General features: G+C 66.4%; 424 protein-coding genes, 7 tRNA genes and 30 pseudogenes (2 of these 461 running past the window's edge). 231 read left to right on the top strand and 230 right to left on the bottom strand.

Annotated features, from left to right (window positions below; translation table 11 throughout):
• The 3 genes in view from ACV7NQ_RS10315 to ACV7NQ_RS10305 are tightly spaced (at most 20 nt apart) and all read right to left on the bottom strand, a layout consistent with a single transcriptional unit that may run on beyond the window.
• Positions 1–576 carry the 5' portion of an alpha/beta hydrolase gene (locus ACV7NQ_RS10315; protein WP_463359417.1) on the bottom strand. It extends 342 nt beyond the left edge of the window, so only the first 576 of its 918 coding nucleotides appear in the window; its start codon is at positions 574–576; its stop codon lies beyond the left edge, outside the window.
• 20 nt (positions 577–596) lie between these two features.
• Positions 597–1,427 (bottom strand): SDR family NAD(P)-dependent oxidoreductase, encoded by an 831-nt coding sequence (locus ACV7NQ_RS10310; protein ID WP_463359416.1) that lies wholly within the window; start codon positions 1,425–1,427, stop codon positions 597–599.
• A complete protein-coding gene (locus tag ACV7NQ_RS10305; protein ID WP_463359415.1) occupies positions 1,424–2,953 on the bottom strand; it encodes a flavin-containing monooxygenase in 1,530 nt (509 codons plus the stop codon). Before ACV7NQ_RS10305 ends, ACV7NQ_RS10310 begins: the two co-directional genes overlap by 4 nt.
• A 68-nt stretch (positions 2,954–3,021) precedes the next feature.
• Between ACV7NQ_RS10305 and ACV7NQ_RS10300 the strand changes: the two genes are divergently transcribed.
• Complete coding sequence (locus ACV7NQ_RS10300; RefSeq protein WP_463359414.1) at positions 3,022–3,702, top strand: TetR/AcrR family transcriptional regulator; 681 nt, start codon at positions 3,022–3,024, stop codon at positions 3,700–3,702.
• Positions 3,703–4,003: 301 nt separating this feature from the next.
• Here the strand turns inward: ACV7NQ_RS10300 and ACV7NQ_RS10295 are convergent, their stop codons facing one another.
• A complete protein-coding gene (locus ACV7NQ_RS10295) occupies positions 4,004–5,638 on the bottom strand; it encodes a GMC oxidoreductase (protein ID WP_463359413.1) in 1,635 nt (544 codons plus the stop codon).
• Between the two features lie 127 nt (positions 5,639–5,765).
• Here ACV7NQ_RS10295 and ACV7NQ_RS10290 point away from each other — a divergent pair, with 127 nt between their 5' ends.
• A complete protein-coding gene (locus ACV7NQ_RS10290; protein ID WP_463365532.1) occupies positions 5,766–7,049 on the top strand; it encodes a cytochrome P450 in 1,284 nt (427 codons plus the stop codon).
• Between the two features lie 297 nt (positions 7,050–7,346).
• Here the strand turns inward: ACV7NQ_RS10290 and ACV7NQ_RS10285 are convergent, their stop codons facing one another.
• Positions 7,347–8,081, bottom strand: a complete 735-nt coding sequence (locus tag ACV7NQ_RS10285) for an SDR family NAD(P)-dependent oxidoreductase (protein WP_463359412.1) — start codon at positions 8,079–8,081, stop codon at positions 7,347–7,349.
• Between the two features lie 82 nt (positions 8,082–8,163).
• Here ACV7NQ_RS10285 and ACV7NQ_RS10280 point away from each other — a divergent pair, with 82 nt between their 5' ends.
• Both ACV7NQ_RS10280 and ACV7NQ_RS10275 read left to right on the top strand, forming a co-directional pair.
• A complete protein-coding gene (locus ACV7NQ_RS10280; protein WP_463359411.1) occupies positions 8,164–8,796 on the top strand; it encodes a TetR/AcrR family transcriptional regulator in 633 nt (210 codons plus the stop codon).
• 122 nt (positions 8,797–8,918) lie between these two features.
• Positions 8,919–9,180, top strand: a pseudogene (locus ACV7NQ_RS10275) (hypothetical protein); the annotation flags it as partial.
• Between the two features lie 246 nt (positions 9,181–9,426).
• Here the strand turns inward: ACV7NQ_RS10275 and ACV7NQ_RS10270 are convergent.
• Complete coding sequence (locus ACV7NQ_RS10270) at positions 9,427–13,125, bottom strand: multifunctional oxoglutarate decarboxylase/oxoglutarate dehydrogenase thiamine pyrophosphate-binding subunit/dihydrolipoyllysine-residue succinyltransferase subunit (protein ID WP_463359410.1); 3,699 nt, start codon at positions 13,123–13,125, stop codon at positions 9,427–9,429.
• Between the two features lie 299 nt (positions 13,126–13,424).
• Here ACV7NQ_RS10270 and ACV7NQ_RS10265 point away from each other — a divergent pair, with 299 nt between their 5' ends.
• Entirely contained in the window at positions 13,425–13,793 is a 369-nt protein-coding gene (locus tag ACV7NQ_RS10265; RefSeq protein ID WP_463359409.1) for a hypothetical protein, read from the top strand.
• Positions 13,794–13,912: 119 nt separating this feature from the next.
• On the top strand, positions 13,913–14,188 hold the full coding sequence (locus tag ACV7NQ_RS10260) for a hypothetical protein (RefSeq protein WP_463359408.1): 276 nt from the start codon (positions 13,913–13,915) through the stop codon (positions 14,186–14,188).
• 23 nt (positions 14,189–14,211) lie between these two features.
• Here ACV7NQ_RS10260 and ACV7NQ_RS10255 read toward each other — a convergent pair whose 3' ends face one another.
• From ACV7NQ_RS10255 to ACV7NQ_RS10240, 4 genes are all read right to left on the bottom strand, one after another.
• Positions 14,212–14,994 (bottom strand): ABC transporter permease, encoded by a 783-nt coding sequence (locus tag ACV7NQ_RS10255; RefSeq protein ID WP_463359407.1) that lies wholly within the window; start codon positions 14,992–14,994, stop codon positions 14,212–14,214.
• Entirely contained in the window at positions 14,991–15,965 is a 975-nt protein-coding gene (locus ACV7NQ_RS10250; RefSeq protein WP_463359406.1) for an ABC transporter ATP-binding protein, read from the bottom strand. Before ACV7NQ_RS10250 ends, ACV7NQ_RS10255 begins: the two co-directional genes overlap by 4 nt.
• Positions 15,962–16,693: a hypothetical protein gene (locus ACV7NQ_RS10245; protein WP_463359405.1), complete on the bottom strand. Its 732-nt coding sequence runs from the start codon at positions 16,691–16,693 to the stop codon at positions 15,962–15,964. Before ACV7NQ_RS10245 ends, ACV7NQ_RS10250 begins: the two co-directional genes overlap by 4 nt.
• Positions 16,694–16,852: 159 nt before the next feature.
• Positions 16,853–17,878, bottom strand: a complete 1,026-nt coding sequence (locus tag ACV7NQ_RS10240; RefSeq protein WP_463359404.1) for a glutathione S-transferase family protein — start codon at positions 17,876–17,878, stop codon at positions 16,853–16,855.
• Positions 17,879–17,984: 106 nt separating this feature from the next.
• Between ACV7NQ_RS10240 and ACV7NQ_RS10235 the strand changes: the two genes are divergently transcribed.
• Positions 17,985–18,779 (top strand): enoyl-CoA hydratase/isomerase family protein, encoded by a 795-nt coding sequence (locus tag ACV7NQ_RS10235; RefSeq protein WP_463359403.1) that lies wholly within the window; start codon positions 17,985–17,987, stop codon positions 18,777–18,779.
• 94 nt (positions 18,780–18,873) lie between these two features.
• Positions 18,874–20,109, top strand: a complete 1,236-nt coding sequence (locus ACV7NQ_RS10230; protein WP_463359402.1) for a class I adenylate-forming enzyme family protein — start codon at positions 18,874–18,876, stop codon at positions 20,107–20,109.
• Between the two features lie 68 nt (positions 20,110–20,177).
• Here ACV7NQ_RS10230 and ACV7NQ_RS10225 read toward each other — a convergent pair whose 3' ends face one another.
• Entirely contained in the window at positions 20,178–20,924 is a 747-nt protein-coding gene (locus ACV7NQ_RS10225; RefSeq protein WP_463359401.1) for a tyrosine-protein phosphatase, read from the bottom strand.
• A gap of 429 nt (positions 20,925–21,353) precedes the next feature.
• On the opposite strand from ACV7NQ_RS10225, the gene ACV7NQ_RS10220 reads away from it, so the two are divergent.
• Positions 21,354–21,833 (top strand): TetR family transcriptional regulator, encoded by a 480-nt coding sequence (locus tag ACV7NQ_RS10220; RefSeq protein ID WP_463359400.1) that lies wholly within the window; start codon positions 21,354–21,356, stop codon positions 21,831–21,833.
• Between the two features lie 55 nt (positions 21,834–21,888).
• Positions 21,889–23,067 carry an amino acid deaminase/aldolase gene (locus ACV7NQ_RS10215; RefSeq protein ID WP_463359399.1) on the top strand — a complete coding sequence of 393 codons (1,179 nt, stop codon included), beginning with the start codon at positions 21,889–21,891 and terminating at the stop codon, positions 23,065–23,067.
• Here the strand turns inward: ACV7NQ_RS10215 and ACV7NQ_RS10210 are convergent.
• Together ACV7NQ_RS10210 and ACV7NQ_RS10205 are read right to left on the bottom strand one after the other, a co-directional pair.
• Positions 23,064–26,465: an AAA domain-containing protein gene (locus tag ACV7NQ_RS10210; protein ID WP_463365608.1), complete on the bottom strand. Its 3,402-nt coding sequence runs from the start codon at positions 26,463–26,465 to the stop codon at positions 23,064–23,066. The two genes, ACV7NQ_RS10215 and ACV7NQ_RS10210, sit on opposite strands and share 4 nt — an antisense overlap.
• Before the next feature lie 131 nt (positions 26,466–26,596).
• The gene (locus tag ACV7NQ_RS10205; protein WP_463359398.1) at positions 26,597–28,393 is read right to left on the bottom strand and encodes a DEAD/DEAH box helicase; all 1,797 of its coding nucleotides are present in this window, start codon (positions 28,391–28,393) and stop codon (positions 26,597–26,599) included.
• 62 nt (positions 28,394–28,455) lie between these two features.
• On the opposite strand from ACV7NQ_RS10205, the gene ACV7NQ_RS10200 reads away from it, so the two are divergent.
• Positions 28,456–29,310: a carbon-nitrogen hydrolase family protein gene (locus ACV7NQ_RS10200; protein WP_463359397.1), complete on the top strand. Its 855-nt coding sequence runs from the start codon at positions 28,456–28,458 to the stop codon at positions 29,308–29,310.
• 11 nt (positions 29,311–29,321) lie between these two features.
• Positions 29,322–29,945: a phosphoribosyltransferase gene (locus ACV7NQ_RS10195; RefSeq protein WP_463359396.1), complete on the top strand. Its 624-nt coding sequence runs from the start codon at positions 29,322–29,324 to the stop codon at positions 29,943–29,945.
• Between the two features lie 6 nt (positions 29,946–29,951).
• Here ACV7NQ_RS10195 and ACV7NQ_RS10190 read toward each other — a convergent pair whose 3' ends face one another.
• The 5 genes from ACV7NQ_RS10190 to ACV7NQ_RS10170 form a co-directional block, all read right to left on the bottom strand.
• Positions 29,952–30,161, bottom strand: coding sequence for a hypothetical protein (locus tag ACV7NQ_RS10190; RefSeq protein ID WP_463359395.1), 210 nt, complete (start codon positions 30,159–30,161; stop codon positions 29,952–29,954).
• Between the two features lie 178 nt (positions 30,162–30,339).
• The gene (locus ACV7NQ_RS10185; RefSeq protein WP_463359394.1) at positions 30,340–31,245 is read right to left on the bottom strand and encodes an ESX secretion-associated protein EspG; all 906 of its coding nucleotides are present in this window, start codon (positions 31,243–31,245) and stop codon (positions 30,340–30,342) included.
• On the bottom strand, positions 31,242–32,510 hold the full coding sequence (locus ACV7NQ_RS10180; protein ID WP_463359393.1) for a WXG100 family type VII secretion target: 1,269 nt from the start codon (positions 32,508–32,510) through the stop codon (positions 31,242–31,244). Before ACV7NQ_RS10180 ends, ACV7NQ_RS10185 begins: the two co-directional genes overlap by 4 nt.
• On the bottom strand, positions 32,503–32,880 hold the full coding sequence (locus tag ACV7NQ_RS10175; RefSeq protein WP_463359392.1) for a hypothetical protein: 378 nt from the start codon (positions 32,878–32,880) through the stop codon (positions 32,503–32,505). The genes ACV7NQ_RS10180 and ACV7NQ_RS10175 overlap by 8 nt, the downstream gene beginning before the upstream one ends.
• Positions 32,881–32,917: 37 nt before the next feature.
• Entirely contained in the window at positions 32,918–33,643 is a 726-nt protein-coding gene (locus ACV7NQ_RS10170; protein ID WP_463359391.1) for an alpha/beta hydrolase, read from the bottom strand.
• A 114-nt stretch (positions 33,644–33,757) separates the two neighbouring features.
• Here ACV7NQ_RS10170 and ACV7NQ_RS10165 point away from each other — a divergent pair, with 114 nt between their 5' ends.
• Positions 33,758–34,654, top strand: a complete 897-nt coding sequence (locus ACV7NQ_RS10165; protein ID WP_463359390.1) for an SMP-30/gluconolactonase/LRE family protein — start codon at positions 33,758–33,760, stop codon at positions 34,652–34,654.
• 129 nt (positions 34,655–34,783) lie between these two features.
• Here the strand turns inward: ACV7NQ_RS10165 and ACV7NQ_RS10160 are convergent, their stop codons facing one another.
• A complete protein-coding gene (locus ACV7NQ_RS10160) occupies positions 34,784–35,749 on the bottom strand; it encodes a helix-turn-helix transcriptional regulator (RefSeq protein WP_463359389.1) in 966 nt (321 codons plus the stop codon).
• A 97-nt stretch (positions 35,750–35,846) separates the two neighbouring features.
• On the opposite strand from ACV7NQ_RS10160, the gene ACV7NQ_RS10155 reads away from it, so the two are divergent.
• On the top strand, positions 35,847–36,995 hold the full coding sequence (locus tag ACV7NQ_RS10155; RefSeq protein WP_463359388.1) for an epoxide hydrolase family protein: 1,149 nt from the start codon (positions 35,847–35,849) through the stop codon (positions 36,993–36,995).
• A gap of 180 nt (positions 36,996–37,175) precedes the next feature.
• Here ACV7NQ_RS10155 and ACV7NQ_RS10150 read toward each other — a convergent pair whose 3' ends face one another.
• Positions 37,176–37,889, bottom strand: a complete 714-nt coding sequence (locus tag ACV7NQ_RS10150) for a hypothetical protein (protein ID WP_463359387.1) — start codon at positions 37,887–37,889, stop codon at positions 37,176–37,178.
• Positions 37,890–38,098: 209 nt separating this feature from the next.
• Here ACV7NQ_RS10150 and ACV7NQ_RS10145 point away from each other — a divergent pair, with 209 nt between their 5' ends.
• The gene (locus ACV7NQ_RS10145) at positions 38,099–39,271 is read left to right on the top strand and encodes an acyl-CoA dehydrogenase family protein (RefSeq protein WP_463359386.1); all 1,173 of its coding nucleotides are present in this window, start codon (positions 38,099–38,101) and stop codon (positions 39,269–39,271) included.
• Between the two features lie 9 nt (positions 39,272–39,280).
• The gene (locus tag ACV7NQ_RS10140; RefSeq protein WP_463359385.1) at positions 39,281–40,408 is read left to right on the top strand and encodes an acyl-CoA dehydrogenase family protein; all 1,128 of its coding nucleotides are present in this window, start codon (positions 39,281–39,283) and stop codon (positions 40,406–40,408) included.
• A gap of 47 nt (positions 40,409–40,455) precedes the next feature.
• On the opposite strand, the gene ACV7NQ_RS10135 is transcribed toward ACV7NQ_RS10140, so the two are convergent.
• A complete protein-coding gene (locus ACV7NQ_RS10135; RefSeq protein ID WP_463359384.1) occupies positions 40,456–40,899 on the bottom strand; it encodes a hypothetical protein in 444 nt (147 codons plus the stop codon).
• A gap of 296 nt (positions 40,900–41,195) precedes the next feature.
• On the opposite strand from ACV7NQ_RS10135, the gene ACV7NQ_RS10130 reads away from it, so the two are divergent.
• Positions 41,196–41,477, top strand: coding sequence for a hypothetical protein (locus ACV7NQ_RS10130; protein WP_463359383.1), 282 nt, complete (start codon positions 41,196–41,198; stop codon positions 41,475–41,477).
• Between the two features lie 84 nt (positions 41,478–41,561).
• Positions 41,562–42,392, top strand: a complete 831-nt coding sequence (locus ACV7NQ_RS10125; RefSeq protein WP_463359382.1) for a GNAT family N-acetyltransferase — start codon at positions 41,562–41,564, stop codon at positions 42,390–42,392.
• A gap of 65 nt (positions 42,393–42,457) precedes the next feature.
• Here the strand turns inward: ACV7NQ_RS10125 and tuf are convergent, their stop codons facing one another.
• The 3 genes from tuf to ACV7NQ_RS10110 all read right to left on the bottom strand — a co-directional run bounded on the left by tuf (position 42,458) and on the right by ACV7NQ_RS10110 (position 47,439).
• Positions 42,458–43,639 (bottom strand): elongation factor Tu, encoded by a 1,182-nt coding sequence (tuf, locus tag ACV7NQ_RS10120; protein ID WP_463359381.1) that lies wholly within the window; start codon positions 43,637–43,639, stop codon positions 42,458–42,460.
• Between the two features lie 287 nt (positions 43,640–43,926).
• Complete coding sequence (locus tag ACV7NQ_RS10115) at positions 43,927–45,786, bottom strand: serine/threonine-protein kinase (RefSeq protein WP_463359380.1); 1,860 nt, start codon at positions 45,784–45,786, stop codon at positions 43,927–43,929.
• 150 nt (positions 45,787–45,936) lie between these two features.
• On the bottom strand, positions 45,937–47,439 hold the full coding sequence (locus ACV7NQ_RS10110) for a serine/threonine-protein kinase (protein ID WP_463359379.1): 1,503 nt from the start codon (positions 47,437–47,439) through the stop codon (positions 45,937–45,939).
• Positions 47,440–47,555: 116 nt separating this feature from the next.
• Here ACV7NQ_RS10110 and ACV7NQ_RS10105 point away from each other — a divergent pair, with 116 nt between their 5' ends.
• The 7 genes and pseudogenes from ACV7NQ_RS10105 (at position 47,556) to ACV7NQ_RS10075 (ending at position 52,577) form a co-directional block, all read left to right on the top strand.
• A complete protein-coding gene (locus ACV7NQ_RS10105) occupies positions 47,556–48,326 on the top strand; it encodes a deoxyribonuclease IV (protein ID WP_463359378.1) in 771 nt (256 codons plus the stop codon).
• A gap of 128 nt (positions 48,327–48,454) precedes the next feature.
• Positions 48,455–48,613, top strand: a complete 159-nt coding sequence (locus tag ACV7NQ_RS10100) for a hypothetical protein (protein WP_463366106.1) — start codon at positions 48,455–48,457, stop codon at positions 48,611–48,613.
• Positions 48,579–48,806: pseudogene (locus tag ACV7NQ_RS10095) on the top strand (TauD/TfdA dioxygenase family protein); the annotation flags it as partial. The gene ACV7NQ_RS10100 and the pseudogene ACV7NQ_RS10095, both read left to right, overlap by 35 nt.
• Before the next feature lie 126 nt (positions 48,807–48,932).
• Positions 48,933–50,144 (top strand): CaiB/BaiF CoA transferase family protein, encoded by a 1,212-nt coding sequence (locus ACV7NQ_RS10090; RefSeq protein ID WP_463359377.1) that lies wholly within the window; start codon positions 48,933–48,935, stop codon positions 50,142–50,144.
• A gap of 160 nt (positions 50,145–50,304) precedes the next feature.
• Positions 50,305–51,225, top strand: coding sequence for a hydroxymethylglutaryl-CoA lyase (locus tag ACV7NQ_RS10085; RefSeq protein WP_463359376.1), 921 nt, complete (start codon positions 50,305–50,307; stop codon positions 51,223–51,225).
• Positions 51,226–51,402: 177 nt separating this feature from the next.
• Positions 51,403–51,915 (top strand): annotated as a pseudogene (locus ACV7NQ_RS10080) (cytochrome P450); the annotation flags it as partial.
• Between the two features lie 80 nt (positions 51,916–51,995).
• Positions 51,996–52,577 carry a TerD family protein gene (locus ACV7NQ_RS10075; RefSeq protein ID WP_463359375.1) on the top strand — a complete coding sequence of 194 codons (582 nt, stop codon included), beginning with the start codon at positions 51,996–51,998 and terminating at the stop codon, positions 52,575–52,577.
• Positions 52,578–52,667: 90 nt separating this feature from the next.
• Here ACV7NQ_RS10075 and ACV7NQ_RS10070 read toward each other — a convergent pair whose 3' ends face one another.
• Entirely contained in the window at positions 52,668–53,153 is a 486-nt protein-coding gene (locus tag ACV7NQ_RS10070) for a glutathione peroxidase (RefSeq protein WP_463359374.1), read from the bottom strand.
• Positions 53,150–53,449: pseudogene (locus ACV7NQ_RS10065) on the bottom strand (cytochrome P450); the annotation flags it as partial. The gene ACV7NQ_RS10070 and the pseudogene ACV7NQ_RS10065, both read right to left, overlap by 4 nt.
• 4 nt (positions 53,450–53,453) lie before the next feature.
• On the opposite strand from ACV7NQ_RS10065, the pseudogene ACV7NQ_RS10060 reads away from it, so the two are divergent.
• From ACV7NQ_RS10060 to ACV7NQ_RS10050, 3 genes and pseudogenes are all read left to right on the top strand, one after another.
• Positions 53,454–53,684, top strand: a pseudogene (locus ACV7NQ_RS10060) (aldehyde dehydrogenase family protein); the annotation flags it as partial.
• 329 nt (positions 53,685–54,013) lie between these two features.
• The gene (locus tag ACV7NQ_RS10055) at positions 54,014–55,480 is read left to right on the top strand and encodes an FAD-dependent oxidoreductase (RefSeq protein WP_463359373.1); all 1,467 of its coding nucleotides are present in this window, start codon (positions 54,014–54,016) and stop codon (positions 55,478–55,480) included.
• Positions 55,480–55,959 carry a TetR family transcriptional regulator gene (locus tag ACV7NQ_RS10050; protein ID WP_463359372.1) on the top strand — a complete coding sequence of 160 codons (480 nt, stop codon included), beginning with the start codon at positions 55,480–55,482 and terminating at the stop codon, positions 55,957–55,959. Before ACV7NQ_RS10055 ends, ACV7NQ_RS10050 begins: the two co-directional genes overlap by 1 nt.
• On the opposite strand, the pseudogene ACV7NQ_RS10045 reads toward ACV7NQ_RS10050, so the two are convergent.
• Together ACV7NQ_RS10045 and ACV7NQ_RS10040 are read right to left on the bottom strand one after the other, a co-directional pair.
• A pseudogene (locus ACV7NQ_RS10045) lies at positions 55,900–56,391 on the bottom strand (acetamidase/formamidase family protein); the annotation flags it as partial. The gene ACV7NQ_RS10050 and the pseudogene ACV7NQ_RS10045 overlap by 60 nt on opposite strands.
• A 132-nt stretch (positions 56,392–56,523) precedes the next feature.
• Positions 56,524–57,615 carry a substrate-binding domain-containing protein gene (locus tag ACV7NQ_RS10040; protein WP_463359371.1) on the bottom strand — a complete coding sequence of 364 codons (1,092 nt, stop codon included), beginning with the start codon at positions 57,613–57,615 and terminating at the stop codon, positions 56,524–56,526.
• 51 nt (positions 57,616–57,666) lie between these two features.
• Between ACV7NQ_RS10040 and ACV7NQ_RS10035 the strand changes: the two genes are divergently transcribed.
• The 3 genes from ACV7NQ_RS10035 to ACV7NQ_RS10025 all read left to right on the top strand — a co-directional run bounded on the left by ACV7NQ_RS10035 (position 57,667) and on the right by ACV7NQ_RS10025 (position 61,575).
• A complete protein-coding gene (locus tag ACV7NQ_RS10035) occupies positions 57,667–58,107 on the top strand; it encodes a MarR family winged helix-turn-helix transcriptional regulator (RefSeq protein WP_463359370.1) in 441 nt (146 codons plus the stop codon).
• An 89-nt stretch (positions 58,108–58,196) separates the two neighbouring features.
• Positions 58,197–58,973 carry an ABC transporter ATP-binding protein gene (locus ACV7NQ_RS10030; RefSeq protein WP_463359369.1) on the top strand — a complete coding sequence of 259 codons (777 nt, stop codon included), beginning with the start codon at positions 58,197–58,199 and terminating at the stop codon, positions 58,971–58,973.
• A gap of 73 nt (positions 58,974–59,046) precedes the next feature.
• Positions 59,047–61,575, top strand: a complete 2,529-nt coding sequence (locus ACV7NQ_RS10025; RefSeq protein WP_463359368.1) for an ABC transporter permease — start codon at positions 59,047–59,049, stop codon at positions 61,573–61,575.
• 268 nt (positions 61,576–61,843) lie between these two features.
• Here ACV7NQ_RS10025 and ACV7NQ_RS10020 read toward each other — a convergent pair whose 3' ends face one another.
• The 5 genes from ACV7NQ_RS10020 to ACV7NQ_RS10000 all read right to left on the bottom strand — a co-directional run bounded on the left by ACV7NQ_RS10020 (position 61,844) and on the right by ACV7NQ_RS10000 (position 71,343).
• On the bottom strand, positions 61,844–63,070 hold the full coding sequence (locus tag ACV7NQ_RS10020) for an IS110 family RNA-guided transposase (RefSeq protein ID WP_463359367.1): 1,227 nt from the start codon (positions 63,068–63,070) through the stop codon (positions 61,844–61,846).
• 239 nt (positions 63,071–63,309) lie between these two features.
• The gene (locus tag ACV7NQ_RS10015; RefSeq protein ID WP_463359366.1) at positions 63,310–64,473 is read right to left on the bottom strand and encodes a VWA domain-containing protein; all 1,164 of its coding nucleotides are present in this window, start codon (positions 64,471–64,473) and stop codon (positions 63,310–63,312) included.
• Positions 64,470–66,917 carry a DUF5682 family protein gene (locus tag ACV7NQ_RS10010; protein ID WP_463365607.1) on the bottom strand — a complete coding sequence of 816 codons (2,448 nt, stop codon included), beginning with the start codon at positions 66,915–66,917 and terminating at the stop codon, positions 64,470–64,472. Before ACV7NQ_RS10010 ends, ACV7NQ_RS10015 begins: the two co-directional genes overlap by 4 nt.
• A 410-nt stretch (positions 66,918–67,327) precedes the next feature.
• On the bottom strand, positions 67,328–68,428 hold the full coding sequence (locus tag ACV7NQ_RS10005) for an ATP-binding protein (RefSeq protein ID WP_463365606.1): 1,101 nt from the start codon (positions 68,426–68,428) through the stop codon (positions 67,328–67,330).
• 11 nt (positions 68,429–68,439) lie between these two features.
• The gene (locus ACV7NQ_RS10000; RefSeq protein WP_463359365.1) at positions 68,440–71,343 is read right to left on the bottom strand and encodes a DUF5691 domain-containing protein; all 2,904 of its coding nucleotides are present in this window, start codon (positions 71,341–71,343) and stop codon (positions 68,440–68,442) included.
• A gap of 447 nt (positions 71,344–71,790) precedes the next feature.
• Here ACV7NQ_RS10000 and ACV7NQ_RS09995 point away from each other — a divergent pair, with 447 nt between their 5' ends.
• The 4 genes from ACV7NQ_RS09995 to ACV7NQ_RS09980 all read left to right on the top strand — a co-directional run bounded on the left by ACV7NQ_RS09995 (position 71,791) and on the right by ACV7NQ_RS09980 (position 74,937).
• Entirely contained in the window at positions 71,791–73,164 is a 1,374-nt protein-coding gene (locus ACV7NQ_RS09995) for an AAA family ATPase (RefSeq protein WP_463359364.1), read from the top strand.
• A gap of 78 nt (positions 73,165–73,242) precedes the next feature.
• The gene (locus ACV7NQ_RS09990) at positions 73,243–74,220 is read left to right on the top strand and encodes a hypothetical protein (RefSeq protein ID WP_463359363.1); all 978 of its coding nucleotides are present in this window, start codon (positions 73,243–73,245) and stop codon (positions 74,218–74,220) included.
• Positions 74,221–74,434: 214 nt separating this feature from the next.
• Positions 74,435–74,773, top strand: a complete 339-nt coding sequence (locus tag ACV7NQ_RS09985; RefSeq protein ID WP_463365605.1) for a hypothetical protein — start codon at positions 74,435–74,437, stop codon at positions 74,771–74,773.
• The gene (locus ACV7NQ_RS09980) at positions 74,770–74,937 is read left to right on the top strand and encodes a hypothetical protein (protein ID WP_463359362.1); all 168 of its coding nucleotides are present in this window, start codon (positions 74,770–74,772) and stop codon (positions 74,935–74,937) included. The genes ACV7NQ_RS09985 and ACV7NQ_RS09980 overlap by 4 nt, the downstream gene beginning before the upstream one ends.
• Before the next feature lie 30 nt (positions 74,938–74,967).
• Here ACV7NQ_RS09980 and ACV7NQ_RS09975 read toward each other — a convergent pair whose 3' ends face one another.
• Positions 74,968–75,549: an ATP-dependent Clp protease proteolytic subunit gene (locus tag ACV7NQ_RS09975; RefSeq protein WP_463359361.1), complete on the bottom strand. Its 582-nt coding sequence runs from the start codon at positions 75,547–75,549 to the stop codon at positions 74,968–74,970.
• A 193-nt stretch (positions 75,550–75,742) separates the two neighbouring features.
• Between ACV7NQ_RS09975 and ACV7NQ_RS09970 the strand changes: the two genes are divergently transcribed.
• Together ACV7NQ_RS09970 and ACV7NQ_RS09965 are read left to right on the top strand one after the other, a co-directional pair.
• Positions 75,743–76,132 carry a YchJ family protein gene (locus tag ACV7NQ_RS09970; protein ID WP_463359360.1) on the top strand — a complete coding sequence of 130 codons (390 nt, stop codon included), beginning with the start codon at positions 75,743–75,745 and terminating at the stop codon, positions 76,130–76,132.
• Between the two features lie 17 nt (positions 76,133–76,149).
• Complete coding sequence (locus tag ACV7NQ_RS09965; RefSeq protein ID WP_463359359.1) at positions 76,150–76,425, top strand: Rdx family protein; 276 nt, start codon at positions 76,150–76,152, stop codon at positions 76,423–76,425.
• 35 nt (positions 76,426–76,460) lie between these two features.
• On the opposite strand, the gene ACV7NQ_RS09960 is transcribed toward ACV7NQ_RS09965, so the two are convergent.
• Positions 76,461–76,688, bottom strand: coding sequence for an FmdB family zinc ribbon protein (locus ACV7NQ_RS09960; RefSeq protein ID WP_463359358.1), 228 nt, complete (start codon positions 76,686–76,688; stop codon positions 76,461–76,463).
• Between the two features lie 153 nt (positions 76,689–76,841).
• Here ACV7NQ_RS09960 and ACV7NQ_RS09955 point away from each other — a divergent pair, with 153 nt between their 5' ends.
• Entirely contained in the window at positions 76,842–78,419 is a 1,578-nt protein-coding gene (locus ACV7NQ_RS09955; RefSeq protein WP_463359357.1) for a carboxylesterase/lipase family protein, read from the top strand.
• Positions 78,420–78,446: 27 nt separating this feature from the next.
• Here the strand turns inward: ACV7NQ_RS09955 and ACV7NQ_RS09950 are convergent, their stop codons facing one another.
• From ACV7NQ_RS09950 to ACV7NQ_RS09930, 5 genes are all read right to left on the bottom strand, one after another.
• The gene (locus ACV7NQ_RS09950) at positions 78,447–79,676 is read right to left on the bottom strand and encodes a cytochrome P450 family protein (RefSeq protein ID WP_463359356.1); all 1,230 of its coding nucleotides are present in this window, start codon (positions 79,674–79,676) and stop codon (positions 78,447–78,449) included.
• 10 nt (positions 79,677–79,686) lie between these two features.
• Complete coding sequence (locus ACV7NQ_RS09945; RefSeq protein ID WP_463359355.1) at positions 79,687–80,859, bottom strand: cytochrome P450 family protein; 1,173 nt, start codon at positions 80,857–80,859, stop codon at positions 79,687–79,689.
• Between the two features lie 452 nt (positions 80,860–81,311).
• Entirely contained in the window at positions 81,312–82,640 is a 1,329-nt protein-coding gene (locus ACV7NQ_RS09940) for a cytochrome P450 (protein ID WP_463365604.1), read from the bottom strand.
• A gap of 176 nt (positions 82,641–82,816) precedes the next feature.
• Positions 82,817–83,536 (bottom strand): TIGR03089 family protein, encoded by a 720-nt coding sequence (locus ACV7NQ_RS09935; RefSeq protein WP_463359354.1) that lies wholly within the window; start codon positions 83,534–83,536, stop codon positions 82,817–82,819.
• Positions 83,537–83,539: 3 nt separating this feature from the next.
• Positions 83,540–85,015 (bottom strand): LCP family protein, encoded by a 1,476-nt coding sequence (locus tag ACV7NQ_RS09930; RefSeq protein ID WP_463359353.1) that lies wholly within the window; start codon positions 85,013–85,015, stop codon positions 83,540–83,542.
• Between the two features lie 215 nt (positions 85,016–85,230).
• On the opposite strand from ACV7NQ_RS09930, the gene rfbD reads away from it, so the two are divergent.
• From rfbD to ACV7NQ_RS09910, 4 genes and pseudogenes are all read left to right on the top strand, one after another.
• Entirely contained in the window at positions 85,231–86,100 is an 870-nt protein-coding gene (gene rfbD, locus ACV7NQ_RS09925) for a dTDP-4-dehydrorhamnose reductase (protein ID WP_463359352.1), read from the top strand.
• 88 nt (positions 86,101–86,188) lie between these two features.
• A complete protein-coding gene (locus tag ACV7NQ_RS09920; RefSeq protein ID WP_463359351.1) occupies positions 86,189–87,079 on the top strand; it encodes a glycosyltransferase family 2 protein in 891 nt (296 codons plus the stop codon).
• A 61-nt stretch (positions 87,080–87,140) separates the two neighbouring features.
• A complete protein-coding gene (gene manB, locus ACV7NQ_RS09915) occupies positions 87,141–88,220 on the top strand; it encodes a mannose-1-phosphate guanylyltransferase (protein WP_463359350.1) in 1,080 nt (359 codons plus the stop codon).
• A gap of 13 nt (positions 88,221–88,233) precedes the next feature.
• Positions 88,234–88,462, top strand: a pseudogene (locus ACV7NQ_RS09910) (hypothetical protein); the annotation flags it as partial.
• Between the two features lie 9 nt (positions 88,463–88,471).
• On the opposite strand, the gene ACV7NQ_RS09905 reads toward ACV7NQ_RS09910, so the two are convergent.
• Entirely contained in the window at positions 88,472–89,170 is a 699-nt protein-coding gene (locus tag ACV7NQ_RS09905) for a response regulator (RefSeq protein ID WP_463359349.1), read from the bottom strand.
• A complete protein-coding gene (locus ACV7NQ_RS09900; protein WP_463359348.1) occupies positions 89,167–90,720 on the bottom strand; it encodes a sensor histidine kinase in 1,554 nt (517 codons plus the stop codon). Before ACV7NQ_RS09900 ends, ACV7NQ_RS09905 begins: the two co-directional genes overlap by 4 nt.
• 290 nt (positions 90,721–91,010) lie before the next feature.
• Between ACV7NQ_RS09900 and ACV7NQ_RS09895 the strand changes: the two genes are divergently transcribed.
• A complete protein-coding gene (locus ACV7NQ_RS09895) occupies positions 91,011–92,369 on the top strand; it encodes a cation:dicarboxylate symporter family transporter (RefSeq protein WP_463359347.1) in 1,359 nt (452 codons plus the stop codon).
• 184 nt (positions 92,370–92,553) lie between these two features.
• Here the strand turns inward: ACV7NQ_RS09895 and ACV7NQ_RS09890 are convergent, their stop codons facing one another.
• Entirely contained in the window at positions 92,554–92,934 is a 381-nt protein-coding gene (locus ACV7NQ_RS09890) for a DUF4267 domain-containing protein (protein WP_463365603.1), read from the bottom strand.
• Between the two features lie 162 nt (positions 92,935–93,096).
• On the opposite strand from ACV7NQ_RS09890, the gene ACV7NQ_RS09885 reads away from it, so the two are divergent.
• Complete coding sequence (locus ACV7NQ_RS09885) at positions 93,097–93,777, top strand: TetR/AcrR family transcriptional regulator (RefSeq protein WP_463359346.1); 681 nt, start codon at positions 93,097–93,099, stop codon at positions 93,775–93,777.
• Entirely contained in the window at positions 93,770–95,236 is a 1,467-nt protein-coding gene (locus ACV7NQ_RS09880; RefSeq protein WP_463359345.1) for a phytoene desaturase family protein, read from the top strand. The genes ACV7NQ_RS09885 and ACV7NQ_RS09880 overlap by 8 nt, the downstream gene beginning before the upstream one ends.
• A gap of 188 nt (positions 95,237–95,424) precedes the next feature.
• Here the strand turns inward: ACV7NQ_RS09880 and ACV7NQ_RS09875 are convergent, their stop codons facing one another.
• From ACV7NQ_RS09875 to ACV7NQ_RS09845, 7 genes are all read right to left on the bottom strand, one after another.
• Positions 95,425–96,345, bottom strand: coding sequence for a cation diffusion facilitator family transporter (locus ACV7NQ_RS09875; protein ID WP_463359344.1), 921 nt, complete (start codon positions 96,343–96,345; stop codon positions 95,425–95,427).
• Between the two features lie 101 nt (positions 96,346–96,446).
• Positions 96,447–97,667, bottom strand: coding sequence for a mannose-6-phosphate isomerase, class I (gene manA / locus ACV7NQ_RS09870; protein ID WP_463359343.1), 1,221 nt, complete (start codon positions 97,665–97,667; stop codon positions 96,447–96,449).
• Positions 97,667–98,893: a tobH protein gene (locus ACV7NQ_RS09865; RefSeq protein WP_463359342.1), complete on the bottom strand. Its 1,227-nt coding sequence runs from the start codon at positions 98,891–98,893 to the stop codon at positions 97,667–97,669. Before ACV7NQ_RS09865 ends, manA begins: the two co-directional genes overlap by 1 nt.
• Positions 98,894–98,981: 88 nt before the next feature.
• Positions 98,982–100,358, bottom strand: coding sequence for a phosphomannomutase/phosphoglucomutase (locus tag ACV7NQ_RS09860; RefSeq protein WP_463359341.1), 1,377 nt, complete (start codon positions 100,356–100,358; stop codon positions 98,982–98,984).
• 54 nt (positions 100,359–100,412) lie between these two features.
• Entirely contained in the window at positions 100,413–100,793 is a 381-nt protein-coding gene (locus tag ACV7NQ_RS09855; RefSeq protein ID WP_328413358.1) for a DUF3499 domain-containing protein, read from the bottom strand.
• Between the two features lie 244 nt (positions 100,794–101,037).
• Positions 101,038–101,517, bottom strand: a complete 480-nt coding sequence (locus ACV7NQ_RS09850; RefSeq protein WP_463359340.1) for a metallopeptidase family protein — start codon at positions 101,515–101,517, stop codon at positions 101,038–101,040.
• Positions 101,518–101,580: 63 nt separating this feature from the next.
• A complete protein-coding gene (locus ACV7NQ_RS09845; protein WP_040709504.1) occupies positions 101,581–101,814 on the bottom strand; it encodes a WhiB family transcriptional regulator in 234 nt (77 codons plus the stop codon).
• Between the two features lie 492 nt (positions 101,815–102,306).
• Between ACV7NQ_RS09845 and cofD the strand changes: the two genes are divergently transcribed.
• The 15 genes from cofD to hpf all read left to right on the top strand — a co-directional run bounded on the left by cofD (position 102,307) and on the right by hpf (position 117,496).
• Positions 102,307–103,305 carry a 2-phospho-L-lactate transferase gene (cofD, locus tag ACV7NQ_RS09840; RefSeq protein WP_463359339.1) on the top strand — a complete coding sequence of 333 codons (999 nt, stop codon included), beginning with the start codon at positions 102,307–102,309 and terminating at the stop codon, positions 103,303–103,305.
• The gene (locus tag ACV7NQ_RS09835) at positions 103,302–104,657 is read left to right on the top strand and encodes a coenzyme F420-0:L-glutamate ligase (protein WP_463359338.1); all 1,356 of its coding nucleotides are present in this window, start codon (positions 103,302–103,304) and stop codon (positions 104,655–104,657) included. The genes cofD and ACV7NQ_RS09835 overlap by 4 nt, the downstream gene beginning before the upstream one ends.
• 22 nt (positions 104,658–104,679) lie before the next feature.
• Positions 104,680–105,198, top strand: a complete 519-nt coding sequence (locus ACV7NQ_RS09830; RefSeq protein ID WP_463359337.1) for an NUDIX hydrolase — start codon at positions 104,680–104,682, stop codon at positions 105,196–105,198.
• Between the two features lie 183 nt (positions 105,199–105,381).
• Positions 105,382–106,647: an alkane 1-monooxygenase gene (locus ACV7NQ_RS09825; protein ID WP_463359336.1), complete on the top strand. Its 1,266-nt coding sequence runs from the start codon at positions 105,382–105,384 to the stop codon at positions 106,645–106,647.
• Positions 106,644–106,817: a rubredoxin gene (locus tag ACV7NQ_RS09820; RefSeq protein WP_463359335.1), complete on the top strand. Its 174-nt coding sequence runs from the start codon at positions 106,644–106,646 to the stop codon at positions 106,815–106,817. The genes ACV7NQ_RS09825 and ACV7NQ_RS09820 overlap by 4 nt, the downstream gene beginning before the upstream one ends.
• Complete coding sequence (locus ACV7NQ_RS09815; protein WP_063047281.1) at positions 106,814–106,996, top strand: rubredoxin; 183 nt, start codon at positions 106,814–106,816, stop codon at positions 106,994–106,996. Before ACV7NQ_RS09820 ends, ACV7NQ_RS09815 begins: the two co-directional genes overlap by 4 nt.
• 40 nt (positions 106,997–107,036) lie before the next feature.
• Positions 107,037–107,657: a TetR family transcriptional regulator gene (locus ACV7NQ_RS09810; RefSeq protein ID WP_463359334.1), complete on the top strand. Its 621-nt coding sequence runs from the start codon at positions 107,037–107,039 to the stop codon at positions 107,655–107,657.
• Between the two features lie 260 nt (positions 107,658–107,917).
• Entirely contained in the window at positions 107,918–108,988 is a 1,071-nt protein-coding gene (locus tag ACV7NQ_RS09805; protein WP_463359333.1) for an alkane 1-monooxygenase, read from the top strand.
• Between the two features lie 138 nt (positions 108,989–109,126).
• The gene (gene ahcY, locus ACV7NQ_RS09800) at positions 109,127–110,611 is read left to right on the top strand and encodes an adenosylhomocysteinase (RefSeq protein ID WP_463359332.1); all 1,485 of its coding nucleotides are present in this window, start codon (positions 109,127–109,129) and stop codon (positions 110,609–110,611) included.
• Between the two features lie 74 nt (positions 110,612–110,685).
• Positions 110,686–111,333, top strand: coding sequence for a dTMP kinase (locus ACV7NQ_RS09795; RefSeq protein ID WP_463365602.1), 648 nt, complete (start codon positions 110,686–110,688; stop codon positions 111,331–111,333).
• 78 nt (positions 111,334–111,411) lie between these two features.
• Complete coding sequence (gene mtrA / locus ACV7NQ_RS09790) at positions 111,412–112,089, top strand: MtrAB system response regulator MtrA (RefSeq protein ID WP_069163595.1); 678 nt, start codon at positions 111,412–111,414, stop codon at positions 112,087–112,089.
• Positions 112,090–112,127: 38 nt separating this feature from the next.
• Positions 112,128–113,957: an MtrAB system histidine kinase MtrB gene (gene mtrB, locus ACV7NQ_RS09785; RefSeq protein WP_463359331.1), complete on the top strand. Its 1,830-nt coding sequence runs from the start codon at positions 112,128–112,130 to the stop codon at positions 113,955–113,957.
• Positions 113,954–115,771, top strand: a complete 1,818-nt coding sequence (lpqB, locus tag ACV7NQ_RS09780; RefSeq protein WP_463359330.1) for an MtrAB system accessory lipoprotein LpqB — start codon at positions 113,954–113,956, stop codon at positions 115,769–115,771. The genes mtrB and lpqB overlap by 4 nt, the downstream gene beginning before the upstream one ends.
• 140 nt (positions 115,772–115,911) lie before the next feature.
• On the top strand, positions 115,912–116,556 hold the full coding sequence (locus tag ACV7NQ_RS09775; RefSeq protein WP_463359329.1) for a ComF family protein: 645 nt from the start codon (positions 115,912–115,914) through the stop codon (positions 116,554–116,556).
• Positions 116,557–116,788: 232 nt separating this feature from the next.
• The gene (gene hpf / locus ACV7NQ_RS09770; RefSeq protein WP_463365601.1) at positions 116,789–117,496 is read left to right on the top strand and encodes a ribosome hibernation-promoting factor, HPF/YfiA family; all 708 of its coding nucleotides are present in this window, start codon (positions 116,789–116,791) and stop codon (positions 117,494–117,496) included.
• Between the two features lie 48 nt (positions 117,497–117,544).
• Here hpf and ACV7NQ_RS09765 read toward each other — a convergent pair whose 3' ends face one another.
• Together ACV7NQ_RS09765 and ACV7NQ_RS09760 are read right to left on the bottom strand one after the other, a co-directional pair.
• Positions 117,545–117,832 (bottom strand): hypothetical protein, encoded by a 288-nt coding sequence (locus ACV7NQ_RS09765; RefSeq protein ID WP_463359328.1) that lies wholly within the window; start codon positions 117,830–117,832, stop codon positions 117,545–117,547.
• Between the two features lie 103 nt (positions 117,833–117,935).
• Positions 117,936–118,124 carry a hypothetical protein gene (locus tag ACV7NQ_RS09760; RefSeq protein WP_463366105.1) on the bottom strand — a complete coding sequence of 63 codons (189 nt, stop codon included), beginning with the start codon at positions 118,122–118,124 and terminating at the stop codon, positions 117,936–117,938.
• On the opposite strand from ACV7NQ_RS09760, the pseudogene ACV7NQ_RS09755 reads away from it, so the two are divergent.
• Positions 118,053–118,282, top strand: a pseudogene (locus ACV7NQ_RS09755) (acetyl-CoA C-acyltransferase); the annotation flags it as partial. The gene ACV7NQ_RS09760 and the pseudogene ACV7NQ_RS09755 sit on opposite strands and share 72 nt — an antisense overlap.
• Before the next feature lie 58 nt (positions 118,283–118,340).
• On the opposite strand, the gene bluB reads toward ACV7NQ_RS09755, so the two are convergent.
• From bluB to ACV7NQ_RS09725, 6 genes are all read right to left on the bottom strand, one after another.
• Entirely contained in the window at positions 118,341–118,976 is a 636-nt protein-coding gene (gene bluB, locus ACV7NQ_RS09750; protein WP_463359327.1) for a 5,6-dimethylbenzimidazole synthase, read from the bottom strand.
• 54 nt (positions 118,977–119,030) lie between these two features.
• Positions 119,031–120,278 (bottom strand): fatty acid desaturase family protein, encoded by a 1,248-nt coding sequence (locus ACV7NQ_RS09745; protein ID WP_463359326.1) that lies wholly within the window; start codon positions 120,276–120,278, stop codon positions 119,031–119,033.
• A 100-nt stretch (positions 120,279–120,378) separates the two neighbouring features.
• Positions 120,379–121,794: a fatty acid desaturase family protein gene (locus ACV7NQ_RS09740; RefSeq protein WP_463359325.1), complete on the bottom strand. Its 1,416-nt coding sequence runs from the start codon at positions 121,792–121,794 to the stop codon at positions 120,379–120,381.
• Between the two features lie 78 nt (positions 121,795–121,872).
• Positions 121,873–123,030, bottom strand: coding sequence for a ferredoxin reductase (locus ACV7NQ_RS09735; protein WP_463359324.1), 1,158 nt, complete (start codon positions 123,028–123,030; stop codon positions 121,873–121,875).
• A gap of 109 nt (positions 123,031–123,139) precedes the next feature.
• Complete coding sequence (locus ACV7NQ_RS09730) at positions 123,140–123,676, bottom strand: DUF6912 family protein (RefSeq protein ID WP_463365600.1); 537 nt, start codon at positions 123,674–123,676, stop codon at positions 123,140–123,142.
• A gap of 40 nt (positions 123,677–123,716) precedes the next feature.
• On the bottom strand, positions 123,717–125,138 hold the full coding sequence (locus tag ACV7NQ_RS09725; RefSeq protein WP_463359323.1) for a WS/DGAT/MGAT family O-acyltransferase: 1,422 nt from the start codon (positions 125,136–125,138) through the stop codon (positions 123,717–123,719).
• A gap of 728 nt (positions 125,139–125,866) precedes the next feature.
• On the opposite strand from ACV7NQ_RS09725, the gene secA reads away from it, so the two are divergent.
• A complete protein-coding gene (gene secA / locus ACV7NQ_RS09720; protein WP_463359322.1) occupies positions 125,867–128,698 on the top strand; it encodes a preprotein translocase subunit SecA in 2,832 nt (943 codons plus the stop codon).
• Between the two features lie 299 nt (positions 128,699–128,997).
• On the opposite strand, the gene rsgA is transcribed toward secA, so the two are convergent.
• The 3 genes from rsgA to ACV7NQ_RS09705 all read right to left on the bottom strand — a co-directional run bounded on the left by rsgA (position 128,998) and on the right by ACV7NQ_RS09705 (position 133,135).
• On the bottom strand, positions 128,998–130,056 hold the full coding sequence (gene rsgA, locus ACV7NQ_RS09715; RefSeq protein WP_463359321.1) for a ribosome small subunit-dependent GTPase A: 1,059 nt from the start codon (positions 130,054–130,056) through the stop codon (positions 128,998–129,000).
• A complete protein-coding gene (gene aroA, locus ACV7NQ_RS09710) occupies positions 130,005–131,297 on the bottom strand; it encodes a 3-phosphoshikimate 1-carboxyvinyltransferase (RefSeq protein ID WP_463359320.1) in 1,293 nt (430 codons plus the stop codon). Before aroA ends, rsgA begins: the two co-directional genes overlap by 52 nt.
• Before the next feature lie 284 nt (positions 131,298–131,581).
• Complete coding sequence (locus tag ACV7NQ_RS09705; RefSeq protein WP_463359319.1) at positions 131,582–133,135, bottom strand: aldehyde dehydrogenase family protein; 1,554 nt, start codon at positions 133,133–133,135, stop codon at positions 131,582–131,584.
• A gap of 127 nt (positions 133,136–133,262) precedes the next feature.
• On the opposite strand from ACV7NQ_RS09705, the gene ACV7NQ_RS09700 reads away from it, so the two are divergent.
• Positions 133,263–134,075, top strand: coding sequence for an SOS response-associated peptidase (locus ACV7NQ_RS09700; RefSeq protein WP_463359318.1), 813 nt, complete (start codon positions 133,263–133,265; stop codon positions 134,073–134,075).
• A gap of 33 nt (positions 134,076–134,108) precedes the next feature.
• Here the strand turns inward: ACV7NQ_RS09700 and ACV7NQ_RS09695 are convergent, their stop codons facing one another.
• Together ACV7NQ_RS09695 and ybaK are read right to left on the bottom strand one after the other, a co-directional pair.
• Entirely contained in the window at positions 134,109–134,420 is a 312-nt protein-coding gene (locus ACV7NQ_RS09695) for a hypothetical protein (protein ID WP_463359317.1), read from the bottom strand.
• A gap of 74 nt (positions 134,421–134,494) precedes the next feature.
• Entirely contained in the window at positions 134,495–134,989 is a 495-nt protein-coding gene (gene ybaK, locus ACV7NQ_RS09690; protein WP_463359316.1) for a Cys-tRNA(Pro) deacylase, read from the bottom strand.
• 214 nt (positions 134,990–135,203) lie between these two features.
• Between ybaK and ACV7NQ_RS09685 the strand changes: the two genes are divergently transcribed.
• Both ACV7NQ_RS09685 and rsrA read left to right on the top strand, forming a co-directional pair.
• Positions 135,204–135,893, top strand: a complete 690-nt coding sequence (locus ACV7NQ_RS09685; protein ID WP_463365599.1) for a sigma-70 family RNA polymerase sigma factor — start codon at positions 135,204–135,206, stop codon at positions 135,891–135,893.
• A 20-nt stretch (positions 135,894–135,913) separates the two neighbouring features.
• Positions 135,914–136,183 (top strand): mycothiol system anti-sigma-R factor, encoded by a 270-nt coding sequence (gene rsrA, locus ACV7NQ_RS09680; RefSeq protein WP_463365598.1) that lies wholly within the window; start codon positions 135,914–135,916, stop codon positions 136,181–136,183.
• A 97-nt stretch (positions 136,184–136,280) separates the two neighbouring features.
• Here the strand turns inward: rsrA and ACV7NQ_RS09675 are convergent, their stop codons facing one another.
• The gene (locus ACV7NQ_RS09675; protein WP_022597109.1) at positions 136,281–136,355 is read right to left on the bottom strand and encodes a 50S ribosomal protein bL37; all 75 of its coding nucleotides are present in this window, start codon (positions 136,353–136,355) and stop codon (positions 136,281–136,283) included.
• Between the two features lie 90 nt (positions 136,356–136,445).
• Here ACV7NQ_RS09675 and ACV7NQ_RS09670 point away from each other — a divergent pair, with 90 nt between their 5' ends.
• Together ACV7NQ_RS09670 and ACV7NQ_RS09665 are read left to right on the top strand one after the other, a co-directional pair.
• Positions 136,446–136,661, top strand: coding sequence for a biotin/lipoyl-binding carrier protein (locus ACV7NQ_RS09670; RefSeq protein WP_463359315.1), 216 nt, complete (start codon positions 136,446–136,448; stop codon positions 136,659–136,661).
• Positions 136,662–136,686: 25 nt separating this feature from the next.
• The gene (locus ACV7NQ_RS09665) at positions 136,687–138,201 is read left to right on the top strand and encodes a sensor histidine kinase (RefSeq protein ID WP_463359314.1); all 1,515 of its coding nucleotides are present in this window, start codon (positions 136,687–136,689) and stop codon (positions 138,199–138,201) included.
• Positions 138,202–138,400: 199 nt separating this feature from the next.
• Here ACV7NQ_RS09665 and ACV7NQ_RS09660 read toward each other — a convergent pair whose 3' ends face one another.
• Positions 138,401–138,655, bottom strand: coding sequence for a WhiB family transcriptional regulator (locus ACV7NQ_RS09660; RefSeq protein ID WP_011211115.1), 255 nt, complete (start codon positions 138,653–138,655; stop codon positions 138,401–138,403).
• Between the two features lie 249 nt (positions 138,656–138,904).
• Positions 138,905–139,849 carry a diacylglycerol/lipid kinase family protein gene (locus ACV7NQ_RS09655; protein WP_463359313.1) on the bottom strand — a complete coding sequence of 315 codons (945 nt, stop codon included), beginning with the start codon at positions 139,847–139,849 and terminating at the stop codon, positions 138,905–138,907.
• A gap of 69 nt (positions 139,850–139,918) precedes the next feature.
• Between ACV7NQ_RS09655 and ACV7NQ_RS09650 the strand changes: the two genes are divergently transcribed.
• Positions 139,919–140,344, top strand: a complete 426-nt coding sequence (locus ACV7NQ_RS09650; RefSeq protein WP_463359312.1) for a hypothetical protein — start codon at positions 139,919–139,921, stop codon at positions 140,342–140,344.
• A gap of 223 nt (positions 140,345–140,567) precedes the next feature.
• On the opposite strand, the gene ACV7NQ_RS09645 is transcribed toward ACV7NQ_RS09650, so the two are convergent.
• The 5 genes from ACV7NQ_RS09645 to ACV7NQ_RS09625 all read right to left on the bottom strand — a co-directional run bounded on the left by ACV7NQ_RS09645 (position 140,568) and on the right by ACV7NQ_RS09625 (position 145,342).
• On the bottom strand, positions 140,568–141,059 hold the full coding sequence (locus ACV7NQ_RS09645; RefSeq protein ID WP_463359311.1) for an N-acetyltransferase family protein: 492 nt from the start codon (positions 141,057–141,059) through the stop codon (positions 140,568–140,570).
• A complete protein-coding gene (locus tag ACV7NQ_RS09640) occupies positions 141,056–141,667 on the bottom strand; it encodes an acid phosphatase (protein WP_463359310.1) in 612 nt (203 codons plus the stop codon). The genes ACV7NQ_RS09645 and ACV7NQ_RS09640 overlap by 4 nt, the downstream gene beginning before the upstream one ends.
• Positions 141,668–141,737: 70 nt before the next feature.
• The gene (locus ACV7NQ_RS09635) at positions 141,738–142,973 is read right to left on the bottom strand and encodes an Rv3212 family protein (RefSeq protein ID WP_463359309.1); all 1,236 of its coding nucleotides are present in this window, start codon (positions 142,971–142,973) and stop codon (positions 141,738–141,740) included.
• A 27-nt stretch (positions 142,974–143,000) separates the two neighbouring features.
• Positions 143,001–144,761: a DEAD/DEAH box helicase gene (locus ACV7NQ_RS09630; protein ID WP_463359308.1), complete on the bottom strand. Its 1,761-nt coding sequence runs from the start codon at positions 144,759–144,761 to the stop codon at positions 143,001–143,003.
• 386 nt (positions 144,762–145,147) lie between these two features.
• The gene (locus tag ACV7NQ_RS09625) at positions 145,148–145,342 is read right to left on the bottom strand and encodes a hypothetical protein (RefSeq protein WP_463359307.1); all 195 of its coding nucleotides are present in this window, start codon (positions 145,340–145,342) and stop codon (positions 145,148–145,150) included.
• A 59-nt stretch (positions 145,343–145,401) separates the two neighbouring features.
• On the opposite strand from ACV7NQ_RS09625, the gene ACV7NQ_RS09620 reads away from it, so the two are divergent.
• Together ACV7NQ_RS09620 and ACV7NQ_RS09615 are read left to right on the top strand one after the other, a co-directional pair.
• Entirely contained in the window at positions 145,402–145,665 is a 264-nt protein-coding gene (locus ACV7NQ_RS09620) for a hypothetical protein (RefSeq protein ID WP_463359306.1), read from the top strand.
• 28 nt (positions 145,666–145,693) lie between these two features.
• Positions 145,694–146,374, top strand: coding sequence for a ferritin-like fold-containing protein (locus tag ACV7NQ_RS09615; protein WP_463359305.1), 681 nt, complete (start codon positions 145,694–145,696; stop codon positions 146,372–146,374).
• 19 nt (positions 146,375–146,393) lie between these two features.
• Here the strand turns inward: ACV7NQ_RS09615 and ACV7NQ_RS09610 are convergent, their stop codons facing one another.
• A complete protein-coding gene (locus ACV7NQ_RS09610) occupies positions 146,394–147,230 on the bottom strand; it encodes a helix-turn-helix domain-containing protein (protein WP_463359304.1) in 837 nt (278 codons plus the stop codon).
• 102 nt (positions 147,231–147,332) lie between these two features.
• On the opposite strand from ACV7NQ_RS09610, the gene ACV7NQ_RS09605 reads away from it, so the two are divergent.
• Entirely contained in the window at positions 147,333–147,887 is a 555-nt protein-coding gene (locus tag ACV7NQ_RS09605) for a YceI family protein (RefSeq protein WP_463359303.1), read from the top strand.
• Between the two features lie 105 nt (positions 147,888–147,992).
• Positions 147,993–148,220: a DUF3107 domain-containing protein gene (locus ACV7NQ_RS09600; RefSeq protein WP_463365597.1), complete on the top strand. Its 228-nt coding sequence runs from the start codon at positions 147,993–147,995 to the stop codon at positions 148,218–148,220.
• Positions 148,221–148,294: 74 nt separating this feature from the next.
• On the opposite strand, the gene ACV7NQ_RS09595 is transcribed toward ACV7NQ_RS09600, so the two are convergent.
• Positions 148,295–148,960 (bottom strand): TetR/AcrR family transcriptional regulator, encoded by a 666-nt coding sequence (locus ACV7NQ_RS09595; RefSeq protein ID WP_463359302.1) that lies wholly within the window; start codon positions 148,958–148,960, stop codon positions 148,295–148,297.
• Positions 148,961–149,149: 189 nt separating this feature from the next.
• On the opposite strand from ACV7NQ_RS09595, the gene ACV7NQ_RS09590 reads away from it, so the two are divergent.
• The 3 genes from ACV7NQ_RS09590 (at position 149,150) to ACV7NQ_RS09580 (ending at position 152,734) form a co-directional block, all read left to right on the top strand.
• Positions 149,150–150,316 carry a DUF3152 domain-containing protein gene (locus tag ACV7NQ_RS09590; protein WP_463359301.1) on the top strand — a complete coding sequence of 389 codons (1,167 nt, stop codon included), beginning with the start codon at positions 149,150–149,152 and terminating at the stop codon, positions 150,314–150,316.
• A gap of 148 nt (positions 150,317–150,464) precedes the next feature.
• On the top strand, positions 150,465–151,649 hold the full coding sequence (moeZ, locus tag ACV7NQ_RS09585; protein WP_463359300.1) for an adenylyltransferase/sulfurtransferase MoeZ: 1,185 nt from the start codon (positions 150,465–150,467) through the stop codon (positions 151,647–151,649).
• Positions 151,650–151,882: 233 nt separating this feature from the next.
• Entirely contained in the window at positions 151,883–152,734 is an 852-nt protein-coding gene (locus ACV7NQ_RS09580) for a TIGR02569 family protein (RefSeq protein WP_463359299.1), read from the top strand.
• 114 nt (positions 152,735–152,848) lie between these two features.
• On the opposite strand, the gene ACV7NQ_RS09575 is transcribed toward ACV7NQ_RS09580, so the two are convergent.
• Positions 152,849–153,706 (bottom strand): hypothetical protein, encoded by an 858-nt coding sequence (locus ACV7NQ_RS09575; RefSeq protein ID WP_463359298.1) that lies wholly within the window; start codon positions 153,704–153,706, stop codon positions 152,849–152,851.
• 386 nt (positions 153,707–154,092) lie between these two features.
• On the opposite strand from ACV7NQ_RS09575, the gene ACV7NQ_RS09570 reads away from it, so the two are divergent.
• A complete protein-coding gene (locus ACV7NQ_RS09570; protein ID WP_463359297.1) occupies positions 154,093–154,635 on the top strand; it encodes an N-acetyltransferase family protein in 543 nt (180 codons plus the stop codon).
• Between the two features lie 90 nt (positions 154,636–154,725).
• Here ACV7NQ_RS09570 and ACV7NQ_RS09565 read toward each other — a convergent pair whose 3' ends face one another.
• The 6 genes from ACV7NQ_RS09565 to ACV7NQ_RS09540 form a co-directional block, all read right to left on the bottom strand.
• Complete coding sequence (locus ACV7NQ_RS09565) at positions 154,726–155,712, bottom strand: SCO2521 family protein (RefSeq protein WP_463359296.1); 987 nt, start codon at positions 155,710–155,712, stop codon at positions 154,726–154,728.
• Position 155,713: 1 nt separating this feature from the next.
• Positions 155,714–156,721 carry an SCO2522 family protein gene (locus ACV7NQ_RS09560; protein ID WP_463359295.1) on the bottom strand — a complete coding sequence of 336 codons (1,008 nt, stop codon included), beginning with the start codon at positions 156,719–156,721 and terminating at the stop codon, positions 155,714–155,716.
• Complete coding sequence (locus tag ACV7NQ_RS09555) at positions 156,722–157,633, bottom strand: SCO2523 family variant P-loop protein (protein ID WP_463359294.1); 912 nt, start codon at positions 157,631–157,633, stop codon at positions 156,722–156,724.
• A 9-nt stretch (positions 157,634–157,642) separates the two neighbouring features.
• Positions 157,643–159,517, bottom strand: coding sequence for an SCO2524 family protein (locus tag ACV7NQ_RS09550; protein WP_463359293.1), 1,875 nt, complete (start codon positions 159,515–159,517; stop codon positions 157,643–157,645).
• A gap of 446 nt (positions 159,518–159,963) precedes the next feature.
• Positions 159,964–161,448 carry an MFS transporter gene (locus tag ACV7NQ_RS09545; protein WP_463359292.1) on the bottom strand — a complete coding sequence of 495 codons (1,485 nt, stop codon included), beginning with the start codon at positions 161,446–161,448 and terminating at the stop codon, positions 159,964–159,966.
• Between the two features lie 148 nt (positions 161,449–161,596).
• On the bottom strand, positions 161,597–162,271 hold the full coding sequence (locus tag ACV7NQ_RS09540) for a FadR/GntR family transcriptional regulator (RefSeq protein ID WP_463365596.1): 675 nt from the start codon (positions 162,269–162,271) through the stop codon (positions 161,597–161,599).
• 64 nt (positions 162,272–162,335) lie between these two features.
• Between ACV7NQ_RS09540 and ACV7NQ_RS09535 the strand changes: the two genes are divergently transcribed.
• The 10 genes from ACV7NQ_RS09535 (at position 162,336) to ACV7NQ_RS09490 (ending at position 172,503) form a co-directional block, all read left to right on the top strand.
• Positions 162,336–163,595 (top strand): CynX/NimT family MFS transporter, encoded by a 1,260-nt coding sequence (locus ACV7NQ_RS09535; protein WP_463359291.1) that lies wholly within the window; start codon positions 162,336–162,338, stop codon positions 163,593–163,595.
• Between the two features lie 265 nt (positions 163,596–163,860).
• Positions 163,861–165,330, top strand: a complete 1,470-nt coding sequence (locus tag ACV7NQ_RS09530) for an MFS transporter (protein WP_463365595.1) — start codon at positions 163,861–163,863, stop codon at positions 165,328–165,330.
• Between the two features lie 28 nt (positions 165,331–165,358).
• Positions 165,359–167,896, top strand: a complete 2,538-nt coding sequence (nirB, locus tag ACV7NQ_RS09525) for a nitrite reductase large subunit NirB (RefSeq protein WP_463359290.1) — start codon at positions 165,359–165,361, stop codon at positions 167,894–167,896.
• A 64-nt stretch (positions 167,897–167,960) separates the two neighbouring features.
• A complete protein-coding gene (gene nirD, locus ACV7NQ_RS09520; RefSeq protein WP_463359289.1) occupies positions 167,961–168,368 on the top strand; it encodes a nitrite reductase small subunit NirD in 408 nt (135 codons plus the stop codon).
• Positions 168,365–169,585 (top strand): uroporphyrinogen-III synthase, encoded by a 1,221-nt coding sequence (locus ACV7NQ_RS09515; RefSeq protein WP_463359288.1) that lies wholly within the window; start codon positions 168,365–168,367, stop codon positions 169,583–169,585. The genes nirD and ACV7NQ_RS09515 overlap by 4 nt, the downstream gene beginning before the upstream one ends.
• Positions 169,582–170,388 carry a sirohydrochlorin chelatase gene (locus tag ACV7NQ_RS09510; RefSeq protein ID WP_463359287.1) on the top strand — a complete coding sequence of 269 codons (807 nt, stop codon included), beginning with the start codon at positions 169,582–169,584 and terminating at the stop codon, positions 170,386–170,388. The genes ACV7NQ_RS09515 and ACV7NQ_RS09510 overlap by 4 nt, the downstream gene beginning before the upstream one ends.
• A 68-nt stretch (positions 170,389–170,456) precedes the next feature.
• Positions 170,457–170,756: a phosphopantetheine-binding protein gene (locus tag ACV7NQ_RS09505; protein WP_463359286.1), complete on the top strand. Its 300-nt coding sequence runs from the start codon at positions 170,457–170,459 to the stop codon at positions 170,754–170,756.
• Positions 170,728–170,973, top strand: coding sequence for a hypothetical protein (locus ACV7NQ_RS09500; protein WP_463359285.1), 246 nt, complete (start codon positions 170,728–170,730; stop codon positions 170,971–170,973). The genes ACV7NQ_RS09505 and ACV7NQ_RS09500 overlap by 29 nt, the downstream gene beginning before the upstream one ends.
• A gap of 107 nt (positions 170,974–171,080) precedes the next feature.
• A complete protein-coding gene (locus ACV7NQ_RS09495; RefSeq protein WP_463359284.1) occupies positions 171,081–172,070 on the top strand; it encodes an alpha/beta hydrolase in 990 nt (329 codons plus the stop codon).
• A gap of 97 nt (positions 172,071–172,167) precedes the next feature.
• Positions 172,168–172,503: a TfoX/Sxy family protein gene (locus tag ACV7NQ_RS09490; protein WP_463359283.1), complete on the top strand. Its 336-nt coding sequence runs from the start codon at positions 172,168–172,170 to the stop codon at positions 172,501–172,503.
• A gap of 78 nt (positions 172,504–172,581) precedes the next feature.
• On the opposite strand, the gene ACV7NQ_RS09485 is transcribed toward ACV7NQ_RS09490, so the two are convergent.
• Positions 172,582–174,291: a metallophosphoesterase gene (locus ACV7NQ_RS09485; RefSeq protein WP_463359282.1), complete on the bottom strand. Its 1,710-nt coding sequence runs from the start codon at positions 174,289–174,291 to the stop codon at positions 172,582–172,584.
• Here ACV7NQ_RS09485 and ACV7NQ_RS09480 point away from each other — a divergent pair.
• From ACV7NQ_RS09480 to ACV7NQ_RS09470, 3 genes are all read left to right on the top strand, one after another.
• Positions 174,290–174,592 carry a hypothetical protein gene (locus tag ACV7NQ_RS09480; protein ID WP_463359281.1) on the top strand — a complete coding sequence of 101 codons (303 nt, stop codon included), beginning with the start codon at positions 174,290–174,292 and terminating at the stop codon, positions 174,590–174,592. The two genes, ACV7NQ_RS09485 and ACV7NQ_RS09480, sit on opposite strands and share 2 nt — an antisense overlap.
• Before the next feature lie 161 nt (positions 174,593–174,753).
• On the top strand, positions 174,754–175,203 hold the full coding sequence (locus ACV7NQ_RS09475) for a VOC family protein (protein ID WP_463359280.1): 450 nt from the start codon (positions 174,754–174,756) through the stop codon (positions 175,201–175,203).
• Positions 175,204–175,840: 637 nt separating this feature from the next.
• Complete coding sequence (locus tag ACV7NQ_RS09470) at positions 175,841–176,632, top strand: helix-turn-helix transcriptional regulator (protein ID WP_463359279.1); 792 nt, start codon at positions 175,841–175,843, stop codon at positions 176,630–176,632.
• On the opposite strand, the gene ACV7NQ_RS09465 is transcribed toward ACV7NQ_RS09470, so the two are convergent.
• Positions 176,593–177,426, bottom strand: coding sequence for an alpha/beta fold hydrolase (locus ACV7NQ_RS09465; RefSeq protein WP_463359278.1), 834 nt, complete (start codon positions 177,424–177,426; stop codon positions 176,593–176,595). The genes ACV7NQ_RS09470 and ACV7NQ_RS09465 overlap by 40 nt on opposite strands.
• 268 nt (positions 177,427–177,694) lie before the next feature.
• Between ACV7NQ_RS09465 and ACV7NQ_RS09460 the strand changes: the two genes are divergently transcribed.
• Positions 177,695–178,645: a hypothetical protein gene (locus ACV7NQ_RS09460; protein ID WP_463359277.1), complete on the top strand. Its 951-nt coding sequence runs from the start codon at positions 177,695–177,697 to the stop codon at positions 178,643–178,645.
• A gap of 47 nt (positions 178,646–178,692) precedes the next feature.
• Here the strand turns inward: ACV7NQ_RS09460 and ACV7NQ_RS09455 are convergent, their stop codons facing one another.
• Complete coding sequence (locus ACV7NQ_RS09455; protein ID WP_463359276.1) at positions 178,693–179,085, bottom strand: HAD family hydrolase; 393 nt, start codon at positions 179,083–179,085, stop codon at positions 178,693–178,695.
• A 197-nt stretch (positions 179,086–179,282) separates the two neighbouring features.
• Between ACV7NQ_RS09455 and ACV7NQ_RS09450 the strand changes: the two genes are divergently transcribed.
• Positions 179,283–179,762, top strand: coding sequence for a hypothetical protein (locus ACV7NQ_RS09450; protein ID WP_463359275.1), 480 nt, complete (start codon positions 179,283–179,285; stop codon positions 179,760–179,762).
• Positions 179,763–180,026: 264 nt separating this feature from the next.
• On the opposite strand, the gene ACV7NQ_RS09445 is transcribed toward ACV7NQ_RS09450, so the two are convergent.
• The 4 genes from ACV7NQ_RS09445 to ACV7NQ_RS09430 all read right to left on the bottom strand — a co-directional run bounded on the left by ACV7NQ_RS09445 (position 180,027) and on the right by ACV7NQ_RS09430 (position 183,848).
• A complete protein-coding gene (locus tag ACV7NQ_RS09445) occupies positions 180,027–181,859 on the bottom strand; it encodes an NTP transferase domain-containing protein (RefSeq protein ID WP_463359274.1) in 1,833 nt (610 codons plus the stop codon).
• Positions 181,860–181,945: 86 nt separating this feature from the next.
• Positions 181,946–182,695 (bottom strand): VOC family protein, encoded by a 750-nt coding sequence (locus ACV7NQ_RS09440; RefSeq protein WP_463359273.1) that lies wholly within the window; start codon positions 182,693–182,695, stop codon positions 181,946–181,948.
• 50 nt (positions 182,696–182,745) lie between these two features.
• The gene (locus tag ACV7NQ_RS09435) at positions 182,746–183,057 is read right to left on the bottom strand and encodes an MGMT family protein (protein WP_463359272.1); all 312 of its coding nucleotides are present in this window, start codon (positions 183,055–183,057) and stop codon (positions 182,746–182,748) included.
• 5 nt (positions 183,058–183,062) lie between these two features.
• On the bottom strand, positions 183,063–183,848 hold the full coding sequence (locus tag ACV7NQ_RS09430; protein WP_463359271.1) for an alpha/beta fold hydrolase: 786 nt from the start codon (positions 183,846–183,848) through the stop codon (positions 183,063–183,065).
• A gap of 106 nt (positions 183,849–183,954) precedes the next feature.
• Here ACV7NQ_RS09430 and ACV7NQ_RS09425 point away from each other — a divergent pair, with 106 nt between their 5' ends.
• Both ACV7NQ_RS09425 and ACV7NQ_RS09420 read left to right on the top strand, forming a co-directional pair.
• Positions 183,955–187,893, top strand: coding sequence for an ATP-dependent helicase (locus ACV7NQ_RS09425; RefSeq protein ID WP_463359270.1), 3,939 nt, complete (start codon positions 183,955–183,957; stop codon positions 187,891–187,893).
• Between the two features lie 79 nt (positions 187,894–187,972).
• Positions 187,973–192,292: an ATP-dependent helicase gene (locus ACV7NQ_RS09420; protein ID WP_463359269.1), complete on the top strand. Its 4,320-nt coding sequence runs from the start codon at positions 187,973–187,975 to the stop codon at positions 192,290–192,292.
• Here the strand turns inward: ACV7NQ_RS09420 and ACV7NQ_RS09415 are convergent.
• On the bottom strand, positions 192,249–192,455 hold the full coding sequence (locus ACV7NQ_RS09415) for a DoxX family protein (RefSeq protein WP_463359268.1): 207 nt from the start codon (positions 192,453–192,455) through the stop codon (positions 192,249–192,251). The two genes, ACV7NQ_RS09420 and ACV7NQ_RS09415, sit on opposite strands and share 44 nt — an antisense overlap.
• A gap of 226 nt (positions 192,456–192,681) precedes the next feature.
• On the opposite strand from ACV7NQ_RS09415, the gene nudC reads away from it, so the two are divergent.
• Complete coding sequence (gene nudC, locus ACV7NQ_RS09410) at positions 192,682–193,581, top strand: NAD(+) diphosphatase (protein WP_463359267.1); 900 nt, start codon at positions 192,682–192,684, stop codon at positions 193,579–193,581.
• 48 nt (positions 193,582–193,629) lie between these two features.
• Here the strand turns inward: nudC and ACV7NQ_RS09405 are convergent, their stop codons facing one another.
• Positions 193,630–193,860, bottom strand: a complete 231-nt coding sequence (locus ACV7NQ_RS09405) for a mycoredoxin (protein ID WP_463365594.1) — start codon at positions 193,858–193,860, stop codon at positions 193,630–193,632.
• Between the two features lie 122 nt (positions 193,861–193,982).
• Here ACV7NQ_RS09405 and ACV7NQ_RS09400 point away from each other — a divergent pair, with 122 nt between their 5' ends.
• From ACV7NQ_RS09400 to ACV7NQ_RS09375, 6 genes are all read left to right on the top strand, one after another.
• Entirely contained in the window at positions 193,983–194,405 is a 423-nt protein-coding gene (locus ACV7NQ_RS09400) for an SRPBCC family protein (protein WP_463359266.1), read from the top strand.
• On the top strand, positions 194,402–194,860 hold the full coding sequence (locus ACV7NQ_RS09395; protein WP_463359265.1) for an EVE domain-containing protein: 459 nt from the start codon (positions 194,402–194,404) through the stop codon (positions 194,858–194,860). Before ACV7NQ_RS09400 ends, ACV7NQ_RS09395 begins: the two co-directional genes overlap by 4 nt.
• On the top strand, positions 194,853–195,326 hold the full coding sequence (locus tag ACV7NQ_RS09390) for a MarR family winged helix-turn-helix transcriptional regulator (RefSeq protein WP_463359264.1): 474 nt from the start codon (positions 194,853–194,855) through the stop codon (positions 195,324–195,326). The genes ACV7NQ_RS09395 and ACV7NQ_RS09390 overlap by 8 nt, the downstream gene beginning before the upstream one ends.
• A gap of 119 nt (positions 195,327–195,445) precedes the next feature.
• Positions 195,446–197,599 (top strand): ATP-dependent DNA helicase UvrD2, encoded by a 2,154-nt coding sequence (locus ACV7NQ_RS09385; protein ID WP_463359263.1) that lies wholly within the window; start codon positions 195,446–195,448, stop codon positions 197,597–197,599.
• 114 nt (positions 197,600–197,713) lie between these two features.
• Positions 197,714–198,046, top strand: coding sequence for a hypothetical protein (locus ACV7NQ_RS09380; RefSeq protein WP_463359262.1), 333 nt, complete (start codon positions 197,714–197,716; stop codon positions 198,044–198,046).
• Positions 198,047–198,187: 141 nt separating this feature from the next.
• Positions 198,188–198,511, top strand: a complete 324-nt coding sequence (locus ACV7NQ_RS09375; protein WP_463359261.1) for a WhiB family transcriptional regulator — start codon at positions 198,188–198,190, stop codon at positions 198,509–198,511.
• Between the two features lie 322 nt (positions 198,512–198,833).
• On the opposite strand, the gene ACV7NQ_RS09370 is transcribed toward ACV7NQ_RS09375, so the two are convergent.
• The 7 genes from ACV7NQ_RS09370 to ACV7NQ_RS09340 all read right to left on the bottom strand — a co-directional run bounded on the left by ACV7NQ_RS09370 (position 198,834) and on the right by ACV7NQ_RS09340 (position 202,737).
• Positions 198,834–199,181 carry a hypothetical protein gene (locus ACV7NQ_RS09370; protein WP_463359260.1) on the bottom strand — a complete coding sequence of 116 codons (348 nt, stop codon included), beginning with the start codon at positions 199,179–199,181 and terminating at the stop codon, positions 198,834–198,836.
• Between the two features lie 10 nt (positions 199,182–199,191).
• The gene (locus ACV7NQ_RS09365; protein ID WP_463359259.1) at positions 199,192–200,535 is read right to left on the bottom strand and encodes an ABC1 kinase family protein; all 1,344 of its coding nucleotides are present in this window, start codon (positions 200,533–200,535) and stop codon (positions 199,192–199,194) included.
• An 81-nt stretch (positions 200,536–200,616) separates the two neighbouring features.
• Positions 200,617–200,916, bottom strand: coding sequence for a hypothetical protein (locus tag ACV7NQ_RS09360; RefSeq protein ID WP_463359258.1), 300 nt, complete (start codon positions 200,914–200,916; stop codon positions 200,617–200,619).
• A gap of 380 nt (positions 200,917–201,296) precedes the next feature.
• On the bottom strand, positions 201,297–201,590 hold the full coding sequence (locus ACV7NQ_RS09355) for a hypothetical protein (protein ID WP_463359257.1): 294 nt from the start codon (positions 201,588–201,590) through the stop codon (positions 201,297–201,299).
• A 27-nt stretch (positions 201,591–201,617) separates the two neighbouring features.
• Positions 201,618–201,845: a hypothetical protein gene (locus ACV7NQ_RS09350; RefSeq protein ID WP_463359256.1), complete on the bottom strand. Its 228-nt coding sequence runs from the start codon at positions 201,843–201,845 to the stop codon at positions 201,618–201,620.
• Between the two features lie 209 nt (positions 201,846–202,054).
• Positions 202,055–202,513, bottom strand: coding sequence for a hypothetical protein (locus tag ACV7NQ_RS09345; protein WP_463359255.1), 459 nt, complete (start codon positions 202,511–202,513; stop codon positions 202,055–202,057).
• Positions 202,510–202,737 carry a hypothetical protein gene (locus tag ACV7NQ_RS09340; RefSeq protein WP_463359254.1) on the bottom strand — a complete coding sequence of 76 codons (228 nt, stop codon included), beginning with the start codon at positions 202,735–202,737 and terminating at the stop codon, positions 202,510–202,512. The genes ACV7NQ_RS09345 and ACV7NQ_RS09340 overlap by 4 nt, the downstream gene beginning before the upstream one ends.
• Positions 202,738–202,961: 224 nt before the next feature.
• Between ACV7NQ_RS09340 and ACV7NQ_RS09335 the strand changes: the two genes are divergently transcribed.
• From ACV7NQ_RS09335 to ACV7NQ_RS09320, 4 genes are read left to right on the top strand one after another with little or no spacing between them, the layout of a single operon-like run.
• Positions 202,962–203,432: a hypothetical protein gene (locus ACV7NQ_RS09335; protein ID WP_463359253.1), complete on the top strand. Its 471-nt coding sequence runs from the start codon at positions 202,962–202,964 to the stop codon at positions 203,430–203,432.
• Positions 203,429–204,157, top strand: coding sequence for a tyrosine-type recombinase/integrase (locus tag ACV7NQ_RS09330; RefSeq protein WP_463359252.1), 729 nt, complete (start codon positions 203,429–203,431; stop codon positions 204,155–204,157). The genes ACV7NQ_RS09335 and ACV7NQ_RS09330 overlap by 4 nt, the downstream gene beginning before the upstream one ends.
• Positions 204,154–204,975, top strand: a complete 822-nt coding sequence (locus tag ACV7NQ_RS09325; protein WP_463359251.1) for a tyrosine-type recombinase/integrase — start codon at positions 204,154–204,156, stop codon at positions 204,973–204,975. Before ACV7NQ_RS09330 ends, ACV7NQ_RS09325 begins: the two co-directional genes overlap by 4 nt.
• Complete coding sequence (locus ACV7NQ_RS09320) at positions 204,878–205,333, top strand: tyrosine-type recombinase/integrase (protein WP_463359250.1); 456 nt, start codon at positions 204,878–204,880, stop codon at positions 205,331–205,333. The genes ACV7NQ_RS09325 and ACV7NQ_RS09320 overlap by 98 nt, the downstream gene beginning before the upstream one ends.
• 12 nt (positions 205,334–205,345) lie before the next feature.
• On the opposite strand, the pseudogene ACV7NQ_RS09315 reads toward ACV7NQ_RS09320, so the two are convergent.
• Positions 205,346–206,398: pseudogene (locus tag ACV7NQ_RS09315) on the bottom strand (DDE-type integrase/transposase/recombinase); the annotation flags it as partial.
• 133 nt (positions 206,399–206,531) lie between these two features.
• Here ACV7NQ_RS09315 and ACV7NQ_RS09310 point away from each other — a divergent pair.
• The 10 genes and pseudogenes from ACV7NQ_RS09310 to ACV7NQ_RS09265 form a co-directional block, all read left to right on the top strand.
• Positions 206,532–206,783 (top strand): Smr/MutS family protein, encoded by a 252-nt coding sequence (locus ACV7NQ_RS09310; RefSeq protein WP_463359249.1) that lies wholly within the window; start codon positions 206,532–206,534, stop codon positions 206,781–206,783.
• A gap of 188 nt (positions 206,784–206,971) precedes the next feature.
• A pseudogene (locus ACV7NQ_RS09305) lies at positions 206,972–207,325 on the top strand (recombinase family protein); the annotation flags it as partial.
• A gap of 70 nt (positions 207,326–207,395) precedes the next feature.
• Positions 207,396–207,878, top strand: coding sequence for a recombinase family protein (locus ACV7NQ_RS09300; protein ID WP_463359248.1), 483 nt, complete (start codon positions 207,396–207,398; stop codon positions 207,876–207,878).
• A gap of 38 nt (positions 207,879–207,916) precedes the next feature.
• Positions 207,917–209,159 (top strand): annotated as a pseudogene (locus tag ACV7NQ_RS09295) (IS110 family RNA-guided transposase).
• Positions 209,159–209,578: a hypothetical protein gene (locus tag ACV7NQ_RS09290; protein ID WP_463366104.1), complete on the top strand. Its 420-nt coding sequence runs from the start codon at positions 209,159–209,161 to the stop codon at positions 209,576–209,578. The pseudogene ACV7NQ_RS09295 and the gene ACV7NQ_RS09290 overlap by 1 nt, the downstream one beginning before the upstream one ends.
• Complete coding sequence (locus ACV7NQ_RS09285) at positions 209,529–209,891, top strand: hypothetical protein (RefSeq protein WP_463359247.1); 363 nt, start codon at positions 209,529–209,531, stop codon at positions 209,889–209,891. The genes ACV7NQ_RS09290 and ACV7NQ_RS09285 overlap by 50 nt, the downstream gene beginning before the upstream one ends.
• A gap of 140 nt (positions 209,892–210,031) precedes the next feature.
• Entirely contained in the window at positions 210,032–210,205 is a 174-nt protein-coding gene (locus tag ACV7NQ_RS09280) for a hypothetical protein (RefSeq protein ID WP_463359246.1), read from the top strand.
• Positions 210,206–210,312: 107 nt separating this feature from the next.
• A complete protein-coding gene (locus ACV7NQ_RS09275; protein WP_463359245.1) occupies positions 210,313–211,782 on the top strand; it encodes an aldehyde dehydrogenase family protein in 1,470 nt (489 codons plus the stop codon).
• A gap of 673 nt (positions 211,783–212,455) precedes the next feature.
• Entirely contained in the window at positions 212,456–213,088 is a 633-nt protein-coding gene (locus ACV7NQ_RS09270) for a cytochrome P450 (RefSeq protein WP_463359244.1), read from the top strand.
• A 74-nt stretch (positions 213,089–213,162) separates the two neighbouring features.
• Positions 213,163–213,399 (top strand): annotated as a pseudogene (locus ACV7NQ_RS09265) (acetyl-CoA C-acyltransferase); the annotation flags it as partial.
• A gap of 568 nt (positions 213,400–213,967) precedes the next feature.
• Here ACV7NQ_RS09265 and ACV7NQ_RS09260 read toward each other — a convergent pair.
• The gene (locus tag ACV7NQ_RS09260; protein ID WP_463365593.1) at positions 213,968–214,381 is read right to left on the bottom strand and encodes a transposase family protein; all 414 of its coding nucleotides are present in this window, start codon (positions 214,379–214,381) and stop codon (positions 213,968–213,970) included.
• Between the two features lie 575 nt (positions 214,382–214,956).
• Between ACV7NQ_RS09260 and ACV7NQ_RS09255 the strand changes: the two genes are divergently transcribed.
• Positions 214,957–216,504: an alkaline phosphatase family protein gene (locus ACV7NQ_RS09255; protein WP_463359243.1), complete on the top strand. Its 1,548-nt coding sequence runs from the start codon at positions 214,957–214,959 to the stop codon at positions 216,502–216,504.
• A gap of 547 nt (positions 216,505–217,051) precedes the next feature.
• Positions 217,052–217,243 (top strand): annotated as a pseudogene (locus ACV7NQ_RS09250) (3-oxoacyl-ACP reductase); the annotation flags it as partial.
• Positions 217,244–217,756: 513 nt separating this feature from the next.
• Here the strand turns inward: ACV7NQ_RS09250 and ACV7NQ_RS09245 are convergent.
• Entirely contained in the window at positions 217,757–217,945 is a 189-nt protein-coding gene (locus ACV7NQ_RS09245; RefSeq protein ID WP_463359242.1) for a hypothetical protein, read from the bottom strand.
• A 101-nt stretch (positions 217,946–218,046) separates the two neighbouring features.
• Positions 218,047–218,580: a recombinase family protein gene (locus ACV7NQ_RS09240; RefSeq protein WP_463359241.1), complete on the bottom strand. Its 534-nt coding sequence runs from the start codon at positions 218,578–218,580 to the stop codon at positions 218,047–218,049.
• A 36-nt stretch (positions 218,581–218,616) separates the two neighbouring features.
• Between ACV7NQ_RS09240 and ACV7NQ_RS09235 the strand changes: the two genes are divergently transcribed.
• Positions 218,617–219,342: a haloacid dehalogenase type II gene (locus tag ACV7NQ_RS09235; RefSeq protein ID WP_463359240.1), complete on the top strand. Its 726-nt coding sequence runs from the start codon at positions 218,617–218,619 to the stop codon at positions 219,340–219,342.
• 1,060 nt (positions 219,343–220,402) lie between these two features.
• On the opposite strand, the gene ACV7NQ_RS09230 is transcribed toward ACV7NQ_RS09235, so the two are convergent.
• The 3 genes from ACV7NQ_RS09230 to ACV7NQ_RS09220 form a co-directional block, all read right to left on the bottom strand.
• Positions 220,403–220,573: a hypothetical protein gene (locus tag ACV7NQ_RS09230; RefSeq protein ID WP_463359239.1), complete on the bottom strand. Its 171-nt coding sequence runs from the start codon at positions 220,571–220,573 to the stop codon at positions 220,403–220,405.
• Positions 220,573–220,878 carry a helix-turn-helix domain-containing protein gene (locus ACV7NQ_RS09225; RefSeq protein WP_463359238.1) on the bottom strand — a complete coding sequence of 102 codons (306 nt, stop codon included), beginning with the start codon at positions 220,876–220,878 and terminating at the stop codon, positions 220,573–220,575. Before ACV7NQ_RS09225 ends, ACV7NQ_RS09230 begins: the two co-directional genes overlap by 1 nt.
• Positions 220,879–221,104: 226 nt before the next feature.
• Positions 221,105–221,452: a hypothetical protein gene (locus ACV7NQ_RS09220; RefSeq protein ID WP_463359237.1), complete on the bottom strand. Its 348-nt coding sequence runs from the start codon at positions 221,450–221,452 to the stop codon at positions 221,105–221,107.
• A 112-nt stretch (positions 221,453–221,564) separates the two neighbouring features.
• On the opposite strand from ACV7NQ_RS09220, the gene ACV7NQ_RS09215 reads away from it, so the two are divergent.
• Entirely contained in the window at positions 221,565–221,969 is a 405-nt protein-coding gene (locus ACV7NQ_RS09215) for a hypothetical protein (protein ID WP_463359236.1), read from the top strand.
• A gap of 12 nt (positions 221,970–221,981) precedes the next feature.
• Entirely contained in the window at positions 221,982–222,569 is a 588-nt protein-coding gene (locus tag ACV7NQ_RS09210; RefSeq protein WP_463359235.1) for a tyrosine-type recombinase/integrase, read from the top strand.
• Between the two features lie 172 nt (positions 222,570–222,741).
• On the opposite strand, the gene ACV7NQ_RS09205 is transcribed toward ACV7NQ_RS09210, so the two are convergent.
• From ACV7NQ_RS09205 to ACV7NQ_RS09190, 4 genes are all read right to left on the bottom strand, one after another.
• Positions 222,742–223,500, bottom strand: coding sequence for a MerR family transcriptional regulator (locus tag ACV7NQ_RS09205; protein ID WP_463359234.1), 759 nt, complete (start codon positions 223,498–223,500; stop codon positions 222,742–222,744).
• Positions 223,501–223,617: 117 nt separating this feature from the next.
• On the bottom strand, positions 223,618–223,788 hold the full coding sequence (locus ACV7NQ_RS09200) for a hypothetical protein (protein ID WP_463359233.1): 171 nt from the start codon (positions 223,786–223,788) through the stop codon (positions 223,618–223,620).
• A gap of 12 nt (positions 223,789–223,800) precedes the next feature.
• On the bottom strand, positions 223,801–224,667 hold the full coding sequence (locus ACV7NQ_RS09195; RefSeq protein WP_463359232.1) for a hypothetical protein: 867 nt from the start codon (positions 224,665–224,667) through the stop codon (positions 223,801–223,803).
• Between the two features lie 88 nt (positions 224,668–224,755).
• Entirely contained in the window at positions 224,756–226,183 is a 1,428-nt protein-coding gene (locus ACV7NQ_RS09190) for a zinc-dependent metalloprotease (RefSeq protein ID WP_463359231.1), read from the bottom strand.
• 127 nt (positions 226,184–226,310) lie between these two features.
• Between ACV7NQ_RS09190 and ACV7NQ_RS09185 the strand changes: the two genes are divergently transcribed.
• Complete coding sequence (locus ACV7NQ_RS09185) at positions 226,311–227,336, top strand: YlbL family protein (protein ID WP_463359230.1); 1,026 nt, start codon at positions 226,311–226,313, stop codon at positions 227,334–227,336.
• A 6-nt stretch (positions 227,337–227,342) separates the two neighbouring features.
• On the opposite strand, the gene ACV7NQ_RS09180 is transcribed toward ACV7NQ_RS09185, so the two are convergent.
• Positions 227,343–227,924, bottom strand: coding sequence for a PPA1309 family protein (locus ACV7NQ_RS09180; RefSeq protein ID WP_463359229.1), 582 nt, complete (start codon positions 227,922–227,924; stop codon positions 227,343–227,345).
• A 234-nt stretch (positions 227,925–228,158) separates the two neighbouring features.
• Here ACV7NQ_RS09180 and ACV7NQ_RS09175 point away from each other — a divergent pair, with 234 nt between their 5' ends.
• Positions 228,159–231,164, top strand: coding sequence for a UPF0182 family protein (locus ACV7NQ_RS09175; RefSeq protein WP_463359228.1), 3,006 nt, complete (start codon positions 228,159–228,161; stop codon positions 231,162–231,164).
• A gap of 158 nt (positions 231,165–231,322) precedes the next feature.
• Here the strand turns inward: ACV7NQ_RS09175 and ACV7NQ_RS09170 are convergent.
• Positions 231,323–231,497 (bottom strand): annotated as a pseudogene (locus ACV7NQ_RS09170) (transglycosylase family protein); the annotation flags it as partial.
• A gap of 264 nt (positions 231,498–231,761) precedes the next feature.
• Here ACV7NQ_RS09170 and ACV7NQ_RS09165 point away from each other — a divergent pair.
• Positions 231,762–231,835: transfer RNA gene (locus ACV7NQ_RS09165), tRNA-Met, on the top strand.
• A gap of 85 nt (positions 231,836–231,920) precedes the next feature.
• Here the strand turns inward: ACV7NQ_RS09165 and ACV7NQ_RS09160 are convergent.
• Entirely contained in the window at positions 231,921–232,121 is a 201-nt protein-coding gene (locus ACV7NQ_RS09160; protein ID WP_463359227.1) for a helix-turn-helix domain-containing protein, read from the bottom strand.
• 434 nt (positions 232,122–232,555) lie between these two features.
• Between ACV7NQ_RS09160 and ACV7NQ_RS09155 the strand changes: the two genes are divergently transcribed.
• Positions 232,556–233,785: an ISAs1 family transposase gene (locus ACV7NQ_RS09155; RefSeq protein ID WP_463359226.1), complete on the top strand. Its 1,230-nt coding sequence runs from the start codon at positions 232,556–232,558 to the stop codon at positions 233,783–233,785.
• A gap of 610 nt (positions 233,786–234,395) precedes the next feature.
• On the opposite strand, the gene ACV7NQ_RS09150 is transcribed toward ACV7NQ_RS09155, so the two are convergent.
• Both ACV7NQ_RS09150 and ACV7NQ_RS09145 read right to left on the bottom strand, forming a co-directional pair.
• The gene (locus ACV7NQ_RS09150) at positions 234,396–235,307 is read right to left on the bottom strand and encodes a cutinase family protein (RefSeq protein WP_463359225.1); all 912 of its coding nucleotides are present in this window, start codon (positions 235,305–235,307) and stop codon (positions 234,396–234,398) included.
• A 928-nt stretch (positions 235,308–236,235) separates the two neighbouring features.
• A complete protein-coding gene (locus ACV7NQ_RS09145; RefSeq protein ID WP_463359224.1) occupies positions 236,236–236,637 on the bottom strand; it encodes a nuclear transport factor 2 family protein in 402 nt (133 codons plus the stop codon).
• A gap of 96 nt (positions 236,638–236,733) precedes the next feature.
• On the opposite strand from ACV7NQ_RS09145, the gene ACV7NQ_RS09140 reads away from it, so the two are divergent.
• Positions 236,734–237,261 (top strand): PadR family transcriptional regulator, encoded by a 528-nt coding sequence (locus tag ACV7NQ_RS09140; protein ID WP_463359223.1) that lies wholly within the window; start codon positions 236,734–236,736, stop codon positions 237,259–237,261.
• Between the two features lie 118 nt (positions 237,262–237,379).
• Here the strand turns inward: ACV7NQ_RS09140 and ACV7NQ_RS09135 are convergent, their stop codons facing one another.
• From ACV7NQ_RS09135 to ACV7NQ_RS09125, 3 genes are all read right to left on the bottom strand, one after another.
• Positions 237,380–238,078 carry a response regulator gene (locus ACV7NQ_RS09135; RefSeq protein WP_463359222.1) on the bottom strand — a complete coding sequence of 233 codons (699 nt, stop codon included), beginning with the start codon at positions 238,076–238,078 and terminating at the stop codon, positions 237,380–237,382.
• Positions 238,075–239,235, bottom strand: coding sequence for a sensor histidine kinase (locus tag ACV7NQ_RS09130; RefSeq protein WP_463359221.1), 1,161 nt, complete (start codon positions 239,233–239,235; stop codon positions 238,075–238,077). The genes ACV7NQ_RS09135 and ACV7NQ_RS09130 overlap by 4 nt, the downstream gene beginning before the upstream one ends.
• A 68-nt stretch (positions 239,236–239,303) precedes the next feature.
• Positions 239,304–239,474, bottom strand: coding sequence for a hypothetical protein (locus tag ACV7NQ_RS09125; RefSeq protein WP_463359220.1), 171 nt, complete (start codon positions 239,472–239,474; stop codon positions 239,304–239,306).
• On the opposite strand from ACV7NQ_RS09125, the gene ACV7NQ_RS09120 reads away from it, so the two are divergent.
• Positions 239,473–240,393 carry a sterol desaturase family protein gene (locus ACV7NQ_RS09120; protein ID WP_463359219.1) on the top strand — a complete coding sequence of 307 codons (921 nt, stop codon included), beginning with the start codon at positions 239,473–239,475 and terminating at the stop codon, positions 240,391–240,393. The two genes, ACV7NQ_RS09125 and ACV7NQ_RS09120, sit on opposite strands and share 2 nt — an antisense overlap.
• A gap of 371 nt (positions 240,394–240,764) precedes the next feature.
• On the opposite strand, the gene ACV7NQ_RS09115 is transcribed toward ACV7NQ_RS09120, so the two are convergent.
• Positions 240,765–241,568: a nuclear transport factor 2 family protein gene (locus ACV7NQ_RS09115; RefSeq protein ID WP_463359218.1), complete on the bottom strand. Its 804-nt coding sequence runs from the start codon at positions 241,566–241,568 to the stop codon at positions 240,765–240,767.
• A 113-nt stretch (positions 241,569–241,681) separates the two neighbouring features.
• On the opposite strand from ACV7NQ_RS09115, the gene ACV7NQ_RS09110 reads away from it, so the two are divergent.
• Both ACV7NQ_RS09110 and ACV7NQ_RS09105 read left to right on the top strand, forming a co-directional pair.
• Entirely contained in the window at positions 241,682–242,473 is a 792-nt protein-coding gene (locus ACV7NQ_RS09110; protein WP_463359217.1) for a phosphatidylethanolamine N-methyltransferase family domain-containing protein, read from the top strand.
• Positions 242,474–242,686: 213 nt separating this feature from the next.
• Positions 242,687–244,048: a TIGR01777 family oxidoreductase gene (locus ACV7NQ_RS09105; RefSeq protein WP_463359216.1), complete on the top strand. Its 1,362-nt coding sequence runs from the start codon at positions 242,687–242,689 to the stop codon at positions 244,046–244,048.
• Between the two features lie 90 nt (positions 244,049–244,138).
• On the opposite strand, the gene ACV7NQ_RS09100 is transcribed toward ACV7NQ_RS09105, so the two are convergent.
• From ACV7NQ_RS09100 to ACV7NQ_RS09085, 4 genes are all read right to left on the bottom strand, one after another.
• On the bottom strand, positions 244,139–244,297 hold the full coding sequence (locus ACV7NQ_RS09100; RefSeq protein WP_463365592.1) for a hypothetical protein: 159 nt from the start codon (positions 244,295–244,297) through the stop codon (positions 244,139–244,141).
• Between the two features lie 289 nt (positions 244,298–244,586).
• A complete protein-coding gene (locus tag ACV7NQ_RS09095) occupies positions 244,587–245,432 on the bottom strand; it encodes a MerR family transcriptional regulator (RefSeq protein WP_463359215.1) in 846 nt (281 codons plus the stop codon).
• Positions 245,433–245,612: 180 nt separating this feature from the next.
• Entirely contained in the window at positions 245,613–245,789 is a 177-nt protein-coding gene (locus ACV7NQ_RS09090) for a hypothetical protein (protein WP_463359214.1), read from the bottom strand.
• Positions 245,790–245,836: 47 nt separating this feature from the next.
• On the bottom strand, positions 245,837–246,418 hold the full coding sequence (locus ACV7NQ_RS09085; RefSeq protein ID WP_463359213.1) for a DUF7691 family protein: 582 nt from the start codon (positions 246,416–246,418) through the stop codon (positions 245,837–245,839).
• 31 nt (positions 246,419–246,449) lie between these two features.
• Here ACV7NQ_RS09085 and ACV7NQ_RS09080 point away from each other — a divergent pair, with 31 nt between their 5' ends.
• Positions 246,450–246,662 carry a hypothetical protein gene (locus tag ACV7NQ_RS09080; RefSeq protein ID WP_463359212.1) on the top strand — a complete coding sequence of 71 codons (213 nt, stop codon included), beginning with the start codon at positions 246,450–246,452 and terminating at the stop codon, positions 246,660–246,662.
• Here the strand turns inward: ACV7NQ_RS09080 and ACV7NQ_RS09075 are convergent.
• Together ACV7NQ_RS09075 and ACV7NQ_RS09070 are read right to left on the bottom strand one after the other, a co-directional pair.
• On the bottom strand, positions 246,657–246,914 hold the full coding sequence (locus ACV7NQ_RS09075; RefSeq protein WP_463359211.1) for a hypothetical protein: 258 nt from the start codon (positions 246,912–246,914) through the stop codon (positions 246,657–246,659). The two genes, ACV7NQ_RS09080 and ACV7NQ_RS09075, sit on opposite strands and share 6 nt — an antisense overlap.
• 45 nt (positions 246,915–246,959) lie before the next feature.
• Positions 246,960–247,298 carry a hypothetical protein gene (locus tag ACV7NQ_RS09070; RefSeq protein WP_463359210.1) on the bottom strand — a complete coding sequence of 113 codons (339 nt, stop codon included), beginning with the start codon at positions 247,296–247,298 and terminating at the stop codon, positions 246,960–246,962.
• A gap of 35 nt (positions 247,299–247,333) precedes the next feature.
• On the opposite strand from ACV7NQ_RS09070, the gene ACV7NQ_RS09065 reads away from it, so the two are divergent.
• Positions 247,334–247,687 carry a DUF4291 family protein gene (locus tag ACV7NQ_RS09065; protein WP_463359209.1) on the top strand — a complete coding sequence of 118 codons (354 nt, stop codon included), beginning with the start codon at positions 247,334–247,336 and terminating at the stop codon, positions 247,685–247,687.
• On the opposite strand, the gene ACV7NQ_RS09060 is transcribed toward ACV7NQ_RS09065, so the two are convergent.
• The 3 genes from ACV7NQ_RS09060 to ACV7NQ_RS09050 form a co-directional block, all read right to left on the bottom strand.
• Positions 247,596–248,390, bottom strand: a complete 795-nt coding sequence (locus tag ACV7NQ_RS09060) for an MBL fold metallo-hydrolase (protein WP_463359208.1) — start codon at positions 248,388–248,390, stop codon at positions 247,596–247,598. The genes ACV7NQ_RS09065 and ACV7NQ_RS09060 overlap by 92 nt on opposite strands.
• Positions 248,391–248,437: 47 nt before the next feature.
• Complete coding sequence (locus tag ACV7NQ_RS09055; RefSeq protein ID WP_463359207.1) at positions 248,438–248,611, bottom strand: hypothetical protein; 174 nt, start codon at positions 248,609–248,611, stop codon at positions 248,438–248,440.
• Between the two features lie 188 nt (positions 248,612–248,799).
• Entirely contained in the window at positions 248,800–248,934 is a 135-nt protein-coding gene (locus ACV7NQ_RS09050; protein ID WP_463359206.1) for a hypothetical protein, read from the bottom strand.
• A gap of 319 nt (positions 248,935–249,253) precedes the next feature.
• On the opposite strand from ACV7NQ_RS09050, the gene ACV7NQ_RS09045 reads away from it, so the two are divergent.
• Entirely contained in the window at positions 249,254–250,453 is a 1,200-nt protein-coding gene (locus ACV7NQ_RS09045; RefSeq protein ID WP_463359205.1) for an alpha-hydroxy-acid oxidizing protein, read from the top strand.
• Here ACV7NQ_RS09045 and ACV7NQ_RS09040 read toward each other — a convergent pair.
• From ACV7NQ_RS09040 to tnpA (ACV7NQ_RS09030), 3 genes and pseudogenes are all read right to left on the bottom strand, one after another.
• Positions 250,439–250,659 (bottom strand): annotated as a pseudogene (locus ACV7NQ_RS09040) (IS200/IS605 family transposase); the annotation flags it as partial. The gene ACV7NQ_RS09045 and the pseudogene ACV7NQ_RS09040 sit on opposite strands and share 15 nt — an antisense overlap.
• Positions 250,660–250,679: 20 nt before the next feature.
• Positions 250,680–251,909: an IS110 family RNA-guided transposase gene (locus ACV7NQ_RS09035; RefSeq protein ID WP_463365473.1), complete on the bottom strand. Its 1,230-nt coding sequence runs from the start codon at positions 251,907–251,909 to the stop codon at positions 250,680–250,682.
• A 249-nt stretch (positions 251,910–252,158) separates the two neighbouring features.
• Positions 252,159–252,404, bottom strand: a pseudogene (gene tnpA / locus ACV7NQ_RS09030) (IS200/IS605 family transposase); the annotation flags it as partial.
• A gap of 160 nt (positions 252,405–252,564) precedes the next feature.
• On the opposite strand from tnpA (ACV7NQ_RS09030), the pseudogene ACV7NQ_RS09025 reads away from it, so the two are divergent.
• Positions 252,565–252,762 (top strand): annotated as a pseudogene (locus tag ACV7NQ_RS09025) (zinc ribbon domain-containing protein); the annotation flags it as partial.
• 99 nt (positions 252,763–252,861) lie between these two features.
• Here ACV7NQ_RS09025 and ACV7NQ_RS09020 read toward each other — a convergent pair.
• The 4 genes from ACV7NQ_RS09020 to ACV7NQ_RS09005 all read right to left on the bottom strand — a co-directional run bounded on the left by ACV7NQ_RS09020 (position 252,862) and on the right by ACV7NQ_RS09005 (position 254,819).
• Positions 252,862–253,227, bottom strand: coding sequence for a hypothetical protein (locus ACV7NQ_RS09020; protein WP_463366103.1), 366 nt, complete (start codon positions 253,225–253,227; stop codon positions 252,862–252,864).
• Positions 253,228–253,451: 224 nt separating this feature from the next.
• Positions 253,452–253,775: a hypothetical protein gene (locus tag ACV7NQ_RS09015; protein WP_463359204.1), complete on the bottom strand. Its 324-nt coding sequence runs from the start codon at positions 253,773–253,775 to the stop codon at positions 253,452–253,454.
• A gap of 34 nt (positions 253,776–253,809) precedes the next feature.
• Positions 253,810–254,289 carry a hypothetical protein gene (locus ACV7NQ_RS09010; protein ID WP_463366102.1) on the bottom strand — a complete coding sequence of 160 codons (480 nt, stop codon included), beginning with the start codon at positions 254,287–254,289 and terminating at the stop codon, positions 253,810–253,812.
• Positions 254,208–254,819 (bottom strand): glycosyltransferase family 39 protein, encoded by a 612-nt coding sequence (locus ACV7NQ_RS09005; RefSeq protein WP_463359203.1) that lies wholly within the window; start codon positions 254,817–254,819, stop codon positions 254,208–254,210. The genes ACV7NQ_RS09010 and ACV7NQ_RS09005 overlap by 82 nt, the downstream gene beginning before the upstream one ends.
• 212 nt (positions 254,820–255,031) lie before the next feature.
• On the opposite strand from ACV7NQ_RS09005, the gene ACV7NQ_RS09000 reads away from it, so the two are divergent.
• Positions 255,032–256,423, top strand: a complete 1,392-nt coding sequence (locus tag ACV7NQ_RS09000; RefSeq protein WP_463359202.1) for an acyl-CoA dehydrogenase family protein — start codon at positions 255,032–255,034, stop codon at positions 256,421–256,423.
• A gap of 35 nt (positions 256,424–256,458) precedes the next feature.
• A complete protein-coding gene (locus ACV7NQ_RS08995) occupies positions 256,459–257,688 on the top strand; it encodes an acyl-CoA dehydrogenase family protein (RefSeq protein WP_463359201.1) in 1,230 nt (409 codons plus the stop codon).
• Positions 257,689–258,054: 366 nt separating this feature from the next.
• Here the strand turns inward: ACV7NQ_RS08995 and ACV7NQ_RS08990 are convergent, their stop codons facing one another.
• Both ACV7NQ_RS08990 and ACV7NQ_RS08985 read right to left on the bottom strand, forming a co-directional pair.
• Positions 258,055–258,354, bottom strand: coding sequence for a hypothetical protein (locus ACV7NQ_RS08990; protein ID WP_463359200.1), 300 nt, complete (start codon positions 258,352–258,354; stop codon positions 258,055–258,057).
• 21 nt (positions 258,355–258,375) lie between these two features.
• On the bottom strand, positions 258,376–259,044 hold the full coding sequence (locus ACV7NQ_RS08985) for a hypothetical protein (protein WP_463359199.1): 669 nt from the start codon (positions 259,042–259,044) through the stop codon (positions 258,376–258,378).
• Positions 259,045–259,656: 612 nt separating this feature from the next.
• Here ACV7NQ_RS08985 and ACV7NQ_RS08980 point away from each other — a divergent pair.
• Positions 259,657–260,646 carry a hypothetical protein gene (locus tag ACV7NQ_RS08980; RefSeq protein ID WP_463359198.1) on the top strand — a complete coding sequence of 330 codons (990 nt, stop codon included), beginning with the start codon at positions 259,657–259,659 and terminating at the stop codon, positions 260,644–260,646.
• A 370-nt stretch (positions 260,647–261,016) separates the two neighbouring features.
• Positions 261,017–261,514 (top strand): ArsR/SmtB family transcription factor, encoded by a 498-nt coding sequence (locus ACV7NQ_RS08975; RefSeq protein WP_463359197.1) that lies wholly within the window; start codon positions 261,017–261,019, stop codon positions 261,512–261,514.
• A 294-nt stretch (positions 261,515–261,808) separates the two neighbouring features.
• Here the strand turns inward: ACV7NQ_RS08975 and ACV7NQ_RS08970 are convergent, their stop codons facing one another.
• Entirely contained in the window at positions 261,809–262,411 is a 603-nt protein-coding gene (locus tag ACV7NQ_RS08970; protein WP_463359196.1) for a hypothetical protein, read from the bottom strand.
• A gap of 177 nt (positions 262,412–262,588) precedes the next feature.
• Between ACV7NQ_RS08970 and ACV7NQ_RS08965 the strand changes: the two genes are divergently transcribed.
• Positions 262,589–264,214, top strand: a complete 1,626-nt coding sequence (locus ACV7NQ_RS08965; RefSeq protein ID WP_463359195.1) for an acyl-CoA synthetase — start codon at positions 262,589–262,591, stop codon at positions 264,212–264,214.
• Positions 264,215–264,693: 479 nt separating this feature from the next.
• Here the strand turns inward: ACV7NQ_RS08965 and ACV7NQ_RS08960 are convergent, their stop codons facing one another.
• The gene (locus ACV7NQ_RS08960) at positions 264,694–265,167 is read right to left on the bottom strand and encodes a hypothetical protein (protein ID WP_463359194.1); all 474 of its coding nucleotides are present in this window, start codon (positions 265,165–265,167) and stop codon (positions 264,694–264,696) included.
• A 1-nt stretch (position 265,168) separates the two neighbouring features.
• Between ACV7NQ_RS08960 and ACV7NQ_RS08955 the strand changes: the two genes are divergently transcribed.
• Positions 265,169–265,540 (top strand): hypothetical protein, encoded by a 372-nt coding sequence (locus ACV7NQ_RS08955; protein WP_463359193.1) that lies wholly within the window; start codon positions 265,169–265,171, stop codon positions 265,538–265,540.
• 415 nt (positions 265,541–265,955) lie between these two features.
• Here ACV7NQ_RS08955 and ACV7NQ_RS08950 read toward each other — a convergent pair whose 3' ends face one another.
• Positions 265,956–267,146 (bottom strand): galactokinase, encoded by a 1,191-nt coding sequence (locus ACV7NQ_RS08950; RefSeq protein WP_463359192.1) that lies wholly within the window; start codon positions 267,144–267,146, stop codon positions 265,956–265,958.
• A 132-nt stretch (positions 267,147–267,278) separates the two neighbouring features.
• Here ACV7NQ_RS08950 and ACV7NQ_RS08945 point away from each other — a divergent pair, with 132 nt between their 5' ends.
• Genes ACV7NQ_RS08945 through ACV7NQ_RS08935 form a run of 3 tightly spaced genes read left to right on the top strand, consistent with a single transcriptional unit; the run spans position 267,279 to position 269,967 of the window.
• Entirely contained in the window at positions 267,279–267,869 is a 591-nt protein-coding gene (locus tag ACV7NQ_RS08945) for a pyruvoyl-dependent arginine decarboxylase (protein ID WP_463359191.1), read from the top strand.
• Positions 267,866–268,438, top strand: a complete 573-nt coding sequence (locus ACV7NQ_RS08940) for a hypothetical protein (protein ID WP_463359190.1) — start codon at positions 267,866–267,868, stop codon at positions 268,436–268,438. Before ACV7NQ_RS08945 ends, ACV7NQ_RS08940 begins: the two co-directional genes overlap by 4 nt.
• Entirely contained in the window at positions 268,438–269,967 is a 1,530-nt protein-coding gene (locus ACV7NQ_RS08935) for a diguanylate cyclase domain-containing protein (protein WP_463359189.1), read from the top strand. The genes ACV7NQ_RS08940 and ACV7NQ_RS08935 overlap by 1 nt, the downstream gene beginning before the upstream one ends.
• On the opposite strand, the gene ACV7NQ_RS08930 is transcribed toward ACV7NQ_RS08935, so the two are convergent.
• Positions 269,968–270,729 (bottom strand): DUF6319 family protein, encoded by a 762-nt coding sequence (locus ACV7NQ_RS08930; RefSeq protein ID WP_463359188.1) that lies wholly within the window; start codon positions 270,727–270,729, stop codon positions 269,968–269,970.
• Positions 270,730–271,369: 640 nt separating this feature from the next.
• On the opposite strand from ACV7NQ_RS08930, the gene casG reads away from it, so the two are divergent.
• A complete protein-coding gene (casG, locus tag ACV7NQ_RS08925) occupies positions 271,370–273,025 on the top strand; it encodes a steroid-24-oyl-CoA synthetase (RefSeq protein ID WP_463365591.1) in 1,656 nt (551 codons plus the stop codon).
• Here casG and ACV7NQ_RS08920 read toward each other — a convergent pair.
• A complete protein-coding gene (locus ACV7NQ_RS08920; RefSeq protein ID WP_463359187.1) occupies positions 272,975–273,289 on the bottom strand; it encodes a hypothetical protein in 315 nt (104 codons plus the stop codon). The genes casG and ACV7NQ_RS08920 overlap by 51 nt on opposite strands.
• Positions 273,290–273,455: 166 nt before the next feature.
• Between ACV7NQ_RS08920 and ACV7NQ_RS08915 the strand changes: the two genes are divergently transcribed.
• On the top strand, positions 273,456–274,421 hold the full coding sequence (locus tag ACV7NQ_RS08915) for a DoxX family protein (RefSeq protein WP_463359186.1): 966 nt from the start codon (positions 273,456–273,458) through the stop codon (positions 274,419–274,421).
• 101 nt (positions 274,422–274,522) lie between these two features.
• On the opposite strand, the gene ACV7NQ_RS08910 is transcribed toward ACV7NQ_RS08915, so the two are convergent.
• Entirely contained in the window at positions 274,523–275,353 is an 831-nt protein-coding gene (locus ACV7NQ_RS08910) for a mycofactocin-coupled SDR family oxidoreductase (RefSeq protein ID WP_463359185.1), read from the bottom strand.
• A 205-nt stretch (positions 275,354–275,558) separates the two neighbouring features.
• Here ACV7NQ_RS08910 and ACV7NQ_RS08905 point away from each other — a divergent pair.
• Positions 275,559–276,516 (top strand): annotated as a pseudogene (locus ACV7NQ_RS08905) (cbb3-type cytochrome c oxidase subunit I); the annotation flags it as partial.
• On the opposite strand, the gene ACV7NQ_RS08900 reads toward ACV7NQ_RS08905, so the two are convergent.
• Positions 276,512–276,901, bottom strand: coding sequence for a helix-turn-helix domain-containing protein (locus tag ACV7NQ_RS08900; RefSeq protein WP_463365590.1), 390 nt, complete (start codon positions 276,899–276,901; stop codon positions 276,512–276,514). The pseudogene ACV7NQ_RS08905 and the gene ACV7NQ_RS08900 sit on opposite strands and share 5 nt — an antisense overlap.
• 22 nt (positions 276,902–276,923) lie before the next feature.
• Between ACV7NQ_RS08900 and tnpA (ACV7NQ_RS08895) the strand changes: the two genes are divergently transcribed.
• The 3 genes from tnpA (ACV7NQ_RS08895) (at position 276,924) to ACV7NQ_RS08885 (ending at position 279,233) form a co-directional block, all read left to right on the top strand.
• The gene (tnpA, locus tag ACV7NQ_RS08895; protein ID WP_463359184.1) at positions 276,924–277,340 is read left to right on the top strand and encodes an IS200/IS605 family transposase; all 417 of its coding nucleotides are present in this window, start codon (positions 276,924–276,926) and stop codon (positions 277,338–277,340) included.
• A gap of 764 nt (positions 277,341–278,104) precedes the next feature.
• Entirely contained in the window at positions 278,105–279,007 is a 903-nt protein-coding gene (locus ACV7NQ_RS08890; RefSeq protein WP_463359183.1) for a serine hydrolase domain-containing protein, read from the top strand.
• The gene (locus ACV7NQ_RS08885) at positions 278,982–279,233 is read left to right on the top strand and encodes a hypothetical protein (RefSeq protein ID WP_463366101.1); all 252 of its coding nucleotides are present in this window, start codon (positions 278,982–278,984) and stop codon (positions 279,231–279,233) included. Before ACV7NQ_RS08890 ends, ACV7NQ_RS08885 begins: the two co-directional genes overlap by 26 nt.
• A 14-nt stretch (positions 279,234–279,247) precedes the next feature.
• On the opposite strand, the gene ACV7NQ_RS08880 is transcribed toward ACV7NQ_RS08885, so the two are convergent.
• Positions 279,248–279,955, bottom strand: coding sequence for a TetR/AcrR family transcriptional regulator (locus tag ACV7NQ_RS08880; protein WP_463359182.1), 708 nt, complete (start codon positions 279,953–279,955; stop codon positions 279,248–279,250).
• A gap of 110 nt (positions 279,956–280,065) precedes the next feature.
• Between ACV7NQ_RS08880 and ACV7NQ_RS08875 the strand changes: the two genes are divergently transcribed.
• Positions 280,066–281,466 carry an MFS transporter gene (locus tag ACV7NQ_RS08875; RefSeq protein WP_463359181.1) on the top strand — a complete coding sequence of 467 codons (1,401 nt, stop codon included), beginning with the start codon at positions 280,066–280,068 and terminating at the stop codon, positions 281,464–281,466.
• On the opposite strand, the gene ACV7NQ_RS08870 is transcribed toward ACV7NQ_RS08875, so the two are convergent.
• Together ACV7NQ_RS08870 and ACV7NQ_RS08865 are read right to left on the bottom strand one after the other, a co-directional pair.
• The gene (locus tag ACV7NQ_RS08870; protein ID WP_463359180.1) at positions 281,467–282,330 is read right to left on the bottom strand and encodes a class I SAM-dependent methyltransferase; all 864 of its coding nucleotides are present in this window, start codon (positions 282,328–282,330) and stop codon (positions 281,467–281,469) included. It abuts the gene before it with no gap.
• Between the two features lie 186 nt (positions 282,331–282,516).
• Positions 282,517–283,089, bottom strand: a complete 573-nt coding sequence (locus tag ACV7NQ_RS08865; protein WP_463359179.1) for a TetR/AcrR family transcriptional regulator — start codon at positions 283,087–283,089, stop codon at positions 282,517–282,519.
• 66 nt (positions 283,090–283,155) lie between these two features.
• Between ACV7NQ_RS08865 and ACV7NQ_RS08860 the strand changes: the two genes are divergently transcribed.
• A complete protein-coding gene (locus ACV7NQ_RS08860) occupies positions 283,156–284,004 on the top strand; it encodes an alpha/beta fold hydrolase (protein WP_463359178.1) in 849 nt (282 codons plus the stop codon).
• Between the two features lie 126 nt (positions 284,005–284,130).
• Positions 284,131–284,994 (top strand): NAD-dependent protein deacetylase, encoded by an 864-nt coding sequence (locus ACV7NQ_RS08855; protein ID WP_463359177.1) that lies wholly within the window; start codon positions 284,131–284,133, stop codon positions 284,992–284,994.
• Positions 284,995–285,279: 285 nt separating this feature from the next.
• On the opposite strand, the gene ACV7NQ_RS08850 is transcribed toward ACV7NQ_RS08855, so the two are convergent.
• Positions 285,280–285,660 (bottom strand): VOC family protein, encoded by a 381-nt coding sequence (locus ACV7NQ_RS08850; RefSeq protein ID WP_463359176.1) that lies wholly within the window; start codon positions 285,658–285,660, stop codon positions 285,280–285,282.
• 81 nt (positions 285,661–285,741) lie between these two features.
• Positions 285,742–286,437, bottom strand: a complete 696-nt coding sequence (locus ACV7NQ_RS08845; RefSeq protein WP_463359175.1) for a helix-turn-helix transcriptional regulator — start codon at positions 286,435–286,437, stop codon at positions 285,742–285,744.
• Positions 286,438–286,779: 342 nt separating this feature from the next.
• On the opposite strand from ACV7NQ_RS08845, the gene ACV7NQ_RS08840 reads away from it, so the two are divergent.
• The gene (locus tag ACV7NQ_RS08840) at positions 286,780–287,619 is read left to right on the top strand and encodes a DUF72 domain-containing protein (RefSeq protein ID WP_463359174.1); all 840 of its coding nucleotides are present in this window, start codon (positions 286,780–286,782) and stop codon (positions 287,617–287,619) included.
• A 184-nt stretch (positions 287,620–287,803) separates the two neighbouring features.
• Here the strand turns inward: ACV7NQ_RS08840 and ACV7NQ_RS08835 are convergent, their stop codons facing one another.
• Complete coding sequence (locus tag ACV7NQ_RS08835; protein WP_463359173.1) at positions 287,804–288,652, bottom strand: fumarylacetoacetate hydrolase family protein; 849 nt, start codon at positions 288,650–288,652, stop codon at positions 287,804–287,806.
• Positions 288,597–289,520 carry an amidohydrolase family protein gene (locus ACV7NQ_RS08830; protein ID WP_463359172.1) on the bottom strand — a complete coding sequence of 308 codons (924 nt, stop codon included), beginning with the start codon at positions 289,518–289,520 and terminating at the stop codon, positions 288,597–288,599. The genes ACV7NQ_RS08835 and ACV7NQ_RS08830 overlap by 56 nt, the downstream gene beginning before the upstream one ends.
• Before the next feature lie 41 nt (positions 289,521–289,561).
• On the opposite strand from ACV7NQ_RS08830, the gene ACV7NQ_RS08825 reads away from it, so the two are divergent.
• Entirely contained in the window at positions 289,562–290,230 is a 669-nt protein-coding gene (locus ACV7NQ_RS08825; protein WP_463359171.1) for a FadR/GntR family transcriptional regulator, read from the top strand.
• 2 nt (positions 290,231–290,232) lie between these two features.
• On the opposite strand, the gene ACV7NQ_RS08820 is transcribed toward ACV7NQ_RS08825, so the two are convergent.
• The 6 genes from ACV7NQ_RS08820 to ACV7NQ_RS08795 are packed head-to-tail and all read right to left on the bottom strand — an operon-like array spanning position 290,233 to position 296,492.
• Positions 290,233–291,159 carry an aldo/keto reductase gene (locus tag ACV7NQ_RS08820; protein WP_463359170.1) on the bottom strand — a complete coding sequence of 309 codons (927 nt, stop codon included), beginning with the start codon at positions 291,157–291,159 and terminating at the stop codon, positions 290,233–290,235.
• Positions 291,152–291,490 carry an L-rhamnose mutarotase gene (locus tag ACV7NQ_RS08815; RefSeq protein WP_463359169.1) on the bottom strand — a complete coding sequence of 113 codons (339 nt, stop codon included), beginning with the start codon at positions 291,488–291,490 and terminating at the stop codon, positions 291,152–291,154. The genes ACV7NQ_RS08820 and ACV7NQ_RS08815 overlap by 8 nt, the downstream gene beginning before the upstream one ends.
• A gap of 4 nt (positions 291,491–291,494) precedes the next feature.
• Complete coding sequence (locus ACV7NQ_RS08810) at positions 291,495–292,514, bottom strand: ABC transporter permease (RefSeq protein WP_463359168.1); 1,020 nt, start codon at positions 292,512–292,514, stop codon at positions 291,495–291,497.
• Positions 292,511–294,028, bottom strand: coding sequence for a sugar ABC transporter ATP-binding protein (locus tag ACV7NQ_RS08805; protein WP_463359167.1), 1,518 nt, complete (start codon positions 294,026–294,028; stop codon positions 292,511–292,513). The genes ACV7NQ_RS08810 and ACV7NQ_RS08805 overlap by 4 nt, the downstream gene beginning before the upstream one ends.
• Entirely contained in the window at positions 294,028–295,125 is a 1,098-nt protein-coding gene (locus ACV7NQ_RS08800; protein ID WP_463359166.1) for a sugar ABC transporter substrate-binding protein, read from the bottom strand. The genes ACV7NQ_RS08805 and ACV7NQ_RS08800 overlap by 1 nt, the downstream gene beginning before the upstream one ends.
• The gene (locus tag ACV7NQ_RS08795; protein ID WP_463359165.1) at positions 295,122–296,492 is read right to left on the bottom strand and encodes an L-fuconate dehydratase; all 1,371 of its coding nucleotides are present in this window, start codon (positions 296,490–296,492) and stop codon (positions 295,122–295,124) included. Before ACV7NQ_RS08795 ends, ACV7NQ_RS08800 begins: the two co-directional genes overlap by 4 nt.
• Before the next feature lie 209 nt (positions 296,493–296,701).
• On the opposite strand from ACV7NQ_RS08795, the gene ACV7NQ_RS08790 reads away from it, so the two are divergent.
• Entirely contained in the window at positions 296,702–297,481 is a 780-nt protein-coding gene (locus ACV7NQ_RS08790; RefSeq protein ID WP_463359164.1) for an SDR family NAD(P)-dependent oxidoreductase, read from the top strand.
• A gap of 156 nt (positions 297,482–297,637) precedes the next feature.
• Positions 297,638–298,867: an alpha-hydroxy acid oxidase gene (locus ACV7NQ_RS08785; RefSeq protein WP_463359163.1), complete on the top strand. Its 1,230-nt coding sequence runs from the start codon at positions 297,638–297,640 to the stop codon at positions 298,865–298,867.
• Between the two features lie 213 nt (positions 298,868–299,080).
• On the opposite strand, the gene ACV7NQ_RS08780 is transcribed toward ACV7NQ_RS08785, so the two are convergent.
• Positions 299,081–299,251, bottom strand: coding sequence for a hypothetical protein (locus ACV7NQ_RS08780; protein WP_463359162.1), 171 nt, complete (start codon positions 299,249–299,251; stop codon positions 299,081–299,083).
• Positions 299,250–299,405: pseudogene (locus ACV7NQ_RS08775) on the bottom strand (LLM class flavin-dependent oxidoreductase); the annotation flags it as partial. The gene ACV7NQ_RS08780 and the pseudogene ACV7NQ_RS08775, both read right to left, overlap by 2 nt.
• Before the next feature lie 291 nt (positions 299,406–299,696).
• Here ACV7NQ_RS08775 and ACV7NQ_RS08770 point away from each other — a divergent pair.
• Complete coding sequence (locus tag ACV7NQ_RS08770; protein ID WP_463359161.1) at positions 299,697–301,139, top strand: glycosyltransferase 87 family protein; 1,443 nt, start codon at positions 299,697–299,699, stop codon at positions 301,137–301,139.
• A 37-nt stretch (positions 301,140–301,176) separates the two neighbouring features.
• Here ACV7NQ_RS08770 and ACV7NQ_RS08765 read toward each other — a convergent pair whose 3' ends face one another.
• Positions 301,177–302,784: a putative glycoside hydrolase gene (locus ACV7NQ_RS08765; RefSeq protein ID WP_463359160.1), complete on the bottom strand. Its 1,608-nt coding sequence runs from the start codon at positions 302,782–302,784 to the stop codon at positions 301,177–301,179.
• A gap of 144 nt (positions 302,785–302,928) precedes the next feature.
• On the opposite strand from ACV7NQ_RS08765, the gene ACV7NQ_RS08760 reads away from it, so the two are divergent.
• Positions 302,929–303,897 carry a polysaccharide deacetylase family protein gene (locus ACV7NQ_RS08760; RefSeq protein ID WP_463359159.1) on the top strand — a complete coding sequence of 323 codons (969 nt, stop codon included), beginning with the start codon at positions 302,929–302,931 and terminating at the stop codon, positions 303,895–303,897.
• 150 nt (positions 303,898–304,047) lie between these two features.
• On the opposite strand, the gene ACV7NQ_RS08755 is transcribed toward ACV7NQ_RS08760, so the two are convergent.
• The 9 genes and pseudogenes from ACV7NQ_RS08755 to ACV7NQ_RS08715 form a co-directional block, all read right to left on the bottom strand.
• Entirely contained in the window at positions 304,048–304,704 is a 657-nt protein-coding gene (locus tag ACV7NQ_RS08755; RefSeq protein WP_463359158.1) for a hypothetical protein, read from the bottom strand.
• Positions 304,705–305,248: 544 nt separating this feature from the next.
• Complete coding sequence (locus tag ACV7NQ_RS08750; protein ID WP_463359157.1) at positions 305,249–305,839, bottom strand: F0F1 ATP synthase subunit B family protein; 591 nt, start codon at positions 305,837–305,839, stop codon at positions 305,249–305,251.
• A gap of 2 nt (positions 305,840–305,841) precedes the next feature.
• Positions 305,842–306,345, bottom strand: a complete 504-nt coding sequence (locus ACV7NQ_RS08745; protein ID WP_463359156.1) for a F0F1 ATP synthase subunit B — start codon at positions 306,343–306,345, stop codon at positions 305,842–305,844.
• A 6-nt stretch (positions 306,346–306,351) separates the two neighbouring features.
• Positions 306,352–306,609 carry a F0F1 ATP synthase subunit C gene (locus tag ACV7NQ_RS08740; RefSeq protein ID WP_463359155.1) on the bottom strand — a complete coding sequence of 86 codons (258 nt, stop codon included), beginning with the start codon at positions 306,607–306,609 and terminating at the stop codon, positions 306,352–306,354.
• 52 nt (positions 306,610–306,661) lie between these two features.
• Positions 306,662–307,336 (bottom strand): F0F1 ATP synthase subunit A, encoded by a 675-nt coding sequence (gene atpB / locus ACV7NQ_RS08735; RefSeq protein WP_463365589.1) that lies wholly within the window; start codon positions 307,334–307,336, stop codon positions 306,662–306,664.
• A 122-nt stretch (positions 307,337–307,458) separates the two neighbouring features.
• Entirely contained in the window at positions 307,459–307,917 is a 459-nt protein-coding gene (locus tag ACV7NQ_RS08730; protein ID WP_463359154.1) for a hypothetical protein, read from the bottom strand.
• Positions 307,918–308,442: 525 nt separating this feature from the next.
• Positions 308,443–308,673, bottom strand: a pseudogene (locus ACV7NQ_RS08725) (MFS transporter); the annotation flags it as partial.
• A 36-nt stretch (positions 308,674–308,709) separates the two neighbouring features.
• A complete protein-coding gene (locus ACV7NQ_RS08720; RefSeq protein WP_463359153.1) occupies positions 308,710–310,692 on the bottom strand; it encodes an aconitate hydratase in 1,983 nt (660 codons plus the stop codon).
• A 120-nt stretch (positions 310,693–310,812) separates the two neighbouring features.
• Positions 310,813–311,046 carry a hypothetical protein gene (locus ACV7NQ_RS08715; RefSeq protein WP_463359152.1) on the bottom strand — a complete coding sequence of 78 codons (234 nt, stop codon included), beginning with the start codon at positions 311,044–311,046 and terminating at the stop codon, positions 310,813–310,815.
• 290 nt (positions 311,047–311,336) lie between these two features.
• On the opposite strand from ACV7NQ_RS08715, the gene ACV7NQ_RS08710 reads away from it, so the two are divergent.
• Complete coding sequence (locus ACV7NQ_RS08710; protein WP_463359151.1) at positions 311,337–312,218, top strand: esterase/lipase family protein; 882 nt, start codon at positions 311,337–311,339, stop codon at positions 312,216–312,218.
• Between the two features lie 72 nt (positions 312,219–312,290).
• On the opposite strand, the gene ACV7NQ_RS08705 is transcribed toward ACV7NQ_RS08710, so the two are convergent.
• On the bottom strand, positions 312,291–312,920 hold the full coding sequence (locus tag ACV7NQ_RS08705; protein WP_463359150.1) for a helix-turn-helix domain-containing protein: 630 nt from the start codon (positions 312,918–312,920) through the stop codon (positions 312,291–312,293).
• A 385-nt stretch (positions 312,921–313,305) separates the two neighbouring features.
• Entirely contained in the window at positions 313,306–313,590 is a 285-nt protein-coding gene (locus ACV7NQ_RS08700; RefSeq protein WP_463359149.1) for a helix-turn-helix domain-containing protein, read from the bottom strand.
• 101 nt (positions 313,591–313,691) lie between these two features.
• Between ACV7NQ_RS08700 and ACV7NQ_RS08695 the strand changes: the two genes are divergently transcribed.
• Together ACV7NQ_RS08695 and ACV7NQ_RS08690 are read left to right on the top strand one after the other, a co-directional pair.
• Positions 313,692–314,519 carry an SDR family oxidoreductase gene (locus tag ACV7NQ_RS08695; RefSeq protein WP_463359148.1) on the top strand — a complete coding sequence of 276 codons (828 nt, stop codon included), beginning with the start codon at positions 313,692–313,694 and terminating at the stop codon, positions 314,517–314,519.
• Between the two features lie 37 nt (positions 314,520–314,556).
• Complete coding sequence (locus ACV7NQ_RS08690; RefSeq protein WP_463359147.1) at positions 314,557–315,636, top strand: NAD(P)H-dependent amine dehydrogenase family protein; 1,080 nt, start codon at positions 314,557–314,559, stop codon at positions 315,634–315,636.
• Between the two features lie 150 nt (positions 315,637–315,786).
• Here the strand turns inward: ACV7NQ_RS08690 and ACV7NQ_RS08685 are convergent, their stop codons facing one another.
• Entirely contained in the window at positions 315,787–316,203 is a 417-nt protein-coding gene (locus ACV7NQ_RS08685) for a winged helix-turn-helix transcriptional regulator (RefSeq protein WP_463359146.1), read from the bottom strand.
• A gap of 408 nt (positions 316,204–316,611) precedes the next feature.
• Between ACV7NQ_RS08685 and ACV7NQ_RS08680 the strand changes: the two are divergent.
• The 5 genes and pseudogenes from ACV7NQ_RS08680 to ACV7NQ_RS08660 form a co-directional block, all read left to right on the top strand.
• A pseudogene (locus ACV7NQ_RS08680) lies at positions 316,612–316,812 on the top strand (flavin reductase family protein); the annotation flags it as partial.
• Between the two features lie 90 nt (positions 316,813–316,902).
• The gene (locus tag ACV7NQ_RS08675) at positions 316,903–317,178 is read left to right on the top strand and encodes a type II toxin-antitoxin system Phd/YefM family antitoxin (RefSeq protein WP_463359145.1); all 276 of its coding nucleotides are present in this window, start codon (positions 316,903–316,905) and stop codon (positions 317,176–317,178) included.
• Positions 317,175–317,579 carry a PIN domain-containing protein gene (locus ACV7NQ_RS08670; protein WP_463359144.1) on the top strand — a complete coding sequence of 135 codons (405 nt, stop codon included), beginning with the start codon at positions 317,175–317,177 and terminating at the stop codon, positions 317,577–317,579. Before ACV7NQ_RS08675 ends, ACV7NQ_RS08670 begins: the two co-directional genes overlap by 4 nt.
• A 171-nt stretch (positions 317,580–317,750) precedes the next feature.
• On the top strand, positions 317,751–317,984 hold the full coding sequence (locus ACV7NQ_RS08665) for a DUF433 domain-containing protein (protein ID WP_463359143.1): 234 nt from the start codon (positions 317,751–317,753) through the stop codon (positions 317,982–317,984).
• Positions 317,981–318,364 carry a DUF5615 family PIN-like protein gene (locus tag ACV7NQ_RS08660; RefSeq protein WP_463359142.1) on the top strand — a complete coding sequence of 128 codons (384 nt, stop codon included), beginning with the start codon at positions 317,981–317,983 and terminating at the stop codon, positions 318,362–318,364. Before ACV7NQ_RS08665 ends, ACV7NQ_RS08660 begins: the two co-directional genes overlap by 4 nt.
• A 71-nt stretch (positions 318,365–318,435) precedes the next feature.
• Here ACV7NQ_RS08660 and ACV7NQ_RS08655 read toward each other — a convergent pair whose 3' ends face one another.
• The 4 genes and pseudogenes from ACV7NQ_RS08655 to ACV7NQ_RS08640 form a co-directional block, all read right to left on the bottom strand.
• Positions 318,436–318,822 (bottom strand): roadblock/LC7 domain-containing protein, encoded by a 387-nt coding sequence (locus ACV7NQ_RS08655; protein WP_463359141.1) that lies wholly within the window; start codon positions 318,820–318,822, stop codon positions 318,436–318,438.
• Complete coding sequence (locus ACV7NQ_RS08650) at positions 318,819–319,679, bottom strand: hypothetical protein (protein WP_463359140.1); 861 nt, start codon at positions 319,677–319,679, stop codon at positions 318,819–318,821. The genes ACV7NQ_RS08655 and ACV7NQ_RS08650 overlap by 4 nt, the downstream gene beginning before the upstream one ends.
• Positions 319,676–320,077 carry a hypothetical protein gene (locus ACV7NQ_RS08645; protein WP_463359139.1) on the bottom strand — a complete coding sequence of 134 codons (402 nt, stop codon included), beginning with the start codon at positions 320,075–320,077 and terminating at the stop codon, positions 319,676–319,678. Before ACV7NQ_RS08645 ends, ACV7NQ_RS08650 begins: the two co-directional genes overlap by 4 nt.
• A 253-nt stretch (positions 320,078–320,330) precedes the next feature.
• Positions 320,331–320,849 (bottom strand): annotated as a pseudogene (locus ACV7NQ_RS08640) (4-hydroxy-2-oxovalerate aldolase); the annotation flags it as partial.
• 11 nt (positions 320,850–320,860) lie between these two features.
• On the opposite strand from ACV7NQ_RS08640, the gene ACV7NQ_RS08635 reads away from it, so the two are divergent.
• Positions 320,861–321,040 (top strand): hypothetical protein, encoded by a 180-nt coding sequence (locus ACV7NQ_RS08635; protein WP_463359138.1) that lies wholly within the window; start codon positions 320,861–320,863, stop codon positions 321,038–321,040.
• A gap of 54 nt (positions 321,041–321,094) precedes the next feature.
• Here ACV7NQ_RS08635 and tnpC read toward each other — a convergent pair whose 3' ends face one another.
• Both tnpC and ACV7NQ_RS08625 read right to left on the bottom strand, forming a co-directional pair.
• Positions 321,095–322,585, bottom strand: coding sequence for an IS66 family transposase (tnpC, locus tag ACV7NQ_RS08630; RefSeq protein ID WP_463365536.1), 1,491 nt, complete (start codon positions 322,583–322,585; stop codon positions 321,095–321,097).
• A 751-nt stretch (positions 322,586–323,336) separates the two neighbouring features.
• Positions 323,337–323,489, bottom strand: a complete 153-nt coding sequence (locus ACV7NQ_RS08625) for a hypothetical protein (protein WP_463359137.1) — start codon at positions 323,487–323,489, stop codon at positions 323,337–323,339.
• A gap of 433 nt (positions 323,490–323,922) precedes the next feature.
• Between ACV7NQ_RS08625 and ACV7NQ_RS08620 the strand changes: the two genes are divergently transcribed.
• Positions 323,923–324,237, top strand: a complete 315-nt coding sequence (locus ACV7NQ_RS08620; RefSeq protein ID WP_463359136.1) for a hypothetical protein — start codon at positions 323,923–323,925, stop codon at positions 324,235–324,237.
• A gap of 105 nt (positions 324,238–324,342) precedes the next feature.
• Here ACV7NQ_RS08620 and ACV7NQ_RS08615 read toward each other — a convergent pair.
• Positions 324,343–325,512 (bottom strand): annotated as a pseudogene (locus ACV7NQ_RS08615) (acyl-CoA dehydrogenase family protein); the annotation flags it as partial.
• The gene (locus ACV7NQ_RS08610; protein WP_463359135.1) at positions 325,506–326,561 is read right to left on the bottom strand and encodes an acyl-CoA dehydrogenase family protein; all 1,056 of its coding nucleotides are present in this window, start codon (positions 326,559–326,561) and stop codon (positions 325,506–325,508) included. The pseudogene ACV7NQ_RS08615 and the gene ACV7NQ_RS08610, both read right to left, overlap by 7 nt.
• Positions 326,562–326,952: 391 nt before the next feature.
• On the opposite strand from ACV7NQ_RS08610, the gene ACV7NQ_RS08605 reads away from it, so the two are divergent.
• Positions 326,953–327,198 carry a hypothetical protein gene (locus ACV7NQ_RS08605; RefSeq protein ID WP_463366100.1) on the top strand — a complete coding sequence of 82 codons (246 nt, stop codon included), beginning with the start codon at positions 326,953–326,955 and terminating at the stop codon, positions 327,196–327,198.
• Here ACV7NQ_RS08605 and ACV7NQ_RS08600 read toward each other — a convergent pair whose 3' ends face one another.
• Together ACV7NQ_RS08600 and ACV7NQ_RS08595 are read right to left on the bottom strand one after the other, a co-directional pair.
• Positions 327,199–328,194 carry a hypothetical protein gene (locus ACV7NQ_RS08600; RefSeq protein WP_463359134.1) on the bottom strand — a complete coding sequence of 332 codons (996 nt, stop codon included), beginning with the start codon at positions 328,192–328,194 and terminating at the stop codon, positions 327,199–327,201.
• A gap of 120 nt (positions 328,195–328,314) precedes the next feature.
• Positions 328,315–328,557 carry an IPT/TIG domain-containing protein gene (locus ACV7NQ_RS08595; protein ID WP_463359133.1) on the bottom strand — a complete coding sequence of 81 codons (243 nt, stop codon included), beginning with the start codon at positions 328,555–328,557 and terminating at the stop codon, positions 328,315–328,317.
• Between the two features lie 509 nt (positions 328,558–329,066).
• On the opposite strand from ACV7NQ_RS08595, the gene ACV7NQ_RS08590 reads away from it, so the two are divergent.
• Complete coding sequence (locus ACV7NQ_RS08590; RefSeq protein WP_463359132.1) at positions 329,067–329,189, top strand: hypothetical protein; 123 nt, start codon at positions 329,067–329,069, stop codon at positions 329,187–329,189.
• 860 nt (positions 329,190–330,049) lie between these two features.
• Entirely contained in the window at positions 330,050–331,774 is a 1,725-nt protein-coding gene (locus ACV7NQ_RS08585; RefSeq protein ID WP_463359131.1) for a glycoside hydrolase domain-containing protein, read from the top strand.
• Between the two features lie 257 nt (positions 331,775–332,031).
• On the opposite strand, the gene ACV7NQ_RS08580 is transcribed toward ACV7NQ_RS08585, so the two are convergent.
• The gene (locus ACV7NQ_RS08580) at positions 332,032–332,532 is read right to left on the bottom strand and encodes a cupin domain-containing protein (protein WP_463359130.1); all 501 of its coding nucleotides are present in this window, start codon (positions 332,530–332,532) and stop codon (positions 332,032–332,034) included.
• Between the two features lie 4 nt (positions 332,533–332,536).
• Between ACV7NQ_RS08580 and ACV7NQ_RS08575 the strand changes: the two genes are divergently transcribed.
• Positions 332,537–332,740: a hypothetical protein gene (locus ACV7NQ_RS08575; protein WP_463359129.1), complete on the top strand. Its 204-nt coding sequence runs from the start codon at positions 332,537–332,539 to the stop codon at positions 332,738–332,740.
• Here ACV7NQ_RS08575 and ACV7NQ_RS08570 read toward each other — a convergent pair.
• Both ACV7NQ_RS08570 and ACV7NQ_RS08565 read right to left on the bottom strand, forming a co-directional pair.
• Positions 332,726–332,977 carry a hypothetical protein gene (locus ACV7NQ_RS08570; RefSeq protein ID WP_463359128.1) on the bottom strand — a complete coding sequence of 84 codons (252 nt, stop codon included), beginning with the start codon at positions 332,975–332,977 and terminating at the stop codon, positions 332,726–332,728. The genes ACV7NQ_RS08575 and ACV7NQ_RS08570 overlap by 15 nt on opposite strands.
• Positions 332,974–333,897: pseudogene (locus ACV7NQ_RS08565) on the bottom strand (alpha/beta hydrolase family protein). The gene ACV7NQ_RS08570 and the pseudogene ACV7NQ_RS08565 overlap by 4 nt, the downstream one beginning before the upstream one ends.
• Positions 333,898–334,033: 136 nt before the next feature.
• On the opposite strand from ACV7NQ_RS08565, the gene ACV7NQ_RS08560 reads away from it, so the two are divergent.
• Positions 334,034–334,657: a TetR/AcrR family transcriptional regulator gene (locus ACV7NQ_RS08560; RefSeq protein ID WP_463359127.1), complete on the top strand. Its 624-nt coding sequence runs from the start codon at positions 334,034–334,036 to the stop codon at positions 334,655–334,657.
• A 135-nt stretch (positions 334,658–334,792) separates the two neighbouring features.
• Here the strand turns inward: ACV7NQ_RS08560 and ACV7NQ_RS08555 are convergent, their stop codons facing one another.
• From ACV7NQ_RS08555 to ACV7NQ_RS08540, 4 genes are all read right to left on the bottom strand, one after another.
• Positions 334,793–336,040: an IS110 family RNA-guided transposase gene (locus tag ACV7NQ_RS08555; protein ID WP_463359126.1), complete on the bottom strand. Its 1,248-nt coding sequence runs from the start codon at positions 336,038–336,040 to the stop codon at positions 334,793–334,795.
• Positions 336,041–336,390: 350 nt separating this feature from the next.
• Positions 336,391–337,641: an IS110 family RNA-guided transposase gene (locus ACV7NQ_RS08550; RefSeq protein ID WP_463359125.1), complete on the bottom strand. Its 1,251-nt coding sequence runs from the start codon at positions 337,639–337,641 to the stop codon at positions 336,391–336,393.
• 422 nt (positions 337,642–338,063) lie between these two features.
• Complete coding sequence (locus ACV7NQ_RS08545; RefSeq protein ID WP_463359124.1) at positions 338,064–338,219, bottom strand: hypothetical protein; 156 nt, start codon at positions 338,217–338,219, stop codon at positions 338,064–338,066.
• A gap of 395 nt (positions 338,220–338,614) precedes the next feature.
• Positions 338,615–338,857, bottom strand: a complete 243-nt coding sequence (locus ACV7NQ_RS08540) for an MbtH family protein (protein WP_463359123.1) — start codon at positions 338,855–338,857, stop codon at positions 338,615–338,617.
• Positions 338,858–339,178: 321 nt separating this feature from the next.
• Here ACV7NQ_RS08540 and ACV7NQ_RS08535 point away from each other — a divergent pair, with 321 nt between their 5' ends.
• A complete protein-coding gene (locus ACV7NQ_RS08535; RefSeq protein ID WP_463359122.1) occupies positions 339,179–339,421 on the top strand; it encodes a hypothetical protein in 243 nt (80 codons plus the stop codon).
• Positions 339,422–340,074: 653 nt separating this feature from the next.
• On the opposite strand, the gene ACV7NQ_RS08530 is transcribed toward ACV7NQ_RS08535, so the two are convergent.
• The gene (locus tag ACV7NQ_RS08530) at positions 340,075–340,374 is read right to left on the bottom strand and encodes a hypothetical protein (protein WP_463359121.1); all 300 of its coding nucleotides are present in this window, start codon (positions 340,372–340,374) and stop codon (positions 340,075–340,077) included.
• An 881-nt stretch (positions 340,375–341,255) separates the two neighbouring features.
• Between ACV7NQ_RS08530 and ACV7NQ_RS08525 the strand changes: the two genes are divergently transcribed.
• On the top strand, positions 341,256–341,714 hold the full coding sequence (locus ACV7NQ_RS08525) for a hypothetical protein (protein ID WP_463359120.1): 459 nt from the start codon (positions 341,256–341,258) through the stop codon (positions 341,712–341,714).
• 350 nt (positions 341,715–342,064) lie between these two features.
• Positions 342,065–342,418 carry a DNA polymerase gene (locus tag ACV7NQ_RS08520; protein ID WP_463359119.1) on the top strand — a complete coding sequence of 118 codons (354 nt, stop codon included), beginning with the start codon at positions 342,065–342,067 and terminating at the stop codon, positions 342,416–342,418.
• A 943-nt stretch (positions 342,419–343,361) separates the two neighbouring features.
• Here the strand turns inward: ACV7NQ_RS08520 and ACV7NQ_RS08515 are convergent.
• Positions 343,362–343,443: transfer RNA gene (locus ACV7NQ_RS08515), tRNA-Leu, on the bottom strand.
• Positions 343,444–343,830: 387 nt separating this feature from the next.
• Between ACV7NQ_RS08515 and ACV7NQ_RS08510 the strand changes: the two genes are divergently transcribed.
• Together ACV7NQ_RS08510 and acpS are read left to right on the top strand one after the other, a co-directional pair.
• Positions 343,831–353,196, top strand: a complete 9,366-nt coding sequence (locus tag ACV7NQ_RS08510; protein ID WP_463359118.1) for a fatty acid synthase subunit beta domain-containing protein — start codon at positions 343,831–343,833, stop codon at positions 353,194–353,196.
• 11 nt (positions 353,197–353,207) lie between these two features.
• Entirely contained in the window at positions 353,208–353,645 is a 438-nt protein-coding gene (acpS, locus tag ACV7NQ_RS08505; protein ID WP_463359117.1) for a holo-ACP synthase AcpS, read from the top strand.
• 98 nt (positions 353,646–353,743) lie between these two features.
• On the opposite strand, the gene ACV7NQ_RS08500 is transcribed toward acpS, so the two are convergent.
• Complete coding sequence (locus ACV7NQ_RS08500) at positions 353,744–354,391, bottom strand: TetR family transcriptional regulator (RefSeq protein WP_463365588.1); 648 nt, start codon at positions 354,389–354,391, stop codon at positions 353,744–353,746.
• A 297-nt stretch (positions 354,392–354,688) separates the two neighbouring features.
• Here ACV7NQ_RS08500 and ACV7NQ_RS08495 point away from each other — a divergent pair, with 297 nt between their 5' ends.
• Entirely contained in the window at positions 354,689–355,978 is a 1,290-nt protein-coding gene (locus tag ACV7NQ_RS08495) for a hypothetical protein (RefSeq protein ID WP_463359116.1), read from the top strand.
• 97 nt (positions 355,979–356,075) lie between these two features.
• On the opposite strand, the gene ACV7NQ_RS08490 is transcribed toward ACV7NQ_RS08495, so the two are convergent.
• On the bottom strand, positions 356,076–356,834 hold the full coding sequence (locus tag ACV7NQ_RS08490) for an ABC transporter permease (protein WP_463365587.1): 759 nt from the start codon (positions 356,832–356,834) through the stop codon (positions 356,076–356,078).
• A 44-nt stretch (positions 356,835–356,878) separates the two neighbouring features.
• Positions 356,879–357,834 (bottom strand): annotated as a pseudogene (locus ACV7NQ_RS08485) (ABC transporter ATP-binding protein).
• Positions 357,835–357,935: 101 nt separating this feature from the next.
• On the opposite strand from ACV7NQ_RS08485, the gene ACV7NQ_RS08480 reads away from it, so the two are divergent.
• Positions 357,936–358,670: a TetR/AcrR family transcriptional regulator gene (locus tag ACV7NQ_RS08480; protein ID WP_463359115.1), complete on the top strand. Its 735-nt coding sequence runs from the start codon at positions 357,936–357,938 to the stop codon at positions 358,668–358,670.
• Positions 358,671–358,677: 7 nt separating this feature from the next.
• Here the strand turns inward: ACV7NQ_RS08480 and bcp are convergent, their stop codons facing one another.
• Entirely contained in the window at positions 358,678–359,151 is a 474-nt protein-coding gene (gene bcp, locus ACV7NQ_RS08475; RefSeq protein ID WP_463359114.1) for a thioredoxin-dependent thiol peroxidase, read from the bottom strand.
• A gap of 236 nt (positions 359,152–359,387) precedes the next feature.
• Between bcp and ACV7NQ_RS08470 the strand changes: the two genes are divergently transcribed.
• Positions 359,388–359,609 (top strand): DUF3618 domain-containing protein, encoded by a 222-nt coding sequence (locus tag ACV7NQ_RS08470; RefSeq protein ID WP_463359113.1) that lies wholly within the window; start codon positions 359,388–359,390, stop codon positions 359,607–359,609.
• A 62-nt stretch (positions 359,610–359,671) separates the two neighbouring features.
• On the opposite strand, the gene ACV7NQ_RS08465 is transcribed toward ACV7NQ_RS08470, so the two are convergent.
• The gene (locus ACV7NQ_RS08465) at positions 359,672–359,968 is read right to left on the bottom strand and encodes an excalibur calcium-binding domain-containing protein (RefSeq protein ID WP_463359112.1); all 297 of its coding nucleotides are present in this window, start codon (positions 359,966–359,968) and stop codon (positions 359,672–359,674) included.
• A gap of 125 nt (positions 359,969–360,093) precedes the next feature.
• Positions 360,094–361,071, bottom strand: a complete 978-nt coding sequence (locus ACV7NQ_RS08460) for a pirin family protein (RefSeq protein WP_463359111.1) — start codon at positions 361,069–361,071, stop codon at positions 360,094–360,096.
• A gap of 58 nt (positions 361,072–361,129) precedes the next feature.
• Between ACV7NQ_RS08460 and ACV7NQ_RS08455 the strand changes: the two genes are divergently transcribed.
• Complete coding sequence (locus tag ACV7NQ_RS08455; protein WP_463359110.1) at positions 361,130–361,594, top strand: MarR family winged helix-turn-helix transcriptional regulator; 465 nt, start codon at positions 361,130–361,132, stop codon at positions 361,592–361,594.
• Between the two features lie 18 nt (positions 361,595–361,612).
• On the opposite strand, the gene ACV7NQ_RS08450 is transcribed toward ACV7NQ_RS08455, so the two are convergent.
• Positions 361,613–361,924 (bottom strand): hypothetical protein, encoded by a 312-nt coding sequence (locus ACV7NQ_RS08450; RefSeq protein ID WP_463359109.1) that lies wholly within the window; start codon positions 361,922–361,924, stop codon positions 361,613–361,615.
• A 136-nt stretch (positions 361,925–362,060) separates the two neighbouring features.
• Positions 362,061–362,669, bottom strand: a complete 609-nt coding sequence (locus ACV7NQ_RS08445; RefSeq protein WP_463359108.1) for a transglycosylase SLT domain-containing protein — start codon at positions 362,667–362,669, stop codon at positions 362,061–362,063.
• Between the two features lie 1,078 nt (positions 362,670–363,747).
• Here ACV7NQ_RS08445 and ACV7NQ_RS08440 point away from each other — a divergent pair.
• On the top strand, positions 363,748–364,104 hold the full coding sequence (locus ACV7NQ_RS08440) for a helix-turn-helix domain-containing protein (RefSeq protein ID WP_463359107.1): 357 nt from the start codon (positions 363,748–363,750) through the stop codon (positions 364,102–364,104).
• 353 nt (positions 364,105–364,457) lie between these two features.
• On the opposite strand, the gene ACV7NQ_RS08435 is transcribed toward ACV7NQ_RS08440, so the two are convergent.
• The gene (locus tag ACV7NQ_RS08435) at positions 364,458–365,930 is read right to left on the bottom strand and encodes an IS1096 element passenger TnpR family protein (RefSeq protein WP_463359106.1); all 1,473 of its coding nucleotides are present in this window, start codon (positions 365,928–365,930) and stop codon (positions 364,458–364,460) included.
• Between the two features lie 168 nt (positions 365,931–366,098).
• Here ACV7NQ_RS08435 and ACV7NQ_RS08430 point away from each other — a divergent pair, with 168 nt between their 5' ends.
• Positions 366,099–366,275 carry an acyl-CoA-like ligand-binding transcription factor gene (locus tag ACV7NQ_RS08430; RefSeq protein ID WP_463359105.1) on the top strand — a complete coding sequence of 59 codons (177 nt, stop codon included), beginning with the start codon at positions 366,099–366,101 and terminating at the stop codon, positions 366,273–366,275.
• Positions 366,276–366,620: 345 nt separating this feature from the next.
• Here the strand turns inward: ACV7NQ_RS08430 and ACV7NQ_RS08425 are convergent.
• A tRNA-Lys gene (locus ACV7NQ_RS08425) sits at positions 366,621–366,693 on the bottom strand.
• A 329-nt stretch (positions 366,694–367,022) separates the two neighbouring features.
• Here ACV7NQ_RS08425 and ACV7NQ_RS08420 point away from each other — a divergent pair.
• On the top strand, positions 367,023–368,240 hold the full coding sequence (locus tag ACV7NQ_RS08420) for a L,D-transpeptidase (protein WP_463359104.1): 1,218 nt from the start codon (positions 367,023–367,025) through the stop codon (positions 368,238–368,240).
• Positions 368,241–368,425: 185 nt separating this feature from the next.
• Here the strand turns inward: ACV7NQ_RS08420 and ACV7NQ_RS08415 are convergent.
• A tRNA-His gene (locus ACV7NQ_RS08415) sits at positions 368,426–368,501 on the bottom strand.
• A gap of 54 nt (positions 368,502–368,555) precedes the next feature.
• Positions 368,556–369,218 carry an oligoribonuclease gene (orn, locus tag ACV7NQ_RS08410; RefSeq protein WP_463359103.1) on the bottom strand — a complete coding sequence of 221 codons (663 nt, stop codon included), beginning with the start codon at positions 369,216–369,218 and terminating at the stop codon, positions 368,556–368,558.
• A 121-nt stretch (positions 369,219–369,339) separates the two neighbouring features.
• Here orn and ACV7NQ_RS08405 point away from each other — a divergent pair, with 121 nt between their 5' ends.
• Positions 369,340–371,154 (top strand): helicase HerA-like domain-containing protein, encoded by a 1,815-nt coding sequence (locus ACV7NQ_RS08405; RefSeq protein WP_463359102.1) that lies wholly within the window; start codon positions 369,340–369,342, stop codon positions 371,152–371,154.
• 75 nt (positions 371,155–371,229) lie between these two features.
• On the opposite strand, the gene ACV7NQ_RS08400 is transcribed toward ACV7NQ_RS08405, so the two are convergent.
• The 3 genes from ACV7NQ_RS08400 to cmrA form a co-directional block, all read right to left on the bottom strand.
• Positions 371,230–372,540 (bottom strand): diaminopimelate decarboxylase family protein, encoded by a 1,311-nt coding sequence (locus ACV7NQ_RS08400; protein WP_463359101.1) that lies wholly within the window; start codon positions 372,538–372,540, stop codon positions 371,230–371,232.
• A gap of 153 nt (positions 372,541–372,693) precedes the next feature.
• Positions 372,694–374,040 (bottom strand): diaminopimelate decarboxylase, encoded by a 1,347-nt coding sequence (gene lysA, locus ACV7NQ_RS08395; RefSeq protein ID WP_463359100.1) that lies wholly within the window; start codon positions 374,038–374,040, stop codon positions 372,694–372,696.
• A gap of 141 nt (positions 374,041–374,181) precedes the next feature.
• A complete protein-coding gene (gene cmrA, locus ACV7NQ_RS08390) occupies positions 374,182–374,985 on the bottom strand; it encodes a mycolate reductase (RefSeq protein ID WP_463359099.1) in 804 nt (267 codons plus the stop codon).
• A 266-nt stretch (positions 374,986–375,251) separates the two neighbouring features.
• Here cmrA and ACV7NQ_RS08385 point away from each other — a divergent pair.
• The 3 genes and pseudogenes from ACV7NQ_RS08385 to ACV7NQ_RS08375 form a co-directional block, all read left to right on the top strand.
• Positions 375,252–375,476, top strand: a pseudogene (locus ACV7NQ_RS08385) (IS982 family transposase); the annotation flags it as partial.
• A 73-nt stretch (positions 375,477–375,549) separates the two neighbouring features.
• Positions 375,550–376,125 carry an adenylate/guanylate cyclase domain-containing protein gene (locus tag ACV7NQ_RS08380; protein WP_463359098.1) on the top strand — a complete coding sequence of 192 codons (576 nt, stop codon included), beginning with the start codon at positions 375,550–375,552 and terminating at the stop codon, positions 376,123–376,125.
• On the top strand, positions 376,122–376,781 hold the full coding sequence (locus tag ACV7NQ_RS08375) for a Crp/Fnr family transcriptional regulator (RefSeq protein WP_463359097.1): 660 nt from the start codon (positions 376,122–376,124) through the stop codon (positions 376,779–376,781). The genes ACV7NQ_RS08380 and ACV7NQ_RS08375 overlap by 4 nt, the downstream gene beginning before the upstream one ends.
• A gap of 4 nt (positions 376,782–376,785) precedes the next feature.
• Here the strand turns inward: ACV7NQ_RS08375 and ACV7NQ_RS08370 are convergent, their stop codons facing one another.
• The 5 genes from ACV7NQ_RS08370 to ACV7NQ_RS08350 all read right to left on the bottom strand — a co-directional run bounded on the left by ACV7NQ_RS08370 (position 376,786) and on the right by ACV7NQ_RS08350 (position 382,021).
• Positions 376,786–377,343 (bottom strand): hypothetical protein, encoded by a 558-nt coding sequence (locus ACV7NQ_RS08370; protein WP_463359096.1) that lies wholly within the window; start codon positions 377,341–377,343, stop codon positions 376,786–376,788.
• A 202-nt stretch (positions 377,344–377,545) separates the two neighbouring features.
• Positions 377,546–379,576: an FAD-dependent oxidoreductase gene (locus ACV7NQ_RS08365; RefSeq protein ID WP_463359095.1), complete on the bottom strand. Its 2,031-nt coding sequence runs from the start codon at positions 379,574–379,576 to the stop codon at positions 377,546–377,548.
• Positions 379,573–380,154, bottom strand: coding sequence for a PadR family transcriptional regulator (locus ACV7NQ_RS08360; RefSeq protein WP_463359094.1), 582 nt, complete (start codon positions 380,152–380,154; stop codon positions 379,573–379,575). The genes ACV7NQ_RS08365 and ACV7NQ_RS08360 overlap by 4 nt, the downstream gene beginning before the upstream one ends.
• Positions 380,155–380,182: 28 nt before the next feature.
• Positions 380,183–380,440, bottom strand: a complete 258-nt coding sequence (locus ACV7NQ_RS08355) for a helicase associated domain-containing protein (RefSeq protein ID WP_463359093.1) — start codon at positions 380,438–380,440, stop codon at positions 380,183–380,185.
• Between the two features lie 795 nt (positions 380,441–381,235).
• Entirely contained in the window at positions 381,236–382,021 is a 786-nt protein-coding gene (locus ACV7NQ_RS08350; protein WP_463359092.1) for a transposase family protein, read from the bottom strand.
• Positions 382,022–382,140: 119 nt separating this feature from the next.
• On the opposite strand from ACV7NQ_RS08350, the gene ACV7NQ_RS08345 reads away from it, so the two are divergent.
• The 5 genes from ACV7NQ_RS08345 (at position 382,141) to ACV7NQ_RS08325 (ending at position 385,211) form a co-directional block, all read left to right on the top strand.
• Positions 382,141–382,971 carry a hypothetical protein gene (locus tag ACV7NQ_RS08345; protein WP_463359091.1) on the top strand — a complete coding sequence of 277 codons (831 nt, stop codon included), beginning with the start codon at positions 382,141–382,143 and terminating at the stop codon, positions 382,969–382,971.
• Positions 382,968–383,465, top strand: coding sequence for a hypothetical protein (locus ACV7NQ_RS08340; RefSeq protein WP_463359090.1), 498 nt, complete (start codon positions 382,968–382,970; stop codon positions 383,463–383,465). Before ACV7NQ_RS08345 ends, ACV7NQ_RS08340 begins: the two co-directional genes overlap by 4 nt.
• Before the next feature lie 80 nt (positions 383,466–383,545).
• A complete protein-coding gene (locus ACV7NQ_RS08335) occupies positions 383,546–384,076 on the top strand; it encodes a hypothetical protein (RefSeq protein ID WP_463359089.1) in 531 nt (176 codons plus the stop codon).
• Positions 384,077–384,483: 407 nt separating this feature from the next.
• A complete protein-coding gene (locus ACV7NQ_RS08330) occupies positions 384,484–384,624 on the top strand; it encodes a hypothetical protein (RefSeq protein WP_463359088.1) in 141 nt (46 codons plus the stop codon).
• Between the two features lie 179 nt (positions 384,625–384,803).
• Complete coding sequence (locus ACV7NQ_RS08325; protein ID WP_463359087.1) at positions 384,804–385,211, top strand: hypothetical protein; 408 nt, start codon at positions 384,804–384,806, stop codon at positions 385,209–385,211.
• Positions 385,212–385,344: 133 nt separating this feature from the next.
• On the opposite strand, the gene ACV7NQ_RS08320 is transcribed toward ACV7NQ_RS08325, so the two are convergent.
• Positions 385,345–385,557 (bottom strand): hypothetical protein, encoded by a 213-nt coding sequence (locus ACV7NQ_RS08320; protein ID WP_463359086.1) that lies wholly within the window; start codon positions 385,555–385,557, stop codon positions 385,345–385,347.
• Positions 385,558–386,193: 636 nt separating this feature from the next.
• Here ACV7NQ_RS08320 and ACV7NQ_RS08315 point away from each other — a divergent pair.
• The 10 genes from ACV7NQ_RS08315 to ACV7NQ_RS08270 all read left to right on the top strand — a co-directional run bounded on the left by ACV7NQ_RS08315 (position 386,194) and on the right by ACV7NQ_RS08270 (position 402,243).
• Complete coding sequence (locus ACV7NQ_RS08315; RefSeq protein ID WP_463359085.1) at positions 386,194–386,715, top strand: DUF3558 domain-containing protein; 522 nt, start codon at positions 386,194–386,196, stop codon at positions 386,713–386,715.
• A gap of 36 nt (positions 386,716–386,751) precedes the next feature.
• Positions 386,752–387,231 carry a hypothetical protein gene (locus tag ACV7NQ_RS08310; protein ID WP_463359084.1) on the top strand — a complete coding sequence of 160 codons (480 nt, stop codon included), beginning with the start codon at positions 386,752–386,754 and terminating at the stop codon, positions 387,229–387,231.
• Positions 387,232–387,246: 15 nt separating this feature from the next.
• Positions 387,247–388,386: a WXG100 family type VII secretion target gene (locus ACV7NQ_RS08305; RefSeq protein ID WP_463359083.1), complete on the top strand. Its 1,140-nt coding sequence runs from the start codon at positions 387,247–387,249 to the stop codon at positions 388,384–388,386.
• Positions 388,387–388,575: 189 nt separating this feature from the next.
• A complete protein-coding gene (locus ACV7NQ_RS08300) occupies positions 388,576–389,346 on the top strand; it encodes an ESX secretion-associated protein EspG (protein WP_463359082.1) in 771 nt (256 codons plus the stop codon).
• Positions 389,347–389,416: 70 nt separating this feature from the next.
• Positions 389,417–390,772, top strand: a complete 1,356-nt coding sequence (locus ACV7NQ_RS08295) for an MFS transporter (protein ID WP_463359081.1) — start codon at positions 389,417–389,419, stop codon at positions 390,770–390,772.
• A 378-nt stretch (positions 390,773–391,150) separates the two neighbouring features.
• A protein-coding gene (locus tag ACV7NQ_RS08290) for an IS5 family transposase (RefSeq protein WP_463359080.1) occupies positions 391,151–392,028 on the top strand; the annotation gives its coding sequence in 2 pieces (ribosomal slippage) (positions 391,151–391,361 and positions 391,361–392,028; 879 coding nt in all).
• 457 nt (positions 392,029–392,485) lie between these two features.
• A complete protein-coding gene (locus ACV7NQ_RS08285) occupies positions 392,486–392,818 on the top strand; it encodes a WXG100 family type VII secretion target (RefSeq protein WP_463359079.1) in 333 nt (110 codons plus the stop codon).
• Between the two features lie 48 nt (positions 392,819–392,866).
• The gene (locus ACV7NQ_RS08280) at positions 392,867–393,343 is read left to right on the top strand and encodes a YbaB/EbfC family nucleoid-associated protein (protein ID WP_463359078.1); all 477 of its coding nucleotides are present in this window, start codon (positions 392,867–392,869) and stop codon (positions 393,341–393,343) included.
• A 62-nt stretch (positions 393,344–393,405) separates the two neighbouring features.
• Positions 393,406–400,257: a WXG100-like domain-containing protein gene (locus ACV7NQ_RS08275; protein WP_463359077.1), complete on the top strand. Its 6,852-nt coding sequence runs from the start codon at positions 393,406–393,408 to the stop codon at positions 400,255–400,257.
• A gap of 30 nt (positions 400,258–400,287) precedes the next feature.
• Positions 400,288–402,243 (top strand): hypothetical protein, encoded by a 1,956-nt coding sequence (locus tag ACV7NQ_RS08270; RefSeq protein WP_463359076.1) that lies wholly within the window; start codon positions 400,288–400,290, stop codon positions 402,241–402,243.
• Between the two features lie 69 nt (positions 402,244–402,312).
• Here the strand turns inward: ACV7NQ_RS08270 and ACV7NQ_RS08265 are convergent, their stop codons facing one another.
• Positions 402,313–403,086: an ESX secretion-associated protein EspG gene (locus ACV7NQ_RS08265; protein WP_463359075.1), complete on the bottom strand. Its 774-nt coding sequence runs from the start codon at positions 403,084–403,086 to the stop codon at positions 402,313–402,315.
• A 489-nt stretch (positions 403,087–403,575) separates the two neighbouring features.
• On the opposite strand from ACV7NQ_RS08265, the gene ACV7NQ_RS08260 reads away from it, so the two are divergent.
• A complete protein-coding gene (locus tag ACV7NQ_RS08260; RefSeq protein WP_463366099.1) occupies positions 403,576–403,794 on the top strand; it encodes a hypothetical protein in 219 nt (72 codons plus the stop codon).
• Here the strand turns inward: ACV7NQ_RS08260 and ACV7NQ_RS08255 are convergent.
• A pseudogene (locus ACV7NQ_RS08255) lies at positions 403,753–403,980 on the bottom strand (transposase); the annotation flags it as partial. The gene ACV7NQ_RS08260 and the pseudogene ACV7NQ_RS08255 sit on opposite strands and share 42 nt — an antisense overlap.
• A gap of 83 nt (positions 403,981–404,063) precedes the next feature.
• Between ACV7NQ_RS08255 and ACV7NQ_RS08250 the strand changes: the two are divergent.
• Entirely contained in the window at positions 404,064–404,303 is a 240-nt protein-coding gene (locus ACV7NQ_RS08250) for a hypothetical protein (protein ID WP_463366098.1), read from the top strand.
• Here ACV7NQ_RS08250 and ACV7NQ_RS08245 read toward each other — a convergent pair.
• The gene (locus ACV7NQ_RS08245) at positions 404,300–404,917 is read right to left on the bottom strand and encodes a TetR family transcriptional regulator (protein ID WP_463359074.1); all 618 of its coding nucleotides are present in this window, start codon (positions 404,915–404,917) and stop codon (positions 404,300–404,302) included. The two genes, ACV7NQ_RS08250 and ACV7NQ_RS08245, sit on opposite strands and share 4 nt — an antisense overlap.
• 206 nt (positions 404,918–405,123) lie before the next feature.
• Here ACV7NQ_RS08245 and ACV7NQ_RS08240 point away from each other — a divergent pair, with 206 nt between their 5' ends.
• The 3 genes from ACV7NQ_RS08240 to ACV7NQ_RS08230 are packed head-to-tail and all read left to right on the top strand — an operon-like array spanning position 405,124 to position 407,750.
• Positions 405,124–406,245 (top strand): ferredoxin reductase, encoded by a 1,122-nt coding sequence (locus tag ACV7NQ_RS08240; RefSeq protein WP_463359073.1) that lies wholly within the window; start codon positions 405,124–405,126, stop codon positions 406,243–406,245.
• 26 nt (positions 406,246–406,271) lie between these two features.
• On the top strand, positions 406,272–407,420 hold the full coding sequence (locus tag ACV7NQ_RS08235; RefSeq protein ID WP_463359072.1) for a fatty acid desaturase family protein: 1,149 nt from the start codon (positions 406,272–406,274) through the stop codon (positions 407,418–407,420).
• Entirely contained in the window at positions 407,421–407,750 is a 330-nt protein-coding gene (locus tag ACV7NQ_RS08230; protein ID WP_463359071.1) for a hypothetical protein, read from the top strand.
• A 251-nt stretch (positions 407,751–408,001) separates the two neighbouring features.
• On the opposite strand, the pseudogene ACV7NQ_RS08225 reads toward ACV7NQ_RS08230, so the two are convergent.
• Positions 408,002–408,184, bottom strand: a pseudogene (locus tag ACV7NQ_RS08225) (hypothetical protein); the annotation flags it as partial.
• Positions 408,185–408,397: 213 nt separating this feature from the next.
• On the opposite strand from ACV7NQ_RS08225, the gene ACV7NQ_RS08220 reads away from it, so the two are divergent.
• Together ACV7NQ_RS08220 and ACV7NQ_RS08215 are read left to right on the top strand one after the other, a co-directional pair.
• A complete protein-coding gene (locus ACV7NQ_RS08220) occupies positions 408,398–408,784 on the top strand; it encodes a hypothetical protein (RefSeq protein ID WP_463359070.1) in 387 nt (128 codons plus the stop codon).
• Positions 408,785–409,249: 465 nt separating this feature from the next.
• Positions 409,250–409,933 carry a DUF4389 domain-containing protein gene (locus ACV7NQ_RS08215; RefSeq protein WP_463359069.1) on the top strand — a complete coding sequence of 228 codons (684 nt, stop codon included), beginning with the start codon at positions 409,250–409,252 and terminating at the stop codon, positions 409,931–409,933.
• Between the two features lie 34 nt (positions 409,934–409,967).
• On the opposite strand, the gene ACV7NQ_RS08210 is transcribed toward ACV7NQ_RS08215, so the two are convergent.
• The 5 genes from ACV7NQ_RS08210 to ACV7NQ_RS08190 all read right to left on the bottom strand — a co-directional run bounded on the left by ACV7NQ_RS08210 (position 409,968) and on the right by ACV7NQ_RS08190 (position 414,532).
• Entirely contained in the window at positions 409,968–410,831 is an 864-nt protein-coding gene (locus ACV7NQ_RS08210; protein ID WP_463365586.1) for an ABC transporter ATP-binding protein, read from the bottom strand.
• Between the two features lie 128 nt (positions 410,832–410,959).
• Entirely contained in the window at positions 410,960–411,793 is an 834-nt protein-coding gene (locus ACV7NQ_RS08205) for an ABC transporter permease (RefSeq protein WP_463359068.1), read from the bottom strand.
• Positions 411,786–412,640 carry an ABC transporter permease gene (locus ACV7NQ_RS08200; RefSeq protein WP_463359067.1) on the bottom strand — a complete coding sequence of 285 codons (855 nt, stop codon included), beginning with the start codon at positions 412,638–412,640 and terminating at the stop codon, positions 411,786–411,788. The genes ACV7NQ_RS08205 and ACV7NQ_RS08200 overlap by 8 nt, the downstream gene beginning before the upstream one ends.
• Positions 412,641–413,129: 489 nt before the next feature.
• On the bottom strand, positions 413,130–413,924 hold the full coding sequence (locus ACV7NQ_RS08195) for an ESX secretion-associated protein EspG (protein WP_463359066.1): 795 nt from the start codon (positions 413,922–413,924) through the stop codon (positions 413,130–413,132).
• A complete protein-coding gene (locus ACV7NQ_RS08190; RefSeq protein WP_463359065.1) occupies positions 413,921–414,532 on the bottom strand; it encodes a hypothetical protein in 612 nt (203 codons plus the stop codon). The genes ACV7NQ_RS08195 and ACV7NQ_RS08190 overlap by 4 nt, the downstream gene beginning before the upstream one ends.
• A 1,006-nt stretch (positions 414,533–415,538) precedes the next feature.
• On the opposite strand from ACV7NQ_RS08190, the gene ACV7NQ_RS08185 reads away from it, so the two are divergent.
• The 4 genes from ACV7NQ_RS08185 to ACV7NQ_RS08170 all read left to right on the top strand — a co-directional run bounded on the left by ACV7NQ_RS08185 (position 415,539) and on the right by ACV7NQ_RS08170 (position 417,764).
• Positions 415,539–415,769, top strand: coding sequence for a hypothetical protein (locus tag ACV7NQ_RS08185; RefSeq protein ID WP_463359064.1), 231 nt, complete (start codon positions 415,539–415,541; stop codon positions 415,767–415,769).
• A 490-nt stretch (positions 415,770–416,259) separates the two neighbouring features.
• Positions 416,260–416,406: a hypothetical protein gene (locus ACV7NQ_RS08180; RefSeq protein WP_463359063.1), complete on the top strand. Its 147-nt coding sequence runs from the start codon at positions 416,260–416,262 to the stop codon at positions 416,404–416,406.
• A 212-nt stretch (positions 416,407–416,618) separates the two neighbouring features.
• Complete coding sequence (locus ACV7NQ_RS08175) at positions 416,619–416,846, top strand: hypothetical protein (protein ID WP_463359062.1); 228 nt, start codon at positions 416,619–416,621, stop codon at positions 416,844–416,846.
• A gap of 171 nt (positions 416,847–417,017) precedes the next feature.
• A complete protein-coding gene (locus ACV7NQ_RS08170; protein WP_463359061.1) occupies positions 417,018–417,764 on the top strand; it encodes a helix-turn-helix domain-containing protein in 747 nt (248 codons plus the stop codon).
• 130 nt (positions 417,765–417,894) lie between these two features.
• Here the strand turns inward: ACV7NQ_RS08170 and ACV7NQ_RS08165 are convergent.
• Positions 417,895–417,968 (bottom strand) — tRNA-Arg (locus ACV7NQ_RS08165).
• Between the two features lie 259 nt (positions 417,969–418,227).
• Here ACV7NQ_RS08165 and ACV7NQ_RS08160 point away from each other — a divergent pair.
• The 7 genes and pseudogenes from ACV7NQ_RS08160 to ACV7NQ_RS08130 all read left to right on the top strand — a co-directional run bounded on the left by ACV7NQ_RS08160 (position 418,228) and on the right by ACV7NQ_RS08130 (position 430,035).
• Complete coding sequence (locus ACV7NQ_RS08160) at positions 418,228–420,270, top strand: cytochrome c oxidase assembly protein (protein WP_463359060.1); 2,043 nt, start codon at positions 418,228–418,230, stop codon at positions 420,268–420,270.
• Positions 420,267–421,235 (top strand): serine/threonine dehydratase, encoded by a 969-nt coding sequence (locus ACV7NQ_RS08155; RefSeq protein ID WP_463359059.1) that lies wholly within the window; start codon positions 420,267–420,269, stop codon positions 421,233–421,235. Before ACV7NQ_RS08160 ends, ACV7NQ_RS08155 begins: the two co-directional genes overlap by 4 nt.
• Before the next feature lie 330 nt (positions 421,236–421,565).
• Positions 421,566–422,090 (top strand): single-stranded DNA-binding protein, encoded by a 525-nt coding sequence (locus ACV7NQ_RS08150; protein ID WP_463359058.1) that lies wholly within the window; start codon positions 421,566–421,568, stop codon positions 422,088–422,090.
• Positions 422,091–422,169: 79 nt separating this feature from the next.
• Positions 422,170–423,846, top strand: a complete 1,677-nt coding sequence (gene ettA / locus ACV7NQ_RS08145; protein ID WP_463359057.1) for an energy-dependent translational throttle protein EttA — start codon at positions 422,170–422,172, stop codon at positions 423,844–423,846.
• Between the two features lie 381 nt (positions 423,847–424,227).
• Complete coding sequence (locus ACV7NQ_RS08140; protein ID WP_463359056.1) at positions 424,228–429,168, top strand: NAD-glutamate dehydrogenase; 4,941 nt, start codon at positions 424,228–424,230, stop codon at positions 429,166–429,168.
• 45 nt (positions 429,169–429,213) lie between these two features.
• Positions 429,214–429,312, top strand: a pseudogene (locus tag ACV7NQ_RS08135) (thioesterase family protein); the annotation flags it as partial.
• Between the two features lie 57 nt (positions 429,313–429,369).
• Complete coding sequence (locus ACV7NQ_RS08130; RefSeq protein WP_463359055.1) at positions 429,370–430,035, top strand: hypothetical protein; 666 nt, start codon at positions 429,370–429,372, stop codon at positions 430,033–430,035.
• A gap of 317 nt (positions 430,036–430,352) precedes the next feature.
• Here the strand turns inward: ACV7NQ_RS08130 and ACV7NQ_RS08125 are convergent, their stop codons facing one another.
• The gene (locus ACV7NQ_RS08125) at positions 430,353–431,087 is read right to left on the bottom strand and encodes an HNH endonuclease (RefSeq protein WP_463359054.1); all 735 of its coding nucleotides are present in this window, start codon (positions 431,085–431,087) and stop codon (positions 430,353–430,355) included.
• A gap of 189 nt (positions 431,088–431,276) precedes the next feature.
• Here ACV7NQ_RS08125 and ACV7NQ_RS08120 point away from each other — a divergent pair, with 189 nt between their 5' ends.
• The 4 genes from ACV7NQ_RS08120 to ACV7NQ_RS08105 all read left to right on the top strand — a co-directional run bounded on the left by ACV7NQ_RS08120 (position 431,277) and on the right by ACV7NQ_RS08105 (position 434,225).
• Complete coding sequence (locus tag ACV7NQ_RS08120; protein ID WP_463359053.1) at positions 431,277–431,693, top strand: globin; 417 nt, start codon at positions 431,277–431,279, stop codon at positions 431,691–431,693.
• A 134-nt stretch (positions 431,694–431,827) separates the two neighbouring features.
• The gene (locus tag ACV7NQ_RS08115; RefSeq protein WP_463359052.1) at positions 431,828–433,429 is read left to right on the top strand and encodes a glycoside hydrolase family 13 protein; all 1,602 of its coding nucleotides are present in this window, start codon (positions 431,828–431,830) and stop codon (positions 433,427–433,429) included.
• A gap of 69 nt (positions 433,430–433,498) precedes the next feature.
• The gene (ctaJ, locus tag ACV7NQ_RS08110) at positions 433,499–433,774 is read left to right on the top strand and encodes an aa3-type cytochrome oxidase subunit CtaJ (protein ID WP_463359051.1); all 276 of its coding nucleotides are present in this window, start codon (positions 433,499–433,501) and stop codon (positions 433,772–433,774) included.
• Positions 433,761–434,225: a DUF5130 domain-containing protein gene (locus ACV7NQ_RS08105; protein ID WP_463359050.1), complete on the top strand. Its 465-nt coding sequence runs from the start codon at positions 433,761–433,763 to the stop codon at positions 434,223–434,225. The genes ctaJ and ACV7NQ_RS08105 overlap by 14 nt, the downstream gene beginning before the upstream one ends.
• Positions 434,226–434,302: 77 nt before the next feature.
• Here ACV7NQ_RS08105 and pepN read toward each other — a convergent pair whose 3' ends face one another.
• Entirely contained in the window at positions 434,303–436,885 is a 2,583-nt protein-coding gene (gene pepN / locus ACV7NQ_RS08100) for an aminopeptidase N (RefSeq protein WP_463359049.1), read from the bottom strand.
• A 126-nt stretch (positions 436,886–437,011) separates the two neighbouring features.
• Here pepN and ACV7NQ_RS08095 point away from each other — a divergent pair, with 126 nt between their 5' ends.
• The gene (locus ACV7NQ_RS08095; RefSeq protein WP_463359048.1) at positions 437,012–437,851 is read left to right on the top strand and encodes a phosphoribosylaminoimidazolesuccinocarboxamide synthase; all 840 of its coding nucleotides are present in this window, start codon (positions 437,012–437,014) and stop codon (positions 437,849–437,851) included.
• Between the two features lie 33 nt (positions 437,852–437,884).
• Here the strand turns inward: ACV7NQ_RS08095 and ACV7NQ_RS08090 are convergent, their stop codons facing one another.
• The 5 genes from ACV7NQ_RS08090 to ACV7NQ_RS08070 all read right to left on the bottom strand — a co-directional run bounded on the left by ACV7NQ_RS08090 (position 437,885) and on the right by ACV7NQ_RS08070 (position 442,867).
• The gene (locus ACV7NQ_RS08090; RefSeq protein ID WP_463359047.1) at positions 437,885–439,165 is read right to left on the bottom strand and encodes an ATP-binding protein; all 1,281 of its coding nucleotides are present in this window, start codon (positions 439,163–439,165) and stop codon (positions 437,885–437,887) included.
• 83 nt (positions 439,166–439,248) lie between these two features.
• Entirely contained in the window at positions 439,249–439,731 is a 483-nt protein-coding gene (locus tag ACV7NQ_RS08085; protein WP_463359046.1) for an NUDIX domain-containing protein, read from the bottom strand.
• A gap of 90 nt (positions 439,732–439,821) precedes the next feature.
• Positions 439,822–441,054, bottom strand: coding sequence for an RNA polymerase sigma factor (locus ACV7NQ_RS08080; RefSeq protein ID WP_463359045.1), 1,233 nt, complete (start codon positions 441,052–441,054; stop codon positions 439,822–439,824).
• Positions 441,055–441,133: 79 nt separating this feature from the next.
• On the bottom strand, positions 441,134–441,535 hold the full coding sequence (locus tag ACV7NQ_RS08075; RefSeq protein WP_463359044.1) for a YciI family protein: 402 nt from the start codon (positions 441,533–441,535) through the stop codon (positions 441,134–441,136).
• Between the two features lie 117 nt (positions 441,536–441,652).
• Entirely contained in the window at positions 441,653–442,867 is a 1,215-nt protein-coding gene (locus ACV7NQ_RS08070; protein ID WP_463359043.1) for an NAD(P)/FAD-dependent oxidoreductase, read from the bottom strand.
• A 212-nt stretch (positions 442,868–443,079) separates the two neighbouring features.
• Between ACV7NQ_RS08070 and ACV7NQ_RS08065 the strand changes: the two genes are divergently transcribed.
• Positions 443,080–443,718: a mycothiol-dependent nitroreductase Rv2466c family protein gene (locus ACV7NQ_RS08065; RefSeq protein ID WP_463359042.1), complete on the top strand. Its 639-nt coding sequence runs from the start codon at positions 443,080–443,082 to the stop codon at positions 443,716–443,718.
• A gap of 74 nt (positions 443,719–443,792) precedes the next feature.
• Here the strand turns inward: ACV7NQ_RS08065 and ACV7NQ_RS08060 are convergent, their stop codons facing one another.
• Positions 443,793–444,746: a M48 family metallopeptidase gene (locus tag ACV7NQ_RS08060; protein WP_463365585.1), complete on the bottom strand. Its 954-nt coding sequence runs from the start codon at positions 444,744–444,746 to the stop codon at positions 443,793–443,795.
• Positions 444,747–445,176: 430 nt separating this feature from the next.
• Here ACV7NQ_RS08060 and ACV7NQ_RS08055 point away from each other — a divergent pair, with 430 nt between their 5' ends.
• Together ACV7NQ_RS08055 and ACV7NQ_RS08050 are read left to right on the top strand one after the other, a co-directional pair.
• On the top strand, positions 445,177–445,650 hold the full coding sequence (locus ACV7NQ_RS08055; RefSeq protein ID WP_463359041.1) for a ribose-5-phosphate isomerase: 474 nt from the start codon (positions 445,177–445,179) through the stop codon (positions 445,648–445,650).
• Positions 445,651–445,673: 23 nt separating this feature from the next.
• Positions 445,674–446,489 carry an Fpg/Nei family DNA glycosylase gene (locus ACV7NQ_RS08050; protein ID WP_463359040.1) on the top strand — a complete coding sequence of 272 codons (816 nt, stop codon included), beginning with the start codon at positions 445,674–445,676 and terminating at the stop codon, positions 446,487–446,489.
• A 75-nt stretch (positions 446,490–446,564) separates the two neighbouring features.
• On the opposite strand, the gene ACV7NQ_RS08045 is transcribed toward ACV7NQ_RS08050, so the two are convergent.
• Positions 446,565–447,521: a diguanylate cyclase domain-containing protein gene (locus ACV7NQ_RS08045; protein WP_463359039.1), complete on the bottom strand. Its 957-nt coding sequence runs from the start codon at positions 447,519–447,521 to the stop codon at positions 446,565–446,567.
• A gap of 459 nt (positions 447,522–447,980) precedes the next feature.
• Between ACV7NQ_RS08045 and ACV7NQ_RS08040 the strand changes: the two genes are divergently transcribed.
• The 4 genes and pseudogenes from ACV7NQ_RS08040 to ACV7NQ_RS08025 form a co-directional block, all read left to right on the top strand.
• Positions 447,981–448,054, top strand: a tRNA-Gly gene (locus ACV7NQ_RS08040).
• Between the two features lie 49 nt (positions 448,055–448,103).
• Positions 448,104–448,177, top strand: a tRNA-Pro gene (locus ACV7NQ_RS08035).
• A 499-nt stretch (positions 448,178–448,676) separates the two neighbouring features.
• Positions 448,677–452,150: an indolepyruvate ferredoxin oxidoreductase family protein gene (locus ACV7NQ_RS08030; protein ID WP_463359038.1), complete on the top strand. Its 3,474-nt coding sequence runs from the start codon at positions 448,677–448,679 to the stop codon at positions 452,148–452,150.
• Positions 452,151–452,178: 28 nt separating this feature from the next.
• Positions 452,179–452,649 (top strand): annotated as a pseudogene (locus tag ACV7NQ_RS08025) (CatB-related O-acetyltransferase); the annotation flags it as partial.
• Here the strand turns inward: ACV7NQ_RS08025 and ACV7NQ_RS08020 are convergent.
• Both ACV7NQ_RS08020 and ACV7NQ_RS08015 read right to left on the bottom strand, forming a co-directional pair.
• Positions 452,571–452,906, bottom strand: a complete 336-nt coding sequence (locus ACV7NQ_RS08020; RefSeq protein ID WP_463366097.1) for a hypothetical protein — start codon at positions 452,904–452,906, stop codon at positions 452,571–452,573. The pseudogene ACV7NQ_RS08025 and the gene ACV7NQ_RS08020 overlap by 79 nt on opposite strands.
• A 168-nt stretch (positions 452,907–453,074) precedes the next feature.
• Positions 453,075–454,612: the 3' portion of a polynucleotide kinase-phosphatase gene (locus tag ACV7NQ_RS08015; protein ID WP_463359037.1), read on the bottom strand. The gene runs 1,090 nt beyond the window's last position; the window shows 1,538 of its 2,628 coding nt (coding positions 1,091–2,628); its start codon lies off the right edge, out of view — the gene reads right to left on this strand; its stop codon occupies positions 453,075–453,077.

The following is a 454,612-nucleotide window of genomic DNA, read 5'->3' as shown; positions in this document are numbered from 1 at the left end:
GTCGCGCTCGCGGTCCGGGATCTCGTTGGGGTTCCCCCACGGCGCGATCAGTCCGAGCGCGGCGGGAGTGTGCCCGTGCCGCGCGATCAGCCGCTGCGCCAGCGCCAGCGAGAGGCCGCCGCCTGCGGAGTCACCGGATATGGCGATCTGGTCCGGGCGGTAGCCCGCGCTCGACACCAGCTCCAGGAACGCCGCTTCGGCATCGTCCAGGGCCGCGGGGAATGGGTGCTCCGGCGCCAGCCGGTAGTCGAGAACGTAGACCGGGCAACCGGTGTCGTGCGCGAGCCGGGCCGCCAGCGAACGGTGCGTCGCGGGGGAACCGACCACGTACCCACCGCCGTGCAGATAGAGGACGGCGCCCTGGGTGGAGAAGTCTCCTCCGGTGATCCGCTCCGCAGGCCTGCCGCCGAGGCTCAGCGAATGCACGACGCTGCCCGCGGGCAGCAGCTGCGCCCGCGAGCTCACGTCGAGCAGTCGGCGCTGCATCGGAAACGGTACCCGCTTGTTGAGCGTGACCCGGAAAATCGGATTCAGCACTGCCCGCGCGACGGGCAGCGGAAGGTTGATGTCCTGCATGGTTGTTCCTCGAATCCGGATCAGGGCAGAAAGCGGCGCTCGAGGGTGGCCGAGATGCGTTGGTAGCCCGACGCGGTGACTCGGACGAACAGGTCTAGCAGCTTGGCCTCCCAGCCGATCAGCACGCGGCCGTGGCCCTTCCGCACGCCCTCGGTGATGGCCTGCGCCGCCATCTCCGGGGTGTGGATGGCCAGCTTCTTGTCGAACATCGAGGCGGCCGAATTGCTGTCGATGCCCGCGGCGTAGATGGCGTTGCGCGCCACCGCGGTCTTGATGCCGCCAGGGTGCACGCAAGTGACCTGCACGGGGTGGCGGGCGACCAGCATTTCCTGGCGCAGCGACTCGGTGAAGCCGCGCACCGCGAACTTGGCCGCGTTGTATGCGCTCTGTCCGGGGATCGCGATCAGGCCGAACAGACTGGACACATTGACGATGTGGCCATCGCCGGACTCGATGACCATCGGAAGGAACGCCTTGGTTCCGTTGACGACACCCCAGAAGTCGACGTCCATGATGCGCTCGATGTCCTTGAACTCCGAGCGGATCACCTCGCCGTGGTAGGCGATGCCGGCGTTGTTGTAGATCTGATGCACCGTGCCGAAGTGCGCCTTCACCGAGCCGGCGTACTGCAGCACCGCTTGGCGCTCGACCACGTTCAGCTGGTCGGATTTGACCTCGGCGCCGAGCTGTTCGCAGCGGCGCGTCGTCTCGGCCAGTCCGTCGGTGTCGATGTCGGACAGTGCCAGTTTGGCGCCGCGCTCGGCGAGATTCTCGGCCAACGCGCGGCCGATACCGGAGCCGGCTCCGGTGATCACGCACACCTTGTTCTCGAAATAAGCGTCATTGCTCACGGTGCCACAGCTTTCAGATCGGCTCGGGAGGTGGATGTGTCGTAAGCCGCAACGTCGAATCTCTTGGTCAGCCTACGGAATTCGAACGTGAAGTCAGGCCACAGTGTGGTGTTGTTACCGTGCTTGTCCAGGTACCAGCTGGAGCAGCCGCCGGTCACCCAGACGCTGCTGGACAGCTTCTCCTGCAGGTCCTTGTTGTAGGCATCCTGCACATCGCGGCGTACTTCCACAGTATGCAGCCCCATCCGGTCGATGGTGGCCAGCGCGTCGGCGATGTAGTTGATCTGCGATTCGATCATGTACACCATCGACGTGTGACCCAGGCCGACGTTCGGGCCGAGCACGAAGAACATATTGGGGAAGTTGACGATCGTGCTGCCCTTGTAGCCCTGCTGGCCGATCTCGTCGAACACCTCCGTCAGGGTGCGACCGTCGCGGCCCGTGATCGTGTTGTAGGTCGGCGAGTCGGTGACGTGGAAGCCGGTCGCGACGATCAGTGCGTCGATCTCCCGTTCGGTGCCGTCTTTGGTGACGATCGAGTTCTTGCGAATCTCGGCGATACCGTCGGTGATCACGTCGACGTTGGGCCGGGCCAGCACCGGATAATAGTCGTTGGAGATCAGCATGCGCTTGCAGCCGATCCGGAAGTTCGGGGTGACCTTGGCGCGCAGCTCCGGATCGCGGATCTCGTGCTGCAACTTGGCCTTCGCGATCAGCTCGAACGCCTGCATCAGCGCGGGAACCTTGGCGAGGCCAACCACCTGGGTCTCGCGCGCGGCGTAGATGGCGGCGCGGGACAGGCGCTGGAAGCCGGGCAGGTACTTGAAGGCGAGCCGCTCGGCCTTGGTGTAAGGGCGGTCCAGGCGCGGCAGCAGCCACGGCGCGGTGCGCTGGTAGATATCCAGGCGGCCGATCTTCGGGGCGATGGCCGGCACGATCTGGATGGCCGAGGCGCCGGTGCCGATGACGGCGACCCGCTTGCCGATGAGGTCGGCATCGTGGTTCCAGCGGGCCGAGTGGAAGATCTCGCCCTCGAACCCGTTGATGCCCTTGATGTCCGGCAGCGCGGGCTCGCACAGCGCGCCGACCGCGGAGACCACGGTGTCGGCGGTGAAGCTGCCCTGGGTGGACTCGATCTCCCAGACCGCGGTGTCGTTGTTCCAGCGGGCGCTGGTCACATCGCAGTCGAAGATGTGCTTGTCGCGCACCCCGTAGCGCTGGGACACGTCCTGGATGTACTGCTGGATCTCGCCCTGCCGGGAGAACGACCGCGACCAGTTCGGGTTGAGCGCGAACGAGTACGAGTACAGCTGCGAGGGGACGTCGCAGGCCGCGCCGGGGTAGGTGTTGTCTCGCCAGGTGCCGCCGACATCGCTGCCGCGCTCCAGCACGAGGTAATCGTCGCGATCCTGCTGGGTCAGCCGGATGGCCAGGCCGAGACCCGCGAACCCACTTCCGATGATGATCGTCTTGGCGTGGCGCCTGGGTCGGCTGCCGACAGCTTTGTCTGTGACCTTGCGACTCATATACGAGAGCGTACGATCTCATCGATCACGAGTCAACGTTATTGACCAGCGTTCAGTAGGATGACCGTGTGAGTAGCAGCGGCCGAGGAGAAACTCAGAAGCGCACCCGGCTCAGACCGGACGAACGCCGCGAGCAGCTCATCACGCTGGGGGCCGAGATGCTCGGCGAACGCGCCATCGAGGACATCTCCGTCAGCGAGATCGCGGCGCAGGCCGGAATCTCGCGCGGCCTGCTGTTCCATTACTTCCCGACCAAGCAGGACTTCCAGCTGGCCATCGTCCGCCACGCCAATGCCGAACTGCTCGAGCGCGTCGCCCCGGACCGCAATCTGGGCGTCTTCGAGATGCTGCGCGACTCGATCGAACGCTACGTCAACTACGTCAGCGAGAACCGAACTTCGTACGCGGCGCTGCTGCGCGGCCCCACCAGCGTCAGCCCCGACCTGGCCCCGCTGGTCGACCAGACCCGCGACGCCATCATCGGCATTATCCTCGCCGAGGCCCACGTGCCCGTCGACGACCCCGACCGCCCCCGCCTTATGCTCACCATACGCGGCTGGATCGCCTTCGTCGAGGAAACCACCCTCACCTGGCTGCGCAACGAACCCATCCCCCGCGAGCAACTCATCGACCTACTGGTCGAATCGCTGATCGCCATTGCATTCTCTCTCGACCCTGCCCCAGAGTTTCGTAGTTCGCGGGCACACGGATTGGGTCGTAAGCTCCTGACCTGCGTGGATAATCGTTGATCGGGTGCGAAATGCTCGAAATCGCGGGCACACGACTTTGGGGTGATACTGGCCCGTAACCAGTTGCTTGTGGTGATTGATTTGCGGAAGAGGCAGCGTCGTAGGGATTGCGGCGGTACGGGCATTCCAAGGACCACCGCAAGGATCTGCCGCAGATGGTGATCGGGTTGGCCGTCACGAGGGAAGGCATCTCGGTGCAGTGCTGGGTCTGGCCCGGCAACACCGCCCATGTCCCGAAAGCCCGCGCCGTCGACACCATGCCGGCAAAATCCAAGGACTCCAAGACAACCGAGTCGCCGCACTACCCCCCAGAACGAATGATCTGTTCGATATTGCGCTCAGTCAGCGCGCTGATCGTCAAGGACGGGTTCACTGTTCCGGTGCTTCCGGGCACAGCCGCTCCATCCATCACGTACAGGCCTCGATACCCACACACCCGACCGTAGGGGTCTGTCGCGCGTCCGATCACTGCGCCGCCCAACGGATGGGAGGTGAATGAGGCGTCCGCATCCAAGGCTGGTCGGGAGATGGGCTGGCAGTTGCAGGCCGCGTTGTTGTTGACTTCCCGCGCTCGCGCGAGATAGCCGGCAGCGCCGTCGTGTGGCCACTGCAGGTCCACGCGCCCGTCGGTCGGGTTGCAGACGAACCGGCCGCGGGTGTCGTCGAGCACGATGCCCAGCGATGCGAGAATGGTGATGTCGAAGGGCGTCGTGCCGGGGATGAACCAGTTCTCCAGCGACACGGGTGCGCCTGCCTCGTCCAGAATCCGGCTTGCGGACGGTGTGCCCTGTATGCCTATCTCGAGTGTGCTGAGCGGCCGTGCCAAGGCGACGTCGCCGTTGCTGCCCCAGCCTTCGCCGATGTGCTCGTTCAGGTTCGGCAGCGCGCCGGTTGCCCGCGCGCGCACCAACAGCTCGGAGGTGCCGATGGAGCCCGCAGCCAGGAACAGCGTGTCGCAGGTCAGCGTCCGGGTGCGGAGCACCTCGCCGGTCGGGGCGAGTTTGGTCACGGCGACGGTATAGCGGCCCGACTCTCCCGGTTCCTTGGCGATGGCGTCCACGCGATGGCCGGGGTAGATCCGGGCACGGCCGGTCGCCTCGGCGTAGCGCAGGTAGTTCTGGTTCAGATCGAACTTCGCGCCGTTGGAATTGCCGAGGTTCGTACAGCCGACCGTCGCCGACAGCCTCGATCGCCCGGCCAACTCGTCGCGGATGATGTTCCAATTCCACGTGCCATCGATGCGCTGCGGCGTATAGCCGGCCGCGCGGACCTGCTCGTCCCAGGCCCGCGAGTGCGCGAACGCGCAAGAGTTGTAGATGTCGTCCGGCATCAGGGTCGGCCGCAACGTCTTCCGGACCTTGGGGTAGTAGACGTCATGCATCTCGCGATAGTCGACCACACCGCGGAACACATGGTCGAAGAACCGCTGCTCCGGCTCGATCATCACCCCGGTGAACACCACCGAGCCACCGCCCACACACGCACCGCGCCACACGTCGATGCCCGGGTAACTGGAAACATCGAGGACCCCGCCGAACGGATCGATCCGCAGTGGGATCCTGTTCACGCCGGTAAAGGTGGTGCGATGCCAGAAGCCGCGGCCATCGGGAATCGTGTCGGTGGTGAAGATGTCGCGCCACGGATCACTCGGCCAGCGTGACCCGCGCTCGAGCACCGCAACGTGGGTCCCGGACTGCGACAGGCGCAGCGCGGTGATCGACGCCCCGAACCCCGATCCGATAACGATCGCAGGCACATGATCGGCCGGATCCGGCAGTGGCGCGAAGATCTCCGGCACCAGCCTGCGGTACATCGACGTTTTCGGGCTCGGGCTGTAGTCGTCGGCCCATGCCGCAGACGTGGCAGGGCTTCCACCCGCAAGACCCAGCATCGTCGCGGCTAAGCCGGCGCCCTTAACGAAACCACGCCTGTCCATGGTGCCCCTCACCTGATCTGAACGTCGCTCCATCACCTCCAGCGGCCACTAGGCCCAGGTACCAACATCCGGCCCTCTTCCATAGCGACTGTCTACCATAGGGAAGAGGTCGGGAGTGAGGGTGACAATGTTGACTCGCGCGTGGATCCGGTGGCTGCTCACTCATGGCCAGCTACGGTCTTATCTCCAATGGTCGTCGCGTCGGGGCGATCCTCTCGGGCAGCTCGCCGTCGGTCCGGATCGCTTGCTCGGCTCGTCGCCCTACATCGAGGAGATCCGGCGGCGGGGCCGGATGCCCCGGATGTCGGGGGTGCACGTGACCGCAGACCACGAATTGTGCCGACTCATCCTGCGAGACCGTCGCTTCGGCGTGGTCACACCCAACCATCCAGCCATGCCGAAGCCGATCCGCTGGGCGCTGGCCAAGACGGATCTGGGACTTCCCAACCTCGGGGAACCGCCCTCGATGCTGGTGACCGATCCGCCGGATCACACCAGATACCGACGCCTGGTCGGGCAGGCATTCAGCCCGAAGGCGATCGCCACACTGGAGCAGCGAATCGTCGAAGTGACCGACGACCTACTCGAACGCCTGAAATCGAAGCCGCGACCGGATCTGATCGACGACTTCTGCGCGCAGCTGCCCGTCGCGATCATCGCCGAGATCCTCGGGCTGCCGACCGACATGCATTCGACCCTGCTGAAGTGGGGAGACACCGGTGCGCCGCTGCTGGACCGAGGCCTGACTTGGACCACATACCGCCACGCCATCGAAGACCTGGCCGAGGTCAAGCGGTACTTCGACCAGCACCTCGACGGGCTCACCGCCGAACCGAACGACGACGTGCTCAGCATGCTGGTGACCGGTGGCGAGCTCACCCGCCGCGAACAGATGGCCAACGCAGCCCTGCTGCTGGACGCCGGATTCTTGACGACGGTGAACATGCTCGGCAACGGAATCGCCCTACTGACAAGCCATCGCGACCAGCTGGAACTGCTGACCGCGCAGCCGGAGCTGTGGCCGGGCGCCGTCGAGGAAATCCTGCGCTACGACGGTCCAGTACGGATGACAGGCCGGATCGCGAGCTGTCACGTCGACATCGCCGATGAGCAGGTCAAATCCGGTTCCCTGGTGCTGCTGTCGTTGGCAGGCGCCAACTACGACCCCGCCGTCTTCCCCGATCCCCAACAATTCGATGTGACCAGGGCCAACGCCGCTGATCATCTCTCGTTCAGCAGCGGGATACACGCCTGCCTGGGAGCCAGACTCGCCCAAATGGAAGGCACCATCGCGCTACGAGCCCTCTTCGAACGGTACCCGGACCTACACCTGGACGGCCCGCCGATCCCACATCCCCTGCAAAACCTGCACGCCTACCGCTCCATGCCCGCCAAACTATCTGCCGACTAATCCATGATTGATTCCAAGGTGTGAGGGTGCGCGGCTTCGCCGCCTGTGGAATTCGAAATGGACTGCGCCAGATCGGCGGCCGCGTACCGCGGCCAACTGGCATCGCATCACCTGCGAGTGGATGGACGGCGACCCGTACCGCACCGAACTCGGTGCGCTGGAACACCACTGGCTCGCGCACCGGTAATGCGGTCCGCGCCGGCCGGTGAGCCGTCACCATGATGAGGAATCCGGAGGCGCGGAGCGGTTGCGAGACAAAGCCGTTGCGCGACAAAGCAATCGCAGCTGTGCGCTGCGTCAATTCAGGACCAGGGTTTCCGGGTAGGTGGCTTCCTGGCGGTCTCTCGTGTGGTGCATGGTCCAGAGGAGCTCGGCGAGATCGTCCGGATTCACCGTGGGAAACTGCGGCACCTGGGCGCCGGAGGCCTTCGCGGCTTCCTGGCGGGCGTGGAAGGGTGTGTTCTCGATAGCTGCGGCGATGTAGAGCCGGGCGACGACGACACCCTTGTCGGCAACTTCAGCCTGCAACGATTGCAGGTAGTTCCGCTGCGCGGCCAGAGCCAGTCCCGGTCCGCTCATGCCGGGCCGGCCGCCCAGGGCGGCGGCTCCCTGCGCGACGAGGATGGCTCCCTCGCCCTGCTCGATCATGTGCGGGATGAAGGCCTGCACGAGCGTGAGCAGGGTGTAGACGGCCAGCGGCATGTAGCGTCGCACCGGTTCGGGAGTCAACTGGACAGCCGGGGTAAAGCCGGCGTTCTCGCCGCCGGGGTTCGAGGCGTAGTAGAACACATCGAGGTCGCCCACCGTGTCGCGGATGCGTTCGATGAGATCGGCTGATGCGTGGGTGTCGGAAAGGTCGGCGGCGATGGGGTGGGCGGTGACACCCGTGCGGGACAGCGTGCCGGCGAGTTGTTCGAGGGGAGCCGGGCGGCGACCCACCAGGACGAGGTCGTAGCCCGCGCGGGCGTAGCGGTGAGCGATGGCCTGGCCCAGGCCGGGACCGGCGCCGAAGACTGCCATGGACTTGGACAAGAGGACTCCTCAGTCGGACGGATCAAGTAATTTGACTTTAGGGTCAACTTGACGCTGGGGTCAAGATAGTAGGATTGGGCTCGTGAATCTCGCATCTTCGCCCGGGGGCCCGGGTCCAGGCTTGCGTGCCGATGCCGCCCGTAACGTGGCCCAGATCCGGCAAGCCGCCATCGCCGCCTTCCACGGCCGCGGCCTGGACACGCCGCTCGAGGAGATCGCAGCTGCGGCCGGGGTCGCCAAAGGCACCATCTACCACCGTTTCGGCGGCCGCCTCGGTCTCATCGACGCGGTCATCGGAGACCTCGTCGGCGGGCGAATGGACGAGATTGCGAACCGCGCCAAGCAGATTGACGACCCGTGGGACAGCCTCGCGTACTACGTGTCGGAACGCCGCGTCCTCCACTACGACGAACCGGCCGCCATCGACGCCCTGATCGTGGCCTATCCGCAGTCCGAACAGCTTGCCGCACTGGCCGAGAGCGCTACCCGGACGACAACCGACCTGATCGGGCGTGCCCGCGCTGCCGGCGTCATCCGCCCGGACTTCACCACCAACGATCTCTACCACGCCGACGTCGGAAACGCGCTCGCGCTCCGGCATCTCCCGAAACCCACACCGAGCGACTACAACCGCCGTACCCGGATGTTCATCGACAGCCTCCGGGCGCCGGAACCTCTTGAACCCGGTGTGTGCTCGAGGGGCGGGCGGGCATAGGTCAGACTTGTTCGTTGTGCCACCCTCTGTTTGGCATGGCGGATGGCCGACGCCGCTGGCTTGGCGCATCTGTCGGATTCTGTGAATTGCTGCGTTGTTGTACAGCGGTTTACGCGCGTGTCATTCGGGGCTTTCGGGGCGAGGGTGCCCTAGATCAAGGTTGTGAGCCCCTCGCCCTTGCACTTTTATGTCACAACCGACGACCTGATCGAGCGGCATGGCGATCTTGCCCCGTGGCGGCCGATGATCGGGTTCGTGCCGCAGCTGAGCGACGCCGAATTGGTGACGTTGGCGGTGATGCAGGCGCTACTCGGGTTCACCTCCGAAGCCCGCTGGCTGCTATACGCCCGACGCCACCTGGCCCACCTGTTCCGGTACTTGCCCCCGTCGTTCATGGGCCGGAGGTTGCCGGGAATGTGACGAGGGCGTCCACCAGTCCCTCGACATGCGGGACTCAGGGGACCGTCGATCTCGACGGATTCACCAGATCGACAAGGCGCACAAGTTTTCCTGTTGCGCGAACGAATCCCACGTGGGCAGCTGCCTGGGTCCGCGTTCTCCAGACAGACCAACGCCGGGTCGAATCGCTCTGGGTGAGAGAACGATTCGACCCGTCGCAAGGTCAGGGAACTACGAGGTCGGTTCGAACGCCTCCGCGACGATCTCCGCCTGCTCCACCGCATGCACCTTGCTCGAGCCCGAGGACGGGGCCGACATGGCGCGGCGGGAGATGCGGCGGAGGTTCTTGAAGCGGTCAGGGAGGATGTCAGGGAGGTTCAGGCCGAAGAAGGGCCACGCGCCCTGGTTGGCCGGTTCCTCCTGGACCCAGGCGATATCCGTAGCGTTGGGGTAGCTCGCGAGGGCCTCGTTGAGGCGGAACTTGGGCAGTGGGTAGAGCTGCTCGATCCGCACGATGGCGACGTCCTCGCGGTTGCCCTTGGCCTTCGCCGCGACCAGCTCGTAGTAGAGCTTGCCGCTGGTCATCAGGACCCGCTTGACCTTGTTGCGGTCGCCGATGCCCTGCTCGTAGGTGGGCTCGTCGACCACCGAGTGGAACTTGGACTCGGTGAAGTCCTTCAGATCCGAGACCACGGCCTTGTTGCGCAGCATCGACTTCGGGGTGAAGACGATCAGCGGGCGACGGATGCCGTCCAGCGCGTGGCGGCGCAGCAGGTGGAAGTAGTTCGCCGGGGTCGACGGCACGGCGACCGTCATCGAACCCTCGGCGCACAGCTGCAGGAATCGCTCGATGCGACCGGAGGTGTGGTCCGGGCCCTGACCCTCGTGGCCGTGCGGCAGCAGCAGCACGACCTCCGATAGCTGGCCCCACTTGGCCTCACCGGAGGAGATGAACTCGTCGATGATGGACTGCGCGCCGTTGACGAAGTCACCGAACTGCGCCTCCCACAACACGAGTGCGTCCGGGTTGCCCAGCGAGTAGCCGTACTCGAAGCCGACCGCCGCGTACTCGCTCAGCGCCGAATCGTGCACCGCGAACCAACCGGGGTTCGTACTGCCGATGTTGTGCAGCGGGGTGTACTCCTCGGCCGTCTTGCGGTCGATGACCACCGAGTGGCGCTGGGTGAACGTGCCACGACGCGTGTCCTGACCGGTCAACCGCACCGCGCGGCCCTCGTCGATCAGCGTGCCGAAGGCCAACAGCTCGGCGAAGGCCCAGTCGACCTTGCCCTCGTAGGCCATCTCGCGACGCTTCTCCAGCACCGGCTTGACGCGCGGATGCACGCTGAAGCCGTCCGGTACATTGACGAACGCGTCGCCGATGCGCTGCAGCACCGTCTTGTCCACGGCCGTCACGACGGTGCCGGGCACGGACTGGTCGTCCTCGACGGACTCGCTCGGCTCCGGGGTGTACTTCTCGAGCTCGCGGACCTCGTTGAAGACCCGTTCCAGCTGACCCTGGTAGTCGCGCAGGGCGTCTTCGGCCTCTTTCAGCGAGATGTCGCCACGGCCGATCAGGCTCTCGGTGTAGGCCTTACGGACCGAACGCTTGGTGTCGATGACGTCGTACATGTACGGCTGGGTCATCGACGGGTCGTCGCCCTCGTTGTGGCCGCGACGCCGGTAGCAGATCATGTCGATCACGACGTCCTTGCGGAACTTCTGCTTGAAGTCCACCGCAAGCCGCGCCACCCAGTCACACGCCTCCGGGTCGTCGCCGTTGACGTGGAAGATCGGTGCGCCGATGAACTTCGCGATGTCCGTGGAGTATTCGGTCGAGCGGCTGTTCTCGGGCGCCGTCGTGAAGCCGATCTGGTTGTTCACCACGATGTGGATGGTGCCGCCGACGCGGTAGCCGCGCAGACCCGACAGGTTCAGCGTCTCGGCGACCACGCCCTGACCCGCGAACGCGGCGTCACCGTGCAGCATCAGCGGGACAACGGAGTAGCCCTCGGGGCCGTCGCCCTTGTCCAACAGGTCCTGCTTGGCGCGGACCAGACCCTCGAGTACCGGGTCGACCGCTTCGAGGTGCGACGGGTTGGCGGTCAGCGAGACCGCGATCTCGTTGTCGCCGAACATCTGCAGGTAGGTGCCGTGCGCGCCGAGATGATATTTCACGTCACCGGAGCCGTGTGCGCCTGCCGGGTTCATGTTGCCTTCGAACTCGGTGAAGATCTTCGAGTACGGCTTGCCGACGATATTGGCGAGCACGTTCAGACGGCCACGGTGCGGCATGCCGATGATGACCTCGTCGAGCGAATGCTCGGCGCACTGGTCGATCGCCGCATCCATCATCGGGATGACGGTCTCGGCGCCTTCCAGCGAGAAGCGCTTCTGCCCGACGTACTTGGTCTGCAGGAAGGTCTCGAAGGCCTCCGCCGCGTTCAGCCGGTTCAGGATGTACTTCTGTTGCGCGACAGTCGGCTTCGCGTGCTTCTGCTCGACTCGCTCCTGGATCCACTGCAGCTGCTCGGGATCGAGGATGTGGGTGTACTCCACACCGACGTGGCGGCAGTAAGCATCGCGCAGTACCGAAAGCACCTCGCGCAGCTTCATCTGCTCTTGGCCGTGGAAGCCGCCGACATTGAAGGTGCGGTCCAGGTCCCACAGGGTCAGCCCGTGCTGGGTGACATCGAGGTCCGGGTGGCTGCGGAACTTGTCCTTGACCAGTCGCAGCGGATCGGTATCGGCCATCAGATGGCCGCGGTTGCGGTAGGCCGCAATCATTTCCAGCACGCGGGTGCTCTTGTCGACGCCGCGCTCGCGGGTGTCCTTGCGCCAGCGGACCGGCTCGTAGGGCACCCCGAGGCCGTGGAAGATCTCGTCGTAGAACTCATCGCTGATCAGCAGGTTGTGGATGGTCCGGAGGAAGTCGCCGGACTCCGCGCCCTGAATGATGCGGTGGTCGTAGGTGGAGGTCAGCGTCATCAGCTTGCCGATGCCGATGTCGGCGATCCGCTCTTCGCTCATGCCCTGGAACTCGGCCGGGTACTCCATGGCGCCCGCGCCGATGATCGCACCCTGGCCCGACATCAGTCGCGGCACGGAGTGCACGGTGCCGATGGTGCCCGGGTTGGTCAGCGAGATGGTGACGCCGCTGAAGTCCTCTGCGGTCAGCTTGCCGTCGCGGGCCCGGCGCACGATGTCCTCGTAGGCGGTGTGGAACTGCCCGAAGGTCATCTCCTCACAGCCCTTGATGGCGGCCACGACGAGCGTCCGGTTGCCGTCCTTGCCCGGCAGGTCGATGGCGAGGCCGAGGTTGGTGTGCGCGGGGGTGACCGCGTTCGGCTTGCCGTCGATCTCGGTGAAGTGCCGGTTCATGTTGGGGAAGGCCTTCACGCCCTGCACGATCGCGTAACCCAGCAGGTGGGTGAACGAGATCTTGCCGCCGCGGGTGCGCGCGAGGTGGTTGTTGATGACCAGGCGGTTGTCGATCATCAGCTTCGCCGGGATGGCACGCACGCTGGTCGCCGTGGGGATGGTCAGCGACGCGGACATGTTCTTGACCACCGCGGCGGCCGCGCCACGCAGCACCTTCGACTCATCGGCGGCCGCGGCGGGCTTGGGGCCGCCGGAGGTGGGCGCCGCGTTGGAGGTGGGCGCCGGAGTGGTTTGCGGGGTGCGCGCCGTCACCTTGGCCGGTGCGGGGGGCTTCGCCGGAGCCGGGGCCGGAGCGGCGGGTACCGGAGCTGCCGGAGCAGGTGCGGTCGCGGCAGGTGCGGGCGCAGTCATCCGCGCGGGCGCCAGCGCCGCGGCGGCCGCGGTCTGGTTGTTACCGGAATCACTAATGGCTTCGGGCGTGTAATCGGCGAGGAACTCGTGCCAACTCTCGTCGACCGACGATGGATCCTGTTTAAACTTCTGATACATCTCATCGACTAGCCACTGGTTCTGTCCGAACTGGGAAGTTGAGCTGCTCACAGCAGGTGTTCGCCTCATTTCGTTCTTCGCGCTGCGACGTTTGTGACGTACCCGGCACGGGGATCAGCGGATGCGCGCCGATGCGCCCTATCTGAGGATAGGCCCAGCAGCAGGCCGGCGGATCTACTGACCACCCGACAGTCCCGATCCCATAGATGACGACTCGTCCGTGGTCGAGAATATTCCCCCCGTTTCCCGAGCCGCAGCCCATAGGCGGGAATATGGTCCGGCGGCGGCCAACACGCGTCGTGGGAGCCGATTTCCGCGATCTTCCCGTGCTCGACAACCGCGATCCGATCGGCCCGCACGACCGCGCCGAGCCGGTGCGCGACCACGACGGTGGTCCTGCCTTGGGCCAGCGATCGGCTCGCTACCAGCACCGACGCCTCGGCTCGACGGCATCCGCAGAGTCGGCTGCGATCGATGACGGCGTGCGCAGCAGCCGGGGCCGTATCCGGTACACCACCAGCGCGATCACCTGCAACGATCTCGATGATCGCGGTATTGCCGACTCCGGCCGCGTCCAGAGCCCGCTTGGTGAGCAGGGGCGCGGCGATCTCCACCAAGGCACCGGCCACCACCGCGGCCGCGATCCCCGCGACTATGCCGCTGTGTGACCGACATTCGGCTCACAGCCTGCGCATCCAGCCGCGTCGGTCCACGCCGTCCTCACTTGTTCCTGACGTCGGTTTGCTCGGCTCTTGGCGGTGTCGGTACCCACCGCTACGCTTGCCGCATGACAACTCAGGGGGAGTTCGATCGTCGGGTAAGCCAGCTCCGTCACGACGTCGACGACGTCTATGACCTGCAGGTCGTCGCCGACCAGAAGTTCGATCGGTTCGCCAAGAAGACCAATGAGCGATTTCGCCATTTGGACCGGAGGTTCGACGCGGTCGATGGCAGGTTTAATTCGGTCGACACCAGACTCGATTCGGTCGACACCAGACTCGATGTGATCGAGGAGCGGCTCGGTGAGATCGTGAACCTGCTGCGGAACGGGGGAGTCGGGTAGCCCGTCGAACTACCCGACCGGGCTCAGAACTCCCGCTGCCGCACCGACCACCAGCCCGCGCCTGCGACGCCGATAGTCCACAGCAGCAGGACCACCACAGCGGCCGGAGTCGGAGCCAGGAAGTTGCTGTCCCCGAACGAGCCGACGGCGACGGAGCTGATGGTGGCAGAGCCGGGGAGCAGGGTGGCGAAGCCCGCCAGGCCGAAGCCCTTGGCGACGAGCCAGGTCAGGGGTTCCACTATGACGAGCCAGCCGAGCAGGGCCGCGACCGCGCCGGTCGAGGTGTGCAGCAGCAGACCGAGACCGGCCCCGATCAGTGACCAGCACACCGCGGCGAGCAGTCCGCCGCCGAGCACGGTGAACAGCCGCAGGCCGATGTCGAATTTGCCGTGCCCGAATCCGATCAGACAGGCCAGGCCGATCAGTTCGACCACCAGCGTCGTCGCCAGCGCGAATCCGGCGGTGACGAGGAGTTTCGCGGCGACCAGCCGATCGCGATCCGTGGTGAACAGCACGGTGATCGGCATCGTGGCGTAGCGATATTCGGCACCGGCGCCCGCCGCGCCGAAGGCGCCCGCCATCAGGATCGCGACCGCGAGGCCCAGGTACAGGCCGATGGTCGCGGCGCCGGTGGCGGGATTGGATTTCGGGTCGGCCGGTCCGGCGAGGATGGCGGTGACCGCGCTCGCCACGATCGCGATCGCGGGCACCGCGACAGCAAGGATCCGGCTCGGGCGCAGCGTGGTGACCTTACGTACCTCGGAGTTGACCGCTGGGATCAGGCCCGCGGGCAGGATGTCGATCATCGTGGAATCCCGTAGGGCGTCGGCGTTGGATTCGGGGCGGCGACCCCGGGATACGGGGTGAAGCTGGGCTGCGCGCGGGCCGGTTTGGTCAGCGAGGCGAGTACTCGGTCGGGATGGATCGGGTCGGGGGTGATGCTGTCCAGGCGCACGCCGGCGGCCTTCGCCGCGTCGTGGATCTGCCCCTCGGTCGCCTCGGCCACCGCGAGTCGGCCGTCCGGGCGGATCACCGCGTCGGTGAAGCCCTGCGCGGCGAGCGTGGTCGCCAGCGCGATCGGGGTAGACGCGGCCACCACGAGACGATCGGGATGGCCGCGGCGCAGCTTTGCCGGGGTGCCCTGGTACACCACCGAACCCTCGCTCAACACGATCAGGCTGTCCGCGACCGGGATCACCGCGGCGAGGGTCTCGCTGGACAACAGCACCGAGCCGCCACGCCGAGCGTGCCTGCGCACGAACTCCTGCAGCCATCCGCGTTCCGCGGCATCCAGCCCGGTCCCGGGTTCGTCGAGGATCAGCAGCGGCGGATTGCCGAGCAGTGCCGTCGCCAGTGCCGCCCGGGTCTGTTGCCCGGCCGACAGCGCCGCGGCGCGGGTGTCGGCAGCATCGCCGAGCCCGACCAGGTCGATCACCTGGTCGACCCGTTCGTCCTCGACACCGACCGCCGCTGCGTACACCCGCAGATGGTCTCGTGCCGAGCGCGCCGGATGCAGACCGCGCGGATCCAGCACGCCGCCCACCGCTCGTGCGGTACGGACCGATCCTGGCCCGCCTACCTCGGCCGTGCCGGTCGTCGGCGCGAGTAGGCCGAGCAGGATCCGCAGGATCGTCGTCTTGCCAGCACCCGCTGGCCCGACGAGGGCAGCGGTGGTGCCGAACGGAACGCTGAAGCTTACGTTCTCGACCGCCGACACCAGGTTGTAGCGCTTGCTCAGGCTGCGGACGGAAAACGCCGGTGGTCTGCTCGCGCTCATCGCGGGGTGGTCGGGGGTTGCAGCTTCGCCGTGTCCAGCGCGGTCAGCGGATCCGCGTCGACGATGAGGTGCCGGTCGGCGGGCCATACGGTCGGCGGCGGTCCGAATGCCATGCGCGCGTTGATGATTGTGGTCTTGCCGAGAGCCCGGTTACCGAAGCCGCCGATCACCGCGCCGATGCCCGCCGGAACCACCTTGCCCGCCATCAGCGCCGCGCGCTTGGTGATGAAGCGGATGATGAACCGCTTGAGCAGCGAGTCGTTCATGCCCGACAGTCCGGGAATGCGGTTGGCGAACAGCGTGCCCCAGTTCTCCGCCGAATGACCGACGGTCTTCTCGACGATCTCCATCCCGGTGTCACCGAGCACCACGGCGAGCAACAGGGCCCTGCGCTGTTCTTTGTCTTCCGGGGAGATGCCGTGCACGGCCGCCACCGCAAGGGTGAACACGGCCGAAGCCTCCATGAAGAAGGTGGTCTCGGCGCTGACCGCCGCTATCGCGGCAATAGTCCCCACGCCGGGCACCGCGGCCGTGGCGCCGACCGCGCTACCGCTGCCGGTCACCGCGAGCAGGTACTGATTTTCCAGCCGCGCGATGATCTGCGCGGGACTCTCGGCCGGATACGAGCGCCGGACGCGGTCGACGTACTTGACGACGGCGGGCGCCTGTAGCCGCGACCCGGTATCGAGTAGCTGGACCACCGTCTTCTCGAACGTGCCCTTGAACACGGCGACATCCTCCTCTTCCGCCTCTGCTGGTTGAACTGTATGGCACCGAGGGCCATCAGCTCGTCATGACAACGAAGTACCCAATGAACCGGGTTCCAGGCTGTGCCGCTTCCAGGCTGTGCCGTTGATCGCTTGTCTCGGTCGCGTCGGTTGCCGCGCTCAAGCCGGAGAGTTCAGGGCGGGCACCCGTTCGGTCGGCCGCGGTGGCGGCGGCGGGGTGCCGTCGCCGAACGGCCTGTCGCCCAACGCTTCCCGGCCGTGCGGGGTGAGCCAGTTGGCCAGATCGGGACCTTTGGGCACGATCCTGGTCGGGTTGATGTCGGTGTGCACCACGTAGTAATGCGTCTTGATCTGGCCGAAATCGATGGTGTCCCCGAAGCCCGGCGTCTGATAGAGGTCGCGCGCATACGCCCACAGCACCGGCATCTCGGACAGCTTGTTCCGATTGCATTTGAAGTGACCGTGATACACCGGGTCGAACCGAGCGAGCGTGGTGAACAGCCGGACATCGGCCTCGGTAATGGTGTCGCCCACCAGATATCGCTGCGCGGTCAGTCGCTCGGTCAGCCAGTCGAGCCGGGCGAAGAGGCGGTCGTAGGCGGCGCCGTAGGCGTCCTGGGCGCCTGCGAAACCGCATCGGTACACCCCGTTGTTGACGTCATGGAAAACCGCGAGGTTCACCTCGTCGATCTCGGCCCGCAGCGCCTCTGGGTAGAGCTGCGGCGCACCGGGCCGGTGGAATTCTGTCCATTCGGTGGAGAAGTCGAGGGTCATCTGCGCGTAGTCGTTGGTCACCACCTGGCCGGTGAGGACGTCCACCATGGCGGGCACGGTGATGCCGCGCGGGTAATCCGGGAAGCGCGCCAGGTAGGCGTCGCGCAGCCGGGGAATGCCGAGCACCGGATCGACCCCGCCGGGATCGAGATCGAAGGTCCAGCTGAGCTGGTCGTGCGTCGGTCCGCACAGCCCGAGTGAGATCGCGTCCTCGAGGCCGAGCAGTCGGCGCACGATCAGTGTGCGGTTGGCCCATGGGCAGGCCCGCGTCGCGACCAGTCGATACCGACCGGCCTCGACCGGGTAGCCGTCGCGGCCGTCCGCGGTGATCCGCGTCTCGATGTATCTGGTGTCGCGCTTGAACTCGCCTGGCTCGACGTAGGAACCACTTTCGGATGCCGACTTCGTCACCTCGACATTCTCGCAGATGGAGCTTCTCAGCGGCTGCCTCGCTTTCGCTCGGTCCGGCGCGGGCCGGCGACGGAATGCGTCCGACCGCGTCTTCTAGGCTCGCCGGATGAGTGAAACGAAAGCAACTCGCCTGGAACGCGGCAGCACCGACGGCGGTGCGGAGGTGGCCACCCTGACGCTGGCCAATCCGCCGCTGAACCTCTTCGATCAGGCAATGCTCGATGCCTTGGTCGCCGATCTCGCCGAGCTGTCGGCCCGCCCGCCGCGGGCACTGCTGCTGCGCGCCGAGGGCAAGTTGGTGTCCGGTGGTGTCGACGTGCACGTGTTCGACGGCTTGTCGATCAAGCAGGGCGCCGAGCTGTGGCGCACCCTGTTCGCCCAGATCATCCATCCGCTGGAGGCGCTGCCGTGCCCGGTGGTGTTCGCCGCGCATGGGCTCACCCTGACCGCCGCCTTCGAGATCGCGCTGGCCTGCGACCTGATCCTGGCCGCGCCGAAGGCGAAGTTCGGCCTGGTGGAGACGGTGGTCGGCCTGACCCCGTCGATGGGCGGCCCGCAGCGGCTGGCCGAGCGGGCCGGATCGGGCCGGGCCCGTGAGTTCGTGATGACCGGAGACCTCTACGACGCCGCGACCATGGCCGAGTGGGGCGTGGTGAACTCCGTGCACGACGACGTCGACACCGCCGCAAGGGAACTCACCCATCGCCTTGCGCAGGGACCGACCCGGGCGCATGCCGCGACCAAGCAGATCATCGAGGCGTGGCGTTCCGGTGGAGTGGCACATGCCGATTCGGTGACGCCGGAGGTGTCCGGCGCACTGTTCGACACCGCCGATCTGCGTGGCGCGGTGCGCAGCTTCCTCGAAGTCGGTCCGGGCAAGGCCACTTACACCGGCAAATGACAAGTCGGACATGTTCGCCGCCTAATCGCAGAAAAAATGTGACTCGAGTCATATAGTCGCAGGAGCCTGCCGGTTCGAGGCGTGCGGAGGACCCATGTCACAGCTCCTGGTCGAGTACCCCCTGACCCCGCATGCCTGCGACGTCCCGCTGGCGCGCGGCGCCGACGGAGTGCTGCGCTACGGAAACCTCACGCCCGCGCTCACCGAACTGCTCGATCTGCAAGTGCATGCCTTCGCGAGCCGGGAGGCCGTCGTCGAGGTCGGCGGCCCCCGGCTCACCTACCGGCAGCTGTGGCATTCGGCCTCCCGGATCGCGGGTGGATTGCAGGAGCACGGGATCGGATTCGGCGATCGGGTCGCGATCCACATGCCCGCGGGCGCCCGCTGGGTGCAGGCTTTTCTCGGTGCGTTGCTCAGCGGTGCGGTACCCGTGCTTGTGCACGACGGCTTGCCCGCCGAGGTGGCCGAGCGGGTGATCGCCGACAGCAGTACCGATTTCGTGCTCGGGTCGGGTGGTTGTGACTCCGCATTGCCGGATGGCGCCGCATTCATCGATGACGGTGCGGCACTGGGTGATCTGGCGTTGCTGTGCTACACCAGTGGCACCGCGGCGCCGAAGGGTGTCGAGCTGACCAACGAAAACCTGTTGTCGGCAGTCCGTTCGGTGGTCGCGGCGCTGGACCTGCCGACCGACGGATTGCGCAACCTGGTGCTGCTGCCGCTGGCGCACGCCAGTGGATGCGTGGACCAGCTGCTGCCGACCTTCGCGGTGGGCGGCACAGTGGTGCTCGCGCCGGACTATCGCACACTCGCGAACACCCTGGTGACCGAACGGATCGACATGGTGTCGGCGACACCGCGCATCTTCGGCCGCCTGCTACCGGAACTGACGACGCTGCGCGGCGACGGCCTGCGCACCGAAGCCATCGCCCTGATCAGCAACGCGGGTCATCGCGCCGAGCGGGCGGCGGCGCCCGCCGATTCCACGGAACTGGCCGCGGCGCTGCGGGATATGTTCCCGGCGGCCCGGCAGTGGTCGGTCTGGGGCGCGACGGAAACCAGCGGGATCGGCCTCGCGGTCGACGATGCCGAAACCGCGGGCGCCGATACCGCGCTCGGATTCCCCTTCGGCGGAACGGAATTGGCGCTGTGGGGTCCGCTGGCGGGCGCCGGTCACGGCGAATTGCTCTGTCGCGGACCGAATGTCACCCGCCGCTACTGGAACGACCCGAAGTCCACCGCGGACCGCTTCACCGGAAGCTGGTTCCACACCGGCGACCAGGTGACCATCGAGGCCGACGGTCTGGTCCGCCGTGGACAGGCCGAGTAGCCCGATGACCCAGTCGGACGAAGTCCGTCCCTAGCCCGCGCCGGGCCGAGCGAAGGCGAGGCAGCCGCTCACTCCAGCAGTCGCTCGCGCAGCCGCGCCCGCAGTTCGTCGGTAAAGCCGATGGCACTCAGGTAGACCTCGAACTCACCGTGCCGCTCGCGCACCGACTCCATCGCGATACCGAGGTATTCCTCCCGGACACCGAGCAGATCGTCGGAAAGTTCGTGGTCCGCGGCCAGGTTCGTCGACATCATGGCGCGCAGCGAGGCCACCGCGCCGTTGCTGAGCAGGAAGTCGGCCAGCACGTCCTCCTCGGTGACCTCTACCGCGCGCAGCACCGTGGCGATCGCCCAGCCGGTGCGGTCCTTGCCCGCGGCGCAGTGCACCAGTACCGCGCCCTCGCCGCGCGCGACCGATTCCGCGATGGCGACGATCGCGAGGTGCGCCTCGGGCAGCGCCGGGAACATCCGGTAGACCTCGAGCATGTGCGCCAGCGCGGATCCGGTCTGCGCGTCGTGCGGCGGCGCCTCGCCCATCCGGGAATCGAACGGGGTGATGTTCAGCCGCACCCCGTCGGGCAGGTTGTCGTGGCCGATGTGGTCGATCTCGCGCAGGCCACGCAGGTCGTGCACGTCGGTAACGCCGAGTTCGCGCAGGATGCCGTGTCCGGTCGCGTCCAGGCCGCTGAGTTGGGCCGAGCGCAGCAGCACACCGGGGCGCACCTTGGCGCCGTCGTGGGTCCGCAGACCGCCGACATCTCGGAAGTTGAACGTGCCGGAGAGAGAGAAATGGTCAGCGGGGGGCGAGAGAGTCACCGATCCAGGTTATCGGCCCCAGAGCGTCGAGATGGTGTCGTTCTCGGATCGAACACCCAACGACGAGGTGATCGATTTGCGAGGTTTCGATGTGTGATCACCCACAGGATGCGGGGGTTGGGGTGGGGGTGACCGTAGAGTGGACAACGGTGTGTCTAGCGGGAGGGATACCGAGAGTCGCGCCCAGGAAGGCGATTCCAGCGGACCCGGGGGGTCGCAGTGCGATTCCGGTTAGGTAACAAAACATTCTTTCAGTCTGGAATTACCCACTGAACCTATTCTTAAACCCCGAAAACCCACTACCATTGATGAATGTTGGACCGGACCGCCAGGGGATTCCCTAGCTGGGGATTCTCGAGAGCGGCCCGCCATGTTCAGCGAGTCGCGCCGCCCGAGGGCGCGTGAGTTCTTTCGCCGAGGGAGTCGTCGTTGAGCGTTCGTGGAGAAATAGTGGAGGGCCGGTTGCGGCCGACCATCTACGAGGCCGTCGAGAAGGCGGCCGCCTCGCTGGATTTCGCCGGAGTTCGAGCGCTGCGGGTGCTGCTGCATGCCGGAGTGAGTGCGTATTGGCCGCTGGTCAAGGCCGCTCCGGCCAAGCAGATCCGCGCCTATGAAGCAACCGTGCAAGCACTGCGTCAGCGGTGGGATCTGCAGACCGATTGTCTCGCCGACCCGGCCGCGTCCGCCGTGTTCCGAGAGATGGATACCGAGGTCGCGACGTTCCTGGACCTGTGCGCCGCGCGCTCGGGCGCCCAGTGGCTGGAGCCGGTAGAGGCCATCGCCGCCTATGCGGTGTCGGTGCTGCAGGGCACCGTGCTGCGCTGGCTGGCCGATTGCAATGACGAGACCACCCTGGTGGTACTCGACGATCTGGTCAGCAGCCTGGCCACCAGGGCCGCGGAAGTCTGATTGGCCTCGCCGCCGATACTGGACGCATGACCAGTTTGGTGGTTGAGTTGTTCTGGTGACCGAGACGTCGCCGATCGCCGCACTTCATGCGGCCACGGCCGAGTTGGACCCGCCGCTGGCCGCCCTCGACCTGACCGCGCTGCGCGCCAACGCCGCGGACCTGGTCCGCCGTGCGGGCGGTGTGCCGGTGCGCGTGGCAAGCAAGTCGGTGCGCTGCCGCGCGGTGCTGGAGCAGGTGCTCGGCACCGAGCTGACCTCCGACGGCGGGTTCGCCGGCATCATGTCCTATTCGCTGGCCGAGGCCATCTGGCTGGTTCGTCGCGGCGCCCGCGACGTGCTGCTCGGCTATCCGACCGTCGACCGCACCGCGCTTGCCGAACTCGCCGCCGACGACACTCTGCGGAAATCCATCACGCTCATGGTCGACGACGTCGACCAGTTGGAGCTGGTGCGCGCTGCGCTCGGCAGCAACCTGGTGCGCCCGAGGGTGTGTCTGGACGTGGACGCGTCACTGCGGATCGGGCCGCTGCACCTGGGTGTGCGCCGTTCGCCGGTACGTTCCCCCGACCAAGCGGCCGCGCTGGCCCGTGCGGCGGTGCAGCGTGGCTTCGAGGTGGTCGGCGTCATGACCTACGAGGCGCAGATCGCCGGGCTGCCCGACTCGAATATCGCGGTGCGACTGGTGAAGAAGGCCTCGGCAGCCGAAATCACCAAGCGGCGCAGGCAGGTGCTGGAGGCGGTCCGCTCGGTGGTCGGCAAGCTGGAGATCGTCAACAGCGGCGGCAGCGGGTCGATCGAGGTCAGCATCGCCGATCCCGCTGTCACCGAGGTGACCGCGGGTTCCGGGCTGTATGTGCCGACGCTGTTCGACCACTACCGCGCCTTCACCCCGCGCCCCGCACTGTTTTTCGCCACGTCGGTGCTGCGCAAGCCGACGCCGTCGATCGCCACCGTCTTCGCGGGCGGCTACATCGCCTCCGGACCGACCGGTCCGTCTCGGGTGCCGAAACCGGTGTGGCCCGATGGGTTACGACTGATCGGCACCGAGGGTACCGGCGAAGTGCAGACCCCGCTGTCGGGCGCCGCGGAAGTCGAGATCGGCGACCGCGTGTGGTTCCGGCACGCCAAGGCGGGCGAGTTGTGCGAACGCTTCGACCGGATCCACCTGGTCGACAGCGACGGCACCCGCACTACCGTGCCCACCTACCGTGGCGAGGGCAACTGCTTCGGCTAGCTCAACCGCAGGAAGCGCGCCAGGTCCGACAGATCGTCCGGGGCGGCGGGCAGGTATTCGGTGAGCAAGGGGGAGCGGATGATGAACGCCTTCCACATCGCCCGGCACAGCGCGGCCTGAACCAGACTGCGCGACAACAGGAACGGCATGCCATAGGGCGCATCTGCCGGACTGGACGTGGTCATCGACAGCAGTACGACGGCGGCCTCCCGGCCACGGAAGCGGTCGGCCGTGCCGACCAGCACATCCTCGATCTTGGCGCGCGCCAACATGGTTCGGATCAAGCCGACCTGTGCGCTGTAGGGTGCGACGACGAAAATATCGTGCGGATGCAGCCGCCTGGTCATCGCGCCGGTCGTCCACGGCAGTCCGAGCAGGGCGCGCACGCGGCGGACCACCTCGCGCGCCTCGGCCACCGATTCCAGGGAGTTGCCGGTGTGGTTGACGAGCACGGTCTCCATGCCCGGCGGCACGCCGTCGAGTTGCCGTGCGAGCGTGACGGTTTCGTTGGATCGCAGCCTGCTGTCGTAGTACAGCCGGGAGATCGGTTCGCAGACCAGCGGATGCATGCGCCAGGTCCGGTCCAGGAAGTAGCCGCGCTCTGCGGGCAGCGTATTGCGCCCCTCGGCGAGCCAGCCGAGTACCGACTCGCCGACCGGCTCCGGGTGGGCGCTACGGGTGGTCGACGGCGCGGGATCCCCGAGCAGCAATAGGTTTCGCGCGCTGACCGCGACCGCGACGGTGTCGGCCAGCGGGAAGAAACCGGCGTCGGCGATCACCAACAGGTCGAGGCGCTCGTGCGAGACCAGCTCGTCGTTCGCGAAATCTGCCGGGGCGCCGCCGATTACGCACCCGTTGACGGCATTTTCCAGGAACCGTGCGTACCGGGCGCCGTCGATCACGGCCCATTCCGGCGCCACCGACTGGACATCCTTCTTCGCCACCAGCTCCGGTAGCACCCCGATCTCGACGATCAGGTCGAGCAGGTTCTCGACCGTCGAATGCGATTGCGCGACAATGCCGATGCGCCACTTGTGCCGGGTGACGAGGCGTTCGATCGCGCGGGCGACGGTGGAGATCTTGCCGGCGCCCGACGGACCCTGCACCGCGATATACGAATTGTCCAGCTCACGTATGGCGGTGGTGATCGCCGCGGCGTGGTCACCGTGCACGTCGGGTAGTGCGCGTGCGCCGCGTAGGTGTGGCGCACGGCGAGCGAGAATGTCGAAGATCGCGCCGGAGGGCACCTCGGGCAGCGCCATCAGCAGCTCTTGCGCGACGAATTCGACTGCCGTCTCTGTGGTTTCGTCCCAGAGGGGTAGTCCGGGTGCGATGGCGGTCGGTAGGTCGTCATAGGGCTCGCAGCCATCCGACAGCAGTTCCTCCAGCCGCACGGTGTCGTCGAATTCGGCGTCCACCGAACAGCCGAGCACGGTGGCGATGGCGGTGGCGCGCTGGCCGACGGCGGCCACCATTCCGGCGGCGACCGGTCGGTCGTAGAAGGTGTACACAGTGGTACCTGGCGCCAGAACGGTATTCGCCGCCACCGCACCGGCGGTATTCGGACCCGCACCTCCCGCTGTCCGCACGCCGGTGTCGGCGCCCCAACCGACGCCGATCCGTCCGGTCAGCGTGAGATAGCGGCGCATAGTCGCCCGGTGCGGGCTGCGATGCCATTTGGTGTCCACCGTCCCCCAGTCGGCGACGAGCACGCCGGGGGCATAGGCCCATTCGTCGACCGGGTGGCTCAGCCGGTCGGCGTGCGCCCACCACAGTGGCTGGCGTTCGCGTCGGTGGTAGCCTAGCGCGGCGGCCATCAGGGCGGCCGGATGGTGTGGTTCGGTCGCGTGGATCGCCGCGAATTCCGCCAGCGCGGCCTCGATCGAGGAGGGACGGGACGGGGGCACCAGATCCTGCTCATCGGGCCCGGCCACCAGGCACCACGAACGCGCCCGCTCCAGCGTCACCGCCCGCGGGTCGATCCGCTGTTCGGCGGCCCGGTCCACCAGCCAGTCCCGCAGCCGCAGCACGGTGAGGCAATCACGTTCGGCGACAGACGAATGCGCCTCGCCGGGTAGCAGTCGCCGTAGCCTGCTGAGTCGGTAGGACCGTTCCCCGATGAGCATCGCGTTGCGCACAATCGGGTACAGATCCACCAGCACGCCCCCGCGCATCAGGTCGTCGACGACCTCCTCGCCGACCCCGTGCGCGCCGGTCCAGCGCAGCAGCGCCGACCGGACCCCCGACGAGTAGTGGTAGATGTGCATGTCCGGATACATCCGGCGGCGCTGTTCCAGGTAGCCGAGCACCTCCTCCAGCGCGCGGCGCTGCCCGGCGGCCTCGTCGCTGGGTTCCATTCGGAAGGCCAAATGCACGGTGCCCGGGCCGCCCACCTCGATGCCCAACGGCTGCCCGGCCTGGCCCTCATCGATGGTGAGCGAGAGATCGCCCGGCGAGGGCGGTGGTAGCGCGCCGAGCGCGATCACGTCGACCAGCTGATGTGTCGGTTTGCCGGAATCCTCGCGGCGCAGCTGGATTTCGGCTTGTTTGCGTAGCACGCCGAAGGTCCGTGGCGGCACGCCCGGCACCGTGGACTCGGTGCCTGCCAGCCGGTCGATGGTGCTCACGCCCGCTTCGCGCAGCCGCGCTCGCGCGGTGCGCGGCATGCCGGCCACCAGCAGTAGATCGCGGGCCGCCGATAGCGCGGCGGTGCAGGTCGGGCACTGCCCGCAGGTGAGGTAGCGGGGATCGCCCCATTGCACGGGCAACAACTCGCTGAGCTTGTCGTCCAGAATCCGTTCGACGCGACCGCGGCGCGCCAGGTAGACGGGCACCAGGTTGGTGAGCGCGTGGGTGGTGCTGTTCTCGCCGAGGTGCAGCCGGACCAGCGGCGCGGTCAGCGCCCCGCTGGCATCCAATGCTTCGGCGCAGGCGGCTAGTTCGAGCGCGGCGCCCACCTGATCCGGCGGGCCCGCCGCGGTGCCGTGCACGGTGTAGCGGATCCGATGGCCCGCACGCACCAGGAAGTCCGACGAGCAGGCGAACCGGCCGTCGAAGAAGGTGGCACCGTGGATCACGTGCACGCCGACCCGTAGCGCGGCGACGGTCTCGGCGTGCGCGTCGCGCAGGGCGGCGATACGGGCGGAGGGTTCGTCGGACTCGCGGGCGGCGCAATGGATTTCCACCATCGTGCTGCCGAACCGATCCCGGAAGTCCGCGAGCCTGCGTTCGCGGGAGTCGTCGAACCCGGTGCGCGGCAGCGTCACCAGGTCGGGTGCGGCATCCACAAGGTGCGCGGTAGTGCCCAGTTCGGCATCGAGGGCACGCAGCAGAGCAAACTCACAACGCGCCGCGCGCACGAGGTCGACGGCGGTGCAGACGACACGATCACCGAACACGAACAAACGCGGCCCTCCTGTGTCTTTGCGGGACACCGCACGCGGGACACCCGCTGCCGACTAGCGCAGCGATACGCGCCGGACGGCAACACTGTAGCTAGCGCGTCTGACCTCGATGAACCCTCCCCGGTTCAGGAGCGCGGCTTACGCCGCTCCGGTCGCTTGCCGATGGCGCCTTCGCGCCGTGGGGCGCGGTTGAACGAGCGCTGTCCCGGCGGGCCGTAATCGGGCGTCAGCTGGATGAGCTGACCGCTGATCCTGGTGCGCTGCAAGGCTTCCAGCGTTTCGGCCGGTAGGTTCGCCGGCAGTTCCACCAGGCTGTGATCCGGGCGGATGCTGATGTGCCCGAAGTCGCTGCGCCGAAGTCCACCCTCGTTGGCGATCGCGCCGACGATCGCGCCGGGCACCACCCGATGCCGCTTGCCGACACTGATCCGATAGGTCACCAGTTCGGTGCCGGTCGCCCGATGATGCGACGGCCCGCTACCGCGCGACCCGTCCTCGTCCTCGAAGCGACGCGGTGCGCGCTCGCGCGGTTCCCGGCGCGGCCGCTCTGGCTCCGGCGGTTCGGGTTGCATCAGGAAGTTGTCGCCGTCGCGGGAGAGCACCGCGAGCGCCGCCGCGATGTCGACGAGCGGAATGTCGTGCTCGCGTTCGTAATCCTCGATGAGCCTGCGGAACAGCGCGAGGTTCGACGAGGTCAGGCTCTCGGTGATGTCGTCACCGAACTTGGCGACGCGCTGCGCGTTCACATCGTCCACGCTGGGCAGCTGCATCTCTTGCAGCGGATGCCGGGTGGCCCGCTCGATCGACTTGAGCAGGTGCCGTTCCCGCGGCGCCACGAAAAGCAGTGCCTCACCGCTGCGCCCGGCGCGGCCGGTGCGGCCGATGCGGTGCACGTAGGACTCGGTGTCGTGCGGAATGTCGTAGTTGACCACGTGCGAGATGCGATCCACGTCCAGGCCGCGAGCGGCAACGTCGGTGGCGACCAGGATGTCGAGCGAACCGGACTTGAGCTGGCCGATGGTGCGCTCACGCTGGTTCTGCGCAATATCGCCGTTGATGGCGGCCGCGGAAAAGCCACGGGAGCGCAGCTTTTCGGCCAGCTCCTCGGTGGCCTGCTTGGTACGCACGAAGATGATCATCGCCTCGAACGACTCGACCTCGAGGATCCTGGTGAGCGCGTCCAGCTTGCGCTGATGCGACACCTGCACCCAGCGCTGGGTGATGTTGGTCGCAGTCGAGGTCTTCGACTCGACCGTGATCTCGACCGGCTCGCGCAGGTACTTCTTGGAGATGCTGCGGATCGCCGAGGGCATGGTCGCCGAGAACAGCGCGACCTGCTTGTCGCGCGGGGTGTCGGCGAGGATGCGTTCCACGTCCTCCTGAAACCCCATCTTCAGCATCTCGTCGGCCTCGTCGAGCACCAGGTACTGCAGCTCCGACAGGTCGAGCGTGCCCTTCTCCAGATGGTCGATCACCCGGCCCGGGGTGCCGACGACCACATGCGTGCCACGCCGTAGTCCGGACAGTTGGACACCGTAGGCCTGGCCGCCGTAGATCGGCAGCACATGCAGTCCGGGGATGTGCGTGGCGTACCGGCCGAACGCCTCGGCGACCTGGATCGCCAGTTCCCGGGTCGGGGCAAGCACCAGGGCGCGCGGGAGTTTGCCGGTCGCCTCGATGCCCATCAGGATCGGGATGGCGAATGCCGCGGTTTTGCCGGTGCCGGTCTGGGCGAGCCCGACCACATCGGCGCCCCCGAGCAGCGGCGGAATCGTCGCGGCCTGAATCGGCGACGGCGACTCGTAGCCGACATCGGCGATGGCCGCGAGGATGCGGTCATCGATCCCGAGATCGGCGAAGGTCGGGCCGTCATTGTCCCTGTCGTTGTCGCCAGGAACGCTGTCGACCTGATTGGTACTCATTGACCAGGAGTTTACTGCCTCCTGGTGGCCCTCCCGGCCACCGGCCCAATACCGTGAGACGTATGCAACCCGATAGTGCGTCCACGCATCAGAACCCGACGGCGTCTGCGCTGGATGTGGCGGTCGTTCAGTTCGCACCGGGAACCGATCCGTCGGCCAACCTCGCGGCGTTGCGCGAGCACGTCCGGGTCGCCGCGGAACGCGGTGCGAAAGCAGTGATCGCGCCCGAATACTCGATGTTTGCCGTGTCCCGGCTCGACGAGCGGGTTGTCGCCGCCGCCGAACCGTTGACCGGGCCGTTCGTCACCGGTCTCGGCGCGATCGCCCGCGAATTCGGCGTGCATCTGGTCGCCGGGATGGTGGAGGAAGTGGCGCCGGGCGCGGACCGGATCCGCAATACCCTCGTCGCGCTCGCCCCCGACGGAACGCTCGTCGCGCGGTACCGCAAGGTGCACCTCTACGACGCCTTCGGACACCTCGAATCCGATGTGGTCGAGGCCGGTGCGATCGAGACGCCCGCCACATTCACGATCGACGATGTGACGTTCGGCATGCAGACCTGTTTTGATCTCCGCTTCCCGGAGGGCTCCCGTCGGGTGGCGGCGGCGGGCGCGCATGTGCTGGTGTTGCCCGCGCAGTGGATCCCGGGTCCGGCCAAGGTGGATCAGTGGACGACGCTGTTGCGAGCCCGCGCGATCGAGAACACCGTGTATGTCGCCGCTGCCGACCAGTGCGCGCCGCGCGGTGCCGGCGCGTCGATGATCATCGACCCGACCGGCGCCGTGCTCGCCGAACTCGGCCACGAACCGGGCGTCCTGACCGCCGGAATCCATCTCGATCAGTTGGCCGCGGTGCGCACATCCAATCCGAGCCTGGCATTGCGTCGATTCGCGATTACCGAGCGGGTTGCGGAGTAGCGTTCTAATGGATGATCTACACCGATCGGGCATCGGCCGGTCGCGCGCTGGGCGCTGAGCTCGAGCACCTGCGCGCGTCGGAACCGCTGGTGCTCGGGCTGCCGCGGGGCGGCGTTCCGGTGGCCGCCGCGGTACGCGATGTCATCGGCGGTGATCTCGATATTCTGCTGGTCCGCAAGCTCGGTGTGCCGTGGCAGCCGGAGCTGGCGATGGGCGCTATCGGAGAGGGCGGGGTCCGGGTGCTGAACCCGGATGTGTTGGAGCACGCCGGGATTACGCCGCAACAGTTCGCCGAGATCGAGGAATTCGAGCGCGTCGAACTGGAGCGCCGTCGCGTCGTGCTGCGCGGTGACACCAAACCCATCGCGCCGGGTGGGCGCACCGTTGTGATCGTCGATGACGGCATGGCGACCGGAGCCACCGTCGTAGTCGCCTGCCGCGTCGTGCTGCAGCAACAGCCCGCGCGGATCGTGGTCGCCGTGCCGGTGTCCTCGGCCGAGGCGCTGCGCCGTGTCGGTGTCGAGGCCGATGCGGTGATCTGCCCGTGGGTGCCGCACTCGCTCGGCGGAGTCGGCGCCGCCTACCAGGACTTCCATCAGCTCGAAGACAATGAGGTCACCGCGCTGTTAGGTTGACGCGCGCTAGATCTCGGTTGTGCTCATGCGATGACGTTGCGCCAGGTCCGCGTAGCAGCCGGGGTTGAGCTTGACCCAGCTCTCGGCTTGCGAGCCCGCGATCGGTTTCTTGACCTCGGCGGGTGCGCCCGCGGCCAGCACGCCATCGGGGATCTTCGCGTGCGGCGGCACCAGGGAGTGCGCGGCGATCATGGTGCCCGCGCCGATCTCGGCCATGTCGAGCACGGTGCTGCTATTGCCGACAATGGCTTCCGCTCCGACCGAGGCGCTGCGACGAACGCGGTCGGATCTACCTGAGGCCGTTTGCCTTCGAATTCATATAGGGGCACTCGTACACCGTAAGCTCGGTCGCCGCGCGTATTCCGGCCGTACCGGATGATTGATGGAGCACAGCTCACCAGGGTTCGGCGTGGGCGACGGTGCGTTCGGCCGCGGCGGTCACCATCGGGAGCAACTGTGCGGTGAAGTGTTCTGCGGTCACCGGCACGATGTCGACATCCGCGCCGGTGCGTACCGAGTACCGGCCGTCGCCCGCCACGTCGATCCAGCACAGCACCCCGAACGGGCGCAGCTCGCCGTCGGCGCGGCGCATCGAGACCACGATCTGGCCGATGCCATCGCGGGGCCGTTTCAACAGTCTGCGGATCCGGGCGGACACCGTGGGACCGGAGACCGGCACGGTCACCAGGTCGCGGCTGTCCTCCTTGACCCGATCCTGCGGTGCGGTCATGCGCGCCACCGCACCGGGGGTGTTCTCCGGCAACATCGAAATCACCCGGGCGGACAGGCTTTTCGCGCCGCCGACGAACAGCCGGACGTCTCCGCCGCGGTCCGGTATCGCACCTGCCCGCTGCGCGGCGACGACCGCGACGTTTCCGGCGGCCGCGCCGAGTACGCGCACCGGTCGCAGGCCCGCCGCGCCCGTGCCCTGCCCGAGCACCGTGCCCTGCCCGAGCACCGTGCCCTGCCCGAGCACCGTGCCCTGCCCGAGCACCGTGCCCTGCCCGAGCACCGTGCCCGGTCCGAGGACACCACCCTGGCCGAAACCATTGCCCGGCTCGACGACCTCGTGCTGCCCGAAGATCTCGACGCGCACCGTCGGCCGGGCCAGCACGCGCAGCGCCGCCTCCAGGTCGGCGTCGAGCGCCTGGTCGCACCAGCGGTTCAGCGCGGGGAGTTGCGCGGCCCGCTCGACGGTGTCGCGCGCCGATAGTCGGACCGCAAGGGGATAGGGGATTCGATCGCCGTCCGTGCGCGCCCAGGCCAGCGCGAACTGGTCCGGCGTGAGCGTCCAGCTCACTCCAGTTCGCTCCACTCGCCGAGCACCGGTGGTGTGGTCGGATCCATGGCGCCGATCAGCTCGCCCGCCTCGTCACCAGGTTCGAGGAAGGTGAGTTCGTCATCGACGAAGTGCAGGCTGTCGTCCTCGTCCTCGGGATGCGCGGCGCGAGCGGGCAGGCTCGAACCGCCCTGCCGCGGGGTTTCGGTCGCGGCCAGCGCGCCGCCCATGAGACCGCCCATCGCGCCGGCGCCCGCGCCGGTGACCGCTTCGCCGTTGGAATCCTGGCGGCGCTCATCGCGTTTGCGCTTCTCATCGTCGGCGGTGGGGCCCCCGACGCCGGGCACGGTCGGTGTCAGCACCGGCTGGGTAGTCGCGGCGGTGACAACCGGTGTGCCCGAGGGGGTTTGCGGTGTGCGGCCCGGTGTGATCGGTATCGGAGCCTCCGCTGCGGCCGGGACCGTACCGGGCGCGGCGAGTGTCGAGGCAGCAGCGGCCGGTGAGCCGAGCGGACCGGCGGCAGGCGATACCGCGGCAGGCGCTGTCGCGGTGGCCGCCGCCGGTGTGGTCTCCTGCCCCGGTGCCTGCGCTGTGACAGCCGCTGAAGCCGACGACGAGACCTGCTGCGCGACAAGGGTTCCCGGGTCGGCGGCCAGGGTTGGTGTCATCGCGGCAGGCGCTGTGGGCGCGGCGCCCAGCGTCTCGGGGGCTGCGGGGACATCGTCGCCCGGGAAGGCGGGGATGCCGGATCCGGTGGGGATGAAGGCATTCGAGTAGATGCTGTCCATCGCCTGTACCACATCCTGGCGGGCGTGCTCGGTGGCCTTCTGCCTGGCGACATTGCTGGTTGCCTGGCCGGGATCGAGCAGGGAGGCGGCTAGATCCGGTGTGGCGCCGGATGGTTCGGCGACCGCGGCGCGCAATGCCTCCGCGGCGTCGCCCGCCTGGCCGAGTCGCCGCGCCACCGTCGACATCACATCCGCGAGCTGCTGCCCGGTCTGTTCGAACGAGCGCACCGCGTCGGCGGCGTGCTGTGCGGCGCCGCCGCGCCAGCCATCGGCGATGGCGGATCGAATCTCGGTGTGCGCCTGCTCGACCGCGTCCGCCAACCCGGTGGCCGAGCCCTGCCAGGCCTGCTGGCCCTCGGACAACACGGCCGGGTTCAGCTGCTGAACCCCCTCGTGGATTTCCTGGTGCGAGAGATTGTCGAAGATCTCGACGCTCGGCGCGTAGTCGGGATCGGTGCGGTGGGCGCCCCGTTCGTAGGTGCGCGGCATCCTACGCATGCGTTGCTCCCGCCTCGACCCGATCGACCGCCGCCGCGAGGTCGCCATCGGCCTGGGTATAGGCCGCCGCGGCGGCACGGAAGGTCTGCGCGAGTTCCCTGGCATCGTCGGCGTATTGCTGGAGCCGGGTCATCGCGCCGCCCGCCTTGTCCTCGAAGCCGCGACGCAGCGACGCACCGGATCCGAACCCGCCGAACCCAGGCAGCGAGGCCGCGGCGCTCAGCACGCGGATTTGCGCTTCGACCTGATCGGCGAGCTGTTCGTAGTGGCGGGCGCACCGTTCGGGTGCGCCCTCGGCGACCAGCAGGCCGTCGATCCACAATTGGCCCTCTTCGACCGCGGCGTTGAGGGCTGTCACATTCGATGACATCTCGCCGTCCCCCTTCCTCATCGTGCTGCGTTTCAGTTCACGGTTGTCGTGCAAACCCCACGACGACACCCCGCACCCACTCCGTGATGTCGGCAGCGACCCGCGCCTGCACCGGTTCGTGCAGCAGATCGTGTCCGGCTCCGGAGTACTCCCGCAAATCTACCGATTCGTGGCGGCTAGTCCAGACCCTCATCGCATCGATGGGGGCACGGCGGTCGTCGACGCCGTGCAAGGCAAGTACCGGAAGGGTGTTCGGCAGTGGCGAACCGGGTGCCCCGGGGTTGCCGCCGCCCAGTGCCCGCTTCGGCACGCCGGATAGCACCAGCCCGACCAGTGCGGTCGGTAACAGGCTCGGGGTCCGGGGATAGTTCGCCTCTACCGCGTTCAAATCGTCGGTCGCCGAGCCGACATTCGGCACCGCCGCGCCGAGCGCGCCGAGGGCCGTGACCGCGCCGAGCGAGTGGCCCATCAGGATCAGCGGCGTCGCCGGTAGCTCCGTCTGCACCAGCTCGACCAGCGTCGTCGCGTCCGCAACCAGCTCGGCGAGGTTGCCAGGATTGGTCGGGTCGCCCTCGCTCAAGCCGTGTCCGGAGGTGTCCAGCGCCCACACCTCGATCCCCGCAGCGCGCGGCGTTCGCGCGAAGCGGTGATAGTGCCCGCTGTGCTGCCCGATCCCGGGTAGTAGTACGACGACGCCCGCTCTGTCTTCGACCGGCCAGCGCCGATAGTGCATACGGCCACGAGCGCTATCGAAAAATGGCATCCACAGATAGTGCCAAACCTTCTGCGTTTCAGTCGAGATCATCGACGATTCGGCAGGGTGGCTAGACTCCCTGCCGATCAGTGTTCGTTCCATGAGTCGAGGTGCCGGTTGCGCATGCTCCGTCCTTCCTGGCCGATCGCCGCGCTGATCGCCATCGCCTGTGGCGCTGTCGGTGGGCCGTCCGCCGCTGCGGAGCCGATCGCCGCGTGCGGCCGCGCCCAGTCCGCGACCGCCGTGCCCGCCGGTATACCGATCCTCGACTGGTCGGAGAACGTGGGATACGACGTGCAGGGCAACCTGTGGGTTTCGCGCCTCTACCGCAATGAAGTCCAGCGCTATGACAGTGCGGGCACGCTGACCGGGCGAGTCCACGTCGAATTCCCCGGCGCCGTGCGCCGCGGCCCCGATGGACTGCTCTATGTCGTCTACGGCGACTCGCCCACCAGTGTGATCAGCCCCGGCGGCGTGGTTCGTTTCGACCCGACCGCCGCCGACCCGAAGCCCGAGCCGTTCGCCACCGGGTTCACCGTGCCCAACGGCGCCGCCTTCGACTCGGCGGGCAATCTCTACATCGCCGCCATGTCCGGTGTGATCCGGATCCGCCCGGACACTACCGTCGACAGCGACTGGACCGCACGGGCGTCCAAGACCGGCGCCAACGGCATCGTCGTGCGCGACCGCTCGATCTACCTCACCGCCAACGGCAATCCGCTCGGCCGGGTGCTGCGCATGTCGATCGACGACCCGGCCGCCCAGACCGTCGTCGCCGACCTGTCCTCGACGTTGCCCGGCATCCCCGACTTCGCCGACGACCTGGTCGATCGCGACGGCATCCTCTACGTCACCACCATCTCCGGCCAACTGGTCCGCATCGACCCGGACCGGAACACCGCCTGCGCCGTGCTGACCGCCCAGTCGATGACCTCCGTCGTCGCGGTACCCGGCCACACCGACGAACTCCTCGCGGGCACCGAGAGCGGCGCGATCCTCCGCATTCGCCTGCCCCGCTGACGCGGTGTCGGCCACTGAGGCGAATACCAACGCCCGCTGGACCGATCGTCGAGAGCCGTACCTCTTGTCGGGATGTGCACTGGTTGTGGGTGCCCCATGTGGGCGCGAATCCCGAGAAAGAGTGCGAACTTACGGTGCGCCCGTCGCCTTGTCGATCCGGGCGGCGATGGCGCGCAACTGCGCGATCAATGCGGGCGGTTGGTGGACCTGGAAGTCGGCGCCGAGCCCGATCAGGCGGTGGGCCAACCATTCCGGTGCATCGTCGCGGGTGGCGTCCAGTCGGCAGGAGTTGTCGTCTATCGCGGCTACTTCGCCCTTGGCGTCGCCGAGTCGGCCGATGATCTGTCCGGCCGGTGCCCGGATGGTCACGCTGACGCGGAAAGCCGGTGTACCCCAATCGGTTCGGCGTCCGGCCACATATGCGGCGGGATCGGCGGCCGGTAGTTCGCGTCGCGTGCAACGTGCGCCGGTGGCGTGCGGGCGCTCGACGCGATCCAGGCGGAAGATGCGCCAGCCGTCGCGGTCGATGTCGTAGCCGACGAGATACCAGCGGCGGCGCGAGGTGACGAGACCGGCAGGCTCAACATGCCGCCGGGTCTCGGCGCCGGTGCCGCCGCAATAGGCGAAACGCACTCGCTCCCTGTTGGTTACGGCCGCGGCCAAGGCGGTGAGCACCTCCGGGTCGACCGACGGACCGTCCTCGCTAGGCAGGACCATGGCCGTGCCGAGCACCCGCACGCGCCGCCGCAGTTGCGCGGGCAGCACCTGCTCCAGTTTGGCCAATGCGCGGACCGACGACTCCTCGATCCCGGTGACGGCATACCCGGCGGCCGCACGCAGACCCACCGCGATGGCGACCGCTTCGTCGTCGTCCACCAGCAGCGGCGGCATTGCCGAACCCGCGACCAGCCGGTAGCCGCCCAGCGATCCCATCGTCGCCTCTACCGGATAGCCGAGTTCACGCAGCCGGCCTATATCGCGGCGCACGGTGCGATCGGTGACGCCGAGTCGGTCGGCCAGTTCGCTGCCCGGCCATTCGCGGGGCGTCTGCAGTAGCGAGAGCAGGCGCAGCAGTCGGGCAGGGGTGTCATTCATGATTTTCAGGATTCCAGACGACTAGGACATAGATGGTCCTATATCGGCTCTACCTTCGATCACGAACCGAATGACCGACAGGCAAGGAGCCCCACCGATGAGCAACGACCAGACCGCCATTCGCCCGTTCCGCATCGACATCCCGCAGGCGGACCTCGACGATCTGCTCGACCGGCTGGCGCGCACCCGCTGGTCGGCGCAGCTGCCCGGTGCGGGTTGGGATCGTGGCGTCCCGGTCGACTACCTGAAGGACCTGGCCGAATACTGGCGCAGCGGCTACGACTGGCGGGCACAGGAGGCGGCGCTGAACGAGTTCCCGCAGTTCATCACCGAAATCGACGGCCACGACGTGCATTTCCTGCACGTGCGTTCACCGGAGCCGGACGCCTTGCCGCTGCTCCTCACGCACGGCTGGCCCAACTCGTTCGTCGAGTTCACCAAAATCATTGGGCTGCTGACGGATCCGCGTGCGAACGGCCTCGACCCGGCGCAGGCGTTCCATGTCGTGGTCCCGTCGGTCCCGGGTTTCGCTTTCTCCGAAGCGCCGAAGGAAACCGGTATGACGGTGCGCCGGGTGGCCGAGATGTGGGTGACACTGATGGACCGCCTCGGCTACGAGCGCTACGGCGCCCAGGGCGGCGATCTCGGCGCCTACGTCGCGCCCGAAATGGCGATCGCCGCCTCCGATCGTATGGTCGGCGTGCACATCGACGGCGGCATCGGTATGCCGACCGCGGTCGACGTCCCCACCATGACCCCGGACGAGCGCGCCGAGTGGGATCTGATGCAGCAGTGGATGACCGGCGGCGTCAACCACCACGTCCTACTGCACGCGGCGCCGCAGACCTTCGCCCACGCCTGGGCCGATTCCCCGGTTGGCCTGCTGGCCTGGCTGATGCAGAAGTTCAACGAATTCACCCCGCTTGCCGACCTGGCCGAGGATGTGATGGATCGCGATCACCTGCTGACCAATATCGCCCTCTACTGGTTCACCAACACCGCGGCCACGTCGTCTTGGCCGATGTACAACGGCCTCGGCGACAACGGATTTGCTTGGCCCACCGGCCAAAAGCTGGTCCCCACCGGCGTTTACGCGGGCGGCTCGGCGCTGATGCTCCGACTCGCCGAGCGCGACAACATCATCGCCCACTGGCCCGACGGCAACACCGGCAATCACTTCGTCCCCATGGAACTCCCGGAAATGCATGCCGCCGATGTCCGCACCTTCTTCGCGAAGGTCCGCTGAAAACCGTTGACCGGCAACGCCTCTGATGGGTGGTGCCGGCCGACGAACCTGCTGGGCAACGCGGCGATCTGGTGCCCACGTCAGAAACGATGGCTGAGTAAGCCTTTCGAAAGTTCGCACCAATGGCGCATCGACGCGGGAGCGGCTTGGGCCTGGTCCGGGGGAGCCGGAAGGGGCGAATCAAGCGGGCGCCGGTTGGGCATTACCGGGGTCGACGAGGTTTGCGCCGGGGACAGCGGGGGCCGGGGCGGCGGGGACGGGCGCCGGCGCGTTCGGGACCGCGAAGATGCCGACCGTCGGTGTCATCACGCAGTGCGCGAACGGGTAGTCGATGATGCCCCACATCGAGGCGAGCAGGGTGCCGGGTCCGCTGTTCACGGTCTTCGACAGCGTCGGCAGGCCCATTTCGGTCCGGTCGTCGAGCGTGTCGAGGCCGCTTGCGCCGGTGTTGAGGTTGACCCAGGCGACGACCAGTCCGGAGGCGAGTGGCGAACCCGAGTGCGCGGGGGTGGCGCTGAAACGCAGGGTGCCCGGTTCGGGGTTGTCGCCCTCGTCCGGGATGGGGCCGTTGGTGGTGGCCGCGGCGATGATGGTGGTGATGGGGCCGCTGCTGCCGCAGCCGAAGGTCGGTGCCGCGTAGGCGAACGGGATGAAGGCGCTGGCGACGTGGCGCAAGTCGGACACCTTCACCAGATCGGCGTACTGCCGGAGGGTGGCGACGCCCGCCTGCGCGATCGGGTCGGTTCCGGCGGCGTCGGCGAGCTCGGCGAGACCGGTGTCGACGGGGGAGGGCGCGGCTGGTTCGGCCGCGGCCGTGCCGGTGAGGGCCAGAACCGCACCGATGCCGAGGGAAGTGACTGCCGCGGCGGCGCGTGCGATTGATCTGCCGTTCACTTGTTCTACTCCTAGATCCCGATTTCCCAGGGTTCCCAACCCACGCCAGCAACGTACCAGTTCGTCGCTTTCGTCGCCTAGGTAGCCGGTGGCGGTAGTCCGCTTGCTCGACCGTCTACGCGTGTCCTCCCGCTGCGATCCAATCGACAGTGAGAGATTACCGGAGGGTAGGTTTGACTCGGACGTACGAGACACAACGGGAGTTGCGTATGAAAATATCCCTGTCCCCCGACGAGGCCGCCTTCCGCGACGAGCTGCGACAGTTCTATCGGACCGAGATCCCCGAAGACATCCGCGAGCGCGTGAAATACGGCCGCGAACTGTCCCGCGACGACATCGTCACCGCGCACAAGATCCTCAATGACCATGGTCTCGCCGTGCCGAACTGGCCGGTGGAGTGGGGCGGCAAGGACTGGACGTCGATGCAGCGGCACATCTGGCAGGACGAGATGCAGCTGGCCTCGGTGCCCGAGCCGCTCACCTTCAACGCCCAGATGGTCGGCCCGGTGATCGCGCACTTCGGCTCGCAGGAGATCAAGGAGCGCTTCCTGCCGCCCACCGCGGCACTGGATATCTGGTGGTGCCAGGGCTTCTCCGAGCCCGACGCCGGATCGGACCTGGCTTCGCTGCGCACCACCGCGGTGCGCGACGGCGACTCCTACATCGTCAACGGCCAAAAGATCTGGACCACCCTCGCGCAGTACGCCGACTGGATCTTCTGTCTCGTGCGCACCGACCTGAACGCGCCGAAGAAGCAGGCTGGCATCTCCTTCCTGCTGTTCGACGTGAAGAGCCCCGGCGTCACCGTCCGCCCGATCAAACTGATCGACGGCAGCTACGAGGTGAACGAGGTCTTCTTCGAGAATGTCCGGGTGCCCGCCGATCAGCTGGTCGGCGAGGAAAACATGGGCTGGACCTACGCCAAGTTCCTGCTCGGCAACGAGCGCACCGGCATCACCGGCGTCGGCCGCACCAAGGTCAAGATCGGTGTCGCGAAGGACTATGCGCGCCAGACCAAGTCGGGCTCGGGCACGCTGCTCGGGGACCCGGTCTTCGCGGCCAGGGTGGCTGAGCTGGAGAACGAACTTCTTGCGCTGGAGATCACCCAGCTGCGCGTGGTCTCCAATTCCGTAGAGGGTAAACCGAATCCGGCCTCCTCGGTGCTGAAACTGCGCGGCTCGGAGCTGCAGCAGGCCGCCACCGAACTGCTGCTCGACATCGCGGGCCAAGACGCACTGCCGGTCGACGCCGACGACATCGCCTCGCCCGGCTGGGCGCAGCGCAGTGGCCCCAGCTATCTGAACTACCGCAAGACAACCATCTACGGAGGTTCGAGCGAGGTGCAGCGCACCATCATCGCCTCCACGATCCTCGGATTGTGAGGCAACACCATGGATTTCGAACTCACCGATGAACAGGTCATGCTGCGCGACACCGTCCGCGATCTGCTTGCCCGCAACTACGATCCCGAGTCCCGGCTGAAGGTGATCGACACCGAACTCGGCTGGAGCCGCGACGTGTGGCGCCAGCTGGCCGAACTCGGCGTGCTCGGTCTGAGCTTCACCGAGGAGGATGGCGGCGTCGGCGCCGGACCGGTGGAGACGAACCTCGTGCTCGAAGAGGTCGGCCGCAGGCTCGCGCCCGAGCCGATTCTGGACGCGGTGCTGGTGCCCGGCGGTCTGATCGCCCGGGTCGGCAGCGCCGAACAGCGGCAGCGGATCCTGCCCGAGGTCGCCGAGGGCAACAAGCTGCTCGCCTTCGCGCACGCCGAGCCCGGCGTGCGCCGGCCGTCCACCGAGCTCACCACAACCGCTGTGGCGCAGGGTGATTCGTACGTGCTGACCGGCATCAAGAACCCGGTCCCACACGGCGACTGCGCCGACGAACTGGTGGTCGGCGCGGTGCTGCCCGGTGGCGGCGTCGGCCTGTTCCTGGTCGGTCTGGATGCCGCAGGCGTGGTCCGCAAGTCGTATCGGACCTTCGATGGACAGCGCGGCGCTCAGATCGAACTCGACAAGGCGCCTGCCGAATTGCTGGGTGACAACCGCGATGCCGCCGAGGCTATTGCCTCGACGATCGGCCACGCCCAGGCCGGGCTCTGCGCGGAATCCGTCGGTGCGATGGAGGAAGCATTGCGGCTTACCGCCGAATACCTGCGGACGCGCAAGCAATTCGGGGTTACGCTGTCGAAGTTCCAGACGCTGACCCAGCGGGCCGCGAACATGTACGTCTCGCTGGAACTGGCGCGCAGCATGAGTTTGTACGCGACCGCGTCACTGGCCGACGGCGCCGAAGACCCCGTTGTCGCGTCGCGGGCCCGCCTGCAAGTCGGTCGCTCGGGCAGGCATATCGGCCAGGAAGCGATTCAGATGCACGGCGGTATCGCCGTCACCGCGGAGTACCCGGTCGGCCATTACGTCGCCAGGCTCACCGCCATTGAGCGCACCCTCGGCGGCGGGTTCGAGCACCTGCGGGTGCTGAGCGATCGGGTCGGCGAGTACGACCTGGCGGAGCTGTAAGCCCTTGCGGCGGTGTGTGCGCCACTCGGCGCACGCACCGCCGCGGGTCACTCGCCGTCGTGGTACGGACTGCCGGCGGTGGTGCTCGGTGACGTCCAGGTGGTGGTCGCCGGTTCGTCGGGCTCGGTCGTGACGATCGGCGGCGGAGGCGGTGGTAACGGGGTGGTGCTGTTGTTCAGAGTGGTCGTCCGACCGGGCCGGGACGTGGTTTCCCCGGGGGTCGACAACGGCGGCACGGTGAAGCCGGCGGCCCTGGGCGGCCGGTCCGGGGCGACCTGCCAACTGGGCGAGGGCGGTATCAACACCTTCGGCACGGTCTTGCCGGTGCTTTCCCGGACCGGGGCGTCGACCTCGGCCGCGGATTTGATCGGCGGGGGAGCCACGTAAGTGTCGTGCTTGCCGACTCCGCAGGCGCCGATCAGCACGAGACCGAGGGAGACCGCGCCTGCGGCAATCGCCGGACCGGCGATCTTGGCCCTACTGCTCTCCATCGGTGACACTCCTCGTGTGTTTCGAGTTGGGGCTCACATTAACCCAGGCGGGTCGCCCCGGCCAGGTGAGAAGTCGCTTGGGGGGTGTGCCGAACCGGCACATTTAAACATCAGTAATTCAGATATCGAATTGATCTCTTCGGCGTGTCGCGGGCACGTGTCGTAGTCACGCCGCGTGGGCGAGTCGTAGCGTATGTCAGCAAAGTTACGCGTGAGACGCCTGTACCCAGATGAGAGACGCGCTGAGCGATTTGCGCGATAGCAATTCTCTAATCGGCGTCACCGAGGAGTAGATGATGGCAGCTTACTCGACAACCCGGCTGCGCGGCGCGGCCGCGGCCACCACTGCGGCGGCCCCGGCGACACCGCAGCGTATGGTGTCGAACCCGCCCGTGCGAACTCTGTTCACGATCCTGTCGCGGACGCTCGCCTGGCTGATCTTCATCGGCGGAATCGTCGGGGCCGTCCTCGGCATCGCCGGCCTACGTGTCGAAATCACCGTTGCCGGGCTGATTCTCGCGTGCACCGCGGGCTTGGTTCTGCTGCGGCTACGGGCAGGTGGCGGCGAAACCGACTGAGCCACCGGTTCATAAGCCGTCGGGTGCTGTGCCCGGTGTGAAAATAACGAGCGCGCAGCACCTTGGGGGCCTAGCGTGATCGGCATGAGGATCGAGATCACCACCGACCCCGCGGAGTTCCGATCGCGGACGGAAACGTTCCTCGGCCATGATCCGCTGCGGCACACCGTCGTCACCACGAGCATTGCCAACTCCATCGGCGGTCTGGACGGCGAACGCGAGCCGTCGCGGTTCCTGTCGGTGCACGATGGCGACACCGTGGTCGGTGTCGCCATGCGCGGGGCGGGTCGCGACCTGTATCTCGGTGAGTTGCCCGACGGCAGTGTGGATGCCGTCGCCGAGGCGCTGGCCGAGGTCGCTCCGGCGGCAGGCGGGGTCGAGGGAACGCTCGATCACGTCACCCGATTCGGCGAGCGCTGGAGTGCGCTGCGCGGTGTCGGGCACCGGCGTTCCTTTGCCACCCGGCTGTACCGGCTCGGCGCCCTGCGAGTGCCGAGCGCCGCCGGATCATCGCGCCGCGCCGTCGAATCCGACGCCGAACTGTGCGCCGCCTGGGCCGAGGCCATGCGCGTCGAGTCCGGGATGGCCCCGCAGGGCTGGACCGCCGCGGTCGTCACCAATCGGATCGCGGCGGGCCGCTGGTGGCTCTGGGAACACGAGGGCAGGCCGGTCTGCCTGGCGGCCCATCAAATACCCGCGCTCGGCTGGTCGCGCATCGGTCCCGTCTATACCCCGCCCGCCGAACGTGGCCACGGCTACGCCAGCATCCTCACCGCGCACGTCGCCCGCACGCTGCGCACCAGGGGCATCGACGTCTGCCTGTTCGCCGACACCGACAACCCGACCTCGAACAAGATCTACCAGGCCATCGGCTTCGAACCGGTCCAGGAATTCGTGCGCTACCAATTCACCTGATACCGCGCCTATTTCGCGGCGAAGCGCGGGGAGCCGCATGATGCGGATCCCCGCGCCCGCGGTCGCTAGTCGGTGGCCAGCACCGTGCCGGCGCCGACGGTGCGCCCGCCCTCACGGATGGCGAAGCCGAGTCCCGGCTCCAGCGGAACCGGGCGGCCGAGCCGTACGGTCAGTTCGACCGTCTCACCGGGCCGGGCCATGCCGGTGTCGCCGGGCAGGGTCACATCGCCCACGACATCGCCCGTCCGCACGTAGAACTGCGGGCGGTAGCCGGAGGTGATCGGCGTGCGCCTGCCACCCTCCGCCGTGCCGAGCAGGTACACCCGGGCGGTGAACCCGGTGTGCACCGCGATGCTGCCCGGCTCCGCGACGACCTGGCCACGACGGACCTGACCGCGTTGCACGCCGCGCAGCAGCAGCGCGACATTGTCGCCCGCTTCCGCGAACTCCATAGTCCGGCCGAAGGTTTCCACCCCGGTGACTACCGTGGTCAGCGACTCGCCGTCGAGGCCGAGCAGCTCGACCCGGTCGCCGAGCCGGACCTGGCCACGTTCCACCGCGCCGGTGACGACGGTGCCCCGACCGGTAATGGTCAGGACGTTCTCCACCGGAAGCAGGAACGGCGCGTCGGTGTACCGGACGGGAATGGGCACGTGGGTATCCACTGCGTCCAGCAGTTCCAGCAGCGCAGCCGTCCATCGCTCGTCGCCTTCCAGCGCACGCAGCCCCGAAACCCGGACGACCGGCAACTCCCCGCCCGGGTAGCCCTGGGCGGTGAGCAGGTCACGAACCTCCAGCTCGATCAGGTCGAGCAGCTCCGGGTCACCCGCGTCGGCCTTGTTGAGGGCCACCACGATGTGCTCGACACCGACCTGACGCGCCAGCAGCACATGCTCGGCCGTTTGCGGCATCACGCCGTCCTGCGCGGAGACCACGAGGATGGCGCCGTCCAGCTGGGAGGCGCCGGTGATCATGTTCTTCACGAAGTCGGCGTGGCCCGGCATGTCGATGTGCGCGTAATGCCTTGTGGCCGTTTCATATTCGACGTGCGCAATATTGATGGTGATACCGCGCAGCGCCTCCTCCGGCGCCCGGTCGATCCGGTCGAAGGGTACGAAGCTGGCGCCACCCTGCTCGGCGAGCACCTTGGTGATCGCGGCCGTGAGGGTGGTTTTGCCATGATCGACATGACCCATGGTGCCGATGTTGAGGTGCGGCTTGGTACGGACATATGTCTTCTTGGACATGGGATTTCCCTGGTTGCGTTCGGCTGGCGCCGAATGTCGATGACGGAACCTCTGCGATGGGGAGACCTTCCCCGTCCGAGGTCCCGGGACATCCCGGGGAAGGTCAGCTTCGGGCGCCGTCGAGCTGCGCGGCAAGTGCTGCCGACGCTGCCAGGGCAGCCGCCATCGCGTCCGCGACTGCGGACCGCCGAGCGATGGCGTAGCTGAACATGTCGAGAATGGTAGGAGACGAGACCGGCCGCGCGCGAAGGGTTTTTCGCGTCCGGCCGGTGAGCTGGCTCGGGTAGTCAGCTCAAAGGTGCACTGCGCCACCAGCGCAACGCCTTGTCGATGCTGCCTGCTAGGCCGTCGGTGTACATCAGGAACTGGGCGCGGTTCTTGTCGCCGGTGAAGACGGTGAGGATCTTCGGCCCGTCGTTCGTGTACTTGTAGTTCGTGTACGACTTGCCGCCATTGGTATCGGTCGACTTGGTGTTCGTCGGCAGGCTGTTCACCACCGACTGCACGTCCGCGGCGGAGTTGTAGACGAAGATTGTGTAGAACGGGTCGGGGTCGGAGCTGTCGCCGCCGCCGTAGCAATCCCATTCGTAGACCCATTTGCCGAAATCCGGTGAGCCGGTGGTCGGCGGCGATGGGGACGACGGATCGGCCGCGATGCAGTGCGCGCCGTTGTAGCCGGCGTCGCCGGTCTTGGAGGTGGGCACCATGCGGGGGAACGCGGCGCTGATCGCGTCCGCGTTCGGGGTCACTGAACCGCCGTTGCCCGACGAGGACGACGTGCTGGTGCCCCGGCTGTTGGACGACGTATTGCTGCCCGACATCGCCCCGATGACCAGTAGCGCCACCAGGATCAATACCACCGCGGCCACACCGATGCCGATGATGAGCCCGGCGTTCGACTTTCGTCGCGGCGGTTGACCGTGCGACGGCCGCCGCATGCCACCGACCGGCGGCCCCGGCGGACCGGGCGGTGTGGCGAATCCGAATCCTTGCTGCGGGTTGTACGGACGGGCCGGCCCGGACTGCTGATGGTTCGGGCCCGACTGCTGGTGCGTCGGCCCGGGCTGCATGGGTTGGTGCTGGTGCTGAATCGGCTGGTGCTGCACCGGTGTTCGGGGCGGCGGGTTGGTCATGGGCGGCCCGGTCAGCGAGTGCGGTCCGCTGGTCTGCGGTGCTGGTCCGTTGGCCACCGGATACGGCATGCCCGTCACCGGAATCGGCGGTCCGGTCTGCGGCCGCGGCCCACCGGCGATCGGTGTGCCAGGGCCGGTGACCGGACGCGGCCCACCGACCACCGGCATCGACGGCACGCTGGGATTGACGAGCGCGTGGCGCGCGGCGGCGGCGAACTCCGAACAGGAGGCGTACCTGTCGTCTGGGCGCTTCGCCATCGCCCTGGCCAGCACGCTGTCCAGGGCGTAGGGCAGTCCGGGGCGAGAGCTGCTGAGCGCGGGCGGCGCGCCCTGCAGGTGACCCTGGATCACGGCGGCCGGGTTGGTCGCCGCGAACGGGCCGGTGCCGGTGAACAGCCAGAACAGCGAGCACGCCAGCGAATACTGATCCGATCGATGATCCAGCGTTGCGCCGGTCAGTTGCTCCGGCGACGCGTAGGCCAGGGTCGCGGTGAAGGTGCCGGTCTGGGTGAGATGGCCGGTGTCGTCGCGCAGCCGCGCGATGCCGAAGTCGGTCAGGTAGACCCGTTCACCGCGGCCGCTGCCCGAGCGGGCCAGCAGGATGTTCGCCGGCTTGACGTCGCGGTGCAGTACGCCCATGCCATGCGCGTAGTCGAGCGCGTCTGCGGTTTCCTTGATGATCTGCACCGCACGCTCCGGCGGCAGCTTCTCGGGATCCACCGACGCGGCGTCGATGCCGTCGACGTACTGCATCGAGATCCACAGCTGCTCGTCGTCGAGGCCGCGGTCGTACACCGTGACGATACTGGGGTGGTCGAGCTGGGCGACCAGATCCGCCTCCCGTTCGAACCTCGCCCGCACCTCCTTGTCGAAGAACATCTCCCTGTTCAACAGCTTCAGCGCCGTCATCCGCGGCAGGCGCGGATGTTTCGCCAGGTAGACCGAACCCATGCCACCGCGACCCAATTGCCGATCGATGACATAACCGGCGAAAACGTCACCGCTGGCCAGCATGTCTGCTCCACTTCCCGCCGCTCATCGGGACCCACCGATGAACAGGCGTACAGCATAAGAACGCGCAATCAGGCACGACCCCGAGCGCGGAAAACATCGAAACCTTAGCAGTATTCGGGCAACCTCAGCCGCCCATTTCATAGCGGAAGGCTATGGCGGAGGGTGTTGTTCGGGCCCCGATGGCGCCGAACGCGGTGCCCGTACCCGAACATCGGGTAGTGCGATGGTTCGCGGCCGAGGCGTGCGCCGCGGTGGCAAGGGCATGCGCGGTGCGCCGGTGTCGTTGGGTGGTTCGGTGGACCTGGCCGGTTGGCCGGTCTCGAACCGCTCCGGCGTCCGGGGCTGGTCCGAGTTTCGCTGTGGCGCTGAGGTTTGGGGTGCCACGTGCGGTTCCGGTGGTACCCGCGTCCCGGGCGGAACCGAATTCTCGGTGGGCGAATTGCTTTGTGGCGCTTGGGTTTCGGGCCTCGTCGAGCTGCTGTGCGGCGTCGCGGACTGCGGCGTGACGGTATGGGCGGGAGCGGCGCGCGGTGGGCGGCTTTGCTGCGGCGCAGCGTGCTGTGGGGTGTGCTGTGCGGGTGTGGCGTGCGGTGGCCGGCTTTGCTGGGGTGCGGCCTGTTGTGGGGTGTGCTGTGCGGGTGTGGCGTGCGGTGGCCGGCTTTGCTGGGGTGCGGCGTGCTGTGGGGTGTGCTGTGCGGGTGTGGCGTGCGGTGGCCGGCTTTGTGGTGGCACGTTGTGCGCAGGGCCGAGCGGTGCCCGGGTCGGCCCCCCGGGAGCGACTCGCCCGGTGTGCATCGGTGCGTGCTGCGGCCGCTGCGGCCCGCCCGGCGTCAGCGCCCGCCGTGCCGCCGCCGCGAACTCCGCGCAGCTACCGAACCGGTCCGCGGGCCGCTTGGCCATCGCCCTGGCCAGCACCGCGTCCAGCGCGGGTGGCAGGCCCGGTCGCGTCCGGCTCAGCACCGGCACCGGTCCATAGAGATGGCCGTTGATGACGCCCATCGGATTGGTGCCGGGGAACGGGCCGACGCCGGTCAGCATCCAGAACAGCGTGCACGCCAGCGAGTACTGATCGGCCCGGTCGTCCAGCCACATCCCGAGCAATTGTTCGGGCGCGGCATAGGCCAGGGTCGCGGTGATCGAGCCCGCCGAGCTCAGTGTGTCGCTGTCGCGCATGCCCGCGATGCCGAAATCGGTGAGCAATACCCGTTCCGGCTGTCCGATCGGCGCCTTGGCCAGCAGAATATTGGCCGGTTTCACGTCGCGGTGCAGCACGCTGTTGGCGTGCGCGAAATCCAGGGCCGCGGCGGTCTCGGCGATGATCTGCACGGCTCGCCACGGCGCGAGCACATTCACATCCGCGCAGGAGGCATCCGCGCCGGGGACGAACTGCATCGAGATCCAGAGCTGCTCGTCCTCGGTGCCGCGGTCGTACACGGTGACGATATTGGGGTGGTCGAGCTGGGCGACCAGGTCGGCCTCGCGCTCGAAGCGGCGCCGGATCTCGGTGTCGGTGTAGAGGTCGCGATTGAGCAGTTTCAGCGCGGTCAGCCGCGGCAGCCGGGGATGTTGCGCCAGGTAGACGGTGCCCATACCGCCCTGGCCGAGCACACGCTGGATGGCGTAGCCCGCGAAGATGTCGCCTTTTTTCAACACAGTGGATTCACCCCCTCATCAGGTCGAGCACCTGGATCCTACCGATGTATCTCTGCCGACCCCGCGGATGCAACAGACTCGTTGCCCTGTCGGTGGCACTCGTTACGCTGAGCCTCATGCGCATTGGAGCACACGTCCGGCTCGACAGCGATCCGATCGGCTTCGGTGAGAAACTCGGCGCCGATGTCATCCAGCTGTTCGTTGTCGATCCGCAGAGCTGGGACAAGCCGACACCGCATCCGCGGACCCAGGAGATCCTCGCCAGTCCGATCGATGTGGTCGTGCACTCGTCCTATCAGATCAATGTGGCCAGTCTGAACAACCGGCTGCGGATGCCGTCGCGCAACGCGGTGGCGCAGCAGGCTGAGGCCGCCGCCGATATCGGCGCGTTGGGCTTGGTCGTGCACGGCGGGCACGTCCGGTCCGACGCGGAGATCGACACCGGAATCGACAATTGGCGCAAGCTGTTCGAACGCCAGCAGGACAAGGGCGGTTTCGCGGTGCCCATCCTGATCGAGAACACGGCGGGCGGAAACTATGCCATGGCACGGCATTTCGATTCGATCGCCCGGCTGTGGGATGCGGTCGGCGATTTCGGCGCGGGCTTCTGCCTGGACACTTGCCACGCCTGGGCCGGCGGCGAAGAATTGGTCGGCGTCGTCGAACGGATCAAGGCGGTCACCGGCCGAATCGACCTGGTGCACTTGAATTCCTCCCGCGACGAGTTCGATTCCGGCGCCGACCGGCACGCCAATTTCGGCGACGGCACCATCGACCCGCAGTTGCTCGCCGAGGTCTGCCGCACCGCGGATGCGCCGGTTATCCTCGAAACCCCCGCGGAAGGCGTCGCGGACGACCTCGCCTACCTGCGCGAACACGTAGACTGACTGCTCGCTCGCCTATTGCGGTCGCACTGCAGTTGGGATCATGGTGACGGAAAACCTGGTTGGCGAGGCAGTTCGAGTGATGTGCTCAACGGCGCATCAATCAAAATTCGAACAGCGAAGGTGATTTCATGACGGTCGACTACGCCACTCCTGTTACCGCTTCGGTGACCAAGCTCGGTGCTCGCATCGGCGCTCAGGTCGACAATGTCCGGCTCGGCGGCGACCTGGACGCGGCTACCGTCGAGGTGGCTGGAGAACACCACCCGCTGGACCTGGGCCCCCGGTGACGTGGCCATCTGGGACAACCGCGCCACCCAGCACTACGCCATCGATGACTACGACGACCAGCCCCGCAAGCTGACCCGCATCACCCTCGCGGGCGATATCCCGGTCGGTGTGAACAGCGCCGCGAGCACCATCATCAGCGGAAATGCCGAGCATTACTCCATCGTCGAGGAGCCGACGCGCCGGGCGTCCTAGGCGGTCGGTCGAGCGTCGAGGGGCACAGCAGTGTGCCCTCGACGTGTGCCGCAGCCGAGTGCCGGTCGCCCGGTACCGAGCCGGGCGACGGTCCCGGCGAGATGCCGATAGTCCACACTGGTAGCCATGAGTATTAGGCCGTTGGACGGGGTGCGCGTCCTCGAACTCGGCAATTACATCGCCGCGCCGACCGCCGGACGCATCCTCGGCGACTTCGGCGCCGAGGTAATCAAGGTGGAGCGGCCGAAGGCCGGTGATGAGCTGCGCAATTGGCGGCTCTACGGCGGCGATACCTCGATGCTCTATCGCACCATCAACCGCAACAAGAAGTCGATCACCCTCGATTTGCGCACCGAGGCGGGCCGGGGCGTCGTGCTCGACCTGATCCGGCAGTGCGATGTGCTGCTGGAGAACTTCCGGCCGGGCATGCTCGAGAAGTGGGGCCTCGGTCCCGAGGTGCTCAACGAGGTCAATCCCGATCTGGTGATCACGCGCATCTCCGCGTATGGCCAGACCGGGCCGCTGGCATCGCGGCCTGGTTTCGCCGCCGTCGCCGAGGCCGTCGGCGGCCTGCGTGAACTCGTCGGCGACCCGGACCGGCCGCCGGTGCGGACCGGCGTCTCCATCGGTGATTCCATCGCGGGCATCTACGCCGCCTTCGGCACCGTGATGACACTGTTCCAGCGCACACAACGATCGGAGTCGATTCCATTGGGGGAGCGCATTATCGATGTCGCGCTCAACGAGGCGATCCTGTCGGTAATGGAATCGCTGGTGCCCGATTACCTCGCCTACGGCATCAACCGCGAACGCGTCGGCGGCCGGATGGAAGGCATCGCGCCGAGCAACGCTTACCCGTGCGGCGACGGCTCCAGCATCATCATCGGCGGCAATGGCGATGCCATCTTCCAGCGGTACATGGGTGTGATCGGCCGCCCCGACCTGGCCGCCGCCCCCGATCTCCAGGACAACGCGGGCCGCTGGCGCAACCGGGAGCGGCTCGATGCCGCGATCGGCGAGTGGACGATCCAATACACCCGCCACGAGGCCCTGAAGATCCTGGAGGGCGCCGCCATCCCATGCGGCCCAATCTATACCGCCGCCGACATCGTCGCCGACGAGCAGTACAAGGCGCGCAATATGATTCAGTCGTTCCCAGTGGATGTCGGTGAGCCGCGACCGAAAACAGTCGGATTTCCCGGCATCGTCCCGGTGATCGGCGATAAGTCGTTGCCCATCCGCAATGTCGGACCCGATCTCGGCGAGCACACTCGTGCGGTGTTGTCAGATCTGCTCGGCATGAGTGACGCCGATATCGATGCACTGGAGGCCTCATGACTCGGAGGGTTTACGGCCGTAGGCGACCACCCGGGCGCAGCGCGTACGAACTGCGCGCACCCGGACCCCGGCGGCCCACGGTGAATCCCAATCCGGCTGTCGGGAACGGGAAGCCGTGCGGTGGCGTGATGTGCGTGCCGCAGGAAGCGAGAGAGAAGAAATGACGGCGCTCACCGAGTCGGTGCTGCGCGATGTGACTCTGCGCGACGGTCTCCAGTTGACCGGCAAAGTCCTGCCGGTGGAACGCAAGGTGGATATCGTTCGCCGCCTGCTCGCGCTCGGGGTGCCCGCGCTGGAGGTCGGTTCCATGGCTCGCCCCGATCTGGTGCCGCCGATGGCCAACACCATGGAGCTCATTGCGGCACTGAGTCCCGAAGAGCTGGAACGCTGTTGGGTCTGGGTGGCCACGCCGCGGCACATCGAGAAGGCCGCGGCCGCGGGCGTGCGCAACTTCCAATACTGCTTCTCGGTGTCGGATGCCCACAACAAGGCCAATATCGGCCGCACCACCGAGGACAGCGTGGCGGTCATGCCCGATGCCGTCCGTCTCGCCCACGGGGTCGGCGGCGCGATTCAACTCTGCCTGGCCACCAGCTTCACCTGCCCCTTCGACGGACCGGTCGACCCCGAGCGGGTGCTCGCCATCGCCAATGATCCGCGCACCGAAGGCGCTACCGAAATCGTCATCGCCGACACCCTCGGCCAAGCGCACCCCGGGCAGGTGACCGCTCTCATTTCGGCCGTCCGGGACCGAACCCCGCACCGCCGCATAGTCTTCCACGGCCACGACACCTGGGGCATGGGCGTCGCCAACACCCTCGCGGCTCTGCAAGCAGGCGCGACCATGGTCGACGGATCCCTCGGTGGCCTCGGCGGTTGCCCCTTCGCCCCCGGCGCCAGCGGCAACACCTCCACCGAAGATATCCTCTTCGCCACCCGCCCACCGTGGTTCACCCCCGCCACGCTGGCCGCCATGGTGGCGCTGTCCGAGGATCTGCTCGCCGACCTGGGCGAACCCAGCCGCTCCCGCACCGCCGAAGGCGCCCGCTCCAAAGCCGAAGCCTTCGAATGGGTTATCTGACCGTTCTGCGTCGGGAAACTCGATTGCAGGCTCCTGCGCGGACCCCAGCAGGAAATACGCCAGGAACGTGATAGATCACCGACCCCTCGACAATGCTGCCCACCACCGGCCGTTGTGCACATCCAGCTTCGCCACGGTCCCCGCAGCCATCCGAATCCGCCCCACCAGTTGACCAGTGTGGTCGACGAACTCGATGAGCTGTACGCCGATGACTCCGAGGTCAGTTTCGCAGTGCTGCGCCAGATTCCGCGGTTGGAGGCGGCAGTGAAGGAGACGCTGCGTCTGCATCCGCCACTGATCATCCTGATGCGGGTCGCCCAAGGCGAATTCGAGGTGTGCGGGCACGCGATCGAGTCCGGTGATCTGGTCGCGGCCACCCCCGCCATCTCCAACCGCATCCCCGAGGACTTCCCGAACCCGGACGCCTTCGATCCGGATCGCTACATCGACCCGAACGACGAAGACATCGTCAACCGCTGGACCTGGATCCCGTTCGGCGCTGGTCGGCACCGCTGTGTCGGCGCCGCCTTCGCGCTCATGCAGCTCAAGGCGATCTTCTCGATCCTATTGCGCGACTGGGAGTTCGAAATGGCGCAACCGTCCGACAGCTATCGCAACGACCACAGCAAGATGGTGGTGCAGCTGCAACAGCCGTGCGCGGTCCGCTACCGTCGCCGCCGAAAGCCTTAGCCATTACTTACGTTGCGCAGGCGCGGAGAGAAATATGCTGTGCTGCAGCGGGTTACGCAACCTCTTGTAGTGTGAAACGCATGATCACGCTCAAGAAGGAAGATGGCGCCGCGGATCTCAACGGCATCACCAAACTGACTGTCGGGGTGAGCTGGGATCCGTCGTCGGGCACAAGCGGCGGTGCGATCGGGTTGCTGCGTCGCAAGCGCGGTGTGGACCTGGATCTGATCGCCGTCCTCATGCAAGGCGCCGAGCCGGTTCGTTTTGCCGGACTAGACTCGCTGGACCCGATGGGCAACGGATCGGTGCAGCACACCGGCGATGAGCAGACGGGCGCAGCCTCCGGTGACGACGAGTCGGTCCACGTCACCTTCGCCGAAGTACCCGGCGCCATCGACTCCATCGTGTTCGTGGCCGCCGCCTTCAAGAAGGGCAGTTCCTTCGAAAAGGCCAACAACATTTCGTTCAAGGTGTACGACGCGACCGGCGGCAGCGCCGAGCAGGTGGCCGATATCTGGCCGTCGCTGCTCGGCAACGACAACGCCAATGCCGTGGCCAGGGCGTTCCGCTCCGGTACGGGCTGGCAGCTGGAGGTCCTCAACCGCAAGGGTCAGATCAAGCAGGGTGACAAGCAAGCCCTGCTGCGCTTCGCAATGGCCTAGGTATCGGTCTTCCGGATGGATGCCGGGATCGAGTGGCCGGGTCAGCGCCCGACGCTACGCTCGATCCCGGCATACGCCGGTATGACGTTCTTACAGAACGGCTTCGATGGCGGTGATGACCGCCGCCGAGTCGGGCTCGGTCCGGGGACGGAACCGGCCCGCCACCTTTCCTTCCCGATCGATCAGGAACTTCTCGAAGTTCCACTGGATCTCACCGGCCGTGCCGTCCGCGTCCGGCGTTTCGACCAGCGTGCCGTAGAGCGGATGCTGGTCCTCGCCCTTGACGTCGGTCTTCTCCAGCAGCGGGAAATCCACACCATAGGTGGTGGAGCAGAACTCTTGGATCTCCTCGGCCGTGCCGGGTTCCTGACCCATGAACTGGTTGCTCGGCACGCCGATCACGGTGAATCCGCGCGGTCCGTAGGTCTTCTGCAGCTCGACCAGTCCGGTGTACTGCGGCGTCAGACCGCATTTGGAAGCCACGTTCACCAGCAGCACGGCCTTGTCCCCGGCGAGTTCGCCCAGGCTCGTCGCGTCGCCGGAAAGCGTCCGCAGTGGAATGTCTCGAAGGCTCACTCGTATCGCACCTGCCACTTCTTGATTCCGTTGATCCAACCCCGATCGCAACCGTACCGGATCGGACACCTGACTGATGTTCGGGATCACGTCGGCGATGGCGTTGAGTATCAGGTCGATTTCCAGTCTGGCCAGGTTGGCGCCGACGCAATAGTGTGCTCCGGTGCCGCCGAAGCCGACGTGCGGATTGGGGTCTCCCGTAGCACGTCGAAGGTGAAGGGATTCTCGAAGGCTTCCTCGTCGAAGTTCGCCGAGCTGTAGAAGATCCCCAGCCACTGCCCCTTCTTGATCTCCTGACATGCGGTGCAGGCCGCCGCGGCGACCATGGGCGGCATCAGGCCGGGCGATCCGGCCGATCCGCGGACAGTCTGTGGCCCGCTGATCTCGCCACGGCAGCGGGCGCGGGTGGAGCGGTATCTGGAGATCGCCAAGGCCGAAGGCGGGCGGATCATCGTCGCCGGCGGCCGCCCGGCCGCCGGCGAGCGCGGCTACTACATCGAACCGACGCTGATCGCGGACATATCGAGATCGCGCTGTTCCTCTGCCACGACGCCGGCTGGCCGAATGGCACCAAGCTCGACCTGCTGGTGGGAACCATCGTCGCGCAACAGAAGAAGGAGGCCCGCAAGACAGCGGAGGCGGCCGCACAGTCCGAAGCGGCAGCGCAAGCTCGAGCGGCAGAGCAGCGCGGACCCGGTAGCGCTGTCCGCGGCGTAATTCGATCGGGCCGAAGTTCTACCCGCGACGCACGCAGAACCGGCAGAGTGGTCCACAGCACAAAACAGTCGGAAAGAGCCCACACCGATCGAGCAGCACACGAGGGCAGTGGTCCGACCGAGCAATAGTAAGGAACACGAAACATGTCTGATGCCGCGACAATCCGGCCGCTGCGTGCCAGTGAGATCTCCGAGTGGGACAAGGAGGCCGACGTCGTCGTCGCCGGTTACGGCATCTCCGGGGTGTGCGCCGCCATCGAGTCCGCGCGGGCGGGCGCCGAGGTGTTGATCCTGGAGCGCACCGGCGGTTGGGGCGGTGCGGCCGCGATGGCGGGCGGGTTCATCTATCTCGGCGGCGGCACGCCGCTACAGCAGGCTCTCGGCTTCGAGGACACGCCGGAGAACATGGAGACGTTTTTGCTGGCCGCCCTAGGTCCGGGCGTCGACAAGGCGAAGATCGCCGACTACTGCCATGGCAGCGTCGAACACTACAACTGGCTCGTCTCCTGCGGTGTCCCGTTCCGTGAGGCGTTCTGGGGTGAGCCCGGGTGGGAGCCCCCGCACGACGAGGGACTGATGTACTCCGGCGGCGAGAATGCGGCGCCGTTCAATGCGATCGCGAAACCCGCGCCGCGCGGCCACGTTCCGCAGATGGCCGACAAGCGCATCGGCCAGAAGAGCGGCGGCTACATGTTGATGAAGCCGCTGGCCGAGACCGCCGAAAGTCTCGGTGTCCGTGTCGAATACGACACCAGGATCCGGCGTCTCATCGTCGATGACACCGAGCGCGTCGTCGGCGTGCTCGCCACCCAATTCGGCAAGCAGGTCGCGATCCGCGCCGAACGCGGCGTGGTGCTGGCGACCGGCAGTTTCGCTTACCACCAGAAGATGATCGAGGGCTATGCGCCGCGGTTGATCGGCCGTCCCGCCGCCGCGATCGAGGAGCACGACGGTATCGGCATCCTCGTCGCCCAGGCACTCGGCGCCGAGCTGGCGCACATGGATGCCACCGAGGTCGCGTTCTTCGGTGACCCGCAGATGATGGCCCGCGGCATTCTGGTCAACGGTCGCGGCCAGCGTTACATCCCGGAGGACACCTATCCCGGGCGCATCGGCCAGGCGACGCTGATTCAACAGGAGAATCAGGCGTATCTGATCATCGACGAGGAGTCGCTCGAGGTCGCGCTGGCCACCGAAACCGCCACCCCGTTCTTCCGGCAGCCGCCGACCTGGGCGGCCGAAACCGTCGCCGAACTCGAGGCGGACATGTGCCTGCCGACGCTGGCGCTGCAAGGCACGATCGACGCCTACAATCTGCACGCCGCCGACGGCAAGGATCCACTGCTCGGCAAGAAGCCCGAGTGGGTCAAGCCGATCGGCACGCCGATCGCGGCGTTCGATATGCGAGGCTTCACCGCGGGTTTCACCCTGGGCGGCCTGCGCACCGACCTCGACTCCCGCGTGCTGCACGTCTCGGGCGAGCCGATCCCCGGGCTGTTCGCCGCGGGCCGCTGCACCTCCGGTCTCTGCGCGGGCGGTTACGTCAGCGGCGCCTCGCTCGGTGACGGCAGCTTCTATGGCCGTCGCGCTGGTCTAGCCGCGGCAAAGTAGTGGTCGCCGCGGCGGCCGGCGTCGGGACCGCCACGGCGTACACCTATTTCTCCTCCAAGGAACACCTCGTCGCCGAGATCTTTTGGCGCCGCCTGGTTTCCGGCTCGTCTCCCGCTAGCGAAGACCCGGACCCCGTTGTCCGGGTCGTCGCCGAGCTCCGCAAAATCGCCCTGCTCGTCGCCGACGAACAGGAACTCTCGGGCGCGGTCACCAGCGCTCTGCTCGGCCGCGACCCCGATGTGGCGCATCTGCGTGCCCGCATCGGCGCCGAAATCCGCAAGCGCCTGCTGGGCGCCCTCGGCCCCGACGCCGACCCCGACGTCGTCGAGTCCCTCGAACTCCTCTACGCGGGCGCCCTCGTCCGCGCCGGGATGGGCTACGCCTCCTACTCGGAAATCGCCGACCGCCTGGAGAAAATCTCAGAGTGTTGCCCGCGGCGCCCCCATCCCGGGGTTGATGGTGACCGGGCCGGTCGCTGACGGGGTGATCGGGAAGTCGAAGATGGCTGTGGGGATGTACACGGTGGCACAGGAATTGGGGATATCGACGACGCCCGAGAAGCGGCCTTCGATCGGTGCAGCGCCGAGCAGGAGGTATGCCTGTTCGGGGCTGTAGCCGAACTTGGTGAGGTAGTCGATGGCGTGCAGGCAGGCGCGTTCGAACGACAGTTGGGAGTCGAGGTAGCGCTGTTCGCCCGCGAGGGTGACCGAGGTGCCGGAGAAGGCGAGGTACTCGGTGTAATTGGGGCCCTCGTTGCCGGGCATGAAGATGGCGTTCTCCGAGACACCGTAGAGCTCCATGCCGTTCTTGATGAGATCCACGCGCAGGTCGATGAATCCGCCCATCTCGATGGCGCCGCAGAAGGTGATCTCACCGTCGCCCTGGGAGAAGTGCAGATCGCCGACGGACAGTTCCATCTGAAAAGTTTGCACTTAACGTCTGTTTCGCTCGGGCCGCTCGGCCTCGTTTCAGCCACACGGTGGCACCGCCATCCGCCGGTGTCGCAGCGTGACCGGTCGGCGCGCGTGGCGGCCGACCGGGGCTCAGGTTGTCAGCTCGGCGAGCACATTGAAATCGAGCGCATCGGCGTCGGCGAGATACACCGGCTGCGTGGTGTGCGCGCCGCGGACCCGCACCTCGCCGCGCGGACCGCCGTAACTGACACCGGCGGAGCCACGTTCGATGGCGCGCAGATCGAGGCTGCGGGAGTTCTCCGCCAGGGAGGCGAACAGCAGCATGCCCTCGTAACAGGATTCGCCGATATTGTTCAGCGTCGGCGCGAACGAGCCGAAATGCTGGAGGTACCTGGAGCCGAAATCCATGCCCTCCGCGGAGACAACGCTCTCGAAATAGCCACTGGCGGTGTACAAGCCGCGGGTGCTGTCCGGGCCGCCCGCATACAGCACGTCCTCGCTGATCATCATGTTCAGCCGCAGCTGGTTCTCGTCCAACCCGGCCTTGGCGAACGCCTGATTGAACGCCGCGCAGTCGGCGCCGACCATGAATACCAGAACCCCTTGCGCCGGTGAGCCTTTGACCAATTCGAGTGCCCGGCCGAAGCTGCGCCCGCCGAGTGGGATGTAGGTCTCGCCGACGATTTCGATGTCGGTCGTCGCCGCGAATTCCCTTGCTGCCCGCGCTGTTTCGCGCGGCCACACATAATCGTTGCCGACCACGCACCAGCGCCGGATGCCGTGCTCCGCGCGCAGCCAGCGCAGCGCGGGGAAGAGCTGCTGATCGGGCGTCTCGCCGACCATGTAGACACCGTCGGCGTCCTCGCCGCCCTCGTAGAACGTGGTGTAGATGTAGGGCACGCGTCCGGCGGTCTGCGGCGTAATCACCTTGCGGGCGTTGGACAGATGCCATCCGACGACACCGTCGACCAACCCCGTGCTGACCATGCGGTCTATCTCCGCGGCCAGCACCGGCAGCGGCGCGCCCGCGTCGACCGGATGCAGCCGCACCGTGCGGTCGAGAACGCCGCCCGCGGCGTTGATGTCATCGATGGCCAGTGTCGCGCAGGCCTCGCAGGAAGGTCCGAACAAGCCCGCCGGTCCGCTCAGCGGCACCACCAGCGCAATGTCCACCGTCTCGCGATGGCCTCGAAAGCCCGAAAGCGACAATGGAATCACCACCGTATATTTCCATTTGAATCAATACCATACGGCGTTGTATATAGTGCTGTGGTGGACGATAGCACTGCCCCCGCCGCACTGGAGGAGTTGGCGCGACTTGTGCGCCGGGCGTCACAGGAATTGGACCGCGCCGTCGCGACCTGTCTCGGTGAAGCCGCGGTCGGACGCTGGCACGTCCTGACCGCCGTCGCCGGTGGCCACGGCCGCGCGATGTCGCAGCTCGCCGAGGCCACCCTGCTGACCGGCGCCAGCCTGACCAGACTCATCGATGCGATGATCGCCGACAACCTGGTGCACCGCAAGGTCGACGACACCGACCGCCGCCGCGTCCTGGTCTTCCCCACCCGCCGCGGCCTGCTGACCTACCAGGTGATGACCCGTGCCATCAACGAGGCGGGCCTCGATCTGATCGCCACCGACACCGACGGTCTCACTCGCTCGCTGCGCGCCTTGCTCGACCAATTGCACGACACCGAACCGGCGGTCGTATAGGTCTGTTTTCGGGCTGAGCGCATCGATACTCAGGTCATCAGGGACATCCCCGATGGCGCGGTGACGTGATCGCAGACAGACTAGGCTGCATGACTTCGCACGCTGTGGGTACCGACACCGCCGAATCGGAGGCTCCGACCGATGTCGCGGCCCGTGCTATCGACCTGATGAAGGTCTACGGGTCGGGAGATACGCAGGTCAGGGCCTTGGATGGGGTCTCAGTCGACTTCGCGAAAGGGGAGTTCACCGCGATCATGGGACCGTCGGGGTCGGGCAAGTCCACGCTGATGCACTGCCTGGCGGGCCTGGACAGCGCCACCTCGGGGGTCGTGCGAATCGGCGATACCGACCTGTCGGGGCTGTCGGACAAGGACATGACGCGGCTGCGACGCGATCGCATCGGGTTCGTTTTCCAGGCATTCAACCTGGTGCCGACGCTGACCGCGTTGGAGAACATCACGCTGCCGCTGGACATCGCGAGCCGCAAGCCCGATCAGGACTGGCTGGACACGGTGCTCAAGCGGCTCGGGCTGACCGATCGGCTCACCCACCGGCCCAGTGAGCTGTCCGGCGGGCAGCAGCAGCGGGTGGCGTGCGCGCGGGCGCTGGCCGGCAAACCGGAGATCATCTTCGGTGACGAGCCGACCGGCAACCTCGACTCCCGCGCCTCCGAGGAGGTGCTGAACATCCTGCGGGCCGCGGTGGATGAATTCGGGCAGACGGTCGTCATCGTGACACACGAGCCGCACGCCGCGGGCTACGCCGACCGGGTGATCTTCCTCGCCGACGGTCGCATCGTGGACGAATTGCGCGATCCTACTCCGGAATCCGTGCTCGACCGGATGAAGGCGCTGGAGCAGGCGTGACCAGAGACGATCGCGCAGCGCTCATCGGAGCCTGCCGGGTGCGGGCGTCCCGCATGAAACAGGAGCAGGCGTGATGGCCGGTAGTCCCATGCGCAAGGTGGCGTTGCGCAACCTGGCCGCGCACAAGGTGCGCCTGGCGTTGACCCTGCTCTCGGTGGTTCTCGGCACCGCCTTCATCGCGGGTTCGTTCGTATTCACCGACACCCTGCAGCGCACCTTCGACGGGATCTTCGCGAATCAGGCGAAGGGCGTCGATGTCCGCGTGAGCCCCAAGCAGCGGCAGGCGCTCGGTGTTCCACTGAGCGTGGTGGATCAGATCTCGAAGATGGACGGGGTCCGTGCGGTCGCGCCGAGCGTGAACGGCCCGGTGGTGCTGCTGTATCCCGACGGTAAGAAGGCCGTGCAGACCGGTGGCGCGCCCACCTTCGGCCAGTCGTATCTGCCGCCCGATAAAGCGATCGCCGAACCGGACAAGTTCGTACAGGGCGTCCCGCCCGCGCATGGCGGTGAGATCGCGATCAATACCAGCGGCGCCGATCGAGCCGGGCTGAAGGTGGGCGATAGGACAAAGGTGCTGATCCCGTCGCACGGCCCGCCGATCGACGTGACGGTGACCGGCATCTACCAGGTGCCCTCCGACACCAGCGGCTTCGTCGGCCTGCTCTTCGACGACGCGCAGGCGCGCCAGCTGTTCACCGACGGCACCCACGTCGCCTACGTCGACGTCGCCGCCGCGGGCATTCCCGGTGACCAGCTGCGTGACCAGCTCTCGGCCACCCTGAAGGACTACAAGGTGCAGAACGGCGATCAGGTGCGCGCCGATCTGAAGAAGGAAATCTCCAACGCGCTGAACTTCATCAACTACTTCCTGCTCGCCTTCGGCGCGATCGCGCTGATCGTTGGCACGTTCATCATCTACAACACCTTCTCGATGATCGTCGCCCAGCGGTTGCGTGAACTGGCGCTGCTGCGCGCGGTCGGCGCCAGCCGACAGCAGGTGGGACGCTCGGTGGTGGCGGAGGCATTCGTCATCGGATTGATCGGCAGCGCAATCGGATTGGCGGGCGGCATCGGTCTGGCGTACGGACTTTCCGCGCTGCTCAATGCGTTCCATCTCGGGCTGCCCACCGGCTCGCTCGCGGTGCTGCCGCGCACCATCATCGTCGGCATGCTCGTCGGCCTGCTGGTCACCGTTGTCAGTGCGTATGCGCCCGCACGGCGGGCCGCGATGATCCCGCCCGTGGAGGCGATGCGGGAGGAATTCGCTTCGGCCGGTGAGTCTTTGCGGATGCGCACGCTGATCGGTGCGGTGCTCGCGGTCATCGGCGTCGTGCTGGTGGTGATCGGTGCGCAATCCGTCGGCGGCAATGCGGCGTTGACGGTGGGCGTCGGTGCGCTGGCGCTGATCTTGGCGGTGCTGCTCGCCGCGCCCGCGGTGTCGCGGCCGGTGGTCGCGGTGCTCGGCGTGCTCATTCGACCGTTCGGACCGATCGGGCGGATGGCGCGCAACAATGCCGCGCGCAATCCGCGCCGTACCGCCGCAACCGCTTTCGCGCTCACCCTCGGGCTGATGCTGGTGACCGCGATCGGCATGCTCGGCGCCTCGGCGAAGGCGAGCGTGAGCGTGCTGGTGGACAAGGGCGTGAAGGCCGACTACGTGCTGGCCGGGCCGCAGATGATCGGGGTGCCGCTCGGCACCGGCGACGCGGTGCGCAAGGCCGTGCCGCAGGTGGCCGATGTGGTCGGGATTCGCGGCGTCGGTTTCAAGGTCGGCGACGAGCAGGTCGGCGGCACCTCACCGGACGGCCCGCTCGACCATGTCCTGAGCTACGACATCGTCAGCGGCGCCGACACTCTCGGTGACCACGACGTGCTGGTTTCGGAGGAGGAAGCGGACAAACGGGGTTGGAAGATCGGCCAGCAGGTCAACGTGACCAGCCTGGACTTCAAGAAGATGTCGATCACCGTGACCGGCATCTACAAGAAGACTCCGCTGCTCGGCCCCATGGTGGTGTCGCCGAAGATGTACGACGAGATCATGCCGGTCAACTTCCGGACCAACTTTCTGATGCTGGTCAAGGCCAAGCCGGGCGCCGATCTCACTGAACTGCGCGCGGATCTGGAGAAGGCGACCGAGCAGTTCGTTGTGGTTCAGGTGCAGGACCGCGAGGAGTTCAAGGGCGCGCAGGGCAAGCAGATCAACACGCTGCTGGCGATCCTCTACGGCCTGCTCGCGCTCGCGGTGGTGATCGCGATCCTCGGCATCGTCAATACCCTGGCGCTGTCGGTGGTGGAGCGTCGGCGCGAGATCGGCATGCTGCGCGCGGTCGGCATGCAACGTGCTCAGGTGCGTCGAACCATCTATCTGGAATCGATGTTGATCGCGGTGTTCGGCGCGATCGTCGGCATGCTGCTCGGCCTCGGCCTCGGTGTCGGCTTCTTGCGCACCCTGCGTGACCTCGGCCTCGACCAGATCGCGATTCCGTGGAACCAGCTGGTGCTGGTGCTTATCAGCTCGGCGGTCGTCGGAGTGCTCGCGGCGCTCTGGCCCGGCATCCGCGCCGCGCACACGCCACCGCTGGCGGCCATCGCGGATCTGTAGGTTCGCCACGCTTCAGGCCGGTGTCATCGCGCAACAGGTGACACCGGCCTGTTGCGTTGTCGGTCCGGATCGGGGTCTATCCGGGATAGCGGGCGTGCCGGTCCGCGGTCGGCTCGCCGTAATCGTTGCGGGGCGGGTCGTAGACGAGGAGTACCGATCCCGTGGGTCTTTGGACAGCGCGGCAATCGGGCAATAATGTCGAGCGGTCACCGGCTGGGCTGGGTCGCTGTGGTGTCAGACATCCCAGGAGCTTGGGTGTCAAGGAAATTCAAGCTGCGAGGTGCTGGTGGCGGTGTGACCAGGCCGCTTGCTGGCTGTAGGGAGTCTTGGTTTTCAGGCAGCCGTGCAGGATGCCGACGAGCCGGTTGCCGAGCTGGCGGAGAGCGGCGTTGTAGTTCATGTCGCGGGCTCGTAGCTCGTCGTAGTAGGCGCGCGCTCCGGGGTCGTGCAGGATCGCCGCACCGGCCTGCATGTGCAGGGCGTCGACGAGCCGATCGTTGTGGACGAACCGGGCGTGGACGGTTTTGGTCTTGCCGGACTGGCGGGTGATCGGGGCGGTGCCGGCGTAGTTCTTGCGGGATTTGGCGTCGGCGTAACGGCCATCGGCGTCGCCGAACTCGGCAAGCACCCGGGCGCCGGTGATCACGCCCATGCCGGGTTGGCTGAGGTAGACCTCAGCGTCCGGGTGCCGGCCAAAACACGACCCCACCTCGCCCTCGAGGATCTTGACCTGCTCGTTGAGGGTGCGCAGGACCGCGACCGTCGCGCGGACCGATGCCGCGTAGGCGCCGGCCACGATCTCGGCCTGGCCCAGGTGCTCACCGCGCAGCGCCGCCTGGATCGCGGCGGCCTTGGCGGGGATATCGCGGCGTCGTGCCCGCTTGAGCGCGGTAGTGATCTGGCCGATCGTCAACCGTGCCGCAGTGGCGGGATCGGCGGCCTTGCCCAGCAGTTCGAGGGTGTCGGCACCGGCGAGCCCGAGCGGCTTGTAGGCCTCGAGTGCCGCCGGGAAGTACTCGCGCAGCGCCGTGCGCAGCCGCAGCATGTGCCGGGTGCGTTCCCAGATCAACGTCTGATGCGCGCGGGCGGCGACCTTGACCGCCGCGGCCTCGTCGGAATCGGCGGCGACCTGACGCAGCTGGTGGCGGCGGGTGCGCAGCATGTCGGCCAGGGTCTTCGCGTCGGCCTTGTCGTCCTTGGCGCCCGACAGCGACAGCAGTTCCCGATGACGGGCAGCGGTTTTCGGGTTGACCCCGTACACCTGGTAGCCGGCCGCGACCAGCGCCCGCACCCACGTGCCGCGGTCGGTCTCGATGCACACCAGCACCTGCCCGGGATCGGAATCCTGTGGCAGGAACCGGGCGATCAGCTCATGCAGCCGGGTCATGCCCTCGACGCCCTCGGGTAGCCTGGCTGCCTTCAGGGTCTTGCCTTGTTCGTCCTGCACCTCCACGTCATGGTGATCTTCGGCCCAGTCGTCTCCGACGAACAGCATCGTGTGCTCCTGAATCTGCCGGTTCGGTCATCAGCAGCCGACGGGAGACCCAGCGCCCTAATGGACCAGTGCTCACACCAAAGGTGTTGGTGGGCACGACATCCCATAAGTTGTTTCGCTCCCGGCCACCGGCAGGGGCACGGTCTGACACAAGAACTCGAAGCTCAGGGTGCGTAAGTGCTCACCTGCCGGGGCTACCGGCACCGAGTCTGCCCTACCGACCGACCCGGTAGCTCCCATTAGGGTTGTCCGGTGTTTGCGTTTGCCCATGATTGGATGTCGCCGCGATCCAGGGCGAGGGCCAGGAGGTCGGGGAATTTGTTGGGGGTGCAGGCGAAGGCGGGGACTCCCAGGGCGGCCAGTGCGGCGGCATTGTCGTGGTCGAAGGCGGGGGCGCCGTCGTCGGAGAGAGCCAGCAGGACGACCACTTGGACGCCGGATTCCTTCATGGCGTTGACGCGGCGCAGCATTTCCTCGCGGATGCCGCCCTCATAGAGGTCGGAGATGAGGACGAAGAGGGTGTCGGCGGGACGGGTGATGAGTGATTGCGAGTAGGCGATGGCGCGGTTGATGTCGGTGCCGCCGCCGAGTTGGGTGCCGAACAGGACATCGACCGGGTCGGCGAGTTGTTCGGTGAGGTCGACGACTTCGGTGTCGAAGACGACCAGCGATGTCTTCAGCGTGCGCATGGAGGCGAGCACGGCGCCGAACACCGACGCGTAGACGACGCTGGAGGCCATCGAGCCGGATTGGTCGATGGCGAGCACGACATCGCGGCGGACCGCCTGGGCCTTGCGGCCGTAGCCGACCAGTCGCTCGGGCACCACGGTGCGGTGTTCGGGCAGGTAGTGCGCGAGGTTCTTGCGGATGGTGCGATCCCAGTCGATATCGCGCAGGCGGGGACGGCCGATGCGAGCGGCGCGGTTCAGCGCGCCGGAGACGGCCGCCAGCGTGTGTGCGGCGACGCGCTGTTCGATCTCGCGGACGACCTTTTCCACGACCATGCGCGCGGTCGCCTTCGTGGTCTCGGGCATTACGCCGTTGAGGCTCAGCAACGTACCGACCAGGTGCACGTCGGGTTCCACCGCTTCGAGCAATTCCGGCTCCAGCAGCAGCTGCGTCAGGTTCAGCCGATCGACCGCATCGCGCTGCATGACCTCGACGACGGTGGACGGAAAGTAATTGCGGATGTCGCCGAGCCAGCGCGCCACCTTGGGCGCCGAGCCACCGAGACTGCCCGCGCGTTTGCCGGATGTCGAGGTGTCGTCGGTGTTGTACAGCGCCGACAACGCCGCATCCATCGCTCGATCGTCGGCGGACCCGAGCCCACCGAGGTTCGGCTCGGCGGCGGTGCCGAGCACCAAACGCCAACGCCTGGCCTGTGTTTCATCGATGTCATTCATCCGGCTACTCCCAGAAGCTCGGCGACGGTGCGCATTGCGAGGAGGCCGCGGTCCACGTCGAAGGTTGTGGCGCTGTCGGCGTCGGTGTGCGGGGTGCGGGAACCGCCGTTGCGGACCGCCTGACCGATTGCGCGGCGTTCTCCCGATTCGAAGGCGCCGAAGGTGCGGCGCAACAGGGGGAGTGTCTCGACGAACATGTCGTCGCCGAGGCCGCGGAGCCAATCGTCGATGAGGCGCAACAGCTCTCGATCGTGGACCAGCAGCAGGCCGCGGCCGCCGAGGAAGCCGTCGATCCAGGCGGCTTTGGCTGCGGCGGTATTGCCGATGGAAAGGGCAGCGGAAAGCCTGCGGGCGGAATCGGTTTCGTCGATGATGCCCGCGTCGCAGAGCAGGCGGACCGCGCGGCCGACCAGGGTGCCGTGCACATCGTCGCGGTCGGCGATACGGCGGAGGGTGGCGAGCCATTCCTTGGTGGCCCAGCCGTCGTCGCGGGTGTGAATGGCGGTGTGGGCCGCATCGATGAGGGCGCGCAGTTGCTCGGCGGCGTCGGTGTCCAGTCCGGTGACCGCGCCGGGGAGACCGGCGCAGACTCGGACGAGCAGGCCGTCGGCGACGTGGGCGAGCGCTGTGGTGTCGGTGCCGCGGACGTCGCCGTAGCGCAGCGTGCGGACCAGCCCGGGCAGGGCCGCGAGCAGGTGGCTCACGTCGTGGTCCAGTGCCGCAACGGATTCCAGCCGGGTGATCAGTCCGTCGGTGGCGCCGCCGAGATCGGCGAGTAGCGCCACCTCCAGCGCGGCGGTGAGGTCGGCGACGGTGCTGCCATCGCGGCGTGCCATATCGAGGATCTTCGCCTCGGCGGCGGTGCGGATGGTGGTGCCCCAGCGCGACGCCTCGATGATCGAGACGGCGAACTCCGGCCGCCATTCCAGCGTCCAGGTCTCCCGGAAGGTGCCGGTGCTGCGCACCTCGCCGGTGGTGAGCGTGCCCCAGCCGATGCCGAGCAGCCGCAGCCGGTGCAGCAGCCGGGACCGCTCGACCTCACGCTCCTTGCGCAGGTCGAGATCGAGGGTCCGCGACAGCGCCTCCTGCTTCATCCGTAGCGTCCGGATCCGGGCCCGTAAATCGGCATCGAGCGGCACGGTGGGCGTGCCCTCCGGCACCGTGCCCAGCGCCTCTCCGACAACGAGTTCCGCGGCAATCAGCCGCACCATCGTCTCGTCGCCCGCGCACATCACCGCGCGCACGGCCTCGGTGACCTCGGACAATCCGGCCAGCGGCCGGGCGCGCAGCACGGCGAGCGTGTCGGCGAGCCGAACGGCCTCGATGATGTGCGCACTCGATACCGGCAGATCGTGCGCCCGCAGCACCCCGGCCACCCTGGTGAGCCAGCGCGCGATGGGCTGCTCGGTCTGGGTGAACAGATGGTGATACCAACCCGGTGCGGTGATGCCCGCGCCATACCCCGACGCCGACGCCAGCCGCGAATGCGTCCACGGCACCCACGTCACCGCGGCCTTCACCTTCGGAAGTCCTTTGAGCAGCCGGGTATCCGCCGCGGCGGGTCCGAGCTTGCCCGCCAGCGCAGGAGCATGCCACGCCCCACACACCACCGCGAGCCGCTGCGCACCGTCCTTGAGCGCCTTGCGCATGGTCTGGCGCATGTACGCCTCGCGCCGCAGCGTGTGTGCGTCGATCCGGATCGGCACTCGGCCATCGTGTTTCGATTCGGGAGCCGCAGTGGTGTGGTCGGCGATGGAGGATTGCTCTGCTGCTGTCGCACCATCCGCGGCGGCGGGAGGCATGGATTCGCGCGAACCCGATTCGACGTCGACCATCGCTTCATCGGCATCGGCATCGGCATCGGCATCGGCATCGGCTTCCGCGAGTTGATGATCGATCGAACCGGCGTTCGCGGGCCGGTCGTCCGGCCGTTCCTCGGCTCCGACATCCGCCGTGGTGGTGAACCTGCCTTGCCCGGCGGCTTCACGCAGTGCGCCCATGGCCTCGGTGATCGCCTCGAAAGTATCTGCGTCCGAGGCGGATTCGACTACCGAGTCCCACCAGCGTTCGGCGTCGTCGTAGCCGCCGGCAGCGGCCAGCTCGGCCAGCGGGTCGATGGCATCGCCCGGCTCGTCCTCGCTGGCGAGCACGGTGGTGGCGGGCAGGTCGCAGAACCGCACGGGCACACCGTGTTCGACGGCGTACCGCAATGCCTGCCATTCCGGGGAGAACACCGCGTACGGCCAAAACGCCGCCTTCGCCGGTGCGTCCGGCAGATAGGCCAGCAAGGCGACCGGCGGGGCCATGCCCTCGGCGGCGACATAACCGACCAGCGGATCGGCATCGGCCGGTCCCTCGATCAGGATCGCGTCCGGGCGAAAAGCCTCCAGCGCCGAGCGCAATGACCTGGCCGAACCCGGGCCGTGATGGCGGATGCCGAACACCCGAATCGTCGGTCCACCGGCGGCCCGCGGTGCGACACCGGCGTCGTGGTTCGGCGCCGAGTCATCCGGCGCCGAGTCATTGGGCACCGCGTCATTCGGCGCTGGGTCCGCCTCGTCGTTGGTCGCTGTGGCTGCGAGCGTCTGGTTCACAGTGTCACCCCCTGTTTTGCGCGCGGCGCGGTCTGCGTGGCCGGCACCGATCTCGTCCGTGCGGGTGCCGCGTCTGCACCACGTCGGCCGGTCCGGTCCGGGCGCGGCCTGCCTGCACGGTTCTGCGTGGCATTACCTGTTTCGTGTTCGTCGGCCGTGTCCGTGGCAAGCCGGATTCGGCGGTCGCGGTCCAAGGCCGTTGTGTCTGTGCGCATCCAGGTCACCGTGGTTGTGGGCGCCGGCGGATCCAGCGTCCGCACTTACCCGCTCACCTCGCGGCAGGCGCGATAGAAGTCGGACCAGTCGGGGCGTTCGCGGACAACGGCTTCCAGATATTCGGTCCAGACGACGGCGTCGGACACCGGGTCCTTGATCACCGAGCCGAGGACCGCACCCGCGATATCGGAGGCGCGCAGGATGCCGTCGCCGAAATGGGCCGACAGGGCGATGCCATTGGTGATCACCGAGATCGCCTCGGCGGTGGAGAGGGTGCCGGAAGGAGACTTGAGTTTGGTGCGGCCGTCGGCGGTGATGCCGGAGCGCAGTTCACGGAAGATGCGCACGACGCGGCGGACCTCCTCGGCGGCCGCGGGAATGGTCGGCAGTTCGAGCGCGGAGCCGAGTTGTTCCACCCGGCGGGTGACGATGGCGACCTCGTCGTCCTCGCTGGCGGGTAGCGGCAGTACCACGGTGTTGAAGCGGCGGCGCAGCGCCGAGGACAGCTCGTTCACGCCGCGGTCGCGGTCGTTGGCGGTGGCGATCACGTTGAAGCCCTTGGTGGCCTGCACCTCCATGCCGAGTTCCGGGACCGGCAGAGTTTTCTCGGACAGCACGGTGATCAACGCGTCCTGCACATCCGACGGGATGCGGGTGAGTTCCTCGATGCGGGCGATGGCGCCGCGGCGCATCGCGGTCATCACCGGCGAGGGCACCAGCGCGCCCTCACTCGGGCCCTCGGCCAGCAGGCGCGCGTAGTTCCAGCCGTAGCGGATCGCCTCCTCAGCGGTGCCCGAGGTGCCCTGCACCAGCAGCGTCGATTCGCCGCAGATGGCGGCCGAAAGATGTTCCGAAACCCAGGTTTTGGCGGTGCCTGGCACACCGAGCAGCAGCAGCGCCCGGTCGGTCGCGAGGGTGGCGACCGCAACCTCCATGAGCCGACGCGGGCCGACGTACTTCGGGCTGATCAGGGTGCCGTCGTCGAGCGCGCCGCCGAGCAGATAGGTGACCACCGCCCAGGGCGACAGGCGCCACGAGGGCGGGCGGGGCCGGTCGTCGATCGCGGCCAGTGCTCGCAGTTCGTCGGCATACGCCTGTTCGGCGTGCGGGCGCAACAGCGACGGCGTGGTGTCTTCGGTGGTCACTGCGGTGGTGGTCACTGCAACTCCTCGAGCATCATCGAGCGGTGGTTGAGGTCATGGGCGAGCTGGTTGAAAGCCTGCTCCCAGCCGGGGTCGTCGCACCGGCGGGCCACCACGGTGACCGCACCGGCCGAGACGAGCGGTAGATGCGCGGCCGCCGCAGCCAGCAGCGACCGGTGCGCACTGGGTGTGGCACCGTGCGCGGCGGGACGTTGGGCCGCGGCGCGAGCGCGTTCGAACAGCAGCAGAATCAGATGCTGCGCCAACGGTTCCGGCCACGGGTGCCCCATCGCGGGCAGCAGTGCCTCGATCTCCGAGAGCCAGGAGCCGTCCAGCTGCAATAGGTGCTGGGTCCGATCGGCGAGCGGCACCTGTGCGAACAGCTCGCGCCGCCGCAGCATGGCCAGATCAGACGGTACCCCGGCGTCGAACAGCGCCCGCGCCCACGCCGGATTATGTTGCATCAGTGCGGCATCCACCCAGCCGTCGAACACCGGCTGCCGGAAACGGTCGGCGATCCCGGCCTTTGTCGCATGCTGCGGAGTGCTCAACGTATTCGCGGTGCCGAGCGCCGACTCCCAGTGGGCGAGCGGTGTCGCGGCGACGAGTTGCCGCAGGCGCCCCGCGGTCACGTCGGGTGCGCCGCCCCACCGGTAGGTGAACTCGACGGTGCGATCGGAGATGCCGTCCCTGCGGTCCGCGGCGGCGAGCGTGTCCGGCATTTCGACCGTGAGATGCGCACGCAAGCCCTGGTTTTCGGCAGGCGCCCACAGCGTGCTGATCCACTCGGTCGCGCGTCGTGTCATGCGATGGGCGAACGCGGAATCGGGGAGCAGCGTCAGTAGACCGGCGGCGGTCCGTCGGACATCGGCGCGCCGATCGTCAAGCACCGACTCCAGCAGCGGTTCGTCGGCCGCCGAAATCCCTTCGGCGAGAACGGCAAGCAACTCCGCCTTCAGCGGACCCGATTCCTTCGGCCAGGCGGTGGCAAGCGCCGCACGCGCCGCGTCTGCGTCGCGGCGGCGCAGGTCGGAGAGCCACTCCCGGCGCTCGGGCGGCCTGCCGAACTGCCAGACATCCGCGGGCGGCGTTTCGGTGTTGTGCCGCACCAGGTTTTGCCATTCCGGATGCTGCGTCGCCAACCATCGGCCGCGCGCACCGGCCAGGCGCAGCAGCGGCTCCCGCAGCTCGGGGTTGATCTTCGCCTGTTCCAGCAACTGCCCGCAGAGTGCGTCGGGCGCGCGGAAGCCGTGTGGTTCGGCCGCCGCGAACCATTCGGGCAGAAAGGCCGAACTGTCCTGCAGCATGCGGGCCAGGCGGGCGGCCGCGGGCCGGGGCAGCTGCCGTCGCGTGTCGTCTTCGGCGGGTTCGGGTGCGGTCGTGGTGCCCGCCGCCACACCACCGCGCATGAAAGTGTCACGCAGCGCGGCCGATTCAAGCAGCAGCAGCGCCGGGTCGGTGCGCAGCCGGGTGGCGACGGCCGCTACGGGCGGGTCGAGCCGGGTGGGGTCCAGCGCGCGGCGCGCGGTGCCGAGCAGCGCGACGGAGATGAGGTCGGCGGCGTTCGATCCCGATGTGCTGGACGAATTCCGATTGCCGCGGTCGGCCAACCCGGGGCCGCCCACGTCGACCACCTCGCCCGCCGTGAATGCAGAGATCGGGGTCAGGCCGTCGGAGGTCCACTCGGCAGCCAGCGTCACCGGGTGGCCGCCCGAGACGCCGAGTAGTCGCCACGGCTGTTCGATCGGCACCACGGGCAGCGCCGAGCCGTCGGATTCGGCGATGTACCAACCATTCTCGTTCGATACCGGCACGACATCGGCGAGCAGTACCGGCCAGGATCGCAGCCATGGATCGGCGCCGAGCGCCCGCGCGTGCGCATCGAGCGCGGCGGCGATCGTGCCCGCACCAGTGGCGAGCGGCAGCGTGGTGAACGGTTCGGGTGCGCCGTGCCGATCACCCCACAGCGCGCGCAGCGGCGCGGCGCTCGGGTAATAGTGCAGCTGCGCGTCGGCTATCATGCCGGGCGCGGGCACCTCCGCGGAGAAGCTGGGCGAGCCGAACGAATGCTCGACCAGCAGTGCCCAGCGTCGACTTTCGCGGCCGTACAACCAGCTTCGCCTGGTGTAGAGCCGTTCCTCCTCGCTGGTCCGGACACCGAGCACCATCCACCGGTCGCGGACCGCCGGCTCGGTTCGCACGCTCTCGGCCGGTGTGGGGTAGCCGATGTGGGTGCGAATACTGGCCGTCAGCGCGGGCGACACGTCGTCGAGGCGGCGGTGCGCGGCGATCAGCAGGTGCAGCCTCGCGTATTCGCGCAGCACGAGCTCTGGCCAATCCGCGCTGGTCACCACCGTCGCGGGCAGCTGGCGCAGTGCGGCGGCGATGCCGGGCGCCTGTGCGTCGACCATCCGTGCGGCGATCGCCTCGAAGGCCCGAAACGACCTGTCGCTCTGCGCGAGCCCGGTGCGGATCTGGTCGCCGAGCCAAACATCGAGTTCCTCCAGTCCCGCCGTCACCCGCACCCGACGTTGCTCGGCGGTCGCCGGATTCGGCGTGCGCGCAGCGGTCTCACCAGCGGGCTCGGCCGCCCGAGTGGCCCGGCCGGTGATCCAGTCCGCCGCGAAGTCGGCGATCCGCGCCGACTCCTCGACCATTCCGCTCGACCAGGTCAGCAACAGCGACAGCGCATGCTTGCATGGGAACTTGCGGCTCGGGCACGAGCATTTGTACGCGGGGCCCGCCAGATCGACGATCGCCTGATACGGATGCGCACCGCTGCCCTTGCACAGGCCCCACAGTGCGTTGTCCCGGTATCCCATACCGTGCCAGCGCCCGGCCAGCTTCCGCGCGGCGGACAACGAACTCGCATCCGGCGCCAGCGCGGTGACCTGGTCCTCGGTCCACGGCGCGGTCATCGGATGGCTCCGGCTCGGCCTTGCGTCATGTCGTCCCCTGTTTCTCGGTTGCACGGATTTCTACCCCAGCCCACCGACAAGTGCGGTGGTACCCACGTGTTTTTCCTGGAAATCGCTGCACGGAATCGAAATTCGGGGGAAATTCGCCTTGCGCTGAGAGCTTCATTTCTGGCATTCTGTCTTGTTCGGCTCGACCGAGCCACCCGCAGCGGGTGATACACCATCGAGCTGCCCGTCGGGGCTGGCGAGGGGTGGACATCGAGCGCATTCCCCGTCGCTCGATGGCCATACCATCCCCGCGGGCAGGTTCGCACCCCTGACAAGCACATTCGCATGAGCGGTGGGCGAATTCGGTGCCATCGGGTAGCGTTTCGGACAGCTTCCGACAGTGACACCGGGCATTTGGGGTCGCCAGGACGCGGGTTCGGTGGTGGAGGGGGTTTTCGCATGCGCACGGATCCCGAGGCCGACCCTGCGACGGAACCCGTGCCGCGGCTGACCGAGGTGGTGGCCCGCCGACTCGCCGCGGATCCCGCGGTGACCGCCGATGTCGCACACGCGGTACTGCAAGCGCTCGGCACCGAGACTGATGATCGGACAACGGAATTCGACGGTTCCGGGATCTTCTTGCGCACCATTCGGGTGCGCGGATTCCGTGGCATCGGCCCCGAGGTGTCGCTGAATGTGCCGCCCGGCCCCGGTCTGACCCTGGTGGTCGGGCGAAACGGCAGCGGCAAGTCCAGCTTTGCCGAGGCCGCCGAACTGGCGCTCACCGGCGGCAACCGTCGCTGGGACGGCCGGTCGGCGGCGTGGCGGGAGGGCTGGCGCAACCTGCACGATGGCGATGCGGCGCACATCGAGCTGGAATTGCTCACCGCGGGCAGCGATTCCGAGCTGATCATCGCCAAGGAGTGGGCGCCGGACGCTGACCTCAGCGCGGCGCGCTGGACCGAACAGCGGCCACCCGCTCCGCCAACGGATTTCGATACCGAACGCTGGTCCGGGCTGCTGGAGTTGTACCGCCCGTTCTTGTCCTACAGCGAGTTGGGCGCGCTGGTCGACGGCAAGCCGAGCGACCTGTTCGACGCCCTGCACCAGCTGCTCGGCCTCGACGAATTGACCTTGGCGCAGGAGCGAATTCGCGCGAGCCGCCTGGAACTCGAACGCGCGGCGCGAGATTCGCGGCAGAAACGGGTCGAGCTGGTGACCGCGCTCGGTGCGGTGGCCGACGACCGCGCGGTTCGGGTCGCGGGACTGCTGCGTCCGGCTCAACCCGATCTCGTGGCGATCGGTCGGGAAATATTCGGCACCGCCGGCGATCCATCGGGACCGGCGGGTCTGCGGGCGATCGTGCGCCTGCGGGTGCCGACCCCCGCCGAGGTCGAGTCGGTAGCCACGCGCCTGGAGCAGTGCGGCGCGGCGCTCGCCCGCGGCTCCACCGCAAACGCCGAGGCCGACCTGCGGGTGCTGGAGCTGCTGCGCCGGGCCCGCGATCATGTCGCCGTGAGCGGACAGTGCGTCTGCCCCGTCTGTGGGCGTGGCGATCTGGACGACGTCTGGGCCCGCAGCGCGGACGACTCGATCGCCGCGCTGACCGCCCGTGTCGACGCGCTCGCCACCGCGCGCGACGAGCTGCGCCAGGCCGTGCGCGCCGCCCGATCGCTGCCGGATCACGTTCCGGCGGAACTGGATTTCGATCCGGGCTACCCGCCCACCGTGGACACCAGGGCGGTACGCCGGGCGTGGTCGGACTGGGCCGCGCTGACCTCGGCCGACTACACCCCGGATCTGCCGGACCGATTGCGCTGCGCCCACACCTGACTCGTCGACGAACTCGACCTGCTGCAGCAGGGCACCCGCAAGGAACTCGACCGGCTCGACGAGGTGTGGTCGCCGCTGGTGCCCCGGATCGTCGGCTGGCTGGACGGCGCCCGGCGGGTGGCCGGGCAGGTCGGCGCCCTGCGCACCGTGAAGCGCGCCGAGGACTGGCTCAAGGCCGCGACCGCCGGACTGCGCGGCGAACGGATGGCGCCGCTGGAGACGACCGCCCGCTGGGTCTGGCACACACTGCGCCAGCAGAGCAATGTGGAACTGGGCGCGATTCGGTTACAGGGCAACGCCGGAACCGCGCGTCGGGTGCTGCTCGATGTCACCGTCGACGAGGTCGATGGCGCCGCACTCGGGGTGATGAGCCAGGGCGAGCTGCATGCGCTCGGGTTGTCGCTGTTCCTGCCGCGGGCCACCGTGGAGCAGAGCCCGTTCCGGTTCGTGATGATCGACGACCCGGTGCAGGCGATGGATCCGGCGAAGGTGGACGGGCTGGCCAGGGTGCTGGCCATGGTCGCGTGGACGCGTCAGGTGATCGTGTTCACCCACGACGAGCGGCTGGCCGAGGCGGTTCGGCGGATGCAGCTGGACGCCTGTGTGCTCGAGGTGCAGCGGCGCGAGCGGTCGGTGGTGGAGGTGCGGATGTCCAGCGACCCGGTGCGCCGCTATCTCGACGACGCACGCTCGCTGGCCCGGACCCCGCAGCTGCCGCAGACGATCGCCGACGAACTTGTTGCCACCTGCTGCCGCTCCGCGGTAGAGGCCGCGAGCCTGGCGCGGGCTCGCCGAAACCTGATGGCCGAGGGCATGGACCACCGCGAGGTGGAGCGCTATATCGAGGGCGCGCAGACCACCCGCGCGATGGTCGCCCTCGCGGTGATGGGCGTCTCCGGCCGCGTCGACGATCTGAACAAACACCTTGCGCGCGAAGGCAAATGGGTGGTGGACGCACTGCGTGACGCGACCGCCGCTGCGCACGTGCCGATCGGCCGCAGCATGCGCGAACTGATCACCGACACCGAGAAGTTCGTCACCTGGTTGCGCAAATGAGCGACCCCGAAGCCCGCACCCCTTCTCGGGGTTCGCACCGGTTCCGGGTACCCGCAGTGGGTGCGAAGGAGTGCGAGATTGCGCCGCGCGACGGCGGGGCTGGCCGATGAGTGCGCAGCACCGGCCGCGGCGCGGGGCGGGGCGGGCGCGTGGTTCCAGCGGCAGGCCGAGGGCGGCGCGGCCGCGACCCACGGTGGCCGAACGGTTCGACGCGGTGGACAGGTTGCTCGACGGATCGGTGACCGATGCCGACGGGCTGTGGTCGCGCGCGACCGTCTGGATTCTGCGGCTGGCCCTCGAACAGTGCGTCGACGAACTGTGGGCGCGGGTTGCGCCGGAATTGATGCGCTGCCCAATGCGCGCGCAGCTCTTGGCTTTACGCGTCTTCGCGGGTCCGGACACCGCAGCGCAGGTCGCGACGGTATGGGCAGCGCTGTCGCGGGCCGCCCATCATTACGATTACGAGCTCGCGCCGAGCGTCACCGAACTGCGCCGTTGGCGCGAGCAGACCGCGGCGATTGCAACGGCGCTGGCGCGTACGGAAGTTCGATGACGGCCCGGACGACGGGCGCTCAGCCCAGCGGTCCGAACAAACTGATGATGCCGCTCAGTAGTGAAAAGCTTGCGGCGGCAAGGGCCGAACCGGTGCTCTGCGACACGGCCTTGGCGCGCTGGATGATTCGGGACACCCCGCCGTTGCCGCCGGTATTGCGGTAACCGCGCGCTATTCGACGGGTCGGGTTCGACTCAGCCGGGGGTCACCGGTAGCCGCCGCGGTCCGCTGATGACATGGTCGATCATGCCGTACGCCTTGGCCTGCTGCGCGGTGAACAACCGGTCGCGGTCCCAGTCGACGAGGATCGTGTCGTAGCTCTGGCCGGTGTGCTGGGAGATCAACTCGGCCATCTCCTTCTTCGTGTGCGCGGCCTGCTCGGCCATGATCATGATGTCGGCCGCGGAACCACCGATGCCGCCGGAGGGCTGATGCATGATGATCTTGGTGTGCGCCAAGGCATGACGCTTGCCCTTCGTGCCGCAGGTCAGCAGGAACTGTCCCATCGAGTGGGCGCGGCCGAGCGCGTAGGTGGCGATATCGCAGCCGACATAATTCATGGTGTCGTAGATGGCCATGCCCGCGTCGACCGAGCCGCCGGGGGAGTTGATGTAGAAGCTGATGTCCTGCTCGGAGTCCTCTCCGGCCAGTAACAGCAGCTGGGCGCACAGCCTGTTGGCGATATCGTCGTCGACCTGCTGGCCGAGGAAGATGACGCGGTCGCGCAGGAGTCGTTCGTGGACCGAATCGTCGAAGGTGAGTCCGGTGGTTGCCATAGCCCGAGCGTATTGGGTACTCCATGGTAGCGGAGCCGGAGTTCGCCGTCAGCGAATTCCGCTGTAAGCGAACATGATTGGACGCATTTTCGCACCTCGATCGGGTAAAGGGACAACGGGCTCGAACGCCACATTTCCGCGCTTCCGGCGACCCGACGCCACGTTCGGTTCGGCGCGCTTGCACGATGTAGGAATGGGTGAAGCCAAGGTGTGTCCGTGCCGAAGGGGCGAGCCGTTCGGTGATTGCTGCGGCGCGGTGCTGGCGGGGGAGCGGGCCGCAGCGACGGCCGAGGCGCTGATGCGGTCGCGCTACACCGCGTTCGCGGTCGGCGACACCGATTACCTGCTGCGGTCCTGGCATTCGCGGACCCGGCCGGCGCGGCTCGAGCTCGATCCCGGTCAGCGGTGGCGGTTCCTGGAGATGGTGCGCACCGAATGCGGCGGCCCGTTCGACGACACCGGCACGGTCGAGTTCATCGCCAACTACCGCGCCGCCGGCGAACGCGGATCGCTGCACGAGGTCAGCAGGTTCGTCCGCGAGGACGGCGCCTGGGTCTACCTCGACGGTGTCATCCAACCCTGACCGGTAGCGTGCCCTGCATGCCACGTGTCGCGATCGAATACTGCACACAGTGCCGCTGGCTGCTCCGGGCGAGCTGGATGGCGCAGGAATTATTGAGCACCTTCACCACCGAACTCGGCGAGGTCGCGCTGATCCCCGGATCGGGCGGGGTTTTCCGCATCACCGTGGACGGTGAACAGGTGTGGGAGCGCAAGGCCGACGGCGGTTTCCCCGATATCGCGGTGCTCAAGCAACGGGTGCGCGACCGGGTCGCGCCGGATCGTGATCTCGGCCACGCCGATCAGCGCGGCTGAACCGGACCCGCGACCGGGACCCAGTGAAAGGTAGGTCAGGCGCAGCAGCCGCCACCGCAGCAGCCGCCGCCCGGCGGACGAGGGGCCGCGGCGGGCTGCAGTGTGCCGCCGCCACCCATGCTGACCGTGCCGAACGTGGTCAGCAGCTTGACCGTGTCGTCGTGACCGCTGGGGCAGGTGGCCGGATTCGAGGACTCGGCCATTGGGCGATGCACGTCGAAGATGTCGCCACAGCTGCGGCAACGGAAGCTGTAACTCGGCATCTGGCCAGCGTAGCGTCCCACAACCGTGAGGTGGGTCTTGCCTGCCCCGCTCGCGGCGGGCACGTACTCTCGAACAAGAGATTACGAAGTGCCGTACCCGGCCGGAGCAAACTTGCAGCATACCGACCGGGTCGCGGGCAGGAGGTGCGAAAGATGAGCACTCAGTTCGAGACCGAACCGAGCTCGGAAGTGGGCGGCGCCGAGCCTGTCGCACGGACAACCAATGGGCGGGTTCGAGGTCGCTGGAACGGCCCGGTCGCGGTATGGCGCGGAATCCCCTACGCGGCGGCGCCCGCGGGACCGGATCGCTTCCGCCCGCCGTCGCCACCACAATCGTGGGACGGGATCCGCGACTGCGCCACCTTTGGGGACATCGCCCCGCAGACCAGGGGCAATATGGTTCCCGTCGATTCGGAACTCCGAATGGGCGAGGACTGTCTGTGGGTGAACGTATGGGCGTCGCCACACGCGACCGAGATAGGCGAACCGCGACCGGTGATGGTCTGGCTGCACGGCGGCGCCTACTGCCTCGGCACCGCCGCCCAGGGCATCTACGACGGTCGCAAACTGGCCGAAACCGGTGATGTGGTGGTGGTGGGGGTCAATTACCGGCTCGGCGCCCTCGGCTTCCTCGACCTTTCGTCGCTGTCGGAGGACTTCACACCCAATCTCGGCCTGCACGATCAGATCGCGGCGCTGGAATGGGTGCGCGACAATATCGCCGCGTTCGGCGGTGACCCAGGCAATGTGACGCTGTTCGGGGAATCGTCCGGGGCCGGATGCGTGACGGCGCTGCTGACCTCGCCGCGTTCGGCCGGATTGTTCCACCAGGCGATCGCGGAAAGTCCTCCCGCGACAACCGTATTCGGGCACGAGCGGGCGGCAGGCGTGGCGCGGCGCTTCCTGGAATTACTGGAGCTGCCCGCGACCCGCGCGAGCGAACTGCTCGAATGCCCGATCGACCGCATCGTGTCCGCGGCCGGTGTGCTGCTCGACGAGATCCCGTTGAAGGAGCCGGGCCGGCTTGCCGCGGCGCCCGTCGTCGACGGTGACCTGCTCCCGACCTACCCGATCGACCGTTTCCAGCGCGGCCGCTCGCATCGGGTGCCGCTGATCATCGGCACCAATAAGGACGAGGCGTCTCTGTTCCGGGTATTCCGTTCCCCGATCATGCCGGTCACACCGGACGCGGTGAATGCGATGCTGCGCGACGTGGCCGCCAACCATCCCGAACTCTCGCACGAGCGGATCGCCGAAATCACCTCCGCTTACCCGGATCTCGACAAGACTCGCGGCGCGCTGGCCATGTCGACCGATGCGGCATTCCGGATGCCCGCGCACTGGGTGGCCGACGCGCACGCCGGTCACTCACCGACCTGGATGTACCGCTTTGACCACGCCACCCCGATGCTGAAAGCCGCCCGCGTCGGCGCCGGTCACGCCACCGAATTGCCTTACGTATTCGGCAATTTCGGGACGTTCAACCACGACCCGACCTTCTGGCTCGGCGGCCGCAAGGTCGCCACCGAGGTATCCGGCCGCATGATGCGTCGCTGGCTGGCCTTCGCCACCCACGGGGTGCCCGCGGCCATCGACGGCTCGAAACACTGGCCACCCTACCGTCCGGCCGACCGCGCCACGTTGCTGATCGATGCCATCGACCGGGTCATCGACAATCCGGACCGCGATCTGCGCACCGCGTGGGGCGAACAGGCGGTCGGCTTCAGCTGACCCGCGCCGCCCCACGCGAGGGCAGAACTACTCTGCCCCGTCCAGATACACCGGCAGCCGGGCGTGCCCGTTGGAGATGAAGCTGCCCACGGTCCCCAACTCGGCCGGGTCCGTGGCGAACCTCAGGTTCGGGAAACGGCCGAACAGCGCGGGAAGCGCGATCGACGCCTCGAGCCGGGCAAGGGGAGCGCCGATGCAGTGGTGGGCGCCGTAGCCGAAGGCCACGTGGTCCTTGTTCGCGCGGTGCACGTCGAACTCGTCGGCCGTCGCGCCGTGCACGTTCGGGTCACGGCTGGCGCCGGCGTACGAGGCCAGGATCGCCTCGCCCTTGGGGATGCGGACACCGGCGATATCGATATCGTCGACGGCATAACGCAACGGCAGATGCGCGACCGGCGCCTCGAAACGCAGCGTTTCCTCAACCAGATCCGACCAGGACACCCGGCCCTCGACCACGTCCGCGCGCTGCTGCGGATGGGTCAGTAGCGCGAAGATCGCCTGGTCGAGCAGGTTGACGGTGGTCTCGTGCCCGGCGTTGATGACGAGCATCAGCGTGTCGACGAGTTCCTTCTCGGTCAGCTGCGAGCCGTCGTCCTCATCACGGGTGGCGATCAACACGCTGGTGACGTCGTCGCCGGGCGTCTGGCGGCGGTAGGCCACGAGTTCGCTGATGAGGCGGAACATCTCGAGGTAGTTGGCCTGCGCCTGCTCCGGGGTGAACGAGGTGTCGAAGAACCCGTCGACGCACGTGTGGATGCCGGGGCCCAGGTGGTCCGGCACACCCATCAGCTCGGTGATGACCTGGATGGGGACCGGATAGGCGTAGTGCTCGCGCAGATCCGCAGCCACACCCCGCGGCGTCGCCGCCAGCTGGTCGAGCAGGTTCGTGGTGATTTCCTCGATGCGCGGACGCAGCGCCGTGGTGCGGCGGTGCGTGAACGCGGGCGAGACCAATTTCCGCAGGCGTCGGTGATCGGTGCCGTAGGCGGTGAACATGTTGTCCACCGCCACCCAGGGGAGCAACGGCCACGCCTCGGTGATCTCGCCGTTCATGAACGCCGCCCAGTGCTGCCGCGGGTCCTTCGAGACCCGGGGGTCGGCCAGCAGACTCCTGAGCGCCACCGCGTCGGTCACCGACCAGGCGGGCACGCCGCCGGGCAACTCGACCAGAGCGACGGGCCCATTCCCGCGGATCCGTGCCGACTCACCTTGAATGTCGGCACCGGTTGTGTCCAGGACTATCGGCTCAAGCTCCATCAGACGCTCCTTACACGATGTTCAATGGAGGGGACTTGGGGAAGGCGACCGGCAGCGCTGCCATCGCCCGGTGGAAGGGACCCGGCCGCCAGACCAGCTCGCCTGGAGGCACCGCCAGTTGCATCTCGGGGAGGGCGTCGAGGAGCTGATCGATGGCGTCCTGCACGACCAGGTACGCCACCGGCTTGGCAGGGCAGGCATGCGGACCGGCGGCCCACGCCAGATGCGAGCGATTGCCGGTGCGGTCGCCACCGCGGATCGCGGGGTCGTTGTTGCAAGCGGCGAGGCTGATGAGGACCGGCTGGTGCGCGGGCAACCAGGTGTTGCCGATCAGGATCGGCTGCTGCGGGTAGCTCATGCAGAAGTTCGCGATCGGCGGGTCGTTGAACAGCACTTCATCGAGCGCGTCGCGGGTCGACAGGCTCCCACCCAGCACGTCGTCGCCGAACCGGTTGTCGGTGAGCATCAGCAGCAGGGTGTTGGTGATGAGGTTCTGTTGCGGTTCGATGCCCGCACCGTAGAAGCTGATCAGCTGGGCGAGCATCTCCGTGTCGTCGAGGTTGGCCGGGTGATGCGCGAGCCGCGAGGTGACGTCGTCGCCGGGCTCGGCGCGGCGCAGCGCAATCAGCTCCATCAACGCCTCACTGAGCGTTTGCATGCCCCAGGCCGCGTTGACCGTGTCGAAGAGCGCGGCCATGCCGGTGGCGACCCGCTGCCCTAGTTCCGCCGAGCAGCCGACCATCTGGTTGAGCACCTCGAACACGAGCGGGAACGCGTACTGGGTGATCAGGTCGGCCGAACCGGTCTCGCAGAAGGTGTTGATCAACGGGATGGCGATCTTCTCGATCGTGGAATGCAGCGTGTGCAGATCGATTCCGTCGATGCTCGCGGTGTACGCCTGCCGATAGCGCAGATGCGCGGCTCCGCTGTTGCGCAGCGCGTTCGGGTGCCACTCCATCATCGGCCGGATCGGCGAGTCTTCGGGAATGGTCTGCTGCCAGGTCCGCGGATCGGCCGGAAAATGGCCGGGGTCGTTGAGGATTCGCAGCGCGGTGTGGTAGCCGACCACCAAAGTGGCGGGCACATCCGGCGCCAACTCCATCGGAACCAGCGAGCCATACTGTCGGCGCATGTCGCGATAGGCGCGATGCGGATCAGCGGCGAACTCCGGAGTGTGCAGCAAGACTCGGGGCCCATCGGTATCGATGGGCGATCCGTGGTGGACGGGGCAGGATCCGGGCGTGGCTGCGTGGGGCGCGGACGACGCTGGGGAGTGAGGCGTGGTCAAAGACGTGACTCCAGACGAGGGAACAGGAATTCGACAAGCGTGAGCGAGCACAGGCACATGCCTCGGTCACGCGACCTAGGCCGTGGGTCCGCGTCGAGGACCGGAACTCTGGTGAGGAAACCTGTCGTCGCACCAGCCGTTCACCTCACAGTCCCTTGCCGGACAGGCGAATTCGACGGTCACCGACCGAACGAGCAGCCCCACCAGTCGCCCAGAACCCGACGACTGCCCCAGACTATCAGTACTGCTACGAAGTCTCTGTCGATCCAGCATCACTGCAGGTTATCGACTCGAGATGCACACGGCTCAGCCCAATATGTTGAGCTGCTGTCGATCACACCTGGGGCCTAGACAGATGTCGGCTCCGGGGTGGGGGTGGACGCGCGACGGCCGAGTCGGACCGGCATGCGCTCGTATCCGTGCAGGGTGAACAGGTTTCGGCGTTGCGGCGGCCCGTCGAGTCGCAGGTCCGGGAACCGGTCGAAGAGGGACTGGAGGGCGTGGGTGGCTTCCATGCGGGCCAGGCTGGCGCCGAGGCAGGCGTGGATGCCACTGCTGAAGGTCAAGTGCTCCTTGGTATTTGGGCGGGCGACGTCGAACCGGTCGGGGGCGGTGAAGACCGCGGGGTCGCGGTTGGCGCCGGCCAGCGACAGGACGACGGTGCTGCCTTCGCGCATCGAGATGCCGTCGAGTTCCACGTCGCACAGCGCGGTCCGTGCCGTGGTCTGCACCGGCGCATCGATCCGCAGCACTTCCTCGATGGCGTTCGGCCACAGCTCCGGCTCGGCGCGCAGCCGATCCAGTTGCTCCGGGTGACCGACCAGCTGGGCAACGCCGTTGCCGATGAGATTGACGGTGGTTTCGAAACCGGCGCCCATCAGCAGGCTGGCGGTGGCCTTGAGCGCGAAGGAATCCAGCTCGCCCGCGGTAACCAGGCTGCTGAGGATGTCATCGCCGGGTGCGCTACGCAGCCGCTCGATGTGATCGTCGAGGTAGGCGTTCATCACCTCCATGGCGCCAACCGCGCGTCGGAATGCCCGCCACGAGATCCCCACGTCGAGCAAAGGTGTCGCTTTGTCGCCCCAGTCCAGAAACAGCTTTCGATCCCGCTCGGGGACTCCGAGCATCTCGGAGATGATGGCGATGGGGACTTGCGCGGCGAACGATTCGATCAGGTCCGCCGAGCCGCCCGAGGGCAGCGCGCCGAGCAGTCCCTCGGTGACCGTCTCGACACGGTCGCGCAACTTGCCGATCGCACGGGGTGTGAAGGCCGAGGAGACCGGGCGGCGCATCGCGGTGTGCTCCGGCGGGTTGATCACCAGCATCGAGGGCGGTTCGACGGGGCTCGGCGGCAACGGGAAACGCGCGGAGACCTTCTGGAACGCCTTGGGGATATTGAAGCTTTCGGTGGTGCGCACCCCGAAGCGGTTGTCCCGCAGGACGGCTCGGCACAGCTCGTGATCGAAGGCGGCCCAGGCGATCGAGGTGCGCAACAACCTGTTCGGCCCGCGTTGCACCTGCTCGCGTAGTTGCTCGATGAGCGGATAGGGATCGGCGAGGCCGCTCGGTCCGCCCATGAGCTGGGCGAACGGATCACCACGCCGGGCCTGGGTTCGCAGGGCCAACCGGGGCGCGCCCTGTACCGACAACCAACGGAACCAATATTGCGGCTTCATTTTCACCAACCCCATCGTTGTGCGATAGCTCCACCGTACGGATTCGTGTGCAGTTGTGGAACGTCCTATGGTCGGATTCTGGGCCTATACCGTGGTAGGAGCCGTCACCGCACGCATGCACCGATTATCCCGCCGCACCCCGTCAACTTTCCGGTGAACGCCGAGATCACCCGGTGTCAGCGCCGTACCGTGACCCGCTCGGATTCCACGCGCCGCTCGAATTCAGCTGGATCGGGATTGACCACCTGCACCAGCGTGGCGCCCGCGGCCAGCACCGAGACGAGTCCGTCGATCAGTTCCGCCGGGGTATCCCACGGTGCGCTCGACAGCACGCGATCGCCTTCGGAAAACCCTTGCCGCATGGCCGATTTCTTGGCCTCGGCGAACACCTCGGACACCGGCATACCGTCCAGCGCGACGCCCGCGCCGCGCGGCAGGAACTGGTCACCGTGCACGCGTACCGAGGTGGCGAAATCGGTGATGCCGATAGGCAGATCGCGCACCGGCATGCCGAACGCGTCCAACGACAGCGCGGCGACCTCGGCGACACCGTCGGTGTCGTCCAGCCGCTGCGCCGTCGCGAGGGCCAGATCGGCATCGGGATCGGGACCGAGCACCACCTCGGTGCCCGCCCACCAGCAGCCGAGCAGCACCGCGGCGGTCTGCCAGTGCGCGGGCAGCAGCACCGCGACTCGGGCGCCCGGACTCAGGCCGAATTCATCGCGAATCAGGTTGGCGGTCTTGGCCGCCCAGTTCGCCAGCGTCAGTCCGGATAGCTCGATCCGGGCGCCGCTGGCATCGTCGTAGTAGGTGACGCGCGGACCCGCAGGGTCGCGTTCGAGGATCGGATCGAGCACCAACTCGGTGAGGGTGAGTGCCTGGTCTTTGTCACGCATCGTTCAGTTCACGCATTTCGGTCCTGTCTGGCCTGCGTCGATCGGTGGGGCGGGCGGTACGGGCGTTGCGGTGGCCGACGACGCCCCGGAGAGGTCGAACGTACTGCTTGCGGCCGAGCCCGGCCCAGAATAGTCGCTCGCCAGAACGACGCTGATCGATTCGGGGGACAATGACGGATCGGCCACCACGGTCAGCCCGCCGAGTGCGCGCGCCACCGCCTTGGCCTTCGGATCCCCGGTGTTCGCGGCCAGTACCCGGCTGCTGGTGACGCTCGGGCCGGTGTAATTGCCGACCAGCCCTTCCCGGAACCCCTTGGCCGTCATCGCCTGCGCCACCTGCCCGGCAAGTCCGGCGATTGCGCTGGCGTTGAACACGCTCACCGTCGCCGTGCTCGGATCGACCGTGGTCTCGGCGGATTGCTCGGAGTCGCCGTTGACCAGCGACGCCACATACTTCTTGACGGCCTTGGGATCCACCCGGACCACAGATTCGCCGTCGCTGGTCGTGCCGTTGAGGTCGGTGACGGGGACGGTCTCGAACTTCACCTGGCCACCCGAAAGATCTTGGAGCTGTTGCAGAAACGCCAGCACGTCCCAATTATCGTCCAACACCACGGTCCGCCCGACCGCATCGCTGAGCTGCTTGAGCTTGCCCGGGTTGGCCAGCGTCTTCGCGGTGAGCACCTGACCGACCAGCTGCGCCATGAAGACCTGCTGGCGCACGATCCGGTCCAGGTCGCCGCGCGGCAGATCGTGGCGCTGGCGCACGAAACTCAGTGCCTGCGGGCCGTCGAGCCGCTGGCGGCCCGCAGGGAAATCCGCACCGGACATCCACTCGTCGACCGGATTGTTCAGACACACCTCGACGCCGCCGACGGCTTCGGTCAGCAGCACGAAGCCCAGCAGACTCACTTCGGCGTAGTGGTCGACGGTGATGCCGGTCAGATTGGCCACCGTCTTGATCAGCGCCTGGCGGCCCGCCTGGGTGGACTGCTTCTCCGCATCGGCCTCGGAAACGCCCTGGTTGATCAGTTTCTGCCGTTGGGTTTCCTTGGTCGCGCCGTAGGCCGAGTTGATCTTGCCCTTGCCGACGCCGGGCATGTCGACGTAGGAGTCGCGGGGAATGGAGATGGCGGTGGCGGAGCGACCGTCGTTCGGAACGCGCATCAGCACGATGGTGTCGGTATTGGTGCCGACCTCGTTGCCCGCGTGCAGCGTGGCGCGTTCGTTCTCGCTCAGCGGGTTTCCGTGCGCGTCGGTGCGGGAGTCCACCCCGACCAGCAGGATGTCGACGGCGCCGTCGCCGCCACCGCCGAGGCCGAGTCCGCCGATGCGCTCGATATTGGAGACGAGCGAATCGACGCTGTGCCAGGCGAAGCCGGTGATGACCAGTGCCAAAACCGCCCCTACCGCGACGAACACCCGCAACGGACCCGCGGTGCCCAGGCCGGGGTCAGCGCCGGATTGCCGTGCTGCCACCGACGCCCTGCCTTTCCTGCCGACCGGCGCACTGCTCGGCTGCGGCAACTCTGCATCCTCTCGACAAAACTCAGGTTTCTTGAAACTCAGCGTTCTTGCAGACAACGCCAGACCACCCCGCGTCCGGTAGCCCCCGTGCCCGTGATCCAAGGCTAACCAATGGTTACCGTGGCAGACCTCAACCGCAGGTGTGACGGCGTGCCAGACTTGCGGCCGTGACCGCAGCGCCGCCGCCCGATACCGCCGCCCCCGGACGCCTGATCGTGACCGGGGCTGGTGGCCAGGTCGGCCGCGAGATCCTCCGCCTAGCGCCCGGCGCCCGTGGCTTCGGCCACCGGGAACTCGACATCACCGATCCGGCCGCGGTGCGCGCGGTCCTCGAACCCGGTGCGGTGGTGCTCAATTGTGCCGCCTACACCGCGGTCGACAAGGCCGAATCCGAACCCGAGGCCGCGTACGCCGGCAACGAGACCGGCCCCGCGGTGCTTGCGGCCGCGTGCGCGTACGTGAGTGCCAGGCTGATCCATCTTTCGACTGATTACGTATTCCCGGGTACCCACTACCGACCGTACGACACCACCGACCCGACCGGGCCCGCAACCGTGTACGGCCGCTCCAAATTGGCGGGGGAACAAGTCGTATCGACGTTGGCTCCGCAGGCGCACGTAGTGCGGACGGCCTGGGTATACGCGGGCGCGGGCAGTGATTTCGTCGCCACCATGCTGCGGCTGGAACGCGAACGCGACACCGTCGATGTGGTCGACGATCAGCTCGGCTCCCCGACCTACGCCGCCGACCTGGCCGCGGGTTTGCTCGAATTGGCGGGCCGCCCGGATGTTCCACGGTTGCTGCACGCCACCAACGCGGGCCAGGCGAGCTGGTTCGAATTGGCGCAAGCGGTATTCGCCGGAATCGGCGCCGACCCCGCCCGCGTTCGCCCGTGTGACTCGACCGCATTTCCGAGACCCGCTCGGCGCCCGGCATATTCGGTGTTGTCCAACGATTCCTGGGTCCGCGCGGGCCTTACCCCACTGCAAGATTGGCGGACCGCACTCCGGGACGCGCTGTCTCGCCTGTCCGACTAGGCTCAACCGTCGTGAGTGAGCGAAGTGAGCGAATCATAGGCACAGTGCCTGCGGGCATGACGGAGCCGAGCGCTGGCGAGGTGCAGTTGTGAGCGCCTCCGATTCCACGGTCCCAAGGGGGCTGGTCATCGTCACGGTGACTTATTCACCGGGCGAGCACCTCGAGCACTTCATCACCACGCTGGCCGATGCCACCGGCGAGAAACCGCAGGTAATTCTTGCCGACAACGGCTCCGTCGACGGTGCGCCTGAACTGGCGGCCGAGGCGAATTCGCATGTGCGACTGCTGCGTACCGGCGGCAATATCGGCTACGGCGGTGCGATCAACCGGGCCGTCGCGGAGATCGATCCGGATGTCGAGTTCGTGGTGATCGCCAACCCCGATGTGCGCTGGGGCGCCGATTCCATCGACGAACTGCTCGCCGCCGCTCAGCGCTGGCCGCGCGCGGGCGCACTCGGACCGAAGGTGCTCGAACCGGATGGCAGCCTCTACCCGTCGGCGCGCTCGGTGCCCGGACTGCTCGACGGTGCTGGGCACGCGATCCTCGGCACGGTGTGGAAGTCGAACCCGTGGACCCGGCGCTACCGGCAGGAGAACGAGGAGATTTCCGAGCGGACCGTCGGCTGGCTGTCGGGGTCCTGCCTGCTGGTGCGGCGCGCGGCCTTCGATGCCATCGACGGCTTCGACTCCCGCTACTTCATGTACATGGAGGACGTCGACTTCGGTGACCGGATGGGCAAGGCGGGTTGGCACAACGTGTTCGTGCCGTCTGCGGAGGTAACCCACGCGAAGGGACACGCCGCGGGACGCCATCCCGAGGTGATGCTGCCCGCGCACCACGCGAGCGCGTACCGTTTCCAGGCCGACCGGCATCCGCACTGGTGGCAGGCCCCTCTACGACTGGCGCTGCGGGCCGGACTTGCGATTCGCTCCCGGATTGCGGTTCGATCTGCGCTGCGTCAACAAGCGCAGGGCTAGCGTCGACACACGCAGGCCACCAGGCACGTCTTGAACAATCCAGTGTGAACAGGGGAGCTCGATGGCAGGAAACGCAGGCACCGACGCCGTGATTCTGGTCGGCGGCCAGGGCACGCGGCTGCGGCCGCTGACCCTCTCGGCGCCCAAGCCGATGCTGCCGACGGCCGGGCTGCCGTTCCTGACGCATCTGCTGGCCCGCATCGCCGAGGCCGGGATCAACCACGTTGTGCTCGGCACCTCGTTCAAGGCGGAGGTGTTCGAGGAGCATTTCGGCGACGGGTCCGAGCTCGGCCTGGAGTTGGAGTACGTCACCGAGACCGAGCCGCTCGGCACTGGCGGCGGCATCCGCAACGTGCTGCCCAAGCTGCGCGCCGACAACATCATGGTGTTCAACGGTGACGTGCTCGGCGGCACCGATCTCGGCGCGATTCTCGACACCCACGAGTCGACCAAGGCCGACGTGACCCTGCACCTGGTCCGCGTCAGCGACCCGCGGGCCTTCGGCTGCGTGCCCACCGATGAAAATGGCCGGGTCACCGCGTTCCTGGAGAAGACCCAGGACCCGCCGACCGACCAGATCAATGCCGGTTGCTACGTCTTCCGCCGCGAATACATCGAGAAGATCGCGGTCGGTCGTCCCGTCTCGGTGGAGCGCGAGGTCTTCCCCGCGCTGCTGGCCGAGGGCGCCCGCGTCCAGGGCCACGTCGACTCCTCCTACTGGCGCGACATGGGCACTCCCGAGGATTTCGTCCGCGGCTCCGCGGACCTGGTCCGCGGCATCGCTCCCTCCCCGGCACTGCCGGGGCAGCGCGGTGAATTCCTGGTTCACCAGGGTGCGGGCGTTGCCCCCGGCGCCCTGCTCATCGGTGGCACCGTGGTCGGCCGCGGCGCGGAGGTCGGCGCGGGCGCTCGTCTCGATGGCGCCGTCCTGTTCGACGGCGCCCGCGTCGAGGCAGGTGCCACCGTCGAACGTTCCATCATCGGTTTCGGTGCCCGCATCGGTCCACGCGCCCTGGTGCGCGACGCGGTGATCGGCGACGGCGCCAACGTGGGCGCCCGCTGCGAACTACTACGCGGCGCCCGCGTCTGGCCCGGCGTCGATATTCCGGATGGCGGCATCCGGTTTTCCACCGATGTTTAGGGGCATAGACGCCTACTGGAACCCGCTCGCCACCCGCAGTCGACTCACCTCACCGTTCGGTACCAGCACCCGAATCGTGTGCACCGGGTTCCACGGCGTGACGCTCGGCTGCTGGCAGGCGGATCGATCTGGCCGGTAACCCGCACCAGCTGATCCGCTTGCCCTTCAACTTCCCCTCGGTCACCGGCTCCAGCCAACCCGGTGGCGGCCCAAGCCATTTCGTCTACCCCAGCCTGAGCTGACCGCGGCCATCAGGCTTTAGGTTTCCACAGGTAGCGGGTCTTGGGGCGGCCCGCTCGGCCGTAGTCCGAGCGGCGGATAACGAGGCCGTCGTCGGCCAGCTTTTCAAGGTAGCGCCACGCGGTAATGCGGGAAACGCCGATGGTGGTCGCGGTGTCGGCGGCGGTCATGCCCTCGGGGGCGTCGCGGACCACTCGGGAGATTTCGTCGAGGGTTTGCGGCGCAACGCCTTTGGGGGCGGTGGCGCGTTGGTCGGAGGTGCGCAGCGCGCTGAGGGCGCGGTCGATGTCGTGCTGGGAGATGGCGGTTTCGCCCGCGGGCAGCGCCGTCCGGAATTCGCGGTAGCGTTCGAGTTTTTCGCGAAAAGCGGCAAAGGTGAACGGTTTCAGCAGATATAGCACCACGCCATGCGAGACGGCCGTGCGCACCATGGCCAGGTCGCGGGCCGAGGTGATGGCGATGACATCGGGGCGCGGCGCCAGGCCGGTTAGCGCCGCCGCGACGTCGAGTCCGCTGGCGTCGGGCAGGCCGATATCCATCAGCACCAGGTCGATCGGCTGGCCTTCGGCGGCCGCGTCTGCGGCGGCCCGCATTGCGTCGCGCCCGGTGTGCGCGATGCCGATCGGGGTGAAACCGGTGATGCGTTCGACGTAGGTGCGGTGTGCCTCGGCGATCAGTGGTTCGTCCTCGACGATCAGGACCCGGATCATTGTGCGTCCTTTCGTGGAATCGTCACCGAGACCGCGCTTTCCGGATCGCGACCGGTCTGGATCACACCGCCGTGGCGCTCGACCAAACGGCGCACCAGCGCCAGACCGAGTCCCTGGTGATCGGCCTTGGTCGAATAGCCGCGTTCGGCAGCACGGGCGAAGGCCTCGGGGGACATGCCCGGACCGCTGTCCGCGACGCGGAGATAGAGCGCGGAACTGTCGTCGACCGGTGTCTGCTGGCGCACGGTCACCTCGACCCAGCCGTCGGTTTCGGCGGCGGCGGCATCTATGGCGTTGTCGATCAGATTGCCGACCAGCGTCACGGTTTCGTGCGCGGACAGCGGCGCGGTCGAGTCGAGCGCGGTGTCCTCGGTGATTGCCAGTTCGATGCTGCGTTCGGCGGCCTGGTTCACCTTGCCGAGCAGCAGCGACGCCAGTGCGGGATCACCGACCGAGGTGAGCAGTCGATCGATGAGTGCTTGGGACAGTTCGAGTTCGGCGGTCGCGAATTCCACGGCTTCGCGGTACCTGCCCAACTCCACCATGGTGACCACGGTGTGTAGCCGATTGGCCGATTCATGCGCCTGCGCGCGCAGCGATTCGGCGAATCCGCGCACCGAATCGAGTTCGCCCATCACAGCACGCAATTCGGTGTGGTCGCGCACGGTCATCACGGTGCCGATCGGTCGTCGCTCCCACTCCACTACATCCTGGTTGACCAGCAGTATCCGATCGGTCGTCACATGCATCTCGTCGCGGACCGGGCCCCAGCTCAGCCGCTGCATCGAAACGGGTAGATCGCTGCGCTGTACCGGGCCGTCGGGCAGGTCGAGCAGTTTGCGCGCCTGGTCGTTGACGACCTCGGCGCGCTCGTCGGACCGACCGAACACGACCAGCCCTTCATGGATGGAGTGCAGCACCGCATCGTGCTGCTCGTACATCGCACGCAATTCATCGGGCGCGAGACCGTGCGTCTGGCGGCGAATCCTTCGACTCAGGAGGAAGGAACCCGCCGCCGCGAGCACCAGACCGGCGGCGGCGATGCCGAGGATCAATGGTAGCTGGGTGGCGACCTGGTCACCGATCCGGGCGCGAGTCACGCCCGCCGACACCAGCGCGACGACCTGCTGGCCGTCGTAGATCGGCGTCACCGCCCGGATCGAGGGTCCGAGACTGCCGGTGAAGGTTTCGGTGAATGTCTCCCCGGCCAGCGCGCGATCGATATCGCCGCTGAAGGGTAGTCCGATCTGCTCGGGATTGGTGTGGGTGTAGCGGGTGCGATCCGGCGCCATCACCACGATGAAGTCCATGGCGGTGTCCTGCCGGATCCGCTCGGTCACCGGTTGCAGCAGGGCCGTGGGATTCGCGGAGTGCACCGCCGCGAGAGTCGAGGGCGCCTGCGCCACGCTGACCGCGACATCGGCGACCTCACGTGTGGCCCGCACGTCGTTGTCGTGGCGCGCGTCCAGCATCGCGAGCACCGCCCCGATGCCGATCATCAGCGCCAGGACCACCAGTTGCAGCACGAACGCCTGCCCCGCCAGCGACAAGCGGCTGCCTCGCCTTCGCTCGGCCCGGCGCAGGGCTGTAGACGGACTGCGTCCGGTCGCGCCCAACGGGCGGCTGCCTCGCCTTCGCTCGGCCCGGCGCAGGACAGTTGACGGACCCCGCCCGGCTGTATCCACTGGGCGACCACGTCTCACAAGCTGTCCTCCGCTAACGCTGCGTTCACTGAAATAAACGCACCAAATCGTGACTGGAGTCACTCCGGCCGCAAACATTCTTCCAAGAGGTGGTAGGTCACCTCACGCCGGTACCACTGAAGAGGACATCACTCGCCATGAGCGATACAACGCGACCGCAGCGGCGCGACCGCACCCATTGGCTATATATAGCCGTCATCATCGCGGTCATCGCGGGAATTCTGGTCGGCTGGCTCGCGCCCAGTGTCGGCCAGGCGATGGGTCCGCTGGGCACCATGTTCGTGAATCTGATCAAGATGATGATCGCGCCCGTCATCTTCTGCACCATCGTGCTCGGTATCGGCTCGGTGCGCGCGGCCGCTACCGTCGGCAAGGTGGGTGGCCTGGCCATCGGGTACTTCATGGTGATGTCGACCGTCGCGCTCGGTATCGGCCTGGTCGTCGGCAATCTGCTGCATCCGGGCACCGGTCTGAATATCGCCAAGACCGCCAAGGCGGGCGCGGAGTACGCGAAGACGGCGCAGAGCGCGGGCGGTACCTGGGACTTCATCCAGGGCATCATTCCGACCACGCTGGTCTCCTCGCTCACCGCGGGCAGTGTGCTGCAGGCGCTGTTCGTCGCGTTGCTTGTCGGATTCGCGGTGCAGGCCATGGGCCGTGCGGGCGAACCGGTCCTGCGCGGGGTGGCGTCGCTGCAGAAGTTGGTGTTCCGGATCCTGTCGATGGTCCTGTGGCTGGCTCCGATCGGCGCGTTCGGCGCGATGGCCAATGTGGTGGGCAGGACCGGGCTCGATGCCGTCGTGAAACTGGCGACGCTGATGATCGCGTTCTACCTGACGTGCCTGGTGTTTATCTTCGGTGTGCTCGGGGTGCTGCTGTGGGCGGTGTCGCGGGTGTCGATCTTCAAGCTGTGCCGCTACCTGACGCGGGAGTATCTGCTGATCGTGGGCACCTCGTCGTCGGAGTCGGCGCTGCCGCGGCTGATCGCGAAGATGGAGCATCTCGGCGTCGAGCGCACCACGGTGGGTGTGGTTGTGCCAGCGGGATATTCGTTCAACCTCGACGGCACAGCCATCTATCTGACTATGGCATCGCTGTTCATCGCCGAGGCGATGGGCAAGCCGCTGAATATCGGCGAGCAGGTCGGGTTGCTGTTGTTCATGATCGTCGCGTCGAAGGGCGCGGCAGGCGTGTCCGGCGCTGGATTGGCAACGCTGGCAGGCGGATTGCAGAGCCATCGCCCCGAACTGCTGGACGGCGTCGGCGTGATCGTGGGCATCGACCGCTTCATGTCCGAGGCCCGCGCTCTCACCAATTTCTCCGGCAACGCAGTCGCCACCGTGCTCGTCGGCACTTGGACCAAGACGATCGACGTCAATCGCGTCCACACCGTGCTCGACCGCAAGTTGCCCTTCGACGAGCGGACCATGGTCGACGATGCCCATAGTCCGCAGCCGCAGCCCGAGCCCGCTACCAAGAACCTGGTCACGGCCTAGCTGCATCCAAACGCGAAGGGGCCCGCAGGATCTGCGGGCCCCTTCGGCGTGTCCGGCGTCAGGAAGTAGGACGCGGGGCCGTGCGGCTTGGTCGCCATGGTCATCTCCGCGTTGTTCGGACGCTCAGTCGAATAGACGAACCCCGCTCGCGAATTCATCGGCGAGCCGGGGTCTATGGTACGGATCACACGGTGGCCGCGGTGATTACGGGCTGGGCGGCGGTCTTGCTCACCACGCTGTGCTCGCCGATCAGCAGCACACCGGTGAGGGCGACGAGGGCTGCGGTGAGGCCGTGGACACCGAAGGCGGTGGCGGTCGAGCCGTTCCAGCTGAGCACGGTCAGCATGTCACCGACCGGGACCAGCGCCAGGACCAGCATCACGATGCCGAGTGCGAACCGCTGCCGGGCCGCGAGCAGGGTCAGGATCAGCACGCCGGACACGGTGTCGCGGACGCCCTTCAGATTCATGAACGCTACGGCGTCGCCCTTCGGCCATTCCGGCAGACCGAATCCGGTGGCGATGGTTTCCGGCGTCAACAGGTAGCTGATGCCGATGTAGAGGATGAACGCCGCGCCGATGAGGGAAAGGACGGTGGCGATGCGCGAGATGTTCTTGATGGTTGCTCCTTGGTGCGGCGGTTAAGGTGCTAATATCTAGCGTTGCTAGGTATGTGAGCAACGATAATAGAGCTTCGATAGTTTGTCTAGCGCTGCTAGAATGTCTCCATGACCATCCAGAACCGCAAGGAACGCGAGCGTGCCGAACGGCACCAGCGGATCATCGATACCGCCCGCGAACTCGCCGAGGCGCAGGGCTGGGAGGCGGTGACCGTGCGCCGCTTGGCCGAACGCATCGAATACAGCCAGCCGGTGCTTTACAGCCACTTCACCGGCAAGGTGGCGATCGTGTCGGCGGTCGCGGAGCAGGGGTTCGCCGACTTTGCCGCGACGCTGCACGCGGCGCGCACCGGAGTTGCCGGCCCAGCCGAGGCGCTGGAGCGGGTCGCCCGGGCCTACCTGGACTTCGCGGTCGCCAATCCGGCTCGCTACGACGCGATGTTCGTGCTGAACACCGACTTGAAGTTCGGCCCGGAAGCGCCGCAGGCCCTGCGGGATTCGTTCGGCGAGATCGAGGCCGCGTACGCGCCGTTCGCCGCACCGGACGATCTACAGGCCGGAACCGAGGTGGCGTGGAGTGCAGGTGCACGGAGTGGCGACCCTGGATCGCGGTGGTCGGCTGCGCCCGGATCTGCGCGAACAGCGAATCGCGGTACTGATGAAGCAATGGACGTCGGGACGGGGGTGACTCGCGGCGCCGGGACCGAGAGGGCGTCCGACGGCGTGTGTCGTGTGCGGCACTTAGGAGCGTCCGCGCGGCAGGCAAGGCAGAGTGGTGAATATGCCTGATGTTGTGGTCGTCGGATCCGGACCCAATGGACTTGCCGCGGCCGTGATCCTGGCCAGGGCCGGGCTCGACGTGGAGGTGCACGAGGCGCAGGACACCGCGGGCGGTGGTTCCCGGACCGCGGAGCTGACCCTCCCCGGTTATCGGCACGACGTGTGCGCGGGTGCGCATCCGATGGCCTTGGCGTCGCCGGTCTTCCGCGCCTTCGATCTGCCCGCGCACGGTGTGGAACTGCTTGCGCCGCAGGTGTCCTACGCGCATCCGCTCGACGACGGCACGGCGGGACTGGCCTGGCACGACCTCGACCGGACCGTGGCCGGACTCGACCGCGACGGCGCGGCCTGGCGCTCGCTGTTCGGACCGCTGGTCCGGCGCTGGAGCGAAGTCGTCGATCTGGCGATGTCGGATCTGCGGCAGCTGCCCGCGAATCTGCCGACCGCGGTGCGCTTCGGCCTGCGCATGCTGGAGCAGGGATCGCCGTTGTGGAACATACGGTTTCGTGAGGCCGCCGCACCCGCGTTGTTGACCGGCGTCGCCGCCCACGCGATCACGCCACCGCGCGCACTGCCCGCCGTCGGCGCCGGCCTGCTGCTCGGCACCCTCGCCCACGCGGGCGGGTGGGTGCTGCCACGCGGCGGCAGCCAGGCCATCCCCGACGCACTGATCGTCGAACTGGAACGTCTCGGCGGCCGCGTGATCACCGGCCACCAGGTGGATTCCCTCGACGAATTCGGCACTGCCCGTGCGATCGTATTCGACACCGCCCCAGCGGAATTGCTGCGCGTCGCCGGTGCGCGCCTGCCCAACCGCTACGCCGCGCGCCTGCGCCACTTCCGCTACGGCGGCGCCGCGTGCAAGGTCGACTTCGCGCTGTCCGGGCCGGTGCCGTGGCAGGCCGAGGGCTGCGATCTCGCCGGAACCCTGCACCTGGTCGGCACCCGCGCCCAGGCGCTGGCCGCCGAGAAGACGGTCGCCGCAGGACAACACGCGCCTCGGCCATACGTGCTCGCCATCCAGCCCGGAGTGGTCGACGCGACGCGTGCCCCGGCGGGCGGTCACACCTTCTACACCTACGCGCACGTGCCGAACGGCTCCACCCGCGATATGACCGCCGCGGTGATCGCCCAGGTCGAACGCTTCGCCCCCGGCTTCGCCGACCTGATCCTGGCCACCCATGTCCGCACCGGCGCCGAAATGCCCGCCCACAACGCCAATTATATCGGCGGAGATATCTCTGCGGGCGCAATGACGCTGCGCCAGACCGCCTTCCGTCCCGCCCCGCGCTGGAATCCCTACGCCACACCACGGTCGGGCGTCTATCTCTGCTCGGCATCGACCCCACCCGGCCCCGGCGTGCACGGCATGAACGGCCTGCACGCCGCTCGGCACATCTTGCGGAAAGAATTCGGCATCGCGACCGACCCGCTCGAGCTCTTGCGCACGCCGCAGGTGTCGATCTGACGGAGGGTTTGCACCGGAACTGCCGGGTGGGTGATGCCGCTGTTCAGTCCGGTGAGGTGTGCGCTGGGAGCCTGCCGGAAACTGCCAGGCCGAGGAACTCGCCGCCAATGGGCTGACACCGGCGGCGAGGTACCCTCAACGCTACCCGGCGACCCGGACTTCAGCCGCCGACACGAGCCACGCAGCGCTCAGACGTGTTGCTCGCGATACAGATCCGGCTCCAGATAGATCACCCGAGCCGCGGGCACCGCGCCGCGCACCCTGGCCTCCGCCTCATCGATCGCGATGGCGATGTCGGCGATATCGAGTCCGGGCGTGATCGCCACCTTGGCGGCGACGAGCATTTCCTCCGGGCCGAGGTACTGGGTCTTCAGGTGGATCACCCGATCGATGCGGGTGTCGTCGACCAGGTTCGTGCGGATGGCGTGATCCTCCTCCGGTGTGGCGCCCTCGCCGATCAGCAGGCTCTGCATCTCTATGATCAGCACGATCGCGATGACGCCGAGCAGGATGCCGATGGCCAACGTGCCGATGCCATCCCAGATCGGGTCGCCGGTCAGCATGGTCAGCACGATGGCGGCGAAGGCGAAGACGAGACCGACCAGCGCGCCGGTGTCTTCCAGCAGCACCACCGGCAGCTCTGGGCTGCGCGAATTGCGGATGAACCGCCACCAGCTCGAATTTCCCTTGAGCGGCTTGGATTCCCGCATGGCGGTGCGAAAGCTATAGCCCTCCAACGCGATCGCGAGACCGAGGATGAGCACCGCGACCAGCGGCGAGCTCAGCTCCTCCGGGTGCTGGATCTTGTGGATGCCCTCGTAGATGGCATAGACGGAGCCGAGCGTGAACAGCACCAGGGCCACGATGAACGAGTAGAAGTAGCGATTGCGCCCGTACCCGAACGGGTGCAGCTCATCGGCCTCCTGCTCGGCGCGGCGCTGACCGAGCAGCAGCAAGCCCTGGTTGGCGGTGTCGGCCACCGAGTGCACGCTTTCGGCCAGCATCGAGGCCGAACCGGTGATCGCCGCGCCGACGAACTTGGCCACCGCGATCCCCGCATTCGCCGACAACGCGGCGAGAATCGCCTTTTTGCCACCACCAGCCGACATACCGTTCGGTCCCTTCTGCAGTCTTCGATCGTCCCGCCACCCGCGAACACACTGTCGCGCTCGAACAGACTAGGGCAATAGAGCCGGGCAATTCGGACGGGCTAGTTGCCGGCGCCGACGCTTGCGCAGAACAGTTGGGCGTTGCCGTCCACCGCTTGGGCGCGAATGTCGGTGTCCGAGGCGGAGATCCAGGCCGCGCCGCCGCGTTCGAGTACCAGCTGTACGCCGTCGTGTAGCAGTCGCACCGAGCCCGACGTGCACAGCACAATCCCCGGTCCGGCCGCGGTCAGTGGCACCTGCGCCGATCCGGCGGTCAGCTCGAAGCGTCGCAACGCGAACTCCGGCGCGGGGGTGCGGTAGCGGACCGATCCGTCGCCGACCGGTTCGGGCAGCACCACGGGCAGGTCGATCGGCTCGAAATCCAGTACCCGCAGCAGTTCCGGCACATCGACGTGCTTCGGGGTCAGGCCGCCGCGCAGCACATTGTCGGAGTTGGCCATGATTTCCACGCAGAGTCCGCGCAGATACGCGTGCAGGTTGCCCGCCGCGAGGAACAGAGCCTGGCCGGGTTCCAGCGTCAGCCGGTTGAGCAGCAGCGCCGCCAGCACGCCCGCATCGCCGGGATATGCCTCGGCGAGTTCGAGCGCCGTGCGTGCCTCGGCGGCGAACTCCCGCGGTCCCTTCGCGGACAGATAGCGCACGCAGCCGTCGAGCACCTGCGGCAGCAGCGTGCCGAGCGCGGTCTGCGGCAGCGTGATCCAGGTGGTGAACAGCGTCCGAAGTCCCGCCGAATCCGGCTGGGCGGCAAGCAGATCCGCATAAGAACGCAACCCGGGTACGTCGAGGGCGCGCAGCAGTTCGACGGTGCGCTGCGGCGGCCGGAACCCGGCCAGCGCCTCGAACCGATCCAGCGCAACCACCAGCTCCGGCTTGTGGTTCTCGTCGCGGTAATTGCGCATCGGCGAATCCAAGGGCACCCTGGCCCGATTCTCCCGTTCGAACCCGGCCCGCGCCTGCGCCGAACTCGGGTGCGCCTGCAGCGACAACGGTTCCTCGGCGGCCAGAATCTTCAACAGGAATGGCAGTCGCCCGCCGAATTCCGGTGCGGCGTCGCCCAATTCCCGTTCCGGGTCGGCGGAGACCAGCTCCAGCAGCGATTGGGCACGGCCGTCGATGCGCACGTGCGCGGGGTCGGCGGGATGGGCGCCGAACCATAGTTCGGCCTCCGGATGCGCGGACGGTACCGGTCGGCCGCACAACTGAGCGAGCGCGGTGCGCGAGCCCCAGGCGTAGGAACGCAGTGCACCAACGAGTTCGTGCACTAGTAGCGTCCCCCGTACTGTCCCTGGCCCTCGGTCGTAGTTCCGCGAGAACCGATCAGTCGCAGATAGGCGGCGGCCATTTCCAGCCTCAACGCGAGCACCGCGAGTTGTTCTATTTCGGTGCCCTGCCCGGTGGTGCCCAGTCCGTTGTCACCGAGGCCGGGTTCGTCCTGCTTGGCCGGTGCCGGAAGGGACGGGTCGGTGAGCGTGGTGTGCAGCAGATCCACATCGGCGCGCACCAGGTCGGCGTCCACCAGCCCGGACCCGACGGCGCCGAACACGGCCAGCCTGCGTCGCGCGGCCGACTGGTCGGCGTCGCTGCTGAACACGAACACCCGGACGCGCTCCACCGGCACCGGTCCGTCGAGCTCCTCGTCGTGGAACAGCGGATCGAAGTTCGGCGCGGTGTGCCCTGCGGCCTCGACCATTCGGGGATGGGCGGCCACGGCCTCGGCCAGGTCCACCGCGGTGGCCACCCGGCCCGCCGACTGCAGCAGCACCTCGGCGCAGTGCTCGGCCAGCTCGGACGCGGCGGGCGAGTCGCCGGCCAGCACGATCCCGCGCTGATGCATGCGGGAGGCGAGGGTCTTGGCCGGATTGTGGAAGACCTCGTGGTGCGGGCCATCGCGCAACGCCTCGGCGTCGAGCACGTGGGCCAGCTCGGTCAGGTCGGGTATCGCAGCGCCCGCGCGCGTCGGGTCGACGATCCGTAGCACGGCCATTCCCGCAGCCAGGAACCGCAGCAGCCGGTTGTGATCGAGCACTTGGACTCTCGGCTCCAGCAGGGCTGCCCGACCCGCCGCAGCGGCGCGTAGCGGCCCTTCGTGTGGCGCGACGACGACGACCTCGGCGCCGCGGCGCACCGCGCGGTCGACCGCGTCGATCAGCCGCGGATCACCCGCGTCGTCGCCCGCGACGAGCACCACGTCGAGCGGACCGACCCAGGGCGGCAGCGCGGAGACCGGGACAACGGGCATACTCGCCCGGTCACCGAGCGTGGCGACGAGCAGACTCGCAGCGCGTGCGGCCCGGCCCGCGCCGGAGACCAGCACTACGCTGCGCGGGCGCAGGTCGACAAGGCGCGCGAGCGCGTCCTCATCGACGGCTGCCGCGGTGGCGCGCACCTGAGCGCCGCCGGAAGCGGCCGAGCGCAGGGCGCCGCCGCCATCGGCTGCCTCCAGTGAAGCGGCATTGTCGAGGTCGAGCACCGGTGTTCCAGCGATCATCGGGCGTCCCACCTCCCCTCATCGCGCTGTGCCATCCACACCGAACCCAGGTCGGGCGAATCCAAGGCCTGTGATTCCACTATTCCAGTCAGAAGCGAACGATGCTCAGAATCTCGGTCACGAGTGCGTCTACTTCCTCCGGGGATCGGGCTTCGACGTTCAGCCTGAGCAACGGTTCGGTATTCGACGCGCGAAGATTGAACCAGGCGTGGTCGGGCAGCTGAACGGTCACCCCGTCCAGCCGGTCCACCGATACGGCCCGGTTGCCGAATGCCTCGATCACAGCCATCGTCCGCTCCTTTGCGTCCGCCACTGTGGAGTTGATCTCTCCGGAGGCCGCATATGTTGCATACGACGACATCAGCTCCGAGATCGGCCGATCCTTCTCGCCGAGGGCGGCCAGCACATGCAGCGCCGCGAGCATCCCGGAATCCGCGCCCCAGAAGTCGCGGAAGTAGTAGTGCGCGGAGTGCTCGCCGCCGAACACCGCACCGGTCGCGGCCATCTCCTGCTTGATGAACGAGTGGCCGACTCGGGTCCGCACCGGGGTGCCGCCGAGTTCGGTGACGAGTTCGGGCACCGCGTGCGAGGTGATCAGATTGTGGATGATGACCGCGCCGGGCTCCTTGGCCAGCGCGCGCTCGGCGACCAGTGCGGTGATCGCCGAGGGCGATACCGGGTCGCCGTGCTCGTCCACCACGAAACAGCGGTCGGCGTCGCCGTCGAAGGCGAGACCGATATCGGCGCCGGACTTGCGCACCAGGTCCTGCAGATCGACCAGGTTCTTCGGATCGAGCGGGTTGGCCTCGTGGTTGGGGAACGACCCGTCCAGTTCGAAGTACAGCGGCACAATCTTCAGCTGCGGCAGTGCGCCGAGCACCGCGGGCACGGTGTGCCCGCCCATCCCGTTGCCCGCGTCCACCGCGATGGTCAGCGGGCGGACGTCGTCGAGCTCGACCCGACCGCGCAGGTACTTCGCGTAGTCGTCGAGCAGGTCCACCGTCGTGGCACTGCCGCGCGATCCTTCGTATCCGGGGACGCCGTCGATGGCCTCACCCTTGATGGTGGCGAGGCCGGTGTCCTGACCGACCGGAAGGGCCTTCGCGCGGCACATCTTGATGCCGTTGTAGCGGGCCGGGTTGTGGCTGGCGGTGAACATGGCGCCGGGGCAGTCCAGGCTGCCGGAGGCGAAGTACAGCTGGTCGGTCGAGGCGAGTCCGATATGCATCACATCGAGTCCCTGATCGAGCACGCCGTCGGCGAAGGCCGCGGCCAAACCCGGTGAGGAATCCCGCATGTCGTGTCCGATGACCACGCGGCTCGCGCCCTCGGCGCGCATCAGCCTGGTGAAGGAAGCCCCTACGTCCCTTACGAATTCGGCGTCGATCTGTTCACCGACCACCCCGCGAACGTCGTAAGCCTTGATCACCGCGTTCACGAATTCGGCAGAGCGCGAGACTGTCATGGGAGCCACCCTAGTGGTTGCCTGAGACACCCTTGACGCGGTACTGCCCTCGAGTCAGCTCGGCGGGTCCGGCAGTACTCGCAAATGCCCGCGCCGGCCGGTACGGGTGGCCCGCGGCGGCGGTGGGGCGTAGTCGGAATAGCCGCGCTGATCGTGCTCGGGCGGGCGGCGGCGCAGTCCGGCTTCGCGGACCGCTTCGGCGAGGGCCGTCAGATCGTCGTCATCCGGTGTGCTGGAAGAGAATCCGCCTTCGTGGCGAACCATCTCCCAACCCTTCGGTGCGGTGATCCGGGAACCATGTGTTTCGCAGAGATCCCAGGAGTGCGGTTCGGCGACTGTCGCGAGCGGCCCGACGACTGCCGTCGAGTCGGAGTACACATAAGTCAGCGTCGCTACGGCCGGATTCTTGCAGCCTGGTCGGCAGCAACGACGCATGGGGATCACGACGATGAGAGTAACCGCCTCGGCGCGTCGATGGGGGCAGACACGCTCAGGTAATGGGTGAGACTTGACCAGTCCGCCTCTCCGCGTCTTTCAGTGCACCAGTGGGAGCCGCGAGACCCACGCTGCGGGCCGGCCGGTCGTGTGCATGGTCAAGTTTTAGGCGTACCCGGTGAGTTACCCGTGTCCGCACGAGATCTGTTGTGCTGCTGGCAGACCAGTCGATCGACGCCTGGGACTAGTCCTCTTCGGGGTCGATCAGGTCGGGGTCGACGCCGAGGTAGGTGGCGATCTGCTGGACCAGCACTTCGCGCAGCAGATCGACGAGATCTTCGGGGTCGCCGGCACGCAATTCGAGTGGCTTGCGGAACAGCACCACCCGGGCGCGGGTCGCCACGCCGTGCCGGTCGACGCCTGCCGGGATGAGTCGCGACAGCGGTACCGGTCCGTCGGCAACCACCTCGTCCGGCCAGGTAACCGAATCGGGGTGCAGCGGGCGGATTTTCGGTACATCGTCGACCGCGATGTCTAACTTGGTGAGCCGATCGTGCCATCGGATGTCCAGCGGCGCGAACGCCTCGAGCACCAGCCGATCGAACTGCTGACCACGGGTCCGCCAGGCGGGCACGGTCGGTGGCAGCATCGGCCCGCGCAACCCGCGACCGCGACGAATCACCGATCGCGCGGTCGGTGGACGTCGACTCCGGAAATGTGCCATGGCACAAAATCTAGGCCAGCCCGCCCCGGTGCCGCGCACCGAGGCGAGCCGGACTCACGTCTTTTAACCGATACCGCGCTTCAGGCGGCGCCGCTCGCGTTCGGAGAGGCCGCCCCAGATGCCGAAGCGTTCATCGTGTGCGAGTGCGTATTCCAGGCACTCGTCGCGTACCTCGCAGCCCAGGCAGATCCGCTTCGCCTCGCGGGTCGAGCCGCCCTTCTCGGGGAAGAACGCCTCGGGATCTGTTTGCGCGCACAGTGCGCGCTCCTGCCACTGCTCCTCGATGGATTCGAACATCTCGTCGAAGCCCGTCACGACCAGGCTGAGCCGGTGTGGTGCCGAGACTTCGTTACCACCCTCGTGCTCGATCCGGCCGATGTCTGCGCAGACGCCACGTGCTGCGCCTGCTGTGGAATCGGTCGGCGAGACCATGTCGTTGGCCATCGCTCCGCCTCCTCACTGTGTGTTAGCGCAGAATGATTCTTTCCGTCGGACCAACACGCACACCGACGGCCCTACCCCGCGACGTTGTCCCGCGGACATCCCCGAGCGTGTCATTCCGATGCGAACACCTGTTCGAAAAGTGGTCCGCGCGTTGAACTCTCACGCGAGCCCGAAATGACATGACTGTGATTAGACACGCCGGACGTGTCGATGGTCAAGCCGCCGTCGCAATTCCGTTACTATCCGCTACCGCATTCCGTGATGATCTTGAAGTCGCATTTGGCAAACTATCAGCAAATATGGAATGAAGTGCGGCCGCTCCGGCACCGCATAGGCTGTGCGGATGTGACTCCACAACAAGCGGGCACCGCACCCGCGAGCGGGCCCCGGATCGCCGTCCTAGTGGGCGGAGTCGGTGGCGCGCGCTTCCTGCAGGGCGTTCGGGAACTGCTGCCCGAGGCAGACGTTTCCGCGATCGTCAATGTCGGTGACGACGTCTGGATGCACGGCCTTCGCATCTGCCCCGACCTCGATACCTGCATGTACACCCTCGGCGGTGGAATCGACACCGACCGCGGGTGGGGCAGGGTAGGCGAAACTTGGCACGCCAAGGAAGAGCTGGCCAAATATCACGCCCAGCCAAATTGGTTCGGCCTCGGCGATCGGGATATCGCCACGCACTTGGTTCGCAGTGAAATGTTGCGTGCCGGATACCCGCTCTCGGCGGTGACGGAGGCGTTGTGCAACCGGTGGCAACCGGGCGTGAAACTGATCCCCGCAACGGACGATCGGTGCGAAACACACGTGGTTGTGACTGACCCCGACAACCCTGGCGAACGCCGCGCGATCCATTTCCAAGAGTGGTGGGTTCGGTATCGCGCGAATATCGAGACCCATGGATTCGCCACAATTGGGGCAGATGAGGCCAAACCGGCGCCAAATGTGACGGAGATCATATCCAGTGCCGACGTCGTCTTGCTAGCCCCGTCGAACCCGGTGGTGAGCATCGGCGCGATCCTCGCGGTACCCGGCATTCGCGGTGCGTTGCGCACGACCGACGCCAAGGTGATCGGAGTGTCCGGCGTGATCGACGGGAAGCCGTTGCGCGGCATGGCCGACGAGTGCCTCTCGGTGATCGGCGTGGAGACCACCGCCGAGGCGATCGGCCGCTACTACGACGCGCGCTCCGCCACCGGCATCCTCGACGGCTGGCTGATCCACAGCACCGATACCGCCGAGGTGCCGGGCGTGGAGGTGCGCAGTGTGCCGCTACTGATGACAGATCCGCCGACCACCGCCGAGATGGTGCGGGAGGCGCTCGACCTCGCGGGAGTGAAGCCGTGACAGAACATTTCGATAGCGCCGACCACGCGGCGGCCGAACTGCGGATTTTGCCGATCGTCGGGCTGCCGGAATTCCGGCCCGGCGACGATATAGCCGCCCGCATCACCGACTGCGCGCCGTGGTTGGCCGATGGGGACATCCTGGTGGTGACGAGCAAGATCGTGGCAAAGGTCGAGGGCAGGATCGTCGCCGCCCCGCTGGATCCCGAAGAGCGCGACGCCGCGCGCCGGGCACTGGTCGACCAGGAAGCGGTGCGGGTGCTCGCGCGTAAGGGCCAGACCCTGATCACCGAGAACAAGCTCGGCATCGTCCAGGCCGCCTCCGGGGTGGACGGCTCCAATGTCGAACAAGGCGAATTGGTGCTGCTGCCTGCCGATCCCGATGCCAGCGCCAAGGCGCTGCGCGCGGCGCTGGCCGAGCGGCTCGGCGTGCGGGTGGCCGTGGTCATCACCGACACGATGGGGCGAGCCTGGCGCAACGGCCAGACCGACGCCGCCATCGGCGTCTCGGGGCTACGGGTGTTGCACGACTACGCGGGCGCGGTGGACGGGCAGGGCAATGAGTTGCACGTCACCCAGGTCGCGATCGCCGATGAACTCGCCGCCGCCGCCGATCTGGTGAAGGGCAAGCTCGGCGGCGTCCCGGTCGCGGTGGTGCGTGGGCTGCCGGTCGAGGACGACGGATCGACGGCCGCCGACCTGTTGCGCGGCGGCTCCGAGGACCTGTTCTGGCTCGGCACCGCCGAGGCCATCGAGAAGGGCCGCTCCGAGGCGGTACTGCTGCGCCGGTCGGTCCGGCAGTTCGCCGCCGACCCGGTCGATCCCGAACGCATCCGCGCAGCGGTCGCGGTAGCGTTGACCGCGCCCGCGCCGCATCACACTCGTCCGGTGCGATTCATCTGGTTGCGCAAGCCAGGTCTGCGCAAACAGTTGCTGGAGGCGATGGCGGAGAAGTGGCGTGAAGACCTCACCGCCGACGGCTTGCCGATGGAGCGGGTGGAGCGCCGAATCGCCCGTGGCGGAATCCTTTTCGACGCTCCCGAGGTGATCATCCCGTTCTGTGTGCCGGATGGCGCGCACGACTATCCGGACGAGCGACGGCGCGCGAACGAGCGGACCATGTTCACCGTCGCGGTCGGCGCGGCGGTGCAGGGCCTGCTGGTCGCCCTGGCCACCGAGGGGCTCGGCAGCTGCTGGATCGGGTCGACCATCTTCGCGCCGGAGATCACCCGTGACGTGCTAGGCATCGACGACGACTGGAACCCGTTGGGCGGCATCGCGATCGGCCATCCGCTCGAGGAACTGACCCCGCGCCCCGTTTTCGGCCCCGGCCCCGGCCTGGTCGAGCTATGACGCGCGGAACGGGCCTGCGTCGGTGAGCGCTGAGTCGTTGCATGCGTCGGCGACCGGGCTGCTCGAATCCTGGCGTCCGGCAGCGGGTTCCGACGCCTCGCTGCGGGAGGCGATGTTGGCCTTCCTCGGGTCGGCGCCGCGCGGGTGCCTGCGTGAGCATGTCCCCGGTCACATCACCGCGTCCGCGGTGGTCTTCTCGCACGACGGACGTGAGGTGCTGTTGACGCTGCACCCACGCGTCGGCCGCTGGATTCAACTCGGCGGGCACTGCGAGGAGGGCGACGAGACGGTCTCCGGCGCCGCGCTGCGGGAAGCGACCGAGGAGTCCGGCATGTCGGGGTTGCGGATCGAGCCCGAGTTGTACGGCGCGCAGGCGCATCCGATCACCTGCTCACTCGGCGTCGCGACCCGGCACCTGGATCTGCTGTTCCGGATCACCGCGCCCGCGGGCGCGGTACCGGTGCGCAGCGCGGAGTCCACCGATCTGCGCTGGTGGCCGATCGACGCGCTGCCGCCGAACGCCGACGTTTTGCTGCGGTAGCGCGGCTGTCGAGGCAGGCGTCCGCGCGGTGCGTGCACCGATTCGGGCGTCTGCTTTGTCATATTCGGTCGATCTTTACAAATTAGCTCATTTGTATAGACAGACGACATGTTTACGTCTACTGTCCAATTCGGTAGTACTGCACGTCACATGTTCGGCGTGCCGCTCTGAATGGAGACAACGATGTCGACGGATACCCATACGTCCGTCCGCCAGGTCGAGGCGCCTGCCTGGCGTGACCGCAAGCGATACATGTGGTTATGGGGGTTGTTCGCGCCGACCGGGCTATTCACTATCGGCCTTCCGTTGATCTGGGCATTCAACGAACTGGGCTGGCACCGGCTGGCCCAGGTGCCGTTCTGGCTCGGTCCTGTCCTGGTCTACGTGCTGATCCCGCTGGCCGACATCTTCTTCGGCCCGGACGGTGACAATCCGCCCGACGAGGTGATGGAGTACCTGGAGAACGACAAGTACTACCGCTACCTCACCTACCTGTACCAGCCGTTCCAGTACGCGATGCTGATCATGGCCTGCTACCTGATCACGGCGGACAACGTCAGCTGGCTCGGCATCGACGGCGGCCTGCACATCGTGGACAAGATCGGCCTGGCGATCACCGTCGGCATGATCGGCGGCATCGGCATCAACACCGCGCACGAACTCGGGCACAAGAAGGTCGACCTGGAGCGCTGGCTGTCGCGCATCGCGCTGGCCCAGTCGTTCTACGGGCACTTCTACATCGAGCACAACCGCGGCCATCACGTGCGCGTCGCCACCCCGGAGGATCCGGCGAGTTCCCGTGTGGGCGAGTCATTCTGGGCGTTCTGGCCGCGCACCGTGTGGGGCAGCTTCATTTCGTCGTGGCGACTGGAAAAGGCGCGCCTGGAGCGGCTGGGCAAGAAGCCGTGGAGCCTGCGCAACGAGGTGCTCAGCGCCTGGCTGATGTCGGTGGCGCTGTACGCGCTGCTGATCGCGGTATTCGGTATCGGCCTGCTGCCGTACCTGATCCTGCAGGCGGTGGTCGGTTTCAGCCTGCTGGAGGCGGTCAACTACCTCGAGCACTACGGCCTGGTCCGCCAGCGCACCGCGTCCGGCCGCTACGAGCGGCCCGCCCCGACGCACAGCTGGAACAGCGACCACATAGTCACCAACATCTTCCTCTACCACCTGCAGCGGCACAGCGATCACCACGCGTACCCGACCCGGCGCTACCAGACCCTGCGCAGCTGGGACGGCGCGCCCAACCTGCCGAGCGGCTACGCCAGCATGATCCTGCTCGCCTACTTCCCGCCGCTGTGGCGCCGCGTGATGGACAAGCGAGTGCTCGCGCACTACGGCGGCGACATCACCCGCGCGAACATCCATCCGACCAAGCGGGACAAGGTGATTTCGCGCTACGGCGCGGGGCCCGGAACTGTTGGTACGGGAGTGGAGGCGGCTGGGGTATGAGTGCGTTTCGTTGTCCAGTTTGTGAATACGTTTACGATGAGGCCAAAGGTGCACCGCACGAGGGGTTCCCGGCGGGCACGGCCTGGGACCGGGTGCCCGACGACTGGTGCTGCCCGGACTGTGGGGTGCGGGAAAAGATCGATTTCGAACTGATCGGAGTTGCCAAATGACCGAATACAAACTGTTTCAGTGCATCCAGTGCGGCTTCGAATACGACGAAGCCAAGGGCTGGCCGGAGGACGGCATCGAGCCGGGAACCCGCTGGGACGACATCCCCGACGACTGGACCTGTCCGGACTGTGGCGCGGCCAAGGCCGATTTCTATATGGTCGAGATCGAGCGGTCGTGAGATTTTGACTGCGGCATATCCCCGTGACAGTGTCGCGGGTATGCCGCGCACAGGACCGAGGGTTCCGTATCAGGAGGCGGCGCGGGAACTTCTGCGCACGTCCGTCCTGGATGCCATGCGTGAGCTGCTCACCGAGCGGGACTGGTCGAAGATCACCCTGGGTGATGTCGCGACCAGGGCCGGGGTGAGCAGGCAGACCCTCTACAACGAATTCGGATCGCGGGCGGGCCTGGCGCAGTCCTACGCGCTGCGCCTGGCCGACGATCTGGTCGACCATGTCCGCTCGGCGATCGACAGCAACGTCGGCGACGTCCGTGCCGCGTTCCAGGAGGGGCTCGGCGGGTTCTTCCTGGAGGCCACCGCCGACCCGCTGGTGCAGTCACTGCTCGCGGGCGAGGTGAAGCTGGATTTGTTGCGGCTCATCACCCTTGATGCCGGGCCGTTGCTCGAGCACGCCACGGCGCGGCTGGCCGTCGCGTTCCAGCATAGCTGGGTGGCGGCGACGGCGGCCGAGTCGGACGTGCTCGCGCACGCGTTGGCGCGAATTGCGCTGAGCTACATACCGACACCGCCCGCGCCGGGCCGGAATGCGCCCGCGGAGTTGAGCGATCTGCTGAGCCCCTACGTCGAGGCGATCCTGGCGGCGCGGGAGCGCAGCTAGCACATCCATAGATTTGCGGCGAGTGTGCGGTGACGGCTGTCACGTGTGAACCTGCTCAACAACCCGGCATGTACTGCTACCGCGTTTCGGCAATGAACCCATGTGTAACGGACGTAAAGTCTCTATGTATTGTCCATGCGTCGGAGTCGGGATACCTATTTAGCGGGGCAAACGTGCAAACGGCTGGCAAACCGGCGGGGTCGCCCGACCCGAAACGCCATCTGTGGATTCTAGGGCTGATCGCTCCGTCGTGCGCACTGTTGCCTTCGCAACTCGTCCTGCATACCGGTGCTGTCGCGTTCTGGTGGATCGGCCCGATCATCGTGCTGATCGTGATCCCGGTGCTGGACTGGGTCGTCGGAGAGGACGGCAGCAATCCGCGCGACGAGGATTACGAGTTGCTGTCCAACGACAGGTACTACCGGTGGTGCACCTACCTGTTCCTGCCGATCCAGCTGACCGGCCTGGGGATCGCCAGCTACATGTGGGCCGGTGACCAGCTCAGCGTCGTCGACAAGCTCGGGCTCGCAGCGACTCTTGGGTTCGTCAGCGGCATCGGCATCAACGCGGCACACGAGCTCGGGCATCGGGTCGAGCACATGGAACGCTGGCTGGCCAAGGTCGCGCTCGCGCAGTCGGGATACGGGCACTTCTTCGTCGAGCACAACCGCGGACACCATGCCCGGGTGGCCACGCCGACGGATCCGGCCAGCGCCAGGATGGGCGAGTCGCTCTGGGAGTTCTTGCCGCGCAGTGTTTCCGGTGGATTCCGTTCCGCCATCGCGTTGGAGCGCGAGCGGCTGACGCGCAAGGGTCACCGCTGGTGGAGCGTGCACAACCACATCCTGCAGGCATGGTCGATGAGCCTGGTACTCTTCGGCGCGCTGCTCGCCGTGTTCGGCTGGCGGATGCTGCCCTACCTGCTGTTGCAGGCGGTGATCGGGATCGCGCTGCTGGAGACGGTGAACTACGTCGAGCACTACGGCCTGCTGCGGGCACGCAAGCCGAACGGGCAGTACGCGCGCTGCTCGCCGCGTGACAGTTGGAACAGCGACCGGCTGGTCACCAACATCTTCCTGTTCCATCTGCAGCGGCACAGCGACCACCACGCCAACCCGGGCCGCAGGTATCAGACCCTGCGCAGCTCGATGCAGGCGCCGCAATTGCCCACCGGGTACGCCACCATGATCGTGTTCGCGGCGATTCCGCCGCTGTGGCGATTCGTCATGGACCGCCGGGTGCTTGCCCACTACAACGGTGATATCACCCTCGCCAACATCCATCCCCGCAAGCGTCGCCGTATCCTGAGGTACTACGGGGTGACCGCATAATTGGCGCAGCCGGACTGCGTCCGTCGCTGGCGTTTGCTCCGGGCCGAGCGAAGGCGGGCAGCCGCTTGGTCCGTCGGGCATGTTCAGCGACTAGCCTTGTTTCGGTACTGACGAACCAGGAGAGGCTGATAGAGGCAGATGACGACCTCAGAACTTCCCGCCCGCACGTCCATGACCGCCGATGTCCGCAACGGCATCGATTACAAGGTGGCCGACCTGTCGCTGGCCGAATTCGGCCGCAAGGAGATCCGCCTCGCCGAGCACGAGATGCCCGGCCTGATGGCGCTGCGCCGCGAATACGCTGAGGTGCTGCCGCTGAAGGGCGCGCGGATCTCCGGTTCGCTGCACATGACGATCCAGACCGCCGTGCTGATCGAAACCCTCATGAGTCTCGGCGCCGAGGTGCGCTGGGCCTCCTGCAACATCTTCTCCACCCAGGACCACGCCGCCGCGGCCATCGTCGTCGGCCCGAACGGCACCGTGGACGAACCCAAGGGCACCCCGGTCTTCGCCTGGAAGGGCGAGACCCTGGAGGAGTACTGGTGGGCCGCCGAGCAGATGCTCACCTGGCCGGGCGAGCCCGCCAACATGATCCTCGACGACGGTGGTGACGCCACCATGCTCGTGCTGCGCGGCGCGCAGTTCGAGAAGGCGGGCGTGGTGCCGCCGGAGGACGAGGACCACTCCGCCGAGTACCGGGTCTTCCTGAACCTGCTGCGCGAGCGGTTCGAGACGGACAAGACCAAGTGGGGCAAGATCGCCGATTCGGTGCAGGGCGTCACCGAGGAGACCACCACCGGCGTGCTGCGGCTCTACCAGTTCGCCGCCGCGGGTGAACTGGTGTTCCCGGCCATCAACGTCAACGACTCGGTCACCAAGAGCAAGTTCGACAACAAGTACGGCACCCGGCACTCGCTGATCGACGGCATCAACCGCGGTACCGATGTGCTCATCGGCGGCAAGAAGGTATTGATCTGCGGCTACGGGGATGTCGGCAAGGGCTGCGCGGAATCGCTTGCGGGACAGGGCGCTCGGGTGCAGGTCACCGAGATCGACCCGATCAACGCGCTGCAGGCGCTGATGGACGGCTACGACGTCGTCACCGCCGAGCAGGCGATCGCTAACGCCGACATCGTCATCACCTCGACCGGCAACAAGGACATCATCACCCTCGAGCACATGAAGGCGATGAAGAACCAGGCCATCCTCGGCAATATCGGTCACTTCGACAACGAGATCGACATGGCGGCGCTGGAGCGTTCTGGCGCGACGAAATTGAACATCAAGCCGCAGGTCGACCTGTGGACGTTCAAGGACTCCGGCAAGTCGATCATCGTGCTGTCGGAGGGTCGTCTGCTTAACCTCGGCAACGCCACCGGCCACCCGTCGTTCGTGATGTCGAACAGCTTCTCCAACCAGGTGATCGCGCAGATCGAGCTGTGGACAAAGCCGGAGGAGTACGACAACGAGGTCTACCGGCTGCCGAAGCACTTGGACGAGAAGGTCGCTCGCATTCACGTCGAGGCGCTCGGCGGCACGCTGACCAAGCTCACCAAGGATCAGGCCGAGTACATCGGTGTCGATGTCGATGGCCCGTACAAGCCGGAGCACTACCGGTACTGAGCCACGACGAAATGACCTGTTTCCCGCCGACCCTCGGGGGCGGCGGGGCGGCGTCGTTGCGTACCCTGCCTGCCATGGGTGCGCTGATTGCGGTCGAGGGGCTGGACGGTGCGGGCAAACGGACGCTGATCGATGGCGTCGCCGCCGCGCTGCGCGACCGCGGCCTGGGGGCGGACACCTTGGCCTTTCCGCGCTACGGCCGGTCGGTGCACGCCGACCTCGCCGCCGAGGCGCTGCGTGGCGCGCACGGCGATCTCGCCGCCTCGGTACACGGGATGGCGCTGATGTTTGCTCTGGACCGGGCCGGTGCGCGCGACGAGCTGGCGAAACTGTTGGTCGACAACGACATTGTGATTCTGGACCGGTATGTTGCGTCCAACGCGGCTTATTCGGCGGCTCGCCTGCACGAGTCGGCCGACGGCGAAACCGTCGGCTGGGTAGGCGAATTGGAGTTCGGTCGGTTCGCACTTCCGGTGCCGCGGGTGCAGCTACTGCTGGACGTGCCCACCGAGGTCGCGGCCGAACGGGCGCGCAGGCGAGGCGAACTCGACACCAGCCGCGCCCTCGATGCCTACGAACGCGATGGCGGGCTGCAGCACCGAACCGGCGAGGTATACCGTGGGCTGGCTGAACGTGACTGGTATGGGCCATGGTGGACATACCGATCCGATGACGATCCGGCCTCATTGGCCTCGCGACTGGCTGAAATCGCAGGCCGATAAGGTTGGATGTGCCGCGGGATCCCACGAGTGTTGGCGTGGCGGCCCGATCCGAGCCGGAGAGATGACACCATAGTAATTATGAAGCCGAAGATTCTGGTCGTCGACGACGATATGGCGCTCGCTGAGATGCTCACGATCGTCTTGCGCGGGGAAGGGTTCGACCCGCATGTGGTCGGCGACGGCACGCAGGCGCTGGCGGCGGTTCGCGAGATCCGCCCCGATCTTGTGTTGCTCGACCTGATGCTGCCCGGTATGAACGGTATCGATGTGTGCCGCGTGCTGCGGGCCGATTCCGGGGTTCCGATCGTGATGCTCACGGCCAAGACCGACACGGTCGACGTCGTGCTCGGTCTGGAATCCGGCGCCGACGATTACATCGTCAAGCCGTTCAAGCCCAAGGAGCTCGTCGCCCGGGTGCGCGCCCGCCTGCGCCGCACCGAGGATGAACCCGCCGAGCTGCTGTCCATCGCGGACATCGTCATCGACGTGCCCGCGCACAAGGTGACCCGCGGCGGCGCGCAGATTTCGCTGACGCCGCTCGAGTTCGACCTGCTGGTCGCGCTGGCTCGCAAGCCACGCCAGGTGTTCACCCGTGAAGTGCTGCTCGAGCAGGTCTGGGGCTACCGGCATGCCGCCGATACCCGACTGGTCAATGTGCACGTGCAGCGACTGCGTGCGAAGGTCGAGAAAGATCCGGAGAACCCGGAGATCGTGCTTACCGTCCGCGGCGTCGGTTACAAGGCCGGACCCCCGTGATCGAAGGCGATGCTGATCGTTCGAGCGACCCGGGAGGGGTGGCCCAGCGTCTCGAACGATCGCTCGCGCCGGTGGTGGCCTGGTTCAAGGAGGTCGGCAGCGCGCTTGGTCATCTGTGGCGTCGCTCGCTGCAACTGCGCGTCATCGTCTCGACCTTAACCCTGTCGTTGATCGTCATCACGATCCTCGGTGTGGTGCTGACCAGTCAGATCACTGACCGCCTGTTGGACGCCAAGATCAACGCGGCGGTCGAGGAGATGGACCGTGCCCGCAACACGGTGGAAAGCCAGCTCGCCGGGGTGCACGATATCGGCACCCAGCAGCAGCGCCTCGCCGACGCCCGCAACGCGCTCTCCAATCGCGGCGGGACCGGCCAATCCACCGGTGCGGCAGGCAGTTTCGACTCGGCACTGAGCATTGTCGGCGGTACACCGCTGCAGCAGATCTCGACCGGCCCGATTCAGGAGGTCCCGGAGGAACTGCGTCGATTCGTCGAGCGCAACCAGGTCAGCTATCAGTTCGCCACGGTGTCGGACGCGGATGGATACCACGGCCGCTCGCTGATCATCGGCAGCCCGAGCGCCGAGATTCCCACGCTGCAGATCTACCTGATCTTCCCGCTGTCCAACGAGGAACGCAGCCTGTCGCTGATGCGCGGCACCATGATGATCGGCGGCATCGTGCTGCTGGTCCTGTTGGGCGCGATCACCGCGCTGGTCACCCGGCAGGTCGTGCTGCCGATCCGCTCGGCCGCCCGAATCGCGGGTCGCTTCGCCGACGGCAGGCTCAAGGAACGCATGCTGGTGCGCGGCGAAGACGATATGGCGCGGCTGGCCCAGGCCTTCAACGAGATGGCCGAGAGTCTGTCCAACCAGATCACCCAGCTCGAGGAGTTCGGCAATCTGCAGCGTCGGTTCACCTCCGATGTCAGCCACGAGCTGCGGACCCCCTTGACCACGGTGCGTATGGCGGCCGATCTGATCCACGGCAGCAGCGACGACCTCGATCCCGCGCTGGCCCGTAGCGCCGAACTGCTGGTCACCGAGCTCGACCGGTTCGAGGGTTTGTTGAACGATCTGCTCGAGATCAGCCGCCACGATGCCGGTGTCGCGGAACTACAGGTCGAATCCCTGGACGTGCGGATGTGCGCCCGGGCGGCCATCTCCACGGTCCGGCACCTGGCCAAGGAAGCCGGGGTGGAGGTCGTCATCGATCTGCCGGAGGAGCCGCTGGTGGCCGAGGTCGATCCGCGCCGGGTGGAGCGGGTGCTGCGCAACCTGCTCGCCAATGCGATCGACCACAGCGAGGGCAAGCCGGTGCTGATCCGGATGCGCGGGGATCTCGATGTCAACGCGGTGGCGGTGATCGTCCGCGATCAGGGCGTCGGCCTGCGGCCCGGCGAGGAGAAATTGGTCTTCAACCGGTTCTGGCGCTCGGACCCGTCGCGGATGCGCCGTTCGGGCGGTACCGGACTGGGTCTGTCGATCAGCGTCGAGGACGCGAACCTGCACGAGGGAAAGCTCGAGGCGTGGGGTGAGGTCGGGATCGGCGCCAGCTTCCGGCTGACGCTGCCGTTGGTGCGAGGCAAGAAGCTCGGTGCAAGCCCGCTGCCGCTGGAACCCGCGCTGCGTAAGCATCCGCAGATGCGGTTGGTCGATCCGGTGGCGGCCGATGGCGCCGAGTCGGCGCCGCCCGTCGCGTCGGTCGAACGGGCCGAGTCCGCCGAACGAACAGATTCGGTCGAACACGCCGAGGGCACGAATGGTGCTGGATCGCACGGGGTAGACGATTCCGCCGATGCCGGAGGCACCGAACCGGGGCAGCCGGGGGACACCCTGTTCGGCAAGAGCGGAGACGTACAGTCATGAGGATGCGGGCGAGGTATCCGAGGTTGCGCCGGCTGGCTGCGCTCGGCGTGACTGCCGTGGTGACGTCGCTGGTGCTCACCGGGTGCGCGAGTCTGCCGGAATCCTCCGCGCCACAGGCACTCGGCACCATCAATCGCGAACCCACCACCGAGGGACCGCCGCCGCCGATCGCGGGCCGCGATCCGGACCTGCTGTTGCGTGATTTCCTGCAGGCCACTGCGGACCCGACCAACCGGCACCTGGCGGCCCGGCAGTACATGACGACTGCGGCGGCGGCGAAGTGGGACGACGCGGTGAGCACGCTGATCGTGGAGAAGGCGGACACGCTGCGCGAATCCCGGTCGGGTGACAAGGCCACCTACGTCATCCGGGCGGCCAAGGTCGGCGAACTCGAACCCGACGGCTCGTACCGGGCCATCGAGGGCCCTCCCCTCGAGAACAAGATCGAGATGACCAAGGTCGACGGGGAGTGGCGGATCGATCAACTGCCAGACGGGGTGGTGATGGAGAAAACTGCCTTCGCCAAGTCCTATCGGCGCTACGTACTGAACTTCATCGACCCGTCGAGCAGCACCATGGTTCCCGATGTGCGCTGGATCTCGGTGGCCAAGAATCAGCTCGCCCAGCGGCTGCTGAGCCTGCTCAACGAGGGCAGCCAGCCCGCGTTGGCCGGCGTAGTGCGCAACGAGCTCGCGCCGCCGGTTGCGCTGCACGGCCCGATCACCAAGGCGGGCAACGATCCAGGTGAAGTCGGTGTCGGGCTCGGCGGGGTGCGCATCGACTTCGCCGGCGCCGCCAACCTGTCGCCACGGGATCGCGAACTACTGGCCGGGCAGGTGGTCCTCACCCTGGCGGGCGCCGACGTCCTCGGCCCGTACATACTGCTGGCCGACGGCAAACCGCTGGACGATCGGTTCGCCGCTAACGGCTGGTCGGTGGCCGACGTCGAGCAGCTCAGCTTGTCGGTACACACGCAGAATCGGATCGGGCTGCACGCCCTGCGCAACGGATCCCTGGTGCAGGTCACCGGGGACGGCATGGTCACCCCGCCGGGTTACTTCGGCGCCGTGAACAACCTGCAGTCGGTTGGTCTTTCGCCGGACGGGCAACTCGTCGCCGCCGTCGCCGATGCCGGGCGGCCGCCGCCGGAGCCGCCGCGCACGTTGATGATCGGCAGCTATGGGGGCAGTGCGTTCCCGGTCGCCGAGGGAACCACCATCAGCAGGCCCTCCTGGAATTCCGACGGCAGTGCGGCGTGGGCGGTCATCGACGGGGAACGGGTGATCCGCGCGGTCAACGACCGTGCCACCGGAACCGTCTCGGTGCAGGACGTTGACATCTCGGCGCTGACCGCGGCGATTCCCGGTCCGGCACTCCGACTGCCGATCACCGAACTGCGGATTGCCCGAACCGGGGTGCGGGCCGCGCTGATCGCAGGCGGCAAGGTCTATATCGCGGTCGTCGTTCCGCAGCCCAACGGCCGCTACGCGCTGGCCTCTCCGTTTCCGGTGGGCGTCGGCCTGAGTACGGCAGCCGTATCGGTGGATTGGCTCGGCGGTGACACTCTGCTCATCGCGCGCGAAGGCAATGTCGACCCGGTGAGCACGGTGTCGTTGGATGGTTCCCTGCTGATCCCGCAGACAAGCCAGAACCTGACGCCGCCGGTGCGGCTGGTCAGCGCCTCACCAGATCACCAATACGTCGCCGATTCGCGCGCGGTGCTGGAACTGACCAGTAATTCGAGCGGTGGCGAGCCCTACTGGCGCGAGGTGCTTGGCCTCGGCGCGAATGCCGTCCCGATCCTGCCTGGCTGAGCGCGCCGAGTAATGGCGTAACTGGTCTTGCTGGAGCGGAATTGGTGGACGGTCCCGATTGTCGCGCCGCGGAGGCGCCGGGAGTTCGCCGCCTGAGCAGGCCGATCGAACCTGTCGGTGGGCGCGTGCACACTTGGGCGATGCGGACACTGCTGGATCTGGTGCTGCCCGTGGCGTGTGCCGGGTGCGGTGCGGCCGGGGTCGGCTGGTGTGCCGACTGCACGACGTCGCTCGCCCGCGGGCCGGTACGGGTATGGCCGCGCACCGATCCCGGGGTGCCGTGCTGGGCGCTCGGTAGATACGCGGGGCCGGGGCGGCGCGCGGTACTCGCGGCGAAGGAACGCGGGCGGCGCGATGTGGCGGAGCCGCTCGGACTGGCGTTGGCGGGTGGGCTGGCGCGGTTGCGGGATGGGAATCGACCGCTGGTGTTGGTTCCGGCGCCGAGTCGAGCGGCGGCGGCACGACGGCGGGGCGGGGATCCGGTGGTGCGTGTGGCGCGGGTAGCGGCGAGGTGGCTGCCCAATTGCCGAGTGGTACCGCTGGTACGGGTGTGGTGGGGAGTGCGAGATTCGGTGGGCTTGACACCGAGTGAGCGACAACTCAATCTGCACGGTCGGATCAGTGCCGTACCCGAAGATCGCACCGGTGTCGAAATTCCACCGAATGCCGAGGTAGTGCTGGTCGACGACGTGCTGACGACCGGCGCGACAGCCCGCGAATCGGTCCGTGCGCTAGCCGAGATCGGAGTGCCCGTACGTGCCGTGTTGGTGACATGTGCGGCTTGACTCCGGAAAATTTGCATGAACACTGGCGGACCGTCCGTTGGCGTACTAGCGTCGCGAACACACACCGAACCGGGAGTTTGGAGGTGGCGCCTCGGACAACACGTGCCGAGAGATTCCTCGATCGGCACGGCTCAATCCCGCCGCACGCACAATCGGTCTGTGCGGCCATATCCGGGAGGTACGCGTGACGACTTCTTCACGACCTGCAGTGAAAGATGCCGATTCTCAGGTGCTGGATTCCGGCACCCTTGATACGACAGAGCAACCCTCAGCCGACCGACCTAGGACCCCTAGTGCGGACGTCGTTGTCAAAGGTCGAAACGTCGAGGTGCCTGATCACTTCCGAATCTATGTCGCGGAGAAACTCTCCCGGCTCGAACGCTTCGATCCGTCGATCTTCCTTTTCGACGTCGAGCTGTTCCACGAACGCAATCGTCGCCAGCGCAAGAGCTGCCAGCGGGTCGAAATCACCGCTCGCGGTAAGGGCCCGATCGTCCGGGCCGAGGCATGCGCGGACAGTTTCTACGCCGCGCTGGAGTCGGTGACCGCGAAGCTGGAGAGCCGGCTGCGCCGCACCAAGGATCGGCGCCGGGTGCACTACGGGGACAAGACCCCCGTGTCGGTTGCCCAGGCCACCGCGGACCTGGTCGATGACTCGCTGTTCATTCCGACCGACGGATCTACTGCGGCACACGATCATCCCGAAGGTGATGCCCGCCGTGCCCCCGAGTCTTCGGACGCCGCGGACTACGCGGCCGGTCCCGGCCACATCGTCCGGACCAAGGTGCACACCGCCATCGCGATGTCCGTCGACGACGCCCTCTACCAGATGGAGCTCGTCGGCCACGACTTCTTCCTCTTCCAAGACCGAGAGACCGACCGACCGTCGGTTGTCTACCGTCGACACGCCTTCGACTACGGCCTCATCCGGCTCGCGTAGAAAAAGCGCTCCCGGCCGGTGCTCGACAGCGTCGGCCGGGTTCTTCTGTCAACTGCGTAGATCGCGGAAAAACGTCTTGTGCAGCAACGATTCTCGGCGCTGGGGGCGCATCGCCTGCAACATCACCAGGATGGCGAAGGTTTCGGCATCGCGTTCGCGAGTGGATTCGTAGTCGCTGCGGCCGAGGACGTGCGCGATGGATTCCGGGGAGATCGAAGGGAGCAGATCCGCGATCGCGGCGAAGGTCTGCGTGGGGGTGTGCTCGGCGCCGGATGATTGTGGCCCGTGGCCGAGGGAGCATGTGCCCGAGTTCGTGCACGATGATGTGCTCGGCATGCCATTCGGTGGTGTCCCCGCCGTACACGATCACATCGCAGTCGTGCTTGGCCATCCACAGCCCGAGCACTGAGCGATCAAGCTCGCGCCGTTCACCGATCTGCTACCGAGTCGGCCGAAGATCGCCGAGCGCACCACCGGTGAGGTGATGGGTGAGTCGGCCGAGAAGATGGCCCGTATCCACGGGACCAGCCGGGCCGACCAGGACGATTTCGCCGACGAATGGGCCAAGACCCGCCTCGACCGTGACACCGGCGTCGGCGAGGTCGATATCGACACGCTCAACGTGCACGGTGGGTCGGTCTCCCTCGGCCACCCCTTCGGCGCCACCGGCGCCCGCATGGTCACCACCATGGCCAACGAACTCGCCCGCACCGGCAAGAACGGGGCATTGCTCGGCATCTGCGCCGCGGGCGGCATGGGGCCTCCGCGGTCCTCGAGCGCGTCTGATCTCAGCGGCATGCCAGCGGAACCTGTTGAGCCGCAGTGCCTTCGCGGGTGCAGGACATCAGGCTCGGTAGGTTTCTCTGTGTACGGCCTCGCTCAGTGGGCGGCCGCTGCGCCAGCCGAAGCGTTCCAGGTCGGGAACCTGCTGGAATTCGTGGACCGGGCCGATGCAGAGCCAGGCGACCGGGCGGATGCCGTCGGGTAGGCCGACGAGGTCGGTCAGGAAGTCCGCGTCGTAGAACGAGACCCAGCCGACCCCGATGTGTTCGGCGGTGGCGGCCAGCCAGAGGTTCTGGATCGCCAAAACGGCGGAGTAGATACCGGTTTCGGGGACGGTGGCGCGGCCGAGTACCTGCGGGCCGCCGCGGTCGTGGTCGTAGGTGACCACGATGCCGGTGCCGCTCTCGGTGATGCCTTCGATCTTGATCGGCTCGAACGTGGCGGCCCGCTCCGGCGGCAACCCGTCGCGGAACTCGACGCGCTTGTCCGCGACATGATCGGCGAACTTCCGCAGCGTCGCGGGCTCGCGGACCACTACGAAGTCCCACGGCTGCGAGTTCCCGACGCTCGGTGCGCGATGCGCGGCGTCGAGAATGCGCCACAGCGTGGCATCGTCGACGACGTCCCCGGTGAATTCCGCGCGCACGTCGCGGCGGAGTCGGATGGCGTCGTAAACGTTGAGATGAGCAGCAGACACGGGCCCAGTCAACCAGGCCCATTCCGGCGGGAATCACCCCGCCGGTCCGGTGGGTCAGCCGATGGACAGGGCGCGCCGCGCGAACCGGCGCCGACCTTCGGTCAGTGCGGTGCGCAGGCCGCGACGCTTGCCGGTGACCGGGTCGATCGTCGGGTAGATGTCGCCGCCGAACTTGCGCTCCGACGCGGTCTCGGGGGCGTCGTCGGCGGTGGCGCGCAGGTACTTGTTGGGGAGCGCCAGCTTGAGGATGGTGCGCCAGGCCTTGAAGTACTGCACCGGCAGCGAACCGGTGGTGTAGGGCAGGTCGTACTTCTCGGCCAGCTCCCGCACCCGCACCGCGATCTCGGAGTACCGGTTGCTCGGCAGATCCGGGAACAAGTGGTGTTCGATCTGGTGGCTCAGGTTACCGGTCATGAAATGCAGGACCGGGCCGCCGGAAATGTTGGCGCTGCCCAGCATCTGGCGCAGGTACCACTGGCCCTTGGATTCGCCCTCGATATCGGCCTTGGTGAACTTCTCCGCACCGTCGGGGAAGTGCCCGCAGAAGATCACCGCGTTGGTCCAGACATTGCGGACCATGTTCGCGGCAATGTTCGCGGTCAGCGTCGAGACGAACGCGGGCCCGGTCAGCAGCGGGAACAGCAAGTAGTCCTTGCCGACCTGCTTGCCGATCTTGAGCAGCACCTCGCGGCGCTTCACCTCGAACTCGGCCCGCTCGGGCGTGCCCTCCTTGTACCGTCCGACCTTGCCCAGCTCCAGATGCTGGACCGCGACGCCGTACTCGAAGAACAGCTGCAGCAGCAGGTTGTAGGCGGGGTTGCCGATATTGAACGGCTTCCAACGCTGGTCACGGGTGACGCGCAGCAGGCCGTAGCCGATGTCGTCGTCCATGCCGAGCACGTTGGTGTACTTGTGGTGCAGGTAGTTGTGCGTCTGCTTCCAGTGCTTGGACGGGCCGGTGTTATCCCATTCCCAGGAGCTGGAGTGGACCTCGGGATCGTTCATCCAGTCCCACTGCCCGTGCATGACGTTGTGCCCGATCTCCATGTTTTCGATGATCTTGGCGGTGCCGAGCAGGGCGACGCCAGCCAGCCAGGCCGGCGGCAGGAAACTGGCGAAAAGCACGGCGCGGCCGCTGATTTCGAGGGCACGCTGCAGTCGGATGACGTTGCGGATGTATTGTGCGTCGCGGTGGCCGCGCGAGGATTCGACATCGCGGCGGATCGCGTCGAACTCCGCGCCGAGCGCTTCCACGTCGGCTTCGGTGAGATGTGCGTATTCCTTGACATCCGAGATAGCCATGTTGGTTACAGTACCGTAAGTTACTAGACCGTAGGTTGTGGGGGGCCGACTCGGGAATGTGGCAAATCCCCCATTGTGATCGTGACTGGGGGATGCTATGTCAACGGTTGCGCCGAATCCGGCGTAAGGCCCGCTCCCGCATGGCTTTACGGCGCAAAGTGGCCTGTTCCTGACGGGCCTTGTCCTGCAGCGCCTGCTTGGCCTCGCGCAGCACTTCCTTCTCGTGCTTGGCCTTCTCCTTCAGGACCACCTTGGCCTCGTTCAGCGCCGAACGCAGACCGCGCCGCCGCCCGGTCTCCGGGTCCACCGGCAGCCAATGCGTCTCGTTCCACTTGTCGACCCACCGCTCGGTGTCGGGCATGGTCGGCATCGAGGGCAGCGAGATCCCCGCGAACTTGCGCTCCGAGGAGGTCTCCGGCGCATCGTCGGCGGTGCGGCGCAGGAACCGGTCCGGCAGCGCCAGCTTGTGGATGGTCCGGAAGGCGAGCAGGTACTGCTTGCCGAGCGAGCCGGTGGTGTAGGGCAGGTCGTACTTGTCGCACAACTCGCGCACCCGCACCGCGACCTCGGAGTACCGATTGCTCGGCAGGTCCGGGAACAGGTGGTGTTCGATCTGGTAGCAGAGGTTGCCGCTCATGAACGCCATCGCCGGTCCGGCCTTGAAGTTGGCGCTGCCGAGCATCTGGCGCAGATACCACTCGCCGCTGGTCTCGCCCTCCAGCTGCTCGATGGTGAATTTCTCGGCGCCGTCGGGGAAGTGACCGCAGAAGATCACCGCGTAGGCCCACAGGTTGCGCACGAAGTTGGCCGTCGCGTTCGCCTTCAGCGTGCTCTTCCAGGCGGGGCCGGTCAGGGCCGGATAGAACACGAAATCCTTGGCCACCTGGCGGGTGACCTTACGGGCGAACTCCTTGTTCGGTTCGGACATCAGCTGCTTGGGCGGTGTGCCCGACAGCTGCTTCTCGATGTCCCAGTCGTGCAGGGCAATTCCCCACTCGAACGTCGCGGCGAGCACCAGATTCGCAACAGGCTGGGCGAGGTGGACAGGCCGCCACTCCTCGTCGCGGGTCATCCGCAGGATGCCGAAGCCGAGGTCCTCGTCCTTGCCGAGAACGTTGGTATAGGTGTGGTGGGAGTAGTTGTGCGCCCGCCGCCACTGCGCGGACGGCCCGGTCATATCCCACTCCCACGTTGAGGAGTGGATTTCCGGATCGTTCATCCAGTCCCACTGCCCGTGGCTGATGTTGTGCCCGAGCTCCATGTTCTCGATGATCTTGGCGACCGACAGCAGCGCCGTGCCGCCGAGCCAGGCCCAGCGCTTGCGGCTGCCGAACAACAGCGCGCGCCCGGCCACTTCGAGTGCCCGCTGCGCGGCGATGGTGCGTCGGATGTACCTCGCGTCAGGTTCGCCGCGCGACAGTTCCACCGAGCGGCGGATCGAGTCGAGCTCCTGCCCCAGTGTTTCGATGTCCGCTGCCGTGAGATGGGCGAACGCCTTGATATCGGTGATGGCCACCGGGGTCCTTTCGCTGCTGGAATTACCTCGAGGGTACCTGGCGGTGGCTACAGCTCAGGTGGCTCGCGGTGCCGGTTCTCACACGTCGAGTGTGCAGTCGCCCGCCGCGGCCGAGATGCAGGTCTGCACCTTGTCGCCCTCGCGGCGCTCGTCACCGTTGCGCAGGTCGAGGGTGTGTCCGGAAGTTATTGTCACCACGCAGGTTTGGCAGATACCCATTCGGCAGCCGAAAGGCATCTGCACGCCGGCCGATTCGCCCGCCTCCAGCAGGCTGGTCGCGCCGTCCACCTCCACGCTGCGCCCGGTCTTCCCGAAGGTGGCGACACCGCCCTCGCCGACGGCCGATCGCTCGATCTCGAATCGCTCGACATGCAAGCGGTCGGCGATGTCCGCGTCACGCCAGTGGTGCTCGATCTCGTCGAGCATCGGGGCCGGGCCGCATGCCCAGGTCTGACGTTCGCGCCAGTCGGGGAACTGCTCGTCCAGTTTGGTGAGCGAGAACTTGCCCTGCTCGCCGGTGAGCTGCAGATGCGAGGAGAAGCTCGGGCGCCGATCGTGCAGGTCCCGCAGTTCGGCGCCGAACATGACATCGTCGGCGGTGCGCGCGGAATGCACGTGTACGACATCGGTCACCCGGTCGCGCCGATCCATGGCCCGCAGCATCGACATGACCGGCGTGATGCCGCTACCCGCGGTGAGGAACAGCACCTTCTCCGGCGGCGGGTAGGGCAGCACGAAGCCGCCCTGCGGCGCGGCAAGTCGCACGATGGTGCCCGCGGCCACGCCGCTGACAAGGTGGCTGGACAGGAAGCCCTCGGGCATGGCCTTGACCGCGATGGAGATCAGTCGCTTGCCGCCGTGTTCCGGATCGGTCCAATTCGGTGGGCAGGTCAGCGAATACGACCGCCAATGCCAGCGGCCTTCGACCAGAATGCCGATGCCGATGTACTGACCGGGCTCGTACTTCCAATCGAAACCCCAGCCTGGCTTGATGACCAGGGTGGCCGAATCGGAGGTTTCCTTGCGCACCTCGACGATTCGCCCGCGCAACTCACGTGCGGACCAGAGCGGATTCGCCAGATGCAGATAATCGTCGGGCAGCAGCGGAGTTGTGACGCGGGCTACGGCGCCACGCAGCACGTTCAGGCGTCCGCCGCGCTCGGCGACTTCGGCCGCCGGCGCCTCCAGCCACTCCCGGATAGTCCGCACCGAGAACGCCTCTTTTTTCAAGACCATCGCTGCCGTTTGTCTCCCTGTCGTGGCGGCCGCTGTCACGGCTGCCTCGAAAGCTAGGTTACGGCATCGTAGGTTACGAATGCGGGGAGGCCGAGTGAACTCGAACGTCTTACAGCAGTTCGAGCAGGAAGGGGAGTTCCTGGGCGGCGTACCAGGCGAGTTGATGATCTTCTGCGTCGCCGAGTACGAACTCGGCGTCGGTGTCACCGAGGTCGGCGGCGTCGACCACATCGACCGCCTTGGCGACCTCGGGCTCAGCCTCGGCCAGATCGACGTGCGCGGAAGCGATCTCGTCGTAGCTGATCGGCCCCGTCAGCCGCACCACCGCGTCGTCGAGGTCGGGGCGTAGTTTCGCGCCGGTCACGTCGGCGGAGATCACCGCGCGCCGGTACACGGGGCTGTGGCTGGGCGCGGCCGGTTCGGCGTCGGCATCGCTGTCCGAGGGATCAGTGTCCGCTGCCTCGGCGATCTCCTCGCGTTCGGCGGCGAGCAGTCGCAACGAGGCACGGGCGGCCTCGCCCATCGCGACCTCGGCAAGTTCGTCGTCGTCGCCGGAGGCATAGGCCTCGCGCAGCGTCGGGGTGACCGCGAACGCGGTGCCGCCGACCGGACGAATTTCCCGGTTCGCCACGAGTTCGCGCAGCATCGGCACCGTCGCGGGGATGTAGACCCGCAGCTTGTTCTGGTCAGATACAGGCACCGAGCATCTCCTCCATGGACTCGTGCACCGACGCGGCCAGCACGCCGATGTCGGCCATCGCGTCGCGGTCGGCGTTGAGTCCGTAGAAGACGCGCCCGTCGTAGGACGTGATCCCGATACTCGAGGCCTGATTGCGCAGCAGCGGCGACACCGGATACATCTCCAGCATCCGCGCGCCGCCGATGAACATCGGGGTCTGCGGACCCGGTGCGTTGGTGATCACCAGATTGAACGTGTGCTCTGCGAACGTACTCGCCGCCCGCACGCTCATCGCATGCAGGCTGGCCGGAGCAAATCCGGCCAGGTGCACCAGGGTGCGGGCCCGGACTCCGCGTCGATGTTTGCTGTTGGCCTCGGTGGCGTGCGAGATGTGCGAGAGCCGCATCACCGGATTCGGTTCCCCGACCGGCAGATCGATGAGGAACGACGACACCTCGCTTGCTGGTTCGAGTCGCCCGCCGTCCACGCCCTCGACGTAGACCGACATCGGCACCACCGCACGCAGCGTGGTCGACTCGGTCAGCGCCTCGCCGCGCGAGAGCAGCCAGTTGCGCAGCGCGCCGGTGACCACCGCGAGGATCACATCGTTGATCGAGCAGTCGAACTTCTTGCGGATCTTGCGGTAGTCCTCCAGATCGGTGCGCACCACGTCGAAGCGGCGGTTGCGCGAGGTCCTGGCGTTGAGTGGGCTGTCGGGTGCGCCGTTGGCGGCCGCGCGCACCGCCGACACCACCGAGTCGACGGCCTTGCCCGCGGCGCCGATCACCGCCAACGCGCCCGAGCTCGCATCGCGGAACACCTCCAGCGCCTCGCGCGGCTGTGCCGCGAGGTGGGTGAGCGCGCCGGCCAGCAACTCTTTGTCGTTGGGTTCGCGCGGCGCGACCCAGGCGTCGTCGGCGACTCCACGCGGGGAGGGGCTGGCATCCAGGATCACGTGCCCGATCTCGAGCGCGGTGTCGCCGTCGACGAGCGCGGAATGCGTCTTGGTGAAGATCGCGCTGCGGCCGTTGGAGAGGCCCTCGATCAGGTACATCTCCCACAGCGGCCGGGTCTGGTCCAGCGGACGCGAGGCCAGCCGGGCCACCAGTTCGTGCAGTTGCTCGTCGGTGCCCGGGCCGGGCAGCGCCGAACGCCGGACGTGATAGGTGATGTCGAACGCGCTGTCTTCCACCCACACCGGCCGCCCGAGCCCGAACGGGATCTCGCGGATCTTGCGGCGGTAGCGCGGCACCAGCGAGAGCCTGCTCTCGACCAGATCGACCAGCGGGTCATAGTCCAGCGCCGGCGCCCCGGACCGGTGCGCGGGGTCGACAGTTCGGACGATCGCCAGCGAGCCGATGTGGATCGGGTTGCTACTCGACTCCAGCCGATAGAACGACGCGTCCTGCGGCGTCAATCTCGTGATCACGCTGCCCGGTGCTCCTTCGGTTCGGTATCCCACCGCTGCTCCTATTCGGAGCCTTGTCCAACGCCTATTGTTGTCGCACCCAACTTGTTGTCGCACCCAACGGATCGCCTCGTCCCTTGTGGCATGTTCAGAGAAACCTATACACACCTTTACCCCCGCCCGGTTTCATGGCAGGCTGCGCCGCTCCGAGCTCTGGGGACTCGATTCGATCACAGGGGGAAGAGTTGTGCACGGTCGACGGTCGCCACTCTCGCTTGCTCCACATGAGCCGCGCTGCCCTGCCGTCATCGCATACCGTCACGTAGCGGGTAGACCGGGACCGGGGTCGATTGGCACGCCGGGGCGATAGACGACTTACATCGTACGATACCGAGGTTGAAACGGGTTCCGTACCAATTCGATTCGCTGAAAGTTCGCCGCAGTCGAGCTCCGAGGTCTCCGCTGTCGCGCACCCTGGCAACCAGCTGTGAGATCCGACCGCGCCTCGAGTATGGGCTGCGCTGCGGGTACGGTGACAAGTAACGGGCGGGACCACATGGCGGGGTGAGGCAGCACAACGCTGCTCGCCGACGCTTACCATGGGTGCCGCATTACCATGAAGCGTGCTGCGGATCCTGTCATACCCGACGGGCCCGTGCGCACCGGCCCGACTGGGCTCCGCACACGGGCCTGACGCGGGCGGAGGCCGACAACACCATGACACACCGACCAGAGGACTGACGAGACCCGTGCCTGCGCTGACACTGACGAGGTTGCTACGGATTGGTGAGGGTCGCACGGTCAAGCGCCTGGCCCATCTCGCGGACGAGGTCCTCGCGCTCGCTCCGGAGATCGAGCTGCTCACCGACGCCGAGCTGCAGGCCAAGACCGAGGAGTTCAGGGAGCGCTACGCCGACGGCGAGTCGCTGGACGACCTGCTGCTCGAGGCGTTCGCGGTGGCGCGCGAGGCGTCTTGGCGCGTGCTGAACCAGAAGCACTACAAGGTGCAGATCATGGGTGGTGCGGCGCTTCATCTCGGCAACATCGCCGAGATGAAGACCGGTGAGGGCAAGACGCTCACCTCGGTGCTGCCCGCGTACCTGAACGCGCTCAGCGGCGAAGGCGTGCACATCGTCACCACCAACGATTACCTCGCCAAGCGCGACTCCGAGTGGATGGGCCGCGTGCACCGCTTCCTCGGCCTCGAGGTCGGCGTGATCCTGTCCGGCATGACCCCGGTGCAGCGGCGCACGTCCTACAACGCCGATATCACCTACGGCACGAACAACGAGTTCGGCTTCGACTACCTGCGCGACAACATGACGCACTCGCTCGACGACCTGGTGCAGCGCGGGCACAACTTCGCCGTCGTCGACGAGGTCGACTCCATCCTGATCGACGAGGCCCGTACCCCGCTGATCATCTCGGGCCCCGCGGACGCCTCCAGCAAGTGGTACGCGGAGTTCGCGCGCATCGCGCCGCTGTTGAAGAAGGACCTGCATTACGAGGTCGACATCAAGAAGCGCACCATCGGCGTGCACGAGGCCGGCGTCGAGTTCGTCGAGGATCAGCTCGGCATCGATAACCTCTACGAGGCCGCCAACTCGCCGCTGGTCAGCTACCTGAACAACGCCATCAAGGCCAAGGAGCTGTACTCGCGCGACAAGGACTACATCGTCCGCGACGGCGAAGTGATCATCGTCGACGAGTTCACCGGACGCATCCTGGTCGGCCGCCGCTACAACGAGGGCATGCACCAGGCGATCGAGGCCAAGGAAGAGGTCGAGATCCAGCCGGAGAACCAGACCCTGGCCACAATCACGCTGCAGAATTACTTCCGCCTCTACGACAGGCTGTCGGGCATGACCGGTACCGCCGAGACCGAGGCGGCCGAGCTGCACTCGATCTACAACCTCGGTGTCGTCCCGATCCCGACGAACAAGCCGATGATCCGTGATGACCAGTCGGACCTGATCTACAAGACCGAAGAGGCCAAGTTCGCCGCGGTGGTCGACGACGTCACCGAGCGGCACGAAAATGGCCAGCCGGTGCTGATCGGTACCACCAGCGTCGAGCGCTCGGAGTACCTGTCCAAGCAGTTCACCAAGCGCGGCATCCCGCACAACGTGTTGAACGCGAAGTTCCACGAGAAGGAAGCCGAGATCATCGCCGAGGCCGGTCGGCCGGGCGCGGTGACCGTGGCGACCAATATGGCCGGTCGTGGTACCGACGTCGTGCTCGGTGGCAACCCGGACATCATCACCGATATCATCCTGCGCAGGGAGGGCCTGGATCCGGTTGAGACGCCGGACGAATACCAGTCCGCGTGGTTGCCGACGCTGGAGCGGGTCAAGGCGACGACCTCCGAGGACGCCGACGCAGTGCGCGATGCCGGCGGGCTGTACGTGCTCGGCACCGAGCGGCACGAGTCGCGTCGTATCGATAACCAGCTGCGTGGTCGTTCCGGCCGTCAGGGCGACCCGGGCGAATCCCGGTTCTACCTGTCGCTGGGTGACGAGCTGATGCGCCGCTTCAACGGCGCCGCGCTGGAAGCCATCATGACCAGGCTGAACCTGCCCGACGATGTGCCGATCGAGGCGAAGATGGTCTCCAAGGCCATCAAGAGCGCGCAGACGCAGGTCGAGCAGCAGAACTTCGAGATCCGCAAGAACGTGCTCAAGTACGACGAGGTGATGAACCAGCAGCGCACCATCATCTACGGCGAGCGCAATCGGATCCTGCGTGGCGAGGACATGGAGGGCCAGGTCCAGAACATGATCACGGACGTGGTCACCGCGTATGTCGACGGCGCCACCGCCGAGGGCTACGTGGAGGACTGGGATCTGGACAAGCTGTGGACCGCGCTGAAGACGCTGTACCCGGTGGGTCTGGACATCAAGGAACTGACCGGGGAGACCTCGGTCGGCGATGCCGGCGACCTGACCAAGGATGAGCTCTCCGAGGCGCTGCTCGACGATGCGTACGACGCGTACGAGAAGCGCGAGGAAGAGATCGACGGCCTGGCCGGCGAGGGCAGCATGCGCAATCTCGAACGCCAGGTGCTGCTTTCGGTGCTGGACCGCAAGTGGCGCGAGCACCTCTATGAGATGGATTACCTCAAGGAGGGCATCGGCCTGCGCGCGATGGCGCAGCGCGACCCGCTGGTCGAATACCAGCGCGAGGGCTTCGACATGTTCTCCGCGATGCTGGAGGGCCTGAAGGAGGAGTCGGTCGGCTTCCTGTTCAACCTGCAGGTCGAGGTGCAGCAGCCGCAGCCCGAGGGTGTCGCGGTCGACGCGGGCCTGCGTTCGCCGGTCGGCGCCATGGCCGCCCCCCGTCCGCTGCCCACGCAGGAGGCCCCCGCCCTCGCCAACGGCGCTCCGGCAGCGTTGCGCGCCAAGGGAGTCGATGGTTCGGGCTCCCGCGCCTTCAGCTACTCGGGCCCCGATGAGGGCGGCCACGCCGAGGTCCACAACGATGCCGAGGAATACGGCGACGGCACCACCCGCCGCGAACGCCGCGAGGCGGCCCGCGGCCAGGCCAAGCCGAAGCGCGCCCCGAAGACCCGCCGCAGGCACTGAGGTCGGTGGCTCGGCAGCCAATCGAATAGTCAAGGCGCCCATGGGCATAAGTCCATGGGCGCCTTATCGCGGCGGTGCAGGGCATGCCGCTGCTCGAACTTTCCCTTGCCGACTTCGCGGCAGACCCGCCGCCGCGAAACTCTCGCGGTCGGCCGGCCAGCACGTTCGGCGCGATGCCGAGCCGCCGCGGGAACTCGGTGAATTTGGTCTGTCCTCGGAAGATGGCGTCCCGGATGATCGGCAGGCTCCATCGCTCGCCGCTGATCTCCAGCACGCGCGTCGCCGAGCAATTCCGGTGATTAGATGGACGACTCGCGACCGGATGTCCAGGCTTCGTTGGAGTTCAGGGCGACCAGCAGCAGGCGGATGGCGGCTACTCGGCGTTCCTTGCCGGGGAGTTGGTCGAGGGCGCATTCGGGGTCGGTGGGGGGACCGAGATGGGTGCAGCCGCGGGGACAGTCTTCGATGGCGACGGCCAGGTCGGTGAAGGCGGCGATGACGTCGTCGGGGGTGATGTGGGCCAGGCCGAAGGAGCGGACGCCAGGGGTGTCGATGACCCAGCCGCCGGCGGGCAGCGGGAGGGCTACGGATTGAGTGGAGGTGTGGCGGCCCTTGCCGACGCCGGAGACGATGCCGACGGCGCGATCCGCATCGGGGACAAGGCGATTCACCAGGGTGGACTTGCCGACGCCGGAGTGGCCGATGAGGGCCGTGAGGCGGCTGTCGAGTAGTTCGTTGACCGGCTCGAGCGGATCATCGATGCCGCCGTAGACGATGGTGAGATCGAGATCGTCGAAGGCGGCGGCGAATTCGGATTCGGCGGCCAGGTCGTGTTTGGTCAGGCACAGAATCGGTTGCAGCCCACCGGCATACGCGGCCACCATGCAGCGCTCGACGAAACCGGTGCGCGGCGGCGGGTCGGCGAGCGCGACCACGATGAAGAGCTGTTCGGCGTTGCCGACCACGATCCGTTCGAAGGGATCGGTGTCATCGGCGGTGCGGCGCAACACCGTTCGGCGTTCGGAGACCCGGACGATGCGGGCGAGGCTGTCGGGTTTTCCGGACAGATCGCCGACCACGTCCACCTGGTCGCCCACCACGATCGGGGTGCGGCCGAGTTCACGCGCCCGCATCGCGACGATTGGCCGCTCCGGGTCGCCGCCGAGCACGCAGCCCCAGCGGCCGCGGTCCACCGCGACGACCATCGCGGATTCCGCATCATTGTGCTGCGGCCGAGTTTTCGTGCGCGGGCGCGACGACCGACCCGGGCGCACCCGGACGTCGGACTCGTCGTACTCGCGCCGCCTCAGTGCGCCGCTCCCTGATCCGAGAACGCCGGGTCGAGCATTTGCTCCCACAGCGACACGAAGCCGGGCAGGGTCTTGGCGGTGGTGCCGATGTCCTCGATCTCGATACCGGGCACCCGCAGCCCTAGAATCGCTCCGGCAGTTGCCATCCGGTGGTCGGCGTAGGAATGCCACCTACTGCCGTGCAGCGGGGCGGGAGTGATCTCCAGCCCATCCTCGGTCTCGGTGACATTGCCGCCCAGCCGGTTGATCTCGGTGGACAATGCGGCGAGCCGGTCGGTCTCATGGCCACGCAGGTGCGCGATGCCGCGCAGCCAGGACGGCGAATCCGCCAGTGCCGCAAGGGCGGCGACGGTCGGGGTCAGCTCGCCCACATCGTGCAGGTCGATATCTATACCGGCCAACCGCTCCGGCCCGCGCACGGTGAGCACGCCATCGAAGCGACTCGTCTCGGCGCCCATGCGCACCAGGATTTCCCGGATCACGTCGCCGGGCTGGGTGGTTATCCGCGGCCAGTGCGGAATGCGGACCTCGCCACCGGTGACCGCGGCGGCAGCCAGGAACGGTGTGGCATTGGACAGATCCGGCTCGATATCCCAATCCACCGCGCGGATCGGGCCCGGCGTCACGGTCCAGGTCTGCGCCTTGCGGCTGTCGGCGGGCGCCTCGACCGCGACATCGGCGCGCCGCAGCATCTCCACGGTCATCTCGATATGCGGCATCGACGGCAGGGCCTTGCCGTCGTGGTGCACGATCACGCCCTCGCCGAACCGGGCCGCCGACAGCAGCAGTCCCGAGACGAACTGGGAGGACCCGGAGGCATCGATGGTGACCCGGCCGCCACGCAGCGCACCCTTGCCGTGCACGGTGAAAGGCAGCGTCTTGCCGTCAATATCGGCGCCGAGCCTGCGCAGGGCGTCCAGGATGGTGCCGAGCGGACGGGACCGAGCCTGCTCGTCACCGTCGAATGCGACATCGCCGGTCGCCAGCGCCGCCACCGGCGGCAGGAATCGCATCACGGTGCCCGCCAGCCCACAGTCGACGGCGCCGCCGGTCAGTGCGGCCGGGATGACGGTCAGCGTCTCGCCGTCGCCCTCGATGCCGGCGCCCATCGCGCGCAGCGCACCGATCATCAGGTGGGTGTCGCGGCTGCGCAGCGCGCCGGAGAGCGTGGAAGGACCATCGGCCAAGGCGGCCAAGATCAATGCCCGATTCGTAATGGATTTAGATCCGGGCAAGGTCACGGTCGCGTGCACGGGGACATCGACATGGGGCGCTGGCCAGAAACTCACCCGTTCATCTTCGCCTATTGCCACCAGGGATACGAGGGCGGAGCCGTGTTGGATTTGTGACGCCTACGGCGCTGCGTGTTCGCGGGCCCCTTGTGGCTCGCGTCCGAGCAGCCGAGACTAGCGACTTCGTCGCATGCGCTTCGGCCACTCGGCTGTATCGAACTGGCCGCGCCTTCGCACGCGAGCCGGGCCGCGAACGGCGCTCCTGAGACTCGCGCGTTGTGGTTGCGTTTTAGTCGCAAGCCGGACGTCGACCGGTGTACGGACGGCGTCGAAGCGACGGTCTACTTGTTCCTGCCGTGCAGGATCGGTACCACCTTGCGCAGCAGTTTCATGGTGGAGTTGCTGCGCGAGTAGCTCAGCAGCGCCATGCCCGGTATTGCGAAGCGCTGCACCGCGATCGAGTGCGGACGGGAGAATTCGCGCAGGCCGGGTTCGCCGTGAATGCGGCCGATGCCGGAATCGCCGACGCCGCCGAAGGGCAGTCCGGCGATGGCGGCGAAGGCGAGCACCGAGTTGACCGAGGTGGCGCCGACGCGCAGCCTGCGCGCGATCTCCAGGCCGTTCTGCTTCGAGTAGACCGCCGAGGACAGGCCGTATTTGGAGTTGTTGGCGAGCTCGACCGCCTCGTCAACGCCGTCGACGGTGCGGATGGTGACGGTCGGGCCGAAGGTCTCCTCGGCGACGGCCTCGGAGTTCTCGTCCACGTCGACGAGCACGACCGGCTCGATGAACGGCCCTTGCACCGATTCCGGGCCGCCGAGTACGGCGGTGCCGCCGTTCTTCAGCGCGTCGTCGATGTGGCGGCGCACGACGTCGATCTGGCTCGGCATGGTCATGGGGCCATACGGCGCGCCGGTGCCAGAGCCCGGCTTGATGTCCTTCAGGATCCGCTTGACCTCGGCGACGAACTCGTCGCGCACCGAACGGTCGACGTACACCCGTTCCACACCGGCGCAGGTCTGGCCGCTGTTGGAGGTCGCGCCCCAGGCGACCGCGTCGGCGGCGGCCTTCACGTCGGCATCGCCCGCGACGATCACCGCGTCCTTGCCGCCGCATTCCAGCAGCACCGGGGTGAGGGAGTCGGCGGCGGCGGCCATGATCCGCTTGCCGGTGGCGGTGGACCCGGTGAACGCGATCTTGTCCACCCCGGACTTGACCAGCGTGGCGCCGGTGGCGCCGTAACCGTTGATGGTCTCGAAAACGCCTTCCGGCAGTTCCGGATTCGCCCTTTTGAAGGCATCGGACAGGAAATTGCCGATGCTGGTGGAGAATTCGCTCGGCTTGAATACGACCGTGTTGCCCGCGGCGAGCGCGTAGGCGATGGAGCCGTTCGGCGTGTAGACCGGGTAGTTCCACGGTCCGATCACGCCGACGACGCCGAGCGGGCGCTGCTCGAGCCGGGCCGCGAAGTTCGACATCAGCGCGCCGGGGAATACCTTCTTGGGGCCGAGGATCTTCTTGGCGTGCTTGGCCGCCCAGGCGATGTGCTCGAGCGCGAGCATCAATTCCAGGAAGGCGTCGTCGAGCGGCTTTCCGTTCTCCTTGTGGATGAGTGCGGTGAATTCGTCGGAACTCGTGACCAGCTGAGTCGACCAGCGCAGCAGGTGCTTGCGGCGCTCGTCGAAGCTCAGCGCGCCCCAGGTCGCCGCGGCGGTGCGGGCCTTGGCGACGGCCGCGCGCACCGCGTCCTCGTCGGCGATGGGGTGCGTGCCGATGACTTCTCCGGTGGCCGGATCGACCGATGTCAGCGCCGATTCAGGCGCCGCCGGGGTGGTCTCGATGGTTGTCACGGTGAGTCTCCTCTTGCCAGTCTGCAGTGGCCGGTCGGTGCGCATGTCGGAATCGGACGGAAGAAGTTAACGACCATTCCTTGAGAGAATGTTATGTCACAACTCTCAGCCGGTCACCACCGGCTATCAATTGTTCCCGACTTTGTCGGCACTCGATGGAAGTATCTGGGATATGTGCGGACGATATGCGACGACCACCGATCCCGGCCGGCTTGCCGTCGAGCTGGACGCCATCGATGAGACCCAGACCGACAATGACGCGCGGACCGGCGGGTTCACCAACTACAACGTGGCCCCGACCACCCAGGTACTGACCGTGATGGAGCGACACGACCGCGATCACCCGGACGACGATCCGACGCTGCGCATCCAGCGGATGCGCTGGGGCCTGATACCGGTGTGGACCAAGGTCGCCGAGCCGGGCGTGCCGGTCAAGGGCAAGCCGCTGTTCAACGCTCGCGCCGACAAGGCGGCGACTACCGCGTCCTTCCGCGACGCGGTCAAATACCGGCGGTGCCTGGTGCCGATGGACGGTTGGTACGAGTGGGTGGTCGAGCCCGACACCCTCGGCGGCGCGAAAGGGAAGGTGGCCAAGCACCCCTTCTACATGTCGGCCGCGGACGGTTCCCGGCTCTACATGGCCGGGCTGTGGTCGGTGTGGCGCGATCGGTCCCAGCCGGAAAGCCAACCGCTGCTGTCGTGCACGATTCTGACCACCGACGCGGTCGGCGATCTGACGCGCATCCATGATCGGATGCCGCTGCCGATGCCGCGAGAGAACTGGGACGCCTGGCTGGATCCGGATCATCCGGCGCCCGCCACGCTGCTGGAAACGCCGAGCGCCGAGACGGTATCGGGGATCGTCGCGCGGCCGGTGCCGGATCTGGTCAACAGCGTGCGGAACAACGGTCCGGAATTGCTGGCCCAGGTTTCGGGCGGGGCGTCGTCGGACACGGAACAGGCCGGGCAGATCAGCCTGTTGTGATCGCCCGGCCTGCCGGTGTGCGCTAGTGCTGGATCAGAGCTGGCACTTGACGCTTGGCGTCGCGATATTGAGGCCGCACTTGATGACACTGGCGATCAGGTCGATGATCTTGCCGGTGACACTGCCGCTGAGTTTCTCGGCCTTGTCGGCTGTTTCATCCTTTGTCGGGGTCCTCTGTTTGTTCGGCGCGTCGTCGGTGCCCATTCCGTCGAACGGGAAATCACCGACCTGTGTCACTGAGGGACGGTCCGGAGCGGCGGCTGCCATCGGGGCTTGGACTGCCCCCGAACCCAGTGCTAGGACCAGCGCACCGAACAGGGAGACGATCATGGTGCGCAGAGACATTTCGCATCACATCCTCGGGGTCGGACGAATCTGGTCCGTCCAGTAACGCACAATTCGCCACGAATCCGCGTTGATTACACCGATATCACCGGCGCAGTGACCGCCGCGGTCAGCCGGACCAGATCGGCGGGCGCCAGTTCGATCTCCAGCCCGCGCCGTCCGGCGCTGCACAGCATCCGATCCCAGCTCAGCGCCGAGGTGTCCACGACGGTTGGCAACAGCTTGCGCTGCCCGAGCGGGGAGATGCCGCCGAGCACGTAACCGGTGACCCGTTCGGCCTTCGCCTTGTCGGCCATGGCCGCCTTCGGTGCACCGAGCGCCGCGGCAGCCGCCTTGAGCGACAACGTGTTCGGTACCGGCAACACCGCGACGGCCAACGTCCCGGTGGACAGCTCGATCACCAAGGTCTTGAATATCTGTGCCGCCGTGACATCGAATCGTGCGGCCAGGGCGTCGACCGCTTCGGTGCCATAGGAATCCGCGCGCGGATCGTGGGCGTAGGCGTGTACACGGTGGGCGACTCCGGCCTTGGCCAGGGTGCGGATCGCGGGGGTCGAGGCTGCTGCCATGCCGACACCCTAGTTGCGGCCCGCACCCGGTCGGCAATCGCTTTTCGGTGCCGGGATGTTGCCACGGGAACACAGTCGGGTCGTTGTCTGTTGCATGCGAATACACAAGCAGCGTTGTGCACGACGTGAAGGAGATGTCGGGGTGCCCGTTCTGGTCGAGGAACATCCGGTATGGGCCGGGGCGTCGCCCACGAGTGACCGATTCCCATTCGATATGCCACTGCCGGTAGATTTGGCAGGTACGGCAATCGAAGGGACAGGTGTGACGAGCGACGACTATGTGGTGACCGACGGTGCGGTCGGCGCCGCGGTCGACGAAACCGCGCTGGCGCAGCGGTTCGAGCGGGACGCGCTCCCAATGCTCGACCAGTTGTACGGCGCCGCGCTGCGGATGACCAGGAACCCGGCAGACGCCGAGGACCTGGTTCAGGAGACCTACGTCAAGGCGTTCCAGGGATTCAAGTCCTTCAAGGAGGGCACCAACCTGCGTGCCTGGCTCTACCGGATCCTGACCAATACCTACATCAACTCCTACCGCAAGAAGCAGCGTCAGCCCGCGCAGTACCCGACCGATGAGATCACCGACTGGCAGTTGGCGGCCACCGCCGAGCACACCTCGCAGGGTTTGCGCTCGGCCGAGGTCGAGGCGCTGGACGCGCTGCCCGACGACGACATCAAGGCGGCACTGCAGGAGCTGCCCGAGGAGTTCCGGATGGCGGTGTACTACGCCGACGTCGAGGGCTTCCCGTATAAGGAAATCGCCGACATCATGGGCACACCCATCGGTACGGTGATGTCCAGGCTGCACCGTGGGCGCAAGCAGCTCAAGGGTTTGCTCGCGGATGTCGCGCGGGACCGTGGATTCAACCGCAATGAGGCGGAACGCCAGGAGGTCAAGCAGTGAGCACGGAGCGAGACCCGGATATGGAGCTCGACTGCACGGCAGTGCTTGCCGACGTCTGGCTCATGCTCGACGGTGAGTGCGACGCGGCCACCAGAGCCCGCCTGCAGCACCATATGGACCATTGCTCGCCCTGCATCGAGGCATACGGCATCGAGGAGAAGATCAAGGGTCTGCTGAGCCGCAAGTGCGGTGGCGACCGCGCGCCGGACTCGCTGCGCGACCGGCTGACCTTCGAGATCCGACGCTCGGTGACGATCACCGAGGTCGAGACGCCCGCCGCTGAGTCCTGAACCAGCGCCGGGGCGACCCGGACATCAAAAAACACCGAGTGGCACGTTCTCCCGGACGGGAGACCTTGGCGCTCGGTGTTTTTCGTTGTGCTACGGATCAAGCGTTGGGGCGCTTGCCGTGATTTGCCGCGTTGCCCTTGCGGCTGCGCTTCTTACGACCACGCTTACCCATCGGTAGTCTCCCTTCTGTTGAAGCCCATTGTTTCATGTGTGGTTGGCTGTACCTTCAGCGGATACAGCGCCGACTAGTGAATGGGGTGTCATGGCTGAGGAAGTACGCGCGGAGATGGTGTCGACGGTGCTCACCGTGGAGGTCGCCGTGGGCGACAAGGTGCATACCGATCAGACCTTGGTGCTACTCGAGTCCATGAAGATGGAAATCCCGGTTCTCACCGAGATCGAGGGCGAGGTCACCTCGATCTCGGTCGCGCCGGGGCAGGTCCTCCAGCAGGGCGATCTGATCGCGGTTATTTCCTGATCGAACGATGCGGTAGATGTAGAACATGGCGACACTGAGCGAGCTCCTTGCCGAGCACACTGATCTACCCGGCGTCGCCGTGGACCATCTGCAGCGGGTGGTGGGGGACTGGCAGCTGCTTGCCGATCTGTCCTTCGCCGACCTGCTGTTGTGGGTTGGTGCGGGCCCCATCACCGACGGCGCGGACATCGTGTGTGTCGCGCAGTGCCGTCCGACGACGGCGCCCACCGTGCATCCGGAGGATCGAGTCGGCGGGTTGGCCTTGCATACCGATCACCCCCAGGTCTTCGACGCACTGACCACTGGCAAGATCGTGCGCGCCGACAGCGATGTCGAGGCATCAGGGGTCTACCACCCGCATCCGGTGTACGCCATTCGCGAGGCCATCCCGGTGCGCTGCGGCGACGATGTGATCGCGGTGCTCAGCCGGGACACCGACCTGCAGCGTTCGCGGGTGCGCAGCACGCTGGAGATCGCGTATCTGGCCTGCGCGGATGATCTGTGCCAGATGATCGCAGACGCCACCTTCCCGACCATCGAGGATAGGGCCGCCACGCATTCCAGCCCGCGTGCCGGCGACGGTTTCATCCGGCTCGATACCGAGGGCATCGTCGTCTACGCCAGCCCCAACGCGCTGTCGGCGTATCACCGCATGGGTTTGCAGGCCGACCTGGCGGGCCAGGACCTGGCCGTCACCACCCGCTCGCTGATCACCGATCCGTTCGACGCGCAGGAGGTGGTCGGCGATATCCAGGCGGCGCTGGCCGGCCGGACCGGACGTCGGATGGAGGTCGAGGCGCGCGGGGCTACCGTGCTGCTGCGCACCCTGGTGTTGCGCCCGCACGGCGAATTGGCCGGCGCCGCGGTGCTGGTGCGTGATGTCACCGAGGTCAAACGCCGCGACCGGGCGTTGCTCAGTAAAGACGCCACCATCCGGGAGATCCACCACCGGGTGAAGAACAACCTGCAGACCGTGGCCGCGCTGCTGCGGCTGCAGGCGCGCCGCACCGAGAACGAGGAGGCGCAGGTCGCGCTCACCGAGTCGGTCCGCAGGGTCACCTCCATCGCGTCGGTGCACGAGATGCTGTCGATGTCGGTGGACGAAGAGGTCGATCTGGACGAGGTCGTCGATCGGCTGCTGCCGATCATGGCCGATGTCGCCACCGTGCACACCGCGCGGATCAAGGTGCGCAGGGCAGGTTCGCTCGGTGTCTTCTCTGCCGAGCGGGCGACTCCGCTGGTGATGGTGCTGACCGAATTGGTGCAGAATGCCATCGAGCACGCCTTCGATTCCGGCGAGAACGGTTCGGTGACGATCCGTTCCGAGCGTTCGGCGCGCTGGCTGGATGTGATCATCAGCGATGACGGGCGTGGCTTGCCGCCGGGTTTCAGCCTGGAATCCTCCGACCGCCTCGGACTCCAGATCGTGCGCACGCTGGTGACCGCCGAGTTGGGCGGTTCCATCGGTTTGCACCCCGGCGCCGATATCGGTACCGACGCGGTGCTGCGAGTTCCGTTGGGCCGCAGGTCTGGTCGCTAGGCATTAGCGTGTGGTGTCGCGGAATCCGTTCGAGACGCCGTATGCGCGAATGTGATTGGTTCCGGGGAATGCCGGGGTGACGAGTGCGGGCACAAAGACCGGGTGCGGGCACGAAATAGCCCGGCACCTTTGGGGGTGCCGGGCTGAATGCGTTACCGGGCTGGGCTGAATGCTCCGGTAACGCCGGTCACCCGAATAATCAGACGACGGTGCGGGTGCGGGTGCGCGCGTTGCGACGCTTGAGCGCGCGGCGCTCGTCCTCGCTCATACCACCCCACACGCCGGCATCCTGCCCGGACTTCAGGGCCCAGGACAGGCAGTCGGCGGTAACGGGGCAGCGAGCGCAGACTAGCTTGGCATCGGCAATCTGTGCGAGCGCAGGACCACTGTTACCCACCGGGAAGAACAGCTCGGGGTCCTCGTCGCGACAGATGGCCTTGTGGCGCCAGTCCATTCCTCTGCTCCTTTGCTGGACGCCACAAAGGGCGCCTATGGTTTGTGGATCGTTCACTTGTGCGGCTCGAATGTTTCCGCACGGTTGCTTGTGAATGCTTTCACGAACACCGTAGATGTCAATAGGTATCCGGTGCACCGTGGGGAAGCTCACGCCATCGAGGCCCCCATGGGGAACCTGCCCGGTCCTTTGTACTCGCTCTACCCGGTTTTCGCAGCACTACCCCGATGTTTTTCGCGCGTTTCGTGCTCAGGAAGGGCGCGGAGCGACGACATCGAGCACGTTCGGCACAGCTGTGAAGTCCACCATGTTGCGTTTTCCGATAAAGTCGCCATCGATTTGCAGGCCGATGGGTGTCGCGGCTTCGATCCGCACCGACGGAACATTGTCGTCACGAAATAAATTGCGGGACTTGGGATTTCCGTCGGCGGCCAGCAGCTGGCGGGCCAGCAGGAGCGTGGGAATCACCGCCATCGAACGCACGGCAAACACTCCGAGGCCCGTCTCGAAGGTCGTGCCCGGGTTGGTGTGTACCGGGGTCGAGTTCAGGAAGGTCCACGGTGTCGCGTTCGTTACGAAGGCGTAATGCACGCCGTCCACCGGTTCGTGTCCCGGGATCTCGATACGGACGCTCGGTTCCTTGCGTTTACTGCGGAAGAATTCTCGCACAGTTGTTCGAATATAGCGCGCTGGGGTAGCCGCGTGGCCTTTGGCGCGGCTGGCGTCGATGGCCGCGCACACCTCGGCATCGAGGCCGACCCCGGCGCTGAAGGTAAACCAGCGGTCGTCGGCGAGGCCGAGGCTGATCTGGCGGTCGCGGTCGAGGGTGAGCAGATCGATGAGTTGATTGGTCGCGGTCACCGGATCCGGGGAAATGCCGAGCGCCCTGGCGAACACATTCGCCGACCCACCCGGGATCACGCCGAGCCTGGGCAGCCACGCCTGACCGTCGTTCAGCTCGGGCAGCGGCAGGAAGCCGTTGATGGTCTCGTTGACCGTCCCGTCGCCACCGTGCACGACGATCAGATCCATCTCGTTGGTGGAAGCCCACTGCGCCAATTCCGCCGCATGGCCGCGATGCTGGGTGTGTGCGACGGTCAGCTGGGTCCGGCTCTCCAACGCGTGCGCCAGCAGATCCCGCGTCGCCGCTGTGGTCGAGGTGGCATTCGGATTCACGATCAGCAACGTCCGCACGTTGTGAGCCTAATGGGCTGCGAGGCCGGTCTGAAAAGCCACCGAGCGGCATCCCTTTAGGCTGAGCGCGTGGCCGATAGCGACAAGGGCGAGAGTTCCGGAGTGCCGACGACGGTGCGTGGTGCGGGCGGGCTGGTGGCGTTGGAGGGCGGCGTCGCGGTGATCGTGGCGATCGTGCTGATCGTGCGTGGGCTGCTCGGGTACGACCAGACCGCCGCGAGTGGGTACGGCACGGCGGCGTGGTTCGGCATTCTCGGCGGCGCGGTGCTCGCGGCGGGCATCGGCCTGTTGCTCGGCAAGCGGTGGGGACGCGCGATCGCGGTGATCGCCCAGCTGTTGTTGCTGCCGGTCACCTGGTCGCTGCTCACCGACTCCCATCAGCCGGTGTTCGGCGTGCTGCTCGGGTTGGTGGTGATCGCCGCGTTGGTACTGCTGTTCGCGCCGCCCTCGTCGCGGTGGATGGCGCACGAATACGGCGTCGATATCGAGGACTAGCCCGCTGCGGCCGCGGCGTTCGGTGCTCAGGCGGTGGTTGCGGCGCGCAGTGCCTGCCGACACAACTGGTCGGCCTGCCTGGTGGTCTCGGGCAATCGGTAGTCCGAAACTGTGGCGGGGCAGGGTTTTTCGCGCCACCAACGGTCGAAGTTCATCCTGCGTCGCCAACGCTTCGTCCGCCGTAGTCGGCCATACAGTCGGAGCGCTCACCCGCATCGTCGTCCTACTGTCCGTTGCGGCCCAGCGCTTCCAACGCCTCGCCCTCGAGCCGGTAGCCGACCCACTCATCCTGTCCGACGGCGCCGAGCGACTTGTAGAAATCGATAGACGGGGTGTTCCAGGTCAGCACCGCCCAGTCGACCCGGCCGTAGCCGTTGGCGACCGCTTCCTGGGCCAACGCGGTCAGCAGGGCCTTGCCGTAGCCCTTGCCGCGGGTCTCGGGCTTGACGTATAGGTCCTCCAGGTAGATGCCGTGCACACCCTTCCAGGTGGAGAAGTTCAGGAACCAGATGGCGCAGCCGACCACACCGGTTTCGTCCTCGACCACGTGCGCGAACAGCGCGGGCGCTGGTCCGAAGAGCGAGGCATGCAGCTGTTCGACGGTCAATGTGCACTCGGCACTGGCCTTTTCGTACTCGGCGAGGTCGTGGACGAGCTGTACCACGGCGGGCAGGTCGGCGGGAGTTGCGCGGCGGATCTGGCCGGTTCGAGTCACAGTACGGCTCCGTTCGGTGCGGGAACTAGGTTGTGCACCAGGATGGTTCGCACGTCGTGTTCGAAACCGAGCACGGTGACCGCGCCGGTCGACATGGTGAAGCGGCGACCCTCCCGGAGGTCGAGTTCGGCCCAGCGGGCGATCAGCGCCCGAGAGAAGTGTCCGTGTCCCACCAGCACGATATCCCGGTCCGGCAGCGCGGGTTCGACGGAGGCCAGCACCCGGTCAGCCCTGGCGCGCACCTGCTCGGCGGTCTCGCCACCCGGCACCGCGCCGGTCCAGATGGTCCAGCCGGGCACGGTCTCGCGTATCTGTGCGGTGGTGAGGCCCTCGTAGTCGCCGTAGTCCCATTCGGCCAGATCATCGTCGACGGTGGTCTCGGTGAGCCCGGCCAGCGCGGCGGTGTGCACGGCGCGCTGTCTGGGGCTGGTGAGCATGAGCGGGTCGCGCAGCTTCAGTTCGGTCAGCAGTTGTCCCGCACTGCGGGCCTGCTCCTCACCGCGCTCGGTGAGCGGAAGATCGGTGCGGCCGGTGTGGCGGCGCTGGGTCGACCAGGTGGTTTCGCCGTGTCGCAGGAGCACTAGTCGGGCGTCGTCGAGTGCGGACATGACTTCCATCATGGGCCACGCGGGGGTGCTGGCGTCCGGGGAGGGCCGTCGAGCAGGTCGGATACCGGGGTCAGCCGAGGGCGTACAACTCGGTGCCGCGTCGTTCCAGGATGGTCGACCCGAGCACTGCGAGCGAGATGGGGGCGCTGTCGGCGCCGTGCCGGTCCACCGGGATGCGGGCCACCTCGGCGCCGGAGGCGGGGTCGAGTGCGGCGATTCCGCCTGCGACCGGAACCAGCAGGCGTCCGGCCATGAACGCGGGCCCGCCCAGTGCGTTGGGCGCGGTCCAGAGCGGGTCGAACGTGCTCGCGTTCAACGCGAGCACGCTGTTGCCGGTGAAAACGAAGAAGGCCGAACTGATCCGGGTGGTCGTCGTCTTGTCGGTCAGCGGCGCGGAAAGCTGATGCACCACAAGCGGATTCCCGCTGGCGTCGTAGACCGCCAGCCGCGGCGCCGCCGCCTCGGCGCCCGCAGCCGCGGGCGCGCCGGGTAGGTAGAGCACCATCCGGTTGTCGGACACCGCGACCACGCGCGCGTCGGCGGAATCGGTGCCGGGTCCGGACAGTACGTGCGAGCCGAACTCCTCGGGCACCGTGTTGTCCTTCGGCGCCGGGTTGAGCATGGTCAACCGGTCGGCGGGGTCTTCCGGGCAGTGTTCGAGCACCGCGAGCCGGGCGGCGCTGGACGCGGACGAGAGCAGCGTGCAGCCCTTGCGCGGTTGGGTTTTCACATTCACCGGCGCGTCGACATAGCCGTATTCGAGCGTGCGCACCAGATCGGAGCGCCACATCTCCAGTCGCTGCGGTCCCTGCGCGAGTATGTAGGTGCCGTCGACGGACAGCCGCACGGTCGGGTCCATGTAGCTACTGCGGGCAGTGCGTCGCGCGCCGCTCTCACCGGCGAGCAGGGTGGCCTGGCTGCAGCCGCGCTGATCCTTGTACACCGCGACGACCGTGCCGAACTGCGACTCCACCCCGCACAACGGCATATCGCGGCGGTAGAGCCACAGCTGCGCGCCGGTCTGCGGATCACGGCCGACGACCGCACTGTCGTCGGCGGTTATCACCGAACCCGCGGCGACCAGTGCCCTGGTCGCCGCGCCGTCCGGGGCGTGCCACATCTCGTGCAGGATCGTTGGCACCTGATCGGCCGCGGCCGGAGTTGACACGGGGTGTACCGCGATCACCGATTCGGTGCCGCCGGCGTCACTGCGCGCCCACACCAGGGCCGCCGCGATCACCACAAGTACGGCGATCGCGACTGCGGCGATGATGTCGGCGCGCGTTCGCCGCTCAGGTGCGAGCACGAATGCGAGAGTAACGGATCCGTTGGACTAGACCGACGCAGCGGCCGCGGTGCACGCTGCGGCCGCGTTCTCCGCGGCCGCGGTGCCATTGCCGTTGTCGGTGGCAGCCTCGCCCGCTGGCTTGCGACGACGCCGTCGACGGCGCGCGGGCTGATCGGCAGAGTCCGCGTCATCGGCGCCGTTGTCGCCGTTGTTCGCGGGCGTGCTCACCGCCGTGACGGTGCCCATGTTGTCGGCGCCGCCGTTGCCGTTGTCCGCATTGCCGTTGTCGCACGAGCCGTTGTCCGCGGCGGTGTCGGCGTCCCCGGCAGGCTTGCGCCTGCGATGACGGCGTCGAGCGGGCTTGTCGGAGTTCTCGTCCGCATCGCCGTCGACGGCCGGTGCGGCATCGGTGGCAGCCGTGTCGTCGGTGGTGCCGTCCGCGTCGATCGGCTCACCGGCCCTAGTCCGCCTGCGGTTGCGCTTGCGCGGGGCACGCGCGGGCCGCTCGACCACCACGGCGTCCTCGTCGCGCTCCGGCTTCGGCTTGCGCACGATGCCGGTCACACCCTCGGGGATGCCGAGTTCGGAGAACAGGTGCGGCGAGCGCGAATACGTCTCCACCGGCTCGGGCATCCCGAGGCCGAGCGCCTTGTCGATAGCCGCCCAGCGGTTCAGCTCGTCCCAGTCGATCAGCGTGATCGCGACACCGGCGCGCCCGGCGCGGCCGGTACGCCCGATCCGGTGCACGTAGGTCTTCTCGTCCTCCGGGCACTGGTAGTTGATGACGTGCGTGACATCGTCGATATCGATGCCGCGCGCCGCGACATCGGTCGCCACCAGCACGTCGATGGCGCCCTTGCGGAACTTGGTGAGCGCCTTCTCGCGCGCGATCTGCCCGAGGTCACCGTGCACCGCACCGACGGAGAACCCGCGCTCGGCGAGGTCGTCGGCCACCTTCTGCGCGGTGCGCTTGGTGCGGGTGAAGATCATGGTCGCGCCGCGGCTCTCGGCCTGCAGGATTCGGGCGATCAACTCGCTCTTGTCCAGCGCGTGCGCGCGGTAGACGAACTGCGCGGTGCGGTCATGTATCGCGGAATCGTGCGGCTCTTCGGCCCGGATGTGCGTCGGCCTGGTCAGGAAGGTGCGGGCCAGGGTGATAATCGGGCCAGGCATGGTCGCCGAGAACAGCATGGTCTGGCGCTGCGTGGGCACCATGCCGAGAATGCGCTCGATATCCGGCAGGAAGCCGAGGTCGAGCATTTCGTCGGCCTCGTCGAGGACGAGCACGCCGATCTTGCCGAGAATCAGATGTCCCTGATCGGCCAGGTCCATCAGTCGGCCCGGCGTGCCGACCACGACATCGACGCCGGAGCGCAGCGCCGCGATCTGCGACTCGTAGGGGCGGCCGCCGTAGATCGACAGCACACGCAGCTGGCCCTGATGGTTCTTCAGGTACTTGCTCGCGTTCTCCAGATCCTGGGTGACCTGGATGCACAGTTCGCGGGTCGGCACGATGATCAGTGCACGCGGGGTGCCGTCCAGCGGCGTGGTGCCGGTGTCCGCGGTCGCGATTCGGTGCAGTAGCGGCACTCCGAATCCGAACGTCTTACCCATGCCGGTGCGGGCCTGACCGATGAGATCTTCTCCGGCCAGCGCCAACGGAAGGGTGAGCTCCTGGATAGCGAAAGTGCGTTCGATTCCGATGTCGCTGAGCGCGCGCACGATTTCCGCGCGCACGCCCAATTCGGAGAAAGTCGGGGCAGAGTGTGTTTCGTCCAGTTCGGCTGTCAGCAGTGTGTCTGCCAAGCCCGGTTCCTGTTCGACGGTGATCTTGCTCAGGTTCGTGCCTTCCTCGTTATCGCGTCACGCGCGCACGAGGCGTGGGGCGGACCGGTCGGCCCGCGACGACCACGTATCCGCCTGTGATACTCACCCCGGCTACAGCCTGATGTCAGTGGGTGCCGTACGGCAGCTACCTGGAGACATCGGCGCGGCGCAATGGTGATGCGGATCTGGTGCGCGCACATTTTCCCGGACGGCGAAAAACCTCGCCCCAGCGCCCGCATGATGGTGTCTTCCACTCACTTGGTCGGGCGAAAATTCTCGTTGTCCGCAGTGATTGTAGCGTGATATTGTGCACGGTTCGAATTGCCGCCACGGTAATTTCGGCGCAAAAGTCTGGTTTCCACGCGCTACCCACCCGACGTACGCTGCGCGACATGGCAATTCATCTCGCGCGGCGAATCTGGACCACTCTCGAACCACTGCATGAGGTGGTCTATTTCGGGGCCGGAACTGCGCGCGGTCGCCAAGCTCACCAGCGGCATCGTGACCTCGACCGCGGTGTGCGAAACCCTGGCCAGGATGGAGACGATCGATCGTTTCATGGCCGAGATGCCCGGCTACCCCCGGTCGCTTCTACGGCCAGCTGTGGGGTCGGCTGATTTTGAACAACGACATCGGCCGCGGTGTGGTGCAGCTCGGCGAGCGCCGCGTCGCATTGGCCGACGTGGCCGCGCCGGTGCTGCTGGTCGGCGGACCGAGCGAACCCCCGGCGGCCGCCGTGCGGGCGGGCACCCGAACCCTCAGTGGCGCACCGTCGGTGCGCTACGAAATGGCCCCGGGCAGCCACCTCGGCATCCTCGCCGGGCCGACCGCCCGCGACACCACATGGACATACGTGGATAAGTTCCTGCGAGAAGCCGCATAAGCCGAACCGAGTACTAGGCTGTGGTGTCATGGGAGTCCAGCCATCTGCCGAGCTAGATGTTTCGTCCGTCGCCGCTGACGACCTCGGGGTCACCGAGCTGTTCGCGGTGCTCGCCTATGGCGAGATCTCCGCGTTCTATCGGCTGGCCGAGGAGGCCAAGCTGTCACCCACGCTGCGGGGCAAGGTCGCGGTCGCCAAGATGGCCGCCGCGGAAATGCATCACTTCCAAACCCTGGAATCCGCGCTGGCCGATCGCGGCGTCGACATCTTCGACGCGATGGCGCCCTACGTGCGGGCGCTGGATGCCTACCACGACTCCACCGATCCCTCGACCTGGCTCGAGTCGATGGTGAAGTTCTACGTCGGTGACGGCATCGCCGCCGACTTCTACACCGAGATCGCCGGCGCCTTGACTCCCGAGGTCGCCACCGTGGTCCGGGACGTGCTCGCCGAAACCAATCACTCCGAGTTCGTGGTCGAGGAAGTGCGTCGCGCGGTCGCGGTGAGCCGCTCCGAGCGCGACCGGCTCACCCTCTGGGGTAGGCGGCTGCTCGGCGAGGCCATCACGCAGGCGCAGTACGTGATGGCGCAGCGCGACGAACTCACCGACCTGGTGCTCACCGCCACCGGCGACCTCAACGGCATCGCCGCGCTGTTCGAGCGTATGCAGGCCAGCCACGCCGAACGCATGGCGGTGCTGGGGATCTAGCTGATGTCGCGCCGACGATTTACTCGTTCACGGCGCGATTGCGGACCAGGCGGAGCTCGGGGACCCGGGCTTGGGCCTGGTGCGTCAGCCAGATGATGATGCTCTGATCGCGGTCGGCGTCGAGTGCTTCGAAGGCGATGTCGAGGTGACCTTGGTCCGGGTGGTCGAGGCTCATCGTGCCCGAGATGCGGTCGCGCAGATGGTGCGGTTGCCACCGGCCCGCGAAATCCGGGTGGCGGTGTAGCGCGTTGATCACCTCGAGCAGCTGGTCGTCGCCGGGCCAGCGCAGTTTGGCCCGGCACAGTGCGGCGGCGAAGATGTCCGCGGTTTCCGACCAGTTCCGGATGACCTTCCTCGCCTGCGGATGCATGAAGGTGTACCAAGCCAAATTCATCTGGTCGGGATCGTCGAACAGTCCGAGCGGTGCCGCCAAGTCCTCCCACTCCCGATTCCAGCCGAGCACGTTCAGCTGTCGGCCGACCACGAATGCCGGGGTGGGTTGCAGCGCCCGCAGGATGGCCTCTATGCCCGGCGTCAGATTTTCGTCGGCGGTTTCGGCCTTCGGACATTGCGACTCATTGGTGGAAGTCAGTGCCAGCCAACCGAAGTGGTGGCGGTCCTTGCCTTTCAGCAGCAGCGCCTTTGAGAGCGCTTCGATCACCGCCACCGAGGGATTGGTGTCGCGGCCCTGTTCCAGCCTCGCCAGGTAGTCGGCGCTGACCCCGGCGCGGACGGCGACCTCCTCGCGGCGCAGCCCTGGAGTCCGGCGGCGTCCGCCCTCGGGCATTCCGATATCCGACGGCCGTAATTCGGCGCGGCGGGCGATGAGGAATTCCGCGAATCCATTTCGTGCCATGCGTTCCATCGTGCCCTGTCCTGGGACAGCTATCCGCGCCCTGTCAGGTCCAGGATAACGGCGGTCTGGCTACTCGACGGCGGCCCGACGATGGTCGTAGGCATGACAACTTCCTCCGAATCCACCACGGCCACCACGTCGCTCACCGCGGGTTTCTGGGCGCTCGATCCGCTGCATTCCTCCGTCGAGTTCAGCATCCGGCATCTCGGCATTTCCAAGGTTCGCGGCCGGTTCGCCCGCTTCGAGACCGAGTTCGTCGTCGACGAATCCGGCGCCGCGACCATCGGCGCCACCATCGATCTGGACTCCTTCGACACCGGCAACGCCGATCGGGACGCTCACGTACGCAACGCCGATTTCCTCGATGTCGCCAGCCGACCCACCCTGTCGTTCCGGGCCACCGAGCCGGTGCCGATCGCCGAATCCTTCGTGGTGCAGGGCGAAGCCACGCTGGGCGCCGTCACCAAACCGGTCACCCTCGAGGTCGAATGGGGCGGAGTGCAGAACTTCGGGCCCAACGGCGACCGGCACGCCGGATTCTCGGCGACCGGCACGATCAAGCGCACCGATTTCGGCGTCGGCGGACCGCTGCCGGGAATGCTCAGCGATACCGTGAAGATCGAACTCGAAATTCAGCTGATCGAACCGAAGCCGTAGCCGCGGCGCTGTTCGCTGAGAGCGCAGGCAGTCGTGTGCCGTCGGGTTGTTGCCCTGCACTAGCCTTGGTTGGACAGCACAGGACTCTAGGTTCGGAGGTTGGCCGTGGAGGTCAAGATCGGTATTTCGGATAGCCCGCGGGAGCTCGTGATCAACAGCTCGCAGACCCCCGATGAGGTCGAGGCGCTGGTGTCCGGTGCGCTGAGCGGTGGCAGCGGCGTGGTGTCGCTCACCGACGAGAAGGGCCGCAAGTTCCTGATCCAGGCTGCCAAGGTCGCTTACGTGGAGATCGGCACCCCCGCCGGCGGCCGGGTCGGCTTTGCCGCGGTCTGATTACCGAGTCCCTGGCACTGAGCCCCCGCACCTGATCATCGGATCGGGTGCGGGGGCTCAGTCGATGTTGAAGCTCAGCCGATCGGGTGCAGCGGCACGTGCGACAGGCCGCCCCATGCCAGCTGGACGGTCGTGTCGACCGCTTCTTCCTTCGGGATGGGACGGTCCGCCTCCAGCCAGTAACGGGCAGTGAACTGGCTGGCGCCAACCAGGCCGACAGCGAGAATCCGGGCGCGGTAGGGGTCCAGGCCCGAATCGTGCGCCACCAGATCGAAGACCGCGTCGACGCAGGCCTCGGTGGCCTGCTCGACGCGGCGCTGCACCTGCGGCTCGCTGGTCAGGTCCGACTCGAAGACCAGTCGGAAGCCCTGCATTTCGTTGTCGACGAAATCGAAATACGCCTGCACGGCCGCGCGCACGCGCTGCCGGTTGTCGGTGGTCGAGCGCAGTGCCTGCCGGACACTCGACACCAGCATGTCGACGTAGTTCTGCAGCACAGCGAGGTAGAGTTCGAGTTTGCTGGCGAAGTGCTGATAGAGCACCGGCTTGCTGACTCCGGCGCACTGCGAGATCTCGTCCATGCCCGCGGCGTGATAGCCGCGCTGCACGAAGACTTCGCTTGCCGCCGCGAGCAGTTGTAGCCGTCGCTCGTCGCGTGGAAGCCGGGTACCGCGTTTGGTCGGTGCCACGGCGGCGGACGACGATCTGCGGGATGTCATCCGGTCCACGAGGTCAGTCATTTTCGGCTCTCCCAGTCGATGCCCCGGCAAGAGGGGGTGTGCACCGGGTATCCCATGAACGATACCCGTTCCTCGCGTTCGTGCAGACCCGGGTTCCCACTGCGGGTCACAGGTGAGATATGTCGCAGCAAATGGAACGACCTGGTGTGAAGACTTTGGGGCCTTGCGCACTGTGAGAGTCTGGTGTGCGTGACCGACCGACCGGCAAGACCCGGCGGCGGGCGAGAAGCGCACCGCCCCGCTGGCTCCGTCGCGTCCCATTCCGCAGGGTCTGGCCCCGTGGCAAGGTCCCGAACCACACCCTGGCCCGATCGCGATGGACATGATCGAGGCACCCACGATCATGGCGCGGTCGAGGTCTATGACCCGCTCGGCCTGTATCAATATCAATCCCCGGATCGCTCGCATCAACCGTTGCGTGCGCGTTGGGACCCCACCGCACCCGATGACAGTCGCCAGCGCACGCCCCGACCCGAGCGCGACGCCAAAAAGCAAAGTGCGCTCGGTAGATTCGTATCCACCTATGGTTGGCGCGCGTATGCGCTGCCGGTGCTGTTTGTGGTCACCGTGGTCGTGGTCGTGGACGCGGTGCGCGGCGGATCGGAAGCCACCGGCGCCGCGAGCGGCATGCCGGGATTCGGTCAGCTGAGTCCGCGCACGGCGTCCGCGGGCATCATCGGCGCACCGCCCGGCGACGGGCACTTCCCGACCGATCTACCCACCGGGGCGCTGCCCGAGGGCGGCGCCTTCACCGAAACCGGTACGGGTACTTGGCATGTGGTGCCGGGAACCACCGCGCAGGTCGGTACCGGCGCGGAATTCAAGTTCAGCTATACCGTCGAAATCGAGGACGGCGTCGACACTTCCCCGTTCGGCGGGGACGAGTCGGTCGCCAAGATGGTCGACAGCACCCTGGCTAATCCGAAAAGCTGGGCGCACGACCCCAAATTCGCCTTCCACCGCATCGCCCAGGGCGATCCGGACCTCCGCGTCTCACTGACTTCGCGCGAATCCTCCCGCAAGGCCTGCGGTTTCGACATTCCGATCGACTCGTCGTGCTTCAACGCCGATCTGCACCGGGTGGTGTTGTCCGAGGTGCGCTGGGTGCGTGGTGCGCTCGCCTTCGAGGGTGACATCGGCTCCTACCGGCAGTACCAGATCAATCACGAGGTCGGCCACGCCATCGGCTACCACCAGCATCAGCCATGCGAGACCGACGGCGGACTCGCGCCGGTGATGATGCAGCAGACCTTCGGCACCAAGAACAACGACATCGCCGCACTCGACCCCGACGGCGTGGTCCCCATGGACGGCAAGCGCTGCCGCTTCAACCCCTGGCCCTACCCCCGCGGTTGACCCGTAGGGGTGACTGTTTCGGTTCGTCCCCGATGGGGGAACATTGATAGGGAAGAACGGTCCGGTCGTCGGTGTTGAAAACTAGCGTAACGAGCCGGAGTGCAGCCGCACACTGCGATCGGCCAATTCGATTCGAGGAGTCCTGGACGTGTCATCACCAAAGTCCCTCCCGCCGCTCGTCGAGCCGGCCGCGGAGCTGACCAAGGACGAGATCGCCCGCTACAGCCGCCACCTGATCATCCCGGACCTGGGTGTGGACGGGCAAAAACGGTTGAAAAACGCCAAGGTGCTGGTGATCGGTGCGGGCGGGCTCGGCTCGCCTGCGTTGCTGTACCTGGCGGCCGCAGGCGTCGGCACGCTCGGCATCGTCGAGTTCGACGAGGTCGATGCCTCGAACCTGCAGCGCCAGATCATCCACGGCGAGTCCGATATCGGCCGCCCGAAGGCCGACAGCGCCCGCGACTCGATCCTGGAGATCAACTCCGGCATCGACGTCCGGCTGCACAAGATTCGGCTGGAACCCGAGAACGCGGTCGAGCTGTTCGCCGAGTACGACCTGATCGTCGACGGCACCGATAACTTCGCCACCCGTTACCTGGTCAACGACGCCGCGGTACTGGCGGGCAAGCCCTATGTATGGGGCTCCATCTACCGCTTCGAAGGCCAGGTGTCGGTGTTCTGGGAGGACGCACCGGACGGCCGCGGCCTCAACTACCGCGACCTGTACCCGGAGGCCCCGCCGCCCGGAATGGTGCCCTCCTGCGCCGAGGGCGGCGTGCTCGGTGTGCTGTGCGCCTCGATCGGTTCGGTCATGGTGACCGAGGCGATCAAGCTGATCACCGGTATCGGTGAACCGCTGCTCGGCCGCCTGATGGTGTACGACGCACTGGACATGAACTACCGGACCATCAAGCTGCGTCGCGACCCGCAGCGGCAGCCGATTACCGAGCTGATCGACTACGAGGCGTTCTGCGGTGTGGTGTCCGAAGAGGGCATGGCCGCGGCGGCAGGTTCCACCATCACCGCGCGTGAACTCAAGGAACTGATCGATGCGGGCAAGGAGATCGAAGTCATCGACGTGCGCGAGCCCGTCGAATGGGACATCGTGCACATCGAGGGCGCGAAGCTGATCCCGAAGGATCGCATCCTGTCCGGTGAGGCGCTGTCGGAGCTGCCGCAGAACCGTCCGATCGTGCTGCACTGCAAGACCGGTGTCCGCTCCGCCGAAGCCCTCGCGGTACTCAAGCAGGCCGGGTTCTCCGACGCGACTCACCTCCAGGGCGGCATCGTCGCCTGGGCAAACCAGGTCGACAAGTCGCTGCCGGTGTACTAGTCGTCGCTGCGCCCCGGGGCGTTCGGAACGTTCTTACGTAACCAAAGGGCGCACAGCAGGTTTCGAGCCAAGCGAGATCGAGCCTATTCCGTTCGCGGCTCGTCTCGCGTCCGATCGGCCGAGGCGCATGCGCCGTGGGCGCGAGAATCGGCCGGTCGGACGCGAGACACCAGGGGGCCGCGAACACGGCGTGCCGAAGGCACGCAGAATCGAACACAGCGTACGGTACGGCCGTGACTTCTGTGGAACCCCCCGAGCACGTGCGCGCCACGTTCGGTCTGCGCGAAGTGACCCCGGTTTCGCTGGGAGATTGGGACGGCGGTTGGCGTCTCGGTGATGTGGTGCTGAGCCCGGTCGCCGACCATGCCAGGGCGGCATGGTCGGCGAAGGTTCGCGAGACACTCGAGGTCAACGGCCTACGTTTGGCCCGCCCGGTGCGGGCCACCGACGGCCGCTACGTCGTATCCGGTTGGCGCGCGGACACTTTCCTGGAGGGGGTTCCGGAGCCACGTCACGACGAGGTGGTTTCGGTATCACTTCGACTACATCAGGCGACCACGCACCTCGAACGACCGCGATTCTTGGTCCAGCAGCCGGTGGCGCCGTGGGTGGATGTGGATGTGTTCGTCGCCGCGGACCGCGCCGCCTGGGAGGCGGTGCCGCTGCGCAGTCTGCGCGCGGGTGGGACCCCGCCGACCACCTCCCCGGACGGTGTGCGCAGCATGGAATTGATCGGCCAACTGGCGACACTACGCAAACCGGTCCAAACGCCCCCGCAATTGGTGCACGGGGATCTGTTCGGCACAGTACTTTTCGCGGGGGTGTTCACGCCGGGGCTCACCGACATCACACCGTACTGGCGCCCGGCGCCATGGGCCGCTGGTGTCATCGTTGTCGATGCGCTTGCGTGGGGCGGTGCCGATGACGGGTTGCTCGACCGTTGGTCCGATCTGCCTGAATGGCCCCAAATGCTATTGCGCGCGGTCATGTTTCGGCTTGCTGTACATGCGTTGCATCCTCGGTCGACGCCGGAAGCTTTCCCCGGATTGGCGCGCACCGCGGACATGGTTCGTCTCATGCTCTGAGAGTTGCCGTCCGTCAGCGCGATCTCGCGGTTGTTCCCGACACTCTTGCGGGCCGCCGAATACCGCCGAGGGTTACCGCGAGGCGACCGAGCGTGCGCGGGTCCGGTAGCCGCCTCACAGCCGGAACCACCGCCGCACCAGCAGCGCGAAGAAGACCGAGGTGGAGATGATCCCCACGTAGGACTCGATCATCAGCAGGCCGCGGCCGATCCGGTGCACGTGGTCGAGGTCGCCGAGCCCGATCGGGTTCAGGAAGTTGACCAGGCACATGTGGAACGCGGTCGTGATCGACACCTCGGCGCTCGCCCGCAGCCCGATGGTGGACACCACCAGGAGCCACGCGATCCACGCCAGCAGCCGGAACGGGCGATAGCCGTAGCCGCACAGCAGATCCGCGGCCCAACCCGGTATCCGGCGCCAAGCGGAAGAGCGCGCCTGCCGCCGGACCCGCGCCATGGCCAACCCGCAGCGGTCCTGGGCGTCGACATCCTCGTTCTGGCCGTGCAGGCTCGCGGCGCGGCGCAGCGCGAGTACCGCGTGCGCGGGCAACCCGTGCGCCGCGAGATCGGTGCCGATCCGTTCGTAGATTCCGGCCAAGTGCATGTTCTGGGTCGGGCTGAGCCGCAGCGGCCCGCGCAATTCGACCTCCGCGGCCAGCAGCGCGGTCAGCAGGGTCCTGCGGACGCCCTCGTCTTCGGCGGCGCTGCGGCCCACAGCCACGTAGATATGGGCGAAGACCAGGCTGTCTCCGCGCCGTCGCGTCCCCGGCGGGTCGTAGTGGGCGACCACGTTCTCCACACGGATATTGAAGGAATCCAGTAGCCCCCGTTCGGCCGCATCATCCTGACCGGCATGCGGTTCCTCGCGAAATTCCGTGACCTCCGCGGCGTACGCCTCGCCGTGCCGGTCGATACGTGTGGTCATGGACCGGACGAAGTCGGAGAGCCCCGGCTGTCCCTCGTATTCGGTCATCCCGTATCTCCCCCGGATCGCCCACGCATTCTGGACGCGTGATATCCACCATAGCAATGTGATTGGGCTACCAGCCGGGGTCGGCGACGGCCCTTGATCAAGGGCAGGTCGTTTCGGATCGGGGATGGTGTGGGTGGGGTATTCGATCCGTCGCGACAAGTTATCGCGCGGCTCGTCGGCGCTGAAATAAGTGTTGTCGTGTCCGGCGACTCGGGCGTTGACTTCTTGCCCAGACACTTCGCCTGGCAGCCCGACTGGTTGGTATTTTCAGTGCCCAACGCCCCGCCATATCACAGGACCATTCCGGGACCTCTACAATGACGCGGTTGACAAAAGAAAGTTCTAAGCTGGAAAAGGACGGCTTATACTCTGACATTAGGGAGCACATGGACATCGCTGAGGCGCCGCAGCCGGAATATCGCCGGGCCTGCTTCGCCGACCTCGAGGATCTCGCGGCCATCGAGGCCGATGTCTTCGATGAGCCGTACCTGTACCTGATGCTGCGGCAGCTGTTCGAGCTGCACGGATCCGAGTGGCTGGTCGCCGAATTAGGCGGCGCGGTTATCGGGTACGCGCTGACGCTGGAGAAGTCCGGCCGCGCCCTGCTGTTCACCTTTGCCGTGGCCAAACAGTATCAGGGGTGCGGCTACGGCCGGGGCCTACTGGATCGCGCCCTGCGGGTGTGCGGAGAACTGGGCACCAAAGTGATGTACCTGACCGTGCGACCGGACAATCATGCGGCGAGCAACCTGTTCAAGCAGGCCGGGTTCGAACTCGTCGAACACGATAATCGGTACTTCGGTGAGGGCGAGCCGCGCGATGTACTCGAATACCGCTTGTTCCCGGTGACTGAACTCGCGATCCTGAACGAGATTGCGTCGGCTCGAAACGGATCGCAAGGCGCGCAGCACAGTCCGCTACGGATGTAGATCGGCGGCGCACCCCGCACAGTCGCCGCCGGAAATGTTCACCACCCACGTCGAAGCGATTTCTCGTCGGTGTCGGTGCTCCTACCGCGGCTAGTGCGAAACTGGTTCCGACTGTGAATCGGAGTCGAAAACCTTGTGCCGCAAGGCATCCAGCGTTGCCACCGCGATATTGTCCCGCAGCCTGGCGACCAGCGTCGTCCACTGGCGAGAGAAGCCTGGCTCGGTCTGCAACTCCTTCCATAGCGCACGCAACTCGGCGGGAGTGTGTCCGCCCGGCATCCACAATCCCGTCAGGTGTTCGAGCGCCGGCGCAAGGGTGTTCATCCGCTCACGGCTGTGCGAAGGGAATCGGTCCGCCTCATCGAGGGCGTCGGCAAGTACGGTCAGCAGCCAGTCGTGCGCCGCCAGATCCTCGCAGAACCGTTGCGCCGCATCGAGATCTGACTCCGCGCGCACGATCAGCCGGATCGAGCGGACACTGTCGTCGTCGAGATGCAGCTCCGCCGTGGGCCCGGCAGTGCCGCCGATACGCGCGGTCCAGCGCAGCCGGGTGGTACGCGCCCGCACGGGTGGATCGTGGTCCAGCCCGACATCGGCGCGGATTCGCGACAGCAGGCGCTCACTGATCGAGGCCAGGTCCAAGATGTCGCCGCCGACCGGGCCGGTGAGGTACCCCTCGGCCAGAGCGATTCCGGCCGTCGCTCTTTCGGGGATACGGCTGATGACCTCCGTCACGCCCTTCTGGCTGACGTAGTGCGACCACGTCTGCCGCCGCCTCTCGGACGCCCGCACCACCCGGGTGCTGGCCGAGGATTGCAGCACACGCCCACCCGCCAGCACGATGCTGGTCGCCACGGTGCCGACGACATGCGCAACTTGCTCGCCCAGCGTCAGATCGCAGTCGACGCCGACCGCGATGGTGGGCGAAACGGCGAGCTTGCCAGGCCGCTCTCGCCAGCGCACCGCGCTGCCGGGCAGGAGCGCCAGCAACTCACCGGCCTCTGCTCGGGTGAGTGCGGCCGCCGATGGTAGCAGGCAGGTACGAACCTCGCCGAGCATCACTAAGGGGACGGCCATCTCAGGACCCGTCGAGGAGCAGGTGGGACAATCGGTCGCTGATTTTGCGTGACACCGTCACAGGTACCTGGTCGTTGGCCGCGCAGTCGATGATCTGGTTGACTACGTCGTCGTCCAGATCCAGATGATCGAGCACCAGTCGGACCGAGTGCTCTATGCCGATGTAGAGCTTGGGCAGCATCGACAGCGTCCGGTAGGCCGCGAACGGCTGGGCAGCTGGATTGACCTGCACCACGGGCGGTACCTCATGCCAGCGACGCGGCCACGGTTCGCCGCGCCAGGGTTGCGGATCCACCACGGGCTCACCGTGATAGCGCAGCATCCCCAGCCGCATCAGGTGCCAGACGGCGGCCAGGAACGAGCACGACCATCTGGTCTTCGTGACCCCCTCGACGATCCGCGTGTGCCACAGTTGCACATCGAGGAAGATGGAGTGTTCGCGGCGACCGAACTCCTCCGGCGGCTGGTAGGGCCGTCCGCGCATGGCCTGCGCAGATTCGTGCTCCGAGGATCGGCGGCCGTTGCACAACCAGCCCGATTGGGCCGTGGGTGGGCGGCGGCCGGTGTCCGGCGGCGCGGGCTCGGCGATGATGCGAGCAGCCACCATCTCCGCCACCGGAATCGGCTCGCCCGACGGTACACCGTCGGCGAACGGCGAGGTCTGCCAGCAGCCGGACTCGCGCGCCAGATAGTCGATGGTCAAACCGGTTTCGTCGGCAGCTGCCAGCAGCTTTCCGAGGATTTCGGCGGGGTCGGTGTCGGGCTGGAAGTAGTCGTCGATCAGGTAGCAGGTGCTGACTCGTGCTTCGGGGCCGAACTGTACCCGCGCCGATTCGATGAACGCCGACACCAGCGGGACGATGCGGCGGAACTCCGCCTTCACCCGGTCGATGTCGCCGGTGATGTCGTTGGGATAGAAGTGCCCGACCTCGATCGACAAGTGCGACAATGGAACCCGCGCGATCTGCGGCCGATCGGTCGCCTCGCTGTATCCTCGTGTTCCACGCATCTAGACTCTCTCCCAGGTGGCGTTGTCGACCAGGCTGCGGGCGAGTTCGATGTATGCCTGCTTGGTCTCGTTGTTGGCGATGTGGGCATTGACGTCGCTGTCGAGAATGAGCTGTTCGCGGCACTGCAGCACCGGCTCTATGGGGGTGGCTCCGAGGACCTTGGTTGTGCCGAGACGGTTGGCGGTGGCGAGGCGCCGCAGCGCGGCGTCCTGCTCCTGCAGCCACGCCGCTTGGGCGGCACGCTGGGCGCTGAGGTGCGAGTTGGTGTCGGGTACGGCCGTGCGCACATAGCGCAGCGAGCCGAGCAGTTCGTCTCGGTCGTGGCCGTACAAGGCACCGCTCTGCAGCAGCCCGTTCTGGCCGTACACCAATCCGGAGGCAGCCAGAATATGCTGGCGGGTCCAGCGGTGGAAGATCAGCCAGCGCGCGGTGTGCCGCCGCAATTGCGGCAGAGCCGTTGCCTTCAGGGTGATTTCGAGCGCGATCGACCGACCCGCGCTGAGATCGACAACCACCACTGGGAATTCCTGCTCCAGCGTCACCAGTAACTCTACGCAGCGCTGCACCATTTCGTCGTCACAGGTGAGGAATTCGGCGCCCCCCTCGTCGCCGGGAAACAGGACCAGTCGGCCGCGGGGACCGACGCGCTTGAGTTCCGTCCGGTCTGTGGCCGTGCCGACGTCGACACGGTCGACGGTGCCCTGCTCGCCGAGCAGATAGGAATGCGTGCCGCCGACCGACGTACCGCGCTCCATAGCGCTGATTTCGAACAGTGCGCCAGCGGTAGGCGAGCCGAAGTCGAAATCGACGTAGGCGACATTGTCCCCGGAAAGACACAGTCGGTACGCGATGTTGCAGCTGGTCACCGAGCGTCCGGTGCCGCCCTTGTCGGAGGTGGAGAACACCAGCACAATGCCGCCTTACCGCGTCGCGTCATGGCGCGCGTACGCCAGTTCGTCGAGCTGGGTCAGCGCCTGGGTAGCCAGGCCGTAGGCGGTTCCGGGGCGCTCGTTCAGCACACGGCGGGCGCGGTCGAGTGATTGCCGAATCCGGTTGACCGCCACTTGCCTCGGGGACACATCATCGCCTTCGACCTCGAGCTCCTCCTGGTTGAGCAGGTGTTCGGCCTCGCTGAGCAGATCCACCGCGCGGGCGACCATGGACTTCGGTGCCAGCGGGGGTCTGCTGAAGGTGTCATGCGCGACTACCAGGCATTCCATCACCCGCTCGGTGACGAACCAGGACGGGCCTTCGGGGATGGGTTTCGCGGCGTCGAGCAGCCAGCCGGGGTCGTCCCACAGTCCCTGGGCGGAACTGTCTCGCAGCGTGCGGCTGTCGATGTGGTCCATGGCCGATTCGGCCAGCGCCATCAGCTGGTCGCGGGTGTCGACGTCGGTGCGCAGGCGCGCGGCCTGCAGACAGCGCTTGAGCATCATTGTCACGAAATCCGGTACGTACCACTCCAATTGGGAACCTCCGCCGACGTTCTCGCTACCGGCCAAGCGCATCCGGACGCCTGGATAGTGCAGGGTTGCGGCCGGGTCGCCGGAGGTGAGCCGACTGGTGATCCGGCCGCGGCGGGCCAGCTGATCGAACACCGCCACCGTGCGTGCCAGATCCTCGGTGCTGTCGCGGTAGACCAGGTCCTGAATGAGCATGGCGGTGACCGCGAGGCTGAAGTAGTCCGATTCCTCGCCGTCGGAGGTGCGCCAGGGGATGTCCTCCAATGGCCAACGGCCGCTGTCGAAGCGGGCCACGGTCGACCAGTAATTGCGGGCGAGTTCGAAGCGCAGTGCCAACGCGTCGGCGAGCTTGCGCTGCTCGTCGGTGAGCAGGTCCAGTTCCCGGATGCGCTGGGATGACAGGTCGATGATGCCGTCCAGGGCCACTGCGGTGAAGTACAGGTAGGGGCGGGGTTCCGCGACGCCGGTCGCGGCGCCCACGTGGCCGGGTACGAAGTCGATCGGCTCGGCGGTGTGGACGATGCCCCAGCCCCATCCGCATTCGAACAGCCGCTTGTCGTCGGCAATGTCGATCCGCTTGTCGTCGGCGATGTCGCTCTCGATGGACTGACCGAGCCTGACCTCGTTGGCGGCCTTAACCCGCAGCTGCTCCAGCCGAACCGACAGCAGCGCGAGGACCTCGTCGGCCGGTGCGTGGCTCTGATTGATCATGTTCAGGATTTCCTGTCCCGCAGTCTTTTTCGACTCCGGGGTGTGAATCACGAAGCTGCGCACCAAGCCCGCCATTGCGCCGGTGAGTCGCGTGCTGACCTTGTCGATCACGAGAGGGATCCGCTCGCGTAGCTGCCTGGCCTCCATCCGCACCTCACTGCGGACGAATCGGTCGAAGCCGCGCAGGAAGCGCATCGATGCGATGCACAGGCTCAGCGACATCGAATAGGAGTCGACGACTTCCAGCGCCAATTGCGCTTCGCTGGGCGGGTTTTCGTCGACGGAATGCAGGTAGCTGCCTGCGGCGAAGATCGGTTGGCCGTCGGCGCCCGCGTAGCGATCGAGGTAGTCGTCGAGCAGATCCACCAGGACCCGACCGATACGGGTCTCCTCCCCGAACAAGGCGAGGGCTGTCTTCGCGTCGGCGGCCATCTCGTCGGGCTGGTGGAGCGCGAAAGCATCGATCTCCGTCGCCGGATACAGCAGACACAGCAGCTGTTCGGCGTCGCTGATCGAGTTGGCGCCGTCGCGCCCGCCCCAGATCCACTTCTCGTCCCGATAGGAGTAGGCGAGCACGGCTCGCCACAGGTCGAGCAGCTGCTGCCGCGGCCGAATTCTCATACTGTCCCTGCCCTCGCCCCCGCGTTCGGCCATCGGCACCGAACGTCGTTGTACACAAAGTGTGCCTCGGCAAGGTTCGCCAGTCCACGGAATGAGCGAGGTCGAAAGATTGCGGCGAAATAGCTTGTGCAGCAAGCGCTTCCGATTAGGCGGCAACGGCTCGTTCGATCTCGGAGAGCCCGACCCCATCCGATGTCCACTGTTCACCTCTGCTGGTGTGAGACTGGCTTTCAGCGTAAATGGTTGTGCGGTAATGAGGTTCGGATCGGCTCGGCTCCGCCGTGCGGGTGCCGGGTTCGCGACAGCCGAATGCCGCGCTGCGGACCTCGTCCAGCGCGGCATTCGGTCTATCGGGTGGCGTGGTTGCCGGCCCGGAGGGGGTCGGGGGCAACCGTGCCGGGCCTGTCGTTCGGGGGTTCGGACCGAATGGCAGGCGGCGCGGGCGGTTACACGTTGGCGTGGGCCAGCGAGGAGACGCGGGCCACGGCGAACGAGGACCGCAGATAGCAGAACCAGGTGACGGCGGCCATCACCAGGAACGCGGCGGCGTAGCTCCAGAAGGCGGGCGCCATGCTGCCGAAGTTGATGTTGGACAGGCGAAGTGCCTGCTGCAGCAGGTATCCGCCCGCCGCGCCGATCGCGCCGATGACGCCGATCGCCGCACTGGCCTGGCGCCGTGCCGATGCCACCGACTCGGTGAGGTCGAGTCCGTGTTCGGAGGCGTACTTCTTGGCCTCGGCGCTGAAGATGGACGGGATCATCCGGTAGGTGGAGCCGTTGCCGATGCCGGTGAGCACGAACAGCAGCAGGAACGAAATCAGGTACAGCGGGAAGCTTTTCACCTGCAATGAGGCCATGATGAGCGCGGACGCGACCGCCATGGCGCCGAACACGTACATGGTGATCTTGGCGCCGCCGACCTTGTCCGACACCCAGCCGCCGAACGGACGGCTGAACGAGCCGACCAGTGCGCCGAGGAAGGCGAGGTTACCGAGCGTGGTGATCCAGCCGATGTTGGCGAGGTCGGGGAAGTTGGCCTTGATCAGCGTCGGGAACGCGAAGGAGAAGCCGATGAACGAGCCGAAGGTGCCGACGTAGAGAAACGACATGACCCAGGTGTGCCGGTTGGTCAGCGCCAGTTTGTAGGACTTCCCATCGGATTTCGCGGTGCTGATGCTGTCCATGTAGCGCAACGCGCCGAAGGACGCGGCCAGGATGAACGGTATCCACACCAGCACCGACAGGGTGATGCCGAATCGGTAGCCCGCGGCGTCCTTGGCCATGATGTGCGTGCCGAGCGTGATCAACAGCGGCAGCACCAACTGGGTCTGGGCGACGCCGAGATTGCCACCCGCTGCGTTGATGCCGAGTGCCGAACCCTTCTTCCCCTCGGGGAAGAAGAAGTTGATGTTGGCCATCGAGGACGAGAAGTTACCGCCGCCGAAGCCCGCCAGCGCGGCCAGAATCATGAACACCCACATCGGCGTGCTCGGGTAGTTGACGAAGTAGGCCAGACCGATCGTCGGGATGAGCAGCATCGACGCGCTGAACGCGGTGAAGGCTCGCCCGCCGAACTTCGGGATGGCGAAGGTATACGGAATCCGCAGTGCCGCACCGACAAGCGTCGGGGTGGAGGTCAGCAGCAGGGCATTGCTCACCGCCGCCGGGTTGCCCTTGCCGAGTCCGGCGAGGAAGTCGAAGCCCGCCAGGCCCATGCTGGTCACCACGGTGCCCCAGAGGACCCAGATGCTGAAGCCGAGATTCTCGGCGAACACCGAGAAGATCAGGTTCTTGCGCGCGGTGAGTTTGCCGCCCGATTCCCAGAATTGTTCGTTGTCCGGCTCCCAGTGGTCCAGCCAACGTCCTCGCTTCTGGTGTTCGAAAGTCGGTGTGTCCGACTGCTGGCCGGTGGCAGCTACTGCGGCAGTCATCGGCTTCCTCTCGACGTCGCTCGCTATGGTCGAGATAAAAGTAGAAGGCTGTTGTTGCGGGCGAGTGGCTTTCGATGACTTTCCAGGCAAATCCGACTCAAACGGTGAGAAAACGGCCGGTGACAAGTTGGTTACCGGCCGTTCAGATTCATCTCGCGTCGGGGTATTCGGCGATGAGCGAGCCTAGAAAGCAGCGCGCCGCCTGGGCCGCCCGATCTGGGTCGCCGTCGATGACCGCCTGCACCATCTCGTGGTGTTCTGCATCGTAGGCGTCGTCGGATTTCTTGGTCCGCGCGCGGATCACCTGTTCGATGGTAGGCAACAGCGAGTCGTAGAACTCGAGGTACACCGCGTTGTGGCTGGCGACCACGATAGCGCGGTGCAGTTCGACGTCGGCCTCGATGGCCGCGACATTCTGCTCGTTCCACCGTTGCTGGTTGCGTTCGTCGAGCAAGCGCGTCAGGGCAGCGATGTCGGAATCGTCGCGGCGGCGCGCGGCCAGCGCGGCGGCGGTGGCGTCGAGGGCCTGCCGCAGCTCGAGGACATCGCGTTCCTCCGCGTCGGCGAAGTACTTCGCGAGGGTGCCGCCGACCTCCGAGGCCGCGATCACATAGGTGCCGGAGCCTTGGCGGCGCTCCAACATGCCTGCGTGGACCAGCGCCTGGACGGCCTCGCGCACCGTGTTTCTCCCGGTCCCGGTGAGCGCGGTGAGCTCCGGTTCGGTAGGAATGCGGGAGCCGATAGGCCAACGGCTGGAACGGATTTCGGCACGCAGCTGCTCGGTGACCTGGGCTATGAGGCTGGTGCGCCGGACTGGTTGCACCGGAACAGGGTACCGCCGATCCAAATTATTGGCCCATATCATGGGGTCATCCTATGATTCCTCGGTGACTGCGACCTATGAGGAGACGACGACTCGCCCGGAACCTGTCCGGGTCGAGCAGCGTAAACGTGCACTGACGGAGGGGCGGCTGCTCGTCCTCGCCGCGATTGTCATGTCCGCGCTCACGCTCCGGGTCGCGGTCACCGCGTTCAGCCCGCTCGCCGAACGGATCGGCGCCGATATCGGCTACTCGACCGCCGTCATCGGCGTCTTCGGCATGATCCCCACCGCAATGTTCGCGGTGTCGGGTCTGCTGACCCCACTCTTCGCGCGCAGGCTGGGATTGGAGCGCACCGCCATGGTCGCCATGGTGATGGCCGGGCTCGGCATGTTGATCCGGGCCACGGTCTCGAGCATCGGAGCACTGTTCGTCTTCTCCGCGCTGGCCCTCGGTGGCATGGGCATCGGCAACGTGGTGATCCCGCCGCTGGTCAAGCGGTACTTTCCGGACCGGCTCGCGGTGGTCAGCTCGCTGTACATCACCATGGTGCAGCTCGGCACGGTGGCGCCCGCGCTCATCGCGGTCCCGGTCGCCGAGGCGCACGGCTGGCGGATCTCGCTCGGCCTGTGGGCGGTGCTGGGGTTCGCCGCTGCGCTGCCGTGGATCGGCGTGCTGCGGGACCGGCGCGGTCGCGATCTGGTGGATACCACCGGATTGCAGCCCGCCGGAGCGGAGCCGAAGGGCAAGGCATGGCGTTCCCCGCTGGCGTGGGGCATGGCGGGCATGTTCGGCATGACGTCGCTGACCACCTACGCGATGTTCGCCTGGCTGCCGAAGATCCTCGGTGAGGCGGGCGCCAGTGCGGCGTTCGGTGGCACCATGGTCGGTCTGTTCGCGCTCGTCGGGTTGGTGTCGGCGTTCACCGCGCCGACCATCGTGGCGCGCTTCGGTAACCCGTTTCCCTTCGTGGTCGCCTGTGCCGCATTCTTTTTCATCGCGTTCGCCGGACTACTGGTCGCACCGATGGGCGCACCGGTTCTGTGGGTCGTGCTACTGGGCCTGGGCCCGAGCACGTTCCCGATGGCGCTCACCCTGATCAACATACGCACCCGGACCTCGCAGGGCTCGGCCTCGCTGTCGGGCTTCACACAGGGCGTCGGCTATGCCGTGGCATGTGTCGGACCGCTGCTGTTCGGCATGCTGCACACCGCGACCGACGGCTGGCCGGCCCCGTTCGCGATGCTGAGCGTCACGGTGCTTGTGCTGCTTGCCAGCGCCTGGCAGGCGTGCAAGCCGCGCATGTTCGAGGACACCTGGAACTAGTCCGGGTCGGGGCCAAATCTCGCTTCGAGTTGCGGGTCGGTGCGGGTGTGGGCACGCTGTGTGCGGCACACCTCACCGGCCCATATTTTCTAGGTCGGCCGTTCGTCATGTGCGGAAATCGTTGCGTCACATGCCCGAAACATGTCCAGGGTTCTCACCTGTGCTGCCGGGGAATCGTGAGCAACCGTTGATTTGACGGTCATTCCACGCAGCATTTCGGCAATACCCGTTCCATACCGTTGGGCCAACCGGATTTTGGGAGGCCCTGTTGAGCACGCTGACGCGTAACCGCAACATCAAGCATTGGGATGCCGAGGATGTCGCGGCCTGGGAGGCCGGCGGCAAGAATATTGCCAAACGGAACCTGGTCTGGTCGGTCTTCGCCGAACATGTCGGGTTCTCGGTGTGGTCGATCTGGTCGGTGATGGTGCTGTTCATGCCGACCGACAAATTCGGCATCGATCCGGCGGGCAAGTTCTTCCTGGTCGCGATGCCGACGCTGGTCGGCGCGATCCTGCGGATCCCGTACACGGTGGCCACCGCCAGATTCGGCGGACGCAACTGGACCATCTTCAGCGCGATCCTGCTGCTCTTCCCGACGCTGCTGACGTTGTATTTCATCAATCAGCCCGGCACTCCGTACACGACGTTCCTGATCGTGGCGGCATTCGCTGGTTTCGGTGGCGGAAATTTCGCCTCCTCGATGACCAATATCAACGCCTTCTATCCGCAGCGGCTCAAAGGCTGGGCGCTCGGACTCAATGCGGGCGGCGGCAATCTCGGGGTGCCGGTCATCCAGTTGGTCGGCTTGCTGGTGATCGCCGCGTTCGGCAATTCCTACGCCTCGCTGATCTGCGCGATCTACCTCGTGCTCATCGTCGCGGCCGGTGTCGGCGCCGCGCTGTACATGGACAACCTGAAGAATCAGAGGGCCGACCTGTCCGCCATGATTACGGCCCTGAAGATGCCGCAGTCGTGGGCGATCGCATTCCTCTACATCGGCACCTTCGGCTCGTTCATCGGCTACAGCTTCGCCTTCGGCCAGGTGCTGCAGATCGGTTTCAAGGCCGGTGGTGACACCATCGCACAGGCAACACTGCACGCCGCGCAGATCGCGTTCGTCGGTCCGCTGCTCGGCTCGCTGGCCCGTCCTTACGGCGGTAAGTGGGCCGACCGGATCGGTGGCGGCAGGGTCACCATGTACGTCTTCGGCGCCATGATGGCCGCGGCCGTGCTCGTCGCCGTCGCGAGCGCCATGGGCGATCGTCATGCGGGTGTGCCCACCGGTGCGGTCATGATCGCGCTGGTAGCCGGGTTCATCGCACTGTTCGTGCTGTCCGGTGTCGGCAACGGGTCGGTCACCAAGATGATTCCTTCGGTCTTCGACGCCAAGTCCAGGAGCCTGGACCTCAGCCCGGCCTCGCGAGCCGCCTGGTCGCAGAACACCTCCGGCGCGTTGATCGGCTTCGTCGGCGCTGTCGGCGCCCTCGGCGGCGTTGGCATCAACCTGGTGCTGCGTTCCTCGTATGCCTCGACCAAGTCCGCGACTACCGCGTTCTGGGTCTTCATGGCTTTCTACGTGCTCTGCGCCCTGGTGACCTGGGTGGCTTTCCTGCGCCGCCCGAGGTCGCGGTCGGCCGCCGCCGATCCCGATGTCGTGGCCGAAGCGGTGGCCCTCATCCACGAGGCCGAGCACCCCGCACCGTCGACCACCCCTTCGCCGGCCCGTGCCTGACACTCCAACCCTCCAGGGAGGACACATCATGAACTCCACCGTCGAACCCACCCAGCGCAAGACCGCGGTGGTCGTCGGCCACGGCATGGTCGGGCACCGGTTCGTCGAGGCGTTGCGATCTCGGGACGAGGACGGTCAGTGGCAGATCGTCGTCCTCAGCGAGGAACGGCTGCCCGCCTACGACCGCGTCGCGCTGTCCTCCTACGTCGGTAACTGGGATGCGAGCGCGCTCGCGCTGCCCGGCAACAAATACGCCGGTGACGCGTTGGTCGAGCTGCGGCTCGGTCATCGTGCGGAGACCATCGACCGGGACGCGCGCAAGGTCACCACCTCCGCGGGCGACACCATCGCCTACGACGCGCTGGTGCTTGCCACCGGTTCGTATCCGTTCGTGCCGCCGGTCCCCGGCCACGATCTGCCGGAATGCTTCGTCTACCGCACCATCGATGACCTGGACGGCATCCGGGCCGCGGCCGACGCGGCCGGGCCGGGCGCGGTCGGCGTGGTGGTCGGCGGTGGCCTGCTCGGGCTGGAGGCGGCCAACGCGCTGCGGCTGCTCGGGTTGACCCCGCACGTGGTGGAGCACAACCAGCGGCTGATGCCCGCGCAGATCGACGAGGGCGGCGGCGCCATCCTGGCGAAGCTGGTCACCGAGATCGGCCTGCAGGTGCACACCGGTGCCGGGACATCATCGATCGAGGCGCACGCGCCTGGGCGCGTGAAGGTTACGTTGTCCGACGAGTCGGAGATCGACGCCGCGCTGGTGGTTTTCTCCGCCGGTGTCCGCCCGCGCGACCAGATCGCCCGCGACAGTGGCATCGAGGTCGGCCCGCGCGGCGGCATCATCACCGACCTCGGGCTACGGACCTCGGACCCGAACATCTTCGCCATCGGCGAATGCGCGGCCGTCGAGGGCACCTGCTACGGCCTGGTCGCCCCCGGCTACACCACCGCCGAGATCGTCGCGGACCGATTGCTCGGTGGCGCAGGCGAATTCCCCGGCGCGGACATGTCGACCAAGCTCAAGCTGCTCGGTGTCGATGTGGCCAGCTTCGGCGACGCGCATGCGACCACCGAGGGTGCGCTGTCGGTGGTACTGCACGACGCCGCGAAGGGCACCTATGCGAAACTCGTTGTCTCCGACGACGCGCGGATCCTGCTCGGCGGCATCCTGGTCGGCGACGCCACCGCCTATTCGGCGCTGCGCCCGCTGGTCGGGCGGCCGCTGCCCGCCGAGCCCGCCGCGCTGATCTCTCCGGCGGGCGCCGAATTGGGCGCCGACGCACTGCCCGACGACGCCCAGATCTGTTCCTGCAACAACGTTTCCAAGGGCGCGATCTGCGGCGCCATCGCGGACGGCGCCTGCGATGTGCCCGGCATCAAGAAGTGTACGTCCGCCGGAACCTCTTGCGGCGGTTGCGTTCCCACGCTCAAGAAGCTGCTTGAGCAGTCCGGCGTGGAGATGTCCAAGGCGCTGTGCGAACACTTCGGCCAGTCGCGTGCGGAGCTGTTCCAGATCGTCCAGGTCACCGGCATCCGCACCTTCTCCGGCCTGATTGCCAAGTATGGCAAGGGAACCGGCTGCGATATCTGCAAGCCGACGGTGGCCTCCATCCTGGCCTCCACCTCGAGCGAGCACATTCTCGACGGCGAGCAGGCGGCGCTACAGGACACCAACGACCACTTCCTGGCCAACCTGCAGAAGAACGGCACCTACTCGGTGGTGCCGCGGATGCCCGGCGGCGAGGTCACCGCGGAGCAGTTGATCACCATCGGCGAGCTGGCCAAGGAATTCGGCCTCTACATCAAGGTCACCGGCGGCCAGCGCATCGACCTGTTCGGCGCCCGCGTCGAACAGCTGCCGCTGATCTGGAAGCGTCTCGGAGACGTGGGCATGGAATCCGGCCACGCTTACGGCAAGTCCCTGCGCACCGTCAAGAGCTGCGTCGGCTCCACCTGGTGCCGCTACGGCCAGCAGGATTCGGTCGGCATGGCCGTGCTGCTGGAAAAGCGTTACCGCGGACTGCGTTCGCCGCACAAGCTGAAGCTGGCGGTCTCCGGCTGTGCCCGCGAATGCGCCGAGGCGCGCGGCAAGGACGTCGGCGTCATCGCGACCGAACACGGCTGGAACCTGTATGTCGGTGGCAACGGCGGACTTTCGCCGAAGCACGCGGTGCTGCTCGCCGGTGAACTCGACGACGAGACGCTGATCAAGTACATCGACAGGTATCTGATGTTCTATGTCCGCACCGCCGACCGTTTGCAGCGCACCGCGCCGTGGCAGGAGGCGCTCGAAGGCGGCATCGATTACCTCGAGCAGGTGGTGTGCGAGGACAGCCTCGGCATCGCCGACGATCTGGAGGCGGCCATGGCCCAGCATGTCGCGGGCTACCGAGACGAGTGGGCCGCGGTGCTCGACGACGAGGAGAAGCTGTCGCGCTTCGTGTCCTTCGTCAATGCCCCCGAGGAGGCCGATCCGACGATTTCGTTCGACGACAGCGGAGAACGCAAGGTGCCGGTGCTGCTAGGGATGCCGGACGTTCCGGTCGCCACACGCGGGCAATGACCGCTTAACCCCCTAGAAACAGGACGTCTGTACCAATGGGTAAGGCGTTTGGAGGAGGACACCGATGACCGTGATCGATACCACCGGTATCTCCGCAGCTACCACCATCGAGTGGACGCAGGCGTGCCGGCTCGACTACCTGATCCCCGGCCGCGGCGTTGCGGTGTTGCTCAGAGGTGGCCGACAGGCCGCCCTCTTTCTGCTGGCCGACGGCCTGCTCTATGCCGTCGGCAATATTGATCCAATCGGCCGGGCGGCAGTAATGTCGCGGGGGATCGTCGGTGATCGCGGCGGCATCCCCGTCGTCGCCTCGCCGCTGTTGAAGCAGGCATTTTCGCTGATCGACGGGCGTTGCCTGGACGATGACTCGGCGGCGCTGCCGGTATACGCGGTGCGTGTCGACGACGGCATCGTTTCGGTTTCCAACGAGCCGCTCGCCGGGCTCGACTCTTCGGATGGTGGATCGGCATGACAACTATCGATGCGGGCGCCTGCCTGGCCGGATTCACGGTCGGCATCACCGCGGCCAGGCGGGCCGAGGAGTTCGCCACGCTGCTCACCCGACGAGGCGCCGGTATCGTGTCCGCCCCGGCCATCCGGATCATTCCGCTCCCCGACGACACCGAGTTGGAGCGGGTAACCAGGCTGCTGGTCGCCGATCCGCCGCGGATCGCGGTGGCCACCACCGGAATCGGTTTCCGCGGCTGGATGGAGGCGGCCGAGGGGTGGGGGATCGCCGAAGACCTGCGCAGCACGTTGGCCTCGACCAGGATGCTGGCACGCGGACCGAAGGCCAAGGGCGCCATCCGCGCCGCGGAACTGCGCGAGGAATGGTCGCCCGCCTCGGAATCCTCGGCCGAGGTGCTCGACCATTTGCTCGCCGAGGGCGTGGAGGGCGTGCGGATCGCGGTCCAATTGCACGGCGCCACTACCGAATGGGAGCCGGTACCCGACTTCTGTGAGGTATTGCGTTGTGCCGGAGCGGATGTCGTGCCGGTGCCGGTGTATCGCTGGATCCCGCCGGAGGATCAGGGTCCGATGGATCACCTGATCGAGGGCATCGTGACAGCGAGCCTGGACTGCGTGACCTTCACCAGTGCGCCCGCGGTAGCGTCACTGTTGATGCGCGCCAAGGAAACCGGGCTGCTCGAGGGCGTACTGCACGCATTGCGCGGCCGGGTGCTGCCCGCATGCGTCGGGCCGATTACGGCGGCGCCGCTGGAGGAACTCGGCGTAGCCACCTCGATGCCGGGGCGGGCCCGGCTCGGTGCGCTGGCCAGGCACGTCGCCGAAGAACTGCCGCGGCGCGCCAACCGGATCTACGCCGCAGGACACACGATCAGTGTGCGTGGGGCGTGTGTGGTGGTCGATGGGGACGTGCGTCAGCTGGCGCCTGCGCCGATGGCGTTGATGCGATCGCTGGCTCGCCAGCCCGGACGGGTGGTGTCCAGGGAGGATCTGCTCGCGGCGCTGCCCGGTGGCGGAGAGGACACCCACGCCGTGGAGACCGCGATCGCCCGGCTGCGCGCCGGGCTCGGCACACCGAAGGCAATTCAGACAGTGGTCAAACGCGGCTACCGGCTGGCGCTGGACGCCGCCGAATGCACCGATAACTACCCACGGCCCGTCGACGGGGTATCCGGTATCGGCCCACCGGCGCGATACGCACAGATCACGGGGAGCTGGTGACGGCTCCGGCCCTGGTACTGGTGGCGCACGGCACCAGAAGAACCAGGGGCGTGCAGATGATCGCCGCGCTGGCCGAGGCGGTGTCACGGGAGCTCGGCGCCGCGATTTCGGGGCGCGGCGCCGGCGCTCCCGTGGCGGATGCCTCGGTCGGCGCGGATAGTTCCGTGGGGGATGCGTTCGAGCAGCCCTGGGTGCGTACCGCGTTCGTGGATGTGCTGGGTCCGTCGCCGTCCGAGGTGCTGCGCGATCTGATCGACGTGGCGGGGGAATCCGTTCCCGCCGTGGTGGTTCCGGCGTTCCTCGCCTCCGGGTATCACGTGTACCAGGACGTGCCACGCGAGGTGGCCGAGAGTGGGCACCCCGCCGTCGGGGTCACCCCGGCCATGGGACCCGACCCGGCGCTGGCCCGCATCATGGCCATGCGCCTGCGCGCGGCAGGCTGGCGACCTGGTGACGCGGTGGTCTTCGCCGCCGCCGGATCCTCGGATGCCCGTGCGCGCCAGGATGTCCGGTGTGCCGCCGCCATGCTGGCGGAACGTCTCGGCGCACCGGTGCGTATCGGCTACGTCGCGACCGGAGCGCCGCGCGTGCCGGAAGTCGTTGCCTCGCTGCGTGACTCGGGCGCTGAGCGTGTCTTCATCGCCTCGTATCTGCTGGCCCACGGCCTGTTCCAACAGCGCCTGCACGAAGCGGGCGCCGACGGCGTCGCAGAACCCATCGGCGTCCACCCCGCCGTCGTGCGGCTCATCGCAGAGCGCTACCGCACTGCCGCCCGTGAATTGGTACGCGCCCGCGCGGTCTGATCACCGGGTATCGGTGCGTGAACTCGCATCACCGGAATAGGTGAGGTGGCCGAGGTCGGTCAGGCGGATTGCCTGGCCGCCCATGCCCGCAACGTATCGGCCACGACGACGACTTCTTCGAGTTCGGCGGCAACTCGCTGCTCGGCGTCGCCGTGTCGGCGGAGCTGACGGCCGCGACGGCAGTGCCGGTGACTGTCCGCTGGATCTACACCACGCCCACCGTCGTGGCACTCGCCGAGCGGATCGAGGGCTATGACGGCGCCGACCCGGGCGCCGACGACGACGCGCTCGGTGTTCTGCTCACGTTGCGCCGCAACGGAACTCGCCCGCCACTGTTCTGTGTGCACTCAGCGGTCTCGCTGGCTTGACGCTACGCCGGGGCTGGCCCGCTATGTCACCGATCGGCCCGCCTACGGACTGCAGGCGCCCTCGCTCGCCGGTCCGGCACGGGCGTTCACCCATGTCGCACCGGATCTGCCGCGCAAGCTGCGCTGGTCGATCGCCGAGCGGATGGAGCGCGCGGATGTTGCCGTCGACGCGATCTCCGACTTGCGGGTTCACTCGCCCGGCGAACACGCCCGCTGAATGTGCTACGTACCGGAGTCTCGATGCGCGAAAATCCATGACATGTATCGGCACATGGCTTCGACTTGCTGCGCTCGGGTCCGCCGAGCGCGAAGGATGATGTGCCGATGATTCACTCGCTGCGCTCATTCTTGCGATGCCTGGTTCCCCTGCTCGCTCTCGTCGCCGCGATTATCCCCGCTACGGTCGCGGCGGCCGATCCCGGCGACTCCAGCATCCTCGACGTACGCCCATTGGGTGGAGCGCAGTTCGAGGTGGTGGTCCATTCGGCCGCGATGAATCGGCCTATCACGCTGTGGATGTCGCATCCAGGTCCGGGTGCGCCCGCGCTGTATTTGCTCAATGCCGTGGACGGTGGTGAAGACGGCGGACCGTGGACGCGCCGCACCGACATCGCGGACTTCTTCGCCGACAAGCACGTCAATGTGATCCTGCCGATGAGTGGGCGCGCCAGCTACTACACCGACTGGCTGCGCGACGATCCCGCGCTCGGCCGCAGCCAGTGGACCACCTTCCTGACCAGGGAACTGCCCCCGCTGCTCGAATCGCGCTTCGGCATGACCGGGCGCAATGCCATTGCGGGACTGTCCATGTCCGCGACCTCCGCGCTGAACCTGGCGATCGGCGCTCCCGGCTTCTACCAAGCGGTCGGCGCATACAGCGGCTGCCCGCGCACCAGCGACGCGCTGGCCAACGCCTACGTCCACGCCCAGCTCGCGGTGTTCGGCGCGAACGCCGACAACATGTGGGGTGCGGCCGACAACCCCGCCTGGGCCGAGCACGACCCGATGTTGCAGGCCGAGCGCTTGCGCGGCGTGGCTCTCTACATTTCCTCGGGCGATGGCGCACCAGGCGCGCACGAGACGCTCGGCGACCGCGGCATCGACGGCAACCCGGCTCGGCTGCTTGACCGAATGCTGGTCGGCGGCACCATGGAGACCGTCATCAACGGGTGCACCCGGCCCTTCACCGATCGCCTCGCCGCACTCGGCATCCCGGCCACCGTCAACTTCCGACCCGGGGGCCACGTCTGGTCCTACTGGCAGGACGACCTCCACCTGTCCTGGCCGGTCTTCGCCGCCGCCATCGGCGCATAACCGCCGCCCACCGGCGCCGTCGGGACCGGGGGCGCCACTCGTCGGGGCCGGCCGCGTGCCGCCGAACTTGTCGGTGCCAGGGTCGACAATGTGACGTATGGCATACGACGTGGAACTGGCCGACCGGATCCGAGAGCTGATCGAACCCGGACCCGATCTGACCGAGAAGAAGCTGTTCGGCGGTCTGGCATTCCTGATCGGCGGCAATATGGCGGTAGCGGCCAGCGGGAAGGGCGGGCTACTGGTGCGGGTCGATCCCGCCGCCGCCGACGAGCTGCTCGCGCGGGAATTCGTCGAATCGATGGTGATGGGCGGGCGCGAGGTGCACGGCTGGCTACGGGTCACCGCGGAGGCCCTGGACCATGACGACGCGCTGCTCGAGTGGGTAGACCGCAGCGTCGACTACGTCCGCTCCCTCCCCGCGAAGAAGTAGCTCCACCGCCGCGCCACGCGCATCGCGGGCTGTGACGCGCCGGTGACGCGTGCGGAAAGTCGGTGCGCCAGCCCGGACTCAGTGCCCGGCGCGGGCGAGGCGCCGGAAGGTGACGCGGTCGAACTCACGACCATATTCGTCGACGGCGACCACGTCCATTTCGCTGGAAAAGATGCCGGGTCGGACATCGACGCGCAGGAACGAGTAGTTGCGGAAGCGGACCCGCGACCACGGAGCCGGTTCGTCCTTTTTGTCGCCGCTCGGCGTCCACACGTAGCTGTTGGGCACGGTGGTGTCCGGCAATTCGTTGCCGCGGAAGGATTCCCGGGAACCGGGCTGGAAGTCGTAGCGGGGGCGGCCGCCACCGCCGACGGTGTAGTAGACGGTGCCGTCGGTCTCCGGGTAGACGATCGAGTTGTCGCCGGCAACCTTCGTGGCGCCGCCCGAACGGATCGGGTCGGTGCGCTCGTAGACGTGGTTGTGGCCCTGCAGCACCAGATCGACCTGATACCTGTCGAACAGTCCGGCCCACGCGTCGCGAACGCCGCCGTCGCTGGCGTGCGTCTCGGTGGTCGAGTAGGCGCAGTGGTGGAAGAAGCAGACGATGAAGTCGATGTCCGGGTTCGCGCGGTAGGCGGCGAGCGTGCGCTCGACCCAACTCGTTTGTGCCCCACCGGAATAGCCGGTGTTGGCGCGGATCTCGTAGGAGACGTCGTTGGCGTCGAGAGAAAGCACCGCGACGTTGCCGTAGGTGAACGAGTAGGCCGAGGGGCACCCGGCGGGCCCGTTGCCCGGGAAATCCAGGCGCGCGAGATGCCCGCCGTAGCCGAGGGTTCTGTAGGTCGCCTCCATGTCGTGGTTGCCGGTGGCGAACATCCACGGCGTCTGCGCGGCGCTGGTCTCGATGGCGCCGAAGTAGACATCCCACACGTACGGGTTGAACTTGTCGAAGCCGCTCGGCAGCTGCCCGCCATGCGTGACGAACTGGTTCGGCTTGCCCGCGCCGGACGGGTCCGCGTAGGCGATATCCCCGGCGAGAATGTGGAAATCCGGCTTGGCAGCGGCGATTTGGCGAATCACATTGGATGCGTGCGGCACCGTCGGATCGTTGTCCAGCTTGTAATACTTGTCGTCGTAGTCGCCGGGCGTGACACCCTGGGGCCGGCCCGGGGTTTCGTCGGTGCCCTGGTCACCCATCATGGTGAACCGGAACGGCACGATCGCGGCGCGCGCGGTCGGCATCGCCGGGGCGGCGGTCCTGATGTCGCCGACGAAGCCGTCGGAGGTTCGCCACCGGTAGAAATGCGGCACCCGGCCCGGTAGCCCGTCCACCGGTGCGTGCACGTAAAACTGTTCGGCCGCAAGCACTCCGCCGTCGCCGGTGGGTACCTGCGTCAGCAGATTGCGCACCTCCGCGTCGATGGTCGCGCCGAGCGCGGGCGTCGGTCCGTGATCGAGGAAGACCTTCGTGCCCACGGGCGTACGCGAGAGCTGTGCGGCGAACCGCAGCTGGCTGGCGGCATCCGGCCCGTATCCCACATGCCGTCCGCCGACCGCGAGCTGCGCCCCTTCGGCGTACGCGCGCCGACCGAACGGCGAGCCGCCCACCGCCGCGACCGCCGCGACGGCGGCCGCACCTCGCAGGACATTGCGCCGGGAGACCGAGTTGCGGCGCAGGAACGCCTGATGCCACTCGTGCTGCTCGGTCATCGTCATGTGGGCGGCGAGCCCTTCGGGTATCCCCGTATCCGGAACATCGCCGGCGGGGTTCAACGAATTGGACGGCATGGCTCCCGATGCTGTATGGACTCGGCGCATCGAGCAACTCGACACCGCGATTCGGGCGCGAATACTGAATGAATTCTGCGGATCACCCGATAGCTCGGGCACGAGCCCTCCCCCGACGTCGTCGTGCTGGTTACGCTGCCGCGATGACGCCATTCATGCGCGGGGCCTGACCCACCCAGGCCCGGACTGCGACGGCCCGGCCTACCGCACCGGGGAGTTCATCTACGAGCCCGCGGGCTCCTGGAACGTGCGCATCGGCCGCAACCTCGGCGCCGAACCACTGGTCCTCGACGTCGTCTAGGCCCTCACCCACCGGCAAACCGCTCTTCGAGGACGCGGACCCGCCGCCCTGTGCCTGACCGCGAAAAGAATCTCGAGAAATCTGTCGGGATATGTCGAAGCGCGCCGATCGGCTCCGACCGGAGGGTGACAGCAAGTCATCAACCACGCTAGGAGCCCATCATGAGCGTCACCACCTTCTTCTGGTTCGACAACCAGGCAGAGGAAGCCGCCACCCGCTACACCGAGATCGTCCCCAACTCCCGTGTCGTCGAGGTGACCCGCAACCCCGACGGTTCGGCGTTCATCGTCGCCCTCGAGCTGGACGGCCAGTCCTACACGCTGATGAACGGCGGCCCGGGGCACCCACTCACCGACGCCGCGTCGGTGCAAGTCATCGTCGAGACCCAGGCCGAGGTCGACCAGCTGTGGGACGCTCTGGTAGAGGGCGGCGAGCCCGGTCCCTGCGGCTGGCTCACCGACCGGTATGGCCTGGCCTGGCAGGTGGCCCCTGCCGCGCTTCCCAAACTGATGGGCGGCGACCCCGCCAAGACCGCCGCCGTCGGCGCGGCCCTGCGCACCATGTCCAAGCTCGACCTGCAAGCCCTGCAGGACGCCTACGATCGGGCCTGAGCCACCACCCTCCGGTACCCGCCACCTCGCGAAGACCCGCCCCTCGCCGTTGTCCCAGGCGAACGGGCGGGTTTCTCGCGTTGGATATCGAATCAGCAGCGGATCGCAGCGGCCGGTGGCGCGAGTGATCGCGACGCCACACGCTGGGATTATTCTGCGAGCATGCAGCGATTCGAGGCCACGATCGAGTCCGGCGCCGGTGGTGGCGCTTACGTCTGCGTGCCCGCGGAGGTCATCGCGGCGCTGGGCGGTGGCGGCCGGCGATCACCGAGGCCAAACGCCCGGAAACCCGTGTCGATCGGATCGACAAGGCACGGCGTCGAGCGAGTCCCGCGACCGGAAACACCGCCCCCTCGGTGTGGAGTGGGTGTGTACTCCGAATGTTGGTGCGGCGAGACCGACTCGGCCTCATTTCGATAGCTGTGATGTAGCGGGTGGATGGCGTGGGGTCCAAATATAAAGAAGTAATATCATTCAATATCTTGTCCGGTGGGTTGAAGATCTCATCGTCGACGATTGAAGCTATGTATAACTCGAGCGCGTCGGCGTCGCGGGCGGCGCGGACGGTCCAGTTTAGCTCTTGTGCAGAAGTACCCAACTTGTTGATACATCTACAGCTTCATAGGAGTGGATTGCTGTGCTAAGCAAGTCGACTGGTGCCGGCGACGGGAGTCAATTGCGGCCACCCACCTTCGGGGGGTTGCTTCGCCGACTGCGCGACGATCGGCGCATATCTCGAGAAAAGCTGGCATTCGCCGCGGGGGTCAGCTCCAGCTATATCACGCATCTGGAGGGCGGCGATCGCGATCATCCCACCAAGGCGGTGGTGACCGCACTGATCGGATATCTGGATCGGATCAGCCCGCTGGCCGACACCGAACGCAGACATCTATTCGACCTGGCGGGACTGGCCGAGGACACATTTCCGACGGTGCCGCAGTTGCGTGCGGAGATCAGCGGCGACATGCGCAACGGGTTGCAGCTGCACGAACCGAATGCGGCGAGCTACCTCGATACCCGCTGGAACATTTTGTTCTGCAACGAAACCTATGCCTCGACATTCCCCGGATTGGTCGAGGAGCTCAATATACTGCGCTGGTTCTTCGGTAACGAGTTGTCCAAGCGGGTCATGGTCGATTGGCGGCGCGAGGCCGCGCTCACAGTGGATTGGTTGCGCGGGCTGATCGGCCAGTCGGTCGATACCGCGTGGTCCACCGAACTGCTCGACGAACTCGGCGACTACCCGGAATTCCGAGAAATGTGGGCCGCCGGCGGCACCACCTACGGCCGCGACCAGCCGATGCATATTCGCGACCTGGACAGCGGCGAGTGCTACAGCCTCGATGTCCAGATGTTCCGGGTGGATTCCGGCAACTATCCGGGCCGAGTTCAGTTCTTCCTCGGCATTCGCACCCCCTGCCCCGCGTAGATAGCCCGGCGCATCAACCGCAGCAGCGGCGGCGCCACCAGTTCCGGATGCGTCCAGGCCGCGCCATGCCCGGCATCGGGCACCGTGACCACCCCGGACGCACCGGGGAGTCCCTCGGCCAGTGCCGACGACTTGGCCGCGGTGCTCGACGCGTCGTGGCTGCCACGCAAAACCAGTGCGGGCACCTCGATTTCGTGCAGTCTGCGCAGTACCGAATCGCGTGTCATCAGGCATTCGGCGGCCGCACGTATGGCGAAGCGATCACCGGCTTGCCAGCGGGTGGTCCACGGGGTCCATGCGGCCGGATCGGGGCCGCCGATCAGCTCCGGCGCCAGCGTCTCGGTAATCGGCGCGAGGGGGTCCTGGCCGCACCAGGCCTCGAAAAAGGCGCGAAAGTGCGCCAATTCATGCAGGCTGCAGGCCCCCGCCTCGGTGTCGAGCAATGCAATGCCGAGCACCCGATCGGGTGCGAGCAGGGCGGTGCGCAGTGCCGCGTAACCGCCCTGACTCATCCCGCCGACGACCGCCTTTTCGACGCCGATGGCATTCAATACGGCCAGTGCATCGACGGCGAGATCCCAATAGGTGAACGGCTCGTCGCGCGGAGCCCGGGTATCACCGTGGCCGCGCGCATCCCACGTCACCACATTGATTCCGGCCGCTGCCAGCGGTTTTCGCAAAGGATCAAACATGGACTCGTCCATGAGAAATCCGTGCCCGAGCAACAGGACCGGACCAGGGGTCGGGCTGGGTCGGAAATGGATTGTGACCGAGCCCGATTGAACGTATGGCATGCTGACGAACGCTACTGGCCGCGCAGCCGCCGACCGACGCTTTGCCCGCAGGATGCCAGCCACAGTTGCGTGTTATGTATGACCAGGGCTTTCACTGGCCGGTGTAAGTACCTCACAGGGCGTGTCCGATGTTCTAGATTGTCTGGACAACCATCGGTGAAAACGTATTTGATCCGTTTATCGGAGAAATCGCGAAGTTGACGACTACACCGAGATTCACCGTTCGATGAGGACAGTTTGCGCGTATATTGCGGGGAGTGAATGTTTCATGGTGAATGAGGTTCAGTGGGTGCCCCACATCACGCTGGCCGCGGCCGCGGACTGCTCGAACGGCACCTTCGCGGTGTGCGGTGACGAGGGCCGAGCGCTCTGGTTCGGCCCCTTCCTCGACAGCGATGCCGACCATCCGCACGGCGACCCCCGCGCCGGAACAATGGCCGCGGCAGCCAGAGCGGTCTGGTTGGCGGGCCGGGTCTGCGCCGACGCGGGCCACCACGAGGCGACCCTGCATCTGACCATCACCGAACCCGATGTGGACACCATCACGCTGGCCTGCGCCGCGTCGATGTCCGGCTTGGCGCTGGATGTGGTGGTGGCCGAGGACAATCCGGCGCTGGACTGGTGCCGGGCTTTCGGCAGGCTGGACTGGAATCCGGGCGCGCTCGTCAGCCTGGTCGAGGACGGCGACGTGCCCGGCCCGCTGCAGTCCTGCGCACTACATGCGGTTATCGCCGCCCCACCACTCGACATCGACTCGAAGGAGACCACGCCTATGATCCGCAATTGGCGCGCAAGCGCTACGGTGGACACCGATCCGCTGATCGATCCGAGTGTGGAACTGCGCGCCGCGCTGGAGGCGCTGCTGCTGCACGACGCCGTCGGTCTGGACGCGCGGATGCGGCATGCGATCGCCGCCGTCGTCCATCTCGCCGTGGACACCCCGCACGGTCCGCCCGAGGACGCCGAGGAGTTCCTCGGCCGCCTCGACGCGGCCTGGCTGCTGGCCGCCTGGGCGGCTCACGACACCGAAATGTCGCTCATCGCAACGCTTGCCGCGGGTGAGGTGCCCGCCATGTCCTGGTGTGAACTCATGTTCACCACCGCGCTGGCCCCGTGGTCGACCAGCCCCGTCGCGGTGCACGCGCGCCGCATCTTCACGTCCGTCCAGCACGGTCACCTCGGCGCGATCCGCAGTTCGATCGGCATCTCCGGCGTGTGAGATGTGCTGAAAGTGGCTGAAAGTGACTCCGCGCCAGCGAAAGTGACTCAGCACAGGTCGAGTTCGGCGAACGAGCCGATCCAGCGGTGCGGTGGGCGCGGGGGATTGGTTTCGCCGGGTCGGTGCACGCCGACGGCCGACCGGCCCGCCGCGACGGAGGTATCGAGTTCGTCCGGGTGGTCGGAGAGGAACAGGATGCGCTCTACCAGGGTGCCGATGGCCCCCGCGATCTTCTCGTAGGACGAGGATTCCCGCTTCGGGCCCGCGGTGGACAGGTCGAAATAGCCGCCGATCAGGGCGGCGAGTGCGCCGCCGCGGGCGAAGGTGAACCAATCCTGTTGGTTGCGCACCGATACGATGGGAACGGCTGCGTCCGTGCGATTTTCGGCCAGCCACCGGGGGAGCTGAGCCCGGGTGTAGCCGTACAGGTCTTCGCGCACCGAGCTGGTCGGGCTGGGGGTGCTAAACGGTATCCGATCGGGACCGGCGTCCGAAAAATCGGCTCAGACCGCGCGCAGCTTCGGTGCCGGTCCGGTCGAAACGGCCGATGTGACAACGGTTTCCAGCAACTCCGCGCGGCCGTTGTTGCGCCCCGTTTCGGAGCGGGCAGGGTCTGGCCGGGCTGATCCTGGTCGCGGTGATCGCGGCTGCCGGAATCTTTGCGGGCGTGCTGACCTCCTACGATCCGATCCGGCAGGTTCCGGGCGCGAACCTGTTGGGGCCGAGCGCGGATCACAGGCTCGGCACCGATCACCTGAATCGGGACGTGTTCTCGCGCGTGCTGTTGCACGGCATCCCTGCGTGTCGGTGCCTGATACGACCACGAAAACGGGCCACCGGCCCCTGGATCGCAGGGACCGGCGGCCGTTTCAGCGGATTCGGATCAGTGCTGCCCGGGGCGCCGCTGTTCAGTGCGTTGCTCGTCGTTCTCGCCGTGACGTGGCTCGTTCGGCATCATTCGCTGCCCATCGGCCTTGCCGCCTGCTCGCGGCATCCCTTGCTCCTGGCGCTGCTGTTGCTGCTGCCGCGGCATCTGCTTGGGCGTTTTCTTAGGCGTCTTCTTCGACTTTTCAGCCATCTCCACTCGGTCCTTTCCGGGGGATTGATTTTCGCCTAACAAACACACAGTAGCGACCCTGCATTACTAATGGAAGCAAAATTGCAAATCAGCTGGTCAGCCTGGTGAGAAGGGCATCATTGTGACATATTCGGCGTGTCACCGCCATGGGTATTGGGATTACAGATCGGGGACACGGCCGTCGCGCTATTCGAGATGATTGTTTTCCTGATAGAGGGAAATGCCGTTTCGACTCGGCGAACTGACCGACCGAATTCGCGACGAAATGAAGATAATTCACGCACGATATCGTTTCTGCCCGAATTACCCTCGTAGCGGCAGGAATTCGACCGGCGTGCCATCGGTGGCATCGGCGGGGACGATGACCAAACCGTCGCGGTCGATCAGGCCGCCGAGGTGGGTGGTACGGATGTGGGCGTCGCCACGCCAGCCGCCGGTGGGGCTGATTCGGGCGGGGACGATGCGGGGGACCTGGCCCGCGATCTCAGTGGCGTTGTGCAGGGGGCCGACCAATGGGCGGTCTGGGCGGCTGCCGGTGAGTCCGTCGACAATGGCGGGAGCCAGGGCCATCAGGGTGGCGATGGCGGCGAACGGGTTGCCGGGGAGGCCGAGGACCGCTGTGCGGGTGGGGAGTTCGGCGACGACGGTGGAACCGCCCGGGCGCAGGCGCAGGCGGTGCACCAGGATTCGGGCATCCGCACGGGCCAAGGCGCCACGGAGTTGGTCCGCGGCGCCGCCGCCGGTGGCGCCGACGATGACCAGCAGATCGCTGTCGCGCGCGGCGGTGAGGACTTCGTCGAAACCATTGGGGGTATCGCGCAGATGGACGCGGTCCACGGTGTGGATTCCGTACCAGGACAACATGTCCGGCAGGACCGGGCCGATGGAGTCGCGCGTTTGTCCCGCGTGCAATGGTCCGGCACTGCGGATTTCGTCGCCGGTCATGACGATGCGGGCGCGCACCGGGCCGCGCACCATGGCTTCGGTGACTTCCACGCTGGCTGCGGCGGAGATCAAGGTCGCGTTGACCGGGGTGGCTTCGGGTGCAATGAGATCGCCGGGTTCGCGGTCCTCGCCGCTGCGGCGGATGTCGTCGCGCAGTGGGGTGTCCGGAAGCCGGTGCAGGGTGTCGCCCGCGTCGAGGCGGGCGAACTCGTCCCGGACCACGCTGGTCGTGCCGTCGGGGACATGCGCGCCGGTGGCGATCCGCACCGCCTCGCCAGTCAGCAACCCGACCGGCCGCTGCCCACCGGCGAACCCGATATCGCGCCGCAATCGCCAGGGACCGTCGCCCGCGACCGCGTAGCCGTCCATAGCGGACACGTCGAAGCGGGGGAGCGGTCCGGTGGCGGACAGCGGCGCGGCGAGTGCGGCCCCGCGTACCGAGCGTAGTTCGGCACGGTACGCGGTGAGTCGGGAGGTATGGGCGCGCAGTATGTTTCGCGCGTCGTCCAGTGCCAGTGCGGGCTGATCGCGGGACCTGTTCGTTCCGGCCGAGGCTGGAGCCCTTACCGGTGCGATTGCGCCCGACGGTGCTTCGGAGACCGAGATCGACCCCGACACCGCATTGCCCGCCGCCGCCCGTGCGCGCCGTACCTGTTCATCGGTATCGCAATCGGCGATCCCCGCCATCGCGACGGTCACCGTATCGGTCGGAATCAATGCCTTCATCGGCTGATTGACCAGCGAATCCAGCGCTTGCAGCGCCGCGACGAGCGCGGACCTGCGCCACACCCCGGTCAGATACTGGGGGCGTCCGGACTCGTCGGCCGCGAACACCGCGTCCGCACCGGATTCCATTGCATGCCCGATCAATTCGACCACCACCGCGTCGGTCAGGAACGGCATGTCCGCCGCGAGCACCACCACCAGCGGCGACGCCACAGCTCCGAGCGCGTGCAACCCGGTGCCGAGCGCCGCCACCGGGCCCGACCCCGGCGGCACCTCCCGAACCTGCCGGATCCGCGGATCCAGCTCCGGCCGTTGCGGCCCGACCACGACGATGCGGACACAACCCGCGACGGCCGCCAGCGCAGAGTCGAGCATGGATCGTCCGCCGATGACGATGGCGGGTTTGTCGACACCACCCATGCGGCTGGCACGTCCGCCCGCGAGGACGATCGCGTCGGCGGCCATCACAAGCCGGAACCTGGAGCGAGGGACAACATAGTCGACATGCTAATTCGTCGGCGCCGCGCCGCCGCTGAGGCTGGCGCGACGGATCAGACGGTGGAGTAGTCCGCGGCCGGTCGGAGCAGGCAGAACTCGTTGGTCTCGGGATCGGCGAGCACATGCCCCGGCGCGCCGCCGGCACCGCCGGCCTCGATCGGGATCGCGCCCGCCGCACGTAGTCGGGCCACCTCGTCGGCCTGGCTGTCGGAGGGGAAGGAGGCAAGGTCCAGATGGAGGCGATTACGCCCGCGTTTCACGTCCGTAGTGCGGACGAACTCCAACCAGGAGCCGAGTCCCGTCGCCGACCGCAGTCCGGCCACCTGCGCGCCACGGTGCTCTACCGGCCATCCGGACGCGGCGGACCAGAATTCGGCAAGGCGCACCGGGTCGTGCGTGTCGACCACAATGGCCGCCACCGCGCCGGTATCCACGTACTGCTCCCGTGGCTCCAGGAGGCAGAACTCGTTGCCTTCCGGATCGGCGAGCACCACCCACGGCACCGCACCCTGCCCGATGTCGATGCAGCGCGCCCCGAGTGACAGCGCCCGGTCCACCTGCACCCGCTGATGGTCCAGGGAGCGGCTGGCGAGGTCGAGGTGGATGCGGTTCTTGCCCTGCTTCGCGTGCGACGCGGGGAGGAAGGTCAGGGCCAACTCGAGACCGTCGGGGTCGGGTGCCGCGACATCGACCTCGTCGGGTCGGGCGACGGTCACCCCCCAGCCCAGCAACTCGGCCCAGAATTCCGCGACGAGCCGCAGCCGGTCTGCATCGAACACGACACACGCCAGGCGGGTGGACATAATTCCACGGTAACCGTCGAACGTCGGCGGTGTGGCCGGATTGCCCGCTGCTACCGATTCGGTGTGTCGGGGAACTGAAATCGGGCCGCGCGCAGGTCGACCCGCTCTTCCCGGATCGGCACGCCCTCGGTCGCCAGCAGCCGCAGTTGGCGGTCGGCCAGATGTGCGGCGGGCTTGCCGCCGGCCCCGATCACCCGATGCCATGGCAGGTCGGCGGAGTCGGTGCGCATGATCCAGCCGACCGTGCGCGGCGTGGACAGCCCCGCCGCCGCGGCGATGTCGCCGTAGGTGGCGACCTGGCCGGGCGGGATCATGGCAACCAGTGCGCGCACCCGCTCGACCTTTTCGTCGGTGGTTGCCATCGGTCTCAGAGCACCGATCGGATCAGCGCGGCGGTCTCCGCCGGACGGGCCTGGGCGACCATGTGGTCACAGTCCCATTCGAGCACGGTCAGATGGGCGCCGAGGCGCTCGGTCAGAGCCGCGCGGAACTCCGGGGTCACGAACGGCGGCACCACCTTCATGGCCTGCACCAGCACCGTGGGCAAGTGCGCGGGCGGCAGCACGTACTGGCGGGCCAGCTGACCCCAGTACGAGTTGATGGCGGGCAAGCTGATCCGCCAGCTGACGCGGCCCTCGGCGGTGGGCATCAGATGTTCGGCGAGTTCGGCGTCGAGCAGGCGCGGTTCCACCTCACTCCAACCGGTCGCCACCTTGTCCTGGCGCGCGTCGTCGACACTCTCGTAGTCCGGCGAGGCGAGGCCCGACAGCGCGATGTCCATGAGTAGCTCCGGTTTGAGCGCGATGGCCGAGTCGAGCATGACCAGATTTCGCACAAGGTGCGGATGGCTATCGACGAGGTGCAGTGCACAGGCGCCGCCGAACGAGTGCGCGACCACCACCACCGGTTCGTCGGTCTCGGCGATGATCAGCTCGGCGAGATCCCGCACGATGGTTTCGAAATTCCACGGCGGCAGCGAGGTCGACCGGCCGTGTCCGCGCAGGTCGGGAGCGACGATCCGGACACCGGGCAGGTGCTCGGTGGCAATGGATTCCCAGCGTTTGCCGTGGCCGGTGACGCCGTGCAGGGCCACCACGACCGGTCCGGTCGAGGGACCGAAACGGTGGACATGAAGAGGGGACACGGGGTCCATTTTGACGTGTGCCGAAACCCGTCGCAGCACCAGCCGCCGATGAGCGGCGCAGGGCGTGTCGGACGCGTCTGTTGCAATAGCCCGCGTGGTGCGATCGGATAGCGCGGTGCGACTTGTTCGCCGAAACGTGGCGGCACCCCGGCCTAGGGTCTGGGGTGCCGACGTTCGCGCTCTGTTCGATGCCCAGGCCGCGCTCGGCCCGATCCGCCCCGGGTGGCGGCCGTGGCAGGTGCTCGGCGGACCGGGCACGGGCAAGACGAGCCTGCTGATCGACCTGGCCGCCGATCGGATCGCGGCGGGCGCCGATCCGGCATCGGTGTTGGTGCTGACCCATTCGAAGCAGGCGGCGAGCGCGTTGCGCGACGCCATCACCGCGCGGCTGACCGGGCCGGAACCCGCCGCCGAACCCGGTGTGCCCGGCGCTACCCGCGAGCCGCTGGTGCGCACGCTGCACTCGTACGCCTTCTCTGTACTGCGCAGACACGCCACCGCGCACGGCAATCCGCCGCCGCGTTTGCTGACCGGTGCCGAGCAAGATGCGGTGTTGCGCGAAATGCTGCGCGGGGACCTCATCGATATCGCGGCGGGGGCGAGTGGTCTGTGGCCGGAACGGCTGCAGCCCGCGCTGGCGCTCGGCGGGTTCGCCGAGCAGTTGCGCGACCTCATGCTGCGTGCCACCGAACGCGGGCTCGGGCCCGAGGATCTGGTGCGGCTCGGCCGCGAGCACGCGCGGCCGGAATGGGTGGCGGCGGGCAAGTTCGCGGTGCGGTACGAGCAGTCGATGCTACTGCGCTGGTCGGTGGGGGTGGAGGCGCCGGAGGCGACAGCGCCGGCCCTGGACGCCGCCGAACTCGTCGGCGCCGCGCTGGACGCACTGGCAGGCGACGCGAATCTGCTTGCCGCGGAACGATCCCGGATCAGATACCTGCTGGTCGATGATGCCCAGCACCTGGACCCGCAGGCCGCGCTGCTGGTGCGGGTAATTGGCAATGCCGCGCACACCGCGGTGGTCGCGGGTGACCCGGATCAGGGCATCTTCACCTTCCGTGGCGCGGACGCACGCTTCGTCGCCGACCTCGATGCGCCGGACGGACAGCGAATCATCCTGCGGGACAACCACAGATCGCACGGTCAGGTGCAACTCGCGGTGGCTCGGGTCGCGGCCAAGTTGCCTGGTATTGCGCCGCAACGCTTTTCGCTGCCAACCCACGCGGCGGAACCGGAGAACGACGGCACCGAGGTGCGGGTGCGGGTCCTCGCCACTCCGGCGAAGGAAGCGGGACTGATCGCGGACTATTTGCGCCGCGCCCATCTCACCGGCGGGGTGCCATGGTCACGGATGGCGGTGATCGTGCGCTCGGTGCCGTTGTCGCTGCCACCGCTGCGCCGTGCCCTGCTGGCGGCAGGTGTGCCGGTGCAGCAGCCCGCACTCGACGCGCCGTTGGCTCGGCGCCGCGGCGCGGCCTGGATGCTGCTCGCCCTGCGGGCGGTCCTCGCCGGTGAGCGGTCCGGCCGGGGTTCGCGACGTGCGGCAGAGGAAATGTTCTCCGCCGAGGATGCGCTGGACCTGCTGGCGGGCCCGCTGGGCGGCGCCGACCAGATCACCCTGCGCCGGCTGCGGCGGGGGATCCGGCGCAGCGTACTGGGGGCCGCACGGAGTGAGGTCGAGGCCGAACGGAATAGTGGCAACCCTGTAGGGGGTGACAAGGCCGGGTGGGGCGCCGAGGATTTCGAACCGGGCGAGCTGAGTCCCGAATCCGGTCGGGACGAATCCGGGCAGTTCGGTATGGATTCCGAACGGAATATCAGAACCTCCGAGCGGAACATCGGTGACGCCGAACGGGCGGCCGACGATGCCGATTGGTATGGCGTAGATCCCGAGTGGAATCTCCGAGACTCCGAATGGCAGGGCGAGATTACCGAACGGGATATCGATGATCCCGAATGGAATGATGATGTCGCCGAACGGGACTATGGTGCGGCTGTACGGGGTGCTGACCAGACTGCGAGTCAGCCGAATGGCGGGGAGTTCGAATCGGGCGCGGCGCGCGGAGGTGTGGCCGAACGGAGTGATGAACAGAGCAATGGCTATTCCGGATGGCGTGCTTACGTCGACCAGTCCTCCGCGGAGGTGCTGCGCGATCTGCTGGTCGGCCGAGCGGACGGTTGCATTCTGGAGCGGCTCACCGATGTCGAGGCGGCACCGTTGCGGCGCGTGCTCGACGCGCTGGATCGGGCTGCCAAGGCATGCCGCCGCGGCGCGGGCCTGGAGGACGTGCTGTGGGCGCTGTGGACCGGGTCCCGATTGGAGCGACGCTGGGTCGCGCAGTCCGAACGGGGCGGCGCGGTCGGTATGCAGGCCGACCGGGATCTCGATGCCGCCGTCGGATTGTTCGACGCCGCTGCCGCCTATGTGGACCGGCTGCCGCGCGCGAGCATCGAGGGATTCGTCGAATACCTTGTCCAGCAGGAGATTCCGCACGACACCCGATCGCTCACCGCGCCGGGGGACGCGGTCGCCCTGCTGAGCGCGCACGCGGCGGCGGGTCGCGAATGGGATGCGGTCGCGGTTGCCGCGGTGCAGGAAGGCATCTGGCCGAATCCGCGGCCGCGCGGCACCCTGCTGGGTAACGAGGACCTGGTCGACCTCACCGCGGGCATCGCCGATGCGGGGGAACGGGTGAGCCGTGCCGCGCCGATCCTCGCCGAGGAACGCAGGCTGCTGCTGGTCGCGTGCAGCCGGGCCCGGAAATCGCTGCTGGTCACCGCCGTCGAATCCGTCTCCGGCGAACGCGATCTGGTGCCGTCCCGGTTCCTCGCCGAACTGCTCGGACACGACGACAGCGAACTCGGCGCGCTGCCGGTCGCTGACCCCGGCCGGGCCCTGGTCATGTATTCGCTGGTTGCCGAATTGCGCGGTGTGGTCTGCGATTCCGAGGCCGATCCGGATCGGCGGCAGCGCGCAGCCCACCAGCTGGCCCGGCTCGCGCAGGTCGGCGTGCCCGGCACCCATCCCGAAGACTGGTATGGCACCGCCGATCTCAGCTCATCGCGCTCGCTGTGGGAGGAGGACGACACCGCAGTCGCGCTCTCGCCGTCCACGGTGGAGTTGCTGCGCACTTGCCCGCTGCGATGGGCGCTGGAACGCCACGGCGGCACCGACGGCAACAACCCGCATGCGGTCAAGGGCAACCTGGTGCACACCCTGGTGCAGGCGCTGGCAGGGAAGGTGCCCGAGGCTCAGGTGCGCGCTGCCCTCGACAAAGCCTGGCAAGCCGTCGATCCCGATACCGGCTGGCACTCCCGCCAGGAGCTGCGTCGCACCGAGGCGATGCTGGAGACGTTCATGACCTGGGTCCGCAAAACCCGCGGCGAACTCACCCAGGCCGGTGTCGAGGTCCCGGTCGACTGCGTGCTGCCCGCCCGCGCGAAAGACGAACGCCCCGTGCGCATCCGGGGCCGCGTCGACCGGCTGGAACGAGACGCCCTCGGCCGCTTCGTCATCGTCGATGTGAAGACCGGCAAATCCCCCGTCACCAAACAGGCCGCCGCCGACCACGCCCAACTGGCGACCTACCAGGTAGCGGCCGCCATGGGGGCGCTGGACGCCACGATGGGCAAGTCCGATAGTGCCGAAGGTGAATCGGACAGTACTGCAACCGAATCCGGCAGCAGCACAGCAGAGTCCATCCGCCCTCCGGCTGAAACACGCCGCGCCACAGCCGAATCCTGGAACTTACTCGACGATGTCGCGGGTGAACCCGGTGGAGCTGCTGGCGCAGAGCCCGGTGCCATTATGGGCGAACCCGGCGGTGCCCGGCTGGTGTACGTCGCCAAGCCGAGCAGCAAGGAGGGGGCCACCCAGCGGATGCAGGCGCCGCTGGATGCCGAGGCGCTCGACAAGTGGCGCGGCACGATTCATGACGCCGCGGCCGCTACCCAGGGCCCGAGCTATCTCGCTATGCGCAACGATGGCTGCAGGCACTGCTCGGTTGCAGGCAGCTGCCCCGTGCAGGACACCGGGAGGCAGGTGACCGACGAGTGACGGTACGGGAGCGCGGCGAGCGAGCCCGGGGCGCAGCGCCTTCGGGGTGGGTGGAGTCGAGCGTCGGCGAGGCGGCGTCGTGAGTCGGGTGACGCCCTACCGGCTGGCCGAGGCGCTCGGGCTGCCGCCACCCACCGACGAGCAGGCCGCGGTGATCGCCGCCCCGCTGGGACCCACCCTGGTGGTGGCGGGTGCGGGCGCGGGCAAAACCGAGACGATGGCCGCCCGAGTGATGTGGATGGTGGCCAACCGGTTGGTCCTGCCGGACGAGGTGCTCGGGCTGACATTCACCCGAAAAGCCGCCCAGCAGTTGACCTCTCGCATCCGCACCCGACTGGCCCGGCTGGCCGGTTCGCCACTGCTGCGCGAGCTCGACGCGACCGGTCGGCTGCGGGCCCAACTGGCCGGCGCCGAGCCGGAGATCAGCACCTACCACTCATATGCGGGCAGGCTGCTCACCGAGCACGGCCTGCTCCTACCGGTGGAACCCTCCGCGACGCTACTCACCGAAACCCAGCTGTGGCAGTTGGCGCATCAGGTCGTGCGCAATTGGGACGGCGACCTGGACACCGACCGCACACCGGTCTCGGTCACCGAGGCCGTGCTCGCGCTGTCCGGGCAGCTCGCCGAACACCTCGTCGAGCCCGAACAACTCGCGCAGGCGCACACCGAACTCGAGAAGCTTGTCCACACCCTGCCCGCAGGACCGCGCCAACGCGGCGGCCCGAGCCAGACGCTGCTGAATATCGTTCAGGTGCAACGCGAACGCGTCGCCCTGCTACCACTCGTCCACCAACTGGCCGAGGCATTACGCCGCCGCGGCGCCCTGGATTTCGGCGCCCAGATGTCCCTGGCCGCTCGCCTCGCCGCCGAACACCCCGAAGTCGCCGCCGCCGAACGCGCCCGCTTCCGCCTGGTCCTGCTCGACGAGTACCAGGACACCGGTCACGCCCAACGCGTCCTACTGTCCGCCCTCTTCGGCGGCACCCCCAAGCCCGCGACCAACCGCCACGCCGCGCCATCGACCAAAGTCAAGCGACCGGCATCGGCGCAGCCACCGCGCAGAGCCCAGCCGTCGGTCATCGAACCACCGAACTTCGAGCCTCCGCCAGACTTCGAACCCCCGCCAGACTTCGAACCCCCGCCGGATTTCGAACCCCCGCCGGATTTCGAACCCCCGCCGGATCTCGGGGTTCCACGCGATGTTGCACCACCACGGGAATTCGAGCCGCCGCCGGACTCGGGCCAGCGGTCGGATGCAGGTCCGTGGTCTGGGCCGGGCCAGCGGTTGGGTTCGAGCCTGCGGTCGGACTCGCCACCGTGGTCGGACTCGGATCGGTCGTCGGAATCGGCGGTGGGGTCGGGCTCGGACCTAGGGCCGGAGTCAGGTCTGCGGTCGAGTCCAGGTCATGCGCCGGAATCTCGGAATTACCTCGAGCCATCGCATTCCGGGGACGCCACCGAGGTAGGCCGTGCTGGTCAGCGGTTGGCGGTTACGGCGGTTGGTGACCCGATGCAGTCGATTTATGGCTGGCGTGGGGCGTCGGCGGCGAATCTGCCTCGGTTCGCGACCGACTTTCCCAGTGCGCCCGGTGTTCCCGCGCCGACCCTGCCGCTGCTGACCAGCTGGCGTAATCCGCCGGAGGCGCTTGCTTTGGCGAATCTGGTGGCGGAACCGTTGCGGCGCAGCGCCATCGATGGGGGCGGGGTGACGGTTGATGCGCTGCGTGCGAAACCCGATGCGGAACCGGGCGTCGTGGCGCTCGCGCTGGCCGAAACCGTTGCCGACGAACGGGACTGGGTGGCGGGGCGGATCGCCGCCGAATGGGCGGTGCGGCGGGCAGCGGGTGCGCCGCCGCCCACCTCGGCGGTGTTGGTGCGGCGCAATGCCGATGCCGCGCCGCTCGCGGAAGCTCTTCGGGAACAAGGGCTGCCGGTGGAGATCGTCGGACTGGGCGGGCTGCTCGCGACGCCCGAGGTCGCGGATATCGTTGCCACCCTGCGGCTGATCGCCGAACCCGGTGCGGGCAGCGCGGCGATGCGGGTGCTCACCGGGGCTCGCTGGCGGATCGGGGTCGCTGATATCGCCGCGCTGGCCCGCCGGGCCAGGGATCTGTCGATCAGTCGTCTGAATACCGGTGATGCGAACGAAATCACTGATACGGCCACCCTTGCCGCAGCTCTGCGTGAGGTAGCGCCGGAACCGTCCGAACAAGCCGGACTGGCCGACGCGATCGCCGATCCCGGTCCGGGGGAACAGTATTCGGAATCAGGGTTCACCCGGATCGTCGCGTTGAGCCGTGAGCTCGCGACACTGAGGGAACGCAGCGGGCAGCCACTGGCGGAACTGGTCGCCGATGTGGAGCGCACCATCGGAGTCGGGGTGGAGACCCAGGCCCGCAGGGCGATGGCGGGAGCCGGAGCGGGTCGCGAGCATCTCGACGCCTTCGCCGAGGTGGTCGCCGGGTACGCCAGCGATTCCGGAGCGTCGCTGAGCGGACTGCTCGCCTTCCTGGCTGCGGCCGAATCGGTGGAGAACGGTCTGGAGCCGGGCGAGGTCGAGGTCGCCCGTGACCGCGTGCAGGTGCTGACCGTGCACGCCGCGAAGGGCTTGGAATGGGAGATTGTCACGGTGCCGCATGTGACCCGCGGCGTGTTTCCGTCCGGAACGGCGTCGGGCAGCTGGCTGGGTGCGCTCGCCGAACTGCCGACCACCCTGCGCGGCGATCGCCAACAGGATGATGCCGCGGAAGGTGTCCCGGTCCTTGACCTTTCGGATCTCTACGACCGCGCCGACCTGGAGCGGGCGATCAAGGCGCACAAGGAAGCGTTGGACCGCCGCCGCCTCGACGAAGACCGCCGCCTGTTCTATGTCGCGCTCACCAGAACCGAACGCGTCCTGCTTGTTTCGGCACATCACTGGGCCGAAACCGGATCCACCCCCAAGGGTCCCTCCGACTTCCTGCTCGAACTCAAACACGCAAGCGAGTCCGCCGACAGCCCCGCCCATGGCGCCGTCGACGTCGACCGCTGGGACGACCCGCCCGAGGTCGACGCCGTCAACCCCTTCACCGACAACCCCGCCACCGCCGAATGGCCCCGCGACCCCCTCGGTAACCGCCGCGACCCCATCGAACAGGGCGCGGCCCTCGTCCGCGCCGCCTTGAAACAACTGTCCGCACAACCCAAAGCATCCAACAAGTCTGCGCAGCCCGCCAGGGGACTGGCGGCAGATGCTTCGCACTCGACCGCGGCCGATGCAGCGTCGATGACCGACCCCGACAACATTGCCCCGAGCGCCTTCGGGGTAGTCGGTCCGGGAGCTGCGGATGGCAACGTGGTGACTGCCGAAGCCAGTGAAAATGGCTCTGCTGCCATCGATTTCATGGGTGACGCATCCGATTCAGCACCTGAGGCGGCAGGCGGCGGCATAGCTGACGTTTTTTCTGCCGTAGTAGGTGCTGCAGGCGACCCGGTGCATGCTGCGAGCGCTATCGACCGCGCCGCCATCCACGACAGCTCTACTGCCGCAGCCGATTTCGCGCGGAGCGATCCGAGCGAAGTGGCTGACAGCGCGGCAGCTGGCGACATGGAAGTAATAGTAGGCGGACCCTCCGACATGAATACCCCATCAGATGGCGCGGGCAACGAAGGCATGGACCCGTCCGACGATCCCGACGGCTGGGCCGCCGATGTCGATGCCCTGCTCGCCGAATACGAAGCGGCCCAAGCGATCGCGCAAGTGGTGGAGCTGCCCGGGCAGATCGCGGCAACGGCGCTGGTGGAGTTGCGCGCCGATCCCGCGAAGCTCGCTGCCCGCCTGCGCCGTCCGCTCCCGTTCCCGCCGAACCCGTTGGCCCGCCGCGGCACCGCGTTCCACGCCTGGGTGCAGCGCTGGTTCGGCGCCGACCGGCTACTCGGCCTCGACGAACTGCCCGGCGCCGCCGACAACGGCGCCGACGCGGATGCGGACGCGGAGCTGACCAAGATGCAGGACGCATTCCTCAACTCGCCGTGGGCGCATCGCAGCCCGCTCGAGGTGGAGATCCCGTTCGAAACCTCCATCGCGGGCACCGTGATCCGCGGTCGGATGGACGCGGTGTTCGCCGAGCCGGGCGGCGGCTGGATCGTGGTGGATTGGAAGACCGGCGCCGAGCCGAGCGCCGCCGACGAACCCGCGGTGGCCATGCAGCTGGCCGTGTACCGGCTGGCCTGGGCCAGGCTGATGGCCGCCCGGGAGGGTGGTACCGAGCAGGAAATGCTCGAACATATTGGCGCCGCTTTCCATTACGTGCGTTCCGGGCGCACTATCGCGCCCACCGAGCTGCCCGGCCCCGACGAGTTGGCCGAGCTGATCAGGAACGCCGCGCCCGTCGGCTCACCTTCAGCGACTGAGTGATGAGCGGAATCTGCAGTGGCAGCCGCAGCACCGTCCCGATCTTGAAAGCCTGCGGCGCCTTGGGGTTGGCCAGCACGTCGGCGGCCATCTGCACATTCGCCGGGAACACGACGAGCAACAGCAGCGCCGCCAGCCGCCCACCGAAGCTGCGGGTGCGCGGCACCGCCAGCGCGGTGGCAACACCCAGTGCTGCGCATTCCGGAGATCAAGGCCCGTCCCGGCTCGGCCACCCAGTCCGGTGTGCTGCGGCCGGCGGGCGTCCAGAACGCGGCGTCGGTGGTGGTCGCCGCTCGAGGCGGGCGACAAGCTGCTCTACATCTGTCGCGTTTCCAAGTGAGTCCGGCGTGAGCCCTGCCGACTCCGTTCGGCCCGCCCGCTAGGCTCGAAGCGTGGCATTTCAGCTCAATGGCATTCCGTTGCTGTCCCGTTCCATCGTCGACCGAGCCGAAGAGGTCAGGGCCGATGCGCAGGCGCTGAAGGAGGGCTGGGCCGATGCCAAGTTGTTGCGGGTGAACCGGCGCGGGCAGGTCCGCATCGAGGACGGCGCACTGGTGTTCGACGCGGCGACCGAGTTGGCTGCGGAACCGAGCCCGGAGGCGGTGTTCCTCGGCGTCGACGAAGGCAAGCATCTGTGGGCCGTGCGTGACCCCGACCTCACCGGTTCGCTGGCTGACCTGCGCGCCATGGCGAGCGGGCTCGATGACTTCACCGCGGGTCTGCTCGCCACCGCCAATGCTCTGCTGAACTGGCACGACAAGGCGGGCTTCAACGGCGCCGACGGCGCCGTCACCGTCGCGTCCAAGGGCGGCTGGTCGCGGGTCACCGAATCCGGATACGAGGAATTCCCGCGGATCGATCCCGCGGTGATCTGCCTTATCCACGATGGCGGTGAGCGAGTGCTCCTTGCTCGCCAGCACAGCTGGCCACAGTCGTTGTTCTCGCTGCTGGCCGGATTCGTCGAGGCGGGCGAGTCGCTGGAACGGTGCGTGGAGCGGGAGATGCGCGAGGAGGTCGGGCTCGACGTCGGCGACATCCACTATCTCGGCAGCCAGCCCTGGCCGTTCCCGCGCTCGCTGATGCTAGGTTTCGCCGCGGTCGCGGATCCCGAACAGCCGCTGGTCTTTTCCGACGGCGAGATCGCCGAGGCGCACTGGTTCACCCGCGCCGAAGTGCGCGAGGCCCTCGCGGTCGGCGACTGGTCGGCCAAGAAAGAGGACACCCCTCTACTGCTGCCGGGTTCCATCTCGATTGCCCGCACCATCGTGGAATCCTGGGCGGCACTCGACTGAAACGGCTCCGGTCCGGGCGGGCTGGGCGGCCCGCGCGGCGGGCGTTGATCAGGCCAGCGCGGCCAGTGCTTGCTTGACTGCGACCAACGACGGGTTGGTCGCGGTGGAGCCGTCGGCGAACTTCACGGTCGGCACCACATGGTTGCCGTTGTTCACGTTGCCGACGAACTCGGCGGATGCCGGATCTTGTTCGATGTCGATCTCGACATAGGTGATACCGGCCTCGTCCAGCTGGGTCTTGAGCCTGCGGCAATAGCCGCACCAGGTGGTCGAGTACATCGTCAGGTCGGGCGTCGCGTCAGTCACGGACGGTTCAACACCATATTGTCCGTTCCTGTTCCTGTTCCTGTTTGTCCGAGCCGGAGGTTGCGCTGAATTTAATAAGCGCGCATATTAAATCCATGACGTTCATCGGAACCGCCCAAGCCACCTCCACTGCGGCGCCCGCCGCCTTCTTCGCGAAGTGGGCCGACATGGCCACCTGGCCGGAATGGAACAACGACACCGAATGGGTGCGCCTCGACGGTCCGTTCGCCCAGGGGGCGACCGGAACCCTCAAGCCGAAGGGCGGCCCCAAGGTGCCGTTCGTCATCGAGCGACTCACCGACACCGAATTCATCGATGTCTCCAAGCTCCTCGGCGCCCGGCTGATCTTCGCCCACGAGGTCCGCGCCATCGACGACGGCACCACGGTGCGCGTGACGGTCTCGATCGAGGGACCGCTGCGCTGGTTCTGGACCAAGGTCATGGGCGGCGATCTCGCGAAGTCCGTGCAGCCCGATGTCGATGCGCTGGTCGCCGCGGCCGAGGCAGTGCTGGTATGACCAAGTACTGGCTGGGCGTCGTGTCCAAGGAGCATGTCCTACGCGGTGTCGACCTCGGCATCGCGCAGGCCAAACACGGCAAGCGGTCCGCGGTCGAACGGCTGAGCCCGGGCGATGGATTCATCTATTACTCGCCGCGCGAAGGGATGAGGACTGGCGCAGCGGTCCGCTCGTTCACCGCTATCGGCACTGTCGACGACCGGCCGGTCTGGCGAGCCGAACCCCAGGAGATTCCTGGCGGCAGCTGCTTCCAGCCGTGGCGCCGGGCGGTGAGCTACCGGAGCGAGGCCAAGGACGTCCCGATCGACAGCCTGCGCGACGAACTGGATCTAACCAGCGTGCCGAACTGGGGCATGGTGCTGCGCCGTGGCCTGGTAGAACTCACCGCACACGACTACGAGCTGATCGCACACGCCATGGTCGGGAATCAGGCAGCGAGGGAGGCCGATGAGTGAGAACCGATCCGACGAGGGCCTGCGCACCAGGTTCACGGCCGACGAAAGCCAAGGACTGTTGCTCTGGCAGGTGACCAACCGCTGGCAGGCGGCCCAGCGGGCGGCCCTTGCGCCGTTCGACCTCACCCATGTCCAGTTCGTCTTGCTCGCCTCGCTGACCTATCTCGCCGCCCGCCGCGCGGAGCCGGTCATGCAGCGCGACCTCGCCAACCATGCCGCCACCGACCCGATGATGACCTCCCAGGTGCTGCGCACCCTGGAGCAGAAGGGCCTCATCGGACGCCGCGACCATCCGCACGACCGGCGAGCCAAGGCCCTGGCACCCACCGAAACCGGTGCGGCACTGGTGAATCGGGCCCTGGTCGCGGTCGAGGACTGTGACCACGAATTCTTCGCACCGCTTGGCGCCGACGCCCGCGCGTTCGCGGGCGCGCTCAAACAGTTGCGTGACCGCGAGACCCGCTGAGCCCCGACCGGGCTGACGAAGGTGCGCCGCGGTGTCCAGTCGGTGGCGACGGTTCGCCGGCTTGCCGGTCGGACAGCGCTGAGCCGTCGGTCGGCGCGGTCTTGTCGGTCGGCGCTGTCATGATGGAGCCCGTGCCAGCACTCGACCTCGCCGCCCTTGACCCGGAGCAGGCCGCCGCCGTGCGCGCGCCGCGAGGGCCGGTGTGCGTGCTTGCCGGCGCGGGCACCGGCAAGACCAGAACCATCACCCATCGCATCGCCCATCTGGTGTCGGCGGGACATGTGAAGGCCGATCAGGTGCTCGCCGTGACGTTCACCGCGCGGGCCGCGGGGGAGCTGCGCGGCCGATTGCGGGAACTCGGGCTCGGCGGCGACGCGAACCAAGTGCAGGCCCGCACCTTCCACGCGGCCGCGCTGCGCCAGCTGAAGTACTTCTGGCCGCAGATCGTCGGTGAGGTGCCGTGGCAGCTGATCGATCGCAAGTTCCCGATCGTGGCGCAGGCCGCCACCAAGGCCGGGCTGTCCTCGGCCACCGACAGCGTCCGCGACCTGCTCAGCGAGATCGAGTGGGCGAAGGCCTCGCTCGTCGCGCCGGAGGACTATCCCGTCGCGGTGGCCAAGCATCGGCGCGAGCCACCGTACGACGCGGCCACGGTGGCCGAGGTGTACCTGGGCTACGAAGCGCTCAAGACCTCGCCGGACGGTCTGCTGCTCGACTTCGACGATCTGCTGCTGCACACCGCGGCGGCACTGGAGGACTATCCGTCGGTGGCCGACGAATTCCGTGGCCGCTACCGGAGTTTCGTGGTCGACGAATACCAGGACGTCACCCCGCTGCAGCAGCGGGTGCTCGACGCCTGGCTCGGCGATCGCGACGACCTGACCGTGGTCGGCGACGCGAACCAGACGATTTACTCCTTCACCGGCGCCACCCCCGGCTACCTGCTGGACTTCTCCCGGCGCTACCCCGAGGCGACGGTGATCCGGTTGGAACGCGACTACCGGTCCACCCCGCAGGTGGTGTCGCTGGCCAACCGGGTGATCGGCGCCGCCCGCGGCCGTATAGCGGGCACCCGGCTGCAACTGGTCGGTCAGCGCGCTGACGGTCCGGAACCCGTATTCGCCGAGTACGACGACGGTCCCGCCGAGGCCGCGGCGGTAGCGCGGTCCATCGAACGACGCATCGAATCCGGCACGCCCCCCGCGGAAATTGCGGTGCTGTACCGAATCAATGCCCAGTCCGAAGCCTACGAGCAGGCGCTGACCGAACTCGGCATCCCGTATCAGCTGCGCGGCGGCGAGGGCTTCTTCGCCCGCGCCGAGGTCAGGCAGGCCGTGCAGGCGCTGCGGCAGGCTGCGGCCCGCGATGATCTGCCCGATCAGGCGCGCAGCGGCAACGCGCTGGTCACCCTGGTCCGCGCCGTGCTCGGTCCGGTCGGACTCACCGCCACCGAGCCAGCCGGCGCCCAGGCGCGGGAGCGGTGGTCGTCACTGGTCGCGCTGGCGCGCCTGACCGAGGAACTGGTCGGCCATGACGATGAGCTGGATCTGCCTGGTCTCCTGCACGAGTTGCGCACCCGCGCGCAGGCCAGGCACCCACCGATCGTGCAGGGCGTGACCCTCGCGTCGCTGCACGCGGCGAAGGGTCTGGAATGGGACGCGGTGTTCCTGGTCGGCCTGGCAGACGGCACCCTGCCGATCGCGCATGTGCTCGGCGACGACGGCTCGGTCGCCGATCAGGCGGCGCTGGAAGAGGAGCGCCGCCTGCTCTACGTCGGCGTGACCAGGGCCCGCGAGCATCTGCAACTGTCCTGGGCGCTGGCCCGCAACGAGGGCAGTAGGCGCACCCGGCGGCGGTCGCGCTTCTTGAACGGCCTGGTTCCCGACGATTCGCCTGCCTCCCGGATCGCCGCGCCGGTCTCCGACAAGGGCTCGAACGGAATCCGACCGTCCTGCCGGGTCTGTGCCAAACCGCTGATCGGCACCTACGCGACCATGCTCGGCCGGTGTCGGCGCTGTCCTGCGGAATTGGATACCGAGCTACTGGTGGCACTTCAGGAATGGCGGGAGGAGAAGGCGCAGGCACTGGAGGTGCGCGAGTTCGTCGTGTTCACCGACACCACGCTCACCGCGATCGCCGAGCAACTCCCCGGTGACGACTACGCGCTGGCCGCGATACCGGGAATCGGGTCGAAGAAGCTCGACCAGTACGGCGCGGACGTGCTCGCTATAGTGGCATCCCGGCTGCGGTCAAGCCCACAAAACCGCAGGTAGAAAATAGGTTGTCGGTTCCACCGACATTGCATATGGTGGGAATCACGCACCGGGAGGTCATTCCGGCGCGCATAGTCAGCGATAAACAACGAGTAGTGGAGGGAGGCAGACGAAATGGACAACATCATGAACTTCAGTTCAACCGACGTCGCGGTGAATGCGCCGGCCATGTCGGCCTCCCGGGGGATCCTCGGCTTGCAGGGGATCGGTCTGTCCGGCGGCGGTGTGTTCGGTGAGCAGATGCAATCCACGCATATGCATTCCCCGATTTGCACCCTCCCGCAGGACAAGCCCAGCGAGGGCTGGCACCCGGTTGCCGCCAAGGCAGCGACCGGCGCCGTCGCATTTGAAGCCGGATATGCACCGGCAGATCTGCGGGCAGCACGCCTCCGCAACGCACACCCAGCGACCGTGATCAGGAATCGACACAGATGTCGACCTAGGTAGGGAACACTCCCAGACCTCCTGGCCACGGATCGCCCGACGCGAAACCGTGGCCAGAGTTTTATCCCGGCCCTTCAGCCGGACGGCACCGGTTTCGCAGAACGAACGAAACGAACCGCTGCAAACGAGCTGAAGGAGAACGTCGTGTTCACCGCAGAGAGCTGGCCGCAGGCCACTGCTGGCGTGACATGCCGAACCGTGGCACTGCCTACCCGCACTCGGGAGGTTACGAAGGTCCTGCCTTGTCGAGCCGGAGATCCCGATCTCTGGTTCGCCGAGAGCCCGGTCCAGTTGGAGCAGGCCAAGGCGCTGTGCGCGTCCTGCCCGATCCGCAAGGGCTGCCTGAGCGCGGCCATCGACCGTGGCGAGCCTTGGGGTGTCTGGGGCGGTGAGATCTTCGACCAGGGTGTCGTGATCGCCCGCAAGCGCCCGCGTGGACGTCCGCGCAAGGTCGCGGTCTCGGCGTGATTCCGGGACTCGCGCCCTCCCTCCCTCCGGTCGCTGAGGCCCCGCCCGTTGCTTCCTGCCGGGCCGGGGCCCTCGAACGAGAAAGCAGAATAGCCGCTCACCTCGAGATCAGGTGGGCGGCTGTTTTGCGTTCAGCGCGGTTTGTGCGGCGATCGTCGGACGGTCCGTCCGTCGGCGACGGCCAGCACCAGCGTGGGCGTGTCGTCGCTGTGTGCCCCACCAGCGATGGCGCACGCCCGCAACGCAGTAGTAGGAATCACCGGTGGACAGCGTGACCTCCGCCCCGTTGCCACCACCGTGACGGTTCCGCAGACCACGTAGATCAATTCGTCGTTGTCGTGGGCGATTCGCGATCGCCCCGCTCGGTGCCGCCGGTGAACTCGAGCGCCCGAAGGTCGCGGGTGCCGTGTACCAGTGCGCGCACGGATCCGTCGTCGCCCCGCTCCGCCTGGTCCAGCCCACCGTCGCCCGCGCGAACAACTACCTCGGCCGGTGTGGTGTCGTCGGCGGCCGCCAGTAGTTCCGTCGCGGTGGTATCCAGGGCGTCGGCGATCGGTTGCAGCGACCGCAGGCTGGTGGGTCCGGTCGTTCTCCAACTGACATTCCGCCGCCAGGGTGGCGACGGCTCTCGGTGTTGGGCGTCATTGACGGCCAGACTGTTGCCGATCATGACCGTTCACCTAGCTGACGGAGCGTTCCTCGCGGAAACCCGGCATCCAGGTCTTCACCAACTGCATGAACGGCAGTTCTGCGTCGAGCTGAGCCAGGATCCCGACGGAGCCACTGAGCACACGGAAGATCATCACGTATTCGGCGGGCAGCTGCAGGGCGCGTGCGGTTTTCATTTCCGCGCTGGTGAGATCGGACGCCTTGCCCGCCACCCGTTGCATCCATTTGCGGGTGAAGTGGAATGAATCCGACTGGATCGGGTCGGTGAATGGCCGCAGGTAGTCGGCGATCTCCTGATTGGTGATGGTGCGGCCGGGGATGACCCAGCCGTTGTCGTACATCAGCTCGGTCAGCTCGTCGAAGCGCTCCTCGATCTCCAGCGCCAGCATCTGGCCGAGCACCTCGGGAAAGCCGTTCGGCATCGGCGCGCAGGCGCCGAAGTCGATGACGGCCAGCTTGCCGTCGGGCAGCATCATGAAGTTGCCAGGATGCGGGTCGGCGTGCAGCAGGCCGACGGTCTCGGGCGAGGAGAAATGGAACTTGCCCATCAAGCCCGCGACCCGATTGCGCAAGGCCCGCGTGCCCTGCGGATCCTCGGCGCCCTGCTTGATGATCGCCGAGACGGCGGTGCCGTCGAGCCATTCGGTGACGATCACCTTCGGCGCGCTGGCCACCACCTTGGGCACCACGATCTCCGGGTGCCGGTCGAACGCTTTCGCAAACGCTCGCTGATTGGTCGCCTCGTTGCGGTAGTCCAGTTCCTCCTCCGTCCGCTCGGTGATCTCGGCGAGGATCGGCTTCACATCGGCGCCCGGAATCACCGAGGCGATCACGCCTGTCATCCGCGACAGTGTCTTGAGATCCGCGCGCAGCGCCTCGTCGGCGCCGGGGTACTGCACCTTCACCGCGACGACCCGGCCATCCGACCAGACCGCCTTGTGCACCTGGCCGATGCTGGCCGAGGCGGCGGGAATGTCGTCGAACGACTGGAACCGCTGACGCCACTGAGTGCCGAGCTGCTGGTCCAGGACCCGGTGCACCGTCGCGGCGGGCATCGGCGGCGCTGCGGCCTGTAGCTTGGTCAGCGCCTCGCGATAGTGCTCGCCGAACTCCTCGGGAACCGCGGCCTCCATCACGCTCAGCGCCTGCCCGAACTTCATCGCACCGCCCTTGAGCTCACCGAGCACGGTGAACAACTGCTCGGCGGCCTTCTGGTTCAGCTGGGCGTTGATCTCCGACTTATCACCACCGGCCAGCTTCTTGCCGAACCCCACAGCGGCGCGACCGGCGATCCCCAGCGGAATCCTAGCTAACCTGGCATTGCGGGATGAGCGACGACGCACAATCTCAGACACGTACCCATCATGGCGGACAGACCAGTCAATTTGCCATCGCAATCCGATGTCTTCCTTGGCAGAGTGTAAGAATCGGCAGGCTCATACGGCCGTACCAGCGGAAATTCCACGACATCCGCAAGCGGCATGCGGTGGCCAATCGCGGCGCTCGATGTGGTGCGAAGCAAGATCGACCTCGAGGGTCGAGTTCAGCGGGGCAAACTCGTGGCGCGGCGAGCAGCCGAGAATCGCCTCGAGTTCGCCGAGCAGCAGCGCCGCCGTCGCCGCGATCCCGGCGGGTGAGGCGTGCCCGACCCGGCCGAGCAGTTGCGCGGCGAGCAACGGCCAATCCGGGTCGAATCGACAGCGGATGAGATCCGCGCAGCGCAGGCAGCTGGTCATACCGGGCAGCACCAGCGGGCCGACGACGCCTTTGTCATCCGGGATTCGGCGCAGAACTCCAGTTGGCGGAATGCGGGTTTTGTGTGGTGGTAGGGGTTTTGGGGTCGGGTGTTGCTTGGTTGGTGAGGTGGTTGATGTGGTCGAGGGTTGGTGCGGTGATGTTGATGGTGAAGTGTGCGTGGTGTGTTCGGTGGTCGTAGGTGTGCCTTGTGTCCGCACTGACCGTGTGCAGATGAGTCCGTGTCGCGTTTGAGCAGCGTCTTTTGACTGCGACGGTTCGCAACGGAGGGGACCACTCGTGTTGCGATAACCCAATCCAGAAAGTGATGGACATCACTCAACTGAGATCTGTTTCTGCCGCTGGCAATCGTAGAAGGCGACTACCAGACCAATGTTGTGTCCTGCGCGCGAACGCTCGCGAAGAACCGCTTGTCGATGTCAGGCCCGTCGTAGTTATAGCGGTTCATGATTCCGGTAAGCTCGTCGGCGAGCGCTTGCAGTGCTGGGCTGGCGGTTTCGGAGCCGTGCTGGCGCGCCCATCCCCATTCTTGTGGTATCTCGTCGATGGTGATGACGATCCTGCCGTCGAACGGTGTCTCGACAGAGTAGGTGATCTCGGCGGGGGCATCACCGATTGCGTTGCGCATAGCAATCTCTGTGGGCAGCGCGGGCATCGAGAAGACCCGGGCGAGCGTGATATCTTAGCGAATCATCTCCACGATGCGAGGTAGGCTGGCATGCCGTCCGGCGCGGTCGTATCGCGCGTCGTAAACCCGCTCGCCGACCGAACCGCTCGGCGCGCTGCTGCCGGACTTGTTCAGAATCCGTTCGAGCATTCGCTGAGCCGCTGCCCGCTCGGGCTCGCCTGTGTTGGGATGATCGATAAGCGCTCGCAGGCGGGCGATTCGCAACCCGAGACCGCTTGTCATCGACCACTGTCCTTTCCTCGGTGTCGTCCAGACACTCCAAGCCGGCCTGATCACGGCAGCGCCGCAGACGCTGGTGCAGGCCTCGTGCGTCTCGGTGTTGATTATCGGTTGTGGCGATTGGCTTCGCGAGCGAGGGGCTCGGTTTCGTTGTCTGCGAATCGCGCGCTTCGGTCTGGGCTCCGGAATCACCGGTGGTTCGGGCGTCCGATTCAGCAGGGGCCGATGAGCTTCTGCCGTGTCGGTGGCGGGCGGGTGACATTCGTGTTCGGGTCCGCTGCGGCGCGGAGCCGGAGGATCTCGTCGTGTTGCGCGGCGAGGCGGGCCAGAGCCCGGGTGCGGAAGTCGGTGAGTTCCTCGATCGTCGAATTCGACTGTGCCAGGCGGCTTCTGAGCTTGCCGATCTCCGCCTTAAGCCGTTCGATCTGCGCTGCTTTCGGATCGGCGGTTTCGCCCGCGAGCTGTAGCTGCTGAAGCCGCTGCTCGAACTCGGTGCGCAGGTGTGCGTAGGGCCGGTTGCCGTAGAAGGCGGTGCGGTCGACATCGGCCTGCGAAGCGAGAGTCTTGATGTCGCAGCCTCCGCCGGGCGGGATGTCGCCGCGCAGCAGCCGGTCCATAGCGGCGCGGATGCGGTTCTCGTTGTGGATGCGTTGGGCGGCAGTGATTCTCATGCCTGTTCCTCGGGTGCGCTGGTTCGGGTGGCTGTGTCGATGTTGGTGATGACTCGGGTGGCGCGGTCGTAGTCGACTTGCAGTCGGGCGCGTTCGGTGGCTCGGGTTTTGCCGAGTTGGCCGAGGAAGGTTTGGGTGCGTTCGGCGTGTTCGGCCCAGACGGGCCGGTGGTGCTGGTGGTGAGTGGCCTGCGCGCAGCGGGCGGAGTCACACATGCCGATCATCGGCCGGTCCGCGGTCGGGGTGCCGGCGAGTTTGAGGCAGAGCGCGCGAGAGGGATCGGTGAACCAGCATTATGCCGAGCCGGGGATTATCCCGAGCAGATGACCGGGTATCGCTATCTACCTGGTGTTTCCGGCTCCGTCGAGCCGGAAACCTCGGCATAATCGCGGTGCTGGATCGATGCTGACTTCACGGGGCAAACGCCTCGGAGGAGGAGGTAATCGTGATGGACAAGTTGAGTCGTGTGCCGGTTCGTGGCCCGCTCGCAAGCTATGCCGGCGGCTTCCGTGAACAGCTGACGCGGCAGGGATATTCGCAGTGGACGTCGATCGCTCACTTGATGAACCATGTCAGTGGCTGGCTCGAGTCGCGCCAAATGGTGGCGCAGGAGCTGACCGATGTCGCTGTGCTGGAGTACCTGCGATATCGACGAGCCAGCGGACAAGCCCGCAGGTTGACTTCGAGGGGCCTGATCCCGTTGCTCGGATATCTTCGCGCGCTGGGTGTCGCGCCCGAGGTCGCCGCAGTTGTCCCGGATGACCAAGTCGGGCAACTGGTGACGGAGTTCACCGCTTTCTTGGTGGATCAACGTGGGTTGGCCGCCGGAACCGTCTGGTATTACGGCCATGTCGCTCAGCGTTTCCTCACGGCCCGGTCGGTCACCGACCGCTCGGAGGTCTGGCGGCAGCGCATGTGAGTGAGTTCGTCCTCGCCGAGTGCGGTCTGCGCAGCATCGGATCGTTGAAGAACACTGTCACCGCGTTGCGGGCGCTGCTGGGGTTTCTCTATGTGCGAGGCCATATTCCGCTGCTGCTGGTGGATGCCGTGCCTGCCGCCGCCGGCTGGAGCGACCACGGTCGAGCTGAAACGCTGAGCGCGGCCGGCATCGCGTCGCTGCTGAACGGTTGCGACCGTGACACCGCTGCGGGCCGCCGCGACTACGCGATTCTTCTGCTCCTGTCGCGTTTGGGTTTACGCGCCGTCGAGGTTTCCGCGCTGGCGGTCGACGACATCGACTGGTGGGCCGGGGAGATCCGCATCCGCGGAAAGGGCAACCGCCTCGACAAACTGCCGCTGCCGACCGATGTCGGGCAAGCATTGGCCGACTACTGCCGGCACGGACGGCCACAGGTGGAGCATCGACGGCTGTTCGCACTGGTGAGGGCACCTTATTCGGCGATTTCGAGCACGGTGGTGGGCAAGGTAGTCGAGCGCACCTGCGACCGTGCCGGTGTGACCAGGGTGAGCTCCCATCAGTTGCGGCATGCCGCGGCGACCGCGCTGAGGCGAGCCGGTTCGCCACCGTCGGAAATCAGGCAGATCCTTCGGCACGGCCACCCGGCGACCACCGCCCGTTACGGCACCATCGAGGCTCTGGAACTGACACCGGTTTGCCGTGTCTGGCCCGGAGGTGCGCGATGAACCACCGACAGGCGATCGAGGACTACCTACGCATCCGGCGCGGGCTCGGCTTCGCACTGAGGGGGCATGACCAGCTGCTGGTCGACTTTCTCGACTACCTCGACCAGCACGGCACCGCGACGATCACTACGGAGGCGGCCGTCGCGTGGGCAACCAAACCTGTGACAGCGCAGCCGATTCGATGGAAGGCAAGGCTGTGTGTGGTGCGGGGGTTCGCCCGCTACCTGCATACCCTGGATCCGCGGGTGCAGGTGCCACCGACGGACCTGTTGCCGCACCGTGCGCACCGGCCGACACCGTATGTGTTCTCGGCGCCCGAGATCGAGGCGCTCCTGGCAGCCGCCGCCCGGCTCGCCTCACCGATTCGCGCCGTGACCCACCACGCGCTGTTCGGGTTGCTCGCGGCCTCGGGGTTGCGGATTGGCGAAGCCATCGGCTTGGACGACAGCGACATCGACTTCGAGACCGGCCTTCTCACAGTCGTCGACACCAAGTTCCATCGGGGCCGGACACGCTATCCCGGCCAAGCGACACGAACGTGGCATCGTCGACTACCTCACCAACGACGAGATCGACGCGCTCCTGGCCGCGCCGGACCGCACGACCTGGCACGGGCGACGCGACCACGCACTCCTGGCCTTCGCCGCCCAAACCGGCCTCCGGGCTGGCGAGATCACCGGCGTGACCCGCCGCGATCTGACGCTCACCACCGGCTCAACCGTGCGTTGCCACGGCAAGGGACGCAAAGACCGCGGAACCCCGCTGACCGCTCAAACCGCCGCTATGCTGCGCGTTTGGCTCCGCGAACAACCCAATGATCCGAATCATCCGCTGTTTCCCACCCGCCGAGGCACCCCGATGAGCACCGACGCCATCGGGTGGTTGGTGTCCAAACACGTCAAATCAGCCGCGCAGCAGTGTCATTCCCTGCAATGCAAACACGTCACACCCCACACCTTGCGGCACACCGCCGCGATGCAGCTTCTGCACGCAGGAGTCGACGTTTCGGTGATCGCGTTGTGGCTCGGCCACGAAAGTCCCCGGTCCACGCAGCCCTACCTGCATGCCGACCTCGCTCTCAAGGAGAAAGCACTCGCCCGCACCACGCCACCCGACATCAAACCGGGCCGATACCGTCCGCCCGACTCACTACTGGCCTTCCTCGAAGGCCTGTGATTATGCCGAGGTTTCCGGGTGTGCGTGGCGGGTGATGGTGAACGGCACCGCTTTTCCGTAGCTTTTCCCTTGATGGCGGACCTCGATGTCGTCCATCCGGAACGGGTCGAACACCAACTCCACCTTCCGGCCCACCAAGGCCGAGTTGATCTCATAGGTATTGCTGTGCAGCGAGACGGTGGCGGTCTTGGTGACGGTGCGATATTCCGACCAGCGGAACGCCTCGGTCAGGTCCTCGGCTGCCGCTATCGCCGGGGCGGTGCCGAGCCGGGTCCAACTCTGTTCCCACCGGTCGAGCGGGGTTTGCCCGGTCTCGGTGTGGACGCGGCGGTGGTACTCGTTCTCGGCCCACGCGGTGAACTGCCGGTTCAACTCGGCCAACGCGGCGGCGTGATCGACGCCGGTAGCGGTGAGTTCCTCGGGGAGTGGAGTCGACGACCTCGACGAGGAACTGATCACGCACAGTCCTGAAAAACCGTTCGATCTTCCCGCGTCCCTGCGGGCGGTGCGGGGTGGAATGAATCAACCGGACCCCGAGTTTCGCGCAGGCCCGCATCAACTGGGCGTCGATGTAGGCACTGCCGTTGTCGACGTAGATCGCTTGCGGGACACCACGACTCGCCAACGCTTTGTGGAACGGCAGGGCCAGGCGGACGGTGTCCTCGGCGAAACCGAACCGGTAACCGGTCAACAGGCGGGAATGGTCGTCGAGCCAGGCGTAACTTATAGATACGTTTTGCGGCCCCCCACCCGAGGCCCGTGTAGTCCGTCCCCGACCCACCGGACGTTCGGGTTCTCCGCCTCGAACCGGCCGAACACCTCACCGAGGACCCCGGCGGCGGGACCGGTCAGCTCGAGACGACGGAAAAGACGCAGCAGCGTCGTCTCCGACGACGCCCAACCTGTCGCGGCACGCAGGATCCGCTGGACCTGGGCGGCGGTCCGCGCCGGGTTCTCCCGCTTCAACCCCGCCGCCATCTCCAACGTCGCCGCGTCAATACGCGCCGTCACCGAAGGTTGGGCGGGTAACAGCCCCTCGAACCCGCCGCGTCCTGATCGACGAACTCGGGCCATAGCCGCTGGCCAAGGCCCCTACCAACGTTGGGATCACCTGGATCTGCCATCCGAGGTGGCACTATGAGCGGGAGGGATGTAACGATGAGATCGTGTGTCTTACTTAGGATTTCAGGAGATGAATGTGGCCGAGACGCTGACAGTTGATCTTCACCCGGTTTTCCGGAGTGATCGCGACATCGACAATGCGGTACGTAGCGCGATCTTCCGTGCGGTTGCGCAGAAGGCCAGCTTGTTGGAGATAATTCCAGGCAAAGGCTCCGGAACCCTGAAGCGCCGTGTTCTCGCGAAGCTCGCCCAGCCAAGCTTGAAAAAGTTCTACCGGCGCGTCGAGGCAGATCCGGGAAATGAGGGCCGAGTTCTCGTTCATTTCTGACCGGAGCGTCCCAACGCCCTAATGGAAGCTATCGGGTCGGTCAGTAGGGCAGACTCGGTGCCGGTAGCACCGGCAGGTGAGCACTTTCGCCCCTGAACGTCGAGTTCTGGTGAGAAATGCGCGACCTCAGTGCGGCTGTCCAGGGAACAACCTAGAGAACCGTCGTCGCCGACGTCTCCGCCAAACATATGACCCGAATCTGGACTACTGCCGGAGAAGGCTGGACGGCTTACGCCACCCGGCACCGCGAAAACCCCGCCACCCAGCGCTGCAAGTCACAGCCGCGAGTGTCTGAAAAACATGTCGAAAACCATTGGTGTCCAACAATTCTTGTCGGACCTTTCTCGTACAGTCCGGGCATGACCGACACCCTCGACCGGCCGCCCGCGCTCGTCCTCGACGGCGATGCTCTCGATCCGATCGCCGGAGGCGGCGCGCTCGTCGGCTACGGACGGGTGTCGACCAAGGGCCAGAACCTCGACCGGCAGATGCTCGCCCTACGCGCGGCCGGATGCCAGAAGATCTTCGCGGACAAGAAGTCCGGCAAGAACATCGAGCGCGAGGAACTGTGGAATTGCCTCGACTACCTCCGGCCCGGCGACAGACACCCTGGTGGTGCCGTCACTGGACCGGCTCGGCCGCTCGCTGCAGGATCTGATCTCGATCGTCGCCGGACTCCGCAAGCGTGGCATCGGATTCCGGTCCCTGCACGAAGCCCTCGACACCACCATTCCCGGCGGGCGCCTGGTGTTCCACGTATTCGCCGCGCTCGCCGAGTTCATCCGTGAACTGATCGTCGACGGCACCAACGAGGGCCTGGCCGCCGCCCGCGCCCGCGGACAGCGCCTCGGCCGCCCACCGGCGATGAACGCCGAGCAGATCCGCCAAGCTCGCGCCATGCGGGGGTCGAGGAGCAGCCGCGCGGAATCCGGCGGTAGCGCGAATCGAACTGGGCGTTTGCTGTCGGGCCGCCCCCCGGCGTGGCCGGTACCGCGCATAGTTTCCAGAGTCGACCAGTCCCGGCCAGGCCAAAGTGCCAGGTCGACCATTCGAGTTGCCCCAGATGGTGTGCCGCTATCTGCCATAAATCCTTAGCGCCGGATTTCTGGTCGGTGAGCCTCTACCCCCGGGTTATGGAGCTGTTGCACGAGCGGTGCGCCGCGTTGGACATCGGTAAGAAGGACCTGAAGGCGTGTGTGCGCACGCCGAGCGCGAGCAACCGGAAACGATCCCGCGATCAGCGGGTCCGCACGTTCGCCACGACCACGAACGCGCTGTTGGAGTTGCGGGATTGGTTGATCGCCGAGCGGGTGACGCTGGTGGTGATGGAGGCGACCGGTGATTACTGGCGTGGCGCGTTCTACCTGATGGAGGACGAGTTGAACGTCATGCTGGTCAACGCCGCCCACGCCAAAGGTTTGCCCGGCCGTAAGACCGACGTGTCGGACGCGGCGTGGCTGTGCCAACTGGGAGAGTGCGGGCTGTTGCGAGCCTCGTTCGTGCCACAGGAACCGATCCGGCAGCTGCGGGACCTGACCCGGTACCGGGCTACCCTGGCGGCCGAGCGCACCAGGGAGGCCCAGCGGCTGGAGAAGGAACTCGAGGACGCCGGGATCAAGCTGTCGTCGGTGGCCACCGACATCCTCGCCGGTGTCCGGCCGCGCGATGCTCGCGGCCGTCATCGGCGGACAGGACAACGCCGCCGTTCTCGCCGACATGGCCAAGGGCCGCATGCGCTCCAAGATCCCCGATCTGGTGGAGGCATTGACCGGTAACTTCGGCGAGCACCACGCGTTCCTGTGCCGGATCCACCTCGAACGCATCGACCAGCTGACCACCGCGATCGACGAGGTGTCCGCCCGGATCGAGGAGAAGATGCGCCCTTTCTCCCACAGCCTTGACCGGCTCGAGACGATCCCCGGTGTCGGTCGCCGCGTCGCCGAGGTCATCATCGCCGAAACGGGCGGGGACATGTCCCGGTTCGCTGCTGCCGCCAACCTGGTCTCCTGGGCCGGCGACTGTCCCGGCCACCACGAATCGGCCGGCAAACGCAAGTCCGGCAGGACTCGCCACGGCAACCGGTGGCTCAACGCTGCCCTGGGCGCCGCCGCCCTGGCCGCAGCCCGAACCAAGGACACCTATCTCGCCGGGCGCTACCGGCGACTCGCGCCACGAATAGGCAAACAAAAAGCCCTTGTGGCGATCAAACACAAGATCCTGACATCGACCTGGCACATGCTCACCAACAACGTCGACTACCACGACCTCGGCGCCCACTACACCCGCCTCGACCCCGAACGCGCCATGCGCCGCATCGTCACCCAAGCCAACGCCCTCGGCTACACCGTCCGCTTCGACCCCATCCAAGCCGCCTAATGGCACCACCCGATGCCCGACGGCTCGCTTACGCATCGCCGCCGGGCCGCCCAGCCATCTACGGACAGGACAGCGGATTCCGGGAGGCAGGCATTCAGGCGATCACCTATCGGGTGCGCGCCACCGGCATCCTGCCGTTGCGCATTACGTCATCGGGGACGGTTCCCGCGATCGACATTGTGTTGATGAGCTGTTCAAGGGTGCCTTTCCGGCTGCCCCGCCCCGGCAACACACCCAAGCAGACCTCCGAGACGTTCGACGACTTCCAACCCGCGCAGAAATTCGCGGACCTGCTCGAGACGGTCGGCCTGAATCCCCTACAACCCGTGCTCTGGAACCCGGCTGCCGAAGATCTACGCCACTCGCATCATGTTCCTCGAACCCGACGAATACGAACTGTTCGTCGGCGCGATGCCTGAGCGGTGGGTACCGCAGGCCGAGTTCTCTACCGCCTCCATGGCGCGACCCGCAGAGGTCGCCGCGCTGCTGGTCGGTGACATCAACCGCGATACCGGCGCGGTGGACATCACTAAGGCATGGAAGTACACCGGCGGCAAGCTCAAACTGGGTCCGCCCAAGACGCAGCGAGGCGTCCGCGTCACCAACGTGCCGATGGAAACCCTCGCCTGCTCGACCTGGACCGACCAGCACATGAGCTGCTGTTCCAGACCCAGCATGGCAACCCGGTCCGGCCCTGCTACTTCTATCAGAAGGCATTCGTTCCGGCGCTGAAGAGCCTCATCGTCCTCGATGAAAAGGGCGAGGTTGTCTCCGATGAGCTGAACGGCAAACGCCCGAGGGTGTCTCGCGAACGTTGCCGAGACAGAATTGCCGCGCCACGTGGCAGTGATCCGACCTGTGAACCTTCAGCGGTGGTTGGCCATGCCTTCTGGGTGATAGTGCGGCGTGACGATCGTGACTACGGTCCACATCCAATCGACAACTCGGACCCGGAATTCCTGGCTAGGATGCGCGAGCTGGCCGCGACGAACTCCGACGCTCCACGCACGATCCTGGCCGACCAGGGCTACTTCGAGGTGCTGTAATCAGCGACCGCGTGACCCGTCGTCCGGCGCCGAACCGGAAGGCAACCGTACACGAGGCCTGCGCGATCGCAGGCACCCACTCATCATCGTTCAGCAAGGACAGCATCATGGGACTGCTCACATCCGGCGACTGGGAAGGCCGGATCTACGACGGCTCTTGGTACCCCGCGCTCGGTGGCACGGTCGACATCGTCGAGCCCGCAACCGGTGAACGCCTGGCCACCGCGGGCTTCGCCAATTCCGAAGACATGGCAGCCGCGGTCCGCGGTGCCGTCGTGGCTCAGCGGAAGTGGGCCGCCATGCCGTACACCGAGCGGGCCGCGGTGCTGCGCCGCGCGGCCGAGCTCTGGGAATTGCACGGTGAGGAAATCCGCTCGTGGCTCATCCGCGAGACCGGAGCGCCGCGCCGCAAAGCGGCCTACGAGGTCCGCGGCGCCGTGGAGGAGTCGGTCGAAGCCGCCGGGCTGCCCGCATTGCCCATCGGTGAGGTGCTGCCCATCCGCGGCGGGCTGCTGAGTATGACGCGGCGGGTGCCCGTCGGTGTCGTCGCCGTTATCACTCCGTTCAATGCCCCGCTCAAGCTGGCCATCCGTTCCGTCGCGCCGGCCCTGGCGCTCGGCAACGCGGTCGTCCTCAAGCCGGACCCGCGGACGCCGGTCTCGGGGGGTGTGGTGCTCGCGCGGATCTTCGAGGAGGCGGGGCTGCCCGCGGGTGTGCTGCACGTCGTGCCCGGGGACGCGGAAGCGAGCGCGGCGCTGGTCGCCGACCCGGAGGTGCGGGCGGTGTCCTTTACCGGATCGACGCCGGCCGGGCGAGCAGTCGGCGAGCAGGCCGGGCGACGCTTCATCCACCAACACCTCGAGCTGGGTGGCAACTCCGCACTCGTCGTACTCGACGATGCGGATGTAGAACGGGCCGTCGCGGCGGCCATGTATGGCACCTTCTTCCACCAGGGGCAGATCTGCATGGCCAGCGGTCGCCACCTCGTCCACGAGTCGATCTACGAGCGGTTCGTGCAGCGGCTCACCGAACGCGCCGACAAGCTGACCGTTGGCAACCCGGCGGTCGACGACGTCGCCCTCGGCCCGCTCATCGATGAACGCCAACGCGACAAGGTGCACCAACTGGTCACCGCCAGCGTGGCCGCGGGTGCCCGGATCACCTGTGGTGGTAGCTACGACCAGCTGTTTTACCGCCCAACCGTGCTGGCCGACACCGCGCCCGGGATCCCCAGCTACGACAACGAGGTCTTCGGCCCCGTCGCGTCCGTGGCCTCCTTCGACAGCATCGACAAGGCCGTCGAGCTGGCGGCCGACAGTTCATTCGGGCTCTCGCTCGGTATCCTCACCGCCGATGTCGCCCGCGGCCTGGAGCTGGCGGAGCGGATACCGACCGGTACCGCCCACGTCAACGACCAGCCGATCAACGATGCCGCCAACGCCCCGATGGGCGGGATGTCGGACTCCGGCACGGCGGCCACTCGCTTCGGCGGGCCGGTCGCGAACATCGCGGCCTACACAACGACTCGATGGATCACCGCCCACACCAAAATCCCCGACTATGCGATGGAGAACTAGCCCGGCGCCGAAGCGAATGAGTGCCGCGCCCCGACTCCTCCGGTCGCGGGCGCGGCCACCAGTACCACTCCCACCGAAAAGCGGATCCGCATGACGAGTAGCACCACGGCCACCGAGCAGTCACCACGGCCACCGAGCATGGACAACCCATCGTCGCCCAAGACGGCGAGCCCCCGCGCACATCGCAGGGATTCGCCGCGTCGCTGGTCTGGGCGACGACAACGGACACCGTTCTGGGCGGTGTGCTGAGCGATCCGACGCCCACCACCCGCTCGTTCGTGCCCCCGCCCAGGTGGCGAGTTCAAGCCGTTGTGGCCTGATCACGTCGACCGCGAAGAACTGGCCGCGGCGGTTTCCCCGACCACCGAACTGCGCAAGCTCGATGCTGTCTAGGTGCGGGGTGGCGGGATCGCGGAAGCTGGAGGTCGCCGGGGCGTCCCATCGAGTTGTGGCGGCCGGAGTGCCGTTGGTGCGTCCGGACGCGCAGGTGTTCGACGCGATGTTGGAGGGGTGGCGACAGAAGTTGCTCACCGGGTCTAAATACCGACCAGATGACCGACGACCACGCGGAGGCCGTCCGGGCATTCATGGACAAGCGCGAGGTTTCGTTACAAGCCCTGACCAAGCATTACTGGGGCCAGATCCGGACTACCCGGGCACGCTCGGCTTCATTGTGCGGGCGGAGCTCGGCGGCAAGAAACTGACTCATCAGGAGGCGCTCTCGCTGGTGACCACGCTCGTGATTGCCGGGCAGGAGACCACGGTCAACGGGATCGCCAGCCTACTGTGGCTGGTAGGCACGCACCCCGAGGTCAAGAGGCGTCTGCTCGAAGACCACTCGCTGATTCCGCAGACCATAAAGGAGGCTCTTCGTCTCGAGTCGCCGGTCGCGATGATGGGCCGCACAGCGACGCGTCCCATGGAGGTGGGCGGAGTGACCGTCGCGCCTGGGACGAAGGTCGGCCTCTTCTTCGGAGCCGCCAACCTTGACGCGACACAATTCGACAATCCCAACGTCTTCGACATCGACCGGAATGGGCAGCCACACGTGAGCTTTGGGCACGGCATTCACCGGTGCCTGGGCGAGCACCTGGCCCGCCTCGAGATGTGCGTCGCGCTCGAGCGGGTGCTCGACCGCATTCCGGACTACGAGGTCGACGGCGAAGTTACGGTGGGAACAAATTTCCCGATGAATCGCGGCCTGCTCGCACTGCCCGTCAAGTTCGCACCTCGCTCGAAGCTCGGAACCGGGGGAGCGGCACCGACCGGACTCAAGCAGCAGGAAGCGCCCGATGATCACGGCTGAATTGCCAGCTCCCCAGTCCCACTATTAGCGGCAGTGTTGTGGGTGCCAAGGCCCAGTAGCTAGGCGTGAGCTGAATCGCCGAGGTCGGCGCCGCAGTCGTGGTGGCCGGCCCGGATTCCACGCTGCAGGAGTATTCCGCCAACGTCATCGCAAAAGCCTTTGCGCGCGAGTAGATTTCGCGCAGCGATCCGGATTTGGTCCAGATCAGCGAGGCGTTCGCGGCGGTCGGGATCGCCTCGCCCTGCAGAAGGGTGATCGATCGGGAGAAAGTGAACATCAACGGCTATGCCATCGCAGTCAGCCACCGGTTACTCCAGCGTCAGGTGCAGCATGATCCGCGCCCGTGCTGACCCGTGGTCGGCTGCTGGCGGTGTCCCTGGCCGGGCAAGTCTCCGCTCGCCCACCGGGCCCGCGACTGCCCGGAAACAGCCCGTTGGCGCGTGCACACCGGACACGTTCCCGCTGAACGACTTTGCGTGCGCCATGGCGTCACCGTGCCGATGACAGACGACTACGCGCCGACGAACGCGACCGATTCGCCGCGTTGTCCGTGGGCATTGTGAGCGCCGGATTCGTAGGCATCTTCAGCACTGCCCAACAGACTGAGGTGCTTGAGATTCTCCTCAGCTGACCCATCAGGCCGAGGTGCTTGGCAATCGCACCGGGCTTGTGCCCACGCGCCAGCAGCTCCTGCTCGAACCCGGCAGCGAACTCCACCAGAGGGCCCTCGCCAGCCATCCACCCAGTCGTTCCCATCGTCACTCCTCTCCGACACGGAAGCAGCCTGCTCCCGCAACCAAAGAGTGCGACTTCTGGAATTACCCCGAGCCAAGAACCAGCAATCAGAACCAATCACACACTGCCACAGAAACTCTCGTGTCAACCCTGCAAGACATCGGGATAATTGCCGGGTCGGGATAAGTCGACACCCAGCACCGTGATCGTGCCGACCGGCGGATCCGGGATGCCGCGAACCAGCCGCAGCAGTGTGTCCCGGCTGGCCGACAATCCCAGCCGGTGCGTCAAGCGTGCGCCGGCGCGACCGGCCAACGCCAGCCCGATCTCGGTGAGCATCGCGGTCAACTGGCTTGTCCGGCGCGACCACTTGGTTGTGAGGCCGTCGACCTGTTCAGCGTAAGTCTTTGCCGCGCAGTCGGTGTTCGCGCAGAAGAACCGCCGCACGACCAGTAGCAGAACCACCCCGCGGCCAGCGATAGCAGCATCGGCGAGCCGACGCCTGTAGCGGGAATGAACACGCGCCGAAGTCGTTTCGCACCTGGGACACCGGGCCATCGAGGTGGCAACGACAGCGTCCACGACCACGGTGTTACCCTCGCTGCGAACGTCGCCGATCACCAGATCTGTGAAGTGCGGCAAGAACTTTCGAACCAGATCACCAAAGCACGCCCGCTACCATCGCCCATCATCAACCGGATCCGACGGCAACACGCCGACCAGCAGCATCACGGTATCTGCGCCAGAACCCTTCTACCTGGCAGCCGACACCCCGTCCAGCTCCAAATGGCGAAGCACAGCCCAACCACATACCCCCCTCGCCACAAAAAGGCGGAACGGACAGGTGTAGTGAGTGATTGCGTGCACGGTGTAGGTGGCCTGGTGATGAGGCGATGGGGCAAGAAGAAGGTGGGGTTGGTGTCGGTGGTCGAGCGCATGATGAACGGTTCACACGATCGGCCTCCGCGCCCGCTTCGACCTGGGGTTGACTGGTAGGGAGAAAAGTCACGCTAAGACAGGTCGCTGAGTGTCCTCAGCAGATCTTCAGAGACCACGAGACTCTTAAGGCGTACGGTGATCGCGTGCAATCCCTCTGGCACAACGCTCCTCGACCGAGACGGGAGAACATCGGTATGGGTATGACGCGAAAGCTCGGTGCGGTATCGGTCGTCCTCGGGCTGGTCGCGCTGTCGGCGGGGTGCGCATCGGCGCCGAAGGCCGTCGACGCGACCGGGATCCACAAGATCAAACACGTTATCGTGGTCATGCAGGAGAACCGGTCGTTCGACCAGTACTTCGGTACTTATCCCGGAGCCGATGGCATCCCGGCCAATGTCTGTGTCCCCAACCCGGTCACGCACGGCTGCGACCAACCCTTTCACGACACCTCCGACGTCAGTCACGGCGGCCCGCACACGCACGACGCCTATCTCGCGGATGTCAACGGCGGCAAGATGGACGGTTTCATCGCCCAGGCCGAGGCCGGGCGGAAGGCCTGCGCGGATCCGAACGATCCCGTGTGCTCGGTCGGCGCCGGAACTGCGGATGTGATGGGTTATCGCGACCAGCACGAGATCCCCAACTATTGGGCCTATGCGCAGAACTTCGTGCTGCAGGACCACATGTTCGAGCCGAACAGCTCCTGGAGCCTGCCCGCTCACCTGTTCATGGTGTCGCTGTGGTCGGCCTACTGCACCCAGCACGACAACCCGTCCAGCTGCACGAACGCCGTTCAGGCACCGGGCAATCCGCCCGACTTCGGTAACAAGCACGCCGTGCTTGAACGTCTGATCCAGAACGGCATCGAACCGGAAGATCTCCAGCAGCCCGGGAAGCTGACCGAGGCGCAGATCGAACAGTTGAAGACTGCCGGGATCACGCCGGATGTGTTGCGGCAGGCCGAATCCGCGGGCTCGGTGACCACAAACCCGGCCAAACCCGCCGGACCGATCTACGCCTGGACCGATCTGACCTATCTGCTGCACAAGAACAATGTGTCGTGGGGCTATTACGTGATGAAAGGCACCGAACCCGACTGCGAAGACGACCAGATGGCGTGCGGTTCGGTGAAGCAGAAAAACACCACACCCGGCATCTGGAACCCGCTGCCCTGGTTCGACACTGTGCACGCCGACGGACAGGAGGGCAACATCCAGGATCTGACCAACCTCTACAAGCAGGCCAAGGACGGCACACTGCCCGCGGTCAGCTGGATCGCCCCCTCCAACGAGGTCAGCGAACATCCGCCGGCCAAGATCAGCACGGGCCAGTCCTACGTCACCAACCTGATCAACACCGTCATGCAAGGGCCGGACTGGGACTCGACGGCAATCTTTCTGTCCTGGGATGACTGGGGTGGTTTCTACGATCACGTGAACCCGCCGACGGTCGACCAGAACGGCTACGGTCTGCGCGTGCCCGGCTTGGTCATCAGCCCCTACGCCAAACAGGGGTACGTCGATCACCAGACCCTGTCGTTCGACGCCTACGACAAGTTCATCGAGGACGCGTTCCTCGGCGGGCAACGCGTCGATCCTGCCAGCGACGGCCGTCCCGACCCGCGTCCAGACGTCCGGGAGAATGCCACCCAACTAGGCGATGTGACCGCCGCCTTCGATTTCGCCCAGCAACCGCGCAAGCCGCTCGTGCTGCCGGTCAACCCTTCCACGGACCTGAAATAGCCGACCGGCCAACCGAATCGACAGGGATTCCAGCCGAAGCTGTCTGAACGCGGAACGGTCGGCGAAACCATACGGCGACAGCATCGTTCAGGGTCGCGTCGGTTCGTCAATTCCGAACCTCAATCATATTCGCCGCCGTGTGCGTCTCAACACCCCGCCTGCGCCGGTGAACCGCACAGCGAACAAAATCCAGAAAACACCGATGACGTCTCCCGAGGCGGGCATAGGCCAGGCATAGGCTGCGGTAACCCCGGACCTCTCATAAACGGTCCATTCCGAAAGTAAGAACAATGTCCGAAGTCGTGTTCACTGCTGACATGCGGATTCTGGTGTGAGTGAACAGGACTCGGACATCCGCGTGTCATGAACTCGTGTGCACTACGGTGCTTTTCGCTCGTACTCGTGTTCACGACGGTTAGCGGTTCTGGGCCGGCTCAGCTTGTGGCGGTCTCGGCCTGCAGGTAGCTGTAGACGGTCTGCTCGGCGGCGTCGTCAACGAGTACAGACACGCGACCTGACCAGCACCAGCGAGTTTCCGAACGGCACACGGTACAACGTCACCGTCAATACCGTTGCGTTCGGTTTCATCAAGACGCGGCTCACCGAGGCCAGCGCCACCGGCGAGAGAACCATCGACGTACAGTGTCGGCAGCTGAAGGTCGGCGTCAACCCCGATCTGCTCGCCGCGATGGAACGGATGATCCCGCTCGGCCGGGCAGGCCAGCCCGCCGAAGCCGCGGTCTACCTTGCATTGAGAACCAGTGAGGGCACCTTCCGTCAGCGCACCGAGATCACCAAGGCCCAGCGTGACCTCCTCACACGCCCTGAACGTCGACGCGCCGCCCCACTCTACCAGCTCACACCAGCCGCGGACTCCTGACCAGCACGGACTCCGCCGCCTAGATGCACGCCGTCTGCCCAGTCGACGGTGTGTTTTCACACGTCAACAGCCATATTCGCCGGCTAGACCACTACATCAAGTGCGGAACCCAGGCGACATTCCGCGCAGGTGAGCACACCCATCCACGCGAAACTCTCGTGCGGAGCATCCAGCCAGCCCGTGCCCGGATTCCACCGCTTGATCGCCATCCCACCCGCAACCGGCTCCCAGTACACGAACACGGGCTTGGGCACCGTTCAGGCCGCCGCCCCGCCGACCGGCATCCTCCGCGAGTCCAGATCATGCACGAACGGCGCACCATCGGTTCGAACAGCGTCCCGTCCTCGGCGCGAACCTGCTGCAACCCCGCCATCACGTACTGCAAGTAATAGGCCACCCGGTGTCGGCCTGCGCCAGCAGCACCGCGTCGGCGGCATCGAGCTGCCCGTTCACCCGCTCGGGCTGGGAGAACCATGACCGCGGCATCTCCTCCCCGGTCGCGGGGTCGATGCAGGAATGGGCCATGAACACCTTCTCGGCCGCGCGCACCGTGTCGAGCACGCTCTGACCGATCCGCTACGCCTCGCTCAGCTCGGGCACCTGTGGGAACACGGAACTCACGCGACGACACCGGTGTGCAGCCGAAGTCTCCGCGCAGGAGGTCACGCAGGCGCGGCAGTAGCCGGGCGGTGCCGGTCAGTCATGCCACGATGTCGATTGCACCGCCCTTGCGAGTCAGGGTGGCGCACCGGTTCGGCATGTCCAGATCCGGAGCGCGCCGACCATGCCCTGTGACAGCGCAGTCCGTGCACGCCCCGACGCCCGATATCCATAGCAAGCGCCCGGGGATGGTGAGTTGCCGACGCATCATCAGGTTGTCGGACGGTCGGCTGCGCGCAGGTCTGTGCGACGATGTAGCGGCGCTTGCCGTGTTCGTCTAGTTCGTCGTACATCTGCCGGGCCAGCTGGACCTGCCGGGGGCCGAGTTTGGGTTTCTGGCCGCCGGTACGTCCGCGGGCGCGGGCTGCGGCCAGCCCGTCGCGGGTGCGTTCGGACATCAGTGCGTGCTCGAATTCGGCTATCGCGCCGAGGATTTGGAAGAACATGCGGCCGACGGCGGTGGAGGTGTCGATGCCCTGGTCGAGCACCACCAGGTCCGCACCCCGGTCCTGGAGCGTCTTGGACAACTCGGCCAAGCGCAATCGAAATCATGAACGGGAAGGAAGTCTCCAGTGTCGAAGTTCGACCCGGCATCAATTCGGGTAGTGGCCTGCGACATCTTCGGCACGACTGTTGATTGGCGCACCGGGGTCGCCGAGCAGGTCGCTCAGATCGTCAAAGATCATGGCCAGAGCCTGGACGCCAATGCGTTCGCCGATGCCTGGCGCGATCGCTACCTACCATCCCTGGAACGCGTGAACCGTGGCGAGCGTGACTGGGTCTACCTCGACACGCTGCACCGGGAATCACTGGACGAACTACTCGACGACTACGGCGTCGCGAGCGCGCTCGACGACACCGCGCGCCGGCGACTTGTCCACACCTGGCACCGGCTACCCGCCTGGGAGGACGCGGTGCAGGGCTTGGCCCGGTTGCGGCGCCACTTCGTGGTAACCGCCTTGTCGAACGGAGGTTTCGCGCTGCTGACGAACCTGGCCAAGGCCGCGAGCCTTCCGTTCGACTGCATCGTGTCGGCCGAGCTCGCCCGTGCCTACAAGCCGGCGCCTCGGGCCTACCGCACCGCTGCAGAGCTGCTCGACGCCGATCCAGCCCAAGTCCTCATGGTCGCCGCACACCGTTGGGACATCGACGGGGCTCGCAAGGCGGGGCTCGCGACCGCATTCCTCGAACGGCCACTGGAGAAAGGCGACCGTCGCACCGCCGACCGGGCGGCCGACGTCACCAGCGATCTCACCGTGACCGGCTTCGACCACCTGGCCGACGCTCTCGGCTGCTGAGCAACTGGACGAAACCTGACCCCCGGTACTACTCCTCCGGGTCGTCCAGCCCTTCCGGATCGCCGCAGCGCGAGAAGTTCGCGCCGGCGGGAAGTCGTGTCACGGCGTTTGAGGTGACCTCTCGGTGTGTCCAGCCCAGTGCCGGGCGCTTTCGTGCACCGCGGCGACACCGTCCTGCTGATCGGACTTGGGCAGTGCGGTAGTCGGACGGTTTCGACCTCGATAAGGCACTTAGCCGTATCGAGCTGTGATCGTTGCTGAACCCACTGCCACGATCGAGATGAGTAAGCACACCATTGCGCGACGAAGACGAACACGGCGGGCTTGGTGAAGGTAGGACGCACGCCAAAGTTCGACAATCGCTCCCCGAAGTTGCTGTTCTGGTGATTGGTCCATGACCGAGGCCTTGAAAGCGTCGAAAGTCGCCCATCTGAGACAGATAGTGGGGTAGGCGTAGACCGATGCCGCATCGTCGCGCGGTTCAGAGAACAGGGGCTCTGACCCGCGCACAGTAATCAATACCCTCGCCGCGAGAATGACCGATGCACCGACAAAGACGAGCGCACCACAGGCCGCCGCGAGAGCAATGGCGCTCGGTCCCTGAGATCCCTTGATGGAGAGAGCGAAAGCGATCCCAGCAACGACGAGGGTGTTCGTGCTCAGCACTGAACCGGCCCGCGCTGTTACACCTGCACGCAGTTGATCCTCTCGATTGATGTGCCAACGTATCGATTCCAGCGTGTGGCCCCGGGACCACGTCGGCCCTTGTGACGTCATAACCACTGCATCGTTCGGCGTGCAGGCTCTGCAACCGCTACACCGCGCCGCTGCGAACGAATTCGGCTCCGTGACAGGTCCGTTCGTCCTCGGCCGCTGCCCCTCATCCCAGTGGCCGAAGTTGAAATCCTCTGTCGGGCAACGCAAATCCATGGACTTGGCTTCCGCCGTTGCGCGATAATCTCTCTGATATGGCGACCTACTTTCATGGCGGTGTGCCGGGCAGGCGGCGCCACCAGTCGATCCTTCCCGCGGCAAAGGTCGACTACAGCGGCCCCGTCTATCAACCCAAAGCGGAATACGACCCCATCAGCGCGTCGAGCAGCTCCAGCTGCGGGACCGCACCGAGGCCGATCCGCCGGCGGCGGTCGACCTCGTTGACGTCGATCTCGTAGGTGATGCGGGCGGTGGATCCGAAGATCCGCACCTTGGCGTGAAAGGTCTTCTCGCTCATCAGGACCTCTCCACTGTGGCGTGGTCGATGTCGTTGGCTTCGGCGAGGTAGCGGTACAGGGTGGCGCGGCTGACGCCGAACGCGGCGGCGACGGCGTCGGGTTTCTGGTCGGCGGCGAGCGCGGCCTGGGCGGCGGCGAGCTGGTCGGTGGTGAGCTTGCGCGGCCGACCTGCGCGCACGCCACGAGTTGGCCATTCGACCGACAGCAGCGTGGCAAAGGCGCGCGCTGAGTTCCCGGAATTCCTCGGCGAAGACTCCAGGATGCGCCGCACTTCGCAGGGCACGTGCTCGCACGACCCGTTCACGGCCCTTCGTGCGCTCGCCACGTCCGCGGGTGTATCGGCCGGTGAAGCCAGAGCCCGTTCCAAGCAGATCAGCAAGCCCGTTCCAGCGCTTAGCTTCGGCGTGTCGCGATCGCGACACGCCGATTCAATCTTGATATAGCAATCCACCAGTTACCTCGTTGGCTCGTACCGCTGCGATGTCATCCGGTTCACCTCAACGCCCTGGCGGGGATTCCCACCAGGGTCATCAGTCACCGAATCGTTCCGCCCACCACCCTGCGTTTCGGAGCTTGTCGATGTTCTGTTGCGGCTTACCGTCGAACACGAAGCCGATCAGGTCGTCCGAGGTCGGGCGAAAACCGCGCGCCAGCTTCCAGACGGTGTCCTGGCTGGTGTATAGGTAGTACCGCCGTAACTCGCTCGGGATTGGGTCCCAGGCGACCGACACCGAGCAGCCGTCGCCTGGGTTGGCGATGATGGTGCCGGTGAGGTGAAAGTCCATGACCGACACCAGGTTTCCGCGGCGGTTGAAGGGAATGTCGTCGTCAGCGATGTTTCGTCGGGTCTGCACCGCGATGCGTTCGCCGGGCAGCATGTCGGCCACCTTGGCCTCGAAGCGAGCAGACCGAAGCCGAGGCAGGCGCTGCACCAGGCGGTCTTGCCAGTCTTCGCATGACAATCAACGAAAACAGCAGTGTGTCGATGCAGTGTCAAGACCGGCGAACTACCCGCCGTCCACGTTCGCACCGGACGCCGAAAAGGCCTGCGTATCCAACCCCCAACCACCCCGGAAGGACTGTTCTAACCACGGACTGCTGGGGCAACCCGCAGTCCTGGCACGATTCGCCGAATCGGATCAGGGAGAACGGGATTGGCGGGATCGACTCGGTGACTACCTGCGTGCCGAACGCAACCTGGGCCGCCTCGCGCCCGACGCGCAGGTCGATGCCGCGGTCGCCATGCTGGTCGGCATCTGCCACGATCAAGTCCTATCGGCGCTGGTGTCGGGGCACACCGTCTCGGCCCCGCTATCGGTCGAATCGGTGGTCGCGGCAGTACTCGACGGAATCCGCGCAACGGCAAGGGCCGCAAGGATCGCGTCACCCCCTTGACCACGGCAACCGTTGCTGCACTGCGCACCTGGCTGGCCGAATGCGGCGGCGCTGACACCGACCCGATCTTCTGGTCGATCCGGGCACCTACTCAGCCGGGACGCCATCGAGCATCTGGTCGCCAAACACGCCGGGACCGCCGCCCGCTCGAACCCGACCCTGGCGGCGAAATATGTTTCCCCGCACACCCTTCGGCACTCCGCTGCCATGGCACTGCTGCACGCCGGAGTCAACCTGTCAGTGATCGCGCTCTGGCTCGGTCACGAATCCACCCAAACCGTTCAGACCTACCTCCACGCCGACATGGCCCCCAAAGGACGCGCCCTGGCCCGGACGAAACCCAACGACAGCGCCCCTGGTCGCACCCGACGACCTGCTCGCCAAGCGGCTGCGGCGGTGACCGCGGAGAGCGCCTTGTCCAGACCGGTCCGGTTCTTGCGGGTGGTGCCGGAGAACCCTTTGTCGATGAAGATCCGATCGCGGGGGTACGCCGAGCGCGAGGAGTTGTTCGGTTTGGATCTCGACGTCTTGTTCGTCGGTGCAACAGAGGCAGTATCCGACGCGGAAGGGCTCGACCACACCGGCGATCGTTCTATATGACGGCGGTGCTTCTGCGGCGGCGGGACCTGTTCGACGACCCGTTTGTGCAGCATCGAGGAGGCGGAGGACCGGGATCCGGCCTGATTGCCGAGACAATGGGAGCGTCCCCTCCGCACTGGCCGCGGAGGGGACGCTGCATTATCCGGAATACCCCGGGCTTCCGGGCCGAGGACTACTCGCCGAGCCGCTCGTCCGCGTAGACCGCCATCGCGTCCCGATGATACTCGGCCAGGCCCTCGGCGATCTTCTCGTAGTTCGTCTTGAACCGCTCGTCGTCCACGTACATCTGCCCCACGCACTTGTACGCGCTCCGGTTCGGGGTCCAGAAGCGGCACATGCCCTGGTAATGCGTGTGGATCTCAGCCTGGACCGCCGGGTCGTCGACCGGCGTGCCGGCGGCCATGAACTCGGCCATACGGATCATCGCCGCGGTCACCTCACGCTGCATGCTCTCGACGTCCTCGGCGGTCATCGTCGCGGTGGAGCGCCGGGACTGTTCGAACTCCTCCGGCCAGCGCTCTCGGGCCTCGTCGTCGTATTGCGTGTGGTCGAAGCCCTCGAACAGGTTCTCCGGGCGGTTGATCTTGACTGCCATCTCCGTCTTCCCTTCGAGTTCGGCGATGGTGCGCGCCACGGTGTCAGCCATCCGCGCCAGGCGGTTACGCTCTCCGAGGAGGCGGATGTGCTGCCGTTTGAGGGCGGCGAGCGTGTCCGGCTCGGAGTCGACCGCCGCAGCGATCTCGGCGAGGCTCAGGCCGAGCTCGCGCAGGACGAGGATCTGCTGCAGGCGCAGCAGTTGCTCCTCCTCGTAGTAGCGGTAACCGTTGGTGCCCACATAGGCGGGCTCGAGCAGTCCGATGTCGTCGTAATGCCGCAAGGTGCGGGCGGTGACGCCCGACATCCTCGCCACATCCGCGATCGACCAGCTCATGGCGCTTCCCATCGTTGTGTGAGGCCGGTCCGTCCGGCCTCGTCTTCGACGGTAAAAGTTGCCATTACGTGAAGGTCAAGCGGGAAAGCGCCGGATCAGCTGAGAATTCGATCGCTGCTACCCGCCGAGGGCCAAGCGGCTGTTCAGTTTCGGTTCGACTTCGCCGTACGGGAGTACGTGCGACCATAACAGCGGGGTCAGGCCGCGTTCGTCCTCGGCGGGTAGCACGCCGTTCCAGTCGGGGTCGGCCAGGATGTCCTGGATCATCAGCACATTGACGTACATCATAGGGACTCGGCATCAGGCGTTCGCACCAGCGGAAATCGCGCGGCATCCGCAGGCGGCATGCGGTGCCCATCGTCGTCGCTCGACCAGATGCGAATCAAGATCCAATTCGAGCGTGGTGTCCAGGGTCGCAGGTGCCCGGAGCGCCGAGCACGCCAGGATCGCCTCGAGTTCGCCGAGCGCCAGCGCCGCCGTGGCCGCGATCCCGGCCGGCGACGCGTGCCCGACCCGCCCGAGCAGTTGGGCGGCCAGGTGCGGCCACTCGGGATCGTAGTCGCAGCGGGTCAGGTCCAGGCAGCGCAGGCAGCTGGTTTCGCCGGGCAGCACGAACGGGCCGATCAAACCAATACCGTCGCGAATTCGAACGTGCACGTGCGGAATCCTGTGTAGTACAAGCTCACTGGCCAGGCGCGGGTCGATCACCAGCGAGTCCGTCAGCACCACGAGATCGGCTCGCCAGCCGACCACCGAGGCATCCGGACCGTAGGCGCGCGAGCGGCTCGGCCGCAGCCCCATTCGGCGTAGTCCCGTCGACGCCGCATCAGCGAGCGGTCCGAGGCCGTGCACCCGCACCGAGCGGATCCGTCCGGTCGGGTCGTCGGGGTGCACGAGCAGGCCCGCGCTGTCGATCTCGGTCAGCAACGCCAGCACCTGTTCCGGTGTGATGCCACATTCCCCGGCTCGCCACATGAGCTGCGGCCGGGTCTGTAGCCCGTCCAGCAGGCGCAGGAAGGCGAGGACGGTATCGACATCCAGTTCGGCCGGATGCAGCAACAGGGCGCCTTCCGGATCCCAGCCGAGCTGGACCACGCCGGAGGGCCGCACCAGGATGGTCACCCGGGGATGGAGCATCGGACCGCGCGGACGGATCGTGATTGTCATGGCCAGGAGTATGGCGACCACGCAATGCCCGACGTACCGCGAATCCCGCAGTTATCCACAGGAATTCGCGTCACCAACAGGACAGTCCTCAGGACGCGTCGCTGTCTCTACCGAGGTCGGGGCCGGACTTGCCCTTGTCCTGTGCCGACTCGGCCTGCTTGCGCTCGGCCGCATCGCGTTCGCGGGCTTCGGTTGCCGCGAGCTGGGCCAGCGGATCGTCGAATGCGGTTGTGCCGCCGCCGATCACCGAGTCGATGAAACCGGCGGGGGAGTCCAGATCGTCGGAATCGGGCAGCAGATCCGGGTGCGCCCACACGCCGTCCCTGGCCTCCATGCCCGCGTCGGTGGTCAGGCGCCGCCACAGTGCCGCCGCCTCGCGCAGCTTGCGCGGCCGCAATTCCAGACCGACCAGGGTCACGAAGGTCTGCTCGGCGGGACCGCCGGTGGCGCGGCGCCTGCGCAGCGTTTCGGCGAGAGCGCCCGCGCCGGGCAGACGATCGCCCACCGCGTCGGTGACCACCACCTCGACCCAGCCTTCGATCAGCGCGAGCAGTGTCTCCAGCCGTTCGAGGGCCTGCTTCTGTTCCGGGGTGGTCTGCGGTTCGAAGGCGCCCTGCGACAGGATCTCCTCGAGCTTCGACGGATCGCTCAGCGACATCGGATCGATGCCCTGGGCGGCCTCCTGCAGCGCGGAGAAGTCCATCTTGATACCGCGCGCGTAGTCCTCGACGGCGCCGAGCACCTGCTGGCGCAGCCACGGCACATGGCCGAACAGCCGCTGATGCGCCGCCTCACGCGCGGCGAGGAACACCAGGATCTCGCTCTCGGGCTGCTCCAGCCCGGCACTGAACTCCGAGATGGCCGCGGGCAGCAGCGCCGCGGTGCCGCTCGGTCCCAGCGGCAGACCGATATCGGTGGAAGTCAGTACCTCCTTGGCCAGCTGCCCGAGCGCCTGGCCAAGTTGCGATCCGAACGCGAGGCCGCCCATCTGGCCGAGCATCCCCACCATCGGGCCCGCGAATTCCCTTGCCTCCTCGGGCAATTGCGCGGTCCACATGACGGAGATTTGCTCGGCGACCGGGTCGCACAGCCGCTTCCAGGTCGGCAGCGTCTCCTCGATCCAGTCGTTGGCCGTCCAGGCCACGGCCTTGGTCGCGCCCGCGGGCAGCGTGGTCGCACCGTCGAGCCACAGTTCGGCGAGGTGCGCGGCGTCGGTCACGGCGCTGGTGGCGCCCGAGGTCAGCGGGGTCACGCTCGACCCGAGCTGCTGGCGGGCCAGCCGCTTGGCCACGTCGTAGTTCACCGGACCGGTCTGCGCCGAGCCCGGCTGCCCCATGCCGCTGAGCATCTGCCCGAGCGAGGTCAGCATCTGCCCGAGCTGCGCAGGATCGAAGCCGCCTGCACCGGGCCCGCCGATGCCGAACGGGTTATTGGCCTCGGGACCGCCCGGCTCCTCGCCGCGCTTGCGCGCGTCGTCGTCATCGCGATTCGAGAATCCGAAGGGGTGGTCACTCATACTCCTTACGTTACGCGTGTGGCATAGGGCATTTGTGTTCGCGCGGCGCGAAATCGGTGGACGCCGGAACGTGGCGAATGCGTGCCTCTGCCGCCCATCGCAGGGGCGCAACACTACTGTGGTCGAGGTGAATCGTCGGATCCTTACCCTTGTGGCCGCTCTGATCCCGGTGCTCGTGCTCGGCGTCGCCGGCAGTGTGTTCACCGTGCCGTTCGTCGCGCTCGGACCCGGGCCAACGTTCAATACGCTCGGCGAAGTGGAGGGTAGGCAGGTCGTCGACGTGCAGGGCGCCGTGCTCGACCCCACCACCGGGCATCTGAACATGACCACCGTGTCGGTGCGTGATGGATTGAACATCTTCGAGGCGTTGGGATTCTGGGTCAGCGGTGAACACGGCCTGGTACCGCGGGCCGAGGTGTACCCGCCCGGCGTGCCGCGTCAGGAAATCGACAAGTCCAACCAGCAGGACTTCAAGGACTCCGAGGGCAACGCCGAGGTCGCCGCGCTGCACTACCTGAACCTGCCCACCGTGGTGCTGGTGCGCAAGGTCGGCGACGACGGCCCCGCCAAGAACGTGCTCGCCGCGGGTGACGAGCTGATCAGCATCAATGGCGCCCCGATCAACACGCCCAAGGACGTGGTGGCCGCGGTGTCCACACAGCCGCCGGGCAGCCAGATCACCGTGACGTATCGGCGGGACAATGCCGAGCAGGCCGCCACCATCACCCTCGCCGCCCGCCCGGACGACGCGACAAAGGGCTATCTGGGCCTGACGCCGAGCGAAGGCGCGCGCCCACCGATGGCCGTCGCCTTCAACCTGGCCGATATCGGCGGGCCCTCGGCCGGTTTGATGTTCAGCCTCGCGTTGATCGACAAGCTCTCGCCGGGTGAACTCGACGGCGGCAAGTTCGTCGCGGGCACCGGCACCATCGACCAGGACGGCAAGGTCGGCCCGATCGGTGGCATCCAATACAAGATGTTGGCCGCCCACGACGCGGGCGCGGAAACCTTCCTGGTCCCCGCCGCCAATTGCAACGAGGCCAAGCAGCGCACCCCCGACGGCCTGCGACTGGTGAAGGTCGACAACCTCAACGGCGCCGTGCAATCGCTCAACGACATCAACGCGGGCAAGCCCACCGTCAGCTGCGGCTGACGGCCGCTACTCGAAGGTGTGGTGCAGGGCCTCTATGACGTTGGGCGCCAGATTCGGGTAGGTGCGCAGGTCGAGGTCGCCGAACTCGTCGGCGTCGTCCTCGGGCCGCACCTGCAGCAGCGCCAGCGAGGTGCCCGCGCGCAGCACTGCCGCGAACAACCGTGCCTCGCGGCGGTCCGGGTGCGCTTCGGCGGCGGCGCGGGCGGCCGCGTCGGCGGCCTCGTGATCGGCGAGCAGCGGCGCGAGCGCATCGTCGAGCGTGCTCTCGGCGTCCGGTGGCAGCACCACGATCTCCTGCACCAGCACACAACCCTGGACGGCGTCGGGCCAGCTGGTGGTCGCGAGGAACTCGTCGAGGGCCATCGACCCGCCGGTCACATCATCGGGAAACGATTCCTGGGCAATGGGGGTGAGTTCGTTGGCCTGGTCGAGTTGGTCGACCAGCCCCGGCTCGGCCGCGACCAGATCCGCGGTGGGCACCAGCGCGAACATCTGCGGCGGGTTACCCCAGCCCTCGGCATCCACGAATTCCGCGACCTCCCGGACGGAACGGGCGAGGACGAGTTCGGCGTGCAGATCAGCGGTCACGGGGACATCCAACCAAACGCTCGATCGATCGCGGAGCGCTGGTGCGGATAATCGCGGCCCCGAGACAGCGCGCCCGCGACCCCGCAGCCTGTGTATTTGCAGCCTTGCGGGCTTGACAGTGTCCGATTCCGTAGAGTGGGCGCGGAATAGGGTCCGTATGGACCACCTGAACATCGGACTGCGGCGCATCGGCCGGAATCGGTGCGAGCGCCGCCGGACTTGGAGCGTGGCATCGTGGGCATGCGGCCCCCCACCGGCTTACCTTCGTTGTCCCGACGCAGCCGAGTGCTGCTAGTGGCAGCCATCATTGTGGCGGCGCTGCTGTTGTTGGGACCGCGCCTGACCGACACCTACACGAACTGGTTGTGGTTCGGCGAGGTCGGCTTCCGCAGCGTCTATCTCACCGTCCTGCGTACGCGGGTGCTGTTGTTCCTCGTGGTCGCGCTGTTCGTCGGTCTCGTCGCCTGGCTGGCGTTGCTGCTCGGCTACCGGACCCGGCCGGTGTTCGTGCCGGTGACGGGTCCGAATGATCCGATCGCGCGCTATCGCACCACGGTGATGAGCAGGCTGCGGCTGTTCGGCATCGGTATCCCGGTGCTGATCGGATTGCTGTCCGGGCTGGTGGCGCAGTCGAATTGGGTCACAGTGCAGCTGTTCCTCAATGGCGGCTCGTTCGGGCAGAAGGATCCGCAGTTCAATCTGGACGTGGGGTTCTACGCCTTCGATCTGCCCTTCTATCGGATGGTACTGAACTGGCTGTTCGTCGCCGTGGTGATCGCGTTCTTCGCCAGTCTGGTGACGCACTACGTCTTCGGCGGCCTGCGCCTATCCGGCAAGGAGGGCACGCTGACCCGTCCCGCGCGCATCCAACTTGCCGTGCTTGCAGGACTTTTCGTGCTGCTCAAGGCCGTCGCGTACTGGTTCGACCGCTATGAGTTGCTCTCCAGCAGTCGCAAGCAGCCGACGTTCACTGGCGGTTCCTATACCGACATCAACGCGGTGTTGCCCGCCAAGCTGATCCTGCTGTCCATCGCGGTGATCTGCGCGGTGGCGTTCTTCGCCGGCATCGTGCTGCGCGATCTGCGGGTGCCCGCGATGGCGGCCGCGCTGCTGGTGCTGTCGTCGATTCTGGTCGGCGCGGTGTGGCCGCTGGTGGTCGAGCAGTTCTCGGTGCGTCCGAACGCGGCCGACAAGGAAAGTGAATACATCCAACGCAATATCGCCGCCACCAGGCAGGCGTACGGCATCACCTCCGACAAGATCGACTACAAGGATTACAAGGGCGAGAGCAGCAAGAATCCGGTCGATGTGCCGGTCGACGCCGCGACCATCGGCAATGCCCGGCTGCTCGATCCGAACATCCTGTCGCCCACCTTCACCCAGCTGCAGCAGCGGAAAAACTTCTACGGCTTCCCCGAGTCGCTGAACATTGACCGCTACAACATCGACGGCGACATCCAGGACTACATCGTCGCCGCCCGTGAGCTCTCCCCGGCGACCCTGAGCGGCAACCAGACCGACTGGATCAACCGCCACACCGTCTACACCCACGGCAACGGCTTCGTCGCCGCCCCGGCCAACCGAGTCAACAAGCCGCAGTCCGAGGATCCCAACGCGGCCGGCGGCAGCAGCGACAGCGGCTACCCGATCTTCATGGTCAGTGACCTGTTCACGCCGCCGGACAAGCAGCGGATCCGGGTCGACCAGCCGCGGGTGTACTACGGCCAGCTGATCTCGCAGGCCAATCCGGACTACGCGATCGTCGGCTCGACGGATGGTCAGCGTCCGCGCGAATACGATTCCGACACCGCGCAATACACCTATGCAGGCAAGGGTGGCGTGCCGATCGGCAATTGGTTCAACCGGTTGGCGTTCGCGGCCAAGTACGCCGAGCGCAACATCCTGTTCTCCTCGGCCATCGGTAAAGACTCCAAGATCATCTTCAACCGCAGCCCGCGTGACCGGGTGCAGAAGGTGGCGCCGTGGCTGACGACGGACGGGAATGCGTACCCGGCGGTCGTCGGTGGCCGGATCCAGTGGATCGTCGACGCGTACACCACGCTGGACAACTACCCCTACGCCCAGAACACCTCGCTGGAGGGCGCGGTCGAGGACAGCATCGACAAGAAGACCGGTCGACTGCTGCCGCCTAAGCAAGTCAGCTACATCCGCAACTCGGTGAAGGCCACCGTCGATGCCTACGACGGCACGGTGACCCTGTACGAGGTGGATCCCACCGACCCCGTGCTGAAGGCATGGCGCGGTGTGTTCCCCGGTGCGGTCAAGCCGGAGAGCGACATCTCGCCGGAGCTGCGTGCGCACTTCCGGTATCCGGAGGATCTGTTCAAGGTGCAGCGCGAGATGCTGACCAAGTATCACGTGGACGATCCGCGAGAGTTCTTCACCAACAACGCTTTCTGGTCGGTGCCGAGCGATCCGACGATAGAGGGCGGCGGCACCTTCAACCAGCCGCCGTACTACGTACTGCTGGGCGATCCGCAAACGAACAAGCCGGTCTTCAATCTGACCAGCGCGATGGTCGGCTACAACCGGCAGTTCTTGTCCGCCTATATATCGGTGCGTTCCGATCCGGACGGCTACGGCAAATTCACTATTCTGCGATTGCCGACCGATACCCAAACCCAGGGTCCACAGCAGACACAGAACACAATGACGACAGCGCCGGAAGTGTCGAGTCAGAAGACATTGCTGTCCAATTCGAACAAGATCAAATATGGCAATCTGCTGACATTACCGGTCGCCGACGGCGGAATCCTTTATGTGGAACCGCTTTACAACGAACGCAATACCGGGCCGAACACATCGACGTTCCCGCAGTTGCTCCGAGTGTTGGTGAGCTATCGCGACCAAGCGGGCAGTGTGAAGGTGGGCTATGCCGCCACCCTGGCCGAAGCGCTGAACCAGGTGCTGCCCGGATCCGGTTCGCTGGCAACGCCATTCGGCGGTGATCCGGCGACAAGGCCGAAACCCGGCGCCGCGCCGGCTCCGGCGGAAGGCACCACGCCGCCACTTCAGACCGGCGGTACGCCATCGGTACCTCCGGGCGGCGTCACCCCGCCACCGGGCTCATCGCCGACCAAGGACGCCGCGGCCGCGGAGCTGAACCGGAAGATCGAGAACGTGCGTAATGCCATGCGCACCGGGAACTTCCAGGATTTCGGCAGGGCATTGGACGAACTGGACGCCGCGGTGAAGGCGTACCAGGACGCCGGTCGCTGACCCGCATCCGCACACGAGAACGGCCCTGCCGCCCGGAAAGGGGTGACAGGGCCGTTCTGGCATCGGGTCCGGAAAGAAGGACCGGAGATCAGCGGAAGAGCGAGTTGATCAGGCCGCTGTTCTGCTCCAGCACTGGTCCTGCAGGCTGGCCTGCTCTAGGTGCTCTGCGAGAACTGCAGGCCGCCGGAGTAGCCGTTGCCGGTGTTGATATTCCCCAGTTGCTACCGCTCTCGCACTGCGTGACACCGTCCCAGTTGTATGGGTGGGCGCGGCAGACGCGGTGGTGGTGGAGAGACTGAACGGTACTGCAACGAGGGCGCCGGTGACGGCCACCGGGGGTGTCCGAGACCACTACGAAATAGTGACCCGGGTCACGTTTGAAACCTATATCGAGGGGTGTTGTGTGCGCGCCCGTGCTCGGGAGTTTCACTTCGAGCCTCCGCCTCGAGTCATGCCGATGGTGTCGTGGGCTACGTCACCGCGTACCTTTTCGGTCTCCCGACCGACCCCTGTCGACCGACGCTGACCGGGCAAACGCCCTGCTTGGGGGGCGATTTGCCATCTGCGCGCAGACGTGTGTAATCTTATGTTTACCGACGCGGGGTGGAGCAGCTCGGTAGCTCGCTGGGCTCATAACCCAGAGGTCGCAGGTTCAAATCCTGTCCCCGCTACTAGGGAAATGGCCCGGAACACACAGTTTCGGGCCATTCTTTCTTTATTGGTGCGTTGGAGCTTATTCGGGAACCTCAGCCAAGCTCAGGATTCTGGATCCACCGTCGGGTTCGGGCCGGCGTCGCCAAGTAGATAGTTCGCGCCGCGAACCGCCGCATCCGCTACATCGTGAGCGTCGCTGAGCAGTAGCCGACGTGCCCCGTGCAGGCGGATCCGTTTCTGGAACTGGACTGGTGTCATCGCGGTGACCGCGCGGAAGTGCCGGTGGAAGGAGGCCGTGCTCATCTCGGCCAATCGCGCCATGTCCTCGATATGGAGTGTTCTGTGTGGTGGTCCCGGATCCAGCGGATTGCGCGCCTGATGTGGGTCAGACAAGGTTGCGGCTGGGGTGATTGCGGACGCCGAGCTGATGCGGTTCTATGCCGGATAGCACCGGAATCGGGTATCGAGACCGTCATTCCCCGACATCCTCATCACGCCCAGGAACGCGGTCATCGACGGGAGAGTCGATGTCGCATTCGCCATGCGCAATGGGCGACCGAACCGCTGCCCCCGGTGGCCCCGGAGTGGTGCGATGGCAGGGCTCCGGCGTTGTCGGGGTCTAGGTCATGAGCTGCGGAAACCGGTTGCGCGACACGCCGGTTCGGGATGCGAGGCGGACACGGGCTTCTCGGTGACGATGAAGGTTCCTACGCCTGAATCGATTTCCGGAGTCGCCCGTGTCCGCTGGTCCAGTATCGCTTGCCGAGCCCGTGGTGGAGGTGTTGACCCGTCGGCGCGTCGAACCGGCACCGTCGCCGCTACCGCAGGACCGGGTGATCGCGCCGTGTTTGCTACAGATGTTGGGGACGGTGCCCGACCCCCGCGATCCACGCGGGGTCCGCTACCCGTTGACCGCGTTGTTGGCGATCATGATCCTGGCCACCGCGGCCGGGATGCGGTCGGTGGCCGGGATCGCCTGTTGGACCCGTACCGCGCCGACGGAAGTGTTGACGCAGTTGGGCATCCGGGTCCGACGCCCGAGCGAGAAGACGTTGCGCACGATTATGGCCCGCCTCGACGCCGCCGACCTGGACCAACGGTTGGGCGACTACTTCGCCGGCATAGCCGCCACGGTCGACACCACTACGGAGCTGATGGCCGTCGCGCTGGACGGCAAGACCGTGAGAGGTGCACGGTTGGGTGGTGGCCGGGCACCGCACCTGGTGTCGATGTTCGCCCACCACACCCGCCTGGTCCTGGGCCAGTTGGCGGTCGCCTCGAAGACCAATGAGATCCCAACGGTCCGGAAATTACTGCAATTATTCAGTCGCACAACGCTTTTGGTGACCATCGATGCTATGCACACGCAGACCGCGACGGCGAAGCTGATCTGCGGAAAGCTGAAATCGCACTACCTGATGACCGTAAAATCCAACCAGCCCGGCCTGCTGGCCCGCATCAAAGCCCAGCCCTGGGCCGCGGTGCCGGTGGTGTGCACCGACAGCGACGACAAGCCACGCCACGGCCGTATCGAGACCCGCACCTTCAAAGTCCTCACCGTGACACGAGGACTCGGGTTCCCCCACGCCCGCCAGATCATCGAAGTCACCCGTGAACGCGTCCTGGTCAGCACCGGCAAGCGGACCTTCGAGACCGTCTACGCCGTGTGCAGTCTGCCCTTCGAACACGCCACACCCAGGAAGATAGCCGAATGGTTGCGCCTACACTGGGGAATCGAGAATTCGGTCCACTGGGTCCGTGATGTCACCTACGGCGAAGACCTCAGCACTCTGCGCACCGGCCATGCTCCCCAAGTCGCGGCCACGCTCAGAAACACCGCGATGAACCTCCACCGTCTCGACGGAGCCACCAACATCGCCGAGGCCTGCCGCACCACCGCGTTCAGCCCAGATAGAGGCATACACCTGCTAATGAAACCAAAAAACAGCTGGTCAGAAGCAGCTTAAGCGACAACGCCGGAGCCCTGGGTGCGATGGGTCGGGTCGGCCCTCGACAACGCCGCCGCAGAATCGTTCAAACTTGACGTTGAAGGTCGAGTTCGTGCACCAGACGAGAGCGCTCCGGCTTGGACTGCCTCGATGCTGGCAACGGAATTCGTGCCGTCACCGTGAGCGGCTTGGTTGGAGGCAGCGCTGAGCGGGCCATGTTGCCCTGGTCGCGCGTGTCCCGCATCGCCCACTACCCGCACGACATCGCCGCCGCTGTTGTGGTGGGCGTCGTCGTCGGGCTGGCGACAGCCATTGCGTTGCGCAGATACGCGACGCCACAGATCGGGAAGCTCTCCACCGGTCGGCTCCGCCCGGTTCTCAGGCCTCGCCCTCGCATGCCCGATCGCCATGGGCGCTGTGATGTTCACGATGATGCGCGGCGCGACACAAGCCCGACAATGACAACGCACACGACGAACAGATCAAACAACTGCGCGGACATTGATCGTCCGATTCGTAGGCTTGCTTGCCTCTGACGAGGTTGAACTGCACGGAGTTCATTCTTCTTGGATGGGCTTGTACCGAATCGTGGCCGGGTGGCGGGCCACGTGAGGGACCGTGCCAGCGATCAGTTCCGCGCCGCGTCGATCAGTTGTTGGTGCAGCCAGGTCAGGGGGGTGGCGCCGCCGGGGCCGATCGCGTACCGGGGGTAGCTCTGGTGGATCCCGGACTTCACGAAATCGTCGATCTGTTGCTTGCGTTGTTCGTAGGCGGAGTTGTTGAGCTGGTCGTTTAGCAGGCCGAGACCACCTGCGGCGAGGGCGTCGCCGATGAGGTTGCCCGCCTGCTGCTGATATGTACCGAGCTGGGCGGGGTCGGGGTTCGAGATCTGGGCGAAGAACCCGGCGATGCGACCGGCGAAGTCGCCGTCGGGGATCGCGCAGTACAGATCTCCTGCGGCGCAGAAGGTGTAGGTCTTCGGGGTGAGCCAGCCGAAACCGCCCAGGCGCGGACCACTGGCGCCAGCACCCGCGACGGGCGGGCCGATCAGGTTGTCGGTGGGGGAGCGGCGGGGGTCGGCGATCAGCCCGACCAATGCCACGCGGTTCGGCGGTACGACACCGAGCCCGGTGCCGATCTCGGCCGCGAGATCACCGGCGGCGTCCGCGCCCTGGCTGTAGCCCAGCAGCGCGAATCGTGTTGCGCCACACTGCTGGGCCATCGCGCTGACTAGTCCACGGGCGTTGTCGAGGGCTTCTCGTTTGGAGCGGCCGTACACGTCGCCTTCCCAAGGGAACGCGGTCGCCGCGTAGGCGACGTAGTCGGTCCGGACGTCTGCCGGCAAGTTGTTGGTGACTGCGGCGAGCATCCCCTGGCCCGGTTCGGACTTCGAAGTCTCCCACGTGCCGGGAATCGCCACGACATACATGTCGGGGCACTGTTGCGGGGCAGCTTGTGCGGTCGACGCCACGCCGATCGGAAGGACGGCGGTCACCATTGCTGCCGCGCATGCGGCGGTGTTCTTCCATCGAGAAAACATCGTGTACTCCGGGTTCACGGCCGAGCGCGTTGTCGGTTCGGCGAAGGCTACTTCGCGAGTGTAAACGGCGTCGGGATAGCGCTGGGGTAGTGGGTCAGTGGTGCGGACCTGACGCTGTGACGAGAGTCCTCGGTGAGTAATTTGCGTACGGCAGCAACCGTCGGCCTCGTTGGATCGGCACGGCGGGCGATCGCATACGCGAGTGTCCGTCGAACACGGAAGTCAGGGTCGGTTGTGAGCCCGAGCAGAAACTCCGAGTAACGCTCTGGTTCATTCAGACACAGTAGTGCGCTCGCCCGGCGGACGACAGACCGCTGTGGTCGCGTATCGCTGCCGACGACTTGACGCAAGACAAGGCTGCTGGTCTCGCGGCGCTGCCTTGGCCGCTCGCGGTACCTGGACTGGGGTACAGCGACTCTTCACAGGGCGGATTGCCGGGCCGCAGTGCGTCATGTGCGGGCCCCATATGCCGACGTCGGTGATCGTGAACCCGCCGACGCCCGGACACGGAAACTGAATCGCAGGACAGCCGCAGCGATAGACGTGTGCCGGACGGTTGGGCCGAGTAGGACGATGTCAGCGTCGCACAATCGCACCGCTCGACCCGGCACGCGTGAAAGGACTTCGAGCGCGGGGAGTCCCTGGAACACCTCGACGCGTGGCGGGCGGTCGTTTCGGACACTCGGATCGCCATCAACAGCGACAACGTCATGGAGTACGGCGTAGCCGACATGCGTTCGGTGTTCGGCTGAGCGCGCGGCTAGGACGCGACCGCGCCGCTGCGGGCGGCCAGGGTGGCGAACATGTCCTCAGTCTGGGCGCGCGACGCTGTGGAAACGCTGAGAGTGGCCCAGGCCCCAGGCCCCAGGCCCCAGGCCCCAGGAGCCGGGAGCCGGGAGCCGGTATGGCGGCGCTCGCGTAGCGATGGTCAGTAGTAACTGCGCCCGCCGGGGCCGCCGGACGCGGACCACACCTCACTGATAACACCGTTGGTGGTGCGCAGGATGTCGGTTCCGCTCACCGCGACCGGCGCTCCGTCCGGACCGGTGAACCGCGCACCGTACGGTCGCGCCACGAATCCTGTTCGGGTGTCGTCCATTTCGACGACCGGATCACCCTCCGGTACGAATCGGAGCCCCGGAACACCCGCGTGCAGACCGGCGATCTGTGCGGCGAAGGCCGTCGGATCGTGGATGTCGTCGTAGGCGTCGGCGCCCGGCTGGGCGTAGCGCAGGGTGAACTCGGGGGCCATGATCTCGTCGACGAATGCCAGGTTCCCGTTCCACATCGCGGTCCACTTGTCGAACAGATCGATGCCGAAGTCGCGCATCTCCACTCCTTATAGTATCAGTGATACGGTCTCGCTGAAACTAACATATAGTCTCAATGAGACGGTGTCAATGGAAGTGAGGAAAGAGGCGGTGGCATGCCGGAACTCGGTCCGCAGGACCACATCGTGCTGGGTCTGATCGCCCGGCACGGCCCACTCACCCCGTACGATCTCAAGGCCAAAGTCGAGGAGAGCACCGACTACTTCTGGCCGGTGCCGCACGCGCAGCTGTACCGGATTCCCGCGCGCCTGGCCGAGTTGGGTCTGCTCAGCGAGGAAGCCGAACACGGCGGTCGCCGACGCCGCGTCTTCCATCTGACCGACGCCGGCCGCGCCGAGCTGAAACAGTGGCTCGCCGATCCGCAGAGCCCGCCGGCCGAGACCCGCGATCCGGCCCAGCTCAAACTCTTCTTCGCCGATCTGGGTGACCCCGGGGATGTGGTCGCGCTCGCCCGCAGTCAGACCGCGGAGCACCGCCGCTGGCTTGAGTACTACCAATCACTGCAGACCGAGATCGACCCGACCGACACCGCCCGCGCGATCTCCCGCGCTCGTATCCTGCGGCTGGGCATCATGCACGAGCAGGCGTATGTCGACTTCTGGGACGACCTCGCCGCTGAATGAGCGCGGTGCTATCCGCGGCGGTGGCGCTTGGCGGCGCGGACGCTGAGTGCGGTCATCGGGACGATCACGTTGACCCTCGATTCCGTAGCCGCCGGACGATGCTCGAACGGCGGCTCATCTACCCGGAGCCCTGCCCCCGACTCTTCCGATCAGGAGCGAGGCGGGGGCGGGCGACCAAACCGTGCTTGTGGGCGTAGGCGACGGCGTGGATGCGGTCGCGGACACCGAGTTTGGCGAGTATGCGGGACACGTGGGTTTTCACGGTTTCTTCGCCGACGCCGAGGAAGGTGGCGATTTCGGCGTTGCTGTGTGCGTCGGCGAGCAGCAGCAGCACTTCTCGTTCGCGGGCGGTGAGTTGCTCGACCTCCGGCGGCGTGCGTGGCGGTGCGAGACTGCCCGCGAAGCGTGCGGCGAGGCGCCGCGTCATCGACGGATCGATCAGGGCGTCGCCGCGGGCGGCGATCCGGATCGCCGCGACGAGTTCTTCCGGCGGCAGGCTTTTCAGCAGGAATCCGCTGACACCCGCTTGCAGGGCGCGATAGAGGTTGGCCTCGCTGTCGTAGGTGGTGAGCACGAGGACGTGGGTGCCGCCCGCGGCGACGATGGCCTCGGTGGCTGCCAGCCCGTCGAGTTTCGGCATCCGCACATCGAGGATGGCGACGTCCGGTCGGAGCCGGGCGGTTTCGGCGACGGCGGCGCGACCGTCGCTCACCTCGGCGACACAGTCGAGGTCGGCCTGGCTGTCGACCACGGCGCGCAGGCCGGAGCGGAACATGCTGTGGTCGTCGGCGATCAGGACTCGGATCGGTAGGTTCATGATCCTCCGATCGGGACGGAAACCTCGATGTGCCAGCAGGTTCCGTCCGCCTGCGGACCGTAGCGGAGTTCGCCGCCGAAGAGTTCGGTGCGGCGTCGGATGCCGCCGATGCCGCGATGCACCGAGGCGTCGGCGCCGGACGCCGGTGCGATCGGATTGCTCGTCCGGATCACCACCAGGTTCGGCAGGTATGCCACATTCAGCCGCGCGTGCGCGCCGTCGCCGTGGCGCAGGGCGTTGGTCAACATCTCCTGCACGATTCGATAGAGCGTGATGTTCAACGAATCCGGCAGCGGCACCGCCGATCCGCGCACGGTGACCTCGACGTCCAGCCCGGCCGCCCGCACATGCTCGATCAGACCCTCGATATCGGACAGCCCGGGTTGTCGCGGCCCGTCGTCCTCGCGGCCGTGCAGCAGATCCAGTTGCCGCCGCAGGTCGACCATGGCTGCCCGGCTGCTCGTTTCCACCGCGGTCAACGACCTTGTGGCGGGCCCGTTTTCGAAATCGGCCAGTGCGATGCGCGCGGCGCCCGCGTGGATGCCGATCGCGCTGACGTGGTGGGAGATCACGTCGTGCAGGTCGCGCGCGATCGCGGCCCGCTCGTCGGCGACCGCCCGCTCCAGCGCGACCTGCTGTTCCTGTCTGCGCAGTTGCGCCTGCTGCTCGAGCTCCGCGATATAGGCGCCGCGCGCCGCGGTGTAGCGGCCGACCAACCACGGCACCACACCCACCGACACCGTCGAGGCGAGCAGCATCCGCCAGTCGTGCGAGGTGGCGCTGCCGACGAGCAGGTGCGCGGCCGCGAAGCCGGAGCAGAGCATGAGCACGGTCAGCACCGATTTCGGACCCGCCATCCACGCGCCCGCCCGATACCCGGCGACCAAGAATCCGACATCGGCGAACCGCGCCGAGAAGCCGTGCCGATGCAGCAGCAGTGCCTCCAGCAGCCGCAGCGCAACCTGCGTCACGGCCACGATGCCCGCGGTGCGCGGCGGCGCGGCCAGTGCGAGATCGGAGACGACAATGCCGATCGCCACCGCGCTCGCCTGCCACGGCGCCACCGCGAAGACCCCGGACAGCGCGAGGATCACGGTGTCGATCACCGCGGCGACCACCGCGACCACCAGCGACTGGCGGGCCAGCGACCTGCTCACGTCCACCAGTGCGCCACCGCCTCCACGTCATCCGCCAGCTCGAATTCCACGGCATCCGCCCGATCATCCTACCCAGCGTCGGGCGGCCCTCCGGGGGCTGCTGTGCGGTAACTCTGCTGCAGGGTCACCGCGGGCGCGTCCCCCGCGCGGGGGATGTCGAATCCCTCGTCGGCGCGATGTTTGCCGAGGCCGTGGCCGGTAGCGTAGCGGTGGCCGGCGGACAGCGAAGGAGATCCCATGGGCAGCATGGAGTTGTTGAGTTATGCCGTACCGGCATTCGCCTTGCTCATGCTGGTGGAGTGGATCGCGTATCGCCGCGACCCCGACCGCCCGGACAATGCGCACGCCGGACGCGACACCGTCTCCAACGTCGCGACCTTCACCCTCGGCAGACTCGTCAAACCGCTGATGCAGTACCTGGTGCCGTTCTCGGCGGTGCTGGTCACGGCTGCGGTGACCCCGCTGCACCTCTCGCCGAAGAGCTGGTGGGTGTGGGTGCTCGGCCTGGTGATCACCGACCTCTGCTACTACTGGGCGCATCGGGCCGACCATCGGGTCCGGCTGCTGTGGACCGCGCACAGCGTCCATCACTCGAGCGAGTTCTTCAACTTCTCCACCGCCCTCCGGCTGCCCTGGCTGCATCCGGTGGCGAATATGGTGCGCGGAATGGCTTGGGTGCCTGCGGCTTTGATCGGTATGCCGCCGTGGATGATCTTCCTGTTGCAGAGCATCGGGCTGCTGTACCAGTTCCCGATCCACACCCAGCGCGTCGCGACGATGTGGCGGCCGATCGAGTTCCTGTTCAATACCCCTGCGCACCACCGGATCCATCACGGCTCGAACCAGCCCTACATCGACAAGAACTATGGCGGTATCTTCATCATCTGGGACCGCATGTTCGGCAGCTTCGCCGCGGAATCCGAGCTGATCCGCTACGGGTTGACGAAGAACATCGCCACCGACAACCCGCTGAAGGTCAACTTTCATGAGCTGGCGGCCCTGATCAGCGATGTCCGTGGCGCCGAAACCTGGCGGGGCCGCCTCGGTTACGTGTTCGGGCCGCCCGGCTGGACCGAAAAGGCCAGCGGCCCTTCGACTCTGCCAGTCGTCGATACACGAGAGGCTGTCCGGGTCGCCGAATCTACTGCCGCGGTGTGATTGCCCCGAATTCGAGTGGAATCGCCGCCCGGACCGCGCAGATTGACGTGCGCGCGGTACGGCGGCGGATTGATGGTGCAGCGCGGTCCCGATTCGCCGATCCCGGCGGCCCGCCGCTGATCCTCGACCACCGCTCGTGCGGACACCCGGCGGCGCCGGTGCTGGTGTGCGAGCACTGCCGTGAACCGATCGACCCGCGAGATGTGGATCCGCGGCCGGGGCCCGGCTTCGAACCGCCGGGCGAATCGCGCGACGCGGACGAACAAGCCTCCTGACCGAGGAGGTGCTCAGTTCGGTCGTGCCGGCGCTCCGTCCGATCGAGCTGGTGCCACATCCGATCGAGCTGGTGCCACATCCGATCGAGCTGGTGCTCAGGCGTCGGTGAATATCCGAATAGCGGTGATTCGCAGCGCGCCCATGGCGAAGTCGATGAACGCGAGGCCATGGGTATCGCCGAGTTCGACGCTGGCCGACACGGTACGCCCGGCAGCGATCATCTTGTCCCACTTGATGTTCCGAGACCGATTGGTGAATTCCTCGACCGAGGCGGGGGTGCCTGCGGGCAGCTCGATGACGGTGTTGTGGTCGATCAGCCTGCGGACGCGGCTGATATCGGTGGCAGCGGCTGCGGAAAGCACCTGGGTCGCAGCGCGTTTCCCAGCCCCGCCGACTCCGAACAATGCCCGCATCATTCCGATGGCGCCGCTGAAACCCTGATTGGCGATCAACTGCGGGCCGAGTTTCAATGCGGCGCCCAGCCCGGGCAGGCCGGTGCGCAGCAGCTGCACGATCATCGCTGCCAGCTCCCAATGGGCGGCCAGGCGGGTGATTTTCCAGACGCCGTCCTCTTCGACGAGGTCGTAGCGCAGGTGCATCGGGACTGTGACGGTCGCGCCGGTCGACATGGTGGTCTGGATCATCAGGTCGCGGACCACGGTCGGCGGGATGACAAAATCGTGGTCGAGCTGGAAGGCGATCGTGTTCGGGCCGATGAAGGTGTCGTAGAAGCGCTCGATCGCGGCGCGGCCGATGTGCGGACGTGAGCCGACCGGGTCGTTGACGGTGGCGTCGGTGCCGAACAGGTCCACCCAGGCAGAGCGGTCATGTGCGGCGACGGCGCGCGGCGACGCCTGCACAGCGGCCAGCAGCTCGGCGGCCGTCGGGTCCAGCGGCATGACAGTTCCTCCGTTGTCTCGGGTCGTGACTCGAACTCATGGTAGAACATGTTCTAATTTTGCCGCCGGAACTCCGCGGAAGTATCCGGCGCACCGTTCGACAAAGGACCTCGATGGACTGGTACACCGGGAACACCGCCTACGACACCGTGCTCACGATCGCCTTCGCCTTCGCGGCCTTCGTGCTGGTCGGCGGCCTGTTCGCGCAGAGTCCGTACGGCCGCTTCGCCACCACGAAGGTCGGTTTCAATCTCAACCCCAAGCTCGGCTGGTGGCTGATGGAGATCCCCGCGACGGTGGCGTTCGCGGTGTTCTATCTGACCGGTCCGAACCGATTCGAGCCGACATCGGTTGTGCTCGCCCTGATCTGGCTGCTGCACTACGGAAACCGTGGCTGGTTCTTCCCGCTGTCCATCCGGCAGGTGCCGGGCAAGCGCAGCAGCTTCAATGTCTCGGTGCTCGGCATGGGCATGTTCGTGACCGCGCTGCACGGCTACCTCAATGGTGCGTTCTTCAGCCACGACTACAGGCACCAGTACAGCACCGACTGGCTGACCGATCCGCGCTTCCTCATCGGCGTGGTCGTGTACCTCTGCGGGTTCACCCTGCTGGTCCGGTCTGAGGCGATCGTGCGCAACCTGCGCGACAAGGACAACCCCGGTGCGGCGGAATACAAGGTTCCCTACGGCTTCGGCTTCCGATTCGTCACCAGCCCCGCCTATCTCGGCGAACTCGTCGCCTGGGCCGGGTTCGCATTGCTGACCTGGTCGCTGGCCGGTGTGGTGATCTTCCTGATCACCGCGGGCAACCTGGTGCCGCGGGCCTTCGCCACCCAGAAGTGGTATCGGGAAAAGTTCGCCGACTACCCGGTCGATCGAAAAGCGCTGATTCCCTTCGTGATCTGAGGCCGCACTGGCGTGCAGCGCGTGCGGCTGCGGGTCGGCGGGCCGGGTGCAACGGCGCAGCAGCACGCCGAGGCGGGTGTATCCAAAGATGACCGTCCGGTCGAGCAGGGTGTCGAGCAATGGGGACGCGCCGGATGGATCGGTCATGGAGTCATTCTGGTCGTAAGGCGCCGAATTTTCAGTAAACGATGCATAAACGTTGCGTCATATCGCGTGGCGACTAGAGTCGGGGTATGGGCATCGAGCGTCGTCGCCGTTCCCCGGTCCGAGGTCTTCGCCTGGCATGCCCGACCTGGGGCGTTCACCCGGCTGGCGCCGCCATGGCAGCCGGTGTCGCTGCTCGCCGAGGCGAGTTCACTGCGGGATGGCCAGGCGGTGCTCGGCCTGCCGGGCGGCCTGCGCTGGGTGGCCCGGCACGACCCAGCCGAATACGAACCGCCGCATCGGTTCACCGACTCGCTCGTCGTCGACGGCCTCGGCTCGCTTCCCGCGGGACTGCTGCTGCGCTGGCGGCATACGCATGAATTCGAGGTCGTCGACGACGACCACACGCGGATCGTGGACCGGGTCGCCTCGCCGGTGCCCGCGTTCGCGCTGCGACCGATGTTCGACTACCGGTACCGGCAGGTCACCGAAGATCTGGCCGCGCACCGCCGAGCGGCGCGGCAGGGCTTCGCGCCCTCGACCATTGCCGTCACCGGCGCATCCGGGTTGGTCGGGTCCGCCTTGACCGCATTCCTGACCACCGGCGGACACACCGTCATCCGGCTGGTTCGCCACGCGCCCGGTGATGCGAGCGAAAGGCGCTGGGATCCAGTAGATCCGGCCCCGGACCTGCTCGATGGCGTCGATGCGGTGGTGCATCTGGCGGGAGCGTCGATCGCCGGTCGATTCACCGAGGAACACAAGCAGACCATTGTCGACAGTCGCATCGGCCCGACCCGCAGGCTCGCCGAGTCGGCCGCCGTTGCCGGGGTTCCCACGTTCGTCAGCGCGTCGGCGATCGGCTACTACGGCTACGACCGTGGCGATGAAGTACTGTGCGAGAACGCTTCTCGCGGTGACGGTTTTCTGGCTGAGGTCGCCGCGGACTGGGAGGCGGCCACGGTGCCGGCGTCCGACGCCGGAGTTCGGGTGGTTTCGGTGCGGACCGGGATCGTGCAATCGCCGCGCGGTGGCACGTTGAAATTGCTGCGTCCCCTGTTCGCCGCCGGGCTCGGGGGTCGGATCGGTGACGGCAATCAGTGGTTGTCCTGGATCGGGGTCGACGATCTGGTGGACGTCTATCACCGGGCGCTGTGGGACGCGGACCTGTCCGGGCCGGTCAATGCCGTTGCACCGCAGCCGGTTCGGAACATCGATTACACCCACATCTTGGCCGCGGTGCTGCATCGACCCGCGCTGCTTCCGGTGCCGGAGTTCGGTCCGGGTCTGCTGCTTGGCGCGCAGGGCGCCCGAGAACTCGCGGCCGCCAGTCAGCGGGTAGAGCCTGCCCGGCTGATGGAGGCGGGCCACATCTTCCGCGGGCCGGACCTGGAATCGACGCTGCGCCATCTGCTCGGGCGCACGCGCTAGTCGCCCGCTCGGGTGAGCAGAAGCGGCTGTAGGTCCAGATAGCCGCAGCGGAACCCGGTCTCGGCGTGCGCGAGATACAACCGACACATCCTACGGAACACCGGATCGAAGCCGAGGTCGGGCGACCCGATCCAGCTGCGCGTCGAATCGCTGCTGCCACCGCCGCAAGGTGTGGGCGTAGTGCTCACCCATCGATAGTTGCTCGCGCACAACCAATCCAGTGCTTCGGGCCACCACATCCGCGAGCAGGCGGGTCGACAGCAGGAAGCCGCCGGGGAAGATGTACTTCGCCGCGAGCCGCCGCGCGCAGCGCCAATTCGCCCCAGCCCGTGGGCACGTCTCGTCGGTCGAGGGGCCGGTCGCGTGGGTATTTCGGAGCCCTCATCGTTTGACGACGGGTCGGGAAGCAGAGCCGGAACTCGGGCACGGCTCGTCGGTCGGATGGCCGTTGGTGTGGGTACTTCGGAGGCCTCATCCAATTGGTCGGGTGCGGCGCGACGTAGCGAAATATGTGGCCGAAGAGAGTCGGGTGGGCTGCTCAGCTCAAGTGGTCAGCGGCGACGGTGAGGTTGTCGACCCGGGTCACCGAGTCGGGCAGGATGACCGAGTCCCAGCCGGGTCCGCCAATGAAGACTCGGGCGCCCGCGGCGACGCAGGCCCGGACCGCCGAGGTCAGTGCAGTCGATTCCTGTTGGGACCACAGCACCGCCGAACCCGGGCGATCGTGCCGGGCGAGGGCATCGGTCAGTGCTGTGGTCGGCACATCGGCGCCGAGCATCTGGGCCCCGACACCGCGCTCGGCCAGGGTGGCGCGGAGCGCTTCGAGCGGGAGTGCGTGCGTCTCACCGCTGGTGCAGGCCAGCAGCACCGGCGTCGAACTCGGTCCGCCGGGCGGTGGGATGGTGCGATGCAGGACGGAGGTGATGCACCACGACAACAGATGCTCGACGTCGATGCAGCCCTCGCCATCGCCCTGCCGCGCCACGATGTCGGCAAAAGCCGGGCAGCACAACAGATCCCACGTGTCCACCACGCCATAGGACCGGAGGTGCGCGGTCAACCGGCCGCACACCGCCGTAGCGTCCAGCGCGAAGGCCGCGGTCAGCAGCGCCACACGATCGCCGAGCGTCGGGACCGCGCCGCGCACTACCGCGGCGGCGCCCGCGGGCGAGGCGCCGTCGCGGATCAGGGTCAGCATGCGTCCGAGCACCTCGATATCGGCCTCGGTATACAAGCGGTGCTGCCCCGGCCGTTGCTGCGGCGGGCCGATGTTGTAGCGACGATTCCAGCTTCGCAAGGTGGCCGTCGGAATGCCGAGACGATCGGCGACCGCGCGCACCGTGTACCCGGCCGCGTCGGAAACGGGAGCGGGACCGGCGGACATCGCCCCATTCTGCCCGGTCTGTTCCCACGTTTCGTCATGGCCGGGCACCCGCGCGTCGCATCCGACCGCCAACACCCGGCCCGGCGTTCATAGTCATGCGGTCGCGGCGGCAACCGCGAGGCCGTATTCCGCCGTCGCGACGAACCTCGGCATACAACTCGGTGCGGCTGGCGACGGTGGTCATATTCGCTCCTGGTGCGGCTCGGGATCTCGGCTGCAGGTCACGGTGACCGATCGCGCTCGAGCCTGGCTCGAGGCCGGGCGCTGATCCCATTGCGGTCGCCGAAAGGTATCCGAGTCATCGATATCGAAGTAGGACACCAGTTCCCAGGTCTCGACCAGGTCGATCGTGTTCATGGTTCACACGATGCGCCTCACCACTCGAATCACACGCGCGACGTGTATCAGCCCCAGAACCCCACGATGCTCGCGCCGGGGAAGCGCTTGATTTCTCGTATCCACGCGACGAAGTCTTCGATTCCTTCGAGGACATCGGGGGCCAACTCGTTGCGCTGTTCTGGGAGGGCCGCCTCCCATTGGCCGAGCGCGGCCCAGCAGTCCGGTCCGCTCCACTGGCCGTGGCCTGCCGCTGCCGGGACCGGGAGGCCGCCGGGTAGGCGCTGGCCCGCGAAGGCGCGCACACTGAGCCGAATGCCCAAGGCCGCCAGACCTTTGTCGATTCGAGACGGCCACGCGAAGTCGAACGGGCCCCATACGCCGTCCGACTCCGCGCCCAATACCGAGCAGACGCTCTCGTACGCGTCCAGGTAGTCGTTTGCGTACCGGTGGCTGAAGGGGCCACCGTCGATCACCGACCGCAGCGCCTCGGCGGCGGTGGGCGCCCCTTCGGCGATGCGATCGGCGCAGTCCGCATCCGCCTGGGCCATGGCCTCGGCGCACTCGACCGCGATGCGATCGAAGTGCCGATCGTCCCCGGACCCGACCACCGCGTTCAGAGAGTCAAGGTCGACAAGGTAAAGGCTCAAGTAATACCCCACGTCGGGGAGTCTATGTCCTGTGTCGTCAGGCCCGGCAGGTCGGCAGCCTACCGCCGTTGTAGGTGGCCATCTCGCCGAAGATCGACAGCACATCGAGCGGCTCGCCCAATGGGCCGCCGTCGAGTTCCACATAGGCGCGGCAAGGGTTTCCGACGATTCGCTCGGCGTCTACGAACTCGGCGAATTCGCTGTGGTCGACCTGCCGCGCGATTTCGAGAGGCGTCAGCTATAGCGAGCGGCCTTCGGCGGCCAGCTCTTGGATCCACCGGAGGTAGCGGGCGGTCTGGTCGAGTATCTCGGGGCCGGTGACCGGGCCGTGGCCGGAGACAACGGTTTTCGGGCCGAGGGCGGCGAGTCTGCGCACGGCGGTGAGGGAACCGCCGACCGAGCCCATCAGACAGAACGGGGCGGCACCCGACATGACGATGTCCCCGGCGAACAACACCCGCTCCCGCGGGAGCCAGTGCGCGAGGTGCTCGACCATCCGCGGATGCGCTCGGCCACCCACTCGACCGCGCTCGTGGACGAGCTACTGGGCAGACGAGGCGACTAGGTCGAACGTTGGTGGGACGGCGGGGTCTTGGTGATCCTGGATCGGCCGCACGTTGTGGACGTTGTCGGGGGTACGCGTCGCGTGGTCATGCGACTGGCCGTGGTTGTTGTCGCGGTCGGACAGGTATTGGGATATGAACAGCCCGGCGACGACGAGAAGCAATACGGCGCCCGCGATGCCTGCGGCGATCATCAGCATCGACTCGCAGGCCCGGATCGCAGTCCGCGCCAACGGAGTTCGAGGCGACGATAGGGAATCGTCGCTGTCTACCGGGTGCAGTGCCCGCGCCACGCCTGGCGCAACATCAACGACCATCGCCTGACCGTATTCGATCTGCCGGCCCACCCACAATGGGGGTCGGCGCTCAGCCGCCAGTCGTCGACCGCTACGTCGACGACTGGACCGTGGCCATCGAAGACGTCACGCCGACGGTCCGGAAGATCCACCGACTGCTAAAGGACGGCCGAGACCGCCGCGCCAAAGAGCGACTGCCGCTGAAAGGAGGTACCCGGTGCGCCCGGAGTTGGCGCCCGCTTGGGAATCGACAACTGACCGACCGCCGGCCAGCTGACAGCGGGCTCGAAACCGTAGCAGCACAGTGGTTATCGCTGCCTAGCCGATCGAGAAGATGTTGCCGGGTGCCGCGTAGTCGATCGGGCCGGAGAAATTGCGGGAGGCGCGGATCAGTGCCTGTTCCGGAGTGAGGAACGGGCCGACGTGGGTGATGATCAGTTGGCGCGCGTTGGCGGAGGTGGCGGCTTGTCCCGCTTCTTCCGGGGTGTGGTGCAAGGCTGCGGTGTTGTCGGGGTGCTCGGTGCTGTCGGCTTCGCACACTAGGGCGTCGCAGTTTTCGGCCAGGGTGGTGAGGCTTGCGCACGGTGCCGTGTCGCCCGAATACACCAGCGATCCGCCTGCGGTGTCGATGCGTAGGGCAAAAGCGGGCATGCCGTGGGTGACGGCTCGGGTGGTCAGCGTGAGCGAGCCGAGTTGCGCGCGGTGACCGTCGTGCAGTTCGTGGATCGCAAAGGCGGATTCGAGGGGGCTGCGGGTCGCGGTGTTGGTGAGGAAGTGGGCCAGGCGGTCGGCGATGCCGGGCGGGCCGAACAGGGGGATGGGGGCGGTGAGTTGGATGTCGGCATATAGGGCGCCGTAGTAGGCGGTCAGCAGGTCGGCGCAGTGGTCGGCGTGTAGGTGGGAGATCCAGATAGCGTCGAGCTCGTCCAGCGCGGTGTGGCGGCGGAGCTCGGCCAAGGTTCCGGTGCCAGCGTCCATCCACACGCGGGTGTCGCTGGTGGTGATCAGATAGCCGGAACAGGGATTGTCCGGACTCGGGTAGGGACTCGCGGATCCCAAGACCGTGAGGGTGAGCGGCTCGCTGATCACTCCTGGGAGTCTAGTGAAACGCATGAACCCAGCAGTTCCACGACAGCCACGCACTGGCCCCTTATCGGGAATCAGGGCGAACGAAGATCGAGGCGGCGCATCACCCGATCGACCAGGTCCGGCGGGACTCCGAGTTCGCGGCGGGCGGCGAGCCTCGCCGCGACCGGCTTCCAGCACTTCCCCGACGAACCGGCACTACGGATCGTGCGCACGGCCATCTCGCCGGGCGGAGGGCTCCTGCTCATCGAATGCATTGTCCCGCACGACAATAGCGCGCATCAGAGTCTGTGGCTCTGATGCGCGCCTTCGGTGGCCGGGAACGCACCGGAGCCGCATACGGCGACTTGTGGCCCGCGCGGGTTTTGACACCGCCATCGTGCCGACGGTCGGCCCGCATTTGATTATCGAGGCGATCCCGAACTGAGGGAGCCGACTACCACTCACCCGCGGTGGCGGGGTCCGCTAGTGCTCCCTCGGCGGTCCGTAGCCGGTCGGTGACCGCCGTCAATAGGTCCATGGACTCCTCGGATAGACCGAGCGCATGGCGCACCAGACGGCGCAGCGGCATGCTGGTGATCTGACAAACCAGAACGGCGTCGCGGTCACTCTGTCGGTCGAGGTAGTCGGGATCCACAGGGTGGTACTCACAATCTGTTTTCAGTTCCCGGACACCGTGTGGGCAGCCGGTCGGCCTGCGAACCGATGCGGAGGTCATTCCCCTTCGGATCGCTCCGAAAACCGTGACGCACATCGCATCCGTTCCTTCGCTGCGCCGTTGTCGAATGTTTCGCGACGCTCCGGCCTTGATGATGGACAGTAGCGTCTAATATTCGGCTCGGGAGGCTCGACCCTCTCATCGTCCTGCCTACCGATGGAAAGGTGCAACGATGGCGTTCGCCGATTATCAGAACGAGATCTATTTCGGCGCGCTCGGCGGTCATCCCCCACAGTTTCCGCCGGACTACGCCACCCTCGAGGCGAAGTCCGCCGCGGCATTGCCGGACTCGCTGCATTCCTACATCGCCGGCGGTGCGGGCGACGAGCTGACGCAGCGGCGCAATGTGGACGCCTTCGCGGACTGGGGCCTGGTGCCGCGCATGCTGGTCGGCGCGACCGAGCGCGAGCTGTCGGTCACCGCGTGGGGGCATACGTTCCCCAGCCCGATCTTCATGGCCCCGGTCGGCGTGATCGGGCTCCTCGGCGACAAGCACGGTGATATCGCGGTGGCCAGGGCGGCCGCGAAAACCGGTGTGCCAGCGGTGTTTTCCACTCTGATGGAGGATCCGCTGGAAGAGGTCGTCACGCACGCGGGCGCGACGCCCAGCTTCTTTCAGCTCTACACGCCCAAGAACCGCGATCTCGCGGCCAGCCTGGTGAGTCGGGCCGAGGCGGCCGGATACCGCGGCATCACGGTCACCTTGGACACCTGGATTCCGGGCTGGCGTCCGCGCGACCTCGCGACCGGCAACTTCCCACAGCTGCGCGGGCACGTACTGAAGAACTACACGTCCGATCCGGTGTTCAAGAAGCTGGTGGGTTCCGACGATCCGCAGGCCATCGTGCTGAATTGGGTGCAGACCTTCGGTAATCCGCTGTCCTGGACGGATCTGGAGTGGCTGCGTTCGCTGACGGACCTGCCGATCGTGCTCAAGGGCATCTCGCATCCCGATGACGCGCGCCGTGCCATCGACCAGGGCGTCGACGGCATCTACTGCTCCAATCACGGTGGGCGACAAGCGAATGGCGGACTCAGCGCCCTGGAGACGCTGCCCGGTGTGGTCACTGCCTGTGATGACCGGGTGCCGGTGCTGTTCGACTCGGGCGTGCGATCGGGTACCGATGTGGTCAAGGCGCTCGGGCTAGGCGCGACGATGGTTGGCATCGGCAGGCCCTACGTCTACGGCCTGGCACTGGGCGGGGTTCCTGGCCTGGTCCATGTGCTGCGGATGATCCTGGCGGAGGCCGATCTGCTGATGGCGGTCAACGGCTATCCGAACATTTCCGCGGTGCGGGAGAACATTCGAGCGACGACGAATCGTCGTGCTACCGAATGTCCGCCAGTGCGCCGCCCTTCAGGGCGGTGGTGAAGGCGGATGTGGGAGTCGGTGCAGCGGGTGAGCGTGTCCTACACCGGGCGGTCCTGCTGCTCAATATAGTGCCGTAACACGCTGATCGGGGCACCGTGCACCGATCCGGCGAAGTAGGAGCCCGACCACAGGTGTTGCGCGCGCCAGTAGTGCTGCACCAGGTCGGGGAACTCTTGGCGCAGCCTGCGTGATGACACACCTTTGAGACATCCCAGGGCTTAGCTTGTCAAGCTGCGGCTTGTTGATCTTGGGTGTGGTGTGTCCAGGCGGTGGTCTCGTTGTAGAGGGTTCCGGATTTGAGGCAGCCGTGGAGGATGCCCACGAGCCGGTTGGCGACCTGACGCAGGGCGGCACGGTGGGCTAGGCCGCGGGCGCGTTGCTTGTCGTAGTAGGCGCGGGCTCCCGGCGATACGTTGAGCGCACTGAATGCTTGGGCCATCAGCGCGTCGACGAGCCGGTCCTGGTGCACGAACCGGGCCGCGACGACCTTCATTTTCCCCGAGGCGCGGGTGATGGGGCTGGTCGCGGCATAGTTCTTGCGGGCCTTGGCGCTGGCGTAGCGGGTGGGGTCGTCCCCGAACTCGGCGAGCACCCGGGCGCCGAGGATCTTGCCCAGTCCTGGCTGGGACAAGATGATCTCAGCGGCCGGGTGCCGGCCAAAATGGGCCTCGACCTCCCCTTGCAGGACTTTCACCTGCTCGTCGAGGGTGGCCAGGACCGCGACCGCGGCGCGGGTCCCTGCCGCGTAGGCCGCCGCGATGACCTGGTTGCGGCCCAGCTGCTCGCTGCGCAGGATTGCCTGGATACGGGCGGCTCTAGCGTCGAGGTCGCCGCGGCGGCCGGCCCGCTTCAGCGCGGCCCGGATCTGGTTGAGCGACAACCGCGCCGCGGCGGCCGGGTCGGGTGCCTTGCCGAGCAGCTCCAGGGCGTCGGGAGCGTCGAGGTCGTCGAACGCTTCCAAAGCGGCGGGGAAGTACTCCCGCAACGCGTACCGTAACCGCTGCGTGTGGCGGGTGCGTTCCCAGATCAACGTTTTATGTGCTCGCGCAACAACTTTCACCGCTTCTGCGGCGGGACTGTCCCCGGCGACCGGACGCAACTGGTGCGCGTCGGTACGGACCATGTCGGCAAGGGTATGCGCGTCGGCGGCATCGCTCTTCGCACCCGAAACGCTGCGGCGTTCCCGGAACCGGGCCGCCTGCAACGGGTTCACCGCGTACACCGTGTAGCCGGCCGCGATCAACGCCGCGACCCACGGGCCACGATCGGTTTCGATCCCGATCCGTACCTGCGCGGCATCGGCGTCGTCGCCGAGGTGTTCACCGATCATGGCGTGCAGCCGGGTGATCCCGGCGATCCCTTCCGGTAATCGAGCCTTGGCCAGCCGTTTCCCGGCCTCATCCATCAGCTCGACATCGTGGTGGTCCTCGGCCCAGTCATCACCGACCAGCAGCACAGCTGTTCCCTCTTCATCGTTGTCGGACACCAAATCCGGCAGCGTGCGGGAGAACGTCGGCGACCTAATGAATCGGTGCTCACGCCGTCATGCGGCAGGCACGACATCCCATCAGCGATCCATTTCTCCCGGCCGACCGGCAGGGGCACGATCTCAAAGCAGGACTCGAAGTCCGGGGCGAATCAGTGCTCACCTACCAGCCGCTACCAGTAGCGAGTCTGCCCGATCGACCGACCCGCTACATCTCATTAGGGAGTTCACCAGCTTCGACAGCGCCACTTTCGGGGGAAAGTTCACGAGAAGGTGGACGTGGTTGGCCTCGCCGTTGAATTCGATGAGTTCGCATTCGAAGTCGCCGCACACATCCCGCATGACCTGTTCCATGCGCATGAGGTGGCGTTCGCTGAACACCCGATGTCGATATTTGGTGACGAAAACCAAGTGGGCGTGCAGCACGAAAATGCAGTGTCTGCCAGTTCGAAATACACACCGAATGCTCCGACCTGATCGCCTCCCAGAGGCGAAGTGCAGGAACCCGCCACGCCCCAGTGGCTTGCTCGAGCCGTGTGCCGCGATGAGTGGCCCGCACGGTTCCGAGGGGGCGAGGACACAGTGATGCGTCCTCGCTACCCGACTGTACGTCGAGGATTTGTGCGTGAAGGGTCTGGCGCGAACGAGGTTGGCGAGGTCGGTGCACGACGCCGGGTGGGGCATGTTCACCCGCATGTTGGAGGAGAAAGCGGCCCGGTACGGGCGCACCTTCGGCAAGGTGGATCGCTGGTTCCCATCCACGCAGATGTGCTCCGAATGTGGGGCAGTCGGCGGGAAGAAGCCGCTGCATATCCGGGAATGGACGTGCACATGCGGTGCAACCCACGACCGGGATCTGAACGCCGCGAAGAACATTCTGGCCGCAGGACGTGCGGACAGTTCAACGCCTGTGGAGCTGGTGTCAGTCGTGTCTTCGGGCGCGCGACCGGCTGTGAAGCAGGAACCACCGGAAGCGCGGCTTAGCCCGCACAGGCCGGAATCTCCCGTCTTCACCCGGCGCGGCGCTGAGCCCGTCGCCGGTCAGGTAGTAGACGAACGGCCCGTCGACCCGAACGCCCGCCGGATGGTCCAGCCCCGTCACCAACTTCTCGACGTTCCCCGCGGCATCGATATGGGCGAGGAACCCGTCGATGATGCCGGTGACGTAGAGCCCGCCCGCACCGTCGGTGTCCAGATTCTCCAGATTGCCGACGCCACTGACGACGGTGGTGGCTTCCCACCCGGCGCCGCACTGCGGCGGAAACTCGGCCGCTGCCGTTGTCGGCATTGCGGCGATCATGCCTGCAGCGCCGCCAGCGCGAGCGCGCCGGTTCGCAGTCGAGAACTCCCTATCCCTGTGATCATGGACGACAAGCTAGCAGCCGAAGCGCCACACCACTAACACTTGCCTTGCTGCACAACCGAATTCCGACATTTCGAACCAACCTTCCGCGCACGCCGTCCACAAAGCGCGGTCCGGGGCGAACACGACTCCGCCCCGGACGGCTCGGCTCACGGAACGAAAAGCATCGTCATCAGGTTGACGATCCCGAAGACGAATTGATCGATCATGCGAATAACCATGACATCTCCTTTTGTATTCAGCACACTTGCGATAGGTCTCGATAAATCTTCGTTGCGGCAGGTCTTCCGGATTGCATCCGATTGCCACCAATTTTCCTGCCCATCAAGATCATTCAGCGCGCGCTGCGCGCTTGGCGAACCGATATGTGATGCCACCCACTCGCGACTCGACCTGCACAGGCAGGGCACGTCCTCATGGCCGAACAACCCGAGCAGTAGTGGAAGACCATCGCGGACTTCCTCGACAGGCACGAGTTCTGAACCGCGATGGCCGAACGCGCCGGGTTCAGCCGAGGTGCTTCACCTGCGGCCACAGCTCCGACCAGGAGGCGCGCGGCGCGCGGCAGACGAAGAGCGGTTGGCCTTGCTCGTCGTTGGCGATGCCGAGGCCGTTGTCGATAGGGCCGGCCGGTCGGATATCGGCGAAGTAGTGCGTCAGGTGGTCGCGATCGATGCCGACCGTGATCCCACCCAGGTAATAGGCCTTGCCGCCGCTTACCGCGAAAGTCACGAACAAGACCGCATAGGCCACCGCGAAAGCCCGTCGCCGGGTGTCACACCACCGTCGCCACAGCCCGAATGCCCACAGCGGCACCAACAATGGCCCCATCAGCCCGAATTGCAGCAGCACAAACATCATCGGCGAATCCGAGGTCCCAGACGATCCGCCCGCGATCGCGCGACTCATCTCCCACTGCGGCCTCCCGTTGCGCGCCTGCCAGCACAGATAGGGCAGCCAGAGCACGACCGCGATCGCAATAGCCATCGGAAAGTATTTGGTAGCGAATATCTTTCGCGGACCAACCAGCACCAGCGCCAGCAACAGCGCACCGACCGGAAAATCAGCAGCATCTTGTTCTGCAACCCGATCCCGATCACCAGTCCGATCGCGAGCCACCACCGCGGATCGCCGCCGCCCGTCCACGATGCACCAGCACGCCCCCTCGACCCGCCTACGCCGTCGCCATCTACCTGCTTCCCGTCAGCATCACTCCGTCCGGCCCCGCCACGCGCCGACGCTGGGCAGACCCCGCCGACGCTGGGCGCACGCAGCAGCTTCAACACCAGCAAACACACCAACACCCACGCAGCCAGGTCGAACGTGGTCGTGGTGAGCAGGTGACCGGTCCCCATGAGGAGAGCCGCGCAGGCGACCGCAGCCGCGGCCAGGGCCTGCGCGGCCCGACCTCCACCCAGTTCGCGTGCCATCAACCCCGCGCAAATGACGATGAGCGTGGCGATCAAGATCGACGGAAGCCGCAGCAGCCGTAACGAATTGGGATCGATTGCCGACATCGCGCGGGCCAGGAGGGGTGTCAGACACAGATGCGGCTGCCTCGCCTACGCTCGGCCCGGCGCGGGCGGAGGGCGAACCTCGCTCGGCCGCGCCCATCAGTGCGGCGTATGCCGTACCTCGACGTGGTTCTTACTCTGAAGTAAGATGGTCTTACTCAGGAGTAAGATAGTCGGGACAAGAACTCACCCCACCCGACCCGAGAAAACAGGTGATGATGAGCACTCGAGACAGCGCAACGAAGCGACGTCCAGACACGTCCGCGGTCGGCCTGAACCACCCCAAGCGGGACTGGATGGGCGCGGCCATGCGGATCATGACGACCTTCACCGGGTCGGACCTCGCCGAGAAGTACAACCTGCGCAAGCCGATCGAGCGAGTCACCTACGAAGGCACCAAGACCGGCTTCCGTACCCTCGGCGCGGCCACCCGCGCCTTCGCCAAGGTCGCCGGCAACGGCGCGCCGAAGCGGCTGGCGGACAACGAGTCGAAGAACAAGGACTACTTCGACCTCACCCCCAGCGACGAGCAGCAGATGATCGTCGAGACGGTGAAGGAATTCGCAGCCGAGATCCTGCGCCCCGCCGCCTACGACGCCGATGCCGCCGCGAAGGCGCCGCGCGACCTGCTGGGGCGGGCCGCCGAACTCGGCATCACCCTGATCAACGTGCCAGAGGAGCTCGAAGGCGCGGCCTCCGAGCGTGGCGCGGTCACCAACTCGCTGGTCGCCGAGGCGCTTGCACACGGTGACATGGGCCTGGCCCTGCCGATCCTCGCGCCGAGCGGTGTCGCGGTCGCGCTGTCCCAGTGGGGCACCGACGCTCAGCAGAAGACCTACCTGCCCGCCTTCACCGGCGAGAACGTGCCGCAGGCCTCCGTCGTGATCAGCGAGCCGCGCGCCCTGTTCGACCCGTTCGCGTTGCAGACCAAGGCAACTCGCTCCCCCAGCGGCTACCGCCTCAACGGCGTGAAAAGCCTGGTGCCCGCCGCTGCGGACGCCGAGCTATTCCTGGCCGCCGCCGAGCTCGACGGCCGCCCCGCCCTGTTCATTGTGCCCTCGGACACCCAGGGTCTGGTCGTGGAGGCCGACCCGAGCATGGGTCTGCGGGCCGCGGGCCTCGGTCGCCTGATCCTCGACAACGTCGCGGTCGGCACCGATGCCATCCTGGGCGACGGCGATGCCAAGCAGCGCGCCGAGGAGTACGCGGACGCGGTGCGTCTGGCGCGTCTCGGCTGGGCTTCGCTGGCCATCGGCACCGGTCAGGCCGTGCTGGACTACGTGATTCGGTATGTGAACGAGCGCGAGGCGTTCGGCGAGCCGATCAGCCACCGTCAGGCGGTCGCCTTCATGGTCGCCAACATTGCCATAGAACTGGATGGCCTGCGCCTGGTGACCCTGCGGGGCGCGTCCCGCGCGGAGCAGAGCCTGTCGTTCGCCCGTGAAGCGCAGCTGGCCCGCAAGCTGGCCACCGACAAGGGCATGCAGATCGGCCTCGACGGTGTGCAGCTGCTCGGTGGTCACGGCTTCACCAAGGAACACCCGGTCGAGCGCTGGTACCGCGATCTGCGGGCCATCGGCATCGCCGAAGGTGTCGTGCTCATCTAAACCGGCTGGTTCCTTAACTTCCAGGAGACATCACCATGATCAATCTCGAACTCCCCAAGAAGCTCCGGGCCAGCGCCAACCAGGCCCACCAGGTCGCACAGGAGATCTTCCGGCCGATCTCGCGCAAATACGACCTCGCCGAGCACGACTACCCGGTCGAGCTGGACACCATGGCCGCCATGGTCGAGGGACTCGCCGACTCCGGCACCCAGAAGATCGGTGGCGCGGCCGGCGGTCGTGCAGACGGCAGCGAGTCCGACAACCACGCCACGGAGCTGCTCGGAAACTCCAACGGCGGCAACATGTCCGCACTGCTCAACGCCCTGGAGACCTCCTGGGGCGACGTCGGCCTGATGCTCTCGATCCCCTATCAGGGTCTCGGCAACGCAGCCATCGCGGCCGTCGCCACCGACGAGCAGCTCGAGCGCTTCGGCAAGGTGTGGGCCTCGATGGCCATCACCGAGCCGTCGTTCGGCTCCGACTCGGCCGCCGTCACCACCACCGCGGTGCTCGACGGCGACGAGTGGGTGCTCAACGGCGAGAAGATCTTCGTGACTGCGGGCCAGCGCTCCACCCACATCGTGGTGTGGGCGTCGGTCGACCGTAGCCTCGGCCGGGCCGCGATCAAGTCCTTCGTGGTGCCGCGTGACGCACGAGGTCTGTCGGTGGCCCGGCTCGAGCACAAGCTCGGCATCAAGGCCTCCGATACCGCCGTGCTGCTGCTGCAGGACTGCCGGATTCCGAAGGACAACATCCTCGGCAGCCCGGAAGTCAACGTGGAGAAGGGCTTCGCCGGGGTCATGCAGACCTTCGACAACACCCGTCCCCTCGTCGCCGCGATGGCCGTCGGTGTCGCCCGCGCCGCCCTCGAGGAACTGCGCGTGATCCTGACCGACGCCGGTGTCGAGATCTCCTACGACACCCCGCCGAACAACCAGCACGCCGCGGCCGCCGAATTCCTGCGCATGGAAGCCGATTACGAGGCTGCCTACCTGCTGTCGCTGCGCGCCGCCTGGATGGCCGACAACAAGAAGCCGAACTCCTTGGAAGCCTCCATGTCCAAGGCCAAGGCGGGCCGCACCGGCACCGATGTGTCCCTCAAGGCCGTCGAACTCGCGGGCGCCATCGGTTACTCCCAGCGCACCCTGCTCGAAAAGTGGGGCCGCGACTCGAAGATCCTGGACATCTTCGAAGGCACCCAGCAGATCCAGCAGCTGATCGTGGCTCGCCGGGTGCTCGGAAAGACCAGCGCCGAGCTGAAATAGCAAGTCGCACAACGCAAAACCGGTGCGGGTCGCCTCTACGACTCGCACCGGCTTTCTGTTCGTCGGGTCAGCGCGCATCGGGGCTGAGTCTATTGGCTGCCGAGCTGCCGCCCGCGATCAAGGAGTACTCCGGTCCTGCCAATAGTGGCGCCGACGGCTCAGCTCAGCGCAATTACTGAAGCGCCTTCATCAAGTAGTGACCGAGTCGTGGCGGAGTAGCGGCCCATGGGGCGATCCGTCCCGGCGAGTGCAAGAAACGGTCTGCGGCCGGATCGGCAACGTTGCGGTGCACTGGCGTCGCCATCGCGCAAGAACGTCAACAAACGCCTGAGGGAAGCGGTGTTCACAGAGGGGGTCTCTAGAAGCTCAGAGGCCCCAGAACCGGTCGGGACGCGGCACCGTGACGACGTGATGAAGCGGAAGACCGCGGTAGCGGTCGAGCTTGATCTGAAAGAACTCCGCGATCCCGGGCGACTCGACCAAGTCCAAAATTGCCTCGAGCTTCTCTGCTACCGAGCCTCGGGGCGACGTCCGCAATATCTGCAGCAAGGGACGCCAATCGCTGAGGCTTCCGTACTCGAGCAGATTGAGCAGATCCTGCTCTTGCAGCTCGCTCGGGTCCGCATCGTCGGCGTGGATCGTGTTGTAGTACAGGTTCTTGGCCATTGTGCGCTCCTTCCCGGCGAGCTATTCGATATCGGCCGCGATCTGTTGGCACCCGAGGCGAATCTGGTCCCAGTTTCGCAGATCTTCCCGCAGGGCGGCGAGTTCGTCGAGGGCGGCTTGGGGGTCGGTTTCCCGTGGTCTGGGGTCGGCGAGTGCGGCGAGAACTTCCCGAGTGAGCGAACCGGCCGACTTGTGTTCATGGTAGTAGTCGTCGAACTCGGTGATTGCCTGTGCTGCGGATCGCCCAGCTTCGCGGAGCCCGGTGTCAAGGGCGACTATGTCGACGTAGTCCCTGGTGAGGTTACGAGCGAGCAGGGCGAGAGCCTTCATACGGACGAGCTCGTCCGGGGCGGCAACCCGCAGGGTCCGTCCCTGGTAGGTGACTTCGGCAAGCTCGATGTCGCGCAGCCGGTTGAGTTTGCGCACCGAAACCCGCGTGTCTCCGTAGCGGCCCATCAGGTTGGTAGGGATTTTCGGGTAGTCGGTGATCCAGTTCTGGAGGTCTTCCAACTCAGCGCGCACCTCTTGCCAGTCGCGATCCAGATTGCGCAGCACCAGGTCCGCATCTCCTGACAGTCGGTGACCAGTATGCACTGTCACTGCTGAGCCGCCGATCATCGTGGCAGCAGGTAACAAGGCTTGTACCGTCACGACAGCGTCGAGGATGTTGCGCCACCGCGCGTCGATCAACTTGTCTCCGTCAGGTGCTCGCGCCTCGTCCGCCATGCAAATGATTCTGCTTGATCGCTGACGGTTTGGTGCTGAAGCAATAACGACCGCAACAGCGTTCTGCCCGGCCTTGCGCATCCGCGACTACCGCCTGCGGCGCTACGTGCCCGGAGCGGGAAACGGAGCGCCGCGGGTTCGAGTCGGCGGATCTGATTGTCCCGCAGGTCGATCGCGGGCTGTGAGCTCGCGTCGGTCGCGCCTGCACAACCTCCGATAGACTGGCTCACACGGATGAACCGTCGGGTTGGGGCCGCCCGATCCCGTGACTCGGCGGTCGATCTGAGCACCCACGAAACGTTCGGCGTACCGCCGACCACGTTCGCCGACTTCGCTCGTTGCAACGCCGCAGCATTTCTCGGATGAGCCCGCGGCGTTTCCCGTGCGTGGGGGGCTGTCTCGAGTGTTCGTGTCTACTCTGCATCAGGTAGCGCGACCTGACCCCCTGTTTCTTTTTCGGGCGAGTGGGACTCCTGGCAGCCATCCGGATTTCGGCCAGGTCGGCATCACCAGCGGTAGGTCGTGTGTACGGAGGTTACGGTGGGTCGCGGAGTTCACTTGTGCGGCAGTGTTCCGTTGGCGGATGCGCAAACGGTCTTCGCCGAAGCGGCACAGCGAATGGGCACTGAGCTGAAGCGGATTCCGGACGGCGAAACCGGGATCCGCGACAATTGGGTGGTCTGGCAGCTACCCAAGATGCAGGCCCATCCGGACCTGGACACCGTTCCGCCTCCCAGCCCGGAGTACGGACCCAGCGAGCGGGTGCGGCCCAAGCCGGGCATCCAGGCGGCCTCGATCGATTTCGGATCGCTCGGCTACGCGGAGGCCGCACTCGAGTCGTGGGAGGTGTTCTGGCGGCTGCGGGAGGCGGGCACGATCCCGGCGGAAACCCGATTCCAGGTGTGCCTGCCGTCGCCGATCGCGGTGGTCGGGGCGTTCGTGGCCGGACCGCAGGGGGAGTTGAAGCGCCGTTACGAGGCCCAACTGCTCAGCGAACTGGATGAGATCGTCGCCGTCATCCCGAACAACGACCTTGCTGTGCAATGGGATTGCGCCGTCGAGTTTGCCATATTCGAAGGGGTGTTCCCGTCCTGGTTCGGCGCGGACTATCCGACCCAGCTCGAAGGGGTGGCGCAGCGTCTGGTCCGGCTCGGCGGAGCAGTGCCCGAACCGGTCGAGCTCGGATACCACCTGTGCTACGGCGATTTCGGCCATCAGCACTTCGCCGAGCCCACCGACACGGGGAAGCTGGTGTCGGTGGCGAGCCGAGTCTTGTCCCGACGGGATCGCCGCGTGGACTGGATCCACATGCCGGTTCCGCGGTCGCGCACCGACGCGGACTACTTCAAACCACTGGTCGATCTCGACCTCCCCACCGGCACCACGCTGTATCTGGGCCTGGTCCACGACACCGACGGCCGAGAGGGCGCGCTACGGCGGATCGAAGCCGCCCGCACCGCCATCCCGGACTTCGGCATCGCCACCGAATGCGGCATGGGCCGCCGGCCCTCCGACCAGATTCCCGCCCTATTCGATCTACACGCGGAGCTGGCCGCCACCTTGTAGTGACCGACGCTGCGTCGGCAACACCCGCTGCCGTTGCGTCCACAACCGGGGCGCTCCCCACCACCGGAGAGGTGGCGTTGCCCGCGCAGCCGTTCCAGATACCGGCGCAATCCGATATCGGGCGCGGTGACGGGCCAGGTATGTACGGGTCCGGGGTCGCGCTCGGCCTCGACGAGTTCAGATTCGGACGGAAGCCCGGCACACTCGGATCCCGATCCAACGGTGCCGGGCTTCCCACTACCACGGCCGGCCCGTGAGTGGCACATAGTTGTGGCGATACACGGGAAACCCCTCCACCATGTACCGCTCACGCCATCGGCACACGGGATGTCCTCTTGTCTGGATTTACGTAGTTCCGTAATTTTGTTCTGTGAGTCTGGAGGAACGGGTTGCGGAACTCGAGCGGCGGCTGAGCATGTTGGAGAGTGGCGCGGGTCAGCGCGGGGATCAGACGGCGCAGCGGTGGGCGTTGCACCGCCTGCAGGAGGATTTCGCCGAGGCCGATGAGCCGAATGGCGGGGTTCTGTTCGCCGGGTCGGTTCGGTTGCCGACCGATGAGCATTATGAGTGGCACGCGCGGTTTACCATCGGCGAGATCATCGAGGACGATTGGTCCGAGGCGGCGGAATGTCTTGCCGCCCTTGGCAGTCCGGTACGACTACGGCTGCTTCGTGAAGTCATGGGTGGCCGCAGAACCGCAGCCGAACTGGTCGGGCTGGAAGGTGTCGGCACCTCCGGTCAGGTATATCACCACTTGCGTCAACTGGCGGCCGTCGGCTGGTTGCACACCGCCGGGCGCGGGCGCTTCGAGGTACCCGAAGCAAGGGTCGTGCCATTGCTGGTCGCACTGGCAAGCGCACGACGCTGACGCCCCCGGAACCGGGCACTCGGCGCACCATCCGATCTGCCGGCAGGGGCGAACCTCGCCGGCCAACGAGGGCCGGGACGATCCCGGCCAGCTGTCGGTGGGGCATGCCATGCTTGATTTGTTGGTCGCAAGGCGTCCGGAAGAAGGCTGGCACAGACGGATTCGTATTCTGGTGTGCGATCGGGAACCGCTGGTCCGGTTTCTGGTCGCCGCTACCGCTCCGTCCCGGGCAGGCCCCCGACCATCACAACAGGCTGATCGAGCAAAACCTGGCCGGCGCCCTACCGCCGGAAGCTAGCAGCGAAAGAGCACACCCGCGTTGTCGTTCGGGGTAACCGGCCCCTCCTGCAGGCAGCCGAACGGGACGACGCCCGCATCGCTCATCTGCACGCCCGAATTCGCCGCGGGGTTCACGCACATGAGCCCCGTGGTATCCATGCGACAGGTGTAATCACGGTTGGACAACGCACTGCCATAAGACAATTCGGGACCGAGCCCCTGGACGAACGGACCCGGATCGCCGCGGTACGCGCCGACCGTCAGCTTGTCGCCGGAGTAGCGGATCCAGCCGCCCTTCCAGTTACCCATGCCATCCCGCGGTCTCGGCGGCGGGTTCTTCAAGTCGACGAGGCAGAAGATCCCCTGGTTGCCGTGCTCGTAATCGGTGATACAGCTAATCTTTCGCGAGGGACTGGTGAAGGCGCGTCCTGGTGGCACAGGCGGTTTCGGCAAGTACCCGGTCAGATGCTTCTTGACCGTGTCGACCCCGATGAACAGCCGGGCGGCGAGGTCGGCGCAAAGAACCCGCCGCTGCGCCTGGCGCTGGGCGCCGATGCGGTCGGCGCGATCCGCGACAAACTCGCCGCCGTAGCCGCCGACCTGGACGCCACCGCGCATCGGGGGCTCGCCACCGCGTTGTGAACCGTGGTTCCCACCACGACAGGGCTGTGAACGGCCGGTTTGTCCGCATTTTGTGATCAGTCACACTCCCACTGCTACGGTGACTGACATACACGCTGTTCGATGTCGCTAGGTTGAGTATCGACGCGAAATTCCTGGTGGAGGTTTTCGACGATGAAGTTGGCGCATGCCGTGGAGGCAGCGAAGGCACTGGGAGTGCTGCGGGCCAGAGGGGTCACCGATCCGCGCAAGCCGGTGGAGGCGCTGCGAACGATGAAAGAGTCTCAGGTCTACGGGCCGCAGGCGACATTGATTCGGCACTCCGCCCGCGTCGCGCCGAACTCGCCCGCCCTGGTGGATGAGCGCGGCGAGCTCACCTACCGCCAACTCGACGAACAGTCGACCGCGATCGCGCGCGGGCTGCGGCCCGCGGGTCTGACCGAAGGTTCGGTTATCGGTGTGCTGGCGCGCGACCATCGCGGCCTGATTCTCGCGATGGCCGCCGCCGGCAAGCTCGGCGTGCGGGTCGCGCTGATGAACACCGGGTTCGCCAAGCCGCAGTTCGCCGAGGTCTGCGAGCGCGAGAAGGTCAAGGCGGTACTGCACGACAGCGAGTTCCTCGGCCTGCTCGACGCGCTGCCCGCCGATTTGCCGCGCTATCTCAGCTGGGTTGACGAGGGCACAACACTGCCGGACGGCGCGCAGACGCTCGACGACCTGATCGCCGCCAATTCGACCGAACCGCTGCCCGCGCCGAGCAAGCCGGGCGGCTTCGTCATCCTCACCAGCGGCACTACCGGCCTGCCGAAGGGCGCACCGCGCAGCAAGGTGACGCCGCTGGCCACCGCGCAGATGGTCGACCGAATTCCGTTCCCGCTCAGGGGCGCTCAGGTCATCGTGTCGCCGATATTCCACAGCACCGGCCTCGGCACCTATCTGGTCGCCTCCGCGATGGGCAACAAGGTGGTGGTGCGCCGCCGCTTCGACGCCGAGGCGACGCTGCAGATGATCGCCGACCACAAGGCGGAAATGCTGGTCGCGGTGCCGACCATGCTGCACCGGATGACCGAACTGGATCCGGCGATTCGTGCCAAGTACGACACGTCCTCACTCAAGTGCATCGTGCTGGCGGGCTCGGCGCTCTCCCCCGAGTTGTGCCTCAAGGCCACCCAGGTGTTCGGGCCTGTCCTCTACAACCTGTATGGCTCGACCGAATGCGCCGTCGCCACAGTGGCCAATCCGGAGGAGCTCGCGCTGGCCCCCGGCACCGTCGGCCGCGCGCCGATCACCTGCGAGGTACGCCTCTACGACGACAACGGCAAGCAGGTCGACGCAAAGAACACCACCGCGCGCATCTTCGTCCGCAGCGGCGCACCCTTCGAGGGCTACACCGACGGCCGCCACAAGCAGATCATCGACGGCTACATGTCCAGCGGCGATGTCGGGCACTTCGACGAGCACGGCCTGCTGATGGTCGACGGCCGTGACGACGACATGATCGTCTCCGGTGGCGAGAACGTCTTCCCGCAGGAAGTGGAGAACCTGCTGCTGGAGCGCCCCGACGTGTTCGATGCCGCCGTCGTCGGCGTGGACGATGTCGAGTTCGGAAAGCGGTTGCGCGCCTTCGTCGTTCCCGAACCGGGTCAAACTCCGGACGGCGAAGAGATCAAGGCGTACGTAAAGAACAATCTCGCCAGGTACAAGGTGCCACGCGAAGTGGTCTTCCTCGACGACCTGCCGCGCAACCCGACCGGCAAGCTGCTGCGCCGCGCCCTGGTCGACTACGACGTCACGGCATAGTCGAGCGCCCGGCCCCGATTACTCATCGCCGGTGGTGGAACCGGCGCCCGACGCGCCGGGGATCGCGGTTGGCGTTGGGACGCCCGCCGCGCCGGGGTGCGCTGCGCAAGACCTCGCCGTGGCTGGCGGTGCCGGTCATCGCGGCCGCGCTGGTTCGTTCCGCTGGTCGGACTGAGCCTGCTCGCGTTCCTCGCCATCGATCTCGTCGCTGGCCTCGTCGCACGCAAGCGCGTCAAGGCATAACCACTTACTGATCCACCGGGGCGACGACCCCCGGCGTTACCAACACGACCACCCGAACGTCATAGCTATGGCCGTTGTTTCGCCATGCCTCGAATTCCGCATCCTCTACAACACCGTCCGCCCAAGCCCTCGACAACCGAACCCCCAGCGCCGCCTACGCTGACCTCAGCGTAGGCGGCGCTCGATAGGCGGCGTTACCGCATGTTCAGGCAACCAGTTGCTTGTGTGGGTTCAGGCTAATTGGCGCCGACGACCTGGGAGTCCTGGTTGACGAAGATGTGGTGCGGCCAGTTGACGCCGATGTAGTGGACCTCGTACTCGCTGCTGCTCAGCTGCACAACACGGTCGACGACGCCCCCCGGGTAGGCAGCAAGCGCAGCTTCCGTCGCCTTGTTCGCTACCGTTCCGTCGACGATCGTCCCCGACCCCTCAGTGTAGTTCGCCGGGACCTGACCGTCCTGTTTTGACGTGGTCGGTGCACCGGGCTGGAAGGGGATCACCCCTGCCGCCGAGTAAGTCGCAGGTCCGCCGCCGCTGGTCGGTTGCACGATGACCTGCGTGGCCGTGATGGTCGTTCCGCTGGTCGTCCCGAGTACGAGGACTGGTTCGCCTGGTGTAATGGCACTCGCCGAGGTCGAGCTCGTCTCCTGCTGGTATGTCGTGGACGAAGTCTCGTTGACGGTCACATTCTGACCCGCTGATGTCGACATTGTGAAGCTCGATGCGGACACGCTGCTGACCTTGCCGGATGATCCCCCTGCGGCTGGTCCAGATCGAGCGTTGGATCCCCCGCCGGATCCGGGGCCGCCGGCGACGCCGCCGCCGGGCGCGCCTTGCCCTGCTGTTGCCGAGGAGGACGTGGCCGTTGTCGAGGGGGATGTGGCTGTTGTCGAGGGATGCGTGGCGGAACAGCCGGAAAGTCCGATCACCGCAGACATCAGCGCAGCGGCCACGATCCATCCACTTTTTCTGTTCGACAGCAATCGCCGTACCCTTGACCGGCGTGCTTGCTCGGCCATGGTCACCGAGGCCGACCGGTTCTCTGACGTCGCGCTCGTCTCGTTGGGGCTTGTTGGGTCGTAATCGTTCATGATGGTGTTCCTCTCACTCAGGCATCTACACAGAGCGTGGCAGCCGTTCATGGGAGGTCCATGTGGGCGACCTGTGAGGGCACTGGGACACTGCTTCGAGCCTCCTGTCCCTTAATTGCCCGGACGACGCGAAGATCTACGCGCCGTCCGGTGAATCCTCTTCGGCGACAGCCGGTTCGGATTTCGGGGGGACGACGGGGCGGAGGACGACCCGGAGTAGGAAGGCCAGGGCTACCGCGACCATCCCCGGTTTCGGCTTCTTCGGCGGCGGTGTCGTGGACAAGGCCGGTGATGATCACCGATGACGCCGTAGCGCCCGAGCAGGGCGCCGACTATGGTGCGGATGTCGAAAAGCATCGGCTGGATTGCGCCTCGAGCCGCAGCACAATCACGCACAAAGCTGTCGCTCAATCGGTTCGGTGCGCGCCCGCACCGGGCAGCACCACGAAGGTGCGTGGTTCGGCGAAACCCGAGCGGGCGAACCTTTTTCGCACCGCGTCGGTGACCGCTGCGCTGCGTTCGCGATCCACCAGCGCGATGACGCTGCCGCCGAAGCCGCCGCCGACCATGCGCGCGCCGTGTGCGCCCGCCTCGACCGCCGCCTCGACGGCGGCGTCCAAAGCGGGTGTGGAGACCTCGAAGTCGTCGCGCAGCGAGGCATGTCCCGCGCTGAGAATCGGGCCGATCACCCGCGGATCGACACCGTTGCGCAACTTTTCAGCAATCGCAACGACTCGGGCGTTCTCGGTGACCACGTGCCGGGCCCGCCGGCGCAGTACTGGGTCGGCGATGCGTTCGAGCGCCTCGACCGATTCGATGTCGCGCAGGGCGGGCACTCCGAGTTCCGCGGCCGCCGCATCGCATTGCGCGCGCCGCGCGGCATATCCCCCGTCGACCAACTCGTGCGGCTGTCCGGTATCGATCACCAGCAGCTCCAATCCGAACCGATCCAGATCGAACGGGATCTGTTCGTGCGCGCGGTCGGATCCGGCCCTGCCGCCGCCCGTTTCGACGCGGCCGAATTCGCCTGCCTCGACGAAGCGGCGCACATCGAGGAAGAGCGCATGCCCGGCGGTACAGAGGATCGACGCGGACTGATCGAGCACCCCGGTCGGCGCACCCACGTAATCGTTCTCGGCGGCCCTGGCGATGTCGATCAGCTCCCGATCGGTGACGCTGGGAGCGAACAGATCTCGCAACGCGACTGCGACGGCACACGACAGCGCCGCGGACGAGGACAGGCCCGCGCCGATCGGCACCGCGCCGTCGAGCTCGAGATCCACCCCGGTGACCTCGTACCCGCGCCGCACGAATTCGGACACAACGCCCAGCGGATACCGCGACCAGGACGGCACCCGATCCCGTTCGGCGGCAAGGTCGCCCACCGCGACGAGCACCGGTTCTCCCGGTCGCTGCCGGGAGGCCACACGCACCCGACCGCCCGCACGAACGGCCGCCAAACACTCGACGACCAGCGGCAATGCGATGGGCAGCACGAAGCCGTCGTTGTAGTCGGTGTGCTCACCGATGATGTTGACCCGTCCCGGTGCCACCCATTTCCGCACAGATTCCTCGCTTCGTCGGTCGGAACTAGCCATCACACGGTACGAGACACGCCTCCGGAGCGCTGCTTTCGACTGGCGCACGTGCGCGATCGGCGTTCGTGACGCACAGTCGAATTTGACGCAAGATCGGCCTGCAAATTGGGCCGGGAGTTTTGGGAGGGCTCTATGATTAACACAACCCCACGCAGCGGCCTACTCGGGCTGCAGTGGATCGATCGACTACTCCCGCCCCTCGGCAGGCCGGTTCGTGAAGACCGGCGACCGCCGAGGGCGCCACTGACGATCGAGATCGGCGCCGCGACCGGGGTTGGCCCGACAGCTATGTCGGCCTTCGATGCGGCACTGCGTGATCTGGGAGTGGGTGATGCCAACTTGATTCGCCTGTCATCGGTGATCCCACCGCGCGCCACTCTGGAACGCACCGCCCGTGTCCGCAAGCCGATCCCCTGGGGCGATCGGCTCTACTGCGTGTACGCGGTGCAGCACGCGACCGAGATCGGCCAGCACGCCGCCGCGGGCATCGGCTGGGTGCTGCGCGACGATAGCTCCGGCGCCGGACTTTTCGTCGAACACGAGGCCGAGACCGCCGAGGAGGTCGAGTGTCTGGTCCGCTCCAGCCTCGCCGACATGACCCGCAATCGACCGGAGCGGTTCGGCCCGGTCCAGTTGTGCACCACCGAGACCCGCTCCGCGGGCGAACCGGCCTGCGCCCTGGTGCTGGCCGCCTACCACACCACCCCGTGGACCAGTCAATGAGCGACCTACACGTCACCGTCGAAACCACGATCCCGGACGACCGGATCGAGATGTTCCACGGCCTCTACGAGGAGGCGTTCGGTCCGCTGCGCACCAAGGCCATCGCCAGGCAGGTGCTGCACCGGGACGAGTTCTGCGAGGAGATGGTCGATCCCCGGGTGCTCAAGTACGTGGCGCGCACCGCCGCCTGGGAACCCATCGGCGTGACAACGCTGACTCGGCACCTGGAGACCGTGCCGTGGATCAGCCCCGAGTACTTCGCCGCGCGCTATCCGGAGCATGCGGCTCGCAACGCGATCTACTACGCAGGTTTCACGCTTGTTGCCGCAAGTGCACGACAAGGGGCCGCATTCCATGCCATGATCAAATCAGTTGTCCAGGTGCTGGTAGCCGAGCGCGCGGCGGTGGGTTGGGACATCTGCTCGTATAACAACACTCGGTTCTCGTTCGCCGACAGCATCCGGGCAGTGCTCGATGAGCAAGAGGCAAATGTCGAAGTCGCGGTGGAGGATTCTCAGACGTACTACGCGGCCCGGTTCACAGGGGATGGAGCGACCGAGGGGGGCTGATGGCACCGACCGAAGAGCAGCCGACGAGCCAACACCGCATCGGAATATGTTGGTACGCATTGCTTCTCGGGGCAAGCGCGGTCGCGATCGGACTGCCACTGCTCATCTATTCGCGGCTGTTGTCATTCGTCACCATGATGGCCGTCGTCACCGGCGCGCTGGCCATGATCGGTTACGGACTGCGCCGCCATCGTCCGGCGCAACCGCTGCCCTGGTATCTGCTTTCGGCCTCGGCCGTGCTGTTCGCGACGGGCATCGCGCTGCGCGACTTCACCGACAACACCGCCAGTCCGCTCGACGACCTGTGCACTCTCGCAGGCTATTTCGGTATCGGTGTGGCCGCGACGCTGTGGCTGCGACCGCGCCGGGTCCGCGCCAACTACGATATGCTGCTCGACTCCGCGCTCATCGGGCTCGGCGCGCTGCTCGCGTCCTGGACCTTCCTGATCTCACCGATCCTGCAGTCGCACGCCACCACCGTGAACACCGTGATGGCCGCGACCTACCCGGTGCTCGACGCGCTGCTGCTGACAATGGTCGCGCATTCGGTAGCCACCGCGACCCATTCGGAGACCTCGCTGCGACTGCTGCACGTCGGTCTCGTCGCCGTCCTGCTCGGCGATCTCGGCTACAGCCTCGAAACCGTCGGCACCGTGCGGATCGGGCACGAAGTGCTGCTGGCGCCGTTGCTCGCGGCGTACACGATCGTCGGCCTCGCGGCCACGCATCCGACCATGGCATGCCTCGGTGAGCCGCGGCGCATCCATCCACACCATTCCAGGCAGCGGGCCAGCTTCATCGCGGTCGCGCTGATCGTGGCGTCGCTGGTTCCGGTGGTCGGGTCCAGCTTGGACACCCTTGATCGGGTGGTCGTCTCGTCGCTGTTCGCGCTGCTGTTGATCGGCGTGCTGGTGCGCAGCGAACGCGCCATCGTGCGCAGCGCCCGCAGCGAACGTCGCGCGCAGTACCAGGCCGACCATGACATGCTCACCGGCCTGTTGAACCGTGCCGCCCTGCTGCGGGCGCTGAACCGCGATCACGAATATTGGCTCGAGCAACCGTTGAGCCTGCTGTTCATCGACCTGGACGGCTTCAAGATGGTCAACGATAGCTACGGCCATGCCGTCGGCGACGAACTGATCGCGAACGCGGCCTCCCGGATCCGGCGGGTCATCCAGCGCGAGGACGTGGTGGCCCGGTACGGCGGCGACGAGTTCGTGGTGCTCGCGCCGCTGGGCAAGCAGGAGGCTGCCATGCTGGCCGAACGACTGTTGGGCGCCTTCATCCGCCCGTTCGAGCTGAGCGCGGGCGAAATCCCCATCACGGCCAGCGTCGGCATCGCCTGCGGCAGCCCGCGCAGTTACGACGCCAGCATCTATGACCTCATCCGCGACGCGGATTCGGCGATGTACCACGCGAAGGAGTACTCGCTCGGTTACTTCTTCCACGACGACGTGCGCCACGGCGCCACCGAGGCGGGGCGCCGGAATTGGCGCCCAACCGGCCGGTCGACGAGCACCGCGGTCTGATCAGTCGGACAGCTCCTCGAGCAGGCGCTTGGCGTCCTCTAACTCGGCCGCCAGCTGTGCGACCTTGACTTGCTGCACTTCTCGCGCCGCCTCCAGGATCCCGGCGACCACCTCGGCCACCTCCGGATGCAGCACCTTCGCAGCCTGCGCGACCGCGGAACTGGCCACCGGCAGGCCGCGCACGGCGCGCTTCTTGCCGCTGATCACATCGACCGACCACTCGCCGTCGGCGGTGCCGGTCAGCGTCACCGTGACCTCCGGCGCCTTCGCCTTGCGGGCGGCCGCGGGCGCCTTGGCGGCCGACTTCGGCGCCGCGGCGGACTTGGCGGCGTTGTCGGCGTCGCTCGTTCCCGAGGTGGCCGGGGCGGGCTTGGGAACCGACGGCGTGACGACGCTGGGTGCGACAGAGCTGGCGCCGGGTGCGACGGAGCTCGACGGAGCGGGTTGTGCCGCAGTGCTCGTCAAGGTCGACGGCTGGGTCACGGTGGAATCCTTCCTGGTTGTCGACTTCGGCTGGGTAGAACTGGCGGTCGCCACGCGGGGCGGCTTGGTCAACGTCACTTCGGTAGGAGAAAACGACAGTACATCCTTCGATCCGGTCGGCCGGACCCGCAGGAAGTCTTCGACGGAAGGATCGTCGAGTTCAACGACCTTCCCCGATCGTCCCTCCGCCACGCCGACCGCGGCGGCGGTGAACCACACCATCGGCGGGCGACCGCCTGCGATGTCCGTGGCGATCTGCTGAATCTCAGTGTCCGACAAGGGCTGTAGTTTGGTTCTAGGGGACGGCATGGTGCACTCCGAGCGAATTCGTGGATGGCTGCGTGCACAGATGATGCCGCACGCCACCGACAGACTTCCAAGCTGCTGCCAAATCGACTCGGAGAAAGACGACTACGGCGCACCCAGCGAATCCTGAGCTACATTCTCGCGCTACCCGTCAACCCTTGGGCCCGGTCGGCGTCTGCAGGGAACCAGGTGTCGGTGAGCACCTCGGCCCGCCTGTTCCACCGAGACGTCGATGATGCCCTGCATGGCCCAGCGGGCTCGGGCGTTTCCGGCTGGCAGCCGCACCGCACCGCTACGGCCTGCCGCAGGCGCAGACCGCGCCGGAGGTACCCGACGGCCGGGTCTGCTGGTGGACCGGATTCGGCGGCGCGATCGTCGTCAACGACCTCGAGCACCGAGTCACCCTCGCCTACACCATGAACAAGATGGCGCCGGGCCTCATCGGCTCCGACCGCGCCGACGCCTACCTGCGCGCGACGTTCGCCGCAGTGCAGGGAGACCAGCCATGATTCGGGTGCCGCAACTCACGCCGCGGGGTGTACTGGAGTTGCGCAAGATCGGCGCCCGCGACGACGGTGAAACGGCGTCCAACAGTGATGAGAAAGTTGATTTCATGACACAGCCTTTGGATCCGCAGGCCATGGCGGCGGCCGTCGTCGCACGGCTCACCGGCCCTGGTGGGCAGTTCGAGATGGTGGTCGAGGATGTCCTCGGCGCTGCGATGCCGGTCATTCGGGATCGCGGCCGATCGCTGAGCGCAGTGCTGGAAGCATCGGTGGCATTGGGCGAGCGCGACTACCTGGTCACCGAGAATCGCCGGATGTCCTACGCCGAGCACGCGGGGGCCGTCGGCGCGCTGGCTCGTGGGTTGCGGGAGCAGTACGGCGTCGAGAAGGGCGACCGGATCGGCATTCTGGCGGCGAACACACCCGAATGGGTGGTGGCCTTCTGGGCGGCGCAGTGCCTCGGTGCGATCGCCGTGGGATATAACGCCTGGTGGGCGCCGCGCGAAATCGCTTACGGCGTCGAGCACACTCGGCCCACCGTGTTGATCGTCGATGCCAAGCGGGCGGCGCAGGTGGCGGAACTCGATATCCTTGTCCCCCTGCTGACCATGGAGCAGGACTTGCCCGCCCTGATCGCCGAATTCGGCGAGGGCGAACTGCCGCGCACGCCAATTGACGAGGACGATCCCGCGGTCATCCTCTACACCAGCGGCACCAGCGGCCGACCGAAGGGCGCGGTGCACACCCCGCGAAACCTGTTGGCGGTCATCGACTATCACCGCTTCAACGACGCGCTCGCCGCCGCATTCCAGGGCCGCACCGACGACGGCAGCCCGAAGGGCAGGCGCTTCCTGCTCACCTCGCCGCTGTTCCACATCGCCAGCCTGCACAACCTGGTGATACCGCGCATGGTCACCGGCGATACCACCGTCATCCACCAGGGTTCGTTCGAAGCCGATCGGGTGCTGCGACTGGTCGAACGGGAACACATCACCAACTGGGGCGCGATGCCGACCATGGCCAGTCGGATGCTCGAAACCGATCTGTCCCGCTACGACCTGTCCTCGCTGACCTCGTTCTCGCTCAACTCGGCCCCTTCCTCGGCCGCCCTGCAACAGCAACTGCGCGACCAACTCCCGGTGGCGAAGACCGCACTGGTGACCAGCTACGGCCTCACCGAATGCAGCACCGCCGCCACCCTCGCCGCCCCCGCCGAGCTCGCGGCCTTCCCGGATACCGTCGGCCGCCCCGTCATCGGTGTCACCATCGAAATCCGCGATGCCGCAGGCAATCCCGTCCCCGAGGGCACCGAAGGCGAGATCTGCGTGCGCAGCCCGTACGTAATGCTCGGCTACTGGGAGGACCCCACCGTGACCGCCGCCGCCATCACCCCCGACCGCTGGCTGCGCACCGGCGATATCGGCGTACAAGAGCAGGGCCGACTCCGACTGTCCGGCAGGCGTTCCGACCTCATCCTGCGCGGCGGCGAGAACGTCTACCCCACCGAGATCGAACAGTGCCTGGAGGAACACCCCGCGGTGCGCGAATGCGCGGTCGTCGGCGTACCCGACGCCGACCTCGGCCAGCAGGTCGCTGCACTGATCGTCGTCGAAAAAGACACGGCGACAACCGAACAGGACCTAGTCGCGTTCGCCAAGGAGCGCCTGGCCTACTTCAAAGTGCCCGCCCGCTGGCGACTGACCACAACCGCACTACCCCGCAACGCGACCGGCAAGGTCGTGCGCACGGGTATCGAAGTTTGAGACCTGCGGACTGGTCTTCGATCGAATCGGCAGTGGTCCGCCGATCGTGCTGCTGCACAACGCGGGGCCCAGCGGCATATCTGGGACGATCAGGTCGCGGTATCGGGGCGTGATCACGAAATCTTCGCACTCGACCTGCTGGGTTACGGGGAATCCGACCAACCCGCCGAGTGCTATCGGCTCGCCGACTACGTGGGCATGATCGACGCCTTCCTCTACGCACACCAGCTCACCGACGTCGTGGTCGGCAACTGGGTAACTCACCGAGTACGTCCAACAGCTCATTTACACTCGAACCGCCGGCCCGCAATGCCGCTCTCAGGCACCCACCGGTGCGCTGAATACGCGGAGGGCGGGCAAGCTCATCTTGTTTCAGTGCATACTTCGCGGGAACCCGGTCGATAGCCATCGAGGAAAGGGGTTTGACGTTATGTTGCTGCGCCGACTTGCCCGGCCACTGCTTGCGGTTTCTTTTGTCGCCGATGGAGTGGACACACTGATACATCCCGAACCGCGTGCTAAAGCGGCTTCGGCCCTTGTGCAGCACGGTGAGCAGCGGCTTCCGGATAATCTGGCCGCGAAGCTGCCGTCCGATACCGCGACGGTGGTGCGGATCAACGCGGTCGCGCAGGTTTCGGGTGGGTTGTTGCTGGCGCTGGGCAAGATGCCGCGACTCGCCTCGATCGTGCTGGCCGCGACGGTTATTCCGGCCACGGTCACCGAACAGGATTTCTGGGCAGAGCAGGATCCGGATCGCAAGGTCGCCAAGCGAAATGCGTTTCTGAAAGATATGGGCCTGCTCGGCGGTCTGATGATCGCCGCCGCCGACACTGCGGGCAAACCCTCACTCGGCTGGCGCGGCAGGCGCGCGGCACACAACGCCGCCGCCGCGGTATCGGCGGCGCTGCCGTTCGGAGCGAGCGCCGACAGTGCCACGGGTGAGGCGGTGCGCGAGCACGCGCACGAGGCCGCCGAACGCGCCCGCACGCTCAGCGGTATCGCCGCGACGAAGGGAGCGGAGGTCGCGGAGACCGCGCAGCAGCATGGCTCGGAGTGGGCGGAAGTAGCCAAGGAGCGAGGCGCCGAACTGGCCGACGTCGCCAAGGAGCACGGGTCAGAGTGGGCGGAGATCGCTAAAGTACATGGGGCCGAATGGGCGGAGATCGCCAAGCATCGGGCCGCGATCCTCGCCGACCGAGCCAAACGGCGCGGCAGCGACTGGGCCGAAGTCGCCAAAGAACGCGCACCCGAACTCGCCGAAACCGCCAAACGGCGCGGCAGCGACTGGGCCGAGATCGCCAAAGAACGCGGACCCGAACTCGCCGCCACGGCGCGCGAGCGTGGTGCGCATATCGCCGAGACCGCTCGTGATCGCGTCGAGGCGCGGCGCGGCTGATGTCCGAAAGGGGCGGCGGCGCGGCAGGTTACGCCGTCGCCTCATACCCGTCGGCGAGGGCGGCGTCGAGCGAGCCGACGCGGCGTGAACGTATATAGCGCTCAGGTGATGCTGGCGCTCATTCCACCCGAAATGGTGACGGCCTCTCCGTTGAAGTGTCGGCCTTGTTCGGATACCAGGAGCAGCACTGCCTCGGCCACCTCGGCGGGCGCGATCAGGCCGCCGTTCGGCGGGCCGGAGTTGAACATCTTCATCGCGTCTTCGCGTGTCGGATTCTCGATGTCCGGCAACAGATATCGCCACATCGCGGGGTTCTGGATCATGTCGGTGTCCACGCCGGACGGGAGTACCGCGTTGACGGTGATGCCGTGGTCCACCACCTCCAGGGACAGCGACTTGACCAGGCCGATCACCGCCCATTTCGCCGCGGCGTAATGGCCGCCGTATTTCACGCCCATCCGGCCGACAATGGAGGAGGTCGCGACGATTCGACCCCAGCGACGTTCGATCATGTACGGCACCACGGCGCGGAAGCTGTGGAAGACGCCGGTCAGATTGACGTCGATCATGTCCTGCCAGATCTGTTCGTCCATCTCCGCGATGGGTGAGTTGGAGGAGATGCCCGCGTTGGCGATCAGGATATCGATACGGCCGAAGTCGTCGATCGCCGCCTCGGCCACCGCGTTCATCTCCGTCTGGCTGCGTACGTCGGCCTTGACCGTCAGGCAGCGGCGGCCCGCTTTCTCCACCAACGCGGCGGTCTCCGCCAGATCGGAGTCGGAACCGAGTGGATAGGGCACGCTGACGATCGGTTCGGCGATATCGCACACCACGATGTCCGCGCCCGCGCCGGCCAGCGCCACCGCGTGCGCGCGGCCCTGACCACGTGCTCCGCCGGTGATCACGGCTACCCTGCCGTCGAGATTCCCCATGGTCGATCCCTTATCTGCTCGGTATCCGGCAAGGCCAACCCATCGTCGCACGATCGAGTCGGGCGACGGCGTCAATGGCTCAAAGCGACCATCCGCGAGATCGAAGAGGCGCATAATCCGGTAACTGGCTGGTCGGCGGGTTGGGAAGGTGGCGACGGTCGTGAGCGTTACGCAAGTTCAAGCTATCCGACCGTATCCGCAGCGGATGGGGCCGAAGGGTTCCTATGTCTGGAAGATGATCACGACCACCGATCCCAAAGTGCTCGGGGTCATGTATCTGGTCACCGCGATGTCCTTCTTCTTCATCGGCGGTCTGCTCGCCCTATTGATGCGCGGTGAGCTGGCGCGACCCGGCATGCAGTTCCTCTCACCGGAACAGTTCAACCAGCTGTTCACCATGCATGGCACGATCATGCTGCTGTTCTACGCGACTCCGATCGTGTTCGGCTTCGCCAATGTCGTGCTGCCGCTACAGATCGGGGCGCCCGATGTCGCGTTCCCCCGGCTGAATGCGTTCAGTTATTGGCTCTATCTGTTCGGTGCGACGCTGGCGACGGCTGGATTCGTCACGCCGGGCGGGCCTGCCGATTTCGGCTGGACCGGCTATACACCACTGAGCACCATCGAGCACGCGCCCGGCGTTGGCGCGGATCTGTGGATCATGGGTCTGGCGGTCTCCGGTGTCGGCACCATCCTCGGCGGCGTCAACATGATCACCACGGTGATCTGCCTGCGTTGTCCAGGCATGACCATGTTCCGGATGCCGATCTTTACCTGGAACATACTCGTCACCAGTGTGCTTGTGCTGCTTGCCTTTCCGATCCTGACGGCGGCGCTGATGGCGCTGGCGGTCGACCGGCATCTCGGTGGACACATCTATGATCCGGCGACCGGGGGAATCCTGTTGTGGCAGCACCTGTTCTGGTTCTTCGGCCATCCCGAGGTGTATATCGTCGCGCTACCGTTCTTCGGGATCGTCACCGATGTTCAGTCGCAAACCGCTATTCGGTTACAACGCGCTGGTTTACGCGACGCTGGGTATCGGCGCGCTGTCGGTCGCGGTGTGGGCACACCACATGTACGCGACCGGCGCCGTGCTGCTGCCGTTCTTCTCGTTCATGACGTTCCTGATCGCGGTACCGACAGGGTTGAAGTTCTTCAACTGCCGGCGGCGAGAATGTTTCGTGCCGCGTTCACATCCCGATCGTGGACGGCGCCACACCGGCACGTCCACGACCGCACCGACAGCGGTTTCTTCCCGTCGATCACCCCGCAGTCTGAGCGCAGTTGCGACGACGGGAAGAACCGGTCGACCTTGGCGAAATACCGCGGAGACCTCACACAGCCATGCCCGCTCGGGTGTCTTCTTCGCCTCGGTGAGCGTTTCGACAACTCCGCGTCCGAAATACGCCGCGCCCCGTCACGCCGCGCTTGCTCGCGCGCCGCCAACGCATCGTTGTACACCACCCGCGCACACCCGAACGCGCGTGCCAGCGACTCCTGCTGGCCGGGCGTCGGGTAGACACGGAACTGGTACCGCAGCTGCACACGATGATCGTAACATTGGTGTATGGCTGACTACAGCGAGATTCGCACTGGCAGGCACTGCGTTTTCGTCCTGCACGCGCATTTGGTTTTCGTGACGAAGTATCGGCACCGGGTGTTCTCTGCCCGGCACTTGGAGCGGATGGAGGAGGTCATGCGGGTGGTGTGCACGGACTTCGAGTGCGAACTAGTCGAGTTCAACGGAGAGGCGAACCACGTGCACCTCCTGGTGAACTTCCCGCCGAAGGTCGCGTTGTCGCGGCTGGTGAACTCCCTCAAAGGCGTGTCCTCACGCAGACTGCGCCAAGAGTTCCCCGACCTGGTCCAGCACTACTGGCGCACCCAAAAGCTGTGGTCGGGATCGTACTTCGCCGGGTCGGTCGCCGGCGCACCGATCTCGGTGCTGCGGCAGTACATCAAGCAACAGGACCACCCGGTCTAGAACACGCTCGGCCCTGACGGGCCTCCCCGTGGGCCTTCACCACGGCCCTGAAGGGCGGCGCACTGGCCCACACCCGGTAGCGCGCCGGGCGCGTCGTAGTGCATCAGACTGTCCGTGCCGATTCCGTGCCCGAGTAGTCCAGGTCACGATCACCGATCGGTCGGTCACGGTGACCACCTCGAGATCGGAGGCTACCAGTGAATCATGTTGCGCTCGAACCGAATCAGTGCCGAGCATGATGAAGGTGGGCTGGGTGTGGCGGGCTGTCCGTACGGACACCGCCGCCGCGCCCGTCGCCACGTTGGCCAGCCATAAGGTACGAATCCGGGGTCCAGCATGGGAAACTCTGTCCGCCGTCGACCTCTACAGCGCAACCGTACGGTCGCCAGTTGAACGCTCCGGTCCCGGTACATGACGAGTCAGCCTCCGACGGCGGACATTCGAGCGGTGGTCGTCAGGCGCCGGCCGCCTCTCGTTCGATCTGGTGTGCGCGCGAACTCGCCTCCGGCGAAATCGCTCCCCTGCTGGAACCCCAGGATCCGCCGATCAACACCGGATTCCTCGCCCGCCGCGTCGGCGCCGCGCGGGCACGTCGAACTTGTCCGCACCCGGCTGCTCGCCGCCGCCAAGAGCTGGTGATGTCGCGTCGAATTCGGTTCGAACCAGACGAGCCCCGCTCCCGTATGTCTGTCTGCAGTGCTGGATACCAGCCATGAATGATCGCCTAGAGCGGGACGGTCACTTGCCATGCAGAGTGAGGCCCGATGAGATGGTTCGCGATGATGTCGGCATGGGCTGTCGCAATGGCGGTGTCGCTGCTGCCCCAAGCGGCGGTGTCGACCGCCGAGCCGACGCGTACCGAGCGGTTACAGGCAGCGCTGGACGATCTGGTTCGGACTTCCAACGTCCCTGGTGCGCAGCTGGTGCGCACCGTGGACGGCTGGGAAACCCAGATCGATAGCGGCGTAGGGGATGTGGTGAGCGGCGCGGCGTTCCCGGATACCGCCCAGGTTCGGATCGCCAGCAACACCAAGACATTCGTCGCAACGGTCGTGCTGGAACTGGTGGCCGAACACCGAGTGGAACTCGACGCCCCAGTGGCGCGGTACCTCCCCGGCGTTGTGCACGGGCCCGGCGGTGACGGAAATCTGATCACCGTGCGAAATCTGTTGCAGCACACTAGCGGAATTCCTAATCACCTCAACCAGCTGGATCTGGGGTCGGTCGACGCATTGCGGCGATACAAGTCCGCCGACCAGCTGATCCGGCTCGGCCTCGACCAGCCGTCCGAATTCACGCCCGGATCGGACTTCGGCTACTCCAACACCAACTACTTGTTGGCGGGCAAGCTGATCGAGCAGGTCACCGGTGTACCGGTGGGCCTGGAAGTCACCCGGAGGATCCTGGTGCCACTCGGACTCCGCGACACCTACTGGACACTGTTCCCCGTGGAAAACGTGATGCGGCGACCACATCCGCAGGGCTACGACACCTTCGATGGCAATCGCGTCGACATCACCGACATCGATCCTGGCTGGGGCCTGGCCGATGGCGCGATGGTGTCCACCGGAGCCGATCTGAACCGCTTCTTCATGGCGCTGTTATCCGGAAACCTGCTGCCCACCACCGCAATTGGCCGAGATGCTGCACACCGTCCCGACCAATGACCCGCCCCGACCCGATGATGTCGGTCTGGGCCTGTTTCGCAGAATCAACTCGTGTGGCATCGAGACCTGGAGCCACGGCGGAGCCATGAACGGCTTCCTGGTGTTCGGCGCGGCGACCGCGGACCGCGCGGTCACGGTGAGCATGAACCAACTGACCCTCCAGCACGCCATGGGTGCGCGCCACGCCGATATGGACAACCTCGTCGATGCCGCGCTCTGCGGGTAGCGACCGACTGCGGACTAAGCGCGGGAGTCGTTTTTCAGCCTCGCCTCTAGGCCGTCCATGACACACAGCAGCCCGAAATCGAACGCCATCGCCCGGCCGACAGCAGGGTCGGCCGGAATCTGATTGCGGTAGTCGGCGACCATCTCGGGATAGCCGTGGCCGAGCTCGTCCATCAACTCCAGCATGCCTTCGGTGTCGAACTCGCCCTCGTATGCCTTGGTGATGGCGACTTCCGGAATGACCTGTCCGAGTACATAGCTCATCACCGTGGAGCTGGCAAGGTAGGTGTCGATGCCGAGGAAACCGGCTCCGATGAAGGTGCGGCGCAGTCGATCGCTGAGCGCGAACGCGTTCGGGCCCACGCTGGGCAGGATGCCGATGATGGTGGCCACCCAGGGGTGGGCCAGCATGGTGACCCGGAGGCTGTAGCAGAACGTGGTCACCACTTCGCGCCATGAGGTTTCTTCCGGCTCGGGAGCATCGACCAGTCCCCAGATCGCGTCGAGGGCCAGCTCCAGCAGCTCGTCCTTGTTCGCGACGTACCAGTAGAGGCTGGTCGCGCCCGCGTCGAGTTTGGCGCCGAGCTTGCGCATGCTCAATGCGTCCAGACCTTCGGCGTCGAGGATTTCTACCGCGGCGGCGACGATCTGGTCACGCCCGAGCCCGGATGTCTTGGGCCGGCGGGGCTCCCGGGTCCACACCGAGGTGAACTGCCTGGTCATCGGGCCGACGTAATTTGCTCGCACACCGTTCGATTCTATCGTACGGTGTGCGAATGGAATCGACTGTCGTTCGAGATCCCCGCCGTTGGTGGATTCTGGGGGTCCTCTGTTTGTCCTTGCTGGTGCTGATGATCGACGGCACCGTGCTCAATATCGCAATCCCGTCATTGATCCGCGAGCTCGGCGCTACACCGTCGGACGTGCAGTGGATCCTCGACGCCTATGTTCTTGTCTTCGCCGGTCTGCTGCTCACCGCGGGCAGCCTGTCGGACCGTTTCGGCAGGCGGCGGATGCTGATCGTCGGCCTTGCGGTGTTCGGCGCGGCATCCCTGCTGGCCGTGCTGGCCACCGAGCCTTGGGAGGTGGTCGCCGCTCGCGCGGCCATGGGCATCGGCGGCTCGCTGCTGATGCCCTCGACGCTGTCCATCCTGATGACCACCTTCGCCGAGGACGAGCGTCGCAAGGCGATGGCCGCCTGGTCGACCGTGTCGATGGTCGGCATCGTGCTCGGGCCGACGCTGGGTGGCTTTCTGCTGCAACACTACTGGTGGGGATCGGTCTTCTTGCTGAACATCCCGGTCGCGGTGGCCGCGATCATCGCCGCATTTGTGCTGATGCCCGAATCGAAGGGCGAGCAGCGTCCGGTCGACCTCGTCGGCGTGCTGCTGTCGGTCACCGCGCTCGGCTCGACGGTCTATGTGATCATCGAGCGCGAATGGAACATCGGAATGATCGTGCTCGCGGTGGTGGCGTTCGTCGCGTTCGCCTTCTGGGAGAGCCGATCCGAACATCCGATGTTGCCGTTGGCCGTCTTCCGCAACCGTGACTTCACCGGCACCGCGTTCACGTTGCTGCTGATGGTATTCGGCATGGGCGCGATCATGCTGATGCTCACGCAGTATCTGCAGTTCGTGCTCGGTTACGGGCCGATGAAGGCTGGTCTGGCGCTGTTGCCGTACGCCCTGGCCGCGGCCGTGTGCAATGGCCTCGGTGCGACCCTTGGCAAGACGCTGAGCAACAAGACGCTCATCGTCGCGGGTCTGCTCGTCATGGGTGGGGCGTTCGCCATCCTGGCCATGGGATCGGGTTACGTCTGGGTCCTGATCAGCATGCTCGTCATGGGCGTCGGTGGCGGACTTGCCGGTCCTGCCGCGTACGCCTCGATCATGAGCGCCATCCCGCTCGAGCATGCCGGTGTCGGTTCGGCCATGAACGACACCTTGCAGCAGGTCGGTATGGCGATCAGTATCGCGATCCTCGGCAGTGTGCTGGCGGGTGTGTTCACCTCGAACATGCCGGAGGACGCCCCGGCGGCCGCGCGCGAATCCATTGGCGCCGCATTCCAACTCGGCTACGGCGAGCCCGCCAAGACGGCCTTCACCACCGCCATGTCCACGGGCTCCTGGATCAGCGCGGGCTTCAGCATCGCCGCCGCCCTGCTCGGCCTGACCTTGCTCCGGACCCGCCCGAAGACGCAGGACCAGCAGCCGCAGGAGGCGGTGGTGGCGTAGTTACTTGGTGCGCGCGGCGCGCAGCACGTGCGGCGGGGCGGCGGACGCGGCCGACGGCGGGATGCCGAGATAGTCGGCAACCAAAGTCGGTCCTGCGTGATCGTCTACCTCGTCGAATCCGATCTCGCGCAGCTCGCGGGCGATTTCCTCGGCCGTGAAAAACGTGAGCCATGGCTCGCCGATCGAGGCGACTCGGTCGGCCCTGGCCCGCCGTTGCGCCGCGTCCTCGGGCGCTGCGGCGGAGGCCGGATAGAGATAGTCGAAGACCAGGTGTGTCGGCACGGCCTGGGCGGCAACGAAACGCAGCGTGTCGAGGATGGCGTCCCTGGTCAGATACATCACCACCCCGAGCCAGACGAATACCGCGGGCCGACTCCGGTCGAAACCGGCCGCGGCCAATCCTTCGGCGAGCGTTTGGCTTTCGAAGTCGACCGGGGCGAAGGTCAGTGCGGTCGGGGTGGTGATGCCCGCCGTGTCGAGACGGTGGCGCTTCCACTCCTGGGTGTCGGGATGGTCGACCTCGAACACCCGGATGTTCGGGTGCGGGTTGCGGTAGGCGAAGGTATCCAGTCCGGCGCCGAGGACCACCACCTGTTGGCTGCCAGCGGCGACGGCGGCGGCGATGGTCTCGTCCGAGAAGCGCGCGCGGGCGGCGAGGAACAGGCGCCGCGCGCGCTTGCGGGTCGTCTCGCCCTCGGGTTCGTTGAGCGTAGCGGTTTCCCGATCGGCGAGCTCATTCGCGCTCACGCCCGCGATCCGAATGGCCAACGGGTCGGTGAATATTCGCGGTTCGGGCGCGATCTGATGGTAGGCGCGGGCGTAGGCGGTAGCCAGGGCTGTACGACTGGGCTGGCCGAGTTGCATAGGTCCGAACCTAGCCAGGATTCGTGCCGGTGACGACCCATATTTAGCAACTTCGGTTGACTACGACCGCAGCCGCGACGGCGAGCGCCTGCTCACCACCAACGTCAACGGCGACTGGGTCGATGCGGGCTGGCAGGACCCGATCGGCATTTTCGACGACATGCTCGCAGCGGAGTTCTGCACTGCTCAGAATTGATGGCTGACCAGCTGGAGGGCTACCGCGTGGCCCGCGGCGCGCAATGGCTCGGTGGAGTGCAGGGTGCGGCTGAGGATGAAGGCGCCCTCCAGTGCGCTCAATAGCGCGAGGGTGAATTGGCGGGCCGCCGTCGGGTCGAGTCCGCGGCCGGTGAAGTATTCGGTGCCGCGATCGATCCAGGAGTCGAGGATTTCGGCCGCGACCCCGCGCAGCGCCGGTTCGTTGTCGGCGATTTCGCCCGCGATCGTGACGACCGGGCACATATTGATCCACCCGGACTGCTCCATCTGCTCCGCCGCCTCCGCGAAGGCTGCGGGCACCGCCTCGCGCAGGTCGTCTTGCGCGTCCATCAGCAGCGGCAGCAGTTGGATGTAAGCCGCGCCCGCGGCGCGCAGGGCCTCGGCCGCGATTTGCTGTTTACCCTGCGGAAAGTAGTGATAGAGCGAGCCCATCGGCGCGTGCGCCGCCTCGCTCACCTGCTTCACGGTGGTCGCGCCGTAGCCCTGCCTGCGCATCAGCTCGGCCATCGCCGTGAGGATTCGTTCCCTGGTGCTGGTTGACATCGATGCGGCCACGACCTAAGAATAGAGCAAATGCTCTAGAGCGGTTACTCTAGTGGAGGTTCGAAGATGCCTACAGCTGAGATCGCGGCCGGTCGCATCCACTACATCGAGCGTGGCGATGGCCCGCCGGTGGTGCTGCTGCACGGCCTGCTGATGAACCACACCGTGTGGGATCGGGTAATCGACCTGCTGCCCAAGGGTTTTCGCTATGTGCTGCCCGACCTGCCGCTCGGCGCGCACCCGATAGCGATGCGTCCGGACACCGATCTCAGCCTGCGCGGGCAGAACCAGATCATCGCGGATTTCATGGCCGAACTCGATCTGCACGACGTGACCCTGGTGCACAGCGATTGGGGCGGCGGGATTTTCCTCACCGCCTACGGCCTCGACCAACGTGTCGCCCGGCTGATCGCACTGCCGTGCGAGGCGTTCGACAACTTCCCGCCGGGGCTGCCCGGGAAGATGGTCGGCATCGCGGTGCGGATGCCGGGTGGAATCACCCTCGCGTTGCGGCAGCTACGGATTCGGTGGCTGCGCAACTCGCCCATGCTGATGGGGCATATGGCACGAAACCCGCTGCCCGACGACCTGATCCGGGGCTGGACCGAACCCGCGTTGCGCGACAAAGGGATTCGGCGGGATCTGCTCGAATACGCCACCTCGGACTTCGTGAAATCCGATCTGATCGCGAATACCGAGGCATTGCAACACTTTTCCGGCGAGGCGCTGGTGTTGTGGTCGTCCGCGGGCAAGGTGATGCCGCGCGAGCACGGACGCAGGCTGGCGGCCTTGCTGCCGAAAGGCAGGCTAATCGAGATCGACGACGCCTACGTCCTGTCCATGCTCGACCGGCCCGAAGCGGTCGCGGCGGCGATGACGGCATTCCTGACCGACCAACGAACCGGCGCGGTCTGAGACCTTCCGGTGGGCGGCCGCACCTCGGCCCATGACGTCGGGCTGATAGTGCCGAGGTTTCGTCGACCGTGCCGGGTCACTGCAGGTCGACGGTGTGGCCGGCACCCCGGCAGTACCCTGAATTCCATGTCGGAAATCTCGGAACCGCAGGTCGACGCGGACTTCGACCGGCTGCTCGAGCTGCTCATGGGCCGCCGGGTGGCGGTGCTTACCGGTGCCGGTGTGTCCACCGACAGTGGCATCCCCGACTATCGCGGCCCGACCTCCCCGCCCCGGAATCCCATGACCTACCAGCAGTTCGTCGGCGACGCGGCCTTCCGGCAGCGCTACTGGGCGCGCAACCACATCGGCTGGCGCGCCATGGACGGGTCTCGCCCCAACCCGGCGCATCGCGCCCTCGCCCGGTTGGAATCGATGGGCATCGTCACCGGCTTGATCACCCAGAACGTTGATCTGCTGCACACCAAAGCAGGCCAACGCCGCGTCATCGACCTGCACGGCACCTACGCTCGCGTCCGGTGCCTCGGCTGCGAAGCCCTCATCTCCCGCATGGCGCTTGCCGAGCGCCTCGAGGCCGCGAACCCGGGTTTCGCGGCCGATGCGAGGGCCAGCGGCGTCGAGGTGGCGCCCGACGCGGACGCGGTGATCACCGACACCGACAACTTCCGCATGGTCGACTGCGAACGCTGCGGCGGCCTGCTCAAACCGGACATCGTCTACTTCGGCGAGAACGTGCCCAAGGACCGCGTCGCCGCCGCATTCGATCTGGTCGACAACGCCGACGCACTACTGGTGGTCGGTTCCTCCCTGACCGTCATGTCGGGCCTGCGCTTCGTGCGCCACACGGCGAAACACGCACGGCCCGTGGTCATCATCAACCGCGGCCCAACCCGCGGCGACGAACTGGCCGCGCTCACCCTCGATGCCGGATGCTCCGCGGTGCTCACCGCGCTCACCGACACTCTCGCCACGAGCGTTCTCGCCCGCTAGCGAACTAGGTAAGGAACGTCCTCAACGGCACCGACCACCAAAAGCCACGGCGAACAAGACGACGCCAGCGGCGCCTACATCCGCTGGCGCAACCAGCACGCTGAACTCAACGAGTTCGCCGTCGAGTCGAAGATCCGGCTACCCGATTTCCTCCCCTACGTTGCTTGAAGAGGCATTAGAACGCTTCTCGCGGAGACCACCGGCCTGCTGGCCGCCCTCGACGCCTTCACCACCCGCGACTTCGCGGAGGTGGTGCGCCGCATCACGACGCACCACCCCTAGGGCTCAGGCCGCCGGCGGCGGGGTGAAGACGCCGAATCGATTGCCTGAGGTGTCCATGAGGTGGGCGAAGACCAAGCCCGATTCGTTCGTCGTCGGCGGCGCCAATACCTTTGCGCCCAAGCGCTCGGCGTCGGCAACGGTGGCGCTCACGTCGGCCACCTCCACGAAAAAGGTCGCGTGGTTGTCCGTGGCGTCCTCGGTGTGCCCGATACCGCCGACCGGGATGTCGCTGTCGGCGTATCGGATCAGGTCGTAGCGACCGTCGCTGCTGGGGTCGGAGACAAAGCTCCAGTCGAACAGGTCACCGTAGAACGACTTGGCCTGCTCCGGTTCGTTGCTACCGACTTGGAACCAGGTCACCGTGTTGAACGCGGGCGTACTCATCTATCAGCCTCCAGGAAAGTGGATGTCGTTGTCGTGCTCGACCACCCTCGCGCGGCCACGCGACAACCCCCTGTCGGTGTTTCACAGTGAGACTGTCCTCATCGTGCAATCGGGGACGTCGATCTCCTGCGCGGCTCGCGTCGACACCAAGAGGTCCGTGATCGCAACATCCCCGATGCGGTCGAGGCGAAAGCAGCGGGAATCATGGCGCAACCTGCACCACGCCACGAGGTACCAACCGTGCACGCCGACCAGCAACGCGGACGGCTCCACCTCACGCTTGGTGCACTCGCCCGCTCGGTCCCGATACGTCATCCGCAACACTCGTCCGGCTTCGATCGCCTGGCCGATCACCGCCGGGATCTCCTGCGCGCGCGGCACATCCGCCGCCTCCATCACTCGCACTCGCGCCGCCAGGTCACGTGCGGCGCTCGCCTTGTGTTCCGGCATTACCGCGAGGACCTTGCCCAGGGCGCTGCGCCCGGCCCGATCGAACGGCGCACCCTGACTGCGCTCCAAAGCCACCGCGATCGCGACGGCCTCAGCCGGGGTGAAATTGAGCGGCGGCAAGGACATGGTCTTCTCGAGCGCATAGCCACCGCGGCGGCCGACATCGGCGTAGATCGGCACACCCGCCTGCTGTAATGCGCTGATGTCCCGCTCGATGGTGCGGGCGCTGACCTCGTAACGGCCGGCTAGCTCACGTGCGGTGCGCAGGCGCGGCGCCACGGCGCGCAGATCTTCGACGATGGCGTACAGGCGGTCCGTACGGTTCACCCGGCCACCGTAGCGCCCACCACCGACATCTTTCTCCGACGGTCAACACGGCACCCGGTTACCGCAGCGACCTATTTTGAAGAGGCACTGGAGTCCGGAGATCCGCCGCCTGCTGGTGGCATTCGTACTGACACGTCTACATCCCGCCGACCACATCTGGGCCTGGTCGGCCTGGCGACGCCGGCAACACCAAGCCCCGTTTATCCCACTACCGCCGCCGCGGCCACCCACTCACCTGAGTGCCGTTGCAGTACTGGGCCGTCCATCATTGCCGATGTCTGTCGGGCGTCGCGGTGGTCTCCGACGTCGGCGCTCGTCCACGTGTGCGTTAGCGTCGAAGGCATGCGGCTTCACGTGGGATGCGCGATGTGGACGCACGCGGCTTGGCGAGATCGGCAGCCGGTCGCGGGGGAGCGGTTGCGGTCGTATGCGCAGTGGTGCGATGCGGTGGAGGGGAACACCACGTTCTACGCGACACCGCAGCGGCGGACCGTGCAGATGTGGGCCGAGCAGACCCCGCCGGAGTTCCGGTTCGTCGTCAAACTGCCCAAGCCGATTACGCATGAGCGCAGGCTGAATGGCGCCGAGGCAGAGCTCGGCGCGTTTCTGACGGCGGTCGAGCCGCTCGGGCCACGCATCCATGCGCTGTGGGTCCAGTTGCCCGGCTCCTTCGGGCCGAACGATCTCGGGGCGCTGGCGGGATTTCTGCGCCAGCTGCCGAGCTCGTACCGCGCTGCCGTCGAGGTCCGGCATCCCGCCTTCTTCGAGGACGAGCGGGCCGCGCAACAGTTGGAACGAGTGCTCGCCCGGGTAGACGCCGAGTGGATACCTTTCGACACCACAGTACTTTTCGACGGACCCTCGACCAGCGCGGCTGAGCACGAGGCACGGTCGAAGAAGCCACGGCTGCCGCGTCGGACGCGGGCCCTCACCGAATTCCCGATCGTTCGGTACCACGGTCGGGACGCGGCGGAGCGCACGATCGCGGGCTGGCAGCCGTGGCTCGACGTGGTCGCCGGATGGCTGCGCGAGGGTCGCGCGCCCACGGTTTTCATTCATACTCCGGACAACGCAAGCTCTTTGGACCTCGCGCGCCGCTTCCACGACGAGGTGCGTGCACTGGTTCCAGAACTGGAGGAGCTCCCCGACCCGCATCCGACCGAGCCGATGACCTTGTTCTGAGCCGCGCGGTGTGGCTCGGCCGCCGCTACCCGGTGGGAGGTGTGTGGTCGACGACCCGCCCGTCGATGATCTGCCAGGTGCGCCCATCGGAGTGAGCACCACGCACGCGGTGGCGGAGGACGGTCACGAACAGCCGACGGTCACTGCTGCGCGGTTCCGGCGCCGGGGGCACGAGAGCGCGCCTTCATCTGGCGTCGCGGCACTGCTGCCTGGCGCGGCCGATGCCCTCGATCTCGACCTCGACCACGTCGCCGTCGCGCAGGTAGGGGTAGCGGCCGGAAAGAGCCACGCCCTCCGGGGTTCCGGTGTTGATGATGTCACCGGGTTCGAGGACCGCGTACTGCGACAGATGCCAGACGAGATAGGCCACGCCGAAGATCAGGTCGGCGGTGCTGGAATCCTGGCGGGCCTCGCCGTTGACGAACGAGCGCAGGCGCAGATTGCCGGGGTCGAGCTGGTCACGGGGGATCAGCGCGGGGCCGAGGGGATTGAAGGTCTCGCAGCATTTGCCTTTGGACCATTGGCCGCCGGAGTGTTCGAGTTGGAACTCGCGTTCGGAGACGTCGTTCGAAATAGTGTATCCCGCAATGTGATTCATCGCGTACTCCGGCGAGCCGAGGTAGCGCGCGCGTTTGCCGATCACCACCGCGAGTTCGACCTCCCAGTCCGTCTTGTGGGAGTCGCGGGGGATGAGGACATCGTCGTAGGGGCCGACCACCGTGTTCGGCGTCTTGAAGAAGACCACCGGCGCTTCCGGCGGCTTCGCCCCCGATTCCTCGGCGTGCGCGGCATAGTTCATGCCGATGCACCACACTGCCTGCGGTCGCGCGATCGGGGCGCTGATGCGCTGCCCGGTGATGTCGATTGGGGACAGGCGACCCGCGGCCAGTGCCGCCGCGACGGCGTCGATGCCGCCGGATGCGAGGAAGTCGCCGTCGATATCGGAGGTGAGCGAGCTCAGGTCATAGGCCTGCTCGTCATCGACGACTATCGGTCGCTCGGCACCCTGGGCGCCGATGCGCTGCAACTTCATTCGCTGTCTCCTTCATTCTGTGCGGTGGGATTTTGTAGGTGTGCCGCGCCACCTCGGTCAGGATCTGGGCACGGTCGGCCGGCGTCAGCCCGTCGAGCGTTTCCAGGGTGGTCTGCCACACCGTGCGATACGACGCGGCGGTGAGCGTGAACGGCCAATCGCCGCCGACCATCAGCCGCGCGGGTCCGAACACCCGCAGGGCATGGTCGACGTAGGGCTGCCAGCGCGCGGCGCTGATCTCCGTACCGGATACCGTTGCCAGCCCGGAGATCTTGGCCACCACATTCGGCTGGGCCGCCACGTCGGCGAGCAGATCGGCCCACGGCTGCCACTCGCCCGACGCGATCGGGGGCTTGCCCAGGTGGTCGAGCACGATGGTCAGATCGGGGTGTTCGCGCGCGATCACCGGGACCTGCGCCAGCAGATCCGATCGCTCGGCCACCGCGTCGAACGTGAGTCCGGCCTGAGCCAGCAGGGTTAGACCATCCGAAACTTCGGGTCGCAGTAGCCAGGTCGGGTCCGGATCGCGATGGATCATGTGCCGGACGCCGACGAATCGAGGATGCCTACGCAGCGCGGGCAATTCGGCCGCGACGAGATCGGGCTTGTGCAGCGGTAGCCAGCCGACTACGGCGGCCGTACGCGGCGATCGGGCCGCGGCGGCCAGCAGGGCGTGGTTCTCGGCCAGCGAATCGGAAGCTTGCACGAGCACTATCGCGCCGACATCGTGCTCGACCAACTCCGCCTCAACATCCTTCAGAGTGTACGTCCGATACAAGACATCGGATGTTTCGGTCAGCCAATCGTATTCGACGTGGAATTTTCCACCGTCAATGCGCCAAACATGAACGTGGGCGTCTACAGTCATCGGAGGCATAGGTTCACATCCTCGAGGGCGAAAGGAAACAGGTGTCGGTCACCGACGACGCGATAGCGAAGATCAAGGCGATGATCGTCTCGGGCGATCTGAAGCCCGGCTCGCGGTTGCCCCGCGAAGCGGATCTCGCCGCGGATCTCGGCGTCTCGCGCAATTCGCTGCGCGAAGCGGTGCGGGCGCTGTCGCTGGTCCGGATCCTGGACGTGCGCCAGGGCGACGGCACCTATGTGTCCAGCCTGGAACCGAAGTCGCTGCTCGACGCCATGAGCTTCCTGCTCGAATTCCACCAGGACGACTCGGTATTGGACATTCTCGGCGTCCGGCGCATCCTGGAGCCCGCCGCGACCGCGCTGGCCGCGCAGCAGATGACCGAGGATCAAATCGAGCATTTGCGCACGCTGGTCGAACCCGAGACGTCGTCGGTGACCGAACTGGTGGCGCTGGACCTGAACTTCCACGCCGCCATCGCCGCTGCCTCCGGCAACAAAGTGCTTGCCTCCCTGCTGGATTCGCTGTCGCTGCCGACGATGCGAGCCCGGATCTGGCGGGGCATCACCGAGGAGCGGGCCTTCGAGCGCACCGTCGCCGAGCACCGCGGCATCTGCGACGCGATCGCCGCGCACGACCCGGAATTGGCCCAGGCCCGTGCGCTCGCGCACGTCGGCGGTGTGATGGAGTGGTTGGGCAAGGCCGCGGGTTGACATCAGTACCCGGCCAGTGCGTCGAGTTCGTCCCAGAGTGCTTCCGGCACGGCGGTGTTCAGCATGGCGACAGTGTCGTCGACCTGCTTGTCGGTGCCCGCGCCGATGACAGTCGCGCCGACCGAGTCGTTTCGTCGCGGAAACTGCAATGCCGCCGCACGCAGGGGCACACCGTATTTCGCGCAGGTCTCGTCCATCGCGACCGCGCGTTCGACGATGTGGCGGTCGGCCGGGCGATAGTCGAAGGTGGCCTGCCGCCGCGGATCCGCCAGAATTCCGCTGTTGAGCACACCGGCGATCAGCACCTGGATGCCGCGCCGCGCGCATTCGGGGAGGAGTTCGGCCTCGGCGCGCCGGTCCAGAAGCGTGTAGCGCCCGGCGATCATGACGTGATCGATTGGTGTTTCCCGCACGAAGCGTAGCGCCACATCGACGTCGTTGACGCCGACGCCGATGCCGGAGACGACGCCTTCGGCCCGCATTCGGTCGAGTTCGGGTACCGCTGCGGCAATGGCTTCGTCCTGATGGTCGTCCGGATCGTGGATCAGCAGCAGATCGACCCGGTCCAGGCCGAGCCGGGTCAGTGAATCCTCGAGCGAACGCCGGACACCCGCTGCCGAATAGTCCTGTCGCCGTGATCGTTTCGACGCCCCGTAGAAGTCGGCGACGCCGTCGGCTGCCCGTGGATCGTCGTAGAGCAGGCGACCCACCTTGGTCGACACCATGTATTCCGAACGCGGGCGGCTGCGTAGAAACCGGCCGAGGCGTTCTTCGCTGCTGCCCGCACCGTAGTGCGGCGCGGTGTCGAAGGCGCGGATCCCGGCATCCCACGCCGCCGCGATCGCCTCGTGCGCCGCTGCCTCGCCGATCGCCCGGTACAGCCCCGCGTAGCCCGCGCCGCCGAGGACGACGTCTCCTACGTCATGCACCCGCGTCACCCGCCGAGGGATCGAGCTCCCACATCACCGGCAGTGCCGCGTCGGTGCCTGCGGCCGAATAGTCGTGCGACGCTTCGAGATACTTGTTGATCCGCAGCTGCCAGGCAATGTTGACCGGCAGCTCGGCCAGCTGTTCGAGCAGCGCATCGTATGCGGCACAGTCGATTACATGGAATAGATCGGTGCCGCTGCGCCAGATCGTCCACGACGTGGCACCGGCGTTCCTGATGGCCTCGACGAGTTCCGCGGGCACCTCGCCATGCGCGGCCTCGTAGGCGGCTTCGGCGCCGGGTTTCAGGCTGGTGTGCAATGCGATTCGCATGCGGTCACTCCTGCCTGCGGCCGCTGGCAATGCGGGTGATGACGAGGGCGACGAGGATCAGCGCACCGTTGATGAACTTCAGCGAGTCCGCGCTGACGCCGCCGTAGGACAGCAGTTTCTGGATGAGGGTGAGGATCAGGACGCCGAAGAAGGCGCCGAGCACCGAACCGCGCCCGCCGTTCAGAGCGACACCGCCGATGACGCAGGCGGCGAAGACCTGGAAGATCATCCCGTCGCCCTGGCTCACCTGCACGCTGGCGAACTGTCCCGAGTAGATCAGCCCGCCGATCGCGGCGAGCCCACCGGCGGCCACCAGCACGGCGATGACAACATTGTCGGTGCGAATCCCGGCGGCGCGCGCGGCCGCCTCGTTGCCGCCCACCGCGTAGAGCGCGCGCCCGGCGGTTGTGTAGGTGAGCACGAGATAGCCGAGGATGAACAAAGCCAGGCAGATCGCCACGTCGACCGGCACGCCAAGCACCCTGGTGTTCCCCAGCCATTCGACCGGCGCCGGAATCTTGGTGAGCGTGAAGCCCGCGGTGAGGAAGGTGAGCAGTCCGCGCAGGGCGATCAGCATGGCCAGGGTCACGATGAACCCGTTGAGCCCGAACCGGACGATCAGCACGCCGTTCAGCGCGCCGACGGAGAGCCCGACGAACAGCGCGATCGGAATGGCCATCCACGGCGAAGTCCAGGTGAAGGCGCCCACTTTGGCGGTGCCCATGGTCGCCCAGATCGCGACACCGGGGGCGAGTCCGAACGTGGATTCCAGCGACAGGTCCATCCGCCCGACCACCAGCACCAGCACCTCGGCAAGCACGATCAGGGAGATCCCGCTCATCGAGGTCAGCACATTGGTGAGGTTGGTCGCGGAGACGAAATTGGTGTTGATGAAATAGCCGACCACCAGCACCAGCAGGATCGGCGGTACGAGCAGGAAATCCCGCAGCGCACCCCAGCGCACAGTGGGCAGCGACCGCCGGGTCGCGTCGCGGGTCGCGGGCTCGGTGGCGATCCGGGTCATGACAGTCCTTCCATTGCGGCGACGAGTTCCTTGTCGCCCCAGCCCTTGTCGTATGTCTGAGTGATCCGGCCCTGCACCATAACCAGGACGCGATCGCAGTCGCGCAGATCGTCGAGCTCGTCCGACACCACCAGCACGGCGGTGCCCTGGTCGGCGGCATCGCGCACGACAGCGCGCAGCGTGTCCTTCGACCGGACATCGACGCCAGCGGTGGGGGTGATCAGCACCAGCACGGTAGGGTCGGTGGCCAGCGCGCGGGCGAATACGACCTTCTGCTGGTTACCGCCCGATAGCTCCGCGACGCTCTGTTCAGGGCTTTCGGTCTTGATGCCGAGATCATCGATGGCCTTGTCCGCCACGCTGTTGCGCATTCGACGCGATAGCAGGCCGAGACGTCCCAGCCGGTGTGGCACGGTGAGTGTCGCGTTGTCGGCGACGCTCATCTCGGGGATCAAGCCTTCCTCGTGCCGGTCGCGCGGTACGAATCCGATACCTGCCTCCAGCGCGGCCCGCACTCCGTTGCGGCGCAACGGAACTCCAGCTATGAGAATGGAACCCGATGCGGCCTTGCGTAATCCGACGATGGACTCCGCGACCTCGATCCGGCCGCTGCTGCCACCGCCTGCGAGCCCAACGATTTCACCCGGTTGAATGCCGAACGCCACCTCGGCGAATTCGCCTGCTCGCGTGAGTCCTTCGACCCGCAGCGTCGGTTCGGCAGAGGTGTCCGGGGAGCGTCGTTCGGCGGGCTTCTCGAGCTCGACCTCGTCACCGGTCATCGCGGCGATGAGGTCCTTCTTCCCGAGTTCGGCGACCGGCGCGGTCACCACATGCCTGGCATCCCGGAAAACGGTGACGTCCCGGCAGATTTCGTAGGTCTCGTCGAGGTGGTGGGAGATGAACAGGAAGGTGACGCCCTGAGCCTGGAGATCTCCGATCCTGGTGAACAACCGCTTGATGGCGGGTCCGTCGAGTTGCGCGGTCGGTTCGTCCAGGATGATGAACCGTGCCCCGTGCGATAGCGAGCGCGCGATCTCCACGAGTTGGCGATGCTCCACCGACAGATCACGGGCGACGGTGTCGACATCGACCGGCACCGACCAGGTGTCGAGCAGCTCGCGTGCGCGAGATCGCACCGTGCGCCAGTTGATGATTCGGCCACCGAAACCCTGGCGGTTGACGAACAGATTCTCCGCCACCGACAGATCCGGGATGATCGTCGACTTCTGGTACACGCACGCCACCCGGGATCGCCACGCGTCCCGGTCGGCCGGCGACGGCGCCGGGAGACCGTTGAATCGCACCTCCCCCTCATCCGGAGTTGCGAGTCCGGTCAGAATCGACACCAGGGTCGACTTCCCGGCGCCGTTGCGGCCGACCAGGGCGTGGGTGCGGCCCGCGGTCACCCGCAGGCCGACACCGTCGAGGGCAACGACGTTGCGACCGAATCGCTTCGAGACGCCGATCGCTTCCGCGATCGGTTCACCGGTCGGCACTGTTGCGTCGGTCGTCATCAGCCGCCGTGACCCCACAGGCCGGGCGCGGTCGGCGAAACCGTGTCCAGATCGCCCACCTTGCCGCCCGCCCGGGTGACGACGGGAGCAGGCAGTTGGTCCTCCAGCATGCCGCCGATGCCGGTGTCGATGATGGTGGAGCCGTGGTCGGTGGGTCCAGGGGCGAACTTGCGGCCGTCCGCCGCCGCCTTCGCGTAGACCGCCGCGTACTGCGCATACAGGTCGGCGGGCTGGGAGATGGTCGCATCGATCTCGCCCGCCTGGATGCTGTCCAGCTCGGCCTTGATGCCGTCGTTCGACACGATCGTGATGTGCCCGGGCTCACCGGCTTTCACCAGCTTGCCGCTGCGCTTCAGCAGCGCCAGCGTCGGTTGCAGGAACACACCGCCTGCTTGCATGTAGATGCCGTTGATATCGGGATCGGTGAGCAGCTTGTCCTGCAGGCCCGAGACGGCGCGATCGCCCTTCCATTCGGTGGGGATCTCGATCACCTTGATGCCCGGATACCTGGTCTTCATGCAGTCGGCGAACGCCTCGGAGCGGTCGCGCCCGTTGATCGAACTCAGATCACCTTGGAACTCGACGACTTTGCCTGCGCCCTTGAGGGTTTCGCCGAGATACACGCAGGAGTTGGTGCCGTAGGCGCGGTTGTCGGCACGCACGACCATGTATACCCCGCCGCTGTCGGGGCGGGTGTCGACGCTCACCACGGGCACGTTCTTCGCGGTCGCGGCGGCGATGGCGGGCTTCACCGCGGCCGTGTCCTGCGGCGCCATGATGAGTGCCTTGATGTTCTTGGATAGCAGTGTGTCGACATTCGACTTGAGCCGGTTGGCGTCGTTGTCGGAGGAGGTGTTCTCCAGCTTTACCCCGGCCGCGGTGGCCTTGGGGCCGAGGTAACCGGCGTAGGCGCTCCAGAAGTCGGAGTCCGATCGCGGCTGATCCGCACCGACGAGGACGCCGTTCTCGGCGCCGCTGCCGACGGTGACGGCTGGACCGGTACTGCTGGTGCCGGTCGACTCCCGGGAACAGGCGACGCCCGAGGCGACGACCACGGTGACGCCGATGGCCGCGCCGATGATCTTGGCGGTTTTCATGAGTTCTCGTGCTCCTTTGTCGAGAGGTCCACTGCCGGTGTGGAATTCGTTGTGCTGTAATCCGGCGGGTCCGTTCGCCATGCGGTTCCGGTCGGGTAGCGGTAGTCGCGTAGGGAAGCGGGCAGCATCTCGGCGCTGAAGCCGGGCTCGCGCGGTGTGCGATAGCGTCCGTCGCGCACCTGCACCGGATGGCGGAAGTGTTCGTGCAGGTGATCGACGAACTCGATGGCGCGGTCCTGCATGGTTCCGGAGATGGCGAGGTAGTCGATCATCGCCAGATGCTGCACCAGTTCGCAGAGTCCGACGCCACCCGCGTGCGGGACTACCGGTACGCCGAACTTGGCCGCCAGCAACAGGATCGCGAGATTCTCGTTGACGCCGCCGACCCTGGCCGCGTCGATCTGCAGGATATCGACGGCGCCTGCCTGGAGCAGTTGTTTGAACAGGATCCGGTTCTGTCCGTGCTCGCCGGTGGAGATCCGCACCGGTGTGACGCGGCGGCGGATTTCGGCGTGCCCGAGGATGTCGTCCGGGCTGGTCGGCTCCTCGACCCAGGCCGGATTCGCCGGTGCCAGCCGGGAAATCCAGTCCACCGCTTCGTCGACGTCCCACCGCTGATTGGCGTCGACGGCCAGTCCGATGTCGGGGCCGACGGCTTCGCGCGCGACCTTGACCCGCCGCACGTCTTCTTCCACGTTTCGGCCGACCTTGATTTTGATGGTGCCGAATCCGTCGGCCACCGCCTGCCGCGCCAGTCGCGCGAGTTTATCGTCGGAGTAGCCGAGCCAGCCGGGGGAGGTCGTGTACGCGGGGTAACCGGCCTCGAGCAGGTGTTCGATGCGCTGCCGTCGGCCGGGCTCGGCTCGGCGCAGAATGTCCAGTGCCTCAGCGGGTTTGAGAGCGTCGGTCAGATAGCGGAAGTCGAGCAACTCGACGATCGCCTCCGGGGACATCTCGGCGACCAACTGCCACACCGGTTTTCCGGCCAGCTTCGCGGCGAGATCCCAGGCGGCATTGATCACCGCACCCGCCGCCATGTGGATGACGCCCTTCTCCGGGCCCAGCCAGCGCAGCTGCGAATCCGCAGTGAGGCAACGCGCGAATCCGCCGAGGTCACCGACGATCTCGGCCACCGGCTTACCGACGACGAGGTGCTCGAGCGACTGGATGGCGACCTGCTGCACCTCGTTCCCGCGCCCGATCGTGAATGCGAATCCGTGCCCTTCGTGTCCGGTCGGGTCGTCGGTCCGCAGGATCACATACGCCGCCGAGTAGTCGGGATCGGGGTTCATCGCATCCGAGCCGTCCAGCTCTCGCGACGTCGGAAACCGGACATCGAGAGTGTCCAGCGCCGTGATGTGCGGCATGGGCGATCCTCTTTCGGATAGTGATCTGGGTCACGACTATACATCGGATGTCTGCGCGCGCAATGGGTGTTTTCGAATTCGTGGATTTCGTTCATTCAGTACATATAGCGATCATGACGGTGGAATCGGTGCTATCTTCGCCACCGTTAAACATCGGAGCTGTTCGGGGCAATCGCTGATCCCTGAGCCGAGGCGGAAGGTGGATCGGTATGTCGTCGCAGGCACCGCTCGACGGGCTGGTTGCGGTCGTCACCGGGGGCGCGTCCGGTATAGGGAAGGCCGTCACCGAGGTATTCAACGCCGCCGGCGCACGGGTGGCGATTCTCGACCTCGCTCCCGGCGACCCACCGGGGGCGGGCCTGGGGCTGTACTGCGATGTATCCGATGACGAGTCGGTGCGTGAGGCGATCGAGGCGGTGGTCGCCGGGCTCGGCCAGATCGACATCGTCGTCAACTGCGCAGGTATCGGCGCCCAGGGCACCATCGAGGACCACACTGACGACGAATGGCGGCGGGTGTTCGAGGTGAATGTGCTGGGGACCGTGCGTGTTTCGCGCGCTGCCCTGCCGCAGCTGCGGCAGTCACCGGCCGCCGCGATCGTGAATATCTGCTCGATCGCGGCCACCACCGGTCTGCCCGACCGCGCCATCTACAGCGCGAGTAAGGGGGCGATTCTCGGGCTCACCCGTGCGATGGCTGCCGACCATCTGCGGGAGGGTATCCGGGTAAACTGTGTGAACCCGGGAACCGTAGACACCCCGTGGGTGCAGCGGCTGCTGGCGGCGAGTCCCGATCCCGACGCGGAATTAGCCGCGCTGCAAGCGCGTCAGCCGCACGGACGGCTGGTCGCGGCTGCGGAAGTGGCTGCTGCGGTCGGGTATTTGGCGGGCCCCGGCGCGGGTTCCACGACAGGGACGATGCTGGAGGTCGACGCCGGTATGCATTCCCTGCGTTTGCGCCCGGCTCCTCCCGCGGAACACACGCGATGACCGCGCGCCGGATGCCGCTAGAGTTCGCGTCGCTCGCCGAGTGCGGGCGACCGTTGCAGAAAGAGGGTGCACGATGACCGTCCGCACGATGCCACTGCCGCGTGAGTTCGCGTCGCTTGCCGAATTCGAGCGACCGTTGCCTGCGGAGGACGCCCGATGACCGTCCGCAGAATGCCGCGCCCGCGCGAACTCGCACCGCTGGTCAAGTTCGAGCGACCGTTCGGTGGTAAGAAGCGCAAACTTGAGCGCGCCCAGACGATTTGGGATCTACGCGAGATCGCCCGCAAACGCACCCCCAAGGTCGCGTTCGACTACACCGACGGCGCGGCAGATGCCGAGATCAGCCTGAAGCGCGCGCGAGAAGCGTTCTCCGACATAGAGTTCCGGCCCGCGATCCTGCGCGATGTCGCCTCGGCTGACACCACAACGACAGTCCTCGGCAAGACGGTCCAACTGCCATTCGGCATCGCGCCCACCGGATTCACCAGGATGATGCACACTGCAGGGGAGTTGGCCGGAGCCCGCGCGGCCGAACGCGCGGGCATTCCGTTCACCCTCTCCACCATGGGCACCACCGCCATCGAAGATGTCGCCGCAGCCACCGGCCCCAATGCCCGCAACTGGTTTCAGCTCTACATGTGGACCGACCGCGACCGATCCCTCGCCCTCGTCGAACGCGCCGCACAGGCCGGATTCGACACCCTCGTCGTCACCGTCGACGTCCCCGTCGCGGGCGCCCGCCTGCGCGACGCTCGCAACGGCATGACAGTGCCCCCCTCGATCACCCTCACCGGCGCCCTCGACGCCCTCCGCAAACCATGGTGGTGGTGGGACTTCCTGACCACCGAACCGCTGGCGTTCGCATCCCTCGACCGCTGGTCCGGAACGGTGGCCGAACTCCTCGACGCCATGTTCGACCCGACCGTCGGCTTCGACGACCTGACCTTCATCCGCCAAAACTGGCCCGGCCGAATCCTGGTCAAAGGCGTACAAACCGTCGACGACGCAAAACGTCTAGCCGCCCTCGGCATCGACGGCATCGTCCTGTCGAACCACGGCGGCCGCCAACTAGACCGAGCCCCCGTCCCCCTACATCTACTGCCCTCAGTAGCGCGCGAAGTCGGCACCGACCTCGAAATCCACCTCGACACCGGCATCATGCACGGCGCCGACATAGTCGCCGCCCTAGCCCTCGGCGCCCGCTTCACCCTCATCGGCCGCGCGTATCTATACGGGCTCATGGCAGGGGGCGAGCCCGGCGTGGACCGCGCCATCGATATCTTGCGCACCCAGGTGGTGCGCACAATGAAGTTGCTCGGTGTCAGCGCGATCGGGGAGCTGGAACCGCAGCACGTGCGTTTACTGGAACGCTATCGGGCACTCTAGTAGAAAATCCGGCCTCGCCGATCACCACGCTGGCTTCGTCGGTGCCCATTCGGCAGGTGCCTACCGGGTGACAGGCCGCCTAGCTTTACGTGGCGTTGCAGGCGATTCGGCTGCTCTGTCCGGTGGCCGGGTAGGAGATATCGCCGAGGCCGCTGGCGATGACGGCCCGAGTATGCGAACGAGCCGATGGTCGTGGTGTCCGAGTCGTGGCGATCAGCCGACCTCGGCGACGAGCTCGAGTGCGCGGCCGAGGGTGTTGAGGCGATCTTCCAGGGGTTCGCCCGCAGGGTATAGCCGGACGGTGTCGATGCCCGCGTCGCGCCAGAGGCGGAGGCGGTCGCGGACCATGGGTTCGGTGCCGATAAGGGTTGTGGCCAAAACCATTTCGGGTGCCGAGTTGAATGATGCCGGAACCCAACAGGATTAGGTCGGTACGTGCCGCCAGATAGCCAAGTACCGACGGTGCGTCCGAGCCCCACGCCTCGGCGACCCAGCAGATGTCCAGGCCCAGCTTCTCCGACTCGCGCACGAAGTCCAGCGCGCGAAGACCATCTGAGCCCTATCCTCCGCAAGCTCGGTCTCAGCAGTCGCGCGGGCATCGCCCGTAGATTCGCAGAGCTCGACGGAGCTTCGATGACCCAAGAGTTCGGGGCATGATCGACTTGATGTGCTTAGGTACGCTAATCGCTCGGCGAGCGCTGTGCGGCAAGATGCAAAATGCGTGGGATAGAACGGATGGATCGATCAACAATGAGGCATTACCACCCCCAACCGACCGTCGAACACACTTCGTATGCCGAGATCACGGTGATGACCTCGTAGTGCATCTGTGCTGAATTCGCGGCCGCTGGCGTTTCCACGCACGGGCCCAGCGCTTTTCGTACTCGCAGGGAGCGCCTTACTGGCGTTGATCCTGGTTTTCAGCACCGTCGATCCCTGGCTCGACAAGGCAGGCATTCTGGTCGGTGGGCTGGATGTGCATGTCTACCGCGACGGTGCCTCGCGCATCCTGCACGACCGCCGGCTCTACACCGAGCCGAGCGTGTTCGGGTTGCTCTATACCTACACGCCGTTCTCCACCATCGTGTTCATCCCGCTCACGATCCTGCGCTGGGAGTGCGTCACCGACACCTGGCTGGTGTTGAACTTGGGCGTGCTCTTCGCCTGTGTCCTGTTGTCCTGGCGCATACTCGGGTACCGGCTCACCGGCCGACTGGCGCTCATCAGTGCCCTGCTGGCGATCACCTGCGCCTTTATCGAGCCCGTCCGCACCACGCTGTACTACGGGCAGATCAACCTCATGCTGATGCTGCTGGTGCTGTGGGACTTCTCCCGAAGCGACCGAAGCAGGCTGCGCGGGATCGGCGTCGGGCTGGCCGCGGGCGTCAAACTCGTCCCGATCTACTTCGTGGTGCAATTCGTCGCGCTACGGCAATGGCGCTCGGCCGTGATCGCATGGGTGGTATTCGCGGCGTCCATCGGCCTCAGCTGGATCGTGCTGCCCGCCGATTCCCGGCAGTACTGGACTTCTACGTTCTTCCAGTCCAATCGGATCGCCCTGGACACGCACCCGGCCAACCAATCCATCCGCGGCGCCATCGCGCACCTGATGGGCAAGCCTGCACCGCTGTGGCTGTGGGTGCTCATCGCGGGCACCGTCGCGGTGGTGAGCCTGGCCATCACCGTTGGTCTGCACCGGCGGGGTGAACGTCTGCTGGCGGTCACGCTGGCCGGTCTCACCGCCTGTGCGATATCGCCGTACTCCTGGGGTCACCACTGGGTGTGGTTCGTCCCGCTGCTGGTCTACCTGGTGCACAAGGCGCAGTCCCAACCGCGATGGTGGTTCGGTGCGGCAGCGCTGTTCCTGTCGATCGGCGCATGGACCTACCAGTGGAGCGAAAACTACGTGGTCGTCGGGCTGTTCATGTTCCCGCCGACCTGGACGATCGCCCCGATCTTGTTGAACATCTACGTCATTGCCTACATCGGTGTACTGGTCGGCGCGGGCGTGGTCTTGGCCGGTCTGCACCGAGACCTCGGCTCCGGTGATGTCGACGCTGCTGCACCTGCCGCCGCCTCGAACACCGTCGCAGCGGATTCGGCTGCGTCCGGCCCAGTTCCCGCTCCCGCGCCGACGGGCAGTCGAGTCGTGACAGGGCGATCCGAATCGCCGATCGATCATCCGCGCAGACGGTGCGCGGGCGCCTTGTCCAGTCCAGTTCCGCGTTCGAGCGCGGTGGCGGTGAACAGCCCCGTCCAGGCTCGGCGGTAGCCGGTGACGGGGTCGTGGTTCGGACAACAGCGCCGTATCAGTTCGGGACGACCGCTCCGGAGTGGTAGCGCACCGCGGCATTCCAGAGGAAGAAGCTGTCGTCGCCCGCGTCCGCTGCGGCGTCGATCTGGGCCTTGACCTCGGCGTCACCGTAGTTCACGCCCAGGCTGAAGTCCTGCAACCACGGGATGACCTTGGTCCCGGTGCGTTCGGTCTGTTTGCGGAAGTCCGCCAGCGAGCGGTACACGATGTCGTAGGGCTGGGCATTCGGATTCGCGACGCCGTACTCGCCCGAATGCCAGTGTGAGGGATAGAGCATCGGCGACACATAGTCGACCTGGCTGGCCATCAGCGGAATGTCCTGCGCGATCTCGTCCGGCCGGGTCGAGGCGATACCGAACACCGCGGCGCCGAGATAGGCGCCCTTGTCTCGCACCGGGTCTCGGCTCTCGCGTAGGAACTCTGCGATCGAAACGCTCGGGCTGTCGACCAATCCGGGGAACCGCATCTGGGATAGGGCGCCGTCCGGTCGCCGGATGTAGTCGTACATGATGCCGTCGAAGCCGAGCCCGGCCGCTTCGGCCGCGAGATCGATGTTGTACCTGCGGATTTCGGGATTCGCGAAGTTGGTGAACGCGATCGCGCCGTAGCCGCTGGCATACGGCTGGCCGGACGGGTTCTGAATGACCCAGTCCGGATGGCCCTCGCGCCAGGCCCAGCCCGCCAGCGTCGGATCACGGAACGCCACGATCCGGCCGACCACCCGCAGATTCATGTCGTGCAGTTGCCGCACTGCGGCGCGGGCGTCGTAGATTCCGGCGGCGGCGCCCGACTGCTGGGCGAGCGGCACCTGCGAGTCGTAGCCGACCATGCCGTCCTCGTCCTTGATATCGAGTTGGACGGTGTTGATGCGGCCCTCGCGCGCCATCTCCAGCACGCCTTCGCGCAGACCGTCGTGCATCCACGCGTACGCGGTGACATGCACCGCCCTGATCCGCGGTACCTCGACGGCCGTGGTGATCGGCCTGGTCGTCGTATTGCCCGCCGCGTCCACTGCGGTCACCTCGCCGCCGACCGCAGCGCGTGGCAACGTGATCTCGAACGAACCGTCCGCGGCGGTCGGCACCGACTGCGCGCCGATCGACACACCGACGGCTCCAGTTGCCTTGCCGCGCAATGTGACCGGCTGCCGATAGGACGCCACCTTCTCGGGCTGCGCCAACTCCAACGTCGGCGGCTCGGTATCCACGGTGAAGGTTCTGGACACCCCGGGGCCCGTTCGCAGGAAGCCGAGCGCGCCGCCGGACGGTATCTCGGCGGTGAACCGGTGTTCGCCGTCGGGCAGGCGCCCGGGCCGGTAGACGACGGCATCACTCTCGAGCGTGCCCGTAACCGGCTTGCCGTCGAGCTCGAGTTTCAACGCGTTCGGATCGTGTCCGCGTGCGTCGACACGCAACTCCATCGCGGCTAGCGCCGCCGCGCCGACAGGGCGCTCCGGGAATCCGGCCACCGTCAACCCGCCGGGTTGTGCCCGGTGGGCGCCGATGAGCACGGAAGCGACGAGAATCGACAGAACCGCGACAACAACTACCGCCACCAAGCGTGGACGGCCGGTAGTTTGTATCCGTTTCAGCAACGCGTGCACCAACTTTCGTTCATAGCCTGCGTCTACTATCTACCTTCGGGCCGCCGATTTTGCCGATCCTGCCCAGATTCCGCAATGAAATCGTTGGCGCTGCGTAACCTTGGTTCGGTGGCGAGCAATAGGACGATCGGCTGTCGTGTTCTCTTGTCGGCCTTGGTGTTCGCGGTCGTGGCTGCCTGCGGAGCATCGGAAGGACCGGTCCGCGTCAGCGACACCCCGTTGCCGGAGATCACCAGCCCCGCAGCGGATCCGGCCGCGATCGGAGCGAACGAGCTCGGGCTCGTGCCGGTTCTGATGTACCACCAGCTCTCGTCGTCACCGGCGAGCGAGTACGACCAGACGCCAGAGAAGTTCCGCGGCGAACTCGAGCGACTGCACGGTGAGGGCTACCGGCCGGTGACCGCGGCCGACTACATTTCCGGCCACATCGACCTCCCCGCGGGCACCCATCCGGTGGTGCTCACTTTCGACGACTCCACCATGAGTCAGCTCCGCTTCACCGACGACGGAAAAGTAGTGCCCGACAGCGTGATCGGGATTCTCGAGGACTTCGGAACTCGGAACCCGGACTTCAAACCCACCGCCACCTTCTACGTGAACAACGAACCGTTCGGCAACGATCGGCGGGCCCTGTCATGGCTGGCCGCACACGGATACGAAATCGGCGCCCACACCGCGAATCACGCCAACCTCGCGAGGCTGGACAGCACCGGAGTACAGCGTGAACTGGTGGAGAACCTCCGCGCCATCGAGTCGCTGGCGTCAGGCCACCATGTACACACGATGGCGTTGCCGCTGGGCATCTTCCCGGCCGACCACATCCTGGCCACCGAAGGCAGCTGGGACGGCACAACTTACAAGTTCGACGCCGCAATGCTGGTCGGCGCCGAGCCCGCCCCCTCCCCATTCGCCAAGATCGAACCGTCCGCGGTCCCACGAATCCGATCCGGCAGGGGCGAAGTCGACTTCGACTCGACCTACTGGCTCACCTGGCTCGCTGCCCACCCCGACCAGCGCTACACCTCCGACGGCAACCCGAACGCAGTTAGTTTCCCCAAAAGCCTGTCCGGAGAACTTATTTCACCGCGCTCGCACCAGTCCAACCCCTACTGACCCACGGACAGATCCGGCGCGCAGCTGCCGACGTGCGCGTGGATGTGCCGTCATATGACTGTCGGGATACCGCAGCGTCAGGATATCGACGCTCGCGTTGCCGAGCGTTGGGGCGCGGTGCGCTGGGTCGCCGCGGCGCGCTGGGATAGTTCAGCCCGGAAACTCCTCGGCCAGGGTGTTCCAGAACATCAGCTCATAGCTTTGGAACAGCCGGGCGAACAGCCGAGCCTCACCAGGATCCAGCCGTCCGGCGTCGAGCCCTGCTTGGATGGCGGCGAGGGCCTGCTGTTCGATCTGGGGCACGTCGGCGGCGAAGAAGTCGAAGAACGCGCAGGCATCGTCGGCGAAGCCGTAATGCTCGCGCATCCCCGCGGCGACGGCCTTGCAGTAACGACCGAACGCCGCGAAGTTCGCGAAGATCCCCGCGGCCACCTCGGACGATTCGCCATTCAGCGCCAGCCATGCGACGTATGCCGGATAGGCCTGACAGCCCGGCCGAGGCAGTTCCGTGCCCTGATCGGCCCCCGCCACCGCGACCAGCGCGTCCAACATCCCGAGCGCCTGCTGCTCACCCGGCGCCAGCCCGCCGAAGAACGCGCGCGCGTGCGGCTCGTCCGACCGCGCCGCCAACGCATGAAAACTCCGCCAATCACTACGCGTAATCCGCTGTTCCTCCGCCGCGATCGCGGCGAACACCGCCCGCGGCGCCCGGCCCGCCGAGATCAGCGGAACAAGGCGATTGTCGTCGTCATGCGGCGCAAGCTCCGCCTGGATCTGGTCGAGCAGTTCACGTGCGGACACAGCCATCAAAACCCTTCCGGAGCCCGTTGGACCTCATCTATCAGCATCGTTGGAGTTGATGGCGGCCCGCTCGGATTTGCTCGATGCAGAATTCGTTTCTCTCAGGATCGAAGAGGGTGACCCAGCCGAGGCCGTCGGCGGTGCGGTGGTCCTCGTACAGCTTCGCGCCCAAGTCGATGATGCATTGCCGATTGTGAGCCGTGCGGTTGCATGTGTCAACCAAACGGATGATCAATGTACAGACGCGTGCCCGCCGAACGGCTCTCGCCGGGCTACGAATCTCCGAGGTCTCGACTGAGAATCAACTGGCAACGCTCTGGGAAACCGCAGGGAGTCTTGGCTCGACGATTGTGGAGGCCAATGGGCAGCAGTACGTTTCGTATGTCAAACATTGTTCGTCCAGGAGGTCGACCTCATGATTGCTCTGCTCACCCTGCTCGCCACCGGTAGCGCCGCCGCGGCCGGAATCGCCGGAGGCGCAGCGTTGGCAGTGGGGAATACCGGCATCGGCTAGCTAAGACTCAGCAACGTCGGAAGTCCGGACGACCGATCACAAGGTCCAAGGCTGCGCTCGCCGTCGAACCGGCGGCGAAGCGTTCGCCATTGCTTCGAGGTCTTCCAGGAACTTGTCGATGCTGCCCGTCACGACGTATGTCGAACTGAGCTGGTAGCGCACCTTGTCCTCGGTGCGCGCCAGCACAGTGGCGGACAGATCGACCTTCAGGTCGCGGATCAGCTGCGTGCGCATCTGCGCGATCTGGTCACGGCCATGCTTACGCACCCGTGCGACCTCGGCGTCGGCGGCTTCGCGCATTCGCGCGACGATCCGCTCGGCGTCGGCGTGCGCGTCCTCGCGCAGTTGCGCCAGCTCGGCCTGCGCCTGTGCGAGTGCGCTGTCGTAGGCCTGTTTGGCCTCGGCCAGTCGGGTCGCTGCCTGCTCGCTCTGCTCGATCTGTTTTTGAATGGTGTCCTGCGCCTTGGTCATCATCCGCTTGATCGGCGGCGTAACCCATTTGACGATGACGAACACGATGCAAGCGAACCCGAACAGCTGGCTGAAGAAGACCGGCCAATCAAAGGTGATGTGGTAGATGCCCGTGTCGTTGGCCACTTCGGCGAGGATGCCGCTCTCGAGGTTCATGACTACGCCCGTCCTGCGTGATTGCCGGCGCTTGACCCGGCATGCCGATCGTCGACGCCGAGCACTCGATCGGCGAATGTCTGAGCGAGCGGCTCGGCAGCCTCGCGCAGCTCTGCGGCGACCTGATCCGCCTGAGCCCGCAGTTCCGTCGCGGACTCCGCAACGATCCTGTCGGCCTCCTCCTGCGCTTCACTTCGCAGCTGCTCGAGAATGGCCCGGCCCTCGGCTCGTGCCTGGTTCCTGATCTCGGCCACTTCACTGCGTGCTTCCGCGAGTGCCGCCCGATACCGGGATTCGGCCTCGGCGAACAGGTCTTTCGACTCTTTGGTGTCCACCGCGGTCTTGGCGACTCGCGACTCGCGTTGCGCCAGCACCTTGCGGATCGGCGGAACGACGAACAACCACATGACCCCGAGCACGATCAGGAAGATCAGCAACTCGGCGAAGAATGTGCCGTTGGGTATGAGGAAATTACCCTGGGCAACCACGTCCGTTCGCGGAGACATGCTGGATTATTTACCGGGAGTGGCGAATACGAAGAGCGCCATGAACGCTAGGTTGATGAAGTACGCGGCCTCGACCAGACCGACGGTCAGGAAGAAGTTGCCGCGCAACCGGCCTTCGGCCTCCGGCTGCCTGGCAACGCCGTTGATCAGCGCGGCGCCCGCGAGTCCGTCACCGATGCCCGCGCCGATGGCGCCACCTGCCATGATGATGCCGCCGCCGATGAGCGCGCCCTGGATGATGGCCGCCGTTGTGGGGTCTGCCATTGTTAGTTCCTGTTCTCTTGAATCGCTTGTATTGCACGATCGGCGTTGCCGATCAATGGGTTTCGCTCTCCAGCGACATCGACTGGCTGAAGTAGAGGACGGTCAGCAGCGAGAAAATGAATGCCTGGATGAGTCCGACGAACAGGTCGAACAGCTTCCACACGGCATTCGGCCCCCAACTGATCCAGAATGGGAACAACGTGATCACCGAGATCATCACGCCGCCGGCGAACATGTTTCCGAACAATCGCAGCGACAGCGAAAGCGGTTTGGCGACTTCCTCGATGATGTTGATGAACACCATTGGGCCCCAACCGGTGTGCCCCTTGAGCAACTGCTTGACGTGCCCGAAAGGACCGCGCCGCACTATGCCGGCTGACTGGTAAAAGATGAACACCAACAGTGCGAGCGCGTAGACGAAGTTGATGTCCGAAGCCGGCGGTGCGATGAATTCGCCCTGTCCGTACTGAACCGGCAGTACGGACAGCCAGTTCGACAGCAGGATGAAGGTGAACAATGTAACCGCCAAAGGCAGCGCGAACGGCGCGACTTTCATGCCGATGGCGCTTTCCACCTGGTTGCGCATCTGGACGGTCACGGTCTCGAAGAACAGCTGCACACCGTTCGGCACGCCCGAGGTCAGCTTGACCCGCAGGTAGAAGGCCAACGCGAGCACGATGGCCGCTGCAACGGCCGTCGATACGATGGTGTCCACGTCGAAGGTCATGCCGAAGAGATGCGCGACCGCGTGTTCGCCGACCTGGATTTTCGGTTGGGCCGGGGCCTGAGTCGTGTCGGCATAGGTGACGATAGTTGGCGCCAGGTGGGTAATCGAGGCAAGTTGGATCGTCATGACTGCTGGCGAAGCTCCTTCACTTCGGGCAGGACGGTACAGAGGACCAGAATGACTTGAAATACCGCCAAGCCGAAGAAGATTCCGATACCGCTGGGTCTTGCCAGGAAAGCGACCGCGATCGAGGCGGCTGTTATGGCGAGTAATCGGGCGGCGGAGGAGAGCAACAGACTTTGCTTCCTTGGTGACTCCGAATCGGCGACCCGATTGACGGTTACTCGAGTGAGGTGGGCATTAACCCAGCCCAATCCGAGTCCGACACACATGAATACACCCAGCAGCAGTCGATCGAAAGGCCCGGTTGTCAACAGCGCCAGCAGCCCGACAGCGACTGCGACGATAGCCGCGCGGCGCATTCGGAGTGCATTGACATCCACCTTGACACCGCCCTCGCTAGCCATCCCACCTCGTAGTGGGTCGTGATTGATCGATAGCATACACATCTGCAACCTCATTGCGAGTCAACGTTGTTGATCTTGTCGGTCGATATGACCAGCACGGCAACGTTTTTGATCTTGATCAGATCGATCTCCTCAGCACAACAACCCTTTTTGTCTTGGCGGGCGATACCGGAAAAGTGTCGATTCCCACACTGTGGCGCCCCCATCAATACCAAGAGTAATTAAACTCGACGCCAAGATGCATTAATCATGAGCCCAAGAGCTGTCAAAACAGTTGACTGGTAACGGGTTCGGAAACAGGGCGCCCGGTGTGGCCGCGAGTCATCCGCGCGCACATCGCCATCCGATCCGTGGATCGCGATTCCAGCTATCTCTCAGAAAATTTCGCTGCAGGGCGGACGCCGGCCATTGCGGTGGCAAGGTGGTGAATGCGGCGGACGCGCCGAATCCGGCTCGCGGCCTTAGGCGACACGAGCCGGGATTCGGCACGACATCAATCTTCTTCAGCTCACGGCCCTGCTCAGCCGCCATGCGGCTGAGCAGTCGACCGGTCGAAGGGTCAGGCCCTGGACGCGACTTTCACCGCATATCGGGGGATTGCGTGGCGGGGATGGTCCGGCGGTACGGATTGGCCGCGGTGATGGCCGCGGCGACGAGTGCGACACCTCAGCCGATCAACAGGCCGATGCGGAAGCCGTTTTCCGGAGGCAGGGTGTAGCCGCCGAACTGGATGCTCAGCTGCGACAGGACCACGCCGACCACGGCGGCGGCGACCGAGGTGCCGATGGAGCGCATCAGGGTCCGGCTACTGAACCCGCAAGACAAGTGAGCGCCGGAAGTGTCCGATCACGCCGAGTTGGCGAGCATCGGGATCACGCCACCGGCAAGCACCGCCCGGACCTGGCGTTCGGAAAGTCGATGGCGCAACGTGATCTCGATGCCCTTGGTCTGGTTGCGGGCGGTCAGGGTGTGCCCGGACGGGAGCGCGTCACGGAGCCCGTCGATGCGCAAGATATCGCCCTGGGCGATCCGGTCGTAGTCGCCGGGGTCGTCGAATACGAGGGCGACGATGCCGAAGTTCGCCAGGTTCTGCCAGTGAATCCGTGCGAACGACTTGGCGATGACCGTCCGCAAACCCAGGTATCTCGGGGCGATCGCGGCGTGCTCACGCGATGACCCCTGCCCGTAGTTCTCCCCGCCGACGATGAAATGCCCAGTGCTGGAGGCGATCTCGGCGGCTCTCGCGGGGTAGGTCGCGTCGATGCGGGTGAAGGTGAACTCGGCGAGCTTCAGGATGTTCGAGCGCAACGGCAAGGCCCGCGCCCCGGCGGGGGAAATATCGTCGGTGGAGATGTTGTCCCCGACCGCGAGCAGCACCGGGGCCTCGATGACATCCGGCAGCGGATCGAAGTCCGGCAGCGCGGAGATGTTCGGCCCCTTGACCAAGGGCACCTGCCGGGCCTGCTGCTCGGGAAGTGGCGGCACCAGCATCGCGGTGTTCACTGATGCCTGCGCGGGCAGGCCAAGTGTCGGATAGGCCAGGTCGAGCTGTTCGGTGAGATCCCGAGGATCGGTGATCACCCCGGTCAACGCCGAGGCCGCAGCGGTCTCCGGCGAACACAACCACACCGAGTCCTCCTTGGTGCCGGAACGGCCCGGGAAGTTCCGAGGCATCGTGCGCAGGGAATTGCGGCCCACCGCGGGCGCCTGCCCCATCCCGATGCAACCCATGCAGCCGGACTGGTGGATGCGTGCCCCGGCTCGGATCAGCTCGAATGTCGCGCCCATCCTGGTCAGATCCTCGAAGATCTCCCGCGACGACGGGTTGATGTCGAAGCTGACGGCACTGTGGGTCTGGCGTCCGGTCACCATCGCCGCGGCGATCGCGAAATCCCGTAACCCGGGGTTGGCCGACGACCCGATGACCACCTGGGCGACGGGCTCGCCGGCGACCTCGCGGACCGTCACAACATTGTCGGGGGAGGACGGTTTCGCGATCAGCGGTTCGATGGTCGACAGGTCGATCTGTTCGTGGACGTCATAGCTCGCTCCGTCGTCGGCGAGCAGTTCTGTGTAGTCGTTTTCGCGGTCCTCGGACTGTAGGAACTCCAGCACCGCACCGTCAGCGGGGAACACGGTGGTGGTCGCGCCGAGTTCAGCGCCCATGTTCGCGATCACGTGCTGATCCATCGCCGTCAACGTCGCCACGCCGGGCCCGTGGTATTCGATGATCCGATCGAGGCCGCCCTTGACGCCGTGCCTGCGCAGCATTTCCAGGATTACGTCCTTCGCCGAACACCATTGCGGCAGTTCGCCGGTCAGTTCGACGCCCCAGATCCGCGGCATCCTGATGTAGAGCGGCTGTCCCGCGATCGCGAGCGCCACGTCGAGCCCACCGACGCCGATCGCGAGCATGCCAAGCGAGCCACCCGCGGGCGTGTGCGAGTCGGAGCCGACCATGGTCACACCGGGCTTACCGAAACGCTGCATGTGCGTGGGATGCGAGACACCGTTGCCCGGCTTGGAGAACCACAAGCCGTACCGGCGGCACGCGGACAGCAGGAACTCGTGGTCCTGCGCGTTCTTCTCATCGGTCTGCAGCAGGTTGTGATCGACGTATTGCGCGCTGAGCTCGGTACGGACCCGGTCGAGCCCGAGCGCTTCGAGTTCCTGCATCACCAGCGTGCCGGTGGCGTCCTGGGTCAATGTCTGGTCGATCCGCAGCGCGATCTCCTCGCCGGGTCGCATCACCCCTGATACGAGGTGGGAGCGGATCAACTTGTGCGCGACGTTCTGCGGGTCGCCCTCGTGGAAGTCGTCGGTTGCCATCTGCACTCCTGTCGGCGCGTGCTGCTCGCCGCGGGCGGAGAGCGCAAACGCTGTCGTCGTCCGATGTCCCCTCCAGCATGCGCCGATGTCCGCTGGACGCGGTCGGCGGTCGCTCCTGCGCTACGACGGTCGAGCAAAGATGCTGGAGACCTGCCGAGGCCAGATCACCGCGCAGGCGCTCGAGGGCACATCGTGCAGCCGGGCGACAGGCCCGCCCAACGGCAGCAGATCACGAGAAGCGACGCGACGTTCCTGTTCGTCGATGTGCCGCTCGGTGACAGCACGTTCACCGTCCTCGTTCTCGCCGACGGCCGCGAGGTCGCGGCCGAGCGCCTCACGGTACGGCCGGACCATGGGACGAGATCCGGGCGCGGACCGCCGCGGCCAGGGGCGAGTGGCGGGAGGTGCGAAGGGAAGTTCATCGCGCTCTCTCGGCGAGCATATTTGCTCCGCATTCGCTGTCATGTTATTAACCAGGCTATAAAGCCGGTCCGACGCGTAAATCCATTGCGGAGCTACGCAGGTCTTCCGCTGTCCAGCCGGTCGCGTTTCCGTTTGCAGGTCCCGATTTGTGAGCGAAGGGAGCGGTAGCTGTGTTTGCGCACGGTTCGCGAAGGTTTGTTCGACTGGGGGCGGGAATCATCGTGCCCGCGTTGATCATCGGCGCGCTGACGGGCGCCGCTGCGACGGCGGCCGCCGACGGTTTCGATGGGGACGGGAGTCTGCCGCCCGCGGGGGCCAATGATTGGGCGTGCAGACCGTCCGCGGCACATCCGGAACCTGTCGTCCTGGTCCATGGCACGTGGGGCAATCAGAATTCCTGGGATGTGCTCGCGCCGCAACTGAAGGCGCGCGGGCACTGCGTCTTCTCGCTCAACTATGGGCGAGCGTTGTCCAGCGTCCGGGGCGCCGCACCGGGTGTCTACGGCACCGCGGACATTCACGGCTCCGCCAAGGAGCTCGCGGCATTCGTCGATAGGGTGCGCGGGGCAACCGGATCGCCGCGAGTCGATATCGTCGCCCATTCCCAGGGCGGGCCGATGGTGCGGCAATATCTGCGTTTCGAGGGCGGCGCGGACCGCGGCGATCCGGCGAACAATAAGGTGGACCACCTGGTCACCATCGGGGCAACCAATCACGGCACCACTGCCGACGGGCTCGGCTACCTGCTGCCCACCGGAAGCGCGGCGACCCCTGCTGTCGACATCGTCGCGAATTGGCTGGGAACGGCGGCGCTGCAACAACTTTTCGACAGCGAGTTCCTGCGCAGTCTCAATGCCGGGGGCGACACCGACCCCGGCATCGAATACACGGTCATCGCCAGCCATCTCGACCGCGTCGTCACCCCACCGGAAACCACCTTTCTCACAGCGGGTTTCGGCGCCACCGTCGATAACGTCTGGCTCCAGGACCTGTGCCCCACCGACTCTTTCCCACACAGCAACCTCCCGGATTCCCCCACCGTCGCCTACGTAGTCCAGAAGGCACTCGACCCGTCGTTCACGGGCACACCCTGCCGAACGTGAGAGGTCCGGTTGATGGTGCTCAGGTTCTCCGCGACGGCGGCATGGTCCTCGGGCACCGCGCTCCGGGAGGCCCTACTGTCGAACGGGCGCGCTCTCCCAAGACAGTGGGGAGGCGCGTACCTCGGCGAGGGTTCGTCCGCGGCGTCGCCGGAAGAGGTCGCGCAGCGTGCCGGCATTGAGGTAGCCGACCTTTGCGGCCACGGTGTCGATGGTCAGCGAGGTGGTGCGCGGCAGGTGGGTGGCGCGTTCGAGCCGGATCTCGTTGACGAAATCTCGCGGGGACATCCCGATTTCGGCCTGGGTGGCCCGTTGCAGGCTGCGCACCGTGACGCCGAGCAATCGCGCCGCGTCGGCTAGCTGGAACTGCTCGGCAATGTGGTCGCGCACCCAGCGTTCGAATGCGGCGACCAGCGAATCGCCGCGTGCGATCACTTCGGGTATAGCGAACTCGATCTGTGTTCGCCGGTCGCCGGCCACGAGATATCGGGCGACCAGTTCGGCTAACGTCGGACTCTGCGCCGCGATCAGCGACAACGCGAGATCCAGATGTGACAGCGCGGCGCCCGCGGTGGTGACGTGTCTGCCGCGACACAGCGTGCGGCCCTCGTAGACGTCGATTCTCGGGTATCGGCGCCGGAAAGCCGGACCAAGCCACCAACTCGTGGTCGCCGGTAGCCCGTCGAGCACCCCCCGCTTCGGCAAGGAAGAACGTGCCGGTACACGCGGCGGCCAGATGCACTCCATCGGAAATGTGTCCGTTGCGACACTCGGATTCGCGTGAACAGCGCTTTGATGTTCGTGGCACGACTCCCCGACCGCTCAGCGAAGGGGCACGGGTGAGCCGCGCGACGCCGATCCCGGCGATCGTGCCCCGACAGTCCAGTGTGGAGTTCTCATGACACTCGTCGACACCATCGGCATCCATCACCTCCGGCTGACCGCCAAGACCGTTCTCGTCCGCTATCGGCACCTCGCCCCCGCCGAACGCCCGAAGTTCGGATTCCGATCAGGACTCGGCTTGCCGAGCGGCGTCATCGGTTGTGCATGGTGTCGAATATCGCCGGCGCGCCACTGCGTCGTCGACCCTTCACCACCAACTGCAGCACAAGTGCCGCCACGAAGGCATCTCGGCGGTGATGTCGGTGGCGACGTCGTCGGTGCCGACGTCGGGGAACACCGCTTGCGCGATCAGATGCGCTTTGGAGGGCCAGCGGCGGTAGATCGCCGGCCGGCTGACACCCGCTCGTGTCGCGATCGCGTCGATCGATGCCGCGGCGTAGCCGCGTTCGGTGAGCAGGCTGCGGGCAGCCTCGAGCACCGCCTGATCCACCGCCGGATCGCGGTGCGGGCCGAGGCGATGGCGAGTGCTCACGAAATATTGTCCTTATCCTTGTCATCACGAGCAGCAGTCGTTACAGTGTGTCACACCTAAGTCGTTACGTAATGTAACTGCTAAGGGTTCGAGGAGGAACCGTGCCCGCTGCCGCGCATGTGACCGCATCCGCCGATACGTATCGACCGGTGCCGCTGCTGCAAGACAAAGTCGTCGTCGTGTCGGGCGTGGGTCCCGGCCTCGGTCGAGCGCTCGTCGAGGAGGCCGCCCGGATGGGCGCGGACCTGGTCTTGGTCAGCCGCACCCAGCAGCGACTGGAAGCGATGGCCGAGGTGGTGGCCTCACACGGCCGCAAAGCACTGATCGTGCCGGCCGACATCACCGACGAGGACGCGCGCCGGGCGTTGGTGGAGCGAACGGTCGCCGAGTTCGACCACGTCGACTGCCTGATCAACAATGCCTTCGCCATCCCCCCGATGAACCCGATCAGCCAAATCGACCTGGCCGCACTGCGAACCGTCAACGAAACGAACGTATTTGCACCACTGAGGCTTTCGACGCTGTTCGCTGATGCCCTCGCCGCGTCCCGTGGCTCGATCATCATGCTCAACTCGTGCGTACAGTTCGATTCCGAACCGGTGTATTCGGGCTACAAACTGTCCAAAGGCACACTGGCGCACCTGGCTTCGTCGCTGGCCACCGAGCTGGGACCGCGCGGCATCCGAGTCAACAGTGTCGCCCCCTCCTACATCTACGAGGACATCAACAAAGCCTACTTCGACTGGCTCGCCTCACAAGCCGGTCTCACCCACGACGACATCTACCGGCAGAAAGCAGACCCCACCGACCTCAAACGACTCGCCGACCCCGAAGAAGTCGCCCGCGCCACCCTGTTTCTGGCAAGCGACCTCGCCTCCGCGGTCACCGGACAGACCCTCACCGTCGACTGCGGCGAATACCACAGCTGAGCACCGCACCACACGCGAAGCAAGTTAGGAGTTACCGGTGTCATACGAGAAGAAACGAATCGTCCTGTGGGGAACCGGAGTCGTCGGATCAATGGTCCTCGCCGAGATCATCCGACATCCCCGGTTCGAGCTGGTCGGTGTCGGGGTGAGCAACCCGGAGAAGGTCGGCCGAGATGCCGGCCAGCTGTGCGGAGCCACCGAAACCGGGGTGCTGGCCACCGATTCCGTCGACGAGTTGATCGCCCTGCGACCGGACGCCGTGGTGCACTACGGCCCGACCGCGCAGTTCGCCGATGAGAACATCCGCGTCATCAGCGCCTTCCTGCGCGCCGGCGTCGACGTCTGCTCGACAGCCATGACCCCCTGGGTGTGGCCGAACATGGTGCAAACCCCCAGCGTGTGGCGTGACCCGATCACCAGCGCCTGCGCAGAAGGAAAAGCATCCTGCTTCACCACCGGCATCGACCCCGGATTCGCCAACGACCTGTTTCCGATGACCCTGATGGGTCTCTGCGGCGAAGTCGAGTCGGTGCGCGCCTCGGAGCTGCTCGACTACACCGACTACGAAGGCGACTACGAATTCGAAATGGGCATCGGACATCCCCCCGAATTCCAGGCCATGCTGGAGATGCCCGACCTGCTCATCATGGCCTGGGGCGCCACCGTCCCGATGATTGCCACCGCCGTCGGTATCGAACTCGACCAGATCACCACCACCTGGGACAAATGGGTCACACCGCAGGACCGGTCGACAGCAAAAGGAATCATCAAGGCAGGCAACGTCGCCGCGATCCGCTTCACCATCAACGGCATCTACCGCGACCGCGAGGTGATCACCCTCGAGCATGTCAACCGGATCGGACTCGACGCCGCACCCGAATGGCCTTCGGGTACCCGCGACGACGTCTACCGCGTGGATATTGTCGGCTCGCCATCGATCTCGCAGGAAACCTCGTTCCGGTTCACCGACGGCTCCGGCCGCACCCCGGCAGTCGCGGGATGCCTGGCTACCGGCCTCCGGGCACTCAACGCCGTGCCCGCGGTCAACGACCTGCCTCCCGGATGGGTCACCCCACTCGATCTTCCGCTGATCCCCGGCGCCGGCACCATCCGCTGAGCAGCGACACACTGATCACCCAAAAGCGAGGAGCCCCTGGATATTTCCCTCACCTGCCCCGGGGGCTCCAGTGTTCTGCGCATGTCCAGCACGTGGGGCCGCCAAATATCTACCACGGATTTCAGTGTGTTCGGAGCTGGGTCACGCGGTCTATCCCGTTGTTTCGTGCCCGCGCTCGGCAGCTGCTTCGTGATAGGCGGTGGTCAGTTCCGCAAGCACTCCAGCTGCAGGTATCGACGATTCGGCCAGGTGAGTGGCGCGGAGCTCGGCCATGAATCGTTCCCACAGCGGGGGACCGCCGGCGGCCAGTAGTTCGGCGCGCACCGTCAGTTCCGGTGCCGTGTCCAACCAGCATGCACCCCACGCGCCCAGCTGGGCCATCACCGGGATGAGCGGGATCGCCGCCTCGGTGAGACGGTATTCGACCTTCTGGCGGTGGCTCGGGTCGTCGTCGCGGGTGAGCAGGCCCGCGTCGACGAGTTTCGCGAGGCGGCCGGCCAGGATGTTCGACGCGATGCCCTCGATGGCCGCGGCGAGCAGTTCGCGAAAGTGGGTGTTGCCTCTCATCGACACGATGCATATTGCCGTTGCACCAGTCGAACTCGGCCGCGGCGAAAGGTTGTGGGTGAGTCCCGACGAACTGGTCGACCGTTTTCATTTGGAGCTGATCCCGAGCCCGAGTGGGGTGGTGCATCACTTTTTCTGGCGACGGTGATGGTGGCGGCAGCTTCGCGCAGCAGTCACCGACGAGACCGGATAACTCGGTGACGGCACCCAAGGGTTGCAACACTGGAAAAACGTCCGGTGGCCGCCGCCAGGCACTGTCATGCCGCTGGGCGAGCGACATCAGCGGCGTTCCGATCGCACACACGAACGGGCCGCGAACGGTTGGTGTACCGTTCGCGGCCCGCGTCATTCGGCCGCTCAGGCGGAGACTGTCGCCTTCTCCCGCTGGAGTTCCAGCGCGATGTCGATGAGCTGGTCGTCGACGGCGGCGACCACTACATCGTGATCGGCCGCGTGCAGGCCCTCCCCGAGACGACGACCACCGGCCGCCCCCTCCTGTTCTACCGCGGTCAGTACACCGCCATCGAGCCCGAAAAAACCACCCTCGCCCCTTGGCGCGCCGACCTCGAACACTTCCTCACCACGACGACGCTGGACACCTGGTTGTAGGGACAGCCAGGCTGGTTGGTGGTTTCGCCACGTCAGCAGCCCACGTAGCCTGATGTAGCCCACTGTGCTACAAAAGGCTACAATCGCCCTATGAAGGTGATCACGCAGCGGGAGTTCCGCAATAACTCAGCGGCGGTCATGAATGCGGTCGAGGCCGGGGAGACGTTTCGCGTCACCCGCAATGGGGTCGAGGTTGCCGAGGTACGACCGGTCGGCCGACAGCGCCGCCGTACCGCCGAAGAACTCGTGGAACGGCATCGCAAACTTCCGCGCGTCGACTACGCCCGAATGCGGCAAGAGGCCGACGAATTCTTCGGAACGGACGATCGCGTCGGGGACGCCGATGCTTGGGGATCGCGTTCGTGAGCGAGCGACGCGCATCGGGCGTGCTCGACACCTGCACCTACATCGACCTGTATGCACTCGATCCGGCGGCCCTACCCCAGTTACCTGAGATCACGGCGATCACGCTAGCCGAGTTGCACCAAGGCGTTGCGATGGCGAAGGACACCGCCACACGTGCGGCACGATCGGAGCAACTCGGCGCTGCCATCGTGGATTTCGAACCACTGCCGTTCGATGAGGACGCCGCGACACGCTACGGCACTCTGGTCGCCCTCACCCTGGTCGCGAAGCGCGACCCGCGGCCCCGCCGGATGGACTTGCTCATCGCTGCAATTGCATCCTCCCGAGGGCTGCCGCTGTTTACCCGCAACGGTGAGGACTTCCGCGGCCTCGAAAGCATGCTCGATATAGTCGTGCTGTGAGCCGCAAGTCCGGTAACCGTCGGCAATCGCTTCCTATAGCCCGACGAGGTGGCCATCAGGTTCATGTGGTGCTCGAAGCAGCGGGCGCGGGCCAAGGCGGTCGCCTCGAGGAGGCCGGGTCGTCCAGTGGCAGTACGCACAACCTCGAGTGTCAGTGGATACAGTAGAGACATGTCGCTACTCGGCCGTATCACCACGGACCCCGAAATCTGCCACGGCAAGCCCGTGGTGCGGGGTTTGCGGTACCCGGTCGAAATGCTGCTGGAGCTGCTCGCCTCGGGGATGCAGGCCGATGAGATCCTGGGCGACTATCCCGACCTCGAACATGAGGACATCCTGGCAGCCCTCGAGTACGCTGCCGCGGTGACCGCGCAACGCACCACCATCCCCTTCCACGCCGCGTGAAGTTCGTCGTCGACGCCCAGCTCCCTCGCCAGCTCGCCGCGTTGTTGGCGACCGCTGGTCACGATGCTGTGCACACCCGCGACTTCCCGCTCGGAAATCGCACTACCGATCGTCAGATCGCGATGCGCGCAGATCGCGAAGAACGCGTGGTCATTACCAAAGACCGCGACTTCTGGATCAGCCACATCCTCCACAGGTCCCCGCGATCGGTACTCATTGTGGCGACGGGCAACATCACCAATGCCGCACTGCTGGAACTCTGCACCGCCCATCTCGACGAAATCGTTCTCCTACTGGGCACTTGCGCTGTAGTGGAATTGGGTCGTGACAGGCTGATCGGGCACGCTGATCAGGACTCGGATACCGGGGAGCCGATCTGAACCATGTCGATGTCGATCGGCAGCACAGCTGGACAGAATGGGCACGAAGATCAGGGGCAGGGGAGTCGTTGTCATGATCGCCCCGCCGCACCTCGTTCCGCGGCGAACATGTCCGAAGGCTTCCGCATGCTGTCCATGAGAGATATATAGTTTCCGTTGGTGCCGTTCACCACGACCTCACGGAAACCACCGCCGTGCGCGGTAGTGACCAGCCGGTGCGACAGCGACAGCTGCGCGGCGGACAGCGCGGCCATTCCGTTGGGCTCGATGTCCTGGGGCAGATCGTGTGCGACGAGCAGCCCATCGCTGGTCGCGACCAGCGCACCGGTCAGCCCCGGAACGCGATCGCGCAGTGCCGTGAGCTCCGCCAGCACGATCACATTCGGTTCGGGTCCAGACATCGTCACCTTGGTCAACCTTCCCATCAGTTCGCCGAGCCGTCTCTTCCGCGCGGTCACGCTAGCTCCTCCAAAGCCGCCCGTAACCGGACGAGCAAGTCTGAGTCGACCGGTTCCCAACGGTCGGGGACGAGAACCGGCACAGCCGACCGCGCGCGGCGCCGGGCCAGCCGCCCCGGCTCGTTGATCACCGCAGGCTCGGCGACCACCGCAGGCTCGTTGATCACTGTCGGCTCGGTGACCGCCGCAGGCTCAGTGATCACCGGCTCGGCATTCGCGATCGGGCCGGGCTCCCCGACGGGTGGTTCGATCAGGCCCGCCGCGGTCAGGTCCCGCACTGCCACCAAACAGCCGTAGGTGGTGCGGCCGAGGTCGCGGGCGATTTCCGCTACGCTGCGCCGGGCGTCGACGGCGGCAAGCACCTCGACCTGGCCGCCGGTGAGCACCACACGCCGTCGCCTGGCACGACGGACGGGCACGACAGGTATGCGATCGACCAATTCCGCAGGCCACGGCCCGGCCTCCGGACCGCCGCGCCGCGCGCACTCGTGCATGAGCGCACGAGGCGCGATGTGACAGACCGGGGCGAGCCAGTGGGGCGGCGCGGGCCGGAACTCGGGAATTGCGGGCGAGGCCAGCAGGAAGTAGGCGGCGTCGAACACCGACAACAACGCCAGGGTTTCCAGCCGGGGACGTCCCAGCACCTGGCCGGGATCTCCGGCGTCGGCGCGCCGCCAGTCCTCGGCGGTCGCCACACCCGCCTCCACGACCAGCCGGTCCAATCCGATTGTGCGGCGGCAGTCCGCGGATGCGATCGTACCTTCGGCGAGATGAAACGCGCCATCGCCCGCGTGCAGTACGCCGGTGGATCCCTCAGCTCCCAGCCGCTCTAGTGCGACCGCGAGCTCAATGCTCATGACCCATGACCCTCGTCTGCGAATTCGGTGAGGATGCCCCAGAGCTGGTGGCGCGCCATCGCCAGATTTCCCGTGTCGTCATCGAACAGACTGTGCACGAACAGCCGGCCGTCGAAGTCGCCGTTTACGAGATTCAGCAGGTGGAATCCACGGGGCCTGCAGACGATGATCTCGGTGACGTCGTCGCCGTCGCGACCGCTCGCCAGTGCCGGACAGCCGAGCACCGCGCGGACTACGTCGGTGGTGGCTGCGGCGTCCTCGTGCTGGTCCACCAGGTCGTGCCGACCGTTTGCGGCGATCGCCAGACCGCTCGCACCGTCCACCAACGTCACGCTACGCGCGCCAGGAATGTCCGTAATGCGCTTGAGGCAGCCGTCAATACCGAACACCGTTGCCACCGCTTCTTCTTGGGGGGTTAGCGGGTCCCGACGCTACAGGACATCTGGCGCAGACGCACGGCAAATATCGGAAAAAGTTCCGGTAAAAGCGTTTGCCCTGGAAAAAGGCATGAATGCCCGGCGGGTCCGGCGGGAGCGCCGGGCACGTGACCGTTTAGCACACATCGAGTGACGTGCGTGCCGTCCCGTTCGGCGCTGATCCACACGCGGGGCGGCCGGTAGCGAGGTGGCCGCTTTGAGCAAGCTGACACGATCAGGTGGAGACTGTTGCCTTCTCGCGGTGGAGTTCGAGGGCGATGTCGATGAGTTGGTCTTCTTGGCCGCCGACGAGCTTGCGTTTTGCCTGCGCGGTCGAGCATTTCGGCGGCGGAGACGCCGTAACGCTCTGCCTGACGTTCAGCGTGCTCGAGAAAGCTGGAGTACACCCCGGCGTAGCCCATCATCAGGGCTTGGCGGTCGAGCAGGCACTCCTGTGGCATAGGGGGCGGACCACGTCTTCGGCGGCGTCGGCGATGGCGAAGAAATCGATGCCGGTCTTGATGCCGAGCTTGTCGCATACGCCGACCAGCGCTTCGACGAGGGTGTTGCCCGCGCCAGCGCCAAAACGGCGTGCGCTGCCGTCGATGTGGACCGCACCGGCTCGAATCGCGTAGACCGAGTTCGCGACGGCGAGGTCGAGGTTTTCATGACCGTGGAACCCGACCTGGGCGTCATTGCTGAGCTCGGCGACCAGGGCGGCGACGCGGTTGGAAACCTGTTCCAAGACGAGGGCTGGCGAATGCCGTGCCTTCCTCCTCGCCAGCCTCGGGCATCCCGACAGTGCTAGACCTCGACAAGGTCTCGCTCGGCCCCCGCGAATGGGACCTCATTCAACTCACAGTCGACTACGCCGACTTCGATCGCGTCTCCGAGAACGAATACCGTTCCTTCGTCTCCGCTTACGGCGGACACGACGTCACGTAGCTATTCACCTGGGGTGGTGAGGTTTTCGGTGGTCGGTGTGGTATGCGTGCGTGGTTATGGGGCGGCTGCGGGTGTGAGGGCAGGCGGTAGCCACGGACCGGTGGTGAACAGTTGGGTGAGGGCGTCGAGTTTGTCGAGGCCCCATTTATGGGCGGTGTCGAGGTAGGAAGTGACGATCGCGAAGTCGGTGATTCCCTGCAGGGTTCGCCATGCTCCACCACTGGTTCGTTGCTGTATTTTGACTGGTCGGAGCGTTCTTTCGGCTTCGTTGTTCGAAAACGGGACGGTCAGGTCGGTCGCGAACCGCAAGATCATGTCTTCGTAGCGGGTGAACCGGGCCACCAGCTTGCGGGCGTCGGCGGCCAAGGTAGTTTTCCGGTCACGGTTGTCGTCGCGGCCCAGCCCGATCGCACCGGCGTAGGCGCGGCGGATCCCGGTGAGGGTGTCGGCGTCGAGAGCCGATGCCTCAGCGGCGCGGGCCCGGCCAGCGGCGGTGTGGGCGTCGAGCAGGCAGTCGATCATCGCTTTCGCCCATACCTGCCCGGCTGGATCGGCATCGTGGATCGACCGCAAGTCGCGCAGCAGGTGCGCACCGCACCACGCGTGGGCCGCTTTGAGGTGCGCGTACCCGGCGTAGCCGTCGCGGACCAGTACCCCGGTGAACTCGCCGAGCACACCACCGGCATCAATATCGTCGGCGGAGCGGCCACCGACGTGCATCAACGTCAGATAGTCGGTGCAGGCGACGTGCACGTACTTCAACTCCGCGGCGGCGCGGCCGGTGGTTTCGTCGGCATGCAACACCGGCGCGGTGGCCAGCAGAGTTCGCATGTGGACGGAGAACTGTCGTTCCAGCAGCCGCGCGGCGCGGCCACGCACCCCTGCCAGCCAGCCGGTCGAAATATCGAGGCCGCACAGTGCGACGAACAGATCCCGGCTCCGCCCGATCGGTAGGTAATGCCCGCAGGTCAGCAACGCCGCCCGGGCCAGAGCCACCGGCCCGATCCGCACCGGCGACCCCGCCGCCGCGATCACCGCGACATGCTCGGGTGCCGCATCGGCCCAGTCACCGGCAGTCACTGTCCCGCACCCGCATTCGCGGGCGATACGCCGATACTCGGTGATCACCGGCGCCGCCGCCGGTGCCGTGTCCACGACCTGGCGGCGTTCGCAGGCGACCTCGGCGGCACCGTCGAGCGAACACGAACACCCCTGGCAGCGGGGCGGTTCCAACCGGATCGTGTGGTTCGGGTCATCGTGCAGTGGCCGCGACGTGCCTGCCGAGCCTTTCTGCTTACCCGCCGACCGCCCCGACCGGGTCCGCGACGACCGCTTCTTGGCCGGTTTCTTGTCATAGGGCGAGTCCGACCCCGACGACCACCCCGAGTTCGACGAATCCGCAGCCAACCGCCGCTCCAGCACTGCGATCCGATCCGCCTGCGCCGCAGCCTGTTCGGACTGCGACCCCACCAGCGCCTTCAACTCTGTGTTCTCCGAACCCAACTCCACATTCGCGGCCCGCAACTCCGCATTCGCGGCCCGCAACTCCGCGTTCTCGGCCAGCACCACCCTCACCTGCGCCGTCAACTCGGCCACCCGCTCAACGAGCTGCTCAACCGACGACGCTCCAGACACCCCGCCACTATGCCCGACAGGCCATCACAATCCAACCGACACGCCATCAAACCCCAAGGGGGACAGCTGAATAGCTACGACGTCACCTCCTGGCCCCTTTTCCGACTGCTAGCCGATATCCAAGAGTTGTGATGGGTCGGGTTTGCAGTGGCACAATCGGAGGGCGACCGCGCCGCCACCCAACACGCGAAGCATAGGATCGAATGCCTGCGAGAGCATGTGCCTCGTCCCTGGACGTGGACCGCGCTCCGAGTCCGGGCCTATACGAGGCCAGCCCGAAATCTCAGAATCTAGAAAAGACCGGACTACCGCATCAGCTGAAACGTCCGCTATGCCGATTGTTGTGCCGACTAGGCACACGCCTGCTGGATTCCCACGCCCCCGAATCGAATTCAGCGCCAAGATCGTCTCGGTCAAAAGTCGGCCGGCTCCAAGGCTGAGCCCCAGCGCTTGTTGATCTTGTGCCGTGATGTCGAGAATGGTGGGGAAGGCGGTCGCTGCGGGTGTGCGGCCGACGCGGCTCCAGATGACGTACTCGACGCGGGCCGGTGCGTCGGTGACCTCGAGGTGGTCACGCCGGTGGGCTGAGGCACGTAGGCGGCGAGCATGGCGATGCCGAGACCCTGTCCGACCAGTCGAGCCATCATGGAGTCTGCGGTGGTCACTTCGAAGGCGACGTCACGGCCGAGACCAGCGGCTGCGAAGGCTTGGTCGGATTGAACACGTCCGGCTGGTCTTTCGCGAACCAGGTCGCAACTTTTTTTGCGAACGCCTGCATCTTCAACTCCGCGTTCTCCGCACGCAACCGCTCCAACTCGGCCCGCTCCGAATCTGGCGGACCAATTGTTCGAGGCGGGCCGAGCCGAGCCGGCGGGTGCGGGCCAGATCGCCGTCCACAGCCCGGCCCGTGTTCTCCACCAACTGTGCCGGGCTTCATTGCGTTCCAAGGCATCTCGCTGGAGTTCCGTGCAACGAGGCTGGGCGGCGGGGAGATTCGGCACGTGTCTCCCCGCACCCCCGCGCATCGTCAAGTCCGCCAAGCTGTCCCGGTCGAGGATGGTCACGGCTGTGCGAGTGCTGGGGGTCGTTACCGCAAGGTCAAATCATGACATCAGCCGCTGTCGACAGCGTACGATGTCAATGCTGAACCTGACTCGACAAGTCCATGCGACACCGCCCCAAGAGCTGGCAGCCGTGAGCATGGAGATGCCCGCGCCGATCCAGCGACCACACAGACGGAAGTAGGAATGAAGGCGAAACCCCCGGCGCTGGGATACCTCCGCAAAGACGTGTCCGGAGTGGCCCAGGTGTGGGACGAAACTCAGATACGAAGTTTGGCGAAACGGCTCGGCTACGAGTTATCCAAGACCGTGACCTTCACTGCCAGTACGCACCATCCGGTGGGCAGACTGTTGAGTGTCGTCCGAAACCTGGACGTCGATGCGGTCATAGCGCCGAGTTTGCAACACTTCGACGGTGCGTTGCCGGACGAGTTGGTGCAGGTGTGCGACCTGATAACGGTGAGACCGGAGAACACATTCGCCCGATGGGCTCGGCTGTAGCCGGCGCGAACGGCTTACCGCACTCGGCGCCGCCTATGACGAACATCAGGCGTTCCGACCTCCTTCAGCGCTCGCGGCTTGACTCCTAACTTCGTGAGATGTCTGTCTCGGTGCGCGCGGCAGCTTCAGCCCGGCGGTAGCGATCAGTTCGCGCATGATCTCGTTGACACCGCCGCCGCCGTAGGTCACCACCAGGTTCTGCTTGGTGCGCCGATCCAGCCAGACCAGCAAGTCGGCGGTCTCGGGCTCGGCGGGATCGCCGTAGCAGCCGACGATCTCCTCCGCGAGCAGGCCCGCCTCCTGCAGCGCCTCGGTGGAGAACACCTTCGTGGCCGCGGCATCCGCGATGACGCCCGCGGGATCGCTGGCCTCATTTTCCGAGATCGCGGCGACCTGCCAGTTGAGCAGCTCGTTGAGCCGGACCATGGCGTGCATGCGGCCCAGCGATCGCCGCACGTCGGCCTCACCCAACGCTCCTCGCCGGTGCGCCCACTCGCGCACCCGGTCGTAGAGCTGCTCGATCTTGCCGGACGGGCCCAGGCTCACCCGCTCGTGGTTGAGCTGGGTGGTGATCAGCTTCCAGCCGCCGTTCTCCTCGCCGACGAGCATGTTCGCGGGCACCCGGACGTTGTCGAAATACGCCGCGTTGATGTGATGGGCGCCGTCGCAGGTGATGATCGGCATCCACGAGTAGCCCGGATCCGTGGTGTCCACGATCAGGATCGTGATGCCGTGGTGCAGGGACTCGACCGTGCCGGTGCGGCAGGCCAGCCACACGTAGTCGGCCTCGTGCGCGCCGGTGGTGAAGATCTTCTGCCCATTGACGACCCAGTCGCCGCTCGCGTCGCGCACCGCGCTGGTCCGCAGCGCCGCCAGGTCGGTCCCGGCCTCCGGCTCGGAGTTGCCGATGGCGAAATGCGCATCGCCGGACAGAATCGCGGGCAGAAACTTCTGCTTCTGCTCCTCGGTGCCGAACTGCTGCAGAGTAGGTCCGACCGTCATCAGCGTCACCAGCGGCAGCGGCACATCGGCCCGGGCCGCCTCGTTGTAGAAGATCTGCTGTTCGACCGGCCCGAAGCCCTGCCCGCCGAACTTCTTCGGCCAGCCCACACAGAGCCGGCCGTCGCGGCCCATGCGCCGCACCACCGCGCGGTAGGCGTCGCCGTACCGGTTCACCGCCATCTCGGCTTCCTCGTCAGGAGTGACGAGATCGGCGAAGTACGAACGCAATTCATCGCGTAGCCGGCGCTGTTCGACGGTTAGGTCGATTAGCAACTGGCCCCCAATTGACCCAGCCGGAACGACGCGCCACCGAGCCAGCGGGCGATGTCCTTGGCCTGTGAGTAGTAGCGATGCAGTGGATGGGTCATGTCCACACCGATGCCGCCGTGCAGGTGATGGCACTTCTGCATGGCCGTGGGCAGCGCCGAGGCGACCTCGTAGGCCAGCACCTCGAGGTCGTCGTCGACGCGCTCGCGATGCTCGGGGCTGTCGTCCTCTTGCGCCAGCGCCCAATTCGCCGACAGCGTGATCGCGTGCAGGGTGCGTGAGATGACGTAGATGTCGGCGATCAGCTGGGACGCCGCCTGAAATTGCGCGAGGGGCCGTCCGAACTGATGCTGGGTGCGCACATGTTCGGCGGTCAGCGTCAGCACGCCCTTCAACAGCCCATCGGCCACCGAACCGATCGATGCCAGCGCCAACCGGTGCAGTTCCGGGATACCGCCGGGCAACAGTTGCTCTGCCGGGATCACCACATCGTTGAAATACAGCGAGAATTCCGGCACTCCGGTCGAGGACGGGCTCTTGACGCGGCCGATACCCGGCACCTCCGCATCCACGACGGCGAGCCCGGAATCGGTCGGCACCAGAATCCACCCGGCCAGGTCCGCGTATGGCACGCCGACCTTGTGACCGCTGATCCGTACTGTGCCGCCATCGGTGACCGCGGTGGTCTCCGGCTTCACGGCGAACGGCGCACCCGGTTCGTTGAGCGCCGCGGTGAGCACCGCACCCTCGGCGACGGCCGGAAACACCTTCTCTGCCAAGGCCTCCGGGGCGATTCGCACCAGCGGCAGCACCCCGAAGCCGAGCGTCGCCAGCGCCGGCACCTGGACGGCGTCGGTGGCTAACTCTGTCAACATGGCGGAGACCTCGAGCAGTCCCAGACCCTCTCCGCCGTAGCGTTCCGGCAGGGCCACCGACAGCAACCCGCTGCCGATGATCTGGGGCCACAGCGCGATATCGCGGGCGCTATCACGTTCCAGCAAACTTACGACAACTTCAGCGACAGCATTCTGGCTGTCATCCCTGGTGAAGTCCAATTCAATGCTCCCGATCGAGGTGTGGACGGATGTACGACTCGCGCAGTAATCCGAGAACCCGCTCACGGGCAACAGTCAACAGGATTTCCTCGGCACCACCAGCAACCAATAAACAGTGCGTGAGCAGTAAGTTTTTCGCCACATTACGCTCCTGAGCGCCAGCAACACCGGTAGGCGCGTCGGCGAGTTAGGTGAGTTCGGCGAGTTCGGCGAGTTCGGCGAGCGCCTGCCGATGCCGCACCCCCCGTCAGTTGGCGGACGCTGCTCCGCGGGGCCGGGATCGGATCCGGAACATCAGAATCGCTTCTAGCAACAATTCGGCGACAGCTTCGTCAACAAGGGGTCGAGCCGGTCGATGGCGAGTGTGGCGCCCGGTCCTTCGGTGGGCACGATGGCGATCAATTCCTCGAGCGCCTCACTGATCCCGTTGCCGCCCATGGCAACCCGCTCCGACGAGCCGGATGACTGTCCCACCGATCACCGGCAGCTGCCCGATATGGGCGACCCAGGCGTGACGGTGAGTCAGCCTGGGATGCAATCGATCCGCGACCTGGACATGCTCGCGCACGCCTTCCTCGCCGGCACCGATCCAAAAGCCCACGCGGGCTGGGCAGAATCACAGTCGCCGAAATGCTGACTAATCAGTCGATTCGATCAGTAGATGCTCCAAGCTGGCCGTCGTGTCGGAGTATTTGCGTACGCCGATGACCGCGACGAACTCGCGATCGCTGGCACGCCGCTGCAGGACGCTCCAATAGTTGGCGAGATACCAACTCGGTCCGGTGGTGCCGCGCGGGCCCAAACCCGCGCAATATATCCAGTATCGGCCGGGGTGCAGATATGGACTCGGTCGCACCCGCGCGATGATGCCGATGTCGCGGTCGTCGCTCGAGCCATAGCGGCTTCCGTCGGTCAGCTCCAGATAGCGGCCGTTATCAGCGGCGCTGTCGCGGATGGTGAACAGCGGTCGCTCGGCGCTTTCGAGATACATACGTGTGCAGTCGTTGCTGGTGAGTCCGAAGCTGATGTACGGGCAGTCGCAGTGCGCAACGATGTCGCGGTCGCTCTGGACGTCGGTCGGAATGCTGGTGTGGCGTTGGAGAAGGGAGAATACGTACAGCAGTCCGCGAACATCGTTCTCCGGCAACGCGACCGGAACGTCGATGCGACGATGAGCAGGGAGTGCACCGGCCTCCTTCCCGAATATGTGCTGTCGGGGAATCTCCGCCGCCTGGAGTGCATCCATGTACGGCCCCGTCGGCTCGAACGTCGGGTAGACCAGAGTCGTTCCGTTGGTGGTCATCTCAGCCCCGAGGAACGCCTCGAGTTGGACGTCGGTGCCTGCAGGGCCTACCTCGTGCGATCGAGTTTCGGTTGGTGTCGAGTCGGCCATCTGAAACAATCCTTCGACCGTCCAGCCCGGAAACATCTTCTCGAGCACTCGGCGGTGATAGTCGCGGGGAAGCCCAATCATGCGGCCCGACAGCCACTGGTAGTACTGCGCCTTCGCCGGCCCATGACCTGGGGGAATCGGCGGGTCGAGCTGTGCGGCGCAGCTGTCGTACACGGCCAGGAAATACGGATAGCTTTTGAGATGCCGCTCCGCCAGCAGCATCTTCAGTACGGTCGCCAACGAAACCCCCTTACCCCTGCAGCCTCCGTCTGCGGCGGCGGAGACTCTGTTGCAATTCGCTCAACCGCAGCGAGACTGGGCCGTCAGCAATAGCCCGCCGACGGCCCAGCCCATCAGCCGTCAGATAAAGGTATAGGCGATGCCGTTACTGGTTCCTCCCGAGGTGATGACGGTGACCTGCACAGTTCCCGTCTCGTCAGGGGCGATCGCCATGATCTGAGTAGCAGAGTCGAGAGTGAAGGTGGTTGCGGTGGTACCGAACCGTGCGGTGGTGGGAACGGTGAACCCGATGCCGGTCACCGTGACACTGGTACCCCCCGTGGTGGGACCTGAGATCGGGGAGAGGGAAGTGATGGTAGGCATGGTGCTGCCTCCTTGTTGCTGTGATGATTATTCCTCTGCACCCTGGGGTGCCCGACTCCTTTGAGGCCCGGCTCTTTCCATTAACACCCTGGACCGGTTGCTGGGCAATGCCTCTGCCGATCCGTTTTCGTCCGTTTTCGGATTCTTGCCGAGTGTCGAAGACATAGATACTCCGCCCGCCCGGCCCGCAACCTCCTACGCTCCTGAGGTTTCCGATCCGCCTGGATCTTGAAGCCCATCGCACTGTCCACTGAACTGAGGTGTTGCGACGACTCGGAACCTGAGTGCCTGTCCCGCTGCGGGTTTTCGTCGGTGAGGTATCACTGTCGGTGGGGAGGTGCCTGATGTCAGTCGCCGATGACCACGGTGACCGCCCAGCGGGGCGTTCAGTGTTCACCAACTCGCCCCTGCCTCTGGTCGACGCCGAGAAGGCCCACTGAGCCTGAATCCACTGGTTCAATTGCGGTGCGGCAGGGTGTCGTAACGAAGGAAGTGCTCTTTGAACTGGGATGATCGGAGTTGCTGAGCCGATCATGTGGGTTGGAAAGGGCTGGATCTCCGACGCCGAGATCGCCGAACCGGTTGCGTTGGCTTCCAAAACCGCCCACGGCACCACGGCACGGCACGGCTGATCGCGCCGAGTCCGCCGCCACCACAGCCCCGACGACGGTCAGGGCGGGTTGTTCCCCGGCCGGCGCTACCACACCATCTTCACCGACAGCCCCTTCGGCCTGGGCCAGGCCGATTCGCAGCACCGGCAGACGCGATCATCGAACAACACTTCGCCGACCTCATCGACGGCCCACTCGTGCACCGGCCGTCGGGGGAAGTTCAACGCCAACGCCGCCCGGCTGCAACTGGCTTGCACGGCGCATCTGCTCACCCGCGCCCTGGGCTGCCTCGCCTCGCCCAAGCACGCCCTCGCCCGCGGCGCCACCATCCGCGCCCAGCTCATCGCAGTCACCGCCCGTATCGCCGCAGGTCGTGGCAACATCACCTGGCACCTACCACAGGCATGGCCATGGGAAACCGCCTGGCGCAACAGCTTTCACACCACTCATGCTTCGCCAGCGCCAACCACACCTCCCCCAACCCCGAAACCAACAGTAGACGGGCTGGATTCGAAGCCAGCAGACCCCGCACGCCCCAAAACAAGCAACACCCGATCAACCCGTTACCGCAAAAACACCAGTGGATTCAGGCAGAGGTTCCGGGCACGCGATCATCGAGTAGATCATCTCCCACCCTGGTCGATTCAGGTACCTGGGAATAAATCCGAAAACGGACGAAAACGGATTGGCAGAGGCATTGCCCAGCAACCGGTCCAGGGTGTTAATGGAAAGAGCCGGGCCTCAAAAGGAGTCGGATTCTTCCGGCGCGATGAAGTATGTCGACACCTGGGAATGGTTCCGGCACAAGGCGAATCAATTAACGCCGACCTGCTTCTAGACGGTCGCGCCGTCCCGGAATCCGACTGACTAGGAGATGAATTATGGTCGAGCTGATCGATTTCTCGGCCGCACTGATCGACGCGCAAGCGATCAAGGACGCCGGGTATGCCGGTGTCATCGGCTATTTCAGCGCATCACGACCCGGCGCCAACTTCGGCGCCAAACCGCTGCCGCGCGACTATTGCGACCGGTTGCGCGCGCTCGGGCTGGAGATCGTCACCAATTACCAGTACGGCAAGGATGACACAGCGGACTGGACGGGCGGCTACGACGCAGGCGTTTACCACGCCAAGATCGCCCTCGCCAATCATTTCGCCGCGGGTGGACCTGGATACCGACCGCTGTATTCGTCGGTCGACTCGAATCCGACTCTCGACGAATGGAATTCGCAGATCGCGCCGTTCCTACGCGGCTGGGCCGCAGTGGTCGGTCTCCAATGGACCGGCATGTACGCCAATGCCCGCTGCATCGACTGGGCACTGGAGGATGGCGTCGCTACCTGGTTCTGGCAGCACAACTGGTCCGGCGACCCCGCCATCAATGGCGATCACCCGGCCGCGCACATTCACCAGGTCAGCATCGACTCCGGCCAGGTGGATGGCATCGGGGTGGATGTGAACGTAACCCTCGAGGACGACTACGGCCAGTGGTCCAAGGCCGCTGCGTCGCAGCCTGATTCATCGGCAGAAAGCAAGGTGGTGCCACCGGGGTACACGGAACTCGACCGCATGGGGAACTCGGCATCTTCGCGCCACGGTGCCCGGATCACCAACTTCTTGTTGCACACGCAGGAGGGCGACGGCACCGCCGAGAGCCTGGCGAACTACCTCAACGATCCCAGCCACGAAGCCAGCTACCACTACACGGTGCGCGACGGCATCGTATGCGACGTTGTGGATACCGATCTTGCGAGTTGGTCGGTGTTGGACGCGAATCCGTACACGATCAACCTGTGCTTCGCCGGAAGCCGTGCTGGCTGGGGGCCGGACGATTGGGCGCAGATCGACGGAGACATCCGGATCGCCGCCTGGCTGGGCGTGCAGGACGCGAAGAAGTACGGGTTCTCCACTGATGTGATCGCGCCGCCCTACCAGCGGGGCGAGGGCCTCAGCGACCACAAGTATGTGACCGAATGCCTCGGCATCGGCACCCACATCGACGTCGGCTACAACTTCCCCTGGGATCGGTTCACCGGCCACGTGCGGGAATACGCCTCCGGTGCAGCTTCCGGACCGATGCCGGACGCGATCAACGATGCCTACGCCGCGAATTCGTGGATCGGCAAGCGAATCACTGAGGGCGAGAATACGACTCCCGACACAGCGGGCCGATTTGCCCAGTTCGAGCACGGCTACATCTACTGGCATCCCTCCACCGGCGCGCACCCGATTCCGGACACGCTATGGGCAAAGTACGAGGAATTGCGTTGGGAGACAGGACCTCTCGGGTATCCGACTACCGACCGCACCGTACTGAACGGACCCGACGGCCAGCCGTGGGGTGAAGTGCAGGGCTTCCAGGGTGGTGCTCTGTACCGGCGCGAAGGCAGGGAGACGTACTGGGTGCACGGCGCGATCCGCGACCGCTGGAACCGCGGCGGCTTCGAGAACGGTCCGCTCGGCTGGCCGGTGTCCGACGAAATCGCCTGGGACACAGGCGCATACCAGGATTTCGAGAACGGCCGCGTCTACTGGACGCTGAACCAGACGCTGGCCATGGTGACCGCCGACGGCATCGACAAGCCGCTGCCCGACCCGCATAGCTGAAGGGAGAATGCGATGAATAGAGTGTTGACGATCCTAAACAGTGAGCCGGTGAACTCTGCTGTACCCGCTGCTGATAGCACTGATCGGGTACGGGGTCACCAAGGGCGTCCTCTCGTCCGACATGTCCTGTTTCATCCTCGCGGTGGTCGCTCCGCCACAACGACATCCGCGACGGCGATGAGTGCCGTGAGCGAGTGGGGTCTGCACCTGGTTGCACCCGATCCGGGCTCGGCGCGGGTAGGGGGTCACGACGCCCCCTACTGGAGCACCTGACTCCTGACCTCAGCTGACCGGGACCGGCACGATCCAACCCGCGTCGAAGCGGTCTTCCCCTCGACCAGATGGCGCAGGCGCATGCGCGTCTCGAGCGGAGCGGCGTCGTTGGCAAGGTCGTCCTCGACGTGGCCACCACTGCGTCCAGTGTGTGACGCCCGCGCCCTTCGTGCGCCGGCGGCCCGCAGTACCTCGAGCAGCAGGAGCTGGCCGTACTGCCGGATTGCGAACGCCGAACCCACGCGGTTGCCGGCCACCTCGTCGAGTAGCCGGTCGAGACTGCCGCGCAGGTTGATCGCTGCGGCGGCCGATGCCCGGACGTGTGCAACCGACGGGAGCGCCTGCAGCAGCAGTGCCCGACCGGCCGGGTTGAGGTCGACGCGGCCGCCGATGACGTCTGTGGTCAGCCGGGCCGGCCGCACACCATCGCGATGAGCTTCAGCGGGTCCTGGACGACGGAAGACGCCGCAACAGGGGGCCAGCACCAGCGTGTTCGCCGCGACTAGCCCGCTGCATGCCGAGATCGGCGGTGTCTACCTGAAGGACAGTGACATCTCACCGCTGGATGAATCCTCGGCAGATTTCGCCTTCAGCTCCGAGGAGTCACCCTCGTCCGACGTCGTACCGCACGCCGTCGACCCGGAGTCGGCACGGCGACTCTGGGAGCTGAGCGAGCGGCTACTCGAGGCGTAACGGTTCGCCGCGATCGCGGCGTGAAGCGTTGTCGTGGAAGCAGCAGTGTCCAGCCCTCGAAGGCCCGTTCGGGTCACCGAATATCGGCATGAGGTGGTCGAACAGCCAGGCGTGCTCGATCTGCGGGATGCTGTCCGCCTCGCGCCAGACCTGCAGGACGTCGTCGGAGGTGACCTGCGACGGGGCGGTCAGGATTCCGAAGCTGGGCCTGCGGCCCGGCGTGAGGGGGTTGGTCACTTCGAGTCGATCCTTCCCAGCGGGTCGCTGGTCGCGGTCAGGGTTGCGCGGGCGGTAGGCCACGCGTCGTTGTCGAGGCCCAGCGCGGTACGTAGATACGCCAGGGTGGCCTGCTGGATGACCGCGACGCGCTCGGGGCTTTCGTCGGTGGTCCGCGTGTCGTTGTAACCCTGGATGCCGCCGAGCCCGTGTTCCGCGCCGAAAAGGGTCAGCAGATCGGTGGCGCCCGAGCTGAGGCGGTAGCCGTCGGTGAACCAGTCCGGGCCGCGCACCGTCAGCGCAGAGTCGTCCAGGTCGCCGGCGACGAACAGACTCGGCGTCTTCAGCTCGGCGAAATCAGGGCTCATGAACGGGAAATACTGGGCGGCGAGCGGGCTCAGGTCGGCGCCGCCGATTCCGGGCAGACAGAGCAGCACTGCGGCCCTGACTCGCGAGTCGGTCATGCTTTCACCGGGCGTGCCGTCGGCGTCGACGACCCGCGCGCCCCGCGAGCGTGCTCGCGGTCTGTGCGCCCCACGAGTGTCCGGCGACCGCGATGCGGTCGTGGTCAATGCGTCCGGCCAGCCCGGGCACGTCGGCTTCGATGGTGTCGAGCTGGTCGAGGATGCAGGTCAGGTCGTCGGTCCGGATGCGCCAGATGAGCGGGGTGCGCGGGTCGTCGGGGGCGAGGTTGAGCGAGTCGAGATGGGTGGGCTGGATGACGACGAACCCGCGGGTGGCCCAGAAGTCGACCAGCGGTGCGTAATTGTCCATGGACAAGGTCATGCCGTGCGAGAAGACGACGACCGGCAGGTCGTCGGCGCTGAGACCCGTACCTGCAGGTCTTGGCCGCGGTTAGGGGCCGCGAGCGTGACCGGTTTGACCGAGATGATCGGCGTGGTCGAGTCGGTGCCGACATCGGCCGATGTTGTGTCGCTCATGAGATGAGTACCTTCCTCGTCGGGGCTGATGGCCCGTTCTGCGCAACGATCTGGGATGATGAGAATCCGGATCGCTGCTCCGCATCATTATATGGAGCGTTGCTCCGTTTTAGCAAGTGAGAAGGAGGCGCCTCGAATGACGACGGCCGATACGCCGCCGCCCGCCAACGTTGGCCGGCGTAAGCGATCCGACGCCCTGCGCAACCAGCAGACGCTGCTGGACGCCGCCGCCGTCGTGTTCGTCCGTGCGGGGGTCGACGCTCCCGTGCGAGACATCGCCGCCGAAGCAGGCGTCGGCATGGGCACTATCTACCGGCACTTCCCCACCCGGGCCGACCTGGTGGTCGCAGTCTTCCGGCACCAGCTCGACGCGCTCGCCAACGCCACGACCACTACCCCCGCAGCCGACGAAACACCTTACGAAGCGTTACGGTCATGGGTTGCCCGGTTTGCCGATTTCCTGGTCACCAAGCACGGCTTGGCCGAGGCGCTGCACTCAGACCAAGCCGGGTTCGAGAGCCTGCACGCCGAGTTCGTCGACCGCCTGCTGCCCGTGCTCGACCAGCTGTTGAAAGCATCCGCCGCCGCCGGCCACACACGCGCGGACATACGGCCTTACGACCTAATGCTCGGCATCGGTAACCTGTGCATCGGAGTCGAGACCTACCCCGACTATCACGCTCGCCGCATGATCGACCTGCTCCTCGCGGGCCTTGCGCAGGCCACCCCGGCACCGACGACGGGCAGTGACCCCAAATAGCGCCCGCGCTGCCCGCACGCCTGTGCAGGACCGCCAGGAGCAGGTCGCGACCGGGCGCACCCTGCTGCCACATCGCGATCAGCGCTCGCGGACCCTGACCCGAAAATTGAAGGTGAGGTAACCGCTTGGCCGGGGTCAGGCGGCTCCTTCGATGGGGTCGAAGCGGATGGTGAATCCCAGGGCGTTGGCTTGGCGGGTGAGCCGGCGCATCGCGGCTTGGGGGTCGCGTTTGGTGAAGTAGTCACCGCCGAGGTCGTGGTAGTCGACGTCGTTGGTGAGCATGTGCCAGACCGCGGTGAGGATCGAGTGTTCCAGGGCGACGAGGGCTTTCTTCTTCCCGAGCCGGGGGGCTAGTCGGTGGTAGCGGGCGCCGAGGTAGGTGTTTTCCTTGGTGCGGGATGCGGCCATGGCCGCGGTGCCCAGGGCACCGCCGAGCCATCGGTTGCCGTGGCGGGTCTTGCCGGATTTGTGTTTGCCGGCGGATTCGTAGTGCCCGGGGCAAACCCCGGCCCACGAGGCCAGGTGCCCGGCGGTACGGAACCTGCTCATGTCGGCGCCAGTCTCGGCGATGATCACCTCAGCGGTGCTCTGCCCGACCCCAGGGATCGTTGCCAACCGTTCAAGCTGACGGGCAAAAGGGCGCATCTCTTCCTCGATCCGCGTCGACAGCTCCAGGATCACGGCCGAGAGCTGGTCGATGCGTTCCAGGTGCAGCCGGCACAAAAAGGCGTGATGCTCCCCGAAGTTCCCGGTCAGCGCCTGCACCAGCTGCGGAATCTTCGGGCGCATCCGGGCCTTGGCCATCTCTGCCAGTACGCGCACATCGCGCTCCCCGTCGATGAGCGCCGCGAGCATCGCCCGCCCGGAAACACCGAGGATGTCGGTGGCCACACTGGACAGTTTGATGCCAGCGTCTTCGAGTTCCTTCTCCAACCGTGAGGCCTCGCGGGAACGTTCAGCCGCCAATGTCGTCCGGTAGCGGGTCAGATCCCGCAGGTGCCGGATCGGCTCCGGGGGCACGAACGAGGCCTTGAGTAGCCCGCACTCACCCATCTGACACAACCATGCCGCGTCGGACACGTCGGTCTTGCGCCCGGGCAGTCCTTTGGCGTGCGCGGCGTTGACCAGGATCACGTTCAGGCAGTCCTCCAGCAGATAGAACGCACCCCGCCAGTAATCCCCGGTGGCCTCCATCACCACAAGGGTGACCTTCTCGGCCACCAGCCAGTCCCGCAGTTCCAGCAGGGCGTTGGTGGTCGTGGCGAAGGTGCGGATCTCCTGGCGGCGTGAGCGCCCGCGCCCCGGCTTCGCGGTGCGCACACACGCTTTTAGGTCCTTCTTGCCGATGTCCAACGCGGCGCACCGCTCGTGCAACAGTTCCACGACACCCTCCCGAGACGACTGGCCGGCCTGGCACGCCCGTCCGGAGGAACCACAGGGCTAAAGAGTCTGACCCACGTGCTCGAAGCAACAATCGACAGTTCCTGTCGGTGGTCCCCAACACCATCCTGATCCACGAGCTCAAGGCATCACAGTACGATCGGCGTCCCGGACGAACGCGCCCCCATTTTCCCGCCTCCACGGCGGCCCAGCGCAGCGGCCCAGGTTCCTGATCCGAAAATAAACCCATGGTGAGTGGCTGTGGGCGGGTGAGCGGGCACGTGACAGTTCCCGGCGATGCGTAGCGAGCCGGGATGGGTCGTCACGTTTGGTGTGGTTGCAGGTCTTATTGATTAGGCGGCTCCTTCGATGGGGTCGAAGCGGACGGCGTATCCGAGGGCGTTGGCTCGGCGCACGATGCGTCGCATGGCGCGTTCGGGATCCAGGCGCGCGAAGTAGTCGCCGCCGAGATCCTGGTAGTCGACGTCGTCGGTGAGCATGTGCCAGACCGCTGCCAGGGTCGAGTGTTGCAGGGCGACAAGGGCTTTCTGCTTGCCTATTCGTGGCGCGAGCCGACGGTATTTCGCGCCGAGATAGGTGCCGTCGCGGGTGCGGGCGGCGGCCAGTGCCGCGGTGCCCAACGCACCGGTCAGCCACCGGTCGCCGTGGCGGGTTTTGCCCGATCGGCGTTTGCCGGCGGATTCGTGGTGTCCGGGGCATACCCCAGCCCATGAGGCGAGGTGTCCGGCGGTGGGGAATCGGCTCATGTCGGCGCCGGTCTCGGCGATGATGACCTCGGCCACCCTCCGACCGACTCCGGGGATGGTCACCAACTGGTCAATCGTGCGGGAGAAAGGGCGCATCTGCTCCTCGATCCGTGTCGAGAGTTCCTCGATCGTCGCAGACAACTGATCGATTCGTTCCAGATGCAGCCGGCACAGGAAGGCGTGGTGTTCACCGAAGTTGCCGGTCAACGCCTCGACCAGTTGTGGGATCTTCGGGCGCATCCGCGCTTTGGCCATGTCGGCCAGCACCTGTGCGTCCTGCTCGCCGGCGATCAACGCGGCCAGCATCTGGCGGCCGGAGCGGCCCAGGATGTCGGTGGCCACGCTGGACAGTTTGATCCCGGCGTCCTCCAACTCCTTCTCCAGCCGCTGCGCCTCCCGGGTGCGTTCGGCCGTCAGCGTGGTCCGGTAGCGGGTCAGATCCCTCAGGTGCCGGATCGGTTCGGGTGGCACGAACGAGGCCCGCAACAGGCCACACTCACCCATCTGACACAGCCACGCCGCATCGGAGACGTCGGTTTTGCGGCCGGGCAGACCCTTGGCGTGGGAGGCGTTGACCAGGATCACGTTCAAACAGTCCTCCAGCAAGTAGAACGCCGCCCGCCAGTAATCCCCGGTCGCTTCCATCACCACCAGGGTCACCTCCTGCTCGACCAGCCAGTCCCGCAACTCCAGCAGGGCGTTGGTGGTCGTGGCGAACATGCGGATCTCCTGGTTGCGCGAGCGCTTACGTTTGCTCACGCTCGGTGTCCGCACGCACGCCTTGAGATCCTTCTTGCCGATGTCCAACGCGGCGCACCGCTCATGCAACAACTCCACGAACATTCCTCCGGAAACCGTGTCCTGCCAGGGGCGTCCGCCCGGAGGAGCCACAGGGATCTGAAGACTCTGATCCGCGTGCTCATGGCAACAATCGACAACTCCTGTCGGTGGCTCCCGAACCGCCATGCTGACCGACGAACTCGAGGCATCAAGGAAAATTACGGGGTTCCGGGACGAACGCGCACCCATTTTCCCGCCTCCACGGCGGGCCAGCGAAGCGGCCCGGGATGCTGACCGGAAAATGACCAAGGTGACCGGGCACGCGACAGCACCCGGCGGTTAGCTGTCGGCGGAGCCGACATGGTTGTTGTTGCTGGTCGTGCTAGGCGGCTGGGGTGAGGGTGACGGTGTAGCCGAGGGCTTCGAGCTGGACTCCGCTCGGGATCTCGGCGAACCGGACCGTGAGCGCACCAGCCGTGTCAGGTCACGACAGTTAGTCGGCGGGCGGCCTCGGTCTCGATGGAGCCGTGGGGCTCGATGTCCTCGCCAGCGAGTCGGGCGGCTATGAGTTTGATCATCGCGACCTGGATCATCGCCTTGGCGTGGGCGGTCTTATGTTCGTAGTCGCGTGCCAATCGTCTGCACCTCGTCAGCCAGCTGGTCCGTTTCGCCACCCACCTGCGGGGCAGCACCTGATAAGCCTTTCACGTCCGCGTTGCGAGGCACGACCACGACCTCGAGTCCCTCGGTACGCGCGGCCCACTCGACCAGGCTCGCGTCCACGGAATTGACGTACCCGCCGTCGACCCACACCAGGCCCAACCGGGGAAACCGCGCCCGCGTACCCGTCAACACGAGCCGGGCACCGGCACGGTCCTGCACCGACGCCGAACTCACCGTCGAGGCGAATCGATCACTTTCGCCGTTTTCTGGCGCCGGAGTTGGATAGCGATCGGCTGTGTGACACCGACGGCTTCACGCAGCCGTATCTCAGGCCGAACCGCTACTGCGCACTATCCGATACCGCAGGTCAGGACTGGACGGCCTGCCGTACCGCGGCGTCGGCGACCATTGCATCGCGCAGACTCTTCGGCCGCATATCCGTCCAGTTTTTCTCGACGTACTCGACGCAGGCGGTCCGGCTGTCCTCGCCGAACACGACTCTCCACCCGTCCGGGATCTCGGCAAAGGTCGGCCACAGGGAAAGCTGCTCCTCGTCGTTGACCAGAACGAAGAACCGGCCGGTTTCGTCGTCGAAGGGATTGGTGCTCATTTCACCTCACTGGTTACTCGCACTGTGTATCGAGAGAAAACGCTCGTAATCCGTCTAACCCGGATCGAATCTCCCGAGTGTTATCGACCTTAGCAAATTACCCGTTACACGCGGGCGCGGTCACCTCGGCGATCGAAGACCTCCGTGGCTTCGAATTGCTCTTGGTGGCCATCCCGCGAGCGACGACACCGATGGGCGGACAGTCCGCGTCGGGTGCGATTTCGCGGCCGAGCGTCTCGGCCCGGCTGGGCTGGCACCCCCTGCTGATCAACTGGCAGGCAACCGGCAATGAGGAATCCATCGACAACGCAAGGAGATCGAATGCTGCTGCACCTCGTCGGTACGTTGGTGGCTAGTTTGGCCCGCGAGGTCGGTGCCGGAGACAGTGCGGTTCCGGCGGTTCCGGCGGATCGGGTGGCGGCGGTGGCGTTGCTCGGCGACCCGACCAGGGGCCTGCCGCACCGCTATTCTCGGGAGCGCCGGGCAAGGACCGTCCCGATCCGATGCCCGGCAGACGGAAGTGGCTGGGCTGCCGCAGTTTTCGTTGCCGTCGCCGCCTGGTAGTGGTATCGGGCCCGTGCGAGACATCGCCGAGGATTTCGAAGCGCTCACCGGGCGGGTGGCGTCGCTGTGCCTGCCCGGTGATCTGGTCTGCGACGCACCCACCAGGTCTCCGAGTTCGGGGATAGGTGGCGAGAGGGCTGTGATGCCACCGGACGTTGCGTTGGCGGTAGTGCGGTAGTGCGGTAGTGCCCGGCCACCGGCCCGGCCGGGCCCACCTAGCCCATCCTGGATAACTGGTCTCAGAGCAAGCAGCCAGCAGCCTTGAGGCGGGCGTACACGTGATCGGAGACAGTGATCCTGCCGCCAGGAAGAACAAACACCACCCCCACCAGATCCAAGCCCACCCCGGATCGGAGGGAGCAGTCCAGCAGTTGTACGGTGGCGGGGATAGCTTGGTCGGCGTGTGCCGCACCGGCTCCAATGATGGTTGAACAGGCGAGTGCCAGGGCGATAGCACCTGCTTTGACGAATCGCACGGGTGTCCTCCTTCGAATCGCAGTCGTGTACAGCTTGCGTTCGTCTCTCGTCCGGGTGATCGAGCTGTGTGCTGAAGGCGTTTGTCGTCCCGGGCCGACGTCCCGCTGGCTGCATTTGCAGGCCCTAACGATAAGTGCTGTCTCCCGGTCGAGCGTGTCGGCAGCACCGGCGATTCGTCATGTAGTTGCGGATAACGCAGTTAGGAACCAAGTGGCGATGCGCAGCACAAACTGCGCATCGCTTCTACGGCGGACCGGCGTCGAGATGGTGGAGCGGTCACAGGCCGCGCGCATGGCGGCGCGGCGGGTGAGGAGGCCGAGCTGGACTCGGCAGGTGGTGCAGTAGCCGTCGGTGTGGACGACGGTGTACTGGGTGCAGCCATCGCAGCGGCCGTGACGTCGGTCGGCTCCCAGCAGCGGGCGGCGAGCGCGGGACGCGCGGCGAGTCGCGGTCGCATGCCGATCAGGAATGTCCACCGGTTCGACCGTCGATGCGACAGAATCGGGCCGATATCGGAGTCCGAGCGCTGCATGTGAACCTTGACCGCATGTGAACCTTGACCGCCTGGCCCAGCGGCGCGGGCATCATCAACGCCAGCATACTGGGCCCGCATCACGATTCGCCCTAAGTGCGGCGGGTCGACGTTGGCCGTCTGCCCGAACGGCGCTGTCCAACTGGGCGATCGGCACTTCGGCGCGCACCCGCCGGCGCGCACCCGGCACCGCCGGTCGGCGACGCCTATTGTCCCGCGACGTAGTACGCATCGGCGACAGCGAGCAGGGCACAGCGAGGCAGCAGCCACCTAATAGCAAATCTTCAGCTATACGCGCGCTGCGTGCCGCCGGGAATTCGGCAAGTCCGTGTGGCCAGCAGATACGAGTGTGGAGCGTCGAAAGTTCTCCTTGCGTATGAAAGGTGATCTATGGACACGGGCAAGCACAGAGCTCCCAATCCGCAGCGACAGAAGATGTCCTCGATGGTTGTGGCGGGAGCGGTTCCATTCGCACTCGTGCTGGTGGGAACCGCCACCGCGAACGCTGAGCCCGCTCGGTCCACCCCGGTGACCCAGCCTCAGCCCGACCAACCCGACCAACCCGACCAACCCACTGGCCCGCGGCCGAGGCGCCGAACGTGCATCCGTATGAGGGTCTGCTGATCCCGGACGACACGCTGAGTTCATTGCAGTGGGCGCGGCCGATGCCGGACAGAAAGTACCTGGCGCCGCTCGGCGTCCTGCACGCGCCCGTTCCGGTCGCCCCGGTGCCGCCGGTCGCGCCGCCACCGGGCAAGTTCCGCTTCGGTGACGTGCTGGTCGACGCGCCGGACTGGCTCTACCGGGAGCAAGCAATCCAGATCAATGACCGCCGCGGTAGCCGAGGCCAATATGGCGACATTCCTCGACTCGATCGGAATGGAACGCAGCAGGTCCGACCGCATCGCAGGCGAGACCATCGGCGCCGCGGCGATAGGTGCCGCGGCGGGCGCGGCAGTGGCGAGCCCCTTCGCGCTGACCTCGGCCGTCGTCGGCGGCATGATCGGCACGGCCGTCGGCCTGCCATTCGCACCGATCGGCCTCGCTGCAATTCCCATAAGTGTCGCTTACGGCGCAGCCATCATCGCCGTTCCCATTGCGGCCATCGGTGCGGGCGTCGGTGCGGTGCATGCCCTCAGTGCGCCCCACGGGTCGTCGGCGACTGACCGGACGGTGCGTTCGAGGGACGCATCGGAAAGGGCGGAACCCGACGACGCTGTCGGGCTGGCTGTCGCGGTTTCCAGCCACTCCCGCACGGCGCCCGGTGAGACGCAAGGTCAGTAGCGAGCCCACACCGATGAAAGCGGCGGGCAGCCGATGTGTGAGGGTCTCACCTGGCACCTGGACCGAATCCTGGCCAGGAACCGAGCTTAGGTAGCCGATGAGCGGATACCCGCCCGGGTTGTGCCGGGCGAGCCTGGTCCGCTTCCTGATGGCTGATAAGCCCCTGGTCCACGGACAATGCGGTATCCGGCATTCCTGGTGTATGCGTGCCTTCAATAGAATGATCTTGGCGTGTACGTTTATCAACCGGATCATGCAATTGGGATAGGGGTCGCGCCAACGGCGTTGAATGGAGCGCTGGGGCGTGTCGCGCAGAAGATTTCGACGATACAACCAGCACGATGCATGTCATGACCGACTTCATTCCGATCCACGATTGTCCAGTGAAGCTCGACCCGCGCATCGACGCCGACCCGTATTGGCCGGTGCTCGCCGCCACGGCCGTCGCCGAGAGCCGACAGGAACTCCTCGAAACTGGCGAGCGGTTCCGCAGCGCGGCCTACGAAGTGATCGGCCACAGCGTCGATTTCAATTCCGAGCAGGACCTCCAGGCGGTGCTGTTCGATGAGCTAGGCCTGCCACCAACGCCCGGCCATGCCACCGACAGCGCCACCCTGTACGCCCTGCGGGACGAGCATCCGCATCCGTTCCTGGACCACCTGCTCGTCTACCGCGCCATCCGAGGCATAACCCAGCAGAGCTGAGGACTGTCCGGCCTGCTGCCGCCATCCGGGTGACCGGCCTGTCCACGCTGTCCGGCTTGCCGCTTCCGCCGACTGGGGGTGAACAGATCGGCGACCGCCTCGTTGAGTCGCACGCTCACGCTGCTCGATCGGATAACGCTTGGGCATGGGCCCACATCCATCACAAAGAAGGAAGCGGCAAAAAAGTCCGGGCGGTTCACCTCTGCGAAGGTGGGTGCCATCGCGCCGGCGGTGACGAGATCGGCGGGGGAGATCCCCAACTGAGACAACAGCACGCGGGCGGCTGCCACAGCCTCGGCGGTGGCAGCGGCCTGTCGCGTCTGAGGGGTCGTCACCGGCCTCACCGCCCCAGCAGCCGCAGGCTGGGCGCGAGCAACTCGTCCAGGGCCGCGGGTGGGTGGATCAGCATCGTGTCGCGCACCCGATCCCCGAGGAGCAGGACCCGGTCGCCCACGAACATGCTCACACGCCGTCGCAGCCGATAGGGGATCCGGGAAGTACCCGCTCGGGGCTATCCGCGCCGCTCCGTCGGCGGAAGGACGCACGACGAGCAGTCCAGCGTCTGTGGCGGCTATGTCCAGGCGAATGCCGGGGCGCCACCCTAGCGTCACCGAAAGGTGCTTGTCAGCGATTCGGCCAGCTTCGCCGAAGGCCGACATGCTGTAGGCGAGGTCGCCGTCGGCAAATCGGACAGCCCAGGGCTCGATGGCAACGGGTCCGTGGAGCAACTGCTGCACGGGAGCCTGTGGCGGGATCACCGGCGGCACGATCATCGCCGATCACCCCGGCCAGCAAACTTTTCCGAGGGTGCAGATATGACGGAATCTGGCAGATGTGCCAGGAATCGGTGCAGTTCAGAACGTGTTTTCACTGGTCGGCTCCCGTGTGTGCGAGGGCACTCGCACACAGAGCACGGATTTCTGTCACGTTTGACGTGAATCTGTGCGCGAGAGGGGACTCGAACCCCTACGTCCGTGGACACCAGAACCTAAATCTGGCGCGTCTGCCGATTTCGCCACTCGCGCGTGATGGTACGACCGTCCAAAGACTACCGGGCTTGACCGCGATCGCGAAGCTCCGCCCGGGCGTGGCGTACTCGCCGGTAACCCCACCTGGGATTATAACGATTAAGTAACCTGCAACATGAGGAGCGCTCATGTTTCGTACGCGTTGGTAACCGGGCGGACCAGCGGGTTCAAACATGAGGGTTGGTCATGTTTCCATTGATTCTGGTACGGACGTACTCGAATACTCGGTGGTAGCCGGGGTGGCGGGCCGCAAACGTGAGGATTTCCTCATGATTTTGTGCCATCCTCGCCTTTATCAGGCCTATTAGTTGGGGAACACCTGTGCACCGGAGGGAGTGGCGTGTCTCGCGAGGGCATGTCGCCAGAAAAGGAAGTCGAAGCGTCTTGACGATCAACGAGAGCACCGAAGCCGGGACCGGAAAGAGCGCGAGCGTGGTCGGCGCCGCCAAGTCAGGTGGGACGCGCTCGCCACTGTTGGATCGTCTCCAGGGCGGGACGCCGTACGCGCTGGCGTTCGGCGGACAGGGTGCGCAGTGGCTGCGCGAGCTGGAGGAGATCGGGCGCGACAGTGCGCTGGAGCCGGAGCTGACCGCGTTGGTCAACGAGGCGGCCGCGCTGCTGGAACCCGTTGCGACACAACTACTTGTGGTGCGACCGGTCGGTTTCGACCCGATCGGGTGGATGCTCGAGGACGAGCTCGTCGAAGGGGATGAGGGGGAGCCCTCGGCAGCGCCGTCGGAGCAGGTGTTGCGCTCGGCCGTGGTGTCGATGCCCGGCGTATTGCTGACGCAGCTGGCGGCGATGCGCGCGCTGCGTTTGCAGGGACTGGATCCGGTCGAGCAGGCGCCGGTCGCGATCGTGGGTCATTCGCAGGGCCGCCTCGCCGCGACCGCGGTGGAGGCCGGCGGACAGCGCGACGCCGAACTGCTGGCCATGGCGCAATTGATCGGTGCCGCAGCGAGTTTGGTGGCACGTCGGCGCGGACTGATGCCGGTGGGTGAGCGCTCGCCGATGGCCGCGGTATCCAACGTGGACCCCGAGCAGCTGCGAGCCGTGGTGGCCGAGGTGTCCGAGGGCGTGGATCCGGCTGCGGCAGCGGTGGTTTCGATTCGCAACGGGCGTCGCCGCGCGGTGCTGTCCGGCACGCCGACCCAGCTGGAGCGGGTGCGGCAGCGGTGCGCGCAGATTCATGACGGACAGTCCCGCGAGCGGGACGTGAAGGCGCGCGGTGGCGCGGTGTTCGCGCCGGTCTTCGAGGACGTGGATGTCGATATCGCATTCCACCACCCGGCATTGGCCGACACGGTGGATCTGGTGTCCGGCTGGGCCGGCCAGTGCGGCATCGACGCGGACCTTGCGGGCGCACTGACGCAGGAGATCCTGGTCGATCCGATCGACTGGGTCGAGATCGTCGACGGCATGGTTTCCGCTGGCGCGCAATGGATTCTGGACCTGGGTCCTGGCGATCTGCTCAGCAGGCTCACCGGCGGCTCGCTCAAAGGCACCGGCGTCGGCACCGTCGCTGCCGCGACCCGCACGGGGCAGCGCGCCCTGCTGACTCCGGGCGCCGCGCCGGAGGTGGCGGCGCCGTGGGCGGTGTTCGCGCCGCGACCGGTGCGGCTGCCGAACGGGCGCATCGTGGTTGAGACCGCGTTCACCAAGCTGACCGGTCGCTCGCCGATCCTGCTCGCCGGTATGACACCGACCACCGTCGACGCGAAAATCGTTGCGGCGGCGGCGAATGCGGGTCACTGGGCCGAGCTGGCCGGTGGCGGTCAGGTGACCGAGCAGATCTTCGCCGACCGTGTCGCCGAGCTCAAGACGCTGCTGCACCCGGGTCGCGCGGTGCAGTTCAATTCGCTGTTCCTCGACCCGTACCTGTGGAAGTTGCAGCTCGGTGGCAAGCGACTGGTGCAGAAGGCACGAGCGGCGGGCGCTCCGTTCGACGGCGTCATCGTGACGGCCGGTATTCCGGAACTCGAGGAAGCCGTCGCGCTCATTGCCGAGCTGACCGAGGTCGGCATTACCCATGTGGCGTTCAAGCCGGGCACCGTGGCCCAGATCCGTGCCGTGCTGCGCATCGCCGACGAGGTGGCGGACTACCCGGTGATCATGCACATCGAGGGCGGCCGGGCCGGTGGTCACCACTCCTGGGAGGACCTCGACGACCTGCTGCTCGCGACCTACGCCGAACTGCGCAGCCGTGACAATGTGGTGGTCTGCGTTGGCGGCGGCATCGGCACGCCCGAGCGCTCCACCGAATACCTGACCGGCGAATGGGCTGTGCCGCACGGTTATCCGGTGATGCCGCTGGACGGCGTGCTGGTCGGCACCGCCGCGATGGCGACGCGGGAGGCCACCACCGCGCCCGAGGTGAAGCAGCTGCTCGTCGACACCCCCGGCACCCCGGACTGGGTCGGTGCGGGCACCGCGAACGGTGGCATGGCCTCGGGCCGTAGCCAATTGGGCGCCGACATCCACGAGATCGACAACGCGGCCTCGCGCACCGGCCGACTGCTGGACGAGGTCGCCGGTGACGCCGACGCGGTCGCCGAGCGACGCGAGGAGATCATCGCGGCGCTGAATGCCACCGCCAAACCGTATTTCGGCGATCTCACCACGATGACCTACCTTGACTGGCTCGAGCGCTACGTGGAGCTCGCGGTCGGCCTGGATCGGCGCAAGGACTTCGACTGCGGCAGCGACCTCGGCGACGCCATCGTCGACGCCACCAGCTCGGTGTGGCTCGATATCACCTGGCGTGACCGGTTCGCGGAAATGATGCGCCGCACCGAATCTCGGCTCAACCCGGCCGACCGCGGCGAGATCCCGACGCTGTTCGCCACCGATGCAGACTTCGAGCATCCGGTCGACGCGCTGTGCACGCTGAAGAAGCAGTACCCGGCCGCCGAACAGACTCTGCTGCACCCGGCCGACGTGCCATTCTTCGTCTCCCTCTGCAAGACCCCTGGCAAGCCGGTGAACTTCGTACCGGTGGTCGACGGCGATGTGCGCCGCTGGTGGCGCTCGGATTCGCTGTGGCAGGCCCATGATCCGCGCTACTCGGCCGATCAGGTCTGTGTCATCCCCGGCACGGTGTCCGTCGCCGGCATCACCCGTGTCGACGAGCCCGTCGGCGAGCTGCTGGACCGGTTCGAGCGGGACGCGGCGTACTCGCTGGTTCGCGCGGGCGTGGTGCCGGTCGCGATCGACGCGCGCCGCGCCGCCGGCGTGACGGCGGGCGCCATCGACACGGTGCTTGCCGCGCCGGATGTCGAATGGTCCGGACGCACGACCATCAACCCGGTGCACCGGCTCGGCGATCTCGCCGAGTGGATTGTCGACGACAAGGGCGCAGTGCACCCGCCGACCGGCGCCACCCTCGTCGAGACGGCCGGACCGGAAGTCGACCACACCTACCTCGAGCTGACGGTGCCGCTGCTCGGCCGCAACGTGGTCCAGATCCGGATCACCGTTCCGATCTCCACCTACAACGGTGGCGCCCCGGTCATCACCGAGGCCGACGCGGACACCGCGATGTCGGCGCTGCTCGCGGTCGCCGCCGGACGGGCGCTGCCGGAACTGAGGGGCAAGGTCGCGCATCTCAATGTGGCGTGGACCCCTGACCTCATCGCCGACCACGCCGGAGTCACGGGTTCCGGTCTGCCCGCGACGCTGAGTACCCTCGGCCGTACCGTTCCCGATGTGCTCGTCGGTGCCTGCTGGCCCGCCGTGTTCGCGGTGCTCGGCGCCTCCCGCACCGCGGAAGGCAACGGAAGTGTCGGCAACAGTGTTATTGAAGGCATGCTCGACCTGGTCCACCTCGACCATCAGATCGCGCTGATCGGCGAATTGCCCGCCGACACCAGCGTGCTCGTGGTGCGCGCCGAGGCGGGCGAGACCGTCGACACCGAGATGGGCCGGGTCGTCGAGGTGCACGTGAAGATCACCGGCATGCTCGACAAGCCCGAAACCGGTTTGTCCATGCCGACTCTCGCGACTCTGACCGAACGCTTCGCCATCCGCGGCCGCAACGGCGCGGGCGAGCTCACCGATCCGCCGCGCGCGGCCGGTTCGCTGTCCGACGCGGCCACCGATACCCCGCGCCGACGCCGCCGCGACGTCACCATCGTGGCGCCGCGCACCATGCACGCCTTCGCCGCGGTCTCCGGTGACCACAACCCCATCCACACCAGCGAGGCGGCCGCCAAGCTGGCGGGGCTCGGCAGCCCGATCGTGCACGGCATGTGGCTCTCGGCCGCCGTGCAGCACGCGGTGTCGGCCCTCGACCCGTCGGCGACCGTGCCCGCACGGACGTTGACCGCGTGGACCACCAGGTTCCTCGGCATGGTGCGTCCCGGCGCGGAGATCGACGTGCGCGTCGAGCGGATCGCCGTCGACGCGGGCAGCGAGATCGTCGAGGTGTCTTGCCGGACCGACGGTGATCTGGTGATGACCGCGACCGGTCGTACCGCCGCACCGAAGACCGTCTATGCGTTCCCCGGTCAGGGCATTCAGCGCAAAGGCATGGGCCTGGACGCCCGCGCCCGCTCGAAGGCAGCCAAAGAGATCTGGGAGCGCGCCGACAAGCACACCCGTGCGGCGCTCGGTTTTTCGATCCTCGCGGTGGTCAGGGACAACCCGACCTACCTCAAGGCGCGCGGCGTGGAACACCGGCACCCGGACGGCGTACTGCACCTGACCCAGTTCACCCAGGTCGCGATGGCGGTGCTGGGTGTCGCCCAGGTCGCCGAGCTGCGTGAGGCCGGTGCGTTCGTCGAGGGTGCCATGCTGGCCGGACATTCGGTCGGCGAGTACAACGCGCTGGCTGCGGTCGCAGGCGTGCTGCCGCTGGAGGCTGTGCTGGAGGTCGTCTTCCAGCGCGGGTCGGCCATGCACGAACTGGTGCCTCGTGACGCACAGGGCCGCAGCGACTATCGGATGGCCGCGATTCGCCCGTCGCAGATCGGGCTGCCCGACGACGAGGTCATCGGCTTCGTGGCGGGCATCGGCGAGCAGGTCGGTGAATTCCTCGAGGTCGTCAACCTGAACCTGCGTGGCTCGCAGTACGCGATCGCAGGCACCGTCGCCGGACTCGAGGCACTCGAGACCGAGATCGACCGGCGCCGTGCGGAATTCGGCGGCAAGCGGGCGTTCATCCTGGTGCCCGGCATCGACGTACCGTTCCACTCCACAGTGCTACGCGAAGGCGTCCCGGAGTTCCGCCACAAGCTCGAGCAGCTGCTGCCCGGGAACCTGCACCCGGAAATCCTTGTCGGACACTACATTCCGAACCTGGTGCCCAAGCCCTTCTCGCTGGAGCGCGACTTCATCCAGGAGATCGTGGATCTGGTGCCGTCGGAGCCGCTGGCCGCCGTGCTCGCCGATTTCGAGAGCTGGGCCGCGCGGCCGACCGACCTGTGCCGGGTGGTGCTGATCGAGCTGCTTGCCTGGCAGTTCGCCAGCCCGGTGCGCTGGATCGAGACCCAGGACCTGCTGTTCACCGACACCGCGCACGGCGGGCTCGGCGTGGAGCGGTTCGTCGAGATCGGCCTCGGCGCCACCCCGACCGTGGCGAACCTGGCCAGCCAGACACTGAAGCTGCCGTCGTTCGCCACCGCCACGGTGGAGGTGCTCAACATCGAGCGCGAGGCCGGAGTCGTCTACTCGACCGACACCGATCCCGCGCCCGTCGACGTACCGGCCGACGAGCCAACCGAATCCGCTACCGCCGCCGCTCCGGCCGCGCCGGTTGCCGCGCCCGCGCCTAGCTCGGGTGGTCCGCGTCCGGAGGACATCGCGTTCACCGCCGCCGACGCCACCCGCGTGCTCATCGCGCTGTGGACCAAGCTGCGGCTGGATCAGATCGGCCCGGTCGACACCATCGAGGGCCTCTGCGACGGCGTCTCGTCTCGGCGCAACCAGCTGCTGGTCGACCTCGGCTCGGAGCTGTCGCTCGGCGCCATCGACGGTGCGGCCGACGCCGATATGGGTGCGCTGTCCGCCACGGTCGAGCGCCTGGCCCGCACCTACAAGCCGTTCGGCTCGGTGCTGTCCGATGCCATCGGTGACCACCTGCGCAAGGTGTTCGGCCCGTCCGGCAAGCGGCCCGCCGCGATCGCCGAGCGCGTCAAGAAGGTCTGGGAGCTCGGCGACGGCTGGGCAAACCATGTCACCGCCGAGGTGTCGCTCGGCACCCGCGAGGGCGTCAGCGTGCGCGGCGGTGACCTCGGCGGGCTGGTGTCCGGCGTGAGCGATGCCGCGTCGGTCGACGCTGCCATCGACGTGGCGGTGCAGGCTGTCGCGGCCCGGCGCGGTGTCGCGGTGTCGCTGCCCTCCGCCGGTGGCGGCGGAGGTGCGACCGTGGACGCGGCCGCGCTCGGCGAGTTCACCGAGCAGATCACCGGACGTGACGGCGTGTTGGCGACGGCGGCGCGGGTGGTGCTCGAGCAGTTGGGGCTGGCCGAACAGGTTTCCGCACCGGAGGCCTCCGACGACTCGCTGGTCGATCTGGTGTCGGCCGAACTCGGTTCGGACTGGCCACGATTGGTCGCCCCGGCGTTCGATGCCCGCAAGGCGGTGCTGATCGACGACCGCTGGGCCACCGCCCGTGAGGACTTGGCCAAGCTGTGGTTGCTGGACGACGCGGGTTCCGCCGAGGGCCCGGTTGTCGGCTTCCTCGGTGCGGGCGAAGCCGTTGCCTCGCAGGCGAGCTGGTGGCGTGAACGGGCCAAGCACGAGGCCCGCTCGGTGCTGGCCCGGCTCTACGAGCGCATCGCCGAGGCCGCGCTGCAGACCGAAGAGCCCGGCATGTGGTCCTCGGATGTCGCCGTAATCACCGGCGCCAGTAAGGGATCCATCGCAGCGGCGGTCACCGGGCGGCTGCTCGGCGGCGGCGCCACCGTGGTGGTCACCACCTCCAGCCTGAACGACGAGCGCCTCGGCTTCTACCGGAAGCTGTACCGGGAGAACGCCAGGCACGGCGCCGCGCTGTGGGTGGTGCCCGCGAACATGGCGTCCTACCAGGACCTCGACGCGCTGATCGACTGGGTCGGCGCCGAGCAGGTCGACAATGCCGGGGGCGCGAAGATCAAGACCAAGGATGCGATGTCGCCGACCCTGCTGCTGCCGTTCGCGGCGCCGCGGGTGGCCGGTGACCTCGCCGACGCCGGTGCCCGCGCCGAAATGGAAATGCGGGTGCTGCTCTGGTCGGTGGAGCGGCTCATCGGTGGGCTGTCCAAGCTGGGCGCCGACCATGACGTCGACGCGAAACTGCATGTGGTGCTTCCGGGTTCACCCAACCGCGGCATGTTCGGCGGCGACGGCGCCTATGGCGAAGCCAAGGCCGCGCTCGACGCCGTGGTTGCCAAGTGGCGGGCCGAGAAGTCCTGGTCGACCCGAGTCACGTTGGTGCACGCGCTGATCGGCTGGGTGCGCGGCACCGGGCTGATGGGCCACAACGACCCGATGGTCACAGCGGTCGAAAAGGCCGGTGTACAAACCTGGTCCACCACCGAGATGGCCGACGAACTGCTCAAGTGGTGCACCTCGCGGGCCCGTCAGGTGACCGCGGCCGGACCGCAGCAGATCGACCTGACCGGCGGACTCGCCCGGGCCAAGCTCGACCTGCCCGCGTTGGCCAAGCAGGCGCAGCAGGCCGCGGACGCGGCGACCGACGAGGTCGACTCGACCGCAACCATTGCCGCGCTGCCCGCGCCGCCGACCATGACCTCGGCGCTGCCCGTGCCCGAATGGGGTTCGGTGACCGCCGAACTCGCCGACATGGTGGTGATCGTCGGAGCCGGCGAGCTCGGCCCGTACGGCTCGTCGCGCACCCGGTTCGAGATGGAGGTCGAGGACGAACTCTCGGCCGCCGGTGTGCTCGAACTCGCGTGGACCACCGGCATGGTCACCTGGGAGAACGATCCCAAGCCCGGCTGGTACGACACCGAATCCGGTGACTACGTGCCCGAATCCGAGCTGGCCGAGAAGTACCACGACGCGGTGGTCGCGCGCTGCGGCGTGCGTCGCTACGGCGACGACGGCGCCATGATCGACAACACGTCGCCGCTGATGACGTCGGTGTTCCTCGATCAGGACCTGTCGTTCACGGTCGGTGGCGAGGCCGAGGCCCGTTCCTTCCACGCCGCCGACCCCGAGCACACGGTGATCGCGCCGGTGCCGGACTCGGCCGACTGGAAGGTGACCCGCCGGGCGGGCACCGAGATTCGGGTGCCGCGCCGCGCGAAGATCTCGCGGACCGTCGGCGGCCAGATCCCCACCGGCTGGGATCCGACCATCTGGGGAATCTCGGCCGATATGGCCGCCTCGGTGGACCGGGTCGCGCTGTGGAACATCGTCACCACGGTCGACGCGTTCATCAGCTCCGGGTTCAGCCCGGTCGAACTGATGCGCTGGGTGCATCCGTCGCTGGTGGCCAACACCCAGGGCACGGGTATGGGCGGCATGTCGGCGATGCGCTCGCTCTATATCGACTCGCTGCTCGGCGAGCCGACGCCGAACGATATCCTGCAGGAAGCGCTGCCGAATGTGGCGCTGGCACATGTGGTTCAGTCCTACGTCGGCAGCTACGGCGCGATGGTGCACCCGGTGGCCGCCTGCGCGACCGCCGCGGTGTCGGTCGAGGAGGGCGTCGACAAGATCCGGCTCGGCAAGGCCGAACTGGTGGTCGCCGGTGGCTTCGACGATCTCGGCATCGAGGGCATCAAGGGCTTCGGTGACATGTCGGCCACCGCGGACTCGGCGGCCATGAGCGCCAGGGGCATCAGCGACCGGTACTTCTCCCGCGCCAACGACCGCCGTCGTGGCGGCTTCGTGGAATCGCAGGGCGGCGGCACGGTGCTGTTGGCCCGCGGTGACGTGGCGGTGGAGATGGGCCTGCCGGTGCTCGGTGTGGTGGCGTGGGCGCAGTCCTTCGGTGACGGTGTGCACACCTCTATCCCGGCGCCCGGTCTCGGTGCGCTCGGCGCGGGTCGTGGCGGCCGCGAATCGCGGTTCGCGGCCGAGCTGCGCAAGCTCGGCGTCGGTCCGGATGACATCGCGGTGATCTCCAAGCACGACACCTCGACCGCGGCCAACGACCCGAACGAGTCGGAACTGCACGAGCGGCTGGCGGATGCGATCGGCCGTTCGGCGGGCGCCCCGCTGTTCGTCGTCTCGCAGAAGAGCCTGACCGGCCACGCCAAGGGCGGTGCCGCGGCATTCCAGCTGATCGGCCTGTGCCAGGTGCTCGAGCAGGGTGTCGTGCCGCCAAACCGCAGCCTCGACTGTGTCGACGACAAGATGCAGGCCTACCCGCACCTGGTGTGGGCACGCGAAACGCTGCGCTTCGGCGACCGGTTCCCGCTCAAGGCCGGTCTGGTGACCTCGCTCGGCTTCGGGCACGTGTCGGGTCTGCTCGCGGTGGTGCACCCGGAGGCGTTCGTCCAGGCGATCGAGCCGGGTCGGCGCGAGGAGTATCAGCGTCGGGCGCAGGAGCGTCAGCTCGCCGGACGGCAGCGGTTCACCGAGGCCATGTGCGGTGGCGCTCCGCTCTACGAGCGGCCCGCCGATCGGCGCCTGGGTGGCGAGGGCACACCGGCCAAGCAGATTCGTCAGCTGGAAGCCGATGTGCTGCTGTCTGCCGATGCTCGTCTCGCCGGCGACGGCAGGTATCGGGCCGACGGCTGGGGTTGCAACACCGGGCAGGTAGCCGACGGTTCGCGCCCGGCCGGGCAAGCCGGGTCGTAGGCTTCGACGCTGTGACGATCCTCGGTATCGGATTGGACTTGGTAAGTATCTCCGAGTTCTCCGAACAGCTACAACGGTCCGGAACCACCATGCTCCGAGAGAGTTTCACCGCGGGCGAGCGGCGATACTGCCAGAGCAAGGGCACCGACCCGGCCCGCAGCTATGCGGCACGGTGGGCGGCGAAAGAGGCGGTGCTCAAAGCTTGGGCGACGTCTCGCTTCGCCCGCCGACCCCAAATCGGTGACAACCCTTACCCGCTGATCGAGGTAGTCAACGACGCGTGGGGCAGGCCCAGCATCAAGCTGCACGGCCTCGCCGCCGAATTCCTGCCCCGCGTGAGGGTTCACCTGTCGCTGACGCACGACGGCGACACCGCTGCGGCGATGGTGGTCCTAGAAGATCCAGGCGAGTTGGCCGATCTCATCGAAGGCCGCGAAAGCAACAGCTGATTCCGTGAGCACACGGGTAACCGGCCGGGTACGCGCGAGATCCGGCCGGTTACCCAATTGCCGTCCCGCAGCGCGGGTCTCGCGGCACTTACTTGCTCTTAGTGCTGCGCTGAGGCTCCGGGGTGGCGGGGGAGCCCGCCGGAGCGGGACTCCTTCTCCGCGACAAGCAAGTACGCGACCATCAGGCGCTTGAGTTCGGAGACGGCTTCCGCGTTGCTCTGCTCGTCCTGGACGGAGAAGTTCAGCATCGAATAGACAACGTGCACCAGCACTTCGGCCATCATGGTGCGTCGGCCGCGCGGGGTGCGCGGCGTCAGCGGCCGCAGCATCTGAGAGACGACCTCGGCGAATTCCTTCTCGTGGATCGCGCCGGTGGCCCGCGTCGACGGTGTCGACTGCATCGCCAGCCAGACCTCGCGCCGGGACGGGTCGGTCATCCACAGATGTGCCAGATGGTCGACGAACTGGTTCATGTGCCGCAACCAGTCCAGCGACGGAATCTCGCCGTGGAAATCCGCCAGTTCCTGGGAAACGGCAACGAGGTCTTGGCGATTCAGCTCGCAGACGATGACATATTTATTGGCGAAGAACTGATACAGCGTGCCGATCGGCACCTCGGCTCGCGCCGCCACCTCTTCACAGGTGAACGATTCGAACCCGACCTCGACGAGGAGTTCGCGCGACGCCTGCAACAGCGCGTCGAACTTGCGTTTGCTGCGTTCCTGCGTCGGTCGACGCCGCGGCATGAGCTCCTGTGGGTCGTCCTGCAGGTCCAACGCAGGGTCCAGACGTCGTTTCGACCTGGCCTCCGTGCGTACATCCACGCATCAAGGCTAGCGGTATCGACACAGTCGCGACACGCTCACGTGTTCTAAGTGTTCAGGACTGTCACATTTCACGACCCATCCAGATCCCTGGTGGTGTCGAACACATAACCGAGCGTGCGTGGATTATGAGGCGCATCTCGAGCAGGGGAATCGAAGGGGCTCAGAGGTTTCGGCAAGCTCGTGAGCTCGGCATAGGCCCATGGGAAGGGGTGATCTGTGGTAGCTCGATCTGTGGTAACTCTCGGCGTTTCCACCGAACGCGGCGCCGTTCACGCGGTAGCGCTCGCCGATTCCGGCGAGAAGCTACCGGAGCGCGTGCTGATTCATCGGGTGGAGAAGATGCACGGCGACAGCAAGGCGGAACTGGCGGCGGCGGTCGAGACGGCGATGGACGGACTAGCCGACGAACTCGGGCCGGAGCTGGAGATCGGGGGTGCCGCGGTCGCCTACCGCGATGCCGCCGAGCGCCGCGCCATCGTCACCAGGCTGGCGTCCGGGCAGTGGCATACCGCCTCGCTCGTGTCGGCCAAGTCCGCGCATCTGAGCGTCGCCGGTGTCATGACATGGCTGAACGAATTCGACAATCTGCTGATCTGCGAGGCGGTTCCCGGGCATCAGGCGTTCACGCTGGTCGACCGCAGGCGCACCCGGGTCCTCGCGGCGACCAGCCATGCGGGCAACGCGGCGACCGCGGAGTCGATGGGCGTCGCGGTGACGGCGGCGTGGGATCAGTTCGAGGCGGCGACGGTCCGGCCGGACGCGGTGGTGCTGATCGGTTCGGGCGCCCGCGCCGCTGCGGTCGCCGCGGCGGCGGACGGGTTCGGCGCTCCGGTAATTCCGTGCAAGATCGCGGCCGCCGCGTCCGCGGTGGGCGCGGCCCTGACGGCCACGGCGTATGTCGCCCGGGTCGCTGAGCCGGTGGAGCGGGTGCGCCGCGGCCGTGGTGCGGCGGTGCTCGTCGCCGCAGCCGGGGTGCTGGCGGGTGGACTGGTCGCGGGTGGCGTGTACGCGACGAATGGTTCGCCTGCGGCCTCGGTTGTCGCCGATGCGCGGATCGCCGCGGATGCCCATGCGGTCGACGTAAGCAGCGGCTCCAACGCGGGCTCGTCGGCCCAGCCCGGCGTCTTGCCCTGGGACAAGGTATCCGACGGTCGGCAACCCATGGGCGCCGGACGTGCTCGGGAATCGACGGTGGTCGTGGTCGACACCGCCGACTCGTCGGGTTCGCAGTTGTCGGGTCAACGGTGGGGCGGTGGCGGCCATCAGGAGGATCGCCCGCTGTCGCTCGTGCAGGCCGAACCGTCCCCCGAGACCGAGCCTGCGCAAGTGCTGCCAGGGACCGGGATTCCGGACCCCACGACGAAGGTCGGCGCGCCGAACGACGCGCTGATGTTCCCGGGTGAGGCCCCGCCGCCGGCGGCCTTCACAACGGAGTCCTACCTCTGGTGGGACAACCATCTCCGCATGCTCATGCAGTGGGCGACTCAGCAGTTGCTGCCCACATAGGCGGGAAACGTCACAACGACGAAGGTCCGGTGCCCTGGTGGCACCGGATCTTGCGCTATGTGGGGCTAGTGATCTGTTGCCGGGCGACCGGCCGGGTTCACTGCGCGGTCCGGCGCCGAAACAACGCGCGGGCCGCGATGAACCCGGCCAGCGCGATACCCGTGCACCAGAGCACGGCAAGCACCGCGCTGTTGCCGATCGGGGTGCCCATCAGCAGTCCGCGCATGGTTTCGGTTACCGATGTCACCGGCTGATTTTCGGCGAACCGGTGCAGCCAGCTCGGCATCGACTGCGGCGGCACGAAGGCGCTGCTCACGTACGGCAGGAACATGAAGACGAAGGTGAAGCCGTTTGCCGCTTCAGGGTTTTTCGCCAGCAGCCCGAGCGCGGCCGCGAGCCAGGACAGGGCGAGCACGAACATCGCGATGATGCCGTAGGCGGCGAGCCAGCGCAGTGGATCGGCGGTCGGTCGGAAGCCGATCGCGACGGCCACCAGGATCACGATGGTGGTGGTGATCAGATTGCGCAGCACGCTCTCCACGACATGCCCCGTCAGCACCGACGATCGGGAGATGGCCATGGTGCGGAACCGGTCGATGATGCCGTCGGACACATCGGTGGACAGGCTGACCGCCGTTCCCGCCGAACCGAATGCGGCGCACAGCAGGATGATGCCGGGCACGATGTAGTCGAGATACGCGCCGCCGACGTTCATCGCGCCGCCGAACACGTAGACGAACATCAGCAGGATCATGATCGGCAGCGCGATGGTCATGATCATGGTGTCCGGGCTGCGGACGGTGTGACGGAGATTGCGGCCGAGCATGGTCAGCGAGTCTTGGGTGGCGCGAGTCATGGCGTGCAAAGGGCCGGTGGTGGCGGGTGTTGCGGTTGCGATTGTCACAGCACTGCGGCTTTCTGGGTGGTGGGGTGACCGGTGAGGGCGAAGAACACGTCGTCGAGGTCGGGGGTGTGAATGGCGAGCTGGTCGATGGTGATCGCCTGATCGTCGAACTGATCCAGCAGCTGTTTGAGGGTGCCGACGCTGCGTCGGACGGGACCTGCAGCACCAACTGCTCGGCATCGATCTCCGCGCGCGGCACGGCCCGCGCGGCCGCGGCGAGTCCCTGACGGTCGGCGAATCGCAGCTGGATGTGACCGCCTGGAGCGAGCTGCTTCAGATCACCGGGCGTGCCGTCGGCGACGATTTTGCCGTTGTGCAGCACCGCGATCCGGTCGGCGAGCTGGTCGGCCTCCTCCAGGTACTGGGTGGTGAGGAAGATGGTCACGCCGTCTGCAACGAGGTCGCGGATCACCTGCCACAGTTCGCGGCGGCTGCGCGGGTCGAGCCCGGTGGTCGGTTCGTCGAGGAAGATGATGCGCGGCTCGCTCATCAGGCTCATGGCCAGATCGAGCCGTCGGCGCATGCCGCCCGAGTAGGTCGCGACGCGGGTATGCGCGGCGTCCGTGAGCTCGAATTGTTCCAGGAGACGGGCGGTTCGGCGGGTGATCTCCGGTTTGGTCAGGTGCAGCAGGCGTCCCATCAGGCGCAGATTCTCCGCGCCGGTGAGCACGCCGTCGACCGCCGAGTACTGGCCGGTGACGCCGATGAGCCGGCGCACGGCATCGGGTTCGTGCGCGAGGTCGTGTCCGGCGATTCGGATCTCGCCGCTGTCGGCGTCGGCCAGGGTGGCCAGGATGCGCACCATCGTCGTCTTGCCGGCCCCGTTCGGGCCGAGCAGCGAAAAGACTGTGCCCGCAGCGACTTCCAAGTCTATTCCGGCCAGTACGGTGCGGTCGCCGAAGGCTTTCGTCAACCCGCTGATGCTGACGGCGGATGTGGGTGGGACGGTCATAGGGTTCCCCTGATAAAAACTGTGTATGGACTAAACTTTGTTTAGATAGTACGCAGTTTTTGTCAGGAGGGAAGAGGCATCGAGAAGAAGGGGCGACACTGATGGAAACGCCGGAGGCGGGTGCGGGCGCGATGCCCAAGGCCTTTGCGCTGATGTGGGGCCTGGACGAGGGCGGAACCCGCGGGCCCAAGCGCGGGCTGAGCCTCGATCAGGTGGTCGAGGCGGCGATCGAGGTGGCCGACGCGGAAGGGGCCGCCGCGCTGTCGATGGGCCGGGTCGCCAAGCATCTCGGCTTCACGACGATGTCGCTGTACCGGTACGTGGACAGCAAGGACACGCTGATCGACCTGGTGTCCGATCGGGTGATCGGCATACCGCCGGAGCTGCCGGTCGACGTGCCGTGGCGGGCCGGGATGGAGGCGTGGGCTTGGGGGGTATCGCGCGCGATCCGACGGCATCCCTGGTGGCTGGAGCTGCCCATGGCGGCCCCGCCGATGGGCCCGTACAACATGGCCTGGCTGGAGGTCGGGTTATCGGTGTTCGCCGCGACGGCGGTGCCCGAACCGGTGAAACTGCAACTGGTCTTGAACGTTTCGCTGTATGTGATCGGGCGGATGCGGCTGGCCAGGGATATGTCGACGGGTGAGGAGACCGACGAATACCCGGCTCTGTTGAGCCGGGTGCTCGATCCGCAGCGCTTCCCGGCGCTCACGCGTGCCCTCGCCGTACAAGCCTTCGACGCGGACGACATGGAGTGGGAGGACGCCGATTTGGGTTTCGGTCTGGATCGACTGCTGGATGGCTACGAGCGGTTCGTCGCGTCGTTCGAGCGGTAGGTCCGTCCTACACTGACAGGTCGCGGCGCAGCTTGGCGACATGACCGGTGGCGCGCACGTTGTACTGGGCGACCTCGATCTTGCCCTGTTCGTCCACCAGGAAGGTGGAGCGGATGACGCCGGTCACCTTCTTGCCGTACATTGTCTTCGCGCCGAACGCGCCCCACGCGGTGAGCACGGCGCGGTCCGGGTCGGACAGCAGCGGGAAGGTGAGCTTCTCGACATCGCGGAACTTGGCCAGTTTCGCGGGCTTGTCCGGCGAGATGCCGATGACCTCGATGCCCGCGCCCTCGAGCTCGGCGAGGTTGTCGCGGAAATCGCAGGCCTCTTTGGTGCAGCCGGGCGTGCTCGCGGCGGGGTAGAAGTAGACGATCACCTTGCGGCCGCGGTAGTCCGACAGCGACACGTCTCGGCCGTCGGCGTCGGGCAGGGTGAAATCGGGGGCGGCATCACCGGGGGAGAGTCGATGGTTGTCGGTCACATCTTGCACGGTAATCCAATGCCCCGACAGTGCGCTGGTAGGCGGCTGCTTCGCCTTCGCTCAGCCCGGCGCTCCTGCGGCTGCTTCGCCTTCGCTCAGCCCGGCGCTCCTGCGGCTGCTTCGCCTTCGCTCAGCCCGGCGCGGCTTCGGACGGACTGCGTCCGGCTGTGCCCATTAGACTCGTGCGCGAGCCCTGGGTGACTCGCGGCGCGCACATCGGACACAGGAGGACATACGTGGCTAGGGATACCGAGCGGATCGAGCGGGAGATCGAGGCCGCACGCACGCGGCTGGCGAGCACGCTCGACGAACTCGCGGTGCGGGCCGACCCGCATCGGATCGCTGACGACACCAAGCACATGGTGCTTGCGAAGCTGAACGAGCCGAAGGTGAAGTACAGCCTGATCGGTGCGGGTGTGGTGGTCGTCGGACTGGTGCTGCTCAAGATCTTCCGCTGACGAAACGACAACACCCGGTGTGGCCATGCCATACCGGGTGTTGTCTGCTTTTCAGGGGGCTATCAGACTGTCGGGCAGGCGAATCCGTCGCCGTCGGGATCGAGGTACGGGGCGTAGCCCGGTTCACCGCGGAACAGCGGTGCGCGACCGGCCGCGCGGGCGTCGTCGCAGTTGGCGAAGGCGCCGCCGGCCGAACCGGTCTGCGAGAAGCCGGCCGAGCCGGTCGCGGCCGAGCCGGTGTCGATGGCTGATGAGCCGGTTCCTGAGGATCCGGTGGGGGCGTCGGCCAGGGCGGTCGGCGCCGCAAGGAGAGTCAGTCCCGCGGCGGCAGCGCTGACGATGAGCCGGCGAACGTTCATGTATTCCTCTATGTGTTTGCTGCGGTGGATTGGCGCCCAAAGGGGGAGACGCCCCATCCACTGTTGTGATGGCCCGCTCACTTGTCAACCGGGCTGCATGCGAAGTTGCACACGCAGCGCGGCGATTACTCGCCCAGTCGCTTGCCCGCCCCGTGTTCGGCCGGGATATTTCCCATCCGGCCGGCCTGGAAATCATCGACGGCTTGGATGATTTCGGCGCGGGTGTTCATCACGAACGGGCCGTACTGGACCACCGGTTCCTGAATCGGTTGGCCACCGAGCAGCAGCACTTCCAGGTCGCCGGTCCGATTGTGTTGCCGCACATCGGCGGAGACGGCGATCGAGTCACCGGGGCCGAAGATCGCGAGCTGGCCTTCGCCGAACGGCCTGCACTCGGCGCCGACGGAGCCACTGCCGGACAGAACGTAGGCCATAGCCGTAAACCGTTGCGGCCATGGCGTTTCCAGCTGTCCACCGGGGCTGATCGACGCGTGTGCGTAGGCGATGGGGGTGTAGGTCGAGCCGGGGCCTTCGAAGCCACCGATCTCGCCCGCGATGATCCGCACCAGCGCGCCGCCGTCATGCGAGCTGACCAGTGTCAGTTCGGAGCCGCGCAAATCTTGGTAGCGCGGCGCGGCCATTTTCAGCGCCCGCGGCAGGTTCACCCACAACTGGACGCCGTGGAACCAGCCACCCGAGATGACCAGGTCTTCCGGTGGCACCTCGTCGTGCAGAATACCGGAACCGGCCGTCATCCATTGGGTGTCGCCTTCGCTGATGGTGCCGCCGCCACCGTTCGAGTCGTGGTGCACCATCGTGCCGTCGAGCATGTAGGTCACCGTCTCGAAGCCGCGATGCGGATGCCACGGCGCGCCCTTCGCCTCGTGCGGTTCATAGGCGACGGGGCCCATCTGGTCGAGCAGGATGAACGGATCGGCCGAGCGCAGATCCATGCTCGGAAACGGCCGACGCACCTCGAATCCGGCGCCTTCGCGCTGCTTGTGCGCGGTGCTGATGCTGCGCACCCGGCGCTCGCTCGTCGGATCGCTGGGCCGGGGCAGTCGGGGCAGAACCATGATGTCGGGGACGGTGATGGCGGCCATGGAAACCTCCTGAAGTTTTGGTGTCCATGTCAACCAATGAATCGCTAGGATCATTCCCGTGGTCCGATGGCTGAGCGATGACGAACAAACAACCTGGCTAGCCTTCATCCGGCTGCGCCAGCGACTGGACGCCGCGGTGGCGGCCGGCCTGGCTCAGGACGGGCTGTCGTCCGCGGACTATGAAATCCTCGTGCCGCTGTCGGCGGCGTCCAACGGTTGCCTGCGCGCCAAGGAACTCGCTGCCGAGCTCTGCTGGGAGAAGAGCCGACTGTCCAAACACCTGGCTCGGATGGCGGCCCGCGGTCTCGTCGACCGCCGGCCCGCCGAGGAGGACGCCCGCGGCATCCTGGTCGAGCTCACCCCGGCAGGCCGGAAGGCCCTCGAACACGCGGCCCCGAACCACGTCGATCTGGTGCGCCGACTGTTCATCGACGCGATGACTCCCGCCGAGGCTCGCGCCCTGCGCTCACTCGCCGACAAGGTGATGGCCGAAGCCGAACGTAGCACCGATCTCGGCGCCTGACGTCCGCGTGTCCGGTCGTCACCATGGGGTGATCGGCGGTTTCACCCACAGCAGCTTCTCGTCCGCGTGATTGCGTTGTGCCGCAGGATGATTCGGATGTTGTGCGGCCCAGGTGTCCTTCTCGTCGAGGAGTTGGGCGACGCTCGTCCAGGTTTCGTCGGTGCTCGGCGGATTCGTCCCGGCCGCGCGCGCGAGTTTGCGCCGGAGGGCCGTTGGCATCTCGAGTAGTTCGGCTCCGGTGATTCCGTGTTCCCAGATGTAGCCCGCGAGTCGACGCGCTTTCTCGGCGCGGCTCTTCGACGCGGCGTCGGAATGGGCGTAATCGGTCATGGCGCAGTCCGCATCGGTGGTGGTCGGTTCTGGTCGACCTTAACGGACCTGGCGCGATGGAAAGGCATGCTGTCATCGATATGGCAGCGCCTCCCTTCCACTGGACGGGAGGCGTTGCCGTTGCGTGCGGTCGCGATCAGTACGCGCTCGAGACATTATCCATCGAGCCGTACCTCTTGGCCGCGTAGTTGCAGGCCGCGGCGATATTGGCGACCGGGTCGTAGATGTCGGTCGACGTGCCGGGGACGTGGAAGGCACGGAAGGTCGGGTCGATGACCTGGAGCAGGCCCTTGGAGGGGATGCCTGCGGCGGCGTTGGAGTCCCAAAGGTTGATGGCCTGGGGGTTGCCGGTGGACTCACGCATCACGTTGCGCAGGATGCCCTTGTAGCTGCCCGGGATGCCGTTGGCATGCATGATGTCGAGGGCCTGCAGGATCCAACCGTTGAGGTTGTTCTCGTAGAGCGGCGCGGGCGGGGGCATGGGCGCGGGCATCGGGGCCGGGGCCGGGGCCTGGGCCGGAGCGGGCGCGGGGGCGGCGGGCATCGGTGCGGGCAGCTCCACGGCGACGGGTGTGGCAGGGGCCGGGGGCTGCGCGGCGACCATGGCGATGCGTGACGGAACACTGTCGTCGGCCACCGAGCCCGAGGACGAGGCGACGGCGAGGACGCCGGCCGCGGCGATGGCGAAGGTGACGCTTTCGCGGAGCGAGCGGCGGCGGAGAGTGGAAAAGCGTCTGTCAGGCATTGTGTTCAGTCCTTCATCGGTGTCGGTTTCGGCCCGTGCCGCGCCAGGCGGCAAAGATCCGCGGCGCGCGCCAGTGCGGTCGCTCGCCTAATTCGGCCGATATCCTGTTTTCGGGTTTTGTTGTGAATGCCGGAGATCCGGTTCCCTGCCGATACGACGCGGCTCGGGTACCCCGGGCAGATGGCCCGTCGGGCACCGCCGTCGCGCGCAAACTTCCCGTCATCCGACGGGAAGGGAGTAGGGAGTATTGCGGTCACCCTCGGTGTCGCGCGGTACTCCAGTGACCGCGAGCGAACATCTTGGCGTTGCGGTCGTTTTCCGAATGTGTGTGTATTACTCCTTGGGCTAACCAAACTGCTGGTCTGTTCCGGATGGGATCTCAGAATGGTCACGATCGGTTAACGTAAGGTAAATAAAAGGTGAATCAATGGTGCTGTTGATCTTAGTTTGTCAAGATCATGCAGGTCGAAACGCTGCGCATGCGGGGAGTTTGCCTCTAAACATAATGTGATGCAGCACACCTAAATTTCTTGGTCACGCCCGGCACTTTCCCGGTTTTGGCGTCACCAAGACGCCGACGCACCCTTCTCTGGTGCACGACACGAGGCAATGCGTTACTCAAACTTGTGATCTTGGTCTTGATATCAGGTGTGACATGCTTGTTAGGTGCGCCATCAGGGACTCGAACCCCAACTCGAACCCGCTGTTCACCATTGAAGGCGACCCAGAAATCCTGGTCAAAAACTATTTCGCGGCCTGCGCAATCCCCGCGCACATGGAAATACACATGGATAATTCGTCGCTCTTCCCGACTGCTCCCGCCCCGTTCCTGCAGTTAGCCGGTTGTTTCCCGGCTCTGAGACGTCACAACTTTCGAGCCTGACCGCGTCGGCTCCCGGTGCAAAGTAGCTCTCCACCTATGCTCAACCGCCCCCAAGACGGTGTTATGGATCATCTGTGCCCCGCACCGCCAGCAGGGATCGTTCGTTGCGGCGATGACTCACGCCAGGTCGATAACGTCGCGCAGCGACGCGCGAATGTCCGGTAACGGCAGAGTCTCGACCGGCTGCTGTCCTGTATGGGTTACCGCCTCGAGGTCGTGCGGCGCCCCGTCGTCCCCGAGTTGACCCGCCCCGAGCGCCGCTCATGGCAGTTGCACAGCCGGCTTTCGACGCACTTGACCCGATCGTGCCTCGAGTCGTGGCTGCCACGCATCGAACGCAATCTACAGCGGCTTCGTGATGGGGTATCCGGCCAGCCGCATGTGCGCAATCTCGATCGCTGGCAGTCGCTGATCGAGCACCGTGACGTACCAGGACTACACCGCCTGCTCACCGGTCTCGACCGCGACTCGATCGAGATGCGTGAGGTCTCCCCGATGGGCGGGCTGCTCCCCCAAGACGAGCGCGCCGATGTGTTGAGCCTCGCGGGCTGATGCGGCGCGATCAGGTGGAGCACGCTATCCGCACCGCGTGCCAGATCATCGGCCGACCCGAGGTGATCGTGGTCGGTTCCCAATCGATCCTCGGCACCTTCGACGAAGCCCGGCTTCCCGCGGATGCCACGATGTCCGTTGTCACCAGAAGAGTGGTTTCGGGTTCAGGATTAGTTCGAAGATCGGGGCGCTGATGCCGATCGCTTCCGCGGCAGCGTCGTCCGATGCCTACCTATCGGGTGCCGCGTCGCTGCGCGCCTGTGGGTTCAGGACTCCGGCAGCGTCAGGATCGGCGGTTCGCCGTGCACCCCGGTGGGGTGCGCAATCCGGTCTGGATTCCAGTCGTCGCCGAGTTACTGCACCGCGTGGTCATGTTTCGGATGTGCGGGGTCTGTCAGGGCGGTAAGCAACTCCTGGTAGTGGTGCACCCCGCCGCAGTCCTCCGGCGGGCAGGCGCCCTTACCATCGAGCACCCGGGCGTGGTTGGCCGCCGGATCCGTTTCATCGATGGCTTCCACGGTCACCCGGTGTTCCCAGTCGTCGCCGAAGTCGTATCGGTAGACGAATGATTGGCCGGGCTCGCTGGCAATCGCGGGCAGCTGCACCTGGTGCGCTTTGCCTGCGTCGCCGTCGCAGCGCGGATCGAGCACCCCGCCTCCCTCGATCTCGAAAGCGTACAGGTGGTCACCGGACCAGCCCATGGCATCACGCAGAACCGTGTGCAGGTCATCGAGCCGTATCCGTGACGGTACGGCCGCCCTCCGCCACACCGGCGGATTCGTGTGCGCCAGTTCCACTTTCAGTGTCACGCGAGCGCGGTCGGGTACCGGCGTCCTGTCGAACCCGGGGCGGCCGCAGCATTTCTTGTACTTCCGGCCGACACCACACCAGCAGGGTGCATTGCGATCCGGCGGCCACGCGATGTCGTTGCCGGTTTCCACGGTTTGCAGGTACGCCAGCCGGGTGCTGCGGCGGGCCGGATCGGTGCCACTGCGCTCGGCATACGCGTACAAGCCCGCCAGGTCGACAGGCACGACCCGCATCCTTCCGCGCTCCGACGTCTCGCTCAACGCGCTCTGCAGCTCGCGACGGTAGTCCTCGTGGTCGGTCGGGAAGCTAGCGTCCAACAGCCCTTCCATCATGGCCTGCGCGTACGTCGAGGCCGGCAGGTAGGCCATCTGGTAGGTCGCTGTTCCGGCGGGCTGGGCGCACTTGCCCTGCGGTGTCGCCGTGGGCTGGGGTCGTGCCGCCGCCTGAGCGAGCAGCGGTCCCAACTGCGCCGCGATCCGCTCATGAGCGATGCGCTGGTGTTCCTCCGCCGGGCTGTGCATGAGGATCGCGTCGGCGTCGGAGTCTCGGCCCAGTCGGGTAGCCAGCGCGACACCCTCGGCTGCGAGCACGCACCCGAACTCTTCCTCGCCGAGGGAGGCCAGGGCGTTCGGTGCGACTCGATAGAAGCGCAGATCCCGCTGTTCGGCGGGCAACGCCGCCAACTCGCGGTGCAGGAAGGTCAGTTCCCGAAATGCGGCAGTTCGGCCGCCGTCGTCCCACCATGAGGCGCGCAGCGGTCCCAGCGCGAAACGGTCGGCGGGATGGATCTCGATCAGCCTGGTCAGCATCGCCACGACGGCGGGCGTCTGATCATCGTCGTAGAATTCCAAGCTCTCCCAGGCGTAGTCGAAGACGCGCTCGTCGCCGCGGGCCCGCGGATCGAGCAGCGCCTCGAGTACGACCCCGCGCACCGCCTCGGCATCGTCGTTGTCACCGAAGGCCTCGTCGATTGCCTCGCCCAGGTCGAGCGGATGGAAGTAACGGTCGGGAAGCACGAGGGAAGTCTCTCACAGGCTGCTGGCGACCACGCGTGCACTTTCCCGGGCTACGAGACATTCTGCTCCGCTACGGCCACTTCGCCCATGCCTGTCAGCAACTCATCGCGTCCTCGCCCGAGCTGCAGGAACGCGATCTGATCAAGATGACCTCGCTGGCCTCGGCGATTGCCGAGACGCTGCGCCCGGGACGTCCCGCCCAGGGTTGCCATCCTGGCCGCACGGGCGGCGGTGGCCGTGTTCACCACCGCTTACGGTGACTGGGTGGACGACACCACCGCGGACCTGCACGCCCTGATGCAGCGATCACTCGCCGATCTGCGCCTGGCAGTCGGCGCGGGGTAGTCGGCCACCGGGGCGGCCACGCTGGATTCGGGCGCCAGCCGAACATGATCCATGCTTGTCGAAGGTGTTCTGCTGCAGCGTCTATCGAAGCATCGCGGAGCCTGCGGTCCGGTAGATTCGGGGGTAGGCGAGTGTGGTGCGCCAGCTGCTTCATCCCTCGAAGCGGTATCGGCGCCGAAAGGTGGGCGACCGGTTGTCCCGAGGTGGCCGTTTCGAGACAAATACCGACTTAGGTTGCGGAACGGATAACGGCCGATAACTAGAAAGCGGCAATCAGAGAGTGGGATGGAATCGAGTCAGACTTGTGATCTTGGTCTTGATATCAGGTGTGACATGCTTGTTAGGTGCGCCATCAGGGACTCGAACCCCGAACCCGCTGATTAAGAGTCAGCTGCTCTGCCAATTGAGCTAATGGCGCTTGTCTTGCCTTGCTCCGTGTTCCGGTGCGGGACAGACACTAACAGGCCGAGGGCGCAGAAGTGAAATCGATATCCGGGCGGCGGCGCGACGGAGCCGAGTCGGGGTGTTAACGAGGGGCGCGTAACAAGGGGCGCGGTGGTTCGGATCTAACCGGTGGAGCTCGCCTGCATCGGGGTGGTGTTCGCGTTGGAACGGCTTGTCGAGCTGGCAGAATGGCGGGACGTGGTCTCGACCGATCCTGCCGGCACGGTGGGTTGAGCTAGCAGTCGGTCGGATCCGAAGCCATCGGTGTGTCTCTGGCACACCGGGACTTGAAACGGGGTTGAGATGAGTGTTGCGCAGGGTCGACTTCGGTCGATGGGGAAAGTAACCGCACCCCTGGTTGTATCGGCCGTCGTCGCGCTGACCCTGTCGGCCTGCTCGTCCTCGAACACCTCGGACACCGCCTCGGTGCCCATCGACCGCAACCCGGTCACTGAACTGATCAAGCCGAAGCTGTTGTCGCCTGTCAAGGACGGTGACGTGGGGGTGTCACCGGGTATGCCGATCACCTTCAAGGTCGATGACGGCAAGTTCACCAATGTGACGCTGCTCAACCCGCAGAACACCCCGGTCGGCGGCAAGCTGGCAGCCGATGGCCAGTCCTGGGAGACCACCGAGGTGCTCGGCTACGGCAAGACATACAGACTGCGTGCCGAGGCGATCGGTCTTGGCGGTGCCGGCGCCACCGTGCTGAGCTTCACCACCACTTCGCCCGACAGCCAAACCCATCCGTACCTGCTGACCGACGAAAACGAGGTGGTCGGCATCGGACAGCCGGTGGCAATCCAGTTCGACGAGAACATCCCGGACCGCAAGGCCGTTCAGAATGCGATCAAGATCACCACCGAGCCCGCCGTCGAGGGCGCGTTCTACTGGGTGAACAACCGCGAGGTGCGGTGGCGGCCGGAGCATTTCTGGGCACCGGGTACCAAGGTCATCATCGACGTCAATGTGTACGGCAAGGATCTCGGCAACGGCCTGTTCGGTCAGGACAACATCCACTCGTTCTTCACCGTCGGCGATGCGACCGTCTTCACTGCCGACGACAACACCAAGCAGGTGACGGTCGAGCAGAACGGTCAGGTGGTGCGGACCATGCCCACCTCGATGGGTAAGGACAGCTCGCCCACCGACAACGGCATCTACATCGTGAGCGACCGCTTCGATCGCATCATGATGGACTCCTCGACCTACGGGGTCCCGGTGAGCTCCCCGAACGGCTACAAGACGCCGATCGACTACGCGACCCGAATCTCCTACAGCGGCATCTTCTTTCACTCGGCGCCGTGGTCGGTCGGGCAGCAGGGGTACTCGAACACCAGCCACGGCTGTCTGAACCTGAGCCCGGCGAACGCCCTGTGGGTCTATCAGAACGCCAAACGCGGTGACATCGCCATCATCAAGAACACCGTGGGCGGCACCCTGTCCGGTGTCGATGGCCTCGGCGACTGGAACATCCCGTGGCCGGAATGGAAGGCGGGCAACGCCGGGATTAGGGGATAACGGGCCCGGCCGAAGGAGATCTGTCACACAATTGCCGAAGTATCCGCCGCGCATCGCCGCTGGTTGGGTGGTTCGCGAAACTGATTGGTGCACAGGGGAATAGGCCCCAGCGGACAGCGGGGAGTCCCGGGGTCGCACGGATACGAAAAAGGCCCAGGCGGGGATCTCTCCCGGCCCGGGCCTCATGGGGTGGCTGACGGGACTCGAACCCGCGACACCCAGGATCACAACCTGGTGCTCTACCAGCTGAACTACAGCCACCATTGCCGGTGATGAACCGGCGCGCTAAATATTAGCGCGTTACCCCCGGGAGCCCTAATCGGCTTCCGGCGTGCCGTTACGCTGCGCTTCTGGCGCGCCCTCGCCCACGCCCTTGGGGTCATCGCTCAGCTCGGCCGCGACGGCGGCGATTTCCGCCGTCGACGGACCGGGTGCGGCAACGAACGCGGTGCGCCGGTAGTACTCGAGCTCGCGAATGGACTCTTTGATGTCGGCAAGGGCGCGATGGGTGAGCCCCTTCTCCGGCTGCCCGAAATAGATCCGTGGGTACCAGCGGCGGCACAGCTCCTTGATGGAGCTCACGTCGATCATCCGGTAGTGCAGATGGGTGTCCAGCAGGGGCATGTCCCTGGCGATGAAGCCGCGGTCGGTCGCGATCGAATTGCCCGCCAGCGGGACCATGCCCGCGAGCGGGGCGTATTCGCGGATGTAATCGAGCACCTGCTGCTCGGCCTCGGCGAGGGTGACGGTGGAGCGGCGCACCTCGTCGGTGAGGCCGGAGCGGGCATGCATCTCGGCTACCACCTGGGGCATCGCGGCCAACGCCTCGTCGTCGGCGTGGATGACGATATCCACGCCCTCACCCAGAATGTTGAGGTCGCTATCGGTTACGAGCGCGGCCACCTCGATCAGCTTGTCGCTGTCCAGGCGGAGGCCGGTCATCTCGCAATCCATCCACACCACGAATTTGTCGGACACCCGAGCAACACTAGTCAGCCCGGGCCGCAGTGTGCTCGATTGCCTCACTTAACTCGTGGCGGGGGTCGCGACGATAGAGTTTGCTGGAGATCGGCGTAGGCGTTTTATGCATGACAGCAACATGTTGGCAGACCAAGACGGAGGACGCGCGATGACCACCGCCCAGGAGAAAGCGGCCGCGGCACGCAGGGCCGCCGAGGATGCTGCCAGAGTCGCCGCGGAGGCGACAGCCGCCGCCGAGGCCGCGGAGCGCGAACTGGCCGAGCAGGAGGCCGCCGCCGGGTCCGGCGATGCCAACGGTGCCAATGCGGTGGCCGCCGCTTCCGATGCCGACGCGAAGGTGGCCGAGACCGCCGCCGCGAGTGCTACCGCCGCCGAGGCCGCGAAGGCGCTGGCGACCGAAGCCACCGACTCGGCCGAACAGTCGCCCGCACAGCAGATCACCGCCGGGTACGCGTTCGAGGGTGAGGCGCTCGAGCTGGGCACCGTGGTGATCGCCGGGGTCGTCGATCCGTCTGCGCTGGTACGGATTCCGATGCGCACGGTGAACCGGCACGGTCTGGTCGCGGGCGCCACCGGTACCGGTAAGACGAAGACCCTGCAGGGGATTGCCGAACAGTTGTCGCGGGCCGGGGTACCGGTGGTGCTCGCCGATATCAAGGGCGACCTGTCGGGCCTGTCGCAGCCCGGGCAGTCGAACGACAAGCTGAGCGCGCGGAGCCTCGAAACCGGAGCCGGGGAATGGAAGCCGACCGGTTTCCCGGCTGAGTTCGTATCGCTCGGCACCGACGGGATCGGTGTGCCGATCCGGGCCACCATCACCGCGTTCGGGCCCGTGCTGCTCAGTAAGGTGCTGGGGCTCAACGAGACTCAGGAATCTACGCTCGGACTGATCTTCCACTGGGCCGACAAGGCGGGGCTCGGGCTGCTGGATCTGAAGGATCTGCGCGCCGTTATCACGCACCTGACCAGTCCCGACGGTAAAGAGGATCTCGAGGGCATCGGCGGGGTGTCGGCGGCGACCGCAGGCGTGATTCTGCGCGCCCTGGTCACCCTCGAAGCCGACGGCGGCGACACCTTCTTCGGTGAGCCGGAACTGGATCCGGCGGATCTGCTGCGCACCGCGGGCGGGCAGGGTGTGATCACGCTGTTCGAGCTGGGCGCGCAGGCGGCGCGGCCGGTGATGTTCTCCACCTTCCTGATGTGGGTGCTGGCCGACCTGTTCCAGACCCTGCCCGAGGTCGGTGACGTCGAAAAGCCCAAACTGGTCTTCATTTTCGACGAGGCGCACCTACTATTCGCGGACGCGTCGAAGGCGTTCCTGGAGCAGGTGGAACAGACCGTCAAACTGATCCGCTCCAAGGGCGTCGGCGTGTTCTTCTGCACCCAGCTGCCCACCGATATTCCGAATTCGGTGCTGTCCCAACTGGGTGCCCGCATCCAGCACGCACTGCGCGCCTTCACGCCCCACGATCAGAAGGCGCTGTCCAAGACGGTCCGCACCTACCCGAAGACCGGAACCTACGACCTGGAGGAGGCGCTCACCTCACTGGGCACCGGCGAGGCGATCGTCACGGTGCTTTCGGAGAAGGGCGCACCGACTCCGGTGGCGTGGACCAGGATTCAGCCACCGCGCTCGCTGATGGACACCATCGGCGACGAGGCGATCAAGTCGCGGGCGCTGTCCAGCTCGCTGTACGGCAAGTACGGCCAGACCATCGACCGCGAATCGGCCTACGAGATCCTCGCGGCGAAAGTATCGGCGGCACAGGAGGACTCGGCCCCAGCACCCGCACCGGGACGACGCACCGCAGAAGAAGACTCCGCCGCCGAGCGCATCATGAAGAACCCGGCCGTGAAGAGCTTCCTGCGTTCGGCCGCCACGGCGGCGGGGCGCGAAATCAGCCGCAGCATCTTCGGCACCCGCCGCCGCTGACACCCCGCGCCTCCGATTCCCCGCATACCGCATGCGACTCGGCGTGCGGGAAGTCAAAGGCGTTGCGGCTGTGCGCTATCCGGCGTCGCGGTCGAGCAGATCCGCTTCGCGCCGGACGAGTTCGTCGCACCGGCCACCGTGCACGGCGATGACGGGTAGCCGCGCGGTGTCGGCGAGGGCACGCCCGTACTGGTAGGCGCCGGTGCACGGCACCGCGAGCAGCTCGCCTGGGCGCAGGTCCACCGGCATCCGGATATCGGTGGCGAGGATGTCGTCACCGGCTTGCCCCGCGACTGTCGCGGTCCGCTGTGGGCCGGTGGCCCGCCGGTTCGCTAGAACCATGGCGGCGAGGGCGCCCGGCCGGGAGTCCGTCCGGTCCTTGCGCACGCCGCTGTCGACGATGACGGAGGGGTATCCGCCGTCGTTGTGCTTGACCGAGAGCACTCGGTACAGGGTCACGCCCGCGCGGGCCACGATCCCGCGGCCGGGTTCGATAGCGATATTCGGGCGTGGGAAGCGCTGCCGGGCGCAAGCCGCGTCGAGGGCGTCCTCGATGATGGCGGCGAGGTCGGTCAGGTTCATTTCGGCGTCGCCGCTGCGATAGGCGACCGCGTGCCCGCCGCCGAGGTCGAGGTCGGTGAGTATCGGGCCGTGGTCGTGGCGCACCTGTGCCATTTCCGCGACCATCCGCCGGATCGCCTCGCCGTAGTAGTCGGGGTTGTAGATCTGGGAGCCAACGTGGCAGCGGAAGCCGATCAGGTCGAGCTTCGGCTGGCTGAGTACCTGCGCCACTGCCGCGGTCGCGGCGTCGCCGACAAGGAACCCTGCCGGTTGCGCGGTGTCCGCGGCCATCCGGCCGGGGATATCCATGCTCAAGGACAGCCGCAGCAACACCTGCTGCGGGCGGGTGACCACGGCCGCAAGCCGATCGATCTCGGCAACCGAGCTCAGCACGATCCGCCCGACGCGGCACTCGGCCGCGGTTTGCAGCGCTTCGACGGATTCCCCGTTGCCGTGCATGATGATTCGCTTCGGATCGACACCGGCGGCGAGGGCGACGGCCAGCTCATCGGCGGAGTACACCGCGACCGACAGCCCTTCCTCGGTGACCCAGTTCGCGACCGCGCCGATCAGCAGGGCCCTCCCGGCGTAGACGATCTCGGCCTCGGTGAACGTCTTGCGGTAGGCGCGGCAGCGTTCCCTGACCTCGTGTTCGTCGAGGACGCATGCCGCGGTGCCGTACCGGTCGGCGATATCGGCGAGCGCGACGCCACCGATCACGATGCGGCCTGCCGCGTCGTAGTGCGCGTCTCGCGGCCAGATCGCGGAATCGAGGCGCGGGGCCATCTCTGACCGCGAATACGAAAAGAGATCGAGCAACGTCACTGTGTACTCCTGATTGCGCCCGCTGGGATCTATCTGCGGGGGATACCCAGGTCTACCTCCGCGGGAGGGCAGCGGACGGGTCGTTAGCGCTACCTTGACCATCGCCATCCCGATCTTGACGAATCGCTGACGTACCCTCCGACAGATGCCGTTTCATCGGCCGATATCGCGCCTGAGCAGGTCGGCGGTGGTCTCCCGGCGCACCAGCTCACGGGAACTGCCCTTACGCACCGCGACGATCGGCGGGCGGCCGACGCTGTTGTAGCACGAGGCGAGACTGTGGTGGTAGGCGCCGGTGCACGGCATTGCCAGCACCTCACCGGGCCGCAGGTCCGCGGGCAGCTGCACGTCGGTGGCGAGGATGTCGCCCGCCTCGCAGAACCGGCCCGCGACGGTGGCGGTCATATTCGGGCCGGTGGGGTGCCGGTTGGCCACGACGACGCTGTAGTGCGCGCCGTACAGCGCGACCCGTGGGTTGTCACTCATGCCGCCGTCGACCGTGACGTAGGTGCGTCCGCCATCGATGTGCTTGACCGAGAGCACCCGGTACAGGGTCACGCCGGCGTGCGCGACGATGGCGCGGCCCGGTTCGATGGCGATGACGGGGCGTGGGAATCCGCGGCGCGCGCAGGCGGCGTCGAGGGTGTTCTCGACGATCGCGGCGAGCTCGGTCAGGTTCATTTCGGCATCGCCGCAGCGGTAGGCGACCCCGTGGCCGCCGCCGATATCGAGGTGGGTCAGCAGGTGGTCGTGCTCGTCGCGGACTCGCGCCATCTCGGCGATCATCCGGCGGATGGCCTCGCCGTAGTAGTCCGGTTCGCAGATTTGCGAGCCGAGGTGGCAATGGAAGCCGATCAGCCGCAAATTCGGCTGGCGCAGAATCCGGGCGACGGCTTCGGTGGCGGAATCGCTGCCGAGCGGGAAACCGAATTTCTGATCGGTCACGCCGGTGGCCACCGCGGGATGCCCGTGTACGTCGATGCCCGGTGACAGCCGCAGCAGCACCTGCTGCGGCCTGGTGGCCAACGCGGACAGCAGCGTGATCTCCGCGAGCGAATCGACGACGATTCGGCCGACACCGACTTCGAGCGCGGTCTGCAACTCGTCGAAGGATTTTCCGTTGCCGTGCATGATGATTCGCTTCGGATCGACACCGGCGGCGAGCGCGACGGCCAGTTCGCCCGCCGAGCAGACATCCACCGAGAGGCCCTCTTCGGTGACCCAGTCGGCGACCGCCCGGATCATCAGTGCCTTGCCCGCGTAGTAGATCTCGGCGTCGGGGAAGGCCGCACGGTACGCCCGGCAGCGCTGCCTGACCTCACGCTCGGCCAGCACATAGGTCGGGGTGCCGTACTGGTCGGCGATATCGGCGAGCGCGACGCCGCCGACGGTTATTCGGCCTGCGTCGTCATAATGCGTATCTCGTGGCCAAATTGCGGAGTCGAGCCGCGGGGGCATTCCTCCTGACCGCAGCGACGGGAAGATTTCGAGCAGCGTCACGATTTCTCCTGTGTAGCCCCCGCTTTCTCGATATGCGGGGCTGTCGTCAGGACTACGCCGTTTCGAGATCAGCGAGCCGATGGCTTATGCGAACTTGACGCGGCGGAACGCTATCTTGACGGGATTGCAACGGGTCATATTCTAGCCGCCGAGCTTTTTGTAGAACGCGCCCGCGATCGGGGCGGTGAAGGAGCGCGGACCGTACTGGCCCGCGACGCTCATGCCCTTGCTGATCAGGCCCGGGACCACGCGCATCTTGTTGCGGGCCAGTGCGTCGATGGAGACCTTGGCGGTGTATTCGGAGGTGACCCACATGAAGTCGGGCACCATTCGGTGCACGATCGTTGCGTCGGCCGGGTCCGGGGTCTCGGTGCGTACCGGGCCGGGCGCCAGCAGCGTGACGTGCACGCCGGAGCCCTTCAACTCGCCGCGCAGCGATTCGGAGAAGGTGTTGGCGAAGGCCTTGCTCGCGGCGTAGGTGGCGTTGTTGGGGATCGGCATGTTTCCGGCCGCCGAGCCGCTGATCAGGATCCCGCCGCCGCCCCTGGCGATCATGCCGGGCAATACCGCGAGGGTGAGGTCGTGCACCGCGACCGCGTTGAGCTCCATCTGGGCTCGTTCGTACTCCAGGTCCAGCTCGGCGACCGCGCCGAAGGTCGCGATCCCGGCGTTGTTGCACAGGATGGCGATATTGCGCGCGGCCAGCTCCTCGACGAGGCCGCCGCGCTGGGTGCGGTCGGACAGATCGATCGCGCGCACCTCGGCGGTGATGCCGTGCGCCAGCGTCAGCCGCTGGGCGAGTTCAGTGAGCACCTCGCCGCGCCGGGCGACGAGGATCAGCGAGTAGCCGCGGGCGGCGAGATCAGCGGCCAGCGCGGTGCCGATGCCGGAGGAGGCGCCGGTGACGACCGCTCGGTTCTCGGAGGTGGGGGAGGGCAGGCTCACGAGTGGAGCCTAATCCAGTAATTCCAAGAGCTGGAGAAGGCCGTGGCTGGATCCGGTGTGACGTCTCCGGGGCAATCCAGGCTGGGCCTTGGATGACGCAGGCCCCGAGGAGGACAGACGCCGCAGGTCGGTGCGATTTCCGATCCCGCCGCGACGATGAAGCCGTTCCGTCTTGATTGCCGAGCGCGGTTAGATGTTGCTCCAAATCTACTGTCTCGCAATGAGTATCGAGCAGAGACGTGGGGTGAGGGTGTTCAGGTCATTGTGTGACGAACGAAATGGACACCCTCGCAACAGCACTCTATGTGAAGACCGACGACATGTTGAGGGACTCACCGGGGTTAGCGCCATGGCGGCCACGGATCGGAATCGCACCGGAGTTGACCGACGCCGAGTTGGTGACCTTGGCGATGATGCAGGCGCTGCTGGGGTTCACCTCGGAGGCGCGTTGGTTGCGATACGCCCGCGCCCACCTGGGGCATCGGTTCCCTGGCGATGTTAAACGCCCCGAAACCCGGTGAGCTGTGGATACACCTGGCCGAGCCGAGGGGTAGCGTTCGGGTCGTGTTCAAGCTCAAGGTCATCCTCTGGCTGGGACACCTATCGTTGCCGGCGTTCGGGTTATGGCTCCTGGTCTCCCGTCCCGCACTCGATATGGACTACGAGCATCACGCGGAGCATTTCTGGCTGTATTACGGCGTGATCGTGCCGGAGATTCTGGACCGGGGTGGGACGGTCGTGCAGTTCGTCGGCGACGCGGTGATGGCCCTGTTCAACGCGCCGGCCCGCCAGCCGGATCATGCGTTGCGGGCGGCGGGAGCCGGGCTCGCCCTCCAGCGGGTGGTCGCCGAAACGGCGGTTCGGCATCCGGACTGGCCGCGCTTCCGGGTCGGGGTCAATATCGGTCCGGCGCTGGTCGGCAACGTCGGCGCGCCGCAGATGCGCAACTACACCGCGATCGGCGATACGACGAATCTCGCTGCCCGGCTGGAGAGTTTGGCGGAGCCTGGGACTGTGGTGATCGGCTCGCTGACCTATGCGGAACTCGGCTCGCGCGCGCAGGTGCGCAGCCGGGGCGCGGTTACTGTCAAAGGCCGGAATGAGCCGGTGACATGCTATGTGTTGGAAGGGCTGCGGTGACGACCGATTTCGAGATACTGCGCGGTGTGGGCGAACAGCAGCGGCGCGAAATTCTTGCCTCCTGCACGCCGCGACGGTTCAAACGCAGGGAAATCCTTTGTCACGAAGGCGATCCCGGCGACTGTCTGCATCTGATCAAGTCCGGGCGGCTCATCGTTCGAGTCGCCACCCCCCTCGGGAACATCGCGACGCTGACCATGCTCGGTCCGGGTTACTCGTTCGGCGAATTAGCGGTGGCCGGCAGCAACTCCCGACGCACCGCGACCGTCGAAGCTGTCGAAAATGTAGAGACGCTGACGTTGAGCCGCACCCAGTTGGCGACACTGCGCCAGACGTACCCGGAGATCGACCGGGTCATCATCGGCACGCTGGCGGCGCAGGTACAGCGGCTCTCCGCGCAGGTGCTCGAGGCTCTGTATCTGCCGGTCGAAACCAGGGTGGTCCGGCGTCTTGTCGACCTCGCACTTATCTACGGAGGATCGCGTCCCGTTGCGGAGATCCGGCTCACCCAGGACGATTTGGCGTCCATGGCGGGGACCACGCGGGCCACGGCGAACAAGGTGCTACGCGAACTGCAACAACGCAACATCCTCGCCCTGACCCGTGGCCGCATCACCGTGGTAGACCGGGCGGCGCTGATCCGCACCGCCACGTGAACGTCTATTTCGCGAGCGCCTTACCGCCGTTGGGTGCGACGGCGAACCACGTGCCGCCGACGCCCTGGCCCACCAGATCCCCGGGCTTCTTATCCTTCGCGAAGTAGTACACCGGCCACCCACCGATGGTGATCTGGCACGAGCCATCCGCGCGCTCGACGAATCCGGTCAGCGTGGGGTCGATGCCCTGCACATAGAGCCCCTGACCTTGGCTGACAAGCAGTGGCGGCCACGTGACGGCACAGTCGCCGTTGCAGTTCGACTTCGACGGCTTGGGGGCGTCCTTATCGAATCGGTAGAGCGAGCGGCCGTCACGGTCGGTGACGCGCAGCCCGACCGCCGGGTCGGTGACCGCCCTGAGCTCCACCGCATTCGTTCCCTGCGGCGCCGCTCCGTTGTAGATGTTCAGCCACCCTTGGGTTTTCGCGAGTACCGGCGCCGAAGCCGACGTCCAGGCCGGCGCCGGGTCTGCGGTAGCGGCTGGCGTCGCCGACAGGGCCAGCACCCCGGCAGCGGCAAGCGCGACGGCGGCCGTGTTGATCATCGTTGTGAAGCGCGACATGGGATCCTCCGAAGTGGTTTTGTTGTCAGTGCGGACAATTCTTCGGTTTCGGACCCGAATGTTCTTTTCGCGCAGTGACATCCACTGTGTGTCCGCGCCGACACAACGCCCTTGCCCGGGTAGCGGATCCGGCGCGCAGCTCCACGCCACCGCCGAGGGGCGAGCGGTCGCCGCCGCGTGCTGCTCGGTGTCCTGATTTCGGTTAGAGGCGTGCCGCCAGGCGAGTGCCCTGGTCGATGGCGCGCTTGGCATCGAGTTCCGCGGCGAGGTCCGCGCCACCGATCAGATACAGATTGACGCCAGCGGCACGTAGCGGCTCTTCCAGTTCGCGAACAGATTCCTGGCCCGCACAGACGATCACGTTGTCGACCGGGATCAGTTGCGGACGTTGGCGTTTCTCGCCGAAGCTGATGTGCAAGCCGTTGTCGTCGATGCGCTCGTAGTTCACGCCGCCGACGTGCTCGACGCCCTTGGCCTCGAGCGCGGCGCGGTGCACCCAACCGGTGGTCTTGCCGAGGTCTTTGCCGAAGGGGGTCGACTTGCGTTGCAGCAGTATGACTTCGCGGGCGGCGGGTGCGGGTTTGGGGGTGGTCAGCTGGCCGCGGACCTGCTCGTCCTCGGAGTCGACGCCCCACTCTTGCTTCCACTCGTCGAGCTTCAGCGTGGGATGGCCTTCGACGGTGAGGAATTCGCTCACGTCGTAGCCGATGCCGCCCGCGCCGATGACGGCGACGCGCTTGCCAACGGGCCGTTCTTCGCGCACCAGCTCGGCGTAGGACAGCACCATCGGATGATCGATGCCAGGGATGTTCGGAATGCGCGGGCGTACGCCGGTGGCCAGCACCACCTCGTCGTAGCGGGCGTTGATCAGCTCGCCCGCGGTGACACGCTTGTTCAGGTGCACGGTCACGCCGGTGACCTCGAGCATCCTGGTGTAGTAGCGGATCGACTCGTTGAACTCTTCCTTACCCGGAATGCGGCGGGCGATATCGAACTGGCCGCCGACTTTATCGTCGGCCTCGAAAAGATCGACCCGATGGCCACGTTCGGCGAGACTGACCGCCGCCGAGAGTCCGGCCGGGCCCGCGCCGACGACAGCGACGCGCTTGGTGCGCCGGGTCGGCAGCAGCTTCAGCTCGGTCTCGTGGCCCGCACGCGGGTTCAGCAGGCAGGACACGGTCTTGTGCTGGAAGGCGTGGTCGAGGCAGGCCTGGTTGCAGGCGATGCAGGTGTTGATCTCGTCGGCCCGGTTCTGCTTGGCCTTGTTCACCCACTCGGGATCGGTCAGGAAAGGCCGGGCCAGCGAAATCAGTTGGGCGTCACCGCGAGTGAGGATCTCCTCGGCGATCTCCGGCATATTGATCCGGTTGGAGGCGCAGACCGGAATGTTCACCTGCTCGGTGATCTTCGCGGTGAACTCGACGAACGCCGCACGCGGCACCGAGGTCACGATGGTCGGGACGCGCGCCTCGTGCCAGCCGATATCGGTGTTCAGGATATTCGCGCCCGCGGCTTCGAGATCCTTTGCCAACGCGATGATTTCGTCGAAGGTCTGGCCCTTATCGACCAGCTCGGCCATCGACAGCCGGAATACGATGATGAAGTTCGGGCCGACCGCGGCGCGGGTGCGGCGCACGATCTCCACCGCGATGCGGCGGCGGTTCTCCGCCGAGCCGCCCCACTTATCGGTGCGCTTGTTGGTGCGTGGCGCGAGGAACTGGTTGATGAAATAGCCTTCACCACCCATGATTTCGCAGCCGTCGTACCCGGCGAACTGGGCCAATTTCGCGCAGCGAGTGTAGTCATCGATGGTCTGCTCGATGCCCTTGGCCGAGAGCTTGCGCGGCCGGAACGGGTTGATCGGGGCCTTGATCGAGGAGGCCGACACACTGCCGGGCATATAGGAATAGCGGCCCGCGTGCAGGACCTGGATGGCGATCTTGCCGCCCTCTTCGTGCACGGCCTTGGTGATCGCCCGGTGCCGGTAGGCCTCGGTCTTATTGGTGAGCTTCGCGCCGAAGGGCAGCAGCCAGCCGGTGCGGTTCGGGGCGTAGCCGCCGGTGATGATCAGGCCGACGCCACCACGGGCGCGTTCGGCGAAGTAGGCCGCCAGCTTGTTGGTGTCCCAGGCGCGATCCTCCAGGCCGGTGTGCATCGACCCCATGATCACGCGGTTGCGCAGCGTAGTGAAGCCGAGGTCGAGGGGCTCGAACAGGTGGGGGAAGGAACTCATCTGCGAGTCTCACTTTTCTCGGGTTCCGAGTGCGGTCCTGTCGCACCCGGTTGCAGGGCTTGCAGAACTTCGTCACACCATTCGACGAACCCCAGCTCGACGCGGATGCCCGCGCGCAAGACAAGGTACTGGTGCAGAGGCGTACCGGATAGCTGATCCGGTACGTGGAAGTCACGCTTCTCGATCAGTCGGAACAGTTCGAGTCTCCGGTTGTGCTGCTCGCGGTGCCGGGCCACCTCGTCGCACAGTGCGCCGATATCGCCGTGCGCGGCGGCGCGGATCTTCACGCCGAGCTCGTTGCGTGGCATCCCGGAATCGGTGGGCTCGGCGATCCAGCGGGCGAGTTCGCCGCGACCGGCGTCGCTCACCGAGTAGACCTTCTTGTCGGGCCTGCCCTCCTGCGTCACCGACTCGCCGGTCAACCAGCCGGATTCCTCCATGCGCTTGAGTACCCGGTAGATCTGCTGATGGGTGGCGCTCCAGAAGAACCCGATGGACTTGTCGAACCGGCGCGCCAGCTCGTACCCAGAGCCGGCCCGCTCGGTCAGCGATACCAGCAGCGCATGCTCGAGGGCCATGCAGCAAGATTAGCCGTGACACTCGGTACTATGCAACTGGGTGCATAAGCGCGCCGAGTGCGGATAGTTCCGCCGCGTGGTTCGCCGGTAGCGTGCCCGAGCGATGGTCGCGTCGGCATTGCGCGAGCCACGCGCCGAGCCGGAATCCGTCCGTGGTGCGGTAGCTGTTGTCGATGCCTGCGTGGCCGTGCTCGCTCCGGTACACCTCGAGGTGTTGCACGCCGATCCGCCACCGCGATTGTTTGCGTGCTGCGCGCGTCCACGCCCTCGGCGAGAACGCGCGCATTCGAGACCACCACGGTCCCGTCGCCGGGCCGCTGTAGCGCGGCCAGCGCTGCCCGACGGTGCCGCGGCGCCATATCCCCGCTGACCCAGCGGGCACGCACCTCCCGCAGCGGCCTGTCACCGGTGGGCAACAGTTCGATCGCGGCGGCCAACCCCGTGGCGAACCGAGTCGCCGCCATGACCCGACCGTGATAGGTGATTACTCGGCGTAATCCATAGTCGCGCACCGCCTTTGCCAACGCGACCTGCATGCCGAGCATCCGCGCCGATACCGCGCGACCTTCGACGGTCACCAACCGGCGTGCGGCGGTCAGTTCGGCCACCTCCGCGTCGGTAACCGTCACCACTGCCACGCGATAGCCGGCCAACAATCCCGACTCGATCGCGGCCGCGAATGGTAGATGGAACACCTGCCGACCGAACACCGTGGGATCGTCCATGCTCACACTCTCGGTGCCACCGATGGTCATTATTCGCGGCGTCGCAGTCAGATACAGCCGCCGCACCGCCGGTAGCAGCCGATCCTCGTGTATCTGCGCACACTGCCCCTTCACTCCGCGTAGATCCACGGTCCCCGGTACGTGTCGGCCAACACGGCCGTGACCTGCGCGGACAGCCCGGTCAGATCCGCGGTCTCCCGCAGCATGCCCATCCCGGCATGCGACACGACCCCGCCGCCGTCGCCGAAGTTTTCCCGGTGCTCGGCAGTGTGAACGAGTCCATCAAGAGCATCACTCGCGCGGCGGGAACCGAATACGATCCGCTGGTAACATGCTTGGAGCCGGTTCCGGGAGCCTTATTCATAAGCCCTGCTGAAGAAGAGTAGCCCGATGATTGCTTGGAGCATGCTGGCGTATTTGTCGATGGGGGCGCGGTAGCGGCCTCCTTCCTCGCTGAGCATGCGCCATGTTTTGAGGTGGGCGACTGCGCGTTCGACGGTGGCGCGGACGGCCGACAGTTCGGTGTTGAAGGTGGCGTCGTCGGGGTGGCGGTCGTGGCCTTTGGGTTTCCTGATCGGCACGAGGTCGATGCCGTCGACGCCGACGTAGCCGAGGTCGGCGACGGTGTGCAGATCGGCGAGCGCATCGGCGAGGCCGGACGCGGCGTAGGCGTGGGCGTCGTGGCGTGCGCCGTGCACCGGCGTGGTCGAGATCGCGACGATCTGTCCGTCGAGGTCGGTGGCGATTTGGACGTTCATGCCGGGGTATCCGGCCTTTCCGGAGAACAGGTCTGGGATCGCCGACCAGTCCCAGGTCGGGCAGATCGTGCCGTCGAGGCGGGCGGTTCCCTTGCCGATCATCTCCCCGGGGTCGGGGACGAATTCGGCGAGGACCTCCCCGATCAACGGGCGCAGCAGATCCGGGCGGCGGCTCGCGGTCGGCTGGCTGACACCGAAGAACGCCGCCGCTACGTCCTGGGTCATGTTCTTGCGAATCAATGTGACCACCAACGCAACCGACCGGAACAGGCCCAGCACGTAGGGGCGTCCCGCCGAGGTCAACACGCCGACCTCGGGGTGCAGACGTGCCGTGAGCTCGGTCAGTTGCCCATGGGTCAGCCCCGCAATAGCCTCGTACCGCACGGCTCCTCGTATCTCTTCCGCAGAATTGGTCTTCGCGAATGAGATACTTTGGAGCCGTTGCCTTTACAAGGCTGACACGCCGGGCTCCTCGACACGGTGGCCGACTCGAAGCTGCTGCCATGCAGGCAATTCCGGGAACAAGACCGCGCCGCTCCGTACCGCACCTGTACCGCACCATCCGCCACAAGTTTGCTGATACCCGCACCGACATCAGCCTCCGAGGGGTTATGAATAAGCCTCCGGGAAACTGGTCCGAGATCCGCAGGCTCGGTGAGGTTTACAAGGCAGCCGGCAACGGGCTCGAGGCATGCGGTAAGAATCTCGAATCCGGAGTGAAGCGGATCGACGGTAGCACCGACGGCAAACCCAATTGGGACGGTAAAGCCTCCGTAGCCTTCAGCGAGTGGGCGACCAAGCAGGTGGCGGCAATGACATGGGAAGTCCCGGTCGGCCGGATCGTCAGTGATTGTGCGGGCAAGGTCCCCGACGAGATCAGGGATGGCATCAAACTCATCCTCGAAGGGCTGTGGGGGATGCTCAACAAGTATGTCGATTTCGACGACATCAAGGGCGCTCTCAAGTCGGTCGCCAATATCTTGTCCGCGGCCGTCCCGGGTCTCGGAGCTGCCCGCATCGCCAAGCTGGTCGTTGACATCGGTATGCTCATCAATGCCGCCATCAACGTGGTCATCAAGATCAAAGAGCTTGCCGATGCCTTCAAGAAGCTCCTCGACATCATCAAGGATCCGGTAGGCCAGTTGAAGGAGAAGGGGAAACAGAAGCTGGACGAGGCCATCGCGCCGGTCACCAAGAAAGTTGACGACGCGACCCGTAAGGCGGCCCTCGCCAAGGATATCGAACAAATTTCCCATTACGGCGACACCGTGAACCGCCCCACACAGTCGTATGATGCCGGGTCCGGCACAGCGCCGTGGGAGAACGCGTCATGACGAGACCCCAATGGGGCAGCATGCGGGAGCCCGATCTCGACCCTGAGGTGGAGGCGATCGCCCGGAAGGTCATGGACGCGGTAGACAGTCTACGCACCGCCACCATCCGCCTGACCAACATAGACATCGACGAACTCTTCGACGGTCCCACCGAGGTGACCGAGGAATTCATCTCGATGGTCGCCGGCTTGGACACCGCGTCCCCGGCGCTGAAGGCATATGCCGAACGAGTCAGTAACGGTGAATGCCGTTGGTGCGACATCGAAACCCTCGCCCGCCCGGTACCACCGGAAGTCGCCGAGATGAAGAGCTCGCCGTTGTTCACCTGGAAGTGGACCCCGGAACCCCCACAAGCGCCCACCCCGCCTCCGGCCCCTACGTGGCCGCCCACCCAGACCCCCACCCGTCGTCCGCGACCTGGCGAAACCGTGGTCGGCCCCAGTGACTGGCCGGACGACTTCGACGAGCACCCCGATGAGCGGCGCTGGCGCTGAGACGCAGGGCGCCGTGACGTTCGCGTGCCGAGGCGCCATTACCGTCGGTGGATTACAGCCGGTTTGCTCGAGGAGTTGATGTGGCGCGGTCCCAGAGGTTGATCGGCCCGATGTCGCTGGTGTGGACACTGGGTGTCACGGCAGCGGCGGTGGCCTTCATGACGGGCGCGCTGGACCTTGGTATCACGATAGCCCGGTGGACCGGTTCGCCGGTCGCCATGGCGCTGTCTCTACCGGCGAGCCTATTGCTGGGCATGGGTGCGTGGATGCTCGTGCTGGCCGCCGCATGGCGGCTGCGCCGGAATTACCTGCGGCGGAACGGGATCGCGATGTCCGCGGTGGTGGTCGAGTCGGATCTGCGATCCAACTACCGTTCGGGTACGTTCAACTTCGATTTCTTCCGGGTGCGAGTCGAAGTTCAGTTCCCACACCCAGACTCGGGTGCCGATGCCCGCGTGCGCAAGCAGTACTTCTACCCTGAATTCCGCGAGGTCAAAGCGCGAGCACTGGCCGAGCGACTGAGCGTCGGCTCCTCGGTTCCCATTGTGGTCCACAAGAATTCCGCGTTGTTCGACATTCCCAAACGGCCCGTCTGGGCCGATATCTGGTGACCGTCGCCGACTTCGGTTGCTGCCCTGTCATTTTCGGTTGTGGTCACTGTTTCGCGGCCTGTCGCAGTGCGGTTGTTGCGGCACGTCCGGGGGGATTGGCGGGTGGTACTGGTCGCAGCGGTGAAGCAGTCGATCGTTCTCGACGGCTGCTAGAAAATGAAGCGCACGGTGAGACCAACAGGAAGCGCCGCATCTCGAGACAAGATGAAGAAGTCCTGTTCAAGGCCTCGGGAGACGAAGACAGCCGTGAGACCCTACAAATTTGTAGGGTCTCAAAAAACGTGGCCAAATCTCAGAATGGTGGGCCACGGCGTGCCAGTTGGCCATGATTTTGAGATTCCGCTTCCTCGGCTGGCCGGTTGGTGGATGACCCTCGCCAGTTACGGTCCACAGCAGGAGGATTCGGGTTGGCGAGCGCGGCGGTGTCGAGTGCGCCGGGGTCTCTGCGGTCGGTCACCGTCGATGTTGTGCAGGTGGCGTTCCGTTGTGCCGACGACGATGCCGAGGAGGTTCGGTCGTTTGCGACGGTGAGCGTCGAGACGCTGTGAGAGACAGACCAAGAATGACCAGGTCAATCAGCTGGCGGCAACATGGCTAGTGCCCCGTCTGGGAAGGTTGATGCGGTAACTGCCGGGGCGGCGGATTGGTCGCGGTGCCGCTGTACAACACCGGTTTCGCGGCGAAGAATGAGAGGCGGCCAATGAGCTTCTCCCGATAAGAGGCCGTCATGTCTCATACTCATGAGCTCTTCGAGAGCTTGAACATCGATAGCAATCTCGGCAGTGAGCACATCGCCGCCAGCGTGGACACCCTCCTGGAATGCGAGGAGGCACTCACCGCGTGCGCGGCGGGCATGCTGTCGGAACCGAACGTGGGTCCGCTGATCTCGTCGGTGGTCGCCGACCTGGATTGCGCGGACGTCGTGTCGGCCACCCGCAGGCTGCTGACCCGGCACGCCGGCCCGGACAGCAGCGTGCTCAGCGCTCAGCTCGAGGCCTGCCTGCTGGCCTGTGAGCGCAGCAGTCGGCTGTGCGGCACCCATGCCGAGCGTCACGAACACTGCCGCATATGCACCCAGGCAACCCAACGTTGCGTCGAGACGACCAGAGAGCTGCTTCGCGCAATTCATCAGTGAAGCGCGTGATGCGCCGGGCCGCCCACGGCCCCGACGATCGAGACGCGACGGCGATCATCCAAGCGACCTGTCTGGACGAAGCATGGGATCAGCGACATGGGGCGGCCGGTTGCCTGGTCGTATTCGGTTACATTCAGCCAGGTTGGAAGAATGCGAGCATTTTCTGGCTGGCGTCCGGCGACGTCAGGATTTCCTGGACGTGCGCGGACTGCCGGCCGGCAGCGCTGGTGCGTTCGAACATCTCGCGTTCGTATTCTTTGACGGCGGCGGGAAAGTTGTCCGGGTGCGCGGCCAACGCGAGGCCGAGCAGGGCGCCGTCGAGCAGCGCCATGTTCCTCGACGGCATCGAAGCCCGCATCTCGAGCTGACGCGCGGCCGGGGGACCAGACGAGGGCCACCCATGGCACCAGCTCGCCGCTGACGCATTGAGACGACACAACCTCACCAAAACTGAAGAAATGCCACGGAACTGAGATTCAAGCCGCATTACATCCCGTGAGACAACCGAAGGATCCAGTGGTGAGCGGAGATCAACGTGTCACGCGATCTGAGACCCTACAACACCGAACACCCCGTGGCGGCTCTGTCCCCGACAATCCAATGTCGAGACGGGGCCGTCTGCTGTCTTTACCTTTGAAAGGCCAGCCCGCGCAACAGGTTCGGCGGCATTGTGATCGCGGGCGGCGGTTCGTTCTGGCGCGGACCTTGTACTCGGCGGGAATGCGCCACAGCGCTCTGCGTAATGCGAAGGCATCCAGGTCGCTGTCCGCGCCCGCAGAGCATGCCTTCTACTTCGCGCGAAGCCGCCCGGGGACGGTTGCACGCTGATTAACCGGCCGGTACGGTCGATCCAGCTGAAAGAGGGGCGGGGAGCCGGGCCGACCCTGATCGATATCCTCGACACAGTCGGCGATCGGGAGGAAACCGTATGACCAGCAGGGGGAACACACTGCTCGGTGCCGCGTTCGTGCTCGGGGCTGTTGTGCTGCTGTCCGGTTGTGGGTCATCGACCGGCGGAGACGCCAAACCGGCCACGAGTTCGACGAGCGCCGGGCCGTCGGTGGCGGCTGATGTGCCGCGCAGCTACGACCCGTGTAAGGACGTTCCGCAAAGCGTGCTGGACTCAGAGAAGCTGCACAACCAGCACACCGTCACTGACAGCGCGGGCGGAGGGGTCCGATGGATCGGTTGTCAATGGGTGCGGTCAAACGGCTACGGGGTGAGTATCCGTACGACGAATCTGACGATTGATCTCATCCGCAGCCGCAACTTCCCCGAGGCCGCCGAGTTCACGATCGACGGTCGGCGGGCGATCTCGACACGCCAGTTCGATGGCCCCTTCATCAAAGAAGCATGCACAGTGAACGTCGAGATGAAGGGCGGCAGCCTCGACTTCAACCTGAACAATCCGCCGTCGAATAGCGACACCGGCAGCATCGACTCCTGCGTGCTTGTTCGGGGCTTGGCGGAAAAGGTTGTGCCCAGCCTGCCCGCCACTGCTTGAGCACTGCTACACGGACCGAACTGGGAGGGGACCCACATGGCAAACGATGACAAGACTCCAGCGAGCCCATTGGCGAACCTGATCACCGAGGCCCGGGAGGGCCGGCTATCGGTGCGGATGGATCTTGAGAAGTTCGTCTACGTCGACCGCGACTGCCAATACTTCAAGGACCAGATCCGAGATATCCAGGCAACGATGACCCGCATCTCTAACCAGGATAAATGGGATCTCGGTGAGCATTTCACCCCGCAAGGGGAACGTGATCTGGTGTCCGGCAAGACGATGGTCAAGCGCTGGCGGGAGAAGTCGCAGAGCACGCAGAACCAGAACAGCGTCTACGCGGTGTTGGAGTCGCACTACAAGGTCATCGAAGACTTCCAGACCCTGTTTCGCACCGTCCGCGAACGCATCACCGGCGTCGATGCTGACCAGGCGGCCCGATACCAGGATCTCGTGTCGAACCTGCCGCAGCAGCCACCGGCTACGCCGAAGATCTTCTCCTGGCCAGGCCTGTAAGGAAAGGGTGATCCGTTGACAGGCAACGAGTCCACTCAAATCCCCCCACACGGGGAGAACGTATTCCATTGGGAACGTACCGACATCGAGGAAGCGTTCAAGCCGCTGGATCCTCAACCCGCCCACGACGCCGCGATGAGCTACTCCAACGCGGCCACATCTTGGGATCAGGGGCTCGAAACCTTCGCCCGTTCTGTCCAAGGCTCGATCGCCGAGGCGTGGGAAGGCTCGGCCGCGGATAAGGCCAAAGACGCGATCACCCGCTACGTCACGGGTGCCCACGACCTGACCCCGCTGATCACGCAGTTGTCCAACGACATGCAGGCCGCCGCCGAGTCGATCCGCAGCGTCGCCAACGGGATCCCGGAGGCCAACCATCACTCCTGGACCACGTACGTATGGCCGCCGCGAGCTGCCCAGGAAGAACAGACCACCAACGAGGCAACCGCGGGCGCTCGCAGCGCCATGCTCCAAAACTACGTGAACAAGTTCGCCGAATACGACGGGCGAGTCCCCGTACTCCCCACGGCGATCAACCCCACCAACCCCCTGGACATCTCCGGCCCGACCAAACCCGGCGGCGTCGACCCAGGCACGCATAACCCCAGTGGCCCAGGCACATCCAACGGTCCAACGAGCCCGTCCGAGAATCCCGACCAGAACAAGCCCGGGGACAAGTCCACCGATCAGCCCACGTCCTCGGACACCAACCCCACGTCGACCAATCCGAGCAGCACCCCCACGACACCGACCACGCAGGACCCGTCCAAGTCCAACACTCCGACCACTCCCTCAGGCACTCCCAGTGGCAACCCGACCGGCATCCCGGGCTCTCCCAGCGGATCCGGCACACCCAGGCAGTCGAACACGCCGAGCCCCGGGCGCAGCGTCGCTGGCGTGCCGGGCACACCCACCGGCGTGAATCCGGCAGCAGCCAAGGCCGCTGCCGGCGCCAGTGGCAGAGCCGGGATGTCCGGCATGGGCGGCGGTGGTGCGGGCAAGGGCAAGTCCGATGAGGAAAACACCCACAAAATACCGGACTACCTCATCAACGCCACCAACACCGAAGAGTTGATCGGGGAGGTTCCGCGTACCGTCCCCGGCGGCGTGATCGGGGCCGACCCGGAACCTCCGCCTACGCCCTCTCGCAACTGAGGGCCACGGACGTATCCGGTTCGCCTGTACTCGGCGCATCGACATGAGCATCGGCGCGGTTCGACCGCGGCAGCGGGACCCGGCTCCTCGCGAACAAACCTGCCGACCGCAATAACGTTCCCGCTGGCCGTCCCTCGCCTGCCCACCACTCACGACCCCACCCCCGCTCGACCCGATTGGAATCTCTAGATGGCTGAATGGACTTGGGAGCCCGACGATTTCGCCGCGCTATGGTTCGGTCCGGCGAACGACCGGTTCCCTAATCCACTCCGCTTCACCAGCCGCTTCGCATACCGCGACGACTTCGAAGGCCACCGGGTCACCATGCGTGAGCGCTACTCCCGCGATGAACTCGAAGAGATCCAACTCGCTCTCCACACCCTGTCCGCCTCGACCATGCGCATCGAAATCTTCGGCGGCACTACTCGACACAAGAATCCCCACGGCGGTGTACGCGTGTACCGCATAGTCGGTGCACGCACCGACCATCACGCAATGTCGCTGGCCCAAGCCACCTTCGGCGACACCAACGGCCCCATCCGCTGCCGCCTGTTCCCCCTCGACCATCTCCCCGCACAGTTGGTCAACTCCCTACCGCCCTGCAAACCCGGCAGCCAACCGTCGGCCACCTTCCAACCCGACGACGTGTACGGCCGCCCCGACGGCCACCTCGAAAGCGTCACCCGCAATACTCCGCGCGATCGCTACCAACGCCTCCTGAACCGCCCTGCGGATGGTGGCGGCTCCGCGCTGCTCTACACCGGCGGTGTCAACAAGATCACCGACCCCCTGACCACCGTGCAATGGCACGACATCGCCGACGACGGCCGCTACACCGAACTCCGCGGCGAACACATCATCGTCCGCCCCACCGCCCCAGCCGATCTCGCATCCCACTTCACCACCTGGATCGACCGCGTCGCGCAACGCTTCCGCGAGGCCGAGGAAGACCGGTGGTAGTCCAGGCCTCGGTCTGACCGGGTTGCGCGTGTAGGCCGCTCCGACCGCGTTCTCCGGATAGGCTGCGCCCATGACCGAGGTGGACGCGCGGGCGACTGTCGGGCAAGCCGCCGGGTGCGGGCAAGTGGTGGCGTGGGGGCTGTGGGACTGGGGGGCATCCGCGTTCAACGCGGTGATCCTCACGTTCGTCTTCTCGGTATATCTCACCGACAAGGTGGGCGACGATCTGCCGGGCGGGATTTCGGCCAGCGCCTGGCTCGGCTGGGCGCTCGGTATCGCGGGCCTGGTGGTTGCGCTGACCGCGCCGATCAGCGGGCAGCACTTCGACGCGACCGCGGGACGTAAACGCTCCCTGGAGGTTCTGACGGCGCTCACCATCGCGTCGATGGCGCTGATGTTCTTCGTGCACGACGATTACCACTACCTCTGGATCGGCCTGGTCCTGCTCGGCTTCGGCTCGGCCTTCTTCGAACTCGCCGGCGTGCCGTACAACGCCATGCTGCGTCAGGTGTCCACCCCGGCCACCGTCGGGCGCGTCTCCGGATTCGGTTGGTCCATGGGCTATTTCGGCGGCATCTTCATCCTGCTGATCTCGTACTTCGGCTTCATCTCTGGACACGGCGACAACCGCGGCCTGCTCGGCATACCCACCGACGACGGCCTGAACATCCGATTGGTCGCGATCCTGGCCGCGGTGTGGTTCGCCGTGTTCGCACTGCCGGTGTTCTTCACCGTGCCCGAATTGCCGCGCACCGCAGCCGATCCGGGCGCGGCCAGCGCCGGATTCTTCGGCTCCTACCGGGTGCTGTGGCGGGATCTGCGCGAGCTGTGGACCGTCGATCGGCGCACGGTCGGGTTCCTGCTGGCCAGCGCGATCTTCCGGGACGGCCTGGCCGGGGTGTTCACCTTCGGCGCCATCCTCGCGGTGCGGGTGTACGGCATCGCCGATTCCGACGTGTTGCTCTTCGGTATCGCCGCGAATGTTGTTGCGGCACTTGGTGCGATCACCGCGGGACAATTCGACGACCGGGTCGGACCGAAGATCGTCATCGTGGTGTCCCTGGTCGCGATGCTGATCTGTGGCACCGTGTTGCTGTTCGTCTCCGGCCCGGCCATGTTCTGGCTGTTCGGCCTGCTGCTGACCATCTTCGTCGGCCCGGCCCAGTCCGCCGCCAGGTCCTTCCTCACCCGTCTCGCCCCACCCGGCCGTGAGGGTCAGATGTTCGGCCTCTACACCACCACGGGCCGCGCCGTATCCTTCCTGGCGCCAACCCTTTTCGGACTCTTCGTCTGGGCCTTCGACACCGATCGCGCCGGGATCGTCGGCATCCTGGTGGTCCTGGCCGCCGGGTTGGCCCTGCTGCTTCCGGTTCGCCCGCCGGATCGCGAATCGCCAGCGGCCACAAGCGCGGACGAAAGTCGTTGACTAGCATCGCTTTATGGTTTTGTCCTATGTCGTGACCGGAGGGGCGGGGATCGGGCGCGCGGTCGTGCAGCGGTTGCTGGGGGAGCGGAACTCGGTTGTGTCGATCGACCGGGACGGCGAGGCGTTGGACTGGGCCGATGACCGGGTGATCGCGGTTGCTACAGCGCCTCCGGGTCGAGGGCGAGCACAGCGCGGCCCTAGCCAGTGTTTCAAAAGTGGTTCGAGTTGAGGGGCGCCACGCAGCGGCGCCGCTCAACTCGTAAGTCGGAAGGTGTTGCCCGCGTTAGCGTGTCGATGACCAGGTGAGACGAGGTCTCCGGTAGATGGTTCAGCGACAAAGAAGAACCTGAATACCGGAGACCTCGTGATCGCGTATCGGTGACGAGGCGAGCGGATCTGACCGACGCCCGGTGGGCGCGGCTGGAACCGCTGCTGCCTCGTGGCAAGAAGGCGGGTCGCCCGCCGAAATGGACGAAACGGCAGCTCATCGACGGGATCCGATGGCGGATACGGTGCGGGACATCGTGGCGAGACGTGCCCGAGTGCTATGGGCATTGGCAGACTGTGTACGGACTGTTCCGCCGCTGGCAGCGTGCGGGAGATGGGCGCTGATTTTGAAGATGTTGCAAGCATTCGCCGATGCGGCCGGTCGGATCGTGTGGCAGGTGAGCGTGGATTCCACCATCGCCTGGGCACACCGGCATTCCGCCGGGGCACGCCACGCCCAGGCCGAACCGCCCGGAGGGGTCGACACCGAGCCCGGCGATCACGCTCTCGGGCGTTCTCGTGGCGGCTGGACCACCAATACCCACCTGGCCAGTGAGCAGGGCCGCAAGGTGTTGTCGATCGTGATCACCGCCGGTCAGCGCGGTGACAGCCCGCAATTCACCGCTGTACTCGACGGTATCGAGGTGCCGCGCCTCGGGAAGGGGCACCCGCGCACCCGGCCGGAGCGGGTGCGTGCCGACAAGGCTTACAGTTCCCGCGCCAACCGTGCGCACCTGCGCCAACGCGGGATCAAGGCCACCATCCCGATCAAGGCCGACCAGGCCGCCAACCGCAAGCGGAAAGGTTCCGCCGGTGGGCGGCCACCGGCCTTCGACGCCGAGGACTACAAGCAACGCCACGCCGTGGAGTGCGCCATCGGCCAACTGAAGAAAAACCGAGCCGTCGCAACCAGATTCGACAAACTCGCCGTCCGCTACCTGGCTACAGTCCGCATCGCCGCCATCAACCAATGGCTACGACACGGGTGAGGGCAGGCACCTGCCCCGCCCTCACCCAGCAACCAGTATGTCTTCGACACCCAGAACCGCAGGTTCGGCAATGACGCCGCGGCCGCGATCAATCTGCAACCCGACACCAGCCTCTACGCCGACATCAACCCGGCAACTCGGCGAGCGCGCAGGTGGTATTCGACTTGCCTGCTGACGCGCTGCCCGATCACATCGTGCTGCACGATTCGATGTTCTCCGGTGGCACAACCGTTTCGCTGCGATCCTGAGGTTCATCGCTCTACCGACCGATCGGATCAGTGCGGATACCGAAAACGTGCCCCCTTCACCTTCCGGACATTCAGTGTTCGCCGGACTTCGATTCGCCGACAAGATCGGCCTCTTAACATAGGCGCAGTTGATCTGTAACCGCGAACTTCCGGAATGTCACGCCAGGGCCGTGGATCCCGCGTCTCACGATGAGGATTGGAAGGTCACTATGGCCGACTCGGTGAAAGTCGACACCACCGCGCTGCGGCAGGCCGCACACGACCTGGGTGCCGTCGCACAGCGCATCAACTCTGCACTCACCACGCTGACCACCTCCGCGCACGCGGAGGAAGGCAAGTGGGGCAACGACGAAACCGGGCACCAGTTCGCCGACGGGCAGAACGGTAAGCCCGGGTACACGATCGCGTCGCAGCAACTCGAGGGCGCGCTCGCCGGGACGGTCACCGTGCTGGACGAGTATGCGCAGGGCATCACCGGCGCCGCCGAGCTGCTCGACAACACCGAGACCACGAACTCCGGAGAGTTCACCAACCTGATCTGACCGCCGATACGTGAGCGCGCGTAGCTGCGCGCCGTCCGAAGGGGCCTGATGACCAACGAGGCGATGCGTGCACGGGTGACTGATCTGCTCGAGTCTGTCCAAGGCCATATCACCGCCATCACCAGGGCACGGCAGCAGCGCGCCCAACTGATGGCGACGGCCGAGACGGCCGACGGCCGCGTGGCGGTCACCGTCAACGCCGACGGGATCGTGATCGACGTCCGATTCGCCGATGACATCGACGAACTCGACTATCCCGAGATCGCAGGCGCGGTGCGCACTGCCGCTCTGGATGCGGCCGCCGCGGTGGCCCGGGAGTCGGCGGCGATCATGCAGGCCGTGAAGCTGCCCGCCAGTCTGCCCGATTATTCCGAGATCCTTCCGGGACTGCCGAACCTCGACACGCTGCGCGCCATGTTGCCCCCGGCGCCGGACGTGTCGACGGCGCCGCCGAATTCGCCGTCTCGGTCGACCGGCAACGGCCGGTCGGGCCCGGAATTCACCGTCAAGGATGCCGGATGGTGAGTGCCAGTGCCTGATGCCGGCCTCGCGGCGAACCCTGCGCACCGAGGTTGACCGTGAGCATCATGATTCCCCCGTCGCTGGCCTGGGTGGTCAGCGCGCTCGGGGGCGCTGAATGGCCGGAGGGCGACGAGGACGCGATCTTCGCGCTCGGCGACGCATGGAAGAAGGCCGCCCACGATCTGCGGGGCATCGAGCCGGACCTGGCCGCGGCCATCGATGCCGTCGGCGCGGCGTATCCGGAAGGCGCCGGCGGCCAGACCATCACCGCGGACCTCGACAAGCTGCTCACCGGCACCTACTCGATCGACAACCTGGCCCAGCAGCTGGATGATCTCGGCGAGTACGCCCGAGGCGGCGGCGCCGCCATCGAACATACGAAACTGCAGATCATCACCACGCTTTCCATTACCGCGGCATTCATAGTCCAGGCCCTGGCCACCCCTGTTGAGGGCGAGGCCGAGCTGCCGCTCATCTACGCCGTGGCCCGTATGGCGCTGATCGGCCTGCTGCAGGAGCTGGGCATCGAGCTGTACCAGCTGCAGGAGGGGCATATCAGCGACATCCATTGGGACCAAGTCGCTATCAGCGCAGCCACCATGGCCGCGGCCGAACTGCTCGCCAAGCCGACCGCGAAATACCTCAGCACCTGGCTGCGCACCACCACACTGGACGAGCACCTCGCGAAGTGGCTCACCATCGGCGGCTCCAGCACCGCCGGCCTGCTCGGCGGGTACGTGACCGGTGGGGTGGCGACCGGGAACTGGAACTTCTCGCCGTACATGATCACCAGCATGGCCGCCACCACCGGGCTGCACGAGGGCATCAATGCCTGGCGGGGAGGGGGCTCGACCGACTCCACTACGCGCATCAACGATCCGGCGGGCATGCCCACGAACAACACCACGGCTGCGAACCCGGAGGCCGCCGCCGCCCTCCGCCGGGATCTGGCGCGCATGGTCCATCCGGATCTGACGACCGACCCGGCGGAGAAGCCGATCCGCAACGCGTACATGATGCGGATCAACGACGCCGCCGACCGCGGCAACGTCGCTGAGCTCGAGGCCCTGCACCAGCAATGGCTCGACTCCGGCCTCGGCGGCAGTCAGGCCACACCGCACTTCGACTCGACACCGATGGGCGAACCCACTGTTCCCATCACCACCGACCCCGGGACCACGGCCAGCCGATCCGATAGCGCCGTCCCGACGGAACAGAACACCTCGAGCAACGGTGTGAACGGCGCGTCGCCCCCCGAGCGGACGAGCACCAGCACCGGCAGTGGCTCCTCGGCACAGTCGTCGCTCGACCAATCCGCCACCAGCCGAACGGTCACGCCGACCGAAGAAGCCAGTGCGCCTGTGCCACAAGATAACTCGACGGCAGTCCGAGCCGCCGCCAGCGCGACGGGTCGTTCGATTGCCCCGATCAGCGACGGCAGACTCGTGACCAGTTACCACGACAGTGCCGCTGTCGCAGACCAACCCACCGCAGCCGTGAACACCTCGACCGAGGCCGTCGTGCACCCGGGCCCGGAGTCCGTCCAGACGAGCACCGTCTCGGGGCTGCACGACAACGGCGAACCCGCGCAACCGCTGTCGCATGAAAGTGCCCCAGCATTCCCACAGACCGGCGATCATCTGGCCGGGAGTACCGACGACCGGCACCCGATTACGCCGCAATCCGTCGGACCCAACGCAATGCTTCCGGAACCGTTCGACCAGGCTGTCCACGAACCGATTCCGACCCCGGCCGAGGTCGACGCGCATGGCTTGGTCAAGCTGGAACAGCAAATCCTCGCCGAGCGCAATGATGTCGCGATGCTGCGGGGGCAACGCCTACAGGCCGAACAGGCGCTGCGCGCCGCCCAGGAGGCCGGCGCCGACCGAACCGCCCTGCAACCCCTGGAAAACCGCGTCGCCCGCGCTGCTGCCGCGGAACGCGCCGCCTACCAGGACCTCGACGCCCGGCAGCAAGTGGCAGACGAGGTGCGCAAGAACCGCGGCATCTACAAGCGTCTCGACAGCCCGGGCGCAGCCCCGCGCCGACCGACCAAGGCATCGGTGTTCGAGACCATTGTCGAACGATTCCGGGCGCAGCCGGTCACCGGAGAACATCCCACCCCCGCTCACACCGGACCCGAGCCGCAAACCACTGAGGCTTCGACCTCGCCGAGCCACGCCGACGTCCCGGCCGAACCCGTCCAGCAACACGAGGTTACCGCCCCGGCACCTGCCGACCATCCGATCGAGGACGTGTGGTCGCAGCGCGACATTCCGGAGATCGTCCGGGCTCTCGAGGACACCTACGGCATTCAGGCGATCGGGTTCGACCATCCCGGCGTGAATGTCGAGGTGGCCCGCGAGTTCGCCCGCGCCGTCGACGCCGAACTGAGCAAATACCCGCAGATCGATCTCCGCAACATCCGGATCGCCGAACTACCGGATGGCGTCTTCGCGGCATCGACGTGGGCGCCCTACCGGGAGGGCCGCCGCGGATTCACCGAGGCGATCACGTTGAACCGGACCCTCGCCACCGACCTCCCGAAATTCGAGCGGTCCGTGGCGTTCAACGCCGAGGACGGCCGGTTCGCCGCGAACTTCAACGATCGGCCTGTGTACAGCATCATCGTCCACGAACTGGGCCATGCCTTGGACTACGCGGGATCCCCCCTCACCAGGATACGGATCGAAAGCGATCTGCTGCGGCAGTATCTGGAGACCGATCCCGCCGGAACCGTCGAGGGATTCCAGGCATGGCTGCACGATCAGCTCAGCGGGTACAGCTTCCATGAGAACGGGCAGCTGAACGAGGCTGAGGCGCTGGCCGAGGGCTTCGCGGCGGTCGAACTCACCGGAGACCGGGCAAGCGACGCCGCCAAGGTGTTGCATGCGGCCCTGGTCGGCGCCGCAGCCGATCGCGCGGCCCGTTCCGATCCGCAGCGCCCCGGACCCGGCAGCTTCTCCAACCAGATCGGCGGGCCACCCTACGACCCCAGCCAATCGCATGAGCCGAACGACATCAGCCAGGTTCCCACCCAGCCGCTGACCGAATCGCGGCCGCGCACACCGGCGTCCGGCGAGGAGAGTCAGCGCTGGCTGCGCGCACTGCGTTCGCTCACCTTCTCGTCCGACGAACACGCCAGGGCGCTGCGCGACGAGTTCGCAAGCCTGTTCGGCGACGCCCCCGGATTCCAGCGCTTCAGGGAGTTCACCAGTTACTGGGTCGAGTACGGGGCCAACCGCCTCATCGATGCCGTGCTGGTGCGAAGTCTGCTCGATTCCGCCGTGCCAGCCCACCAGGCTCTGCTGGACGCGCTGCATTTCGACGGCGACGGCGCCGCCTTGGAGCAGAGCCTGTTGGATGCGTTCTACCGCCATGGCCGGCTCACCATTGGTGACCTGTCCATGGCGCTAACCAAGGCCGCCGGGAACTGGGATGTGCTGGATGTGCTCAACAACTACCTCCAGGGTCTGGACGGCGGCCACGTCGGCGATGTCCCCGTCGCGCAGGCCCCGGCCGCCGACATCCTGGCCGACCCGGCGATGGCACGCAAACTGGCCTCGGCGTTCCGTCAACTCGGCGGAGCCGAGGATCTGGATCTCTCCGGCGAGTACGGTGACCGAGCGGCCGCGCTGCGACAGGCATTGGAGTACTGGCAGAGCCAGCCGGGCGAGGTTCCGACACCGACGGTGTACCGCGGCGAAACCAGAGTCGGAGGCTACGGCGACGTGCTCGACTGGTTCCGGTCGCTGATCGGTCAGAGTATCGCGTTCCCCCCGGTATCGGCATCGGAGCGGATCGAGGGCGCCTACGACTCCATGGCGACCGGGAACGGGGCGTCCGTGCCGGTGCTGTTCGAAATCGAAGGTGCGCGAACGTTGCCGTTGTGGTTGTTCGTGGACGACGCCTCCGTCCCTCAGGCCGAGCGGATCGTCGCGAGCAGACAGCTGGCCGTGCTCGGTGTCGATGAGACGATGCTCCCGGTGCGGAACAACGGCACGATCGAGGAAACGCCGGTGGTCCGGGTGCGCTTGCGCGAGCTGAGCCCGGCATTCGATCTGCACGGAACCCCCGAAGCGCCGGAGCACCTCGACACCGCCGCGGTCCCGACCCAGCCGCTGTCCGACCCCAACGACGTTGGCAGGGTGCCCACTCGACCACTTACCGATCCCAAGGAACCCGTCCAGCGATTCACCAACCTCGGCGATCTGGAGGCCACCCAACCCCGGATGGCCGCCATCGAACCACAACAAGCGGCACAACCGAATCCAACCGCCGAGACCGACATCAGTCGGGTTCGCACTCAACCGCTGCCGGATCCCCACAATCCCGACGCCACTCAATCACCGGTCCCGGCCGTCGCATCGACGCCACAACGGCCGCAACCCTATACACCTGTCGGCACAGACATCAGCCGGGTACCCACTCAGCGCTTGACTGCGCCCGACTCACCGGCGAACTCCTATGGGAAGGGTTACCAGGCACAGGACACGAACCGGCGTCCCGCCGCACCCATCGACCAGGTCGTACCACCGACGCAACCGTCCAGCGGTGGCCAGACCGTCGACATGTCGGGAGGGCAACAACAGATGCAGCAGATCATGCCGCTTCAGCATACGACGGCGCAGTCTGCGGTACCGCAACCGCAACAACTCCCCCGACCTGCCGAACCCGCGAATCAGGCCGGTCGCGAGCCTATCCCGGGCTGGCGTCAACTCAAACCCCAGGACTTGGCGCCACTGGAAAAAAGCCTCGAAGCCGAGCGAGAGGAGTTGGCCAAGCTGACCGGACGGCGGCTGCAGGCCGAGAGGGCTCTGCTCGAGGCCTTCCACGCCGGGGCCGACCAGACCGTCCTAGACGACCTGGCCCACCGCGCCGAGGTTGCCGCCGCCACGGAACGCCGGGTTTTCGACGACCTGACCGCGCGGCAAGAGGCCGTCGACAAGGCACGCAACCGCTTCAACCTCCCCAAACGCCCCAGCATCGTCGATGCGCCTGCGCCCCGCTCCGGCAAACCGACGGTGCTCGACAACCTGCTCGACCAGACCCGCCAGCGCACGGAAATCAGTGAGCGCCAAGCCATGGTGCGGGCCCGCACTCGAGATGTCGCGAAAGAGATCACCGACCTCGAAAAGATTATCAACGACCCGGACCGCACCGCCCCGCGCGGCAACGACCCGCGGCGGAAACAGCTCGAAAACCTACGCCACCGGGCCGCCGAACTGGACAAGGACCAGCGTGAGCTCACCGAGCGATCCCTCGCCAACGACCGGGAACTCACCAAGCAGTTCCGTGCCGTCAACCCCGGAGTGCGCGAACCTTCGGTGCGCGATCCCCTGAGCGACGCCGCACAACGACTGCGGCACGTATCCCAGGACGAAGCCACCGTCCAGGTGGGACAGAAGCATATCGCGAAACAGATCCGCGACCTTCAACAAGTGATCGACGATCCGGATCGCACCGCCCCACTCGGCAACGATCCGTTGCAACAGCAACTCGACGACCTGCACCGACGAGCCGGTGAACTCGACCAGCGCGTAAACGATCTCGCGCGGCAGCGACGGGCGGCCAACACCGAACTCACCAATCTGCTGCGGTACGGCTCGGAGCAGGGCCGATTCGCTGGCAGTCTGAGTAACGCGAAAGTGGTGGCACACCTGGAGCTGCCGTACATGATGCGCTACAAGCGGGTGCTGACGTTCATGGGCCAGATGCTCGAAGACCAGGTGCGCAACAACAAGCTGACCCCACTGCTGCGCAACGAGATCCGCAGTCGTCTGGATGCGGCCCAGGCACTGCTCACAACGTCCGAGGCCGACTTCCGGCAGATCGAGACGACGCTGGCGGATACCCGCAACCAGATTCAGCGCGCGGCGGATGCGGGCAACATGGATGCGAACGTGAGCGCATACGCACTTCGACTGGTCGACGAGCTCGGCGACGAGGCAAGGGCTCGCGCTGCAGGCGCGATTCCGCAGACTGCGGCGCCCGGCAACCGGTCGCACAGTCCCGCGACCACTGTCTCGGCGCGGGATGTCGGCAAAATCGGAATGGATATCGTCGTCACCGATCAGGGCGGCATCTACGCGCGGTTCAATAAGCTGATCGAGGCGGTCAGCTACGAAGAGAGCCCTCTCGGCGGGCTCCGCGCCGGTTTCAAGTTCAGCAACCTCGGCGTGCCCGCTCCCGAGCAGGAACTGGTCCGATTCGGTGCCGTCGGTGTCGGCTATGCCGTCGGTACGCAGACGAAGGACGCGTTCACCCCGGGACACGTGTACGAGCAGGCCGTGAACCGCCGCGACTACTTCGCCATCAAGTTGGGCGGACCAGGTCCACTCATCATCGAAGAACACTCGGACGCGTGGCCGTCCAGCAAGAAAGAGCCACAACAGAATCCCCTGCTCTTCGACGCCACCCACAACGTCCACAAGGTCAGCAAGATCACACTCGGGAACGATCTCAAGATCAGCCCGGCACTGTTCATCACGGGCATGAAGACCGTCGAGGGCCCTGTCTCGGCGAAGATCTCGATCGAAATCTCCTGGGAGCAAAGAGACAACGGCCCATGGTCTCCGAAGCCGACGATCAAGACCACCGTCGAATTCGTCGCGGCCGCCACTACGATCGGCGACATCGCCAAGCTGCTGCTGCGCTCGGCCCTGGAGAACGCGCATGTGCCCGCACCGGAATGGGTAATAAATCTTCCGGACAGCAGCACCGAAGCGGCCTTCGTCATCGACCTGAACAAGATCGGCGGCCAGCTCGGTGCTTTTCTGCAGGACAAGACCCAGCAGATGCTCCGCGACCGCGGCATCGTCGTCGACCGGAACGGCACCATCATCGGCGCTGGTCCGAATGCCTCGCTGCCGCCGCCCCAGCCCTCCGGTCCCCAGTCCGACCCGAGCCACCCGTAGCCGAATCGTGCAGGCATTCAGGAGTATTCGATGGCCACCACTCCGAACGAAATCACCGACCTGCAGAATCGCTGGTCCGCACTCAACGGCCAAGCACGCAAGGGGACTATCAAGATCAACGACGGCGTCACCTACAGCTGCGCTCAGGCATGCGTCAACGCCCTCGACAGCCTGCTCGGACTGCAGAAGCAGGTGAGCAGCCTGGTGATTCCCGCCGGAGCGTTCGGCACACTTCCGCACGGATCCGGAAATACGTTGGAGGGGGCGTTCAACGTGAAGGTCGGGGAACTGGACACCGTCCTCGGCGCCCACGCGAAGATCCTGACCGATATGGGCGACACCTTCGTCGCCGCAGGCAAGGCCTACGAGAACGCCGACGCCCAGTCGGCGGCGCAATTCGGCGCCCTCGCCCGGCAATTGCACAACCCGACGCCGAGTTCGGTCAGCGATCCGCCTAACGACGCCGGAGTGAGCCCGGTGCTCGACGGTTCGTTGCAGAACGCCACCGGCAACACCCCGACGCTGTTCAATGTCGGCATGGCGACCGATACTGTGCCGGCGCTGGCCGACACCGCCGACAGCTTGCTGCCCGGCGACCTGGTTACCCTCGGCGCCACCATCCGATGGGACGCGGTGTATCAGGCCGCCGACCGCTGGAACTGGGTAAATCAGCAGCTGGGCCAGAACTTCGACACGCTGGGCGGCGGACTCGCTAATGTCATGACACCCGACAACTGGTCGGGGAAGGGCGCCGACGCGGCCGCCAAGGCCGTATCGGATTACCTCACCAACACGTCCAAGCTCAGAATGACGACGATGCTGATCTCGGACAATCTGAATTACACCCAAAATTGGCTACACGAAACCACAGCGGGTATGCCCATCACCCCGCCGACCACCGCCGCGGACCTGTCCATGTACCGCGAGGTCTACCAGTCCTGGTTCGCCACCGGATACGGGCAGTCGTCGGGCAATATCGTCGTCCTCGCGGTGCCCACCAGTCCCGTCAATACGAACAACAACCCCAATACGAACACGAACAACAACGGGACCACCACCCCAAACTCGAACAGCCCCGCAACAAGCACGAATACCCCTCCGGTCACCACGACGCCCACCCCGAGCAGCACGACCGCGCCGTCCGGCACCTCGACCACCACGAAGCCGAATTCAACGACCTCCCAGCCTCTTTCGAACACCGGCAGTTCCGCGGCGAATGCGGCGAACATGTCGGGAGCCGCCGCGCAGCAGGCCGCGACTCGGCAGACCCAGCAGGCTGCGCAAGCTACGCAACAACAGGCACAGCAGGCCATGCAACAGGGCCTGCAGAGCGCGCTGCAGGCCGCCCAGCAAGGACTACAAGGGGTGCAACAGGCGTGGCAAGCCGCTCAGCAGGCATTGTCCCCCGGAGCACTGGCAGCTCAGCAAGAGGCATTGCGCGCCTTGGACGCCGCAAACCAGGCCGGTGTGCCAAGCCACGATCCGGCAACCGCCGCGTCGGGATCGCACGCCGGTGCGGCGACCGTCGGCGGCGGCCCGGGCGCCGGCACGACCGCGAGTCCGCTCGGTCCACCTCGGACACAGCTGTTTCCGCGCGCCAGCCTCCCCGACTCGCAGTTCGGGGTACCGTCCGCCGTGAGACAGGCGGGCGCGGCGCCGACCAGTGGCATGCCGATGGGCGGCATGCCGTTCGCACCAGGCATGGCCGGCGCCGGCGGTGTCGGCCAGGAGAAGACGCACAAGCGCGCCAGGTACCTGGACTCCACCCGCAACCTCGACAATGCCTTCGGCGACGCCCCCGAAATGTCCCAACCCGTGGTGGGCGCGCACGATCCCGCAATTGAAACGGCGGAGGCGGAAAGGCCGGCGCGCGACCCACGCGGTGAGCGCCCGACCGAGCCGCGCGTACCCCGCACACCGTCGACCTCCAGCACGGTCCGGGTGCACAAGCCAGACCCGGGAGACTCGCTGCCGGTAACGATCTGACGTCTCAGCACGGTCGAGGGAACAATGTGGTCCCATGGCCAGACCAAGCCGATCCGGCACGGAGTCAGCCTATTCCTCATCGATGGCGCGAACGACCTCGACGATCCGCCGCTCGATCAGCGCGGCCACCCCGCTGCTGTCGGCGGGCACCGCGACGGCAGGGGTGCCGGACGCTATCACATAGCGCCCGTCGTCGTACCGGTCCCGCCATTCCATCCGATGCCGCATCGCACCGCGGACACCGAACTTGGAGCGTGCCTGCACGACCTCGATCGTGCCGACGCCGGTGAACCCGGCCCGCACGAACGTCCGACAGTGCTGCGCGACAGTGTCTACCTCGACATGCGCCACGGAGCGCCAGTAGTCGTAGTCGAAACCATCGTCGACGTGGCCGGGCAGCACGACATCGGCCATCCTGCCAGCAGGCAACTCGGGCAAGGCGGCAGCCACCGCCTTGGCTAGATCCAGCACATGGATCTCGGTGAGAATGAAACCGCCACTGTGCCAGATGGTTTCGCCGGGCAGCTGCGTCACCACGGCGGCCAGATCGTCCCGGCGTCCGGCCAGCACCCGGACGCAGCCCGCCGGATTCTGCGGGTCCCGTCCGTCCCGACCGTCCACCGTGATCCGGATGTCGGGCCGACCGAGCGCGAAGACGACCTGCTCGAGCGCGGTGTCACGCAGTTCGCGCAGCCGCTCCCGGATGCGGCGCTGCTCGGCTCGATACACGGTGTCGTCGGCGATCCGACTGGTGAACACCAACGGAGCCGGTAGCGAATCGCGGTGTACGACCTCCCACAGCACCTTCCATCCGATGTCGGTGAACCTCCACGCGCGGCTCATCTGACTGCATCCTCGAATCTGCTCGGCTAGGCCGTGACCTCGGCGATCACAGACCGCCACGGCACGTATAGCAGGATCATCGTCGCAGCTTTTGGCGTCCGCCGCTGACCGCCGACACCGGCCGCGGTCAGCGGCGTGAGCCCAGCCACCGCGGTCGTCCGGGGACAGCGCCCATTACCTGTCACTCGGGATCGCGGGTGGTCACGGCCAATTGCAATCTCGGAGGGAACTGACCGTGGGACGCTGCGCAGAAGTGCCCACAGAAGTCGTCAGCGCTCGCCAGCACGTCGCGGGCAAAGGGCGCCGGCTGATGTCTGCGCAAATCCGCGACGGTGAGATCCCAGCAGTCGCGGCATGTCCGCCGCCATGGACGAGGACGAGGTCGGGCATGGCGAGCAGTCGGTCGCCGGTGTCGAACACGGTGCGTCCCGTTGACGGGACCGGGGATCAAACGCCGGGGTCGGCGCGCAGGCCAGCGGCGGTGATGCCTTGGATCGCGCATACTTCGTCGTCATCGGGCCCGATCCGGCCAGCCCGAAACAGACCGGGTCCGTCCGGCTCGGCGGGATCGTGGGCCGCACCGCCCACCCGGCCGACCCGATCGACGGGACGAGCCCGGACAGCATCAGCGCCTGCCCGAAGTGGACCGATGTGTACTGCTCAGGTTCAAGCGGTCGTCGCAACAGTGTCCTGTTGGAGCGAGCCTAATAGACGATCCTCGAGGACTTCGGCGGGAGTTCGCCAGCCGAGGGTCTTACGTGGCCTGGTGTTGAGAGCGTGTGCAACTGCCGCGAGATCGTCGACACTGTGTTTGTTGAGATCGGTTCCTTTCGGGAAGTATTGGCGGAGAAGGCCATTGGTGTTCTCATTGGTTCCGCGCTGCCAGGCCGCGTTCCCCCATGTGCTCAGGGCTTGCAGAGGATTAAGACGTAACATCCCGTGATTTCTAAAGATATTGTGGCACGGGCGATTTCGCGGTGACTGATGCGGATCTGGCGGCGAAGTTCGAGGCGTTGTTGCCGCATCGGGATGAGCGGCAGCGGCGGTTGGTGTTGGGGGCGCAGGCGCGAGCGCTCGGGCGGGGTGGGCGGCCGAACAACTGCCGCATCACCGCGGCAGCGGAGCCTTGCGTGTCCGTGGCAAGATCAACAACCTCGGGCTGCTGTCCGAACACCTCGCTCGCCGCCCTGACCACGGTCTTGACCCATCCGCCCTAATCCTTGGTCGGGCACCAGGCGCCCATGCCGAGGGCGATGAGGCGGACCTGGCGGACGGTGCGGTCCACGATGGACCGCTGGTCGCGGGGAGCGGCCGCGACGTAATCGGCGATGCTGTCGGCGACGGTGGAGACGATCAGGTCGGCGGCGAGTTCTAGGTCTTCGGGCGGCCAGGAATCCAGATCGGGTATCCGGGACAGGTCGACGACCAGTTCCCGGACGATCAACTGGAGTTCGAGAGCGATCGCGGTCTGCATGGCGGCCGATCCGCCGCGGCGTTCGCGCGTGATGAAACCGAACAATTCGCGTTTGGCGGCGACCTGTTCGAAAACGAAGCGCACGGTTTCCGACAGCCGGGCATCGGGGGTGCGGCGCAACTGTCGCAGCGCCAGTCGCAGCGCCTTGACGCCCTCGTCGACCAGGGTCGCGCCGAGATCTTCCAAAGAGGTGAAGTGCCGATAGAAGGCGGTCGGCACGATGCCTGCGGAGCGGGCGATCTCACGCAGGCTGAGCGCACCGAAGCCGCGCTCGGCGGCCAGCGCGAGGGTGCCGTCGAGCAGGGCCTGACGGGTGCGCTCCTTGCGCTCGATTCGGGTTGCTACGGGCTCGCTCATCACGGTGAGCATACATCCGTTCACCATTCGTCCATTCCCAGGATGTTGTTCGCGCCACATAAGTTGCAGGTTGACATCGGACCCGGTCCATCAGTCACACTTGTTGAGTGTACAGTCGTGCACTGATATTCTCTTCGCACGCCGGGCCTCGACGAACCAGCGGCCCGATTGACAGAAGTCCGACAAGCAGAGGCATGGAGGACCAAATGGCGGGACTCATCGACCTGGTGCAAACCCTGACCACCCCGCACCCCCTCGACCGCTACCTGGAACTGGTTCGCCCGACGCTGACCGCCCGGGAGATGCGGGCCGAGATCACCCACGTGCGCCGTTCGGTGCCCGGTTCGGTGACGCTGACCCTGCGTCCCACCCGCCAGTGGCGCGGCCACGCAGCCGGGCAGTACATCCAGATCGGTGTGGTGATCGACGGGGTCCGACACACCCGGTGCTATTCGCCGGTGAATCCGGAGAGCCGGCGCGACCGGCATCTCGAGCTGACCGTCAAGGCACATCCCGGCGGCCTGGTATCGCAGTACCTGTATCGCAACGCAGCGCCCGGCATGGTGGTCGATCTCGCACCGGCCGCCGGGGTGTTCCATCTGCCCGAGTCGCGCCCGGAGCGGGTGCTGCTGATCGGTGGTGGCAGCGGCATCACGCCGGTGCTTTCGATGCTGCGCACCCTCGCGGACGAGGGCTACCCCGGCGATGTCACCTTTCTCTACTACGCGAAATCGCCTGCGTTCGTGCCACATCGCACCGAAATCGAGGCAATCGCCAAGCGGCACAAGAATTTCCGGATCGAGCTGCGTTATCCCCGGCACTCGGTGATTACCGCCGAACGACTCGGGGATGCCGCGCTCGAAGCGAGTGCCGGCACTGACAACAAGAACCGGTACTTCGACTACAACGAGTTGGAGCGGGTCGCGCCTTGGTTCGCCGACGCGCAGACCTACGTCTGCGGGCCGCGGGGGCTGATGGACGCGGTGCGCAAGATTTTCGAGGCGGAGCAGCTGGCCGATCAGCTGCACGCCGAGGAGTTCACCCTGCCGGTGACACCCGTCGACGCGGACGAGGCATTCGGCACAGTGAGCTTCTCCGGCAGCGGGGTGAGTGCCGACAACAACGGCGCTGTCCTGCTCGAGCAGGCCGAAGCATCCGGTCTGACACCGGAATACGGCTGCCGGATGGGTATCTGCTTCTCCTGCACCGCGGTTCGGCGTACCGGCTGCACCCGCAACGCGCGCACCGGCGAAACCAACAGTGACCCCGATCAGCCCATTCAGCTGTGCATCAATGCGCCGGTGGGCGACGTCGAGATCGATATCTGAGATTCGAGAACAAGGGGAGTAAAGCCATGACCATTTTGACCGAAACCAAAGACGGCCCGCTCGTACTGAGCCCGGATCAGGTCGAGGAACTCGGCCGCAGGCTCGACGAGTTGCGCGCCCGGATCGTCGACGATCTGGGCGAGCGCGACCGCGAATACATCTACTCGATCATCAAGGCGCAGCGCGGTTTCGAGATCGCCGGCCGCGGCCTGATGTATCTCGGCTTCCTGCCGCCGTTCTGGCTGGCCGCAGTTGCCGCGCTGAGTGTGTCGAAGATCCTGGACAACATGGAGATCGGCCACAACGTCATGCACGGCCAGTACGACTGGATGCGTGAGCCGGGCCTGAATTCCCGTGTCTTCGAGTGGGATACGGTCTGCCCGGCCGACCAGTGGAAGCACTCGCACAATTACATGCACCACACTTACACCAACATCCACAACAAGGACCGTGACATCGGCTACGGCATCCTGCGGATGGACGAGACGCAGCGCTGGAACCCACTGCGCCTCGGTCAGCCGCTGTACGCCTTCGGACTGATGATGCTGTTCGAGTGGGGCGTTATGGGCCACGACCTCGAGGTCGAGAACATCGTTCGTGGCAAGCGGAAATGGTCCGATATCAAGCGGTCGGTAACCGGCATGTGGCGCAAGGCCGGACGTCAGGTCCTGAAGGACTATGTCGTCTTCCCGGCACTGACCGGTCCGCTGTTCGTCAGCACCCTCGCCGGAAACGTCACCGCCAACCTGATCCGCAACGTGTGGGCCTACTCGATCATCTTCTGCGGCCACTTCCCCACCGGCGTACAAACGTTCACCGAGGACGAGACCGCCGACGAGACCCGCGGCGAGTGGTACGTGCGGCAGATGCTCGGCTCGGCCAACATCACCGGCAGCAAGTTGTTCCACATCATGTCCGGCAATTTGTCGCACCAGATCGAACATCACCTGTTCCCGGACCTGCCCGCGAAGCGGTATCCGCAGCTGGCGCCGGAGGTGCGTGAACTGTGTAAGAAGTATGGACTGCCGTACAACACCGGATCGCTCGGTAAGCAAGTCGGATCGGTGTGGCTCAAGATATTCAAGCTCGCACTCCCGCCGTTCTTGGTCCAGAAGGAGGACACCCCCGGTGTTATCGTGATGCGACAACGGACGGCAACCGAAGTGGGCGTGTGAATGATTGGGAAATTCGAAAGCGACAAGGATTTGATTCAAGAATTGACGACTTCTGGCGCGCGGCATGTCGGTAATATCGCGTCGATCATCACCGGCACCGTGCAGGAAGTCACTCGGGAGATCGGTGAATGGATCACCGATGCCATCGAGATGAACGAGGCCGCCGCGGCGGCTCGGCGTGATGCCGAGTCGCCGCCCGACAACGCTCTAGCCGAGAACGCTCTCGCCGAGAGCGCCGACGTCTCGTATGACGCGGAAGTCGAACCCACCGCGGGTGCGACATTCCTCGAGGCCGGGGTGGTCGAGCCGGAGGTCGAGAAACCCCGGTGATCAGATCCTTGAGGCTTATTCAGGGACGGCGTGTCGCGACTGACGGCGCTGGCCTGATCTGGGGCGACGTACAACCGTACGCTTGTCCTGAATAACCCTCCTTGTACCCGTCGGCCAGTTCGGTCAACCGGCACCACTGCAGATGGGCTTCCCCGTCCAACTGCAGTGGGTGCGGGGTCCACCTGCGCGGACATTCCCAAAGCTTGTTGCGCCGCAATCCATTTCGCGGCCATTCGATCGATGACGGCGCCCAGCGTCTCGGTGTGCAGCGAGGCTCCCGCGCAATGCTGAATGTTGGCGGCAACCCAATTGTCGATGCGCCCAAGCACCTGCGGTAATGATTCGATTCTTGGATGCGCCAGGGCCGAGGGGGATTTCGGGGAGGGGCACCCCTCGGCTCCGGCGCAGCCCCGCGTCCGGAGCGTCACCCCCATATTTCATCAACACGGCAAGGAAACCGGGAAATCCGCGACGATGCGATCAGGAAGACGGCCCGAGAAATCGGGACTCTTTCAGGAAAGCGCGATAGCCGGATCGGCGCAACAGTATGGTGTAAAAATTCGCAAGCTGCCTGGAAATCGTTATGGTCTGTTACGGGCCGGTCACACGAATGCCACCATCGATGCAGCGGTGAAACCCGTGAGCGCATGGGCAGCAACCGGTTCCGGCGCGGCGGCTGCGCCGGGTCGTTCGATGCGCTAGCCTCGGTGTTCGTGCCCGCCTACGTGTCCTCGCCCGAGTTGACATTCGGCTTCATGTTCGCGCTGGAAGACCCCGAGCGAATTGCGGAGGTCGTGCGCACCCTCATCGTCGGCAAGACAGTGTCGGTGTTCCGGCTCGCGCGGCTGTCGGACGACGACGGCCCGCCCGAACGCTATGTCGTGAACTGGGCGGCTATTCCCCAGATTTCGGTCACCACCAGTGCTCCGGACCCGGACGAGATGGCGGCAAATCGCACCATGCTGGTGAACGCCTTCCTCGGCGAGGACGGCGAGGTCAGTCTCTATTCGGCGCAGGGGCAGACGCCGAACTGATCCTATGAGCCTCCTTATTTGAAACGCTCGCTCTTCAAAGTTGCTCTCAGCTATTGATCGGCGATCTATCAGAGCGGCCGGGCAGGGTTGCGGATGTCGATCACCCCAGAAGCGTTGTCGGCGAACGATTACCCAACAAGGAGGATGTTTCATGATTCCGGTTGTCACCGACACGGGTAGTGCTGCCCTTTCCGGCCTGCTCAACACAGGTAGTGCCGCTTTCTCGAGCATTATCAACACCCGGTTCACCGGTTCCTTCGGCGGATAATCCTCTCCTCGAACGACTTTCACGTCGACCCGGGCACGCTGTGCCCGGGGCGATTGCGCGTTTGCGGTTCGAATGCTCTGTCCGGGTTGATTTGTTGGCGTGTCGGTACCGGAACGTTGGCATGAACTGGCATCGGGTACGGGACAATTGGGACATTCCTCAATGGTCCGTCGAAGCGCCCGGAAGGAGCATCGATCATGGAACCCGAGAACGCTGTCAAGTCCGTCAATCCGATCCGTGTCAGAGGAGATCTCGACCCCTCGCTATCGCGGTGGATGTGGTTGGTCAAGTGGATTCTGGCCATCCCGCACTACATCGCGCTGTTTTTCTTGCATATCGCGTACTTCGTGGTTTCGGTGATCGCTTTCTTCGCGATCCTGTTCACCGGGAAGTATCCGCGCGGGCTGTTCGACTTCAATGTCGGCGTCATGCGCTGGACCTGGCGAGTCGGGTTCTACGCGCTCTCGGTGCTCGGCACCGACAAGTACCCGCCCTTCAGTCTGCAGCCGAACCCCGACTACCCGGCCGATCTGGAAATCGACTATCCGGAGCGGCTGCACCGTGGTCTGGTGTTGATCAAATGGTGGCTGCTCGCCATCCCGCAGTACCTGATTCTGGCCGCGCTGGTCAAAGGCGGCGGGAACTTCTGGGGCGATTCCGAGGGCTTCATGGGCGTCGTCACGATTCCGCTGCTGAGCATCCTGCTGCTGGTCGCGGCGGTGGGGCTGTTGTTCACGACGCGGTACCCGCAGGGCCTCTACGACTTCGTGGTCGGCATCAACCGATGGGCGATCCGAGTGCAGGCCTACGCCGCGCTGATGCGTGACGAGTATCCGCCGTTCCGGCTCGATCAAGGCGCGCGCGAGCCCGAAAACAACTGAAGAGCAAGACAGTAGAGCCGGACACCGAGAGCGGTTACCAGGCGGATTCGTAGATCCGCCGGACCACGTCCTCGATGTCCGGCTCTTCGATGGACAGGTCTCGCACCGCAGCGCGATCCGAGACGGCAGCGAGAAGCTTTGCAGCGGTGATCTTTTCGGCGTCGAAGGCGAGTCGCTGCCGCATCCCGTCGCCTTCGCTTGTCAAGAGCTCGGCGGACGGCAGGTTGTCGAGATCGCAGGTGGGCTCGGCCAGATCGACGGTCAGCACCCGGCGGGCGCCGACCCGGACCGCGAGCCCGGTCACCGAACCGTCGTAGACCAGGCGGCCGTGGTCGACCACCAGCACCCGATCACAGAGCCGTTCGATGTCGCGCATGTCGTGGGTGGTGAGCAGCAGCGTGGTGCCGCGGTCGGTGCGTTCGGCGCGCAGGAACTCGCGTAGTCGCTGCTTGGACAGCACGTCGAGGCCGATGGTCGGTTCGTCGAGGATCACCAATTCGGGGGAGTGCAGCAGCGCGGCGGCGACCTCGGCCCGCATCCGCTGCCCGAGCGAGAGCTGACGCACCGGGGTGTCCAGGGTTTCGGCCATCTCGAGCTGTTCGACCAGCTCGCACGTGCGCTTGTGCGCGACGTCCGGCTCCAGTCGATGGATGGCGGCCAGGATCGAAAACGATTCGCGCAGTGGCAGGTCCCACCATAGCTGCGAGCGCTGTCCGAACACCACGCCGATCCGGGCGGCCAGTTCACGCCGCTGCCGGGCCGGGTCCAGGCCGCAGGTGCGCACGGTGCCCGCGGTGGGGACCAGGATGCCGGTCAGCATCTTGATGGTGGTGGATTTGCCCGCCCCATTGGCGCCGATGTAGCCGACCGCCGCGCCGCGTTCGATGCGGAAGCTCATCCGATCGACCGCGGTCAGCGTTTCGCGCCTCCTTCGCCAGCGGTGGCCGTTCTTGCGATGCAGGATGAATTCCCTTGTCAGGTTCTCGATGTCGATAATCGCATCGGGTAGTGCGGTGTCCGCCACAGTTATCCGCCGCCTCCCTGATAATGCCGAGTACCGATCCGCCACAAACGCAGCGCCAGCAACCACACCCAGAGCGCCGCCAGCGGGGTCAGCCAGGCCAGCCAGGGCGGCATCAGTTGCGGACCAGGCAGGCGCAGCAACGCGATGGTGGGCAGATAGGCGGTGAACGATACCGGGATGGCGAAGCCGAACAGCAGTTTCAGCGGCGTCGGGAACACCGAAGCGGGTTGCATGGCGGCGAACGACCCGCCATAGGTGAAGCTGTTGGTCAGTTCGGCACCATCGATCAGAAAGAACTGTGCACCGGCGGCGCACACGAACAGACCGCCGAACACGGCGATACCACTTATCAGCGTAGTCGTCAGCAGCACGAATGTGTCTGGACCCCAGTCGATGTCGTTGCGGATCAGGCCGAGGCCGAGCACCACGATCGCCACCGCGGCGCGTGCGAAACGGCGCAGCGAGATGTCGCTGGTGATGAGCTGTAGCAGCAGCGGCTGTGGCCGCAGGTAGTAGGCGTCGATCAGGCCCATCCGGATCAGTGTCGGCAGTGAATCGAGATGGCCGAACAGGACTTGGGCCAGTGCGAAACTGGTGTTGCTGAGCCCGAACAGCAGCAGCGCACCGTTGAGGTCGAGGCCGCCGAGCACCCGGACGTTGTTGAAGATGACCCACACCTCGGCGAACTCGACGAGTCCGATCAGCAGGGCGCTGAATACCTCACTGGCAAAGGACAATCGGTAGGTCCGCTGGGCGCGGATGCGCGCGGCGAGCACGGCCCCGTACGGGGTGAACCAGGTTCCGGCCAGGGTGGGCACACACGGCGACTCAGCCACCCTGCACCTCCAGCCTGCGGCGCCCGGCCGCCAGCATCACCCGGCCCAGCGCGCCGATCGCGAGCATCCAGAACACCTGCGCGGCAACGACCATCAGCGCGTCCGTCCCGCCGACTCGGCCCGACAGGATGTCGATCGGCGACTGTAGGATCGACGGGAACGGGGTGGCATGCGCGATGGCGCGCAGCCCGTCCGGGAACATGTGCACCGGCACGAACAGCCCGGCCAGAAATGTGCCGCAAATCTGGTATAGCACTCGCAGGCCACGTGTTTCCAGCACCCAGAATCCGATCAGCGCAACGGCGAACAGACATAGGAATGACAACGTCACCGCGAGGAACACGCTGAGGAACCCGAGCAGGTAGGGGCCGGGGGTATTCGGCATGGTCAGCCCGAAGGTGAGCACGCCGACCAGCACGCTCGGCAACGTGCGCGGCAGGATGGTGGCCGCGGCTCGCCCGAGATCGGCAGCGAGATAACTGAATTGGATATCGACAGGACGCAAGAAGTCGATCGCAATATCGCCATTCTTGACCCGGTCGACGAGTTCCAGTGGCGGACCCATGAATTGGGTCGCGCCGAGCAGGCCCTGCGACAGCCAGACGTAGGCGCCGATCGTCCCCTCGTCATAGCCGCCGAAGCCGTCGGAGGCGCGCACCGCCGCCATCATCACCGCCGCACGGACGAACCCGAACACGCAGTTCGTGAAAAGCCCAGCGAACATCGCCAACCTGTACTGCGACTGCCGCCGGAAACCTGCTGCGGCGAGGCGGATATATACCTTCGCGGCCCGCCGGAGGTGCACTGCTGCGGCGAGCCGACCGTCCCCCTCCGCTTTAGCGCGCACAAAGAGCTAACTGTAGAGGGGGCAAGCGGACACGCGGAAGGCTTCCGCACGATTTTTGGAAAAGTGCTACGAACTTGATGCGTCAATGTTAGAAACGCAGTCACTTCACATATCCGTCGATGCCCCCTGCCGACGGAGCTGCTCGCGCACGACAGGAAGGATCGTCGTTGACTGTCGCCGCCGGCGACCGCTTGCGGATCGCTCGAAACGCACGCGGTCGTGCTATCCGTGAGCAGCGCCCGCTGCTGCTGGATCCGCGCAATCCCGTCGAGCTGATGCCGCAATCCCTCCAGCATCGTCGCCATATCGGCCTCGGCCCGTTCGCTGGTCATCGCCACTCCATCGCTCGCGTTGTCGACAGCGAGTCAAGGACATCGGAGTTGCATGAACTCCCGTTGTCGCACAAGGAATCTATGGCTCGAGCCATCACATCGGGATCATCGATCCATCATCGGCGCGACCCGGAAGTTTTGACGACGAGAGCTAACCCTATAGCTCCCTATGGGTTTCGAGGCGGTCCAACATAGTATCGATGGACTGTTCGACCTTGGTAGCGAGCCACTTCTTGCCCATGCCGACCGCGAAAGGCGCCGAGGAGGGCAGTTCGATGACGTAGCGTCCGTCCTCGGGCAGGTCCCGCCACACCAGGATGTGCTCCAGAATGCCCCGCGGGCCGAACTTCGAATGCCCCTGGTGAATGGTGATCGCACCGGTCCGGGTGGCAAGCGTGTCGAAGAACTTGGCACTGCGCCCTGCACCGGAGTAGTCGACTTCCTCGGTCACCAAAGATCCACCGCCGCCTAATCGTTCGAGATCGTCGACGCTGTCGGTCATGATGGGAATGCTGCCCAGCCTGCCCGCCTCCACGTTCGGCGGCAGCACTGCGACCACAGCCTCGGCCAAGCCACGTGGCCCGCAGTCGGTGATCGTGTATCCACCGCTGTGCGACACGGTTTCACCCGGTTTCTGGGTCACTATGTAGCCCTGCGCGCCCGATCGGGCTGCACGCGCCCCGATCCATTGCTTCGGATCGTCGCGGCTACGGTCGTGCCAGCCCTGCACGCGCACTGACACCTCCGAGTGGATCAGCACCTGGATGACCTCCTGGATCACCGGATCCACGGTGCTGCGCAACCGCTCCCAGGCCTCGTACTTCTCGCGCTCGTAGTCGTTGCGGTATCGCGTCCTGGCCAAGTACGTGAGCGGGTCGGGAACGTGACTGTCGGCGTACCGCTCACACAGCACCCTGAAGTCGAAGTCGGTGAATTCCCAGGTCTGCGTCACGACTCGACCATCGGCCGCGCATGCTCGAGCGCGCCGAGATTCTCCTCAGAAGCCTCATCGGGGAAGACCGTCTGCCGCACAATGCCTTCGGATTCGTCGGGTGCAGTCACCCCTGGAATCCCGAGGCCCCATCCGTTGGACTGGGCATCCGACTCTGGTACACCGGCTCCGGACTCGATCCCGGAATTCGGCACCGCGGCAATCGCTGGCTCGGGCTGCGACGTCGGCGACAGCAACTGCTCGAGGCTCGGGAACGCGGGTACACCGGGAATGGACGCTCTCGGGAAGAGCGGCGCGGTCCGGCCGTCGGCCTGAGCAGGGACGGGCGTGCCGTCGCTCTCGGCGGGTTTTGCCGCGATGTCCTCCGCGTTGATGCCGAGAAGTTCGGCCAACGGCTTCAACTCGGGATTCTTTGCGATCAGATCCCAGATCTCCGGCGATTTGGCCAACGCATCCTCGAGCTCCGGATTCCTGTCGAGCATGGTGCCGAGCGCCTTGAAGTCCGGCACTCCTGCGACCGGCTGGAGCGCTTGGAGCTGCTGCATCGCCTGCGTGAGCCCTGGGATCGCCTGTGTCAGAGCCGGAATCGCCGACGACAGGGCGGTCATCAACGGGGTGAGAGCGTCCTGGCTGGTGGGTTGGCTGGTGGGTTGGCTGGTGGGTTGGCTGGTGGGTTGGCTGGTGGGTTGGCTGGTGGGTTGGCTGGTGGGTTGGCTGGTGGGTTGGCTGGTGGGTTGGCTGGTGGGTTGGCTGGTGGGTTGGCTGGTGGGTTGGCTGGTGGGTTGGCTGGTGGGTTGGCTGGTGGGTTGGCTGGTGGGTTGGCTGGTGGCCGTCCTTGCTGGGATCTTTGGTGGGGTCGTTGGTCTGGTCTTTGGTGGGATCGGTCTTTGCCGGGGGCCCCGCAGTAGGCGGGTTTTCCAACGCAGGGAATGCGCCGTCGGACTGCGACAGTCCGTTGACGTAGTGCTCCTCGAACCGCTCCTGGAAATCCTTTTCATCAGTAGGGCTGGATATGCACGGATCCTCCGACTCAGGCATCGCAGACTTCGTCGACTGGAGCCATTGCGACGTGTACTCGAGATTCGACTCCATCAATTGCATGGCATTGCCTAGTCCCTTGACACTTTCGGCGTACCTGCCGATCGCGCCGAGCGCCTGATCCGCACCGTAACCCTTCCACGTTTCCTGCGTTATCTGCTGCAATGCGAGCCACAGCGTACGAGCGGCAGGATACGCTTTATCGGCCATACCACCCCAAGGTGGAGCCGCTGCCGCTACCTGCGAGAAATCAATCTGCTGACCGAGTCTGAACATCTCCACAAAGTCCATCGACTCCTTCTCTTCGATATCAATGGGGAAGGGATTGGCGTCCTTCTTCAACCCCTCCGGCCCCTTGGATACCGAATCAGGCACCTTGGGCACCCTGAATCCGTCGAGTCTCTCCGGACGGTAAGTCGAATCCTTCCAACCCGTATCCTTCGCACCGGGTTTGGACGAGATAGCCTCGAGATCATCGCGGACTTTATCGAAACCTTTGCCGGAATCGCCGTCGGTGTCCTTGTACTTCTTACCCGCGGCCTTGAACATTTCCACCAGGTCGGTCAGCGTCTCGATATGCTTGTCGAACTGCTCGTCGAACTTCACCGCCTTCGCGTTGAACTTGGTCGCGAGGTCGTTTCCGGAGGTGAGGCCACCGAATTTGGCACCGTCGAGCTTGGCGAGACCTTCAGCGTCGTAGAGCGCCTTGTACCCTTTTATCTCGCCGATCATGTCGCTACACGCCTTCGCGACCGAGAGCGCCGCGTCCGGCCGGACCTCGACTTTCGCGCTCTCCGCCAAGCCTGACCAAGGTGTTTTTTCACCCACGCAAACCGCCCCCTCCGACAAGCTTCACCCGACGACCTTCGTGTGAAACACCGTATGCCGAGTTGGTACAAGTGTATGACATCAGAGTGAAACACACGGGGTACCAACGGCGATAGCCCTGCACTGAGCCTTTCCGGGTAGTGGATCGGCTGGTGGTGTGACCTGCCGACACGCCGAAAGTGGTTGGGGTGCAACGGGAACGAGCAGAGTCCGAGGTATGAAGGTGGTCCTTCCAAAGATCCCGAGGCCACCGTCGAGTATGTGGCCGGCCTGCTCGAGGCCCGACGCCGCCACCGGGGCACCGGCGGGCGCTGAGTTGCGTGGCGCAGGCTGTGGTGGCGCTGCGCTGGTTCGTCGCCCCGGATCAAGCAGTTGGCGGCGGACAACTCGATCGCCAAGACCACCGCGCTGCACGAAACCATCGATGTACTCGCTGCTCAGGCTCCGGTCACCACGGCGGACTTCGGACGTGCGGCCCGACCCTGAGCAGGACGCGATCGCGTTGTGGGCGCACGTCGAGATGCTGCCCGCCTTCACTACATGGATCTGCGAGACTCGGCCCGTGCTCGGCGATCTCGGCTACGAAGCCGACCCGGGATCGTCGTGGAAACGGTGACGCCCAGGCCACTGGACCCGACTGGCGGACCGCGCCTCGGGAACGCCGTGCGCGTTCCGTTGATCGGACCGATGTCTTGCTGCCAAACGCCGTTGGCGAGTTAATTAGGTCGTCGGGGACGGCCGGGGAAATCACCCAGGCCACGTTGGGCCGTACCCGAGGGCGAATGTACCGAGGTGGGGCCTTCGACATCAGTCTATGAAGGGATCATCATGAGTAAGAAGTTGCGGGCGACGGCAGCAGCCGTAGCGATGGCTCCGGTAATCGCCCTGGGTTCGGGTATTGCCGCCGCCGAACCGGCCTCGGCCCCGGTACCGCCAGCGGTACCGGTACCAGTATCGACCGACGCGGTCCAGCCGGCCGCGTTGTTCTTCCTCTTTCCGTGGAATTTCCTGGTTTGTCTCCCCACGCTTATTCTCTATCCCGTCTGCGTGGTATGAGCCATAGATAGGGGTTCGTGTTGCAGCATGGCCTACGGCACGGATCCTCCCGAGAGACTCGGGGTGGATCGGGTAGTGCACTAAGGGTGTGACTGTCGGCGGCTGATGCCGCACACTATTCGTATGCCAGCGGTGCACTCACCGATTACTGACCGTAAAAGCGAGCGCGGGGTGCTCGAGCGGGCATTCACGGTGTTGGAGGTGCTGAGTGGTGCGGATCGTGGCCTAGGATTGAGCGAGTTGGCGCGGGAAGCCGGTCTTGCCAAAACCACCGCCCACCGCATCGCGGATCATTTAGTCGCGGTCGGCGCCGTCGAGCGGATCAACCATCGCTACTTCATAGGTTCGCTCGCCGCTCGCTTGGGTCGCTGCTGGCAACCGGATCCCGTCCTGGGCCAGGCAGCTGCCGATCCGGTGCGAGCACTGATCGGGTCGGCGGATGCCGCGGGAGTGTATGTGCTGTATTCCGGACAGGGACGTCTAGTGACGGCCGCCGCCCGCGGAGACCGGTGCTGGCTGCTTCCGTTGGATTTGAATGCGGCCTACACTCCACTGGCCGCCGCCTGGTACGCCCTCATGGTCTCCGGCGATTTGGGGGCCCCCGGGGCGCCGTTGTCCGTACCGCAGGGGGTGCAACTGCTACGCACTGTGCGCGATCGAGGTTTCGTCGTTTCCGATCATCAGGACGGCGCCCTCGGAGTGAGTTGTGTCGCAGCGCCGTTGCGCAGCACCGATGGACGCCTTCCCGCGAGCATCACTGGGCTGGTGCTGGCTCCGCAACTCCCGCCGGGGCTGACCGACCTCGTCGGGTGCGCGGCGGACCGGATCGACCATTGCCTCCGTCTTTTCTCGCCGGGCAACGGTGCGGGGACTCGCGTACCTCTCGATTCCTCGGTCGACAACCGAACAGACCGCTAATTCGGTGTCGAGCGACACCCGTCGGCCCTCGTGCTCGAGCCTACTCGGCACAATCCCTGGGTGTTTTGTATTGTGCTCTTTGGGTAACCCGCTCGTGGCCTGCGGTATTCGCAGGTCACGGCGGGTTTTGCGCCCCCGGCAGGAATCGAACCTGCGACCTAGGGATTAGAAGGCCCTTGCTCTATCCAACTGAGCTACGGAGGCAGTGGCATCCACCATGGCCGACATTGGCGGTGCTGTCCAGCGCAGCAAGTATAGCGACCGTCCAGATTGCTAGATTCTTAGCGTTAGCAACATTCCAGTCACTCTCAGTCGAGGTGTAGCGCGAGTAACAGCATTCCGGCCATGGCGGCGAAGAACGCCGCCACCACGGCAATCAAAACGATCGACATCGTCCGCGGCCCACAATATCGGCCCAAACCCAACCGGGCCACGCAATACCGACCGAACTACGCTCAGTCGTATGTCGTTGCCGGAAGACCCGAAAGCCGAACCCGAGATCGAGACGGGTCGGTCGGGTTCCGGATCGACCTTCGCGACGCTGGCCGCGCTGGCCGGCGCGACTGCGTCCGTGGTCGCGGCGCTGGTGGTCGGACTGTCCGCGGCGCAGGCGCTGAGCCTGCTCGGCATTCCCGATCCTGGTCCGCTGACCACCTACGGCCTGCCCGCGGTCCGCGCACTCGCCGACCTGTCTGCGGCGTTGACGGTCGGCTCGCTGCTGTTCGCCGCGTTCCTGGTGCCGCCGCAGGTGAACGGCCTGCTGGATGTGGGTGGGTATCGGGCGGTGCGGCGGGCGTCGAATTTCGCCGTCGTCTGGGCCTGCTGTGCCGCGCTGCTCGTTCCGCTGACGATGTCGGACACGACCGGGCAGCCGGTCGGTCAGGTGTGGCGGCCCGAGGAACTGTGGCGGGCGATCGGTCAGGTCGCGTTGGCCGAGGCTTGGCGCACCACCGCGGTGTTCGCGGTGATCGTCGCGGTCGGCTGCCGACTCACCCTGCGCTGGGGCTGGACGCCGGTGCTGTTCGGCGGCGGCATCCTGACCATGATGCCGCTGGCGCTGACCGGGCATTCGTCCTCGGGTGGCGCGCACGACATCGCGACCAACAGCCTGATCCTGCACCTGGTTTCGGCCGCGGTGTGGGTCGGCGGGCTTTTCGCAGTGCTCGCGCACGCGACGGGCGGCGGTGCGCACACCGACGTCGCTACCCGGCGTTTCTCCACCACCGCCACCATCGCGTTCGTCGTGATCGGCCTCAGCGGCGTGATCAACGCGTGGGTGCGGGTGCCCAGCTGGGACGACCTGTTCGGCTCCACCTACGGTCGACTCGTGCTGGCCAAGGCGGGCGCACTGATCGTGCTCGGTGTGTTCGGGTATCTGCAGCGCCGAGCCTCGCTGCCCGCGCTCGCCGCGAATCCGCGCGACCGTGCCGCGCTGATCCGGTTCGGTGGGGTGGAGGCGCTGATTTTCGCCGCGACCATGGGCCTTGCCGTTGGTCTCGGTCGTACCCCGCCGCCACCGCCGACATCGGTGCCGACGGTCACCGAGGTGGAACTCGGCTACAACCTGGCCGGGCCGCCGACGCCCGCGCGGCTGCTGTTCGACTGGCGCTTCGACTTGATGTTCGGCACCCTGGCCATCGCGCTCGCGGTGCTGTACCTGCTCGGCGTTCGGCGGCTGCACGCGCGCGGGGATGCCTGGCCGGTCGGCCGGACCGTTGCCTGGCTGTCGGGGTGCTTGGTGTTGCTGTTCACCACATCGTCCGGGGTCGGGCGCTATTCGCCCGCGGTGTTCAGCGTGCACATGGGCCAGCACATGGCGTTGTCGATGCTGGCGCCCATCCTGTTCGCGCTGGGTGGCGCGGTGACGCTGGCGCTGCGGGCGCTGCCGCCCGCCGAGCGCGGCGGCATCCCCGGCCCGCGTGAGTGGATCCAAGCCGCGGTGCACAATCCGGTATCGCGCTTCCTGACGCACCCGATCGTCGCGGCGGTGATCTTCGTCGGCGGCTTCTACGCGCTGTACATGGGTGGCATCTACGCCGCGTTCGTCGATTCGCATGCGGCGCACCTACTGATGAACGTGCACTTCCTGCTCAGCGGCTATCTATTCTATTGGGTGGTGATCGGCATCGATCCCAAGCCGCGTCGGGTCGAGCCACTCACCAAGCTGGGCATGGTGTTCGGCTCGCTGCCCTTCCACGCCTTCTTCGGTATCGCGCTGATGAGCATGACCACCGTTATGGGCGGGTGGTTCTTCCGCGGCCTCGGCCTCGGCTGGAACAGCAACTTGCTCGACGACCAACGCACCGGCGGTAGCCTGGCGTGGGCCAGCGGTGAGGTGCCGTTGGTTGTGGTGATGCTCGCGCTGCTCATCCAATGGTCGCGCAGCGATGCGAAACTCGCGAAGCGGGTCGACCGAGCCGCCGACCGTGATCACGATGCGGACCTCAGCGCGCACAACGCGATGTTCGCAGAGCTGGCCAAACGTGACCGAGAGGTGCGCAAGTGAGTGAGTGGGCTTTAGTCGAGCCGCAGCACCGAACGGCTCGGCGAGTCTACCGATCCGATGTGCGGGCGGCGCGCAAACGTTTGGCCGGATGGATCCGCAAGACACCGGTCTTCCACACTACCGTGTCGGGACCGCGCGGCCCGGTTCCGGTGACGCTGAAACTCGAATACCTCCAGCACGGCGGCACATTCAAGGTGCGCGGCAGCCTCAACGCGCTGTTGGAATCGGCCGCGGACATCGACCAGGTGGTCATCGCCTCCGGCGGCAATGCGGGCATCGCCGCCGCACTAGCCGCCGCGCGCCTCGGCAAGGCGTGCACCGTGGTCGTCCCGGAATCGGCGCCGCACACGAAGGTGGCTGCGATGTGGTCGTACGGCGCCGAAGTGTTGTGGCACGGAACGACTTACGCCGAGGCATATCGATACGCCACCGACATGGCCGCCGAGCGCGGGGCCCTGCAACTGCATGCCTACGACCTGCCCGCGGTGGTCGCCGGAGCGGGCGTGGTCGGGCTGGAGCTGGAGGACCAGGTGCGTGGGCGGCCGCCGGTGCTGGTCGCGGTCGGTGGCGGCGGCCTGGTGGCAGGGATCGCGGCGGCGGTGGGCCGCCGCCAGCAGGTGATCGGCATCGAGCCGGAGGGCATTCCGACGCTGCACGCCGCGCTGCACGCGAATCGTCCGGTGGACGTCGATGTGTCGGGCATCGCGTCGGATTCCTTGGGCGCCACCAGGATCGGTGAGATCGCGCTGGATATCGCGCGCCGATACGACGTGCGGGCGGTGCTGGTGACCGACGACGCCATAGCGACCGCCCGCGAATACCTGTGGCGGGAGTTCCGGATCGTCGTCGAGCTCGCCGGGGCGACAGCGCTGGCCTCGGTGCAGAGCGGTGCGTATGTGCCTGCCGAAGGCGAGCGGCCAGTGATAGTGCTGTGTGGGGCGAACACTGACTTGGCGGTCATGTAGGGCGCTGGCCAACCGCATAGGCTGCGCGGACAGTTTCCGGCGGGACTGTCGGATTCCTGGTCGATTGTGCGGAAAGTGTCCGCGCAGAGTGGATGTGGCCTCACCGACGGTAGCCGCCGCGAGGCCCCGCCCACCGGCCGTCCGGCGCTGCCCAGATGCGGACGGATCCCGCCTGAAGCGGCGGTTGTTCACAGTCGAGAAAGTTGTCCACAGCTTCGGATCGGGGGGTCCGTTGGGGCTCGGGATAGGTCAGGCTGGAGATGCCCTCCAGGCGGGGGAGGAAGCACCCGAGGCGGATCGCCTCGGGACGAAACGTGAAGGGGCGGAATCATGTTCGAAGCGATGGCAACGGTGCTCGGCAATGTTGTGACGCATCCGGTCAAGCGGGATCTGACGAATGGTGAGCAGGTGATCACCTTCCGGATGGCCAGCAATTCCCGCAGGTTCGATGCGGCGACCGGTGAGTGGGTGGACAACGGGACCCTATATCTCACGATCAGCTGCTGGCGCAGGCTGGTGGCCGGGGTGGACGCGTCCATCCGCCGCGGCGACCCGATCATCGTGCATGGCCAACTGCGGTCGCACGAATACCGAACCAAGGACGGCATCGAACGCCGTGATCTCGAAATGCGGGCCAACGCGCTCGGTCCCGACCTGTCGCGATGCAGCGCGCCGGTAAACCGGCGGACCGAGGCGGGCCGTTCACCGGGGCCGAGTAGCGTAGCCAGGAATACCTGTGACCGATCGGGCGCTGAAGGTCGTGCACGCGTCGACGGTGAGGGGCTGGGGGAGGGCGCGCCGACCATGTCTGCCGCACCGTCCCTGGTCACCGAATCCGAGCCCGCCGACGCCTGACGGCACGCCTGGTTTGTGCCCGGCGGCACGGGTAGCTCTGCTTCGTTCCACCAAACCTCACACCGATAGGCTTTCCTCCATGGCTGAGTTCATTTACCAGATGAAGAAAGTTCGCAAAGCGCACGGCGACAAGGTCGTGCTCGACGATGTCACCTTGAACTTCCTTCCAGGCGCCAAGATCGGCGTCGTCGGCCCCAATGGCGCCGGTAAATCCAGCGTGCTGAAGATCATGGCCGGACTGGACCAGCCGAACAACGGCGACGCCTTCCTCGCGCCCGGCGCCACTGTCGGCATCCTGCAGCAGGAGCCGCCGCTGAACGAGGAGAAGACCGTTCGCGGCAATGTCGAGGAGGGCCTCGGCGAGATCAAGGTGAAGCTCGATCGGTTCAACGAGATCGCCGAACTGATGGCCACCGACTACTCCGACGAGCTCATGGACGAAATGGGCAAGCTACAGGAGGATCTCGATCACGCCGATGCCTGGGATATCGACTCCCAGCTCGAGCAGGCCATGGACGCACTGCGCTGCCCGCCGCCGGACGAGCCGGTCACCACCCTCTCCGGTGGCGAGCGCCGCCGCGTCGCGCTGTGCAAGCTGCTGCTGAGCAAGCCCGACCTGCTGCTGCTCGACGAGCCGACCAACCACCTCGACGCCGAGAGCGTGCTGTGGTTGGAGCAGCACCTGGCCGCGTACGCGGGCGCCGTGCTCGCCGTCACCCACGACCGGTACTTCCTGGACAACGTGGCCGAGTGGATTCTCGAACTCGATCGCGGCCGCGCCTACCCCTACGAGGGCAACTACTCCACCTACCTGGAGAAGAAGGCACAGCGGCTCGAGGTCCAGGGCAAGAAGGACCAGAAGCTGCAGAAGCGCCTCAAGGACGAGCTGGCCTGGGTGCGCTCGGGAGCCAAGGCTCGCCAGGCCAAGAACAAGGCCCGTCTCGGCCGGTACGAGGAGATGGCGGCCGAGGCCGACAAGCACAGGAAGTTGGACTTCGAGGAGATCCAGATCCCGGCCGGTCCGCGCCTGGGCAGTATGGTCGTCGAGGTCGCGCACCTGGACAAGGGCTTCGGTGACCGGCAGCTGATCAAGGATCTGTCGTTCACGTTGCCGCGCAACGGCATTGTCGGTGTTATCGGCCCGAACGGCGTCGGTAAGACCACGCTGTTCAAGACCATCGTCGGGCTGGAGGAGCCGGACAGCGGCGAGGTGAAGGTCGGCGAGACGGTCAAGCTGAGCTACGTCGACCAGAACCGGGCGGGCATCGACCCGAAGAAGAATGTGTGGCAGGTGGTCTCCGAGGGCCTGGACTTCATCCAGGTCGGCAATCAGGAGATGCCGTCGCGGGCCTACGTCAGCGCGTTCGGCTTCAAGGGGCCGGATCAGCAGAAGCCGGCCGGTGTGCTCTCCGGCGGTGAGCGCAACCGACTGAACCTGGCGCTGACCCTCAAGCAGGGCGGCAACCTGATCCTGCTCGACGAGCCGACCAACGACCTCGACGTGGAAACCCTGAGTTCGCTGGAGAACGCACTCGAGCAGTTCCCCGGCTGCGCCGTGGTCATCTCCCACGATCGCTGGTTCCTGGACCGCACCTGCACCCACATCCTGGCGTGGGAGGGCGACTCCGACAACGACGCCATGTGGTTCTGGTTCGAGGGCAACTTCGAGGCGTACGAGGCCAACAAGATCGAGCGCCTCGGGCTGGAGGCGGCCCGTCCGCACCGCGTCACCCACCGCAAGCTCACTCGCGACTGAGCCGAGGGTCGAGCGGAGTGGCCCCTATCGGGCCACTCCGCCGAAGGAAATGCGAACAACCCCGCCCGAACGGACTCGCTGCCGAAGGAAATACGGACAACCCGCACCGCGGTTCGGATCTGACTAGGGTGGAGTCTGTGCATGCGAAGGCGGAGTCCGAGCATTGGGTAGGTCTCATCGCCGACGTGGCCACATAACTTCGTCGGTCCGATCGGTTGCTCTGCCGGGATCGTCGACTGCGGCAATCGAGCGGCGAACGTTGCGGTAGTGGTGAACACCCTGGGATCGGAAGGGAATTCACCACTATGTCTGCGACTCGCAGCTACTCTCGGACCGGCGTCACTTTGGTGCGGAAACCGAATCCGAGGGAGTTGGCGAAAAATGACGGTCTCGTCCGAATTGTCCGGTGCGGCGTGGGCCGCTAGTTTACCGCAGACGTTGCGCGGCGAGCTCGCAACCCTCGAGGAGGCGTATTTCCGCCACGTCGACGCGGGCGATGTGGACTGTGCGATCACCGGTATCACCCAGATCTTCCGACGGCACACCGAGCTGGCGATGACTCGCCCGGCAGGGCGGGCGTTGGTTCGGGTGTATCACCCCGAAGACGGATCGGGCCTCGGTGCGGCGGTGCAGCTGGTCACCGACGATATGGGACTGCTGGTGGAGTCGATCACCTCCTCGCTGAGCCGGATGGGCGTCAGCGTGAGCGAGGTGATCCACCCGATCTTCGAGGTCGAGCGGGACGCGGATGGACGGCTGCTCAGCGCCTCACCGCACGAGGTCGACGGCAACGGCGGCGCCGGGCTGCGCGAATCGTGGATGCACCTGCAGCTGCATCCGTCGACCAGTCGGGCCCTGCTCGACCGGATCGAGGAGGCGATGCCGGATGTGATCGCCGACGTGCGTCAGGTCGTCGGTGACACCGAGGCCATCCGCGGTGTGCAGAGCAAGTTGGCCGACGATCTCGAGCTGGCCGCGAAGGCTGGCACGGCGCCATTCACCGGCACCGATCTGGTGGATTGCGCGAACCTGTTGCGCTGGTTGGCGAGTGGGAATTTCACCGTCCTCGGCTATGCGCGCTATCAGCTGAGCACGACCGAGGGGCAGACCGTGTCGGCTCCGCTGCCCGGCACCTGCCTCGGCGTGCTGCGCCCCGATGCCGGCACCGATTTCGGGGTTCCGATCAATGTGGGCGAGCGGCCGCTGCTCATGCTGACTCAGGGCCTGGTGCCCGCGACGGTGCATCGCTCGGTGTACCCGTACTTCGTCGGTGTCGCCGACTTCGACGAGGCCGGGAACATTATCGGCGAGCACCTGTTCATCGGCGTCTTCACCGTGACAGCGGTACACGAGAACGTGCTGGACATCCCGGTGATCGAGCGTCGCGTACGCTCGGTGATCGAGGAGAGCGGGTTCGACCTGGAGTCGTTCTCGGGGCAGGCGATGCTCGAGGTCATCCAGTCGTTTCCGCGCACCGAGCTGTTCTCGTCGGACGCCGAGACGATGCGCCGGACCGCGACCGCGGTGCTCAATGTCGGCCTGCGCAGGCAGGTCCGGCTGTTCCTGCGCTCCGATCGTTACGGCCGGTTCGTCGCCTGCCTGGTTTATCTGCCACGCGACCGCTACACCACGCGGGTGCGGCTGGAGATGCAGGAAATCCTGGTGCGCGAGCTGGGCGGCGTCTCCATCGACTATTCGGCAAGAGTCAGCGAAAGTGACCTGGCCAGCGTCTATTTCACGGTGCGGATGCCGGAGGCGGAGTACGGCGCGCCGCGCTCGGCGCCCGCCGTCGCCGACACTTCCGATGCGAATCGGCTGCGCATCCAGCACCTGCTCTCCGAGGCGAGCCGCACCTGGGAAGACCACCTCGACGACGAGGTGAGCACTTCGACGCTGTTGAATCCCGGCATCGTCGCGCGGTATGCCGCGGCGTTCCCCGAGGCGTACAAGCAGGACTTCGCGCCGCGCCGCGCCTTGCGTGACATCGTCCGGCTGGAACAGCTGCCGGAGGGCGCCATCAACCAGAGCCTGTACCGCAGGAAGCGGTCGGAGCCGGGTTACTGGCGGTTCACGCTCTACATCGGCGGCTCCGGAGTCTCGCTGAGCCAGGTGCTTCCGGTGCTGCAGAGCCTCGGCGTCGAGGTGGTCGACGAGCGGCCCTACCAGATATGGCTCGACCCACTGCCCGGCGGAGATCAGAGTGTCGAACGGTGGATCTACGACTTCGGTCTGGTGGCTCGTCCCGAACTGCTGCGGAGTTCGCTCGATCGGGATCTGGACGCGGAACTGCTGGAGTCTTCGGTCCGCGCGGACGTCTTGGACTCGGAGGTGCGTGGGCTGCGTGAGCGGTTCACCGAGGCCTTCGAGGCAGTTTGGTACGACCGTGCCGAAGCGGACGCGCTGAACGAACTTGTGCTGCGCGCCCGGCTGCCGTGGCGCTCGGTGTCGATCCTGCGCATGTACGCGAAGTACCTGCAGCAGGCCGGTTTCCCGTACAGCCAGGCGAACATCGCCCGGGTGCTGCTCACCTACCCCGATGTGGCCCGGCTGTTCGTCGACCTGTTCGCGGCGCGCTTCGATCCGGACACCGTGTCGGCTGAGCAGGCCGCCGATCTGGAGATCCAGGTGCGCGGCCGCGTCGACGAGGTGGTCAGCCTCGATGCCGACCGCATCCTGCGTGCCATTTTCGGTCTGATCAAGGCGACGTTGCGGACCAACTACTACATGACCGACGCCGAGGGCATGCCGCGCGACTATGTGTCGGTCAAGGTCGAGCCGCGCGAGATCGTCGAATTGCCCAAGCCCAAACCTCAATTCGAGATCTTCGTGTACTCGCCGCGGGTCGAGGGTGTGCACCTGCGCTTCGGTTCGGTGGCGCGCGGCGGGCTGCGCTGGTCCGACCGTTTGGAAGACTTCCGCACCGAGATCCTCGGCCTGGTCAAGGCGCAGGCGGTGAAGAACGCCGTCATCGTCCCGGTCGGCGCCAAGGGCGGCTTCGTGGTCAAGCAGCCGCCCGCCGCCACCGACGATCCTGGCGCAGACCGGCAGGCGCTCGGCGCCGAGGGCGTGGCCTGCTACCGCACCTTCATCTCCGGCCTGCTCGACGTCACCGACAATGTCGATCGCGCGACCGGCGCGGTGCTGCCGCCCGCGCGGGTGATTCGTCGCGACGGCGACGACACCTACCTCGTGGTGGCCGCCGACAAGGGCACCGCCACCTTCTCCGACATCGCCAACGATGTCGCGCTGCGCTACGGCTTCTGGCTGGGCGACGCCTTCGCCTCCGGCGGTTCGGCGGGCTACGACCACAAGGCGATGAGCATCACCGCGAAGGGCGCATGGGAGAGCGTCAAGCGCCACTTCCAGGAGATGGACATCGACACGCAGACACAGGATTTCACCGTGGTCGGCGTCGGCGATATGAGTGGCGACGTGTTCGGCAACGGCATGCTGCTGTCCGAGCACATCCGCCTGGTAGCGGCATTCGACCACCGGCACATCTTCCTCGACCCGGACCCCGACGCGGCCCGCTCCTTCGTCGAGCGGCAGCGGATGTTCGCGCTGCCCCGCTCCTCGTGGGCCGACTACGACACCTCGCTGATCAGCGAGGGCGGCGGCGTCTGGGACCGCACCGTGAAATCCGTTCCGATCAGCCCGCAGGCACGCAAGGCGCTGGGGCTGGCCGACGACGTGACGGCACTGTCGCCGCCGGAACTGGTCCGCGCGATCCTGCTCGCGCCGGTCGGGCTGCTGTGGAACGGCGGCATCGGCACCTACGTCAAGGCAAGCACCGAAACCAATGCCGAGGTCGGCGACAAGTCCAACGACCCGGTTCGGGTCAACGGAAACCAGTTGCGGGTCAAGGTGATCGGCGAGGGTGGCAACCTGGGCGCCACGGCGCTCGGTCGGATCGAGTTCTGCCGCAACGGCGGCAAGATGAACACCGACGCGCTGGACAATTCGGCGGGCGTCGACTGCTCCGACCACGAGGTCAATATCAAGGTGCTGCTCGACGGTGTGGTCAGCGCGGGCCAACTGGCCGAGTTCGAACGCAATCCGCTGCTCGCCTCGATGACCGACGAGGTCGCACAGATGGTGCTGCAGGACAACGTGTCCCAGAACTTCCTGATGGGCATCTCGCGCACCGAGGCGCCCCGCATGCTGAATGTGCACCAGCGACTCATCGTCGAACTGGAGCAGCGCCGCGGCCTGGACCGCGAACTGGAGGCGCTGCCCTCGGACGTCGAGATCAATCGCAGGATGGAGGAGGGTTCCGGCCTCGCGTCCCCCGAGCTGGCCAATCTCATGGCGCACGTGAAGCTTTCGCTCAAGGCCGATCTGCTCGACACCGATCTGCCCGATAGCGCCCACGTCGCGTCCCGGTTGCCGGATTACTTCCCGATGCCGCTGCGTGGCCGATTCGGCAGCGCGATCAAGAAGCACCGGCTGCGCCGGGAGATCCTCACCACGATGATCATCAACGAGATGGTCGACTATGGCGGGATCACCTACGCGCACCGGCTGACCGAGGAGATCGGCGCCACCACCACCGATGCGGTGCGCGCCTTCGCGGCGACCACCGAGATCTTCGATCTGCACGACATGTGGGCACGGATCCGGTCCGCCGATGCCGCCGTCGTGGTCCGCGACGAGCTGGAGCTTGAAACCAAGCGCACCCTCGACCGTGCTTCGCGCTGGTTGCTGAGCAACCGGCCGCAGCCGATCGCGGTCGGCGCGGAGATCAACCGGTACAGCCGTGGCGTGCGGGAGCTCGCGCCCAAGGTGCCCGGCTGGCTGCGCGGCCACCACGTCGCGACGCTGACCGATCAGTCCGCGGAACTGATCGCCCGCGGCGCGACGACCGACCTGGCCACCGAGGTGTTCGGGCTGCTGAATCTGTTCCCGCTGCTCGATGTGGTGGATATCGCAGACATCACCGATCGCAGCGGGGAGGAGGTCGGTTCGCTGTACTACGCGCTGAACGACCATCTCAAGATCGATTGGCTGTTGGAGGCAGTCGGCCACTTGGAACGCGGCGATCGCTGGCACTCGCTTGCCCGGCTCGCGCTGCGCGACGACATGTATGGTTCGCTGCGCTCGCTGACCCTCGACGTGCTCTCCGCCGGTGAACCGGAGGAGACCGCCGACGAGAAGATTGCATACTGGGAGTCGAAGAATCAGTCTCGGCTCGGGCGAGCTCGGGCCGCATTGTCCGAGTTGTTCGAGTCCGGAACCCAAGATCTGGCTACCCTTTCGGTTGCAGCGCGGCAAGTGCGGAGCATGGTGAGCGGGGTGGGCGCGCAATCGGAGGTACCACGTTGACGAGTTCGTTGAACGGTAGCGGGATGGCGCACGGTACCCGCCAAGGTGGACGTCAGGTGGTCGGACATGGACGTGCTCCAGCACGTCAACCATGCCCGAATGGTGACGCTGCTGGAGGAAGCGCGGATCCGGTGGCTGTTCGATGCGTGGCGTGAGTGACCACTCCAGCGGTAGCAGCTGTCCGGTGCTGACCGAGCTGTGATGTCAGGACAACGCGTGCTGGAGGTTTCCGATCCGGCCGAGCGAGAGAACCTCGCGACCTTTCTCACCAAAGCCGTACGCCTGGATCCCGCGGCGGTGGTGCGCCTGCGCCGCCGCGGTGAACGGTTCTTATCTGCCTGGGTAGCAACAGGTTTCGAAGCGCTGGCGGTGCGAACCGTGGTCGCCGAACTCGGCGTCGACGATGTCACCGTCGGCGCCGACCTGGTGTTGTCCGGGCTGGCCACCGGCAGCCCGATCGATCTCGGTTATTCGATGGACTCGGCCTGGCGCGGCGCGCTGCCGCCCGTCGACGGTTTCGTCCATGTCGATGACGTGCCCGCCCGCACCCTGGTCGAACTCGCCGAACAGGGTGCGCGACTGGCGAAGGAACACGGCAGCAGTCACGGTCCGCCCGCCTCGCTGCTCGACCAAACCGTGCTGACGGTATCCGCGGTGGACACCCAGGTGCAGGTGCCCATGCGAGTCGTCTTCGCCCTCACCGCAATGGATTTCATCCCACATTCGGGAGACAAGGCCGACTCGCGCCGCATCTCGCCCACTGAGATAGTCCGCGTCCGCGCCACCAAAACCTGGCTGCGTATCGATGCCCGGTACGGCTCGGTCGCCCGCCGCCTCGGCGGCGCCATCCCGCTGACGCCCAGCTGACCCGGACCGTAGATCGCCGCATCCGTTCTGGGGCTTCGCGCCGATTGCGGGTATCCGCACGGGCTAGCGCCAGCGCCACAGATTCGTCGTTCATCACACGCACACCGAGCGGTCGCCGCCAGTTCCGCCGGTGGTGGCCGAGTGGTCCGACTACCGCGCCACACTGCTGGCCGCGAGCCCGCCGAATGCCCGCCGCGATCTCTTCCGGGTCACCGCCGAGCCCGGCCATCTCGTATCCGGCCGACATCCCGCACGTGTTCGAGGCACTCGAGCCCGGCACCTGGGCGACCCTGATGGTCGAGTACACCGAGCCGTGGTCAGGCGGCGCCTTCGCCGAGATACTGCAACCACACCGGATCGAGATCGGCGGTGGTGGACAGCAGCCGCCAGTGCGGCCCCTTCGGCGAGACCAGCGGGGAACGCAGCGTCCAACCCAGCTCGCTGAGCAGTTTGTCGGCCTTGTGGTGGTTGCACGGCGCGCAGCTCGCGACGCAGTTCTCCCACGAATGCTCGCCGCCGCGGCTGCGCGGGATGACATGGTCGATGGTCTCCGCCTTGCCGCCGCAGTAGCCGCAGCGGTAGCGGTCGCGATGCATGAGGGCGGCGCGGGTCATCGGGACCCGGGCGCGATAGGGCACGTGCACGTAGGTGCGCAGCCGGATCACCGACGGAATGGTGACCGTGGACTCGGCGGAATGCACTATCGGACCTTCAGGATTGTGGTGAACCGTATCGGCTTTGTCGCAGATGAGCAGGACGACGGCGCGGCGCGCGGACAGGGCGGTGAGCGGCTCGTAGGTGGCGTTCAGAAGCAGCACCCGGCGCTTCAACCAGTTGGTGCCCTCCCGGGGGACCGACGCGAGGTAGTGACCATGCTCACTGTGATGGGAGGAGTCACCGTGATGAGGAGTCTCGTCGGTGCGATGTGCACCCGGATAATGATCGGACAAGATGTGCAGCGGAGTAGCCCCCGACCCACGATTGTGGACGTCGGCGGGCTGGAGTTGTCGGTGCGTCCTGGCCTCGTGTGATCGGCCGTGCCGCTGCTTCATGGGGGCCCCGATTTCGTCGATTCAAGATCATGTGGTATCTCGGCAGAGACTGCCACCCAGTTGACCATGGAATGTCGCCTCTTGCACGGTGATTTCGCACAATGTCGGATGAACTGTGGTTGAAGGGTCGCGCGTTCGTAACGCGGGCACAATGGACTGTGGCGGATTCAGCCCAATCGAGAGGACCTGATGACTTCCGGCGAGCAAACGGCGGGTCAAACAACGCAGTCATTCTACGACGTGGTCGGTGGGGCGGAGACGTTCCAGCGGGTCCTCGCGGCGTTCTACCGCGAGGTGGCCAGCGACGAGGTGCTGCGTCCGTTGTACCCGGAACAGGACCTCGGCCCGGCCGAGCGACGGCTGCGGATGTTCCTGGAGCAGTACTGGGGCGGCCCGCGCACCTACTCCGAGGAGCGTGGCCACCCGCGGCTGCGGATGCGGCATATGCCGTTCACGATCGGCCCGGTGGAGCGCGACGCGTGGCTGCGTTGCATGCGCGTCGGCGTGGCGGAGATCGAGCCGGCGGTGCTCGACGACGAGCATCGCAAGGCGCTGCTCGACTATCTGGAGATGGCGGCGAATTCGCTGATTAACGTGGACTTCTGAGGTCGCTGCGGCCGAGCACACGGATTAGGACGCGGGTTTTCGGCCGACGTCGTGGAACGCTGGTGATTTGCCGATGTCGAGAACACTGCTCGGCTTAAGCGATTTTGCCGCATAGTTTTGGCACTATTACCGGTGTGACTGATACACCAGCCGTGCCGGCGGTGGATCGCACCACGCAACCATGGTGGCGGTCAGCCGTGTTTTACCAGGTCTATCCCAGATCCTTCGCGGACTCCGGCGGTGACGGCATCGGAGATCTCGGCGGCGTCCGCGAAAAGCTCGGCTACCTGGAACTCCTAGGTGTCGACGCGTTGTGGGTGTGTCCGGTGATGAAGTCGCCGATGGCAGACGGTGGCTACGACGTGTCCGATCCGCGCGATATCGACCCGATGTTCGGCGGTCTGGTGGCGATGGACGAACTGATCGCCGCGGCGCACAACCGCCACCTGAAGGTCACGATGGATCTGGTGCCGAACCACACCAGCAGCGAACATCCATGGTTCATCGCGGCACTGGCCGCCGCGCCGGGCAGCGGGGAACGCGCCCGCTACATCTTCCGCCCCGGTCGGGGTCTCGATGGCGCTGAGCCGCCGAACAATTGGCCGAGCATCTTCGGTGGACCCGCCTGGACCCGCGTTACCGAGAGCGATGGCACCCCCGGCGAGTGGTACCTGCACATTTTCGCGGCCGAGCAGCCCGACCTGAACTGGGAAAACCCCGAGGTCGCCGCCGACTTCGAGCAGACCCTGCGGTTCTGGCTCGACCGCGGCGTCGACGGGTTCCGCCTCGACGTGGCGCACGGGATGGCCAAACCGGACGGGCTGCCTGATATGGAGACCGTGGTAACCCGATTGCTGGCGAACGATGACAGCGATCCGCGGTTCAACCACCCGGCCGTGCACGACATCCACCGCCGCATCCGCAAGGTGCTCGACGAGTACCCGGACGCGGTGTCCATCGGCGAGGTGTGGGTGGACGACAACACCCGCTTCGGTGAGTATCTACGTCCCGACGAACTGCACCTGGCCTTCAACTTCCGTCTCGCCCAAACCCCGTTCTCGGCCGAGGCCGTGCGCGCCGCGATCGACAATTCCCTGGCCGCGGTCGCGCCGGTCGGTGCGTCGCCCACCTGGACGCTGTCCAATCACGACATCGCCCGCGAGGTCACCCGCTACGGTGGCGGTTTCGAGGGCGTGGCGCGGGCCAGGGCGATGATGATGGTGGAGCTGGCCTTGCCGGGCGCGGTGTTCATCTACAACGGTTCCGAGCTGAGTCTGCCGAACGTGGACGATCTGCCCGACGCGGTCCTGCAGGATCCGGTCTGGGAACGCTCTGGGCACACCGAACGCGGCCGCGATGGCTGCCGGGTGCCGATTCCCTGGGAGGGGAGTGCACCGCCGTTCGGCTTCACGAGCGCGGCGCAGTCCTGGTTGCCGATCCCGGCGCAGTGGGCGGCGCTCACCGTGGAAGCGCAGCTCGAGGAACTGGGTTCCACTCTGTCGCTCTACCGGAGGGCGATCGAATTGCGCGGCGTCCGACCGGAATTCGCTGGTCCCCGGATCGAGTGGTACGGCAGTCCGCAGGGCTGTCTTGCCTTCCGGCGCCCGGGTGGACTGGTCTGTGTGCTGAACGCCTCGTCCGTCCCGATCTCGTTGCCGCCCGGCGAGGTGCTGCTCGCGAGCGCGCCACCGGAGAACGGACACCTGCCCGCGAATGCCGCGGCCTGGCTGGTCTGACTCGACACGAACCGCTGGTGGCTCGGACCAGACGATGATCTACTACACACGATCGTCTACCGTTGGGCTGTGAGCATTCTCGAGACAGTGTTGATCTTCGTCGGCATTCCGCTGGTGATCTACGGCGCGATCGCCGGATTGTCGTTTCTCGGTGAGCCACTGGCCGGTGAGAAGCCGGTTCACTACGACCTCGGTCAGAAGTGGACCCAGCCGCCGGTGCTGTGGAGTGCAACCGACGAGGTGACCGCTCAGGGTCACCACGCGCAGACCCCGCATGGCAGCCATGCGGCTATCGAATCCGCCGAGGCGGAGCTGATCGGAGGCCGGGCAAGTGGCAAGTTCTAATTGGCCTGCGGTGGTCGAGGCCGATCTACCGCACGGCTACGTGGTGACCAGTAGCGGTCGCGTGTCCGGCGTGCACGAGGCCGGCGACGTGTTCAAGGAAGCCCCGTTCAGCGATGACGAGCGGCTGGGCATGGACAACGTGCTCACCGAGGCGACCAGGACCACCAAGGTTCGGTTCAACATCTACATCGGCGATCTCGGCGACGACCCGGCCGTCGGCGCGGACGCGATCTTCCCTACGACGCCCGAGGCGGCACATTCGGTGCTCATCGCCGTCTCGCCCAACGATCGCGCGATCGAGGTCCGCTCCGGCAGCGAGGTCGCCGACCGCGCCAACGATCGGGTCTGCCAGCTCGGCGTCACCGCCGCGCTCAGCTCGTTCCGTCGGGGCGAGTTCATCGACGGTCTGGTTTCCGCGGTCCGCGTCATGGCCGCCGCCATCGGCCGCTGAATTTCGCGGTCTGCGTCCGAGCGGGTGTGCGCGTCACCGCGATCGTGGATCAGCGCACCCCGCTCCGTTTTCAGTTGTCAGCCCTGGGCGTCGAAGGCGCGGGCGCGCAGTGAGCGCTCAATGCCTGCCTTGCCCTCGGTCACCAGGCGGCGCAGGGCCGGCGGGTGGTCGCCGGCCAGGAACTTATCGGCCGTCGCGACCGCTTCCTCGCTGATCGCCCACGCCGGGTAGAGCCCGACGACCACGGTCTGCGCGACCTCGCTGGAGCGTCGATCCCAGACGCCGGGGACCTCGGCGAAGTAGCGGTCCACGTACGGCGTCAGCAGATCGCCCTGACCGACCGGTGCGAAGCCGCCGACAATCGAGCGGGCGGTGATGTTGGGCACCGAATCATCGCCCATCACCGTTGCCCACGCCTGTTCCTTCACCTCGGCGATCGGACGGGCGGTGGCTGCGGCGGCGGCCTGACGCTTGCCTGCCGCAGTCGGGTCGTTGGCCAGTTCCTGGTCGATGAACGGGGTGTCGAGGCCGTCGGAGTCGATCTCGCCCGCGGCGGCCAGCGCGGTGACGATCCGCCAGCGCAGGTCGGTATCGACGGTCAGGCCGGGCAGGCCGACCTTGGCCGGATCTCCGTCGAGCAGTTCGCGCAGCACCTCGGTGTGCCAGGGCTGCAGCCGCGCGCCGGTGAGCGCGTTGACGAAGGCGAGTTGGTGATCCGAACCCGGCTGGGCCTCGCGGGCCAATTCCAGCAGGCGGTTGGCGAATTCGGGCCAGCCGGTGGTGGCGGCCCACTCGGGATCGGCGTAGCTGCCGATCGCGGTGTTGGCCTGCATCAGCAGGCGTTGCACCACACCGATTTCCGTCTCGGACCCGATGCCGCTCTGCACCAGGGCGACGAAGTCGCGCGCACGCATCTGCGCCTGCCTGGTCATCTCCCACGCGGCAGACCAGGCCAGGGTGCGGGGGAGCGGTTCGGCGATGTCGCCGATGCGGTTCACCAGCACGTCGAGCGAATCGGGGTCGAGGCGCACCGAGCAGTAGGTGAGGTCGTCATCGTTGACCAGCACCAACTTGCCGCGCGCGACACCAACGAGTTCCGGAACGTCGGTGCGCTCGGCCGCATCCAGGTCGAGTTCGACGCGTTTGGTGCGGACCAGCTTTCCGTCCTGATCGTCGTAGACGCCGACGGCCAGCCGGTGCACCCGCCGCTCGCCGGCGCCGGGCTCCGCGCCCTCCTGCACCACGGCGAACGAGGTGAACTTGCCGTCCGCGTCCACCTCGAAGTCCGGACGCAGGATGTTCAGGCCGGTGGTCTTGAGCCACTGCGCGCCCCAGGTCGACAGATCACGACCCGACGACTTCTCCAGCGCCGCAAGCAGATCGTCGAAAGTGGCATTGCCGTAGGCATGTTCGGCGAAGTACGCGCGCAGCCCGGCCAGGAACGGCTCCAGCCCTACGTAGGCGACCAACTGCTTGAGCACGCTGGCGCCCTTGGCGTAGGTGATGCCGTCGAAGTTGACCTCGACCGCGGCCAGGTCCGGGATGTCGGCGGCGATCGGGTGCGTCGAGGGCAGCTGGTCCTGCCGGTAGGCCCAGGACTTCTCGACATTCGCGAAAGTGGTCCAGGCGCTGGTGTATTCGGTGGCCTCGGACTGGCACAGCACCGAGGCGAAGGTCGCGAAAGACTCGTTCAACCACAGGTCGTCCCACCACTTCATGGTGACCAGATCGCCGAACCACATGTGCGCCATCTCGTGCAGCACCGTCTCCGCGCGCCGCTCGTAGGAGGCCCTGGTCACCTTGGACCGGAAGACGTAGTCCTCCAGGAAGGTCACCGCGCCCGCGTTCTCCATGGCGCCCGCGTTGAACTCGGGCACGAACAGCTGGTCGTACTTGCCGAAGGCGTACGGCACGCCGAAGTTCTTGTGGTAGAAGCCGAATCCCTGCTTGGTCTCGGTGAACAGCCGGTCGGCGTCCATGTGCTCGGCCAGCGAGGCGCGGCAGTAGATGCCGAGCGAGATGGTGCCGTGGTCGTCGGTGTAGGCGTCGGTCCACACGGCGTACGGGCCCGCGATGAGCGCGACCAGGTAGGTGCTCATCTTCGGGGTGGTGCGGAAGATGTGCCTACCCGGATCGGCCGCAAGTGTTTCCACGCCCGCGCCGTTGGAGATGACGTTCCAATCCGGCGAAGCGGTGACGCTGATGTCGAAGGTGGCCTTGAGGTCCGGCTGGTCGAAGCAGGCGAACATGCGCTTGGCGTCGGCGGTCTCGAACTGCGAGTACAGGTAGACCGCGTCGTCGGTCGGATCGACGAACCGGTGCAGGCCCTCGCCGGTATTCGAGTACTCGCAGTCGGCTTCGACCACGAGTTCGTTGCGTTCGGCCAGATCGGTGAGCGTGATCCCGGTGGACTCGTCGTAGTCGGCGATATCGATCGGGGTGCCGTTGAGCACCGCGGAGCGAACGCCGCGAGCGACGATGTCGATGAACGTGCTCGCGCCTGGGGTCGCCGTGAATGTCACCGTGCTGCGGGAGGAGAACGTCTGCTCGCCCGGTTTACCCGCCCCGTCGGTCAGGTCGAGTTCGATGCGATAGTTCTCGACCGACACTGTCGAGGCGCGTTCGATCGCCTGGTCGCGAGTCAGGTTGGGTGCAGACATGAGTCTCCTTCGTTGGTCGAAGAACTTGCGCCGGTAGGCACGGCACTGACCACAATGCCACCTCGGTAAGGTTGCCCGCGCGGAACTATTTCTCATAAACCCTATCGACCAGGATCGGAGTGCGACGTGAAGCATATCCACGCGGGGAAGGTGCGCGACCTCTACGAGGACGGCGACACCCTGCTGCTCGTTGCCTCCGACCGGGTGTCGGTGTACGACGTGGTGTTGCCGACGCCGATTCCGGACAAGGGCGCGCTGCTCACCCAGCTGTCGAACTGGTGGTTCGAGTTCCTCGGTGACATTCCCAACCACGTGCTGTCGGCCGGCGATGTGCCCGCCGAATTCGCGGGACGCGGGATTCGGGTCAAGCCGCTGAAGATGGTGCAGGTCGAGTGCATTGCCCGCGGCTACCTGGTCGGGTCGGGGCGCAAGGAGTACCAGCGGGAGGGTTCGGTCTCCGGCGTCGCGCTGCCGCCCGGCCTGCGCGAGGGTGACAAGCTGCCCGAGCCGATCTTCACGCCGACCACGAAGGCGTCGGAGGGCCACGACGAGTCCATCACCTTCGCGGACGTGGTGAACCAGGAGGGCCGCGAGGTCGCCGAGCAACTGCGTGACCTCACCCTGCAGATCTACACCCGCGGCGCCGCCCACGCCGCGGAGCGCGGCGTCATCGTCGCCGACACCAAGGTCGAATTCGGCTGGGACGGTGACACTCTCACCCTGGGTGACGAGGTCCTCACCTCCGACTCCTCGCGCTTCTGGCCCGCTGCCGAATGGGAGCCGGGCCGCCCGCAGCGCTCCTTCGACAAGCAGTTCGTCCGGGATTGGTCTACCTCGACCGGCTGGAACCAGGAATACCCCGGCCCGGAAATCCCCGCCGACATCGTCGATGCCACCCGGCAGAAGTACCGGGAGGCTTACGAGCTGATCACCGGGCAGACCTGGACCGGAGTCGAGCGAGCATGAGCAGCATCGGTCGGATCGGGCTCGGGTAGCCGGTCACAGCCGGGTGAAGTTATCGTTGTCCTGCTCGAACGCGGTGAGGATCTCGGGGGTCAGGGTCGGTCGGGTATCGGCGATCGCCGCGAGATAGTCGGCGGTGTTCGCGGGTTCGCCGCCGTGATCGAGCATTTCGCGTTCGAACGCGGCCTGGGCGCCCTTGCGCGCGGCGAATTCGATATCGGCGGGGGTGAACAACGCACTGTTGCACACCAGCTGGTCGATGTCGACGTGATCGGGGGCCGGGCCGAGGTAGCGGCGCCAAATCGCGTCGCGAGCGGTCGCATCCGGCGGGCCGATCGGAATCACGTAGTCGAAACGGCCCGGCCGTAGGAACGCGGAGTCCAGCGAGCGGACCGAGTTCGTCGCACAGACCAGCAGGCGGCTGTCGTTTTCGCGGAATGCGGGAATCAGTTTGAGCAGCTCGTTGGTGACGCCGTGCGCGGCGCTGGTCGCGGTGCCCGAGCGGGCTACGGCGATCTCCTCGACTTCGTCGATGAAGAGCACCAGTTCGTCGAGTTCGGCGAGCTCGCCGAATGTTTCGCGCAAGGAGGCCGCCAACCCGCCCGTCGAGGCCGCGGCCAGTCTCGACGGGAACAGCTCAACGAACGGCCAGCCGAGCCGGGACGCCACCGCTTTGGCGAAGCTTGTCTTGCCGGTACCGGGCGGCCCGAACAGGATGACACTCTTGGGCGGCAGTACGCCGTACCTGGCGGCGGTATCCCGATTCGCCAGTGGCAGCACGATCCGGCGCTCGATGACGTCCTTCTCGCGGTCCATTCCGGCCATCGACTGCCAGAGCCCCGGCGGGAGCAGCCGTCCACCCAGTTCGGTGAGCAAGCTGGTCTGCTCGGGGCCGAGTCGCTCGCGCATCTCGTAGTAGACCAAACCCTCCCGCCGCACGTACCCGGAGTTCTCGAAAGCCGCAGTGCCCGTTGCTCCCTCGGGGATCACCGCGCAGATCCGTCGCACACCGGCCGAGCGCAGCCGCCGTTCGAGCTCGGCAAGCAACGCGCTGCCGATCCCGCGCTGCCGCCACCGCGCCCCTAACGCGACCAGCAACACCCACGCCCGCTCACCCTGAACCTGCGCGACCGCCATGCCGACCACTTCGTCGCCGACCTCGGCGACCACCGCGGCCTGCCCGGTCCGCGCCGCCGCCATTACCTCGGCAACCGCGAAGACCGGTTCGGTCGCCCCCGCTACCCGGCTCTGATCCCAGACCTGGATCGCCTGATCCAGGTCTCCGTTGTGAAAGTCGCGCAATCGCCATACGGGCATACACACCTCGTTCAGCCCATCCGAGCACCCACCCTGATCTCAGTAAACACCCTGTGCGCCGCCATCCACCAGCACGCCGATGCTCAGCGCTGTGCCCGATGCTCGGCCAGACGGTCCAGGAACGGGCGTTGGCCGACGCCCAGTTTTTCGCGGGCGGTGGCCAGATCGAACCACGCGGCGCGGTCGATTTCGGGGAAGGCCGCGCGGCGGCCGGAGCGGGGTGGCCACTCCATCTCGAAGGTGCCGGGGACCACGTCGGCGGGGTCGAGGTCGCCTTCGACCGCCCAGACGGTGACCTGTTTACGGCTGCCTCCGCTGCCGTAGTGCACGTCGCCGAGCGGTATCCACTCGCCCTCGGGCACCGGCAGGCCGAGCTCTTCGACGAACTCGCGGCCAGCGGCGTCCTGAGGCTTCTCCGCATCGGGGTCATATTCACCCTTGGGGATCGACCAGGCGCCGTTGTCCTTGCGTGCCCAGAGCGGTCCGCCCATGTGCCCGAGCAGCACTTCGATGCCGTCGGAGCCGCGACGGAACAACAGAACTCCCGCACTGAATTTGGCTGCCACACCAGCAGTCTGCCCGGCGGGGTCGATACGGCTGACGGTGACATGGGATTGCAGCTGGACTCCTCGACCCGGCGACCACCGGGCTCGGGGTCAATTTCGCTCGGCCTGGCGGCGGAGTTGGGCGGCGCGGATGGTCAGGTAGTCGCGTTCTGGGCTGCTGGTTGTGCGGCGTGCCGCGGCGGTGTAGGCGGCGATGGCGGCGTCGAAATCGCCTGCCATTTCGTGTAGGTGGCCACGGACCGCGTCGAGTCGGTGGTTGCCCGCCAGTTGATCGTCGAGGGTGTCGGCGATCGCGAGTCCGGCCGCCGGACCATGCACCATCGCCATGGCGACGGCACGATTGAGAGTCACCATCGGGTTCGGTGCCATGCGCTCGAACATGTTGTAGAGGGCCAGGATTCGGGTCCACTCGGTGTCCTCGGCCCGCAGTGCCTTCGCGTGCAGGACGGCGATGGCGGCCTGTAGTTGGTAGGGGCCGGTCAATCCTCGGGCGAGGGTGCCTGTGGTGAGCGTCACGCCCTCGGTGATCGCGGTGCGGTCCCAGAGTGCGCGGTTCTGTTCGGCGAGGGGGATCAATTCGCCGTGCGTGCCGGTGCGGGCCGCGCGGCGGGCGTCGGTGAGCAGCATCAGCGCCAGCAGGCCGGTGACCTCGGTGTCGTCGGGCAGTAGTCGGTGGATCGACCTGGTCAGCCGGATCGCCTCGCTGGACAGGTCGGCGCGGTGCAGCGCCGGGCCGGAGGTGGTGGTGTGGCCTTCACTGAAGATCAGATACAGCACGTGCAGGACCGCGCCGAGGCGCTCGCGCCATTGCGCGTCGCCCGGTCGGGCGAACGGGCGATCGATGGTGGACAGGCGCTTCTTGGCGCGCGAGATACGTTGCGCCATAGTCGCCTCCGGCAGGAGGAAGGCGTGCGCGATCTCGGTGGTGCTGAGACCGCCGACCGCGCGCAGGGTGAGCGCGATCGCACTCGCGCAGGACAGCGAGGGGTGACAGCACAGGAAGAACATCGCCAGCGTGTCGTCCCGGTCGACGGCCTCCGCGTCGGGCACAACCCGCTCGAAAACCGTTGTCTCTCTGCGTCGCCGGGCCACCTCCGCGCGCACCGCATCGGCCATCCGCCGCTGGGTGACCTGAATCAGCCAGCCGCGCGGGTTATCCGGCACACCCTCGGTCGGCCACCGGGTCGCCGCCGCGAGCATGGCCTCCTGCAATGCGTCCTCGGCGGTATCGAAATCGCCGAACCGGCGCACCAGTGTGCCGAGGACCTGCGGCGTCAGATCACGCAACAGGTCCTCGACGCCTGCGGGGAGTGTTCCGGTCATGGCGCCGCGGTCGAGTTCAAGTCGTCGTCATCCTCGGGTCACTGCGCTACGGCTCCGGATCATCGCTGCGCGGGTTCGATCACTGCTCGGTGGCCGGAACGCTCATTATGGGACGCACCTCGATGTATTCACCGATCGGCTTGCCACCCGGGCCCGGCCCCTCCGATGCCTTCGCGGCGATCTCCAGTGCGCGCTGCGGGCTGTCCACATCGACGATCCAGTAGCCCGCAAGGAACTCCTTGGTCTCCGGGAACGGTCCGTCGGTGACCACCGGCGCCGACCGGCCGTCGGAGCTGACCAATGTGGCCTGCTCGGGTCCGGCCAGGCCCTGTGCGTCGACGAGTTCGCCGGACTTGGCCAGCTCCGCGCCCAGAGCGCGCTGGAAATCGATGTGCGCCTTGATTTCCTCCGGCGCCCATTCGGTGATCGGGGTGTCGCAGTAGGCGGCGGGACTGTAGGTCTTCAGCAGCATGTACTTCATGGTTCGGCTCCTTGCCTTTGTGCGTCCGGGTGACGCTCTCGCCGGGAGGTCGGAGCCCGCCGCGTCGTTTCGACATACTTTGGATGGCGGCGCGGTGATCCACAACACAACGATGGGCTACAGCGGCGCCGAGGCATCGGCGAGGCGGTCCGGGTCGACCTGCTCGCCGATCAATTCCTTGATCCGGTCGGTCACGTCCCAGATATTGACGTTCATCCCGGCCAGCACCCGATTGCCGGCATCGAGCCAGAACGCCACGAATTCGCGTTTTGCCAGGTCACCGCGCACTACCACCCGCGCGTAGTCGCCGGGGGCGGCATGTCCGGTGTACTCCATGCCCAGGTCGTATTGGTCGGTGAAGAAGTAGGGCATCCGGTCGTAGGACGCGGACTTGCCGAGCATGGTCGCGGCCGCGACGGCGGGTTGGTTGAGCGCGTTCGCCCAGTGTTCCACCCGAATTCGGCGCCCCAGCACGGGATGCAGCTGTTCGGCGATATCACCGACGGCGACGATATCCGGGTTGCTGGAGCCCAGGCCCGCGTCGACGAGCACGCCGCCATCGACGGCGAGCCCGGCGTCGGCGGCCAGTTCGATGTTCGGGCTTGCGCCGATCGCCACCAGTACCGCGTCGGCGTCGATCAGGGTGCCGTCGCCCAACCGGACCCCGGTCGCGACCTCGTCGTGCGTGACGATCTCGGTGAGCTGAGCGCCGAAGCGCAGATCGACCCCGTGTGCGCGGTGCAAATCCGCGAACACCGCGCCCATCTCGGGTCCGAGCGTCCCGAGCAACGGCAACTCGGCCGACTCGACAATGGTCACCTCGACCTGGGCGGCGCGCGCCGCGGCGGCGACCTCCAGCCCGATCCAGCCCGCGCCGACGATCACGATCCGGCGGGCTTGCTCGAACAGGTCGATGAGCGTGTCGGAATCTTCGATGGTGCGCAGCGTGTAGACGTTGGGGGCGTCGACCCCCGGAACCGGCAGGCGACGTGGCGTCGAACCGGTCGCCAGGGCCAGCTTGGTGTACGGGAGTGTCGAATCATCGGGCAGCGTGACCGTCCGCGCGACCGGATCGATCGCCGTGACGGTGGTGCCGAGCCGGAGATCTATGTGGTGGTCGCGGTACCACTGGGCCGGTTGCACCGTGAAATCGGCGAGCGACTTCTTGCCTGCCAGGTGTTCCTTCGACAGCGGTGGCCGTTCGTATGGCAGGTGCTCTTCGGTGCCGATTACTGTGACGGCCCCGTCGAAATCGTTGTCCCGCAGCGCTTCCGCGAGCTTGGCCGCGGCCAGGCTGCCGCCGACGATGACGAAACGACGATCAGAGGTCATTGCGGACTCCTTGTCGGGGGGAACCGGACTCCTGCGCCTCAACCCTACTGTGACCGGCCGCGGCGTTCCCCGAAATCGGACCCACACGTCGAATTAGGACACGACGGAAAAACAGACCCCCGGTACGGGAACGAATCGCGCGCCGGCGTGGTTGGCTCGGGTAGCGGCGAGTGCAAATCCGCCGCTCTTTGAGCCTGAGGAGGAAACGACCCGTGAGCGCCGATAAGGATGTTGCCGATTTCTGGTTCGACCCGCTGTGTCCCTGGTGCTGGATCACCTCCCGGTGGATCCTGGAGGTCGAGCAGGTCCGCGATATCGACGTCCGATTCCATGTGATGAGCCTGTCCGTGCTCAACGAGGGCCGCGAGGGCCTGCCTGAGCAGTACAAGGAGTTGCTGGCCACGGGCTGGGGTCCGGTCCGGGTTGCCATCGCCGCGGCGCAGCAACACGGCGACGAGGTGCTCGCCCCGCTGTACGCGGCCATGGGCTCGCGGATCCACAATCGCCGCGAGGAGTACGAGCGGGATTCGCGGTCGGAGCAACTGGCCGCGGTGATTGCGGACTCGCTCGCCGAGGTCGGTCTGCCCGCCGACCTGGCCAAGGCTGCCGAGAGCACCGAGTACGACGATGCGCTGCGCAAGAGCCACCATGAGGGCATGGACAAGGTCGGCCCCGATGTCGGCACCCCGACGATCCACATCAACGGTGTCGCCTTCTTCGGTCCGGTGCTGTCCCGGATCCCGCGCGGCGAAGAAGCGGGAAAGCTCTGGGATGCCGCGGTAACGCTGTCCGGATACCCGCACTTCTACGAACTCAAGCGCACCCGCACCGAGGACCCGGCCTTCGACTAGCCGGCAACCCGGCACGGGTTCCGTGGTACCTCACCGGCACGCCGCGCGGGTGAGGTATCACGGGCCGCGACGAGTCAGACGACTGGTTTCGGCGGCAACGCCGGGATCTCGCCGTAGCTGGTCGGGTAGTCGCCGGGGGGGAGAGGAGGACCTGCGGGCCGGTCCGGTCGCAGGAACATTCGGCCGTGCCTGCTGCGATCGCGCAGCGCCCACATGCGCCACGTCAGCACTGGATGCGACGACATCGCGTTGACCACCCAGACGAAGAAGCCCTTCTCCGACGCCGCCCGGTCGGCCATCTCGTCGAAGCCGACGAGGGTGTTCATGTATTTGCCCGCGGCCAGGGTGCCCATGGCCGCGGGTGCGCCCACGTGCCGGTTGCAGAAGCCGTGATTGTCGGCGGTGTACTCCTGTGCGCGGATCAGCGAGGTGCCGAGGATCGGCAGAAACGGAACCAGATACATGCCGAGCTGCCGCCAGTAGGACACGTGCCCAGCGGCGATGTGCCCGACCTCGTGGCCGATGATGAATGCCAGCGCGTCGGGTTCGCGCGCGGCCCCGCCGATTTCGAACAGGTCGCTGTAGACCGCGACGAAGCGGCGGAACCCGTGTCCGGAGGCGAAGGCGTTGATCTGGCCGTTGCCGAGCAGCACGTACGCGTCCGGCACCTTCTTCATGCCGAATCGGGCCGCCGCCTCGACCACCATCTGATATCCCTCGGGAAACTGCGTCGGCGACATCTTGACGCCGTTGAGCCGCAGGCTCGCGAAGGTCTGGCCACGAATGAACCACACCAGCAGCGGCGCGCCGAGGAACGCCAGGATGTACTGGTTGATGGTGCCCGTCACCGCGAGCAGGATCGCCAGCAGGAACGCGACAATGGTGAACATCACCACGACGGTCAGCAGCGGAATCTCCCAGAGATGTCGCGCGGGCATCCCGAAGGGAGACAGGCCGCGCGGCTGCTGGTGCGGTGGCAGCGCGGGCGGCACCGGCGCACCGCTGTAGGGCGTGCCATAAGGGGACATCGGGTACGGCGCGGACGGAAAGGGCGCGGCAGGGTACGACGTTGCGGGATTCGGTACCGAGGGGTACGACGCCGAGCCGTAGTGCGCTGCGGGCGCGTCCTGAGCCGGCGCCCACGCGGCCTGCTGGGTATACCGATCGGCCGACGGGCCCGCCGGTTGCGGCGGCTGAAGTTCTTGCGGCTGCATGGGAAGAACTCTATTCAGTTCTCCGGAAGTCGGCCCCCGCCAGCCAGTTCGGCGAGGTCGATGGAACGGGCGCGAGTCGGGCGTCGGATATGCCTGTGGCTGAGGATCGTTCGGCATGGAGCCACTCTGTGCCGCCCGCCGGTGGTGTTAATCCCTTGGAGTGGACTCCAGCTCGTGACCTGCGGTGATGTCATCCCCGATCCCTCTCGCGGCCGCGGCGAACCGGCCTGACAGAATCGCTGCCATGCGCGTATACCTCGGTGCCGACCATGCCGGTTTCGAACTGAAGAATCTCGTCAAGGCTCACCTGGAGCAGGCGGGCCACGACGCCGTCGATTGTGGCGCCCTCGAATACGACGCCCTCGACGACTACCCCGCGTTCTGCATCGAGGCGGCACGCCGCACCGTTGCCGACCCGGGCAGCCTCGGCCTCGTGTTCGGCGGCAGCGGCAACGGCGAGCAGATCGCCGCGAACAAGGTGCGAGGCGCCCGCTGCGCCCTGGCCTGGAGCGTGGAGACCGCGAAGCTGGCCCGCGAGCACAACAACGCCCAGCTGATCGGCATCGGCGGCCGGATGCACTCCACCGAGGAGGCGCTCGCCATCGTCGACGCCTTCCTCTCGACCGCGTGGTCCGGCGAGGAGCGTCACCAGCGTCGCATCGACATCCTCTCGGAGTACGAGAAGACCGGTGTGCCGCCCGCCCTTCCCGTCAACTGACGCCATCGCGGTCGTAATCCGCTGTGCCTGAAGGACATACGCTGCACCGTCTCGCGAGGCTGCATCAGCGCCGCTTCGCGGGCGGTGTGGTGGCGGTTTCGAGCCCGCAGGGAAAGTTCGCCGCCGGAGCCGCGCGGGTCGACGGGCAGGTGCTGGTGCGCGCTGAGGCGTGGGGCAAACACCTACTGCACCACTATGAGTCGGGGCTCGTCGTGCATGTGCATCTCGGGTTGTACGGGAAGTTCTTCGACGCACCGGTGCCGATGGGGGAGCCGGTGGGTCAGGTTCGGATGCGGATGTTCGGGGATGGCGCGGCCGCCGAGCCCGGCTACGGCACCGACCTGCGCGGCCCCACCGCCTGCGAGGTGTACACCGACGTCGAGGTGGCCACGCTGACCGAGCGGCTCGGCCCCGACCCGTTGCGTCGCGGCGCGGATCCCGATCGGGCCTGGCGGCGAATTCACCACTCGCGCAGGCCGATCGGCGCCCTGCTCATGGACCAGCAGGTGCTCGCCGGAGTCGGCAATGTCTACCGCGCGGAACTGCTATTCCGGCACGGCATTTCACCGCAGCGTCCCGGTACCGAGCTGTCTGCCGACGAGTGGGCCGCGATGTGGACCGACCTGGTCGCGCTGATGCGAGTCGGCGTACGGGTCGGCAAGATGGTAGTGGTGCGGCCCGAGGACGACCACGGTGAGCCGTCCTACGCGCCGGATCGACCCCGCACCTACGTCTACCGCCGCCCCGGTTCCGGATGCCGCATCTGTGGCGCCCCCGTCGCCCGCGCCGTCCTCGAAGGCCGAAACCTGTTCTGGTGCCCCAGCTGCCAAGCAGGCTGACCCACAAACCCTCTGTACACCGCGGCAATGGTTTGCGTCCTGTGCGGCGTACAGATGAGCTGTGGGCGCCGTTGCTCAGCCCGCCACGGCGGTCTCGATCTCCGGTTCGTCGGATTCGGCGAGGGCGAAACGCCTGCCGCCCGCGGTCTTCGCCGAATACATCGCGCGGTCGGCCCGGCGCAGCAGGTCGGTGAAGTCGCACGGGCTGCCCGGAGCGCAATAGGCGGTCCCGACGCTCGCCGACACCGGCACCGGCCCGGCCGTCGACCACACCGGATCGCGTAGCACGCCGACGATCTGACGGGCGAGATCGCCGAGGGTGTTGTGATGCGGGTTGGTGGCAAGCACGAACTCGTCACCGCCGTAACGGCAGATCACGATGTCCGGCGGGCAGATCTCGCGCAGCCTGCGGGCGAGTTCGACCAGCACCTCGTCGCCGACCGCGTGGCCGAAGCCGTCGTTGATCTGCTTGAATCGGTCGAGGTCGATCAGCAGCAGGCCGACGCCACAGGTCGGGTCGGCCGCCATCAGCCGCACCTTGTCCTGCAGCAGCGTGCGGTTCGCCAGATCGGTCAGCGCGTCATGCGTCGCCTCGTGCCGCAACCGGTGCTGCAACGCGGCGATCTCCTGCACGCGCAGCGACACCGCGGCCGAAATGTGTTGCTCCTGCTGGGCCAGCGCCCGTTCCTGTAGCGCCTGAGCATAGCTGTCGATGGCCTGACTCGCGACCAATGGCCAGCGGGTGGCGACCAGTGACCCCGGCGCGCCCGCTGGGAAGCCGAGCAGCCACCGGGTGGCCTGCGCAAGCATCCTGGTGCGCTCGAACGGCGCCTCGACCAGTCGTGCGCCGAGCATCCGCGCCTCGGGCACCGGGAACGGCTCGGACTTGGCCAAATGCAGTAGCCGCTCGATGATTTCGATCAGTACCGGCTCCAGCTGTTTGGGCGCCGTATGCGAACCGGGCTCGGCGCAGACAGCACGCGCCCAGGCCCGGGCCATGGCGGCTACAGGGGGCCCGATGTCGGTCGGCATCGCACTCACCCGGCACAGATCAAGTCGGTGCCCCGGCGCCCTGTGCCCACACCGGCGCTGGCTTCGCCCCGATCGTTCTCACTGCTGCGCGGTTGGGTCCACCTCGCTTGGTGCACGCTCACCGCCCCCTTTCCAGATGCCCCCGTCCGGCAAAAAGGATCCTAGCAAGCCACTCGGCTTCGAAAGTCGCCGTTTTATAACGTGTTCTCGAACCTCGCGAATGGCGATCGGGTATGACATCGCTCACTATGCGCGGGTGTTACACATCAATTTTATTCGCTGAGAAGTTGCGGACCGACGCGCCGACGGCACGGCGAAGAGGGTCGAATGACATCGCGCGGCGGGTCTCGCGGCGTGGTCGCCACACGGGGTCACCCGCTGATTAGCGTTTCCGGAGGGGCGTTCGGTACAGTCGGTACGCACGCGACATCGTGGCGATCCCATCGGTGTCGTATGCCTGCGGGTGTAGTTCAATGGTAGAACCTCAGCCTTCCAAGCTGATGGTGCGGGTTCGATTCCCGTCACCCGCTCCACACCAGGATCATTCATCCTCTGCGGCGGCCGATACCGCCACGAGGACCACGGGGTGTAGCGCAGCTTGGTAGCGCATCCGCTTTGGGAGCGGAGGGTCGCAGGTTCAAATCCTGTCACCCCGACAGCAGTTCGAGTGGTCATGTCCAGGCCAGGGCCATGCGGCCCGCCTCGGCCGATTCGGGCGCTGCCGGAGTCCGTAGTGACCGTATTCTTGCGGACCTGTTGCGCGCCGGTTGCAGAGTCATCGGCGCGGGATCGCCCCGACCAGCTTTCTTGTCCGCCTCGGCGATTTGTAACCGGTTCCAGTTCCGCTCCTCGCTGCCTTCTGTTCGTATTGTTCTTGCGGCGTGGCGGTGTCGTCGTGCGTGTCGCCGGGGCCGTGGGCGCATCGCCGACGTGACCCGAGAGTCGTCCGTTGCCGGTGTGGCGTTGCATTACGGTCGCGTGACCATATTTCCTCACATCATGCATAGTCGATGCACACCGTTGAACCACTGAATTGCGCACTATGCTCAACTTATTACGGTGCTATTGTTCAAACAGCGCTCCGGATGCAGGATAACGGCGTCAAGTGCTCAACGAGTCGAGGCGCCCGATCGCGCCGAGGACGGGTGGACTTCTATGACCGAGCTTGCCGACCACGATCTTGTCCCGGCACCGTACGACCTCGCCGACCGCTACCGCGTCGGCGCCGGAACCGTTGTCCTCACCGGTGTGCAGGCGATCGCCCGACAGCTGGTCGAACAGCATGTCCGCGATCTCCGGGCGGGCAGGCGCGTCGCGACCTTCGTTTCCGGATATCAGGGCAGCCCGCTCGGTGGCGTCGACAAGATGTTGAACGGCATGCCGAATGTTCGTGCCGAGCACGACATTTCCTTCGTGCCGGGGTTGAACGAAGAGCTCGCCGCCACCTCGGTGTGGGGCAGCCAGGCTGACCTGCCCGCGGGCACCGCCACCCACGATGGTGTGGTCGGGGTCTGGTACGGCAAGGGGCCCGGGCTCGACCGCGCGACGGATGCATTGCGCCACGCCAACATGTACGGCGCCAACCCGCGCGGCGGCATGCTGCTGCTCGTCGGGGACGATCCGGCATCGAAATCCTCGACCGTGCCCGCGGTGAGCGAGCGCTCGCTGGCCGCGATGAGTATCCCGGTCCTGTTCCCGCGCAATGCCCGCGAGGTCATCACCATGGGCATGCATGGTGTCGCGCTGTCGCGCGCGTCGGGTTGTGTTGTGGCACTGAAGATCGTGGCCGACGTGGCCGACGGCGCCTGGACGGTCGACGGTGCGGTGGGCGATATCGACATCACCGTCCCCGAGATCAACTGGGAAGGGCGTCCGTTCGTCTACCTGCAGCGGCCGATGGCGGCACCGACCGACAGCGTGATCGCCGAGGCCGATCTGTACGGCCCGCGCTGGGAGATCATCAAGGCATACAGCACGATCAACGAACTGGACGTCATCGAGGTGAACCCGGCCCGCGCCACCGTCGGAATCGCGGCCACCGGAACCACATTCGACGCGGTGCGCCAGGCGCTGGTCGATCTCGGCGTCGACGACGACGCGCTGAGGCGCGCGGGTGTCAGGCTGCTGCGCATCGGCATGCCGTATCCCATTGCCCCCGAACGCGTCCAGCAATTCGCCGCCGGACTCTCGCGCATTGTGGTCGTCGAGGACAAGACCGCCTTCATCGAGACACAGATCCGCGATATCCTGTACGGCACGGCGGATGCGCCGCAGATCCTCGGCAAGCGTGACGCCGCGGACCGGCCGCTGTTCGGCCAGGATGGTGAGCTCACCGCGGGCCGGATCGTGCGACCGTTGCGTCGCATGCTCGATGGTTATCTCGACATGAAACGTCCGTTGCCGCAACCACTGTCACTGGCGGTACTGCCCGCCACGCGGGCGGCCTACTTCTGCAGCGGTTGTCCGCACAACCGGTCCACCGCCGTGCCGGAAGGCTCACTGGCCGGTGGCGGGATCGGCTGCCACACCTTGGTGACGATGTCGGGTCGCGCCGACAGCGCGGTCACCGGGCTCACGCAGATGGGCGGCGAGGGCGCGCAATGGATCGGGCAGGCGCCGTTCACCGATGTGCCGCATCTGTTCCAAAACATCGGTGACGGAACGTTTTTCCATTCCGGTCAGCTCGCCGTGCAGGCGTGCGTCGCCGCGGGCGTGAACATCACCTACAAGCTGCTGTACAACGATGTCGTCGCGATGACCGGCGCGCAGGACGCGGAAGGCGCGCTCGCGGTGCCGATGTTGACACACAAGCTCAGCACCGAAGGCGTCGCGCGGATCATCATCTGCGCCGACGATCCGAAGAAGTACCGCAGGCGCGATCTCGCCGCCGGAACCCTGCTGTGGCACCGGGATCGGCTCGACGAGGCGCAGCGCACCCTGCGCGAGATCCCCGGCGTCACCGTGCTCATCTACGACCAGCACTGCGCCGCCGACGCGCGCCGTCAGCGCAAGCGCGGCACACTACCGGTACGGCGGCCGCGGGTGGTCATCAACGAGGCGGTCTGCGAGGGCTGCGGCGACTGCGGCGTCAAGAGCAACTGCCTGTCCGTGCAGCCGGTCGGCACCGAATTCGGCCGCAAGACCCGGATCGACCAGACCTCCTGCAATACCGATTACAGCTGCATGGACGGCGACTGCCCGTCCTTCGTCACCGTCGAGCTGCCGGATCCGGCGAAGACCAAGAAGCGCAAGGCAATCCGTCGCCAGGAGCCGCCAGTGCTGCCCGATGTCCTCGGCGCGGTGCCGACGACGACGCAGAACGTCTTTCTCGCAGGTATCGGCGGTACCGGCATCGTCACGGTGAACCAGGTGCTGGCGACCGCCGCCCTGAGGGCCGGTTACGAGGTGGCGAGCCTGGATCAGATCGGTCTGAGCCAGAAGGCCGGACCGGTGGTCTCGCATCTGCGGTTCGCGCCGCGCGAGCTGGAGCCCGCGAACCGCCTCACCCCGGGTTCGGCCGACTGCATCGTGGCCTTCGACCTGCTTGCTGCCACTGACAACAAGAACCTGGCCTATAGCTCGAAGGCGGCCACCCTGGCGGTCGCCTCGACGAGCAAGACACCGACCGGCGACATGATCTACGACAAGTCCGTCTCGTATCCGGACGAGGGCACGCTGCTGGCCCGGCTCGAGCGGGTTTCGCGCTCGGTGCGGTCGTTCGACGCGCTGGCCGCGGCCGAGATGCTTTTCGGCAATTCCTCGGCGGCCAACTTCCTGTTGGTCGGCGCTGCGTACCAGATCGGTGGTCTGCGGCTGCCCGCCGCGGCGATCGAGGAGGCCATCGAGATCAACGGTGTCGCCGTGCAGGCGAACATCGCCGCCTTCCGCTGGGGACGTGCCGCGGTGGCCCGGCCGGAGGACTTCGCCGCCGCAACCACCCGCGAGAAGCCGAGGCGGGCCGAGACCGCCGTCCCGACAGACCTTTTCGACGGCTTGACCGCAACCGGCGAGACCCGGCGGCGCGTCGAACTGCGCGCAATGGAGCTGATCGGGTTCCAGGGTGTCGAGGTCGCTCGCGAATACGTGCGCATGGTGCAGCACATATGGGATGCGCAGCAGCGCGTCACCGAACGCACCGAGTTCAGTGAGCAGGTGGCACAGGGCCTGTACAAGTTCACCGCCTACAAGGACGAGTACGAGGTCGCCCGACGCCTCACCGATCCGGCCTTCCTGGATGACGTCGCGGCCCAACTGCCCGACGGCGCGAACCTCACCTACCGTCTGCACCCGCCGATCCTGCGCGCCATGGGCCGCAAGAAGAAGATCGGCATCGGGCCCCGCGGACACCTCGCGCTGCGCGTGCTGGCCAAGGGAAAGGGCCTGCGCGGCACCAAGTTCGATCCGTTCGGCTATGCCCACGTCCGCAAGGTGGAGCGCGCGCTGCTCGCGCACTACACCGAGATGGTGGCGACGCTTGCGAACGGTCTCGACCCGGCAGGCTACGACCGCGCAGTCCAGGCGGCGGCCCTCGCTGACGTGGTGCGGGGCTATGAGGACATCAAACTCGCCAATGTCGAGCTCTACCGCGATCGCTTGGTCGAACTCGGAATCGAGCCGCCACGCATCTAGTTCGGGCCACCCGCTGATGGTGGCCCCGGTCATCGGAAAGTTCTGTGCGCTCGGCGAAGGCGTGCGGTTCATCATGAACGGCGCCAATCACCGCATGGACGGGCCATCGACGTTCCCGTTCCCGATCATGGGCGGTTGCTGGTCCGACCACTTCGACCTGATCACCGGACTGCCCGGACGCGGGGACACCGTGGTCGGCCACGACGTCTGGTGCGGATATCGGACCACGGTGATGTCCGGTGTCCGCATCGGCAATGGCGCGATCGTCGCTTCGGGTTCCGTAGTCGTCGACGACGTTTTCGATTACGGCATCGTCGGCGGCAATCCAGCCAAGCTCATCCGTCGCCGCTATGGGGATGAGGACATCGATCGCCTGCTCGCGCCGGCCTAGTGGGACTGGCCGATCGAACACCTCACCGATCATGTCCGAACGATCATGTCCGGGAGCGTCGACGAGCTGGCGGCCGTGGCGCCCGAGCGGTCTGCCGACGAGCCGTAACGTGCATGCATGCTGGGGGGATGCGGTGCGGGCGCCTCGGCGCGCAGGTCGCCGGCATGCACCGGGTCCGGCCGGTCGATTCGGCATGGATGCGGTTCACAGGTGGCTCCCAGGTTTTTCTTAGAATTCTCGAGTTCGATCCACGTGACCTGGTGCACGCCGCCGATCCGGAGGTCGTCGAGACCATCAAACAGACTGTGCAGCCGTATTTCGTGCTGGACGGCAATATCTGCGCCCTGCTTGCCGCGAAGACACATGTCAATGTGTTCCTCTATGACGGCGCCATCGTGCCGGACCCGAGGGCATCATCACCGCCGGACAGTGCAGGTATACCGCCAGCCCGCTGCCGCCCTGACTACGGCGGCGAAACATCGAGAAGAACTTGGCTCGACCGCGGTCGAGCCAGGTCCGGTCGTTTCTCAGAATCAGAGCCGGGGGTCGACGGCCTCGGATTCGAGGGCGAGCACCGCGAAGACGGCCTCGTGCACGCGCCAGAGCGGCTCACCGGCGACGAATCGGTCGAGCGACTCCAAGCCGAGTGCGTACTCGCGCAGGGCCATCGAGCGCTTGCGGCCGAGACCGCGGGTGCGCAGTCGGCGCAGATTGCTCTCGCGCAGGTATTCCGGGCCGTAGATTATCCGAAGGTACTCGGCGCCACGGCATTTCACGCCCGGTTGGACCAGTCGACCCCGCGTCTCGGTGTCGGCGCTCGACCCGGTGGCCTCGGGTTGTGCGTCGCCGATCGGTGCGCGGCTGCGGACCAGCGCGTCGAGCGGCTTGACCACCATGCCCTCGCCACCTGCTGTTGTCAGCTCGGTCCACCAGGCGGTCGCGGCCGCCGTGCTGTCGGGCTGGGTCAGGTCGACGATCATCCGTCCGGTGGGGGTGAACAGCTCGGGGTTCGCCGCGGCCAGTCGGTCGATGCGGGTCAGATGCCAATCGTGGTCGCGTACCGCGTAATTGATGCCTTCGGCGGCCAGGATCTGAAATGGCGCAAGCCGCAGGCCGGCCAGTCCGTCGACGGGCCAGCAGTAGCGGCCGTAGGCGGTGGTGAAGGCGTCGGCGTCCGTCTTGCGGGCAGCGGTGCGGTCCGCGAGATCGGCGACGTCCAGCCCCCGATCCGCCACTGCAGCAAGCAGTTCAGCGGCAGTGTCCAGCGAGGCCCGAGCCGCCGCACCGACGGCCGCGTACTGATTGCGCAGCAGGCCGACAGCTTTCGCCGACCATGGCATCAATTCGGTGTCCAGCAGCAGCCATTCGCTGTTCAGTTCGTGGAACAGGCCTGCCGTTTCGGCGGCGGCGCGCACCCGGGCCAGCAGCGCCTCGTGCAGCGCCACCTCGTCGAAGAACGGACGACCGGTGCGCGTGTAGATCACACCCGTGCCGCCGTCCTCGACCCCGAACCGGTCCCGAGCCGCCGGCGCCGAGCGCGCGACGAGAACGATGGCGCGCGAACCCATGTGCTTCTCTTCGCACACGACGCGTTCGACACCCTCGGACCGGTAATAGGCGAAGGCCTCCGCGGGGTGCTCCAGGTATCCGTCCAACTGCGTGGTCGCGCACGGCGCCATCGTCGGCGGCAGGTACACCAGCCAGCGCGGGTCGATCGCGAAGCGGCTCATCACTTCCAGTGCGGCGCCAGCATTTTCCTCCTGCACACCGATGCGGCCGTGGTGACGCGTCTCCACCACGCGCCGACCGATCACATCGTCCAGGTCGAGTACGCCCGGGTCGCGGTGTACTACACCTTCGGGCGTTGCGATGGTGGTGGCCGCCAACGGCCGCACCGGCTCGTACCAAACCTGTTCGGCCGGAACCGAAACCGGCTCCCGCTCCGGATAGCGCAGCGCCGAGAGCCTGCCGCCGAACACCACGCCGGTGTCCACGCACAATGTGTTGTTCACCCACCGCAGCTCGGTGACGGGCGTGTGCCCGTACAGCACGGTGGCGCGGCCGCGGTAGT

This window comes from Nocardia sp. Tas62D01, assembly GCF_055232035.1.
This window is presented reverse-complemented; position numbering and strand designations above follow the sequence as displayed.

Bases quoted from the DNA above. Each gene is read 5' to 3' on its own strand.
- ACV7NQ_RS09045 (WP_463359205.1), top strand. From the start codon at position 249,254: ATGGCGTTCGCCGATTATCAGAACGAGATCTATTTCGGCGCGCTCGGC.
- ACV7NQ_RS08950 (WP_463359192.1), bottom strand. From the start codon at position 267,146: ATGGCTAGTTCCGACCGACGAAGCGAGGAATCTGTGCGGAAATGGGTG.
- ACV7NQ_RS09485 (WP_463359282.1), bottom strand. From the start codon at position 174,291: ATGCCGTCCAATTCGTTGAACCCCGCCGGCGATGTTCCGGATACGGGG.
- ACV7NQ_RS09145 (WP_463359224.1), bottom strand. From the start codon at position 236,637: ATGCGCGACTTCGGCATCGATCTGTTCGACAAGTGGACCGCGATGTGG.
- ACV7NQ_RS08785 (WP_463359163.1), top strand. From the start codon at position 297,638: ATGACCGTCCGCAGAATGCCGCGCCCGCGCGAACTCGCACCGCTGGTC.
- ACV7NQ_RS08175 (WP_463359062.1), top strand. From the start codon at position 416,619: ATGAGTAAGAAGTTGCGGGCGACGGCAGCAGCCGTAGCGATGGCTCCG.
- ACV7NQ_RS08270 (WP_463359076.1), top strand. From the start codon at position 400,288: ATGGCCACCACTCCGAACGAAATCACCGACCTGCAGAATCGCTGGTCC.
- ACV7NQ_RS10170 (WP_463359391.1), bottom strand. From the start codon at position 33,643: ATGCCATTTTTCGATAGCGCTCGTGGCCGTATGCACTATCGGCGCTGG.
- ACV7NQ_RS09390 (WP_463359264.1), top strand. From the start codon at position 194,853: ATGAGTGAGAACCGATCCGACGAGGGCCTGCGCACCAGGTTCACGGCC.
- ACV7NQ_RS09895 (WP_463359347.1), top strand. From the start codon at position 91,011: ATGAGCGATACAACGCGACCGCAGCGGCGCGACCGCACCCATTGGCTA.
- ACV7NQ_RS09150 (WP_463359225.1), bottom strand. From the start codon at position 235,307: ATGTTTTCTCGATGGAAGAACACCGCCGCATGCGCGGCAGCAATGGTG.
- ACV7NQ_RS09020 (WP_463366103.1), bottom strand. From the start codon at position 253,227: ATGCCGACAACGGCAGCGGCCGAGTTTCCGCCGCAGTGCGGCGCCGGG.
- ACV7NQ_RS08910 (WP_463359185.1), bottom strand. From the start codon at position 275,353: ATGGGGAATCTCGACGGCAGGGTAGCCGTGATCACCGGCGGAGCACGT.
- ACV7NQ_RS10145 (WP_463359386.1), top strand. From the start codon at position 38,099: ATGAAAATATCCCTGTCCCCCGACGAGGCCGCCTTCCGCGACGAGCTG.
- ACV7NQ_RS09880 (WP_463359345.1), top strand. From the start codon at position 93,770: ATGCCTGATGTTGTGGTCGTCGGATCCGGACCCAATGGACTTGCCGCG.
- casG (WP_463365591.1), top strand. From the start codon at position 271,370: ATGACACAGCCTTTGGATCCGCAGGCCATGGCGGCGGCCGTCGTCGCA.
- mtrA (WP_069163595.1), top strand. From the start codon at position 111,412: ATGAAGCCGAAGATTCTGGTCGTCGACGACGATATGGCGCTCGCTGAG.
- ACV7NQ_RS08185 (WP_463359064.1), top strand. From the start codon at position 415,539: ATGCTTGTCGAACTGCTCGTCGAACTTCACCGCCTTCGCGTTGAACTT.
- ACV7NQ_RS09070 (WP_463359210.1), bottom strand. From the start codon at position 247,298: ATGGTCGTTGATGTTGCGCCAGGCGTGGCGCGGGCACTGCACCCGGTA.
- ACV7NQ_RS10160 (WP_463359389.1), bottom strand. From the start codon at position 35,749: ATGAATGACACCCCTGCCCGACTGCTGCGCCTGCTCTCGCTACTGCAG.
- ACV7NQ_RS09195 (WP_463359232.1), bottom strand. From the start codon at position 224,667: ATGACAATCACGATCCGTCCGCGCGGTCCGATGCTCCATCCCCGGGTG.
- ACV7NQ_RS10175 (WP_463359392.1), bottom strand. From the start codon at position 32,880: ATGTCATCGAATGTGACAGCCCTCAACGCCGCGGTCGAAGAGGGCCAA.
- ACV7NQ_RS09595 (WP_463359302.1), bottom strand. From the start codon at position 148,960: ATGACTGACCTCGTGGACCGGATGACATCCCGCAGATCGTCGTCCGCC.
- ACV7NQ_RS08160 (WP_463359060.1), top strand. From the start codon at position 418,228: ATGTCGTTGCCGGAAGACCCGAAAGCCGAACCCGAGATCGAGACGGGT.
- ACV7NQ_RS08070 (WP_463359043.1), bottom strand. From the start codon at position 442,867: ATGACCTCTGATCGTCGTTTCGTCATCGTCGGCGGCAGCCTGGCCGCG.
- ACV7NQ_RS10190 (WP_463359395.1), bottom strand. From the start codon at position 30,161: ATGGCCGAGATCGGCGCGGGCACCATGATCGCCGCGCACTCCCTGGTG.
- ACV7NQ_RS08585 (WP_463359131.1), top strand. From the start codon at position 330,050: ATGGTCGAGCTGATCGATTTCTCGGCCGCACTGATCGACGCGCAAGCG.
- ACV7NQ_RS09125 (WP_463359220.1), bottom strand. From the start codon at position 239,474: ATGGGATCTCCTTCGCTGTCCGCCGGCCACCGCTACGCTACCGGCCAC.
- ACV7NQ_RS10270 (WP_463359410.1), bottom strand. From the start codon at position 13,125: ATGTATCAGAAGTTTAAACAGGATCCATCGTCGGTCGACGAGAGTTGG.
- ACV7NQ_RS10030 (WP_463359369.1), top strand. From the start codon at position 58,197: ATGACTTCGCACGCTGTGGGTACCGACACCGCCGAATCGGAGGCTCCG.
- ACV7NQ_RS09000 (WP_463359202.1), top strand. From the start codon at position 255,032: ATGATGAGCACTCGAGACAGCGCAACGAAGCGACGTCCAGACACGTCC.
- ACV7NQ_RS08750 (WP_463359157.1), bottom strand. From the start codon at position 305,839: ATGAACCTCGAGAGCGGCATCCTCGCCGAAGTGGCCAACGACACGGGC.
- ACV7NQ_RS10125 (WP_463359382.1), top strand. From the start codon at position 41,562: ATGAGGATCGAGATCACCACCGACCCCGCGGAGTTCCGATCGCGGACG.
- ACV7NQ_RS09640 (WP_463359310.1), bottom strand. From the start codon at position 141,667: ATGTCCGCACTCGACGACGCCCGACTAGTGCTCCTGCGACACGGCGAA.
- ACV7NQ_RS08500 (WP_463365588.1), bottom strand. From the start codon at position 354,391: ATGCCGCGGCGTCGACCGACGCAGGAACGCAGCAAACGCAAGTTCGAC.
- ACV7NQ_RS09825 (WP_463359336.1), top strand. From the start codon at position 105,382: ATGTCGACGGATACCCATACGTCCGTCCGCCAGGTCGAGGCGCCTGCC.
- ACV7NQ_RS09120 (WP_463359219.1), top strand. From the start codon at position 239,473: ATGGGCAGCATGGAGTTGTTGAGTTATGCCGTACCGGCATTCGCCTTG.
- ACV7NQ_RS09865 (WP_463359342.1), bottom strand. From the start codon at position 98,893: ATGATCGCTGGAACACCGGTGCTCGACCTCGACAATGCCGCTTCACTG.
- ACV7NQ_RS10105 (WP_463359378.1), top strand. From the start codon at position 47,556: ATGCGCATTGGAGCACACGTCCGGCTCGACAGCGATCCGATCGGCTTC.
- ACV7NQ_RS09730 (WP_463365600.1), bottom strand. From the start codon at position 123,676: ATGCTGCGCGAACTCGTGGCGAACCGGGAAATTCGTCCGGTCGGCGGC.
- ACV7NQ_RS09370 (WP_463359260.1), bottom strand. From the start codon at position 199,181: ATGATCGGCAACAGTCTGGCCGTCAATGACGCCCAACACCGAGAGCCG.
- ACV7NQ_RS08440 (WP_463359107.1), top strand. From the start codon at position 363,748: ATGGGTTACCGCCTCGAGGTCGTGCGGCGCCCCGTCGTCCCCGAGTTG.
- ACV7NQ_RS08245 (WP_463359074.1), bottom strand. From the start codon at position 404,917: ATGAGCGAGCCCGTAGCAACCCGAATCGAGCGCAAGGAGCGCACCCGT.
- ACV7NQ_RS09775 (WP_463359329.1), top strand. From the start codon at position 115,912: ATGCGGACACTGCTGGATCTGGTGCTGCCCGTGGCGTGTGCCGGGTGC.
- ACV7NQ_RS09495 (WP_463359284.1), top strand. From the start codon at position 171,081: ATGATTCACTCGCTGCGCTCATTCTTGCGATGCCTGGTTCCCCTGCTC.
- ACV7NQ_RS08815 (WP_463359169.1), bottom strand. From the start codon at position 291,490: ATGCGAATCGCATTGCACACCAGCCTGAAACCCGGCGCCGAAGCCGCC.
- ACV7NQ_RS08300 (WP_463359082.1), top strand. From the start codon at position 388,576: ATGGCTGAATGGACTTGGGAGCCCGACGATTTCGCCGCGCTATGGTTC.
- ACV7NQ_RS08055 (WP_463359041.1), top strand. From the start codon at position 445,177: ATGCGCGTATACCTCGGTGCCGACCATGCCGGTTTCGAACTGAAGAAT.
- ACV7NQ_RS08830 (WP_463359172.1), bottom strand. From the start codon at position 289,520: ATGACTGTAGACGCCCACGTTCATGTTTGGCGCATTGACGGTGGAAAA.
- ACV7NQ_RS09670 (WP_463359315.1), top strand. From the start codon at position 136,446: ATGGCTGAGGAAGTACGCGCGGAGATGGTGTCGACGGTGCTCACCGTG.
- ACV7NQ_RS09965 (WP_463359359.1), top strand. From the start codon at position 76,150: ATGCCACGTGTCGCGATCGAATACTGCACACAGTGCCGCTGGCTGCTC.
- ACV7NQ_RS10205 (WP_463359398.1), bottom strand. From the start codon at position 28,393: ATGAGTACCAATCAGGTCGACAGCGTTCCTGGCGACAACGACAGGGAC.
- ACV7NQ_RS09380 (WP_463359262.1), top strand. From the start codon at position 197,714: ATGGACAACATCATGAACTTCAGTTCAACCGACGTCGCGGTGAATGCG.
- ACV7NQ_RS08140 (WP_463359056.1), top strand. From the start codon at position 424,228: ATGACGGTCTCGTCCGAATTGTCCGGTGCGGCGTGGGCCGCTAGTTTA.
- ACV7NQ_RS08080 (WP_463359045.1), bottom strand. From the start codon at position 441,054: ATGACCGGAACACTCCCCGCAGGCGTCGAGGACCTGTTGCGTGATCTG.
- ACV7NQ_RS10180 (WP_463359393.1), bottom strand. From the start codon at position 32,510: ATGCGTAGGATGCCGCGCACCTACGAACGGGGCGCCCACCGCACCGAT.
- ACV7NQ_RS09340 (WP_463359254.1), bottom strand. From the start codon at position 202,737: ATGATCGGCATGTGTGACTCCGCCCGCTGCGCGCAGGCCACTCACCAC.
- ACV7NQ_RS10305 (WP_463359415.1), bottom strand. From the start codon at position 2,953: ATGAGTCGCAAGGTCACAGACAAAGCTGTCGGCAGCCGACCCAGGCGC.
- ACV7NQ_RS08740 (WP_463359155.1), bottom strand. From the start codon at position 306,609: ATGGCAGACCCCACAACGGCGGCCATCATCCAGGGCGCGCTCATCGGC.
- ACV7NQ_RS09060 (WP_463359208.1), bottom strand. From the start codon at position 248,390: ATGCGTTTCACTAGACTCCCAGGAGTGATCAGCGAGCCGCTCACCCTC.
- ACV7NQ_RS09565 (WP_463359296.1), bottom strand. From the start codon at position 155,712: ATGGCCGTCCCCTTAGTGATGCTCGGCGAGGTTCGTACCTGCCTGCTA.
- ACV7NQ_RS08850 (WP_463359176.1), bottom strand. From the start codon at position 285,660: ATGAGTACGCCCGCGTTCAACACGGTGACCTGGTTCCAAGTCGGTAGC.
- ACV7NQ_RS08685 (WP_463359146.1), bottom strand. From the start codon at position 316,203: ATGAGAGGCAACACCCACTTTCGCGAACTGCTCGCCGCGGCCATCGAG.
- ACV7NQ_RS08490 (WP_463365587.1), bottom strand. From the start codon at position 356,834: ATGACTCGCGCCACCCAAGACTCGCTGACCATGCTCGGCCGCAATCTC.
- ahcY (WP_463359332.1), top strand. From the start codon at position 109,127: ATGACGACCTCAGAACTTCCCGCCCGCACGTCCATGACCGCCGATGTC.
- ybaK (WP_463359316.1), bottom strand. From the start codon at position 134,989: ATGGCAGCAGCCTCGACCCCCGCGATCCGCACCCTGGCCAAGGCCGGA.
- ACV7NQ_RS09140 (WP_463359223.1), top strand. From the start codon at position 236,734: ATGCCGGAACTCGGTCCGCAGGACCACATCGTGCTGGGTCTGATCGCC.
- ACV7NQ_RS08730 (WP_463359154.1), bottom strand. From the start codon at position 307,917: ATGAGGTTGCAGATGTGTATGCTATCGATCAATCACGACCCACTACGA.
- ACV7NQ_RS09285 (WP_463359247.1), top strand. From the start codon at position 209,529: ATGTTCCTCGAACCCGACGAATACGAACTGTTCGTCGGCGCGATGCCT.
- ACV7NQ_RS08595 (WP_463359133.1), bottom strand. From the start codon at position 328,557: ATGCCTACCATCACTTCCCTCTCCCCGATCTCAGGTCCCACCACGGGG.
- ACV7NQ_RS08150 (WP_463359058.1), top strand. From the start codon at position 421,566: ATGTTCGAAGCGATGGCAACGGTGCTCGGCAATGTTGTGACGCATCCG.
- ACV7NQ_RS09960 (WP_463359358.1), bottom strand. From the start codon at position 76,688: ATGCCGAGTTACAGCTTCCGTTGCCGCAGCTGTGGCGACATCTTCGAC.
- ACV7NQ_RS08130 (WP_463359055.1), top strand. From the start codon at position 429,370: ATGTCAGGACAACGCGTGCTGGAGGTTTCCGATCCGGCCGAGCGAGAG.
- ACV7NQ_RS08720 (WP_463359153.1), bottom strand. From the start codon at position 310,692: ATGGCAACCGACGACTTCCACGAGGGCGACCCGCAGAACGTCGCGCAC.
- nirD (WP_463359289.1), top strand. From the start codon at position 167,961: ATGACCGTGATCGATACCACCGGTATCTCCGCAGCTACCACCATCGAG.
- ACV7NQ_RS09685 (WP_463365599.1), top strand. From the start codon at position 135,204: ATGCCACTGCCGGTAGATTTGGCAGGTACGGCAATCGAAGGGACAGGT.
- ACV7NQ_RS08445 (WP_463359108.1), bottom strand. From the start codon at position 362,669: ATGCCTGACAGACGCTTTTCCACTCTCCGCCGCCGCTCGCTCCGCGAA.
- ACV7NQ_RS08965 (WP_463359195.1), top strand. From the start codon at position 262,589: ATGAAGTTGGCGCATGCCGTGGAGGCAGCGAAGGCACTGGGAGTGCTG.
- ACV7NQ_RS09325 (WP_463359251.1), top strand. From the start codon at position 204,154: ATGAACCACCGACAGGCGATCGAGGACTACCTACGCATCCGGCGCGGG.
- ACV7NQ_RS08090 (WP_463359047.1), bottom strand. From the start codon at position 439,165: ATGCCCGTATGGCGATTGCGCGACTTTCACAACGGAGACCTGGATCAG.
- ACV7NQ_RS08120 (WP_463359053.1), top strand. From the start codon at position 431,277: ATGACTTCCGGCGAGCAAACGGCGGGTCAAACAACGCAGTCATTCTAC.
- ACV7NQ_RS08220 (WP_463359070.1), top strand. From the start codon at position 408,398: ATGGGCAGCAACCGGTTCCGGCGCGGCGGCTGCGCCGGGTCGTTCGAT.
- pepN (WP_463359049.1), bottom strand. From the start codon at position 436,885: ATGTCTGCACCCAACCTGACTCGCGACCAGGCGATCGAACGCGCCTCG.
- ACV7NQ_RS08805 (WP_463359167.1), bottom strand. From the start codon at position 294,028: ATGACGACCGACGCAACAGTGCCGACCGGTGAACCGATCGCGGAAGCG.
- ACV7NQ_RS10025 (WP_463359368.1), top strand. From the start codon at position 59,047: ATGGCCGGTAGTCCCATGCGCAAGGTGGCGTTGCGCAACCTGGCCGCG.
- ACV7NQ_RS08320 (WP_463359086.1), bottom strand. From the start codon at position 385,557: ATGCCGTCGAGGAACATGGCGCTGCTCGACGGCGCCCTGCTCGGCCTC.
- ACV7NQ_RS09875 (WP_463359344.1), bottom strand. From the start codon at position 96,345: ATGTCGGCTGGTGGTGGCAAAAAGGCGATTCTCGCCGCGTTGTCGGCG.
- ACV7NQ_RS09490 (WP_463359283.1), top strand. From the start codon at position 172,168: ATGGCATACGACGTGGAACTGGCCGACCGGATCCGAGAGCTGATCGAA.
- ACV7NQ_RS10250 (WP_463359406.1), bottom strand. From the start codon at position 15,965: ATGAGCGCGAGCAGACCACCGGCGTTTTCCGTCCGCAGCCTGAGCAAG.
- ACV7NQ_RS08890 (WP_463359183.1), top strand. From the start codon at position 278,105: ATGAGATGGTTCGCGATGATGTCGGCATGGGCTGTCGCAATGGCGGTG.
- ACV7NQ_RS09845 (WP_040709504.1), bottom strand. From the start codon at position 101,814: ATGTTCGAATCCATCGAGGAGCAGTGGCAGGAGCGCGCACTGTGCGCG.
- ACV7NQ_RS08465 (WP_463359112.1), bottom strand. From the start codon at position 359,968: ATGAACGTTCGCCGGCTCATCGTCAGCGCTGCCGCCGCGGGACTGACT.
- ACV7NQ_RS10130 (WP_463359383.1), top strand. From the start codon at position 41,196: ATGGCAGCTTACTCGACAACCCGGCTGCGCGGCGCGGCCGCGGCCACC.
- ACV7NQ_RS08045 (WP_463359039.1), bottom strand. From the start codon at position 447,521: ATGCCGACCGACATCGGGCCCCCTGTAGCCGCCATGGCCCGGGCCTGG.
- ACV7NQ_RS08840 (WP_463359174.1), top strand. From the start codon at position 286,780: ATGCGGCTTCACGTGGGATGCGCGATGTGGACGCACGCGGCTTGGCGA.
- atpB (WP_463365589.1), bottom strand. From the start codon at position 307,336: ATGACCTTCGACGTGGACACCATCGTATCGACGGCCGTTGCAGCGGCC.
- ACV7NQ_RS10155 (WP_463359388.1), top strand. From the start codon at position 35,847: ATGAGCAACGACCAGACCGCCATTCGCCCGTTCCGCATCGACATCCCG.
- ACV7NQ_RS08420 (WP_463359104.1), top strand. From the start codon at position 367,023: ATGAGTGTTGCGCAGGGTCGACTTCGGTCGATGGGGAAAGTAACCGCA.
- ACV7NQ_RS08360 (WP_463359094.1), bottom strand. From the start codon at position 380,154: ATGGCCCTCGAGCATGCGCTGCTGGTATCGCTGACCGAGCGGGCCGGC.
- ACV7NQ_RS09065 (WP_463359209.1), top strand. From the start codon at position 247,334: ATGGGGGTCGGCGCTCAGCCGCCAGTCGTCGACCGCTACGTCGACGAC.
- ACV7NQ_RS10260 (WP_463359408.1), top strand. From the start codon at position 13,913: ATGACAACTCAGGGGGAGTTCGATCGTCGGGTAAGCCAGCTCCGTCAC.
- ACV7NQ_RS08865 (WP_463359179.1), bottom strand. From the start codon at position 283,089: ATGTCAACCAGCACCAGGGAACGAATCCTCACGGCGATGGCCGAGCTG.
- ACV7NQ_RS09355 (WP_463359257.1), bottom strand. From the start codon at position 201,590: ATGCCCGCGCTGCCCACAGAGATTGCTATGCGCAACGCAATCGGTGAT.
- ACV7NQ_RS09795 (WP_463365602.1), top strand. From the start codon at position 110,686: ATGGGTGCGCTGATTGCGGTCGAGGGGCTGGACGGTGCGGGCAAACGG.
- ACV7NQ_RS08285 (WP_463359079.1), top strand. From the start codon at position 392,486: ATGGCCGACTCGGTGAAAGTCGACACCACCGCGCTGCGGCAGGCCGCA.
- ACV7NQ_RS09050 (WP_463359206.1), bottom strand. From the start codon at position 248,934: ATGCCGCTGCGCCGTCTGGTGCGCCATGCGCTCGGTCTATCCGAGGAG.
- ACV7NQ_RS10255 (WP_463359407.1), bottom strand. From the start codon at position 14,994: ATGATCGACATCCTGCCCGCGGGCCTGATCCCAGCGGTCAACTCCGAG.
- ACV7NQ_RS08675 (WP_463359145.1), top strand. From the start codon at position 316,903: ATGAAGGTGATCACGCAGCGGGAGTTCCGCAATAACTCAGCGGCGGTC.
- ACV7NQ_RS08295 (WP_463359081.1), top strand. From the start codon at position 389,417: ATGACCGAGGTGGACGCGCGGGCGACTGTCGGGCAAGCCGCCGGGTGC.
- ACV7NQ_RS09955 (WP_463359357.1), top strand. From the start codon at position 76,842: ATGAGCACTCAGTTCGAGACCGAACCGAGCTCGGAAGTGGGCGGCGCC.
- lpqB (WP_463359330.1), top strand. From the start codon at position 113,954: ATGAGGATGCGGGCGAGGTATCCGAGGTTGCGCCGGCTGGCTGCGCTC.
- ACV7NQ_RS09290 (WP_463366104.1), top strand. From the start codon at position 209,159: ATGGCACCACCCGATGCCCGACGGCTCGCTTACGCATCGCCGCCGGGC.
- manB (WP_463359350.1), top strand. From the start codon at position 87,141: ATGGCAGGAAACGCAGGCACCGACGCCGTGATTCTGGTCGGCGGCCAG.
- ACV7NQ_RS09570 (WP_463359297.1), top strand. From the start codon at position 154,093: ATGGACATCGCTGAGGCGCCGCAGCCGGAATATCGCCGGGCCTGCTTC.
- ACV7NQ_RS10020 (WP_463359367.1), bottom strand. From the start codon at position 63,070: ATGCTGTTCGTCGGAGACGACTGGGCCGAAGATCACCATGACGTGGAG.
- ACV7NQ_RS08280 (WP_463359078.1), top strand. From the start codon at position 392,867: ATGACCAACGAGGCGATGCGTGCACGGGTGACTGATCTGCTCGAGTCT.
- ACV7NQ_RS10200 (WP_463359397.1), top strand. From the start codon at position 28,456: ATGCAACCCGATAGTGCGTCCACGCATCAGAACCCGACGGCGTCTGCG.
- ACV7NQ_RS08940 (WP_463359190.1), top strand. From the start codon at position 267,866: ATGAGCGACCTACACGTCACCGTCGAAACCACGATCCCGGACGACCGG.
- ACV7NQ_RS08480 (WP_463359115.1), top strand. From the start codon at position 357,936: ATGGAAACGCCGGAGGCGGGTGCGGGCGCGATGCCCAAGGCCTTTGCG.
- ACV7NQ_RS09950 (WP_463359356.1), bottom strand. From the start codon at position 79,676: ATGGAGCTTGAGCCGATAGTCCTGGACACAACCGGTGCCGACATTCAA.
- ACV7NQ_RS10085 (WP_463359376.1), top strand. From the start codon at position 50,305: ATGACGGCGCTCACCGAGTCGGTGCTGCGCGATGTGACTCTGCGCGAC.
- ACV7NQ_RS08525 (WP_463359120.1), top strand. From the start codon at position 341,256: ATGACCGCCGCGGTAGCCGAGGCCAATATGGCGACATTCCTCGACTCG.
- ACV7NQ_RS08935 (WP_463359189.1), top strand. From the start codon at position 268,438: ATGGCACCGACCGAAGAGCAGCCGACGAGCCAACACCGCATCGGAATA.
- ACV7NQ_RS10140 (WP_463359385.1), top strand. From the start codon at position 39,281: ATGGATTTCGAACTCACCGATGAACAGGTCATGCTGCGCGACACCGTC.
- ACV7NQ_RS09220 (WP_463359237.1), bottom strand. From the start codon at position 221,452: ATGCTGCCCGGCGAACGCATCGCGGTGCAGACCCGACGAAACATCGCT.
- ACV7NQ_RS08355 (WP_463359093.1), bottom strand. From the start codon at position 380,440: ATGCGCGCGTTCTCGCCGAGGGCGTGGACGCGCGCAGCACGCAAACAA.
- ACV7NQ_RS08665 (WP_463359143.1), top strand. From the start codon at position 317,751: ATGTCGCTACTCGGCCGTATCACCACGGACCCCGAAATCTGCCACGGC.
- ACV7NQ_RS09860 (WP_463359341.1), bottom strand. From the start codon at position 100,358: ATGACAGTCTCGCGCTCTGCCGAATTCGTGAACGCGGTGATCAAGGCT.
- ettA (WP_463359057.1), top strand. From the start codon at position 422,170: ATGGCTGAGTTCATTTACCAGATGAAGAAAGTTCGCAAAGCGCACGGC.
- ACV7NQ_RS09400 (WP_463359266.1), top strand. From the start codon at position 193,983: ATGACGTTCATCGGAACCGCCCAAGCCACCTCCACTGCGGCGCCCGCC.
- ACV7NQ_RS09850 (WP_463359340.1), bottom strand. From the start codon at position 101,517: ATGGCACATTTCCGGAGTCGACGTCCACCGACCGCGCGATCGGTGATT.
- ACV7NQ_RS09405 (WP_463365594.1), bottom strand. From the start codon at position 193,860: ATGTACTCGACCACCTGGTGCGGCTATTGCCGCAGGCTCAAGACCCAG.
- ACV7NQ_RS09260 (WP_463365593.1), bottom strand. From the start codon at position 214,381: ATGGCCCGGTGTCCCAGGTGCGAAACGACTTCGGCGCGTGTTCATTCC.
- ACV7NQ_RS08990 (WP_463359200.1), bottom strand. From the start codon at position 258,354: ATGGCCAAGAACCTGTACTACAACACGATCCACGCCGACGATGCGGAC.
- ACV7NQ_RS08325 (WP_463359087.1), top strand. From the start codon at position 384,804: ATGTCTCATACTCATGAGCTCTTCGAGAGCTTGAACATCGATAGCAAT.
- ACV7NQ_RS08460 (WP_463359111.1), bottom strand. From the start codon at position 361,071: ATGGCCGCCATCACCGTCCCCGACATCATGGTTCTGCCCCGACTGCCC.
- ACV7NQ_RS09110 (WP_463359217.1), top strand. From the start codon at position 241,682: ATGGACTGGTACACCGGGAACACCGCCTACGACACCGTGCTCACGATC.
- ACV7NQ_RS08810 (WP_463359168.1), bottom strand. From the start codon at position 292,514: ATGACCCGGATCGCCACCGAGCCCGCGACCCGCGACGCGACCCGGCGG.
- ACV7NQ_RS09190 (WP_463359231.1), bottom strand. From the start codon at position 226,183: ATGAGTGACCACCCCTTCGGATTCTCGAATCGCGATGACGACGACGCG.
- ACV7NQ_RS10230 (WP_463359402.1), top strand. From the start codon at position 18,874: ATGTCACAGCTCCTGGTCGAGTACCCCCTGACCCCGCATGCCTGCGAC.
- ACV7NQ_RS09695 (WP_463359317.1), bottom strand. From the start codon at position 134,420: ATGTCTCTGCGCACCATGATCGTCTCCCTGTTCGGTGCGCTGGTCCTA.
- ACV7NQ_RS09745 (WP_463359326.1), bottom strand. From the start codon at position 120,278: ATGGCTATCTCGGATGTCAAGGAATACGCACATCTCACCGAAGCCGAC.
- ACV7NQ_RS08520 (WP_463359119.1), top strand. From the start codon at position 342,065: ATGACCGACTTCATTCCGATCCACGATTGTCCAGTGAAGCTCGACCCG.
- ACV7NQ_RS08370 (WP_463359096.1), bottom strand. From the start codon at position 377,343: ATGTCGCGCTTCACAACGATGATCAACACGGCCGCCGTCGCGCTTGCC.
- ACV7NQ_RS09765 (WP_463359328.1), bottom strand. From the start codon at position 117,832: ATGCCGAGCACATCATCGTGCACGAACTCGGGCACATGCTCCCTCGGC.
- ACV7NQ_RS10055 (WP_463359373.1), top strand. From the start codon at position 54,014: ATGTCTGATGCCGCGACAATCCGGCCGCTGCGTGCCAGTGAGATCTCC.
- ACV7NQ_RS09090 (WP_463359214.1), bottom strand. From the start codon at position 245,789: ATGAACACGATCGACCTGGTCGAGACCTGGGAACTGGTGTCCTACTTC.
- nirB (WP_463359290.1), top strand. From the start codon at position 165,359: ATGAACTCCACCGTCGAACCCACCCAGCGCAAGACCGCGGTGGTCGTC.
- ACV7NQ_RS09160 (WP_463359227.1), bottom strand. From the start codon at position 232,121: ATGAGCACGGCCTCCTTCCACCGGCACTTCCGCGCGGTCACCGCGATG.
- ACV7NQ_RS09055 (WP_463359207.1), bottom strand. From the start codon at position 248,611: ATGAGCAGGAGCCCTCCGCCCGGCGAGATGGCCGTGCGCACGATCCGT.
- ACV7NQ_RS09615 (WP_463359305.1), top strand. From the start codon at position 145,694: ATGGGAGTCCAGCCATCTGCCGAGCTAGATGTTTCGTCCGTCGCCGCT.
- ACV7NQ_RS08835 (WP_463359173.1), bottom strand. From the start codon at position 288,652: ATGAAGTTGCAGCGCATCGGCGCCCAGGGTGCCGAGCGACCGATAGTC.
- ACV7NQ_RS09200 (WP_463359233.1), bottom strand. From the start codon at position 223,788: ATGATGTACGTCAATGTGCTGATGATCCAGGACATCCTGGCCGACCCC.
- ACV7NQ_RS09855 (WP_328413358.1), bottom strand. From the start codon at position 100,793: ATGCGTCGTTGCTGCCGACCAGGCTGCAAGAATCCGGCCGTAGCGACG.
- ACV7NQ_RS08795 (WP_463359165.1), bottom strand. From the start codon at position 296,492: ATGCCGCACATCACGGCGCTGGACACTCTCGATGTCCGGTTTCCGACG.
- ACV7NQ_RS09700 (WP_463359318.1), top strand. From the start codon at position 133,263: ATGTGCGGACGATATGCGACGACCACCGATCCCGGCCGGCTTGCCGTC.
- ACV7NQ_RS09660 (WP_011211115.1), bottom strand. From the start codon at position 138,655: ATGGACTGGCGCCACAAGGCCATCTGTCGCGACGAGGACCCCGAGCTG.
- ACV7NQ_RS09550 (WP_463359293.1), bottom strand. From the start codon at position 159,517: ATGAGAATTCGGCCGCGGCAGCAGCTGCTCGACCTGTGGCGAGCCGTG.
- ACV7NQ_RS09515 (WP_463359288.1), top strand. From the start codon at position 168,365: ATGACAACTATCGATGCGGGCGCCTGCCTGGCCGGATTCACGGTCGGC.
- ACV7NQ_RS08560 (WP_463359127.1), top strand. From the start codon at position 334,034: ATGACGACGGCCGATACGCCGCCGCCCGCCAACGTTGGCCGGCGTAAG.
- ACV7NQ_RS08780 (WP_463359162.1), bottom strand. From the start codon at position 299,251: ATGGTTTTGGCCACAACCCTTATCGGCACCGAACCCATGGTCCGCGAC.
- ACV7NQ_RS09975 (WP_463359361.1), bottom strand. From the start codon at position 75,549: ATGGCAACCACCGGACTCACCTTCGACGATTCGGTCCACGAACGACTC.
- ACV7NQ_RS09820 (WP_463359335.1), top strand. From the start codon at position 106,644: ATGAGTGCGTTTCGTTGTCCAGTTTGTGAATACGTTTACGATGAGGCC.
- ACV7NQ_RS09980 (WP_463359362.1), top strand. From the start codon at position 74,770: ATGACGGCCCGGACGACGGGCGCTCAGCCCAGCGGTCCGAACAAACTG.
- ACV7NQ_RS08620 (WP_463359136.1), top strand. From the start codon at position 323,923: ATGAAGGCGAAACCCCCGGCGCTGGGATACCTCCGCAAAGACGTGTCC.
- ACV7NQ_RS08745 (WP_463359156.1), bottom strand. From the start codon at position 306,345: ATGTCTCCGCGAACGGACGTGGTTGCCCAGGGTAATTTCCTCATACCC.
- ACV7NQ_RS09810 (WP_463359334.1), top strand. From the start codon at position 107,037: ATGCCGCGCACAGGACCGAGGGTTCCGTATCAGGAGGCGGCGCGGGAA.
- ACV7NQ_RS09135 (WP_463359222.1), bottom strand. From the start codon at position 238,078: ATGAACCTACCGATCCGAGTCCTGATCGCCGACGACCACAGCATGTTC.
- ACV7NQ_RS09075 (WP_463359211.1), bottom strand. From the start codon at position 246,914: ATGGTCGAGCACCTCGCGCACTGGCTCCCGCGGGAGCGGGTGTTGTTC.
- ACV7NQ_RS09255 (WP_463359243.1), top strand. From the start codon at position 214,957: ATGGGTATGACGCGAAAGCTCGGTGCGGTATCGGTCGTCCTCGGGCTG.
- ACV7NQ_RS08020 (WP_463366097.1), bottom strand. From the start codon at position 452,906: ATGTGTCTTCGCGGCAAGCAGGGCGCAGATATTGCCGTCCAGCACGAA.
- ACV7NQ_RS09885 (WP_463359346.1), top strand. From the start codon at position 93,097: ATGACCATCCAGAACCGCAAGGAACGCGAGCGTGCCGAACGGCACCAG.
- ACV7NQ_RS10000 (WP_463359365.1), bottom strand. From the start codon at position 71,343: ATGACCGCGCCGTGGACCGAGGACCAGGTCACCGCGCTGGCGCCGGAT.
- ACV7NQ_RS10090 (WP_463359377.1), top strand. From the start codon at position 48,933: ATGAGTATTAGGCCGTTGGACGGGGTGCGCGTCCTCGAACTCGGCAAT.
- rsrA (WP_463365598.1), top strand. From the start codon at position 135,914: ATGGAGCTCGACTGCACGGCAGTGCTTGCCGACGTCTGGCTCATGCTC.
- ACV7NQ_RS08075 (WP_463359044.1), bottom strand. From the start codon at position 441,535: ATGAAGTACATGCTGCTGAAGACCTACAGTCCCGCCGCCTACTGCGAC.
- ACV7NQ_RS08240 (WP_463359073.1), top strand. From the start codon at position 405,124: ATGGCGGGACTCATCGACCTGGTGCAAACCCTGACCACCCCGCACCCC.
- ACV7NQ_RS08215 (WP_463359069.1), top strand. From the start codon at position 409,250: ATGGAACCCGAGAACGCTGTCAAGTCCGTCAATCCGATCCGTGTCAGA.
- ACV7NQ_RS08885 (WP_463366101.1), top strand. From the start codon at position 278,982: ATGCTGCACACCGTCCCGACCAATGACCCGCCCCGACCCGATGATGTC.
- ACV7NQ_RS09605 (WP_463359303.1), top strand. From the start codon at position 147,333: ATGACAACTTCCTCCGAATCCACCACGGCCACCACGTCGCTCACCGCG.
- ACV7NQ_RS08450 (WP_463359109.1), bottom strand. From the start codon at position 361,924: ATGACCGATTACGCCCATTCCGACGCCGCGTCGAAGAGCCGCGCCGAG.
- ACV7NQ_RS08945 (WP_463359191.1), top strand. From the start codon at position 267,279: ATGATTAACACAACCCCACGCAGCGGCCTACTCGGGCTGCAGTGGATC.
- ACV7NQ_RS08715 (WP_463359152.1), bottom strand. From the start codon at position 311,046: ATGGTCCGGCCGTACCGTGAGGCGCTCGGCCGCGACCTCGCGGCCGTC.
- ACV7NQ_RS09995 (WP_463359364.1), top strand. From the start codon at position 71,791: ATGCGCACGGATCCCGAGGCCGACCCTGCGACGGAACCCGTGCCGCGG.
- ACV7NQ_RS09435 (WP_463359272.1), bottom strand. From the start codon at position 183,057: ATGGCAACCACCGACGAAAAGGTCGAGCGGGTGCGCGCACTGGTTGCC.
- ACV7NQ_RS08800 (WP_463359166.1), bottom strand. From the start codon at position 295,125: ATGAAAACCGCCAAGATCATCGGCGCGGCCATCGGCGTCACCGTGGTC.
- ACV7NQ_RS08605 (WP_463366100.1), top strand. From the start codon at position 326,953: ATGGCGATCAATTCCTCGAGCGCCTCACTGATCCCGTTGCCGCCCATG.
- ACV7NQ_RS09385 (WP_463359263.1), top strand. From the start codon at position 195,446: ATGATGGAGCCCGTGCCAGCACTCGACCTCGCCGCCCTTGACCCGGAG.
- ACV7NQ_RS08970 (WP_463359196.1), bottom strand. From the start codon at position 262,411: ATGCGCGGTGGCGTCCAGGTCGGCGGCTACGGCGGCGAGTTTGTCGCG.
- ACV7NQ_RS08365 (WP_463359095.1), bottom strand. From the start codon at position 379,576: ATGAGTTCCTTCCCCCACCTGTTCGAGCCCCTCGACCTCGGCTTCACT.
- ACV7NQ_RS10195 (WP_463359396.1), top strand. From the start codon at position 29,322: ATGATCTACACCGATCGGGCATCGGCCGGTCGCGCGCTGGGCGCTGAG.
- ACV7NQ_RS08235 (WP_463359072.1), top strand. From the start codon at position 406,272: ATGACCATTTTGACCGAAACCAAAGACGGCCCGCTCGTACTGAGCCCG.
- ACV7NQ_RS08275 (WP_463359077.1), top strand. From the start codon at position 393,406: ATGATTCCCCCGTCGCTGGCCTGGGTGGTCAGCGCGCTCGGGGGCGCT.
- ACV7NQ_RS09005 (WP_463359203.1), bottom strand. From the start codon at position 254,819: ATGTCGGCAATCGATCCCAATTCGTTACGGCTGCTGCGGCTTCCGTCG.
- tnpA (WP_463359184.1), top strand. From the start codon at position 276,924: ATGGCTGACTACAGCGAGATTCGCACTGGCAGGCACTGCGTTTTCGTC.
- ACV7NQ_RS09460 (WP_463359277.1), top strand. From the start codon at position 177,695: ATGGTGAATGAGGTTCAGTGGGTGCCCCACATCACGCTGGCCGCGGCC.
- ACV7NQ_RS08880 (WP_463359182.1), bottom strand. From the start codon at position 279,955: ATGACCAGGCAGTTCACCTCGGTGTGGACCCGGGAGCCCCGCCGGCCC.
- ACV7NQ_RS09575 (WP_463359298.1), bottom strand. From the start codon at position 153,706: ATGACCGAATACGAGGGACAGCCGGGGCTCTCCGACTTCGTCCGGTCC.
- ACV7NQ_RS09545 (WP_463359292.1), bottom strand. From the start codon at position 161,448: ATGACTGCCGCAGTAGCTGCCACCGGCCAGCAGTCGGACACACCGACT.
- ACV7NQ_RS09940 (WP_463365604.1), bottom strand. From the start codon at position 82,640: ATGAAGCCGCAATATTGGTTCCGTTGGTTGTCGGTACAGGGCGCGCCC.
- ACV7NQ_RS09970 (WP_463359360.1), top strand. From the start codon at position 75,743: ATGGGTGAAGCCAAGGTGTGTCCGTGCCGAAGGGGCGAGCCGTTCGGT.
- ACV7NQ_RS08340 (WP_463359090.1), top strand. From the start codon at position 382,968: ATGACGAGACCCCAATGGGGCAGCATGCGGGAGCCCGATCTCGACCCT.
- ACV7NQ_RS09440 (WP_463359273.1), bottom strand. From the start codon at position 182,695: ATGTCCACCCGCCTGGCGTGTGTCGTGTTCGATGCAGACCGGCTGCGG.
- ACV7NQ_RS08210 (WP_463365586.1), bottom strand. From the start codon at position 410,831: ATGAGCTTCCGCATCGAACGCGGCGCGGCGGTCGGCTACATCGGCGCC.
- ACV7NQ_RS10115 (WP_463359380.1), bottom strand. From the start codon at position 45,786: ATGCTGGCCAGCGGTGACGTTTTCGCCGGTTATGTCATCGATCGGCAA.
- ACV7NQ_RS09395 (WP_463359265.1), top strand. From the start codon at position 194,402: ATGACCAAGTACTGGCTGGGCGTCGTGTCCAAGGAGCATGTCCTACGC.
- ACV7NQ_RS08310 (WP_463359084.1), top strand. From the start codon at position 386,752: ATGGCAAACGATGACAAGACTCCAGCGAGCCCATTGGCGAACCTGATC.
- ACV7NQ_RS09335 (WP_463359253.1), top strand. From the start codon at position 202,962: ATGGACAAGTTGAGTCGTGTGCCGGTTCGTGGCCCGCTCGCAAGCTAT.
- ACV7NQ_RS09350 (WP_463359256.1), bottom strand. From the start codon at position 201,845: ATGACAAGCGGTCTCGGGTTGCGAATCGCCCGCCTGCGAGCGCTTATC.
- ACV7NQ_RS08790 (WP_463359164.1), top strand. From the start codon at position 296,702: ATGTCGTCGCAGGCACCGCTCGACGGGCTGGTTGCGGTCGTCACCGGG.
- ACV7NQ_RS08345 (WP_463359091.1), top strand. From the start codon at position 382,141: ATGCAGGCAATTCCGGGAACAAGACCGCGCCGCTCCGTACCGCACCTG.
- ACV7NQ_RS09360 (WP_463359258.1), bottom strand. From the start codon at position 200,916: ATGACCAGCTGCCTGCGCTGCGCGGATCTCATCCGCTGTCGATTCGAC.
- ACV7NQ_RS09230 (WP_463359239.1), bottom strand. From the start codon at position 220,573: ATGAGCGAGAAGACCTTTCACGCCAAGGTGCGGATCTTCGGATCCACC.
- ACV7NQ_RS08870 (WP_463359180.1), bottom strand. From the start codon at position 282,330: ATGCAACTCGGCCAGCCCAGTCGTACAGCCCTGGCTACCGCCTACGCC.
- ACV7NQ_RS09095 (WP_463359215.1), bottom strand. From the start codon at position 245,432: ATGTCCGCCGGTCCCGCTCCCGTTTCCGACGCGGCCGGGTACACGGTG.
- ACV7NQ_RS08755 (WP_463359158.1), bottom strand. From the start codon at position 304,704: ATGGCTGTGTCCGCACGTGAACTGCTCGACCAGATCCAGGCGGAGCTT.
- ACV7NQ_RS08535 (WP_463359122.1), top strand. From the start codon at position 339,179: ATGCTGCTGCACCTCGTCGGTACGTTGGTGGCTAGTTTGGCCCGCGAG.
- ACV7NQ_RS10165 (WP_463359390.1), top strand. From the start codon at position 33,758: ATGCTCCGTCCTTCCTGGCCGATCGCCGCGCTGATCGCCATCGCCTGT.
- ACV7NQ_RS08265 (WP_463359075.1), bottom strand. From the start codon at position 403,086: ATGAGCCGCGCGTGGAGGTTCACCGACATCGGATGGAAGGTGCTGTGG.
- ACV7NQ_RS08190 (WP_463359065.1), bottom strand. From the start codon at position 414,532: ATGACCGCCCTGTCGTCGGCGATTCCGGCTCTGACACAGGCGATCCCA.
- ACV7NQ_RS09625 (WP_463359307.1), bottom strand. From the start codon at position 145,342: ATGAAACGATCGATCGTCTCCATCCTGGCCAGGGTTTCGCACACCGCG.
- ACV7NQ_RS09705 (WP_463359319.1), bottom strand. From the start codon at position 133,135: ATGCGCACCGACCGGCCACTGCAGACTGGCAAGAGGAGACTCACCGTG.
- ACV7NQ_RS09010 (WP_463366102.1), bottom strand. From the start codon at position 254,289: ATGGCTATTGCGATCGCGGTCGTGCTCTGGCTGCCCTATCTGTGCTGG.
- ACV7NQ_RS09430 (WP_463359271.1), bottom strand. From the start codon at position 183,848: ATGGACCCCGTGTCCCCTCTTCATGTCCACCGTTTCGGTCCCTCGACC.
- ACV7NQ_RS09815 (WP_063047281.1), top strand. From the start codon at position 106,814: ATGACCGAATACAAACTGTTTCAGTGCATCCAGTGCGGCTTCGAATAC.
- ACV7NQ_RS09205 (WP_463359234.1), bottom strand. From the start codon at position 223,500: ATGAGCTGGTCGATCGCGGATGTGGCGAGGATGTCGGGCGTCACCGCC.
- ACV7NQ_RS09905 (WP_463359349.1), bottom strand. From the start codon at position 89,170: ATGATCCGGGTCCTGATCGTCGAGGACGAACCACTGATCGCCGAGGCA.
- ACV7NQ_RS09665 (WP_463359314.1), top strand. From the start codon at position 136,687: ATGGCGACACTGAGCGAGCTCCTTGCCGAGCACACTGATCTACCCGGC.
- ACV7NQ_RS08540 (WP_463359123.1), bottom strand. From the start codon at position 338,857: ATGAGCACCAATCCCTTCGACGACGAAACCGGCCGGTTCTTCGTTCTG.
- ACV7NQ_RS08125 (WP_463359054.1), bottom strand. From the start codon at position 431,087: ATGAAGCAGCGGCACGGCCGATCACACGAGGCCAGGACGCACCGACAA.
- ACV7NQ_RS09475 (WP_463359280.1), top strand. From the start codon at position 174,754: ATGAGCGTCACCACCTTCTTCTGGTTCGACAACCAGGCAGAGGAAGCC.
- ACV7NQ_RS09345 (WP_463359255.1), bottom strand. From the start codon at position 202,513: ATGAGAATCACTGCCGCCCAACGCATCCACAACGAGAACCGCATCCGC.
- ACV7NQ_RS10290 (WP_463365532.1), top strand. From the start codon at position 5,766: ATGTTGACTCGCGCGTGGATCCGGTGGCTGCTCACTCATGGCCAGCTA.
- ACV7NQ_RS10135 (WP_463359384.1), bottom strand. From the start codon at position 40,899: ATGGAGAGCAGTAGGGCCAAGATCGCCGGTCCGGCGATTGCCGCAGGC.
- ACV7NQ_RS08855 (WP_463359177.1), top strand. From the start codon at position 284,131: ATGTCGGAAATCTCGGAACCGCAGGTCGACGCGGACTTCGACCGGCTG.
- ACV7NQ_RS10235 (WP_463359403.1), top strand. From the start codon at position 17,985: ATGAGTGAAACGAAAGCAACTCGCCTGGAACGCGGCAGCACCGACGGC.
- ACV7NQ_RS08590 (WP_463359132.1), top strand. From the start codon at position 329,067: ATGATCGGAGTTGCTGAGCCGATCATGTGGGTTGGAAAGGGCTGGATC.
- ACV7NQ_RS09560 (WP_463359295.1), bottom strand. From the start codon at position 156,721: ATGCGTGGAACACGAGGATACAGCGAGGCGACCGATCGGCCGCAGATC.
- ACV7NQ_RS09480 (WP_463359281.1), top strand. From the start codon at position 174,290: ATGGCTCCCGATGCTGTATGGACTCGGCGCATCGAGCAACTCGACACC.
- ACV7NQ_RS08650 (WP_463359140.1), bottom strand. From the start codon at position 319,679: ATGAGCATTGAGCTCGCGGTCGCACTAGAGCGGCTGGGAGCTGAGGGA.
- ACV7NQ_RS09465 (WP_463359278.1), bottom strand. From the start codon at position 177,426: ATGCCATACGTTCAATCGGGCTCGGTCACAATCCATTTCCGACCCAGC.
- ACV7NQ_RS08995 (WP_463359201.1), top strand. From the start codon at position 256,459: ATGATCAATCTCGAACTCCCCAAGAAGCTCCGGGCCAGCGCCAACCAG.
- ACV7NQ_RS08060 (WP_463365585.1), bottom strand. From the start codon at position 444,746: ATGTCCCCTTATGGCACGCCCTACAGCGGTGCGCCGGTGCCGCCCGCG.
- ACV7NQ_RS08405 (WP_463359102.1), top strand. From the start codon at position 369,340: ATGTTGGCAGACCAAGACGGAGGACGCGCGATGACCACCGCCCAGGAG.
- ACV7NQ_RS08230 (WP_463359071.1), top strand. From the start codon at position 407,421: ATGATTGGGAAATTCGAAAGCGACAAGGATTTGATTCAAGAATTGACG.
- ACV7NQ_RS09735 (WP_463359324.1), bottom strand. From the start codon at position 123,030: ATGGTCTTGAAAAAAGAGGCGTTCTCGGTGCGGACTATCCGGGAGTGG.
- ACV7NQ_RS08030 (WP_463359038.1), top strand. From the start codon at position 448,677: ATGACCGAGCTTGCCGACCACGATCTTGTCCCGGCACCGTACGACCTC.
- ACV7NQ_RS09935 (WP_463359354.1), bottom strand. From the start codon at position 83,536: ATGCGTGACAAAGACCAGGCACTCACCCTCACCGAGTTGGTGCTCGAT.
- tuf (WP_463359381.1), bottom strand. From the start codon at position 43,639: ATGTCCAAGAAGACATATGTCCGTACCAAGCCGCACCTCAACATCGGC.
- ACV7NQ_RS10015 (WP_463359366.1), bottom strand. From the start codon at position 64,473: ATGAATGACATCGATGAAACACAGGCCAGGCGTTGGCGTTTGGTGCTC.
- ACV7NQ_RS08860 (WP_463359178.1), top strand. From the start codon at position 283,156: ATGCCTACAGCTGAGATCGCGGCCGGTCGCATCCACTACATCGAGCGT.
- ACV7NQ_RS09610 (WP_463359304.1), bottom strand. From the start codon at position 147,230: ATGGCACGAAATGGATTCGCGGAATTCCTCATCGCCCGCCGCGCCGAA.
- ACV7NQ_RS10295 (WP_463359413.1), bottom strand. From the start codon at position 5,638: ATGGACAGGCGTGGTTTCGTTAAGGGCGCCGGCTTAGCCGCGACGATG.
- ACV7NQ_RS08915 (WP_463359186.1), top strand. From the start codon at position 273,456: ATGTTGCTGCGCCGACTTGCCCGGCCACTGCTTGCGGTTTCTTTTGTC.
- ACV7NQ_RS10100 (WP_463366106.1), top strand. From the start codon at position 48,455: ATGACGGTCGACTACGCCACTCCTGTTACCGCTTCGGTGACCAAGCTC.
- ACV7NQ_RS09445 (WP_463359274.1), bottom strand. From the start codon at position 181,859: ATGGCCGCCGACGCGATCGTCCTCGCGGGCGGACGTGCCAGCCGCATG.
- ACV7NQ_RS08960 (WP_463359194.1), bottom strand. From the start codon at position 265,167: ATGTCGACATCAGCGGGTCAGAATGTGACCGTCAACGAGACTTCGTCC.
- ACV7NQ_RS09115 (WP_463359218.1), bottom strand. From the start codon at position 241,568: ATGCCGCTGGACCCGACGGCCGCCGAGCTGCTGGCCGCTGTGCAGGCG.
- ACV7NQ_RS09275 (WP_463359245.1), top strand. From the start codon at position 210,313: ATGGGACTGCTCACATCCGGCGACTGGGAAGGCCGGATCTACGACGGC.
- ACV7NQ_RS10075 (WP_463359375.1), top strand. From the start codon at position 51,996: ATGATCACGCTCAAGAAGGAAGATGGCGCCGCGGATCTCAACGGCATC.